The 461,373-nt window shown below is 32.3% G+C and carries 382 protein-coding genes, 6 tRNA genes, 11 pseudogenes and 1 riboswitch (2 of these 400 cut by a window edge); of the genes and pseudogenes, 171 read left to right on the forward strand and 228 right to left on the reverse strand.

From position 1 onward, the window contains the following. The 9 genes from QM746_RS13065 to QM746_RS13105 form a co-directional block, all read left to right on the forward strand. Positions 1-421, forward strand: partial view of a DUF1599 domain-containing protein gene (locus QM746_RS13065; RefSeq protein WP_414984632.1) — the 3' portion only. Its footprint begins 125 nt before the window's first position; only the last 421 of its 546 coding nucleotides appear in the window; its start codon lies off the left edge, out of view; it ends in the stop codon at positions 419-421. A gap of 120 nt (positions 422-541) precedes the next feature. Next, the gene (locus QM746_RS13070) at positions 542-913 is read left to right on the forward strand and encodes an NTF2 fold immunity protein (protein ID WP_374363819.1); all 372 of its coding nucleotides are present in this window, start codon (positions 542-544) and stop codon (positions 911-913) included. Positions 914-949: 36 nt separating this feature from the next. Next, positions 950-2,035 carry a BT_3928 family protein gene (locus QM746_RS13075; protein ID WP_414984633.1) on the forward strand — a complete coding sequence of 362 codons (1,086 nt, stop codon included), beginning with the start codon at positions 950-952 and terminating at the stop codon, positions 2,033-2,035. Positions 2,036-2,085: 50 nt separating this feature from the next. Then, positions 2,086-2,433 (forward strand): TerB family tellurite resistance protein, encoded by a 348-nt coding sequence (locus QM746_RS13080; protein ID WP_414984634.1) that lies wholly within the window; start codon positions 2,086-2,088, stop codon positions 2,431-2,433. A gap of 144 nt (positions 2,434-2,577) precedes the next feature. Continuing rightward, positions 2,578-3,339 carry a triose-phosphate isomerase gene (gene tpiA, locus QM746_RS13085; RefSeq protein WP_414984635.1) on the forward strand — a complete coding sequence of 254 codons (762 nt, stop codon included), beginning with the start codon at positions 2,578-2,580 and terminating at the stop codon, positions 3,337-3,339. Between the two features lie 648 nt (positions 3,340-3,987). Further along, positions 3,988-4,815 (forward strand): 50S ribosomal protein L11 methyltransferase, encoded by an 828-nt coding sequence (gene prmA, locus QM746_RS13090; RefSeq protein WP_414984636.1) that lies wholly within the window; start codon positions 3,988-3,990, stop codon positions 4,813-4,815. Between the two features lie 112 nt (positions 4,816-4,927). Further along, positions 4,928-5,551 (forward strand): hypothetical protein, encoded by a 624-nt coding sequence (locus tag QM746_RS13095; RefSeq protein ID WP_414984637.1) that lies wholly within the window; start codon positions 4,928-4,930, stop codon positions 5,549-5,551. A 108-nt stretch (positions 5,552-5,659) separates the two neighbouring features. Further along, positions 5,660-8,263, forward strand: a complete 2,604-nt coding sequence (gene alaS, locus QM746_RS13100) for an alanine--tRNA ligase (protein ID WP_414984638.1) — start codon at positions 5,660-5,662, stop codon at positions 8,261-8,263. Between the two features lie 131 nt (positions 8,264-8,394). Continuing rightward, entirely contained in the window at positions 8,395-10,854 is a 2,460-nt protein-coding gene (locus QM746_RS13105) for a DUF5686 family protein (RefSeq protein WP_414984639.1), read from the forward strand. Positions 10,855-10,906: 52 nt separating this feature from the next. Here QM746_RS13105 and QM746_RS13110 read toward each other — a convergent pair whose 3' ends face one another. Next, positions 10,907-11,380 carry a thermonuclease family protein gene (locus QM746_RS13110; protein WP_414984640.1) on the reverse strand — a complete coding sequence of 158 codons (474 nt, stop codon included), beginning with the start codon at positions 11,378-11,380 and terminating at the stop codon, positions 10,907-10,909. A gap of 114 nt (positions 11,381-11,494) precedes the next feature. Between QM746_RS13110 and prfB the strand changes: the two genes are divergently transcribed. Together prfB and QM746_RS13120 are read left to right on the forward strand one after the other, a co-directional pair. Beyond that, a complete protein-coding gene (prfB, locus tag QM746_RS13115) occupies positions 11,495-12,607 on the forward strand; it encodes a peptide chain release factor 2 (protein WP_414984641.1) in 1,113 nt (370 codons plus the stop codon). Between the two features lie 62 nt (positions 12,608-12,669). Continuing rightward, positions 12,670-12,981: a hypothetical protein gene (locus QM746_RS13120; RefSeq protein WP_414984642.1), complete on the forward strand. Its 312-nt coding sequence runs from the start codon at positions 12,670-12,672 to the stop codon at positions 12,979-12,981. 19 nt (positions 12,982-13,000) lie between these two features. Here QM746_RS13120 and QM746_RS13125 read toward each other — a convergent pair whose 3' ends face one another. Together QM746_RS13125 and QM746_RS13130 are read right to left on the reverse strand one after the other, a co-directional pair. Then, entirely contained in the window at positions 13,001-13,660 is a 660-nt protein-coding gene (locus QM746_RS13125) for a VTT domain-containing protein (RefSeq protein WP_374364784.1), read from the reverse strand. Positions 13,661-13,663: 3 nt separating this feature from the next. Then, a complete protein-coding gene (locus QM746_RS13130) occupies positions 13,664-14,299 on the reverse strand; it encodes a VTT domain-containing protein (RefSeq protein WP_374364786.1) in 636 nt (211 codons plus the stop codon). Positions 14,300-14,443: 144 nt separating this feature from the next. On the opposite strand from QM746_RS13130, the gene dnaG reads away from it, so the two are divergent. From dnaG to QM746_RS13165, 7 genes and pseudogenes are all read left to right on the forward strand, one after another. Beyond that, the gene (dnaG, locus tag QM746_RS13135; RefSeq protein WP_414984643.1) at positions 14,444-16,360 is read left to right on the forward strand and encodes a DNA primase; all 1,917 of its coding nucleotides are present in this window, start codon (positions 14,444-14,446) and stop codon (positions 16,358-16,360) included. A 55-nt stretch (positions 16,361-16,415) separates the two neighbouring features. After that, positions 16,416-16,631, forward strand: a complete 216-nt coding sequence (locus QM746_RS13140; RefSeq protein ID WP_414984644.1) for a hypothetical protein — start codon at positions 16,416-16,418, stop codon at positions 16,629-16,631. Next, positions 16,628-16,924, forward strand: coding sequence for a type II toxin-antitoxin system RelE/ParE family toxin (locus QM746_RS13145; RefSeq protein ID WP_414984645.1), 297 nt, complete (start codon positions 16,628-16,630; stop codon positions 16,922-16,924). Before QM746_RS13140 ends, QM746_RS13145 begins: the two co-directional genes overlap by 4 nt. A gap of 71 nt (positions 16,925-16,995) precedes the next feature. After that, positions 16,996-17,670, forward strand: a complete 675-nt coding sequence (gene clpP / locus QM746_RS13150) for an ATP-dependent Clp endopeptidase proteolytic subunit ClpP (protein WP_414984646.1) — start codon at positions 16,996-16,998, stop codon at positions 17,668-17,670. A 258-nt stretch (positions 17,671-17,928) separates the two neighbouring features. Further along, positions 17,929-18,165 carry a hypothetical protein gene (locus QM746_RS13155; RefSeq protein ID WP_414984647.1) on the forward strand — a complete coding sequence of 79 codons (237 nt, stop codon included), beginning with the start codon at positions 17,929-17,931 and terminating at the stop codon, positions 18,163-18,165. Positions 18,166-18,178: 13 nt separating this feature from the next. Then, positions 18,179-19,642, forward strand: coding sequence for a M28 family metallopeptidase (locus tag QM746_RS13160; RefSeq protein WP_414984648.1), 1,464 nt, complete (start codon positions 18,179-18,181; stop codon positions 19,640-19,642). Between the two features lie 127 nt (positions 19,643-19,769). Next, positions 19,770-20,095: pseudogene (locus QM746_RS13165) on the forward strand (four helix bundle protein). 36 nt (positions 20,096-20,131) lie between these two features. On the opposite strand, the gene folP reads toward QM746_RS13165, so the two are convergent. Further along, positions 20,132-20,890 (reverse strand): dihydropteroate synthase, encoded by a 759-nt coding sequence (gene folP / locus QM746_RS13170; protein WP_414985156.1) that lies wholly within the window; start codon positions 20,888-20,890, stop codon positions 20,132-20,134. A 155-nt stretch (positions 20,891-21,045) separates the two neighbouring features. Here folP and QM746_RS13175 point away from each other — a divergent pair, with 155 nt between their 5' ends. The 3 genes from QM746_RS13175 to QM746_RS13185 are packed head-to-tail and all read left to right on the forward strand — an operon-like array spanning position 21,046 to position 23,584. Then, on the forward strand, positions 21,046-22,050 hold the full coding sequence (locus QM746_RS13175) for a glycosyltransferase (protein WP_414984649.1): 1,005 nt from the start codon (positions 21,046-21,048) through the stop codon (positions 22,048-22,050). Positions 22,051-22,102: 52 nt separating this feature from the next. Continuing rightward, positions 22,103-22,846 carry a class I SAM-dependent methyltransferase gene (locus QM746_RS13180; protein ID WP_414984650.1) on the forward strand — a complete coding sequence of 248 codons (744 nt, stop codon included), beginning with the start codon at positions 22,103-22,105 and terminating at the stop codon, positions 22,844-22,846. Between the two features lie 48 nt (positions 22,847-22,894). Beyond that, positions 22,895-23,584, forward strand: coding sequence for a ZIP family metal transporter (locus tag QM746_RS13185; RefSeq protein WP_414984651.1), 690 nt, complete (start codon positions 22,895-22,897; stop codon positions 23,582-23,584). A 79-nt stretch (positions 23,585-23,663) separates the two neighbouring features. Here QM746_RS13185 and QM746_RS13190 read toward each other — a convergent pair whose 3' ends face one another. Both QM746_RS13190 and QM746_RS13195 read right to left on the reverse strand, forming a co-directional pair. After that, positions 23,664-25,097: an OmpP1/FadL family transporter gene (locus tag QM746_RS13190; RefSeq protein WP_414984652.1), complete on the reverse strand. Its 1,434-nt coding sequence runs from the start codon at positions 25,095-25,097 to the stop codon at positions 23,664-23,666. Between the two features lie 30 nt (positions 25,098-25,127). After that, positions 25,128-26,192 carry a hypothetical protein gene (locus tag QM746_RS13195; protein ID WP_374363544.1) on the reverse strand — a complete coding sequence of 355 codons (1,065 nt, stop codon included), beginning with the start codon at positions 26,190-26,192 and terminating at the stop codon, positions 25,128-25,130. 144 nt (positions 26,193-26,336) lie between these two features. Between QM746_RS13195 and proS the strand changes: the two genes are divergently transcribed. The 11 genes from proS (at position 26,337) to QM746_RS13250 (ending at position 37,959) form a co-directional block, all read left to right on the forward strand. Then, the gene (gene proS / locus QM746_RS13200; protein WP_414984653.1) at positions 26,337-27,812 is read left to right on the forward strand and encodes a proline--tRNA ligase; all 1,476 of its coding nucleotides are present in this window, start codon (positions 26,337-26,339) and stop codon (positions 27,810-27,812) included. Positions 27,813-27,966: 154 nt separating this feature from the next. Further along, positions 27,967-28,689 carry a DUF937 domain-containing protein gene (locus QM746_RS13205; protein WP_414984654.1) on the forward strand — a complete coding sequence of 241 codons (723 nt, stop codon included), beginning with the start codon at positions 27,967-27,969 and terminating at the stop codon, positions 28,687-28,689. A 122-nt stretch (positions 28,690-28,811) separates the two neighbouring features. Further along, entirely contained in the window at positions 28,812-30,137 is a 1,326-nt protein-coding gene (locus tag QM746_RS13210; RefSeq protein WP_414984655.1) for an Nramp family divalent metal transporter, read from the forward strand. Between the two features lie 104 nt (positions 30,138-30,241). Next, the gene (locus QM746_RS13215) at positions 30,242-32,320 is read left to right on the forward strand and encodes a TonB-dependent receptor plug domain-containing protein (protein ID WP_414984656.1); all 2,079 of its coding nucleotides are present in this window, start codon (positions 30,242-30,244) and stop codon (positions 32,318-32,320) included. A gap of 107 nt (positions 32,321-32,427) precedes the next feature. Then, on the forward strand, positions 32,428-32,799 hold the full coding sequence (locus QM746_RS13220) for a thioredoxin family protein (protein WP_414984657.1): 372 nt from the start codon (positions 32,428-32,430) through the stop codon (positions 32,797-32,799). Between the two features lie 84 nt (positions 32,800-32,883). Further along, the gene (locus QM746_RS13225; protein ID WP_414984658.1) at positions 32,884-33,423 is read left to right on the forward strand and encodes a nucleotide exchange factor GrpE; all 540 of its coding nucleotides are present in this window, start codon (positions 32,884-32,886) and stop codon (positions 33,421-33,423) included. Positions 33,424-33,511: 88 nt separating this feature from the next. Continuing rightward, the gene (gene dnaJ, locus QM746_RS13230; protein WP_414984659.1) at positions 33,512-34,639 is read left to right on the forward strand and encodes a molecular chaperone DnaJ; all 1,128 of its coding nucleotides are present in this window, start codon (positions 33,512-33,514) and stop codon (positions 34,637-34,639) included. Positions 34,640-34,728: 89 nt separating this feature from the next. Next, positions 34,729-35,328, forward strand: coding sequence for a hypothetical protein (locus QM746_RS13235; RefSeq protein ID WP_414984660.1), 600 nt, complete (start codon positions 34,729-34,731; stop codon positions 35,326-35,328). Between the two features lie 105 nt (positions 35,329-35,433). Further along, positions 35,434-36,351: an ABC transporter ATP-binding protein gene (locus QM746_RS13240; protein ID WP_414984661.1), complete on the forward strand. Its 918-nt coding sequence runs from the start codon at positions 35,434-35,436 to the stop codon at positions 36,349-36,351. A 35-nt stretch (positions 36,352-36,386) separates the two neighbouring features. Next, complete coding sequence (locus QM746_RS13245; RefSeq protein WP_414984662.1) at positions 36,387-37,694, forward strand: ABC transporter permease; 1,308 nt, start codon at positions 36,387-36,389, stop codon at positions 37,692-37,694. 121 nt (positions 37,695-37,815) lie between these two features. Further along, positions 37,816-37,959, forward strand: a complete 144-nt coding sequence (locus tag QM746_RS13250) for a hypothetical protein (RefSeq protein ID WP_414984663.1) — start codon at positions 37,816-37,818, stop codon at positions 37,957-37,959. Between the two features lie 117 nt (positions 37,960-38,076). On the opposite strand, the gene QM746_RS13255 is transcribed toward QM746_RS13250, so the two are convergent. After that, positions 38,077-39,330: a phage integrase SAM-like domain-containing protein gene (locus QM746_RS13255; protein ID WP_414984664.1), complete on the reverse strand. Its 1,254-nt coding sequence runs from the start codon at positions 39,328-39,330 to the stop codon at positions 38,077-38,079. A 285-nt stretch (positions 39,331-39,615) separates the two neighbouring features. On the opposite strand from QM746_RS13255, the gene QM746_RS13260 reads away from it, so the two are divergent. From QM746_RS13260 to QM746_RS13275, 4 genes are all read left to right on the forward strand, one after another. Next, positions 39,616-40,245, forward strand: a complete 630-nt coding sequence (locus QM746_RS13260) for a hypothetical protein (RefSeq protein ID WP_414984665.1) — start codon at positions 39,616-39,618, stop codon at positions 40,243-40,245. Positions 40,246-40,296: 51 nt separating this feature from the next. Next, on the forward strand, positions 40,297-41,031 hold the full coding sequence (locus QM746_RS13265) for a hypothetical protein (RefSeq protein WP_414984666.1): 735 nt from the start codon (positions 40,297-40,299) through the stop codon (positions 41,029-41,031). Positions 41,032-41,186: 155 nt separating this feature from the next. After that, entirely contained in the window at positions 41,187-41,918 is a 732-nt protein-coding gene (locus QM746_RS13270; RefSeq protein ID WP_414984667.1) for a DNA-binding domain-containing protein, read from the forward strand. A 1,630-nt stretch (positions 41,919-43,548) separates the two neighbouring features. After that, on the forward strand, positions 43,549-43,914 hold the full coding sequence (locus QM746_RS13275) for a DUF1304 domain-containing protein (RefSeq protein WP_414984668.1): 366 nt from the start codon (positions 43,549-43,551) through the stop codon (positions 43,912-43,914). Between the two features lie 92 nt (positions 43,915-44,006). Here the strand turns inward: QM746_RS13275 and QM746_RS13280 are convergent, their stop codons facing one another. The 8 genes from QM746_RS13280 to QM746_RS13315 all read right to left on the reverse strand — a co-directional run bounded on the left by QM746_RS13280 (position 44,007) and on the right by QM746_RS13315 (position 51,744). Continuing rightward, on the reverse strand, positions 44,007-44,639 hold the full coding sequence (locus tag QM746_RS13280) for a porin family protein (protein WP_414984669.1): 633 nt from the start codon (positions 44,637-44,639) through the stop codon (positions 44,007-44,009). Between the two features lie 75 nt (positions 44,640-44,714). Beyond that, on the reverse strand, positions 44,715-45,587 hold the full coding sequence (gene sucD / locus QM746_RS13285) for a succinate--CoA ligase subunit alpha (RefSeq protein WP_414984670.1): 873 nt from the start codon (positions 45,585-45,587) through the stop codon (positions 44,715-44,717). A 58-nt stretch (positions 45,588-45,645) separates the two neighbouring features. Beyond that, the gene (locus QM746_RS13290) at positions 45,646-46,545 is read right to left on the reverse strand and encodes an LpxD N-terminal domain-containing protein (RefSeq protein ID WP_414984671.1); all 900 of its coding nucleotides are present in this window, start codon (positions 46,543-46,545) and stop codon (positions 45,646-45,648) included. 73 nt (positions 46,546-46,618) lie between these two features. Beyond that, on the reverse strand, positions 46,619-47,182 hold the full coding sequence (efp, locus tag QM746_RS13295; protein ID WP_213189574.1) for an elongation factor P: 564 nt from the start codon (positions 47,180-47,182) through the stop codon (positions 46,619-46,621). A gap of 63 nt (positions 47,183-47,245) precedes the next feature. Next, positions 47,246-48,034, reverse strand: coding sequence for an acyl-ACP--UDP-N-acetylglucosamine O-acyltransferase (gene lpxA / locus QM746_RS13300; RefSeq protein WP_414984672.1), 789 nt, complete (start codon positions 48,032-48,034; stop codon positions 47,246-47,248). Further along, complete coding sequence (locus QM746_RS13305; RefSeq protein WP_414984673.1) at positions 48,031-49,431, reverse strand: bifunctional UDP-3-O-[3-hydroxymyristoyl] N-acetylglucosamine deacetylase/3-hydroxyacyl-ACP dehydratase; 1,401 nt, start codon at positions 49,429-49,431, stop codon at positions 48,031-48,033. The genes lpxA and QM746_RS13305 overlap by 4 nt, the downstream gene beginning before the upstream one ends. Next, positions 49,424-50,458: a UDP-3-O-(3-hydroxymyristoyl)glucosamine N-acyltransferase gene (gene lpxD / locus QM746_RS13310; protein ID WP_213189577.1), complete on the reverse strand. Its 1,035-nt coding sequence runs from the start codon at positions 50,456-50,458 to the stop codon at positions 49,424-49,426. Before lpxD ends, QM746_RS13305 begins: the two co-directional genes overlap by 8 nt. 41 nt (positions 50,459-50,499) lie before the next feature. After that, entirely contained in the window at positions 50,500-51,744 is a 1,245-nt protein-coding gene (locus QM746_RS13315; protein ID WP_414984674.1) for an HD domain-containing protein, read from the reverse strand. A gap of 229 nt (positions 51,745-51,973) precedes the next feature. Between QM746_RS13315 and QM746_RS13320 the strand changes: the two genes are divergently transcribed. The 6 genes from QM746_RS13320 to QM746_RS13345 all read left to right on the forward strand — a co-directional run bounded on the left by QM746_RS13320 (position 51,974) and on the right by QM746_RS13345 (position 57,380). Further along, positions 51,974-53,515 carry a PglZ domain-containing protein gene (locus QM746_RS13320; protein WP_414984675.1) on the forward strand — a complete coding sequence of 514 codons (1,542 nt, stop codon included), beginning with the start codon at positions 51,974-51,976 and terminating at the stop codon, positions 53,513-53,515. Positions 53,516-53,678: 163 nt separating this feature from the next. Then, a complete protein-coding gene (locus tag QM746_RS13325) occupies positions 53,679-54,146 on the forward strand; it encodes a hypothetical protein (protein WP_414984676.1) in 468 nt (155 codons plus the stop codon). A 3-nt stretch (positions 54,147-54,149) separates the two neighbouring features. Further along, positions 54,150-54,563, forward strand: coding sequence for a tRNA (adenosine(37)-N6)-threonylcarbamoyltransferase complex ATPase subunit type 1 TsaE (gene tsaE, locus QM746_RS13330; RefSeq protein WP_414984677.1), 414 nt, complete (start codon positions 54,150-54,152; stop codon positions 54,561-54,563). Between the two features lie 93 nt (positions 54,564-54,656). After that, positions 54,657-55,847, forward strand: a complete 1,191-nt coding sequence (locus QM746_RS13335; RefSeq protein ID WP_414984678.1) for an alanine dehydrogenase — start codon at positions 54,657-54,659, stop codon at positions 55,845-55,847. A 69-nt stretch (positions 55,848-55,916) separates the two neighbouring features. Next, positions 55,917-56,285 carry a hypothetical protein gene (locus QM746_RS13340; protein WP_414984679.1) on the forward strand — a complete coding sequence of 123 codons (369 nt, stop codon included), beginning with the start codon at positions 55,917-55,919 and terminating at the stop codon, positions 56,283-56,285. Between the two features lie 252 nt (positions 56,286-56,537). Next, positions 56,538-57,380, forward strand: coding sequence for a prephenate dehydrogenase (locus tag QM746_RS13345; RefSeq protein WP_414984680.1), 843 nt, complete (start codon positions 56,538-56,540; stop codon positions 57,378-57,380). Here the strand turns inward: QM746_RS13345 and QM746_RS13350 are convergent, their stop codons facing one another. The 7 genes from QM746_RS13350 to QM746_RS13380 all read right to left on the reverse strand — a co-directional run bounded on the left by QM746_RS13350 (position 57,381) and on the right by QM746_RS13380 (position 66,075). After that, on the reverse strand, positions 57,381-58,799 hold the full coding sequence (locus QM746_RS13350) for an L-serine ammonia-lyase (RefSeq protein ID WP_414984681.1): 1,419 nt from the start codon (positions 58,797-58,799) through the stop codon (positions 57,381-57,383). Positions 58,800-58,897: 98 nt separating this feature from the next. Beyond that, positions 58,898-59,542 carry an alpha/beta hydrolase gene (locus QM746_RS13355; protein WP_414984682.1) on the reverse strand — a complete coding sequence of 215 codons (645 nt, stop codon included), beginning with the start codon at positions 59,540-59,542 and terminating at the stop codon, positions 58,898-58,900. 127 nt (positions 59,543-59,669) lie between these two features. Beyond that, on the reverse strand, positions 59,670-60,233 hold the full coding sequence (locus tag QM746_RS13360) for a YceI family protein (RefSeq protein ID WP_414984683.1): 564 nt from the start codon (positions 60,231-60,233) through the stop codon (positions 59,670-59,672). A gap of 184 nt (positions 60,234-60,417) precedes the next feature. Next, on the reverse strand, positions 60,418-61,467 hold the full coding sequence (gene glk, locus QM746_RS13365) for a glucokinase (RefSeq protein ID WP_414984684.1): 1,050 nt from the start codon (positions 61,465-61,467) through the stop codon (positions 60,418-60,420). A gap of 178 nt (positions 61,468-61,645) precedes the next feature. Further along, the gene (locus QM746_RS13370; RefSeq protein WP_414984685.1) at positions 61,646-61,783 is read right to left on the reverse strand and encodes a hypothetical protein; all 138 of its coding nucleotides are present in this window, start codon (positions 61,781-61,783) and stop codon (positions 61,646-61,648) included. A 164-nt stretch (positions 61,784-61,947) separates the two neighbouring features. Then, the gene (locus QM746_RS13375; protein ID WP_414984686.1) at positions 61,948-63,624 is read right to left on the reverse strand and encodes a formate--tetrahydrofolate ligase; all 1,677 of its coding nucleotides are present in this window, start codon (positions 63,622-63,624) and stop codon (positions 61,948-61,950) included. Between the two features lie 282 nt (positions 63,625-63,906). Next, on the reverse strand, positions 63,907-66,075 hold the full coding sequence (locus QM746_RS13380; RefSeq protein ID WP_414984687.1) for a polyribonucleotide nucleotidyltransferase: 2,169 nt from the start codon (positions 66,073-66,075) through the stop codon (positions 63,907-63,909). Between the two features lie 246 nt (positions 66,076-66,321). Here QM746_RS13380 and QM746_RS13385 point away from each other — a divergent pair, with 246 nt between their 5' ends. After that, positions 66,322-66,564 (forward strand): GlsB/YeaQ/YmgE family stress response membrane protein, encoded by a 243-nt coding sequence (locus QM746_RS13385; protein ID WP_414984688.1) that lies wholly within the window; start codon positions 66,322-66,324, stop codon positions 66,562-66,564. 57 nt (positions 66,565-66,621) lie between these two features. Here QM746_RS13385 and rpsO read toward each other — a convergent pair whose 3' ends face one another. Further along, positions 66,622-66,891 carry a 30S ribosomal protein S15 gene (gene rpsO, locus QM746_RS13390; protein ID WP_374360069.1) on the reverse strand — a complete coding sequence of 90 codons (270 nt, stop codon included), beginning with the start codon at positions 66,889-66,891 and terminating at the stop codon, positions 66,622-66,624. Positions 66,892-67,066: 175 nt separating this feature from the next. Between rpsO and QM746_RS13395 the strand changes: the two genes are divergently transcribed. Beyond that, positions 67,067-67,633: a pyruvate decarboxylase gene (locus tag QM746_RS13395; protein ID WP_374360067.1), complete on the forward strand. Its 567-nt coding sequence runs from the start codon at positions 67,067-67,069 to the stop codon at positions 67,631-67,633. A gap of 7 nt (positions 67,634-67,640) precedes the next feature. Here the strand turns inward: QM746_RS13395 and QM746_RS13400 are convergent, their stop codons facing one another. Then, positions 67,641-68,087: a GAF domain-containing protein gene (locus QM746_RS13400; RefSeq protein WP_414984689.1), complete on the reverse strand. Its 447-nt coding sequence runs from the start codon at positions 68,085-68,087 to the stop codon at positions 67,641-67,643. Positions 68,088-68,102: 15 nt separating this feature from the next. Further along, positions 68,103-69,536, reverse strand: a complete 1,434-nt coding sequence (locus QM746_RS13405; RefSeq protein WP_374360063.1) for a TonB-dependent receptor — start codon at positions 69,534-69,536, stop codon at positions 68,103-68,105. Between the two features lie 46 nt (positions 69,537-69,582). Between QM746_RS13405 and QM746_RS13410 the strand changes: the two genes are divergently transcribed. Both QM746_RS13410 and QM746_RS13415 read left to right on the forward strand, forming a co-directional pair. Continuing rightward, positions 69,583-70,353: an MBL fold metallo-hydrolase gene (locus QM746_RS13410; RefSeq protein ID WP_414984690.1), complete on the forward strand. Its 771-nt coding sequence runs from the start codon at positions 69,583-69,585 to the stop codon at positions 70,351-70,353. 65 nt (positions 70,354-70,418) lie between these two features. Next, positions 70,419-70,498, forward strand: a tRNA-Leu gene (locus QM746_RS13415). Between the two features lie 119 nt (positions 70,499-70,617). On the opposite strand, the gene QM746_RS13420 is transcribed toward QM746_RS13415, so the two are convergent. The 6 genes and pseudogenes from QM746_RS13420 to QM746_RS13445 form a co-directional block, all read right to left on the reverse strand. Then, positions 70,618-70,770, reverse strand: coding sequence for a helix-turn-helix domain-containing protein (locus QM746_RS13420; RefSeq protein ID WP_414984691.1), 153 nt, complete (start codon positions 70,768-70,770; stop codon positions 70,618-70,620). A gap of 88 nt (positions 70,771-70,858) precedes the next feature. Next, positions 70,859-71,731, reverse strand: a pseudogene (locus QM746_RS13425) (primase-helicase family protein); the annotation flags it as partial. A 71-nt stretch (positions 71,732-71,802) separates the two neighbouring features. Further along, entirely contained in the window at positions 71,803-72,081 is a 279-nt protein-coding gene (locus tag QM746_RS13430) for a helix-turn-helix domain-containing protein (protein ID WP_414984692.1), read from the reverse strand. Between the two features lie 79 nt (positions 72,082-72,160). Beyond that, complete coding sequence (locus tag QM746_RS13435) at positions 72,161-72,895, reverse strand: hypothetical protein (protein WP_414984693.1); 735 nt, start codon at positions 72,893-72,895, stop codon at positions 72,161-72,163. Positions 72,896-72,922: 27 nt separating this feature from the next. Further along, positions 72,923-74,281: a Fic family protein gene (locus QM746_RS13440; protein ID WP_414984694.1), complete on the reverse strand. Its 1,359-nt coding sequence runs from the start codon at positions 74,279-74,281 to the stop codon at positions 72,923-72,925. A gap of 116 nt (positions 74,282-74,397) precedes the next feature. Further along, positions 74,398-74,682, reverse strand: coding sequence for a tyrosine-type recombinase/integrase (locus tag QM746_RS13445; RefSeq protein WP_414984695.1), 285 nt, complete (start codon positions 74,680-74,682; stop codon positions 74,398-74,400). A 673-nt stretch (positions 74,683-75,355) separates the two neighbouring features. On the opposite strand from QM746_RS13445, the gene istA (QM746_RS13450) reads away from it, so the two are divergent. Genes istA (QM746_RS13450) through istB (QM746_RS13460) form a run of 3 tightly spaced genes read left to right on the forward strand, consistent with a single transcriptional unit; the run spans position 75,356 to position 77,763 of the window. Continuing rightward, positions 75,356-76,909, forward strand: coding sequence for an IS21 family transposase (gene istA / locus QM746_RS13450; RefSeq protein WP_414984696.1), 1,554 nt, complete (start codon positions 75,356-75,358; stop codon positions 76,907-76,909). Next, the gene (locus QM746_RS13455) at positions 76,887-77,021 is read left to right on the forward strand and encodes a hypothetical protein (RefSeq protein WP_414984697.1); all 135 of its coding nucleotides are present in this window, start codon (positions 76,887-76,889) and stop codon (positions 77,019-77,021) included. Before istA (QM746_RS13450) ends, QM746_RS13455 begins: the two co-directional genes overlap by 23 nt. 4 nt (positions 77,022-77,025) lie before the next feature. Continuing rightward, entirely contained in the window at positions 77,026-77,763 is a 738-nt protein-coding gene (gene istB / locus QM746_RS13460; protein ID WP_414984698.1) for an IS21-like element helper ATPase IstB, read from the forward strand. Between the two features lie 387 nt (positions 77,764-78,150). Here istB (QM746_RS13460) and QM746_RS13465 read toward each other — a convergent pair whose 3' ends face one another. Beyond that, entirely contained in the window at positions 78,151-78,948 is a 798-nt protein-coding gene (locus QM746_RS13465; protein ID WP_414984699.1) for a GIY-YIG nuclease family protein, read from the reverse strand. Positions 78,949-79,148: 200 nt separating this feature from the next. Here QM746_RS13465 and QM746_RS13470 point away from each other — a divergent pair, with 200 nt between their 5' ends. After that, positions 79,149-79,370, forward strand: a complete 222-nt coding sequence (locus tag QM746_RS13470) for a hypothetical protein (protein WP_414984700.1) — start codon at positions 79,149-79,151, stop codon at positions 79,368-79,370. A 187-nt stretch (positions 79,371-79,557) separates the two neighbouring features. Here the strand turns inward: QM746_RS13470 and QM746_RS13475 are convergent, their stop codons facing one another. The 10 genes and pseudogenes from QM746_RS13475 to QM746_RS13520 form a co-directional block, all read right to left on the reverse strand. After that, the gene (locus tag QM746_RS13475) at positions 79,558-79,986 is read right to left on the reverse strand and encodes a hypothetical protein (RefSeq protein ID WP_414984701.1); all 429 of its coding nucleotides are present in this window, start codon (positions 79,984-79,986) and stop codon (positions 79,558-79,560) included. A gap of 365 nt (positions 79,987-80,351) precedes the next feature. Beyond that, the gene (locus QM746_RS13480; RefSeq protein WP_414984702.1) at positions 80,352-80,921 is read right to left on the reverse strand and encodes a hypothetical protein; all 570 of its coding nucleotides are present in this window, start codon (positions 80,919-80,921) and stop codon (positions 80,352-80,354) included. 22 nt (positions 80,922-80,943) lie between these two features. Then, positions 80,944-84,957 (reverse strand): beta strand repeat-containing protein, encoded by a 4,014-nt coding sequence (locus tag QM746_RS13485; protein ID WP_414984703.1) that lies wholly within the window; start codon positions 84,955-84,957, stop codon positions 80,944-80,946. An 80-nt stretch (positions 84,958-85,037) separates the two neighbouring features. Continuing rightward, positions 85,038-85,658, reverse strand: a complete 621-nt coding sequence (locus QM746_RS13490; RefSeq protein ID WP_414984704.1) for a hypothetical protein — start codon at positions 85,656-85,658, stop codon at positions 85,038-85,040. A gap of 388 nt (positions 85,659-86,046) precedes the next feature. Next, a pseudogene (locus QM746_RS13495) lies at positions 86,047-86,280 on the reverse strand (tyrosine-type recombinase/integrase); the annotation flags it as partial. Between the two features lie 21 nt (positions 86,281-86,301). Continuing rightward, a complete protein-coding gene (locus QM746_RS13500; RefSeq protein WP_414984705.1) occupies positions 86,302-87,525 on the reverse strand; it encodes a site-specific integrase in 1,224 nt (407 codons plus the stop codon). Between the two features lie 747 nt (positions 87,526-88,272). Further along, on the reverse strand, positions 88,273-89,517 hold the full coding sequence (locus QM746_RS13505) for an McrC family protein (RefSeq protein WP_414984706.1): 1,245 nt from the start codon (positions 89,515-89,517) through the stop codon (positions 88,273-88,275). 2 nt (positions 89,518-89,519) lie between these two features. Continuing rightward, positions 89,520-92,372 carry an McrB family protein gene (locus QM746_RS13510; protein ID WP_414984707.1) on the reverse strand — a complete coding sequence of 951 codons (2,853 nt, stop codon included), beginning with the start codon at positions 92,370-92,372 and terminating at the stop codon, positions 89,520-89,522. Between the two features lie 67 nt (positions 92,373-92,439). After that, positions 92,440-95,298 (reverse strand): type I restriction endonuclease subunit R, encoded by a 2,859-nt coding sequence (locus QM746_RS13515; RefSeq protein ID WP_414984708.1) that lies wholly within the window; start codon positions 95,296-95,298, stop codon positions 92,440-92,442. 101 nt (positions 95,299-95,399) lie between these two features. Continuing rightward, positions 95,400-96,326: a tyrosine-type recombinase/integrase gene (locus QM746_RS13520; protein ID WP_414984709.1), complete on the reverse strand. Its 927-nt coding sequence runs from the start codon at positions 96,324-96,326 to the stop codon at positions 95,400-95,402. An 825-nt stretch (positions 96,327-97,151) separates the two neighbouring features. Here QM746_RS13520 and QM746_RS13525 point away from each other — a divergent pair. Beyond that, positions 97,152-97,685, forward strand: a complete 534-nt coding sequence (locus tag QM746_RS13525; RefSeq protein ID WP_414984710.1) for a restriction endonuclease subunit S — start codon at positions 97,152-97,154, stop codon at positions 97,683-97,685. A 43-nt stretch (positions 97,686-97,728) separates the two neighbouring features. Here QM746_RS13525 and QM746_RS13530 read toward each other — a convergent pair whose 3' ends face one another. From QM746_RS13530 to QM746_RS13555, 6 genes are all read right to left on the reverse strand, one after another. Beyond that, a complete protein-coding gene (locus QM746_RS13530; RefSeq protein ID WP_414984711.1) occupies positions 97,729-98,976 on the reverse strand; it encodes a restriction endonuclease subunit S in 1,248 nt (415 codons plus the stop codon). 56 nt (positions 98,977-99,032) lie between these two features. After that, on the reverse strand, positions 99,033-100,601 hold the full coding sequence (locus tag QM746_RS13535; protein WP_414984712.1) for a type I restriction-modification system subunit M: 1,569 nt from the start codon (positions 100,599-100,601) through the stop codon (positions 99,033-99,035). Between the two features lie 210 nt (positions 100,602-100,811). After that, positions 100,812-101,825: a nucleotidyl transferase AbiEii/AbiGii toxin family protein gene (locus tag QM746_RS13540; RefSeq protein WP_414984713.1), complete on the reverse strand. Its 1,014-nt coding sequence runs from the start codon at positions 101,823-101,825 to the stop codon at positions 100,812-100,814. A gap of 5 nt (positions 101,826-101,830) precedes the next feature. Further along, complete coding sequence (locus QM746_RS13545) at positions 101,831-102,427, reverse strand: DUF6088 family protein (protein ID WP_414984714.1); 597 nt, start codon at positions 102,425-102,427, stop codon at positions 101,831-101,833. A gap of 304 nt (positions 102,428-102,731) precedes the next feature. Then, positions 102,732-102,989 carry a hypothetical protein gene (locus QM746_RS13550; protein WP_414984715.1) on the reverse strand — a complete coding sequence of 86 codons (258 nt, stop codon included), beginning with the start codon at positions 102,987-102,989 and terminating at the stop codon, positions 102,732-102,734. A 385-nt stretch (positions 102,990-103,374) separates the two neighbouring features. After that, the gene (locus tag QM746_RS13555; protein ID WP_414984716.1) at positions 103,375-103,632 is read right to left on the reverse strand and encodes a helix-turn-helix domain-containing protein; all 258 of its coding nucleotides are present in this window, start codon (positions 103,630-103,632) and stop codon (positions 103,375-103,377) included. A gap of 931 nt (positions 103,633-104,563) precedes the next feature. On the opposite strand from QM746_RS13555, the gene QM746_RS13560 reads away from it, so the two are divergent. The 4 genes from QM746_RS13560 (at position 104,564) to QM746_RS13575 (ending at position 107,195) form a co-directional block, all read left to right on the forward strand. Then, entirely contained in the window at positions 104,564-105,415 is an 852-nt protein-coding gene (locus QM746_RS13560; RefSeq protein ID WP_414984717.1) for an AraC family transcriptional regulator, read from the forward strand. Positions 105,416-105,509: 94 nt separating this feature from the next. After that, a complete protein-coding gene (locus QM746_RS13565) occupies positions 105,510-105,890 on the forward strand; it encodes a VOC family protein (RefSeq protein ID WP_414984718.1) in 381 nt (126 codons plus the stop codon). Continuing rightward, a complete protein-coding gene (locus tag QM746_RS13570) occupies positions 105,877-106,335 on the forward strand; it encodes a MarR family winged helix-turn-helix transcriptional regulator (protein ID WP_414984719.1) in 459 nt (152 codons plus the stop codon). Before QM746_RS13565 ends, QM746_RS13570 begins: the two co-directional genes overlap by 14 nt. Before the next feature lie 218 nt (positions 106,336-106,553). Then, positions 106,554-107,195 carry a class I SAM-dependent methyltransferase gene (locus QM746_RS13575; RefSeq protein ID WP_414984720.1) on the forward strand — a complete coding sequence of 214 codons (642 nt, stop codon included), beginning with the start codon at positions 106,554-106,556 and terminating at the stop codon, positions 107,193-107,195. 174 nt (positions 107,196-107,369) lie between these two features. On the opposite strand, the gene QM746_RS13580 is transcribed toward QM746_RS13575, so the two are convergent. The 7 genes from QM746_RS13580 to QM746_RS13610 form a co-directional block, all read right to left on the reverse strand. Further along, on the reverse strand, positions 107,370-109,526 hold the full coding sequence (locus tag QM746_RS13580; protein WP_414984721.1) for a S41 family peptidase: 2,157 nt from the start codon (positions 109,524-109,526) through the stop codon (positions 107,370-107,372). A gap of 148 nt (positions 109,527-109,674) precedes the next feature. Continuing rightward, complete coding sequence (locus QM746_RS13585) at positions 109,675-110,586, reverse strand: hypothetical protein (RefSeq protein WP_414984722.1); 912 nt, start codon at positions 110,584-110,586, stop codon at positions 109,675-109,677. A gap of 86 nt (positions 110,587-110,672) precedes the next feature. Further along, the gene (locus QM746_RS13590) at positions 110,673-111,206 is read right to left on the reverse strand and encodes a helix-turn-helix domain-containing protein (protein ID WP_414984723.1); all 534 of its coding nucleotides are present in this window, start codon (positions 111,204-111,206) and stop codon (positions 110,673-110,675) included. Positions 111,207-111,541: 335 nt separating this feature from the next. Then, positions 111,542-112,111 carry an NAD(P)H-dependent oxidoreductase gene (locus tag QM746_RS13595; RefSeq protein WP_414984724.1) on the reverse strand — a complete coding sequence of 190 codons (570 nt, stop codon included), beginning with the start codon at positions 112,109-112,111 and terminating at the stop codon, positions 111,542-111,544. Between the two features lie 79 nt (positions 112,112-112,190). Beyond that, positions 112,191-113,015: an AraC family transcriptional regulator gene (locus QM746_RS13600; protein WP_414984725.1), complete on the reverse strand. Its 825-nt coding sequence runs from the start codon at positions 113,013-113,015 to the stop codon at positions 112,191-112,193. Positions 113,016-113,171: 156 nt separating this feature from the next. Further along, complete coding sequence (locus QM746_RS13605; protein WP_414984726.1) at positions 113,172-113,999, reverse strand: helix-turn-helix domain-containing protein; 828 nt, start codon at positions 113,997-113,999, stop codon at positions 113,172-113,174. A gap of 29 nt (positions 114,000-114,028) precedes the next feature. Then, positions 114,029-115,024, reverse strand: coding sequence for an SDR family NAD(P)-dependent oxidoreductase (locus tag QM746_RS13610; RefSeq protein ID WP_414984727.1), 996 nt, complete (start codon positions 115,022-115,024; stop codon positions 114,029-114,031). Positions 115,025-115,479: 455 nt separating this feature from the next. On the opposite strand from QM746_RS13610, the gene QM746_RS13615 reads away from it, so the two are divergent. The 3 genes from QM746_RS13615 to QM746_RS13625 all read left to right on the forward strand — a co-directional run bounded on the left by QM746_RS13615 (position 115,480) and on the right by QM746_RS13625 (position 117,786). Next, the gene (locus QM746_RS13615; RefSeq protein ID WP_414984728.1) at positions 115,480-116,373 is read left to right on the forward strand and encodes an NAD(P)H-binding protein; all 894 of its coding nucleotides are present in this window, start codon (positions 115,480-115,482) and stop codon (positions 116,371-116,373) included. Between the two features lie 38 nt (positions 116,374-116,411). After that, the gene (locus QM746_RS13620) at positions 116,412-117,332 is read left to right on the forward strand and encodes a helix-turn-helix domain-containing protein (protein ID WP_414984729.1); all 921 of its coding nucleotides are present in this window, start codon (positions 116,412-116,414) and stop codon (positions 117,330-117,332) included. Between the two features lie 64 nt (positions 117,333-117,396). Next, positions 117,397-117,786: a RidA family protein gene (locus QM746_RS13625; RefSeq protein ID WP_414984730.1), complete on the forward strand. Its 390-nt coding sequence runs from the start codon at positions 117,397-117,399 to the stop codon at positions 117,784-117,786. 611 nt (positions 117,787-118,397) lie between these two features. On the opposite strand, the gene istB (QM746_RS13630) is transcribed toward QM746_RS13625, so the two are convergent. From istB (QM746_RS13630) to QM746_RS13645, 4 genes are all read right to left on the reverse strand, one after another. Further along, positions 118,398-119,255 (reverse strand): IS21-like element helper ATPase IstB, encoded by an 858-nt coding sequence (gene istB / locus QM746_RS13630; protein ID WP_414984731.1) that lies wholly within the window; start codon positions 119,253-119,255, stop codon positions 118,398-118,400. Positions 119,256-119,258: 3 nt separating this feature from the next. Further along, a complete protein-coding gene (istA, locus tag QM746_RS13635; protein ID WP_414984696.1) occupies positions 119,259-120,812 on the reverse strand; it encodes an IS21 family transposase in 1,554 nt (517 codons plus the stop codon). A 112-nt stretch (positions 120,813-120,924) separates the two neighbouring features. Continuing rightward, a complete protein-coding gene (locus QM746_RS13640) occupies positions 120,925-121,824 on the reverse strand; it encodes a DUF1837 domain-containing protein (protein ID WP_414984732.1) in 900 nt (299 codons plus the stop codon). A 378-nt stretch (positions 121,825-122,202) separates the two neighbouring features. Next, entirely contained in the window at positions 122,203-124,056 is a 1,854-nt protein-coding gene (locus tag QM746_RS13645; RefSeq protein ID WP_414984733.1) for a hypothetical protein, read from the reverse strand. Between the two features lie 653 nt (positions 124,057-124,709). Here QM746_RS13645 and QM746_RS13650 point away from each other — a divergent pair. Beyond that, positions 124,710-124,937: pseudogene (locus QM746_RS13650) on the forward strand (transposase); the annotation flags it as partial. A 94-nt stretch (positions 124,938-125,031) separates the two neighbouring features. Here QM746_RS13650 and QM746_RS13655 read toward each other — a convergent pair. From QM746_RS13655 to QM746_RS13690, 8 genes and pseudogenes are all read right to left on the reverse strand, one after another. Next, the gene (locus tag QM746_RS13655; RefSeq protein ID WP_414985157.1) at positions 125,032-125,166 is read right to left on the reverse strand and encodes a T9SS type A sorting domain-containing protein; all 135 of its coding nucleotides are present in this window, start codon (positions 125,164-125,166) and stop codon (positions 125,032-125,034) included. 184 nt (positions 125,167-125,350) lie between these two features. Next, a complete protein-coding gene (locus QM746_RS13660) occupies positions 125,351-126,769 on the reverse strand; it encodes a TolC family protein (RefSeq protein ID WP_414984734.1) in 1,419 nt (472 codons plus the stop codon). Beyond that, the gene (locus QM746_RS13665; protein ID WP_414984735.1) at positions 126,769-129,915 is read right to left on the reverse strand and encodes an efflux RND transporter permease subunit; all 3,147 of its coding nucleotides are present in this window, start codon (positions 129,913-129,915) and stop codon (positions 126,769-126,771) included. The genes QM746_RS13660 and QM746_RS13665 overlap by 1 nt, the downstream gene beginning before the upstream one ends. A 34-nt stretch (positions 129,916-129,949) precedes the next feature. Continuing rightward, the gene (locus QM746_RS13670) at positions 129,950-131,056 is read right to left on the reverse strand and encodes an efflux RND transporter periplasmic adaptor subunit (protein ID WP_414984736.1); all 1,107 of its coding nucleotides are present in this window, start codon (positions 131,054-131,056) and stop codon (positions 129,950-129,952) included. Between the two features lie 432 nt (positions 131,057-131,488). Next, positions 131,489-132,432, reverse strand: a pseudogene (locus QM746_RS13675) (IS982 family transposase). 515 nt (positions 132,433-132,947) lie between these two features. Beyond that, complete coding sequence (locus QM746_RS13680; RefSeq protein WP_414984737.1) at positions 132,948-133,280, reverse strand: DMT family transporter; 333 nt, start codon at positions 133,278-133,280, stop codon at positions 132,948-132,950. A 19-nt stretch (positions 133,281-133,299) separates the two neighbouring features. After that, complete coding sequence (locus QM746_RS13685; RefSeq protein ID WP_414984738.1) at positions 133,300-134,064, reverse strand: LytR/AlgR family response regulator transcription factor; 765 nt, start codon at positions 134,062-134,064, stop codon at positions 133,300-133,302. Next, a complete protein-coding gene (locus QM746_RS13690) occupies positions 134,061-135,146 on the reverse strand; it encodes a sensor histidine kinase (protein WP_414984739.1) in 1,086 nt (361 codons plus the stop codon). Before QM746_RS13690 ends, QM746_RS13685 begins: the two co-directional genes overlap by 4 nt. Positions 135,147-135,419: 273 nt before the next feature. Here QM746_RS13690 and QM746_RS13695 point away from each other — a divergent pair, with 273 nt between their 5' ends. After that, positions 135,420-136,121, forward strand: a complete 702-nt coding sequence (locus tag QM746_RS13695; protein ID WP_414984740.1) for a universal stress protein — start codon at positions 135,420-135,422, stop codon at positions 136,119-136,121. A 243-nt stretch (positions 136,122-136,364) separates the two neighbouring features. Here QM746_RS13695 and QM746_RS13700 read toward each other — a convergent pair whose 3' ends face one another. The 8 genes and pseudogenes from QM746_RS13700 to istA (QM746_RS13735) form a co-directional block, all read right to left on the reverse strand. Beyond that, positions 136,365-137,030: an alpha/beta hydrolase gene (locus tag QM746_RS13700; protein WP_414984741.1), complete on the reverse strand. Its 666-nt coding sequence runs from the start codon at positions 137,028-137,030 to the stop codon at positions 136,365-136,367. A gap of 161 nt (positions 137,031-137,191) precedes the next feature. Then, positions 137,192-138,280: a nucleotidyl transferase AbiEii/AbiGii toxin family protein gene (locus QM746_RS13705; RefSeq protein ID WP_414984742.1), complete on the reverse strand. Its 1,089-nt coding sequence runs from the start codon at positions 138,278-138,280 to the stop codon at positions 137,192-137,194. A gap of 27 nt (positions 138,281-138,307) precedes the next feature. Then, complete coding sequence (locus QM746_RS13710) at positions 138,308-139,051, reverse strand: DUF6577 family protein (protein ID WP_414985158.1); 744 nt, start codon at positions 139,049-139,051, stop codon at positions 138,308-138,310. Between the two features lie 188 nt (positions 139,052-139,239). After that, positions 139,240-139,383: a hypothetical protein gene (locus tag QM746_RS13715; protein ID WP_414984743.1), complete on the reverse strand. Its 144-nt coding sequence runs from the start codon at positions 139,381-139,383 to the stop codon at positions 139,240-139,242. Positions 139,384-139,510: 127 nt separating this feature from the next. Beyond that, entirely contained in the window at positions 139,511-140,050 is a 540-nt protein-coding gene (locus QM746_RS13720; protein WP_414984744.1) for a hypothetical protein, read from the reverse strand. 427 nt (positions 140,051-140,477) lie between these two features. Further along, positions 140,478-141,056: pseudogene (gene istB / locus QM746_RS13725) on the reverse strand (IS21-like element helper ATPase IstB); the annotation flags it as partial. Between the two features lie 12 nt (positions 141,057-141,068). Then, entirely contained in the window at positions 141,069-141,215 is a 147-nt protein-coding gene (locus QM746_RS13730; protein ID WP_414982670.1) for a hypothetical protein, read from the reverse strand. A gap of 67 nt (positions 141,216-141,282) precedes the next feature. Further along, the gene (gene istA, locus QM746_RS13735; protein WP_414984745.1) at positions 141,283-142,836 is read right to left on the reverse strand and encodes an IS21 family transposase; all 1,554 of its coding nucleotides are present in this window, start codon (positions 142,834-142,836) and stop codon (positions 141,283-141,285) included. A gap of 677 nt (positions 142,837-143,513) precedes the next feature. Here istA (QM746_RS13735) and QM746_RS13740 point away from each other — a divergent pair. Further along, positions 143,514-143,993: a transposase gene (locus tag QM746_RS13740; RefSeq protein ID WP_414984746.1), complete on the forward strand. Its 480-nt coding sequence runs from the start codon at positions 143,514-143,516 to the stop codon at positions 143,991-143,993. A gap of 430 nt (positions 143,994-144,423) precedes the next feature. On the opposite strand, the gene QM746_RS13745 is transcribed toward QM746_RS13740, so the two are convergent. Beyond that, entirely contained in the window at positions 144,424-146,184 is a 1,761-nt protein-coding gene (locus tag QM746_RS13745) for a RagB/SusD family nutrient uptake outer membrane protein (protein ID WP_414984747.1), read from the reverse strand. A 15-nt stretch (positions 146,185-146,199) separates the two neighbouring features. Then, positions 146,200-149,268 (reverse strand): SusC/RagA family TonB-linked outer membrane protein, encoded by a 3,069-nt coding sequence (locus QM746_RS13750; RefSeq protein WP_414984748.1) that lies wholly within the window; start codon positions 149,266-149,268, stop codon positions 146,200-146,202. Between the two features lie 283 nt (positions 149,269-149,551). On the opposite strand from QM746_RS13750, the gene QM746_RS13755 reads away from it, so the two are divergent. Beyond that, positions 149,552-150,619: a phosphatidylinositol-specific phospholipase C1-like protein gene (locus tag QM746_RS13755; protein ID WP_414984749.1), complete on the forward strand. Its 1,068-nt coding sequence runs from the start codon at positions 149,552-149,554 to the stop codon at positions 150,617-150,619. 290 nt (positions 150,620-150,909) lie between these two features. Here the strand turns inward: QM746_RS13755 and QM746_RS13760 are convergent, their stop codons facing one another. The 9 genes from QM746_RS13760 to QM746_RS13800 all read right to left on the reverse strand — a co-directional run bounded on the left by QM746_RS13760 (position 150,910) and on the right by QM746_RS13800 (position 163,735). Continuing rightward, entirely contained in the window at positions 150,910-152,694 is a 1,785-nt protein-coding gene (locus QM746_RS13760) for a metallophosphoesterase (protein WP_414984750.1), read from the reverse strand. 307 nt (positions 152,695-153,001) lie between these two features. Next, positions 153,002-154,276 (reverse strand): S41 family peptidase, encoded by a 1,275-nt coding sequence (locus QM746_RS13765; protein WP_414984751.1) that lies wholly within the window; start codon positions 154,274-154,276, stop codon positions 153,002-153,004. Between the two features lie 46 nt (positions 154,277-154,322). Then, positions 154,323-155,093, reverse strand: a complete 771-nt coding sequence (locus tag QM746_RS13770; RefSeq protein ID WP_414984752.1) for a hypothetical protein — start codon at positions 155,091-155,093, stop codon at positions 154,323-154,325. Positions 155,094-155,208: 115 nt separating this feature from the next. Continuing rightward, a complete protein-coding gene (locus QM746_RS13775; protein WP_414984753.1) occupies positions 155,209-155,742 on the reverse strand; it encodes a hypothetical protein in 534 nt (177 codons plus the stop codon). Between the two features lie 79 nt (positions 155,743-155,821). Further along, positions 155,822-156,856 (reverse strand): T9SS type A sorting domain-containing protein, encoded by a 1,035-nt coding sequence (locus QM746_RS13780; RefSeq protein WP_414984754.1) that lies wholly within the window; start codon positions 156,854-156,856, stop codon positions 155,822-155,824. A 74-nt stretch (positions 156,857-156,930) separates the two neighbouring features. Beyond that, positions 156,931-158,238, reverse strand: a complete 1,308-nt coding sequence (locus QM746_RS13785) for a hypothetical protein (RefSeq protein ID WP_414984755.1) — start codon at positions 158,236-158,238, stop codon at positions 156,931-156,933. 453 nt (positions 158,239-158,691) lie between these two features. Then, the gene (locus QM746_RS13790) at positions 158,692-161,982 is read right to left on the reverse strand and encodes a TonB-dependent receptor domain-containing protein (protein WP_414984756.1); all 3,291 of its coding nucleotides are present in this window, start codon (positions 161,980-161,982) and stop codon (positions 158,692-158,694) included. A 140-nt stretch (positions 161,983-162,122) separates the two neighbouring features. Continuing rightward, the gene (locus QM746_RS13795; RefSeq protein ID WP_414984757.1) at positions 162,123-162,956 is read right to left on the reverse strand and encodes a FecR family protein; all 834 of its coding nucleotides are present in this window, start codon (positions 162,954-162,956) and stop codon (positions 162,123-162,125) included. Positions 162,957-163,186: 230 nt separating this feature from the next. After that, complete coding sequence (locus QM746_RS13800; protein ID WP_414984758.1) at positions 163,187-163,735, reverse strand: RNA polymerase sigma factor; 549 nt, start codon at positions 163,733-163,735, stop codon at positions 163,187-163,189. A 441-nt stretch (positions 163,736-164,176) separates the two neighbouring features. On the opposite strand from QM746_RS13800, the gene QM746_RS13805 reads away from it, so the two are divergent. Genes QM746_RS13805 through QM746_RS13815 form a run of 3 tightly spaced genes read left to right on the forward strand, consistent with a single transcriptional unit; the run spans position 164,177 to position 166,356 of the window. Next, positions 164,177-164,617 (forward strand): c-type cytochrome, encoded by a 441-nt coding sequence (locus QM746_RS13805; RefSeq protein WP_414984759.1) that lies wholly within the window; start codon positions 164,177-164,179, stop codon positions 164,615-164,617. Further along, a complete protein-coding gene (locus tag QM746_RS13810) occupies positions 164,604-165,935 on the forward strand; it encodes a cbb3-type cytochrome c oxidase subunit I (RefSeq protein WP_414984760.1) in 1,332 nt (443 codons plus the stop codon). Before QM746_RS13805 ends, QM746_RS13810 begins: the two co-directional genes overlap by 14 nt. A 22-nt stretch (positions 165,936-165,957) precedes the next feature. After that, the gene (locus tag QM746_RS13815) at positions 165,958-166,356 is read left to right on the forward strand and encodes a c-type cytochrome (protein ID WP_414984761.1); all 399 of its coding nucleotides are present in this window, start codon (positions 165,958-165,960) and stop codon (positions 166,354-166,356) included. Positions 166,357-166,833: 477 nt separating this feature from the next. Here the strand turns inward: QM746_RS13815 and QM746_RS13820 are convergent, their stop codons facing one another. Next, positions 166,834-168,615 carry an efflux RND transporter permease subunit gene (locus QM746_RS13820; protein ID WP_414985159.1) on the reverse strand — a complete coding sequence of 594 codons (1,782 nt, stop codon included), beginning with the start codon at positions 168,613-168,615 and terminating at the stop codon, positions 166,834-166,836. A gap of 207 nt (positions 168,616-168,822) precedes the next feature. On the opposite strand from QM746_RS13820, the gene istA (QM746_RS13825) reads away from it, so the two are divergent. Genes istA (QM746_RS13825) through istB (QM746_RS13835) form a run of 3 tightly spaced genes read left to right on the forward strand, consistent with a single transcriptional unit; the run spans position 168,823 to position 171,230 of the window. Continuing rightward, complete coding sequence (gene istA, locus QM746_RS13825) at positions 168,823-170,376, forward strand: IS21 family transposase (protein WP_414984762.1); 1,554 nt, start codon at positions 168,823-168,825, stop codon at positions 170,374-170,376. After that, on the forward strand, positions 170,354-170,488 hold the full coding sequence (locus tag QM746_RS13830) for a hypothetical protein (RefSeq protein WP_414984697.1): 135 nt from the start codon (positions 170,354-170,356) through the stop codon (positions 170,486-170,488). Before istA (QM746_RS13825) ends, QM746_RS13830 begins: the two co-directional genes overlap by 23 nt. Positions 170,489-170,492: 4 nt before the next feature. Then, the gene (gene istB / locus QM746_RS13835) at positions 170,493-171,230 is read left to right on the forward strand and encodes an IS21-like element helper ATPase IstB (protein WP_414984698.1); all 738 of its coding nucleotides are present in this window, start codon (positions 170,493-170,495) and stop codon (positions 171,228-171,230) included. Between the two features lie 899 nt (positions 171,231-172,129). Here istB (QM746_RS13835) and QM746_RS13840 read toward each other — a convergent pair. The 12 genes from QM746_RS13840 to QM746_RS13895 form a co-directional block, all read right to left on the reverse strand. Continuing rightward, positions 172,130-173,116 carry a DUF2931 family protein gene (locus QM746_RS13840; protein ID WP_414984763.1) on the reverse strand — a complete coding sequence of 329 codons (987 nt, stop codon included), beginning with the start codon at positions 173,114-173,116 and terminating at the stop codon, positions 172,130-172,132. Beyond that, positions 173,097-175,121, reverse strand: a complete 2,025-nt coding sequence (locus tag QM746_RS13845) for a phospholipase effector Tle1 domain-containing protein (protein ID WP_414984764.1) — start codon at positions 175,119-175,121, stop codon at positions 173,097-173,099. Before QM746_RS13845 ends, QM746_RS13840 begins: the two co-directional genes overlap by 20 nt. A 66-nt stretch (positions 175,122-175,187) precedes the next feature. Beyond that, complete coding sequence (locus QM746_RS13850; protein ID WP_414984765.1) at positions 175,188-178,934, reverse strand: hypothetical protein; 3,747 nt, start codon at positions 178,932-178,934, stop codon at positions 175,188-175,190. A gap of 169 nt (positions 178,935-179,103) precedes the next feature. After that, positions 179,104-180,714, reverse strand: coding sequence for a hypothetical protein (locus QM746_RS13855; RefSeq protein WP_414984766.1), 1,611 nt, complete (start codon positions 180,712-180,714; stop codon positions 179,104-179,106). A gap of 423 nt (positions 180,715-181,137) precedes the next feature. Next, positions 181,138-182,454, reverse strand: coding sequence for a hypothetical protein (locus tag QM746_RS13860; protein WP_414984767.1), 1,317 nt, complete (start codon positions 182,452-182,454; stop codon positions 181,138-181,140). Positions 182,455-182,480: 26 nt separating this feature from the next. Next, on the reverse strand, positions 182,481-183,731 hold the full coding sequence (locus QM746_RS13865; RefSeq protein ID WP_414984768.1) for a hypothetical protein: 1,251 nt from the start codon (positions 183,729-183,731) through the stop codon (positions 182,481-182,483). An 18-nt stretch (positions 183,732-183,749) separates the two neighbouring features. Beyond that, entirely contained in the window at positions 183,750-183,932 is a 183-nt protein-coding gene (locus QM746_RS13870; protein ID WP_414984769.1) for a hypothetical protein, read from the reverse strand. A 382-nt stretch (positions 183,933-184,314) separates the two neighbouring features. Continuing rightward, positions 184,315-185,355 (reverse strand): patatin-like phospholipase family protein, encoded by a 1,041-nt coding sequence (locus QM746_RS13875; protein WP_414984770.1) that lies wholly within the window; start codon positions 185,353-185,355, stop codon positions 184,315-184,317. 149 nt (positions 185,356-185,504) lie between these two features. Further along, the gene (locus QM746_RS13880; protein WP_414984771.1) at positions 185,505-186,005 is read right to left on the reverse strand and encodes a M15 family metallopeptidase; all 501 of its coding nucleotides are present in this window, start codon (positions 186,003-186,005) and stop codon (positions 185,505-185,507) included. Between the two features lie 120 nt (positions 186,006-186,125). After that, positions 186,126-187,043, reverse strand: coding sequence for a helix-turn-helix transcriptional regulator (locus tag QM746_RS13885; protein ID WP_414984772.1), 918 nt, complete (start codon positions 187,041-187,043; stop codon positions 186,126-186,128). A 353-nt stretch (positions 187,044-187,396) separates the two neighbouring features. Next, complete coding sequence (locus tag QM746_RS13890) at positions 187,397-188,635, reverse strand: site-specific integrase (RefSeq protein ID WP_414984773.1); 1,239 nt, start codon at positions 188,633-188,635, stop codon at positions 187,397-187,399. 254 nt (positions 188,636-188,889) lie between these two features. Then, positions 188,890-188,974: transfer RNA gene (locus QM746_RS13895), tRNA-Ser, on the reverse strand. A 313-nt stretch (positions 188,975-189,287) separates the two neighbouring features. On the opposite strand from QM746_RS13895, the gene QM746_RS13900 reads away from it, so the two are divergent. From QM746_RS13900 to QM746_RS13915, 4 genes are all read left to right on the forward strand, one after another. Beyond that, the gene (locus QM746_RS13900; RefSeq protein ID WP_414984774.1) at positions 189,288-189,986 is read left to right on the forward strand and encodes a response regulator transcription factor; all 699 of its coding nucleotides are present in this window, start codon (positions 189,288-189,290) and stop codon (positions 189,984-189,986) included. 3 nt (positions 189,987-189,989) lie between these two features. Then, the gene (locus QM746_RS13905; protein ID WP_414984775.1) at positions 189,990-191,381 is read left to right on the forward strand and encodes an ATP-binding protein; all 1,392 of its coding nucleotides are present in this window, start codon (positions 189,990-189,992) and stop codon (positions 191,379-191,381) included. Between the two features lie 128 nt (positions 191,382-191,509). Continuing rightward, complete coding sequence (locus tag QM746_RS13910) at positions 191,510-192,001, forward strand: hypothetical protein (protein ID WP_414984776.1); 492 nt, start codon at positions 191,510-191,512, stop codon at positions 191,999-192,001. A gap of 30 nt (positions 192,002-192,031) precedes the next feature. Further along, positions 192,032-192,853, forward strand: a complete 822-nt coding sequence (locus QM746_RS13915) for a YoaK family protein (RefSeq protein ID WP_414984777.1) — start codon at positions 192,032-192,034, stop codon at positions 192,851-192,853. An 83-nt stretch (positions 192,854-192,936) separates the two neighbouring features. Here QM746_RS13915 and trxB read toward each other — a convergent pair whose 3' ends face one another. The 3 genes from trxB to holA form a co-directional block, all read right to left on the reverse strand. Further along, on the reverse strand, positions 192,937-193,878 hold the full coding sequence (gene trxB, locus QM746_RS13920; protein WP_374364657.1) for a thioredoxin-disulfide reductase: 942 nt from the start codon (positions 193,876-193,878) through the stop codon (positions 192,937-192,939). Between the two features lie 237 nt (positions 193,879-194,115). Then, positions 194,116-196,365 carry a cation:proton antiporter gene (locus tag QM746_RS13925; RefSeq protein WP_414984778.1) on the reverse strand — a complete coding sequence of 750 codons (2,250 nt, stop codon included), beginning with the start codon at positions 196,363-196,365 and terminating at the stop codon, positions 194,116-194,118. Between the two features lie 174 nt (positions 196,366-196,539). After that, positions 196,540-197,571: a DNA polymerase III subunit delta gene (gene holA / locus QM746_RS13930; RefSeq protein WP_414984779.1), complete on the reverse strand. Its 1,032-nt coding sequence runs from the start codon at positions 197,569-197,571 to the stop codon at positions 196,540-196,542. A 2-nt stretch (positions 197,572-197,573) separates the two neighbouring features. Between holA and QM746_RS13935 the strand changes: the two genes are divergently transcribed. Together QM746_RS13935 and QM746_RS13940 are read left to right on the forward strand one after the other, a co-directional pair. After that, positions 197,574-198,008 carry a type I restriction enzyme HsdR N-terminal domain-containing protein gene (locus tag QM746_RS13935; protein WP_414984780.1) on the forward strand — a complete coding sequence of 145 codons (435 nt, stop codon included), beginning with the start codon at positions 197,574-197,576 and terminating at the stop codon, positions 198,006-198,008. Between the two features lie 24 nt (positions 198,009-198,032). Beyond that, complete coding sequence (locus tag QM746_RS13940) at positions 198,033-198,686, forward strand: HAD family hydrolase (RefSeq protein WP_414984781.1); 654 nt, start codon at positions 198,033-198,035, stop codon at positions 198,684-198,686. Here the strand turns inward: QM746_RS13940 and QM746_RS13945 are convergent. From QM746_RS13945 to QM746_RS14000, 12 genes are all read right to left on the reverse strand, one after another. Beyond that, complete coding sequence (locus QM746_RS13945; protein ID WP_414984782.1) at positions 198,667-199,449, reverse strand: alpha/beta fold hydrolase; 783 nt, start codon at positions 199,447-199,449, stop codon at positions 198,667-198,669. The two genes, QM746_RS13940 and QM746_RS13945, sit on opposite strands and share 20 nt — an antisense overlap. A gap of 69 nt (positions 199,450-199,518) precedes the next feature. Continuing rightward, entirely contained in the window at positions 199,519-199,887 is a 369-nt protein-coding gene (locus QM746_RS13950; protein ID WP_414984783.1) for a cupin domain-containing protein, read from the reverse strand. A 73-nt stretch (positions 199,888-199,960) separates the two neighbouring features. After that, entirely contained in the window at positions 199,961-200,251 is a 291-nt protein-coding gene (locus QM746_RS13955) for an ATP-dependent Clp protease adaptor ClpS (RefSeq protein ID WP_374364671.1), read from the reverse strand. Positions 200,252-200,270: 19 nt separating this feature from the next. Continuing rightward, entirely contained in the window at positions 200,271-201,626 is a 1,356-nt protein-coding gene (locus QM746_RS13960) for a hemolysin family protein (protein WP_414984784.1), read from the reverse strand. Between the two features lie 424 nt (positions 201,627-202,050). Then, the gene (gene atpG / locus QM746_RS13965; protein ID WP_374364675.1) at positions 202,051-202,908 is read right to left on the reverse strand and encodes an ATP synthase F1 subunit gamma; all 858 of its coding nucleotides are present in this window, start codon (positions 202,906-202,908) and stop codon (positions 202,051-202,053) included. A 99-nt stretch (positions 202,909-203,007) separates the two neighbouring features. After that, positions 203,008-204,585, reverse strand: coding sequence for a F0F1 ATP synthase subunit alpha (gene atpA, locus QM746_RS13970; RefSeq protein ID WP_374364677.1), 1,578 nt, complete (start codon positions 204,583-204,585; stop codon positions 203,008-203,010). A 17-nt stretch (positions 204,586-204,602) separates the two neighbouring features. Then, positions 204,603-205,142 carry an ATP synthase F1 subunit delta gene (gene atpH / locus QM746_RS13975; protein ID WP_374364679.1) on the reverse strand — a complete coding sequence of 180 codons (540 nt, stop codon included), beginning with the start codon at positions 205,140-205,142 and terminating at the stop codon, positions 204,603-204,605. A gap of 2 nt (positions 205,143-205,144) precedes the next feature. Continuing rightward, complete coding sequence (locus tag QM746_RS13980; protein WP_374364681.1) at positions 205,145-205,642, reverse strand: F0F1 ATP synthase subunit B; 498 nt, start codon at positions 205,640-205,642, stop codon at positions 205,145-205,147. Between the two features lie 86 nt (positions 205,643-205,728). Beyond that, a complete protein-coding gene (gene atpE / locus QM746_RS13985; RefSeq protein ID WP_188617991.1) occupies positions 205,729-205,923 on the reverse strand; it encodes an ATP synthase F0 subunit C in 195 nt (64 codons plus the stop codon). Positions 205,924-205,954: 31 nt separating this feature from the next. After that, entirely contained in the window at positions 205,955-207,088 is a 1,134-nt protein-coding gene (gene atpB, locus QM746_RS13990; RefSeq protein WP_414984785.1) for a F0F1 ATP synthase subunit A, read from the reverse strand. Between the two features lie 61 nt (positions 207,089-207,149). Then, complete coding sequence (locus QM746_RS13995; RefSeq protein ID WP_414984786.1) at positions 207,150-207,542, reverse strand: hypothetical protein; 393 nt, start codon at positions 207,540-207,542, stop codon at positions 207,150-207,152. Then, entirely contained in the window at positions 207,502-207,750 is a 249-nt protein-coding gene (locus QM746_RS14000) for an AtpZ/AtpI family protein (RefSeq protein ID WP_414984787.1), read from the reverse strand. The genes QM746_RS13995 and QM746_RS14000 overlap by 41 nt, the downstream gene beginning before the upstream one ends. Positions 207,751-207,938: 188 nt before the next feature. Continuing rightward, positions 207,939-208,007: riboswitch (Fluoride riboswitch) on the forward strand. Positions 208,008-208,039: 32 nt separating this feature from the next. On the opposite strand from QM746_RS14000, the gene QM746_RS14005 reads away from it, so the two are divergent. After that, the gene (locus tag QM746_RS14005; protein ID WP_414984788.1) at positions 208,040-209,356 is read left to right on the forward strand and encodes a voltage-gated chloride channel family protein; all 1,317 of its coding nucleotides are present in this window, start codon (positions 208,040-208,042) and stop codon (positions 209,354-209,356) included. A 64-nt stretch (positions 209,357-209,420) separates the two neighbouring features. On the opposite strand, the gene QM746_RS14010 is transcribed toward QM746_RS14005, so the two are convergent. After that, entirely contained in the window at positions 209,421-209,597 is a 177-nt protein-coding gene (locus QM746_RS14010; protein ID WP_374364691.1) for a histone H1, read from the reverse strand. Positions 209,598-209,805: 208 nt separating this feature from the next. Here QM746_RS14010 and QM746_RS14015 point away from each other — a divergent pair, with 208 nt between their 5' ends. Beyond that, positions 209,806-210,597 carry a phosphatase PAP2 family protein gene (locus tag QM746_RS14015; protein WP_414984789.1) on the forward strand — a complete coding sequence of 264 codons (792 nt, stop codon included), beginning with the start codon at positions 209,806-209,808 and terminating at the stop codon, positions 210,595-210,597. 173 nt (positions 210,598-210,770) lie between these two features. Further along, positions 210,771-212,006 carry a YaiO family outer membrane beta-barrel protein gene (locus QM746_RS14020; RefSeq protein ID WP_414984790.1) on the forward strand — a complete coding sequence of 412 codons (1,236 nt, stop codon included), beginning with the start codon at positions 210,771-210,773 and terminating at the stop codon, positions 212,004-212,006. Here the strand turns inward: QM746_RS14020 and QM746_RS14025 are convergent. From QM746_RS14025 to QM746_RS14060, 8 genes are all read right to left on the reverse strand, one after another. Then, entirely contained in the window at positions 212,003-215,437 is a 3,435-nt protein-coding gene (locus QM746_RS14025; protein WP_414984791.1) for a sulfatase-like hydrolase/transferase, read from the reverse strand. The genes QM746_RS14020 and QM746_RS14025 overlap by 4 nt on opposite strands. After that, positions 215,434-216,501: a HEAT repeat domain-containing protein gene (locus QM746_RS14030; RefSeq protein ID WP_414984792.1), complete on the reverse strand. Its 1,068-nt coding sequence runs from the start codon at positions 216,499-216,501 to the stop codon at positions 215,434-215,436. The genes QM746_RS14025 and QM746_RS14030 overlap by 4 nt, the downstream gene beginning before the upstream one ends. Before the next feature lie 11 nt (positions 216,502-216,512). Beyond that, a complete protein-coding gene (locus QM746_RS14035; RefSeq protein ID WP_414984793.1) occupies positions 216,513-216,866 on the reverse strand; it encodes a response regulator transcription factor in 354 nt (117 codons plus the stop codon). A gap of 4 nt (positions 216,867-216,870) precedes the next feature. Beyond that, positions 216,871-220,776, reverse strand: coding sequence for a response regulator (locus tag QM746_RS14040; protein ID WP_414984794.1), 3,906 nt, complete (start codon positions 220,774-220,776; stop codon positions 216,871-216,873). Positions 220,777-221,238: 462 nt separating this feature from the next. Beyond that, positions 221,239-221,682 carry a DMT family transporter gene (locus QM746_RS14045; protein ID WP_414984795.1) on the reverse strand — a complete coding sequence of 148 codons (444 nt, stop codon included), beginning with the start codon at positions 221,680-221,682 and terminating at the stop codon, positions 221,239-221,241. Between the two features lie 347 nt (positions 221,683-222,029). After that, entirely contained in the window at positions 222,030-222,509 is a 480-nt protein-coding gene (locus tag QM746_RS14050) for a hypothetical protein (RefSeq protein WP_414984796.1), read from the reverse strand. Positions 222,510-222,533: 24 nt separating this feature from the next. Continuing rightward, positions 222,534-222,950, reverse strand: a complete 417-nt coding sequence (locus QM746_RS14055; RefSeq protein ID WP_414984797.1) for a Dabb family protein — start codon at positions 222,948-222,950, stop codon at positions 222,534-222,536. A 10-nt stretch (positions 222,951-222,960) separates the two neighbouring features. Beyond that, on the reverse strand, positions 222,961-224,289 hold the full coding sequence (locus QM746_RS14060; protein ID WP_414984798.1) for a hypothetical protein: 1,329 nt from the start codon (positions 224,287-224,289) through the stop codon (positions 222,961-222,963). A gap of 251 nt (positions 224,290-224,540) precedes the next feature. Here QM746_RS14060 and QM746_RS14065 point away from each other — a divergent pair, with 251 nt between their 5' ends. The 4 genes from QM746_RS14065 to ffh all read left to right on the forward strand — a co-directional run bounded on the left by QM746_RS14065 (position 224,541) and on the right by ffh (position 228,922). Continuing rightward, positions 224,541-225,227 (forward strand): response regulator transcription factor, encoded by a 687-nt coding sequence (locus tag QM746_RS14065; protein ID WP_414984799.1) that lies wholly within the window; start codon positions 224,541-224,543, stop codon positions 225,225-225,227. Next, positions 225,224-226,591, forward strand: a complete 1,368-nt coding sequence (locus QM746_RS14070; RefSeq protein ID WP_414984800.1) for an ATP-binding protein — start codon at positions 225,224-225,226, stop codon at positions 226,589-226,591. The genes QM746_RS14065 and QM746_RS14070 overlap by 4 nt, the downstream gene beginning before the upstream one ends. Before the next feature lie 393 nt (positions 226,592-226,984). Then, positions 226,985-227,413, forward strand: a complete 429-nt coding sequence (locus QM746_RS14075; RefSeq protein ID WP_414984801.1) for a cold-shock protein — start codon at positions 226,985-226,987, stop codon at positions 227,411-227,413. Between the two features lie 147 nt (positions 227,414-227,560). Next, positions 227,561-228,922 carry a signal recognition particle protein gene (gene ffh, locus QM746_RS14080; RefSeq protein ID WP_414984802.1) on the forward strand — a complete coding sequence of 454 codons (1,362 nt, stop codon included), beginning with the start codon at positions 227,561-227,563 and terminating at the stop codon, positions 228,920-228,922. 133 nt (positions 228,923-229,055) lie between these two features. Here ffh and QM746_RS14085 read toward each other — a convergent pair whose 3' ends face one another. The 3 genes from QM746_RS14085 to QM746_RS14095 all read right to left on the reverse strand — a co-directional run bounded on the left by QM746_RS14085 (position 229,056) and on the right by QM746_RS14095 (position 231,324). Continuing rightward, positions 229,056-229,613 (reverse strand): porin family protein, encoded by a 558-nt coding sequence (locus tag QM746_RS14085; protein ID WP_414984803.1) that lies wholly within the window; start codon positions 229,611-229,613, stop codon positions 229,056-229,058. 72 nt (positions 229,614-229,685) lie between these two features. Beyond that, positions 229,686-230,192 (reverse strand): DUF3575 domain-containing protein, encoded by a 507-nt coding sequence (locus QM746_RS14090; RefSeq protein WP_414984804.1) that lies wholly within the window; start codon positions 230,190-230,192, stop codon positions 229,686-229,688. Positions 230,193-230,364: 172 nt separating this feature from the next. Continuing rightward, on the reverse strand, positions 230,365-231,324 hold the full coding sequence (locus QM746_RS14095; RefSeq protein ID WP_374363040.1) for a PhoH family protein: 960 nt from the start codon (positions 231,322-231,324) through the stop codon (positions 230,365-230,367). Between the two features lie 76 nt (positions 231,325-231,400). On the opposite strand from QM746_RS14095, the gene QM746_RS14100 reads away from it, so the two are divergent. The 5 genes from QM746_RS14100 (at position 231,401) to gldG (ending at position 236,357) form a co-directional block, all read left to right on the forward strand. Further along, on the forward strand, positions 231,401-232,228 hold the full coding sequence (locus tag QM746_RS14100; RefSeq protein WP_414984805.1) for an SAM hydrolase/SAM-dependent halogenase family protein: 828 nt from the start codon (positions 231,401-231,403) through the stop codon (positions 232,226-232,228). 68 nt (positions 232,229-232,296) lie between these two features. Next, a complete protein-coding gene (locus QM746_RS14105; protein ID WP_414984806.1) occupies positions 232,297-232,839 on the forward strand; it encodes a CopD family protein in 543 nt (180 codons plus the stop codon). A gap of 83 nt (positions 232,840-232,922) precedes the next feature. Further along, positions 232,923-233,651, forward strand: coding sequence for an ABC transporter permease subunit (locus QM746_RS14110; RefSeq protein ID WP_414984807.1), 729 nt, complete (start codon positions 232,923-232,925; stop codon positions 233,649-233,651). Next, positions 233,651-234,703 carry a transglutaminase domain-containing protein gene (locus tag QM746_RS14115; RefSeq protein ID WP_414984808.1) on the forward strand — a complete coding sequence of 351 codons (1,053 nt, stop codon included), beginning with the start codon at positions 233,651-233,653 and terminating at the stop codon, positions 234,701-234,703. Before QM746_RS14110 ends, QM746_RS14115 begins: the two co-directional genes overlap by 1 nt. Position 234,704: 1 nt before the next feature. Next, complete coding sequence (gldG, locus tag QM746_RS14120; protein WP_414984809.1) at positions 234,705-236,357, forward strand: gliding motility-associated ABC transporter substrate-binding protein GldG; 1,653 nt, start codon at positions 234,705-234,707, stop codon at positions 236,355-236,357. Between the two features lie 195 nt (positions 236,358-236,552). Here the strand turns inward: gldG and QM746_RS14125 are convergent, their stop codons facing one another. Further along, a complete protein-coding gene (locus QM746_RS14125; protein WP_414984810.1) occupies positions 236,553-236,984 on the reverse strand; it encodes a DUF4268 domain-containing protein in 432 nt (143 codons plus the stop codon). Between the two features lie 77 nt (positions 236,985-237,061). On the opposite strand from QM746_RS14125, the gene QM746_RS14130 reads away from it, so the two are divergent. Continuing rightward, positions 237,062-237,517: a hypothetical protein gene (locus QM746_RS14130; RefSeq protein WP_414984811.1), complete on the forward strand. Its 456-nt coding sequence runs from the start codon at positions 237,062-237,064 to the stop codon at positions 237,515-237,517. Between the two features lie 9 nt (positions 237,518-237,526). Here QM746_RS14130 and QM746_RS14135 read toward each other — a convergent pair whose 3' ends face one another. From QM746_RS14135 to QM746_RS14155, 5 genes are all read right to left on the reverse strand, one after another. Beyond that, a complete protein-coding gene (locus tag QM746_RS14135; protein ID WP_414984812.1) occupies positions 237,527-237,970 on the reverse strand; it encodes a hypothetical protein in 444 nt (147 codons plus the stop codon). Between the two features lie 150 nt (positions 237,971-238,120). After that, a complete protein-coding gene (gene kbl, locus QM746_RS14140) occupies positions 238,121-239,317 on the reverse strand; it encodes a glycine C-acetyltransferase (RefSeq protein ID WP_414984813.1) in 1,197 nt (398 codons plus the stop codon). An 80-nt stretch (positions 239,318-239,397) separates the two neighbouring features. Then, complete coding sequence (gene dacB, locus QM746_RS14145) at positions 239,398-240,837, reverse strand: D-alanyl-D-alanine carboxypeptidase/D-alanyl-D-alanine-endopeptidase (RefSeq protein WP_414984814.1); 1,440 nt, start codon at positions 240,835-240,837, stop codon at positions 239,398-239,400. A gap of 201 nt (positions 240,838-241,038) precedes the next feature. Next, positions 241,039-243,477, reverse strand: a complete 2,439-nt coding sequence (priA, locus tag QM746_RS14150; protein ID WP_414984815.1) for a primosomal protein N' — start codon at positions 243,475-243,477, stop codon at positions 241,039-241,041. 160 nt (positions 243,478-243,637) lie between these two features. Then, positions 243,638-244,810 (reverse strand): proline dehydrogenase family protein, encoded by a 1,173-nt coding sequence (locus QM746_RS14155; RefSeq protein WP_414984816.1) that lies wholly within the window; start codon positions 244,808-244,810, stop codon positions 243,638-243,640. 211 nt (positions 244,811-245,021) lie between these two features. Between QM746_RS14155 and QM746_RS14160 the strand changes: the two genes are divergently transcribed. From QM746_RS14160 to QM746_RS14175, 4 genes are all read left to right on the forward strand, one after another. Continuing rightward, positions 245,022-247,442, forward strand: coding sequence for a TonB-dependent receptor plug domain-containing protein (locus QM746_RS14160; protein WP_414984817.1), 2,421 nt, complete (start codon positions 245,022-245,024; stop codon positions 247,440-247,442). An 85-nt stretch (positions 247,443-247,527) separates the two neighbouring features. Beyond that, a complete protein-coding gene (gene aroB, locus QM746_RS14165) occupies positions 247,528-248,571 on the forward strand; it encodes a 3-dehydroquinate synthase (protein ID WP_414984818.1) in 1,044 nt (347 codons plus the stop codon). 350 nt (positions 248,572-248,921) lie between these two features. Next, positions 248,922-249,521 (forward strand): porin family protein, encoded by a 600-nt coding sequence (locus QM746_RS14170; RefSeq protein WP_414985160.1) that lies wholly within the window; start codon positions 248,922-248,924, stop codon positions 249,519-249,521. Positions 249,522-249,703: 182 nt separating this feature from the next. Next, positions 249,704-250,318 (forward strand): porin family protein, encoded by a 615-nt coding sequence (locus QM746_RS14175; protein WP_414984819.1) that lies wholly within the window; start codon positions 249,704-249,706, stop codon positions 250,316-250,318. 43 nt (positions 250,319-250,361) lie between these two features. Here QM746_RS14175 and purF read toward each other — a convergent pair whose 3' ends face one another. From purF to QM746_RS14200, 5 genes and pseudogenes are all read right to left on the reverse strand, one after another. Next, positions 250,362-251,846 carry an amidophosphoribosyltransferase gene (gene purF, locus QM746_RS14180; protein WP_374363950.1) on the reverse strand — a complete coding sequence of 495 codons (1,485 nt, stop codon included), beginning with the start codon at positions 251,844-251,846 and terminating at the stop codon, positions 250,362-250,364. A 76-nt stretch (positions 251,847-251,922) separates the two neighbouring features. Then, positions 251,923-252,642, reverse strand: a complete 720-nt coding sequence (gene purC / locus QM746_RS14185; protein WP_414984820.1) for a phosphoribosylaminoimidazolesuccinocarboxamide synthase — start codon at positions 252,640-252,642, stop codon at positions 251,923-251,925. A 67-nt stretch (positions 252,643-252,709) separates the two neighbouring features. After that, a pseudogene (locus tag QM746_RS14190) lies at positions 252,710-256,400 on the reverse strand (phosphoribosylformylglycinamidine synthase). Between the two features lie 113 nt (positions 256,401-256,513). Continuing rightward, positions 256,514-257,941: an adenylosuccinate lyase gene (gene purB / locus QM746_RS14195; protein WP_374363947.1), complete on the reverse strand. Its 1,428-nt coding sequence runs from the start codon at positions 257,939-257,941 to the stop codon at positions 256,514-256,516. A gap of 106 nt (positions 257,942-258,047) precedes the next feature. Next, positions 258,048-258,854 carry an SDR family oxidoreductase gene (locus QM746_RS14200; protein WP_414984821.1) on the reverse strand — a complete coding sequence of 269 codons (807 nt, stop codon included), beginning with the start codon at positions 258,852-258,854 and terminating at the stop codon, positions 258,048-258,050. 167 nt (positions 258,855-259,021) lie between these two features. Between QM746_RS14200 and QM746_RS14205 the strand changes: the two genes are divergently transcribed. Together QM746_RS14205 and QM746_RS14210 are read left to right on the forward strand one after the other, a co-directional pair. Further along, positions 259,022-260,383, forward strand: coding sequence for an aldehyde dehydrogenase (locus QM746_RS14205; RefSeq protein ID WP_414984822.1), 1,362 nt, complete (start codon positions 259,022-259,024; stop codon positions 260,381-260,383). Between the two features lie 291 nt (positions 260,384-260,674). Continuing rightward, complete coding sequence (locus QM746_RS14210) at positions 260,675-261,493, forward strand: VanW family protein (RefSeq protein ID WP_414984823.1); 819 nt, start codon at positions 260,675-260,677, stop codon at positions 261,491-261,493. 30 nt (positions 261,494-261,523) lie between these two features. Here QM746_RS14210 and QM746_RS14215 read toward each other — a convergent pair whose 3' ends face one another. Further along, positions 261,524-262,060 (reverse strand): thioredoxin family protein, encoded by a 537-nt coding sequence (locus QM746_RS14215; protein WP_414984824.1) that lies wholly within the window; start codon positions 262,058-262,060, stop codon positions 261,524-261,526. 59 nt (positions 262,061-262,119) lie between these two features. Here QM746_RS14215 and QM746_RS14220 point away from each other — a divergent pair, with 59 nt between their 5' ends. The 3 genes from QM746_RS14220 to QM746_RS14230 all read left to right on the forward strand — a co-directional run bounded on the left by QM746_RS14220 (position 262,120) and on the right by QM746_RS14230 (position 264,622). Next, positions 262,120-263,001 (forward strand): lysophospholipid acyltransferase family protein, encoded by an 882-nt coding sequence (locus QM746_RS14220; RefSeq protein ID WP_414985161.1) that lies wholly within the window; start codon positions 262,120-262,122, stop codon positions 262,999-263,001. 3 nt (positions 263,002-263,004) lie between these two features. Then, complete coding sequence (locus tag QM746_RS14225) at positions 263,005-263,973, forward strand: glycosyltransferase family 2 protein (protein ID WP_414984825.1); 969 nt, start codon at positions 263,005-263,007, stop codon at positions 263,971-263,973. Positions 263,974-264,067: 94 nt separating this feature from the next. Continuing rightward, entirely contained in the window at positions 264,068-264,622 is a 555-nt protein-coding gene (locus tag QM746_RS14230; RefSeq protein WP_414984826.1) for a 3'-5' exonuclease, read from the forward strand. 86 nt (positions 264,623-264,708) lie between these two features. Here QM746_RS14230 and apaG read toward each other — a convergent pair whose 3' ends face one another. The 10 genes from apaG to QM746_RS14280 all read right to left on the reverse strand — a co-directional run bounded on the left by apaG (position 264,709) and on the right by QM746_RS14280 (position 279,944). Continuing rightward, positions 264,709-265,095: a Co2+/Mg2+ efflux protein ApaG gene (apaG, locus tag QM746_RS14235; protein WP_414984827.1), complete on the reverse strand. Its 387-nt coding sequence runs from the start codon at positions 265,093-265,095 to the stop codon at positions 264,709-264,711. A 92-nt stretch (positions 265,096-265,187) separates the two neighbouring features. Then, positions 265,188-266,417 (reverse strand): 2-oxoglutarate dehydrogenase complex dihydrolipoyllysine-residue succinyltransferase, encoded by a 1,230-nt coding sequence (gene odhB, locus QM746_RS14240; RefSeq protein ID WP_414984828.1) that lies wholly within the window; start codon positions 266,415-266,417, stop codon positions 265,188-265,190. Positions 266,418-266,445: 28 nt separating this feature from the next. Continuing rightward, on the reverse strand, positions 266,446-269,247 hold the full coding sequence (locus QM746_RS14245) for a 2-oxoglutarate dehydrogenase E1 component (protein WP_414984829.1): 2,802 nt from the start codon (positions 269,245-269,247) through the stop codon (positions 266,446-266,448). A gap of 129 nt (positions 269,248-269,376) precedes the next feature. Next, a complete protein-coding gene (locus QM746_RS14250) occupies positions 269,377-270,414 on the reverse strand; it encodes a polyketide cyclase (protein ID WP_414984830.1) in 1,038 nt (345 codons plus the stop codon). Positions 270,415-270,438: 24 nt separating this feature from the next. Continuing rightward, on the reverse strand, positions 270,439-270,840 hold the full coding sequence (locus QM746_RS14255) for a hypothetical protein (protein ID WP_414984831.1): 402 nt from the start codon (positions 270,838-270,840) through the stop codon (positions 270,439-270,441). A gap of 90 nt (positions 270,841-270,930) precedes the next feature. After that, positions 270,931-272,202 carry a glucose-1-phosphate adenylyltransferase gene (locus QM746_RS14260; RefSeq protein WP_414984832.1) on the reverse strand — a complete coding sequence of 424 codons (1,272 nt, stop codon included), beginning with the start codon at positions 272,200-272,202 and terminating at the stop codon, positions 270,931-270,933. Between the two features lie 66 nt (positions 272,203-272,268). Next, positions 272,269-273,678: a glycogen synthase gene (locus QM746_RS14265; RefSeq protein ID WP_414984833.1), complete on the reverse strand. Its 1,410-nt coding sequence runs from the start codon at positions 273,676-273,678 to the stop codon at positions 272,269-272,271. Positions 273,679-273,713: 35 nt separating this feature from the next. Continuing rightward, entirely contained in the window at positions 273,714-275,648 is a 1,935-nt protein-coding gene (glgB, locus tag QM746_RS14270; RefSeq protein WP_414984834.1) for a 1,4-alpha-glucan branching protein GlgB, read from the reverse strand. A 199-nt stretch (positions 275,649-275,847) separates the two neighbouring features. After that, positions 275,848-278,613, reverse strand: a complete 2,766-nt coding sequence (gene ppdK, locus QM746_RS14275; protein WP_414984835.1) for a pyruvate, phosphate dikinase — start codon at positions 278,611-278,613, stop codon at positions 275,848-275,850. Between the two features lie 308 nt (positions 278,614-278,921). Beyond that, positions 278,922-279,944, reverse strand: a complete 1,023-nt coding sequence (locus QM746_RS14280) for a 3-oxoacyl-ACP synthase III family protein (protein ID WP_414984836.1) — start codon at positions 279,942-279,944, stop codon at positions 278,922-278,924. 198 nt (positions 279,945-280,142) lie between these two features. On the opposite strand from QM746_RS14280, the gene QM746_RS14285 reads away from it, so the two are divergent. Then, the gene (locus QM746_RS14285; RefSeq protein ID WP_414984837.1) at positions 280,143-281,045 is read left to right on the forward strand and encodes a CorA family divalent cation transporter; all 903 of its coding nucleotides are present in this window, start codon (positions 280,143-280,145) and stop codon (positions 281,043-281,045) included. Between the two features lie 40 nt (positions 281,046-281,085). Here the strand turns inward: QM746_RS14285 and QM746_RS14290 are convergent, their stop codons facing one another. From QM746_RS14290 to QM746_RS14305, 4 genes are all read right to left on the reverse strand, one after another. Further along, positions 281,086-282,663, reverse strand: a complete 1,578-nt coding sequence (locus QM746_RS14290) for a DHA2 family efflux MFS transporter permease subunit (RefSeq protein ID WP_374363958.1) — start codon at positions 282,661-282,663, stop codon at positions 281,086-281,088. A gap of 122 nt (positions 282,664-282,785) precedes the next feature. Beyond that, complete coding sequence (locus tag QM746_RS14295; protein ID WP_414984838.1) at positions 282,786-283,883, reverse strand: HlyD family secretion protein; 1,098 nt, start codon at positions 283,881-283,883, stop codon at positions 282,786-282,788. Between the two features lie 35 nt (positions 283,884-283,918). Continuing rightward, positions 283,919-285,229, reverse strand: a complete 1,311-nt coding sequence (locus tag QM746_RS14300; RefSeq protein WP_414984839.1) for a TolC family protein — start codon at positions 285,227-285,229, stop codon at positions 283,919-283,921. Beyond that, positions 285,213-285,851: a TetR/AcrR family transcriptional regulator gene (locus QM746_RS14305; RefSeq protein WP_414984840.1), complete on the reverse strand. Its 639-nt coding sequence runs from the start codon at positions 285,849-285,851 to the stop codon at positions 285,213-285,215. Before QM746_RS14305 ends, QM746_RS14300 begins: the two co-directional genes overlap by 17 nt. 128 nt (positions 285,852-285,979) lie before the next feature. On the opposite strand from QM746_RS14305, the gene QM746_RS14310 reads away from it, so the two are divergent. Further along, positions 285,980-286,207 carry a hypothetical protein gene (locus QM746_RS14310; RefSeq protein WP_414984841.1) on the forward strand — a complete coding sequence of 76 codons (228 nt, stop codon included), beginning with the start codon at positions 285,980-285,982 and terminating at the stop codon, positions 286,205-286,207. Between the two features lie 33 nt (positions 286,208-286,240). Here QM746_RS14310 and QM746_RS14315 read toward each other — a convergent pair whose 3' ends face one another. Continuing rightward, positions 286,241-287,359, reverse strand: a complete 1,119-nt coding sequence (locus QM746_RS14315; protein ID WP_414984842.1) for an ATP-binding protein — start codon at positions 287,357-287,359, stop codon at positions 286,241-286,243. 165 nt (positions 287,360-287,524) lie between these two features. Between QM746_RS14315 and QM746_RS14320 the strand changes: the two genes are divergently transcribed. From QM746_RS14320 to QM746_RS14330, 3 genes are read left to right on the forward strand one after another with little or no spacing between them, the layout of a single operon-like run. Continuing rightward, complete coding sequence (locus tag QM746_RS14320) at positions 287,525-288,808, forward strand: hypothetical protein (RefSeq protein WP_414984843.1); 1,284 nt, start codon at positions 287,525-287,527, stop codon at positions 288,806-288,808. Continuing rightward, positions 288,808-289,401 carry an LPS export ABC transporter periplasmic protein LptC gene (lptC, locus tag QM746_RS14325; protein ID WP_414984844.1) on the forward strand — a complete coding sequence of 198 codons (594 nt, stop codon included), beginning with the start codon at positions 288,808-288,810 and terminating at the stop codon, positions 289,399-289,401. The genes QM746_RS14320 and lptC overlap by 1 nt, the downstream gene beginning before the upstream one ends. Next, entirely contained in the window at positions 289,401-290,450 is a 1,050-nt protein-coding gene (locus QM746_RS14330; protein WP_414984845.1) for an anhydro-N-acetylmuramic acid kinase, read from the forward strand. The genes lptC and QM746_RS14330 overlap by 1 nt, the downstream gene beginning before the upstream one ends. Positions 290,451-290,499: 49 nt before the next feature. On the opposite strand, the gene QM746_RS14335 is transcribed toward QM746_RS14330, so the two are convergent. Beyond that, positions 290,500-290,889: an SRPBCC domain-containing protein gene (locus tag QM746_RS14335; RefSeq protein ID WP_374363967.1), complete on the reverse strand. Its 390-nt coding sequence runs from the start codon at positions 290,887-290,889 to the stop codon at positions 290,500-290,502. Between the two features lie 36 nt (positions 290,890-290,925). Here QM746_RS14335 and QM746_RS14340 point away from each other — a divergent pair, with 36 nt between their 5' ends. Continuing rightward, positions 290,926-291,537, forward strand: coding sequence for an NUDIX hydrolase (locus tag QM746_RS14340; RefSeq protein ID WP_414984846.1), 612 nt, complete (start codon positions 290,926-290,928; stop codon positions 291,535-291,537). A gap of 88 nt (positions 291,538-291,625) precedes the next feature. Here the strand turns inward: QM746_RS14340 and QM746_RS14345 are convergent, their stop codons facing one another. Both QM746_RS14345 and gldJ read right to left on the reverse strand, forming a co-directional pair. Next, positions 291,626-292,900 carry a UDP-N-acetylmuramoyl-tripeptide--D-alanyl-D-alanine ligase gene (locus QM746_RS14345; protein WP_414984847.1) on the reverse strand — a complete coding sequence of 425 codons (1,275 nt, stop codon included), beginning with the start codon at positions 292,898-292,900 and terminating at the stop codon, positions 291,626-291,628. 63 nt (positions 292,901-292,963) lie between these two features. After that, a complete protein-coding gene (gene gldJ / locus QM746_RS14350; protein ID WP_414984848.1) occupies positions 292,964-294,580 on the reverse strand; it encodes a gliding motility lipoprotein GldJ in 1,617 nt (538 codons plus the stop codon). Positions 294,581-294,742: 162 nt separating this feature from the next. On the opposite strand from gldJ, the gene porU reads away from it, so the two are divergent. From porU to QM746_RS14370, 4 genes are all read left to right on the forward strand, one after another. After that, positions 294,743-298,672 (forward strand): type IX secretion system sortase PorU, encoded by a 3,930-nt coding sequence (gene porU, locus QM746_RS14355; RefSeq protein ID WP_414984849.1) that lies wholly within the window; start codon positions 294,743-294,745, stop codon positions 298,670-298,672. A 19-nt stretch (positions 298,673-298,691) separates the two neighbouring features. Further along, positions 298,692-299,822 (forward strand): type IX secretion system outer membrane channel protein PorV, encoded by a 1,131-nt coding sequence (gene porV / locus QM746_RS14360; protein WP_414984850.1) that lies wholly within the window; start codon positions 298,692-298,694, stop codon positions 299,820-299,822. A gap of 43 nt (positions 299,823-299,865) precedes the next feature. Further along, complete coding sequence (locus tag QM746_RS14365) at positions 299,866-300,189, forward strand: YegP family protein (protein WP_374363973.1); 324 nt, start codon at positions 299,866-299,868, stop codon at positions 300,187-300,189. Between the two features lie 81 nt (positions 300,190-300,270). Next, the gene (locus QM746_RS14370; RefSeq protein ID WP_414984851.1) at positions 300,271-302,502 is read left to right on the forward strand and encodes an FUSC family membrane protein; all 2,232 of its coding nucleotides are present in this window, start codon (positions 300,271-300,273) and stop codon (positions 302,500-302,502) included. Here QM746_RS14370 and QM746_RS14375 read toward each other — a convergent pair. Continuing rightward, positions 302,499-303,140, reverse strand: a complete 642-nt coding sequence (locus QM746_RS14375) for a 4'-phosphopantetheinyl transferase superfamily protein (RefSeq protein WP_414984852.1) — start codon at positions 303,138-303,140, stop codon at positions 302,499-302,501. The genes QM746_RS14370 and QM746_RS14375 overlap by 4 nt on opposite strands. 94 nt (positions 303,141-303,234) lie before the next feature. Here QM746_RS14375 and ahcY point away from each other — a divergent pair, with 94 nt between their 5' ends. After that, complete coding sequence (ahcY, locus tag QM746_RS14380; RefSeq protein ID WP_414984853.1) at positions 303,235-304,548, forward strand: adenosylhomocysteinase; 1,314 nt, start codon at positions 303,235-303,237, stop codon at positions 304,546-304,548. Positions 304,549-304,736: 188 nt separating this feature from the next. Here the strand turns inward: ahcY and QM746_RS14385 are convergent, their stop codons facing one another. The 3 genes from QM746_RS14385 to QM746_RS14395 are packed head-to-tail and all read right to left on the reverse strand — an operon-like array spanning position 304,737 to position 308,908. Next, positions 304,737-305,651, reverse strand: a complete 915-nt coding sequence (locus tag QM746_RS14385) for a DUF6263 family protein (protein WP_414984854.1) — start codon at positions 305,649-305,651, stop codon at positions 304,737-304,739. Between the two features lie 49 nt (positions 305,652-305,700). Continuing rightward, complete coding sequence (locus QM746_RS14390) at positions 305,701-306,537, reverse strand: alpha/beta hydrolase (protein WP_414984855.1); 837 nt, start codon at positions 306,535-306,537, stop codon at positions 305,701-305,703. Between the two features lie 49 nt (positions 306,538-306,586). Continuing rightward, a complete protein-coding gene (locus QM746_RS14395; RefSeq protein ID WP_414984856.1) occupies positions 306,587-308,908 on the reverse strand; it encodes an ATP-dependent helicase in 2,322 nt (773 codons plus the stop codon). Positions 308,909-309,056: 148 nt separating this feature from the next. Between QM746_RS14395 and QM746_RS14400 the strand changes: the two genes are divergently transcribed. From QM746_RS14400 to secG, 3 genes are all read left to right on the forward strand, one after another. Further along, entirely contained in the window at positions 309,057-310,370 is a 1,314-nt protein-coding gene (locus QM746_RS14400; protein WP_414984857.1) for a M16 family metallopeptidase, read from the forward strand. 49 nt (positions 310,371-310,419) lie between these two features. Beyond that, the gene (locus tag QM746_RS14405; protein ID WP_414984858.1) at positions 310,420-312,462 is read left to right on the forward strand and encodes a M16 family metallopeptidase; all 2,043 of its coding nucleotides are present in this window, start codon (positions 310,420-310,422) and stop codon (positions 312,460-312,462) included. Between the two features lie 129 nt (positions 312,463-312,591). After that, positions 312,592-312,924 carry a preprotein translocase subunit SecG gene (gene secG / locus QM746_RS14410; protein ID WP_374362772.1) on the forward strand — a complete coding sequence of 111 codons (333 nt, stop codon included), beginning with the start codon at positions 312,592-312,594 and terminating at the stop codon, positions 312,922-312,924. 50 nt (positions 312,925-312,974) lie between these two features. Here secG and QM746_RS14415 read toward each other — a convergent pair whose 3' ends face one another. Then, complete coding sequence (locus QM746_RS14415; RefSeq protein WP_414984859.1) at positions 312,975-313,814, reverse strand: glycosyltransferase family 2 protein; 840 nt, start codon at positions 313,812-313,814, stop codon at positions 312,975-312,977. Positions 313,815-313,817: 3 nt separating this feature from the next. Then, on the reverse strand, positions 313,818-314,429 hold the full coding sequence (gene recR / locus QM746_RS14420; RefSeq protein WP_374362776.1) for a recombination mediator RecR: 612 nt from the start codon (positions 314,427-314,429) through the stop codon (positions 313,818-313,820). Positions 314,430-314,479: 50 nt separating this feature from the next. Between recR and QM746_RS14425 the strand changes: the two genes are divergently transcribed. The 6 genes from QM746_RS14425 (at position 314,480) to QM746_RS14450 (ending at position 321,316) form a co-directional block, all read left to right on the forward strand. After that, positions 314,480-315,091, forward strand: a complete 612-nt coding sequence (locus QM746_RS14425) for a hypothetical protein (RefSeq protein WP_414984860.1) — start codon at positions 314,480-314,482, stop codon at positions 315,089-315,091. 107 nt (positions 315,092-315,198) lie between these two features. Then, the gene (locus tag QM746_RS14430; protein ID WP_414984861.1) at positions 315,199-316,641 is read left to right on the forward strand and encodes an aminoacyl-histidine dipeptidase; all 1,443 of its coding nucleotides are present in this window, start codon (positions 315,199-315,201) and stop codon (positions 316,639-316,641) included. 227 nt (positions 316,642-316,868) lie between these two features. Next, positions 316,869-317,345, forward strand: a complete 477-nt coding sequence (locus QM746_RS14435) for a T9SS type A sorting domain-containing protein (protein WP_414984862.1) — start codon at positions 316,869-316,871, stop codon at positions 317,343-317,345. Positions 317,346-317,349: 4 nt separating this feature from the next. Then, positions 317,350-318,201 carry a hypothetical protein gene (locus QM746_RS14440; RefSeq protein WP_414984863.1) on the forward strand — a complete coding sequence of 284 codons (852 nt, stop codon included), beginning with the start codon at positions 317,350-317,352 and terminating at the stop codon, positions 318,199-318,201. Positions 318,202-318,312: 111 nt separating this feature from the next. Next, positions 318,313-320,814: a M14 family zinc carboxypeptidase gene (locus tag QM746_RS14445; RefSeq protein ID WP_414984864.1), complete on the forward strand. Its 2,502-nt coding sequence runs from the start codon at positions 318,313-318,315 to the stop codon at positions 320,812-320,814. A gap of 97 nt (positions 320,815-320,911) precedes the next feature. Beyond that, complete coding sequence (locus QM746_RS14450) at positions 320,912-321,316, forward strand: DUF805 domain-containing protein (protein ID WP_414984865.1); 405 nt, start codon at positions 320,912-320,914, stop codon at positions 321,314-321,316. Between the two features lie 518 nt (positions 321,317-321,834). On the opposite strand, the gene QM746_RS14455 is transcribed toward QM746_RS14450, so the two are convergent. Both QM746_RS14455 and QM746_RS14460 read right to left on the reverse strand, forming a co-directional pair. Beyond that, a complete protein-coding gene (locus QM746_RS14455; RefSeq protein ID WP_374362788.1) occupies positions 321,835-322,167 on the reverse strand; it encodes a 2Fe-2S iron-sulfur cluster-binding protein in 333 nt (110 codons plus the stop codon). A 72-nt stretch (positions 322,168-322,239) separates the two neighbouring features. Further along, positions 322,240-323,292 carry an NAD(P)/FAD-dependent oxidoreductase gene (locus QM746_RS14460; RefSeq protein ID WP_414984866.1) on the reverse strand — a complete coding sequence of 351 codons (1,053 nt, stop codon included), beginning with the start codon at positions 323,290-323,292 and terminating at the stop codon, positions 322,240-322,242. Between the two features lie 189 nt (positions 323,293-323,481). Here QM746_RS14460 and QM746_RS14465 point away from each other — a divergent pair, with 189 nt between their 5' ends. After that, on the forward strand, positions 323,482-324,243 hold the full coding sequence (locus tag QM746_RS14465; protein WP_414984867.1) for a DUF3108 domain-containing protein: 762 nt from the start codon (positions 323,482-323,484) through the stop codon (positions 324,241-324,243). 138 nt (positions 324,244-324,381) lie between these two features. Then, a complete protein-coding gene (locus QM746_RS14470) occupies positions 324,382-326,805 on the forward strand; it encodes a DUF5916 domain-containing protein (protein WP_414984868.1) in 2,424 nt (807 codons plus the stop codon). A 146-nt stretch (positions 326,806-326,951) separates the two neighbouring features. Here the strand turns inward: QM746_RS14470 and pheS are convergent, their stop codons facing one another. After that, positions 326,952-327,962, reverse strand: a complete 1,011-nt coding sequence (gene pheS / locus QM746_RS14475; RefSeq protein WP_414984869.1) for a phenylalanine--tRNA ligase subunit alpha — start codon at positions 327,960-327,962, stop codon at positions 326,952-326,954. 157 nt (positions 327,963-328,119) lie between these two features. Next, positions 328,120-328,776: a YceI family protein gene (locus QM746_RS14480; protein WP_414984870.1), complete on the reverse strand. Its 657-nt coding sequence runs from the start codon at positions 328,774-328,776 to the stop codon at positions 328,120-328,122. Between the two features lie 89 nt (positions 328,777-328,865). Between QM746_RS14480 and QM746_RS14485 the strand changes: the two genes are divergently transcribed. Beyond that, positions 328,866-329,804, forward strand: coding sequence for a sulfate/molybdate ABC transporter ATP-binding protein (locus QM746_RS14485; RefSeq protein ID WP_414984871.1), 939 nt, complete (start codon positions 328,866-328,868; stop codon positions 329,802-329,804). Between the two features lie 354 nt (positions 329,805-330,158). Here the strand turns inward: QM746_RS14485 and QM746_RS14490 are convergent, their stop codons facing one another. Further along, entirely contained in the window at positions 330,159-330,491 is a 333-nt protein-coding gene (locus QM746_RS14490) for a zinc ribbon domain-containing protein YjdM (RefSeq protein ID WP_069799390.1), read from the reverse strand. A gap of 169 nt (positions 330,492-330,660) precedes the next feature. Between QM746_RS14490 and QM746_RS14495 the strand changes: the two genes are divergently transcribed. The 12 genes from QM746_RS14495 to QM746_RS14550 all read left to right on the forward strand — a co-directional run bounded on the left by QM746_RS14495 (position 330,661) and on the right by QM746_RS14550 (position 344,284). After that, on the forward strand, positions 330,661-331,863 hold the full coding sequence (locus QM746_RS14495; protein ID WP_414984872.1) for an RsmB/NOP family class I SAM-dependent RNA methyltransferase: 1,203 nt from the start codon (positions 330,661-330,663) through the stop codon (positions 331,861-331,863). Positions 331,864-332,126: 263 nt separating this feature from the next. Further along, a complete protein-coding gene (asnB, locus tag QM746_RS14500; protein ID WP_414984873.1) occupies positions 332,127-333,797 on the forward strand; it encodes an asparagine synthase B in 1,671 nt (556 codons plus the stop codon). 100 nt (positions 333,798-333,897) lie between these two features. Further along, positions 333,898-334,704 (forward strand): GLPGLI family protein, encoded by an 807-nt coding sequence (locus QM746_RS14505; RefSeq protein ID WP_414984874.1) that lies wholly within the window; start codon positions 333,898-333,900, stop codon positions 334,702-334,704. A gap of 154 nt (positions 334,705-334,858) precedes the next feature. Next, positions 334,859-335,734: a carbon-nitrogen hydrolase gene (locus tag QM746_RS14510; protein ID WP_414984875.1), complete on the forward strand. Its 876-nt coding sequence runs from the start codon at positions 334,859-334,861 to the stop codon at positions 335,732-335,734. 104 nt (positions 335,735-335,838) lie between these two features. After that, entirely contained in the window at positions 335,839-336,198 is a 360-nt protein-coding gene (locus QM746_RS14515; protein WP_414984876.1) for a four helix bundle protein, read from the forward strand. Then, the gene (locus QM746_RS14520; RefSeq protein ID WP_414984877.1) at positions 336,191-337,300 is read left to right on the forward strand and encodes an agmatine deiminase family protein; all 1,110 of its coding nucleotides are present in this window, start codon (positions 336,191-336,193) and stop codon (positions 337,298-337,300) included. The genes QM746_RS14515 and QM746_RS14520 overlap by 8 nt, the downstream gene beginning before the upstream one ends. A 56-nt stretch (positions 337,301-337,356) precedes the next feature. Beyond that, the gene (locus QM746_RS14525) at positions 337,357-338,757 is read left to right on the forward strand and encodes an MFS transporter (protein ID WP_414984878.1); all 1,401 of its coding nucleotides are present in this window, start codon (positions 337,357-337,359) and stop codon (positions 338,755-338,757) included. A gap of 69 nt (positions 338,758-338,826) precedes the next feature. After that, positions 338,827-340,386, forward strand: coding sequence for a sodium:solute symporter (locus QM746_RS14530; protein WP_414984879.1), 1,560 nt, complete (start codon positions 338,827-338,829; stop codon positions 340,384-340,386). 209 nt (positions 340,387-340,595) lie between these two features. Beyond that, on the forward strand, positions 340,596-341,867 hold the full coding sequence (locus QM746_RS14535) for an AbiH family protein (protein ID WP_414984880.1): 1,272 nt from the start codon (positions 340,596-340,598) through the stop codon (positions 341,865-341,867). 6 nt (positions 341,868-341,873) lie between these two features. Beyond that, the gene (locus QM746_RS14540) at positions 341,874-342,395 is read left to right on the forward strand and encodes a hypothetical protein (RefSeq protein ID WP_414984881.1); all 522 of its coding nucleotides are present in this window, start codon (positions 341,874-341,876) and stop codon (positions 342,393-342,395) included. A 70-nt stretch (positions 342,396-342,465) separates the two neighbouring features. Next, positions 342,466-343,317, forward strand: a complete 852-nt coding sequence (locus QM746_RS14545; RefSeq protein ID WP_374361716.1) for a transketolase — start codon at positions 342,466-342,468, stop codon at positions 343,315-343,317. A 19-nt stretch (positions 343,318-343,336) separates the two neighbouring features. Continuing rightward, positions 343,337-344,284 carry a transketolase family protein gene (locus tag QM746_RS14550; RefSeq protein ID WP_414984882.1) on the forward strand — a complete coding sequence of 316 codons (948 nt, stop codon included), beginning with the start codon at positions 343,337-343,339 and terminating at the stop codon, positions 344,282-344,284. 100 nt (positions 344,285-344,384) lie between these two features. On the opposite strand, the gene QM746_RS14555 is transcribed toward QM746_RS14550, so the two are convergent. The 4 genes from QM746_RS14555 to QM746_RS14570 form a co-directional block, all read right to left on the reverse strand. After that, on the reverse strand, positions 344,385-344,819 hold the full coding sequence (locus QM746_RS14555; RefSeq protein ID WP_414984883.1) for an RrF2 family transcriptional regulator: 435 nt from the start codon (positions 344,817-344,819) through the stop codon (positions 344,385-344,387). Between the two features lie 60 nt (positions 344,820-344,879). Continuing rightward, on the reverse strand, positions 344,880-345,254 hold the full coding sequence (locus QM746_RS14560; RefSeq protein WP_414984884.1) for a hypothetical protein: 375 nt from the start codon (positions 345,252-345,254) through the stop codon (positions 344,880-344,882). Between the two features lie 68 nt (positions 345,255-345,322). Further along, complete coding sequence (locus QM746_RS14565; RefSeq protein WP_374360560.1) at positions 345,323-345,793, reverse strand: Lrp/AsnC family transcriptional regulator; 471 nt, start codon at positions 345,791-345,793, stop codon at positions 345,323-345,325. Positions 345,794-345,924: 131 nt separating this feature from the next. Further along, positions 345,925-350,712, reverse strand: a complete 4,788-nt coding sequence (locus tag QM746_RS14570) for a translocation/assembly module TamB (RefSeq protein ID WP_414984885.1) — start codon at positions 350,710-350,712, stop codon at positions 345,925-345,927. Positions 350,713-350,717: 5 nt separating this feature from the next. Between QM746_RS14570 and tsaD the strand changes: the two genes are divergently transcribed. The 4 genes from tsaD to QM746_RS14590 all read left to right on the forward strand — a co-directional run bounded on the left by tsaD (position 350,718) and on the right by QM746_RS14590 (position 353,935). Continuing rightward, entirely contained in the window at positions 350,718-351,734 is a 1,017-nt protein-coding gene (gene tsaD / locus QM746_RS14575; RefSeq protein ID WP_414984886.1) for a tRNA (adenosine(37)-N6)-threonylcarbamoyltransferase complex transferase subunit TsaD, read from the forward strand. A 62-nt stretch (positions 351,735-351,796) separates the two neighbouring features. Beyond that, complete coding sequence (locus QM746_RS14580) at positions 351,797-352,687, forward strand: DUF808 domain-containing protein (protein ID WP_414984887.1); 891 nt, start codon at positions 351,797-351,799, stop codon at positions 352,685-352,687. Positions 352,688-352,697: 10 nt separating this feature from the next. Further along, positions 352,698-353,411: an RsmE family RNA methyltransferase gene (locus QM746_RS14585; protein ID WP_414984888.1), complete on the forward strand. Its 714-nt coding sequence runs from the start codon at positions 352,698-352,700 to the stop codon at positions 353,409-353,411. Between the two features lie 35 nt (positions 353,412-353,446). Further along, on the forward strand, positions 353,447-353,935 hold the full coding sequence (locus QM746_RS14590) for a hypothetical protein (RefSeq protein WP_414984889.1): 489 nt from the start codon (positions 353,447-353,449) through the stop codon (positions 353,933-353,935). Between the two features lie 45 nt (positions 353,936-353,980). On the opposite strand, the gene QM746_RS14595 is transcribed toward QM746_RS14590, so the two are convergent. After that, complete coding sequence (locus QM746_RS14595; protein WP_414984890.1) at positions 353,981-354,646, reverse strand: TrmH family RNA methyltransferase; 666 nt, start codon at positions 354,644-354,646, stop codon at positions 353,981-353,983. Between the two features lie 86 nt (positions 354,647-354,732). Here QM746_RS14595 and QM746_RS14600 point away from each other — a divergent pair, with 86 nt between their 5' ends. Both QM746_RS14600 and QM746_RS14605 read left to right on the forward strand, forming a co-directional pair. Then, positions 354,733-355,758 carry an asparaginase gene (locus QM746_RS14600; protein ID WP_414984891.1) on the forward strand — a complete coding sequence of 342 codons (1,026 nt, stop codon included), beginning with the start codon at positions 354,733-354,735 and terminating at the stop codon, positions 355,756-355,758. A 24-nt stretch (positions 355,759-355,782) separates the two neighbouring features. Beyond that, positions 355,783-355,869, forward strand: a tRNA-Ser gene (locus QM746_RS14605). A gap of 31 nt (positions 355,870-355,900) precedes the next feature. Here the strand turns inward: QM746_RS14605 and QM746_RS14610 are convergent. From QM746_RS14610 to QM746_RS14645, 8 genes are all read right to left on the reverse strand, one after another. Beyond that, positions 355,901-356,926: an NAD(P)/FAD-dependent oxidoreductase gene (locus tag QM746_RS14610; protein WP_414984892.1), complete on the reverse strand. Its 1,026-nt coding sequence runs from the start codon at positions 356,924-356,926 to the stop codon at positions 355,901-355,903. 68 nt (positions 356,927-356,994) lie between these two features. Continuing rightward, positions 356,995-357,822 carry a gliding motility protein GldN gene (gene gldN, locus QM746_RS14615; protein ID WP_414985162.1) on the reverse strand — a complete coding sequence of 276 codons (828 nt, stop codon included), beginning with the start codon at positions 357,820-357,822 and terminating at the stop codon, positions 356,995-356,997. A 297-nt stretch (positions 357,823-358,119) separates the two neighbouring features. Next, the gene (gldM, locus tag QM746_RS14620) at positions 358,120-359,685 is read right to left on the reverse strand and encodes a gliding motility protein GldM (protein WP_414984893.1); all 1,566 of its coding nucleotides are present in this window, start codon (positions 359,683-359,685) and stop codon (positions 358,120-358,122) included. Between the two features lie 49 nt (positions 359,686-359,734). Then, positions 359,735-360,424, reverse strand: coding sequence for a gliding motility protein GldL (gldL, locus tag QM746_RS14625; protein ID WP_414984894.1), 690 nt, complete (start codon positions 360,422-360,424; stop codon positions 359,735-359,737). Between the two features lie 59 nt (positions 360,425-360,483). Continuing rightward, complete coding sequence (gldK, locus tag QM746_RS14630; RefSeq protein WP_414984895.1) at positions 360,484-361,893, reverse strand: gliding motility lipoprotein GldK; 1,410 nt, start codon at positions 361,891-361,893, stop codon at positions 360,484-360,486. 107 nt (positions 361,894-362,000) lie between these two features. After that, positions 362,001-363,851, reverse strand: coding sequence for a glutamine--fructose-6-phosphate transaminase (isomerizing) (gene glmS, locus QM746_RS14635; protein ID WP_414984896.1), 1,851 nt, complete (start codon positions 363,849-363,851; stop codon positions 362,001-362,003). A 10-nt stretch (positions 363,852-363,861) separates the two neighbouring features. Then, positions 363,862-365,427: a DUF4270 family protein gene (locus QM746_RS14640; RefSeq protein ID WP_414984897.1), complete on the reverse strand. Its 1,566-nt coding sequence runs from the start codon at positions 365,425-365,427 to the stop codon at positions 363,862-363,864. Between the two features lie 30 nt (positions 365,428-365,457). Next, the gene (locus tag QM746_RS14645; protein WP_414984898.1) at positions 365,458-366,228 is read right to left on the reverse strand and encodes a glycogen/starch synthase; all 771 of its coding nucleotides are present in this window, start codon (positions 366,226-366,228) and stop codon (positions 365,458-365,460) included. Between the two features lie 113 nt (positions 366,229-366,341). On the opposite strand from QM746_RS14645, the gene panC reads away from it, so the two are divergent. After that, positions 366,342-367,184 carry a pantoate--beta-alanine ligase gene (gene panC, locus QM746_RS14650; protein ID WP_414984899.1) on the forward strand — a complete coding sequence of 281 codons (843 nt, stop codon included), beginning with the start codon at positions 366,342-366,344 and terminating at the stop codon, positions 367,182-367,184. A gap of 93 nt (positions 367,185-367,277) precedes the next feature. Here the strand turns inward: panC and QM746_RS14655 are convergent. The 3 genes from QM746_RS14655 to QM746_RS14665 form a co-directional block, all read right to left on the reverse strand. Continuing rightward, positions 367,278-367,350: transfer RNA gene (locus tag QM746_RS14655), tRNA-Lys, on the reverse strand. A gap of 48 nt (positions 367,351-367,398) precedes the next feature. After that, positions 367,399-367,481, reverse strand: a tRNA-Leu gene (locus tag QM746_RS14660). A gap of 29 nt (positions 367,482-367,510) precedes the next feature. After that, positions 367,511-367,583, reverse strand: a tRNA-Lys gene (locus tag QM746_RS14665). An 87-nt stretch (positions 367,584-367,670) separates the two neighbouring features. On the opposite strand from QM746_RS14665, the gene QM746_RS14670 reads away from it, so the two are divergent. Then, entirely contained in the window at positions 367,671-368,192 is a 522-nt protein-coding gene (locus QM746_RS14670) for a shikimate kinase (protein WP_414984900.1), read from the forward strand. Here QM746_RS14670 and QM746_RS14675 read toward each other — a convergent pair. Continuing rightward, positions 368,164-368,598, reverse strand: coding sequence for an RNA-binding S4 domain-containing protein (locus tag QM746_RS14675; protein ID WP_414984901.1), 435 nt, complete (start codon positions 368,596-368,598; stop codon positions 368,164-368,166). The genes QM746_RS14670 and QM746_RS14675 overlap by 29 nt on opposite strands. A 76-nt stretch (positions 368,599-368,674) precedes the next feature. Between QM746_RS14675 and QM746_RS14680 the strand changes: the two genes are divergently transcribed. Next, entirely contained in the window at positions 368,675-369,406 is a 732-nt protein-coding gene (locus tag QM746_RS14680; protein WP_414984902.1) for a hypothetical protein, read from the forward strand. Positions 369,407-369,418: 12 nt separating this feature from the next. Here QM746_RS14680 and recO read toward each other — a convergent pair whose 3' ends face one another. The 5 genes from recO to QM746_RS14705 all read right to left on the reverse strand — a co-directional run bounded on the left by recO (position 369,419) and on the right by QM746_RS14705 (position 375,168). Next, positions 369,419-370,105, reverse strand: a complete 687-nt coding sequence (gene recO / locus QM746_RS14685; RefSeq protein ID WP_414984903.1) for a DNA repair protein RecO — start codon at positions 370,103-370,105, stop codon at positions 369,419-369,421. After that, on the reverse strand, positions 370,106-372,364 hold the full coding sequence (locus tag QM746_RS14690) for a T9SS type A sorting domain-containing protein (protein ID WP_414984904.1): 2,259 nt from the start codon (positions 372,362-372,364) through the stop codon (positions 370,106-370,108). A gap of 4 nt (positions 372,365-372,368) precedes the next feature. Next, on the reverse strand, positions 372,369-373,319 hold the full coding sequence (locus QM746_RS14695) for a bifunctional metallophosphatase/5'-nucleotidase (RefSeq protein ID WP_414984905.1): 951 nt from the start codon (positions 373,317-373,319) through the stop codon (positions 372,369-372,371). After that, the gene (locus QM746_RS14700) at positions 373,312-374,070 is read right to left on the reverse strand and encodes a 5'-nucleotidase C-terminal domain-containing protein (protein ID WP_414984906.1); all 759 of its coding nucleotides are present in this window, start codon (positions 374,068-374,070) and stop codon (positions 373,312-373,314) included. Before QM746_RS14700 ends, QM746_RS14695 begins: the two co-directional genes overlap by 8 nt. Before the next feature lie 96 nt (positions 374,071-374,166). After that, complete coding sequence (locus QM746_RS14705; protein WP_414984907.1) at positions 374,167-375,168, reverse strand: adenosine deaminase; 1,002 nt, start codon at positions 375,166-375,168, stop codon at positions 374,167-374,169. Positions 375,169-375,338: 170 nt separating this feature from the next. On the opposite strand from QM746_RS14705, the gene dapA reads away from it, so the two are divergent. The 3 genes from dapA to QM746_RS14720 are packed head-to-tail and all read left to right on the forward strand — an operon-like array spanning position 375,339 to position 377,490. Then, entirely contained in the window at positions 375,339-376,211 is an 873-nt protein-coding gene (gene dapA, locus QM746_RS14710; protein ID WP_414984908.1) for a 4-hydroxy-tetrahydrodipicolinate synthase, read from the forward strand. Between the two features lie 58 nt (positions 376,212-376,269). Next, positions 376,270-376,764: a GNAT family N-acetyltransferase gene (locus tag QM746_RS14715; RefSeq protein WP_414984909.1), complete on the forward strand. Its 495-nt coding sequence runs from the start codon at positions 376,270-376,272 to the stop codon at positions 376,762-376,764. Positions 376,765-376,773: 9 nt separating this feature from the next. Beyond that, entirely contained in the window at positions 376,774-377,490 is a 717-nt protein-coding gene (locus QM746_RS14720; RefSeq protein WP_414984910.1) for a hypothetical protein, read from the forward strand. Here the strand turns inward: QM746_RS14720 and recG are convergent. The 6 genes from recG to QM746_RS14750 form a co-directional block, all read right to left on the reverse strand. Then, positions 377,487-379,580 (reverse strand): ATP-dependent DNA helicase RecG, encoded by a 2,094-nt coding sequence (recG, locus tag QM746_RS14725; RefSeq protein ID WP_414984911.1) that lies wholly within the window; start codon positions 379,578-379,580, stop codon positions 377,487-377,489. The genes QM746_RS14720 and recG overlap by 4 nt on opposite strands. A 64-nt stretch (positions 379,581-379,644) precedes the next feature. Then, entirely contained in the window at positions 379,645-380,202 is a 558-nt protein-coding gene (locus QM746_RS14730; RefSeq protein WP_414984912.1) for a hypothetical protein, read from the reverse strand. Positions 380,203-380,458: 256 nt separating this feature from the next. Further along, entirely contained in the window at positions 380,459-380,995 is a 537-nt protein-coding gene (locus QM746_RS14735) for a thioredoxin family protein (protein ID WP_414984913.1), read from the reverse strand. A 17-nt stretch (positions 380,996-381,012) separates the two neighbouring features. Next, positions 381,013-382,491, reverse strand: a complete 1,479-nt coding sequence (locus QM746_RS14740; protein WP_414984914.1) for a peptide MFS transporter — start codon at positions 382,489-382,491, stop codon at positions 381,013-381,015. 81 nt (positions 382,492-382,572) lie between these two features. Then, positions 382,573-384,291 (reverse strand): peptide MFS transporter, encoded by a 1,719-nt coding sequence (locus QM746_RS14745; RefSeq protein ID WP_414984915.1) that lies wholly within the window; start codon positions 384,289-384,291, stop codon positions 382,573-382,575. A gap of 123 nt (positions 384,292-384,414) precedes the next feature. Next, on the reverse strand, positions 384,415-386,118 hold the full coding sequence (locus tag QM746_RS14750) for a peptide MFS transporter (RefSeq protein ID WP_414984916.1): 1,704 nt from the start codon (positions 386,116-386,118) through the stop codon (positions 384,415-384,417). A 108-nt stretch (positions 386,119-386,226) separates the two neighbouring features. On the opposite strand from QM746_RS14750, the gene QM746_RS14755 reads away from it, so the two are divergent. Together QM746_RS14755 and QM746_RS14760 are read left to right on the forward strand one after the other, a co-directional pair. Further along, a complete protein-coding gene (locus tag QM746_RS14755; RefSeq protein WP_414984917.1) occupies positions 386,227-386,349 on the forward strand; it encodes a hypothetical protein in 123 nt (40 codons plus the stop codon). Between the two features lie 13 nt (positions 386,350-386,362). After that, complete coding sequence (locus tag QM746_RS14760; protein WP_414984918.1) at positions 386,363-386,500, forward strand: hypothetical protein; 138 nt, start codon at positions 386,363-386,365, stop codon at positions 386,498-386,500. Positions 386,501-386,642: 142 nt separating this feature from the next. On the opposite strand, the gene QM746_RS14765 is transcribed toward QM746_RS14760, so the two are convergent. From QM746_RS14765 to QM746_RS14785, 5 genes are all read right to left on the reverse strand, one after another. After that, a complete protein-coding gene (locus QM746_RS14765; protein ID WP_414984919.1) occupies positions 386,643-388,772 on the reverse strand; it encodes a S9 family peptidase in 2,130 nt (709 codons plus the stop codon). A 34-nt stretch (positions 388,773-388,806) separates the two neighbouring features. Further along, entirely contained in the window at positions 388,807-389,847 is a 1,041-nt protein-coding gene (locus tag QM746_RS14770) for a glucokinase (RefSeq protein ID WP_414984920.1), read from the reverse strand. Between the two features lie 145 nt (positions 389,848-389,992). Further along, positions 389,993-390,649, reverse strand: a complete 657-nt coding sequence (locus QM746_RS14775; protein WP_414984921.1) for a copper homeostasis protein CutC — start codon at positions 390,647-390,649, stop codon at positions 389,993-389,995. 55 nt (positions 390,650-390,704) lie between these two features. Next, a complete protein-coding gene (locus QM746_RS14780; RefSeq protein WP_414984922.1) occupies positions 390,705-391,691 on the reverse strand; it encodes an isoaspartyl peptidase/L-asparaginase family protein in 987 nt (328 codons plus the stop codon). Between the two features lie 2 nt (positions 391,692-391,693). Beyond that, the gene (locus tag QM746_RS14785; RefSeq protein WP_414984923.1) at positions 391,694-393,289 is read right to left on the reverse strand and encodes a beta-N-acetylhexosaminidase; all 1,596 of its coding nucleotides are present in this window, start codon (positions 393,287-393,289) and stop codon (positions 391,694-391,696) included. Between the two features lie 49 nt (positions 393,290-393,338). Between QM746_RS14785 and QM746_RS14790 the strand changes: the two genes are divergently transcribed. Further along, positions 393,339-396,122 carry a GH92 family glycosyl hydrolase gene (locus QM746_RS14790; protein WP_414984924.1) on the forward strand — a complete coding sequence of 928 codons (2,784 nt, stop codon included), beginning with the start codon at positions 393,339-393,341 and terminating at the stop codon, positions 396,120-396,122. A gap of 52 nt (positions 396,123-396,174) precedes the next feature. On the opposite strand, the gene glgP is transcribed toward QM746_RS14790, so the two are convergent. Next, on the reverse strand, positions 396,175-397,827 hold the full coding sequence (gene glgP / locus QM746_RS14795; RefSeq protein ID WP_414984925.1) for an alpha-glucan family phosphorylase: 1,653 nt from the start codon (positions 397,825-397,827) through the stop codon (positions 396,175-396,177). A 250-nt stretch (positions 397,828-398,077) separates the two neighbouring features. On the opposite strand from glgP, the gene QM746_RS14800 reads away from it, so the two are divergent. From QM746_RS14800 to QM746_RS14835, 8 genes are all read left to right on the forward strand, one after another. After that, the gene (locus QM746_RS14800) at positions 398,078-398,671 is read left to right on the forward strand and encodes a cysteine dioxygenase (RefSeq protein WP_414984926.1); all 594 of its coding nucleotides are present in this window, start codon (positions 398,078-398,080) and stop codon (positions 398,669-398,671) included. A 244-nt stretch (positions 398,672-398,915) separates the two neighbouring features. Further along, entirely contained in the window at positions 398,916-400,265 is a 1,350-nt protein-coding gene (gene mtaB, locus QM746_RS14805; protein ID WP_414984927.1) for a tRNA (N(6)-L-threonylcarbamoyladenosine(37)-C(2))-methylthiotransferase MtaB, read from the forward strand. Positions 400,266-400,337: 72 nt separating this feature from the next. Then, positions 400,338-400,877: a DUF6934 family protein gene (locus QM746_RS14810; protein WP_414984928.1), complete on the forward strand. Its 540-nt coding sequence runs from the start codon at positions 400,338-400,340 to the stop codon at positions 400,875-400,877. A 72-nt stretch (positions 400,878-400,949) separates the two neighbouring features. After that, the gene (locus QM746_RS14815) at positions 400,950-401,111 is read left to right on the forward strand and encodes a hypothetical protein (RefSeq protein ID WP_414984929.1); all 162 of its coding nucleotides are present in this window, start codon (positions 400,950-400,952) and stop codon (positions 401,109-401,111) included. A gap of 736 nt (positions 401,112-401,847) precedes the next feature. Beyond that, on the forward strand, positions 401,848-402,591 hold the full coding sequence (locus tag QM746_RS14820; RefSeq protein WP_414984930.1) for a hypothetical protein: 744 nt from the start codon (positions 401,848-401,850) through the stop codon (positions 402,589-402,591). Between the two features lie 17 nt (positions 402,592-402,608). Beyond that, positions 402,609-403,544, forward strand: coding sequence for a hypothetical protein (locus QM746_RS14825; RefSeq protein WP_414984931.1), 936 nt, complete (start codon positions 402,609-402,611; stop codon positions 403,542-403,544). A 418-nt stretch (positions 403,545-403,962) separates the two neighbouring features. After that, positions 403,963-404,400, forward strand: coding sequence for a hypothetical protein (locus QM746_RS14830; protein WP_414984932.1), 438 nt, complete (start codon positions 403,963-403,965; stop codon positions 404,398-404,400). A gap of 226 nt (positions 404,401-404,626) precedes the next feature. Continuing rightward, positions 404,627-405,700: a serine hydrolase domain-containing protein gene (locus tag QM746_RS14835; protein ID WP_414984933.1), complete on the forward strand. Its 1,074-nt coding sequence runs from the start codon at positions 404,627-404,629 to the stop codon at positions 405,698-405,700. Between the two features lie 185 nt (positions 405,701-405,885). Here QM746_RS14835 and QM746_RS14840 read toward each other — a convergent pair whose 3' ends face one another. The 3 genes and pseudogenes from QM746_RS14840 to QM746_RS14850 form a co-directional block, all read right to left on the reverse strand. Then, positions 405,886-406,554: a DUF1684 domain-containing protein gene (locus tag QM746_RS14840; protein WP_414984934.1), complete on the reverse strand. Its 669-nt coding sequence runs from the start codon at positions 406,552-406,554 to the stop codon at positions 405,886-405,888. 1 nt (position 406,555) lies between these two features. After that, positions 406,556-406,945, reverse strand: coding sequence for a hypothetical protein (locus QM746_RS14845; RefSeq protein WP_414984935.1), 390 nt, complete (start codon positions 406,943-406,945; stop codon positions 406,556-406,558). 148 nt (positions 406,946-407,093) lie between these two features. Further along, a pseudogene (locus tag QM746_RS14850) lies at positions 407,094-408,105 on the reverse strand (NAD(P)H-dependent glycerol-3-phosphate dehydrogenase). 304 nt (positions 408,106-408,409) lie between these two features. Between QM746_RS14850 and QM746_RS14855 the strand changes: the two are divergent. Then, entirely contained in the window at positions 408,410-409,291 is an 882-nt protein-coding gene (locus QM746_RS14855) for a M23 family metallopeptidase (protein WP_414984936.1), read from the forward strand. A gap of 93 nt (positions 409,292-409,384) precedes the next feature. Continuing rightward, positions 409,385-410,557, forward strand: coding sequence for a thioredoxin family protein (locus tag QM746_RS14860; protein ID WP_414984937.1), 1,173 nt, complete (start codon positions 409,385-409,387; stop codon positions 410,555-410,557). Positions 410,558-410,615: 58 nt separating this feature from the next. On the opposite strand, the gene QM746_RS14865 is transcribed toward QM746_RS14860, so the two are convergent. The 4 genes from QM746_RS14865 to QM746_RS14880 all read right to left on the reverse strand — a co-directional run bounded on the left by QM746_RS14865 (position 410,616) and on the right by QM746_RS14880 (position 416,398). Then, the gene (locus tag QM746_RS14865; RefSeq protein ID WP_414984938.1) at positions 410,616-411,269 is read right to left on the reverse strand and encodes an NAD(P)-dependent oxidoreductase; all 654 of its coding nucleotides are present in this window, start codon (positions 411,267-411,269) and stop codon (positions 410,616-410,618) included. A gap of 55 nt (positions 411,270-411,324) precedes the next feature. Next, positions 411,325-411,735, reverse strand: a complete 411-nt coding sequence (locus QM746_RS14870; protein WP_414984939.1) for an Rrf2 family transcriptional regulator — start codon at positions 411,733-411,735, stop codon at positions 411,325-411,327. 177 nt (positions 411,736-411,912) lie between these two features. After that, positions 411,913-415,059: an AsmA family protein gene (locus QM746_RS14875; protein ID WP_414984940.1), complete on the reverse strand. Its 3,147-nt coding sequence runs from the start codon at positions 415,057-415,059 to the stop codon at positions 411,913-411,915. 166 nt (positions 415,060-415,225) lie between these two features. After that, a complete protein-coding gene (locus QM746_RS14880; protein WP_414984941.1) occupies positions 415,226-416,398 on the reverse strand; it encodes an esterase in 1,173 nt (390 codons plus the stop codon). A gap of 145 nt (positions 416,399-416,543) precedes the next feature. On the opposite strand from QM746_RS14880, the gene QM746_RS14885 reads away from it, so the two are divergent. Then, positions 416,544-417,293, forward strand: a complete 750-nt coding sequence (locus tag QM746_RS14885; RefSeq protein WP_414984942.1) for an NUDIX hydrolase — start codon at positions 416,544-416,546, stop codon at positions 417,291-417,293. Between the two features lie 156 nt (positions 417,294-417,449). Here QM746_RS14885 and QM746_RS14890 read toward each other — a convergent pair. The 3 genes and pseudogenes from QM746_RS14890 to QM746_RS14900 form a co-directional block, all read right to left on the reverse strand. Further along, positions 417,450-418,277, reverse strand: a pseudogene (locus QM746_RS14890) (IS982 family transposase). Between the two features lie 258 nt (positions 418,278-418,535). After that, entirely contained in the window at positions 418,536-419,507 is a 972-nt protein-coding gene (locus QM746_RS14895) for a glycoside hydrolase family 43 protein (protein WP_414984943.1), read from the reverse strand. Positions 419,508-419,535: 28 nt separating this feature from the next. Continuing rightward, positions 419,536-420,987, reverse strand: a complete 1,452-nt coding sequence (locus QM746_RS14900) for an MFS transporter (protein WP_414984944.1) — start codon at positions 420,985-420,987, stop codon at positions 419,536-419,538. A gap of 151 nt (positions 420,988-421,138) precedes the next feature. Here QM746_RS14900 and QM746_RS14905 point away from each other — a divergent pair, with 151 nt between their 5' ends. The 9 genes from QM746_RS14905 to QM746_RS14945 all read left to right on the forward strand — a co-directional run bounded on the left by QM746_RS14905 (position 421,139) and on the right by QM746_RS14945 (position 432,559). Beyond that, entirely contained in the window at positions 421,139-422,158 is a 1,020-nt protein-coding gene (locus tag QM746_RS14905) for a LacI family DNA-binding transcriptional regulator (protein ID WP_414984945.1), read from the forward strand. 27 nt (positions 422,159-422,185) lie between these two features. Beyond that, a complete protein-coding gene (locus QM746_RS14910; RefSeq protein ID WP_414984946.1) occupies positions 422,186-424,330 on the forward strand; it encodes an alpha-glucuronidase family glycosyl hydrolase in 2,145 nt (714 codons plus the stop codon). 91 nt (positions 424,331-424,421) lie between these two features. Then, entirely contained in the window at positions 424,422-426,338 is a 1,917-nt protein-coding gene (locus QM746_RS14915) for a sialate O-acetylesterase (RefSeq protein ID WP_414984947.1), read from the forward strand. A gap of 14 nt (positions 426,339-426,352) precedes the next feature. Then, the gene (locus QM746_RS14920) at positions 426,353-427,474 is read left to right on the forward strand and encodes an endo-1,4-beta-xylanase (RefSeq protein WP_414984948.1); all 1,122 of its coding nucleotides are present in this window, start codon (positions 426,353-426,355) and stop codon (positions 427,472-427,474) included. Between the two features lie 30 nt (positions 427,475-427,504). Continuing rightward, positions 427,505-429,130, forward strand: a complete 1,626-nt coding sequence (locus tag QM746_RS14925) for a DUF5597 domain-containing protein (RefSeq protein ID WP_414984949.1) — start codon at positions 427,505-427,507, stop codon at positions 429,128-429,130. A gap of 37 nt (positions 429,131-429,167) precedes the next feature. After that, positions 429,168-429,821 carry a fructose-6-phosphate aldolase gene (gene fsa / locus QM746_RS14930; protein ID WP_414984950.1) on the forward strand — a complete coding sequence of 218 codons (654 nt, stop codon included), beginning with the start codon at positions 429,168-429,170 and terminating at the stop codon, positions 429,819-429,821. 14 nt (positions 429,822-429,835) lie between these two features. Continuing rightward, the gene (locus QM746_RS14935; RefSeq protein ID WP_414983346.1) at positions 429,836-430,684 is read left to right on the forward strand and encodes a transketolase; all 849 of its coding nucleotides are present in this window, start codon (positions 429,836-429,838) and stop codon (positions 430,682-430,684) included. A 13-nt stretch (positions 430,685-430,697) separates the two neighbouring features. Beyond that, on the forward strand, positions 430,698-431,654 hold the full coding sequence (locus tag QM746_RS14940; RefSeq protein WP_414984951.1) for a transketolase family protein: 957 nt from the start codon (positions 430,698-430,700) through the stop codon (positions 431,652-431,654). Between the two features lie 170 nt (positions 431,655-431,824). Further along, on the forward strand, positions 431,825-432,559 hold the full coding sequence (locus QM746_RS14945; RefSeq protein WP_414984952.1) for a glycoside hydrolase family 11 protein: 735 nt from the start codon (positions 431,825-431,827) through the stop codon (positions 432,557-432,559). A 65-nt stretch (positions 432,560-432,624) separates the two neighbouring features. On the opposite strand, the gene QM746_RS14950 is transcribed toward QM746_RS14945, so the two are convergent. The 10 genes from QM746_RS14950 to uxuA form a co-directional block, all read right to left on the reverse strand. After that, positions 432,625-435,084, reverse strand: a complete 2,460-nt coding sequence (locus QM746_RS14950; RefSeq protein ID WP_414984953.1) for a glycosyl hydrolase 115 family protein — start codon at positions 435,082-435,084, stop codon at positions 432,625-432,627. Between the two features lie 241 nt (positions 435,085-435,325). Further along, positions 435,326-436,114, reverse strand: a complete 789-nt coding sequence (locus QM746_RS14955) for a T9SS type A sorting domain-containing protein (protein ID WP_414984954.1) — start codon at positions 436,112-436,114, stop codon at positions 435,326-435,328. A gap of 66 nt (positions 436,115-436,180) precedes the next feature. Then, entirely contained in the window at positions 436,181-437,284 is a 1,104-nt protein-coding gene (locus QM746_RS14960; RefSeq protein ID WP_414984955.1) for an endo-1,4-beta-xylanase, read from the reverse strand. Beyond that, positions 437,281-438,396, reverse strand: a complete 1,116-nt coding sequence (locus QM746_RS14965; RefSeq protein ID WP_414984956.1) for a hypothetical protein — start codon at positions 438,394-438,396, stop codon at positions 437,281-437,283. The genes QM746_RS14960 and QM746_RS14965 overlap by 4 nt, the downstream gene beginning before the upstream one ends. A gap of 16 nt (positions 438,397-438,412) precedes the next feature. Beyond that, positions 438,413-439,999, reverse strand: coding sequence for a RagB/SusD family nutrient uptake outer membrane protein (locus QM746_RS14970; protein ID WP_414984957.1), 1,587 nt, complete (start codon positions 439,997-439,999; stop codon positions 438,413-438,415). 19 nt (positions 440,000-440,018) lie between these two features. After that, on the reverse strand, positions 440,019-442,919 hold the full coding sequence (locus QM746_RS14975; protein ID WP_414984958.1) for a SusC/RagA family TonB-linked outer membrane protein: 2,901 nt from the start codon (positions 442,917-442,919) through the stop codon (positions 440,019-440,021). A gap of 65 nt (positions 442,920-442,984) precedes the next feature. Then, the gene (gene xylA / locus QM746_RS14980) at positions 442,985-444,313 is read right to left on the reverse strand and encodes a xylose isomerase (protein WP_414983845.1); all 1,329 of its coding nucleotides are present in this window, start codon (positions 444,311-444,313) and stop codon (positions 442,985-442,987) included. Positions 444,314-444,392: 79 nt separating this feature from the next. Beyond that, positions 444,393-445,877: a xylulokinase gene (locus QM746_RS14985; RefSeq protein WP_414983844.1), complete on the reverse strand. Its 1,485-nt coding sequence runs from the start codon at positions 445,875-445,877 to the stop codon at positions 444,393-444,395. Positions 445,878-446,570: 693 nt separating this feature from the next. Beyond that, entirely contained in the window at positions 446,571-447,386 is an 816-nt protein-coding gene (locus QM746_RS14990; RefSeq protein WP_414984959.1) for an SDR family oxidoreductase, read from the reverse strand. A gap of 52 nt (positions 447,387-447,438) precedes the next feature. Beyond that, complete coding sequence (gene uxuA, locus QM746_RS14995; protein ID WP_414984960.1) at positions 447,439-448,614, reverse strand: mannonate dehydratase; 1,176 nt, start codon at positions 448,612-448,614, stop codon at positions 447,439-447,441. Between the two features lie 171 nt (positions 448,615-448,785). Between uxuA and QM746_RS15000 the strand changes: the two genes are divergently transcribed. Beyond that, a complete protein-coding gene (locus QM746_RS15000; RefSeq protein ID WP_414984961.1) occupies positions 448,786-449,664 on the forward strand; it encodes an AraC family transcriptional regulator in 879 nt (292 codons plus the stop codon). On the opposite strand, the gene QM746_RS15005 is transcribed toward QM746_RS15000, so the two are convergent. The 6 genes and pseudogenes from QM746_RS15005 to tnpA form a co-directional block, all read right to left on the reverse strand. After that, positions 449,657-451,183 (reverse strand): MFS transporter, encoded by a 1,527-nt coding sequence (locus QM746_RS15005; protein WP_414984962.1) that lies wholly within the window; start codon positions 451,181-451,183, stop codon positions 449,657-449,659. The two genes, QM746_RS15000 and QM746_RS15005, sit on opposite strands and share 8 nt — an antisense overlap. A gap of 25 nt (positions 451,184-451,208) precedes the next feature. Further along, the gene (locus QM746_RS15010) at positions 451,209-451,871 is read right to left on the reverse strand and encodes a bifunctional 4-hydroxy-2-oxoglutarate aldolase/2-dehydro-3-deoxy-phosphogluconate aldolase (protein WP_414983653.1); all 663 of its coding nucleotides are present in this window, start codon (positions 451,869-451,871) and stop codon (positions 451,209-451,211) included. Positions 451,872-451,968: 97 nt separating this feature from the next. After that, on the reverse strand, positions 451,969-452,418 hold the full coding sequence (locus tag QM746_RS15015; RefSeq protein ID WP_414983652.1) for a YhcH/YjgK/YiaL family protein: 450 nt from the start codon (positions 452,416-452,418) through the stop codon (positions 451,969-451,971). 341 nt (positions 452,419-452,759) lie between these two features. Then, positions 452,760-453,803: a PfkB family carbohydrate kinase gene (locus tag QM746_RS15020; protein WP_414983651.1), complete on the reverse strand. Its 1,044-nt coding sequence runs from the start codon at positions 453,801-453,803 to the stop codon at positions 452,760-452,762. 23 nt (positions 453,804-453,826) lie between these two features. Then, the gene (gene uxaC, locus QM746_RS15025) at positions 453,827-455,227 is read right to left on the reverse strand and encodes a glucuronate isomerase (protein WP_414984963.1); all 1,401 of its coding nucleotides are present in this window, start codon (positions 455,225-455,227) and stop codon (positions 453,827-453,829) included. 565 nt (positions 455,228-455,792) lie between these two features. After that, a pseudogene (gene tnpA / locus QM746_RS15030) lies at positions 455,793-456,245 on the reverse strand (IS200/IS605 family transposase). A 124-nt stretch (positions 456,246-456,369) separates the two neighbouring features. Between tnpA and QM746_RS15035 the strand changes: the two are divergent. Together QM746_RS15035 and QM746_RS15040 are read left to right on the forward strand one after the other, a co-directional pair. Beyond that, positions 456,370-457,174: pseudogene (locus QM746_RS15035) on the forward strand (IS982 family transposase). A gap of 364 nt (positions 457,175-457,538) precedes the next feature. Next, positions 457,539-458,171, forward strand: coding sequence for an alpha/beta hydrolase (locus tag QM746_RS15040; RefSeq protein ID WP_414984964.1), 633 nt, complete (start codon positions 457,539-457,541; stop codon positions 458,169-458,171). A gap of 60 nt (positions 458,172-458,231) precedes the next feature. Here QM746_RS15040 and QM746_RS15045 read toward each other — a convergent pair whose 3' ends face one another. Then, positions 458,232-459,530, reverse strand: coding sequence for an aminopeptidase P family protein (locus QM746_RS15045; RefSeq protein ID WP_414984965.1), 1,299 nt, complete (start codon positions 459,528-459,530; stop codon positions 458,232-458,234). Positions 459,531-459,909: 379 nt separating this feature from the next. Here QM746_RS15045 and QM746_RS15050 point away from each other — a divergent pair, with 379 nt between their 5' ends. Together QM746_RS15050 and QM746_RS15055 are read left to right on the forward strand one after the other, a co-directional pair. Then, entirely contained in the window at positions 459,910-460,734 is an 825-nt protein-coding gene (locus tag QM746_RS15050; RefSeq protein WP_414984966.1) for an alpha/beta hydrolase, read from the forward strand. Between the two features lie 86 nt (positions 460,735-460,820). Continuing rightward, positions 460,821-461,373, forward strand: the 5' portion of a protein-coding gene (locus QM746_RS15055) for a hypothetical protein (protein ID WP_414984967.1). The gene runs 359 nt beyond the window's last position; 553 of the gene's 912 nt are visible here — the first part of the coding sequence; it begins with the start codon at positions 460,821-460,823; its stop codon lies beyond the right edge, outside the window.

The following is a 461,373-nucleotide window of genomic DNA, read 5'->3' on the forward strand; positions in this document are numbered from 1 at the left end:
CTACATAAAAGTCAACAGAATTCGTACTTTACAGATGACGGATGTAAAAATGGTGGACGAACACGAAGAAGACGAATTTGTTGCCATTGTAAACTACTCTATTATTGGTTTGATACAATTAGAGAAAGGTTTTTCTGAAAATTTAGACGAAGACAGAGCCGAAATTTTGAAATTATACGACGATTACGCTCAAAAAGCTAAAGATTTAATGCTTCGTAAAAACCACGATTATGGTGAAGCTTGGCGAGAAATGAGAATCTCTTCTATCACCGATTTAATTTATCAAAAAGTACTGAGAACAAAACAAATAGAAGACAACCAAGGAAAAACTTTGGTTTCCGAAGGTTTAGACGCTAATTATTACGACATGCTGAATTATGCTGTTTTTTGTTTGATTAAAATGATAGAAGAGAAAAAATAAGGCTTCGACTCCGCTCAGCCTAACAAAAATAGAAAATACAAGCAATTTAAAAATTAAAAAATAACCACCTCGTTTGTCATTGACTTCATCTAATCTTCGATTTCCAAAGGAATCTAAATAATGAAAAAAATTTTACAAATATTATTAATTTTAGTTTTTTCAAGCTCTTTTTCTCAATCAAAAAATCCAGATTTAGAAAGAGCAAGAAAATTTGTAGAAGAAAGTTTAAATGACAAAACTGCTCATAATGTTATTGTTAAAAAAACTTCGCAACATCTATTAGAAAAACAAACCATAATAAAAATTGCTGAAGCTGCACTTTTTCAAATTTATGGAAAAGAAAATATATTAAAACAAAGACCTTACAAAACCTATAGAATTAATAACTTTTGGTTAATTGAAGGAACATTAAAAAGTTATTTTGGAGGAGTTTTCCAAATTATTATTGATGATAGAACTGGTGAAATAAAAAGAATCACTCATGGAAAATAATCTTAAATATTAAACATCAAATTTCAAATCTAGAAAATGAAAAAAATACTTCGTTACATTATCGCAATCATATTCATCGTTTCAGGTTTTGTAAAAGCTGTAGATGTAAAAGGTTTTTCTTTTAAGTTGGAAGAATATTTTTCTCCAGACGTTTTTAACATGTGTTTTTTAGAGAATTATGCTTTAGAATTGGCAGTTTTTGTGGTAGCATTAGAACTTATTTTAGGATTAATGCTTTTGATGAAAGTAAAACTAAAAACTACACTTTCGGCTTTAATTGCATTGTGCATTTTCTTTGCATTTCTCACGTTTTATTCGGCGTATTTCAATAAAGTTACCGATTGTGGATGTTTCGGAGATGCCATCAAATTTACGCCTTGGCAAAGTTTCTGGAAAGACATTGCACTGCTTTTTGGATTATTAATTTTATGGTTTTTAAATAAAAAATCAAATACTTTAAACAACGAAAAAGGAATTAAAAATCCTTTGCTTTGGTTAGGAATTATTGCTTCAGTTTACATTATTTATAGCGGAATTGCACACGAACCTTTAATCGATTTCAGAGATTATAAAATTGGCGTTGATATGAATGCCGAAAGACAAAAAATTGCTACAAATCCTTCAGAATACAAGACTTCTTATACTCTTAAAAACACCAAAACGAGCGAAGAAAAAATTGTAAATCAAGACGATTATGTAAACAAAGAAGAATATTGGAAAGAAGGAACACCTTGGCAAATACAAACCGGAAAAGAAGTTTCTGTTTTAACCAAACAAGGCTATAAATCTGCCATTGATAAATTCAAATTGGAAGATGAAAATAAAAATGACCTTACAGAACAAATTCTGCATTTACCAAAAGTATATTTAATTTTTTCTTATAAACCAGAAAAAATGAGTGAGACAGATAAAAATACAATTGATCATATAGAAGAGCTCACCATAAATAACAATAAAGTTTACGGAATTTCTACAAAACACAATGTATTTCCATCAATAGAAAACTTAACAATGGACGGAACTGCGATTAAAACTATTGCGAGAAGCAATCCTTTTGTTTTGGTTTTAGAAAATGGTAAAATTGTAGAAAAGAAAAGTCTGGAAGATTTTTTAAAACATTAAAAATTCAAATAAAAACTTTGCGACTTTGCGCAAAAAATAAATAAAATAAAATGAGAAAAACCAACAAATCCATCGCGGGATTTCATTTACTGATGATACTTTCGGCAGTAGATTATAAATTTCATACCAACGAAGAAAAAGTAATTAGAGAATATTTGGAAGAAGAGTTTCCTTTGCCCATCAATTTCGATAACGAGATAGACCAAATTGCGTCTCTAAAACCAGAAGAATGGAAGCCTCATTTTGAGTTTCAAGCGCAATGTTTTTATGATGATTCCATAGAAAAAGAAAGAGAAGAATTCAAAAAATTTGCTAAAAAACTTATCAAAGCAAACAACGTAGTTTCAGAAGAAGAACACGACTTCTACTCTATGATGAAGTCTATTTGGAAAATGTAAATACATCAGAATATTTTTCTTTTGGTTGTAAAAGAAATAAAATTCAAAATAAACTGATGCAATTCATATTATAATATTTCTGTAAAACGTAAGAATTTCAGAAATTTGCAAAAATTTATAATTTAACCTCAATACTATATAGAAATGAGAAAAAACATCGTAGCAGGAAACTGGAAAATGAACAAAAATGTAATTGATGCACAGCAATTAATGGCTCAATTATTAGAATATAAAAAAGAAAACGCGACCAATTGCGAAGTTTGGATAGCTCCACCAGCATTATATTTAATGATGGCAAGAGATATTTTTGAAAACAACGAAGTGGGCGTATTTTCACAAGACATGAGCGAATTTGCAGCAGGAGCTTACACAGGAGAAATCTCTGCAGATATGTTACAATCTATTGAAGCAGACGGTTCTATTATCGGACACAGCGAAAGAAGACAATATCATGGAGAAACTGATGCTGCTTGCAACAAAAAAGTAAAAGCTGCTTTAGATAAAGGTCTTATCCCTGTTTATTGTAATGGCGAAACATTAGAGCAAAGAAAATCTGGTCAACACCTTGAAGTAGTAAAAGCACAAACCGAAGAAGCTCTTTTCACACTTTCTGCTGAAGAAATTAAAAAAGTAGTTATCGCTTACGAACCAGTTTGGGCAATTGGAACTGGCGAAACAGCAACTCCAGAGCAAGCGCAAGAAATTCATGCTCACATTAGAAGCCTTATCGCTGCAAAATACGGACAAGAAGTAGCAGACGAGATTTCTATTCTTTACGGTGGTTCTGTAAAACCAGACAATGCTAAAGAAATTTTCTCTCAACCAGATATCGACGGAGGTCTTATTGGTGGAGCTGCTCTTAAAATAGAAGATTTTTCTAAAATTATTGAAGGTTTTAATAATTAAGAAATAAAAATTAAAAAAGAGTTGAAAGTAAAATTTCAGCTCTTTTTTATTTCCCTTCTTTGAAGGGGTGGCAATTTTTTTTTGTCATTCTGAGCGTATTCGAAGAATTAGAAGCACACGCTTTGAAATTCTTACACTTTCGGTCACGCTTTCCGCACTCGCTTTTTAAAAATTTTTGCCACCACTTAAACCCTTTCTGCGGTTGCAACGCAAAAAGGATATCCAATCAAAAAATTTTTAAAAGAGCTCAAACAATGCTCCAATCGTGGCTATATTTCACTTGCACTTTTTCTTTTCACTTTTCTAAACTACCCCGTCTTTAAAAATTATAAATTTTTGAATCCCCCTTGATTGCTTCGTTCCTCGCAATGACAGGAGGAATTTTTGCGAACTTTCCAAACTTTGAAAACAATCGACGCTCGCTAAGTTTATATTGAGCTTGTCGAAATGCTCGCGCCATAAAAAATAAATCTTTCTCTCCTACGGAGCTCACCAAAACCTTTACAATATTTTTCCTACAACCTTTTGTTCCTATGGAGCAAAGCAACTCAATAATCTCAGAAAAACTTTACATTCTTTTCATGAAACAAAATTCGTAAATTTGCAAAACTAAAAAACGTACGTCACCCAACATCTAACATCCAACAAATGCAGAACTACACAGAATTCAACTTCAATATACAACCTCTAGAACCTTGGAACGAAATCTTAATGGCAGAACTTATCGAAATAGGTTTCGATAGTTTTACCGAAGAAATTGAAGGTATAAAAGCCTACATTCCGACCGATTTGGTGAACGAAGACAATTTCAAAAGTTTAGAAATTTTCAGTAACGAAAACGTAAAAATCTCTTACACTTTCGAAGAAATGCCCAACATTAATTGGAACGAAGAATGGGAAAAAAATTTCTCTCCCATCAATGTAGAAGACAGAGTTTTAATTCGTGCAGAATTTCATGAAGCCAATCCTGCAATGGAAGAAATTATTATTCAACCAAAAATGTCTTTCGGAACAGGCCATCATCCTACCACACATTTGATGATTCAACAAATGATGGATATGGATTTTGAAGGCAAAAAAGTTTTGGATATGGGTTGCGGAACTTCCGTTTTAGCCATTTATGCCAAAATGAAAGGCGCAAAAGATGTTCTCGCAATTGATATTGATGAATGGTCTATAGAAAATTCTAAAGAAAACGCCGAAAGAAACAACGTAGAACTTCGCATAGAATTAGGAACTGCCGAAAATTTAGGCAAAGAAAAATTCGATATTATTTTAGCAAACATCAATAGAAACATCTTGATTTCAGACATCCCAACTTACGTAAAAGATATGAACGAAGGCAGCGAATTATTGCTTTCTGGCTTATGTTTTTTTGATGTTGATGACATTCTAGAAGTTTGCGTAGAACAAGGCTTGAAACTCAAAAACAAACAACAGCGCGAAGAATGGTGCAGTTTGCTTTTGGTGAAATAAAAATTAATCAATAAGGTCGGACAAAAGTCCGACTTTTCTTTTTAAAAACTTCATCGGCTTTAGCCAAAACTTATTTTGCATCATTTTTGCATTCATTTCAAAAAACTAAATAATGAAATCTCGCAAAATCTATTATGTCCCAGGTTTAATAAGTGCTATTTTTATTCCGCTTCTGTTTTGGTATTATGGAAATCAAAAATTGCAAGAGCCAATTCCTAATGTAATAGACATTGGACTTCCAGCAAAATCAGGGAGTTCAACTTTTGCAACTTTTGAACCTTTAAGAAATTGGAAATATCAAAAAATAATTGTTCAACCAAATACTGCGAGAAAAAATTCTGAATATTACGTTTCAGAAATAAAGAAACTTCAAGCAAGAAATGAAAAAAATACTGGAATTGAATTTATTATTGGAAAAAATAATACTTATGATGATTTTATTTCTATTTTAAATGATTTTGAAAAAGCAAAACAACTACAATATGGTTTGGATTTAGATAAAACAGGACACATTTTCGCTGTTCATTTCTATAAAGATTCAAATGCAAAAGAAATAGATACATTTTCAATTTGTGGAGGAGCTATTTTTGAACATTACAAACCAACTCTTTATGAAAAAATAATATACAAATTCACAGAATTTGGAAAACTTCCAAGACCTGCTTATTACCTAATTTTCGGGTATCTTATTCTTTTAAATGTTTCTATTTTCAGTCTTGTAAGAAAATCAATGTAAAAATCTCTGTACCATATCGAAAAACATTTTTTCGCTGTATTAAAAATCATTCAAAATCATTAAATTTGCAATCTTACAACAATCAACAGACAACTGTCAACCAAAAATATGACTTCACAAGAAATACGCCAACAGTTTTTAGATTTTTTCAAAAGCAAAGAACACCTCATCGTTCCTTCTGCGCCTATCGTTCTGAAAGACGACCCTACTTTGATGTTTTCCAACTCTGGGATGACACAATTTAAGGATTACTTTTTGGGCTACAAAGAACCAAAATCTCACAGAATTGCCGATACTCAAAAATGTTTGAGAGTTTCTGGCAAACACAACGATTTGGACGATGTAGGTAGAGATACTTACCATCACACGATGTTTGAAATGCTCGGAAACTGGTCTTTTGGCAACTATTTCAAAAAAGAAGCCATAGATTGGGCTTGGGAATTATTGACGGAAGTTTACAAAATTCCGAAAGAAAATCTTTACGTTACCATTTTTGAAGGCGACGAAAAAGAAAATTTAGAACGCGATAACGAAGCTTACAATTTTTGGAAAGCTCATATTGCCGAAGACAGAATTATCAACGGAAACAAAAAAGATAATTTTTGGGAAATGGGAGAATCTGGACCTTGCGGACCTTGTTCTGAAATCCACGTTGACTTAAGAACTGCTGAAGAAAAAGCTGAAATTTCTGGCCTAGAATTGGTAAATAACGACCACCCTCAAGTTGTAGAAATCTGGAACTTGGTTTTCATGCAATACAATAGAAAAGCAGACGGAAGTTTAGAAAATTTACCTGCAAAACATATTGACACAGGAATGGGTTTTGAGCGTCTTTGCATGGCACTTCAACAAAAATCTTCTAATTACGATACCGACGTTTTCACACCTTTAATTGCAAAAGTGGAGGAACTTTCTGGCAAAAAATATACAGGAATTTTAGAAGACGAAAAAGACATTGCCATCAGAGTGGTTGTAGACCATATCAGAGCTGTTTCTTTTGCCATTGCAGACGGACAGTTGCCTTCCAACGGAGGTGCTGGTTACGTTATCCGTAGAATTCTGAGAAGAGCTATTTCTTATTCTTACAGATTTTTAGGAATGAAAGAACCTTTCCTTTTTGAATTGGTGGCTGTGCTAAAAAATCAAATGGGAGCATTTTTTCCTGAAATTGTAAAACAAGAAAAATTGGTTACCGAAGTCATTAAAGAAGAAGAAAATTCTTTCTTGAAAACCATTGAACACGGCTTGGTTAGACTTGACCATATTATAAAAGAAACCATTTCTAAAAACGAAAAAGTTCTTCATGGAGCTGAAGTTTTTGAATTGTATGATACTTACGGTTTCCCTGCAGATTTATCGAGAATTATTGCCGAAGAAAAGCAATTAACAGTCGATGAAAAAGGCTTCGACGAAGAAATGGAAAAACAAAAACAACGTTCTAAAAAATCGTCTGCTCAAAAAGTGTACGATTGGGAAGTTGTGGCAGAATTACTAGAAAATTTCGTAGGTTATGATAAAACTGAAAACGAAGTTAAAATCACTCGTTACAGAAAAGTAGAAAATAAAGATGGAGAATTTTATCAAATTGTTCTCAACGAAACACCTTTCTATCCAGAAGGTGGCGGACAAGTTGGCGACAAAGGAACTCTTGAAAATAACGAAGGAACTTTCGACGTTCTGGAAACCAAAAAAGAAAACGGTTTGGTGATTTCTTTAATCAAAGATTTACCTCAAAATATTTCAGGAAATTTCATTGCAAAAGTGAATATTTCTGATAGAAAAAATACACAAGCAAATCACTCTGTAACGCATCTTTTGCACGAAGCATTGAGAGAAGTTTTGGGAACTCACGTGGAGCAGAAAGGTTCTTTTGTTGGCCCGAATTATTTGCGTTTTGACTTCTCGCATTTTTCTAAAATGACTGAAGAAGAATTGGCTTTGGTTGAAGAAAAAGTAAATGCAAAAATCAAGGAGAATCTTCCTTTGCAAGAATACCGAGATTTAGCCATTGCTGAAGCTACAGAAAAAGGTGCCATGATGCTTTTCGGTGAGAAATATGGCGACAAAGTAAGAATGATTCAGTTTGGAAGTTCTAAAGAATTGTGTGGTGGAACTCACGTGAAATCTACTGGTGAAATTGGGCATTTCAAAATAATGGCAGAAAGCTCTACAGCTGCTGGAATTAGAAGAATTGAAGCCATTTCTGGTGATAAAGCAACCGAATATTTCAAGAATTTAGAAAATCAAATAAAAGAAGTTTCTACCCTTTTGAAATCTAAAGATTTGGTAAAATCTATCGAAAAATTGTTGGAAGAAAACACGGCTTTAAAATCTGAAATTGATGCTTTGAAGAAAGAAAAAGCAAAAGGCGAAATAGGCGATTGGAAAAATGCTTTTGTACAAAAAGGAGACAAACAATTGTTAGTAAAACGCACTTCTTTGGATGCAGGTTCGGTGAAAGATTTAGTGTTCCAACTGAAAAAAGAAATCCCGAATTCTGTTACCATTATTATTTCTGATGCTGGCGAAAAACCAATGATTACGGTTGGCGTTTCTGCGGATTTAGAAGCTACTTATCACGCTGGAAACATTGTGAAAGAACTCGCTAAAGAAATACAAGGCGGTGGCGGTGGAAACCCGGGTTTTGCAACGGCTGGCGGAAAAAACCTTGCTGGAATTGAAAATGCTTTGGAAAAAGCAATGGAAATTTAATCTAATAAAAAAATATTTCAAGTCCCTTTCAAAAATTTTTGAAAGGGATTTTTTTAACAAAAAATTACGTTTTTCTTGTATTTTTTGTAACATTCTTATGGATAGTTTTGTCTTATTAAAAAAACCAACCAATGAAACAATCTCTATCCTCTTTATTTTTACTGATTTTCGCATTTTCTTTTAGTCAGATTCAATTAAAAGTAATCAGTTCTAAAAACCAAAAACCAATCTACAACGCATCGGTTTATTGTGACGACAATCTTCTCGGGAAAACCAATGCCAATGGAGAATTATCTTTCAAAACGAAATGTAAAAAAGTGGACATTCTTGCCAATAATTTCGAAAGTGAAGAAGCAGATGTTAAAAAATTAATGCAAATTTCTCTGAAACCTTCTTCGGAAAAAACGGGAAACATAGACCGTATCGTTTTAACAGACAAAAGCGACCCAAAAGCACTAAAAATGCTAGACGAACTCTTGAAAAGATACAAAGAAAACAGTCCGAAAGCTTTAGATTCTTATGATTTTAAATCGTATAGTAAAATCTCGATTGATTTTGATAAAGATTCGGTTGCTGCTTATCAGGATTTTATGGCAAAAAGAACAGATTCTATCAAGAAAATAGAAAACCGAACGCTGAAAAATCAAAACGACAAAAAAAAGAAAGATTCTCTTGCAGAGGATGATTTAACAAAAATGGCTCAAAACAACCAATTTTTCCTTTGGGAAAAGGTTTCGGAGTACAAATATTCTCAGAAATTTGGAGAAAAAACCAATATTATAGACAATAGAATGTCTGGTTTTCCCAATCCTATTTATGAAGCATTGGCGCTTAATATTTCAAATTTAAACCGAATTCCGAGGCAAATAAGACCCGAAAACAGGAAAATTTATAATTATTATCTTTCGGATACCATTTCTCTGGACAACAGAAAAACGTTTGTGATAAAATTTAAAGAAGTAAACAACAAAGGCAAGCAAAATCCTAGAAAATTCAATGGAAAAATCTATGTAGATGCCGAAAATTTTGCCCTCAAAAAAATTGAAAGCAGTAGCAAAAAAAGCAACGAAGGAAATGTAGTTTCGGTGTGGAAACCTATCAACAACAAGTGGTTTCTAGATTATGAAAATCTGAAAATTAGAATGGGCGACCAAACTTTTACCACAGGAAAATCTAACGATACTGTAAAAGCCGGACAAAAGCCTAAAATGAATAAAAAATCCTTCAGTAATTTTCTTTTTGTAAAAAATCAATATTTCGATTTTGAAATTAATAAAGAACAAAAATCTGCTGATTTTAAAGGTTACGCTTTGGAGGTAAAAGGTTCTGATGGAAGTCAACTTCAAAAATACAGAACAGACAGCTTAACCACCAGAGAAAAAGGAACTTACGTTAAAATTGATAGTTTGGTGAAAAAATATGATTTTGACAAAAAAGTAAGCCTTTTCACCAATTTAATGAAAGGAAATTTTCGTTATAAAATGGTAGATTTCGACCTTACCAAAATTTTTAATTACGACAAATTTCAAGGTGTAAGATTAGGAGTTGGCGCAAAACTCAACGAAAAATTCAGTAAAACTTTTTCGCCAGATGCTTATTTCGGTTATGGTTTTAGAGACCACACTTGGAAATATGGCGCAGGTTTAGATGTGAAACTTTCAGAAAAAAGAACTTCTATTTTCAGAGTAGATTATTCTGATGATGTTTTTGCCGCAGGAAGAATCAGCACCGCACTTTGGGACAATCCAATGAAATTAAAAGACTTAGGAGTAGATTTGTATAATGCTAATTTCTATCAAAGTAAAAAAATTGGAGCTTCATTTTTGTACGATGTTTCTAATAGTTTGACGGCAAAAATTGGTTTAAATCACGAAAATCAAAAAGCACTTTTTGATTATCAATACCAAAATTTAGGAAATAGTTTCAAAAATGTGAGCGCAACTCTATCATTGAAATTTTCTCCAAACGATAAAAATATGATGACTCCAGGTGGAAAATTAACGTATGAAAAGAAATTTCCACAATTTTTCTTGAATTATGAATTCGGAAGTAAAATTTTCGATGGCGAGCTAAATTACCACAGATTAGACGCTTTGGCAATACATCAATTCAGAAGCAAATTAGGAACTACAACGCTTAAATTTTTAGGCGGAATCTCTTCCGGAACCGCTCCTATTTGGAAAAATTTTGAAATTATCGGACAAACCAATGGTTCATCAGAAAACTGGACTTCAAAAATCAATACACCATCCACTTTAGGATTTGTAACCATGCCTTCAGGAACTTTCTATGCAGATAAATTTGTAAGTTTGCAGGTTTCTCAATATTTGCCTTTCAGGTTTAAAACAATTGGGAAAACCTATTCTACCATAGAATTAGAATACAAAACGGCAGTTGGAAATTTCAAAAATCCGGAAAATCATCAGTTCAATTTCCAAGTTTTAAACCATAATTATCAAGAAGTTGGCTTTATTTGGAACAGATTTTTGGGAAGAAAATTCGATGTAGGATTTTCTTATAGACTTGGTTATTATCAAACTTCTCAGTTTAAAGATAATTTCGGTTTACAAATCAGATTATCAGGATTTTAAACTCAAAATCGGTATCATTTCGGAGGAAAATCTCCTTCGGAATGATATTTCTTTACTTCCACAATCCCAATTTTTTATTTCTCGCCAATTTTTCAGCTTTGGTAAAAACTTCTACAAATTTTACATTTGGCGGAAAAGTAGCTACCACCGCAAAACCATTTTCTACTAAATATTGATTGAGAAAAACGCCATTTTCTAGATAAGCATACGCTAAAATCCTTCCGTATCTATCGGTTTTTTGAATATCAAAAGTCAATTTTACTTTTTTATTTTTGAGAAGATTGGTTACAAAAACTTTTGCTTCTTTCCCGAAATATTCTTTGCGAAATTTCTTGCCAACATTGTAACTTTCTGGCGCATCAATCCCAATTAATCTAATTTTGAATTTTTCAAAATTTTTTTTCATCACATAAAAAGTATCGCCATCTGTAATTTTAGAAACTGTGTAAAAAGTATTTTCTTTGAGTTGAGCATTCAACATTAAAACTAAGAAAAGTGAAACTATTTTTAAAAATTTTAACTTCATAAATCTAAATTTGTCGAAGACAATTTTTGCGCCTCAAACACATTTTAAATTTAAAATTAATATTGCGTCTTTGCGTTGAAATAAACTATTTTTGCAAATCTAAAGATTTTAGTTTTGATTACAACAGACCAACTTAAAGATACACAAAAACGCATCGAAGATTTGTATAAATTTCTTCAAATTGAAAAGAAGAAACTAGAAATCATCAACGATGACGAAAAAACGGCTGCTCCAGAATTTTGGGACAATCCAAAAGAAGCTGAAACTTTTTTAAAACAACTGCGTTCTAAGAAAAAATGGGTAGAAGAATACGAAGAAATTAATACTCAATTTGAAGATTTGCAGGTTTTGGTAGAATTTGCAAAAGAAGATGCCGATTCTGAAAAAGAATTGGACGAACAATTCCCAGAATTGGTAGAAAAAATAGAAAATCTGGAATTCAAAAATATGCTTTCTAACGAAGGCGACGAACTTTCGGCAGTTCTACAAATTACAGCTGGAGCTGGTGGAACAGAATCTTGTGATTGGGCTTCTATGCTGATGAGAATGTACCAAATGTGGAGCGAAAAACAAGGTTACAAAATCCGTGAACTGAACTATCAAGAAGGCGACGTAGCTGGTGTAAAAACGGTAACTCTGGAAATTGACGGAGAATATGCTTTCGGATATTTGAAAGGCGAAAACGGAGTTCACAGATTGGTAAGAATTTCGCCGTTTGACAGCAATGCGAAGCGACACACTAGTTTTGTTTCGGTGTATGTTTATCCTTTGGTAGATGATTCTATAGAAATTAACATCAATCCGGCAGACATTTCTTTTGAAACCATGCGAAGCTCCGGAGCTGGTGGACAAAACGTAAACAAGGTAGAAACAGCGGTGCGTCTTCGTCACGCTCCTACAGGAATTATTATTGAAAATTCTGAATCTCGTTCTCAGCTTCAAAATAAAGAAAAAGCAATGCAACTTTTGAAATCTCGACTTTATGAAATGGAATTGGAAGAACGTATGAAAGCCAGAAACGAAATTGAAGCCAATAAAATGAAAATTGAATGGGGAAGCCAAATTAGAAATTACGTAATGCATCCTTATAAATTGGTAAAAGACGTGCGTTCTGGTTTTGAAACTTCGGATGTTGATGGCGTAATGAATGGAAATCTTACTCCGTTCTTGAAAGCTTACTTAATGAACGAAGGAACTGCAGTTTCTGATGATGATTTTAACTTGTAACATTTCTTCTGAAAAACAATGGTTTATGAAAATTATTTTCTAATTTAGTAACAAATTAAAGAATGATGAGAAAATTATATTTACCATTATTGTTGGCAATTTCATTTGTTTCTAAAGCTCAGATTTTAGATTCTACAAAAGTTGAAAAAGCAACAGTGTATTCTTTAAAAATAGCAAATCCTATTGTAAACAAACCTTTGTTTTTTAAAGAAACTCAAAATGAAGGGAACGACATTCAAAAAAATTTGAATCAACTTAATTCAAGATTTACCGTTAATCCTTATCAAATTCCAAAAACCATTACCAATCCTAATGGTGTTTCAACGCCCAAACAAGCTATTATTTCTGGATTATTAAAAGGAATAACAAGATAAAAAAAGGAAGTTTAAATTTTTAAACTTCCTTTTTCTTTGAAAAAAATATTTGTTTGATGAGCGGAATATTCGCCAAAATGATGATTCCCCAAATCATTAAATCTAAATTTTCTTTTACCCATTCTATTTTACCAAGATTGTAGCCCAATAAACCAATTACACCTACCCAAAGAAAAGCTCCAATAATACTAAAAGTGAGAAATGTAGAATATTTCACTTTAGTAGAACCACAAAGAAAAGGAACAATTGTTCTTACAACAGGTACAAAACGGGCAATAATGATAGAATTTTTACCATTTTTATCAAAAAAATGTTTTGCTTTTTCGATATGTTTTTTCTTAATAAAACGGTCTTTTTCACTATTCATAATGTAATCTCCGAAACGTTTTCCAACATAATAATTTACGTTATCGCCCAAAACGGCAGCAAACATAAGCAACGGAATTACAATCCAAATATTAAGAGATTCTTCTTGTGCAAGAAGTCCGATAGTGAAAATAAGTGCATCACCAGGCAAAAAAGGCATTAAAAAAGATGCTACAATAAGACCTGTCTCTGCAAAAATTATGGCAAAAAGGAAAACATAAACCCAATTGTTGTATTTTTCTATAATCGAAATTAATACTTGATCAGGCTTTGAAACAAAGTCTATTATAAAAGTCCATATGCTTTCTAACATATTTTACTTCTTTCTTTTAAATGCTTTAAAGATAATAGGTAAAATTGAAACAAAAACAATTCCTAAAACAAATTTTTCAAAATTTAATTTCACCCATTCTATATTTCCTAGAAAATAGCCTAATAAAGTGATGGAGGTAACCCAAAGAAAAGCGCCTGAAATACAATACAATAGATAAGTTCTGTACTTCATTTCTCCAGCTCCTGCTACGAAAGGAGCAATAGTTCTTACAATAGGAATAAATCTCGCCAAAATGACCGTTTTACCGCCATTTTCTGCAAAATATTTTTCTGTATCTTCGATATGAGATTTCTTTAAAAATAGAATTCTTTCTTTAGATTGAATATAATCGCCAAATTTCTTCCCGATAAAATAATTAACATTATCGCCCAAAAGTGCAGCAAAAACCAACAACGGAATTACCGTATAAATATCAATTTGCCCCGTTGTAGCAGCTATTAAACCTACTGCAAAAAGTAGAGAATCTCCTGGTAACAAAGGCATTACCACAACACCCGTTTCTATAAAAATAACCAAGAATAAAAATAAGTAAATATAGACGCCGTAATCTCTAATAATTCCTGTGAGAGTGGTAAGAGGATCGCCCAAAAATTCAAGAAAAAAATGTATTAAATCCATTTATTAATCATTATTGCACAAAGATACATTAAAATTCTATGGTTTTGAAAAAGTTTCAAATTGTTTGATATGGTTTATTATAAATACATTTCATCATCCATCATCCATCATCCAACTTCCAACAATTTTTTATAATTTTACCACATGATTTCTCAAAAAACCATCGATAAAATATTTTCAACCATTAGAGTTGAAGAAATTATTGGCGAATATGTTCAACTGAAACGCGCTGGCTCAAATTTCAAAGGTTTGAGTCCTTTTCACGAAGAAAAAACGCCAAGTTTTGTGGTTTCTCCGAGCAAACAAATCTGGAAAGATTTCTCCTCCGGGAAAGGTGGAAGTGCCATCACTTTTTTGATGGAAATCGAAAATTTCACTTATCCTGAAGCTCTTCGTCATGCTGCAAAAAAATACGGAATCGAGATTGAAGAAGACCAAATAGAATATTCTGAAGAGCAAAAAAAAGCGCAAACAGAACGCGAACTTCTCTATAAAATTCATGATGTTGCCAATAATTTTTATCAAGAAATTCTTTGGGAAAATGAGGAAGGGAAAACCATTGGTTTGTCTTATTTCAAAGAAAGAGAATTGCATGATGACATTATTAAGAAGTTTCAACTTGGTTATTCTCCAGAAAAAAAAGATGCTTTTACAAAATTTGCTATAGAAAAAGGCTACGAAAAAGAAATTTTAGAAAAATCTGGAATTTCAATCTTCCCAGAAAACACTCCAACAGGAATTGACAGATTTCGTGAACGTGTAATTTTCCCAATTCATAGTTTCAGCGGAAGAGTTTTGGGTTTTGGAGCGAGAATTCTGAAATCTAATGTAAAAACCGCCAAATATCTCAACTCTCCAGAAACCGAAATTTATCATAAATCTAATGTTTTATATGGCTTAAACCAAAGTAAACAAGCGATTTCCAGAGAAAATCTGTGTCTTTTGGTAGAAGGTTATATGGATGTGATTTCGCTTCACCAGAGCGGAATAGAAAACGTGGTGGCAAGTTCTGGAACTGCTCTTACCACAGAACAAATAAAACTTATCAAACGTCTTACCGAAAACGTAACCATCCTTTTTGATGGCGATGCAGCAGGTATTAAAGCGAGTTTTAGAAGTATAGACATGCTTCTTACCGAAGGCATGAATATAAGAGTGGTTTTGTTTCCTGATGGCGACGATCCTGATAGTTTTGCAAGAAAAAATCCGAGAGAATTTGTAGAAAATTTCATCAAAAATCAAGCAAAAGATTTCATCGATTTTAAAGCGGAAATTTTATTAAAAGAAGCAGAAAACGACCCTATAAAAAAAGCAGAAGCCATCAGAGATATTGTAAAATCTGTTGGTTTTGTAAGCAATGCACTAAAGCAAGAAGTCTATTTAAAACAAGTTTCCACAAAATTTGAACTTTCGGAGCAGTCTCTTTTTAATGAATTAGGCGTTCAAAAACAAATTGTACAACAACAGCAACCAAAAGAAAAGAGAGAAACAAATGTTGTAAAACTCGAAAAAGTTCAGGAAACGCTAGAAACCATTAATCCGCTTTTGGTTTTAGAAGAAAAATTGGTAGAATTGATGTTGAAATATGGAGATTACGTTCTTGAAAGGAAAACTCCGGAAAATGAAGTTTATCAAATTACAGTAATCGAAGAAATTATCGGACATTTAGAAGAAGACGATTGTGAGATTATCTCACCAATTAATCAAAAAATTATCTCAGAAATAAAATTTGGAATTCAGCAAAACGAACTTCGTTCTGGAAACTTTTTCATGACTTTGATGGACGAAAACATCGTTACCAAAACAGCAGATGCTCTAGTAAACCCTTATGAATTAAGCAATTGGGAGAAACACAATATTTATTTCAGCAAAGAAGAAGAATTAATAGATAGAATTGTAAAAGATGTAGTTATTCGTCACAAAAGAGAATACATTATTAAGATTATCAACGATTTAAAGCATCAAATAACCGAAGAAAACAGCGAAGATGCTTATAGAAAAATCATCAATCTTACTCAATTAAAAAATAAAATTGATGAGAAATTGTATCGTATTTTATAGTTTATTTTTACTTTAATATTAACTTTATTTACTAATTTTGAATAAAACAAAAGTTATGGACATTTCTATAAAACTTCCGTTTGAGCAACTTTTGGGAATTATAAAGAATCTTAATCCTAAAGAAAAAGAAGAAGTTGCAAAAATTCTTCTAGAAGAAACTGAAGTTTCTGATAAAATGTGGAGCGAAGCCGTAAAACGAAAAAAAGATTTTGAAGAAGGTAAAATAAGTTCCGAATCTTGGCAAAATCTCAAAAAGAGAATTTTAGGTTGAATTATCAAATAGAATTTCTAGCACCAGCCTCTATTGAATTAGAAGATGCTTTTCTTTGGTATGAACAAAAAAAGGAAAATCTTGGCGTAGAATTTATAGAAGAATTAGAATATTATTTAAGATTAATTTCAGAAAATCCTTTCTACTTTGAAGCCAATCAAGAAAAAGAAAATTTAAGAAAAGTTCCTTTAATAAGATTTCCTTACATCATAATTTATTGGATTGATGAAAATTCTAAAACCATTTTTATTGATGCCGTTTTTCATTCTAAAAGAAAACCTAAAAAATACTGACACTTTGGCTAAATTTGTAAAAAGGTATAGACTTTGAGCCATACTATTAAACTTTAAATAAAAAATTTAAAATGGATATAAAAAAAGATTTCAGAGATTTCTCTGTAAAACACTTAGGAAATAGCGGATTAGCAACAGATCAATATATGGGAACTTTCAACCCAACTAATCTTACGCCGTACATCATGGAAGAACGCAGAATGAACGTAGCTCAGATGGACGTTTTCTCACGTTTAATGATGGATAGAATTATCTTCCTTGGAACTGGAATTGATGACCAAGTTGCTAACATTGTTACTGCGCAATTGCTATTTTTAGAAAGTTCAGACCCTTCTAAAGACATTCAAATTTATATTAATTCTCCCGGTGGAAGCGTTTATGCTGGTTTAGGAATTTATGACACAATGCAAATCATTAAACCAGATGTTGCTACAATTTGTACAGGTATGGCTGCAAGTATGGGAGCTGTTCTTTTGGTGGCAGGTGAAAAAGGAAAACGTTCTGCTTTGAAACATTCAAGAGTGATGATTCACCAACCAAGTGGTGGCGCACAAGGCGTAGCAAGCGATATGGAAATTAACCTTAGAGAAATGCTAAAACTCAAAAAAGAGTTGTATGACATTATTTCTAACCATTCTGGGCAAACTTACGAATGGGTAGAAAAAACATCTGACAGAGATTATTGGATGACTTCTACCGAAGCCAAAGAATTCGGAATGGTAGATGAAGTTTTAGAGAAAAAATAAATTACTATTGCTTCTAGCAATTAGCTTATCTAACATCAACTTTGTCAAAGTTTAAAATCTTTGACAAAGTTTTTTTTACGGCAATTTTTGAAAATTTCTCTTGCAAAATCATTCTCAAAAAATTTCCAAAACCTGACTGTTCATTACAATTCCTCGTCTTATATTTCAGACGAGACTGCGGGATTTACACTTCCATCCTTATTGCAAAATTTTAACAAACATTTACTATTTTTGTAAACATCTAACATCCGACAAAAAATGAAAGTTATCCAAATAAAAGCAAAAGATTTTTTTGAACTTTTAAAGATAAAAGACACTTCAATGTGGGAAATCTTCTCACAAATGATTGATGAAACCGAAAAAGAAATTATTTTTTTAGATGAAGAAGAAAAAGAGCTTTTTTCTTACATTCTGCCCAATAATCTAGAAAAATTAGAAGAAGATAGAAAAATTTTTGCCAAAGAATATGCTGATAAAATGTCTAATTTGAACTGAAAATAATTGATTTATGAAAAAACTACTCACATTTTTAGCATTTGGCTCAATCATGTTTGCAAATGCTCAGTCTTACAAAAAACCGCTGGTTTCTGCCATAAAAGAAGCAGACCTTAAAACCGATATGTACCAAATGGCTGCTGACCAATTCTGGGGAAGGGAAGCCGGAACTTTAGACGAACTGAAAGTTTCGATGTGGTTTGCCGACAAAATGAAAGATGCAGGAATGAAACCAGCTGGTGACAACGGAACATTTTTTCAATTTTTTGATATGTATCGCCATCAGGTTTCGCCTCAAAGTTCTGTGAAAATTGGTGATAAAACCCTCAAAATTTGGAAAGATATTTTGGTACAAGACATTACTGATAACAATTTTATCGCTCCAGTTTTGTATTTAGGAAAAGTAGAACCTCAAGATTTGGCTTCAAAAAACATTGCAGGAAAAGTAGTTGCATTAAAAGCCTCAGACCTCAACGTTTCAAAAGAAATGACACTTTTCGAGAGAAGATATCCTGGTTTCATCAGAACTAAATATTATAAAACCATTTCTCAACTTGGTGCAAAAGGAATTATTTTTATTACAGATAATATTTCAGATAAAAGTTGGGCAGAAGTTTTACCACAAATGACCCGAGGAACATACGGCGTAGAAGGTCTTAGAGAAAAAATAGATGTAGGAATTCCTGTTTTTTGGATTAAACAAGAAAACGAAAATTGGGTAAAAAACAATCCTGAAATTACCTTAAATATTCAGACCGAAACATACAAATATCCATCAGTAAACATTATTGGTAAAATTGAAGGAACAGACCCAAAATTGAAAAATGAATATGTTCTTTTGAGTGGTCACCAAGACCATGATGGAATTCGTCATCCTGTAAAAAACGACACCATTTATAACGGCGCAGACGACAATGCGAGTACTTGTGTAGCTCTATTGGCAATGGCAAGAGCTTACAGCAAACAGCCTTCAAAACGTAGTATTTTGTTTGTAATTCACGGTGCAGAAGAACGAGGTTTACTAGGTTCTCGTTGGCATGCTGCACATCCTGTAGTTCCGAAAGAAAGCATTGTAGCGGTTCTAAACGGAGATATGATTGGAAGAAATGATAACAACGAAGCTGCACTTTTAGGTAGCGAAGCTCCTCATAAAAATTCTGAAGAATTAGTAAAAATGGCTCTTGATGCAAATAACGAAAGTACGAAATTCAAATTCTTGAAAGCTTGGGATTTGCCAGAACATCCAGAATATTTTTATTTCAGAAGCGACCATCTTCCTTATGCTAAAGCAGGAATTCCGGCTTTATTTTTCACCAGTGTATTGCATTTTCAGTATCACACGCCACAAGATGAATCTGAAAACATCAATTTCAAAAAATTATATAAAATGACGGAATGGATGTACAGAACTTCTTGGAAAGTTGCCAACGAAGCAGAAAAACCAAAATTAATTAAAGATTTTAAACTTGAAAGATAATTTCTAAATGGGAGAGTTGTAGAGTAAGAGAGTTGTAGAGTTAGATTATTTACAAATAATATAAAAAATGGCAATTATTAAATATCACAATGAACTTAAAGTTTATCAAAAATCATTTGAAGTTGCTATGGAAATTTATAAAATTTCTTTCCAATTTCCAAGTGAAGAAAAATATTAACCGATCAAATAAAGCGCTCTTCGCGTTCTGTCTCAGCAAATATTTCTGAAGCTTGGGGAAAAAGAAGATATCCAAAATCATTTGTCTCAAAATTAACAGATGCAGAAGGAGAAGCAAGAGAAACCCAAACTTGGTTAGAATTTTCTTTTCAATGCAATTATATTGAGGAAGAAAAATTTAAAATTTTTAACGAAAAGTATAATGAATTCATTGCATTACTCATTTACATGATTAATAATGTGGAAAAATGGACAAACTTTAATCCAAAAGAATAAAACCCTCCCACTCTACAACTCTAAAATTCTCCCACTCTATAACTCTCCCACTAAATTCTTCGCTTCAGCTACGTCATGAACTCTCAATATTTTAGCTCCTTTTTCTAAAACTTTTCGATGAAGTTTTTGAGTTTCTTCTATTATTTCTAATGGCTTTTTATTCAAAGGTTTATAAATAAAAGACTTTCTGGAAATCCCAATTAATAAAGGAAATCTCTCAAATCCTATAAATTCTGTTTCGTCAATCATTTTGTATTGGTCTTCTACCGTTTTTCCGAAACCGAAACCTGGGTCTAGAATAATATCTTTAATTCCTAGTCGCTTCAATTCATTGATTTTTTTTGAAAAATAATAATTCAAGTGAACTATAATATCATCATACTGAATTTTTTCGTGCATATTTTGATAAGAAGAATTGCTGTGCATCAAAATATAGGGAAGTTTGGTTTCTGCAACTGTTTTCAATAAATTTTCATCAAAATCGCCGCCAGAAATATCATTTACAACATCTAATCCTTCATTATAACCGAATTTTACCACTTCCGCATAAAAAGTATCAAGCGAAATTAACGTTTCCGGAAACTCCTTTTTAATCAAAGGAATTATAGTACCAATTCTTCTAATTTCTTCTTCAGCTGAGAGAAATTCAGCATTTGGTCTTGTAGATTGAGCTCCAATATCAATAAAATCGGCTCCATCTTTTATCAATTTTTCCGCTTGAAGAAGTGCTGATTTTTCGTTGTTAAATTTACCTCCATCCGAAAAAGAATCTGGAGTCAAATTAAGGATTCCCATAATTTTGGGAGTAGATAAATCAATAAGTTTTCCGTTACAATTAATAGAAAAGTAAGATTGTTGGAAGTTGGAAGTTGGAAATATCATTTTGCAAATTTATAGAATTTCTTGGTCTAAATTTACTCAAATACGTTTGAAACCACTATTTTTGTTGAATGCAAAAAACCATTTCCATTGTTGTTGCTATTTTCAACAGAAAAGACGAATTATTCGAGCTTTTGAATTCATTAATTGCTCAAACCGACAAAAATTTTGAAGTAATAATTGTAGATGACGGCTCTATGATTGATTTGTTGCCAACAGTAGAAACTTTCAAAGAAATGTTGGAAATTCAATATTTCAAAAAAGAAAATTCTGGTCCCGGACTTTCTAGAAATTACGGTGCTAGAAGAGCGAAAAATGATTGGTTGGTTTTTGTAGATTCAGACGTAATTGTAGAAAAAGATTACATCGAAAACATCAAAAAAAATCTAGAAAATACAGATTGTGCCGCTTTTGGAGGAGCAGACAAAGCTCACAAAGGTTTCAATATTTTGCAAAAAGCCATCTCCTACTCTATGACTTCGGTTTTTACAACTGGCGGAATTAGAGGCAACAAAAAAGCGGTAACCAAATTTCAGCCGAGAAGTTTCAACATGGGCGTAAATAAAGAAATTTTCTTGTCAATTGGTGGTTTTTCGGAAATGAGAATTGGCGAAGACCCAGATTTATCAATGACGATTTGGGAAAAAGGCTACAAAACGGCATTTTTTGATGACATAGGAGTTTATCACAAACGCAGAACAGATTTAGGAAAATTCTCAAAACAAGTGTATCAATTCGGTTGTGCCAGACCAATTCTTAACCAAAGACATCCCAATTATGTAAAACCAACTTTTTGGTTTCCATCATTGTTTTTATTAGGTTATGTAGCTGGTATTTTAGAATATTTTGCACTAAACGAAGGTTTTGTTTTAACGTGTTACGGATTTTACACCCTTATTATTTTCTTTCACGTTTTAATTTTAACAAAAAATATTTCTATTGCAGCCAATGCAATTATCACTACTTATATTCAAATGTTTTCTTACGGATACGGCTTTTTAGAATCTTGGATTAAGCTAAATATATTAAGAATGAAGCCAGAAGACGCATTTCCGAAACATTTTTATAAGAAGTAATTTCTATTCTCATCATTGATTTTTTAAAATATAAAAACCCTAACTTTGCAAAATGAGTTGGTTCGAAGACTGGTTTAATACACCTTACTATCATATCCTCTACAAAGATAGAGATTACAAAGAAGCTGAAAATTTCATTTCAAATCTTACCAAAGAACTTAAGCTTCCTGCACATTCTAGCATTATAGATTTGGCTTGCGGCAAAGGAAGACATTCTGTTTTTCTTAATCAATTGGGTTTTGAAGTTTTGGGAGTAGATTTGTCCGAAGAAAGCATTCTGCACAACAAACAATTTGAAAATTCTGATTCGCCAAAATTAGAATTTAAGGTTCATGACATGAGAAACGAACTTTATCCTGAAATTTCCGAAGAAAAAGTAAATGCAGTTTTCAATCTTTTTACCAGTTTTGGCTATTTTGACGATGAAGAAGATGATAGAAAAGTTTTTCAATCGGTAAAAAATGTTTTAAAAAAAGGTGGAATTTTTATTTTAGATTTCTTAAACGAAGGATTTGTAAAAAACACTCTTATTGCTGAAACCACCATCAATAAAGGAGAAATTGATTTCAAAATTAAAAAAAGAATTGAAAATAATTATGTTATTAAAGACATCTATTTTCAAGACAAAGGACAAGATTTTCATTATTTTGAAAAGGTAAAACTGAGTACTTTAGAACAAATTGAAACATTAGCAGCCAGTTGTGGCTTCGAAGCACAAAAAATCTGGGGAAATTATAATCTCGAAGATTTTGATAGAGAAACTTCGCCAAGATGTATCTTTGAATTCAGGATTTAAAATTCAAACAAAATTTATCATAAAATTTAGAACTTAAAAATAATCGTGATGATTACCATTCTACTTATCTTAAGCGTAATTGTAGGCGTTTTCTTAGGGAAATTCTTTGGCAGCAACGAGAGATTTGCCAAAAATCTTTTAATTCTTAGTGCTGGTTTTTTAATAACGGTATGCGTTTTAGAAGTTTTTCCTGAAGTCTATTCTACTTCTGACCATAATATTGGCATTTGGATTATTGGCGGTGTTCTTCTTCAGATGATTTTAGAAAGTTTAACCAAAGGTTTCGAGCACGGACACTTTCATCATCATAACGAAGAAAAAAACATTCTTCCCATAGCATTAATGTTTGGGATGTTTATTCATGCTTTTTTAGAAGGAATTCCTTTAGCGAATATTACTGAAACTACTTCTCCCTATTTATTGGGAATTGTATTTCACAATCTTCCTATTTCTTTTATTTTGGGAGCATTTTTATTGGGAAGAAAAAGTTCTGTTTTCTCATGGGTTATCGTTGGTATTTTTGCCTTATCTTCACCATTAGGAATGCTTTTTGGAGATTATTTTAATCCGAATTTACAAAATTACTTCTTGGCGCTAGTTGGCGGCATTTTCCTTCATATTTCTTCTGTTATTATTTTTGAAAGCAATAAAAACCACAAAATGGATTGGATGAAAATTATCTTAGTAATTGCTGGTGTTGGTTTAGCATTGTTAAATCACATCTTCCATTCTCACTAAAAATTTGTAAAATTTCATCATAAAAAAGTCCTGAAAAATATTTTTTCAGGACTTTTAATTTATATAGTTTTAAACTTTTCTAGAATTTCCAACCAACTGTAAGGAAGAAATTTGTTTTTGCATTTTTAACTTTTGATACAATACTTGCTTCATTCGTTATAGAATCTCCATTGGTAACAGAATACCCATCATTTGTAGTAACAGCATAATCACCACCAAAGAAAGGATTATCATAAGTTGATGTAATACTTTGTATGCCTGCATCTATGTAGAAAGCTTTAAAATCGTATCCTAAACCTCCCGCTAAAGTCTCTCTTTTCCCTACAAAAGGAGAGTTAAGTCCGTAAGAACCACTAACTCCATTTGAATTAATAGCTTTAATAGAACTATCACTAAAAGGACTGGCTTCTAAACCATAACCACCTCTTAATCTAAAACCTGCCACTCTATATTCTGCACCAACTCTAAGGTCTGAAGTATTTTTATAATCTGAAGAAAAATAATCATTCAACTGAGTCTCTGCAGAGCCTTCAACTTTATATTTCGGTTTAGTAACACCTAAAGTATAATCTACGTTAATTGCAAAGTTTTTACTAGCAACAATAGCTCCACTTAAAGTAAGTTTCATCGGTGTAGTCAATTTTCTAGTTTCATCATAAATATCGTAATCTATACCATTACTATAGTTAGAATATTCCGTATATGTTCTTGTTAAATTCCAAAAAGTTGGAGATTCTACAGCCACACCCAATCTTATATTATTGTTAATTTTACCAATTATACCAACAGATGCAGAAAATCCATTAGAAGACTCCCTATATGGAGTATATTGCTTTTGATAATAAGCAGATTCTCCTAAATCTTGTAGTTGTAACTGAAAAAAATCTGACTGATCAAAATCTGCACTTTTAAAATTTAAGCCAGCACCTAGATATATTTTGTTTTCGTAATTACCTCCTAATGAAACGTTAAGATTTGAAGCTGTACCAGTTCTGTCATAAGCATGCCCAGTGTAAACCAATTTGTCATCAATTGTATTATTACCAGAATCTGTATATTGAACATCTGTGCTTATATTAGAATTGCCAGGTGTTTGCACATAATTTTCTAAATTCTTTGTACTATAATTGAAAGCTAAATTTACAAATTTCCATGGCGATGTATTACCCGTATCAAAAGAAACAACACCTCCTATTTGCCCTAAATTGGTATTGGTATAAGAAGATTCAAAACTACTACCAAAAAGGTTAGAATTATTTTTATTATTTTGAACAGACAATGTAGCTGCAACATCTCCCGAAATAAAAACCCCTGTTCCCGCTGGATTTATTGTGATCGCAGACAAATCTCCTCCTAAAGCTCCCATAGAACCCGCCATTGAATTAAATTTTGCAGTTCCTCCAAAATCAGAGCTAGAATATATCTCTGCTGTATTTTTTATAACAGATGCATCTTGAGCATAATACATAGCTCCTAAAGACAAAAATGCAACTGCTGAAATTCTCTTTAACATATTTAATAAATGTATTGATTATTTAATTTTTTATCTAAAGCCACCAGATCTCATTCCGCCTCCACCAGAGCTTCTCATTCCGCCACCTGAAGATGAACCTCCTCCGAAGCCTCCTCCAGAACTTCTAAAACCGCCACCAGAGTTTCTAAAACTATCATTTCTTTGAGGTGTATAAGATGGTTGTTGAGATGGTGTACTTTCTGTTCTTCTAAAACCTCCATTTTGTTGTTGGTTACTAGAATTGTTACTATTAGAAGTACCAAAACCACTTCTTCTAAAGCCGTTGTTGTTTACAGAATTTTGATTAGATGAATTTTGATTAGGAGTACCAAAACCACTTCTTCTAAACCCGTTATTATTTACAGAATTTTGATTAGATGAATTTCTTCCAAAACCATTTCTATTTACCGTATTAAAACTACTATTATTGGTATTATTTCCTCTGAATATAGCATCTGCACCACTTCTTTTTACATTAGCAGGTCTTCCCCAATATCCAGGATAACCTCCCCAACCGTAATAACCAGGATAGTAACCTCCACCCCAATAATAAGAATCCCAATAATATGGATTATAACCATATCCGTAATAAGGATAGCCCCAACTAGCGCCCCATCCCCAATTCCAACCTGGGTTATACCAAGAATTCCAACCCCAGCCAAAACCTAAGCCTATACTCCATCTATTTCCCCAGCCGTAATAACCTCCCATTCCGTAAGGATAACCATATCCCCAACCCCAATTATTTGAGTAATAATTGGTTTCAGTTCCGGCATAGCTTCCCCAATCAGATTGTTCAAAATTATTCCAGTCTTGATATTTATTTTTTTGAGCCTCCATATTTTGCTGGTTTTGCTCTATAATACTTGGAGAATTATCGTTGTAAGAATAGTCTTCGCCTACATTATTATTAGTGTCGTCCATTACAACACCTGCAGGAATAACATCTTTGTTAGGATCATAGTAAACACCATCAGTTTCTGTATATCCTCCCATCTGTGCACCACACGAAATCAAAAGTAAGCCACTAGAAACGGCAAAAATACCTTTTGATTTAATAATTTCTATTAAGTTTTTATAAGTAAAATTTTTCATGGTAGATGTGATTAAGTTTATTTATATCTTTGCAAATATTAATACCAAAATTGTACCAAATACATGGTATTCTAAAAATTTAACCAAAAGTACAATTTATCATTAGATTGATTAGCAAATAAAAAGTTAAAATTTAATTAAAACATGGCAAAATTAACATCTAGGAATGAAGATTACAGCAAATGGTATAACGAACTAGTAGTAAAAGCAGACTTGGCTGAAAACTCTGGTGTAAGAGGATGTATGGTGATAAAACCCTACGGTTATGCTATTTGGGAAAAAATTCAAGCAGAATTAGACAAAAAATTTAAAGAAACTGGTCACCAAAATGCTTATTTCCCTCTCTTTGTCCCGAAAAGTTTATTCGAAGCTGAAGAAAAAAATGCAGAAGGTTTTGCTAAAGAATGTGCAGTAGTAACACATTACAGACTAAAAACAGACCCTACAAATCCCCATAAATTAATTGTAGACCCAGAAGCTAAATTAGAAGAAGAACTTATCGTAAGACCTACTTCCGAAGCAATTATTTGGAATACTTATAAAACATGGATTCAATCTTACAGAGACCTTCCAATTCTTATTAACCAATGGGCAAATGTTGTACGATGGGAAATGAGAACCAGACTTTTCCTTAGAACTGCAGAATTTCTTTGGCAAGAAGGTCATACCGCACACGCTACCAGACAAGAAGCTGTAGAAGAAACAGAAAAAATGCTAGAGGTATATGCAGATGTAGTAGAAAACTTTATGGCAATTCCTGTTGTAAAGGGTTTAAAAACACCTACAGAAAGATTTGCTGGCGCAGACGAAACCTATTGTATTGAAGCGATGATGCAAGACGGAAAAGCACTACAAGCTGGTACCTCTCACTTCCTTGGACAAAATTTCGCAAAAGCTTTTGATGTAAAATTTACCAATAGAGAAGGGAAACAAGAATTTGCTTGGGCTACTTCTTGGGGAGTTTCTACAAGATTAATGGGAGCTTTAATTATGTCTCATTCAGATGATTTTGGGTTGGTACTTCCTCCAAAATTAGCTCCAATACAAGTAGTAATTGTTCCTATTTTTAAAGGAGAAGAGCAATTAGCCGAAATTTCTGTAGTAGCTAATGACATTTTTGACAAGTTAAAAGCAAAAGGAATTTCTGTAAAATTCGACGATAGGACAGAATACAAACCAGGTTGGAAATTTGCAGAATACGAACTAAAAGGTGTACCATTGAGAATTGCAATGGGCGCAAGAGATTTAGAAAACAAAACGGTAGAAATTGCAAGAAGAGACAACCTTACAAAAGAAGTTCGCTCTATAGAAAACATTGAAGATTATATTGAAGAACTACTTAACACCGTTCAAAATGACATTTTCAAAAAAGCAGCAGAATACAGAACAGAACATACTACAAAAGTAGATACTTACGAAGAATTCAAAAAAGTATTAGAAGAAAAAGGAGGTTTCATCTCTGCTCACTGGGACGGAACCGAAGAAGAAGAAGAACAAATTAAAGAAGAAACCAAAGCTACCATCAGATGTATTCCGTTGGATTCCGAAGACGAAGAAGGCGTATCTCTAATTACAGGAAGACCTTCTAGCAGAAGAGTTCTTTTTGCAAAAGCATATTAAAATTTTTTAAATATTTTCTCTCCCCAACTCTAAAAGAAAATTTCGCAAAGAAACCACCTTTAGGAGTTGGGGATTTTATTTTGAATTCAATTTAATTGTTTGATTATTAGAATTATTTACTATCTTTATTAAAGAAAATTTAAAACGAAAAATCATGTCAATTATCGAAAAAATTAAAGAAAATTTTTCACCAGAATTCATTTCCGAATTGGCAACTCAACTCGGAGAAAGCGAATCTAGAGTTTCTAAAGCAATAGCCGTTTTATTGCCTGCAACACTAGGAAACATTTGTATAAATTCTAAAAACGAAAATATTTTAAAAGCAATTTCGGATATTGATAACGAAAAAATTTCTAAAAATTTACTCTCAGAATCTCAACAAAACAAAATCGTAAACTCTATTAAAGAAACTCTCTTTAGTAAAGAACCAGAGAAATTATTTACAATTACCGAAGAACATTCTGGAATAGAAAATTCTAATTCAAAAATAATTCTCAACACCGTTATTGCAGCTACTCTTGCAACACTTAAAAACGAAATTCAAAAACAAAACATAGATGGCAAGAATATTTCTGAATTACTTAACGAACAAAAATCTTTAATTTGTTCCATAATTCCTGCAGGTTTATCTTTAGAATCTTTAGGGCTAGAAAACAAAGACAATTCCGTTGAAAAAATTATACACGAAGAAAAAAACATTGAAAAACTACAAAAACCAACACAAAAATTGCCCAAAACCACAAATAAACAAAATAATGCCGGCTTTTGGAACTGGCTTCTACCACTCATTTTGTTAGGACTTGCAGCATGGTTTTTCTGGAAATTTTACGAAAAAGAAAATCTTCCCGAAAAAATAAAAATTGAAGAAAAAAAGTAATAATTTTTCACCAAAAAATAGATTAACCGCTTAATTTTTAGCGGTTTTTTTTAATTTTATTTTTGGAATAAGAATAATTTAACTAAATTTGTTAGACCAAACTAACATTTTAAAAATCATCAATGAAGAAGCCTTGGCAAAAAGAACGTCATCATAACTCATTACCAGAAGTATTTTCATCAATAAATGTTCCTATTAATGCAGGTTTTTGGAAAAAATTATTAGCTTTCACCGGCCCAGGTCTTATGGTAGCTGTTGGTTATATGGACCCAGGAAATTGGGCTACAGATATTGCCGGCGGTGCAAAATTTGGTTATACACTTCTTTCTGTGGTGCTAATTTCAAATATTTTTGCAATGATTCTGCAACATCTTGCCGTAAAATTAGGTGTAGTTGCCGAAAGAGACCTCGCGCAAGCTTGTAGAGACCATTTTCCACCAGTTGTTAATTTCTTTTTATGGCTTTTTTGCGAAATTGCAATTGCTGCAATGGATTTAGCAGAAGTTATCGGTTCTGCAATTGCCTTAAATTTACTTTTTGGCATTCCATTAACTTGGGGAATTGTAATAACTGTAGCAGATGTGTTATTAATTCTAATGTTACAAGCAAAAGGTTTCAGATGGATTGAAAGCATTATTGCCGGATTAATTTTCGTAATTTTAGCATGTTTTGCTTATGAAATAATTATCTCCAAACCAGATATTTTCCCAATATTAAAAGGTTTAGTTCCACAAAAACAAGTTATCACCAATCCTTCAATGCTTTACATCGCAATAGGAATTTTAGGAGCAACCGTGATGCCTCATAATCTTTATTTACACAGCAGCATTGTACAAACCAGAAATTACGCCAGAACAAACGAAGGAAAAAAAGAAGCGATAAAATTTGCAACCATCGACAGTACTTTTTCATTATTTCTTGCATTTTTCATCAATGCAGCAATTTTAATTGTAGCAGCTGCAACCTTTCACACTACAGGAAATCATGATATAGCAGACATTCACGATGCGCACAAAATGCTAGCTCCAATACTTGGAACAAGTTTGGCAAGTATTGTTTTTGCAATTGCACTTTTAGCTTCTGGTCAAAATTCTACTTTAACAGGAACTTTGGCTGGACAAATCGTAATGGAAGGCTTCCTCAATATCAAATTAAAACCTTGGTTTAGAAGATTAATAACAAGATTAATTGCAGTGATTCCAGCCTTTTTTGTCGCACTTTGGTATGGCGAAAAAGGAACTTCAGAACTTTTGGTTCTTAGCCAGGTAATTCTTTCAATGCAGCTGAGTTTTGCAGTAATTCCTTTGGTAATGTTTACCAGTGATAAACTAAAAATGGGAGAGTTTGCAAACAAACCATTATTAAAAACAGCAGCTTGGATAATATCATTTATCATTATAACACTTAATATTTACCTGCTTTATCAGACATTTTCAGAAGGGGTTTAAAAATTAATTCATTCTCAGAAAACAATATTAAGTCTAAAAAATTTTGCCTATATCAAATGTTAGATCAATCTAATATTATAAGTTAAACTATTAAAACAAATTACATGAAGTCAATAAAGTCAAATTTTATAATCCTCACTTTTATTGTGGGTAATGCATTGGTGTATTCTCAAACACAGGATACCCTTGCAATAAAAAATAAAAAGATTGATGAAATCGTAATTTCCGGAACAATGAAAATTGTAAATCGTTTAGAAAGTCCTGTTCCTGTGGAAATTTACACACCAACTTATTTCAAAAAAAATCCCACACCAAATATTTTTGATGCGCTTCAAAATGTAAATGGAGTACAGCCTCAACTCAATTGTAATATATGTAATACCGGAGATATCCACATCAATGGTTTGGAAGGTCCTTATACTATGGTTTTGATTGATGGAATGCCTATAGTAAGTTCGCTTGGGACGGTTTATGGCCTGTCCGGAATTCCTAATTCTTTAGTGGAAAGAATCGAGATTGTAAAAGGCCCCGCTTCTTCACTCTACGGAAGCGAAGCTGTTGGCGGACTCATCAACATCATCACCAAGAAGCCACAAAATGCTCCAATTTTGAGTGCTGATGCAATGTCTACAACTTGGGAAGAATATAATATGGATATAGGGTTTAAACTAAATGCCGGAAAAAAAAACACAGTACTGACGGGTATTAATTATTTCAATTATCAAAACCGGGTAGATAATAACCATGATAATTTTACAGATGTCACCTTGCAAAACCGAATCTCTGTTTTTCAGAAATGGAATTTTGAAAGAAAAGAAAACCGTCTCTTTACTATTGCAGGCCGTTATATGTACGAAGACCGTTGGGGAGGTGATATGCGATGGAACAAACTATATCGTGGAGGTGATAAAATTTATGGAGAAAGTATTTATACAAATCGTATGGAATTACTGGGGAATTATCAACTCCCTGTATATGAAAAAATGTTATTTTCATTTTCAATAATCAATCATGATCAAAACAGCCGATACGGAACTACTTCTTATATTGCCAACCAAAAAATTGCTTTCGCCCAACTAACTTGGGATAAAAAATTGAACAATCACGACTTGCTTTTCGGAGCCGCTTTACGCTATACTTATTATGATGATAATACACCGGCAACTAACAATTCTGAAAATCAAAACGAGCCAGAAAAAACATGGCTACCCGGAATTTTTATTCAGGATGAAATTAAACTAACTGAGAAACACAAACTCTTGTTAGGCTTCCGGTACGACTACAATAATATTCACAAAAGTATTTTCACACCAAGAATTGCTTACAAATGGTCAATAAACAACAATAATATTTTTCGTGCGAATGCAGGAACAGGCTTCCGTGTGGTAAATCTGTTTACTGAAGACCACGCTGCACTCACCGGAGCAAGAAAAGTAATTATTTTGAATGATTTAAAACCCGAGAAATCCTATAATATCAATCTTAATTTTATAAAAAAAATCCACTTTAATTCTGGTTCTTTTTTAGGGTTAGACACCACCGTTTTTTACACCTATTTTACCAACAGAATTGTTCCCGATTATGAAGCAAACCCCAACGAAATTATTTATGACAATCTCAATGGTCATGCCGTCAGCAAAGGAATCAGCCTAAATGCAGATTTGAATTTTATAAACGGATTAAAATTGATTATTGGAGGAACATTAATGGAAAATACCTTAACAGAAAACGGGATTACAAATCAACAAATGCTAACGGAAAAATTTATGGGAACCTGGGCAGTTTCATATAAAATTAAACATTGGCATCTGAGCATTGACTATACAGGAAACATATATAATCCAATGCATTTGCCTCTGCTTAGTGATTTAGATCCGAGAAAACCAAAATCTCCCTGGTGGAGCATCCAGAACATTCAGTTTACATATGATAAATTTAAAAGATTTGAAATTTATGCCGGAATAAAAAACCTGCTCAACTGGACTCCTAATAGAGGAAATCCGTTCATTATTGCAAGAGCTAATGATCCTTTTGATAAAAATGTAATATTTGACGGAAATGGACAAATTATTTCAACACCAGATAATCCCTATGCTTTAACATTTGATCCTTCATATGTTTATGCTCCAAATCAAGGAATCAGAAGGATTTTTGGGAATAAGATTCAACTTCAACTAAAATGACAGCTTTAAACATCATATTTAAATGGGCTATAATTTTAGGAAGCTTTATACTGCCAGAACTTTGCTTTTCACAACTAAACATTCTGAGTTTTCAGAAAATTGAAAAAATGCAAACAGATAAACCAAAAAATACAGTAATTTTTATTTATACAGATTGGTGTAATTATTGTAAAGCGATGGAAAATACAACCTTCAAACACAAAAAAATTATCGATAAATTGAATAATGAATATTATTTTACAATGTTAAATGCAGAAGAAAAACAAGACATTAAATTCTGTGGTAAAACTTTTCATTTTAAGCCCACAGGAACAAATACAGGAATCCAAGAACTTGCAGAAACATTAGGAAATATAGATGGGAGAGTTAGCTATCCCATATTAGTGATTCTGAACTCCAAGAATGAAATTATTTTCCAGCATAGTAATTTCTTGAATTCTTCAGAAATGATTTTGATTTTAGAAAAAATTTATCACTAACTGCTGAGATAAAAATCTGCCAATATTTCCTAAAATAACTTTTGGCAAATACTTTGCCTTAAAAGAGTAGAAAAATTCAGCAAAATGGACGAAAACAAAGAACTACACGAAGAAAATCTAAATACAACAGAACAAGAAACTCAGCAAAACGAAGAAACAAAATCGGAAAATGTGACAAAACAACCCACTGCAGAAGAACTTTTGGCAGAAGAAAAAGACCGTTACATTCGTCTATACGCAGAGTTCGAAAATTATAAAAAGAGAACAGTAAAAGAAAAAATGGAATTTGCTCAGTACGCCAATACTGAAATGATGATTTCTATGCTTGCCGTTCTTGATGATTTTGAAAGAGCTATTAAAGAAATTGCAAAAAGTGGTAACGAAGCAGATCTTAAAGGAATTGAACTTATTTACCAAAAATTCAAAAATAAATTAGCCGAAAAAGGTTTAAAACCTGTTGAAGTAAATGCTGGAGACAATTTTAATGTAGATTTCCACGAAGCTATCACTCAAATTCCTGCTCCATCAGAAGATTTAAAAGGTAAAATTGTAGATGTTATAGAAACTGGTTATCAGCTTCACGACAGAGTAATAAGATTTGCAAAAGTAGTAACAGGAAATTAATTTTTTGCAGGATGCAGGAAGTCGGAAGTTAGATGAAATAAATTCCAGAAAAAAACTTCAAACATCCATCATCTAACAATAATAAAAAATGTCAAAAAGAGATTATTACGAAATATTAGGCGTATCAAAATCTGCCAGCGCAGACGAAATAAAGAAAGCTTACCGAAAGTTGGCGATTAAATTTCACCCAGACAAAAATCCGGGAGACAAATCTGCTGAAGAAAAATTTAAAGAAGCAGCAGAAGCTTATGAAATTCTAAGCGACGCAGACAAACGCGCAAGATACGACCAATTCGGACACGCTGGTGTTGGCGGAGCTGCTGGAGGAGGCGGTTTCGGCGGTGGTGGTTTCGGCGGCGGAATGAACATGGAAGATATTTTCTCTCAATTTGGTGATATTTTTGGTGGTCATTTTGGTGGCGGTTTTGGAGGCGGAGGCGGTTCCAGACAAGTGAGAGGTTCTAACCTTAGAGTAAGAATAAAACTTAACTTGGAAGAAATGGTAAACGGAACTACCAAAACCATTAAAGTAAAACGAATGAAAGCTGCGCCTGGAGCTACAGCCAAAACTTGTCCTACTTGCCACGGTAGTGGTGCTCAAATTAAAGTAATGAATACAATGTTTGGGCAAATGCAAACCCAAACTACTTGTAGCACTTGTGGAGGATTGGGAAAAGTAGCAGATAAAATTCCTGCTGGTGCTAATGCAGAAGGTCTTATAAAATCTGATGAGGAAGTAAGCATCAACATCCCAGCTGGTGCTAGAGATGGCATTCAACTTAATGTAAGAGGAAAAGGTAACGATGCTCCTTTCGGTGGTACACCTGGAGATTTATTAGTAGTAATAGAAGAAGAACAAGACCATTTTATAAAACGTGAAGGCGATAATCTTCATCAAGAATTGTACATTTCTTTTGCCGAAGCGGCTCTTGGAACCACTAAAGAAATCAATACTGTTGGAGGAAAAGTAAAAATTAAAATTGATGCTGGTACACAATCTGGTAAAATTTTAAGATTAGCTGGTAAAGGTTTGCCAAGTATAGATTCTTACGGAAAAGGCGATATGTTTATTCACATAAATGTATGGACACCACAGAAATTAACACCAGAACAAAAAGAATTCTTCGAAAATCAAATGAAAACCGGTCAAATGGTTGCAGAACCTTCTGGTAAAGAAAAATCTTTCTTTGATAAAGTAAGAGATATGTTTAGTTAAACATTTTTTTAAATAAAATTTAAGAAACCATTTCAATTTTTTGGAATGGTTTTTTCATAATATTTGGTACAATTCTATGTTTATAAAATATGAAATTTACCTTCAAAATATTAATATTCTCTTCTATCCTATTATTCTTGAGTTTTATAACAGCTCCTCAAGATTTAATTCTCTGGAGAACTAACAATTCACTCCAAATTAAAGATTTCCAAGCAATACAAAAAGACACTTTAAAAACGGGCAACAAAAAGTTTTTAGGTGCCATAAGCGCCATTTCTATAGAAGTTATTACCACTCAAAAAAGCAGATACACTCCGCCAAAATTAGTTGTGAAAAACTATTTCGACAAACAACAATCTTGGATGTTGGTAAAAAACGATTACGTACTACAACACGAGCAAATTCATTTTAACATTTCAGAATTATATGCCAGAAAAATTCGGAAATCCGCAGACAGTTTAGGCAGAAAAAATATTACCAATCTTAACATTTACAGAAATATGGTGAACGATTGGGAACAAAAAAAACAGAAAAGAAACAATCAATTCGATGCAGAAAATGATGATTCCTTTTTAAAAATTGGTAAAGAAATTTTCTTTAAAAAAAATCCTAAACAAAAAGAATGGCTAGATAAAATAAATTTAGAACTTCAAAAGTTAAACATTTATACATACGAAAATAGCCTATAGAAAAGCATTGAAAGCACAAAATTAAAAACATCTTAAAAATTTTAATCATTTTTTAAGTAACATTTCCGTACTTTAGCAACTAACTTTGCAGTAAAATTAATGAGAATGCTACAAGCAAAAAATGTTTCTAAAACGTATAACGCAGGAAAAAAAATAGCGCTACAAGATTTCAGTATAGATGTTCCAACAGGTTCGGTTTATGGGCTTTTAGGACCAAACGGAGCTGGGAAAACCAGTTTTATCCGAATTACCAATCAGATTACACAAGCAGATACAGGTGACGTTTTCATCAACGGAGAAAAACTCAATCCCAATCACATCAAAGATATTGGCTACATGCCAGAAGAAAGAGGTCTTTACAAAAATATGACGGTAGGAGACCAACTTCTCTATTTCGGTGAACTAAAAGGAATGTCTAAAAACCACGCTCTGGAGCAAGCAAAATATTGGTTCGACCAACTCGAAATAGACCATTGGTGGAAGAAAAAACTATCTGAACTTTCTAAAGGTATGGCGCAAAAAATACAATTTGTAGTAACAGTGCTTCATCAGCCCAAATTGTTAATTTTAGACGAACCTTTTTCTGGTTTTGACCCTGTAAATGCAAACTTAGTAAAAGACCAAATCTTAAAACTTAAAGAACAAGGTACTACCATTATTCTCTCCACTCACCGTATGGAAAGCGTAGAAGAAATGTGCGATAGCGTAGCTCTTATCAATAATTCTAAAAAAATTCTGGATGGGAAAATTTTCGAGGTGAGAGAACAATTCAAACAAAATCTTTATAATATTGTTTTGTCTGAAGTAATTTCCGAAGAATTTGAAATTTTGAAAAACAAATACAAATTCTACGATGTAACAGACAAACACGGGCTTATTTCCTTTGATTTGAACTATAAAGAAGACCAAAATCTTCTTCTAAATGATTTGATGAAAGCTGGTAAAATAAGAAGTTTCGACGAAAAAATTCCAAGCATGAACGAAGTATTCATTACAGCTGTAACTTCGCAAACACAAAATTAATTTCATCAAACATCCATCACCCAACATCCTACAAAATGAAAAACATAATCCTTATAACCAAAAGAGAATTTTTAACTCAGGTTAAGAAAAAATCTTTTATTGTTCTTACGCTTCTTGCGCCACTTTTGCTGGCTGGTTTTATTGCTTTAATTACTTTTATGTTCAAAGCTAATGAAACCCAAACCAAACTAAGTGTAATAGACAAATCCGGAATTTTTACTACTCAATTAAAATCAGACAAAGACATACAATACACTTTTGTGCCTTCCGAAACCGAAAAATCTCTTTTGGTAGCACTCAAAAATGTGGAAGATATGGACGGAGTTTTGGTAATTCCTGCCAATACAGACAATAATCTGGATGCTTTAGAAAAAAACAGCAAGCTTTACGTTAATAAAAAACTAGGTTTTGATGCTCAAATGAAAATCTCTTCTCAACTTTCTGAGGTCATCAAAAAAGAAAAAATTAAGAAATTAGGCATCACAGAAGCAGAATTGATGGCTCTGGACCAAAAATTTATGATTGCCACCGAAAACGTGGTAGATAAAGCCAAACAAGACGATAATTTTGCTTTTGGCGTAAAATCTGGGATGAGCATGTCTCTAATGTACATTATTTTCATGTTTATTATGATTTATGGTGTTCGTGTAATGAGAAGCGTTTTGGAAGAAAAAAACAACCGTGTGGTAGAAATCTTAATTTCTTCTGTAAAACCTTTCGAATTAATGATGGGGAAAATTCTTGGCGTTACTTTGGTAGCACTTACGCAATTTGCAATTTGGATTACGATGTCTGTGGTTGCTGCAACCATTTTCAATAAAAGTTATACCCCTGCAATTGCTCAAAATGCTGAAAACCCGATGGCTAAAATTGGAGGAATTAAAGAGATTCTAACGCTTATTTTCCATAATTTATTAAGTATGGATTACGGATTAATTATTTTCGTATTTATTGTTTTCTTTTTGTTGGGCTACATTTTCTACAGTTCTATGTACGCAGCCATTGGTTCGGCTGTAGATAACGAAACCGAAACCCAACAGTTTACTATTTTCGGGATTTTACCACTTATTTTAGGCATGTACGGAAGTTTCAGCATTATGAACAATCCAGAAGGTCCAATGGCGTTTTGGCTGTCTATTATACCACTTACTTCGCCTGTTGCAATGGTTGCCAGAATTCCTTTTGGTGTACCAGTTTGGCAAATTGCACTTTCCATTATTCTATTGGTAATTTTTACTTTAGGAATGGTTTTCATTGCTGCAAAAATCTACAGAGTAGGCATTTTAATGTATGGAAACAAAGCTACTTTTAAAGAACTTTGGAAGTGGATTAGAACAAGTTAAAAAATTAAAGAATTATAAATTAACAAATCAAAATCGTTGCAGTGATGTAGCGATTTTTTTGTTAATATTTGATATATTTGACATACTAAATTAATCATAATAAAACTTTTAAAATAAATAAATGAGAACAATAAATTTAAAATGTGGAGATGATTTTAATCAACTGTTAAGAATTAAAGAAGAATTAGATTATTCTTTAAAATTAATTTTTAATAATGAAGGTCAAAAATTAATTGATAATACAAAAACTGATTTATTTAATTAAGTGTAAACTTCTAATAATTTATTGTATTAAAATGATAATTACTTTTCCTATTTGCTTAAAGTCTTCGACTCCGCTCAGACTGACAATTTTATAAAAAGAAAAACAATTAAAATAATTTTAAACCACCATTCTATCTTTATACACCCTATCAAAATAACTGCTTAAGCTTAATATTCTGTTTTCGTCTAATGGATTAATATATCTCAAAAACATCTGTTCCGTACTATGTCCCGTAGCATCCATTAATAAAGGGGTTGGGATTTTACCATAAAAATTAGTGGCAAAACTACGCCTCCCGATGTGGCTAGACAAAACTTCCCATTTTTCCATATCATAACATTTCATTCTATGCCCAATACGTTTTTTTGCTTTTATTAAATCTCTTAGCTGTGCCTGTTTGGCTATTTCTTTGATAGAATTATTATATTGTTGCATATCTAATGTCGGCGGAAAATTGCCATCATAACGCTTCAGTGTATTCATTACTGCTGGATGCAAGGGCAATAATATTTTTTTATGTGTTTTTTTCTGAGTAAAACTAATACAGACTTTATTATTTATTTTTATCAATTGTTTTTTAGAAAAACGCATAAAATCTGAAAATCGTTGCCCTGTATAGCAGCTTATCAAAAGCCAGTCTTTTGCATACTGCATCTCTCCCGATACTTCAGTAGATTTTATTTCCATAATCTCTTTTTCAGATAAAGTTGCCAACTCACAATGTTGTTTTTCTCTTCTTATTTCCAGCTCTCTAACGTGAGTTCTTACACCTTTACGTTCTGCAAAATTTAAAATTGTTTTTACAAAATGAATAGTCCTCACAATAGTATTATCACTATACTCTTCTTCTCTACCAAAAAACATGAAATTTTTAATAAAATCAATATTTATATCTTCTAAATATAATTTTTTGCATAGAAACCCTTCAAAACGTTCTAACAAATGGAAGAAAACTTTATACCTTTTAATAGTGGAATTACAAATAAGTCCTTTTTTAATACTAATATACCATTGCATATAATATAAGAATGAATTTTCTGGATAATTCACATGTTCTTTAGAAACTTTATTAGAAGAGCAAATCCATTTAATTGTTTTAGCTATTTCGCGTTGTTTCACTTGACTTTTATCAGAACGTTTAACACGAATATACTCAGCCACTTCTTTTTTAAGACCATCTAACTTTGCGTTTAGTTTTTTATATTTTTTCAGGTAAATATTAGTGGGGCGTTGTTTGATAGTATCCCAATCTTTTTCAAGAATTTGCAAACTCGTCCTGAATCTATAAATCTTATTTTGCTGTTTATCGGTAATATTTAGATGAATATTTTTACATGTACCACTATGAGGCAAAAAGAATTCGAATGTCATTCCGTTAATTTTAAATAGTTAATAATCAACGAATTTACAATAAAAAAAGTAGTCCTCATTAGACTACTTTTTCATTGCAAATATAAACAAATTTATTAAATACAATACCTATATAAACTTTTCATAATTAACCACTTGCACGTACAATATATCTCCAATAATGTAAATATGCATATTAAAACAATAACAATAAACACTTATAAATATAAATTTTTAATTTAAAAACTATTGAACTGTAAATCAATAGTTTAAAAAGTAGTCTAATGAGGACTACTTTTTACAACAATGATAAAAACACAAAAAATAACAAGAAAGAAAGATATCCTTTGTGAGAAAGCAATGGCGCTTTTTATCTTTCTATTCATTTTTTATTTTCAATGTCTAAATGCACAACTCTACACTAAAGAAAACACAATAATTTCAATTCAAGATAGCACAATCGTTTTTCCCTTTAGTAATATACAAGAGCAAGATCAAAAAGAAACAGTAGAAATATATATCGAAGAAGAAACGCCCTTCTCTGGCTGGCAGTATTTCAAAAACACTTGTAAGATTGAAATCGTAAAACAAGAAAGTCTTGAAAATAAAAATAAAATCACCGTTTTCAAGAATAAAAAGGAGTCTGAGAAAAAAAATATCATTAAAAAGAAACAGTTCTTTCAAAAAAAATTTTTCATCACAAAAAGCAATCCTAGTATATTAAAACTAACAAAATTAGCTCATCATCTTGCTTGCCTTAATAACATACAACAAAAATTACTTATACAGATTCATAATGAATCATCCATTTTAAAAATCAAAGATACCATACAATACATAATAATTCACTATGAAAAAGTATTAGAACATATTAGTGTAAATTCTTTAAGCATACGCCCACCTCCAATTTTAAAGAAGTACAAAACCAAAATATAATTAATTCTCTCAATTAGTAACAAAATACAACATATTAAAAACATAAATAAAATGAAAAAAAACATCACTCTTTTTGTAGCACTTATAGTAAACGTTGCACTATATAGCCAAGTAGGCATAAACACTCAAAATCCGCAAGGAATTTTTAATATAGATGGTGGCAAAGATAACCCTGCAACAGGCTCTGCTCACACCACCATACAACAAAGCAATGACTTAGTATTTACTGCAAACGGAAATTTAGGGCTCGGAACAATTAATCCTGATACAAAACTGCACATAAACAATAGTACTGTGGGAGCTATCAAGATTATTGACGGCACACAGGGAGCCGGAAGAGTATTGGTATCAGATTCAAATGGTGTCGGAACCTGGCAGCCCAATACAGGAAATCAGCAATCTAATTATCAAAACTTCCAATGTAGTACTGCATCTAATTTCACAATAAATAATGGGGTTGCAACGTCTTTACCGGGTATAGGTGCTTACACAGTATTAAATACCGGAAAATATGAATTGATATTTCATTCGTTTTTCAGAGTTCCTGCCACTACAGGAGTATATACTTTCTATGTACAGATATTTGTAAATGGAAATATCGTCAAAAATGATGAAACATACGGTTACGTTCAAGGCAATTCTTATTTTAACACCCATTATCCGGCTATTATTTCTGCAAATGCAGGTGATTCAATTACAATTAAGATTGCACCTACTAACAATTTTATAATTGATTCACCTTTAGCTTCTAGGAATAATCTGGATATAATATACTTAGGCCTATGATTTTATACAGATCTAAATTTTTTACTTATTAAAATTCCACAGAGCAAATCCACGAGGTATTAGAGGAATTAAATCTTTACACATTGATATTAAGCTTTTCCTCTTTTACTTCGAGGAATTTTTAGATTAAAAATTAACAATCAAAAATTAATATTATGGCAATTCTGCACAAAATTAAGGCTTATCTCTACGATAACGCTCTTACCAAAGACAACCCAAACGATTATATCGCACGCACTGTAAGCGAAAGAAGTCTTAACGTGAAACAAATCTGCGAAGCAGCAGTTAATAGAGGTGGTTCGGATGTTTCGGCTGCCTCTATGCAGCATGCTACAGAACTTTTCTTAAAGGAAATGGCATACCAGCTTTGCGATGGATATTCCGTTAACACAGGCTATTTCACTGCTTCTACTCTAATAAGAGGAGTATTCGATAGCCCAACAGAAACTTTTAACTCTGCTAAGCACTCCATCCTTTTCCAATTCAATCAAGGGGAAAAACTTAGAGCAGAAATCCCTACTATTGAAGTCAACATTTTAGGTATCGCAGACGCCTCTTCTGCCATTCTTCAGGTAACGGATGTAAAGAGCGGTTCGGTAAACGATTTGCTTACTCCAAACAGAAATCTCAAAATCAGTGGCAATAAAATAAAAATAGCAGGTGAAGATACCGCCAACGGAGTATATTTTGTAGATACCACCACACAATCCAGAACGGTTGTAGATGCTACAGATATTGTAACCAACAATCCATCAGAAGTTATTATTGTAACTCCCGCCCTAGCTGCTGGTACATACACAATAGAAGTAGTAACGCAATTTGCCCAAGGCTCGTTACTGAAAGAACCTCGTACAGCAGGATTAGAGAAGATACTAACGGTACAATAAACAACACTGCCTTGTCCGAGCGGACAATACAGTATAGTTCACCCGAATAATACACCTTTGTTCGGTCGAATAAGAGGCAATAGTCATAGATTAGGCTATTTTTCAACATAAAGTAGCTCAATAATAATCTAGCCTTCAGAGTAATTATAGTCTTCATAGTTTTTCATTATGTATGATGCAAAGAAAAATATGTGTTTTAGAAAAGAATAGCGTTCATCATAAATCTCTGAAGGCTTTTTATAAACTGTATTGATAAGTGGTAATTTGTGAGTGTAATAATAAGAATTATACTTTCTCTGACACAATTACTACTATATTAATAAATGGATATTCTGAAATGATAGTAATCTGAAGACCAGCGCAGACGAGTTTAATATTTTATCTCATGACAGAATTAGACAAATGAATTCTAGATAAGAAATAATTAGTTCATCACGATAATTATTAGAAAAATGGTCTAGAAAAATAGTAGTGGTATATAAGCTCCCATTATTATATAATTAAGAATATCCAGAGTATAATCTCGCAAATGTACATTGCTATGATTTTATTTAATTTTAATAGGCAGGAAAAATTGCCTGCCTTTAAAATTAAATAATAAACTTTTGATAGAACAACTTTGATAATAAAATTTATAAATAGTTATAACCTAAAATCGCATTGTTAAATAAAATAATCTTATACAATTTTTAATGTGTTGAAAAAATTCACTAATAACAACAATAACCACCCAAAACACAATGAAAGAAGACAAAATAATTTTTAATAACGAAAAATTTATTCATATTTCTTTTATGACTTCAGTGATTTCTATTATTATTTCTTTACTATTATTCAGCTTAAATTTTTTTGAAAATAATATTTTAATAATAATATTAACCACTTTAATCATAATAATAATTTTGCTATTGAATTCTAAAATAGTTTTTCTACAAATTTCTAAGGAAGCAATCAATATTTCGAGCCAAAGTTTACTTTATGAATTCTTAGGCTCAAAAAAAAATGAACTAATAATAGAATATTCATATTTATGCAAGTTTGAAATAACTTATTGTAATCCAACAAGTATAATAGTACTATTCATTCATAAGAATGGAAATTATTATTATAAGAAAATTCCCTTGACTTTCTTCAGCAAAAAAAGTATCGAGTTATTAGAAATACAAATAATGAGAAAAATAAAATGGTATCTATAAACTCAAAATAAATAAGCTTTTACATTATAAAAAATAATACAATATCAACACTATATAGATACCATTAAATAAAAAATTGCCTTCAGAGTTATTATATAATCTTTATAGTTTTTTTTCAATAGTCTATCTGTATTATTGAAAATATTTAAAAAAAAGAGCAGCGTTCATCATCTCTGAAGGCTTTTAAAATAAATTTCTATTTATAATTTTAATGCCCCCTGATTCTGCAAAACATGAATGATGTAACTGAATATCTCTGGGATGTGGGGCGTTTCCCAGGATATTCTTTATCTTTAAATTAAACAGTGAAAAACTCTCAAAAATAATTTCTTTCACAGTTATTTCAAAAATTAATCAAATACATAAAACTTATAACAATAAAAAATTTAGAGGCAAATTATTTTATGTATTTTAGTAGAAAAAAATTAAAACTCATGCAAATACTTTCAATCATCCTCGTTTCATTGGTAGCCCTAGAACATCTTTATATTTTGTATATGGAAATGTTTGCTTGGGAAACTTTGGGCAAGAAAACTTTTAAAGGTTCTTTATCTGATGAACTTTTTAAACCTACCAAAAAACTCGCCGCCAACCAAGGTTTGTACAATGGTTTTTTATCCGCAGGATTAATTTGGAGCTTTTTTATAGAAAACCCAGAATGGAAGACCAACGTTCAGATTTTCTTTTTGGGTTGTGTAATTGCTGCCGGAGTTTATGGCGCAGTTTCGGCTTCTAAAAAGATATTTTTCGTACAGGCTTTGCCTGCAATTTTAGCTTTGGCAGCCGTTTTATTACAATAAAAAAACTCAAGATAAATTTCTTGAGTTTTTGTTATTTCTAAAAATATTTTAAAATTTCAAATCTTCTTTATTCCAACATCAACATTCCTCATTTAATCAAAAATGTAAGAAATTCCTGCCGAAAGAATGTGTTGTTTTTTGGCTTTAAGACTTGCTGGGTCTTGAGTTTCTACTTTTAAATCTGGTAAATTATCTGTAATACCATAATCAAATCTAGCAAAAATTTCTACTTTTCTTTTATAACTAAATCCTAAACCACCAGAAATAGCAAAATCAAAAGCTGCTGCCTTTCCGAATGTATCTGTAGTATAATATTGTGGTTTGCTAGGATTTTTAATTGATTGATTCATCAAAAAACCAAATCGTGGTCCTAATTGACCAAAAAATTCAGATTCAGCTTCAGAGAAATAAGCTTTAAAATAAATAGGAACACTAATGTAATTGCTGGCATAAACAGCACTATTTTGTCCGTTTTCGCCAGCTCCTAAATATTCAATTTCTGGTTGTAGATAGAACATATCATCACCTCCAATAGGAACAATTGCAAGAAATCCACCATAAAAACTTACTCTGGCAGAAGAAGGATTGTGCGCATTTTGCACTCTGGAATAAGTAGGCCCTGCGGTAACTCCAAATCTGGTAGAGCTAAAGTCTATCTGCGCAAAAGCCATAGATGAGGCAAAGGCAGAGACTACTATTGCCCATTTTTTTAATGTTTTTTTCATAGTGTGTTTATTTAAAATAAAACTTCATAATAAAAATTATTATGAAGTTTTAAAATTATATTCAAATATAGAAAATTATCCTAATACTTTGGCAACAGTTTTACCGATGTCTGCAGGAGAATCTACTACGTTAATTCCATTTTCTCTCATAATCGTCATTTTAGCTTGTGCAGTATCTTCAGCACCACCAACAATAGCACCAGCGTGTCCCATTGTTCTACCTTTAGGAGCAGTTTGTCCTGCGATAAAACCAACTACAGGTTTTGTAGAACCACTTGCTTTATACCATCTTGCAGCTTCAGCTTCTAGAGAGCCACCAATTTCACCAATCATTACCACAGCTTCAGTTTCAGGGTCGTTGATGAAAAGTTCTAATGCTTCTTTTGTTGTAGTACCAATAATTGGGTCTCCACCAATACCAATAGCAGTAGAAACACCATAACCAGCTCTTACTACTTGGTCTGCTGCTTCGTAAGTAAGGGTTCCAGATTTAGAAACGATACCTACTTTACCTTTTTTGAAAACGAAACCTGGCATAATACCAATTTTAGCTTCGTCTGAAGTGATGATACCTGGACAGTTTGGCCCGATTAATCTAGCGCCTTTATCTTTGATGTATTCTTTAACTTTTACCATATCAGCTACAGGAATTCCTTCTGTAATACAAACGATTACTTTAATTCCAGCTTCTGCAGCTTCCATTACGGCATCTGCAGCGAATGCAGGCGGTACGAAAATGATACTTACATTAGCTCCGGCTTTTGCCACAGCATCTGCAACGGTATTAAACACTGGTTTACCAAGATGCTCTGTACCTCCTTTTCCTGGGGTTACCCCACCTACTACGTTAGTACCGTATTCTATCATTTGGCTTGCGTGGAAAGTTCCTTCGTTACCTGTAAATCCTTGTACGATTACTTTTGAATCTTTGTTTACTAATACTGACATTTCTAATTTTTAATTTTTGTAAAAATAGTATTTTTAGAGTTCTACACAAAGAAATTGATTATAAATTTTTGAGTTTTACCTCTTTCTTTAAATAACTTCTGAATTCTTCTGCAATTGGCCCAAAATAGGTTCCTTTAGATAAACTTCTGTTAACCCCAACTTGCGCAAGAAGTACTGTTCCGCTTTCGATGGTAACTCCAGATGCAATTCCTACTTGTCCCCAAATGGTAACTTCGTCTTCGATAATACAACAACCTGCAATACCGGTTTGAGAAGCGATAAGAACTTTTTTACCAATAACGGTATCGTGTCCTATTTGAATTTGATTATCCAAAATACTACCTGCACCAATAATGGTAGAATCTGTAACACCTCTGTCTATTGTACAAAGATTACCTATTTCTACATTATTTTCTATAATTACATTTCCTACGGAAAGCATTTTTCTGAAACCTTCAGCATTTTTGTTGTAATAAAAAGCGTCACCTCCTAAAACGGTTCCTGATTGAATAACGCAGTTATTACCAATTTCGGTTCTGTCTCCAATTACTACATTTGGAAAAATCATACAATTATCTCCTATTTTCACATCGTTTCCGATTACTACAGAAGGGTGAATTTTACAATTTTTTCCAATTACAGCATTTTGACCAGTTGTTTCAAAAGTTTGAATACCTTGGTAATATTCGTTAATTTTATTAAAATCTCTGAAAGGGTCGTCTGAAATAAGAAGAGCTTTACCTTCTGGGCAATCTACTTCTTTGTCTATCAAAATAATAGTAGCTTCAGAAAAAAGCGCTTTGTCGTAATATTTGGGATGGTTTACAAAAACAATTTCACCAGCTTTTACACGGTGAATTTCGTTAGTTCCAAAAACTTGAAAATTTTCGTCTCCTACAAATTTTGCATTAATTAATTCTGCAATGGTCTTAAGAGACTGAGGTGATTGAAATTTCATATTATTGTAGGATGTTGGATGATGGATGCTGGAAGAATTGTATCTTACATCCAGCTTCCTACATCCAGCTAATTTATTTTACACGTTCTAAGTAAGAACCGTCTTCTGTGTTTACTTTAATTTTGTCTCCAGCTTCAATAAAAAGTGGCACTAAAACTCTAGCTCCAGTTTCTACAATTGCATTTTTAAGAGCGTTGGTCGCAGTATTTCCTTTTACACCTGGGTCTGCTTCAATTACTTCTAGGTAAACTGTCTGAGGAATTTCCGCAGAAAGTGGTGTTTCGTCTGATTCTTTAATAATGATGGTAACTTCTTCACCAGCTTTCATAAACTGAGCGTTCTCAATCATTTCTTTGTTAAGATACATTTGAGAGAAATCTTCGTTGTTCATAAAATGGTAACCGTTTTCGTCATCGTATAAATATTGAAATTTACGAGTAATCACTTTTACCTCATCTATTTTGTGACCTGCAGAGAAAGTATTATCAATAACTTTTCCGTTGGTTACAGATTTTAGTTTGGTTCTTACAAAAGCAGGCCCTTTCCCTGGTTTTACGTGAAGAAACTCTATTACTTTGTAAATGTCGTTGCTATATTCTATACAAAGTCCTTTTTTAATATCGTTGCTTGTTGCCATTAAAAATATGTTGTTTTGAAAATTTATTATTTGTTTTAGTAAGAGTTTGAAATCGTTTAACGATTACTCTTTTCCAGAGCCATAACCTTTTACAATTCCTCTTGGAGAATTTTTTATAAATTCTACAATTTCGTCTCTGTCTTCAGTTGCAGGCAATTCTTTTTCTATATAAGTAAGTGCCTGAGAAACATTCATCTTCATTTGAAATATAGCTCTATAAACTTTTTGAATTTCAAAAATTCTTTCATTACTAAAACCTCTCCTTCTTAGCCCTACGGAATTAATCCCTGCATAAGATATCGGTTCTCTTCCTACTTTAACATAAGGAGGAATATCTTTTCGGATTAATGACCCGCCAGAAATCATGGTATGTTTTCCTATTTTCCCGAATTGCTGAACGGCAGATAAACCTCCCATCACAGTAAAATCATCTATTTCCACATGCCCAGCTATCCCACATCCATTTGCAATAATAACATTATTACCTACTATACAATCATGTGCAATATGCGATGTAGCCATAATTAAGCAGTTATTTCCCACTTTAGTAAAACCTAAGGCTTTTGTTCCTCTGTTAATGGTTACACATTCTCTAAGCGTAGTATTATCACCTATAATAGTTTTTGTATCTTCTCCGTCAAATTTTAAATCTTGAGGAATAGCCGAAATTACAGTTCCCGGAAAAACTCTACAATTTTTACCAATTCTAGCACCATCCATAATGGTAACATTTGGTCCTATCCATGTTCCGTCTCCTATTTCTACATCTCCTGCAATGGTAGTGAATGGTTCTATGGTAACGTCTTTGCCAATTTTGGCACGTCTGTCTACAGCGGCTAATTGATGAATCATACTTCTGTTTTTGTTTTAGCAACTTGAGCCATCAATTCTGCTTCTACTACTACACTATCTCCTACATAGCCGTAACCTTGCATATGAACAATGCCTCTTCTTATTGGTTCTATTAATTCTATTTTAAAGATTAAAGTATCACCAGGAATTACTTTTTTCTTGAATTTTACTTTATCCATTTTCACAAAATAAGTAGAATAATTTTCAGGGTCTGGAACGTTAGCCAACACTAAAATCCCTCCAGCTTGTGCCATTGCTTCTATTTGTAAAACACCAGGCATTACTGGTTCTTTCGGAAAATGACCTACAAAGAACGGTTCGTTCATTGTAATATTTTTAAGACCTACCACATGAGAATCTGATATTTCTAAAATCTTATCAATCAATAAAAATGGTGGTCTGTGCGGAAGCAGTTTCATAATACCATTAATATCATAAACTGGCTCTGCTTTCAAATCAAAATCTGGAACGTTTTTCTTTTTATACAATTTCCACTGTCTGTTTAATTTTTTAGCAAATTGAGTGTTTACAAAATGTCCGGGTTTAGTAGCAATAACTTTCCCTTTAATTTTAACACCTGTTAATGCTAAATCTCCTATTACATCTAATAATTTATGACGAGCTGCTTCATTAGGATAATTTAGAGTAAGATTATCTAAAATTCCGTTTGGTCTCATCGTTACTTCGTCTTTGCCAAAAGCTTTTTTCAATTTTTCGGCAGTATCTGGAGTTAATTCTTTATCTACATAAACAATGGCGTTAGAAATATCCCCCCCTTTTATTAAGCCGTTATCTAAAAGCATTTCTAGCTCGTGAAGGAAACTAAAAGTTCTAGCGGAAGAAATTTCTTCTTTAAAATCTGAAATATTTTTAAGAGAAGCATTTTGAGTTCCTAAAACCTTAGTCCCAAAATCTACCATAGTTGTAATTTCGTAATTTTCTGAAGGAATAATGGTAATTTCCGAACCTGTGTGAGGGTCTTGATAATTCAAAACTTCTTTTATCACAAGGTATTCTCTTGGCTGCTCTTGCTCTTCTACACCTACTTTTTCTATGGCTTCTACAAAATATTTAGAAGAACCATCCATAATAGGCGGTTCTGCGCTATCTAATTCTAAGATTGCATTATCTACATCCATTCCTACCAAAGCAGCTAATAGATGTTCGCAGGTATGAATTTTAACACCAAGTTTTTCTAAAGTGGTGCCACGTTCTGTAGTGGTTACATAATTTACATCTGCTTCTACCTGAGGTTTGCCTTCTAAATCTGTTCTTACAAATACAAAACCTGTATTTTCTTTTGCGGGTTTCATCGTTAGATGAACCTCTCTGCCTGTATGAAGACCTATCCCTGAAAGTGTAATTTCACCTCCAAGAGTTTTTTGCTTATCAGTCATTACTACTCTCTTTTGATTTTTTTTCTAATTCTGAAATTCTTTTTACAATCTCAGTCAAATTGCGGAAATGAACATAATTTCTACGATAATCTCCCGCTGATATTGCAGGCGAACCATACAAAGTTTCTTTATCTTCAACATTAGAATTCACTCCACTTTGCGCCTGAATCCTCACCTGATTACCTATTTTTATGTGTCCTACAATTCCTGTTTGACCTCCTATTTGATTCCAATCTCCAATAATGGTAGAACCTGCAATACCAGCCTGAGCCGCTATTACATTGTTTTTCCCAATTCTAACATTATGAGCAATTTGGATTAAATTATCTATTTTAGTACCTTCTCCTATTACAGTAGAGCCTATTGTACCTCTGTCTATACTACAATTAGAACCTATTTCTACATTATTTTCTAATACTACATTTCCTAATTGAGGAATTTTTTGATACCCATTTTCGGTAGGTTGAAAACCAAAACCATCACTCCCAATTACGGTATTAGAATGTACAATACAATTATCTCCTACTATACAATAATCATAAATTCTAGCACCACTATATATAATACAGTTTTCACCTATTTTTACATTTTTACCAATATAAACTTGAGGATAAATTTGTGTAGAATTTCCAATTTTTACTTTATCAGAAATATATGTGTGCGCTCCTATATATACATCTTCGCCCAAAATGGCACTTTCCGAAACGGTAGAAAATTGCTCAATACCAGATTTTTTTTCTTCTCTCATTTGTTGATAAAGATTCATCAACACTTGAAAAGAAAGGTAAGCATCTTCCACCAAAATTAAGGTAGATTTATAATCTCCTTCTTTCACAAATTTTTCAGAAACAATAATTACAGATGCTTCTGAAGAAAATATATAATCTGCAAATTTTTCCTGAGAGACAAAAGAAAGCTGTCCTTCTTGTGCGTTTTCTATTGGCGAAACGCCGCTTATAGAAGCACTTTCGTCTCCAATGATCTTACCATTGATAAAACTTGCAATTTGAGCTGCAGTAAATTCCATATCCTGCAAAGATAAGAATTTATTGAAATAGTTAACAAAATTTAATATTTTTTGACATCGAACGCTCCATTTGAAATTTCTCTTGGAAAATACAAAATATTTTTGGTAGTTGGCTGGTTGATATGCGCAGAAAGAATCTGCGTTTCCGCGTCTTCTAATTTTATTTTTTCTCCAGATTTATTCAACAGAAAAATTGGTTGTTTCTCTGTATCATAAGGAAGCAATGTTCTGCTAATTTGTTCTACAAGCAATTCTCCGTTATCAATTTCGAAAAAATGATTTACTTTTTTTATTTTTTCATTAATTAAATCTTGCTCAAATGGATGAGAAGAAAACACCGTTTTTGGGAATTTCCTTTGCGCTACCGCTTTACAAAAATAACTCAGCACAAAATCGTCTGCATTTTGCCACATTTTTATCGCCGAAAGCATATCTGTATCGTCTAATTGAGTAAATCTATTGATTACTTCGTCTGTCGCCTTTTCAAAATTTGTTTTGTATAGAAAATATTTTAAATTTCCGTAAGCTTCAATATTTTTGCCTTCCGAGATTAATTGTTTGGCTCTGTTCAAGATTTTAACCAAAAGATGTTCTGCCAAAGCAGAAGTTTTGTGATAATACACTTGCCAATACATAAACATTCTCGCCGTAAGGAAATTTTCGATAGAATACACTCCTTTTTCGTCTATCACCAATTCGTCTTCGCAAACATTCATCATCGAGATTATTCTTTGTGTATTAACGCTACCTTCCGAAACGCCTGTAAAAAAGCTATCTCTCTTTAAATAATCTAATCTATCAACATCTAACTGAGACGAAATCAACTGATTAAAAAACTTCCTATGATATTTCCCTTGAAACATCTCCAAAGCCATTGACAATTCACCATCAAATTCTTCATTAATTTTGTTCATTAATAGAATTGAAATTTTCTCGTGATGCCAATCTTCCATCAAAAGATTTTCTAAAGCGTGAGAAAAAGGACCATGCCCAACATCGTGAAGCAAAATTGCCAACATTGCAGATTTTTCTTCTTCCTTAGAGATTTTAACGCCTTTCAGTTTCAACGTTTCTAAAGCTGTAAACATAAGATGCATTGCTCCTAATGCGTGATGAAATCTTGTGTGCGTAGCTCCCGGGAAAACCAAACTCAACAAACCAGTTTGCGAAATTCTGCGCAATCTCTGAAAAAAACGATGCTCTACAACATCAAAAAGAATTTCGTGGGGAATTTTTATAAAACCGTGTACCGGATCGTTGATAATTTTCAGCTTGTTGATGCTCATTATAATTAAAAAATGATGATTGATAAATGATTCTACAAAACTAATGAAATTTAGTTTAACTAATTTTTAACCAATTTTAAATTATTTTATACATTATTTAAGACACATTTGGCGTAATTTTGGAAATACAATTTTAAAGTTAAAAGTTAAAAGTTGGAAGTTGAAATTAAAGTTCTAAAACTTAAACTCAACCTTAAACTTAAAATATCCTCAACCTAAAAAATAATTTATGTCGAAAATAATTTGGATAGATGATGAAGTAGATTTACTAAAACCACACATCGTTTTTCTTGAAAATAAAGGCTACGCCGTAACTCCTGTAAACAACGTAAACGAAGCTTTAGAAATCATTGAAACAGAAAAATTTCAATTGGCTTTGCTAGACGAAAATATGCCAGGAATTTCAGGTTTGGAAGCGATTCCTATGCTCAAAAATTTAGATTCTTCTATTAAAATCGTGATGGTAACCAAAAACGAAGAAGAACATATTATGGAACAAGCAATTGGTTCTCAAATTTCAGATTACATTCTAAAACCTGTAAATCCGAATCAAATTTTGCTTTCGTTAAAGAAAAATCTTCAAGAAGACGATTTGGTAGAACAAAAAACCAAATTAGAATATCAGCAAGAGTTTAGAAATCTTTCTATGGAACTGAGTTATCTAAATTCTTACCAAGAATGGGCAGAATATTACAAGAAAATCCTTAATTGGGAAATAAAATTCGATAAGGTTTTTGATAATGAATTTGCAGATTTATTACAATCTCAAAAAGAAGAAGCCAACATACAATTTTCTAAATTCATCGAAAAAAACTACGAAAATTGGCTCAATTCTCCCGAAAAACCAATAATGTCTCACACCGCTTTCAAAGAAAAAGTAAAACCCGTTTTAGAAAAAGACAAAGTTTTGCTCCTGATGGTTGACAATTTGAGATATGACCAATGGAAAGTGGTAGAACCTATTTTTTCTAAATTTTACAATAAAGTTTCAGAAGATTATTATTTCAGTATTTTACCTACAGCAACGCAATATGCCAGAAATTCGTTTTTTGCAGGATTAATGCCTTCGGAGATTGAAAAACGTTTCCCAGACAAATGGTTTAATGATAACGAAGAAGGGAACAAAAATGAATTTGAACGCGATTTTTTGGAAGACCAAATGAAAAGAATTGGTTTGCAAAGCAAGTCTATGAAATATCTAAAAGTGCTAAATGCAGACTTCGAGAGAAAAATTTTAGACGATTTCAATCAACACAAAAACAACGATTTATTGGTAATTGTTTATAATTTTATCGATATTCTTTCTCATGCAAAAACAGACAATCACATTGTGGATCAATTAATTAGAGACGACAAAACTTTTAGAAGCCTCACTTACAATTGGTTCGAGAACTCTTCTTTAATTAAAATTATAAAATTAGCTGCCGAAAACGGTTTTAAACTCGCCATTACCACAGACCACGGAATGGTTTACGTTAAAAAACCTTCGCAGGTAGTTGGCGACAGAGAAACCAGCACCAACATTCGTTATAAAACTGGTAAATCTCTTACTTACGACGAAAAAGACGTTTGGGCTGTTACCAATCCTGAAAAATTATTTTTACCAAAAGGCAACCTCAGCAGCAAATATATTTTTGCTAAAAACAACATCTTTTTGGCGTATCCAAAAAATTACAATCATTTTGTAAATTATTATAAAGACACGTATCAACACGGCGGAATTTCGCTAGAAGAAGTGATAATCCCGATAAGTATATTAGAACCTAAGTAGTTTTTTCATAGTTTATTATACTTAGGCGATAAGCGGAAAAAATCTCGAGATTTTTTCCGCTTTTTTATTCCCCTCTTTTAGAGGGGTGTCAAAATCAAAGATTTTGACGGGGTGTTTAATTCATATTTTTTTTCATAATTTTGGAACTCAAAATCTAATAAAAATGAAATTTTTTTTTAATTTTTCTGTATTATTTATCATAATAATTTTTAATCTTTCTTCTTGCTCACAGAATTCAAATATTAAAAACGGCATTTATAATGCTGCAAATAATGATTTATTTTATGCCATAGAAATTAATAAAAATAGTAAAAAAATAATTTTTTATCAGCTTGAATCTTATACAGGAATAGCCCCTACTTCTAAAGAAACATTTAATTTAAATTTGTCAAATTCCAAACAAAGTAAAAAAGATTTTAAATTTTTTCACAAAGGAGACTTTGAAATTCTTGATGATAAAATAATAGTAACTAATCTTGAAAGTGATATGCTTCCATCTGAAAAACCTAAAAAAATTGAGGGAAATATATCTAATTATAAAATCGAATTTAATTGTGAAGAAATTTCGAAATATTTTTCTGGAAATATCATTTCTTGTAAATCAAAAGAAATAGTGTTTATTAAAAATTAAAATATGTCTCAAACATTCCAAATAGAAAAAATAGAAGATTGGCAAAAAATTGTTGATGAAATTTTGCCCAACTTACAATACAATATCCTTTTGTTAAAAGGAAATCTTGGCGCTGGCAAAACTACATTTTCACAGTTTTTAATGAAAAATCTAGGCAGCACAGACGAAGTTTCGTCTCCTACTTATGCCATTGTAAACGAATACAACTCGCCAAAAGGAAAAGTATTTCACTTTGACCTTTATCGTCTCAAAAAAATAGAAGAAGCTTATGATTTTGGTATTGAAGAATATCTAGACAATGCTTTTCTGTGCATTATAGAATGGCCAGAAATCTATGAAGAAGAATTGGCAGACTTGCCACACCACGAAATGAAAATCACCAATAAAGGAGATTACAGAGAAGTAGTTTTCGAATAATTGAATGGTTGATTAATCTCATTTCTGTGTTGATAAATTTTGAGTTTTAAATCCCTAATTTTTAGTATCTTTGTCGTTTCAAAATAGACTAAAATGAGTTCTACGATATTTACTCCATTTACTGGGGAACAATTGATGCCGAAGGAAGAGAAATTAGAAGTACTGAAAAAAGGTAAAAAATTCAGTATTGGGATTCCTAAGGAAACTTGTCTTAACGAAAAACGCATCTGCATTACTCCAGATGCCGTGCAAGTTTTGGTAGAACAAGGTCATGATATTATTATAGAATCTGGCGCAGGAATACCTTCTTATTTTTCGGATTTACAATTTTCTGAAGCCGGAGCTCAGATTTCTTCAGATGCAAAAGAAGTGTACGGACAGGATTTAGTTCTAAAAATTAATCCACCAACAGACGAAGAAATGGATTACTTAAAACCAAATGCTTATTTGGTTTCTGCACTTCAAATCAATCTTAGAGATAAAGAATATTTCAAAAAATTAGCCGAAAAAAAAGTAAACGCCATCGCTTTTGAATTTATAATGGACGAATATCACCAATTGTCTCTTATTAGATTAATTGGAGAAATTGCAGGCGCTACTTCCATTCTTTACGCATCTGAACTTTTGTCTAAATCAAACGGATTAATGCTTGGCGGAATTACCGGTGTAAGACCTACAGAAGTGGTAATTTTAGGAGCTGGCATTGTAGGAGAAATTGCTACTAAAGCAGCCATAGGACTTGGTGCAAGTGTAAAAGTTTTTGACAATTCTCTGTCTAAACTTAGAAGATTACACACCATTATAGACAGCAGAGTTCCTACATCTATTATAGACCCAAAAGAATTAAGAAAAAGCCTAAGAAGAGCAGATGTTGTAATTGGAGCATTACCAAGATTAAATGTGCCTCCAATTGTAACCGAAGAAATGGTAAAATTGATGAAAAAAGGCAGCGTAATTATAGATTTAACTATTGATTACGGAAAATGTATAGAAACCACAGAAATTACAACTCACGAAGATCCTGTAATTATAAAACATGATATTCTGCATTGCGGTTTGCCAAACATGACATCTAGAATGCCTAGAACAACTACAAAAGCTATTTCTAATTTTTTCTTAAGTTATCTTCTCAATTATGACGAAGAAGGTGGTTTTGAAAATGTATTATTAAAAAGAAACGAAATGAAACAGTCTCTTTATATGTACAAAGGAAGACACACCAAAAAAGTAATTTGCGACAAGTTTGATTTAACTTACCACGACATTAATTTGTTGATTTTTTAAAAAAAATATTTAAAAATATAAATTCAACCTTGTTAGAGTAACTTTCTTTAACAAGGTTTTTTTAAAATAATGAGAAAACTAAAATTTTATCTAATAGGATTATTGCCCGGTTTATTAATTGTATTTTTTATTCTGAATAAAAAAGGAGCAAGTTGCAGCGGTTACCTCCCGAATTCTAGGGTAATAGCAGAAACGCTTTCTAAAGAATTTACCTATTCGGAAGAATTTAAAACCCAAATGCAAAATTTAAAAATAAACGAAAACTTCTTAAAAGACAGCATTTTACAAAAAGGAGAAATAAATTTCGATAGAAGCAAAGCTCAGCAAGAACCTTGCCCGCAATATCTATTGGTTTCTCCGGAAAAAAATTCTAAATATGAAATTACATTCGAGAAATGTAAAAATGAAGCTAAATTTTTAACTTTGAAAAAATTATAAAATATGTTTGGCAAAAAACCATCAGAACTTTCAATTGAACAATTAAAAAAACTAAGAAAATTCAGTATCGGATTTCTTATCGGTTTGTGCTTACTTTGGGTTTGTATTTTATTTTACATGCATACCGCCGAGAAGCCAATCTCAGTTTTCATAGCAGTTGCCATTGCTTCTATGGTTCCAAATTTTATCAATTTAATAAATTTTTCAAACGAAATAAAAAAAAGAGAAAACAAATAATTTAACTATTAACAAATGAAAGTAGCAGTAATAGGAGTTGGTTTAATAGGTGGTTCATTAGCACTAAGACTTAGAGAAAATAATTTTGCTAATGAATTTATTGGCATTGATAAATCTGAAAATCACCTTCAGGAAGCATTAGATTTAGGAATTATAGACCGTGCAGAAACTTTTGAAGAAGGAATAAAAAGTGCAGACCTCATTATTGTTGCCATCCCTGTAGATGCTACCGCAAAAATTTTACCCAAAGTTTTAGATTTAGTTACAGACCAACAAACCGTAATGGATGTAGGTTCTACAAAATCTGGAATTGTAGAAGCCATTAAAAATCACCCAAAAAGAAATAGATATGTGGCTTTTCACCCTATGTGGGGAACCGAAAACAGTGGACCAAAATCTGCGCAAAAAGAAAGTTTTTCGGGGCGAGCTGCCGTAATTTGCGATAGAGAAGATTCTGCCGAAGATGCTTTTGAATTGGTTGAAAACATTGCAAAAACGCTTCAAATGAACATTATTTTCATGCGTTCTGAAGCTCACGACATACACACCGCATATATTTCGCATATTTCGCACATTACTTCTTATGCTTTGGCAAATACGGTTTTAGAAAAAGAAAGAGAAGAAGATACCATTTTTCAATTGGCGAGTTCTGGGTTCTCTAGCACCGTTCGTTTGGCAAAATCTCATCCCGAAATGTGGGTTCCTATTTTCAAACAAAACAAAAAAAACGTGTTAGACGTTCTAAATGAACACATTACACAATTAAGAAAATTCAAATCTGCTCTGGAAAAAGAAAACTACGAACTTCTGGAAGAACTTATAAGAAATGCCAATAAAATACGTGGAATTTTGAAATAATTAACACTCCGCTACATTCACGGCAACAGCTAAACCTCCTTCAGAAGTTTCTTTGTATTTGTTGTTCATGTCGAGAGCCGTTTCCCACATCGATTTAATAACTTGATCTAAAGAAACTCTCGCTTTAGAAGGATTGCTTTCTAACGCAATTTGCGCTGCAGTAATGGCTTTCATAGCTCCCATAGAATTTCTTTCGATACAAGGAATTTGCACCAAACCACCAATTGGGTCGCAAGTAAGACCAAGATGATGTTCCATCGCAATTTCTGCCGCCATCAAAACCTGAGCTGGGGTTCCGCCAGAAATTTCTGTAAGTGCCGCTGCTGCCATTGCAGAAGAAACGCCAATTTCGGCTTGGCAACCGCCCATTGCAGCAGAAATAGTAGCATTTTTCTTAAAAAGTGTACCAATTTCTCCAGCTACCAAAATAAATCTGATAATATCTTCTTCCGAATTAAATTCTGTAAAAGCCTGAGCATACATCAAAACCGCAGGAATTACACCACTTGCGCCGTTAGTTGGCGCTGTAATTATTCTCCCAAAACTTGCATTTTCTTCGTTTACAGCCAAGGCAAAACAAGAAATCCAACGGGTAACTTTTGTAAAATCTATTTTAGAATTTTTTACAGTTTCAAACCAATGTTCGGCATCGGTAAAAACCATTTCTCCGAGTAATTTTTTGTTAAAATTAGCAGCTCTTCGGCTCACATTTAATCCGCCAGGTAAAATTCCTTCTTTAGAAATTCCTTTATAAATACATTCTTTAATTTGTTGCCAAATATAAAGTGCTTCGGCTCGGGTTTCTTCTTTGGTTCGCCAAGCTTCTTCGTTGATATAAATTAAATCTGAAAACCTTTTGATGTCTAATTTTTCGCAATATTTTATTACATCTTCACCTTTATGACAAGGATAAAGCGTTCTGATACAATTTTCTTTAATTGAATTATCTTCTTTGGTTGCCACAAAACCTCCACCAACAGAATAATAATCTCTTTCTAAAACTTCATCATTTTCAAAAATAACTTTAAAAATCATTCCGTTTGGATGAAAATCTAGAGATTTCTCCATATTCAGCACCAAATTTTCGCCGTAAACGAAAGGTATTTTTTTCTCTTTTCCTAAATTAATTTGGTTAAAATCTTTAATAAGAGCTATTTTATCATCAATTGTATTGGTGTCAATTTCTTTAAATTTTTCACCAGAAAGCGCAAGCATTGCGGCAATATCCGTTCCGTGTCCTACTCCAGTTTTTGCCAAAGAGCCAAAAAATTCCACATAAATTTCTTTCACATTCTGCAAACTTTGAAACTTTTTTATTTCTTCTAAAAACATTTCCGCTGCATTCCAAGGTCCCATGGTGTGAGAAGACGAAGGACCAATTCCTACTTTTATAATTTCAAAGACTGAGATAGACTCCATTTAATTGACGATTTGAGGTTTGAAATTTGAGATTAAAGATTATGTTAAAACATTATTTATTCTTAATTAAATTTTGTTCAAATATAATTTTTTAAATATTAAGAAAAAACTTCATTCAGTATTTTAGAAACTTCTTTGTGTTTGGTAACAGGAAAAAGATGAGTTCCGCCTTTTATCACAAAATCTGGCTTCGAATTTTTGGGCGGAAACACAATGTCTTTATCTGCTAAGATCTGCACTACATCTGGATTTTCTTCGAATTTCCAATCTAAAATTTTATTAATACTCCATTTTAGATAATGTGGATTTTGCACTACAAAATATTTCCAAAATTTTGGATTTTTGGGATCGAATAATTTTCTGAAAAAAGCGTAAGATTTTAAAGTTTTTTCGCCAAAATAACTTTCTGGAATTTTACTGAAAATTTTAGATTTTTTGGCAAGATGAAAAGTAACAGACATCTCTTTTTGAGATTTTATACTTCCGAGAATTACTACTTTTTCGGCTGGTTTTAATTTGTTGATTTCTTGTACCATAATTCCGCCAAAAGAATATCCTAAGAGGCAAAATTTTTCTTTCTCATCAACTGGTTTTGCCATTCTTTTTACAAAATCTTCAAAAGTTTCATCTGCTTCTGGAATGAGCCAATCTATAAAGATAATTTCTGAAAATTTTTCTGGAAAAACAATATTTTCAAAAACTGTTTTATCTGCTCCAAGTCCGCTAATAACGTATAATTTCATCCGTTTTGCTTTATTACGGCTAAGATACGAAGGAAATGCAAAAATACAATGGTAAAAGTGAAAGGTGAATAATAAAAAATCCCGAAGAAAACATCTTCGGGATTTTGTTGCAAAAAATATGAATCAATTATTTTGTTGTAAATTTAACAACCAAATCAATATCGTCTTTTACTACTACATCTTGCATAGTAGATTTGTAAGCAATGTCCCATTTTTGTCTGTCGATTGTAAATTTGTCAGAAACAAAGTTTACAGCACCTTTGTTAACAGTAATTTTAGCAGGGAAAGAAACTGCATTAGTTTTTCCTTTAGCAGTAAGTGTACCAGAAACTACACTTTTACCATTAGCTGCTTTTTTAACAGAAGTAATTTTGAAAGTTGCAGTTGGGAATTTATCAACTTCGAAGAAATCGCCATTTTTAAGGTGACCGTTTAATTTTTGTTGATATTCACCTTGTAAATCTGTAGAGCTAATGGAAGTCATATCTAAAACAAAAGTACCACCAACTACTTGATTTCCTTTAAGAACAACAGCACCAGATTTTACATTTAAAGTTCCATCGTGAGAAGAAGCTTCAGTTTTTGCCAATTTATAACCCCACCAGTGAACGTCTGAAGTTGCTACTTTTTTGGTTTGCCCGAATGCTAAACCTACTACTAACACGAATAATAAAGCTAAGTTTTTAGTCATTTTTTTTTAATTTTTAAGAGTTAATTTTTTTTGATGGGACAAAAGTAGTCTTATTAAGATACATATTTCATTGATGTATGTTAAGAAATTTAAATACGCTTGTTTTATGCTATCTATAAATGAAGCTTCGCCCAGAAATATCTAAGCGAAGCTACGTATAAAAACTTAAAAATTATGAAAAGACTTAGTCTTCTGAAAAAGCGCCATAATAGGCAGCTCCCAGAAGAGCAGTTTTGCTATTTAAAATTAAGTGAATAGGAATTTCTTTAAGAAGATGTTCCATTTTATCACTTACAATAAAATTCTGATAAAATTTAGATTTATTAAGGAAATTATAAATTTTCGGTGGTATGCCTCCTCCTAAAAGTAAACCTCCGGTTGCTTTTAATTTAAGCACCAAACTGGTTGCTTCTCTTGCAATAAATTCTACAAACATTTCCATTGCCATTACGCAAGTCATATTCAATTCTCGCATTGCGGTATGACTAATTACAGCAGAAGGGTCATCATGTTCGAATTGCTGAGTGAGCCAAGCTGGTTCTTCGTGTTTTTTAATATCTCTTAAAAATCTATAAATATTAAATAACCCGGGACCAGAGATTACGGTTTCCCAACTTACAATGCCATAAATTTGTTGTAAATATTGGTAAAATTCAACTTCTAGATTATTTCTTGGCGAAAATTCAGAGTGTCCACCTTCTGTAGCAAAAGGTCTTAGAGATTGTCCGTCCCAAAAAAGACCAGCTTCTCCTAAACCTGTACCTGGCGCCAAAATAGCCACATTACCACCAATTGCAGGATTGCCTTCGTGGATGGTTGCTAGATAGCCTTCATTAATTTCTGCCAAGCCATAAGCTGTAGATTCTAAATCGTTTATTAAACAAACTTTTTCTACCAGCGTTTCATTTTTTATTTGATTGGTATCCAAAGACCAAGGCAAATTAGTTGTGATACACTTACCATTCAAGACAGGACCTGCCACACCAATAGAAATTCTATTTGGTTTTTCTAAATTATATTCTCTAATAAATTTTTGAATAATGTGAGAAAAAGACTGATGCGTTTTAGAAGAATAGGTAGCCTCTTCTTTTAGCACCAACATACCATCTTCAGATTCAAACCATCCTACATTAGTTTTTGTTCCACCAATATCTGCTGCTAAAATGGAAATTTTATTGTTTTTATCACTTTTTCTTCCTGGTAAAAACAATGGGAAATTAATTTGTGTGTTCATTTTACTCATATAATTTGGACTTCAAAAGTATGAAATCATACCTTTTTATCCCAATTTGATGATATGAGATATATCAAAAATGCAAAAAAATTCTCGAAAATTTAAAAAATTCTTTCGAGAGCTAAAAAAATTAAATAATTGAGAAAACTGATTTTGTTAATCCTAAAAATAGAATCGTTTATTTTTGAGCTAAAGGTTCATTAGCTTCAAGTTTCTGTTTTTTACTGAAAAATTTCTTTGCAAAATAATCTATCACCAAAGGTGTTGCGTACGCTATCGCTGCTGATAAAATCTTATTTAAAATTCCTTTTTTCATCTTTGTTATATTTTCAATTAAAAAATAACTCACTTCTTATATTTACAAAATTGTTCAAAATATAGTAAATCTTATTTATAAAATTTCAGAAATAATTTACATAATCATAATAAAAAAAACCGACTGAAAATCAATCGGTTTAGATATTTACTTAACAAAATAACTTAACTAAGTCCTGTTATTTTTCCAAATTTATCTATATCCATTCCTTCTGCGGCAGGCACACTTGGCAAACCAGGCATCCTCATCATATCTCCTAAAATCGGGATAATAAAACCTGCGCCAGCTGCAAATTCAAACTCTCGAACTGTAACTTTGAAACCTTTTGGTCTGCCTATTTTCTTTTCGTCGTCACTTAATGATTTTTGAGTTTTTGCCATACAAATTGGCAATTTATCCAAACCTAAACTATAAATAGACTTCAATTGATTGAGTGCTTTTTGAGAAAAAACCACCGCATCTGCTCCGTAAACTTCTTTGGCAATTGTTTCAATTTTATTTTCCACGGTGTCTTCCACATTGTATAATGGCTTGAAATCGTTGCCACAATTTGCAGCACAATGCACTACTTCTTCCGCCAATTCAATCATTCCTTCTCCACCTTTGGTAAATTCATCTGCAAGAATTGCTTTCACTCCTAATTTTTCGCATTCAGATTTTACAAAATTAATTTCCTCATCCGAATCTGTAGCAAAATGATTAATCGCAACGATAGGTTTTAAACCAAATTTAAAACTATTTTCAATGTGTTTTTTAAGATTTTCAATTCCTTTTTCTACAGCTTGTAAATTAGGATTTTCATATTCTCCTTTCTTAGCACCACCATGATAGCGCAAAGCTCTAACTGTGGCAACCAAAACATAAGCCGACGGTTTAAGACCTGAATAATGTCCTTTTATATGAAGAAATTTTTCAGCGCCCAAATCTGCCCCAAAACCAGCTTCCGTCACTACATAATCAGCCAAAGAAAGTCCCATTTTGGTAGCAATTATGGTGTTAGTTCCCTGTGCAATATTGGCAAAAGGACCACCGTGAAGAATTGCAGGATTTCCTTCTAAAGTTTGAACTAAATTCGGGCGAATAGCATCTTTCAATAAAATTGCCATAGCACCTTCTGCATTCAAATCTCTGGCATAAATTGGTTTTTTATCAAAAGTATAACCTACGAAAATATTTCCCAATCTATTTTTTAAATCTTCGAAATCTTTAGAAAGACAAAGAATTGCCATCACTTCAGACGCTGGTGTAATATTGAAACCTTCTTCTCTGGTAATTCCGTTATTAGAACCACCCAAACCTATTACAATCTGGCGAAGACTTCTATCGTTCATGTCCATTACTCGTTTCCAAACGATGGTTCTTGGGTCTATATTTAAAGTTCTTTTTTTATCTTGAAGATTATTATCAATGAGTGCAGAAAGTAAATTATTGGCTTTTTCCACCGCAGAAAAATCTCCCGTAAAATGCAAATTAATATCTACCATGGGAATTACTTGTGCATATCCTCCACCTGCAGCACCACCTTTTATACCAAAAACTGGCCCTAAACTAGGTTCTCTCAAAACAGCAATTGTTTTTTTACCAATTTTATTCAAACCATCGCTCAAACCAACAGAAACCGTGGTTTTTCCTTCTCCTGCAGGAGTTGGATTAATGGCTGAAACCAAAATTAATTTAGAATTTTTAATTTTTTCTTCATCAATATATTTAAGAGGAATTTTGGCTTTGTACTTCCCGTAATATTCTAAATCTTCTCGGTCTATACTTATTTTATCGGCAATATCTCTAATGTGTTTTATGGATGCAGATTGTGCAATTTCTAAATCTGTAGGAAAACTCATAAATTCTGTATTTATTTCTTCTCAAAAGTACAAGTATTTAGACAAATAGTGAAAATTTTCAACTTGAAATTTATCAACAAAAGCAAATAGTGGATTTTTTTCATATAAATGAATTTTAACATTAAAAATAAACAAAAAGCAATATGAAATTCGTTCTAAATTTTCACCCTAAAAATCAATGCATACTGATAAATTTAAAATTCATTTAACAAATAATAGAATCAATAAAAAAACTCCACTCAAAATTGAGTGGAGTTTCTATTTTTATACTTCTTCTGTAGGTTATTCTCCTTCTGGTTTTGGAGCTTCGCCTTCAGTTTTTGGCTTTTGTTCTGGTCTTGGTGGTCTTGGTAAAAGAACTTTTCTAGAAAGTCTCATTTTCTTACGGTCGTCATAACCCATAAATTTCACTTCTACTTCGTCGCCTTCTTGGTAAGGAACTTTTGCTGTTCTTTCCCAAGCGATTTCTGAGATGTGTAATAAACCTTCGGTTCCTTTTGCTAATGCTACAAAAGCCCCAAATTCCATTACTTTCACTACTTTACCTTTGTAAACTTCTCCTACTACAGGCACAAAAGTAATTTCGTTAATTCTAGCAATAGCAGCGTTTATTTTATCGCGGTCAGTTCCAGAGATTTCAATTCTACCAATTTCTCCCATTTCTTCAATTGAGATTACAGTATCAGTATCTTTTTGAAGTTGTTGAATAATTTTACCGCCAGGTCCTATTACTGCACCGATGAAATCTTTAGAAATTTCTAAAATTTCCATTTTCGGAGCGTGAGGTTTCACATCAGCTCTTGGTTTATCAATTGTTTTAAGAATTTCTCCTAAAATGTGAAGTCTTCCTTCTTTAGCTTGGTTAAGAGCAGTTTCCATAATATCCATTGTCAAACCTTGGATTTTAATATCCATTTGACAAGCAGTAATTCCGTCTGCAGAACCTGTTACTTTGAAGTCCATATCACCTAAGTGGTCTTCGTCTCCTAAAATATCAGAAAGAACGGTAAATTTACCAGATTTAGGGTCGGTAATTAATCCCATTGCGATACCAGAAACTGGTTTTTTAATTTGCACACCAGCATCCATTAATGCTAGAGTACCTGCACAAACAGTAGCCATAGAAGAAGAACCGTTAGATTCTAAAATATCTGAAACTACTCTAATAGTGTAAGGATTCTCAGTAGGAATCATTCCTGCTAAAGCTCTTTGAGCTAAGTTACCGTGACCAACTTCTCTTCTAGAAGTTCCTCTTAGAGGTCTTGCTTCACCCGTTGAGAATGGTGGAAAATTATAATGTAAGAAGAATTTTTCGTCGTAATTAATCGCAACAGAATCTACCATATTGGCATCTTTTACAGAACCAAGAGTAACTGCTGTAAGCGATTGCGTTTCACCTCTTGTAAAGATTGCAGAACCGTGAGCTCCTGGCAAATAATCTATCTCGCTCCAAATTGGTCTAATGGTTTGAGGATCTCTACCGTCTAATCTTATTTTTTCGTTAAGAATCATCTGACGCATTGCTTCTTTTTCTACATCGTGGTAGTAAATTTTAGCAAATGGCTCTACTTCTGCTCTTTCTTCTTCAGAATATTGAGCTAAGAATTCTTCTAAAACTGCAGCAAATTTTTCGTGTCTTTCTTCTTTTCCAGAAGGTACTTTTGCTACGTTATATACTTTATCATAACATTCTGCCCAAACTTTTTCGCGAATTTCTTCGTTGTGTGTTTCGTGGCAGTATTCTCTTTTAGTTTGAGATGCAGGAATTTTAGCAGCTAATCTTTCTTGAGCCTCAATCTGAACTTTAATTTCTTCGTGAGCGAATTTAATAGCATCTAACATTTCTGTTTCAGAAATTTCTTTCATTTCTCCTTCTACCATTACGATAGAATCTTTGGTAGCACCTACCATAATATCTAAATCTGCTTTTTTAAGATTTTCGATACTTGGGTTAATAGAAAGTTCGCCATCTATTCTTACTACTCTTACTTCAGACATTGGTCCGTTGAAAGGAATATCTGTAATTGCAATAGCTGCTGAAGCGGCAAGACCTGCCAAAGCTTCTGGCATTACTTCTTTATCATAAGAAATAAGTGAAATCATCACCTGAACTTCTGCGTGGAAATCTTCTGGGAAAAGCGGACGAAGAACTCTATCTACCAATCTCATCGTTAAAACTTCATCATCAGAAGGTTTTGTTTCTCTACGAAAGAAATTTCCAGGGATTTTACCACCTGCATAATATTTTTCTCTGTAATCTACTGTTAAAGGAAGAAAATCTACACCAGGATTGGCGTCTTTATTAGCGACAACTGTTGCAAGAAGCATCGTTCCGCCACATTTTACTACTACAGAACCGTTTGCTTGTTTTGCTAATTTACCGGTTTCTAGTGTAATTTCTCTACCATCTTTTAGAATAATGGTTTCTGTAATTGCTTGAGGTTTACTCATAAAATAAAAAAATTAAATCTGAAAGAACCTTTCTTTCAGTAATCTGCGTATCTTCTTTAGGCAGATTAAATTGTTAATACTCCGTTTATTAATTCGTGCAAATGTAGTGTAATTATTTCACATTTTAAGAAATAAAAACATGATGATTTTCAGAATATCGAGAAAAAATTACAACATTAATAGGTTTTACAATGTATGTAAAAAAGCCTTTATATCTTTGACTTATAAACATTAAAACAAAGTATTATGGGAATTTTATGGACACTTATTATTGGCGCCGTAGCAGGATGGCTAGGTGCAGAAATTTTTAAAGGTGGCAGCCTTGGTTTGATAGGAAACATTATTGTAGGAATAATAGGCGGAGCTATTGGCTACTGGTTATTAGGAGCTACATTTGGAACTTCGGTAATTGGTCAAATACTTACAAGCGCAGTAGGTTCTATTATTTTACTCGCCATAATTAATCTTTTTACTCGGGGAAAAGCTTAAAAATAAAAAAAGCAACTCAAAATTGAGTTGCTTTTTTTGTAATTTTCTTGTATTCGATTATTTTCTAATTCCAAGTTCTGCAATAATTGCTCTGTAACGAGAAATTTCTGTTTTCTTAAGATAATCTAACAATCTTTTTCTTTTACCTACCAACTTTACAAGAGATTTTTCTGTAGCATAATCTTTATGATTGCTTTTTAAATGACCTGAAAGGTGATTGATTCTGAAAGTAAATAATGCAATTTGACCTTCTGCACTACCTGTATCTTGCGCACTTTTACCGTGTTTTGCGAAGATTTCTGATTTTTTTTCTGATGTTAAGTACATTCCAATATTATTTAAATGATTATTATGTAACGAGGTGCAAAAGTACAACATTTTTTTGAAACACAAACTATATTGAAAACATTAATCTTCTTCAATAGAAAATATTGTTAAAATTTTCTTAAATTATATAACCAGCATCTTAAAAAACTCAGTAACTTTGTACCGAGCAAATGAAATGAAAAAAACAGTTTTCTTGGCTATTGCCGCAGGTCTTATTTTACTCAGTTGTAAAAGCTGGGGAAGTACTTCATCTAATGGCGAAGGCAAGATAAAAGCTAAAAAAGTTCATAAAATTGTTTACTTCAGTCCAGAAGTGTTTCCAAATTACGACGGTATAATAGAACCTACCAACAAAGCTTTCTTCAATACAGTAACCAACGAATTAAAAAACTACGGCGATTATAGAGTTCTTCGTGTAGATACACCCGTTTCATACGACACTGTAGATATACAAAGTATAAAAGATTACTGCAAAAATAATGATGCCGAAGCTGCCATAATCCCAAAAGTAAAATATTTTAAAGTAGGAATTGGTAAATATGTTTTTTCTAACCAAGTTATCATTAGCATGAAACTTTACAATAGCGACGGAGAACTGGTAATGGAAAATTCTTTTGACACCTACAGAGGAAAAGGAAGACTACTTGGAAGCGCCGAAAACTCTGTAAACATTGGAACAAGCAATGTTATAAAAAATCTAATTACAGAACTAAAGAGCAGAAATAAGATTGCTGCTCAATAGTATTTTGTTACATTATTTTTGCAATTTCTTCGCAAAGCCATTCTAGCATTTTTCTATCTTCTGCCGTAAAAGGATTGTGTGTATGAGAATCTATATCTATTTGCCCAATATTTTTACCATCTTTAATAATAGGAACTACAATTTCTGCTTTTGTATCTAACGAACAAGCCAAATAATTATCTTGTTCCCAAACGTCTGGTACTACAAAAGTTTCGTTAGAAACCGCAACCTGCCCACAAATTCCTTTACCAAAAGGAATTACCGTATGGTCTGTAGCAGCACCTACATAAGGACCTAACACCAACTCTTCTTTATCACCATTGCGAAAATAAAAACCCGTCCAATTAAAGTAAGAATACTCTTGGTCTAATAACTGACAGATTTTCAATAATTTTTCATCAATATGATTACTTGGACTTTCTAAAATAGACGAAAGTCTTTTCTTAATTTCCATAAATTTATATTGTTTCTAATATTCTTCAAATTCAATTCCTTCTTTGTAACCAAACATTCCTCTTTCTTTAATCATTTTCGAAACACTTTCTGGAAGCTGGCTTTCCCAACCCTTTTCATGATTGGCAATTTTTGTAAGAATTTCTCTGGAATAAATTTCGGCATGGTCTGGATTGTAGTTTTTAATATCTACAATTCTTCTATTCAATTTAAAATATTTGAATAATTCTTTCAAATTTTCGCTCATTCTTAAATTCTCAGAAGTAAGCAATTCGTGAGTTTGAGGGTCTTTGTAAGGATAAAGATAAACCCGCATATCTTTTCTAAAGAATTTGCCAAATGCCTCCAAAATACCTCCCGAAAGATGTTTGTAGTAATCTTCATCAAAAACCATCAATAAATTATTAACGCCCATTGCTACTCCAATATATCTTACTCTGTACGTTGTAAAATATTCTACTAATTTATAATATTCGGAGAAATTAGAAATCATAACTGTATAACCCAATTTTGCCAAGACATCTACTCTATCCAAAAAGTCTCTCTCGTCTATATCGCCAGAAGCTTTGAGATTAGAAATGGTAATTTCGAATAAAATTACAGTATCTTCGGGTTTTCCTTCTGTGTCTTTCAAAAACATTTCAAGGCCGTTTTCAAACATATCTACGTTTACCAAAGTAACCGGTCTGAAACTTCCTCTTACCGCAAAAACATCTTTTTTGTATAGCAAATCTGCTGGCAACATATTATTTCCTTCCGAATTAAAAATAACAGCTTCTGTCATTCCGTTTTTTATCAACTGAAGACTCATTAATCTATTATCAACATATTCGAAAGCTGGACCACGAAAATCTATCATATCAATTTCAACTTTATCAATTGAAATTTCGTCGTATAAACTTTTTATTAATTCTCTAGGATTGTCATTTAGATAAAATGCGCCGTACACCAAATTTACGCCCAAACTTCCTAAGGTTTCCTGCTGAAGAGTGGCATCATTTTCGTTGAATTTTACATGCAAAATAATTTCGCTGTAATCTTCACCAGGTTTTGCCTGAAACATAATCCCAACCCAGCCGTGTCCTTTGAAGGTTTTTTCGTAATTAATAGTAGTAACGGTATTGGCAAAAGAAAAAAACTTTTTGTTAGAATTTTCTGGTTTTACCAATCTTTCTTCAATAAGTTTCACTTCATAACGAAGCATTTTCCTAAGTCTGTTCTGATTAACATATCTATTATGTTCTTCCTTTCCATAGATGGCATCACTATAATCTTTGTCATACGCAGACATTGCTTTTGCAATAGTCCCTGATGCCCCACCTGCTCTGAAGAAATGGCGCACAGTTTCTTGTCCTGCACCTATTTCCGCAAAGGTTCCATAGATATTTGGGTCTAAATTTACCACTAATGCCTTTTGCTTAGGCGTGAGATACTGTTTTAATTGAGGCATCTGAATAATTTTGCGTAAATTTACCAAAATATCACAAAAACCAAAAATGAAGTTGAAATTTCTTGGAACTGGCACTTCACAAGGCATTCCAGTAATAGGCTCTACCCATCCTGTATGCTTATCTACAGACCAAAAAGATAAAAGATTACGATCTTCTGTGATGATTACTGACGATGATGGCAAAAAGATTCTGATAGATTGTGGTCCAGATTTCCGCCAACAAATGCTCTCCAATAAAGAAACTACAATAGACGCATTATTAGTTACTCATGAACATAACGACCATGTAATTGGATTAGATGACTTGAGACCTATTATTTTCCACAGAAAACAAGATGTTTCTATCTATTGTTTACGAAGAGTGGGAAATGAAATAATAAAAAGATTTCCTTACGCTTTCGCAGAGATAAGATATCCTGGTGCGCCAAGTTTTCAGATTCACCATATTGATAGTAAATCAGCATTAAAAATAGGAAATACAGAGATTACACCAATTGAAGTACTTCATCATCAATTGCCAATATTAGGTTTTAAATTCAAAAACCTAGCATACATTACAGATGCAAGTGATATTTCTAAATCAGAAAAAGAGAAACTGAAAAATTTAGACATTCTCGTCATCAATTGCCTTAGAAAAACAGAACCTCACATTGCTCATTATATTTTGCCTCAAATTCTAGAGCTTGTAGAAGAATTGAAACCTAAAATGACTTATCTTACCCATATTAGCAATAAATTTGGTTTTCATAAAGAAATAGAAAACGAATTACCTGCTCATATTCAGCCTGCTTACGACGGTTTAGAAATAGAGTTTTAAAAATTTCAAAAAATTTCTTTGTTTTAAAACAAAATATTCTATATTTGCACTCACAAAATTCGCATGCCCGGATGGCGGAATTGGTAGACGCGCACGACTCAAACTCGTGTACTTAGGTGTGTGGGTTCGATTCCCACTCCGGGTACATTAAAACGCTGTTAATTGTTTAATTTTCAGCGTTTTATCTTTTTATAATATTGTGTTTTGCCGACAATATGCCGATTTTTATTTACAAAAATAAAAAAAGTGTTATAAAAATAACACTTATCTAATTTGCTTCAGAGCTTCTTTTACTTCGCTTTCTTTGTACCTTATCTTTTTCCCAATGCGATAAGGATTAAGTATTTTTTTTCTGCTCCAGTCGTGAATGGTTGGCAATGTGACACCAAATAAATTTGCTACTTCTTGCCTCGTCATTAACCTGTCTTTTTTATCGACTTCTTTTTCTTTCTCAATTGAGAGTGTTTGAGTTAGATTGTCTATTTTATTAATTAGGTTCTGAATGCGAAAACCACATTCTTGTTTTTTTGTGAGTTTGAAAAGGTCTTTGAATGAGATAGCTTAAGAAAAAGGGGATTTCTTTGATAAGGTTTCGAAGAAAATCTGTATTCTCATTTTTTATGGATTTTACTTTGATAATCCAGAATCTGGTTTCTTCTTCGTCAATTTGAATAAAATTGTCTTCATTGTTGGAGCAAAGGATAAATTTGCCAAAAAATTCAACTTCTTCACGGTCTTTTCCTTTGGCTTCCATTTTATCTTTGTCTGTTGTAGAAAGATATTTTAATCGTTCTGTGATTTCTTTTTTATCAAAAAATACTTCATCAATAGCAACGATGAGCATAGAAGTCCAATCAGAATTGAATTGACTACTGAAGGAATCACCTTTGATGTAAGTCATATTAAGTCCGAAAATAGATTTTAGCCATTTAATGAATGTAGATTTTCCTGTTGCTCTTTCTTTTGAAACCAAGCAAAGAATAGGTAAAACCTGAGTGGGGGATTGAAGCAAGATTTTTAGATAATCCAAACCTAGCTCTAGTTGTTCTCCGAATATATGTTCTATAAACTGAATTGAAAATGGAATATTCTCTTTTAGAACTTCAAGACTAAATTTTTCTTCGATAGGTTGATAGGGGATTTCATTGTAGATATTATAAAATCCTTCAATAATCTGACTGTAGTTCAAGTGGTCTGGAATACAACAAAACCCGTCGTATTTTGGGATTGTTGAGACAAATGTTTTTCCAAAATCACTTACAATAGTTTCTTTGTTCCAACGAACCAATATAGAAATTTTATCACCTGAGATTAATGGTTTTTCAATGATTTTGAAATAGGAAGTTCCTACTCGTAAATAGGGAATTTTTTCGCTCATTTTTATATGGATTTATTCCGTAAAGTGCGGAAGGTTAGAGAATAATGTTTAAGACAAACAAGCAATCAAGTTTATCTTTTGTACTTTAATGATTTTACTTCATTTAAAGCACTCATTAAATCCAAATGGTTGATACGATAAAATCTACCAATTTTTTCGGCTTTTATGTTTCCTTTGAGTACGTGAGAGCGAACCGTCTGATAATCTAATTTTAAAATTTCCGATGCCTCTTTAAAGGAATAGAATTTCTTTTTCAGTTCGAGTTCAGGTTCTTTCTTTATGGAATGAATGAGTTCTTTTAACTCTTCTAATCCGTCCATAATCGGTTGAAATGGATTGGTTGTCTGCATAATCTGTGATATTTAATTTGCAGACAAAATTGTGTGATTGGAATAACTAATTATGCAATTTTACTCAATTGCATAAAGTTTAATTACGGATATTAAGCAATTGTGATAATTCTTTATAAATATTTTCTTCAAAATCATTGGATTTGACTTTTATTGCTCTTGAGAATGTGCCTTTGTCAAAGATTGTATTGTATTCGTTTTCCATTGCCTTTATTATCGTTGTATCTTCAAAGTCCGGGTTTATGATATGATTATCTTTCAAAAATCGATGGATACGGATGAATGATGATTTTTTATCTGCAATGAAATTATTGTTTTCATCAATGAATTTTTTGTCTTTCAGAAAACTTAGAAGGATTTTTGAAGTATTCTCTCCTAAAATAATGTTAGAAATTCTAATATCTTCCGTTACTTTTTGTTTTAAAGCGAAATAATAGAAAAGAGTTATTTCAGCTCCATTGATGAAATTCCCCTGTAATTTCATCAAATTACTTGAAGTTAATTGTTTTGAAGATTCCTTTTTATATTGTTTCAAGCAATAGTTGATTTTATCCTCAAAATTATGATTTCTGGATTTATCTATTTCCTTAAAATGGTAACTGAAAAAGTTATCCAACCTTTCATACTCAATCAGAAATTCCTGCTTTATTTTTTCAGTTAATTCAACTTGTTCTCCGTTTTTTCTTGCTTTATCAATTCTTTCAGATAACAATTTTTTGATTCTATCACCTTTAATCCAATGATAGGCTATCATTGGAATGCCTGCAAATTCTTCCCAAATAAACCAACGTCCATATATTTTTTTTTCATTCATGACTTCAGTTTGATAATTTAAAATGTTTTAATTTGAACCATTATCCCAAATTTGTTTCCATCTTTTAAACTCTGAAGGGCTAATTTTATATCTAGCAAAATTTCCATCATGTAGTCCTATTAGTTCCGTTTCGACAGATTCAATAAATTTTGCCTGATCATTTTGCGGTAGATTATTAGCATCATCCTTTATAATTTGTATAGCTCCGTCTTTTTGTGCTTTTTGCAATATAATTTTAACAATAGTATTTTTCATTTCATCCCTGTATTTAAGACGGAATGTATCAGGTTCTCCCAAGGATTGTCTAATTGCTGCATATCGCATTGCAGACCTTTCGTATGCCCAAATAAAAACATCTTTGAGTAAATCAGTTCTGTTTAACTCATAAACAGCCAACATTCCTTTTATATAATAATCCTCAGGGACATCAATAAAAGATAATGGAGAAAGGTTCTTTCTATTAAATGGAATGTTTGCAGCTAACCGTGATACTCTTTTATTTACATCATCAAATGGTTGTAGATAAGGAAAATGCACTAAGATGAAGAAAGCTTGTTCAAAAGGGTCTTTAATTTGGTTAACTTTAGATAAAATCAAATCAAAATATTCAGAAATCAATTGTGGAATTTCCAATGGAGTAAATACTGAATTTGTAATTCCAACTCCAAATTCTCTTAATCTTCCAGAAGCCGAGGGGTTTGGTAATAAGTTGTTAGAAAGTAGGGCATGTAGATTTAAGATTGTATAACGATTAAATCCTATTTCATCAGACTCATCTACAAGAAATTCAATGGCATCTTTGTGGTTGAGAATCATCTGCGTTTCTTTGGCGGATTTATCATCCGCTGGTTTGCCATCGTGGATTAGTAATTCGGTATCTAATAATGAATAAGTATTTCCTTCTAATCGACTGGAATTCCATGATAAGTCAATCAGCAAACGATTTAAAATTTGTCTAGCATATGTTCCCGCTGCTTGGTTGTCTCCTTGTGTTTTACCTATTTCTAATAATATTTCTTTTTCTTTTGGAGATAGATAACTATCAATATTTGGCAGATAATTTTCTAAAAATTGCTTGTTATATCCCACAGGAATTCTTTGAATTTCAGAAAGAGATATAAGTTTTAAGATTTTCTTTCCTTCTATGGACAACGGAATTAAATCCTCTGAAGCCTCATCCTCATATTTTTTTACTTTAGGAAAGTATCGAGTTGAACGAGCTTCACCTTTTGTTAAGAGGCGATTGCTTTCTTTTAATTCTTTTAGTCGACGTTGAAGAGTTCTTCTTTCAATAGAAAAATTTAGATTTTCTTCAATTTGTTCAATTGACAACCCTTCCTCTTGTAGGAGTTCTAAGATTGCTTCTATCTGTTGTTGTTTTTTCATATTGAATAAATTCTATGACAATAATATTAAAAAAATGTCGCAAAAACAAAAATTGCGACAAAAATTGTCGCGAAAGCATTATTGTGACAAAATTTTGTCGCAATCAAAATTTTGTGCTATTTGAAAACTTCATTCATATAATTAACTTTATCTTCCTCACTAGGTCGATAGTAATTATTGAAAACTTCTAAGCTGGTGTGACCTGTGTAACTCATAATTACTTTATCAGGAACTTTATTGTTTTTCATAATAGTAATAAAGCTTCTTCGTGCAGTATGTGAAGAAATCCTTTCCCAAAATTCAGACTTCTTATCTACCAGTTCATCACCATATTTCATTGTCTTTTTAATATCTTCGGTAAATTTCATTTCTTTAAAAACCTCTTTGATAAATTCATTCATCTTCTGATTAGAAATATTAGGAAGTATATAGTCACCTGTTGTGCATTTAGCACAAATTAAAAATTAATTTGTGCTAAATGCACAACAGGTTAATTAAAATATTTTAGTATATTAGTCAAAAATAAGCTAATATACCTTATGAAAAAATCCTATTCTAACCCGTTGTGCATTATGAATAAAAAGAATAAAGTTGTTCATTCGATTTAAAATCAGTAAATTGTTTTTACCACAAAACATTTACAATGAACAACTTGCAAGCAAATTACGAAAGAAACCTAACGAAGTGGTTCGACGGAGTCAATTTTGGAAGTTTTAAGAAAAATATCCAGTGAAAATCTTCTATCTTATCAAAGACGAGTGCCAAAACTAAAAGATTTGGAATTGATTAGTCTCGTTCTAACTGCTGAATTTATGGGAATTGATAGTGAAAACCATCTTTTTCGCCATATCCCCGATACACTTGGGCAAAAAATAGATCGAAGTGTCTATAATCTGGAAAAAACGGTCAAATTGACCATGTTATTTCGGAGTAAATTGACCATCAGTTTCGGTTTAAACTGACCACCCCATTTCGGAGCAAATTGACCACCTCAATTAGAGGAGAAAAATTGCAACAAAAACTGCCCATTTTTTCATGACGTTAGAAGCTTAAATTCGATAAAAAAATCGAATTATGGCAAACACCCTAACAGACATGAGTAAAATAAGAAAAGTCCTTAAATTGTACAGCAAAGGGAACAGTAAGTTGTTTATAAGCACCTATTTATCCCTATCTAGAAACACCGTAAAGAAGTATATCTCAATATTTGAAGCTTCAGGAAAAACAAAAGAAGAAATTTTATCAAAGAGCGATTCGGAGTTAGAATTGCTTTTTTCTGGAGGCAAAGAAGATGTCGTAAGCCCCAAACTACAGGAGTTGTATGATTATTTTCCAAAAATGGAAAGAGAACTGAAGAAAGTAGGCATTACCATTCATCATCTATGGGAAGCGTACATTGCGCAGCATTCCGATGGTTTCAAGAGCTCACAGTTCCGTCATCATTACCGAATATGGAGCAACAGGGTAAATCCCGTGATGCACATGCACCACAAATGCGGGGACAAGATGTACGTAGATTACGCAGGAAAACCCCTTTATATCATTGACAAAACGAATGGAGAATTACGAGAAGTACAATTTTTTGTAGCCCTATTAGGTGGAAGCCAATACACGTATGCGGAAGCCACGTTGAGCCAACAAAAGGAAGATTTTGTACATTCAGTAGAACGAGCAATGCGTTATTTTCAGGGCGTTCCCGCTGCAATAGTTCCCGATAATTTAAAATCTGCAGTGGTTAAAAGCAATCGTTTTGAGCCTACTTTGAATGAAACTTTATCAGATTTAGCCGAACACTATGAAACCACGATTTTACCAACCAGAGCCTATAAACCACGAGACAAATCCTTGGTAGAAGGAGCCGTGAAGATTTTGTATCGAAGAATTTATGCCAACATAAAAGACCAACAGTTTTTCAATTTAGAAGAACTCAACCAAGAAATCTGGGATTTATTAGACGCTCATAACAACCGAAAACTCACCGCTCGTCCTTATTCTCGCAGGGAACTGTTTTTGGAAGACGAACAGCCTACCTTACGACCGCTTCCTACTACTTATTTTGAAATCAAATACCAATCCTTTGCCACGGTAATGCAGAACGGACACGTTCATTTAAGCCGTGATAAGAACTATTACAGTGTTCCATATCCCTATATCAAGAAAAAGGTGAAACTATTGTACACCAGTTCTACGGTAGAAATTTATTACAAATACAACAGAATAGCCCTCCACAAGCGCAATTACAAGCCTTATGTATATACCACCACTTCGGAACATTTGGCAAGCACGCACCGTTTTGTAGCAGAATGGAGTGCAGAACGCTTCATGGATTGGGCGAAAAGCATTGACGCAGCAGTTGGAGAATACATTCTGCATATCATCGAGAGTAGAAACCACCCAGAACAAGCTTACAAAAGCTGCTTAGGGATTTTGAATTTAGAAAAAAAAGTAGGAAAAGCGCGCCTCATCAAAGCTTGCAAACGAGGTTTGGAGTATGAAATTTACAGTTACAAATCCATACAGAAAATTTTAGAAAACAATTTAGATCACATGGATTATGACACAGAAGACCAAAGCCAGCAAGAACTTCCCGAACATAGCAATATTCGTGGAAAGCAGTATTACAACTAGAAGTTGGAAGTTAGAAGCTGGAAGCTGGAAGTTGGAAGCTGGAAGTTGGAAGTTGGAAGTTGGAAGTTGGAAATTTATCAAAAATTATCAATTATCAATTATCAATTATTAAAATTATGAATGAAACCACTCTTACCAAAATGAAGCAAATGACGCTTCACGGCATGCACAACGCCTTTAAAACCTCTATTGAAAGCGGTAAAATCGACCATTACACGTTGGATCAATTTATATCAATACTCATTGATGCAGAATGGGACGAAAGGCATAACAGGCGTATTGAAAGAAGCATCAAGAACGCCAAATTCCATTACCAATCCAGCATTGAAACCCTAAATTATGATGCGTCCAGAAATTTGGATCGCAATCTTATATTGAGACTCTCGGAATGCGAATTTGTAGAAAAAAACGAAAACATCCTGATCACAGGAAGCACTGGTGTTGGCAAAAGTTATCTAGGAACAGCATTGGGCTATCAGGCTTGTATAGAGGGTTATAAGGTAAATTACTTCAACACCTCGAAGCTGTTTGCAAAATTAAAAATGGCAAAAGCAGACGGTTCTTATCTACGAGAACTCACCAAAATACAGCGGCAGGATGTACTTATTTTGGATGATTTTGGGCTCCAAGCGTTGGACAGCCAGAACCGAATTACCCTTTTAGAAATCATAGAAGACCGTCACAACAACGGTTCTATCATTGTAACCTCACAAATCCCAGTTCAAGGTTGGTATGATATTATTGGTGAAAAAACCATTGCAGATGCTATTTTAGACCGACTTATCCATCAATCTCACCGAATTGAGCTTCAAGGAGAATCAATGAGAAAAAAAAGAAACAGCAAAAATTACTAATTTTTATTACATTTGAATCAATAAGTTTAACAACAAAAAAACGCATGAAAAAAAGTAGTTTTTAAACAAGAAAAAGGGGTGGTCAATTTGCTCCGAAATAAGGTGATCACTTTAAACCGAAACCGGGTGGTCACTTTAAATTGAAATGAGGTGGTCAATATCACTGAAATTTGCACTATATATTCTATTCGTGTTTATAAATTGGTCTTATTTTTATACAATGAAAAAACATGACGAAATGCAAACAAATATAGCTTTTTATTTGAGCTATAGCGAGAAAAATCGTATTTTTATGTATGCGATATATTCAAGGGATTTCCCTCCATCAACAACTAGAGTTTCATTGTTGACTTTGCAAGCCCAACGAAACTCTAGTTGCTACGGAAGTTATATTTTCTCCATATAATCACTTAATTCTTTCAAATCACTAAAAGATAAATTGAAATATTCTCCTCTAATTCTTTTATTCCTAAATTTTCTATGAAGTTCCGTTTCAATTTTTCTAGTAGCTTTCCAACACGCAATAATATAAACTTGAGGTTCTTGTGATTGAAGTGTTTTCTCCCTAACTTTTGGATTTTTACTATAACCAATTTTTATTAATGCAGTTTCGGTATTAATCATTAAATAAACATAATTATCATAATTCTTTGAAATTATCTTATAGTTTTCTTTAAAAACTTCTCTATAAAAATCCACAATTGGAATTAAATCAATTTGTTGCAAAGGTTTTGGACGAGAATTTATTAAGATTCCATTTGGGCCTATTTTTTGAAGCTCATTTATATCTACATTCGTCAACGTATAATAACCATCCTTTTCGAGAATTGTTCTTAGTTGTTTTTGAAAAGTATTAAAAGCATGAATTTCATTTACTTCACTATAATTTAAAGATAAAACAGCACAAAATTTAAGAAGTAATGAAGAATAATTTGGATTGTTCAGTTCAATGCGAATTAGATTCCCTTCAAGTTTTAATTTGTAATGTACATAGAAAATTTCTATTATAATTGGTTCATTTTCAATCTCAAAAAGTCTAACACCATAACACTCTTTATTTAATCCAATTATTACATTATTAAGTTGACCAGTTTGATCATCTTTGTTTAAATAATGAATTAATTCATCATTTAAAACGAAATAAGATTTTTCAAACTGTTCGTGAATTAGTGTGGAATTTGTCATATAATTCTGACTAACGGAAAAAGTATTGGTGAAGTAAACTTACAAAAAAATACGAAACTGAAAAGTAGTGGCGGCGAAGAATTTCTGAATTTTCAATTCAGGAATTCAAGCCCGCTTTTGCGAATACAATGTGCCTGTTGCACAACTCAAATATAGTTAAAAACTGTTATTTATGATATAAAATTTTCGTAAATTTAAATATGCAAGGACGAAAACACTTTACACCACAACTATTCTACGAACTCAGTCTAGATATGCTAGTTCCGGAGGATAATTATTATAGGAAATTGTTAACGGAACTCGATTTACATTTCATTTATAAATCCACTCAAAATTATTACAACAAAGAAGAAAAAAATTGCCTTTATTTTTTTACCACTAAAAAACTTTGGATTTTAGTAGAAGTAATTTCCCCAAAATAAGAGAAGAACTTTGGATTTGTAAAAACAGTCTTTAAAAGTATCTATAACTCATTTTTAAGCCCCCGACTTTTAGCATTTTGAATCTTAATAAAAATAAAACTCTCTAAAATTACTTCTAAAGAGGTTAATTTTTATCTTTATTAATGATTATTTTCTAAAAAGAGGAGTTGTGCAACAGCTACTGCTGTTAGCCGATCGTCCTTTTATGGTCTTGTGTTAATCTTTCTTTTTTCTTCTTTTTATAGCTTTCCATAATCTCACTTTTTCTGTTTTTATTGAAACCTTTAGATTTAATCATAAGGTCAGCTATTAGATTGAGATAAAAATTTTCACTTTCGTCATCTTTTGCTCGGTAAAAATAGTAAATCACAAGTTTAAAGAAAATCAAATCTTCTATATATTTTGTTTTAACATTTTTTATAAAATCTGATACAATTGAGTCATAATCTTTTCCTCGAATATCAGCATAGATAAATACAGATAATGCTTTTTCAAAATCTGAAATGTTTTCTTTTTTATCAAGGTTAATTTTATCTCTAACTACAGAAGTTAATTTTTGCAAACCTATATTATCACATAAAAACATTTCGTGTAATAGTGGTAAGAATTTATTCATTGTTGTAAATTCCTCAATTTTTTCCTTTGGCAGTTTATCTTGATTTCGCAAAAATAATTCAAAAACAGCTTTATGAAGAATAGCAAATAGGATAGATTTTTTTAACGCTATTGAATAACTATTAAGCTTTAGATGTCATAGCCACAACTTCATCTGACAGTTAAGGGTAAAAGCGATATTTTTGTAAAATCATAAAAAACATTCGCGTAAATTTTCTTCTACTCTAAACCATCTTTATTTGGATACATTAATTTCCACGTCTCTAAATAACCCACTGAAATAAAAGCATTAATAACAATAACTAAAATATTATAAAAAATCCGATTCTACATAGAATCGGATTAAAAAATAAGACAAGTTATTCGTTAAGGTTGTCTCCAATAAGACCAAATTGTTCCATTATATATGGCAAACAGTTTTTTTGTAGGGTCGTAAACCATCATGCCAGGAGCTGGATTTTTGATGTTAGTAGCGGGATCTGTTACTAATGGTGGAATCATTGCTTTGTCGGTGTCTGCTAAAACTAAAATACCAGGCGTAGTATCTGTACTAGGGTCGCCACCTATCATTGTTTTGGCAGTGCTTTTTTCTGGAAAAGACGCATTGGTCTGCAATGAATTATCAATTGCAGTATTGCCACTAGTTGCAGGTTTTTCGTTGCTGTGAACGGTAAGGTCTGCCCAAGTACCATCATTTTTACTGAGTTTTACTTTTTTATCGTTTACGTCTAAAATTAGAGTACCACTTTTATTTCCAGAAGCAGGAAGAGAAACCCCTGTTGAATTAGTAGCCCAAGGTAAAATGACGCCTTTGTTTCCTGTCCCAAATTCTAAAGATACATTTGTATTTGAAATGTTAGATTTACCAATAGCTACCTGAGAGAATGCTAGTGTTGAAATTAATAATGATAAAGTTGAAAAATATTTAGTGTTCATAACTTTTCTTTTAATTGAGGTTTTAGTTTTCATCAGGACAAGTTTGTTTGTTAAAGCATTTCCATCCACTTCTTGTACCATCTACATTTATTTTCAGACAGTCATTTGTGGTATCATAAAACATCATTCCTGCGATTGGAGAAGTAATTACTGCATTATTGCTTCCATCTACTGGTTCTCCAGTATTTCCTCCAGAAGTACTTACTGGCATTCTGTTGATGACAAATCCTTTTGTGCTCGCTTCTAAAGCAGTCCATCCGCTTTGTCTCACCATTGGCCAGTTTTGATTATCTGCCCCCGCTCTACTAAATGCAGTAATACCATGTTGCGTAGGATAGGTATTTCCATCTGTAGAAGGAGTTTTGTAACATTTACAAGAATTAACAGTATTATCCTGAGAAGCTCCAATGCCTTGACCTACATCTGCAGTACCATCTGTATTATCTATAACACCAACCGAATTACTAGGATTGGTACTTGTATTTAGATTATTACCTGCATTGTTCAATAATTGAGGAACTCCATTAGCTGCTGCAGAAGTACTGATGATTTGCGAAGGAGAACCTGTTGTTACGCCATCATATTTTACTTTAATTTGACCTCTATAAGCGTAATTAGTGTCACTAACAGGTAAATCTAATGCGTGAATTTGGCTGTATGTTACATTTTCAGAACCTTCTATAGCGTCTGCACAACCGTCTCCATCCGAGTCTGTGTCTAATATATTCGGGATTCCGTCTCCGTCTGTATCACAAGAAGAGGCCGAAAATGCTCCGTCTAAAAATGAGGCTCTTTGACCAATTGAAGAAGAGTAATTACCTGTAATACCAAAAACAAAACTATTAGAGTTATAACTAGGATATTGTAGCGTAAGCCAGTAATCAGTATTTGTGTCAGTTGCATTAACTACACCTCCAGTATTAGATGCAGCACCAGCTACAAATGCAGATGCTCTATAAAAACTATAGGTAGCTGCAGAAGGGCCACCACTTACAAAACCTGCATTAGTAATTAAGCTTCCCGCTGTAATTGAAGGAGAGGAAGAAGTGGTATAACCAACTATGTCTGAGAAGTTTGATCCTGTTCCATTTCCATCAATATCTTTCATAATAATGGAAATATTGGTTAATGTTTCAGGGGTAATAGTACTTGTATTATTAGTTACTGTACCTGTTTTCACAAATTCTAGTTTGTATGTGAAGTATGAATTTGATGTTGCAAAAGAATTATTTATTGCAAAAGCTCCTCCTGTTGTTAATCCTACATTTCCTGAACCTACATTAATGTTTGTAATTGTAGCTACCGCATCATAAGTAACTCCGGCTAATGTGGCTACGTTTTTGCGGAGCATTTTGTCTCCTACTATAAAATTTGTTGTAGTTGTTGTTTCTCCTGTTGCATCTAATAATTTGAATTGATCTAGTGATATCGTAACAGGGGGGCATTCTACTGTATCTAAAATACCATCGTTGTCATCGTCTAAATCATCAACGTCTGGCACTCCGTCACCATCAGAGTCTGAAGCTACATTTATTGTTATAGCGGTTTGTGCATTACAAGCAGGTGCACTTAGATTAATAGCAGTAACTTTATAACTATTTCCATTGGTTGATAAGATTGGGGCACTCGTAATTGTTAACGAACCTCCATTGCCAAAATAAGAAGTACTCGCGTCTATACCAGTAGTAGTTTCTAAAGTATATAAAACACCACTTGAAGAGTTGGTAACTATAATATTTTTTGTCCCTCCTTCTACTACATTGTATACAGTTGGTGAAATAGCAGGTGTTGCAGGCGCACTACACGCTATTGTAACAGCATTGGAACAAAGTACTTCTGCATTAGTATTTTCTTTAATGCCAATTTTTAAAACGCCTCCTCCATAAAGTTTGTTAGTAGCGTTTGTATTTACGCTAATAGACCATGAGGTGGTAGTAGTGGTTGTTTGTCCAATTAAAAAATCATCAAGATACAAATACACAGTTGTAGTAGATACTGCAGTGCCTAAAGTTCCAGTAACAGTTGTTGCATTATCATTTACTGGAGAATTAATCGTTCCGCATCTTCCACTATTGGTTGCAGCTATAGCAGTTACAATATTTGATTTTGTACTAACACCACAAGATGTAGTTACTGTTGCATAATAAGTTGTACCTGCAACTGCGGTAGGAGTAGCTAAAGTCCATGTGCCATTGCTACTTACAGTAGTTGTCCCAATAAGAGCATCATTTGAATTATTTCTTATAGTAATAGTGTCTCCTATATATCCAGAAGTACCAGATATAGATTGACCAGCTGTGATATTGTTAGAAGTATTACTAATATATGGTGCAGTGATGTTGCATGGTGTAGAAGTTGCAGTTATAATGCTTGATGCTGTAAAGCATCCTACGCCACCAATTACAAATTTATCACCAGCAATAATTGAAATTCCACTAGTATTAAATGTAAAAGAAGTTCCAATTGCTGTAGTAGTTAAAGTAGCAATAGGAGTCATATTTCTGTAGAAAATAAACTGAGTTCCTACTGCAGCACTAGCACTTGTAGTGAAATTTATTGCAGTAGTGGTAGGATTTATACTTGTAGTACTTATGGTAATTGTACTTGTAGAACAATTACTTCTTATATCAGAAGTATAAGAACAGCCTGTGCTATTGTCAACTTGGGTAAAATAATAAGAACCATTAGAAAGCGAACTAGATCCACTACTACAGCTATTATCAGAGCTATTGCTAATTCCTCCATCTGCATAAATTACATTTGTTAAACTCAAGGGTGTAATTGTGGCTATTGGAGAAGTTGTTCCTACTTTATAAATGGTGATTGTATTATTAGCAGGAACATTAGAAATTACTATTTTTTTATTATTTATACAAGTCCATGTAACAGGTGAACTAATTGTACAAGTAGAAGCATTAACTCTCACTTCGTTACTTTTATAGCAATTAGAAGCGTCCGTTGTAGATGCTCTTGCGTATATTATATCATTAGCTGCTAATGCGGTAGTGGTAAAAGACCATGCGTTTCCACTAGTAGCTGTTGTAGTTCCTATTAAAACATTATTTTTATATATTTCTATTGTTGCAGTTGTTACGGTAGAATAAGTTGCTTTTGTCCAACTTCCTGTTATGCTAGTTGCTTCTACAGAAAGTGGAGAAGTAACAGAAGGAGGATTTGTACATGGTAATGAAGAACATGTGCCATTTGCAATTTGGTCTGGAGTACATTGTGGTTGTTGACTTACATTGTTTCCAGGGTATGCATCAGAGGTAGGTCCGCATAAAGAAGATGAAGGCGCCATTACTGTTCCGGGCTGGAAACGAAGAGGCGTGCTTGTTGTTAAGGGTGTAGTAACACTAGTAAACCCTGCATAAGGAACGTAAAAATCTATAAAATAATCAGGATTACCATTATTAGTAGTTTGAGCTATAGAAGTTTGAACGAATTGCGGGTTTGTAGATAAATCACGAGTCCATATTTCATTACATGTAGTGCCGTTATTTACATCATATATAGAAATTTTGAAACCAGTCTGTACACTAATTTCGTATTCGTAACCAGGATTAGATGGTGTATAAGTAGGATCTTCTGGACCAAATTTTCCATCAGTATCTATTAATGCACTAAAACCTTTTGCTCCTGCAACAATATTACCAAGTCTTAATCTGAAATAAATATTAGTTCCGTCTGAAAATGCATAAAAAGACCTTCCATTTGCATCTGGTACTAAATCGCTAAACCCTCCACTTGGACCTCTAGATAGATCTCCAAAAGGTTCTTGATATATTAGAGAAATAGGGTGGTAGTTTATTTCACTGGCGGTTCCTAAATCTGTTGTGGTAAAACCACTAGTTGTTGCAGATGTATATCCATCTTGGTTAGGATCTAGGATTGCCGACTTTGAAGCTGGTGGAATATTATTGGCACCATCTCTTATTATAAGACCTGGTGTTTGAGAAAAAACAAATCCGCTTATTAGCATAATAAGCAATATTATCTGTTTTTTCAGATAGATAGTATAGTTTTTTGTTGTCATTTAAAATTTGTGTTTCAATAATTAGCTGTAGTTATAAGCTAACTAATAGTTTATAGAATTTTTGTGCTATTTTTATTTGGTTAAATAAAAACAGGTGGAGGGCGAGCAAATAAAGAATCATTTGCTTTTTTAGAATGATAAAAGAGATATAGAATGTTATCTTTAGTCTGGTAATTGATTAAAACTATTTTCCAGCTATTTTCTGGTTTTAATAAAGAATCATTTCCATTGTTAGACCTGTTGGTGCATTGCTTTTGGAGTATGTTTGCTATTTCAAAAGAACTGCTAGATTCTGAATTCGTATTAATGAAAATGGCAGAATTTTTAATGTTTTCAAACTTCTTTAATGAATTGCTTTTGGCTTTTTTTGCAATATTTTTCTTCGTGTAAACCTTTTTTTTGTTTTGGTTAACATCATTTTTTGAGATTAAGAATTTTTCTTCTTGTGAGTAAGTTTTTGTAGATGAAGAAGTAATTACAGTGATTTTATTGTCGGGATGTTCTGTAACAATAGTTGCACCTTCGGAGACATGAATGTTTTCTAAACCACTAATGGTTACTTGTTGCGAATAAATATATGAAGAAAATAGTGAGGCAATAACAACTAATAAAACTGTAAATCTTTTTTGTATAGAAGATTTACAGTTTATAAGGCAATATAAAACTATTGCAACTATTACAATGTAAGTGTATTCATTCAATCCTATTTGTGTTTCTAGACTTCAGCAAAAATAAAAAAAAAAGTTATAAACAACTGAAAATCTTAACTTTATTTCATATAAATTCTATTTATTAAAATATACATAATCTATTTTTTCAGTAATTTAGATGATTTTTTATTTAGTAGATTGATAAACCTTAAATTTATTAACGTTTTTTTCTTTTAAAAAAAAGATTTTTCATGTAATTATTTTAAGAATATTGTTAAAAATAAGGCTTCTCAAATAAGATATAAAAATATTAGCAAAAACCCGTTGTGCATTTTAATAATACTTACTTTTAAGTTATTGAGGGAGAACATTTATTTATAATAACCATATGCAATAAGTAAAACTAGTTATTAAAACGTATAGTTTTATCCTAACTTCCTTAACCCTCTTTCTTTTGCAGAACATTTCTCAAAGCTAACATATCCTCGCTTACTTTCTTATCCATTATTTTTGCATAGTGTTGTGTAGTTCTGATATTCTTATGTCCCAACATTTTACTTACACTTTCGATCGGAACTCCATTAGACAAGGTAATTATGATTGCAAAGGTATGTCTTGCGATATGATAGGTTAATTCTGTATTGATGTCAAATGCTTGAAGAATATTTTTTTTAGTTTGAAAGATATTTCTTTATTATCCTGCTTTATTGTTTTCCATTAATACATTTCTTAAAGCCGAGATGTCTTCTCCTATTTTTTTGTCCTGTATTTTAGCATAATGTTGGGTCATTCTAATATTAGTGTGTCCAAGCATCTTGCTGACTGTTTCTAAAGGAACACCATTATTAAGCGTAATTGTTGTAGCGAATGTATGTCTGGCAGTATGAAAAGTAATATCAAAATCAATTTCACATAACGCCCCAATCTCTTTTAGATATTCGTTCATCTTTTGATTGCTCAATACCGGTAGAACTGTATTCTCATTCAAGCATTTTTGATGATTCCCATATTTTGTTAAGATTTCATGTGCTTCAGATAACAAGGGAATACTAGCTTCAATTTTTGTTTTCGCTCTTTTCGTTTTTATCCATAATCCTCCGTCAATACCTACACTGATTTTTTGTTTTGTAAGATTTTTCACATCCACATAGGCTAAACCTGTATAGCAGCAGAAAACAAAAATATCCCTCACAATGCTTAAGCGCTCAGAAATAAAGTTTTTTGATTGAATGTCTTTTAACTGTTGAGGGGTCAAAAACCGGACATCTACTTTTTCTATTTTAGACTTATATCCTATAAAAGGATTTTTACTCATCCATTCATTATTCAGACAGATATTGATTATCTTCTGAAAATTCTTGATGTATTTTACTGCAGAATTATTTGAACAATTCCTAACTGTTCGTAGATAAAACTCATAATCGGCAACAAATGCAGGGTTAACATCGCAGACATTAATATCCGAAAGATTAAATTTCCATTTCAAAAATGACTGAGTATGCCTCAATGAGGTTTCATATCTTTCCCAAGTGCCCTTGGAAAATTCTTTTCCTATCAACTCTTTCATCTTTGAATTATGGTCTTTAAACGTTTCTATAAGGGTAACTTTTCTTTCCTCTATTTTTAGATACTTGTTTCGTAAGCTTTCGCAGGTAATCTCTTTGCCAGTATTGAAAAGGGCTGTATAACATTCAAATATCTTAGACCGGATTCCTTCCAATAATGCGTTCAATTGTTTAGCATTGGGAGTATTGCCAGCTACTTTTCCCGATTTTATACCCCATTGTGAGGTATTAATGGTCTGACCTGTAGAAATTTCAGTTCTTTTACCTGAAACTGTGATCCGTAAATAGATTGTAGAAGCTTTAGGATTGTTTTTGACTTTTTTGGCATAGAAAAGGACATTGTAAGTTTCCATAACTTTAGATTTTTAAGATTGTTAAATGTATTTGCGAATCTTAAAGCCTACAAGATATTCAGTCGATGAACAGGCTGTTTGCCTGATATTCGGTGAGTAGACAACCGATATTTTTTGTACTCACCAAAGTACTCACTTTCGATTTGTAATATTTTGATATATTTTGAAACCCCTAAACAACATTAAAAGCCTTTAAATACTAAGATTTAAAGGCTTTTAATGTTGTTTGTTTCTACAACCAGCGGAGAGTGAGGGATTTTGTAACCTCCCTTCATCTCTTTATTGATAAGCTTTTTACTGTAGCATCTTCTGAAAGGACCTAAATAGGTCACCTGCAAAAAAGTGGTAAAATCCTAATTTAAATTTTACCTAGTAAAACTAAAAATTTCTGCTCAAATATGCAAGTAAAAAGGCTAAAATTTGAACAGATTTTTTAGAGTTAAAACCTAGAATTTAATCCTTCTCTTTTGTTTCTTATATTTCTCAGTTGAAATTTCTCTAAAAGAAAACGAAGAAAAAAAAAGAAAAAAAAGAAAGCCTTTTGAAAATGAGCGTGGCATTCTGACAAGGTTTTTTGGAAAAAGTTTTTGCGTAGATTTTTATACGTAAAAACTATTTCTGAAAATCCGAAGGGCTTGACCTTGACAGAATTTAGAAGGTGTACTTGGGAGCGAATTATCTTTGATTTCTGTTTTTATTTTGTGTCATTACTTTTTATTTATTATGTGGAATTATGTACAGTAAATTCTAATCCTTAATTATATCTACAATTTTACTCCCAATAAAATCATCTAATTGCCCAAAAGAATTTAATACTGAAATTTTTCCCAAACCACATTGATGATGTTCATTTTTTGTAATTTTTTCAAAACCATAAAAACTCTCTAAACTATTCTCATTCGAAGGATACAACAAAAGAGACCTTTTACCTGTCCAATACTCATTATAAACGTACATCTGTCTCAAATCGTGTGTCGAGGGTTTTGACTGATCAATATTCTTCCATTTGGTGTCAATAATTAAAACAACCTCGCCATTCTTTTTCAAAACAATATCAGGGCGAATCGTAACTCCGTTCCAAAACGCTTTCGAATCCTGCCCATAAACTTCAATACCATTATTTCTTTTCTGTGCAGCTTGCTTTAATTTTATCAAAACATATTCCTCCCAAAGACTGTTCATATCAAAAAGCAATGCTAACATTTTTTCTGAACCGCTTGATATATTAGGAGCATAGTTTAGTATAATTAGTCTTGCAATAGATATAGCTGTTTCGTAAGATGCTGTCTTTCTCGATTTGGAAATTTTACTGAAAGTATTTTCATTAGCATTAATAGTTTTTACTTCCGGAAAATCGAGTTGTACCGTTTTGCATCGGCTGTACAGATAACTACCTTTTGAAAGGTGCTCAATAATATCCAATGCTTGACCCAAAATCTGATGTATCAAATGGTCTTTGTCATACACCTCATGTGTCGTGCAAAAACTTTCTTTATGAACTAAATTTTTATTGATATGACTAGCAAATTCAAGCTTCCCTTTCAAAGCTTTCACATTGCCAGTTTGTTTATAATATTGTTTTATTAAGCCTTGATGAATTAATAATTGTACCTCACTCAAAAACCATTCAAAATAAATATCCAAAAGATGAATGGATTGTCTGGAAACATTTGCATGACCTATTTGCTGAATCTTCAGCCGTTTGGTTACTTTCAACATTTCTATCAAAACCTTTTGCCAGTTGGTTTTGTTTGCCGAAGTTTCAAATTCATATCGATCTACTTTAGGTAGAATTTCTATCGTTAAACCATCCACCTGAATCACACCTACGAATTGTTTGAAGACCACGCCATTGTGTTTTAAATCAAAATATTGGTAATTGTGCAGAGCATTGAGTTTTGATAATGCTTCAAAATGCCGCTTCTCAAAACCACTTTCTCCAATAGCCAGAAAACTATGCTCGAAAACCTGTATAGAATTTCGTCTCAACATTATTAAGCTAATAATAATTCTAAAGCATTATTAAACTCAACTTCTTCAAAAGGAATAAGTTCATAGGATTTTATGATTTCAATTTCGTTTCTCGTCTCAAAATCTGCAAATACACTCTTATGAGAGAACTTAGAAATTTCTTTTTCTCTTACAAAACCTCTTCCTAAAATCAATCCCATTTTTCCAAAATCATTGTAAAAATATTCCTGTAACAAAGGAATAATCTCGTTTTTAAAAGAAGCTCGAAAATTATCTTTGATAAAATAAGAATGCCCCAAAGTATAATTTTTATCCAACAGCAACTCTACCCTTTCATTAATCTTCTGCATAATTTGAACTCTTGGAAAATCTAAAAAATCCGTTTTTTCAACCACTCCTATATCTGGCATCATTTCTATAAAACTAAAACGTCTTCTTAAGGCTGTATCAAGAGCTTCCACACTTCTGTCCGCAGTATTCATCGTTCCGATGATATAGAGATTTGATGGAACACCAAATTCTTTTTTACTGTAAGGCAGTGTCACTTTTAATTCTTCCTCATTGCCAAGACGTTTGCCTTCTTCTATCAGAGTAATAAGTTCTCCAAAAATTTGGGAAACATTTCCTCGGTTTATTTCGTCGATGATGAGAACATAATTTTTAATTTGTTCATTATTTCCAGTATTTGCATCATCTTTCTGATATTCAGATAATTTAAAATGCGATTTCATATACTGAACAATATCAAGCATATCCTTTTGAAATGCACCTGATGGTCTGGCTTGCTTATCTTGATAAGCATCCTTAATATTTTGTTTTGTAATAGTAAAAGTATATTGAGACGGCGAATTTAAAGATGAATATTTTAATGACTCTTTAGTAGATAAACCATATTCCCAAGAACCTATTTTTAATAATTTTTCATCAGCAATATGCGCTTTAACCGATTCAATAAGTTTCTCCCAACTCTCATCAAAATTATCAATAATGCTATTTTTGCTTATTTCTACAGCTGATTTACAAATCTCTTTAAAGATTCCGTTTTGGATTTCATAAGTCAAATCACCTTCACCTTCATTCATAATGGGTTTTATCCCTTCAATAAAATCCTCATAAGACATGCTTTGATGAAAAGTTGTGAAAACAATTTGCCCCGCTTCTACCAAACGAGCATATTCTTGGTTTAAAATATCTCTGTTTTGGTTTAAATCAAAAGAAGGATTGGTTATACTGATGGCTTTGTTGATGGTATTGTAGGTTTTCCCTGTTCCGGGAGGACCGTAGAGGATTTGGTTGAGAGGCAATTTCATACTAGATAATTTCTTAATTTCATTTGTATTATTAATTAAACTCAATAGATTGTAATATTCTTCTTCTGAAGATTTAAAATTAGTTCCTTGAAGTCCAACATTCATATTAGAAAACCAGGAATATTTTTCTAATTTTATTTTTAGGATTGGACGATTGTAACAATTAAAATCTATTTCAATAGAAACTCTATATTCATCTTTATTAGGTTGGACTTTGTAGTATTGGAGGTCATCTTCAATATCCAAACTTGGAAGCGACACAATTGTTGCCAAAGCATAAACACCTGCATATTGTCCTGTTAACCAAATTATAGCTTTATCGCCTATTTTGATATTTTCACGATGACTATTAACCTTCCAAGAGTTAACTGCATTATCTCTCAAAGCTGTTGAAAGAAAGTAATTCTTAGGATTACATTGGAAAACCCAATAATTCATAGCTTCACTTTTTGAATCATTAACTACTTTTTCTAAGATGAGTGTTCTAAATTCTTTATCAAAAGCCATTCTTTCAAAAAACTCGCTATTGAATTTATAATAACCAGATTTATTTGTCTTCTCCAGTTCATTACCAATAGCCGAAGCTATCAAATCAAAATTCTTATCGATCAGATTAAAATCATCGGAATCATTAAGAAACTTATTAGCTTCTGAATTGAAAATCTCTATGCTCTGTCCAAATTTTTCGTTTGCTATTGCTCTATACCTGTTGAGTTTATTTTTAGATTTCAGACACCATACATACTTTTGCCCAACCGTAAAATTGAGTTGCTTTTCAGACTCGTTAAATACAACACGATAATCCTTTTTCTGAAGATTAAATCTTTCAATGAGTTTATCCAAAATTTGATAATATTTCAATAGCTCATTTTTTGAAAAATGCAGTAAGCTTCCATCATATATACCATCCAAATCCAATCGATAGCCTACATAAAGAATATTCTGAATCATCAGATTGGTATCATCCCAGTTAGGTGTTGCATAGAAACTGCGATAGTGTTCTACAAAATCTTTTCTTTCTTTTACAACTTTCTTGAAATCTGGTAACAGACTTAATAACTTTAGATAGTTTTTTTTCTCTCGAAAATCTCCAACTAAATTAAACTCCTTTGCCAATCTGCCATAAAAACTGAACATATAGAAGATATACTTTTCCGGATATCGGAAGCCCAGATAAACACTTACTGTTCGCTCATCTTGCTGGGCATTTAAATTCTCTCGGTTCAGTTGACTTTTCAGTTGGTCTAACAGTTCATCTGCTTTACTTTGAAAATTACTGATTCGAACCTCAAGATCTATATTCTCATCATACAAATCACGAAACATCATTCTTGTAATCTCTGGAAAATGCTCTGCACATTTATCAATGAAACCCCAAGAGTTCTGATAAAAAAGATTTTCTCGTTTGGCAAAAGCAGTTCTAAACATTGTATGAAAATCAGAACTCTCTAGAATCCAATTGGATTGGAAATGGTTAATTGCATCATACTTGTAACCTTCATTGGGATTGCCGATGACGTCAGTTATATTTAAAAAGCGATCTATTAAGATATTGTAATCTATCATTTGCTTTAATAATGTAGCCTTGACAAGGATTAGGCTTTATTTTAATTGAATTAATTTATTTTAAATCTTAACTCGCCACCCCATCAATAAACACATCCACAAAATCCTGCACTTTCTGAATAATTCTTCTTCCGATATTATTTCTTTCAGTAAGCTTTGGCTTTATTTCAAGTAACTTTAACGTGTCACTTATTTTTGGAGTTTTGGAAGTGAAAAGAAAATCATCAATAGCATCTCTGAATCTGTCTTTATTCAAAGATTCTTCTGTGGCTATTTTTTCAAAAGCAGAGTTTTTTTCTTTATCCCAGTATTTTTCAAATTCTTCATTGACATTGTCTCCGTCAGAAATATGAGGTAGGTTTTCTTCTATGAATTTTTCTATCAGTTCTTTTTTGCTTCGAAGCTTGGCATCGCCAGAAAGAATATCTCTGATTTCTTTTTTCTTTTTTTCTAATTTATCTCCTTTTAGATTTGAATCAGTAAGGTTTGCTAAAAGAGATAGAATATAACTTACATTAATTTCATCGCGATGAATTAACTCAAGTTCAAAATCAACGTCATCCAAAATGCTGGCTTTTCCTTCGCCTCCCTGCGGTCTTGTTTCTTTCCAAATATCTAAATACTTGCTTTTATACCCATCAAATTCATATTCGGTCATTTCCAATTTATTGAAATCAAAATCTGCAAATGATTTTAAAACATTCAGAACACGCATTACTTCACGAAAAGCAGTGATGAATTCAAACTTTTTCTGTTCGGTTTGATAACTGTTGACACTGTCAATTTCCGGAGCAACAATCTTTAATGTATCTAAAGCAGCATTGAAAAGCTCAATATAATCTTCAATTGGATAAATGATAATTTCCTGAATGGCTTCTTTATTAGAAAACAAAGTCACAGCCTCGTCGGTTGCAGATTTTAGATTTCTAAAACAAACAATATTGCCTTGCGATTTCTTTTCGCCTAACAATCTGTTGGTACGAGAAAATGCCTGAATCAATCCATGATATTTCAGATTTTTATCAACAAATAAAGTGTTCAATTGTGGACTGTCAAATCCAGTCAAAAACATATTGACTACAATAATTAAATCAACTTCTTTATTGCGAACTCTTTTAGCAATATCATTGTAATAATTATAAAAACTCTGACTGTCTTTGGTCGTAAAGTTAGTTCCAAACATTTCATTGTAATGACCAATATATCTTTCTAATACATTTCTGCTATGAAAATCTCCATACTGCGCTTGAGGTTCTGCTACCATTCCTAACTCAGGTTCTATGTAAATTCCATTGGAATCAATAGATTCTTCGTTAGTTCCATAGCTGAAAATAGTCGCAATTTTCAATTGATGTTTACCCTCTTCTTTTTTCTTTTGGAAAAGGTCATAATATTTCTGTAAAACATCAATACTACTTACACAAAACATTGCATTGAAAGTACTGTTATGTGTTTTTCTACCATATTCAGCGATAAGATAATCTGTAATTTTTTCAAGACGTTTAGGGCTTTCAAGAAGTTCTTGTGTGTCGATTGCTTCAACATCTGTATCAATGTAAGTATTGCTTCCTTCTTTTTCTTTGTATCGCCCCACATATTCTACAGAAAACTTCAAAACATTATCATCACGAATCGCATCTGTAATCACATATTTGTGTAGACAATCTTCAAATAGTCTATTAGTGGTTGCCGGAGCTCCGTCTATTTTCCCAATTGAATTAACTTCAGAAATCGGAGTTCCTGTAAAGCCAATCATTTGGGCGTTCTTAAAGTATTTTTTGATATTCTGATGCGTATCTCCGAACTGACTTCTGTGACATTCATCGAAAATGAAAACTACTTTCTTATCTTTCAGTTTGTCAATTTTATTACCGTGCTTTTCTTTTGTAATTGCAGTATTTAACTTCTGTAAAGTAGTTACAATCAATTTTGTATTGTCTGAAAGTTGCTTAACCAAATGTGCTGTATTCTCTGTGGCATCCACACTTCCTTTTTCAAAAGCATCAAATTCTTTTTGTGTTTGATAATCCAAATCTTTTCTATCAACCACAAAAACAACTTTCTCTACTTTAGGTATTTCTTTCAGAATCTGGCTGGCTTTAAAGGAAGTCAATGTTTTCCCTGAACCTGTAGTATGCCAGATAAAACCATTCTTATCCGTATTTCTTACCCTGTCAACAATTTTTTCAACAGCATAATATTGATAAGGTCTTAAAACCATCAGTATCTTATTCGTTTCATTCAAAACGATATACTTGGTAATCATTTTAGCAATGTGACAAGGCTCTAAAAATGCAGGAGCAAAATGGTCTAGTTGAGTTATGTTATTATTGTGTTCATCAGACCAAAAGAAAGTCTGCTTAAATGTCTGCTTTGCGTTGTTGGAATAATATTTTGTATTTACTCCGTTACTGATGATAAACAACTGAACATAATTAAACAATCCACTTCCGGAATTGAAAGACTGATGATGGTAGCGGTTGATTTGATTGAAAGCCTCTTTCATTTCCAGACCACGACGTTTCAGTTCAATTTGTACTAAAGGTAATCCGTTGATAAGAATAGTTACATCATACCTATTTTTATAATTCCCTTCCTGTGAGATTTGATGAGTTACCTGAAACTGATTCTGACACCAATGATCTTGACTGATGAATTCAATCCATTCCGAACTCCCATCATCCTTTACAAAATGAAAACGGTCACGCAATGTTTTTGCTTTTTCAAAAACATTTCCTTTGGAAAGATGATTGAGGATTTTTTCAAACTCAGTATCTGAAAATGTCTTTTTATTGTGAATTTCGAGTTGTGATTTCAGATTTTGAATTAAATCAGATTCATTTCTGATAGATACTTTTTTATGTCCTAATTGCAGAAGTTGTTCTATTAATTTTTGCTCTAAAATATATTCTGGCTGACTTGACATTTGGTTTTAAGTTTTTGTTAAAAACTTAGTCAAAGCTTAATGCTTTGACTAAGTGAGTAATAGTTTTTTCAAATATATGAAATAATCAGTTATAACTACAACTATTTTAGCGCTTTAAACATCTGGTCTATTGCTTTTTTCTTCTGCTCAAGATTCGGATGCACATACAAATTCAGAGTTGTACTGATATTAGAATGGCCTAGCAAAACACTCACTGTTTTATAATCACATTTACTCTCTATACATCTTGTTGCAAAACTGTGTCTTAGTCCGTGAAATTTAATGTCTGGAATTTCCAGAAAACGCATGAGATTCTTATAATAACTTCGGTATGTTCTAGGTTCTGTTGGTTTAGAATCGTTGGTCAAAATATAGAAATCAGGATTTACAATTTTCTTAAAAGGTTTCAGCATTCTAAGTAAATCTCTGCTGATTGGAATTTCTCGAATAGAGTTTTTGGTTTTTGGAGTATCAATCAATAATTCTGTTTTGCGTTCTCCATCTTCAATCACGTAAATTCTTTGGATGGTTTTTCGAATATTGATAATACCGTTATCTGTATCAATATCTTCCCAAGTCAAAGCACAAATCTCACCAATCCGCATTCCAGAACAAAGACAGATATAAACACCCAGATTTCTAAAGGTAAAATGCTCTTGAATATAACTCATTACTTTTTTCTGGTGCGTTCTACTCAACACTTCAATACTATGTGTTTCTCTAACCGTAGGATATTGCACATCAAAATTAATAAATTCAATCCATTTATTTTTTGCTCCGAACTTTAATACCATCTTCAAAACAATGAGAATGTCTTTGATGCTTTTCTGACTTAGTCCTTGATCTAGTTTTTGAAACACAAACTTTTGTACATCTTCATCCTCAACCTCAAAATAATCTTTAAATACAGGCAATAAATGATTTTCCAGCAACAGCACATAAGCCGAAAAAGTTGATTTTTTCACATACAGCTTTTTGTCATTCTTCCATAATTCAGCAATCTCTGCTAATGTTTTCTTTCTTGTCATGATTTTTTGATTTTAATATTAATTATTTAAGACCCTAAAGTTAGTGATGATTAGAAATTATCTCCTCTAAAAAGGATTAAGGAACAATTTTCTTCTCAATCTTATTTAGTCAGAAAAGACCAATTTTATTTCCTAATTTACGATTCCGGGGTTCTGAAGGAGATGAAAAATCAAATATAAGAACTATTTTGAAAATCTTTTTACATTTTCTACAGGGTAAAAATATAAAAAAAATGAAGATCAAAAGATAAACTACTTGTATTAGATATGGAGAATTATACTACTTTTTATAAGAAGTTATTTCTGAAATCATTAATAAAAACAAATACAGATATTTCTTCTATTGTTTTAAGTGAAGGTAATGATATTATAATTCCCTGCTTCTGGTGAAACCCAAATTCAGACATTGCAACCAGCATCTTGTGTTCTAAATCTGAAAGTTGCTTTAGGTGGAGATTTCAATATAATAAAAACCAAAATTTATAGTGTTTTTCAATTTATATTATTTGAACAGTAAACAAGAAATTAGAAATTGCAAAATCTCCATCTCTAGCTGAATTTCATGTATGTAGCACTTGTATTTAAGTCAATTTAAGACATTATTAAATTTGAACACTTCCTAAATTTGAAGAACAAAATAAATTAGCAAACTTTTTATCTCTTTTAAATTCTAGTATTCAAACCCAAAGGAAAATAATTGAGGGTTTATCATTACAAAAGATTTCGATAATTAAAAAGCTATTTGAAAATAAAATTAAGTTTAAAACTGATAATAAAACACAGAATTGGGACCGAAAAAAATTAGCTGAAATATCAGAAGAACACTTGCATAAAAATCCCAATAATAAATATAATGAAGTATTTTCTGTAGCAAAACATAAAGGAGTTATTAATCAGATTGAACATTTGGGACGTTCCTTTTCAGCAAAAGAGATTTTACATTACAAATTAGTTTATCCAGGTGATTTAGTTTATACTAAAAGTCCTACTTCTGATTTTCCTTTTGGAATTATTAAGCAAAATCGAACAGGAAGAATAGGTGTGGTTTCTCCATTATATTGTGTTTTTACAACTAAAACTTATGCATTAGGATATCTACTTCACGAATATTTTAACTTATCTGTAAATTCTTTTAATTATTTAAATCCATTGGTTCAGAAAGGAGCAAAAAATACAATGAATATCAATAATGAAACATTTTTGAATGGAGCAAGTATTTTATTGCCGATGGATGAAGAAGAGCAAGAGAAGATTTATAAATTTTTGCTATCTCTTGATGAAAAAATCAATTTAGAAAACGAGTTATTAACTCAATACGAAAATCAGAAAAAATACTTATTACAAAATCTTTTTGTGTAAAGAACTTTGGTTTTCCAGAAGAGCCTTGACAGGCTTTGCTTCCTTAAATAAATAAATTAGACAAAAGAAATTTCTTTTGAAGTTCTAATTTTTCTAAAATTTGTTTTTCTGTTTCTATTTTTTCTTGAATGGATGAAAGAAAATTGGCAATTTTAGTTTGTTCATTTATTGATGGTAATAAGATTTTAATATTAAAAAACATATTTAAATCTAAATTTCGCCGAACTACACTTGCACCTTGTATAGAAGATTGAGCATATTCAAACAACATTATTGAAGTCTTTAGGAAAAAATTACAAAAACTGTAGGAGGTTAGACTTGTATTGAAATCAAAAATTTTGTATGATGGAGATACTAAACCTATTTCAAAACTAGTATTTACATTTATATTTCCCAGCCATAAGTTTTGAGGACTAAATACCAATTGTTCTTTTTTTAAAACTTTATATCCTGTATTGTCTTGACTAGCAATATCTCGAGTAAAATATTCATCTTGATAAAATAATCCTTTTGCAGTAGATGAAATAACTCTGTATTGGTTATTTTTTGTTGATTTTTCATTTGATTCAATCAATATATCACCAAGTTTTTTCTGTTCCCAATTTGAAAAATCATCATCCTTGAACCTGATTTTCTGTGAAAATAAATTCTCACGACTGTCAATCATTAAGGTTTCTAACTTCTCAATTATTTTCTTTTGGGTTTGAATACGAGAATTTAAAAGAGATAAAAAGTTTGCTAATTTGTTTTGTTCTTCCAATTGAGGAAGTTTCAAATTTAATAATGCTAATTGACTTGAATACAAGTGTACAACAGAAATTCCTTGAGAGAGTTTTGCAATTTCTAATTTCTTTTTACTGTTCAAATAATATGAAAGAAAAACACCATTATTTTTGGTTTTTATTACATTCAAATCTCCACCTAAAGCAACTCCAGATTTGAGAACACAAGATGCGGTTGCAATATCAATTTGAGTTTCACCAGAAGCAGGAATTATAACATCATTAGCTTCACTTAAAACAAGAGAAGAAATATCTGTATTTGTTTTTGATTTTATTTCAGAAATAACTTCTTCATAAAAAGTATATAACTCTCCATATCTAATGCATTCAGTTTCACCATTTTCATCTATATCACTTTTTGAAATGCCTTTGCCCTTAGTGAAAGTTGCAATTTCTCCCAATCTTATAGTTTCCCATTTTTCAATCCCAAATTCAGTAAATCTGAGCTTTGGAATCCCTAAGTCACCTGAATTAGGAAAATTCTTTACACTTTTATTTTCTTCTTTCATCTTGATTATTTATTTGTTAAAATTCTAAGCCTTGAGGATTCTACTAAGCCAAAAAATTAGCTTACTAATCCCAATTCTTTCAAATAAACTTCAATTTCAAGATCCAGTTGAGAACGTTTTGCTTCAAGTTCCTTAATTTCTGCCATTACCGCCTGAATATCAATTTCCTCTTCCTCCTCAAATGTGTCAACATAGCGGGGAATATTCAAGTTGTAATCATTATCTGCTACTTCCTGTAAAGTCGCTTTATGACTGAACTTTTCAATTACCGTACGGTTTTGGTAAGTATCAACAATTTTATTGATATGAGCATTAAGCAAAACATTTTGGTTTTTCTGTTTTTCAAACTCTTTGCTGGCATCGACAAACAAAATATCTTCATCTGCTTCACGACATTTTTTAAACACCAAAATACAGGTAGGAATACTTGTTCCAAAGAAAATATTGGCAGGCAAACCAATTACAGCATCTAAATAATTTTTCTCTTTAATCAGATATTTTCTAATAACCAATTCGGCTGCGCCACGAAACAGAACACCGTGAGGCATTACGACAGCCATAGTTCCGTTTTCATCCAAATGATGAATCATATGCTGGATAAAAGCAAAATCTGCTTTTGAAGAAGGAGCTAATTTTCCATATTGTGAAAATCTTTCATCCAAAAGATGCAGTTCATTCGCACTCCATTTTGCAGAAAAAGGCGGATTTGCTACAATAGCATCGAACGTTTTGTCAAGATGTTGAGGTTTTTCAAGAGTATCTTCCTGACGGATGTCAAAATTACTGTAATTGACACCATGAAGAATCATATTCATCCTTGCCAAGTTGTAAGTAGTACGGTTCATTTCCTGACCATAGAAATCGCTTACTTTCGCTTCACGCGCTACACGTAAGAGTAAAGAACCACTTCCGCAGGTTGGATCATATACCGATTTTAATTGTAATTTTCTACTGGTCACAATTCTTGCTAAAATCGTAGAAACTTGTTGAGGGGTGTAGAATTCACCTGCTTTTTTACCAGCACCACTCGCAAACTGAGCAATGAGATATTCATAAGCATCTCCCAAAACATCAGCATTAGTATCAGATAAATTGAAATCAATATCATCTAAATGATACAGAACTTTGGATATTAATGTGTTTTTCTCGTCTTCTGTTTTTCCTAATTTTGAAGAAGTTAAATCAAGGTCTTCGAAAAGATGTTCAAAATCATCCTCACTGTTTGTCCCTAATGTTGACTGTTCAATATTAGTAAGAATTTTGGAAAGTTCAGCTAAGATAAAATTCGATTTTCCTTCCTGTTTTTGATGTCCTTTTTTAGCAATATTACTAAAAAGTTCAGAAGGTTTCAAGAAATATCCTAAATCTTCAACCACTTCTTCATAAATAGCTTCAACAATTTCTTTTCCAGCCTCAGTATTTTCATCAACATCATTATAATCAATATCTTCTCCCGAATCTAATAAAATCTTGTTTGCTGTAAAGTGAATTTTCTCTGAAAGATATTTATAAAATATAAATCCTAAAATATAATCACGAAATTCATCCGCATCCATCTTACCTCTTAAAGTATTCGCAATATTCCAAAGTTGCTGTTGTAGCTGGCGTTTCTGTTCTTCTGACATCTTATCCTTAATGTTAATTCCCAAAGATAAAAAATAATAAATGTGTATGTTACATAAATTACTATAAATATTAAATTAATTTTGGAAAAATAATAAAGATTATTTATTTTTTCGATGTTTAACAACCTTCAACTCCCCAGCAAAATCCAGCATAATCACCTAACTTCCTTTAAATTCTGTTGCAATTTATCTAATATTAGCCATACTACATTACGGGTTTCCGTAATCCACAGTTTTTAGTTTTTTATTCAATTCTTTTATTCTCTTCATTAACTCTTCAAAATCCAAAGATTCTCCGTAAAACATATTTTCCTGCATTGTTTTGTAATCTTGCTCCCAAAGTGAAATAACTTCATACGGCGGAATAATATTCAATGTTTCAGGTGTATGTAAATCATAAGAGATTCCTCTTAGTGGTGTATATTTCTTTCGATGCTCTACAATGGTTTCAAACAATTCCTTGTTTTTTAAAGCTTCTTTACCATAGGAGTGATCCATCAATCTTTCCAAATCATATAAATGCCTGGTCATTCTCAAATGGCGAATCTTATCTTTTGGCTTCAAAAACTCTTCGTGCAGAAGAAATATTTTTTCCAAAAATGTTCTTGTTGGAATGACTACTGAAACATCAAATGGTTTTATTGCGAACTTCTGTTCAGGGAATACACTTCCAATAATAGATTCAATTGACCTGGATTCTGAAGGTTCCATTAAGGAGCGAGAGCCAATTTCTATCAAAACTCTCTGTGGCAAATAATCCCCTTGCTCTACAATAGATTGATATTGTAATTCTATGGTGTGTGGATCACTGGTATCGTCAATTTCATTATTTGTGACCAACTCATATTCCTCATCCAGGATTCCAAGTTTTTTTAGTTGAATTTTTAATTCATTAAAAAAATCTGTTATGATAAATGTCCCTGATGCTTTTCTCAGCTTCTTGATTTGTGTCGCGGATAAATCGCCATCAAATCCTAAGAATTTCCGGTCAATCGCTAAATCAATATCTTCGGAAAACCTGTCAATTAAATGATATGCTTTACTCAAAGATGTTCCGCCTTTGAATACGAAATGTTCTGAAAATCTTGATGAGAAAACCGCTTTAAGCACCATTGTTACCCACCAATCTTTTTCTATAGCTTGAACTGGAAGACCTAAACGGTTATTAACCTGTTCTAAAATTTCTATCCTCCTCTTTTTCGATAGTTTTAACCACTCATTCATTTGCTTTAATTATTTAGGGATAACACTTCATTTCGCACCCAAACCGGGGCATTTAAAATTTCTTCTTTTAAAATTTCCACCGGAACTTTCTGCAACGCCTGGTTTATTTTTTGTCTGATTTTATCTGTAATATTCTCTTTTCCTAATTCCTTCAAACCCTGTACAATATTGGACAGAACTTTATTTTTTATTGCCAAATTCTTAGGAGCTGTTTTCTTAAACGTAATTATTCTTTTCCCCACTTTGATTTTGCGGGGAGCTCCGTCTGTAAGATAAATTACATTCATAGGGATTTGAGTAGATATTCCCAATTGCTGTAAAGCATAAATGCTTGTAGGAATAATCCGTATTTTATCTCTTTTCGCAATTGCTTCGGCTATACTTTCTGTAGATGGATATAATATTCCTAATTCTTTATCAATTTTGGGATAGAGGTATATGCCGTGTGCTAATCTTACTAGAAGTTGTTTTTTTTCTAAACGTAGCAATACCTTTTTCACGTTTTCGGAAGTACCAAATTCCGCAAAATCTGAAACAAAAACTATTGCTCCTTTCTTCAAACTTAATATCTTATCTTCTAGCTGGCTATGAATAGATTGCATTATTAAAAACACTTATAATTTGTCCCAAATTTAGTAAAAATTTGGGACACTATTCTATTATTTGATAAAAATAATATTTTCTTAATAAACTTAAAATTCAATAATAAACCTCATTAGCTTATTAACCGTATTCAGGTTTATTATGTCCCAAATTTTATCAATTTTTGGGACAAAAAACGATATTTCATTAGCCAATGAAACTCCATTGCAACTCAGAAGAAGCTCCGTTCATTTTCGTTTATCTTCTGAGTTTTCTTCATATCCAAACAAATTAAACATTTCTCTCATTCTAGAACGGAGGCGGTTACAGTATTGGGATTCTATTTCGGTAGGAGAGAGATTGGTTGTAAGGTGGGGTGACGATTCCTTTTTCTACAAAAAGGTCATATCTTCTAAGAAGGATTTCTGCCATCACGTTGCAGTCGTTGCCGAAGTATTTGGAAGTGGTTTCTGTACCAAGATCATCAAAACAATAGGCTTTTGGGGTTCTGATATCGTGACTAAGGTTCCCATTGGAATATTTTTCTAAAATTTCATAACAAGACTGCATAAACTCTGACACAATATGGAAGGTTGAAACAATACCGTATTATATACTTATCTCTCTTTTCTTACAAACAACCTTCAACTCCCCAGCAAAATCCAGCATAATCACTTGACTTCCCTGAAACGGATTATAAGATGGCTGATAATCAATATAGCCCGAAGAATGTAGATTCTTCAGGCATTTGTGATAAGTGGCTTTTGAACGAATTTTGCTAATGCGCATCACTTCATCACGTGAAATACTGACCGGATTTCGGAAACGGCTGAAGTTCCAGAACTGGAATAATGCTAAATAGAGACTGATATGTGATGGATTAAGTGTATTATCCTGAGCTACCTTTTCATAGAAAGCTGTGAGGTGCTTGATTTAATTCATAATTTGGTTTCGGCTTTTTGAAACATTATTTATTCTTCAACATTTCTTCAATGTCTTTGTAATTGTAATATAGTGTTCCGCCGACACGGGTATAAGATAATGTTCCTTTTATACGAAGGTTTTGCAATGTTCCAGAAGAGATTTTCAAAAGTTCTTTGACCTCTGATGAACGTAGCCATAATTTCTGCTCAGAAACCTTTATATTGAATAAATTCTTAATATCTTCCAGCAACTCAGTTTTGAATTCCTTAAGGTCTTCTTGTGTGATTAGGTTTACTATCATAATTATTTCATTTTTGTTTTTTCAATTAAAATTTCTTCTGCAAAATTGGGGTATAAGAATCACGAAAACAATAGTATTAAAGGGACTTAGACTAAATAATACGAATATGGATGATTCTGAAATCTTTAGAGATAAAAAAAAGAATTAATTAGATTATTTTGGAATTTTAAACCTGATTTCAAGTAAAGCAAAAAAAACAAGTTCCGCAGTTTTTTCCCCTTTTTGAAAAAAAGCAAGAGAGTCTTTGGATGTAAAACTTGAAAAAGTTTGTATATACAAAGACACATCTTGCACTTCAAAACGCTCATTCTTTTCAGAGTTCTCAAAAAAAAATGTAACTTATTGATTATAAATAATTTTCTAATTAAATGCTCCAGAAACAAAAAAAGTTTTTAACCTGTATCTCTTTTGAGCAGGTTTAGTAATACAACCAATATCTGGTTTGCGCAGGTCCTAGAATTAAGTTGTAGCTATTTTGAGCAAGTTTATAAATACAACCTGCATCTCTTTTGAGCAGGTTTTTAGAAATGAGCTGTATTTACTTTGAGCAGGTTTAGTAATACAACCTATATCTGTTTTGCGCAGATCCTAGAATTAAGTTGTAGCTATTTTGAGCAGGTTTAGAAATACATCCTGTATCTCTTTTGCGCAGGTTTTAGAATTAAGCTGTAGTTAATTTGCGCAGGTTTAGAAATATAACGCATTGGTTATGTCTTTCGTCCCGAATACAGTTGGACAAATTGCCGCACTTGGTGGAATGATACCAGTCATCTATCATTGGTTTTTGACAAATAAAGTAGCAAATCTTTTAAAATAATATTTAGATAGAAACAAAAATGGTTCATAGGGTTAAAGGTTGCTTCAAAATTGAACTTTATCAGTATCTTTGAACTGATAATTTTTAAAACCCTATATCAATATTTGCTTCAAAATGAACAAAATCCCTGTAAGACAAATTGAAGAGCCTGATTTTTCAGATAGTTTTACTATTAAGGACATTGGTGCTTTGCTTTCGGGGAAAGACATGGTTCAGGAATTGCATAGGCACAATTTCTTTTTTATGTTGGTATTGGAAAAAGGAATAGGAACGCATACGATAGATTTTATTTCCTATCCTGTTAATGATTATTCAGTCTTCTTTATGCAACCAGGACAAGTACATCAATTGACGTTGAAAAACGGAAGCACTGGTTATTTGCTTCAGTTTAATGCCGATTTTTATTTACCTCGTGAACAATCCTCTATTCAGGTATTCCGAAAGGTAAGTACTAAAAATTATTGTCTGCTTAATGCCGAAAGAACAAAAAAATTAATTTCCATTCTGGATTACATTTTTCGGGAATACACCGAAAAGCAGGATCGATACAAGGATATAATTAAAGCTAATCTGGAAATTTTCTTCATAGAACTAGTAAGACAAAGCAAAACTACTGAAAGCCTGTCAAAAAATCAAAATTCGTATACTCAGGAACGGCTTGAAGAACTTTTAGAGTTGCTAAGAAAGAATATTACCAACATTAAACAAGTCACACAATATGCAGATATGCTGCATATTACAACTTATCAGTTAAATGCCATCACAAAAGAAACAGTAGGAAAAACGGGTTCCCAGCTCATTAATGAACAGATCCTTCTCGAAGCCAAAAGACAGCTCCTTGCCACATCCAATCAAGTCAATCAGATTGCTTACGATTTGGGTCACGAAGACGTATCTTACTTTATCCGGTTCTTCAAAAAACATACGGGGAATTCCCCGGAAATATTCAGGCAAAACTTTAAATAAATTCTATTCAATAGCCTAAAAACAAGAAAAATTAAAAATTGTTTTCAAATTGTTGTCGAATATACTATATTTGCAGCAACAAAATTTTCAAACAATGAGACGATTAGAATTTGCATCTCTACAAGTAAGAGATTTGGAAGTTTCAAAAGACTTCTACACCAATAAATTAGGATTTGAAGTATCCGAAATGTCAAACCCTTACGCCTGCGTTTTCAAATACAACAAAGGCGAAGCAAGTTTTGCAATAAGAACGCCTATTAGCAATATAGACGACAAAGAATTGGGTATTGGTGTTCAACTTTGGTTTGCTATTGACGGTACAATTGAAGATTTGCTGACAGACCTGACCGCTAAAAAAATTGCCATTTTAGGCACAATTAACACCACACCATTTGGAAAAACGCTGATAGTAAAAGACCCGGACGGTTATACTCTGACTTTTTTACAACCACACGCTGAAAATGAAGGACATTGAATTTAAGTTTAAAAGACCAAACGACAGTCCCGGTTATTTACTTGGACAATTAACTATGTTGTGGCAACGTAAACTAAAAAAAGTTTTAGATCCTTTAAATCTTACACAAACACAGTTTGTTTTGTTAGCTGCATTAGGCTGGCTTTCAAAAACGAATAAGGTTGTTACACAGATCGACATTGCCAATCAGAGTAATTCCGATCGGATGATGGTGTCAAAAGTATTGCGAACTTTGCAAGACAAGAAATTTATCAGCAGACAAGAGCACCAAACCGATACAAGAGCCAAAGTAATTAAAATGACAAATGAAGGTGCGGAAGTTCTGCAAAAAGCATTGACAGCGGTTGAAAATGCCGACATAGATTTCTTTTCAGTTTTAGGTAACAAATTGTCTTCATTTAATCAGAATATGATAGACTTGACCGAACAAAATAAAGACGAATAAAAGCACTTAGCACCGTTAATGGTTTGGGATAAAGCCCCAGAACTGTTGGCGGTAAAGCTATTCGCTTCTTAAAAATACCAAGAACATTCCCAGAAAACATTCAGGAAGAATTTTAAATAAGTCCTGTTTAACTTCATTTTTGTCCTACATAGCACTTTCATTACTGCTGTAATTTTGCAATATAAATAAGAAAGTAATAACACTATAAATTAGGACTTATGAATAATAATTCGTTTGATGAAGATTACAAAAAATTTTGGGATACCCGATATAAAAATCCTGAATATGCCTATGGCAAAAATCCGAATGATTTTTTTAAAGAACAAATTCAAAAGCTAAAACCAGCTTCCATTCTTTTGCCTGCCGATGGCGAAGCAAGAAATGGCGTCTATGCTGCTGAATTAGGATGGGATGTTACTTCGCTTGATCTGAGCATTGAAGCAAAAAATAAAGCCTTGGAATTGGCTGAAGAAAGACAAGTAAGCATTAATTATATCGTAGAAGACCTCGAAAATCTGGATTTCCCCAAATCATCTTTCGACGCAATCGCATTGATTTACGCTCATTTTTCCGCCGATAAAAAATCTCTCCTACACAAAAAATTAAGCGAATGGCTGAAGCCGGGCGGAACTATCATTTTTGAAGCATTCAGTAAAAATCATCACAAATTGGTTCAATCAAATCCAAAAATCGGCGGACCAAAAGATATTGATATGTTGTTTTCAAAAGAGGAATTACTTGAAGATTTTCAGCAATATGAAATAGAAATACTTGAAGATACACAAATCCAAATCGAAGAAGGATTGTATCATAGCGGAAGTGGCTCTGTAATACGGTTTGTAGGCAAAAAATCATTCTGACCTTTGATAAAATATACAAATGAAAATCACCATACCAGTCATATACGCACAATGGCAAACACTATCGCAATGGGAACCACAACCGAAAATTAACCACCAAAAATTGCTCAACTATCAAATGAAGTCTTAACTCTTACAGTAAATCATACCTGAGAAATAAGAAAGCGGAAGTTTTTATTTTCCACCTTCAAAAACTTCCATTGCTTTTTCTAGATAAACATCTTTTCCAATTTTTAAATCTTCGGATGTTTCATTAACAATAATATCTGGTAAAACACCAATGGCGTGAAATCGACTTCCATCTGGATTAATAACTTTCAGTCCAGTGAAAGAAATTTGAAAATCATTCAGCAAATCAATATCATTTCGGTTTCCATTTGCTCCAGCTGTAGTTCTCCCAATAATAGTTGCCAATTTGTAATGTTTTATAACTTGCGAAAACATTTCTGCATTGCTCACACTTCTTTCATCTACCAAAAGCACATTATTTGTTTTTAGTGGATTGTCAGAAATAAAACTCCTATTTCGGTGTCCGTTACATTCCTCTGTAAAATATTTGAAATCTGGAAGATAAATTTCCCTACCACAAAGCCATTTTGTAGTATCTTCTTTTGGTAAAAGATAGTTTAATAAAACGTGATTTTGGTCGGTTCTCGGGTAACCTCTCAAATCGATTATTAGATTTTTGTGTTTTCGGATGTTTGGAATTTCTTCCTCCATTTCTTTCGCGGAAAGTTTATCCATATTGACGTAATAGGTTTCTGCATTTATTTCTTTCGATTTTGTAACATCATCTCTGGTGTAGAAATCTGAATTGACAATGTATTCTGTGTCTCTTTTCAGGGTAATATTTTTCCCATTTTTCAATTGAAAATTGATAAAGCTGTCTTTGCTTCCTCGTATTGATAGCTGTGCAGAAATCCAATTTTTGTATTGTTTTGATCCAGAAATGTATTGTTGCAAACTATCGATGTATTTTTTTGTTTCAATATCATCAATTTTTGTGATAATATCTCCGTTATTAATTCCTTCAATTTTACCTATTATATTTTTGACCATTAATTGATTATTGATATATCGAACTGCAATTTTTGGTGCAAATTTTCTTGTTTCAGATAATCCCCTGTAATAAACTGCCATATGCCCGTCATCAAAATTGGAGGTAGATCTGCTTAATGTTAAATAATTATCGTATTCATTTTTATCATCAAAAGCATCTTTTAATGATTTTTCTAAAACTGCATTCCAATTGGTTTTTATTACATCTTGATAAGGAGAAAAATGTTTGAAAATATTCCAGCTTATCATCACGTTTGCAATAGCAATATCTCTATTAAAAGGAATGTTTTTTAATAGGGATTGAATTTCAATTAGATCTTTTTTACCAGTTTTTGGAAGTGTATTATCTTTATCTGAATATACAAGTGTTGGAATAACTACCGTTAAATTATTTGATAAATTCAGTTTTACAAACTTATCCCAAGTCACATTATACGGATTAATTCCGTTTTCGGAATCATCCAGAAATTTGATCTCATTTTCGGTTCTTTTCAAAAGAAGTCTCGGGTTATTTGTTTTCCAATCTTGATTTGTTAATTTTGGAAGTTCATAAAGGAGCCATTCTTTATTTTTGTTCTGATACCAAAGTTTTACATCTCTAAATTCAGAATCAGATTGTGTACATAACAGTCCAAAATTAATTTTTTCTATAGGCAAATCGTTTTCGATAAGAAGTTCTTTCTTTTCCCATTCTTCGGAAGTTACGGGATTTCTTTGGTGTGTTTTGAAGTTTTCCTTTTCAATTCCCTTGTTATACAAATTTGCATAAACATAACTTTCTCCACCATTACCGCTTTTGGCTTCATATGTAATCTTTACGTTAGAATACATCCCTTCTGGATTGAGATTGATAAAGACATAATTGAATTGCTTTTTTTCGGCATCACCACGATTGAATCTTCTGCTTTTAAAAGCATTTCTTTTCTTTTTGGCATCAATTCCCAAACCTTTGTGAATCCAAAAAATTGGTACCAAATTGTTTTGATTCCACTGGTATTCTTTTCCTTCAAAAGAAATTGTTGGCGCGATCGGAACGAATAATTTTTTAAGAACTCTCTCAAACTCTTGTTGATTTTTTGTTTTTAAAATTTGTTCGGTTCCGTAAGCAGCGAATTGGTTCCAATTAATTTTTGCATTTTCATCACTTGGATGAAAGTATCTTACCACACCATATATTGCTGCAAAGTCCTTTAGTTTCTGAATTTCAGTATTGGTTTGAGCAAAAAAGAATTGAGTTATAATTGTAAGGAAAAATATAATTTTTAGTTTCATATTAAAAGTTTATTTTTTTACAGTGTCCAAAGAAATTAAGATTCGTATTAAAAATCTTCATTTTAATTCTTAAAACATTTATAAAATTTGTTTAGAAATGTTAAATATGATTTGTTTTATAACTTTTTTTAATAAATATCTGAAGCTATTAATGAATAGCCATTTTCAAATTTTTAGCATCAATATAAACCTGCTTTTGCAAAAAAATCTTGTTTCCCAACATTCCCGACATTCCGGAATATTTCATCAAATAATATTGAGATTTTGAATATCCATCCACATACGTTATTTCGTGAAGTGGAATTTTTGTGTGTTGAAATTCTATATTTTTATCCGTTTCTGCGGTGTAAGTGGTGAGAATATTGTCCCAAGATTTTTCTTTTTCTATTTTTATTTTTGAGTTTTTCAATTTTGACTTTTCCCAGATTTCTTTAGTTGTCAAAAGTTCGAACGCACTCGCTCCAGAATCGTATAGAAACTTTTCATCTTTGCCATCTAAAACTCCCGGAATAATGATTTTTCTTTTCTTGAATTTGAAATCAAAAGTTTCTTTTTTTAAATAATTAGGTTCTGAATTAAGATTGAAAATCACATAATTGTTTTTAAAATCAATCAATGCTTTTCTGTCTTCCAGCAAATCAGTTCCGATAGTTCCAATAATATTGAGCTTATTCTTTTCAAGTTTTTTTCCAAAATCAATAATTTTAAATTGGTTGGATTTTACTTCACAATTTCCAATTTTGAAACTGCCTTTTGCAAGATTGTTTTGTACAGAAATCTGTCTGATTCCTGTAATGGAATTTTTGTAAAAAATGGTACTTGGACTACCTGTGTCAAACTGCACATAATAGGTTGTGGTATCCGCATCAAAATGTACGGGCAAAAGCATCGCATCTTTTGTGTTGGTTTCCCATTTCATTGGGATTTTTCCACTTTCGTTTTTAACTTGTAAATGGTTTTTTTCTGGTGAAAATTTTCGATCAAAATAGAAATATCCCAAAACGATAGAAAGCAATATTAAAACAGGAAAGGCAAGCAAAATTTTCTTAAATAGTTTCATTGATTTTTTTGTGCAATGTTCAGCAAAAATCAAGAAATTATTTGAAAAAAGAATACGCCATTTTTACGACATTTAAGTGTCGTTCGTTATAAGAAACTGTTTTTCAGTGCTATTCTCAATTTATTAGTTTTGTTCAAACTTATTCCATTAATTGCTACAATTAGTAGTTTCATCATTAAAAAAGCGAGTAATAAATAAATGAAAATTGGTTTTCTGATGAGAAATTCTTTCTGAACAAATGGACAAATGATTAAAGAAATGGATTGGAAAAATGCCAAAATAATTTGTACCTCAACTATTTTTTTTCCGAGATTTTTATTGAGTGAGTCTTTCGTTTTCGAAGTTAAAAACCAAGGAAAAATAATTCCACCAAACGGAATTACTAAAGCTGCAAGAGCAGAAAAATTGATGGTTTTTGCACGTTCTATATTTTCGGTTTCTTTGTCAAGTAAATTTTCCGGATTGGTTTCTAACGTTTTTGAAATCGCATTTAGTGTAAAACCTTTTAGCGGACTCCCTGCTTCAATTCTTTGAATAGTTCTAAGTGAAACACCAGATTTTTCAGCAAGTTCACTTTGTGTAAGGTTTCTTTGTTCTCTCCAATATTTTACATTATTCATTGTTTTGAACGGCATTTTGTATAAAACTTCTGCTAACGCGATGGTGGGACAATCGAAGCACTTCCGTTCAGCTAATGTACAAAAGTTGATAGAAGCACACAAGTTCAGCATTAGCTCTTCTACCCGCATTTTGCCAAACAACTACCGATGTGGATGTCCTTTTTTCGTTCGTTATTGCCGAGCCATAAACCCTTCGCAGTTAAATATTGCATACAAGCTTATTTTGGGGTTTTCTTCACTATCTTGTAGCTTTTTATACAGTATCGGATGTCAAGCCGATTTGTCGAATTTTGTTTTTACAGTCTCTTCCATTTCTAATTGATTTTAAAATTTTATTAGAATATTTCCTTGATTTGTCTTGTCCATTCTTCAATTACTTCTGCATCTGCCTTGTCGGCTTTATCAAAAAAGAAATGCTGATTAATTTCTAATCCGCAATAGGTAAAAATGCCCTTATCAGATGTTAGTGAGAGTGCCTTATCCATTCCAGTACTTTCATATTCGGTTTTCGATTTTCCGTGTGTATTGATGATGGTAGTTTGTTTACCTGTAAGCAAACCTTTTTGAATGCCTTGGTCGTAACGATAAGCAAAACCATAACTAAAAACACGGTCAATAAATCCTTTCATAATGGCAGGCATTCCTGTCCACCAAATAGGATAAATGAAAGTGATATGGTCTGCCCACGAAATATAATCTTGTTCCTGTTTTACATCGTCTGCAACTATCCCCATTCGTTGTCCTTTCATATCTTCCAATGAAAGAATCGGATTGAAATCAATTTGATATAAATCTCTTATTACAATTTCGTGATTTTTACTTTGAAGGATTTCCATAATCGTCTCCAAAAAGTGATGGTTTAAACTTCCCTCTTTGGGATGAGCATAAATGATTAAATGTTTCATTGTCCTATTTTTTTTAAATTTGATAGGACAAAAGTAGAATGGCAGGGTTTGCTAAAATTGTAAGAAAACGAAATTGGGCTTATTCAGCCTTGGCGATACAAATATCTTGTTGAAATTTTAGATATTTTGTTGGACTAATATTGAGATAATGCTTGAAGTCGTGAATGAGTTGGCTTTGGTCGTAATAACTACATTCGTTTATGATTTCAAACCAGTCCATTTTAGTAGATGTTGAAGCAATGTTTTGAATGCGCTCTATGGCTTTCAAAAATCGTTGATAACGATTGATTTCCTTAGAAGTGTATCCTAAAAGTTTCTTATATTTGAGTTGGATGTTTCTTTCACTTTGGTTTTGTTGGCTTGCTAAATATTTAATGGGGTTTAAATTTTCATTATCAAAGTTTACCAACTTTTCTGCAATTATATTACTGTCTCTTAAATAAGGTTTGCAAAACTCAAGTAGATAATTTACCTGATGATTTTTGTCCCCTATTTTATTGAGTTCTATCCACAAAGCAGTAAAACAATTCTCAACTAATAAATCGTCAGGATTTATTGGCAAATGTTCTGCAATTGAAGCGTTACCGAAGAAACGGTAAAAAGCATCATCTTTAAAATTGGCAACCAAAATTTGAGAATTAGGTGGCAAAGAATAATCAAATGCCTGCTTAATAGGCCCTAACACAAAACATCTATCAACAACTACTTTCGTGCTATTTTTAGAATGAAGTATGGCTTTTTCTCCGAAATTAAAAATTAAGATAGTTTGATACAAAGGAAAAAATGTTTTGTAAATGATGTCGGATGATTTATTATCAGCATAATAAAAATGAGAAAAAACATCTTCGTAGTCTGTTGGAACAGCTATTTTAATACTCGTGTATTTATCCTCGTGCTCTGTCATTTTCTTATTGTCGATATTTGTACAGGGTGCCACTAACGTTTAATGACTTTGCGAGGCGAGGCTTTTCAGCACTCACTTTCTTGCGAATAACGGACATACAAATATAACGAAAACTTTCTTACGGAGACGTTTTCCCCCGCTCCTGCAAAACCAATGTTAGCGACTGGTATTTATCTTTCGGTCGGTAAGTTCTGTTGGTGTCAGTCCGAAGTATTTTTTAAAAGCGTATGAAAAATGCGATAAGTTTTCAAAACCTGTTTCTAAATATACTTCAACAGGTTTCTTGTTTTTCTCTGCCAGTTGGTAGTGTGCCAATTCTAAACGTTTTTGTGTTAGCCAACGTTGTGGAGTTTTGTCATAAATTCTTTGAAAATCACGTTTGAAAGTTGTCAAACTGCGTCCTGTCAAATAGCCAAACTTTTCCAACGGCATATTGAACATAAAGTTCTTTTCCATAAATCCTGCCAAATCAATTTTATGCGGTTCTTCAAAGTTGGCTAAAATATTGTCAATGCCTTTATCGATTGTTCGCAAAACACTAATTGCTTCCGTAATTTTTAATGAAGCAATGTTTTCGGGAAATTTTTCCTGCACGTCAAAATAAGGGATCAACGAAGCAAGGCAACTTTCCAATAATGGGTGTTTTTCAAAACTACGAATCTTTTGAGTTGCTAAAACTTTTATTTTTACATTCAAGTCTGCGTAAAACTTTCGTAACCTGTTAATGGAAAGGTGCATTACAACTGACTTGTGCGGTTGTCCGTCTTTTGGATAATTGATGATTGTCGCTAACTGATTTCTTGGAATGAGAAAAATATCACCAGCTTTAAACAAATAGTTGCAGTCTGCCTGAATGATTTTTGTTTCGCCCGAAATGAACCACACAAGCATATGATGGTCAAACACAACTTCCGTTTTAAACAACTTGTCTTCATAACAAGAAAGTTTAATATCGTCAGTTATGTATTTTAATTGAAATTCCATATGCTTGTATGGTTACAAATTTACAAAAATCAGTTAAGTTCAAATGTTATGCCTGTCAACTTTTCGCTTAGTTGCCACAAACTTTTTGCGCTGGTTTCGTCCAACGAATAAGGTTTTACACCTGCGGAAATCTCCTGTACCAAAGACAATTTGGCAATGTCTGTATCTTCGCAAAACACACCGCCAATGTTGTTTAATAACGGACTTGTTGCACACCAAATTGTTGTAGAAGCACCTTGCGGAATTGTTTTTAAGTTTGCTGAAACTTCAGGCTTAATATTTCCATTTTCATCACAAAAGCCCATTTTTACAAACAATTCCAATGGTGCTTCTCTTGCTAATTCAGTTCCACCAATAGAACCAGGGTGTAATGAGTACGCTCTTACGCCAAATTCTTTTGCTCGATTGTCTAGTTCAAGCGAAAACAAATTGACTGCGGTTTTTGATTGTCCGTAAGCTTGCAAAGTTTCATATTCTCTATGTTCAAAATTCGGGTCGTCAAAATTGAAAGGCGCAAATTGATGTCCTTGCGATGAAACGTTTATTACTCTTGCTCCGTCAGCTTTTTTTAGTGCATTCCAAAGTCTTGCTGTGAGTTGAAATTGTGCCAAATAATTTACTGCTAATTGCGATTCAATACCACGATTGTCCCTGCGTAGCGGAACCCACATAATTCCAGCGTTGTTGATAAGCAAATGCAAAGGTCTGTCCGAAGCCAAAAACTTTTCAGCAAATGTATCAATGGAAGTTGGATTCATTAAATCCATTTCTTCGATTTCAACATTATTTATTCCTTGCAGATTTTTCTTTGCTTTTTCAATATCTCTTGCAGGAACAATGACTGTTGCGCCTGCATTTGCAAGTGTTTTCACTGTTTCCAATCCAATGCCAGTGTTTCCGCCTGTCACAATGGCGATTTTTCCTATAAGATCAATACCTTTAATAACTTCTGTTGAAGTTGATTTTGCGTTGAAGCCTGAACCTATTGGTTTCTGTAATGCTCCGTTGTAATTAGTCTGTCCCATTTTTTTAAATTTTGTTAGGACAAAGGTAGATAGCATTTTGTCGGGTAACTTTGTCTAAACGTCCGAATTTACTTTGTTTAAAAGTTCAAGTTTTTTGTTTAGTCTATCGGTTGTTTTTTGCACATCGAGATACGGATTGGTGTCAGTGCGGGCGAAAGAAGAACTAAAAGTTCAATTTCGAACAAACGAAGCTGACGCTTTTTTAATAGAACTAAATTAAAAAAATATGGAATTGAAAAGCAGTTGCAACAAAAAAAGTGAAAATGGTTAAATTTGAAATTAACTCATTTATTTTGCCAATATATTATTAATAGAGCTGTAAATCTATTTACTTATTTTAATTTCCTTTAAATGAATTAACATTCTTTGATTCATTTTGGTTACAACAACCGTTGTTTTGGCTACATTTATTCTTTGATATTCTTGCAATTTTGTAACATTAAAACAATAGAAATATGAATATCATTTTAACAGGCTCATTAGGCAACATTAGTAAACCGATTGCAACGAAATTAATTTCAAAAGGACATTCGGTAACTATTATTAGTAGCAATACTGATAAGCAAAAGGACATTGAAAAATTGGGAGCAAAAGCTGCCATTGGAACAATGGAAGATGTAACTTTCCTAATAAAAACATTTAAAAATGCCGATGCTGTTTATTGCATGGAAACATTTGGTTTTTTCAATCCCAATTTTGACTATATGCAATATATAAGCCAAGTTGTACATAACTACAAACAGGCTATTGAACAATCAGGGATAAAAAAAGTTATTCATTTAAGCAGCATTGGAGCACATACTTCCACAGGTGTGGGCATATTACAATTCCACCATTTGGCAGAAAGTATCCTTAATCAGCTTTCCGAAGATGTTGTAATTAAATTCATTCGTCCTGTAGGTTTTTATGTAAATTTACTTGGTCAAATTGCCACGATTAAAACACAGAGCGTTATTATATCAAATCTCGAAAGTAACAATAAAGAACCTTGGGTTTCGCCTCAGGATATTGCAGATGTGATTGCAGAAGAATTTGACAGTCCGTTCGACAACCGCAAAATACGCTATGTAGCCAGTGACGAGGTTTCGGGAAATGACATTGCAGATGCATTGGGGAAAGCTATCGGGAAGACCGATTTAAAATGGATAACTGTAACGGACGAACAATATTTGAATGGATTATTAAATTTTGGAATGAACCCCAAAATCGCAGCAGACTATGTCGCAATGCAGTCTGCACAACGCGACGGAAGTATTTATAAAGATTTCAATTTGCATAAACCCATATTGGGAAAAGTTAAAATAACTGATTTTGCAAAAGATTTTGCTATCGCCTATAATCAAAAATAGATCAGCAATAAAAGGAGTCAAATAATATCAAATTAAATATGACAAAAAAAACACCAATTTATATAAAAACTATTAGCGAATTTCATAAATTTCGAAATTTACCCAAGCCCGAACATCCTTTGATTAGTGTAATAGATTACTCAACCATTAAGCATATGGTAGAAAATAATTCCTTGAGTTGGGTACTCGATTTTTATTCTATTTCGTTGAAAAGAACTTCAAATGCCAAGTTTAAATATGGGCATCAGGAATGTGATTTTGATGAAGGGTTTATGTTCTTTATGTCTCCGCAGCAGGTTTTTAGTGTGTTGGTAGATGAAGCTCATCAACCCGTAAATTCAGGATGGCTTTTACTTATTCATCCTGACTTTTTTTGGAATTCTTCCCTTGTTCAAAATATTAAGAAATATGATTTTTTCAATTATTCTGTAAATGAAGCATTATTTCTTTCCGATAAAGAGGAAATTATACTCAATGGGATTGTGAAAAATATTCATCAGGAATGTGGAGCTAACATTGATAAGTTCAGTAAGCAAATTATCATCACACACATAGAAAACTTATTGAGCTATTCAGAACGCTTTTATAATCGTCAGTTTCTTACGAGAGAGAAAATTAATCATCAGATTTTGGAACAATTAGAAAAGTTATTGACGGATTATTTTAAAAATGATGATTTAATTTCAAAAGGTTTGCCTACAGTTCATTATGTTGCAGAGAATTTAAATGTTTCTCCAAGCTATTTGGGTAATTTGCTTAGAACATTAACTGGTCAAAATACGCAGCAGCATATCCATAACAAACTAATAGAAAAAGCAAAAGAAAAATTATCAACCTCAAATTTGTCTGTTAGTGAAATTGCTTATTATTTAGGCTTTGAGCATTCTCAATCATTTAGTAAACTTTTTAAGAGTAAAACAAATTTAACACCTTTGGAGTTTAGGGCTTCGTTCAATTAGCTGAAAGGATAGATATTGACAAAGTGCTATAAGACTTTTAAGCAATAATTTAAACAATTTATAGATGGAAAAACATATTATCAATCCCTGGACTTGGCAAGATGCTAGAAATTATGTTCAGGCAATCGAAGTGAAAAACATTGAAGGAACACTATATGTTTCGGGACAAACAGCTATAAATGATGATGGAATATCAAGTAATGAAGATATGCGTTCACAATTAATCCAAACCATTCAAAATTTAGAAAAAATTATTCTAAAAGCTGATTATGAGTTGAAAAACATTGTACGGCTAAATATATATACAGTTTCTACTTCAGAGTTATTTGAAAATTTTGATATCTTCCAGAATTGGATAACTAGAAACAATATCAAACAAACATCCACCGTATTGGAAGTGAAAAGTCTTTTTGAAACTCTAAAAGTTGAATTTGAGGCGACAGTAGTAAAATAGTGATGTCCTAGTTTGGACTGTATTAGGCACGATATAATCTGATAGTCAAGGACAAAAGAATTAGTTTTGTTAAAAAAATAAATATTCACCCTTAAAACTGTCAAAATGAATTTAGAAACAAAATTCATCAGAAGCAAATTAGGATTACTTAAAATTACCATTCTTTATAATTACAAATCTAAAGGTTAGTGATGGAATATTTAAAACACACAACTTGCTTATTTTCAATATAAATTTTAAATTAAATAATCAAAACAAGAGTAGACATTTCTATGCTCTTGTTTGTTTTCAATGGGAAAAACCGTTTTAAAAAAAGCAGTCTTCACTACATCCTTATCGAACAATTTTTACATACCGAAGGAAAAAAATCTCTATTGATATGTAAATTTTTCAGCCAGACAACAACTTTTACCACTATGCAATGTCGAGCGATAAGTGCAAATTTCAGTGATATTGACCACCTTATTTCAATTTAAAGTGACCACCCAATTTCGGTTTAAAGTGACCACCTTATTTCGGAGCAAATTGACCACCCCTTTTTCTTGTTTAAAAACTACTTTTTTTCATGCGTTTTTTTGTTGTTAAACTTATTGATTCAAATGTAATAAAAATTAGTAATTTTTGCTGTTTCTTTTTTTTCTCATTGATTCTCCTTGAAGCTCAATTCGGTGAGATTGATGGATAAGTCGGTCTAAAATAGCATCTGCAATGGTTTTTTCACCAATAATATCATACCAACCTTGAACTGGGATTTGTGAGGTTACAATGATAGAACCGTTGTTGTGACGGTCTTCTATGATTTCTAAAAGGGTAATTCGGTTCTGGCTGTCCAACGCTTGGAGCCCAAAATCATCCAAAATAAGTACATCCTGCCGCTGTATTTTGGTGAGTTCTCGTAGATAAGAACCGTCTGCTTTTGCCATTTTTAATTTTGCAAACAGCTTCGAGGTGTTGAAGTAATTTACCTTATAACCCTCTATACAAGCCTGATAGCCCAATGCTGTTCCTAGATAACTTTTGCCAACACCAGTGCTTCCTGTGATCAGGATGTTTTCGTTTTTTTCTACAAATTCGCATTCCGAGAGTCTCAATATAAGATTGCGATCCAAATTTCTGGACGCATCATAATTTAGGGTTTCAATGCTGGATTGGTAATGGAATTTGGCGTTCTTGATGCTTCTTTCAATACGCCTGTTATGCCTTTCGTCCCATTCTGCATCAATGAGTATTGATATAAATTGATCCAACGTGTAATGGTCGATTTTACCGCTTTCAATAGAGGTTTTAAAGGCGTTGTGCATGCCGTGAAGCGTCATTTGCTTCATTTTGGTAAGAGTGGTTTCATTCATAATTTTAATAATTGATAATTGATAATTGATAATTTTTGATAAATTTCCAACTTCCAACTTCCAACTTCCAACTTCCAACTTCCAGCTTCCAACTTCCAGCTTCCAGCTTCTAACTTCCAACTTCTAGTTGTAATACTGCTTTCCACGAATATTGCTATGTTCGGGAAGTTCTTGCTGGCTTTGGTCTTCTGTGTCATAATCCATGTGATCTAAATTGTTTTCTAAAATTTTCTGTATGGATTTGTAACTGTAAATTTCATACTCCAAACCTCGTTTGCAAGCTTTGATGAGGCGCGCTTTTCCTACTTTTTTTTCTAAATTCAAAATCCCTAAGCAGCTTTTGTAAGCTTGTTCTGGGTGGTTTCTACTCTCGATGATATGCAGAATGTATTCTCCAACTGCTGCGTCAATGCTTTTCGCCCAATCCATGAAGCGTTCTGCACTCCATTCTGCTACAAAACGGTGCGTGCTTGCCAAATGTTCCGAAGTGGTGGTATATACATAAGGCTTGTAATTGCGCTTGTGGAGGGCTATTCTGTTGTATTTGTAATAAATTTCTACCGTAGAACTGGTGTACAATAGTTTCACCTTTTTCTTGATATAGGGATATGGAACACTGTAATAGTTCTTATCACGGCTTAAATGAACGTGTCCGTTCTGCATTACCGTGGCAAAGGATTGGTATTTGATTTCAAAATAAGTAGTAGGAAGCGGTCGTAAGGTAGGCTGTTCGTCTTCCAAAAACAGTTCCCTGCGAGAATAAGGACGAGCGGTGAGTTTTCGGTTGTTATGAGCGTCTAATAAATCCCAGATTTCTTGGTTGAGTTCTTCTAAATTGAAAAACTGTTGGTCTTTTATGTTGGCATAAATTCTTCGATACAAAATCTTCACGGCTCCTTCTACCAAGGATTTGTCTCGTGGTTTATAGGCTCTGGTTGGTAAAATCGTGGTTTCATAGTGTTCGGCTAAATCTGATAAAGTTTCATTCAAAGTAGGCTCAAAACGATTGCTTTTAACCACTGCAGATTTTAAATTATCGGGAACTATTGCAGCGGGAACGCCCTGAAAATAACGCATTGCTCGTTCTACTGAATGTACAAAATCTTCCTTTTGTTGGCTCAACGTGGCTTCCGCATACGTGTATTGGCTTCCACCTAATAGGGCTACAAAAAATTGTACTTCTCGTAATTCTCCATTCGTTTTGTCAATGATATAAAGGGGTTTTCCTGCGTAATCTACGTACATCTTGTCCCCGCATTTGTGGTGCATGTGCATCACGGGATTTACCCTGTTGCTCCATATTCGGTAATGATGACGGAACTGTGAGCTCTTGAAACCATCGGAATGCTGCGCAATGTACGCTTCCCATAGATGATGAATGGTAATGCCTACTTTCTTCAGTTCTCTTTCCATTTTTGGAAAATAATCATACAACTCCTGTAGTTTGGGGCTTACGACATCTTCTTTGCCTCCAGAAAAAAGCAATTCTAACTCCGAATCGCTCTTTGATAAAATTTCTTCTTTTGTTTTTCCTGAAGCTTCAAATATTGAGATATACTTCTTTACGGTGTTTCTAGATAGGGATAAATAGGTGCTTATAAACAACTTACTGTTCCCTTTGCTGTACAATTTAAGGACTTTTCTTATTTTACTCATGTCTGTTAGGGTGTTTGCCATAATTCGATTTTTTTATCGAATTTAAGCTTCTAACGTCATGAAAAAATGGGCAGTTTTTGTTGCAATTTTTCTCCTCTAATTGAGGTGGTCAATTTGCTCCGAAATGGGGTGGTCAGTTTAAACCGAAACTGATGGTCAATTTACTCCGAAATAACATGGTCAATTTGACCGTTTTTTCCACTTTATCAATTGAATCAAAATGTTTTCTATCAACGGCTTTCCCTCGTTCTTCAATGATTTTAATAATATCCTCTTTGATTTGATTTTCGCTTTTCTTTTCAATCTTTTTGTTTTCGCAATAAGTTATAACTGAAACTAAATGAAGTTCAACATCTTTTAGAGTTCCGTTTTTATAATCTTTTGCAACTTCAATCAAGGCATCATCAATGAAAGAGTCGTAAACATATCTACCAAGCTCTTTACGATGCTCTTTGTAAGTTTTTAAAATGCTTCCAATAGCATCTTCAATTGCTGTATCAAATTTGTATTTGCTACTATAAGTTTTCGCTTCGCCTAAATAGAAAAGATTTTTCGCCCCACTGTAATTGTAATGAATTGCATCTGCACCAAATCTTTCCATCTCAACAGAAGTTGTGATTGGCATTTTTCGAAGCAAAGGAACACTCTTGAAAAAACTTTGCAGAAAATTGAATAAAAGCAATTCGCCAAACTGTCCTTGAACTAATAATTTGTCGGTTGAATGGTTTCTAAATTTTTTAAATGCTTCTGTCGTCAGGGTGTTATGTGCATTTTGAAAACTTCTCCCTTCACCTATCATTATGTCAATTACTTCCGCTGCTTTTTTTTGGCTATAAACCCACTCTGATATTGTGTTTACTAATTCATTACAAAATTCATCGCGATACTCTTGTAAGTCAACATAGTTTATGCAAGTGCCATAATGCTTGTTGTCAGGAAGCAGATTAAAGGATTGCTGGACAAAATGAACATGGTTCATGAACATCTTTGTGCAACTAATTAATTTCTCTATTTCTGTTTCTGTTATGGGCATCTAATTTTGTTTATTATGGTTAGTGCTCGGCATTTTTAGGCTTGCATATAACGACTCGGCGGCTTTGCGAAGTTTTCACAGGAAGCTTTGCTTGCATGAGAAAATTTTGCAAAAATGCTTTTTGAGTTAGCTCAGCGTTCGTTTTTTTGTTTTGTAAAGTTAATAAAAAAATCAATCTGCTTTCATAAAAAAGAGACCCTTCTAAAAGTCTCTTCAATATCTTTAAAAACTTTTTACGATAAAACCATAATGCTTAAAAAAAGCTCCCGAAGTAACCCTGCCTAAGTAGAGAACCCTGAGCGCGAAGTCGAAGGGCAACAGAAGTTTCATTGTTGGCTCTTCGAGCCCAACGAAACACTGGTTATTAGCGGTAGTGTTTTAGTTGAAGTTAGGAATTACTTTGTCAATTTTTTCAATAAGATTTTTATAAGTTGCTTTATCTAACTTATTTGATTTTTTCGAAATAATTTTCTGTGCTAATTTTTCTTTAAGTTGTAAGATAAAATCTCTTTCTACCAGTAAATCTGGGTAAATTTGAGCTCTATATCTATATTCAATTAAAAATCCCAGTTCTATTAACTGACTGTTTGACAACTTGTTTATAACATTCCATAATTTACTGAATTTAAATTTTTCAAAAAATGGTTTGAAAAGAAATTCATTATTGGGATTCTGTGAGTTTTCAATAAATTCATCAAAATTTTGTTCAAAAACTTCAAATATAATTTGTAATTTATTTAATTCATTTTCTTGATAGATTCTATTATTCTTTTCTATACAAACATTTGCAATTTGTTTAATTTCATTTAAGTATTTTTCTGTCGGATCAATTGATAAACGAAAATTCAAATGTTTTATATATTGATATTTATTAGTATTAATTTTCTTGATTATTTTATTTTTTAATTTATCAATATTTAGGTTTAATGGATTGTCAAACCTAGTTATGTAATGAAAAACTGTAGTATACTCATCTAAAGATAGCTTATTGTCATCTATTAACTTTATTAAGTTCTTTGTTGTTGATTTATAATCTTTAGGATTTAAATTTACACAACCCCAATATCTTAAACTATTAAATATTATTTCCTTTTCAGTAAAATTTGCATTTTCACTTTTATATATTTCTTTTAATTCGTTTAAAAGTTTATCTGTATCAAGAATATTATAACCTATAACATATTTTAAAATACTTTCAAAAAATTTAAGTTTATATTGATCCGAATCATATTGTTTAACGAACTCATCTGCATAATCTGTTTTTGATTCTTCATTTCTATGCCCAAACAAATCCCAATTTATTCTATTATTTGAAAAATGTTCATTCAAAAGTTTCAAATTAGAATCATTGAGTTTACCAAGCTTATATTCAAAAGCTATTGGTAGTGTAAATTTTAATATATCATTTAGTATTTCATTCTTTATTGTTTTGAGATTTTGACTTTTGTCTATTAAACTAAAAGCTTGTTTGTATACTTGTTTGAAATGCTCTAAGAAAAAAATTACATTCCTAAGATTGTCATCTTTTATATTAACAATGTTAATAATATATAAAGCTTGTGATTTTAAGAAATTATAATATTCTATATCGTTAGTTTTATAATTTTCGAATAAATTATTTATTACAGTGTTATTATCTGGTATGTAAGGAAATGAAATACCGATGACTTTTTCTCTTAAAGTAGAATATATATCTACATTATCTTTGTTAACTTCCTTTCTTAGAGTGTCCTCGTTTGCAATAAGAATTACTTTAGCATTCTTATTTTCAACTAAATTATTTATAAATCCATAAACTTCTGACAAGTCCAAATTTGGGCTTTTGCGATCAATATCATCAAAACAAACTACAAAGTTTTCATAATTGTTTATTTCACTTGGTGTAAGACCTGAGTCCTTTATGACTTCGTTTAAATCGACACTGAAAAAATTTGAAGCACCTTTTAAAAATCCACCGAAGACTTTAACACCTTTATTCTTTAAAATGGGATATGCTTCAAAAAATATTAACTTCTCTATTTCATCAATAGATGAAACTCCAAATAAAGAAATTTTAATAGTTTTATATTGCTCTTTTTTCGTGTCTTTATTTAGTATTTTTTTTATTTCTGGAAAAAGAGTGTTTTCAAGATAGAATGTTTTGCCAATTCCATATTTTCCTGAAATTATTACAGCATAGTTGGTTTTTTGATCTAAGTATTCAAGAATTCTTTGAGTGAGGTTTTCGTTCATTTTTTTTGCGGTGTTTTTTTAACATTGCAGGTGACACCAGACTGTGAAAAAACTTCCAGTCTGCATTAACAAAAATAGGAAAAAAGCGGATGAAACGGATTAAAATTCGTAAATTTATTAATGCAATTCATACAGGGAATTCCACGCAATCACCTACAAATCTTAAGTTTAGAAGATAACGACTGATAATCTTGTTCGGTTTATTGATGTCTTTGTAAAAGATATTGATTTAAAAAAAAAATAGAATCCACTAAAATTAGCACCTTAAAAAATAAAGCCTTGCAAATCAATGATTTACAAGGCTTTTGGCGGAGAGTGAGGGAAAACCACTATCTCTTTAAATCTCTTTATTTATCGACATTTTCTGAAATCAGGTTTCAGCTACTCACCGAATGACTCACTTTGAAAATGCAGGTTTTTGATTCATTTTATTATTCCAAATTTACTAAATAATATTCAACATTTAAGTATTCAGAATCAAAACACATCTTCTTTTTTTTAAATGGAAAATTATATTGAACGTCTTATCCTAATATTTGGACTTTTTATTTCCAAAGCTGTCACTAATCATTCTAGCCTCCTCTTCTACTTCTGATGGAAAAGAGAGAATTAGGAAAATTAATTCATGACCCCCACTTTTAGGTCGATTTGAACGTTCTGTGATTGAATATTTAGGGAGATACACCCACAAAATCGCGATCAGCAACCAAAGAATCGGGGAAATTGATATTGAAACGGTAAGTTTCAGTTACAAAGATTACCGCCATAAAGGCATCAAAAAGCAGATGACGCTGAGCCACGAAGAATTTATCCGAAGATTTTCGCTTCATATTCTACCGAAAAGATTTGTAAAAATCCGTCATTATGGTTTTTTGAATAGTCTAAATCTTAATATAAATTAATGTAAATCAGTTATTTTTATATAAAAAAACTATCTCATGGGAGATAGTTTTAAATATGAAATATATTTGAATGTTATTTTTTGAGGAGTTTTGTTTGATAGGTTTTACCATCAATTATAAGATTGATAAAGTAAAGCCCTTTTGGATAATTAGTAAGGTCGATTTGAGCTTCTTTAAGATAGGTAAATTGTTTCTCTAGGATTTTTATTGATGAGAGAAGACACTCTCACGCTAAGTTAATAGTTTCCTTTTTATCAATTCTTTATTATCACTCAATTCTTAAAATCTTTTATTCAAAATTAAAACACAATGTAAAATATTCAGTAAATAGTATTTTGTAACTCAAAAAGAACGATGAGCTTACTCTCACCGTTCTTTAGTATCAAATAATATTAATTGATTCCTCCACCTAAAACTCTATAAAGATCAACCTCAGCACTCAGTTTTTCCAATATTACGCTTATGGTTGAGAGATCATTTTGTAATTTATTATTTTGTGCCGTAATTACTTCTAAATATGAAGATTTACCATAAGTATAAAGTTTTAAAGCATCATTAATTCCCTTTTCAAGATATCCTCCTTTTTTTTCTAACAATTCTAATCTTTCAGTTGTTCCATGTGATTTTGCCATAGCATCCGAAACCTCACTTACCGCCTGCATTAACACTTTTTTGTAATTGATAACTGCCTTTTCCTGTTCGAGAATTGCCGTTTCATAAGCTGTTTTCAATTGTCTTTTCTGTAAAATTGGGTTCGCAAGATTAGCTGCAATTGCTTTGGTAACAGAACCTGGAACATCAAACCAAGAAGAAAACTTGCTGGAATTAACACCAATCTGTGGACTTAGACTAAATGTAGGATACATCGCAGCTTTTGCAAGACCTGTTTTAGCATTTAAACTTACAACAGAATATTCTGCTGCTTTTACATCTGGTCTTCTGCTTATGAGCATTGCCGGAATCCCTTCAGAAAGAATTTCCGTACTCATCATTTTTTGCAGACTATTAGCCCTTTCAAATGCTGTAGGAAACTCGCCACACAAAATACTTAATGCGTTTTCCTGAACCGCAATATTCTGTTTTGCCTGCGGAATCAGTAATTCTGCCGTTTTCTTCTGGGCTTCGGATTGCTGAATTGCCAATGAATTAATTTGTCCTGAAGTATACTGTAAGCGCATCATTTTAAGTGTATTTTCACTTAGTTCTATATTTTTTTCAGCAATTTTCACTTGTTCATCTAAACTGATTAAATTATAGTAGGCTTGTGCAACTTGTACAATAATTCTTGTTTTAAGAGCACTTAAATTTTCTTTTTGAGCAAAATAATCGGCAAGTGCAGACTCTTTTTGCATCTTTGTCTTCCCCCAAATGTCTACTTCCCAAGATGCTTTTAATGTTGCTGTATAATCATCTATATATTTATTCCTACTGAATTGTTCGTTTAATGATCCATTCAAGCTGTTAGAAGATGACCACGTTCTGCCTGCTCCCACACTGAAATCAACGGTTGGTAAAATATTGCTTTTTGCTTTTTTATAAGCTAAATCCAACTGTTCCATATTCTTGATGGCGGTAGCAACATCGTTATTATTTACAAGCGCTTTTTCGATATAGGAAGCCAATTGCGGATCTTTGAAAAAACTCTTCCAAGGCAATAAAATGCTATCACCTTTTACTTCTGTTTTAGAAGTACGATATTGTTCCGGAATATTAAGCTTAGTCTGCTCATATTTTTTTCCTACAGTACAGGAAGCAACAAATGCTGCCATTATTCCCAAAAAGATACCGTTATATATTATTTTAATTTTCATTATGATTCAATTTTAGCTTCTTTAATCTCTTTCTTTAGGGAAATTTTTTCGTCGATATATTGAAAAAACATATATAAAACAGGGATAATAAATACTCCCAAAACCACTCCGCTCAACATTCCCATAGCTGCACTTACGCTGATGGATTTGTTTCCGGAAGCCATTCCGCCACCAGAAAGCATCAGTGGAATCATACCAACAATAAACGCAAGAGAGGTCATAATAATCGGACGTAATCTGGATCGTGCACCGTCTAAAGCAGAATCTAAAATAGACAGTCCAGATTTTCTTCGCTGTAAGGCAAATTCTACAATTAAAATGGCATTTTTTGCGAGTAGTCCAATAAGCATTATAAGTCCTACCTGAACATAAATATTATTATCAAATCCTATCGCTTTTACTCCTAAAAAAGCACCAATAATTCCCGAAGGGATCGAAAGTATTACCGCTAATGGTAAAATGTAACTCTCATACTGAGCAGATAAGAGAAGGTAAACAAATAATAAACAAAGACTGAAAATACCAATCGTTTGGTTTCCTGACGATTTTTCTTCCAAACTTAAACCTGTCCATTCATAACTATAATCAGAAGGTAATTTGTTGAGAATAGTTTCCAATTTACCAATCATTTCCCCGTTGCTTACTCCCGATTTGGGGGTTACATTGATACTGAGTGAGTTGTATAGATTGTATCGTCCGATAGATTCAGGTCCGTAAACTTTTTTTAGAGAAATTAGAGTTTTAACGGGAATCATTTCTCCTGAAGAATTTTTCACAAAAATATCATTGAAGGCACTTTCGTCCATTCTGAAAACTCCATCTGCTTTGATATTTACACGATAAAATTTCCCGAACCTAGAAAAGTTCTGTGACTGATCCCCTGCAAAATAAGTCTGAACCGTATTAAGCAACCCTGAAACATTCACGCCCATCTGATCAGCTTTGTCCTCATCAACTTCCAATTCCAACTGAGGATAGTCTGCACGGAATGTCGTATAAGCAATCTGAGTTTCTGGCATTTGCATAATTTGAGCAATTACCTCATCCGCCTTAGCTTTAAGTACTTGAGGGTCTCTTCCCATATGATCCTGTAGAACAAATTCTGCACCACTGGTAACTCCGTATCCGTCTACAGGAGGCATTCTGAAAGTCATTATACTCCCTTCCTTAATGACTGACAATTTTTGATTAATCTGTCCCATAACAGCATCTATGTCCTTAATTTCACCTCGTTGTTTTTGGGGTTTCAATTTGACAAACCCCATTGAATAAGCCGGTCCAGCACTATTACTCAACAAATTGAATCCTGTTATCGACGTATTGGTTTCTATCGCTGGTACTTCTTTAAAAATAGTATTAATTCTTTCTGTAACTTCTGTTGTCTTAGATAATCCCGTTCCCGGAGGCATACTAAGTGTATACATCATAAAGCCATCATCTTCCATCGGAACAAAACTTCTGGATGTGGTGGACATAAGCCAACCGGCAAGTCCAAGAACCCCTATAATAATACCTCCAGAAATCCATTTACGTTTAATTAAGAACTGAACTGCCCCAACATATCGGTTAGTCATATTGGAAAACCCTGCATTAAAAGCCGTTGTGAATTTTTCAACAAAGCCACTTTGTTTTTTTGCAACCCCATCAGCATGGTTATTTTTTAGAAAAAGAGCACACAGAGCAGGAGTAAGCGTAAGTGCATTAACTGCAGAAATAATAATAGCAATGGCTAATGTGTATGCAAATTGTCTGTAAAATAGCCCTGCTGAACCCGACATAAATCCCATCGGAATAAAAACAGCAGACATTACAAGTGTAATAGAAATCACAGCTCCAGTAATTTCATTCATAGCTTTGTGTGTTGCTTCTTTCCCCGTCAGATTTGTACCTTCCATATTACCGTGTACCGCTTCTACAACCACTATTGCATCATCCACCACAATCCCGATAGCTAAAACCAATGCAAATAGTGTTAATAGGTTAATGGTAAATCCAAAAATAAGTAAGAAAAAGAAAGTTCCTATAATTGCAACAGGAACTGCAATCGCCGGTATAATGGTTGATTTTAAATCCTGTAAAAAAATCAATACGACAATAATTACCAGAATAAAAGCCTCAAAAAGTGTCGATTTTACCTGACTGGTTGCAGCATCAAGTTTTTCCTTAGTACTCATTACTCTTGCAATATCAATATCCGGCGGAAAGTATTTTTGGGCTTTTTCTATGGTTTTATTAATTCCAATTTCGATTTCATTAGCATTAGATCCTGTGGTTTGCATAATGGCAATGGTTACTGCATTCTTACCGTTAGAAAGGTTATCTCCACTGTACGAAATAGCTCCAAATTCTACTCTTGCAATGTCTTTTAAACGAATGATATTAACACCATCATTTTTTACGATGATATTTTCGTACTGTTCAGGTTTACTTTTCTTTCCTTTATAGCGAATTACATATTCTAAAGGAGCATTGGATTCCTGCCCTAATTTCCCAGGAGCTGATTCCAAGCTATGGCTGCTTACAGCATTTGAAACATCAGAAGGAACCAATCCATAAGAAGACATTTTCTGTGGGTTAAGCCAAATTCGCATGGAGTAATCTTTTTGACCAAAAACTTGTGCTTGTCCTACACCTTTAACCCTTTTTATTTGTGGAATTAAATTGATGTTTGCATAATTCTGTAAAAAAGTCTCACTATACTTATCATTATCCTTTGTATAAACATTGAAGATCATCACCATACTGTTCTGCTGCTTGGAAGTAGTTAACCCCATTCTAACTACTTCTTGTGGAAGAACTGCTGTTGCCTGCTGTACTCTGTTTTGAACATTTACTGCAGCTTGATCCGCATTTACGCCTTGCTTAAAGATAATGGAAATCGTAAAGGAACCATCGTTACTAGCACTGGATTTAATGTATTGCATATCTTCGACCCCATTAATCTGCTCCTCAAGAGGTGTAACTACAGAACGAATGACTGTTTCACTATTTCCACCCGGATATGATCCTGATACTGTAATGGTTGGTGGAGAAATATCAGGAAAACGTGTTACCGCCAATCTGTTAAGCCCGATAATTCCCAAAATCACAAGAAAAAGGGAAATAACGGTTGCCAATACAGGACGGTCTATTATACTTTTTAACATTTATTTATTTTTGAATGATTATTCTATAATTCTATTATTTTTTGACAACTATTTTAGAAACTACTGATGCTCCATCAGTAAGATTATCCAAACGATTAATAGCAATCTTATCTCCGGATTTCAAACCAGAAGAAACAAAATAATCTTCATTTGAAGTTCCTGAGATACTGATTGGAACCATTGAAACTTTATTGCCTGTAATAAGTTTGTATACGAAAAATTTATCTTGTATATCTTTTACCGCTGTTTTGGGAATGCTTAAAATATTTTCCAGATTTTTATGGATTACGATACGTCCGGTACCGCCAGATCTCAAAAGCTTTTCAGGATTTTGAAAAACGACTTTCATAGGCATACTTCCAGTAGCTTTATCAATTTGACCACTTGCTGCTTCTAATTTTCCCTTGTATGAATATGTTGAACCATCTGCTAAAATCAATTCAACATTATTTGCTTCATTTTTAGCATTTTTCATATAAGCTAAATAGTCTGCTTCTACCAAAGAAAAATAAACATTAACTGTACTTATATTGGAAAGAGTGGTAAGAGGAACGCTATCAGAAGGAGTGATTAGATTTCCTATGCGATTAGGTATTCTGCCAATATAACCCATAGTCGGAGCTTTAATATAAGTGAAGCCAGCATTAATTTTTGAAGACCCCAATGTTGCTTTTGCCTGAGCTACCTGTGCCGTTGCAGCCTGATATTTTGTCTGTGCAGCTTTAAGTTGCGTATTAGAAACTACTTGACCATCTACTAATGGTTTCAAATTATCTACTTCTATTTTTGCAGAAGCTTGATTGGCTATTGCATTTTTAAGTGAAGCTTCACTATTACTAACTTGCTCATTGTAAACTGATGGATCTATCTTAAACAAAATTTGTCCTTTATTTACAAACTGACCTTCTTTTACGTATACCTCTTGCAAATACCCTGTAACTTGGACTTTTATATTAACGTTATCCTTTCCTTCTATTGTAGCAGGGTATCCTGAAGAGAAATCGTTTGAAGCATTTTTTAATTCAATAAAATCGGCAGTCAGTGCTGCTTGTTGATTAGTATCTTGTTTATCTCTTGAATTACAGGAATAGATTATGGCACCTAATACCAAAATTGGGAACCAACTTTTTTTAATGTTCATGATTCTATTATTAATTAATTTAAAGACAAAAGTACCTTCATTAAGTGTCCGATTTTTTTGAAAATCAAGTGAAATGTAGTTATTAGTTGATGAAACGTGATATATTTAAATTGAACTCTTTTAACTATAAAAGCATAAAACAATCCTGAATTTTTTTACATTTCATTGGTTAAAAACACTCTTCAAGCTAAATTTTCATTATTGGATTAAAAATCTTTCATTCTTCAGCTCATCTGAAGATACATTACTTAGTATTCAAAAAAATGAAAATGTTTTTAGCAATTAAATCAGTAATATTTGGCTTAATTGAAACACAATTTTAAGAAATAAAAGAAACAAAAAAATTTAGCTTGAATTGATTCCTAAAGCTATAATCAATATTTAGAATTAAATGATTAAATGCCTAAGCAGTGAAAAATCTAAATTATGATTTCAACCTGTTGTGCATTTAGCACAAATTAATTTTAATTTATTCAAACTTCTTTTGAATACGAAGAAATTTAGGTATTGAATCATCGTAAAAGAAGCTATTTTCGATACTATTCTTGTTGCTAAACCTTGAAATGTTTTTGCAAAGTTGGTGTTGATTGTGAATTGTCCGCACAATTGCGAGATATTGGTTTGTTCATTATTTAATTTTTTTTCAATGGTATTCACGATTGCTTCGCAGTTCAATCCTCTTTCTGATTTTTGATTTCATTCTTGAAAACTTTACAAAATCATGTTGGTTTTTACGCATCGAAACTGAAAGATTTATCTTAGAATAGTTAAATAAATCCATCTGAATTTCTTTGCTAATATATCCTCTATTTCCTATTAACAAGCAATTCTGAAAATTTTCTTTATTATCATTAAGGTAATTAACATCATGAACGTTTACAGGTGAAAAATCAAAAGAATGAAAGATTCCATTCTTGTCGTAAACCGCATGAAGTTTATAGCCAAAATATCTTGACTTCTGTGCAGCACAATATCCAAAAGAAGGTTTAATTTCATCTGTCGCGCAGATTGCCGAGCGATTGGCTCTACTAATTTTGCATATTTCAATTGGTGTTGAATCCACAATAAATACATCGGTAAAATCTGCAAACTTGCCACTTAAAGTCTCTCTGATTTTTTCAATGTAGGGTAAAAGTTTTCTCTTTCTTTTATTATAGACGCTTCTTTCAATTTTGTTTTCAAGCTCAGTTCCTAAAATGCATCTAAATAACTGTAATTCAGAGTTAATTGACATATACTCTGCAGTAATATTAAGTGCCACAAGTTCCAAATCAGACATTTTTGGAAGTCTAAATTTGCTTGTTTGTAGTAATATGTTTACAAGTATTTGTCAATTCTTTTAAAATAAATTTGTAATTTTGAATGAGTTTGTTCATATACACAATTGATTGGTAGTCAATTAAATATACGTTTTTTTAATCAAATGGACAATCTTTTTCTTTCTTAATTCCTAAATGCACAATAGGTATTTCATACTTAATGAGCTTTAACCATATATATAGCTTGAGCAGGATTTTTTACATTTAGCTAAAATTCACTTTACAAGTAATGTAACAAAATTAAAGAATTGATATGGTTTTATTTAAGCAAATAGAAGCTCTTCTATCGGACTTATTCTCCTAGAAAAGAATAACAAAGTAAAAGCAACCAAAATCAATTGATCTTATTATATGCATATGAAAACAGATTTTGTCGATTCCTGTCTAGCTAGAAAAAAAGATTACTGGCGGATGTTATAATCTTAGACTAAATAATACTCAAATATAAAAATCAGTAAATAGTAGCATTAGCAGGTATGCTATAACGCTATAGAATTTTTTTTCATCATTTGTATTGTTGACCTTTCAGGGAATTATTATCATTTCTTTTGGAGGCTTTCAAATAATTTTAATTAATGTGAAGTAGATTTTGAAAAAACATTAATTACCACAACACCTATAATAATAAAAGTGATGCCTATAATTGCAGGAATATCTAATGATTGTTTGTAAACAAAGTATCCAACCAACGAGAGCAAAATCAATCCTACCGCTGACCAAATGGCGTATGCTATCCCTAAAGGAATTGTTTTTATTGCAATTGTAAGCATATAAAAAGAAAGTGCCATCCCTACAACGAAAATAACTGTTTGCAAAGGTTTTGTAAAACCTTCAGTTGCTTTTAAAAATGATGAGGCAAAGGTTTCAAAAAAAATTGCCAATGCAAGAAATAAGTAACTTTTCATAATATTTTTAATAATTGATTTAAAAGTCCATCCAAGATTTAAGAGCACTTGCTTTTTCTCGACTTACAATAACTTCTGCTTCCGGATGTTTTCGTAATTCTAGTTTCAATTTTCCATTAAAATGATTAAGCACCTGTTTTACAGAATCTATATGAATGATAAATTGTCTGTTTGCTCTAAAAAAAAATTTAGTATCAAGTTGTTTTTCCAATTCTTCCAGAGTTTGAGGAATTATTTCTATATTTCCATCGGATAATTTTGCTTTGCTAACTCCTAATTCTGTAAAAAAATACAAAACATCTTCTACCAATACAGTTTTAAAACCATCACGATGCGGTATCAAAAAACGTTTCCTAAAATCTTTCGGTTGAATGTAACTTAATAAACCTTCCAAAGCCGTATTTACAAGAGGGATTTTTTCAATAAATGTTTCGTATCTTTTCAGAGCTGATTCCAGTTCTTCTTCTTCAATTGGCTTGAGCAAATAATCTATACTATTGTATTTAAAAGCTTTTACGGCATACTCATCATAGGCAGTAGTGAAAATAACGGGGCATTCTACTTTAAATTCATTAAAAATCTCAAAGCTCAAACCATCTGCTAATCGAACATCCAACATAATAAGATCAGGCTTTTCATTATTTCTGAGCCAACTTAAAGAGGAAGTCACAGAATCTTCAATAGATAAAATTTCGATATGGGGTCTAAGTTTTAGAAGTAGTCTTTTTAACCGATCAGCATTAAGCTTCTCATCTTCTATGATTAAAATTTTATTCAGTTTCATAACAATGGTATTTTTACAGTATACCAATCTTCCGATTGTTCTATCTGCGGTTTTACATCTCCCAATAATTCATAGCGATTGAAAACATTATTCATCCCTAATCCTGATGATTCAGGTTTATTAATTAATGGTAAAAATGTGTTGGAAACCAATAATTCTTTTGCAGAAGAAGTCGTAATATTGATAAATAAAGGATTTGCTTTGGTGGTTTGATTATGCTTTATGGCATTTTCTACCAAAAGTTGTAATGTTAATGGTGGAACAGAAAAATTTCTATATTTATCTTCAATGGAAATAGTAAATACTACGCCATCTCCAATTCTTCTTTTAGTTAGAAAAATATAGGAATCCAAAAATTTCAATTCTTCATCCAGGCTTATGATATCTTTTTTGGAATTAACTAAAAGATACCTATATACTTTAGTGAAATTTTCTGCATATTCATAACCCAATTGTTGATCTTCTAAAATCAGTTCAGAAAGTACACTCAAATTATTGAATACAAAATGAGGATCTATTTGGAGCTTCAAAGCCTGTAACTCGGCTTCCATTTTAGCTTGTTTTAAATGTGAAGCCCTTAATTCATACTGATTTATCTGCATAATGCTTTTTTTCCAATTATTAAGTAAAAAATCTCCCGTATTAATAGCACTTATAACTATAGATATAATAATGTTTGTGACGACCCATTGCGATAACCAAGCATATTCCTTGTATTGTTTAGTATTTAGAAGTTCTTCAAAGGTGTTCAGAAATATTATGTTAAAAAATACGACAAATAGAATACTGGATAATATCTGCAAAAGTATCTGAATAAAAAGTCGTTTTTTAGGATTTACATTCCACTCTATTATCGAATTCAAAAGCCGGTCAATAAAAAGACTCACTTCGCAAATAAGTATGCAAATTATTAATGCTGATAATTCATTTTTAATAATAAATATCCAACCTTTATATTGATATGTTTCCCAATATTCATCAAAAGGATTTATTAAAAATGAAAAAGAGTAAAAAATAAAAAAAGAAGTAATCCATATTAACAATCTTTTTTTTGTGAAAAATTCATATATATATATTTTCATTTTCTCTTTCTTTTTATCTATAAAAGTGTATTTTCAATTTTTTAATTGTCATTTTACAAAAATAGAAATAGAAATTTATTTAATAGCTTATAAATTAATTCAACCTTCAAAAATCAAATATGAAGTAACATTATTTTCATACTAAATGATTATTTTACATTTCAATTGTTCTATTAGCTGTTTCAATTGTCTTTTTTTACGTGTGAAATAGTTTAGCTATTAGTGATATTATATTCTTCTATACTTTTACTAACAGATTAAACGCATTCTTTTATGAAAAATATATTGATTTGTACAGATTACTCAATTGAGGCAGAAAATGCAACTCATTACGCATTATCAATGGCAAAAGAAAAAAGACTTAATGTCTCAATTTTTTCTCTACAAAATATTTCAATGCATATTGAAAATGCAAGACTACCTGCCAACTATTTTTTTGAACAAATGGAACAAAAGAAAAAACAATTGACAGAAAAATGTAATGAATTAAGTATATTATATAAGATTCCTATTGAACCTATTTTAGCTACCGGGGATTTTCACCATGAATTAGATACTATCATTTCAAATAATAAAATAGATTTAGTAATTGTAGGAATGCCTGAAAAAAATATTGAACAAAGCCTTTTAGGGAATACCACTACCAAATTACTACACATACTAAAAATTCCAGTATTAGCAATACCTAAGTTCCAAGAATATATCCAGTTCAAAAAAATACTATTTGCCTATGATTTACATGAAGAAATTAATTTCATAATAATGAATCAGATATATGATTTTGTTAAAAAATTTGAATCCGAAATAGAAGTATTTAATGTAACTGAACAACTCGATGAGTTTAATAAAATGATCTCAGATAAAAATATTCAGGATCTTTTTAATGTTAATGACATTAAAGCTCAATTCAAAGCTGTTCAGAATACAGAAATCATCAAAAGCCTTGAAAGAGGAATTAAACTTAATAAATGCTGACCTTCTAATAATGTCTCCTCATAAGTATGGGTTTTGGAGTTCGCTTATACATAGAAGTAAAACATCAATTATGGCAGCGGGAAATAAAATTCCTTTGTTATCAATTCCTAGCTAATGCTTTTTGAAAAAATATACTGTAGTTATCCAATCTAATTTTCTTTTTACAGATAATATTTATACACAATTTTTTGTAAGTTCTTTTCATAAAAAATAATCGCAAGGAGTAAATGTGTTATTTAGAAACTATTCCGTTTGTCTCAACCAACTGACAAAATCTGCAATCATTTCAGAATTTATTGTATGATCTTCTCTGTATTGATGAAATTCCAGCTGTAATTTTTTCGATTTCAAATAATCTATAGCATCCAAAGCATACTGAAATTTCAGGACAGAATCGTGTGTTCCGTGAGATACAAATATTTTTAGTTTTTTTAGTCTTTCATTATCTGCAACTAAAGGTTTTACTTCAGGAAGTAATCTTCCGCTCATTGCAGCGATTCCTTTTATTTTTTCGGGTTCTGTTAATGCAACACTATAACACATAATTCCACCTTGGCTAAATCCCATCAAATACACTTGGTTTTCATCAAAATCTTCAACCTTTTTTAAATCTTCAATGAATTTCAGAATTTCTTTTCTGGATTTTTCTGCCTGTTCTTCATTAATAATAGACTTTTCAGGTGTAAACTGTACTTGAAACCAAGCATAGCTATTTTTTCTTAAAGTAACTGGTCCTCTTGCAGAAACAACCAAAAAATTATCCGGTAGTGCATTTGCAAACGAAAACATATTCTGTTCATTGCTTCCAACGCCGTGTAATAAAATAATTAATGGTGGTTTTTGCGTTGCAACTTTAGGCTGTCGTACCAAATAATGTAAACTTGGTTTTTGAGATATTGTATTTGTCATTGTAAAACTTAAACTTTGGCTTGGTAGCTCTTTTCATTTTTTGTCTGGCTTTGTGCGGTTGGAAAAATGCAAATGTAATAGAAGTTTTAGAAATGCCATAAGCCAACAGCAAATCGAACAAGAAATTTTCATTTGAAAAATTTTCGAATATGGTTTTTACATTATGTTCTATTTCGTGGCGCTTTAGTGCTTTTCAGTTCGTAAATTTTATACCAATAGAAAAAAGCTTCAGGATTGGATTTTTTAAGTTTGTTTAGCTTGCTATTCAGTGGCTCGTCAATTTGCCAATCTTTCATTTGAAGTGGATTTTCAAATTTTTCAATCGTTTTTGCATCGTGCTGTATCAAAGCTGAAAGATAAGCCGCCTTTGAAGCATGTGCAATCGCTTTTTCAATGTGATAAACTTCTGAAAAGATAAACGGTTTTATACGTAAAATTCCCTTTTGCAGTTCGTCAAAGTTTCCATTTCCATCAGTTCCTCTGCTCACAATAGAAAGTGCGGTTTGGTATATATCTTCCAACACATCACTTTCTGTAATTTCTACTGAATTTCTATAAGCAATTTCAGTTTTTGCAAACTGATAAAACGTAGTTCTAATAATGTCTAAATCTTGTGCAACATCAAACAAATTTCCTATGTCATATAGTTGTTTGATGATTTCCATACTCATACTATCCTCTTTTTTGAAGTACGGAACACCTGTGGTATTTGGTGCAAAAGCGGTAAGTTTATCACCTAAAATATCTTCTAAGCTTGGTACATTTACTTGCAACGGTTTATCCGATTGAGGAACAAAATCGGATTGGATGGGCAAAGAAATTATATTGACGTAATTTACGTCTTCAAAAAGAATGTCCAACAAAACATATTCTTCGTCCTTTTTTGTTTTGTGTAAAGGTGTGTAAAAAAATTTATAATGTTCTTTTTTGATTTTTGAGTTTGTGCTTCGGTGTTGTAATTCTTTTCTCAAAAAACCTTGTTCTTCTGCAATAGCGTCTAAAATGCTTTCCAAATTTTCAATTTCATTCGATAGAATAATATCAATGTCGATAGATAAACGCTTTGCTGAATTGAAGTGAAGCATCAAAGCTGTTCCTCCTTTAAAAATAAATGGTAAATTTTTCTCTGCTAAACCTTCCAATAATAGCAATGCTCGGATAACTTTTTCAACAAGAATTTTATCCGCATTTCGGTGTTGTTTTGATATTTTATTAAGCCATTCGGCTGATAGTTCACTTTGGTTTATCATAATCTATATTTTGGCACTGTATTTATATTATTGCCAAAAATTTGAAATTGTTTTTATAAATTGATTTAATTCTTCTTTCTTTCTACGTCTATCTGCATAGCGAAGCATTTTACTTTGTTTTATTGTATATTTTTCAAAAGCATTTTTAAAAATAGTTCGCATTTCTCCACCTTGTTGAGCCGAAAAAATAACGTCATCGCAAAAAATATCCACTAACATTTTTTCTATGGTTACCGTTTCTATTCCATTTATATTTTGTGTTGGGGCTTCTGAAATAATTGGTTTGATGATGAATGTTTCTCTTTCGTTTAAGTTGTATTTTTCTAAAATATCGTTAGTAGGCTCAATAAAAACCGACTTTTTAATTTCTCTCAAAAAGTAAAAAACGGAATTGGTTGTTTCTTTGTCTGTTTCTACCAATATGAAAAAATGGTTGGGTTGGTGTTGCATAAATTCATTAAGAACAGACGTGTTCCAAACACAAATGTTTGAATAAGGAAATTCTATTTTTAGTTTTTTGAAAACAGTTTTTATTGTTGATGAAATTTCGGGAGTATATTTTTTTTCTTCACCTATAGTAAACTTCCCTCTACCGATTCGTTGTAAAATACCATTTTGAACCAAATCGTAAATTCTCCAATTTATGGTTGTTGGTTTTATGTTGCCGTCAATTTGTTCGTAAAAGGCAATAATATCCTTAGTTTCAAAAACAGATTTGTTCTTGAAATGGCTTTTTAGTTTGTTTCTATTTAGTTTATCCGTTGCGATGATTTAAAAATTTTAAGCAAAGATAAAAAAAATCTATGAATTGGCAGCAATGTGTGTTAATTGCCAATATTTAGAATTTAGAGTAGTGAGTGGGCTTGGGTGCGTTGGGGCAAAATTAAATGGTATGCCGATTGTTTGGTGTAACAAGACAGGCATATTACCAATATTTTGAGCGGAATATTGACATAGAATTAGAACATGAATTGATTATAACAGAACTCACCTACAACTTCATCGTTGATCACTCCTAATGATCCAACAGGACTTTCTCCTTCTGCTCTTGCAAGTTCTGCAAGTTCCAAACACTTATCTAGATACTTTTTATCTACATTCATTTCCATATTAGCAACAAGAAAAAAGCACAGCGCTTAATGAAACTAATAAAAATATTTGTTTTACCATGATGTAAATATATTTGAAGTTTTATACTGCATATAAGGTTTCCAATTCCAAGATTGATTATCAAAGTCCATTTCTACAATCAGCATCATAAGAAAGAAATTCTTTTGGGACTATTTTCTTTTTAAAAACAGATACGTGTCCACTTTCACTAATTAAATGTATTTCATCTCCTCTCACTTCTATTTCTTCTGTTTTTATACCCCAATCTCCACTATGATTAATTATGCAGTAGGTTTGAATATAATTTTTGCTATTTTTTACATTTTTTGTTATCCGCCCTCTTAAACCATTTATTTTAGAATTAAAAGATTCTTTTGTATATATTGTAACATCTTGAAAACTAAAATAATTTAAGTAACCATTTGAATAAAATTTTAATACTGAATACCATCCATCAGTTCTTTGAGTTGTTTCTTCATAAATAGATTCGGTATCAATTTCAACAGGGATAATTTTAGAATAGTCCTTATTTTTAAAGCACTCTGTACAATCTAATGGAATCCATGTTCTTGTATTTGACAGCAATACTGATTTACACTGTTGTGATTGACAAGAAATTAATAAACTAATTAATATAAATATATGACAGTATTTTACCATGATGTAAATTGATTTCGAGTTTGATATTGAAAATATGGCTTCCAATTCCAAGACAAGTTTTTCAAGATCCTTATCTATTCTGCTAAAACATAAACTGAACAATCATTTCCATCTTGGATATATATTTTATTTCCAAAGACTTTTAAATACTGTTTATAAATACCATAAGAAGGATCAAATCCTCTAATTTGATTAAAAACTTGTAGTCTATATACAATTATTTTATTTTTTTCTTTATTTATAACAGCATTGTGCAAATTTCAGTGATATTGACCACCTCATTTCAATTTAAAGTGACCACCTTGTTTCGGTTTAAAGTGACCACCTTATTTCGGAGCAAATTGACCACCCCTTTTTCTTGTTTAAAAACTACTTTTTTTCATGCGTTTTTTTGTTGTTAAACTTGTTGATTCAAATGTAATAAAAATTAGTAATTTTTGCTGTTTCTTTTTTTTCTCATCGATTCTCCTTGAAGTTCAATACGGTGAGATTGATGGATAAGTCGGTCTAAAATAGCATCTGCAATGGTTTTTTCACCAATAATATCATACCAACCTTGAACTGGGATTTGTGAGGTTACAATGATAGAACCGTTGTTGTGACGGTCTTCTATGATTTCTAAAAGGGTAATTCGGTTCTGGCTGTCCAACGCTTGGAGCCCAAAATCATCCAGAATAAGTACATCCTGCCGCTGTATTTTGGTGAGTTCTCGTAGATAAGAACCGTCTGCTTTTGCCATTTTTAATTTTGCAAACAGCTTCGAGGTGTTGAAGTAATTTACCTTATAACCCTCTATACAAGCCTGATAGCCCAATGCTGTTCCTAGATAACTTTTGCCAACACCCGTGCTTCCTGTGATCAGGATGTTTTCGTTTTTTTCTACAAATTCGCATTCCGAGAGTCTCAATATAAGATTGCGATCCAAATTTCTGGACGCATCATAATTTAGGGTTTCAATGCTGGATTGGTAATGGAATTTGGCGTTCTTGATGCTTCTTTCAATACGCCTGTTATGCCTTTAGTCCCATTCTGCATCAATGAGTATTGATATAAATTGATCCAACGTGTAATGGTCGATTTTACCGCTTTCTATGGCGGTTTTAAAGGCGTTGTGCATGCCGTGAAGCGTCATTTGCTTCATTTTGGTAAGAGTGGTTTCATTCATAATTTTAATAATTGATGATTGATAATTGATAATTTTTGCTAAACTTCTAGCTTCTAACTTCTAACTTCTAGTTGTAATACTGCTTTCCACGAATATTGCTATGTTCGGGAAGTTCTTGCTGGCTTTGGTCTTCTGTGTCATAATCCATGTGATCTAAATTGTTTTCTAAAATTTTCTGTATGGATTTGTAACTGTAAATTTCATACTCCAAACCTCGTTTGCAAGCTTTGATGAGGCGTGCTTTTCCTACTTTTTTTTCTAAATTCAAAATCCCTAAGCAGCTTTTGTAAGCTTGTTCTGGGTGGTTTCTACTCTCGATGATATGCAGAATGTATTCCCCAACTGCTGTGTCAATGCTTTTCGCCCAATCCATGAAGCGTTCTGCACTCCATTCTGCTACAAAACGGTGCGTGCTTGCCAAATGTTCCGAAGTGGTGGTATATACATAAGGCTTGTAATTGCGCTTGTGGAGGGCTATTCTGTTGTATTTGTAATAAATTTCTACCGTAGAACTGGTGTACAATAGTTTTACCTTTTTCTTGATGTAGGGATATGGAACACTGTAATAGTTCTTATCACGGCTTAAATGAACATGTCCGTTCTGCATTACCGTGGCAAAGGATTGGTATTTGATTTCAAAATAAGTAGTAGGAAGCGGTCGTAAGGTAGGCTGTTCGTCTTCCAAAAACAGTTCCCTGCGAGAATAAGGACGAGCGGTGAGTTTTCGGTTGTTATGAGCGTCTAATAAATCCCAGATTTCTTGGTTGAGTTCTTCTAAATTGAAAAACTGTTGGTCTTTTATGTTGGCATAAATTCTTCGATACAAAATCTTCACGGCTCCTTCTACCAAGGATTTGTCTCGTGGTTTATAGGCTCTGGTTGGTAAAATCGTGGTTTCATAGTGTTCGGCTAAATCTGATAAAGTTTCATTCAAAGTAGGCTCAAAACGATTGCTTTTAACCACTGCAGATTTTAAATTATCGGGAACTATTGCAGCGGGAACGCCCTGAAAATAACGCATTGCTCGTTCTACTGAATGTACAAAATCTTCCTTTTGTTGGCTCAACGTGGCTTCCGCATACGTGTATTGGCTTCCACCTAATAGGGCTACAAAAAATTGTACTTCTCGTAATTCTCCATTCGTTTTGTCAATGATATAAAGGGGTTTTCCTGCGTAATCTACGTACATCTTGTCCCCGCATTTGTGGTGCATGTGCATCACGGGATTTACCCTGTTGCTCCATATTCGGTAATGATGACGGAACTGTGAGCTCTTGAAACCATCGGAATGCTGCGCAATGTACGCTTCCCATAGATGATGAATGGTAATGCCTACTTTCTTCAGTTCTCTTTCCATTTTTGGAAAATAATCATACAACTCCTGTAGTTTGGGGCTTACGACATCTTCTTTGCCTCCAGAAAAAAGCAATTCTAACTCCGAATCGCTCTTTGATAAAATTTCTTCTTTTGTTTTTCCTGAAGCTTCAAATATTGAGATATACTTCTTTACGGTGTTTCTAGATAGGGATAAATAGGTGCTTATAAACAACTTACTGTTCCCTTTGCTGTACAATTTAAGGACTTTTCTTATTTTACTCATGTCTGTTAGGGTGTTTGCCATAATTCGATTTTTTTATCGAATTTAAGCTTCTAACGTCATGAAAAAATGGGCAGTTTTTGTTGCAATTTTTCTCCTCTAATTGAGGTGGTCAATTTGCTCCGAAATAAGGTGGTCAGTTTAAACCGAAACTGATGGTCAATTTACTCCGAAATAACATGGTCAATTTGACCGTTTTTTCCAGTTTAAAGAATAATCATTTTCTTGAATTGTCTGAGCAAAAGAAAAAATTGAAATAAAAGTAGTAAATAATAAAAACAGAGTAGATTTTTTATTCATTGAATTTAATTTTCAACAAATTTAATTAATAATCAATATCTTGATCACATAAAAAATTAATATTTTTACAATACCGAATAAATTCAATTAGAATGATAAATAGACAAGAATACATCATACAACTACTAAAAGAAGGGCATGACCAAACTGAAATGGCAAAGTAATTCAAAAAACACCCTGATTTCAAAATTGCCGGAAAATCTACTATAGAAAAAGAAATACAAGCAATAAAAAAGAAATATGGTGTAAAAACTATGTTTCAATTAGGATATATAATTGGAAAAGATGAGAATTAGTCTAAAAAAACTACCTTTGTATTAAGTAATAGAAAAAGTATTTTCTTTTATTTATAAATAGTCTAACCACTCAGCAATGAGTGGTTTTTTATTAATTAACCCGTTGTGCATTATGAATTAAGTGAGAAAAAAGTTGTTCATTCGATTGAAAAATTACAAAAAAGATTACCAAAATTGGAATATGAAGAGTTGAAAGAAAACAAAAACTTACTAAAAAGCATCAACGGAATCGGAGAAAAAACATCACTTTTATTGTTTGTTGCAACGAAGCATTTTAAGAATTTTGAACATTCAAAATCGGTAAGCAAATATTTTAGTGTTGCTCCCAGAATGTATCATTCTGGAAATAAAAAAATAACGGTTGGCAAATGTAGAACCAGCAAAGAACATATCCGAAGTATTCTTTTTATCTGTTCTTGGAGTGCTGTAAAATGTAATCCGCAATGCAAAGCTTTGTATGAAAGAATTTTAGAAAAAGGAAAATGTAAAAAATTAGCTCTCATTGCTGTATGTAATAAACTTTTGAGACAAACTTTTGGAATTATTAAATCTAAAAATCAATATCAACTAGATTTTGCAAAATAATTTAAAATTTTAACCTTAAAAATTTAAAATCTAATTAAAACTCACCAAATAAAACACTTCATCAACTAAAAACAACCTAACTCATGGCGGTAAGTTATTTTTAACAGATTCTTTCTGAAAAAATCAGCCATTTTCTTAACAGCCTACTCAACATATGGCTGTTTATCATACATATCGATATGAGTAGCTTCCTTCTATTACAAATTTCTCTTTTGATTTACAAATACAAAAAAATTCGGGATTTAAAATAAATGATGAAAGATAGTATTTATATTTACAACAACAAATGACCACACTTGAGCCTAAAGATGAATACCTTGGAAAGAACATATAAAAAATCTGGAAAATCAAGTTAGTTCTTCCAGATTTGTATTTTAATTGTAAAACGGTTCTATTTTAGGACTAGTTAAAAAATTTATGTTAGAAAACCTTAGTATCCTTCGTTTTGTGAAAATTCTTTTGAAGCATCAATTGTAGCCTGAGGAATAGGAAAAATTCTTCTATAGGGCTGAGATGCTGGCTTTGCTGTTCCAGCTAAATCAAATTTACCAAATCTAATCATTGCTTTTCTTCTATACATTTCCCAATACATCTCATACCCTATTTCATTGTACAGTTTAGTAGCATCTAAAGAGGCAAGAGGTTTACCCGGAACATTATTAAATAAAGCTTCTCTCGTTCTACTTGTTCTTAAAAGATTAATATCGGCTAAAGCACCTGTTATATTTCCATTTCTGAAATAAGCTTCTGCTCTCATAATATATATACCTCCTAGTCTGTATAAAGGAATGTCTACACCACTTGTTCCATTGTTGCCATATCCTGGATCGAATTCAAATTTAAAAACTCTTACACCTCTGTTAATTTGAGATTGCGTAAAAACTGATTCTGATGGTTTATCAAAATTTAATTCAGGAGTAAAATCAGCTGCTAATGTGGTATTTTTTTCAGTAAATAATTTGAATACTTTAATTCTACCATCAGTTGTCATATCAAAATTTCCTGTTGATAAAATTTTTGGACCATATTGCTGTCCAACCTGCAAACCTCTGTTAAAATGAAACCAAGGTTTCCCCGTACCTTCTACCTTACTTGTTGAAGGTACACTTACATCTGTTCCATCATTTAGAAACCAAGTTCCATCATTATATTGGTAATATCTATGAAACCTAGGATCATCAAAATTCCCGTTCCATGTATAATAAAATTCTGGAGTAACGCATGATGCATTTGTGCCTCTGTTATCTGGAGAAGGCTTTTGTGATCTTTCTGTAGACATATAAGCAAAATCATTATCACTATTTCTATTGGTATTCTTAATCTGAACCACCGAAAATATCATTTCTTTACTATCAGAGTTATTAATATCAAAATTGTGAAAATAGTTAGCTTCTAAACTAAATTTTCCTCCGTTAATCAACTGAGATGTATATTGAATCACTTTATCCATATCTGTTTCAGTTCCACTGATCGCTTTTTCTGTAAAATTGAAAGTATTTGCCGTTTTATTCTTAAGAACAGCTCTGTTCAAATACATATCAGCTAGTAATGCATAAGCTGCTTGTTTTGTAAATCTTCCGGCATGAGTATTCTGTGATTTAATATCTGCTAAATCTGGAATAATATTTTCCACTTCAGTAATTAGTGCATCAATTGATGTATCTGCTTTTCGCACTTCAATAGGAGCATTTACATTACTAGGATCTCTGTAAGGAGCTTGCCCAAATAAATCTAATGTAGTATAGGTATAATAAGCTAATAATCCTTTTGCTTCTGCTAAAAACAATGTTTTATTAGCTATATTACTTTTTTCAACACTTCCAATTGCAGTAAGAGATTTTGTAATTCCTAAATTTAGATTATTCCAAGTTGTTTTTACAACATCATTACTGGCATCCCAAGTAAATTCGTGCATTGCTCTCCATTTCCCTCCATCTCCCCAGTCACTACCTCTTGTGGGTAATAAAGCTTCGTCTGTAGAATATTCTTGAAGTGCAAAAACATTTCCGTGATCTACAAAAGTACCATCTCCCAATTGTCCATATGCTGCGGACAAGGCACTTTCTGGATCTGCATTTTCCGATCCTAGAACTTCATCTATAACTCGCTCGTCAAGATTGGTACAGCTAACTAAGCCTATGGCTAAAACACCTAGTAAGGTTACATTTATTTTTAAAAGAATAGATTTCATAATTAATTTTTTAGATTAAAATTTTACAGTTGCTCCCATCAAAATAGTTTTTGCTGATGGATATGTGGTATAATCAATACCTAAAGATTGGTTGCCTCCTACTTGCTTGTTGGTATCAATAAGTGGATCATATCCAGAATAATTGGTAATTGTCCATAAATTCTGAGCACTTACGTAAATATTAAGATTTTTAAGCCATTTTAACTCATCTATATTGAAAGTATAACCCACTCTAACATTATTTAGCCTAATAAAATCAGATTTTTCTAAATAAAGAGAAGATAATTGAGGTTGATTGGTAAAACTAGCTCCAGAATCATAAAAATTTTTCAAAACATTTCTATCTGATGCCAGATTGTTGATATTTAAATCCAAAGCGGTATTGTTTACTAAATATCCTCCTGCTTGCCCTATAAATGAAAAAGAAAAATCAAAATTTTTATATTTCATAAACGAGTTAATTCCGTAGGTAAAATTAGGGATAGCTCCTTCAAAAATTTTTCGATCTTTTGGTCCTATTGTACCATCTTTATCCACATCTTCATAGATATATTTACCATTAGCATCTATTCCTTGATAATTTAGCATATAGAAAGAACCTGCTTCATATCCGTTTTTGTAAATATTAGCGGTAACCCCCGAAAGACCAGGGCCAGATACTTCTCCTGAATAAATTTCTGATACTGGAAGATTTTTAACAACATTATTTACTGTAGCTCCATTTAAATCCATCGTCCAAGTAAAATTTTCGTTTTTGATAATATCTGATCCGAAAGAAAATTCAAATCCTTTATTTACAATTTGGGCATCTACATTTTTCCATATAGTACTTGTAGGGCTTAATGCACCTGAAGGAATATTAAGAATTGGATCTTTTGTTATCTTGTTATAATACTCTAAAGATCCATATAATCTATTCTTAAATAAGCTAAAATCAACTCCGAAATTTGTTTGTTCTACAACTTCCCATTTCAAATCCGGATTGGCAGTTCTATTTACTGTTACTCCGTTAATTAGATTTAAATTGTCATACAAATAATATCCCGAACCTTGAGAAAGAGAATAGCTTGCCTGAGTTATTTTATTTGGAACCTCTTGATTACCGGTTTGCCCCCAGCTTCCTCTTAGTTTTAGCTCTTTCACAATTTGAGAATCTTTCAAAAAGTTTTCATTAGAAATCGTCCAACCTAATGCTATAGATGGAAAATACCCATATTTGTTATTTTCTCCAAAACGTGTAGAGCCATCTGCTCTTAAAGAAACTGTTAATAAATATTTTTTGTCAAAATTATAATTAATTCTTCCAAAATAAGATTGAAGTTCATTCTCTTGTGCATAACCAGCAGCCGGAACAAATGCTTCTCCTGAATAGCCTGGGTTTATATCTGGAGATACTCCCGCATTTTTATCTGCTATATTTTTTAACCCGAAATAGGTGCCAGAAAATTTAAATTTCTGATAAGAAAAACCTGCCAATAAGCTAAAATTGTTTTTCTTTACATTAAAATCATAAGTAAGATAATGTTCTAACAGTGTATTTAATGATTCAAGATTTGCCTGAATGTACATCCCTTTTGGAGTTCTATCAGTAAGGTTAGGATACATTGTTGTATTTCTTTCCGAAGTTGTTTTATCTATGCCTAAATTAAATTTATAATTTAATCCTGGTAAAATTCTTAATGTTGCTTCTGTATTACCAAGAACCCTAAATGTATTGGTTTTATCATTATAAACACTTAATAAATACAAAGGATTATAATGTGCATTCATATTAAAATTGGTATAATTACCATTTTCATCATACACAGATCTTGTAGGATTTGCCATTAAAGCATGGATGATCACCTGGCTATCAGATCCAGCATTCGAACCATTGGGTATTCCGGTTTCTTTAATATCACTTGCTGTTAGATTGAGCTTTACTTTAAGTCTTTTATTATCAAAGAAAGATTCTTCTGCATTCAATCGGGCTGTAGTTCTTTTAAAATTACTATTTAGCACAATTCCTTCCTGATCCATATGAGAGATGGATGCAAAATAATTACCTGTATCGGTAGATTTTGAAAAAGAAATTGAGTGATTTTGTGATGTTGCTGTTCTGTATAACTCATCTTGCCAATCAGTATTACCTTTATGATCATAAGATTTATCTATTCCTGTAGCTCTGTATTCATCTGCTGTTAGTAAATTTAATTTCTTGATTACAGAAGAAGTTCCGAAATACGTTTCATAAGTAAAAAGAGGATCTCCCTTCTTCCCTTTTTTAGTCGTTACTAATATAACCCCGTTAGAACCTCTTGCCCCATAAATGGCAGCAGCAGACGCATCTTTCATTACGGTAATAGATTCAATATCAGAGGTATTCAAGAAATTTAAAGGATTTTTCGCTTGAGTATTACCCAAACCTATGTTAGGAGATGTTGCACTTACTGCCTCATTGCTCAATGGTACTCCATCTACAACAAATAAAGGTGTACTTCCGCTTCTTATAGACCCAATTCCTCTAATCGAAACATTTACACCTGCCCCTGGTTCTCCACTAGATTGTACAATCCTAACACCTGCTACTTTCCCCTGCATTAAATTATCTACAGAGATATTCATTCCTTCTTTGAAGTTTTCCGATTTTAACTGACTTACTGCTCCTGTTAAATCTGATTTTTTTTGAGTGCCATAGCCTACCAATGTAACTTCAGAAATCGAAACAGAAGACTTAGATTTTAATCTAATAGAAACTCTCGTACTAGTTATTTTCATCTTCTGAACCTCCTGGTCGTCTATAGAAATCAATAATGTTTGACCTATACTAGCCGAAATACTAAATTTCCCCGAAACATCAGAAGTTGTTGTAACACCTGTTTCTACTATCGTAATTTTTGCTCCTTCAATGGCTTCTCCGTCCTGGTTTAGAACAGAACCCGTAATCGTCTCATTTACCCTAGAAAAAACTAGGTAATCATTCGTAATTCCTTTTGCATCTATTTGGCTAGAAACCAAAAATAAAAATGCTATGGGAATTAGCTTTTTTAATTTAAAAAAATTAATTTTGTGGTACATATCGTTAAGTAAAGTAATTGTGAACATTGCTTGCTTAATAAATAGCCGCTGTTGTTGCCGCAACAGCGGTATTTATTTTTCGGTATACAAAGTAAGTACCTTTGCTTTGAAATTATTTTAACATAATATTATGTTAAAATCAATAAAATATAAATAGATTTTTCCGCAAAAAAACATTACCCCTCTAATTAACAGCAACTTATATTTTTTTTTATTTCTCTCATTTTTTATGAAGCTTAAAGAACTCTTAATGCAATATGTAATTAATCCCATTAAAAGAGTCGTTAATTTTGCTTTTAAAATTTGAAAAATGAAAAAAATAGTTTTATTAAGTTTTTATGTTTTGTCATTTAACTTTTTTTTAGCACAATCTGAAAATTTAAACGATTTAAAAATTAACGAAGTTCAAGTTATTGGTTCGCACAATTCTTATAAAAAAGCTATTCTTCCGGAAGTTTACAGTTATTTATTAAAAAAAGATTCGCTAAATTTTCTTCCAAAAATTCAGTATGAGCACATTCCTATTCCTAATCAATTAGATATGGGACTTCGAAATCTTGAAATAGATGTATATGCAGACAGCAAAGGCGGAAAATATGCTCATCCGAAAATTTTAGAATTGGTAAAAACTACACAACCTTTTGATCCTGAGAATAAAATGAAAAAACCAGGTTATAAAATGATTCACATTACAGATATCGATTACCAAACTCAATATTATACATTAGAAGATTGTTTGAAAGACTTAAAAAAATGGTCTGATGCGCATCCAGATCATAATCTCATTTTCATTACACTTGAGCCAAAAGACGGAAAAACCAATCAATTCGGAACCGAACCAGAGCATTTCACATCTAAACTTTTTGATGATTTAGATAATGAATTAAAAAAATATTTAGGTAGAAATAAAATTATCATTCCTGATGATATTCGTGATTCTTATAAAACTTTGAATGACGCTGTTTTAAATAAAAACTGGCCGAAAGTAAAAGATACAAAAGGAAAATTTTTATTTGTACTTGACAATAATGGTGAAAACAGAGATTTATACATCAAAGATCATGCTTCTTTGAAGGGGAGAATGATTTTCACCAATTCAATGCCCGGAACCCCCGAAGCCGCCGTTTTGTTTATGAATGATCCAAGTTCGAAAATTACTGATTTAGTAAAGCAGGGGTATATTGTCCGAACAAGAGCCGATGCAGATACAATGGAAGCAAGAAAAGAGGATTATTCGAGATTTGAAAAAGCGAAAGAAAGCGGTGCACAAGTAATTACAACAGATTATTATCAGCCAAGTAAACTATTTAAATCAAACTATAAAATTAGTTTTGATAACAATACTTACGAAAGAAAAAATCCAGTGAACGGAAAATAGAATATTTTTACAATTAGATTTATTTTTGAAAAGGCTATCTACATTCTGATAGTCTTTTCTTTTTTAATCCAAACTAGAAATATCTATAAGGTGCTATAAAACAATATTTAGCAAGATTAATTGATATAAATTAATTATAACAATTGTTTATCCAAGAAAATTCATTTGCCCTTAAGCTCCTAAAATCAAAAAATAGAATAAATTAATCTTTAGAGTTAAATTAAATTTTAACATAAAGAAACGCAAACACCTATATAATCTGCCAAATCCGCGATAAAACAAAAAATAAATCATTGTCTTTTCACTTCCTGCTTTTCCAAATCTATTTCAAAATGATCTGCAGGATCGCTGTTTGAAAGCAACGAAAGAATTTTAAAAACAGATTTTAGCTTTACTATAAACAAATCCTGCGATTGGTTCTGTTGAAAAAAATTTTCTAATGTATGATATTGCTGTAATCTTTCTTTCGGAATATCTTTTTTAGCCAATTCATCGGCAGATTGAAACTTGTACAGATCCAGTAAAAGATCTTCAAAATTCCATTTTTTGAAAGTTTCTGATTGAATTCCTTTTTCCTTTAATTGATTTTTATTTTGAACTAATAATAACAAATTTTCCCCATTCAATTGCTCTGCTTTTTCAATGAAATTTTTCGGCCAATCATTTGGAATTATTCTCAACCGCACCAATTCTTTTAAGTGAAATAACATAAAATCATGATACGATTTCGATTGTAAAATATCTTTATTCCAAAGGATTTTATTTTTGTCTTTTTTCAGAATATAATATTCTTTTTCGTATAGTGGAAACAATTCATCAAAATTGGGGACATCATTTAAAACTTCCGTTTGAACTTCCAACTGATCTGGAGATTTTATAGTCAATATTTTATATGCCGGAAGATAAGCCGCTAACGAAGGAACCTGAATATTCACCAGTATTTTATCTCCTATTTTTTTAATTCCGGTATCATTAATGTGCATATGTCCTGCAAAATGAACCTGTAAACCAGCATCTGTAAATGCTTTTGCAACTTCTTCCTCAGGAACTCTTTCCAACTGCCATTTTTTTTCGCCTAATAAACTTTTAATTTCATTTGTTGCTCCATCATTAAAATCAATCATCGGATAATGAGTGAAAGCAATAAGTGTTTTCCCGTTCAATTTTGCTTCCTGAGTAATTTTTTTCACCCATTCAATTAGATGTTTTTTATTCGTCATCACATTATTGTAACCAATGCTTGCGCCTTTATAATTTGAAGGGTTATTGGGATTTTCATTTAAGTTTTTAGGGATGTAAGTATTTCCATCAATTGCAATCATCCAAACTCCTTTTACAGGTTCAACTACATAACTTAAATCAGGAACGGAAAAACCTTTTGAAACTTCATACATTCTCTTGGAATAATCAGCACTTTGCAAGACTTTTTCGTAAGAATAATTTTTAACTGATTGAATATTAAAAGGAGTGCTCCAAAATAAATTTTCTTTTTTAGGATAAAAGCCAAAGTCTTTTAATTCGTCCAAAATTTCCAGATAGCCGGATTCTGCGATGTCTTTTGTAATGATTTTATTATTGACTTTTCCAATATTCTCTTTGCTGTAAATTCCCAGTGGATTTCCATCTTCCCCCAAAAAGTCATCTTTTCCCGCGTCTTGACGAAACGGACCCACTGGATCATGATTTCCTGTGGTGATATAAAAATCGATTCCGTATTGGTGGTGGTAATTTTCTAAAATGTCACGTAATCCACGAATATTATACGTTTGTCCGTCATCCGAAAAATCGCCGGGCATCGCGACAACTTTAATTCCTTTTTTTGCAATATCATCCAATGCTTTCAGAAAGGCAAAATAGTTTTCATTAAAAATTCTTGTGGAATGCAATTGAGAGTCCATCGTTCTCAAAATCGTTGGTCTCCCCGTTTTAGGATTAATTATTCCTTTAAAATCATGATCCGAAAAATTTCCATATAGATCCTGAAAATGCACATCGGAAAGAAAAGCAATCTGCACTGGTTTTTGCTGAGCCAAATAAAAAGAAAACGTAAAAATTAAAAATACATATTTATTCATATACATAAATCAAAGTTAAATTTTAGAATTTAAAATTAGTTTAACTTTATTTTAAATAATTATAAAAAACCGTTGTGAATTTGTAAAAAGAATTTAAATAACTGATAATCAACTAAACCGTAAAGATGCATAAATAAATTAATGAACTTAGAGAAGATTAAGAAAATTTTCATTTTTAACTTTGTTAAAAATTTGCGTTTAAAAATCGTAAAATATTAAATATTACCAACTTGAGCCTTTGCATTAAAATTTTATCTAAATGCACAACAGGTAATATCTATATCTATTCTAAAATATTCACTAAGGTTTAATCAATTTCGTGCAATGCTTTTTTCAGCAAGGTTTCTTCCTGATTTCCCAGCTCCATAATTGGCATCGACTGAAATTCATTAATCGAAATTGTAGGTGAAATTCCTGAGCTATAATTTCCTCCATTATTGGCGTTATATAATTTGTATATCATTGGGTGTATCTGCCAAGAAATCTTGGGAGGATTCCGCTTGACATCAATATCCCAGCCTGACATATCTTTTCCTAAAGTTTTACCACCAATTTGTATTACCTGCATATAAGGTTTTAAATTATTAATAACGGTTTCCGAAGCAGAAGCCGTACTTTCCGTGGTTAAAACATATACTTTTGAAAGTTCTAAATTTTGGTTGTATAATGTGCTAAAACCTGGTGAGCCGGAATCATAAGCCAATTGCTGTACAAAAGAAAGATGTACTTCGCCACCGTTTTTGTTGCCTTTATAAATAATGAATGGGGAATTTCCCGAAATTCCTGATGGAATCATTGCACAAAGTGCTGCCGAAGAAGCCAGCATTCCACCGTAATTGTAACGTAAATCGAGAATTAATTCAGAAACTCCTGCGGATTTAAATTCTGCAAATTTATTGGCAAAAGATGATGCCATACCGTTTTGAAAACTGTAAATATAGAGATAGCCAATTTTCTTTCCGTTTTGTTCAAAAATTTTGGAAACCAGGGGTTGGTCAAATGTAAAACTCTGATAAATTGTAATTTCGTTTTCGTTGATAATGTTTCCGTTTTCCCAGATTCCGATCATGAGTTTCATTGGTGAAGAGGAGTTGATGATCATCTGTTCAACATTATTCATATTGCCCGAATTAATGGAAGTTCCGTTAATTTTTGTGATGATCTTTCCACGTTGTAAACCCACGTTTTGAGCTGGGGAATTCTTCAAAACCAGCTTAATGACGGCAAATATTTTTCCGTTTTGCTGCAAAACCGAATAATCAAAACCATATAAACTTCTTACACTTTTGGAATAAGTGGAAGTATTGTTTTTATCTAAAATCGATGAAAACCGGTCTTTTGGAGATAGCAGGCTGTTGAAAAAATCTTTTGTCGGAAGACTGTAATCCGGTTTTTTAGGCATTTGTTCCGCCCAATAATAATACCGCTTCATCGAATCCTGAACCCAAAGATTCACAGATTCGGTTGTTCCATCCTCAAAATTCGGTCGATATTCTTCATCGTCAATCCTATTACAGGAAAACAATGTAAAAACGGAAAACAATGCCAACCATGCTCTCAATAATTCTGTTGTTTTTGTCATTAACTTTGCTGAATCTTTAATTTCTGAACCTATTGAAAATTTGATTTTACAAATAATCGGCAACATCAATATCACCCTTTACCGTCCACGTTCCATTTTCCTGTTTTTCCTGAAGTACAATCATATTCACTCTGTCATTATTGATATACACCTGTTTAAGAGTTACTATAATTGGACTCGCACCGATATAAGGCTCGCTTGTTCCTGTTTTATAAAGTTCCAAATAAACAGGAGCACTGGTATTGAAATTATTGTAGATTTTAACTGCAGTAAATTCCTTTTTGCCTATTTCATCAAAGGTTGCCAAGACGGCTCCGTTGTTTCTTCGTAAAATGCCTTTTACATTTTCCAGATTACTTCCTGAAAATTCTCCCAGATTCGGAAAGATAAATTCATAACCAATTCTTCCGAGATTAACAGTTGGTTTTACAGCGGAAGCTTGTAAGAAAATTCCCGGAAGATTGAAAAAGTTCAACGTCTTGTAATCTTCTGCGTTATCGTAGGTGATATTGAAGGTTTTGATTTCTGCTCCAGTGGCATTGTTATAAATACCGAGAACATCGGTTTCTCCTTTATCTAAAACGAATTTCAGCTGAGTGGTAATATTGTTGGTGTACGATGTATTTCCACCAATGGAAACAGGTTCGCCATTCAGCCGAAGCTGTAAAACATCGGGTTTGGAATAGCCTTTAACATTTACTTCTGCAGGTTTTTGGGCTACATCATAAGGTTGCAATGTTTCATCTGTGCAGGAAAGCAAACTCATTGCTATTATTGAACAGACAATAAGTTTTTTAATTATTTTAAATTTACTCATATTACCTTTATTTTCATTTAGGAATTCGGAAATTTTCGATTTTTTTTAGTTTATTTTTTTAAAACTGCCCTGTGCTTTAATCTCAAAAACAAAGGACAGTGATTTTAAAATGTTATTAGTTGGCAGGGCAGGTTTTGGTATATCCGTATTTCAACAAATAAGCAACAAGCCCAATTATAATAGAAAAAACTGCTGCAGGAAGACCTGAAGCAAAAGCAGGAATCAGAGCAAGAAGAACCGCTTTAATGATTCCTTTTATATCCAGTTCGCCACCGTCTATCAATTCCCCTGCTACTGCACAAAATATCTTCTGTACTTTTTTCTTTATTCTTCTGAATCGGAATCTTAACCATTCAGGCAAAGCCAGCCACTGTACTTCCTGAGCATAGTTGAGCTGAAATCCCTCTAATTCTGTAGTCATCATTGCCACATTTCCTGCGGATTTTGCAAATGCTTCCCCGACGATATCGTCACCATCATCGTCAATGGTCTCCAGATAGCTTTGCACTGCAGGATTCAGGATTTCCCTATCTGCATAGTTCTGTATTGCAAATTCGTCTCTCTGTGCAAGAGAGCGGGATTCGTTCTCAATATACTGTACCCAGCTATCGGTAACATCGTCTTTTGTTTTGAAAATAATATCTGCCATTGTTTTTTATTTTATGATTTGGTAGATAAAAACATAAACTTCGGAAAGGAATTATTACCGAGGCTTATGATAAAAAGTATTATTTTTTAATAAACTTCGTTGTGCTTAGTTTGCCGTTGGTTTCTACCGCCAGGGTATATACCCCTTTTTGCAATGCACTTACGTTAAGCTGCCCGTTGGTTACAGCTTTGCTTAGCACCTTTTGCCCCACAGCATTGTAGACGGCTACGTTGGCTTTGGTTACCTGTTTTAGGTAAAGCACTTCTGCAACAGGATTTGGATATATTGTTACGTTTGCAGATTTACCTTTAGCGTCTGCTGTAGATAAATTTTCTTCTGTAGCAAAAACCTGCATCTCATCTATTTGGAAAGTCAAACTTGCATTTGGATAAGCGTTACTACTAAAAGGAGTAGTATTGAATCCTGCCGGAAAACCATTTGCAAAGTTACGGTTTGTCCAAAAACCTAAATAGATTTTTTTGCCGGCATACTGGGAAAGGTCTGCCGTTGCCTGTGCAAACAAAGCATTACCTTCTGCAATATAATCAGCATTTGTAATTTTTAATTCTTTAGGGATTAAAGAAGAAGATAAACCATTAACAGCAACATCCGCTACGATGGCAGAACGCAATGCCTGGAAGTCGGAAACATCAGGCACCGGTTTTGCCGGGGTGCTTACGTACACAAAAACACTACGGTTAGTATTATTAGATGTAGAAGTGCTATTGTAGGCAATCAATCTTCCAATCATTGCTGCCAAGGTAATCTCTCCTCCATATCCTGATAAATCGATCTCCGGAGAAATCGCCCAGTCTTCAACATCATTTCCATAATCAGGCTTGAAGTTAGCCGGACTACCAACTACATTAGGTATATAGACACTGTATCTCAAAACCCCGTCAGGTGATACTTCCTCATACATACTTGGCGTTGCTGCCTGACGAACTACATGCTTTCCAACATTCCATGTATTATTGTTATTATTTCCATCATAGAACTGCCAACCGGCTATTTCTGCAGGAGTATCAAATGTAGTTTCCCATGCAGTATACAGGTTTTGTGATTTTATGCTGATACTTAGCAATACCGCCAAGCTGATAACTATTTGTTTCATATTTTCTAAAAATAAAAACAGGCAACAGCAGCGTTTATCGTGCCGCTGCCCGTTAGGATTAAACTTTTATTGAATTAATAATTATTGTATTGTGTCCAAGCACCGAAGAAATCTCCATTTCTTATTCCTAAATCTACTGGCCAATTATTAAAGAATGGTTGTGGCAGTCCGAAAATAGGTAAAGAAACAGCACCTGTTAATCTGTTTGCGGCAGGAATTAAATTCGTATCCGGACCAGCAGCATCGGTATTAAACCCGTGTACAAAAACGGAGGTGAAATTAGTAGAAGTAAACAATGAACCTGTACCCTCTACATAAATACCTCTTGGATATCCTACTACTATACCATCATTTACTGTTAATTGACCGTGTCTTCTTACGTGGATTCCATTTTCATATAAGGTATTAGAGCTGGAAACCCCAACAATAGTAAGCCCGTTAATGATAGGGTGCGTCAACAATGTAGTAGCAGTTCCTGTTGAATTATTATCCAACTCAATACCATTCGTATCCGATACTTGATTAGGAGCAGTACCACTTTGACTATGTGTAGAATTAATATCAGCCAATGCCAATGCGTTGGTAATAGTACCTACATATCCGTTATCAAAATCAAAACCGTCATCATCCTGTGCAAACGCAATAATGTTAGATGCATTAACTGTTCCACCAAAGAACTCGAACGCATCATCTTTACCGTAGGATACCTGAATATGGTGTAAGGTCGTTCCATTTCCAACACCTCCTAATGTTAAACCGTTAATCTCATTTCCGGAGTTAGGTGCTAATAAATCAAAACCTCCATACTCTATACGAACGTAAGTTAAAGAACCTCCGTTATGAGCTGAATTAGTTCCTCCATATTCGTATTGAGAACCACTAAGCCCCTCGATAGTAGCAGTTCCGGTTGCGGTATTGATAGGGGCATCTCCCAAAATAATTACTCCTCCAAAATCTCCGGGAGCAGCTTTCGTATCATCTTCACAATCCAAAAGATTGTAGCTGGTAAATACTACAGGGGCAGAAACGGTTCCGTTCGCATTCAATTTACCCCCTTTTTGTACCACCAATACACCAGTAGGTGTATTATTGCTCTTGGGTTTTGCTTTGATGTATGTTCCCGGCTCAATAGTCAGAGTTACATTATTTGGTACATTTAAAATTCCATCAATTTCCCAGATCTTATCTGCCGTCCAGGTAGTTGGAACACCTCCTGAACCCACATCTCCTGCAACAGTTTGAACAGGAAGATTACAACCAACTGCATAATCTGCAGATGAAGACTGCATATTAAAACTAGAATCTGATTCTACTAAAGAATCGTTCTGACGACAAGCCGTTAATGAAAAGGCTGCCATTGCCACAAGAAAGAAATTTCTCATAATTATTAATATTTGGTTAATTTTGTCCTGGGCTCCACAATTTTTATAGCCCGAAACTGGTTAATTGCCTCGGGAGACAATGCCTTTTGTCTCCCAATTTTTTAGTTTTTATCTTTCACGGTGCCGAAAGGCACAACACCAGAAAGCAAGCTTACCACAATCTCCAAAAAACCTTGCAAAACCGGCACTTGACGAGCACGGTTGTTATTGTATACTTCGTAAGGTTCTCACTCCGAAAGGCGGGTTTTCCTTAGGTTTTAATTTTTGCGGTTACAATGAACGCTGTTCTTTTTCAGCTTACGGGCTGATGTTTTTTTGTTTTTCTCTGCATTTGATAGATTCCTCTATTGCACTCCCTGCGGTCGCTCCAGAGGTTCCTCTAATACGCTCCGTTGCTCTCCACTACGGTCGGAATGACAACTGCTATCATATCTTACTACTGATCTCATCCTATTAAAATGTATAATTTACGCTTAATCCAAAGGTTCTGCCTCTGTATGCTCTATACAATAGTTTATCAATGTCTCTATCATACTTATCGGTTGCTCCGGGGATAAGTGTCATAAATTCCCTTGCCCCACCTGTTTGCCCAACAGATCTTGTGTCCATATAAGAATTAAGATTGTTATAGTATTCAATTGCTCTATTGAAAATGTTTTTTGCATTGAGTTTAAATTCAAGGTTTTTGTTCTTCAATAATTTGTAAGAAATCTGTGCATCTGCCACTGCATAGGGTCTTTGTAATTCTTCTGCATTATAGTCATAGCCCACGGTAATGTATTGTTCGCCTTTGGCATTCCACAGAAAGCTGAGCCCAAGGCGGTCACCATCATACGATAGTCCCAGGTTATATGCCCAAGGGGTCTGTCCGTACAGTGGCCTTTTTACCTCATACGTTTCGTCTGTATTTTCAGTTTTATATACATTCTTAAAAGCAATAATCTTCGTATCGTTGTACGTGAAATTTCCACTAATAAAAAGATGTTCCAAGAAAGAATCGTTTGCAATAAAACCGATATTTTTTCTTACTTCCACTTCAACCCCTTTTAGCTTTGCATTTTTGGAATTGCCATTATACAAGTACAAATTTCCTTCATTGGAGAGATGTCCTTCTCTCTCGATAGGACGGTCTATATCTTTATAATACAATCCTGCAGAGAGTATCTCTCCCAATCTCGGAAACCATTCAAATTTGAAATCGTAATTATCAACTACAGAAGATGTTAGTGCAGTATTGTAAATCAGTCCATTGGCTATAGGATCAAAATAGGGAAGTCCTGTTCTTTCATTAAACTGTGGACGAAGTACCGATTTGCCATAAGCTAATCTAAAATTCATTTTGTTAGTTGGGCTATATGTGAAGTTAGCAGATGGCATCCATTGCCAAGGTTTGTCTTCCACTGCTTCCCGGGTAAGGTTTCTTGGATCATCAGCATCCACCTGCTGCGAAATGAGCTCATATTTGAAATACTCCGCACGAACACCCCAAACCAACCGGAATTTACTTCCAAAACGATTGTCTAACATCAAATAAGGAGCATGTTGCGTTACCTTACCCTCGTATATATTGTTTTTATACAATGGTCTGGTTTGCCAGCCAATGCCTCCCGCTTCATAATGGGAACCATCGAACCATTCCGCTAATGAACCATACATCATCAGATAATTTCTTTCATTATTTGGAACATTTCTATTTTCATCTACTCGCAGAAAGAATTTTTCCTGTTGGTTGGTATTGTTTTTAGAAACCCCTGCATATCCTGCTTTAATATCGTTTTTCAGGTTTCCGATATTCCAGCTCCATTTAAAAGAAGCTCCGTAATTCCAGTCGGTTTCACGACTTTCGATATACCCTCTCGAAAAGTTATTTCCTGAATTATAAACCCCATAGCCAGTCAATATTTCTTTTCCTACAAAATCATATCCCTTCTGATGTAGTGTATAATCTTTTGTATCGGCCTCAACACCTGTTCTTGCCACGAACCAGTTCAACTCCGTAGTTCCAATTCTGTGACTTCCTTCTAATTTGTTCTGCAATAAAGTCTGGTAAATAGGATAATCGGTATTATCTGTAAAAGGCTTATCCATATCTCGAAGTGCGAGCGGATAATTTTCCGGAATAATACCGTTATAAAAATAACTGTAAGATGCTTCTGCATTGACAGGAGATCCACTACCTCCTGTATATTCGTTCCAGCCTGTTACTTGTGTTAGTGTATTGTCGTAAATATGGGTGTAAGAATTACGGAATGAGATTCTGTGTTTGCCCAATTGTAACCCGAAGTTTAACATTCCTGCAACGGTAGAATTGTAATTATAAGATGCTCCTGTATTTTTAAAATTGTAAAATTTTACTGTTGCAAGACCCTCTTGCTGTTCTTTACCAATAGGATCTGTTGTATCCAGCCAGTTTCCTCTTCCGGTGTGGTCAATGTTTAATTTATTTTGTTCGTTTCGTACGGTTACTGCTCCCGCAAATCCCCACTTATTGTTATTTTTCATCTTAAAACTCTTCCCAAAAGCCAACTGCATATTAGAGTTCAAATCCGCTGTGGTTTTAAACGTAGAAAAATTGTCCTTAAACTGTTTGGATTGCTCAAAAAAGAGAGGATTGTTCCAATCCATCGGCTCTAATCCCTTCGGAAAATCTCTCGTACCGTCATCATACCCCCAATAGTCATTTTTCCCTCTCTGTCTTGTCAGAAATTCTTTTGATGTGGAGATATCATTGTACGATGTTCCCATACTCACCGTTAAAAAATCTTCATTCGGGATGTCTTTGGTTTTTACTTCAACATAACCACCTGCAAAGCTGGCGTTCATATCCGGTGTAGCCGTTTTGCTTACCACAACGCTTTCTACCATTGCGGTCGGGATAATATCAAAAGAAAAGTTATTGTTATAAGCTTCTGTGCTTGGTAAATTGATCCCGTCCATTGCAGCAGTGTTCCAACGTTCTCCCATAGAACGCACTACCACATATTTGTTATCAACAGTAGTTACGCCTGTTACTCTTTTTAGGGTAGCTCCTACATCGCTGTCAGGGGTTTTAGAAATCTGCTCAGCAGAAATACCATCGCTCATCTGAGCGGCTTTTTTCTGCTGTGCCAATAAGCCTGCCTGTGTGTCGGCTTTTCGGGTTCCAATAATCACCACTTCTTTAATACTGACTTCTTTATCTGATGCAGATCTCATGACAAAAGAAACAGTGTTGATTTCATTTCCTTTGAGGCTCAATTTTTCTACATGAAGTACTCTATATTTATTTGCTTTTATTGTAAGTGCGTATTCTCCTGAGGGAACATGCAAAGAAAAATCACCATTATTGTCCGTTACTGATGTTTTTCCAGCCACACTTACCACTGCTCCCACAACCGGCTCTCCTACCTCGTTCACGATTTTCCCAGAAAGACGGACATCTCCTAATGCTGCAATAGATGATAAACCGCTATACTTCAGTGACACCAGATTTCCCCGCATTCTAAAAGCAATCGGAAGTCCCTTAGTAATTTCCTTCAGACATTCCTCTACAGAGATACTTTCACAGTATATTCTTTTTGTTTTAATATTTTTAAATTCTTCTTTGGAATAAACAAATCCCAAACCTGTTTTAGTTGCAAAATCTTCCAAGGTTTTTACCATAGTGCTTCCTGGAGAAACTGAAAATGAAACTTTTTGCACTAATTCCTGTGCCTGTGTAGATACTACAAAAAATACCGTTGCTACCAGAAGTACAGATCTCATATTTTTACTCATTTTGGATTTAATATTTTTGAATGAATTCGAAAAATGATATTCCCCGACAAAATGATGGAAATGATCTTACGATTTCATTTTAATTGATTTTATATTTACTTAGAGTTTGATTATTGTTTTTAACACACTTATTTTTTTAGAATATAAGTGTTGTTAGCTTTTTGAACTTCCATTCCTGTTGCAAAAGCCAATGCTTCAACATTTTCATCAATATTCCCTTTAAGTTCTGCCGAAATCTTTTTTGTACTGATTTCCGCAGGATAAAGAATATTGATGTTATAGTATTTTTTTACTGTTTCTATAATTTCACCAAAAGGAACTTCATTAAAGCTTAAAGACTCAATTTTGTTAATATGCTTGCCAGATTGTTTGTCTATTTTCTTTGTGTAAATTGCTGTTGTTCTAACAATTCCGAAATTCGTCCACACTTGATTTGGATTCAAGTAAGAATCTTTAGTACCAGAATAAGAAACGGCAACTTTCCCCTCATAAAGCTCCACAAATTTGTCTTTTCTTGATTGTGAAATTTTAAATACCGTTCCCAAAACTTTGGTACTGAAATTTTCTGCCTTAACAATGAAAGGATGCAGCTTGTCTTTTGCAACAAAAAATAAAGCATCTCCTTTCAAATTCACAATCCTTGTATCTTCAGGAAAAGATTTTGTAACAGTAAGCTCTGCACCCGGAAACAAAGTAACTACTGAACCATCTTTCAACATTACTTTCCTATTTGCTGATTCTGCGATATAGACATCAGGCCTATAAAATGTGGTGTAAGTAAACAATCCTCCCAAAGAAATCATCAATAATATGATTGCAGCCACCTGATAGGTAAATTTTCTCTTTTTACCTATGGTTGCAGTATATATATTATACCATATCCTTTGTTTTACTTCTCTTGACACTTTTACATTTATTGGAATTTGGAGCCAATCTTTTTCAATATTTTTTAAGTTCTTCATTATCTTTAAATTTGTCTTCTATCTATAAATAGCTTCCGAGACAGAAAAATGTCACGGGTGAAAATGATATTTAATAATTTCTTAAAATGAAAAAAAAGAAAAACCCTGCAAAATATAGAATTTGCAAGGTTTTGTACGTTTTTGTTAAAACTAGATTTGTTTACAATAAATTAATACAAAAAGATAAGTTTAGAAGTGAAGATGTATCAATTTACTCACTTTTTATATTTTCACTGAAACAGAAGAATAAGAATCCAAAAAAATTCAGGATGATTGCTGAGCTGTTTACGGATAAACTTTAATGTAAGACTAATTTGATTAGTTACTGCAGAAGGAGTCATATTCATTTCTTTTGCAATTTCATTGATGCTTCGTTGTTCAAATTTGTGAAGGAGAAATATTTGTTTTCTCTTTTCGGGAGCTTGATCTAGTAGTCTTTTTACTTTTTCCATCAGTTCATCATCATCTTCAGGGTTTTCTACCATATCTGCATCATAAGGGTATTCTACAAAATCATCTAAAAAAACGTCTTTACGTTTAGCATACCATTTTGAAATTTCCTGTCTTGCTGTTTTTATAAAAATAGCATCCATTTTCGTATCACCATTAATATTATCCCATCGGTTCCAAATATGAATAAAAATATTCTGCACAATATCCTCAGCATCAGCCGGCTGCTTGACATATTTATTGACTAAAGTATAAACTCGATCTGAAAAAACTTCATAAATATTATGAAAGTCTTTATTTTTATCTTTAACTAAATAGTCTTTAAACATTCTTAGCGATTATCAATTTATGGATTGCAATGTACAAAGAATCTAAGAATTATTAAATGAAGGAAATGTTACATTATCACTCTCTGAAAGTTTTTTTTCATATATAAATTATACCCTTTATCTTTTGAGATTTAAAACCCATTGTGCATTATGAATTAAATGAGATAAATGATGTTTACTTGATTGAAATCAGTAAATTAAATTAACTACAAAACACGCACTTATGTGCAAATTACAAAAAATATCCTAACGAAGAGGCACCGTCGTCAATTCTGAAAATATTAAGAAAAAAATCAAATAAAAATATTGTAAACTCAAAGTTTAAACCTTATTGACTATTATAAAAAACGATGATATTTATCATAATATAAAATCCATACAACTAATTCCTACTATATTTGTAGGAATTAAAAAATAATAATATTTGTATAGCATAAAACAATGAAGATTTATAAAATTTATGTGTTAATATTCTTAGGATTGATTGTTATTTTCAATATTTATAACACTTCCATCTACACCTCTCAGTCTAACTTCGGAAATGTAAAATTTTCTGAAAAAGCCATTAAGGGTGAAACTCTATGGTTACAAAACAATTGCAATGCCTGCCACCAGCTCTATGGTTTGGGAGGGTATCTGGGACCAGATTTAACTAACGTCTGTTCTACTCCTAATAAAAGTGATGAATACTTGAAAGTAATGATGATTAGCGGGTTAAGATCAATGCCTAAATTCAATTTCTCTCCTGAAGAGCAAGCTCAGCTCCTTCAATTCTTAAAAGAGGTAGATAAAAGTGGTTATTTTCCAAATAAAGGAGCAAAAATAAAACCCGAAGGTTGGGTAGAACTACAATATAAAAGCATTAATAATGAAAAAAAATAATTATCCTTTTTATTATATAGCAATCGGCTTAATAAGTCTTGGATTATGTTTATTAGTTGGTTTACTTTCTGGTTTTCAATATATAATCCCAGAATTCATTAAAGGAATTTTACCTTTTACTGCTCTTCGTCCTCTGCATACGTTGTATGCATTGTCTTGGATTTTTCTTGGTGCTATTGGCGGAATTTATTGGTACGTTCAACATGATGAAAATGCTAAAAAAACAAATCCTTGGATTATGAAATTCCAATTTTGGATTTTTATTCTCATGGGAATTCTCATTACAATTTGCTATATTTTGAGAAAATTTGAAGGTAAAGAATACCTAGAATATCCGCATATATTCTATTTTCCTATTTTAGTTGGGTGGGTTTTATTTGCCCTGTTTTACTTCAAATCTCTTTTCTCTTCACTTTCTCAATGGCCTGCTTATTATTGGATGTGGGGAACAGGCTGTTTATTTATGATTTTTCACTTTACTGAAGCTCATCTTTGGATATTGCCTTATTTTAGAGAAAACTACCTTCAAAACTTAACTATGCAATGGAAAGCAGGTGGTTCCTATGTAGGGGCATGGAATATGCTAATTTACGGTTCATCTATGTATGTAATGTCTAAAACCAGTGGAAACAGTAAATATTGCCATTCTAAAACGGCTTTCTTCTTTTTCTTTTTAAGTTTAGTCAATTCTATGTTTAATTGGGCTCATCATGTTTATCCCGTTCCCAATGCTTCATGGATTCGTTATGCCGCCTATGCCATCAGTATGACAGAATGGATTATTTTAATCCGAATGATTTATATGTGGAAACAAAATCTTTCACAAGAAAAGAAAAAGGAATTTACTATTTCTTACAAAGTAATGATGCTTGCCGATTTATGGATATTTTTAAACCTATTTTTAGCTCTTTTGATTTCAATTCCAGCTATTAACTTACTCACACATGGAACTCATATTACTGTAGCACACTCTATGGGAACAACCATTGGCATTAATACTCTTATTCTATTATCATCCGTCATCTATATTTTTGAAGAGACTAAAAAATTTACGCCGCAAACCGTAGCATTTCTCAAAATGGGAATCAATATTTTTAATATTTCATTTGTTGGATTTTGGGTTATTTTAATCATCATGGGCATTGAAAAATCTAAATGGATGTATTTTACTGAAAATGTGCTTTTTTCTACTTTCCAAGATTCAATGCATGCTATATATATCATATTTACAATCTTTGGTCTTGGACTTTTAATTGGATTATATATGGTAATTTTCAAATTACTTAAAATAATTAAATCAATAGTTTGCTCCAAATAATATTAAGAAATTAATTTGAAAAATGAAAAATATAAGAACTGTATTATCCTTAAGTTTATTTTCTATTTTGCTAGCTTCTTGTAATCAAAATGAAGCTAAATATGAAAATACTGCTGAGACTATTAGCTCTAATCCATCTTCAGTAAATACCATTGATAGTACTCCAGAACCTGAGGGGCTAAGACTCATAAAAGGAGCTGATTGTCTCTCGTGTCATAAAGAAGAAGGAAAGTTGATTGGCCCTTCTTACAAAGAAATAGCTGCTAAAAATCTTAATACTCCTGAAAATATAGAAAAACTTTCTGAAAACATCATTAATGGCAGCATGGGAAAATGGGGCAATGTACCCATGTCTGCTCATCCAAATCTAGATAAAGAAACTGCAAAAAAAATGATAGAATACATTCTAACTTTAAAATAATTTTATTTGCTAAATTAGTAAAAGTAACAGTAAAATCTACAGCTCTAAAAAATAGAAACAAACAAAAAGCACTTGCAAAACATTTTTGCAAGTGCTTAATTAATCATTTTTTCTTAATAAATCAGTATGAACTAATAATATACTAAAGGCTACAAAAATTATATTTTCTGTCCAATGAAAAATACATAACCAGAATATTCTTTAAATCTATTGTACAATTCGGATTCGTATTGTTGAGATGCTGTAAGTCTCCCCTAAAATTCGACATTTTATTAACTTTAAATTTGAAAATAAAAAGGCTATCTCAAAAGTGAGATAACCCATAAAAAGAATTGTTTTAATTCTTTTTTGAAAAATTAATCCTAAAATATTTTAAATAATTACTATTTAAAAAGCTTTTCTATAAATCCTTAGAATATCTTCTATTTAACTTTTCAAATTTCAAAATAACTTTTACTAAGTTATCACCGAAATAATCTATTTTTGAAATCTTATCACTTCCTTTTCATTTGAAGCAAACTTTTCTTGAATCCTATAAATAATATAATACATACAAGGCACTATAAACAATGTTAACAACATAGAACTTGTTAAGCCTCCAATAATTACCCAAGCCATGCCGTTTTTGATTTCCGAACCTTCTCCTGCTGCTAAAGCGATGGGTAGCATTCCCAAAATCATTGCTAATGTAGTCATTAGAATAGGTCTTAGACGCTCCATTCCTGCTTCTACCAAAGCATCTTTTACCGAACTTCCCTGCTCTCGAAGATGGTTGGTAAAATCTACAATCAGAATTCCGTTTTTGGAGACTAATCCCAAAAGCATAATCATCCCGATGATAGAAAAAATATTCAAAGTTTCCATTGTCAGAGCCAATGCCAGTAAAGCCCCAATTAGCGCTACAGGAATGGAGAATAATACAACAAATGGATAAACCAAACTTTCATAAAGCGCGACCATTACAAGATAAACCAAAATAATAGCAGTAACTAAAGCAATACCCAAACTTCCGAAAGCATCGCTTTGATTTTTTACATCACCCCCAGTTTCGAGAATTACTCCTTCTGGGATTTTGATTTTTTTAATTTTCTCAAGAATTTCATTGGAAACAGTTCCTACAGGTCGACCAGCAACATTTGAATTGATGGATATAGAATTTAATCTGTCTTTTCTTTGAAGTACGGTTTCTCCCAAAACCATTTTCACATCTGCAAATTGACTTAATACAAACGACTGCCCATCTGCATTGGTAAATGATAAATTTTTCACGTTATTAACGTCCGAACGGTTGGCTTGGTCTAAGCTAATCAGAATATCATATTCGTTCCCACTTTGTTTGAATTTACCTTTATCATCTCCACTGAAAGCCTTTTGTAATGCACTTCCCACCTGATTGGCATCTAAGCCATATTGAACTAATTTATCACGATTCACTTCTACAGCGACTTCAGTTTTTCTGTCTTTTACAGAAAGTTTCACAAATTGCGTCCCGGGAACGGTTTCTGCAATGGCTTTAATTTCTTCAGCAGTTTTCCTTAATGCTACCAAATCTAAACCTCGAACATTAATCTGAATAGGTGCATTGGTTGCATTTCCAGAGATAGAAGTTGCGCCTGCTGAAACAATAACACCAGGAATTTTTTCGGAAATTTCCTTTTGAACATTAATACCAAAGTTTTCTGAACTAATATTTCTTTTTGGTTTTAATTTGACTGTTAATCGCGCAAGATTATTAGAATTGCTGCTTCCTGCAACACTTCCAGGCACAAAACCTATGCTGGAAAAAACGGTTTCCACTTCCGGTTTTTTTAACAACATTTCTTCTGCCTGCTGTGCAATCATATTAGTTTGATAAACCGAAGATGATGGTGCCAATTCAAAGTCAATTACAACTTCACCTTTATCTGCGGCAGGAATGAAAGCACCTCCAATAAAACCTGTCGGAACTAAGGCAATACTTCCAACAAGCAATAATAAAATAAATCCTAAAACCCATCTTTTTCTATTTAAAGCCACACGAAGTCCTTTTCCGTAAATATCTTTAATAAGGTCTATAAATTCTTCTAATTTGAGATTAATTCTTCCCCACCAGTTATCTTTTGTCAGATGTTCCAATCTTCCGAATCTACTTGCTAACATTGGTGTTATTGTGAAAGAAACAAATAAACTCATCAATGTAGAAACCACTACTACCAAAGCAAATTCTTTAAGTATAGAGCCAATTAATCCTCCTGCAAGCGCTAATGGTAAAAACACCACAACGTCTACCAAAGTGATTGCTAAAGCTGGAAAAAACGGTCAAATTGACCATGTTATTTCGGAGTAAATTGACCATCAGTTTCGGAGTAAACTGACCACCTTATTTCGGAGCAAATTGACCACCTCAATTTGAGGAAGAAACCAGCAACAAAAACTACCAATTTTTTCATGGCGTTAGAAGCTTAAATTCGATAAAAAAATCGGATTATGGCAAACACCCTAACAGACATGAGTAAAATAAGAAAAGTCATTAAATTGTACAGCAAAGGGAACAGTAAGTTGTTTATAAGCACCTATTTATCCCTATCTAGAAACACCGTAAAGAAGTATATCTCAATATTTGAAGCTTCAGGAAAAACAAAAGAAGAAATTTTATCAAAGAGCGATTCGGAGTTAGAATTGCTTTTTTCTGGAGGCAAAGAAGATGTCGTAAGCCCCAAACTACAGGAGTTGTATGATTATTTTCCAAAAATGGAAAGAGAACTGAAGAAAGTAGGCATTACCATTCATCATCTATGGGAAGCGTACATTGCGCAGCATTCCGATGGTTTCAAGAGCTCACAGTTCCGTCATCATTACCGAATATGGAGCAACAGGGTAAATCCCGTGATGCACATGCACCACAAATGCGGGGACAAGATGTACGTAGATTACGCAGGAAAACCCCTTTATATCATTGACAAAACGAATGGAGAATTACGAGAAGTACAATTTTTTGTAGCCCTATTAGGTGGAAGCCAATACACGTATGCGGAAGCCACGTTGAGCCAACAAAAGGAAGATTTTGTACATTCAGTAGAACGAGCAATGCGTTATTTTCAGGGCGTTCCCGCTGCAATAGTTCCCGATAATTTAAAATCTGCAGTGGTTAAAAGCAATCGTTTTGAGCCTACTTTGAATGAAACTTTATCAGATTTAGCCGAACACTATGAAACCACGATTTTACCAACCAGAGCCTATAAACCACGAGACAAATCCTTGGTAGAAGGAGCCGTGAAGATTTTGTATCGAAGAATTTATGCCAACATAAAAGACCAACAGTTTTTCAATTTAGAAGAACTCAACCAAGAAATCTGGGATTTATTAGACGCTCATAACAACCGAAAACTCACCGCTCGTCCTTATTCTCGCAGGGAACTGTTTTTGGAAGACGAACAGCCTACCTTACGACCGCTTCCTACTACTTTTTTTGAAATCAAATACCAATCCTTTGCCACGGTAATGCAGAACGGACACGTTCATTTAAGCCGTGATAAGAACTATTACAGTGTTCCATATCCCTATATCAAGAAAAAGGTGAAACTATTGTACACCAGTTCTACGGTAGAAATTTATTACAAATACAACAGAATAGCCCTCCACAAGCGCAATTACAAGCCTTATGTATATACCACCACTTCGGAACATTTGGCAAGCACGCACCGTTTTGTAGCAGAATGGAGTGCAGAACGCTTCATGGATTGGGCGAAAAGCATTGACACAGCAGTTGGAGAATACATTCTGCATATCATCGAGAGTAGAAACCACCCAGAACAAGCTTACAAAAGCTGCTTAGGGATTTTGAATTTAGAAAAAAAAGTAGGAAAAGCGCGCCTCATCAAAGCTTGCAAACGAGGTTTGGAGTATGAAATTTACAGTTACAAATCCATACAGAAAATTTTAGAAAACAATTTAGATCACATGGATTATGACACAGAAGACCAAAGCCAGCAAGAACTTCCCGAACATAGCAATATTCGTGGAAAGCAGTATTACAACTAGAAGTTGGAAGTTAGAAGCTGGAAGCTGGAAGTTGGAAGCTGGAAGTTGGAAGTTGGAAGTTGGAAGTTGGAAATTTATCAAAAATTATCAATTATCAATTATCAATTATTAAAATTATGAATGAAACCACTCTTACCAAAATGAAGCAAATGACGCTTCACGGCATGCACAACGCCTTTAAAACCTCTATTGAAAGCGGTAAAATCGACCATTACACGTTGGATCAATTTATATCAATACTCATTGATGCAGAATGGGACGAAAGGCATAACAGGCGTATTGAAAGAAGCATCAAGAACGCCAAATTCCATTACCAATCCAGCATTGAAACCCTAAATTATGATGCGTCCAGAAATTTGGATCGCAATCTTATCTTGAGACTCTCGGAATGCGAATTTGTAGAAAAAAACGAAAACATCCTGATCACAGGAAGCACGGGTGTTGGCAAAAGTTATCTAGGAACAGCATTGGGCTATCAGGCTTGTATAGAGGGTTATAAGGTAAATTACTTCAACACCTCGAAGCTGTTTGCAAAATTAAAAATGGCAAAAGCAGACGGTTCTTATCTACGAGAACTCACCAAAATACAGCGGCAGGATGTACTTATTCTGGATGATTTTGGGCTCCAAGCATTGGACAGCCAGAACCGAATTACCCTTTTAGAAATCATAGAAGACCGTCACAACAACGGTTCTATCATTGTAACCTCACAAATCCCAGTTCAAGGTTGGTATGATATTATTGGTGAAAAAACCATTGCAGATGCTATTTTAGACCGACTTATCCATCAATCTCACCGAATTGAGCTTCAAGGAGAATCAATGAGAAAAAAAAGAAACAGCAAAAATTACTAATTTTTATTACATTTGAATCAATAAGTTTAACAACAAAAAAACGCATGAAAAAAAGTAGTTTTTAAACGAGAAAAAGGGGTGGTCAATTTGCTCCGAAATAAGGTGGTCACTTTAAACCGAAACAAGGTGGTCACTTTAAATTGAAATGAGGTGGTCAATATCACTGAAATTTGCATACAGCTAACAACTCGGCTGCTTTGCGAAGATTTCACAGGAAGCAGTGCATCTTTGGAAAAATTTCGCAAAAGCACATAATAATGGATAATCCGATAACTATTACTGTAAAATTTACTTCTAGATGTTAATTGTTTATAGATTTTGAGTTTCTGTTTATTTGTTTTATACAAATGTAATAAAATCAATTGATTACAACATATACATCTCTGTTTTTTTATCAAAAATTGTAATTAATCAGAATATCAAGGTAAATTTAAATTAAAAAAATATTTCTCGTTTACGGAAAACCGTAAGGTGACAATAAAAAAACTGCATACTTTCATTTCTGTTTAATCAAAATATTAATAAAATGAACATTATTAATCCAAAACAAAAGGCTATCTCAAAAGCAAGATTGCCTCATTAAATTTTTATTCCAGATTTCCTATTATTTGAAATAACTAAATTATCCAACTCCCCTTCTGGTACAATCACAATGTCATTAAGTTAGTGATTTAAATTATTGAAATTCAATAATTTAATATTACTTTTCTATATTAAATTTAGTATATTTATCTAATTAACAGATAGTTATTTAATTTCATAAAAAAACTTCTACATTTATCTTTGATGTTATAAAGAATGAAATTAATTTTTTAAAACGTTTTCTATAAAGATAGTGGATTAGCAAAAAAAACGCTCTTTTGGGAGCGTTTTTTTTGATTTGAAATTTCATTGTTACATTATTTTATAAAATATTCTACTTCTGTGGCGTAGGAATAGTCATTATTTTTCTTTTCTTCTGCTGTTGGAATTTTATTTTTATAACGCAATATTTTTTCTTTTGTATTATTGAAAACCAAATACAAAGTAGCGTTTTGATCGTTGTCTTCTATTTCTAATTTAAAAATAATTGTATTTATCTTTTTTTGTTCAATAAAATGCTTAAATTTTTTTGGCATAATAAATTTGGAACAATAAAAAGTCTCTCTTGCCTTATCACGCCAACCAAGTTCAAACTCAACTGGTAATTTTTGATGGAATTTTTTGTCTATTCCAATCCCCTGTTCAAAAGTACCATCTTCTGATACATAACTATACTCTACTTCATCATGATTAGGCGTAAATAAATCAAAATACATATCGTATTCTTTTTCATTATTTGCCCATGCTTCATAGGGAATGCCGTGATGTTGCCAATAAAGGTATGTATTTCCCCAAGTTTCAAAATTTTTAGTTTTTAAACCAATTCCTACACTATTATCTTTATACCCCTTTAATTGAGCCTTTGCTACTTCTATATTTACTAAATCATTTGCTTTTTCATCTATGGTATGAAACCATACCCGTATCCAACCACCTGGAGCCATACCTACCACTAAATTTCCTGATGATTTTTCTTTCTTATCTAAATTATATTTTTCAAACAATCTTCTTATTCTTTCTTGTGGAAGTAATACTTTTCCTTCAAAATTTTTACCATCAACAACACTATAATAATTTATATATACTTCTTTAGGAGCCTCTTTGTATATATCCCCAGAAGAAACCGCCCCATAAGTATTTCCCCAACCATTTTGAAATGAAGTATTGCTTCCATGTCCAGCATTACCAAAATCTACATAGCCAGCAACAGGATAATTTCTAGGGGCAGAGATACCTGGTTCCCATTGAAATTTTGTTCTTTGACAAGAAAAAAGCATGAATAAACTAGTGAGGCTTATAGTCATAAGCATCCAATTGTGGATAATACGGCTGTCTTTCATAAGGTGGGTCTTGAAAATTCTTTTCATCTTTAAAGTGTGGTACATTGGGATATGCGAAATTAAAATGGTCTAATATTTCCAATATTGGAGAATTAAAATTTGCCGATAAATGTACGCATTTTCCCATAATGTAATCAAACATATCAGAATTCACAGAATAACTATGATCCTTAACAAGATTAGGATAGGTAATAATATTCCCAGCATCGTCTTTCCAGCCATGTTCTGCCACTTTAATAATGAGGTTTTCGAATTTTTTTAAATTCGTTTTTTTAGTATTCACTTTATCTTCTTCTTGTGAATCATATACAGCATCATCTTTTACTGGGGTGTCATCATCTTCAGGGTATTTATATTCTTCAGGATGTTTAGTATTATTTTCAGAAATTGTAAATGGTACTTTTCCGTATTTTCCTGCTATATATTTCATTACATTCATATACACCAATGAGAGCTTATTATTAAGCGGGCGTGTAGAAACTAGCTTATGATGAGTACCACGTAATATGTATGTTCTTCCATTCTTTATTGTTTGTACTTCATCACCCATAATGTCTGCTGACAATAGTTCATCCTTTTCATCATAGGCCATATCACCCTCTCCAGCAAATGAATGTACATGATGCATAATTTCCCATTTTATTTGCTCTTCGGTACAAAGGTTTCTTTTAGCATCAATATACCAGTTCCTTAACAATTCTTTTTGTTTTTCTAGTTTCTGCTTTTCTTCATCAGAAGCATTTACAGATAAATCAAAAAAATGAAGAGTGTTTAATTCTTCTTTTGTTTGCCAATAGCCACCTCCAACATCAGAATGGGCTCCAAAAACAGAAAATTCTCTTGCAAAACTGCCACTGGCATAACTTTTAATAGGAGTTATAGGGAAATTGTCTCGCCACTCTGTTTGGGCTCTTAAATGTAATATTTTTTTGATGTTAGGATTAGAAACCTCAAGATTTACTTTAGGAATGAGTGAAACAGCGTCTGTAACCATACCTAAAACAGGACTAAACGCATTAGAAAGAGCCTTTGTAATCGGATTTCTTGTAGCATCTATAATTCCTTTTCTCTCTAGCATTTGAGAAATCACAGTATCAAACAATCCTAAAAACTCGACAGTTACATTATGTTTTGGAAATTTTCCTTGAAGAGCTTTTCCTAAAACGCCTCCTGTAAATACTTCTATAGTAGGCGGAGGTAACATATTCTTATTTGTATTTCGAGTGTTATCAATCACTTTTTTTTGAGCCTCCTTCATCAATGATTGCTTTGTAGGTAAGCTATTTTTTTTCACATCAAATTTTATATTTTCAACATTTTTAGAAATTCTTTTTCTTTTAGTTTGTAACACTTCATTACAAAAGTGCCTTGCAGCAGCAGCTCCTCTGCTAAACCCAAATACATCAAACTGAATGGAGGTTATTTCTATTTTTTTGTTGCTTTTTTTCTGTCTTTCTAAAAATAAGTCATTTATTTTTTTTGCTATTTCTATACATGTATGGTCTACTCTTGCAATTACGCCTCTTGGTCCTTCACCCAAACCAGAACCTATCATTCCTGTAACACTAACATCTTTTTCATTTCTCAAAGTACCAATGCCTTCTTCATAATACTTTAATTGAAGTTCTTGAAACGTTACATTTTTTTCCCAATCCCCTTTTTCTTCGTATAAATCATGAAGCAAAGCCACATTAGAATAAGAATTCCAATAACTGCTGCCTGCAGATTTTTTATCATCATAAATTGTATCATCATCTTCTTTAAAAGGATTTTTTTCTCTGTCTTTGTAATGAACATTATTATAATATCCGATCTCTGAATTATACCTATTATTCCCAGTTCCATCAAAGAAAACACCAATACGTAGCTTTACTTTTTCGGTTATAAGAGTTGTAGTTTTTTTTTGTTTTGGTTTTCTACCCAAAAGCAATACAGGAGAAGTATATCCTTTTCTTAATTTTTTTGGCATTTTTTTTAATTTTAAGTGTTAAAAATTTTAGAAAAGGCGGTACAGTTGCACCGCCTTAGTTTGGGTTTAGCCTTGGTTATTTTGTAGATTAACCAAATTTTCTGCATAATTGAAAAGCGTAGAAGGATTAGAATTCCCTTGTAATTGTGCATTTTCTTGCAAAGTAAACTTGTTCTCAAATACCAATTCTTCAGGGTTTTCACAGTTTTCTATATCTGCTTCAGGGAAGATTGGCAATGCATCGGTAACTTCTAAACCTACTGATTTGGCTTGTAAAATCGTTAAGCTGGTTGGTACTCTTGTAATCCAATATTTACCTTGTGGTTTGCCTGTAGTTTCTTTCATTTCATCTACTACAGAAAGATACATAGGATCACCAATTACTGGCACTTCGCCACCGTTCCAAATTTTACCTGTGCTCATGTAGAACGTTACTGCATCTTCAAAACCAGGTCTCACTGTAGCTACTACTCTAGCCATACCAGATTGTAAAAATGCACGGAACTGTGCATCATCACTTGATGATTGATAAAGAGAAGGCCATTCTTCTTTAGAACCCCAATAGTAAGGATAAAACTCGTAAGACATTTCTTCCCATTCAAAGGCTTGCTCCATAAATTTAACGAGCGAAGCATAATCGTCTAGGTTTTTATCTCTCAAAACTGCAAATTCTTTCATAGTAGTGCCGGTGTATAGCTGTGTGCCAAAGATCTCCTGATCTACCATATAGGCAATTGCGTTATGCTTCAAGATATTTTGCTCTATTTCTCTGTAAAGCAATGGACTAGATTCTTTTTTCTCTTCAGCTTTTGCTTTTTCTTCTTCTACTAATTTTTGGTAGGCTTCTAAAGCATCGTTATATTTAGTAATGATAGAAGCAAGATTTGTTTTATACCAGTTATCCATAAATTCTTTGGATAATGTATAGTCAAAAATAATAGTAAAATCAAAAGATTCTATATTTCTACCATTGTATTCAAAAATAAAACCATCATTTACAATAAAATTAGATAATTTTACAGAATCTTTAGCACTTTTTCCAGTAAAATGGATGTATTTTTTATTTTTAAAATCACTAAACCAAACTTCGCTATTATACCATCTAGAATTTCTTACAAAATTATAGTGAATAGTGGCAGAACTCGCCACATAATTTTCAGGAACTTCTAAAGGTTTGGTATATGTTGGTGTGCTACCATCATAATCTACTTTATTGTAAATTTTATCAAGCTCCTTTGTTAAATTTTTCTGAGGAAGTTCGTTAAGTGTAGTTTTATAATAATCTGCCCAATATTTAAATTTTTCAAAAGTATATTCCTCTTGTTTACCAATTTGCCATTGGTCTCCAGAATTTCTTGGATCTAAAGGACGGGTATAAGTTTTCATATTACTATTAATTGCATTTTCATGCAATTTAGCAGGTTGAGGAATCATAAACTCAAACATTAGACGTTTCCCATAATTGTAGATTTGGTTTTTCATTTTTTTATCCACCCATCTATAAACACCAGTAATGTGCTGTGGTTTTGCAGATTCTCCATCTGTAGTTGCAGTTATTTTGCCTCGATTATCAAATTCGTGTACATTCATTTCTGTGTAGGTGTTGATAATTTTTTGGATACGTTCTTGTTCTACATTGCTTACAATTCTGTCTAATGCTTTATTTGTAACTTCCTGAGCCTTGGTTACTGCTTGTCTTGTAGATTCTTCTTTGGAACGGTGGTTTGCAAAACTAGCTGTAATTCCCCATTTAGTACTACTTAATGCAACATTGGTGTCATCTAATTTCATTTTAGAAATTTCAGATTGCATTTCATTTCTTGTAGCAACGGTAGTATCAGAAACGTGTTCTTTCTCTGTAGATGTTTTGGTGGTATCAGTAATTTCACTGGTTACGGTTCTGCTAGAGCTTTTGTGTCTCAACTCACTAGCCATTACATTTTCTATATTAGAGATTTCTCCGGGAACATAGGCGTGTATTGATTGTTCTACTTTTAAATAATCCGCAATTCCTAACCTGCGAATACCAAATCCTTTAGGTACAAATGATTTTTTGAATTTTGAATTTGTAATATTTTCGGAGCCTGATGGAGTGCTAACTAACGAACTGCTTTTTGAATATGTTTGTCCAATAAACTGAATCATAGAAAATTTAGTGTCCATTACACTAGATGATTCGTTTAAAGTAAAAATAACTTCAGCATCTTTATCATTTTTGAAATATACCATTGCTCTGAATTCTGTAAAACTCTCTAGTTGTTCTAATGAAAACTGGTCATTGAAAATGTTTTGAGTAAGAATCTTTACTCCATCTTTAACATGTACTTTTGGAGAATATTTTAAAGTGTTGCCATTAACATCTTTTAAGTAACAGTCCATACTTTCAATTTCCCAAGAAATATCAGACATTTCTAGCGCCAAATCAAAATCATATAAAATATCAGAAATTCTATAATTTTTTTTCGGGGTAAGAGTAGCTGTAAAAGGATTTTTTGCAGGAGTCTGTATAGGAACAAACATTCCGTTTAAATTAGTGTATTCTTCTTTAGTAATACTCGTAGAATTTTGGATAATCTCAGTATTATCATTATACTGTAAACTAATGAACTGATGAAGACTATCAATAAGTACAGCGTCTTCAACTGGTAGAATTCTCGCTTCTGGAGTAAACTCACTTTGTGATTTTGCTGCCATACGCATTCCGTTTTGCTCTACAACTTCATCATTGTACTCTCCTAAAAATTCTTTATGAAGTACATCTGCCATTACTAGGAATGCTTCTTCAGTAAGTTTATCTTTTAAATACATTGTATCTAATTTCGGAAATTCAAATTGAAATTCAGGCAATACAGGTTCTGAAACAGCATCCAAAAGTGCCTGTTGCTCTTCTGGTGTCTGTGTGGAGTTAAAACCATCTGTCACGGCTTTAAGACGAACTTGATAATCATCTAAAAGAGGTTTTATCAATGCCTGATAATCTGCTTGCGCTTCATTATATGCTTTGGAGTATTCTCTGTGATAATTTTTTGTTACTTTATCAAGTTCAGTTTTTAAGGTATCTAATCTACCTTTTTCAGATACCGCAAGAGCTAGTTTAGTATTTTTTTCTGCGTATGATGCTAATCTTCTTTTAGCAGAGTCAGAAATTTGATTTACCGTAGGGTCTTCTGCAATGTAAGAATTAGAAATTAAACTTTCATTTACAGTAAATACATTAGGAACATCTTCTGCATCTACACCATCATCTATAATGGTATCTACAAATAATCTTCCTGGCATAACTACCTTCGCATCTCTGAGCAGAATATGAGATTCATTATTTTGATGTACACAAAAATGAATAGCTTTTATTACTTGCAAAATAGCCTCTTTTACATAAAAATCTTTTTGAGTTAAAACCTGATAAATCAAATTATCCCACAACTTTGCATAATTAGAAGGATAAGTATTGCCTTGAGGTAAATAATTTTCAATATTTTCTAATTCATTTTTTGCAATTTTCTCGGCTACTGGAAAAAAGTCTGAAAAATCTGCAACCACTTCACTTTTTGTTTTATAAAAGTAGTTGCTATTTTGAGAATCAATTACATAAATTTGATTTTCTAAAGCAGAAATTTTAGAACCATTGGAACTATCCCAAATTCCCATTGGAATAACTTCTCCGAAAAGAATGGTTAAATCTTTTGGTAGGTGTACAAACCCAAGATTTTTCTCTGGGTGAGTTTCTGTAAGTTGTGGATTTCTAAGACTTACAAATCTAAATAATGTTTGTGATACATTATTATTAGTATTAATGTTTTGTTCTGGTAACATTTTTATTTTTTTAAATTGTTAATAATTGTTTTTAAGAGGTACTCTTTGTATTTGCGCAAATAAGAGTGTAGTTTTTTAGTTTTTAAGCATAAGACAGGCTGTTCAATAATTTTAAGTTATTGATTTTTATTAAATTAAATTTATATTTTAGTGATTTTACTTATTGCTATTATGTTAATAATGTATATTGTATATTACTCACATTAGCACTATAGGTAGTATAAGGGTTACTATTATCTACTATTTTATATGCGGATACTATAAATCCAAAATTAGAGTTATTATTTACAAGATTTTGAATATCATAAATTTTTGAAATGATATTATTTGTTCCATACCCCGCTTGAAGAAAGATCTGTGTCCCTACTTTTAAAATAAGGCATTTTATCGGTACATACCAGCCAACTTGTCTTGTAGATATACCTTGCGTATTATCTCCTGACAAACCTAATGCAGGAATACCAAAATCTCCTCCTCCTCCATCTCTAAAATAAAAATCAGGAACAACTAATCCGTTATCATCAGAATATATTCCCACATATCTACATCCTGGTATACCATAGTTCCCATATGCACTAGCACCATCAGTAGAAATTATACTATTAAAGGTAATTGCCCAATTTTGACTTGATGATAAAATCTTAGTTGATTTTACATTAATCATTGTTTGCCCTCCTACTGCAGTCGTTAAACTTCTAAATGGATTAACGTTAGTTTGAATTGTGTCATTATTTTGAATATTTATTGTTTCATCAGAAATTCCATTAAAAGTTTCAATATTCCAATTTGTAAATTTTTGAAATATTGCTGAATTATGTATCTCATTTAATTTATCTTTTATCGTTTGAACATAAACAGGTACATCGGGGTCAGATGGTTGATTCACGTGATTTACAGTAATTGTATTAGGTACATTATATACAAAAGCATCTCCTAAAGCAAATTGTCCTGTGGAATCTGTTTTAATAACCTTATTAAAGTTGGAATCTGTAGATCTATCTGGCAAATTTTGAACTTTATAAACATTTCCTAAAGTGTTTATGGTTAATCCCGCATTCATCGTATGGTTTCTAGCCGATGTATTGCTTAAATCTGCATTAAAAAAATTCTTACCTAAATCTCCTGCAGGTAATCTTGCCGAGTTTCCAGAACCATCCTCACCAATTACATAAGGGTAAGATGTAGTATTACCAATCGTAGAGGGCTTACTCAATTTACCATCCAAAACTGTTTGCAACCCGTTGATATTACTTACTGCAAAACTCACAGTAGATAATATATTTCCCTGACTATCTTTTAATTGTAATTGATTAGAATTAAGCTGTAATTGTGTTCCAACTGAACCTATAAAAGATGATACAGGAATAGTGTCTAATAGCTCATTGTATGCATTCCAAAGCTCTAAAGAAGTTGTAGAAGAATTATATCTTAAATCGGTACCTTCATTATCAAGAGATAATAACGAAACTTGTGATATTTGATTCCCTTCTCCATCAGACAGTGTTAAGGTTCTATTAGTAGGCGACCAAGTGTAGTTTAAACCGTCAATAGAAGTTAATATTTTTTGATCCAGCTCTAACTTACTCTGCCAAGTTTCCGTATTTATATTAGATGCATCAACATTGGCTTTTAAATCTAGTGAATTTTCAAGTTCTTCTATCTTCTCAATGGGAATGCTATCTTCTTTATGCCAATAAGAGTCTTGCCATTCCCAGAAATCTTCTTGTCTGGGCTTGTCTCCATTTTCGAAGACCTTTTTTAGTTCTTGTTTTGATTTCATTTTTTAATTTTTTGTGTTAAACATTCTTTTCTAGAAAAATTTGTGCTTCTGGTGCATACTTCTTGCTGTTCGAGTCACTTTTAAGTGTCGATTTTAATACTGGTAATCGTAAAAATTTTAGTTAACTAGGCGCTTTTCTCTTTCTTTTTAAAGAGTTTTTCTATAACGAACAAGACGGCTTGCTCGAACAAGATTTTTAGAAATTTTCTTTTCATAATAATTGTGATTTGGTGTTTTATGTTGATGTTTCAAAGGTAATTTGCAGAGACGCCAAAACGTGTCGTAACAAATTTATTTTTGAGAAAAAATCATCATTTGTGTTTTTGTTTTTTGTGTTTTTCTCTGCATCAAAGATATACTGCGAATGCGACAAAACTTGTCGTATTAAACTTTGTTTTTAATTAATTTTTGAGTAAAGTGGTTCTAATCAATCGTTGTTTGAACAGCAAGCCAATTGGTGCCATCAAACACTCTAATTCCTGAATTACCATTGTCTGTTTGCCAAATCATTTCTCCTATTTCTTTATTAGAAAGCACATTTCTTTGTGATTTAGTATAGCTTTTTAATTTTAACCTTTCATTCAAAATAATTTTGCCTTTTAAATAACTAGAAGTAATAGAATCATTTCCAAGGGTAACTGTATTATCTCCGTTCCCTGTCAAGGAGGAGCCAATAACTATCTCATTATTAGATACGGCTAATTTACCTTGAGAGAAATGACCAATGAAAATACTTCTATTTGATTCTGTAATATTCTGCCCTGCATTAGCTCCTAAAAAAATATTTCCAATACCTTTAGTTATATATGGCCCTGAAGCATGACCAAAAAAAACGTTTACTTCTCCGCTTATTAAACTCATCCCAGAAATATTTCCCATAGAAGTATTAAATCTTGCGTCAAATGCCTTTATTAAAGCTGCGCTTCCCACTGCTGTATTAGCTGTACCTCTTGAGTTTTGAAGTGCTGATTGTCCCACTGCTACACCATAGTTCATTTCAGCATTACTTGCAGCTTTATACCCTATAAATGTATTGAAACTTCCTATTCTATTATATTTCATAGCATCTTCACCAATAGAAATATTCCCTTTTGCATTAAGATTATTTGATGCACTATTATTTCCAATAGCAATATTACCTTCACCTTTTTTTCCCCATCTTAGCTCTACAGAACGTTCTCCATTACTATCCATAAGAATTGCTCTGGATTTTGTGGTATTTCCAATAAATTCTAATAGCTTAATTTCTAATGTGCCTGAGAAATTATTTACCAACTCTAATGTAAACCCTCCAATGCCTTTTGCTGTAATTATTCTACTTGTTGTAAAAGTATTATCATTTCCACTGTCAGCATTCCCATCAATATTGGTATAACCCCAAGTCCCTTTACTATAATTGGTACAATGAATATAAACCCAATAATCACTTCCTACGTTATAGTTTGCAGGAAGCTCTAAATTGCCTGAAAAATTATTGAATACCAAAGCATCTAAATTACCTGAGACCCCAGAAGGAAGATTTGCCGGCATAGAAACAGATTGTACATTTGATGATTGTGCTATTTCATTATCTAGCGTATTGAATAATTTAAAATCACCATTTAAAATGGCTTCCTCAATTTTTTCAATAGGAATACTATCTTCTTTATGCCAATATGAGTCTTGCCATTCCCAGAAATCTTCCTGTCTGGGCTTGTCTCCGTTTTCGAAGACTTTTTTTAGTTCTTGTTTTGATTTCATAAATAATTGTTTTTGTAATTAAAATATTAGTAAAGAGCATTCCAGTTGGTTCCATCAAAACCATAATGCTTATTATCTGTGGTATTAAAAAATAAATCACCTGCAATCGGAGTAGAAGGGAAAACGGAATTTTTAGAAACATTAATTTCTAAAGTTTTTTTATCTTCCCAACCATAAGTTCCATCTGGTTTTGCTACGATGTTTTTGGTATACATATTATCCCCTGTAGCATTAGGAATTCTAGATGGTGTTTGTGAGAATATTCCATCAATATTAACTTCTCTAACTAAAAAATCTCCAGAAATTAAACCTTTTTTATAATCTGTTAAATATGGTGACACTCTGCTGTCCCAAAAATTAGAAGAAGTTGTATATGGTCTACTTTCAATACACAATTTATTATTAACATCTGGTGTTGAAGAAGTTGTTTGCCCACCAGAGCCATTTCCAATAAAAATATTATTCTTACCTGTTTTCAATCCTAACGCAGCAGAATAGCCAATAACAATATTGTCAGTTCCAGAAGTTATATATGCTGCGGCTCCAGTTCCAATGCCTATATTTCTATTTCCTTCAGTTAACATATTTAACGCAGATATACCAATTGCCACATTCCCTTTCCCAGTAATATCTATTCCCATTGTCATTGAACCTCCTAATGCAACATTTCCAATACCTGTTGTTAAACCATTTAAAGAATCACCACCTATTGCAGTGTTATAATACCCTGTTGTTAAACCCTTTAAACCTCCTGCTGAAAGAGAGGTATTACCTCCTCCCGTTGCGTTCCCTGACATACCCCCAAAATAAATATTAGCTGAAGGCTTAGCCGTTCCATTTTCCCTTTCATAACCAATATAGTAGTTTAATGTAGCATTTAGCGGATCTTTGATGTTTATTGGTACTGAAGAAATATTTCCTCTTAGTGTGACACTATCTAATGTATCAACTTCAGAAGAAGTAATATCTACATATTGCGAACCACTCCATCTATAAAGTTTGTTAGAATTTTTTGCTAGAAATAGTTTACCCATTTCTCCTTGCGTTGGAAATAATTCTAAAGTTTCATATTCTAAAATATCATCTACATAACTTGGTAGTTGCTCCGATGGAACTTTTCCATTAACTAGATCTGCTTTTCCAGATAGATCTACTCTATTTGCAGGTATAATATCTTCCTCTTTATGCCAATAAGAGTCTTGCCATTCCCAGAAATCTTCTTGTCTGGGCTTGTCTCCGTTTTCGAAGACTTTTTTTAGTTCTTGTTTTGATTTCATTTTTTTAATTTTTTGTGGTTAATAAATAATTTCATAATCTTGGAATCTCAATTCCATCTCATCAAATTCTTTGGAGAAAAACAATTCCATTTCTTGCAACTCATCTTCTATATGGAGTTCTTGTTTTTCTTCTTCGGTTAATGATTGTTTTGTGATTTCTTTTTCCTGAAAAACATCAGGAACTTTTTCAGATGTTTTCATGTTTTCGTGATTTTTGGTTAAACATTTTTTCTAGAAAAATTTGTGATTTTGGTGCATATTTTATGCTGTTCGAGTCACTTTTAAGTGTCGATTTTAATACTGGTAATCGTAAAAATTTTAGTTAACTAAGCGCTTTTCTCTTTCTTTTTAAAGAGTTTTTCTCTAACGAACAAGACGGCTTGCTCGAACAAGATTTTTAGAAATTTTCTTTTCATAATAATTGTGATTTGGTGTTTTATGTTGATGTTTCAAAGGTAATTTGCAGTGACGCCAAAACGTGTTGCAACAAATTTATTTTTGAGAAAATCATCATTTGTGTTTTTTGTTTTTGTGTTTTTCTCTGCATCAAAGATATACTGCGAATGCGACAAAACTTGTCGTATTAAACTTTGTTTTTAATTAATTTTTGAACGATTTGATTCAATGTTTCTTTATTTTCGTTTACATAGGAAAGTCCAGCTTGGATTAAAGCATCCAAATTATCCTGTTTCACATTATCCATTTCTGGTGAAGCATTTTTAAGCGAAGGATTCAATCGATAATAATTCTTTTGATTGCGGTTTCCCAAAGTTTGAAACATTTGCGAAAGTTGATAATCTACCGTTTCTGCATTTGATGACATCAAAATATCAATTACTGGACTTATCCACTTTATCTTCCCTGCATTTTCAAGATTTTTGTATGAATAAGGTTTGGTTTCTGAACCTGTTCCTACAGAAACAATCATCATATCATTTACCGAAGGTCTATTGGGTTTAAAATGAGACCTTAATACCTCTGCAAATGGAATTTTTCTGGCTTCGGCATACGCACAAAGTGCAGGATTATTCGCAAATAAACCTCCGTCTATCAAACTGAAATATTGTCCGTAAACCGATTTTATTTTAGCAGGAGAAAAATAAGTAGGCGCCGCCGAAGTTGCTCTACAAATATCTCTTACCAAAAAATTATTGGTAGGCAATTGTGCATCCCAAGAATTAAAAAGTTGAGCCTTTCTATTTTCAATATCATAAGCAGTAATCAATGAAGGTTTTGCTAAATCTTTTAGTTCCAAATTTCCAAAAAAGTCTAAAAGATGCTTTTCTAATTCTTCTTCAGAAATTTTTTCGCTGAAAAGGCCAAAAGGATTTACCAGCCTTTCCCAAAATCCAACACTGAAAATGTCTTCTCCTTTTTCAGAATACAATTCAAATGCTTTTTGGATAGAAAATTTGGCTTTTTTATTTCCATCAGGATAAAGTAAAATAGAAGCCAAAATTCCACCGGTGCTGCTCCCAGCAATCAGGTCAAAATAGTCTCCCAGTTTCAAATTGGGATTGTCTTTTTGTTGAAGTTGTTCTTCTATATATTTTAAAATAATACAAGGGATAATCCCCCGTATTCCTCCTCCGTCTAGAGAAAGAATAGTAATTTTTTTGCTCATAAATTTGTGTCATTGCGAACGAAAGTGAAGCATTGTCATTGCGAGTGCAACGAAGCAATTCCTAACTTTCACTCTAGTTATACTTTGTAATTTGGTAAAGCAAATCTAGAACCCAGCAACGCCAAAACTCGTCGTATTAAAATTTATTTTTAGAAAACTACGTAACCATCTTTGTCACGTTTCATTTTAAAAAGATTTCGCCAAGAGGTTTTTACTACACCTTTAGAACTAGGTAAATGTCTGCGCTCAAAATGGGGCAAATCTTTAAATTTCAACCAATTTCCGCCCCAGTCCCAACCGTTTTTGGCAAATATTTTTACACATTCATACCAATCGGCTATTTTATCGCCATCCCAATCTTTTTTGGTGTCCCAACTGGCAGCTTTTCCATCTACAATGAGGCAAATATCAACTGCTAATCCATAATTATGGATGCTTTGTCCAGCTTTGGCATTGGTAACTTTTGGTTCTTTGGTAAGTCTGCCTTTGGCGTAGAGCAATTCTTGCTCTTCAAAGGTTCTTAACCCTTGTGTAATTCTTATTTTTGCTCTTCCTTGCAATGCTTTATCACATTGTTTAATGATTTCGGTAACTTCAGCTCTTACTTTGGGATGAAGTTTTGCAATTCTTTGTTGAGTAATTTTGTCCATTTTTTTAATATTTTGTTAGTGGGACAAAACTATTTTTTCGCTGCGCCAAAACTCGTCGTATTAAAAAAAGAAATAAAAAAATCCGCCTTTTGGGGGCGGATGTTATTGAGAAAAAAGTTTTTACGAAAAATAATTTTTTATACTTTCTTGAAGATGAATTTTAATGTCGTCTATAAGACATTGTGGCTCTAAAACTTTTACTTCTTTTCCGTAAGAAAGAATTTCTTGCATAAAATCGTAGGTTGGATGAATACATAGCTCAAAAACAACTTTTTCAGGCGTTTCCGAAACCAGCTCTTGAGTAGAATGAAGCGGAAAACTCTTGATGTATTCGGCTTGTTGCTTGGTACATTCTAAAACGATTTTTTGAGGCTTTTGCTCTTCTAAATTCATTACTCCAAAAGCGTTTTTAAAATGTTCTTTTACATCAATTTTATAACACTCTTTATATGATGCCTTATAAACATCCAGATATTTTATTCTGTCCAAACCAAAAGATTTTGTCTTTTTGTCTTTCGTGTCCACTGCAATAAGATACCATCGGTCTTTAGATTCTTTTAAAGCCAAAGGATGTACTTTCCTTTTGGTGGTTTTTTGGTTGAGGAAACTATAATGCTCAAATTCAACTACTTTTTTATTTCTGATGGCAAAAAGCAAATCATAAAAAGAGTCTATTCCTCTGGGTTTTCTGGGCTCTAAAAAAACATAATCTGCAAAATCGGGATAGGTATTAATGGCATTAATAATTTGATAAGATTCTAGAAGTCTTTGGTTATATTCATCCACTTCCATTATAGGTCTGCTCTCGATAAAATACCTGTTGTCTCCTTTTTTCTTATTTTGAATCACTAAGTTAAACAGAGAATTGATATCTTTTAAATCTCTTTGTAGTGTCCTAATAGAATATTGATAAACATTAGCATCTTGAAACTCTCTGGAATCTAGCAAAAATTTTTCAATTTCTTCATAAGTTGCTGGTGAACGCTCTAGTCGTTTAATAATTAAAGCATAACGCGCCAAAAAGAAGTCCTTTTTCATGGTCTTGAGTCTTTATTTTTTTCTTTATACAAAGATAATTACCAAATACGACAAAACTTGTCGTATTAAATTTTCTTTTAAAAAAATTTCCTCACTTTCTTATTCTTACAGTTAATTTTAGAACGGCAAAAATAAACATTTGTAGTATAGTTATAGTATAGTTGTAGTATAGCTAATATCAGTCAATATAATCCCAAATTTTACTCAGTCTCCATAGGCAGAGATACCTTATAGACCTTCCCCACTCCTAAAGTTCTATAATAAAATTAATCGAGATGTTGAATGTATTTCTAACAAGTATAAATCTAATGAAAACTATTTTTTGCTATAAAATCATTCATAATAATTCACTGCTAACCTAAATTTCTTAACGCTTCTTCCTTTTGCAGAACATTTCTCAAAACTGACATATCATCACTCACTTTCTTATCCAAAATTTTAGCATAATGCTGAGTAGTTTTAATATTAGTATGCCCAAGCATTTTACTTACACTTTCAATAGGAACACCATTAGACAAAGTAACTGTAGTGGCAAAAGTATGTCTTGCGATATGAAATGTCAAATCTTTATTAATTCCACAAATGCTCGCAATTTCTTTAAGATAAGAATTCATTTTCTGATTGCTGAGAATAGGAAACAGAACATCCGAATTGACACATTGGGGATGATTTTCATACTTTAAAACCAACTCCTGAGCCAAAGGCAATAATGGAACTCTTGTTGAAGTATCAGTTTTTTGACGACGTGTAAAAATCCATTGATCACCATCAATCCCAATATTAATGTTAGATTTCGATAATTGCTTTACATCCACATAAGCAAGACCGGTATAGCAACTGAAAAGAAAAATATCTCGTACTTGATTCAATCTATCTGATGCAAATTCCTTTTCATAAATAGCCTGAATTTCCTCCTTGGTAAGATATGGACGTTCTACTACTTTAAGTTTTGCTTTGTAACCCAGAAAAGGATCTTTTGATAACCAACCGTTCGCCATACATAAACGAATAATTTTTTTGAAATTCTTGATATATTTTACTGCTGTATTATTAGCACATTTACGCACACTACGAAGCCAAAAGTCATAATCCATTATAAAAACGTGATCGATTTTTGTAATGTCAATATCTGAAACTTTGTACTTCCAATTTAGAAACTCCTGTGTATGTTTTAAAGAAGTTTTGTATCGTTCTAATGTACCGGGAGCAAAATCCTGCCCCACCAATGCTTCTACTTTATCATTATGTTCCTGAAAAATCGGAATGAGCATTCTTGTGCTAACATCAGTTCCAAGCAGTTTAGATTTTAAACTCTCTGCCGTTACAAAGTCTTCTTCTTTCAGCATCAAGTAATGGAAATCGTAAACTTGTTGTTCCAAAGTTTTAAGGTAAGCGTTCAGTATTTTAGCTTCTTGACTATTACCTACAGCTTTGTGAGCTTTATTATCCCATTTCTTTGGGTCGATATACCTTTTTGCTGCAATCTCCGCTGCCTTGCCATCTATCGTGATTCGTAAGTAGATTGGAGCCGTTCCGTTTGTTCTGATTTTATTCTTTTTTATAAAGAATAGTAGGTTGAATGTTTTGTTCATGTTGTGATAACTTTAATTGTTTAATAATTTACTTTTTGTTACCACTTTTTGCAAGATGTACAACCGTTAGACTGCCTATTAGTCGGGTTTTCCAGAGATTTTAGTGACCTATTTTGACATTTTAACGATAGGTCACTAAATAGGTCATGTAAATAGTGACCTATTTTGATTTTTTTTGATACCTGCGCTAAAATAAAAAACGCTGTAAACATTGATATTTACAGCGTTTTAGCTTATTTTGGTTTCCCAACTAGCGGAGAGTGAGGGATTCGAACCCCCGGACCTGTTACAGTCAACAGTTTTCAAGACTGCCGCAATCGACCACTCTGCCAACTCTCCCTTAAACGTTATTGTTACGTTTTCAGTGGTGCAAATATACTACTCTTTTATATTTCGAGCAAATATTTTTTTAAGTATTTTTTTAATCATCTTATAATCAATTGAAAAATTTTCATTTAAAGGCAAAAAACGTCTATTTATGGTACTTCAATCACTATAAATTTCTAAAAAAACGATGTTACTTGAAAGAAAATCTGATAATAGATTCGGTGCATACATGTTATTTTTGATACTTTTTTTGAAACTTATATTGTATTTTTGTCGCAAACGATAAAATTTTTCAACATTTTTAGTTGCTTATTATTTTAATTTTATGAAAAAAATAATCCTAATAGAAGACGAATCTAGTGTGGTTTCTTTTATCAAAAAAGGTTTACAAGAATTAGATTTTGAAGTTTCTGTAGCTTTTGACGGAAATACGGGGATTAGCATGGTAGAAGAAAATGATTTTGATTTAATTATTTTAGACATTATGCTTCCTGGCATTAATGGTTTAGACGTTTGTAAAGAAATAAGAAAAAACAATAAAAACATCCCAATTTTGTTTCTTACAGCTTTAAGTTCGTCCGAAAACATTGTATTAGGATTAGAAAGTGGCGGAGACGATTATTTGGTAAAACCATTTAAATTTATAGAATTGGTTGCCCGAATTAAATCTTTATTAAGAAGAAGCCATCAAAATAATTTAGAAACAACAGAAGTAATTAATGAAAACATTTATCAGTTTTCTGATGTAACAGTAAATGATTACACCAAAAAAGTAATTCGCGGTGGCGAAGAAATCTCTCTTACTTCTACCGAATACAAACTTCTTCTCTATTTTTTAAATAATCCTGAAAAAGTAATTTCTAGAGCTGAAATCTTAGACGCCGTTTGGGGCGTAAACTACGAATTGGGAACCAACGTAGTAGATGTTTATGTAAATTATTTGAGAAAAAAATTAGATAACCAAGAAGAAAATAAAATTATCCACACCGTAATAGGAATGGGATATGTACTAAAAAAGCCTTAATTTATGTTTAGAAAAGTTACTACCAACCAAACCAAAACCATGCTTCTGCTCATGCTGGTTTTTTCCACTATTATTTTGTTATTTAGTGGTTTTGTTTACTTTTCTATTGTTAATTTTTCGCACCAACGTTTTTATGAATTATTAAAAGTAAGAACCACTACCATTGCTCAAATTGAAAAAAATAAAGAACAATTAAAGCTTACAGAAAGTAAAAATCTCATCAATAATGCCGAATTAGAACTTCCGATGGAAAAAGATTTCATTTTTGAAGTTCCGAGAAACAAAGATTTCACTGCTATTGCTTCAAAAACTAAAATTCCGAAAAGTTTTTTCAATAATATTATCAACATTGGCGAAGCAAATTATAATGATGATGAATTATTCTACATCGGTCAGATTTTCAAAATCAATAATAAAGATTACATCGCTATTGCCTCAGCCAAAAATCATTATGTGATAGATTATTTGGGCTATTTAAAACAAACTTTGGTCATTTGCATGGTTTTGTCGCTGTTGTTCAGTATGATATTTTCGTTCTATCTTTCCAAAAGTCTATTTAAGCCAATTTCTGTAATTACAGGAAAAGTAAAACAAATAAGTTCTGAAAATCTTCATTTGAGATTAGAAAACCAACCAGCAAACAAAGAACTAAACGAATTGGTAGAAACTTTTAATGATATGCTAAACCGAATTGAGACATCTTTCGAAACGCAGAATCATCTTATCGGGAATGTTTCTCACGAATTAAGAACTCCGCTCACTTCCATAATGGGAGAAGCAGACGTAGCACTTTCTATGAAGAGAACGAACGAAGCTTACAAAGAAACTTTAGAAATTATTTTGCATGAAGCAGAAAAGTTAGACCGAAAAATAAATGCTCTTTTAATGATTGCACAAACGGGTTTCGATGGGAAAATTCAGAAAATGGAGAAAACCAGAATAGACCAATTGCTTTGGGATGTTACCGAAACTCTTAGAAGAATTAATTCTAAGAATAATATTTACATGGACATTAGCATGTTGCCAGATAATCCTAAGAAATTAAAAGTTTTTGCCAACGAACAATTATTACACTTAGCTATCGCAAATATCATCAATAACGCTTGCAAATATTCTAATTTCGAGCAAGTGAGAGTTTCTTTGGGCGCATCAGACCATCATGTTTATGTAGTGATAAAAGATAACGGAATTGGCATCCCAGAAACCGAAATGGACAAAATCTACGACCCATTTTTCAGAGCTTCTAACACCCGAAATTTCGAAGGTTACGGAATCGGCTTGCCATTAGCCAGAAATATTATAAAAATGCACAATGGCGAGCTTAATGTATCTTCCATCATCAATGTTGGCACTACGGTTCAGGTTAGATTTCCGATATATTCTGTTTCAGAATAAGACATAAACTAAAATTTTAATCTCATTTTAATCTCTCTAATTACATTTTAATTTCATTCCAAAAAGATTCTAATTTGGTCACTTTAGTTTTGTAGTGTAAAAAAAATAACACTTATAAATCTAAAAATATGACTAAAGCACTTTTAATCTACACCGACTTTTCTTTAGAATCTTTAATCACTCTAAAAAAAGTTCTCGCAGAGAAAAACACAGAAAATAACGACTGCAAATACGATATTTACTTAGTTTCGGGATACGAAACAGGAGATTCTATTAGCACATTACTTTTCAATAGCAAAGGCAAAATTTTATCAGAAATTAGGTCTCAGGAGTTCTGTGATGCTTATAATATTATTAAAAATAAATATCCTCATTTAATAAACAGAATTATTTGTGATGTTTACACGGGGTATTTCCAAAGAGTTTTTGATAATTATATTAATGCTAAAAAAATAGAAGAAGCATACTATTGCAATTCTTTGATAGAGAAAAACACAAATAAGAAATTCAATCTCATTCCTTACATTAAAAAATGTAAAACATTGAAATCTACAGAAATTATTACTGAAATTCCTAAATCTGTAATTGAAAAAGGAATTTTGGCAAAGGTTTTCGCTTAGAATTTTTTTTAACAATTAAAAAATTACATTATGCTAAGAAATTTTAGTAACAGCAGAACATTAGGAGATAATATAAAACTTGGAGCACTTACCGCATTTACTGCCGGAACTATAAATATAGCATCGTTAATTATATTTTTAAATTTTACTTCTAACGTAACGGGACACTACGCTATATTGTCTAACGAATTGAGTAAAGGAAACTGGTCTCAAGCTTTTATTGTAGCCGGATGGATTTTTCTATTCTTTTTTGGTGGTTTTTTATCAAACTTTATTGTCATCAACATCAATAAAAAAAGTCAGTATTTAGCGCACGCATTACCCATTTTTTTAGAAATATTATGCTTGCTATTTGTAGGAATTTACGGTCAAAATTATTATAAGAATACATTACCAGAAACCCAATTTTTAGTTGCATTAATGTTATTTGCAACAGGTTTACAAAACGGATTAACTGCGAGTATTTCTAATTTTTCTGTAAAAACGACACACTTAACAGGTACAACTACAGATTTAGGAATTTTATTCTCTATGTTTACGCAAAAAGAATACAGAAAAAATCCTGCATTAATTGGAAGAGCAAAACTTCTATTAAGCATTATGATTGCGTATGTCGCAGGAGCTGTTTTCTCGGGGCTTACTTATTACCACCTCGAATTCACGGTGTTTTATATCATCTGTTTCTGTCTTCTTATTGTAATTGGATATGATTTTTACAAAATAAACATAAGACATTTCCAGACGCAATATCGTTATCATAGAATATATAACAAGCCAACAATTTTAGCCGTTATTTATTTCAAATTTTATGAAAAAAGAAAGCAGAAAACAAAATTTGCTTTCGAAGATTAAAATTTAACCTCTTCATTTCAATTAAAAAAACTCCCTAAGAAATTCAATTCAAAGGGAGTTTTGCTTTATAATGTTGTAAAACTTTATTTCAATTCCATCAAATATCTTTCAGCATCTATAGCCGCCATACAGCCACTACCAGCAGCAGTAATAGCTTGTCTGTAAATATGATCCTGAACATCACCAGCTGCAAAAACTCCTGGAAGATTAGTTCTAGAAGAACCTTTTTCGGTAACGATATATCCGTTTTCGTCTAATGTAATTTGACCAACAAAAATATCTGTATTTGGCTTATGACCAATTGCAATAAAAATACCGTGAACATCTATTTTAGAGGTTTCTTGCGTTTTGTTATTAATTACAACAGCTCTTTCAACTAAACTGTTTTCTCCTTCAATAGCGATTAATTCGTGGTTAAATTTCACTTCAATATTTGGTGTATTTTCCACTCTGTGAACCATTGCTTTAGATGCACGAAAATGGTCTTTTCTTACCAATAATGTTACTTTAGCACAAAGATTAGCTAAGTAAGTAGCTTCTTCTGCCGCTGTATCTCCTGCACCTACCACTACTACATCTTTGCCTTTATAGAAAAATCCGTCACAAGTTGCACACGCAGAAACACCGCCTCCAGAATACTTTTTCTCGTCTTCTAAACCAAGATATTTAGCGGTAGCACCAGTAGAGATAATTACAGTTTTAGCAAGAATTTCTTTTTCGCCAGCCCAAAGTTTGTGTACACCACCAACTTCTGTAGAAAACTCTGCTTTGGTAATAAGTTCGTAGTGAACTTTTGTATCAAATCTTTCTGCTTGTTTTTGTAAATCCATCATCATTTCAGGGCCAGTAATTCCATTAGGATAGCCTGGGAAATTATCAACTTCTGTGGTAGTAGTTAATTGTCCGCCAGGTTCTAAACCTGTAAATAATTCTGGCTTTAGGTCTGCTCTAGCGGCATAAATAGCTGCTGTATAACCTGAAGGACCTGAGCCAATGATTACGCAATCTAATATGTTGTTTTCCATAAATTTGAAAATATTTTTACATTTTTTATTTAAGCTTGTTCTTTTATCCTAAAATTTAATATCCTTAGATTCTTTTAATTTTCAAATATTAGAATAATAAGTTAAGAAAAGCGATGCAAAAGTCGCAATAAATTATCATTTTTTCAGATTTAAAATGATGAATTTTATCAATATTAATTTTTGATAGACAGTTTCTACGATACTTCAAAAGAGAAAACAATTTCCTTGTTGGATATATTAAAAAACCTCTAATTTTTCTTTATCACCAACAACCCAAATAATATCATCCACTTGTAAAATTGTATCAGATTCAGGATTAAAAAAACGTTCTTCACCTCTTATAATTGCTATTACTAATCCATTTGTTTGAGCTCTTATCCCACTGTCTTTTATAGATTTTCCTTTCAATTTTGAGTAATCTTTAATAAGAATCTTTTTAAGTTTAACTTTCTCAATTTGCATTTCGTCATTTAGTACTTCAGAAGCATCAAAAACTGGTTTAAAAACATTTATCTGATCATCTGTAGATATAATCCCAACACGGTCATAGGGAAATAATATTTGATTATGATCTGGTGTATGAATTAATTTATCACCACGTTTTATATATGCAATATTAATTCCATACTGTTCTCTCCATTGCAATTTATGAAGAGGTATTCCTACATATTCTGCTAACGGATGTACTTGTAACTCTACAATATGAATATCCCATGTAGCGAGTCCTCCAAACAACTCTTTATTCTTTTTAATAAGAGGATCTTTTTGAGCTTCAGCATTTGTTTCTCGCTGATTAAAATTTGTAATGAATCTATTTTCAATATTTTTATAAAACCTATTTATCCTATTAGAAAAAACATACATAAAAATTACTGCCAAAGGAATTATTATAGCAAAGGCAACCCAAGTAGAACCTAATCTGTCTATTATTAATCCTAAAAACAAAATCCCAACAGAAAATCTAAAAATTTCTAAAATCAATAAAGGACCTCTGTTATATTTTTTTCTTAACCAAAGTTCTTTATAGCTTTTAGACTCGGGTTTTTTCACCATAAAAGCCCATAAAAAAGGTCCAGAAATCATTAAAGGAAGTACAATTTTTATAAACATTTGAAGATGTTCATTTTCTATATTAAGAGATATAAAAGGAATTACAAACTTATAAAAAACAAGTACTAGACCTACCACAATTGTTCCATTAATCATCATAATTCTGCCATACTCTTTAAGTACTTTATTCCAATTACTTTCTGCTTGAATACTTTGAGCATCAGACGAATAACCATTAATCCTCTTCAAAATTTTAGGCGGAATTACTTTTTCTAACCATAAATAAGTAGGTTCAGACAATTTTATAAGATATGGTGTAGTAAAAGTAGTAATAGCAGAAACTCCCACCGCTATCGGAAATAAGAAATCAGAAATCACGCCAAGCGAAAGACCTAATGTAGCAACAATAAATGCAAATTCGCCAATTTGAGCCATACTCATCCCTACTTGTACGGATTGCTTAAGTGGTTGACCAGAAATTAAAGCCCCAATTATAGAACTAAACATTTTACCAAAAATAGTAAGAAATGTAACGGCTAAAATTGGTAATCCGTAAGTGTACATTGCCGTTGGATCAATCATCATACCCACAGATATAAAAAATACTGCTCCAAAAAGATCTTTAACAGATTTAAAAACATGCTCAACTTTTTCAGCCTTTGTAGTTTCTGCAATTATTGATCCCATTATGAAAGCTCCCAGCTCAGCAGAAAAACCTACGGATGTAGCTAATAACACCATACCTAAACATAGTCCTAGGGATAATATTAATAAAATTTCGTCATCAATTAGATTTCTAATCTTCTGAAACAAAGTCGGTAATAGAAAAATACCTAAGACAAACCACAAAATTAAAAAGAAAACAAGTTTTACAACAGTAAGAACAATTTGCATTCCTTCAAATTGATTAGTAACTGCAATAGTAGAAAGCAATACCATTAATAAAATTACCACTATGTCTTCTACTACCAAAACTCCAAAAACAGTTCTAGCAAATTGTTTTGTTTTAACTCCCAATTCATCGAAAGCTCTAATGATAATTGTAGTTGAAGAGCTAGCTAGCATTCCTCCAAGAAAAATACTATCCATCGTAGACCAGCCTAAAGCTTTACCTACAAAATATCCAGCAATCGTAATAAAAATAATTTCTACAAATGCAGTAATAGATGCAGAACCTCCGACATTCAATAGTTTTTTAAAACTAAATTCTAATCCCAAACTGAACAATAAAAAAATAACTCCAATTTCTGCCCATGTTTTTACATTAGAATAATCTACTACAGTTGGAACTAATTTAAAATAAGGCCCTACCAAGAACCCTGCTATTATATAGCCTAAAACTAAAGGTTGTTTAATTTTTCTAAAAATAAGTACTACAAATGCAGCTACAATCAATATTAATGCTAAATCTTCAATAAGTTTTGGTAAATGTCCCATATATTTTATAATAAAAACGAATTATTGCTAAAATAACGTTTTTACTTCAAAATAACAAGTTAACTCTTGCTTTAAATAAATTTTTTAGAAAATTTCAATATTTTTCGCCTTATTTATGAAAAAAATTAAAGAGCTGAAATAGATAAAATAGATTGTATAAAAATTTGAAAAAAATTACATTTTCACATTATTGATATTCAAAATTTTATAAACCATTTCTTTCAGTAATTCTCCTTCGTTCATATTTACAGCCCCCAAGCCTTTACTTTTTAAATCTATTTCTCTAAGAACCGAAATAATTCTCGTTGCAAATTTCAAAGGATAATTTCGTGCCGCCTCAGCAAAATCTTTCACAAAATAAGGATTTACACCCAATTCTGAAGCAATTGTTTGAGGATTTTGATGTGCAACAGTATGATACAAAACCACATTGCTAAAGAAATTATACAAATTCCCAATCGTCATCACAATAGGATTGGTTTTCGGATTTTTTCCCATGTAGAAAGCTATTTTAAAGGCATTATTTACATCTCTTTTCCCGAGTGCTTTTTGCAATTCAAAAACATTAAATTCTTTAGAAATACCAATATGAGTCTCTACCAATTTGCCATCTAAAACTTCGCCTTCTTTTAGCACCAACTTCATTTTGTTCAACTCGTTAGCAATTCTAGACAAATCATTGCCCAAATAATCTGCCAAAAGCTGAGAAATTCCTGGCGCTAATTTTATTTGAAGATTTCGAGCTTCGTCATCAATCCACTTTGCAAGATTATAATCTTTTACAGACTCGCTGTGAAAAAGCATTTTAGCTTTATCTAAAGCTTTGAAAACTTTTTTTCGGCTATCTACTTTTTTATGTTTGTGAGCAAAAACCAAAATGGTAGATTCTACAGGATTTTCTACATATTTTTCGAGCAAAGAAGTTTCTTCTTCATTGAGTTTCAAATCCTGAGCTTCTTTCACAATAATCAATTGCTTATCTCCCATCATAGGATATTGCTTAGCAAGTGCCAAAATCTCATTATAATTGGTATCTTTGCCATAGACTACGGTTTGGTTAAAAGCTTTTTCGTCTTCTGTAAGCACATCATTTTCTAGTGCTTTTACAGCAATATCTATGTAATAAGCTTCTTCTCCGTGGAAAAAATAAATAGGAAGAAACTCTTTGTTTTTAATATTTTTGAAAATTAGTTCTAACTCTTTCATTAATGCAGCTACCTAAGTTAAATTTTAAAGAAGATTTTGTTTTTGATGTCAAGAAAGACAAAGATACATTTTTTATTTATGATATTGTTCGAAAATCGTGGCTAGTTCTCACTCCCGAAGAATGGGTAAGACAGCATTTTGTACACTATTTTACCAAAGTTAAAAAATACGCAACTTCTGCATTAATTCTAGAAAAAAAGCTAGATTTAAACGGCACTACCAAAAGAATAGACCTTTTAATTACCGAAAAAACAATGCCCAAAATTTTGGTTGAATTAAAAGCTCCTCACATAAAACTTACCCAAGAAACCTTCGAACAAATTGCAAGATATAATTCTGTAATCGAAGCCAAAGAAATTATTTTAAGTAACGGAAATCAGCATATTTTTGCGAAATTTGAGAACGGAAAATATATCTTTGAACCTATAAATTTATAACTGATAATTACAACAAATTATAATATGAGCCAAAATACAATCAACAACCAAAATCTATCTTCTAGTAAAATTAAGAACATTATTTTCGATTTCGGTGGCGTAGTGATGGATTGGAACCAACGTTATTATTTTAAAAATCATTTTAAAAATGACGAAAAAATGGAGTTTTTCTTAGAAAACATCGCTACAGACGAATGGAATGCCGAACAAGACAGAGGCAGATCTCTGGCAGAAGGCACTGAAATCTTAGTAGAAAAACATCCAACTTGGGAAACCGAAATTAGAGCTTTTTATGACAATTGGACTACCATGTTAAAAGGTGATATTCCAGAAAATGTAGCCGCTCTTGAAGCATTAGCCAAAACAGAATTCGAGCTTTTTGGATTAACAAACTGGTCTGCCGAAACATTTCCTTATGCGTTGGCAAATTACGATTTTTTTGAGCATTTTGGAGGTAAAATTGTAGTTTCGGGAGAAGAAAAACTCATAAAACCAGACCCGAAAATTTGGCAAGTTTTGTTAGAAAGGTACAATATTCTACCAGAAGAATCTATTTTCATAGATGATAACGCGAAGAATATTGAGGTTGCCAAAAATCTAGGCTTCCACACCATTCATTGCGTACCAAACATTAATCTTTTAGAAGAAATAGAAAAATTTACGAATTCTGCTGAGTAATAAACTCAATTACTTTTTCATTAAAAACATGTGCTTTATCTACATTTACCACATGTCCGCAGTTTTCTATTACAAAAAGAGAAGAAGATTGTGTGTGCTCTGAAACCACTTTCTTTACAGCAGGCAAAAACATGTAATCTTCTTCTCCCATTACGTAAAACGTAGGAATATTAAGTTCTTTTTGCCTAAACCATTTCAGCACAGGATTTATTTCTGCGGTGAGTTTAAACCATTTTATAAATTCTTTTTGATACAGTTTTTTAGCTTCGTTAATGAATAGATTTCTAGATTTTTTATGATTATTTTTCGGCATTATTATGAATGCAAAAAGTCTATACAAAACCAAATAAGGCAATACATATTTAAACAAATTTCCAACTTTCATTAAAATCTGAGAACGGAAATTCATTTTTAGAATTGCACCTCCCATAATCATAGATTTTACACGTTCTGGTCTCATTTCTGCCAATTGTCTTATAACAATAGAGCCTAGAGAAATCCCCACAAAGTGAGAACTTTTAATTTTAAGATAATCTATAACCTCTAAAATATCATGCGCAATAGCTTTGAAGCTATAATTTTTGTGATGCTGATGTTGTTTTGGCGAATTACCATGACCTCTTAAATCTAATAAAAGAACATTGAATTTTTTTTGAAATTCTCGGATTTGTTTGTACCAAATAGAAGAACTTCCGCCAGCTCCATGTACAAATGTTACCCAATTATCTGATGTTTCGTGAATATATGTGGTGTATGAAATCAATTTAAATATTTTTTGCTAAAATAAAATAATTTTTCCGAATATTACGCAAAGCATAATATTTTCTTCTTCCTAAGAAATTTCTTCTCTATTTACCAATTCTATAGAAAAAGCGGGTAAACAAATCGCTATATATTCACATTCTGTATCAAAAGGATTGCTGTACCTTACTCTTGCTCCTTTTTGTATAAGAATACTTTGTCCAGCCTCTAAAACTTCTATTTCTCCGTCTATTTCAAATTGTTTTTTACCTTTTATAATAAGAGTAAATTCATCAAAATCTGGTGATTGATGAGGTTCGCTCCAGCCGGAAGGTGCAACCATGTGAGCAATTGAAATATTAGAATTTCCTGTAGAATTTCCCCAATGTTCTTCTATTAATTTACCATCATTAGTAGGAACAACAAAAGGATTATCTTGAATTTTATATTTTTTTGACATTTTAAAACTAAGTTTTGAATATCAAAAATAAGAAATTATCTGTTGAAAATTTTACATTAAACACAAAACTTTACTAAACAATTTCAGAAGTAAGACCTCTAGAAATAAGTTTTTCGTGCATAGGCTTTAGAAGTTCTAGGCTTCCAGTTTTTACAGTACATTTGCCTTTATAATGCACCAAAATAGTACATTGTTCTGCTTGCTCTAATGTATGATGACAAATTTCTATTAAACTATCTATCACAAAATCAAAAGTATTAACATCATCATTATGAAGTACTAATTTATAAACTTCGTCTTCATTTTCTAGCAAAGCAACTTCTTCTTCGTACTGTCTTTGTGGTTTATCGTAATATTTTGCCATTTTTAGTATCCAAAAAACATTAAAGTTTTTCAATTTCTTCAATTATATCATCTGTTAAGTCTGGTTCTTCGTAAGTTAACTCTACCAACTCAACACTTTTATTATTCATTTTCAAAATTTTAAATTGATAATCATCTAATTTAAATTCTTGATTTTCTTCTGGTATATCTTCTAATTGATGAAGAATAAAGCCTGCCAAAGTATTATATTCTACATCTTCTGGCAATTGTTTTGGCAAATATTCGTTTATTTCTTCTAAAGGCTGAGTTGCCTGAACCCAAAATACATTTTCGCCAACTTTATCTACAATTTTTTCTTCTTCGTCTTCCTCATCTTGAATTTCTCCTACCAATTCTTCCAAAATATCTTCTAGAGTAATAATTCCTTCAGTACCACCAAATTCGTCAATTACAATAGCCAAATGCTGTTTCTTTAATTGAAAAACTTTCAATAAATCTGAAACTTTTTTACTTCCTACCACAAAGAAAGCTTCTCTAATGTAATCTCGTAGATTAAAATTCTCTAAATTATCTTTGTGTTTGATGTACTCTCTAATAATTTCTTTGGTGTAGAAAATCCCAATAATATTGTCTATAGAATCTTCATAAACCGGAATTCTAGAATATCCACTGTCTATAATTAAATCTAAAATTTCTTCTTTAGAATCTTCTATATCAATTGAAAAAATATTTTGACGCGGCACCATTACTTGCTTTGCATTATGGTCTGTAAAATCAAAAGCATTTTTTATAATTTCATAATTTTCTTCTTCTATTTCACCACTATCTGCAGATTGTTTTACCAAAAGTTGTAATTCTTCGGTAGAGTGAATCTCTTGTTCGGTTACAGGGTGCAAACCAATTAATCTTAAAAAAGCATTGGAGATAAAATTCATCAACCAAATAATGGGTTTAAAAAGAAAATAGAAAAACCTTAGAGGTGTTGATATAAATAAAGTAGTAGCTTCAGATTTTCTAATGGCAATAGATTTCGGCACCAATTCTCCAAAAACAATATGCATAACAGTAATTATAGAAAAACTAAATACTACAGATATCGTAGTAAGAACAGAAGCTGTAACCTCTAAATTAAAATATGAAAAAAGATTATGAAAGACATGCTCTAAAGCACTTTCTCCCACCCAACCTAATGCTAGAGAAGCAAGTGTAATTCCTAATTGAGTAGCAGAGAGATAAGCATCTAAATTTTTGATGATAAGTTCGGCTTGCTTAGCCATTTTGTTGCCTTCGGCAGCTTTAATTTGAATTTGAGAATAGCGAACTTTAACGATGGAAAATTCTGCGGCTACGAAAAAACCGTTTAATAATACTAGTAATAATGCAATAAGAAGTTTGAGAAAACTATCGGGGTCCATTTAAATTTTTTAAACAATTAATGCAAATATATAAAAATAATTAAAAATAATTGGCTTAAGAAAAAAGGATACATTAGAAAGATGTATCCTTAAGGGTCTAAAAATCGAAATATGAAGAAAATTACTACTTTTAATTTTAATAAATCTACTACAGAAAAAAGGTCTTATATATCAGAGAATTCTCTGTAGTAGAATTTGGCATCACTTGTGTTTTTTGTGTTTTATGATAAAAGCAAACTTAAAACAAAAACTTATTTAGTAACAAGTACACTTTTGTGTAACTTCCTTATAAGATAATTGGTGTTTCAAATTCACAGTTCAAAAGTAGATAAAGTAAACCTTATTTTCAATACGTAGAAATACGTAATTTAACATAAAAGCACCAACGAAAGTTGGTGCTTTTATAAAATATGCTAATTGATTTTTAACTATTTTTAAGTGCTTCAGCTCCTGATACAATTTCAAGAATCTCATTGGTAATAGCAGCTTGTCTTGCTTTATTATAGAAAATTACCAAATCATTTTTAAGAGCTTGTGCATTGTCTGTAGCTTTGTGCATAGCCGTCATTCTGGCACCATGTTCCGAAGCAATAGAATCTAATACCGCTTTGTAAACTTGTGTTTTGATAGACTTAGGAATCAAACTTTCAATAATTTCTTTTCTGCTTGGTTCAAAAATATAATCACTTACAACATTACCTGTGTTTTCCGGCAAAACGATTGGTAATAATTGTTCTGTTTTTATTTCTTGAGTAGCAGCATTGATAAATTTGTTATAAATTAGATGAACTTCGTCAAACTGACCTTCTTTAAAAGCTTTCATCACTTTAGAAGAAACTTTAGCTACTGCTTCAAAACTCATTTGATCAAAGATTGTACTTTTATTATCGTAAACAGTTTTGTTTTTCTTTACAGCATCAAAAACTTTTTTCCCAATGGTAAGAACTTCTACTTCAACGTTAGTTTTAGAAATTTGTTGGTTCAATTCTTTAATTACAGACGAGTTGAAAACTCCTGCTAATCCTCTATTAGAAGAAACAGCAATGAAAAGAATTTTCTTTACTTCTCTTTTCTGTGCAAAAACCGAAACGTTATCAGAATCTGAGCTAGAGCTTACATTCTGGATAATTTCTTGAAGTTTTTCGGAATAAGGTCTAAGCATCACGATTGCATCTTGTGCTTTTTTTAGTTTCGCTGCCGAAACCATTTTCATAGCACTTGTAATCTGCATCGTAGATGATATAGACGTGATTCTACCTCTAATTTCTTTTAAATTTGCCATATTAAGTTTAGTTGTTGGTTGTTGGTTGTTGGTTGTCGGTTGTTGGTTGTTAGTTTTAGAATTTTCTGTCAACTATCAACCAAAAACCATCAACTAATTTTAGTTATATTTAGCAGCTAAATCTGTAGCTACTTGTTTTAGAACACCAGTTAATGCATCATCAATTTTACCAGCTTTAAGAGCTGCCATCACTTCAGGATGTTTATTTCTAAGGAAATCTACATACTCTACTTGGAATTCTTTTACTTTATTGATAGGAACATTTCTTAATAAGTTTTCAGTTCCAGAGTAAATCATTGCCACTTGAGCTTCTACAGGAAGCGGAGAGTTTACTGGTTGTTTTAAAATTTCTACGTTTCTTTCACCTTTAGCAATTACTGCCATTGTAGCAGCATCTAAATCTGAACCGAATTTTGCAAAAGCCTCTAATTCTTTATATTGTGCCTGGTCTAATTTAAGAGTACCAGATACTTTTTTCATAGATTTAATCTGTGCATTACCTCCTACTCTAGATACAGAAATACCAACGTTAATTGCTGGTCTAACACCAGAGTTGAATAAATCTGACTCTAAGAAAATCTGTCCGTCTGTAATAGAGATTACGTTGGTTGGGATATATGCAGATACGTCACCAGCTTGAGTTTCGATAATTGGTAAAGCAGTAAGAGAACCGCCACCTTTTACCATTGGCTTCAAAGAATCTGGTAAATCGTTCATTTGAGCAGCAATCGTATCATCTTTAATTACTTTAGCAGCTCTTTCTAATAATCTTGAGTGAAGGTAGAAAACGTCACCTGGATAAGCTTCACGGCCTGGTGGTCTTCTTAATAATAATGAAAGTTCACGGTAAGCAACAGCTTGTTTAGATAAATCATCATAAATGATTAAAGCAGGTCTACCAGTGTCTCTGAAATATTCGCCAATTGCAGCACCAGCCATTGGAGCATATACTTGCATTGGAGAAGGATCTGAAGCGTTAGCTGCTACTACTACAGTATAAGCCATTGCACCTCTATCTTCAAGAGTTTTTACGATTTGAGCAACGGTAGAACCTTTTTGACCTACAGCAACGTAAATACAAAATACAGGTTGACCAGCATCGTAGAATTCTTTTTGGTTAAGAATAGTATCAATAGCAACGGTGGTTTTACCAGTTTGTCTGTCACCAATGATAAGCTCTCTTTGTCCTCTTCCGATTGGAATCATAGAGTCAATTGCTACAATACCAGTTTGAAGTGGTTCATTAACCGGTTGACGGAAAATTACACCTGGAGCTTTTCTTTCAAGAGGCATTTCGTAAAGGTCGCCAGAGATTGGCCCTTTACCATCGATTGGATTACCAAGAGTATCTACTACTCTACCTAGCATTCCTTCGCCTACTCTAATAGAAGAGATTCTTTCTGTTCTTCTTACGGTATCTCCTTCTTTTACTAATTTAGATTCACCAAGTAAAGCAACACCTACGTTGTCTTCAGCAAGGTTTAATACAATACCTTCAATTCCGCTTTCAAATTTAACTAGCTCTCCGTACTGTACATTTTCTAAACCGTAAACAAGCGCAATACCGTCTCCGATTTGTAATACTGTACCAACTTCTTCCACATTAGTTTGGGTATCAAAATTGGCCAATTGTTGTTTTAAAATTGCTGAAACTTCAGCCGGATTTATTTCTGCCATTTTATGGTTGTTTTATCTTAATTTAATTGAAATTCTTTTTTCACCTGATTGAGCTTAGTTCTTACAGAAGCATCTACTTGTTGGTCTCCTACTCTTAGGATATAACCACCAATAATTTCAGGGTTCACTACTACTTTAAGGTCATAATTTTTAGTATGATCTACCAATGTAGTTGTTTTGATAATTTCATCTGTATTTTTAGAAGAAAGTTGTGTAGCTACAGTAAGAGTAACTCTTTGCACCCCTTGCAAATCTTCTACTTTATTAATGAATTCCTGAGCGATGTCTTGTAAATGACTTTCTCTTCCTTGTTTAATCACTAATGTAATTAAATTCTGAGCAACAGGAGAAAACTGTACAAAAATCTGACTTGCAGCTGAGATTTTCTTTTTTGCATCAATAATAGGTGAAGCAAAGAAATTTTTCAATTCTTTAGAATCTTTCATAATCTTTACCACATCTTTCATCTCTGCAAATACAGAAACAGTATTACCTGACTCCTGTGTGAAATCAAGTAAACCTTGTGCGTATCTTTTTGCTACTTTTGATGTAAGCATTTTTAGTTTTGATTTGGTTGATTAAGAATATTTTCTACTAATTGATTTTGAGCATCCGCATTATCAAGTTTTTGCTTAAGAATAGATTCTGCAACTTGTACTGAAAGTGTACCAATTTGGCTTTTAATTTCAGCTACAGCAGCAGATTTTTCAGCAATAATTGATTCTCTAGCTTGAGCTATCATTTTATCACCTTCAGATTTAGCAGCTTCTTTAGCATCAGAAACTATTTTTTCTTTTATTTCTCTAGCTTCTTTCAAGATAGCATCTCTTTCTGCTTTAGCTTCTCTAATAATTCTTTCGTTATCAGATTTTAGCTGTGCCATTTCTTCTTTTGCTAACTGAGCTTGGTTAAGAGCATCCATAATGTTAGATTCTCTCTCGTTAATAGAGTTAAGAATTGGTTTCCAAGCAAATTTTCCTAATAAAAGCAAAAGCCCGATGAAAATAATAGATTGGATGATAAACAATCCTGATGAAAATTGATTAATTAATTCCATATGTAGATTAATAATTTTTAAAAATTTTTGTTTAAAAAATCACTGACTGTAAGCAACCCTTACAGTCAATGAAGTTTTTTTTGCAATTAGTTTACAGCAAATAACGCAGCAAACGCTACCCCTTCTACAAGAGCCGCAGCGATAAGCATCGCAGTTTGTAATTTACCTGATTGCTCTGGTTGTCTAGCAATAGCTTCTAGAGCAGCAGCACCAATTTTACCGATACCAATACCAGCTCCAATTACTACTAAACCTGCACCAATAATTTTAGGAATTTCCATAATATAAAAATTTAAAAAATTGTTTTAATAATTAATGAGCGTGTTCGTGTTCATGTTCTTGAACTGCCATACCAATAAACAATGCAGAAAGCATAGTAAAGATATAAGCTTGTAAAAACGCTACCAATACTTCTAATATATAAATTACCAATGTAAGAAGTGGGAAAGAAACTCCTGCTACTACATTTTTAAAATAATAAATCAATCCTATCAAACTCATTACCACAATGTGACCAGCAGACATATTCGCAAAGAGACGAATCATCAATGCAAATGGTTTTGTAAGAGTCCCTAATAATTCTATCGGCAATAAAATCAATTGCATTGGAAAAGGAACACCTGGCATCCAGAAAATGTGTTTCCAATAATCCTTATTTGCAGAGATATTTGTAATAAGATAAGTGAAAATTGCTAAAAAGAAAGTAATGGTAATATTACCTGTTACATTCACTCCAAAAGGCATCAAACCTAATACATTTAAGAATAAAATAAAGAAAAATACGGTTAATAAATACCCCATAAATCTTCTGTACTTGTGCCCAATATTAGGAATTGCAATATCGTCTCTAATAAAAATAATTAACGGCTCAAATAATCTAGCAGCTCCAGAAGGAACCAAAGATTTTTTGTAAGATTTCGCCATTCCTCCAAAAATCACCAACATTAATACCGAAACCAAAATAATCATCAATACAGATTTCGTAATAGATAAATCCAAAACTTTTTCTACAGTTGGATGATGATGTTCGTCTAATTTCAAATCGCCAGAAGCGTCTGTTTTATAAATTTTTTCGTGGAAAAGTCTGTAATAATTTCCATTGCTTTCAACTAAATTTTCTGCACTTTTAGCCTCCATATTTACATGAGAAAAATTATTTTTATTACTCATAAAAACATGAAAACCTCCGTCATAAATAATCACAGGAAGCGGAAAACCAATATGATGCCCATCTTTATCTACCATAATAGAAAAATCGTGCGCATCTAACAAGTGATGCTGAATAAACTCTTTGTTTTCTTCGGCAATTTTTTCTTTTTCAGAAAGCGGCTTCACTTCTGCGTGTTCGGTAGCATTATGATGCTCAGGAGTTGTAGTTTCCTGATTTGCAAACGCAAAAGATAAAGTAAAAATTGTACTAATTATAAGTGCTGTTTTCTTAAGCATCAGAGTCTTTTTTTTAGTTGTGCAAAAATATGATATTTTTTTCGAGTATAAAAGAAAATATCTAATGTTTTTTTTCTTGATTTAATAATTGTATCGTATAGTACGTAAGTAGCCCTGTAAGAACAAAATACGGGATTATAAAATGGTATTTATAATGCGGAACTTCTTCAAAATTTAGCTTCATTCTGATAAGATACATCAATACAAATTTTAACAAAATTATCCCTATAAAAGAAAGCCCCAAAAACTCTGGAACCGTTCTATTGATAATATTGATAAGCGTTACCAACATCATAAACATTACTCCAAGAAATAAGTAAAATTTAATGATTAAATTGGGTTGTAGATTTTCTACTTGTGTCCAAATAACTAAATGAAGAATAAAAGTAAGCATAAAACCTACCCATAAAACATTATTTTTTATTTGATTCTTCTTCTCTTCTGTTGATTTCATCTAATCTTTTTAATGTGACATACATTGCCAAACACAAACCAGCAAAACCAATCGCTACGGTTAATAATTTGGTTTTTAATTGATAATACTCGCTAAGTTTATTACCTCCCCAAAAGGAAATAGCAATAATAAAAAGCATCTGAAATACTACTGTAGAATAGACTCCATACTTTCTTAACGGATTTTCGTTGTTTGGCTTTTCGTCCATAAGCACGATTTCTGCAAAAATAGATAAAACTAACAAAACCAAAAATAAAATATGACAAATATCACTTTTTGGTGTTTTTCATCAATATAATTTCTAATTACTTTTTAGAACTAAACAATCTTAACGAAAAAACAGAAGAATAAAAGCAACTTTAATTTTTCTATAATATTTCAAAAATTAATATCTTTGCACCATTAGGAAATGGTGTTCTTCCTATCCCAAACCGCTCTGTAGGAGCTGATGACGCCTGATTATTTATTAAATTTTAAAATTTTAATCAGGGAAAATTATGTCTAATCCAACTAAAAATAAATCTGTCATCAAAAAAGCAAACTTATATTTTCAATTATTTTTTAGGAAATACCCAGCCATTCCTTACATCTTGAAATGGCTTCTTATCAGTATTATTATTGGAATTTTAGTAGGTTCGGCATCTGCAGGTTTTTTAATTTCGCTCAATTGGGCTACCGATTTCAGAGAAAACCACATTTGGCTTATTGCACTTTTACCCATTGGAGGATTTTTAATAGGACTACTCTATCATTACTACGGAAAAGATGTAGAAGCTGGGAATAATCTTTTGATAGACAACATAAATCATCCTAAAAAAATTATACCGTTCAAAATGGCTCCTTTTGTATATCTTGGAACCATTGTTACACATTTTTTTGGCGGTTCTGCAGGTCGTGAAGGTACTGCTTTACAAATGGCAGGAGCTATTTCAGACCAACTTTCGAAACCTTTCAAATTATCTTCAAATGAGAGAAAAATACTTTTAATAGCGGCAATTGCTGCAGGTTTTGGTTCTGTATTTGGGACACCTTTAGCAGGAGCTTTATTCGGGTTGGAAGTTTTTTTAATTGGAAAAATTCGTTACAATGCCATTTTCCCAGCTTTTGCATCCGCTATTTTAGCAGATTGGATTACCAAACTTTGGCAAGCAAAACACACTCACTATCATATCGAATTTGTTCCAAAACTAGAGTTTTTGCCTATAATTTACAGTATTCTCGCAGGAATAGCTTTCGGATTATGCGCTGCAACATTCAGTAAATTGATAAGTTTTATTTCCAAAAAATTTAAAAACAACATCCAATATCCACCATTAAGACCTGTATTTGGCGGAATTATTATTGCAATAGCTGTTTTTGCAATAGGAAGCACTAAATATATAGGTTTGGGAATTCCCACAATCGTAGAATCCTTTCAAATGCAAGAACCTTTGTATGTTTTTGCGCTTAAAATGGCATTTACCATTATTACACTTTCCGCAGGTTACAAAGGCGGCGAAGTGACACCTCTTTTTTACATTGGCGCAACTCTTGGCAGCGCACTTTCTCTATTTTTACCACTTCCTACCGCTTTATTAGCAGGAATGGGCTTTGTAGCGGTTTTTGCTGGAGCTACCAATACTCCACTTGCGTGTATGATGATGGGAATTGAACTTTTCGGGATTGAAAGTGGTGTTTATATCGCTATTGCGTGTGTGGTTTCTTTCCTTTTGTCTGGACACAACAGCATCTACGGAAAACAAATTATTGGCGAAGCAAAAAACAGCAGATACCAAACACATGAAGGCAAATCTATTATCGATAAAAACCTATAATTTTCACAAAAAAAGAAGCACAGAAATAGTTCTATGCTTCTTTAAAATTTCTTTGTAAGGAAGATTATTTTTTAGCTTCTTCCACAGATACTTTTCTGAATTCTTTGAAAAGTTTGCTCAATTCTAAAGCAGATTTTCTAGCTCTAGTACCAGCAGCTTTGTTACCTTTTTCAGCTTGTTGCTGAGCTTCTTTAGCGAAAGCTTCGAACTCAGAGTTGATTTTTTCGATCAATTCTTTCATAGGATTATAAATATTATAATGTTAGTGGGCTGCAAATATATAATAATAAAGCATTCCCCGGTAAAAATTTTATCAAATATATCCTAAAAAAGGCAATAAAACTCACTTTTTTCTAAAAAAATCAATTTTTAAAAAACTCTTAACTCCTAAATTACACTTTTAAACAATATTTTAGCAACTTTTCAGTTTTAAATACATCATCGAAATTATGAAAATCTACCGCTTTTTTTCTATTATTTTTACAGTTTTTTCTATACTGCAATCTACTGTATCTGCTCAAGAAATAAAAACAGACAGCACTTCAATTATTTCTAAAGATTCTTTAACGTCCCAACAATCTAAAGAATACAATCTCAATTATAAAAAATTAATTATTCCTGGAGTTTTAATTGGATACGGTGTTGCCAGTCTTACAATTGACGGATTAAAGCAATTAAATCTTTCTACTCGATACGAAATAAGCGAACATAAGCCTAATCATACTAAATTAGACAATTACACACAATATGCACCTGCAGTATTAGTTTATGGTTTAAATCTAGCAGGAATTGAAGGAAAACACAATCTAAAAGACCGTACAATAATCTATGTTACTTCTCAAATGATTTCCGCAGCTATGGTTTTGCCTTTAAAAAGTTTAACCAAAGAAGAAAGACCAGATGGTTCTAATCACCAGTCTTTTCCTTCAGGACATACAGCTGCAGCTTTTTCATCTGCTCAATTTATGTTTAGAGAATACAAAGACACCAATTTTTGGCTTAGCATCTCTGGTTATCCAATTGCTGTTTTCACAGGAGTTTATAGAGCTCTCAATAATAAACATTGGGTTGGAGATATTGTTGCGGGAGCAGGTTTTGGTATTCTTTCTACAGAAATGGCTTATTGGCTTTATCCAAAAATCAACAAATGGATTTTTAAAAACAAAGAAGATTCGCAAACTATTATTTCGCCATATTATCAAGACAAAGCATTTGGATTTGCTTTGGTAAAGAGATTTTAAGAATAATGAGTTGTTAACTTTATATTTTTTAGTGCAATAAATTCAAATTTATTTCTTCATAACAGATTATCTGTAATTTAATCTAAAAAAAGAGCCAAGTTCTTTTATATATTTAAAAACTATCTTTATTTTTTCTTCAAAATATGTTAGCTTTACATCATTAATTAGAATCAATGAAAAAGTACGTTAGCTTATTGCTGTTCATTATCCTTCCTTTTTGTGTTTACAGTCAAGAATCATTAAGTTCTGACGAATTATTCGCCAATGCTCGCAATGCAGCTTTTGAGAAAAAAGATTACACCACAGCCATTAAATTAGCCAAACAAGCATTAGAAAAATCTCCTAATTATACAGATATTTCGGTTTTCCTAGGAAGATTATACACTTGGACGGATAATGTAGATGCCGCCAGACAAGTTTTTGAGGAATTAGAGCAAAAAAACACTCAAGACGAAGATTTTTTTGTTGCATACGCTTCTTTAGAATACTGGAATAACAATTATGGAAAAGCGATTAATATTATTGATAAAGGATTAAATTATCATCCAAAATCTGAAGCATTACTTCTCCTAAAGGCAAAAGTATATAACAGCAATAATAATTTTGTAGAAGCAGAAAAAACAACTTCAGCCATTTTAGAAATTAATCCAAAAAACACCGAAGCTAGAGCATTATCAATTAGAATTAAAGAATTAACATCTAAAAATGCAGTCGGAATTACTTATAATTATTCTCATTTTGACAAACAATTTGCAGACGATTGGCACATTGTAGGATTAAGCTACAAAAGAGTAACTCCCATTGGCTCTGTAATCCTTAGAGGAAATTACGCTAATAAATTTGGAGAAGATGGCACTCAATTAGAATTGGAAGCTTACCCGAGAATTTCTAAAACATTTTACCTTTATGTAGGAGCTGGCTATTCTGGCGATGTAGGCATTTTCCCGAAATACAGAACTGGCGTTTCATTATTTGCCAACTTACCCAAGAGTTTTGAAGGAGAGATTGGATACCGTCAATTACATTTTACCAATAATATTTGGATGTACACCGCTTCTGTTGGGAAATATTACAAAAATTTTTGGTTTAACCTTCGTACTTACATTACACCAGACAGCAAAAACATCTCTCATTCTTACACCGCTACCACTCGTTATTACACAAAAGGAGCTAATGATTATTTAGCATTTCTTATTGGCACTGGTATAAGCCCAGAAGAAAACATAAACAATCTACTTGGAAACGAAACGTATAAGCTAAAAACTTTTAAAGTAGGCGGAGAATATTATTTTTCCGTAAAGAAAACCAATCTTTTTTCCGTTTCGGCAACGTATTATAACCAAGAATATAGTCCTAATCAAAAAGGGAATCAAATAGATATTACATTAGGATACACCAAAACTTTTTAAGGTTTCGGCGTATTTTTTTTCATAAAATTATTGTAAACAGAATCTGGCATTAATTTTTTAGAATTGTAAAACTTATTATTCATCCTTTTGAATTCTAGAAACCGTTTTTTAATTTCAGGTCCAGAAGATGCATCTTGCACGGGTTCTTCTTCTAAATTAGATGCAACAGCATATAGTTGATGATTTGCGATATGATATTTGCCCAAAACATAATCTATAAGCTGATTTTTGCTTTGCATCAAAGGAATTCCTTGTGTATTTTTAGAAAAATCATCTCTTAAACCATCTCCTACCCAAGTTACAGTAGATGGCGTTTTCAGTTGATAATTTTCTCTATAAAAAGCCAAAATAGAAGGTGCTAAATCAAAATGACTTACAATACTTCTGAAACGTTTAGACTCTTTTAATAATGGCGAATAAATCATCAATGGAACGTGATATCGGTCTATTTTTTCTTGCAAAGTAATCTCGGGCATACTGTGGTCTCCGGTAATAATAAAAATAGTATTTTCAAAATCTGGACGTTTGCTATACTTCTCGAAAAACTTTTTCATGGCATCGTCCAAATTCAAAACAGAGACGAGTTGTTTTTTGTTTTCTAACGCCATTTTCTTTTGAGATGAAGAAAAACCTGCAGACATCAATCTTTTCTCAAAAACTTTCTCATAATACGCTCCATTATTAATTAAAAACGGTTGATGCGTAGATAATGTAAAAATCATATCAAAGTACGGCTGCCTTTGAAGTTTTTGAACTTCCAACATTTTATTAAAAACCGCTTGATCTTCGTAACCCCAACTTTCGCCATCATGAGAAGGCAGTTTTTTATATGGTTTTGAGAAAGAATATTGGTCTATAATATTGTTCACTTCACTGTATTGCAAATATTCTTTCATTCTATCAAACGACGAGTTGCCACCGTAGAAAAATCCCGTTTCAAAGCCATTTTTCTTTAAAATATTGAAAAGGTTAAAATGATGTGGCGTTTCATTTATTTCTAAGAAACCATTTTTACCAAAAGGCAAAGAACCTGTAAGCGTAGGAATGGCAGCAAATGTTCTTCCAGATGAGCTAAGATTGAATTCCCAATACAAACTTTTATTTGCCAAAGAATCTATAAAAGGCGTGTAATTACCAATATAACCTTTTGGAGAGCTAAATGCAGCACCTAAACCTTCCACAGCTATTAAAACTAAATTTGGTGTAGCACTAGACTTATTGAAATATTTACCCAAAAAATCTGGAGTGTTTTCTTTCTTCCAAAACGGATAATTTTTGCTTAAGTAACCTTTCTTTAAATTTCCATTCTCTGAATTACTAAAAATTCCGAAAATTTCTGGATGTTCTTCAATCAGATTGTCTGTATTAGAATTAAAAAAATAAGACCATTTGCTATTGCCTGCATTTTGTTGAAATTCAGTGGCATTTTTATCTCCCGAAAACAAACTATCTGGAATAAAAAATGTAAAAATACCTAAAACCATAGGAACTAAACCCGAATAAACTCTTTTGAACTTAGATTTTGAAGCCATCCAAAATGGAATAAAAGAAACAGCCAATAAAATGAACATTAATGCAATATTTTTTATGCTCAAAATATCACTCATCAATAAAATCCTTTTTATTTCTTCAGGTTTATAATAAAGAATATCTGCGCCCAAAAGATTATGAGATTCGGAGAAGTAAATGAACAAAATACATTGTAATATTATGATTATCGTTCCTAAAACAACCGTTAAAATCTTAGCCCAACTTTCTTTTACAGAATTAATAATTAAATAAATAACACCAAAAACAAAAATAAATTGTAGTGCAAATTTTAGATTATTTACCGCCAAATCTAGCGCCAACAAACCTTTATCTACATTCTCAAAACTGTATTGATACCAAGTCCATTCTGATAAAACGCCAAACGAAAAAAGAACCAAAAACACATTAGAAAAAACGCCAAACTGCTTTAAACCAGATTTTAAAATTTCTAAAATCCTTTGTTTCCATGGGAGATGTTCTACTGTTTGATTAAATCCTTGCCTCGTCATCTCTCCCCAAGAATGAGATTTTTTAAAATAATCTACAAATCCTTTTACACCAGCTTTCACTACAATGGGATGAAAAAAGAGAGGTTCTAAAACAGCAGTTAAAATAAGTGTCAAAAAGTCTTTTCGTTTAGAATACACTTGTTTACTAACCAAATCTACCAAAATTGCATAAATAGAATAAAGAATTCCTGAGGAAATTACCAACGCAAAAAGAAGCAAAAAGAAAGGCCAATTGATGATTCCTAACAATAAAAATATTATAAAAATAGCAAACCCTGAAAACTCAATAAGTGGTCCCAAAAACTCGAAGAAAAACCAATAAGGAAGGCTTACCATCCCTAATTTACCATACTTTGGATTAAACATCATATCTCTATGTTTCCAAAGGGTTTCCATAGTTCCGCGCATCCATCTGTTGCGTTGTTTTCTTAGAATTTCTTTTGTTTCTGGCACTTCAGTCCAGCATAAAGGGTCTGGAATATTCTGAACTTCGTAAGGAATTTTTTTGTCTTCCATATACTTTCGCATACGAACTACCAGCTCCATATCTTCGCCTACGGTATTTCTATCATAACCGCCACATTCTAAAACTATTTTTCTATCAAAAGCGCCAAAAGCTCCAGAAATTAAAATAAGTCCGGAAGCTCTAGACCAAGCCATTCTCCCTAATACAAATGCTCTGATATATTCTAAAGCCTGACTTCTGCCAAGCCACGTTTTAGGAATATTTACATCTAAAACCTTTCCGTTTTCAATTTTGCAATTATTTGCCAATCTTATTACACCTCCACAAGCAATCACTTTTTTGTTGGTTTGTTCTAAAAACGGTTTCGCCAATCTCAAAATAGCATCCTGCTCTAGAATACAATCTACATCTATACAAACAATATAATCACCAGAAGAAATATTAACTCCCACATTTAAAGCATCTGCTTTGCCTCCATTTTCTTTATCTACAACTATTAATTTCTTAAAAGCCGGATTTTTACTTTTATAAATACCACGTATTTCTTTGGTTTCGATGGTAGGTTCTACATAATACGAAATAGCGTCTAACTCATAAGCTGCAATAAGTTTTTGCATAGAATCGTCTTTGCTACCATCGTTTACGATAATAATTTCCAAATTGTGATAATAAAGAGAAAGCAGAGACCTTACGTTATCTACAATCGTCATTCCTTCGTTATAAGCAGGCGCAATAAGGCTAAACGTAGGAGCATTAGGATTGGCTGCAATAATGCTGTAATCTGTAAAAGTGTTGTAATATTTATAGCGAAAAACAGCTCCCAATGCATACAAACCTATCCAAGTATATATCAAAAATACCGCCGCAGAATACAGCAGGAAAAACCAGATAATAGTTTCGTACATCATGTGAGAGAATTCTGTCATCGTTTTTCTTGTATGGCGTGTTTAATAATTTTCTTTAATTGCTCTGGCGAAGATTCGTTTTCAATAATTTCTAATAAATACTCTTGAAATCCTAAATTAATTAATGCTTTTGCAGCTGTAATTCTAATTGCAGAAGAAGTATGATGAAGCAATTGTTCTTTAAAAAAATCAAGACAACGCAAGTCATTAGAGAATTTCATTACTTTTAAAATCTCTAATTGCACTTCTGGCAATTGTTCTTCATAATTTTCGGTAAGGTCAGCAATTGTAGAGGCATTTTCTAACGCTTGCATACTGCGAACCGTCTGAATTCTTATTTCTGTAGAATTGTGCAACAAAAGTTTCTTCACTTCTTGATAAGAAGATAACATTTGAAATTTCCTCACAAGTTTTAATGTAAAAATTACCACCGAAGAATTACGACTATGCAACCAATTATTCACTATTTCTGTACAATCTTCCGGCGTTTGATTGATAGAGCGCAACAATCGCAATTTTTGCCAATCTGAAATAATATAGGGAAAAGTATTTAGAAAATTTAAACCTTCAAAACCTTTAAAAACCACCATTGCGTATTGTGCTTCGTGGTAAACCTGAGGCGATGGATGATGCAAAAAATTACTAATCTGAGGAAGCGCAGCAGAATAATCCATAGAAGTAAGTTCTTGAATTCCGCCTGCGATGAGGTGAGATTTTTTCTTTTTCAGTTTTTGTAAAGCTTCTTGTTTCAGATTGTAATCTGCAAAAAGTTGTTTTATTTCTTGGTGAGCTCCTCCCGAAAATTTCTTTTCGGTTGAGACCAATTTTTCTAAAAAAAGATTTCTAAAATTTGAGTTTTTTAGCCATTTTTTGAAATTAGGATTTGTACTTTTATTATTTCGTCCGTGTACAATTGTTTCAGAGATTTTTTCATCAATTACTTTAGACCAAATTTTTTCCATAGAAAGAGATTTGTACTGATAAAAACCATAAAGCAATACAGAAATAATCATCAATAATACCATTAGCAAAACCGCTAATAATATTAGAAACAATTCGTGAATGGAGACGTACGAAAAATCCATTTCTTACTTTTTTAATGAGCAAGTCTTTTGATACGAAGTATTAATTCATTAGGACTAAAAGGTTTTACCATAAAATCTGAAGCTCCCAAATCAAAAGCATCTAACACTACTTCTTCTTGTCCCAAACTAGAAAGCATAATTACTGGAATTTTTTTCCCTAGCACTTTTATAGCAGACAAAATTTCTGTACCAGAAGCAAAAGGCATCATAATATCTGTAATTATAAGATCTACTTCTGTATTATTAATAGTATCTATAGCGTCTTTCCCATTGCGAGTAACAATTACTTCATATCCTTCCTTCTGTAATTTATACTCGATGGTTTTTAAGATAAGTTCATCATCTTCTGCAATCAAAATCCGCATAATTTTATTTTTTTAAAAGTTGACTGATTATTTTTTCTCCAATTGCTATTTCGTTAAGCAATTCTGGTATCATCTTTTGGTAATCTGTATTTTTATCGACAGATTTCTCCCATTGCAAACTCAATTCTGATAATTGAAAAAGCCCAGATGTAGCAGAAGTACCTCTTAATTTATGTAAAAAAACTTTTGCTGTTTCCAAATCTCTAGACTCTAATAATTTTTTGCATTTTTCTTCAGATTGTTTTAATTCTTGGAGAACCAAATTCAAAAAGAATGTTTTGAAACCTTCATCTTCTCCAATCTGAGCTTTCAGCATATCCATATTGAGATAGTCTTCTGTAATTAAATTTTCTTCGTTTTTTTCTTCTGAAGAAACTTCAATATATTTTTTTAGCATTTCGAAGAGCTCGTCTTGTCTAAGAGGTTTTGGTAAAAAATCTGACATCCCAGCATTTAGACACTTCTCTTTTTCGCCCAAAATATTTCCTGCTGTTACTCCAATAATAGGAACTTGAGCATAATTAGGCAACAAACGAATGTTTTTAGTAGCTTCTATACCATCCATTATCGGCATTTGTACATCCATCAAAATAAGGTCGAACTGTTTTTCTTTACACGCATCCAATGCCACTTTACCATCTACCGCTTCTACCAACTCTGCATTTGGCGTAAGTAAGCTCATCATTCTCTCATTAAGTGCCATATTTACAGGATTATCATCTGCTAACAAAACATTTAGAGACTGAGTAAAAATTACCATTTCTTCTTTTCGTTCTACAGGTTGTATTCCTTTTTTGGTGTATTGTACCGCTCTTTGCAAGGTATCATACAATTCGTCTGATTTTATTGGTTTTAACAAGCAATAAGACCTTTCGTCTTGTCGGAAAGAAGAAATAACTTCATGTTCTTCCGAAGATGTGTGTAAGACGATGAGTGGCGTCATTTCGCCTTGTTTATTAAAGAGTTCTTTAATTTTTTCAATTGTTTCTAATCCTGATAATACTGGCATGTGATAATCCATCAAGATTATATCAAATTTTTCGCCTTGCATTAGCAATTGTATGGCTTCTAAACCATTGGCAGCCATTTCAGATTCGATGTTTTTGTACGAAAGCATGTGATTAAGAATCATTCTGTTGTTTTCGTTATCGTCCACAATTAGAACTCTACCGATATCTAAGTCTTCTAATTCATCTAAATTATCGAGTTCGTAAGGGATTTCTATGTCAAAATAAAATACTGAGCCAGCTCCCATTTCACTGGTTAAAGACAATTGACTGCCCATGTATTTTAGAATATTATTAGAAATGGTAAGTCCTAGACCTGTTCCTCCGTATTTTTTACTTACAGAACTATCTTCTTGCGTGAATGCATCAAAAATTCTCTGTTGTTTATCCTCCGGAATTCCTATACCGGTATCTCTTACGGAAAAGCGTAATTTTATCTTATGGTCTTTGCTTTGTAGTTTTTGAATTTTAAGTTCTATTTCTCCTTGTTCTGTAAATTTCACTGCATTTCCGAGAAGGTTTATTAAAACTTGTTTTATTCTAGATTCGTCTATCCAAATTGTTTTTGGCAGACCTTGTTCTATATTCAGAAGAAGTTCTATATCTTTTCTTTGTGCCTGATAGAGTACCACATTTACAACTTGGCTTGCTAAATCATAAATATTGTACTTATCTACATACAATTCTAATTTACCAGATTCTATCTTAGAAAAATCTAAAATATCATTAATAATATTCAGAAGACTGTTGCCAGATTCGTTAATATAATTGAGGTACTGAGTTTGCACTTCATTTAAAGGACTTTTCAGTAAAAGGTCTGAAAAACCAATAACTCCATTAAGCGGTGTACGAATCTCGTGGCTCATATTTGCCAAGAATTCAGATTTAGCTTTGCTTGCCAAGTCTGCCATTTTTTTAGCTTTTTTAAGCTCTTTATTTACTTTTACAGAATTGGTAATATTTTGAGTAAAAATAATAATACCACCTCTTTTTTCTTTAGAAATACTCCAAGGAATTACTTCCCAATTGTAATGCTGAGGCTCATCAAAACCATTTACTAAAAACTCTTGGTCTTCGTTTTTATATGGTATTCCTTCTAGTGCTTCTGTATAAATTTTTCTTCTTTCTTCCGGCACTTCCGGATAAATGGAGTAAAGATTTTTTCCTATTAAATCTTTTTCGGGGATATTAAATTCTTCTTTCCATCTATTGCTTACATAAGCGTGATTAAGGTCATGATCAAACATTGCTACAGCTGCTGGCACGTTTTCTACAAACGATTTTAGCATTGCCTTTTTCTTATCTAATTCTATAAAGTTTTTCTTTACCTCATCAATATCTTGAATAATCCCGAACATTCTTACACAAGTATCGCCTTCAAACTCTGGGATTCCTTTTACTCTTACCCAAATAACAGAACCGTCTCTTCTTTTCAATTGAAATTCTTCATCATAAGACAATCCTTTCTCTATAGCTCTGGTAAACAGAACTCTTATTCTGTTTTCGAATCTTTCTTCATAAAAACCAACTGCCGTCTCGAAGGTAGGCACAAAATCTGGCGCTACGCCATGTATTTTTTTTGTAGAATCTGACCAAAATATAGTCATATTCTTAAGATTAACTTCCCAACCTCCTACTCTTGCTACTTCATTGGTTTGCTCTAGCATTTGCTTGGTACTAATAAGGTCTCTCTCTAGCTTTATTCTTTCTGACATATTGAGAGCCGTACTCACTACATAAGGTTTGCCATTTTCGTCTGTTTCTACAATATTGTGATACATCCAATAGATTTGCTCGCCATCTTTAGCTTGCAATACCATCATGCCAGACGTTTCTTTGCCCATTTGCACCTTTTCCATGTATTCTTTTAGGTTTGCCAAATGGTCTTGCGGAATTAAATCTTTCAAATTGAGAGATTTCACTTCGTCGTTCGAGTATTTTAAAGCTTCTCTTCCTTTCTCGTTTACCGCCAATATATTACCATCCATATCGTGCATACTCATTAGCCCAATAGCGTTTTCAAAGAAATTTCTGAAACGTCTTTCGGAGGTTTCTAACTTTAATTGCTTTTCTCTTTCTTTGGTAATATTTCTTCCAAAGCAGAAAATTTCCGTTTGATGAGCATTTTGCTTAAAATACCAATCTATTACGATACTTTCTGTATCAGAAGTTTGAGTAATGGTAGAAAAATCTATACCTTCTTGCAAAGTTTTTGTTTGTTCTAGGCTTTTTTTCAAACAAGTATTGTTAGCTCCTAAAAAATCTATTGCTTTTTTGCCAATTGCCTTTTCTCTGGTGGTATAAAACACCCTTTGGAACTCAGGATTTACCTCTTTAAATCTCAACTGATTATCTAAAACACAAATAATATTATTAGAAATTGAAAATGTTTCAGAGAAATACTCAGCCTGAATATTTTTCTTTTTAGAAATGATAACTTTACTTATCGCTTTGCCTAATTTCTGAAGAGAATCTATCTGTTTATCAGATAAAATTTTAGGCTCATAATCTATCACACAAATTGTTCCCAATACAAAACCGACATCATCTATTAATGGAACCCCAGCATAGAAGCGCACTCCCGCTGCTTTCATTAATTCATTACCCGAAGACCTTTCGTCCAAATGCGTATCATTAATTACGAGAATATCATCACTCATAATGGTATATTGACAAATGGTATCTCTACGGGCAACAAAATCCAAAGGCAAGCCTACGCAACTTTGTATGGTTTGCGTTTCTAGCTCCATTATTGCAATAAGAGATGCTGGGCAGTCTGCAATAAGACATGCCGCTTGCGAAAAAACATCTAAATCTGGGTCTTTACCAAGGTTCAATAAATCATAAATCCTCAGCCTTTCTAGCCTCTCCATTTCATTATCAGGAACCGGAAAATTATTCATAAACTAATAATTATTATTTGAACAAAAATATTTTAATATGATTGAAGATTAAAAAAACATATTTATAAAAAAACATCCCTACAAACTATAGCTCTGTAAAGTACATACACCAATAATACATTGTTAAAAAATTAACAATTTTGAGATTCTTGCCATAGACAAGAAATTAAGAATAAAATAAAAATGTTAGCAAATCAACAAAAACAAATATACGTAACGTTATTTGTATAACAAAGCGATAAGCGTTAAAAAATAGAATCAATTTTTTTGCTCAGAGAAATTTCAATGATTTTACACTTTTGATGAAGAAATAAAGGCTTCAGCTATGCTACCACAATAGGAAAATAAAAGCAAACCCTCTACCACATAAGCGATAGAGGGTTTGATTTTTCAATAGTTTGAGTTTGTATTTAAAATTTAATAATCAAGAAAAAGGTGAAATTTGCAACAAATTACGAAATTCTAAAATTTCTTTACAGCTACTACACCTGCAATGATAAGTAAAATCCCTACAATTCTACCCAAACTAATCGGCTGATGTGGAGTGCCTATAATTTGAAAATGCTCCATTACCATAGAAGTAATTAATTGTCCTGCTACTACTAAACCAAAGGTAAGTCCTGGTCCTATCTTAGGAAAAGCAAAAATTATTACCGTAACATAAAAAGCGCCCAAAACTCCTCCTAACCAAGAATAAGACGGAGCATCTTTAAGTCCTTTCCAAGAGACATTTTGAGAAGTTAACAAGATATAAGTAACCAATGCTAAAACCCCTATAGTAAAGGAAATCATAGAGGCATAAACAGGATTTTCGCCAGCTTTTGCTAATCTACTATTCATACTGCCTTGCATTGGTAAAAAAGCTCCTGCTATTACCGCCATTACAATCCAAAATATCTTATCCATGCTTGTTTTTATAAAATTGCAGCGCAAGATACGACCGATATTCTTGTATTACAAAAATCTTAGAAATTTATTTTTGATTATCAATTTTCACACATTACAAATTCATTAAATAAACTTAAAGAACTCAAAATCAATATTTAAAAAAACACAAAAAATAACAAAATCTATATCAAATCATCTCCTTTTAGAAAACAAGACTTATTCCTTAAATGAAATTAAAGAAACAAGCTCTTAAAAACGAATTCTTTCTTCAACTTAATTAAGTCTTAAATTATTTTCAATTTAAAAAAAAAGAAACAGCCTTATAAAAGACTGCCTCTGAGTGAAAACAAAAAAACATGAAAAAATTATTTATTATTCGCTACAAATAAATCATCAGCATTTTCAGCAATCGGCACATATAATCTCTCCCATTCTTTGCTTTTTACCATTTCCCAACTGTGCCCAGTTCCTTTTAAATCTTCTGCCAATAGGATAGTTCCTGGTTCTATAATAAAAGTAGAGCCATCACTTACTTTAAATTTAATTTTCCCTTTTAAGGTAATTACATATTGTCTTCTTGGCGCTGGGTGTGCATTTTTTTCCCATTCTTCCGTTTTGTTATTTACCCAAAAAGTAGTAGTATTAGTATGTTTCAAAGTAGGGATATAACCTTTCTCGAATTTACAACTACCATCTTCATTATTTATCAAGCGTACTGCAGGAATATAATTAGGGGTATTTTCTGAAGCTTCAACTTCAATTTTGTGGTGTTTTTTTTGAGCCATTGCGTTGTTTACAGCAAAAATGGCAAGTCCTAAACATAGAGTTTTTACAATGTTTTTCATTTTGAAAGTTATTTTAATTTTAAATTAGTAAATAGAATCGTGAACCATCATTTTCTCAAAAAATGGTTTGTATTTTTGAACCAAAGCAAGATGTTCTGGAAGTTGACCATAAGCTTCTAATTCTTCTAAACTATCAAATTCCATAGAAGCATTATAGGTAAAAGTATTATCCAAAACTGCTCTAGGGCTAGAGTTAGCAGGTTTTCCGTAGCGGAGATTTTTTTGATAAGGTAGTTTTTTAAGACCTTCAAAAAAGTTTTTAAATTCTTCAACTTCAGCTTCGGATAAATCTTTCCTAAGCCAAAACAATAAATAATGAAAGTACACTTTTTTATTTTTTTTAGCGTTAAACATTGGCAAAGCAGAGGCAAACATATTTCCTGAAATCAATAACAGCGCAGAAGTTTGAATAGATTTCAATAAAAATTTTCTTCTTTCCATTGTAGTAGTTTTAGTTAAAATCTATTCTATATTTCAGAACAAATTGCCATTTTCTATCGCTTACTACAGCATTATTACTAACATCAGGAGTATAAATTGGTCTGTTTTGAGCGTCAAAAGTTAATCTAGAAGACATCCCATTGAATAGCAAAGAAACACCAGCATCATAAACAATAGATTTATCTTTAAGTCCATCTAAATCGTTTATCATAATACTTGCTGCGGGTTGTAATTGAAGTGTACTTTTGCTCTTATTGAAATAAGGCAAAGTGCCTCCTACCTGAAAATAATATGTATTACCCGTTCCTACTATTGGCATCGCATTACCCCCGCCATTTAAACTAGCTAAAGAAGCATCAACTCCTGTTGCAGGATTATTAGTAGCCACATATCTTACATAATTTGGCCCGTAATCATTCCTCATTGCCATACCATAAGCACTAATGGAAGAGCCATTTTCTTTGTTAATAGGAACATCATAGAAAACATCTGCTGCAAAACTTTTCATATCGTCATTATTCACAGTATTGTTTAAGTCTTTGTGCCAAAGAGCATTGTGCATATAATTAAAACCTGCACCCAATGCCAACACTTTCTTTTTACCGTTATATGTACCCGAATTAAAAGGCGACGCATTACTTTCTTTATCTAAAAAATCGTATTTAAAATACCCAGAAAAATCTTTATTGGGAGCATTTTTACTAAAAGTAGCCACATTGTATTTAGGATCCGAAATGACATTTGTATAAGGGTCTGCAACTACCAAACGATAATCTAACCTTCCTATTTTACCCTTTAAATAAGCACTAAACTCTCTTACCACCTCGTCTGTAATACCTGTATTAGAAGTAGCATAAGCAGGCAAATCGTACAATAAAGTATTAAGAGGTCCTGTAGTAAATCTAGAAAGTCCTCTCCATGTAGAACGCCCAATACCAAAGGCTACATAATCATTAAATTTATACTCTCCATAAGCGTCTAACAATTCAAAAGTAGGATTGGTTTTAGAGCTTACATTAGTATTAGTTGTTCCGCCTTGTAAAACAAAGAGGAGTTTTTCGGTAGGCTGATAAGTCATCTTAACTCTTACTCTTCTCAAGGACAAATCAGAAACATTATCTCTTAATTCTGAATTCACCAAACTACCTGGGTTGAGTTGAGTATATCTTGCCCATAATTCTGCATATCCACTAAAGGAAACTGCTCTTGTTTTTTCTTGGTTTAAGTAATGAGTTAAAGAAGGATTACCAAAATCATTCTTTTTCTGCGCCTTTAAATTACTGGTTGCAACCAAAGACACTACTGCCAATAAACCTAGTTTAAAATACATCTGTTTCATATAACTTATTTTTTGTTATTATCACGATGCAAAGTTATTTTGAGAAAAGCCCGATGGTGATTAGAAAATAATTAGAAAAATTTTAGAAAACAATTAGAGCTATCGTAAACCTCAATAAACCTATGAAAACCAAACAATAATACGTTTAACCGAAGTTTTCATTATTAGAATTTCATTAGAATCACTCCAAGCGAGTCTTATTTAACAATAAATGAGTTTATTATATTGTAAATTTGCATTTTAAGTTAACAATGAAAATATTAATTCTAGAAGATAACGCAAGAGTTTCTGGCCTCATGAAAAGAGGTCTTGAAAGTCAGGAATATCAAGTTTACATCTCAGAAGATGCAGAAGATGCCTTGGTATTACTAGAAAAGATAAAATTCGACTTAATAGTAACAGACATTATGCTTCCTGGTATAGACGGTATTTCTTTTACAAAAAAAGTAAGAACCAAAAACAAAGAAATACCCATTATTATGCTTACAGCGCTAGGAACGATAGACGAAAAACTAGATGGTTTCGATGCTGGTGCAGACGATTATATGGTAAAACCTTTCGAAATAAGAGAACTCTACGCAAGAATAAAAGCTTTGCTTTTAAGAAAAAATGGCAATACCGAAATTATAGAAAAAAAAGAACTCGTGTATGACGCTCTAAGAATTTTAGAAGACACCAAAACAGTGTACAGAGACCACTTGCAAATAGACCTTACTCCGAAAGAGTTCAGCTTGTTGCATTTTCTCGTGAGCAACGCCGAAAAAGTATTGTCTAAAGACGAAATAGCAGAAAATGTATGGGGCAATAATTTTGACACAGGCACCAATTATATAGACGTTTATATTGCTTATCTAAGAAAAAAAATAGATAAAGATTTTGGCAAAAAACTTATTCACACCAAATCTGGAATGGGTTTTATACTTACCAATAAATTATGAAAATAGCTACCAAAACAGCACTTGCGTACGGTTTTATTACCGCAGCCATTCTCTTTATTTTTGCGTATGGAGTTTATATTGCCTCCGAAAACAACAGAGAAGAAGAATTTTATGACCGTTTAGACTATAAAGTAACTTGGCGAGCAGAGTTTATTTTTGATGCCAATATATCTGAAGAAATGCTGAGAAAATTGCACAAGCAAAACCAAATTCTCTTGAACGAAGCAGATATTTCTGTCTATGACAACAAAGGAAATCTTTACTTTACAGACGAACGTCCACCGCTAGGAAATCCAAAAATTTTGGAAAAACTGAAACAAAAAGGCAGAGTAAAATGGGCTTCGGGAAATTATCAATATTTAGGAATTATTTATTCTTTTAATGGAGAAAATTATTACATTATTGGCAAAGCAACCGATTTAACAGGATTATTACACATTAAAAAATTTAAAGAAAACATTGTTATTCTGTATCTAATTTCTGTAGGTATTGTTTTCTTCATTGGTTTTCTATTTTCATATTATACACTACAACCGCTTAAAAACATTATCGTTCAGATTAAAGATATATCCGAGCAAAATCTACACAAAAGAATTAATTTACCTAAATCTAAAGACGAAATTTTCGAATTGGCACAAACATTTAATACTACTTTCAACCGATTAGAAAAATCATTCAACAATCATAAAAACTTCGTTTCTACTATATCTCATGAGTTCAGAACTCCCCTTTCTACACTTATTGCAGAATTAGAATTGGCAAAAGAACTCAATACCAGCATAGAAGATTACCGCCTTTCTATAGACAATGCTTTAGAAGATGCCGAAAAAGCCTCAGAACTTTCTTCCGCTCTTTTAGACTTTGCTAGAGCAAGTTATGATGTATCTCAGATTAAATTGGTAAACCTAAGAATTGATGAGGTTTTAATGGAAACCAAATTGAATCTCATCAGTAAAAACAATTCATACAAAATCAATATTAGCTATGGTAATAATCTAGATGCAGAACTCTCATATAGCACCATTGGCAACCCTTATCTTTTACAAGTTGCTTTTTCTAATTTGATGGAAAATGCCTGCAAATATTCGGCAGACGCCAGTTGTAACATAGAAATTATGATTAAAAATGACAAAGTTGAAATTCAGTTCACAGACCATGGATATGGCATCCCAAAAGAAGACCAAGAATTAATTTTCAATCTATTCTACCGCGGAAGCAACAAAAATACCAGCAAAGGAAATGGTGTAGGGTTGGCAATTGTAAAACAAATTATCAATATGCATAATGGCTTAATAAATCTCACTTCTACAATAGGCGTTGGAAGCACTTTTAGCATTATCTTAAACCGAAACAAGAATTTATAACAAAAAAATACAAATACCAACATAAACCCCTAAATTTCAACACAATACACCTATATCAACTATTTACAATTAGGTTAACTCATTTATTTTGTGTATCTTTGCAATATTATTAATACTAGGTTAGTATCTTAAGTCATCTGTTACTGTTTAGAATATTCTTTATTTCTTTTTCAGTTTTTGCTTCTAAGCAACCTCTTTTTTAGTCTCAATCTTTATTATTGAGCAGAACAGAATAAAAATAAGATTATAATCTCACTATCAATATTCGAGAGTAAGATATAACGTAAGCTGAATTTTTTTTTGAATTTACACAAAAACAAATTCTCTTATGTAAAAAAAAGACCAAAATTAATTTGGTATAACACTAATTTTAAAACAAAAAGAGCATTATTTATGGCAGATTCTTTTTCAAAGAAAGAAAATTTTAAGAAAAAATTACAAAAACAAAAAGAAAAAGCGCTAAGAAGAGAAGAGCGTAAAGAAAACAACAACAAAGGGAAAAACCTTGAAGAAATGTTTTCTTATGTAGATGAGTATGGCAGAATTACCAATACTCCACCAGAAAAAAGAGACGAAATCTCTCTGGAAGATATACAATTAGGCGCTGCTCCAATAACTCCTGAAGACACTACAAAAACAGGAATTATTACTTTTTTCAGCGAAAAAGGTTATGGTTTCATTACCGAGGACAATAGCAAAGAAAATGTATTTTTCCATCAAAACAACTGCCCAGTTCCTCTAAAAAAAGGAAACAAAGTTTCTTTTGAAAAAGAAAAATCAGCAAAAGGTTTTTCTGCAATCAATATTCAATTGGTAAAATAATCTAAGTATTGCTTTAAAACGCAAAACATTTACGACAAAATAATACTAAAAACGGTTTCATAAGAAACCGTTTTTGTTTTTTTGACTGTAAGAAAATGTTTTAACCAACAAAATTCCTTATTTTTGCAAATCTTAAAATCATAAACTATGTTTAATAGTCTTCAGGACAAGCTAGATAAAGCATTACAAAATATACAAGGACGCGGAAAAATTACCGAAATTAACGTAGCTGAAACGGTGAAAGAAATTCGCCGTGCTTTGGTAGATGCTGATGTAAACTATAAAGTTGCTAAAGACCTTACCAAAAGAGTTCAAGAAAAAGCTATTGGCGAAAACGTATTAACGTCTATTACTCCAGGACAATTGATGACCAAGATTGTTCATGATGAGCTAGTAGATTTAATGGGAAGAACACAAGAAGGGATTAATCTTTCTGCAAACCCCACTATTATTTTAATTGCTGGTTTGCAAGGTTCTGGTAAAACTACTTTTTCGGGAAAACTAGCCCTTTATTTAAAACAAAAAAGAAGCAAAAATCCTCTTCTTGTAGCTTGTGATGTTTACAGACCCGCTGCGATAGACCAATTAACGGTATTGGCAGACCAAGTAGGAGTGGCTATTTACAAAGAAATAGAAAATAAAAATCCTGTTGAAATCTCAGAAAACGCAATTAAATTTGCCAAAGAGAACAAACACGATGTTATCATTATAGATACCGCAGGTCGTCTTGCAATAGACGAAGAAATGATGAACGAAATAAGAAAAGTTCACCAAGCGGTAAAACCTACAGAAACCCTTTTTGTAGTAGATTCTATGACAGGACAAGATGCCGTAAACACTGCACTAGCCTTCAACCATGTTTTAGATTACAACGGTGTGGTTCTTACCAAATTAGATGGTGATACCAGAGGTGGTGCTGCACTTACCGTTCGTTCTGTAGTGAATAAACCAATTAAATTTATCTCAACAGGAGAAAAAATGGAAGCTTTAGACCTTTTCTACCCAGAAAGGATGGCAGACAGAATCTTAGGAATGGGAGACGTAGTTTCTTTGGTAGAAAGAGCTCAAGAGCAATTCGATGAAGAAGAAGCGAAGAAACTTCACAAAAAAATTGCGAAAAACGAATTCGGTTTTGATGATTTCTTAAAACAAATTCAGCAAATTAAAAAAATGGGTAACATGAAAGACCTTATGGGGATGTTACCAGGCGTAGGAAAAGCGATAAAAGATGTAGATATTAATGATGATGCTTTCAAACATGTTGAAGCCATTATCCACTCTATGACGCCAGACGAAAGAAGAAAACCTTCTATTATCGACATGAATCGTAAGAAAAGAATTGCCAAAGGTAGTGGTAGAAAAATAGAAGATGTAAATGCATTGATGAAACAATTCGACCAAATGGGTAAAATGATGAAAATGATGCAAGGCCCACAAGGAAGACAATTGATGCAAATGATGGGCAAAGGAATGCCTAATATGCCAGGAATGGGAGGTTTCGGGAAGTAAGATTTAATTATAATTTATCAAAATAATAAACGATTAATCAGATTAGAATAATTTTCTAGTCTGATTTTTTTATTTCTTATAACCAAAAAAACCGCTAAAATTAGCGGTTTCATATAAAGAATTAAATTTTATGTTAAAATTTATATCCTAAACCAAATTGGAAAACTCCATTAGTAGCTTTATCATCTCCCTCAGAATTTTTAATTAAATTAGATACACCTGCATTATATCTTACATCTGCTGATAATTTGTCAGTAATGTCATAAGAAGCTCCTAAACCAATTGAAAAATCAATTGTATTAAACGCATCTTTAACATCAATAGAAACCCCTTCCTCTTTTGCTTTCGCACTAACTAAAAAACCAATCTGTGGACCTGCTTCTACATTAAATTTCTCTGCTAATGCATATTTGAACATTAATGGAACATTGATGTAACCTAAATTCCATTTCCCATTTCCACCATCTTCTTTAGCTCCTTGTGCAGAGTAAACAACTTCTGGCTGAAAAGTAAACTTAGCTGCAAGAGGAACTTGAGCAAATCCACCTACGTGAAAACCAACTAGAGATTTTGCACCTTCTACATCACCATTAAGTGTAGCAATGTTTAAACCTGCTTTTGCTCCATATTTAACTTGAGCATTCATAGCTCCAAAAAGTGCTAATGCACCTACTAAAAATAATTTTTTCATAATGTGAAAATTTAAAAAACCAACAGAATGTGGTTATAGTTATTGTTAATTAGTTAAAAAAAAATCGATATGTTACCAAGTATAACCTAATCCGAAACCAAATGCAGGTCCAATACCACTTGCCTTTAATACGCTAGTATCAGGAGAATTAGCATCATAAGTATAAGTTCTATAGACCAAACCGCCACTTAAATCTAAAGTAAAACCACTATCCCAAACCCATTGGTAGCCAAATTTTCCGTTAATAGCAAAAGAGCCATAATTATCTTTGTCTCCATCATATTTCACTTTTCCAGAATAATAACTCACACCGCCAGTTGCATACCAACGCTTTAAGACTTCGGAAAAATAATATCTATAAAACAAAGAACCCGCAATAGAATTATACTCTACATCTGTAATTTTATAAGACGAAAAACCAACTCCTACTCCTACAGCAGAATGTTCGCTTACTGCTCTCTCATAAGAAAACATATTAGCACCTCCGAATACAGCTAAAGGATTAAATTTTACAGAATTTTGTTGGGCATTTACAACCCCGAAAAGAGCTAAAGCACAAGAAAGGAATAGTTTTTTCATAGTGTTATTAGTTTTGATTTAATTATTTTGACAAAAATATAAAAAATAAAGCTAAATCAAAGAAAGAAATACATTTTTAATATAAAAATATCTCAAAACTTCAATTTAGCTCTTTTTTACTTGTAATTATATACAAATCACAACGATTTATACATTTAAAACTGAAAGAAAATTACTCTTCTCTTTGCCTCTTTTCTTCAGCATTATAAGCCAAAATAATTTTTTTAACCACAGGATGTCTCACCACATCTTCTTCTGTAAGATGTACAAAACCAATCTCAGGAACATTTTTCAAAATGCGCATTGCTTCTTTTAAACCAGAATGTTGTTTTGGTGGCAAATCTACTTGCGAAGGATCTCCTGTAATAATGAATTTAGCATTCATACCCATTCTGGTAAGGAACATTTTCATCTGAGAATGAGTAGTATTTTGAGCTTCGTCTAAGATTACAAAAGCTTCGTCTAACGTTCTACCACGCATAAAAGCCAATGGTGCCACTTCTATCACTTTTCTTTCTATAAAACCTTCTAATTTTTCGTGAGGAATCATATCACGAAGCGCGTCGTATAAAGGTTGCAAATAGGGGTCTAATTTCTCTTTTAAATCACCTGGAAGAAAACCTAGACTTTCGCCCGCTTCTACAGCCGGTCTGGTTAGGATAATTCTTTTCACTTCTTTATCTCTAAGTGCTCTTACAGCTAAGGCTACACTGGTGTATGTTTTACCAGTTCCGGCAGGTCCAATTGCAAAAACCATGTCTTTTTTTTCAGAATCTTTTACCAATTTTTTTAGATTGGTAGTTTTGGCTTTTATAATTTTACCATTTACACCTTTTACAATAATATCTTGGTCGAAAACCAATTGCTTTTCGGCTTCGTCTTTTATTTTCAAAATGCTTTCTAGCTCTTTCAATTCAATAGAATTATTCTTAGAAATATAGCTTACTATATCCTCTAATTTTTGCTTAAAAACATCTAAAGTTTCTTGATTTCCCATAGCAAAAATAAAATGGTCTCTGCCCGTAATTTTAAGTGTAGGAAAACTAGATTTTATCAGATTAAAAAACTGATTGTTAACACCATAAAAAGTTTTGGTATTAATGCCTGTGATTTCATAGGTGAGTTCGTACAAGATATTCTGTTTTTAAATTTTATCTTACCAAAAATAAGCAATATCTTTGTTTTTTCAAACAATTATTCATTAAAAAATGCCAATAATTACTTTAACTTCAGATTATGGAACGGTGGACCACAGAGTTGCAGCAATTAAAGGCAATATCTTACAACTAAATCCAGATTGCAGGTTGGTAGATATTTCTCACCAAATTGGTGCTTATAACTTGGTTCAAACCGCATATATTATAAAAAATGCTTATCTTAACTTCCCAAAAGAAAGCATACATATTATCTCTGTTGATAGTTTTTTTCATAAAGACCGAAAAAATATTTTAGTAAAAGCAGACGGACATTATTTTATTGCAGCAGATAATGGTTTATTGAGTTTAATTTTTCACGATTTAAAACCCGAAGCCATCTACGAAATCACTATTAACAATAGGTTCGACGATGATGTAAAATTTGCCAGTGTAGATATTTTTGCACCAGTTGCAGCGCATCTTAACAATGGTGGTTTGCCAGAACTTATCGGCAGAAAAATAAAAGAATACAAAGAAATTACCTTCCAAAAACCTTATTTCAAAGAAACCGAAAATATTATGATTGGCGAGGTAATGTATGTTGACAATTTTGGAAATTGCGTTACCAATATTCCGAGAAATTATTTTGAAAAAACGGCTGTCAATTTTAATAATTTTGAAATTAACATCAGAAATATTTTACTCAAAAACATTCATAGAAAATACACCGACATTGTAACAGACTGGGAAAAAGAAACCGAATATCACGGTAAAGCTTCTGCCATTTTTAACGAACAAGATTTATTAGAAATCACCATTTATAAAGGCACCAGCAGAAATGGAGCCAATACTTTGTTCGGATTAAAAGTAGGAGATAAAATTTATATTCAGTTTGAATGAATTGTGCTGGAAGTTGGGAGTTGGATGCTGGAAGTTTTAAAATCATAAATCGTAAATTGTAAATTGACATGACTTATTTAATTATAAAAGCATTGCATATTATCTTTATGGTAAGCTATTTTGCGGGAATTTTCTATCTCGTAAGAATTTTCGTGTATTATAAAGATACAGATGAATTTGAATCTCCAAAGAAAGAAATCTTGAGAGAACAATATGTTTTTATGGCAAGAAGATTATGGAACATCATCACCGTTCCTGCAGCAGTTTTGATGGCAATTTTCGGAATTTGGATGCTTATTTTAAACCCTAGTTTACTTAAAATGAGTTGGTTTCATCTCAAAATATTATTTTTGACAGGATTAGGTATTTATCATTTTTGGTGCTGGAAAAATGTTCTCAAACTTAAATCCTTAAACAACAAAGAACTAGAAACACCCAACATAAAACTAAGACAAGCCAACGAAATTGCAACTTTCATTTTGTTTTTAGTAGTTTTCACGGTAATTATGAAAACCCTAACCATAGAATATTGGTGGCAATTAATTGTAGGATTTTTCGTTATAGTTTCTTTAATTATGATTACAGTAAAACTTGTGAATAAGAAAAAATAAATTTTGTTGGATGCTGGATGTTTGATGTAGGTTGAAATCTTCAGAAAACATCTAACACCCATCATCTAACACCCAACAAAAATATGATTGCTATACTAAAAAAAGAACTTTGGAGTTATTTCGGGAATTGGAGCGCATGGATTATTATTGCCGCTTTTTCATTAGTTTCCGCATTATTTTTATTTTTCTTCGAGAACGATTTTAATATTCTCGACATTGGAACTGCCAGTTTGCAAAGCTTTTTCACACTTTCGCCGTGGTTGTTTTTATTCATTATTCCAGCTTTGGCAATGAAATCCTTCGCCGAAGAACAACAAAACGGAACTTTACAATGGCTTTTTTCTCAACCTTTAAAAATCTCCGAAATAGTTTCTGGTAAGTTTTTCGCTGTATTTTTGGTCGGAATTTTATGTTTGTTGCCTTCATTGGTTTACCTCTATTCTATTTATGTTCTGGGAGTTCCGGAAGGTAATTTAGACTTAGGAGCAACTTTAGGAAGTTATTTTGGATTGATAATACTAATTGCCACTTTTTCCGCCATAGGAATTTTGGCAAGTTCGCTTTCTTCCAATCAAATTATGGCCTATTTATTAGGCGTTTTCCTAAATTTTATATTGTATTTTGGAATTGAACAATTGGCAAACTTCAAACTTTTGGGAGGTGCAGATTATATACTTCAAAACCTTGGATTTTATCATCATTTTATGGCATTTACAAGAGGTTTAATAGATACACAAGATGTATTTTATTTCCTTTTTGTAATTGGATTGAGCCTATTTTTGTCTAAATATTTTGTAGAGAAGAAAAAGTAATGTTTAGAAAACCTTTCATATTTATTTTCACAGTAATTTCTTTATTTTTTGTTGCTCAAACAAAAGAAAATCAAAACTTTAAAGAAATAGATTCTTTAGCAAGAACCATTAAATATGAAAACGATTTACCAAAATTAGTGAATCAATTAACCCAAAACTATAAAACAGATACCGAAAAATATAGAGCAATTTTCGTTTGGATTACGGATAATATTGCTTACGATTATAAAACTTATAATAAAAAAAGGAAAACAATTGAGATAAAATGTAAAGGAAAAGAAGATTGCGAAAAAAAAATCTCAAAAATTGATAATGATATTATTGATAGAGTTTTAAGTAAAAAAATGGCAGTTTGTGATGGTTATTCTAGACTTTTTAAAAGAATGTGCAACATTGCAAATCTAAATTCTGCAATTATTGAAGGATATATTAAAAATTCTCCAAACCAAATTGGAAATATGGGAATTCTAGACCATGCATGGAATTCTATTAAAATTGACAACGAATATTATAACATAGATTTAACTTGGGCTTCTGGATATTGCACAAAAAATAAAAAAGGAAAATTAGATGCTTTTGTGAAAAATTTCAATAATTATTATTGGCTTACCAACAATAAAGATTTTTTTAGGAATCACTATCCAAAAGACAAAAATTGGATGAACGATTCTGGAATTTCGAAAGAATATTACAAAAACCAGCCTTACATTGAAGCTTATCAAATGCAATATTTAAGGTTTTTGAAACCAGAATCTGGAATTATAAATGTTAAAAAAGGAGAAACAATAAAATTTGAATTTAATTATGACAAGTTAGTAGATAAAATTCAAATTAATACAAATCTGTACAAAAACCCAAACATCTGGAGAATTGTAAATGAAAAAAGAGAGTTAAATAAAAAGGCTCTAGAAAAACAAAAATACATTGATTATCAACGAGTAAAAAACAATTATACTTTCAATATTACTGTAGATAACGAAAATTTAAATTATATAGAAATTTTATTCGATTATAATTTAGTAGCTAAATTTAAAATAACTGTTTCCAAATAAAATGAAAAAAAACTTAAAATATATTATTCCTGCCATTGTTTTACTTTTAGGAGCATTTGGTGTGTTTTCTCATCGTTTTGATTTAACCAAAGAAAAGCGCTACACCCTTTCTGATGCTACCATTGCTACTTTAAAATCTGTGCAAGAACCATTAACGATTGATGTGTATTTGGAAGGAGATTTTCCTGCAAATTTCAAGCAATTGCAAAACGAAACCAAATTTATTCTGGAAGAATTTAGAAAAGTAAATCCTAAAATAGATTTTAAATTTATAGACCCAATTGCTACAAAAATGTCTCAAGACACTTTAATGGCAATGGGAATGCAACCTTCTATGTTACCAGACATGAAAGACGGAAAAGTTACCAATATTGTGCTTTTTCCTTATGCCGCTCTTAAATACAAAGGTTACGGAAGTTCTATTCCGCTTATTATTTCTCAATCTGGAATTGATGCTTCGGAACAATTAACCAAATCTATAGAAAGTTTAGAATATAATTTTGCTTCGAATATTAAATCTTTAACTGCAGAAAAAAGAAAAAACATTGGAGTTCTCATCAATCAAGACGAATTAAGACCTGGCGAATTTAGAGGTTTTATGGATATGGCACTTCAAAATTACAACGCTGGCCCTGTAATTCCTGTCAACAAAAAAGAATTAACAATGCAAGACATTCCCAATTTAAAAAGAATGGATGCTTTGATAATTGCAAAACCTAGAAAAGCCTTTACTGATACAGAAAAAGTAATTCTAGACCAATACATTATGAACGGCGGCAAAACGCTTTGGATGATTGATGCCGTAAATGCAGAAATGGATACCTTAATGACGAAAAGAAAACTAATGGCATATCCAATTGATATTAATATGACCGATTTTTTCTTTAATTATGGCGTAAGAATTAATCCTTCTTTAGTAAAAGATTTTCAAAAATCGGCTTTAATAAGAGTTCAGGCGGGCGAAGTTTCGGGCAATCCTATTTACAATAATTTTATGTGGCCTTATTTTCCGTTGGGAATTAACGAAAATAAAAATCCAATTTCGAGAAATATAAATCCTGTAAAATTTGAATTTCCTACTTCTATTGATACTTTAGGAAGAAAAAACATCAAAACGAACGTTCTCTTCGAATCTAGCGAAAGAACAACTCTAAAATCTGTTCCTAATTATGTAGAACTCTCAGAAATGGCAAATTTAGACAGCCTTTCGATGATGGAAAAACCTACAACTCCCAAAATTTTTGCTGTAAGTTTAGAAGGTAAATTTAATTCTGCTTATGCCACAAGAAGTGAGAAAAATGGTTTTCCTAATTTCAAAAACAGCTCTTCGGATAACAAAATGATTGTTATTTCTGATGGTGATGTTGGCAGAAATCAAACCATGAAAGGGCAACCATTACCTTTGGGCGCAGACATACTTACTCAACAACAATATGGCAACGACCAATTTTTGAGAAACTGCCTCGATTGGCTTTTAGACGACAGCAATTTAATAGACCTTAGAAACCGAAATATTGAAGCCAGATTGCTAGACAAACGAAGAATAGACGAAGAAAAAACCAACTGGCAATGGTTTAATTTATTAACGCCATTAGCAATTTTAGGACTTTTGGGTGGAATTTTCTATTGGCTTCGTAAGAAGAAATTTGGGTAGATTTTTTACAGAAAACACAGATTTTCACAGAATTATTTCACGCAAAGTCACAAAGATTTTTACGCAATTTTTTACGCAATGCTCGCAAAGATTTATTCTAATAAAAAATATATAAAAATGCTTCGCTTAAAAAAAGTGAAGTGTTTTTATTTTATCTCAAAAATCTTCCATCTTTCGACTTCTGACTTTTGACTTCTAAACATCTTTTATAAACTCTTCATACTCCCAATAAACCTGCTCAAAAGCAGACATTTTTGCTACAAAAAATTCGAAAATTTCTTGCCAAGTATTTTTGTTGAATATAGAAACGTTATGTTTTTCGACCCAAAATCTGGAAATTATTTTTCCGTTTTCTAATGTATAAAACTCATCTTTGAAAACTTCTTGCCCAAGTTCTTCTTCCAAAATTCCTTCAAGAGACCACAATTTTTCATAATAAGCATTTCGAAAAATTTCGTCTTTTATTTCAATATCAATTGAAACCTCAGCTTTTTTGTTGTCACAATAAAATTTGAAGGCAAAATCTTTAATTTTGGTATCATACAAAATCCATTTTTTAGGAAAAGACTTCCCAAAACTGGTCCAAAATTCTTTTTTAATCTTTGCGGCTTCTTCTTTACTGAACATTATTTACGATTGATAATTGATAGTTTGCGAAAATAGGGAAAAATTGTATATTTGAGTAAATTAAAAAACTAAATACTATGAAAAATTTCCTTTTCATCTCTCTATTTTTAAGTTCTTTTCTTAATGCTCAAAGCTATTATAAGAAGATTTCGGAGAAAAACATTAATACTGAAAGACAAACGATTGCTAAGAATTTCATTCTTGATTTTCTAAAAAAATGTGAAGACAAAAACTATTCAAAATTCGAAAATTATAATATTGCGAAAAAATTTGAAATGTTTCTTGATGAAAAACTAGAAAGTATTTGCAAAAAAAACGATGAAGAACTCGGGAAAATAGAGTTACTGGATTTTGATTCAGCACATCTCAACAAATATTCTATCAACAAAGATCCTTATGAATTATTTGTTTTCAATGCAAAAACTGAAAAAAATCCCGATTTAAAATACCTAAGTGTTTGGATTTATCAAGATAGAAATTACCTCAGCGGATTGGTAATTACCAAAGAAAAACCATTTAAATCTAAAAAATAATTTAAGATTTTACTTTGCTGGAATACTATCTAACGGAGTTCCTTGTTTGTAAATTCGGGTAAATATGTGTTTTCCTTTTTCGTTGTAAATTTTCCAAGGCCCATCATAGAACCAATGCCTTGAATTATCGCTTTTCATGGTTTTTGTTTGTCCTCTTTCGCTTATTTTACCATTTTGGTGATAGATTTTCACTTTACAAAAATCTTTTTTAAATCTTTCTTTCTGGTAAACTTTACCTTGATAAGTGGTAACCCAAAGTCCAACTTTTTCACCATTTTTAAACTTTCCTTTTCCTACTAATTCGCCAATATCAGAAGTATAAGTTTCTTCCCAAACACCATTTCTTTGCCTTACAACATTTTCGCCTTTAGTGTATTGATTTATTTTAGTAGTTTTAGATATACAAGAAACAAAAAACGATAAAATAATAAGTTTAAAATAAAAATTTCTCATAGGTTTTAGTTTTATTCGAATAAAAATACAAAAAAAAGTGAACTTTCGTCCACTTTTAAAAATATTTATTTTAATTTTTTGTAATTCAACAGATTGCTTCGTTCCTCGCAATGACCTCTGACCTCTGACCTCTGACTTTCAACTTTTAACTTAAGAAATAACACCCAATTCTTTTCCTACTTTTTCGAAAGCAGAAATCGCTTTATCAAGATGTTCTCTGGAATGTCCTGCCGAAAGTTGAACTCTAATTCTGGCTTTCCCTTTCGGAACTACAGGATAGAAGAAACCGATGACGTAAACGCCGTTTTCCATCATTTTTTCTGCAAATTCTTGCGCCAATTTAGCATCGTACAACATTACAGGAACTATCGCAGCATCGCCATCAGGAATATCAAAACCTTTAGCTTTCATCTCCTTACGGAAATATTCTGCATTTTCCATTACTTTATCACGAAGAGAAGTGTCTTTAGAAAGCATTTCTAAAACCTTCAAAGCAGCACCAACAATACCTGGAGCAAGAGAATTTGAAAATAAATACGGACGAGAACGCTGTCTCAATAAATCAATAATCTCTTTTTTGCCCGAAGTAAAACCGCCAAGAGCGCCGCCAAGAGCTTTTCCTAAAGTTGAAGTAATAATATCAACTCTTCCCATCACTTCGTTGGCTTCGTGAGTTCCACGACCTGTTTTCCCGATGAAACCCGTTGCGTGAGAATCGTCAACCATTACCAAAGCATCATATTTATCCGCTAAATCACAAACGCCTTTTAAATCTGCTACAATTCCGTCCATAGAGAAAACGCCATCTGTAACGATAATTTTGAAACGATGATTTTGTTTAGAAGCTTCTATTAATTGAGCTTCCAAATCTTGCATATTATTGTTCTTGTATCTGTATCTTGCTGCTTTACAAAGGCGAACCCCATCAATAATAGAAGCATGATTCAATTCATCAGAAATAATACAATCTTCTTCGGTAAAAAGTGGCTCGAAAACACCACCATTTGCGTCAAAGGCTGCTGCATACAAAATAGTATCTTCAGTTCCTAAAAATTCTGAAATCTTAGCTTCCAATTCTTTATGAATATCTTGAGTTCCGCAGATAAAACGCACCGAAGACATTCCGTAACCGTGAGTTTCAATAATATCTTGCGAAGCTTTCATTACTTCAGGATGATTAGAAAGTCCCAAATAATTATTGGCACAAAAATTCAACAAAGATTTTCCATTAGCAACAATTTCTGCAGATTGTTGAGAAGTAATGATTCTTTCGCGTTTGTAAAGACCATCATTTTCTATGTTTGTAAGTTCGTTTTGTAGATGTTTTAGATATTTTTCTGAAATCATTTTTTTGATTTTTAGATTTTCACAAATGTAATAAAAAAAGCCTTCATCAACTGAAGGCTTGGTATTATAAATTCTAAATTTTACAAATTCACCACAGGCTCTAGAATATACTCCATTTTAGATTTCACTTGGTCAACAGAACCTTTGTAACCATTAATTAACAAAGAGAAAGTAAGAATTTTTCCACTTCTCGTTTTAATATAACCTGCTAAACATTTTACACCGTTTAGCGTTCCTGTTTTGGCAAAAATTTGCCCATGATTATCACTGGTCTTAAACATTCTTCTCAAAGTACCTGTTTCGCCAGCAATGGGCAAAGAGGTTAAAAAATCATCGTAATATTTTTCCTTCATTACCGCTGCCAAAAACTTTGCTTGCGAAATTGGTTTTACTTTATTTCCACGGGAAAGTCCGCTTCCATCAATTAAACTCAATCCTTCAAAATCATATTTTTTGTCTTGAAGATGTCTCACAATAGTTTCTCTACCAGATTCTAAAGAAACGTTTCCTGTTTTATAAAAGCCAACCGTTTTTAGCAAAGCTTCAGCCAAAGCATTATCAGAATGCTGATTGGTGTAATAAATAATATCAACCATTGTAGGCGAAGAATATTTAGCCAAAAACTCTCTAGGTTCTGGATTTGGGTCTGTAACTCTCGTTAAAACTTTACCAGAAATAGAGATTTTACTCGCAATAAGTTTGGTTCTGAGAGTGTTCCCAAGAAGAGCATGAGCCGCTGGAATAGTTGTTACCAAACTGTTAGCATCAAATTTTTCTGTAAACGCCATTCTATGAGTAAAAGGCGATTGATAGAAATATCTTTTAGAAGTATCAAAAATAGATTTTGCTTTTATGGCAACTTTTTCAGATTTTGGGTCAACGCTAGAAGTGTTTCCAACCGGCAAATAGTAATTATTATGTTCTATCCAAACAATTTTTTCGGGAAGCTCTAACCTAACATCCTGATAAACTGCGGTTTCTATAATAATGTTTCCTGTAATTTTTTTAATTCCTGCGCTTTTAATTTTATCTAAGTAATCTGCCGCAATACTCGCCGTAGAAGCAGCTCCAGCTTTACCAGAACCGATTGAAGGATCGCCACTACCAATAATGAATAAATCACCGTTTAAAGTACCTTCAGGAGAAATTTCGCCAGAATATTCTAGTTGTGTAATCCATCTAAATTTACCTCCAAGAAGCGCCATTGAAGCATCTGTAGAAAGCAGTTTGGTAGTAGAAGCAGGTATAAGAGGCGTATCAGAATTATACTCTGTAATCACTTGTTTTTTCTGAGTGTCATACACTACAAAACCCCAATTTGCCGTTTTCAAAACGGGGTCGTTCTTCATCCTGTTGATATTTTCTTCAATTTGTTCTTTTGGCGAAAGCACAACTTTTTCTACAGTTGAATTTTCACTTTTTTCTGAATTTATATCGGAAGGAACTGAAGAAGTTTGAGCCAAAGCAATGCCATAAATAAGCAACGCCGAAGTAGCAAAAATTTTGTTCAGTCTTTTCATTTCGTAAGTAATTTTTCTTAAAAAATTTGTTTAAACACTAAAAATCAAAGGTTTAAAAGAGAATGATTTCAATATTCAAAACGTATATTTCAATTCTACAATAAGCTAATTATCAATTATTAACGCAGCAAATTTATCAAATAATGCCATTTTAATTTCTTTAGATATAGCTAAAACTATCCTAAGATAAGTTAAAATTTGTTAAACATCAACAAAAGCTTCTAATTTTATACTTTTGTAAGCAGTAATTTCATAAAATTCTTCAATAGATTTCAGTACATTTTCTTTGTATTCATTGTATTTTTTCCCGCGAGGCAATTTGAGTAAAATTTGATACTGATACAAAAGATTTATTTTCCCAATTGGTGCTTTTTCTGGACCTAAAATACATTGCAAAGGCAAATATTTTTGCAAAACAGAACTCAAAAACTGCGATGCTCTGTTTACTTTGTCTTCTTTTCGATGTTTTAATTCAATCAAAATTAATTTTACAAAAGGTGGATACAGAAATTGCTCTCTTTCTTTTAGAAAATGTTCATAAATTTTAGCAGAATTCTCTTCTTTAATCAGTTCAAAAAGCGGATGAAAAGGATTATACGTTTGGATGTAAATTTTTCCATTACCAGAAATTCTTCCTGCTCTGCCCGAAACCTGCGTAATCAATTGATAGGCTCTTTCTTCTGCTCTAAAATCCTGAACATACAACAGAGAATCTGCCTTCGGAATTGCCACCAATTCTATATTATCAAAATCTAAACCTTTAGAAATCATCTGTGTACCAACGATAATTTCCGCTTCGCCATTTTCTATTTTTTCGTAGAGTTTTTCGTAGGCAAATTTCTTGCGCATACTGTCCACATCCATTCTTTCTACATTGGCTTCTTTGAATATTTTTTGCGTTTCTTCTTCAATTTGCTCTACCCCAACTCCACGTTCATTTAGATTTTCACTTTGGCATTTCGGACAAAATTTTGGTTTATGCGCTTTTTGTCCACAGTAATGACATTTCATCTCGTTGGTAGCTTTGTGATACGTCATCACCACATCGCAATTGCTGCAATACGTAACATTGCCACAAGATTCGCACTCTACTACATTGGCATATCCTCGTCTGTTATGAAGAATAATGCTTTGTTTTTTGTTTTGAAGATTTTCAGAAATTTTATCAATTAAAATTTGAGAAAAATGTCCTACCGAAAGTTTAGATTCTTGCGCTTCTTTGAAATTGATAATTTCATATTTTGGAAGAGCCACTTCACCAAATCTTTTGCCCAAAAAAACATATTTTAATTTATCATTTTTGGCAGCAAAATAACTTTCTACCGAAGGCGTAGCTGAACCCAAAATCACTTTTGCACTGTAAAATTTAGCCAAAACTTGCGCAGCATCTTTCGCATTAAAATACGGTTTTACTTCTCTTGGCTTGTAAGCATTATCGTGTTCTTCGTCCACAATAATTAATCCTAAATTTTGGAAAGGAAGAAAAAGCGAACTCCTTGTTCCTACTAAAATTTGAATTTCATTGGTTTTTATCTTTCGCCAAACCTCAACTTTTTCAAAATCTGACATTTTTTGATGGTAAAAACCGAGTGCTTTTCCGTATTTTTTTTCTAATCTTTGAGTAATTTGTTTGGTAATTGCAATTTCCGGCAAGAGGAAAAGAACATTTTTGCCTTTGGAAATCGATTCTTCAATTTTATCTAAATACAAATGCGTTTTACCAGAACTTGTAACACCGTGAAGCAAAATGTTTTTGCCTTCTTCAAAACCTTTATTAATCTCTTCTAAAGCTATTTTTTGAGTCTCAGAAAGTTGCTCTAATTCTTCTATTTCGCCTTCGTAAGCTTCAATTCTGTCTTTTTGAAGATAATATTCTAACACCAAGTTTTTCTCTATTAAACCTTTTAAATGAGAAGCATTAAAAATTCCGTCTTCAAAAAAATGAGATTTTCTTAGTGGCTGATTTTCTGTTTGTTGAGACTGCAAAATCGTTAAAAACAAATCTTTTTGTTTCTTAGCTTTGTTTAAATTTTGAAGAATTTCGGAAAGATTTCCTAATATATTTTCATCAATTTTAAGATAGGCAACTTCTTTGACTCTGTATTTTTCGAAAATTTGTTCATCAATCAAAATATATTGCTCATCAATTAATGTATTGATGGTTTTGATGATTTCTTTTTTGGGAATAAAAGCTTCAATTTCGGATAAATTAATCAAACTTTTCACTTCCAAAGCTTGTAGAAGATACGTTTCGTTGGCATCTAAAACTTCCCAATCTATTTCTTTGTTAAGGTTTCTTTTGAGATAAGTTTCGCTTTCTAATTTTAAAGAACTTGGGAACGCAAAACGATAAATTTCGCCAATGTTGCAGAGATAATACTCCGAAAGCCATTTCCAAAATTGCAATTGCGCTTCTGGAACGATGGCATCTGCATCCAAAATAGAATGAATTTCTTTTGGGAGGAAAGTTTCTGGTTCGTTTTCGTGAATTTCGGCAACAATTCCTGTGTATATTTTTTTACCACCAAAAGGAACGAGAACGCGCATTCCTAAAGCCAATTTTGGCAAAAATTCTTCTGAAACTTTGTAAGTAAAAGTTCCTTTTAAATTAAGCGGAAGAATAATTTGGGCGTATTTCAAAGTGAAAATTTATTGAGTAGTGATGTGATGATTTTTACAAAAATAAGGAATTTAGAATTGATTTTTAAAGCAAATTTGCAAAGTTTTTTTTATTATCAAAACTTAATTCACATAAAAAAAGCGGACAAATGCCCGCTTTTTCATAAAATTATTTTGAATCTTAATTTTCTCTTTTTCGTCTTTCCAATTCTTTTTTAAGAAGCGAAAGTTCTCTACCGGTTTGTCCGGCAACTGATGTATTTTCTTGTGCTCTTCTGGTAAGATAAGGCACTACGTCTTTTACAGGACCGTAAGGAAGATATTTTGCAGCGTTGTATTTGTTTTCGCCAAGGTAATAAGTGATATTGTCGCTCATTCCGTAGAGTTGTCCGAAGTGTAATCTTTCGTCATCGTGAGCTAAGCCAAGAACTTTCATCTTATCGAGAGCTAATTCTGTAGATTTTTCGTTGTGTGTACCAAAAAATGCCGAAATTCTATCTAAATGATTCATCACAAAATCTATAGCAGCATTATAATTATCATCTGTAGCTTCTTTTGTAGGTTGTATTGGGTCTGGATATTTCATTTCGAGAGCTCTTTCACGCTCTTTTTCCATGTAAGCGCCACGTACAAATTTGTATCCTAAGAAATAATTTTTAGAAATTGCTCTTTCTAAATCTGCTTGTAAATATTCTATTCTACCCGTTCTATACATTTGAATAGTATTCCAAATAATGGCTTTTTCTTTGTTGTATTTTTCCATCATTTCGTTTACCAAATCATCTACAGCACCTTGCATCCAAGTTTCTTCGGCATCTATCATTAAGATTACATTTTTTTCGAAAGCCATCTGACAAACTTCTTCGTAGCGAGTTCTCACTCTTTGCCATTCTTCTTTTTCTGATGCTGTAAGCTCTTTCCCTGCGGTTACTTCTGTATATAAATCTAATCTTCCAAAACCTGTTGCTTTAAAAACCACAAAAGGAATTGCAGGATTTCCAATTGCAAAAATGATATTTTCTTTAATTTCTTTACAAGTAAGGTCAAAAGCAGCTTCTTCTTCTTTACCTTCTATTGCATAATCAAAAATACTTCCAATATGATGGGTGTACATTTGCTGCACCACTTTCATGCTCTGTTCACGAGTTTCGCCACCACAAAATTGTTCGAACAAAGTAGTTTTTACAATTCCTTCTACCAAAGGAAAATTATTTTTTATGGTAAAATTGAGCGCATTAATTCCTAAATTAGTAAGGTTGGGATGTTGGATAGCAGTAAACATCCATTTCGCTTTTTCTAGTTGAGCAGAACTTCTATCTGCAAAAGCAATCTTAGTATCGTTGAATATAGACATAGTATTAATTTGACCCAACAAATTTAATGATTGAAGAAAGAATAAAAAAATTAATTAGAATAAAATAAAAAATATTTTCACAGAAACAAACCCCCTAAAAATAAATGTAAAACCAAACAAAACACAATAAAAACAAGAAATCAATAAAAAAAACAAGGGTTTTATTGAAAAAAAATCAATAATTTTACTTAAACTTTAAAAACCTACCACTATGAGAGTAAGAAAAATTACAATTGGAACTTTATTTTTTTGTGTGATTTTTACATACGCGCAACAAGATACTATCAAAGCTGAAAAAAAAATAGAAGACGTACTACTTACAGGCTCTCGAAATAAAAAAAGAACAGTTGTAAATTCTGCTGTTCCAGTAGATGTTATAGAAGTAAAACAAGTAAGCCAAACCACAGGACAAGTAGAAGTAAATCAACTTTTGCAGTTCTCTGCACCATCATTTAATTCTAACAAACAATCTGGTTCTGATGGAGCAGATGCAGTAGACCCTGCTACTTTGAGAGGATTAGGTCCAGACCAAACCTTACTTTTATTAAACGGTAAAAGATACCACCAATCTTCTTTAGTAAATCTTTTCGGAACTAGAGGTAGAGGAAACACTGGTTCTGACCTTAACACCATTCCCGTTACCGCGATAAAGAAAATAGAAGTTTTACGAGATGGTGCTTCCGCTCAATATGGCTCTGATGCAATAGCCGGTGTAATAAATATTATATTAAACGACAGAAAAGAAGGTACAGAAGCTACCGCATTTTATGGATTAAATGTCTTTAAAAGCCCTGGAAACAAAGATGTAGTTTCTGATAAAAAATTAGACGGTAATATATTAGACTTAGGAATTAATACTGGTTTTGCCCTTGGTAAAAAAGGAGGTTTTATGAACCTTAGTTTAGATTTTGTAAATAAAGAATACGCTATAAGAAACGCAAATCCAGATAAATACGACGCTCCAAGGCAACGTTTTGGAGATGCCGCAGCAAAAAACATGTATGTTTTCTTAAATTCTGAAATTCCTCTTTCTGATAATTTGAAATTTTATAACAACTCTGGCTTCTCTTACAGAAATACCAAAGCTTACGCTTGGACGAGAAGCGCTGATTCTGACGGAAATATTATTTCCGTCTATCCAAATGGCTTCAATCCTATTCAAAATACCAAAATTTCGGATTTTACGTTTAATAATGGTTTAAAATTTAAAGTAGCAGATTGGGATATAGATTTTTATAACGCATTAGGCAACAACAATTTTCATTATGACATCAAAAACACCATTAATGCAACTTTAGGAGCTAACTCACCAACAACATTTAATGCAGGAGGACATTCTTTGCTACAAAACACAACAGGATTTAATGCTACCAAAAATTTTAATTTTTTAGAAGGATTAAATATTGCATTTGGTTCTGAATTTAGATACGAAAAATTCAATATTAATAAAGGAGAAGAAGCTTCTTATGCCTCTTATGACATCAACGGAAATATAGTAACCGCTTCAACCCCAGAAAGTTTATACGTTACCAATCCCGACACAGGAAATGTAAGACCTGGAGGCTCGCAAGGCTTCCCTGGTTATTCTGAAAACGTTGGAAAAAGCAGAAATAACTTTGCAGCTTACATAGATTCTGAATTAGACGTAACAAAAAATTGGATGATTTCTGGCGCTGTTCGATTTGAAAACTACAGTGACTTTGGAAGCACACTTAACGGTAAATTCGCAACCAGATATGCTATAACACCACAATTTGCTCTTAGAGGCTCTATTTCTACAGGTTTTAGAGCTCCATCACTTGTTCAAAAATATTATAGTTTAAAATTCACCAACTTCCAAGGAGGCAATTTAGTAACAATACAACTAGGTTCTAACGATAGTGATTTAGCAAAAACCGCTGGAATTCCACAATTAAACGAAGAAAAATCTGTAAACGGAAGTGCTGGATTTACCTACAATACAGGTAAATTTACCGCAACCGTTGATGGTTACTATGTTAAAGTAAAAGACAGAATTGTATTAACAGGATATTTTACCAATACAGAAATTCCAAACTTACCAAGTGATGTAGAGCAAGCTCAATTTTTCGCAAATGCTTTAGACACAAGCACAAAAGGAATAGATGTAATCTTAAATTACTCCGAAAACATTGGAGCGGGAAAACTAAACGTTACTCTCGCAGGAAATTATAACGAAATGAAAATTTCTAAAATTAACACACCATCTTCTTTAGCAGGTTTAGAAAGCATTTTCTTAAGCGAAAGAGAAAAAGCATTTATCCTAGCTTCTGCACCAAAAACTAAATTCAATTTGAATTTGAATTACAAAATCAATAAACTAACAACCAATCTACAATTGGTAAGATTCGACAAGATAAGACTTATTGGCTACGGCGGCGATACAGATTACCAAGATTACGGCGCAAAAGTAACCACAGATTTGTCTTTTGGTTATGAATTTTCAAATAAATTCTCTTGGGTTTTAGGTGGTAAAAATATTTTCAATAGATATCCTACACTTCAATACGCGCATGTTTCAGACGGAAACACAGAATCTGGAGGTATTTTTGACCCCGTTCAAATGGGATTTTCGGGAAGACAAGTTTATACCATGATTACTTATAATTTCTAATTTTTCTTAATCAATAACAAAAATCACAGCACACCAAGTTTATGGTGTGCTTTATTATTATTATTTTTGCTAAAATTTCATAGAAATGATTTCAATATTAGACCAAGAATTCAGTGCATTAAATCAATATATAGCAGAGCAAAATCCTAGTCAGATTTTTATTTTAGTAGACGAAAACACCCACGAAAATTGCTTACCAACCCTTCTAGCAAATTTAAAAACCGAAATTCCTTTCGAAATTATAGAAATAGAAGCCGGCGAAGATGCTAAAACCATTGCTACAGCTACTCAACTTTGGGAAATTTTAGCTGAATTTAAAGCAGACAGAAAATCTCTTCTTTTAAACTTAGGAGGCGGTGTAATTACAGATATGGGAGGTTTTGTAGCTTCAACGTATAAAAGAGGTATTAAATTCATCAACATCCCAACTACACTTTTGGCAATGTGCGACGCTTCAATTGGTGGAAAAACTGGCATAGACCATCAATATCTTAAAAATATAGTTGGAACTTTTGCTCATTCTGAACACATTTTAGTTTATCCAAATTTCCTAGAAACTTTAGCATTCATAGAACTAAGAAGTGGCTTTGCCGAAATGTTGAAACATGGACTTATCGCTTGCGAAAACCATTGGAACGAATTAATTGCTTTAGAAGAAATAACCGCCGAAAATGTAGCTCCACACATCGAAAACAGTATGATGATTAAAGAAAATGTGGTTTTAAAAGATTTTAAAGAAGAAAATTTAAGAAAAATTCTCAATTTCGGGCATACAATTGGACACGCAGTAGAAAGTCTTTTCTTGAAAGCAGACAAAATCATTCCGCATGGTGAAGCCGTTGCGCTTGGGATGATTGCAGAAACGCATTTGGCTTTTTTAGAAAAACTAATTTCCGAGGAAACCGCCGAAGAAATCATCAAAAATATTAGAAGATTTTATCCTTATATCTCCATCAAAAATTTCAGTAACGAAGAAATTATCAACTTAATGATTAATGATAAGAAAAATAACCACGGTAAAATTAATTTTTCGTTATTAGAAGGCGTTGGTAAATGCAATTTTGATTACAAAGTAAGCGCAGAAAACATAGAAAAAAGTTTAGAATTTTATAGAAATCTAGAACAATAATATGAAGTTACAATAAAAATACACTTACAAACATAAAATTGAGAGCTTGGTAAATTGCCAAGCTCTTTTTTTATTTCTAAATAAAAAATCTTATAAAACTTTCGAAAAATAATATAAAGAAAAATAAACCGCACCAATGCAACTTTGCAACAGAAAATAATAAAAAACAATCACAATTAAGATTTTGAAACAATCGTAAAAAATTTTATAAGAACACCAAATCACAGAATTTGAAACTTTGCAAAAAACAAATTGGTGATTTAAAATTAGAACAACAAAAAAATATTAAAAATTTAAAAATCAAAATTATGAAATCAAAGATTCAATCAAACAAAAGCAACAGAACAATGATGAAAAAATTGTTTTTAGGACTATCAATCGTAGCAAGTTCGTTTGCATTTTCGCAACAATTCGGTATTAAAGGAGGTATGAACGTTTCATCAATCTCGGATGATGGATATGACGATACTAAATCTAAAGTAGGTTATTACGGAGGTGTTTTTGTAAACATCCCAGCTTCAGAATCTTTCAGCATTCAGCCAGAGGTAATCTATAACAACCTTGGTTCTGAAGTAAAAGGAACAGTTTTAGGAAATTCTTATTCTCAAAAACTCAACCTTAATTATATTACAGTTCCAGTAATGTTCCAATTCAAAGCAACACCACAGTTTTACTTAGAAGCTGGTCCAGAATTTGGTTTCTTGGTAAGCGCAGACACCAAAACTACTTGGAACAACTCTACTTCTACAGCAGAATTAGACAAAGAAGATTATAACAATTTTAACCTTGGAGTTGGTTTAGGAGCTGGTTTTGATATTACTAAAAACTTCGGAATTAATGCAAGATATGTAGCTGGTTTCAGCGATGTTACCAAACCTGCTTCAGACCCAAGCACAAATGCTAAAAACAAAAACAACACTTTTCATGTAGGTGTTAATTTCAAATTTTAATTAAAGAAATTATTGACTCTCAATATTTAATTGGTTATTGGTTTTTTAAAGCTGAGCAATTTTCGCTCGGCTTTTTTTATTTTTATACAATTGAAAATCAACAAACTAATAAAACTCGAAAATATTTGGCATATAAATTGAAAACACCTCGTTGTTAAACAAATATTTAAAAAAATAAAATAATGAGAAAAATATTTTTAGGATTAGGTATCGTAATGAGCGGTTTTGCTTTTTCGCAACAATTTGGAATTAAAGCCGGATTAAATGTTTCCGACATCAATAACGGAGCTTCTGGCACAGATATGAAATCTAAAGCAGGAATTTATGCTGGTGTTACGGCTACATTCCCGGTTTCAGAAGAATTTAGCGTTCAACCCGAATTAATTTACAATCAATTGGGAGCCAAAACAGATTTGTATGATTTTGGTGGAATTATCGGCAACGTTTCTACCACTACAAAGTTAGATTACATTTCTTTGCCTATTATGTTACAGTATAATTTTCCGAGTAATTTTTACTTAGAATTAGGTCCAGAATTTAGCTACATGGTTTCTGCAAAACAAGGACTTAGCTCTTCCATTATTTCACCTTCTACAGACATCAATATGGATTATCTCAACAGATTTAACGTAGGAGCTGGTTTTGGAGCTGGCTTTAATTTGAACAAAAATTTTGGACTAAGTGCAAGATACACTTTAGGCTTAACAGGACTTGGGAAAAACGGAAATGTTACCGATTATTTCTTAGACAGCGCAAAAAACAACAATCTACAAGTTGGTGTAAACTTCAAATTTTAAAAAATAAAAAACTCGGAAAGATTAGTTTTCCGAGTTTTTTGTATCAATTAAATAATTCGCTTTCTTTTGGTTTAGCAACAGGATATTTTTCTGTAAAACATCCAAAACAATGATTTTCTGAACCTAAAATTTTCGCTAAATTCGGCACACTCAGAAACTCTAAACTATCAACACCCAGATAATCTTTCAACTCTTCAATCGTCATATTAGCAGCAATTAAATCATCTTTTTTCGGAGTATCAATTCCTAGAAAACACGGTGCAATAATTGGCGGAGAAACACTTCTAAAATGAATTTCCTTAGCTCCACTATCTCTTAAAATTTTCACCAAACGTTTAGATGTAGTTCCCCTCACAATAGAATCATCAATAATCACTACAGATTTGCCTTTAATCTCAGAAATAATAGGATTTAGCTTTAAATTCACTACTCTTTCTCTCATATCTTGAGACGGAACAATAAAACTTCTGGCAATATATCTGTTTTTAATTAAAGCAGGTCTGAAGGGAATTCCCGAAGCTTTGGAAAAACCAATCGCCGCCGGAACACCAGAATCTGGAACGCCAATTACCAAATCTGCTTGTACTGGAGCTTGTTCCCAGATTTTTTCGCCAGATTTTTCTCTAATTTCGTGTACATTTATTCCTTCGAGTGTAGTATCGGGTCTTGCAAAATAAATATATTCGAAAGCACAGATTTTTCTTTCGCAATCGTTTTTCACCAAAAAGCTTCTTAAACCTTCTTCTGTATCGCTGGTATAAACAATTTCGCCTGGCAAAATATCTCTTACATATTGAGCTCCCACCGCATCTAGCGCACAAGTTTCCGACGCACAAACAAAAGTTTTTTCGTCTATTGCTCCTAAAACCAAAGGTCTAATTCCGTTAAAATCTCTAAATGCAAAAAACTTATTTCTGGTTAGCCCAACCACCGAATAAGCTCCTTCAATTCTTTCCATGGTTGCTTTAATAGCACCTCTTAAACCTAAATCAAGATTTTTTTGAATTAATCTCAAAATCACTTCAGAATCTGAAGTTGCTTTAAAAACTACTCCTTCAGCTTCTAATTCTGCCTTTAATTCTCCTGCATTGGTAAGATTACCGTTGTGCGCAATAGAAAGTATAATTTGGTCGTACTCATTTTTAGCAAAAAAAGGCTGAAAATTATAAGTTTTCTTATCTCCCGCAGTGGTGTATCTGGTATGTCCAATTACCGCATTTCCAATTAAACTTTCAGGATTGGGAATGGTTTTAAAAACATCCAAAACAAGACCTTCGTCTTTTACGGTAAGAATTTTACCTTTAGAAGCTACAGAAACCCCACAAGCTTCTTGTCCGCGATGTTGCAAAGCAAACAATCCGAACTGAGAAAGAGAGAATGTATCTACCTCATTATCAGAATACAATCCAAAAATGCCACATTCTTCTTTCGGAGCATCTAAAAATTCTTCGTCTTGAGTTCTGAAAAGGTTTCTACCGTAGAATTCTTGTTTGAATTTTTCTTGATATGCTAATTTTATATCTTTCATTTAAACTTTTATTAAATATAATAGAGCTTCACCCTATTCTTTATTAAGTCGCCACTTCGTGGCTTTTTTTGAAAAATTACTTCCCTAATGCTTTTTTCAATCTTTCGAAAATTTCTACGTAAGCTTCGGTAACTTCTCCCAAATCACGTCTGAATCTATCTTTATCTAATTTTTTCATCGTGTCTTTGTCCCAAAGTCTGCAAGTATCTGGAGAAATTTCGTCTGCCAAAATAATTTTTCCGTCAGAAGTTTTTCCTAATTCTATTTTAAAATCTACCAAAATAATGTTCATTTTATCAAACAATTCTTTCAATAGTTCATTAATTTTATCTGTAAGCGCATACATTTCGTCCAGCTCTGGCTTGGTAGCAGCTCCAAGGAAAATTGCGTGATAATCATTAATCAAAGGATCTCCCAATTCGTCTTTTTTGTAGCAAATATCAAAAATAGTAACAGGAGATTTAATGCCTTCTTCTACGCCTAATCTTTGTGCCATACTTCCTGCAGCGTAGTTCCTCACCACCATTTCTAGAGGAATAATACTCACTTTTTTCACCAATTGTTCTCTTTCATTCAATTGTTTGATGAAATGTGTAGGAATTCCTTTTTCTTGAAGATATTCAAAAATAAGCGTTGTAATAGCGTTATTCATTTCTCCTTTCAAATCGAAGCTTCCACGTTTTTGTGCATTAAAAGCAGTAGCATCATCTTTGAATCTTACAATTACTTCATCTGCAACTTCTGTTGCGAAAACTTGTTTTGCTTTTCCTTCGTAAAGCATTTCACCTTTAGTCATTTTATTGAGATTTTTATTTTTAAACTGATTTATTTGTATGAATTCTTAATTTTTGAAATTTTAATTCTTATTTAAAATATTCAACACCATTTTTGAAAATATTGTGATAATTGGCTGTTGGGATATTCTTGAACAATCCGTTTGTAAAACGTTCCGGATGCCCCATTCTACCAAAAATTTTACCACTTCCGCTGGTAATTCCTTCAATCCCGAAAAGAGAATTATTAGGATTGAAAGGCATACCGTGAGCTATATTTCCGTCCGCATCAATATACTGTGTTGCTACTTGTCCTTTTTTATACAAATCTAAAAGCACTTCTTCGTTTGCCATAAATCTACCTTCGCCATGAGAAATCGGAATGGTATAAACATCGCCTTTCATCCCTTTCAACCAAGGAGAATCATCGTTAATTACTTTTACATCTACCATCTGAGAAATATGCCTTCCAATAGCGTTGTGCGCAAGAGTTGGAGAAGTTTCGTCCAAATCTCTAATTTCACCATAAGGAAGCAAACCAGATTTTACCAAAGCTTGAAAACCGTTGCAAATTCCCAAAATCATTCCGTCTCTAGAAAGCAATTCGTGAACTGCATTTTTCATCTTTTCATTCTTCAAAACATTCACAATAAACTTAGCCGAACCATCCGGTTCATCACCTGCAGAAAAGCCTCCAGAGAACACTAAAATTTGTGACTGTTTAATTTTTTCAACCCAAGCTTCAATACTTTCTTCAAGCAACTGATGAGTTAAATTTTTCAGAAGGTAAACTATCTACTAATGCACCTTCTTTTCTGAAAGCATTTTGCGTTTCGTACTCGCAATTGGTTCCAGGAAAAATTGGAGCAAAAACTCTAGATGTTCCAATTTTATGAGAAATGATATTGATTGATTTTTTCTCCGTTCCGTTTTGATTTTCATCAAAATTAACTACAATTTTATCTTTTTCTTTGGTTGGAAACAAATTTTTAAACGTTCCTGAATTTACTTCAAGTAATTTTTCAATATTGAATTCTAAATTACTGATTTTGATAATTTTTGAATTTTTAACCTCACCTATTAATCGAAGTAAATCTGTATCTAATTTCTCTGTAGATTCTATCACTAAACCTCCAATATTCTTTTCGAGTAAAAGTTTTTCGTCAATAGAAATTTCAGCGCCAAGAAGATTACCAAAACTCATTTTTGCAACCGCAACGGCAACTCCTCCATCTTTAACCGTTTTCACAGAAACAATTTTTTTCTTCTGAATTCCTTCGTAAATATAATCAAAAACTTTAATTAAACTCTCGTAATTTGGCAATCCGTTTTCTTGAACTTGATGTTCGAAATGATAAATAAAATTCCCTGTTTTTTTAAACTCCGGAGAAATAGTGTTTAATTTTTTACCATCAGCACAAGCAAAGGAAATTAACGTAGGAGGAACGTTAATATCTTGATACGTTCCACTCATAGAATCCTTACCTCCAATCGCTGCCAAACCAAGGTTCATTTGCGCATCATAAGCTCCCAAAATTGAGGCTAAAGGCTTGCCCCATTTTTCAGGATTATTGCCTAATTTTTCGAAATACTCCTGAAAACTCAATCTAATATTTCTAAAATTACCGCCCATAGCCACGATTTTAGCTACAGATTCTACCACAGCCAAACTTGCACCTACCATAGAATTTTGCTTCGAAATTTCAGCATCAAAACCCCAACTTGCATAAGACACTGTTTCTACATTTTCTGCATGTAAGATTGGTAATGTTTGCACACAACCTTCAGTTTCTGTAGTTTGATATTTACCTCCAAAAGGAAGTGCAACCGTAGTGGCTCCCACCGTAGAATCGAACATTTCTACCAATCCTTTTTGAGAAGCTACATTTTTATCAGCTAAAATTTTGTAGAAATTCTCTTCATTAAATTCAATAGAATTTAAGTTAATTTCCTGTAAATGAGAGACTTTAGCATCTTGTTTCTTTGCACAACCACTTGTATCGAGAAAAGCTCTGCTCAAATCCACAATTTTTTGTCCGTTCCAGAACATTTGCATTCTTCCGCTATCTGTAACTTTAGCTACTTCTACCGCTTTTATATTTTCGGCTTCACAAAATTTGATAAATTTTTCTTTTTCGTGAGCTTCAATTACCACCGCCATTCTTTCCTGAGACTCAGAAATAGCGAGTTCGGTTCCATTCAAACCTTCGTATTTCAAAGGTAAAATATCAAGGTTAATTTCCAGTGAATCAGCAATTTCACCAATCGCTACAGAAACTCCACCTGCTCCGAAATCGTTAGATTTTTTAATCAATTTCGTTACTTCAGGATTTCTAAAAAGTCTCTGAATTTTACGCTCTTCTACCGCATTTCCTTTCTGCACTTCCGAACTCATCGTATGTATAGAAGTTTCGTCTTGCTCTTTAGAACTTCCCGTTGCTCCACCTACTCCATCTCTGCCTGTAGCTCCACCCAAAACAATTACCACATCGCCAACTGCTGGTTTTTCTCTTCTCACCCAATCTTTTGGAACAGCACCCGTAACGAAACCAACCTCCATTCTCTTCGCTTTATAACCTTCGTCATAAATTTCAGAAACGTGAGTCGTCGCCAAACCAATTTGATTTCCGTAAGAAGAATATCCATTTGCCGCTTGTTTAGAAATAGTTCTTTGTGGCAATTTACCCGGTAAAGTTTCAGAAATAGGCTCTAAAACATCTGCAGCACCCGTCAATCTCATTGCTTGGAAAACAAAAGCTCTACCAGACAAAGGATCTCTTATTGCACCACCCAAACAAGTAGAAGCACCACCAAAAGGTTCAATTTCTGTAGGGTGATTGTGCGTTTCGTTTTTAAATAACAAATACCAAGGTTCTTTTTTGCCATCAAATTCAGCTTCTATTTCTATAGTACAAGCGTTAATTTCATCAGAAACCACCAAGTTTTCTAGCTTACCTGTTTTTCGGAAATATCTTGCGCAAACCGTAGCTAAATCCATCAAAGAAATAGGTTTAGCTTCTCTTCCTAAGAATTTTCTTTTTTCTAAATAATCGTTGAATATTTTTTCTAAAGTTTCTTTAAATGCGCCTTCAAACTGAATATCTGTCAATTCTGTTTCGAAAGTTGTATGACGACAGTGGTCGCTCCAATAGGTATCAAGAACTTTAAGTTCGGTTTCTGTAGGATTTCTATTTTCAGATTTAAAATAATCTTGAATAAATTCTAAATCATCAAAACCAAAAGCAAAACCATGATTATTGTAAAAATCGTTAAGTTGCTCTGTTGTAAAATCATTAAAATCTGTATAAATTTTAACTTTATCTGGCGTTTCTTCGGCTGGAATTTGAAGAATTTCTAAATTTTTCTCTTGAGATTCTACTTTATTAATGAGTAAATCTTTAATTTTTAACAAATCTGAAACTTCAACTCCTTGCAATTCTATCAATTTACCACTTCTTACGGTAGAATTCTCAACACCAGTAAGTAAAGCGATACATTGCTGAGCAGAATCTGCTCTTTGGTCGTATTGACCGGGAAGAAATTCCGTGGCAAAATGTAGATTTTTAGCAGGATTTTCGGTGTGAAGAATATCTACAACCGGATCTACAAAAGTATTGTTGACTACTTTTTCGAAATCGCCTTCTTTCAAACCGAAAATATCATAGATATTATAAACTTTCACCGATTGAATGTTCGGCAAAATAGATTTGATTTCATTTAAAATTTTAGGACTTTCTACATCGAAAACTCCTCTTTTTTCTACGAAAATTCTTCTTTTCATAAATTAGATTTGAGATTTGAAATTTGAAGTTTGACCTTTTAAATCAATTTCAAAATTTCAAATAATTAATTTCAAATTAAACAAAAAATGCAGACACAATTGCCTGCATAAAATTATACTTTTAAATCTGATTCTAAACCAATTAAGTGTTGATATTTTTCAACAATCGGAGAGATTTCATTCTTTACAAACTCCACAGTTTGTATTGGAGCGAAGCCGATGAAATTTTTAGGGTCTAAAACTTCTTGCAATTTCGATTTGTCTAGCTTCAAAGAATCGTCATTCATTATCCTTTCGATTAAATCGTTTTCTTTGCCTTCCATTTTCACCTTTTTCGAGGCTTCCATAGAATGAACACGAATAATCTCGTGAATTTCCTGTCGGTCTCCACCCGCTTTCACTTCTTCCATGATAATGTATTCGGTCGCCATAAACGGAAGTTCTTCCATAATATGTTTATGAATTCTGTTTTCATAAACCACAATTCCGTTCATAATGTTGTTCCAAATCAAAAGAACTGCATCTACTGCTAAAAATGCTTGTGGAATCGTCAACCTTTTGTTCGCCGAATCATCTAAAGTTCTTTCAAACCATTGCGTTGCAGCTACCATTGCTGAAGAATTCTGAAGTGAAATAACGAATTTTGACAATGCTGAAATTCTTTCAGAACGCATCGGATTACGTTTATAAGCCATTGCAGATGAACCGATTTGATTTTTTTCGAACGGTTCTTCTATTTCTTTAAGATTTTGCAAAAGTCTTAAATCGTTGGTAAATTTATGTGCAGATTGAGCAATGTTTGACAATAAAGACAAAACTTTTGCATCAATTTTTCTATCGTAAGTTTGACCAGAAACGCCAAAAACTTTCTCGAAACCGAAACGTTTTGACAATTCTTTATCTAAATGTTGAACTTTAGCATAATCTCCGTCAAAAAGTTCTAAGAAACTTGCGGCAGTTCCCGTAGTTCCTTTTACACCTCTAAATCTTAAAGTTTCTAAGAAAAATTCTAATTCTTCGAAATCTAAAAGCAAAGATTGCAACCAAAGTGTAGCTCTTTTCCCAACTGTAGTTAATTGTGCCGGTTGAAAGTGCGTGAAACCAAGAGTTGGCAAATCTTTGTATTGAATGGCAAAATCTGAAAGATTTTTGATAACATTTACCAATTGCTTTCTGATAATTTGAAGACCATCTCTAATTTGAATTAAATCTGTATTATCTCCCACAAAAGCCGAAGTAGCACCTAAGTGAATAATCGGTTTTGCAGCTGGAGCTACGTCTCCATAAGCGTGAACGTGAGCCATCACATCGTGACGAAACTTTTTCTCGTATTCTGCAGCTTTTTGATAATCAATATTGTCGGCTTGCTCTTTCAATTGAGAAATTTGTTCGTCTGAAATTTCAAGACCTAGGTCTTTTTCTATCTCAGCAAGAGCAATCCAGAGTTTTCGCCAGGTTTGAAACTTGTTATCCGGCGAGAAATTAAAGAGCATTTCTGCACTGGAATAGCGTTCTTCCAATGGATTTTTGTAGGAATTCATTTTACTTTTTTAGATTTACTTTTCAAGATGCAAAAATACATTTTTTTGAAGAATTCTCAAATATTGTTTTCCACATTCGTAAGTTTTCTCTAAATAAATCAAATATTTACCTTCTTCCTTTAAAATATTTCATAGTGTCATAAACTCCAAAAACATGATCCATTATCCAATCGAAAATTGGAAGTGGCAAAATCCCTTGAGAAAGCCTTATAAACCAATACGGAAGTGGCATTGCTAAAATTTTTCTTTTATTTTCTATAGATTTTATAATTTTTTCGGCAGTTGGTTCTGGCTCTAAAATCGGAATTAATTTAGATTGTACCCCATCAAACATCCCTGTATTGATATAAAAAGGCATAATGGTAGTTACAGAAATATTCTTTTTAAGTTGCTCCATTTCTAGTCTTAAACTATCACTCCAACCGTTTACAGCCCATTTTGAAGCGGCATAAACTGCCATTTTAGGATTTGAAATTAAACCCGCCGAAGAAGCAATATTGCAAATAGCACCAGAATTTTCTTTCATCATTTCTGGTAAAAACTCTAACGTAACATGCATCAAAGCATTAGAGTTAATTAGCATTGTTTTTTGAATATCTTGATGTGTATTTTCGTGGAAATATTTCCCTACAACAATTCCTGCATTATTGATGAGAACATCAATCTTGCCAACTTCTGTTCTCACTTTTTGCGCGTAGATTTTAATTTCGTCTAAATTAGAAACATCAACTTTATAAATAAAAATAGGAATTCCTAATTTTGAAAACTCTTCTTTGGTTTTTGACAAACCTTCTTCGTTAATATCCCAAATTACCAAATGAGAAACGCCTCTTTCCAGAGATTTTCTTGCCATAATTTTGCCAATTCCGGAAGCTCCACCAGTTATTAAAAGTTTTTTATTCTTTAGTTCCATAACTATTTATTTTTTTCTTTGACAATATACATTAGAAAAGCAATCAATTTTAATAAAATTTGAAAATATTATTATTTCCAACATAAAAATTCTAAAAATCCTCCAAAAATAACCTGCTTAAAATATTTGTTTTATTTTATCTTTGTGAAAATCAATACTTAAGAGTAATGAATTACACCGAAATTCTTCAAAGTCAAAAAACATTTTTTAATTCACACAAAACCAAAGATTTAAACTTTAGAAAAACTCAACTAAAGAAATTAAAGAATTTGATAAAAAAGCACGAAAACCAACTTTACGAAGCCATTTATAAAGATTTCGGAAAATCTGAATTTGAAACGTTCGGTACAGAGATTTCTTTCATTTACAAAGACATTGATTATTACTTAAAAAACTTAAATTCTCTTGCCAAACCTAAAAAAGTTAAAACAAACATTGTCAATCAATTAGGAAGCAGCAAAATCTACAGAGAACCACTTGGAAACTGCCTTGTAATTGGCGCATGGAATTATCCTTATCAATTAACTTTAACGCCCGTTGTTGCAGCAATTGCAGCAGGAAACACTTGCATCATAAAACCTAGTGAATTGCCCGAAAACACCATGAAAGCTATGGCGCAACTTATCAATGAAAATTTTGATTCTGCATTTCTTTATGTGGTAGAAGGCAGTGTGGAAGAAACTACGGAGATTTTAAAATTGAGATTTGACAAAATTTTCTTCACCGGAAGTCCACGAGTTGGAAAAATTGTTTACCAAGCTGCTGCAGAACATCTTACGCCTGTAACTTTAGAATTGGGAGGAAAATCGCCTGCTTTTATTACCGAAAATGCAGATTTGGAAGTGGCAGCAAGAAGAATTGTTTGGGGAAAATTCATCAATGCAGGGCAAACGTGTATTGCACCAGATTATCTATACGTTCAGGAAAATGTAAAATCTAAATTTATAGAAATTCTGCTTTATGAAATCAAGAAAAGGAATTACCACGAAAATGCTGAACATTTTTGTAAAATTATCAACGAAAGAAATTTTGACCGATTAGAAAAATTAATCAATAGAGAGAAACTTATTTTCGGAGGAGAAACCCATCGTGAAAAAAGATATATCTCCCCTACCGTTTTAGACCATGTAACTTGGGAAGATGCGGTGATGCAAGAAGAAATTTTTGGTCCAATTTTACCAATTCTTGTTTATAAAAATTTAGACGAAGCCATCCAAAAAGTGATTGAAGGAGAAAAACCTTTGTCTGCTTATATTTTTACTAATAATGCTAAAGAACAAACAAAAATTTTAGAAAAACTAAGTTTTGGTGGCGCCTGTATCAATGACACTTTAATGCACATTAGCAATCATCATCTTCCTTTTGGAGGCGTAGGAAATTCGGGATTAGGAAACTATCATGGGAAATTTGGGTTTGATGCATTTTCTCACCAAAAAGCTATTTTAGACAAGTCCATTTACTTAGAACCAGAGCTGAAATATCCGCCATACACCGAAGGAAAGTTGAAAATTTTGAAAAAATTGTTGTAATGAAGATTATAAATATTAAAAACAAAGCTCTAAAAAGTGCATTTCTAACTGTTTTGTTTTATGTAATTTATTTTTTAACAAGTACTATTGCAGAACAATTTCAAAAATCCGGACCATGCAATCCCGGACTTGGAATGATTGTGTTATTATTTTTACCGATTATTACTGTTATATTACTAATATTCAATTTAATAAAATATTATTTTCAGCATAAACAATATTTAAAGTTTAGTATTTTTATCCATTTATTTGCTTTATTATTTTTCTTCTCTTTTTATATTTATGCAACAAATGTTTGAACTAGAAAAACCTTTGCTAAAAAATAATTTCCGAAGGAAGCTTGGGAAAGAGTATTATATTCTGAAAAGAAAAGTTGATAATCTATTTTCAAAAGAAAAATTTGCAAAACAGCTTTCTGAAAATTTAGAAATAAACCAATCTGTTTTCAAACATAGTTCTATGATTTTAAGACCATTGAAAGATGTAGAAATGTATCTTCAATTCAACAAAAAGAAAAATCTAGAACTGGCAATAAAGAAAATAAACAATACAATAATTTATCCAAGCGAAACGTTCTCTTTGTGGAATTTAGTAGGAAAACCAACTGCCCAAAAAGGCTATTTAGAAGGTTTAATTCTGAACCAAGGAAAGATAGAAAAAGGAATTGGTGGAGGTTTGTGTCAACTTGGGAACTTACTTTTTTGGATTTTCGCACATTCTCCACTTTTAATTACTGAAAGACATCGTCATTCTTTTGATGTTTTTCCTGATGTAAACAGAAAAGTTCCTTTTGGCACAGGAGCTACTTTATCTTACAATTACATAGATTTCAGAGTAAAAAATAATACTGAAAATACTTTCAAAATTAAACTTTGGATTGAAAATGATTATCTTTTTGGGCAACTTTTTTCTCTAGAAAAACTAAATTCAACTTATAAAATTGAAGAAAAAAACCACATTGTGAAACAACAATTTTGGGGAGGATATTCTCGTCATAACCAAATTTTCAAAATAGAAACCGATGAATTTGGAAACTCTACAGAAAGTTTATTGATTGAAAATCATGCCTTAATGATGTACAATCCTTTCTTGGAAAACAAAAAAAGTTGAAATTACTTTCAACTTTTTCTTAATTTTAAATTATTTTGAAGGTTTCCATTCGTTGAAAAACGCTTTCACTTTTTCTAAACTGTAACCTTTTCCTTCTTCCAAAACCGCAGAATCTTGCGTGTGAATCATTTTACCCGTTTTATCCAAAACAATAAAAACAGGATAACCATATTTCTCTCCTGGATTTCCATATTTGGCAAAAATCTTTTCATTTTTATTTTTTGGAGAATAATTTAAGTGATAGTAAACGTAATTATTATCTACCAAAGTCTTCAATTCTGGTGTAGTTTGCACAAAATTATTAAATCTTAAACACCAGATGCACCAGTTTCCACCAGCCTGAATCATTACATTTTTATTTTCTTTTTCCGCCTTTTTTACCAATTCTGCAATTTTAGCTTCTGCATTTTCGGTTTCGTTGTAAGGTTTTGGCAACGCAGCTTTTTCTTCTTCCGCTTTCTTTTTAGCTTCAATTTTTGCAGCATCTGCTTCAGCGGTAGTTTGTGCCAAAGAAAATGCCGGCAAAAGCAATCCTACAAAAGCTAAATTCATCACAATTCTTTTCATATCTTACATTTTTATACAATTACGTTTAATGATTTTGTAAATTTGCAAATTAATTTTGAATTGTGAACCAAATATTATTCCAAATAGTTTTACTTTTTTCTAAACTACCTTTAAAAATCTTATATATTTTGTCAGATTTTATATTCTTTATCCTTTATTACATTGCAGGATACAGAAAAAAAGTAGTCTTTGAAAATATAAAAAATTCTTTCCCAGAAAAATCTGACGAAGAAATAAAGAAAATCTCGAAAAAATTCTATCATAATTTTTCAGATTATATTGTAGAAACCCTCAAAGCTTTTACAATTTCTGATGAATCTTTACACCAAAGAGTTCAACATATAAACTTAGAAGTTTTTTCTGAATCTCAAAAAAAACAAAAAAATGTGATGATGCTTTCTGGTCATGTTTTCAATTGGGAATGGTTTAATTCTTTAGCAACAATTATTCCTCAAGAAAAATGCTTCCCGATTTACAGAAAAATGCAAAATCCTTTTTGGGAAGAAAAAATTAGAAAAATTAGAAGCAGATATGGTAATGAAGCTCTAGAAGCGGATGATGTAATGAAACATATTCTTAGAAATCCTAACGACGGAAATTCTGCCTATATGTTTGTAGCAGACCAAACGCCACATATTTCTATGGTAAATTTCGGATTGAAATTTCTAAATCAAAAAACACCTGCTTTTATCGGCTACGACAGACTTTCTAGCAGAATGAATGTAACTTTTGTCTATTGCGAAATGGAAAAAGTAAAAAGAGGACATTACAAAGTTACTTACCACGAAATTTTACCAGATAACGACAAATTTGAACCATACGAAGTGGTGAAAAAATTTCATAAAAATTTAGAAAAAACCATCAATAAAAATCCTGACAACTGGCTTTGGAGCCACAAAAGATGGAAATACAAAGATGCTATAAAACATTTTGACGAATAAATGATGATGCCAACATTAGCAATTGCAATACTCAACTGGAACGGAAAACATTGGTTAGAAAAATTTCTTCCCAACGTAATTTTATATTCTAAAGAAGCTAAAATTTATGTAATAGACAATGCTTCAAATGATGATTCTGTGGAATTTTTAGAACAAAATTTCCCCAATATAACCATTATTAAAAACAAAGAAAACACAGGTTTTGCGGGTGGTTACAATGAAGGTTTGAAACATATAAACGAAGAAATCTATTGCCTTCTAAATTCTGATGTAGAAGTTACCGAAAACTGGATTTTCCCAATTTTGGAAATTTTCCTAAGAAATGAAGAAATTGCAGCCGTTCAACCGAAAATTCGTTCTTTCGAAAAAGATAAATATTTTGAATTTGCTGGAGCTGGCGGTGGTTTGATAGACAATCTTGGCTATCCTTATTGCAGAGGAAGAATTTTTGAAAAATTAGAAAAAGACAACGGACAATATAACGACGAAACCGAAATATTCTGGGCTTCGGGATGTGCACTTTTTATAAGAAAAGAAGATTATTGGGCGATGAATGGTTTAGATGAAAGATTTTTTGCTCATCAAGAAGAAATAGACCTTTGTTGGCGATTAAAAAATGCTGGAAGAAAAATATATTATTGCGGAAAATCTACTGTTTTCCACGTTGGCGGAGGAACTCTTAACAAACAATCTCCTAAAAAAACGTATCTCAATATAAGAAATAATCTTTCTATGTTGTTGAAAAACTTACCTCTTTCTACGCTCATTTGGGTAATTCCTTCTAGATTGATTTTAGATGGAGTTGCTGGAATTTATTTCGGATTGAAAGATGGTTTTCCGCATCTTTGGGCAGTTGTGAAAGCACATTTTGGGTTCTATGCTCAAGCTCCCAAAACATGGAAACTGAGAAGTAAAACTCAATCTAAAAATTATTACCAAACCAAATGGTTGATTTTTAAGCATTTTATTTAAAGTTGGATGTTGGATGCTGGATGCTGGATGTTAGATGTTGGATGTTGGATGTTGGATGTTGGATGTTGGATGTTAAAAAAAATAAAAATAAATCATGAATTTTGTAGCCTTAGATTTTGAAACTGCAACTCACGAGAGAAATTCCGCTTGTGAACTTGGAATCTGCGTGGTAGAAAATTCTGAAATTATAGAAACCAAATCTTGGTTGATAAAACCTCCTAGTTATCCTTATTTTAGTCCGCACAACATTAATGTTCACGGCATTTATCCTGATGATGTAAAAAACGCTCCTACTTTTGATGAAATATGGAGTGAAATAGAAGATGTACTCTACGGAAATCTCATGATTGCGCATAATGCGTCTTTTGATGCTAGTGTTTTGAGAGGTTGCCTAGATTATTATGGAATTTTCAAACCGAAAATTAATTATTTGTGCAGCATACAAGTTGCTAAAAAATCTTGGAAAAATTTACCTAGTTATGGTTTGAAAAATTTGGCAAACCACCATCAAATAAAATTTAACCATCACAGAGCTGATGCTGATGCAGAGGTTTGTGCCAAACTTTCGCTTCTCGCTTTTGAAAGACTTATTATTACTGAGGACGAAGAGGTAAAAACAATTTTTAGTAAAAATTTGAAAGATTTGTAATTATTTTTTCACGCAATGACGCAAAGGTTTTCGCAAAGGTTTAAAAATTTGCTGTTTTTAATGATAAAAGCCGACAATAATTTTTTTTAATTACTCAAAACTTCTGAGACAAGACTGAATTTAGGAATTTCGGCTTCGAAAGTTTCGTTGGTAAGTAAATTATGAATTACGTAATTCCCCAACATATTTCCTACACCAGAGCGCAAAATTACATTAGAAAAATATTTAAACGTTTCGCCTGGCTCAATTACAGGAGTTAATCCTATTACTCCGTCTCCTTTTACTTCGGTAAAACCAAATCCCAAATCATAAATCAACCATCTTCTTTTTAAAAGTTTCACCGCATCAATGCCTAGATTTTCTATGGTAATATTATACCTAAAAACAAATCTATTTTCCGCTGGAAAAGAATTTTTGATATGATATTCTGGAACAACAGAAATCTTGATACCGTTAGATACTGCAGAATACATTTTTTATAGTTTTATATTATTGAAATAAATGTAGCAAAAATCCCGCCTAAAATTAAGCGGGATCTATTTATTTCATAAATAATTAATATTACTTATAACTCTAATGCTTTTCTTTCGTCTCCTCCCATTAGAATTTCTACAGGATTGTCTAACGCTTCTTTTATAGCAACTAAGAAACCTACAGACTCTCTACCATCAATAATTCTGTGGTCATAAGAAACTGCTACGTACATCATTGGTCTAATTACCACTTGTCCATTTACAGCAACTGGTCTTTCAATAATATTGTGCATTCCTAAGATTGCAGATTGAGGTGGATTGATAATTGGTGTTGATAACATAGACCCGAAAACACCACCATTGGTAATAGTAAACGTTCCGCCTGTCATTTCATCAATTGTGATTTTACCATCTCTTACTTTTATTGCAAGTTCTTTAATGCTAGCTTCTACACCTCTTAATGTAAGGTTTTCTGCATTTCTAAGAACAGGAACCATTAATCCTTTTGGCCCAGAAACAGCAATTGAAATATCACAAAAATCATTATTGATTTTGAAATCTCCGTCTATCATTGCATTTACATCTGGATACATTTGTAAAGCTCTGGTAACTGCTTTGGTAAAGAAAGACATAAAACCAAGACCGATACCGTGTTTCGCAGCAAATTCTTCTTTATATTGTTTTCTAATTCTGAAAATTTCAGACATATCTACTTCGTTAAAAGTAGTAAGCATAGCGGTTTCGTTTTTCACAGAAACCAATCTAGCAGCCAATTTTCTTCTAAGAACTGAAAGTTTAGTAGTAGTTTGAGCTCTGCTTCCAGAAGTAGAACTTCCCATTGCAGGAACACCTGGAGTTGCGTTTTGAGCATCATCTTTTGTAACTCTACCGTCTCTACCAGTACCAGAAACTGTAGCAGCGTCTATTCCTTTTTCATCTAGAATTTTTTTAGCAGCAGGCGAAGGCGCACTAGTTGCATAAGTAGCGGGAGCTGGTGTAGCTTTTGGAGCTTCAGGTTTAGGAGCTTCTTCAACAGATTGCTTCGCTTCGCTCGCAATGACTGTGCTTCCAGCTGGTTTAGAAGCGCTTCTATCTATTAAGCATACTACTTGACCAACTTTTACAACCTCTCCTTCTTCTGCTTTTAGTGTAATAATACCACTTTCTTCGGCAGGAAGTTCTAGAGTTGCTTTGTCAGAATCTACTTCTGCAATCGCTTGATCTTTTTCTACATAATCTCCGTCTTTTACCAACCAAGTAGCGATTTCTACTTCTGTGATTGATTCTCCCGGAGAAGGAACTTTCATTTCTAATATTGACATTGTATGTATGTTTTTTTTAATCTAAATTTTAATCATTAACTGTAGTTACGGGTTTGATAAGTTTAGCATCTTCAGCACTAATACCAAAAACTCCATTGATAACACCTTTCTGATTTTTATCAAATTTTTTATGAGTTCCCGGCGCTGGCGTACCACTAGAAACTGGAGAAATAACTTGAATATTTTGGTTTCTGAAATTACGCAACATGTACGTCCAAGCTCCCATGTTTTCTGGTTCTTCTTGCGCCCAAACAAATTCTTTTCTGTTGCTGTATTTTTCTAAAATCTCGTTAATTCTTAAATTATCCAAAGGATAAAGCTGCTCTAATCTTACCAAAGCTACTTTTTCGTCGTTCAATTCTTCTTTTTTAGCCAATAACTCGTAGTATAATTTACCTGAACAGAATACTAATTTTTCTACTTTTTTAGCATCTGCTGTTGCATCGTCAATTACTGGTTGGAAAGTTCCGTTTGCTAATTCTTCGACTCCTGAAACTACTTTTGGATGTCTTAATAATGATTTTGGCGTCATTACAACCAATGGTTTTCTGAAAGGGAATTTCATTTGTCTTCTCAACAAGTGATAATAATTAGCAGGTGTAGTACAATTTGCCACAAAAATATTATGATTAGCACAAAGTTCTAAGAATCTTTCTAATCTAGCAGAAGAGTGCTCTGCTCCTTGCCCTTCGAAACCGTGAGGCAAAAGCATTACCAAACCGTTTTGTACTTTCCATTTTTCTTCGGCAGCTACCAAATATTGGTCTATAATAATTTGAGCTCCGTTTACAAAATCTCCAAACTGAGCTTCCCAAATGGTTAAAGTATTAGGAGCAACCATAGCATATCCATAATCGAATCCTAAAACTCCATATTCTGATAATAATGAATTAAAAATATCAAATCTTCTGTCTGACACTTGTTTTAAAGGAACATACTCTTCTTCATTGTCTTCTGTTTTTACCACAGCATGACGGTGAGAGAAAGTACCTCTTTCTACATCTTCGCCAGAAATTCTAATATCATTGCCATCAGTAAGAAGTGTAGCATAAGCCAACAATTCTCCCATTGCCCAATCTAAAGAGTTATTTTCAACCATTTTTACTCTGGAATCGAATAATCTAGAAATTTTATTGATGAATTTTTTATCTGCAGGTAAAGTAGAGATTTTAATGGCTAAATCTTTCAGTTTTTCTAAGTCGTAACCTGTATTGTAATCTGCATAGATTTGGTCTATTGTTCCTCTTTTGAAATTTTTCCAATCGTCTTCCATGAAAACAGCCATTGTATTGATTTCAATTTCTTTAGCTGCTTCAAAGTTTTCATCTAATAATTCTTTGAACTGTTTTTCCATTTCTGCCAAAACAGCATCAGAGATTACGCCTTCATCTTTTAATTTTTTCTTATAAATTTCTCTTGGATTAGGATGTTTAGAGATAATTTTATACAAATTAGGTTGAGTAAATCTAGGTTCATCACCTTCGTTATGTCCATATTTTCTATATCCTAATAAATCAATATAAACATCTTTTCCAAATCTAGCTCTATAATCTGCCGCAAATCTAATAGCATGAACTACTGCTTCTACATCGTCATCATTTACATGCATTACAGGAGAATCTGTAACTTTTGCAATATCTGTACAATAAATTGAAGAACGCGCATCAAGATAATTGGTAGTAAAACCAACCTGATTATTTACAACAATATGAACTGTACCGCCAGTTTTATATCCTTCTAGAGTCATCATTTGAGCAACTTCGTACACCAAACCTTGTCCGGCAATAGCTGCATCACCATGAATTACAATAGGTAAAACTTTTTTAGAATCTCCTTCGAAAACGTTATCTATTTTAGCTCTGCTAATTCCTTGTACCAAAGAAGCTACCGTTTCTAAGTGAGAAGGATTAGGAACTAGATTAATTCTTACTTCTTCACCAGCTGCTGTAGTAATTTTTTTGGAAGCACCAAGGTGGTATTTTACATCACCAGAAAACACATCTTCTTCGAACTCTTTTCCTTCAAATTCAGAGAAAATTTGTTTGTATGATTTTTGAAAAATATTAGTTAAAACATTTAATCTACCTCTGTGTGCCATACCCAAAATTACCTCATCTACTCCATGAATAGAAGACTTAGAAATAAGTTGGTCTAATGCAGGGATTAGCGCTTCACCACCTTCAAGAGAGAAACGTTTTTGCCCAACAAATTTGGTATGAAGATAATTTTCGAAAGCTACCGCTTGATTTAATTTGTGTAGAATTTCTACTTTTTCATCTGCGCTTAACCTCGGAAGATTTTCGTCTTTGTGAAGCCATTCTTTGATGAATCTTTTCTCTTCTACATTATTAATGTGCATATATTCTACACCAATAGAATTGCAATAAATTTTTTCTAGGTGTACAATAATATCTGCTAAAGTAGCAGGTCCGTTCATGCCGGTTTCTACTGCACAATTAAATACAGTAGTAAGGTCTTCTTTAGAAAGTCCATAATTTTCTATAGACAAATCTGGTGTGTAAGTTCTTCTTTCTCTTACGGGATTTGTCTTGGTAAAAAGATGTCCTCTCCTTCTATAATCTATGATAAGATTAATTACTTTGAATTCTTTTTCAATATTCTGAGGAATATTGCCAGAAGTAACTGCTTGTACAGCCAACTGTGGAACTGTAACTCCCGAATCTTCGCCATACATTTCTAAAGCAAAGTCAAAACCTTGAAAAAATGCTTTCCACGATGGTTCTAAAGAATCAGGGAATTTTAAATATTGTTGATATAAATCTTCAATAAACTGAGAATGCGCTGCATTAAGGAATGAAAATTTGTCCATTTTTAACAGATTATCTGTGTATTATGATTAAAAAAAAGTGTATCTGACAAAAGTATTAAAAAATTACGAACCAGAGGTGCATGTTTTTGGTAATTTAATATAGTTTTTAACTATTCTTTGCGATATAGATTATCTAAAAACCGGCAAAGACAATTTTATTTTAACATCGGTTCTAGAATTTGGAGCTTCTATAAAAGTCTCTTGAAGGTCTCCATTTCTCATGCTATCTTTCTTTGCTTTGTCTAGAAGTTGATTAATGGCTTTTACTCTGCCTTCGTATTTACCTTTATAATAAATTACAAATGCATCTGAAGGACTTATGGTTCTGAAACTAAAATTATTATCCGAAACACCAACTCTTTTAGAAAGCGGAAGACCATAATAATAAGAAACTTCCTTGTTTTTAAAACCTCTTGGGTCTGTAATTAGAACTGGCGCTCCAAATTCGTCTTCTTTTTTGCCCAAATCTTTTGTTACAAAATTGAAAACTTTACCATGATTAAGTTCTATATTCTTTATAAGGTCTCCTTTTTTGTTAACACTAGAAACATTAACGCCTAAAAGCAACATTCCTTTTTGATTTTCAACCATTAAGGTATCATACTTTATATTTGATAATAAGTTTTCTTTATCCACTTTACCACTAAGCAATTGAGATAAATTTTGCATAGATTTATCTATTGTACCTGCAATATAATCTTCTGAAATCAAGTTTAAAGAACGCCCTAGATAGGAAGTTTTGGGCGTACTGATGTACCAAATAATTTTTGTAGAATTTTTATTTGGGATAAATTTAAGGTCTATTTTATAAGGACTGGTATTATTCCCTTCGTATAATTGATATTTAAGAGAAGTAAAACGATGTGCATAACGAATGAAAACATCACCATAATCTGATTTTGTTTTCATATTTTGATAATTCATAGAACTGCCTTGTCCTTCGTAAGGTGTGTAATATGAAAGTTTATATCCTTTTTTATTAACAAAAAACTCATTCCACTGAGTGAAATTTTGTAAATTATTAAATTGAGGAAAAACTTTGTCTATAGGATAATTAATCTCTTTTTCAACAACAAAATTCTTAGACTCATCTACCAAAAGCATAGAAAGCGCATAAACTCCGAAAAAAAATAAACCTATATAGATAAAAAATTTAAATCCTCGCATCAAAAATGATATAATAAAAATGTATTAATGTTCGTGTTTATCTTCTGCACTGCAAAGTCCAACTATTTTATGAAAAACATCGTGAAGTGCTGTAAGTTGAGTTTTTATAACTTCATCTGAAGCATTCTTTTTAATTTCTTTTGCCAAAACCTTAGTCCCATTTACCAACTCGTTTAAGTTTTTCTTAATTTCTTCTTTATTTGGAAGTTCAGCTGGGATTTCAGATTTTTGAAAAGCAACAGCTTTGGCTTGCATTTCTGCAATTTTAGATTTAATAGGAGCTAAATTTCCTTCTTCCGCAGGATGGAAAGTTTGGCTCATTACTTTATGAAACTCATTTTTTTCTTTCCAATCTTTGGCTTGAGCCGAAGCAAAAGAGATAAAAAATAATGCTATTGCAGCGAATAAAAATTTGATATTTTTCATTTGTTTTAATTTTTTGTGGTGACAAATTTAGAATTAAAAATCGGGCTTGCAAAAAAATCACAAGCCCGATTCTTTAAAAATAAAAAAACTCTATGGAATAACAGTACCATCTTTTATAATGGCATCTTTTTTAATAACTACAATTCCGTCTTTTATAGAATAGGTTTCAAAATCTCCGTCTGGATGATGTTTGCTGCCAATAATTCTAACATTATTACCAATGTGGCAATTTTTGTCTAAAATAGCATTTTCTATGTAACAGAATTTACCAATACCGATGCTTGGGATACCTTTTTTCTCGTTTTCTAAAATATCTTCTATAGTTTGATAATAATCTGCGCCCATAATATAAGACCTAATTACGGTACTTCCTTTATCAATTCTGGTACGGTTTCCTACCAAAGTATGTTCTATTTTATCTGCCATAATAATGCTACCATCACCAAAAACTGCTTTATTTACAAAAGAGCCATTAATTTTAGATGGCGGAAGCATTCTTGGTCTGGTATAAATTGGCGAACTGCTAAACATATTGAATTTTGGCACTTCGTTAGTAAGATCCATATTGGCTTCGAAGAAAGAACCAATAGTTCCTATATCTGTCCAATAACCATTATATTGATAACTTAATGTTTTATAACCATTATTAATTGCATTTGGAATTAATTCTTTACCGAAATCATCACCTGGGTCTTCGCCGAACATTTTTTTCAAAATTCCTTTGCCAAAGACATAAATTCCCATAGAAGCTAAATATTCTTTACCTTGACTTTTCTCTTCTTCAGGAACTTCAGATTTCCAATCTTGAAGCAATTCTGCAGCTGGTTTTTCTATAAAAGAAGTAATTTGGTTTTCTTCATCAGATTTTAAAATTCCAAATCCTGTAGCATCTTTTGCTTCTACAGGGATAGTTGCAATGGTAATATCACCTCCGTTTTCGATATGAAAATCTATCATTTCTCTGAAATCCATTTGATACAATTGGTCTCCAGAAAGAATTAAAATATATTCATAATCGTACTTATCCAAGTGTCTCATAGATTGTCTCACTGCATCTGCTGTACCTTGAAACCAGTTTTCGTTTTCGGTACTTTGTTCTGCTGCCAAAATATCTACAAATCCTTTGCTAAAAATATCAAAGTGATAGGTGTTCTTAATGTGAGAATTAAGCGAAGCTGAATTAAATTGTGTAAGCACCAGAATTCTGTTGAAGCCAGAATTTAGGCAGTTAGAAATAGGTATATCTACTAATCTGTACTTACCAGCAATGGGAACTGCCGGTTTAGAACGTTTGTCTGTAAGAGGAAAGAGCCTGCTACCGCGTCCGCCTCCTAAAACAATGGAAATAACACTTGGTTTCATAATATTTTGTGAATTTTTTATATTTTATATTATTCTTAGAAATGATATTCGCAGTATCATTTTTAATTAGTTTTTGTTGTATAAAGTTATGTATTTTTCTGCAGATTTCTCCCAAGAAAAGTCTAAATTCATGCTAGAATTTCTAAGATTTTTCATTAACTCTTCATCCATATAAACATATAGTGCTCTTTTTATGGCATGAACGGCATCATCAGAACCTGCGAAAGTATAATTAAGACCGTTTCCGCCAGAAGCTATATCTACTACAGTATCTTTTAAACCGCCTGTATATCTCACAATTGGTAAGGTTCCGTAGCGCATTGCATACATCTGATTAAGCCCGCAAGGCTCAACTCTTGATGGCATCAATAAGAAATCTGAACTTGCATAAATTTGATGAGACAAGTATTCTTTATATCCTAAATCTAAAGCAAAATTTACATTAAATTCTTTCTGCAATTCTTTTAATACATATTCTAAATGAAGATTACCAGAACCCAAAACCATAAAATTAAGTTCTCCTTCGGTCTCTTGTATGCTTCTTCTTATAATATCTGGCAACATATCTGCTCCTTTTTCGCTGGCAAATCTTCCTATGAAGGAAAAAAGTGGCAAATCTGGGTTTAGATGATATTGTTCGCAGAGTTTTTCTTTATTTTTCCTTTTGCCTTCGGTTGCGTCTTCTACAGAAAAATTAAAATCTAACATTTTATCTGTTGCGGGATTCCAAACTTCTACATCAATTCCGTTGATAATTCCGTGTGCTTTTCGGTGTTCTTGCCTTATTAATTCTTCTAAGCCTTGTGCTTCGTTGTAAAGTTCGTCCATGTAACCTTGAGAAACAGCGGTAAATTCGTGACAACATTTTATCATGGTAGCCAACGGATTAATTCTTCCTTTCCAATCCAAAAGTCCCCATTTCCAAGCATCAAAACGTGGCATGTAATTAGACATTTGCCAATCCATACTGCCTTGATACTCTCCGTTGTGAATTGTTCCGATGGTTTTTACTCCTTTCAAAAATTCAAAATCTGGACAATATTCTACCATAAAAGGCACCAAACCTGTGTGATAATCATGACAATGCAATACATCTGGACGAATCTGCATGGCAGAAAGCCAATGCAAAACAGCTTGCTGAAATGCTATAAACTGCTGACTTTCATCAAAATACCCATATACATTATCCCGATCCAAAAGTCCAGGAATTTTAACCAAATACAATTCGTAGCCTAGAACATTGTGTTTTTCTTTCAACACCATTACCTGATACATGTGATGAATCTGATGTATAAAACCATCAAAAACCACCTCGAAATCATTCTCCTGAACAAAAGGTTTATTGTACCAAGGCATTACTACTTTTGCATCGATGCCCAATTTATTTTGATATTTCGGCAAAGCTCCTACCACATCTGCCAAGCCACCAACTTTAGCTATCGGAAAACATTCTACGCTTAGGTGAAAAACTTTCATTTTGTATAATTGATTTTTTTTTTGAATTTTATATTTTATTGTTTTGCATTCAAGAGTTTGCTTTTATCTATTTTTTTCAAAATAATACCCGAAAGCGGCGGCAAAGTAATAATTAGAGAATTTGGCTTGTTACTCCAACCTGTTTCTTCATACCATTTTATTTCGGCAGCTACTCCACTTCCTCCGTATTCTTTATCATCCGAATTCAAAATAACTTCCCATTTTGTATCTTCGTCTATTCCTATTTTATAATCAAAAGTTCTTGGAGTAAGATTAAGCACCAACATTAATACATCTTCTGGCAATTTTCCTTTTCGTAGAAAAACATAGATAGAATTATCTGCATCATTGGCTTCAATCCATTCAAAACCATAATAATTAAAATTATTTTCGAATAGCGCTTTTTCAGATTTATAGAGAAGATTAAGTTTTTTAACAAAATTTTGTAAACCTTGATGAATAGGATATTGTAAAAGATGCCAATCTAAACTTTGACTGAAATCCCATTCGTGGGTTTGTCCGAATTCGCCACCCATAAACAGCAATTTATTACCTGGATGTGTAAACATGTACGTGTACATTGCTCTAAGATTGGCATGTTTTTGCCATTCGTCGCCAGGCATTTTAAAAATTAAACTGCTTTTACCATGTACTACCTCATCGTGAGAAAGTGGCAACATATAATTTTCGTTATACATATACATGGTGCTGAACGTAAGTTTATTGTGATGATATCTTCTACCTATAGGGTCTTCTTTAAAGTATTTCAAAGTATCGTGCATCCAACCCATCATCCATTTCATCCCGAAACCAAGACCGCCATCATAAATAGGTTTGGTAACTTTAGGAAAATCACTACTATCTTCTGCAATTGTCTGCACATCTGGAAATTCTCTATAAACAATAGTATTCATTTCTTTTAAAAAATCTATTGCTTCCAAATTTCTATTATCGCCATACATATTTGGTTCCCATTCTCCTTCGTTTCTAGAATAATCTAACTCTAACATAGAACGAACTGCATCTACACGCAAACCATCTGCATGGTATCTGTCTAACCAAAAACAAGCATTAGAAATTAAGAAAGATTTCACTTCGTTTCTGCCATAATTAAAGATATGAGATTTCCAATCTGGATGAAAACCTTTTCGTGGGTCTTCGTGTTCGTAGAGAAAACTTCCGTCAAAAAAATGCAAACCATTAGCATCTCCTGGGAAGTGTGACGGAACCCAGTCTAAAATAACACCTATATCATTTTTGTGTAATTCTTCAATAAGATACATTAAATCTTGAGGGCCGCCAAAACGAGAACTTGCCGCAAAAAAACCTGTAATTTGATAGCCCCAACTTGGGTCGTAAGGATACTCCATTACGGGCATAAATTCTACATGAGTAAAATTCATTTCTTTAACATAAGGCACTAATCTTTCTGCAATTTCTTTGTAAGTAAAAAAACGATTAGGGTCGTCTGTACCGCGAATCCAAGAGCCCAAATGAACTTCGTAAACGGAAAATGGAGATTCTAAAGAATTTTTCTGGTATCTTTTTTCCATCCATTCTTTATCGTTCCATTCGTAGTAAGTGGTATTAACAATAGAACCTGCATTTATAGAATTTTCCCATAGCAAAGCATAAGGGTCACCTTTTTCCAGATAATATCCACTGTATGTTTTTATACCATATTTATAAACATCTCCCCATTCTAAACCTTCTATAAAACCTTCCCAAATCCCCGAATTATCCCACCTCCAAAGCAATTGATGGGTATGAGAATTCCATCCGTTAAAATCCCCAATTACAGAAACTTCTTTCGCATTAGGCGCCCAAACAGCAAAATACACACCATTTTTACCTTCTCTCTGCAATTGGTGAGAGCCCATTTTATCGTAAAGTTTGAAGTGTTTTCCTTCTCTAAAAAGATGAATATCAAAATCGGTAAAAAGAGAAAAAGGTTCTACTTGGTGAGACATTTTTGATTAGTTTTTATGGGTGTTCATGAATGAATTTTACAAATAATTCTTTTAGCAATTTATGAATTAAAAATGAGATATAAAATGATATTAACTTAATTTAAGAAAATTCTGTTTTTTTCAATATTTATCAAATTTAAGCGCAAAAAAAAGCCGCCCTCAAAAAAGATTGAGGACGGCTTCGCTAACCAAAAAAATGTTATGTAGTTTTTACATATTTTTTATCTTCAATAGCAGCTTGTGCAGCAGCTAATCTAGCGATAGGAACACGGAACGGAGAACAACTTACATAGTTCATACCGATTGAATGACAGAATTTTACTGATTCTGCATCACCACCATGCTCACCACAAATACCAACTTTTAAGTTTGGTTTTGTTTTTCTACCTCTTTCTACCCCAATTTTAATTAATTCACCTACACCAGATTGGTCGATAGATACAAATGGGTCTCCTGATAATAGTTTCAAATCTAAATATTTTGGTAAGAAACCACCGATATCGTCTCTAGAGAAACCGAATGACATCTGAGTAAGATCGTTAGTACCGAAACTGAAGAAATCTGCAACCATTGCCATAGAATCTGCTTTTAGTGCAGCTCTTGGGATTTCTATCATGGTACCGAACATATAAGGGATTTTTTTCACTTTAAGTTTTTCAACTGTTTCTTCGTAAACTCTATCTACGATTACTTTTTGGTGAGTAAGTTCGTGTCTTCCGCAAGTTACAGGAATCATAATTTCTGGGAATGCTTTTACGCCTTCTAATTGTAATTCTGCAGCCGCTTCGAAGATTGCTCTTACTTGCATCTCAGTAATTTCTGGATAAGAAACTCCTAAACGTACACCTCTGTGACCAAGCATTGGGTTGTTTTCGTGTAATGCAAGAATTCTTCTGTTCAAGATACTCATGCTAACACCTAATTCTTTAGAAAGTTCTTGTAATTTAGCTTTATCGTGAGGTACAAATTCGTGCAATGGTGGGTCTAGCAATCTGATGGTAACTGCATTTCCTTTCATTACTTCTAAAGTAGCTTTGATGTCTCTCTTCACGAAAGTAAATAACTCATCAAGTGCTGTTTTACGTTCTGATTCAGTGTCACTCATAATCATTTTTCTTAATAAGAATAATGGTTTATCACTACCTTCACCGTAGAACATGTGTTCTGTTCTGAAAAGACCTACACCTTCTGCTCCAAAATAAGTTGCTTGTTCTACATCTTTAGGAGTATCAGCATTAGTTCTTACACCCATTGTTTTGTATTTGTCTACCAAAGTCATTAATTGTTTGTAAGACTGATTTTTATTCAAATCAACATCAATTAATGGTAAAGAACCTTCGTAAACTGTACCTTTAGTACCATTTAAAGAGATATAATCTCCACCTTTTACTTTTTTACCATCTTTGGTTAAAAAATATTTTTCTTTTTCGTGGATAGAAATTTCGCTACATCCAACGATACAACATTTACCCCAACCTCTAGCAACAAGTGCAGCGTGAGAAGTCATACCTCCTTTTGTAGTAAGAATTGCTTCAGATTTGTGCATACCATCTACATCTTCTGGAGAAGTTTCTTCTCTTACCAAGATTACTTTTTCGCCTTTAGAAGCCCATTCTACAGCTTCTTCAGAAGAGAATACCACTCTACCAACAGCTCCACCAGGACCAGCTGGTAAACCTTTAGCAATTACTTTGTGAGTTTTTTCGATTGCTGGGTCGAACATTGGTAATAATAATTCTACCAATTGATTAGGACCAACTCTCATGATAGCTGTTTCGCCATCAATTTGACCTTCTTTATACATATCAGCAGCCATTTTAACTGCAGAAACACCGTTTCTCTTACCAACTCTACATTGCAACATGTATAATTTACCTTTTTCAATAGTAAATTCAATGTCTTGCATGTCTTTGTAGTGTTTTTCTAATCTTTGTTGAATATCATCCAACTCTTTGTATTGCTCTGGCATAAATTTTTCTAAAGTCACCAAATGTTTACTTTGGTCGTTTTTAGAATATTGATTGATTGGAGCTGGAGTTCTAATACCTGCTACCACATCTTCACCTTGAGCATTTACTAGATATTCTCCATAGAATTTGTTTTCTCCGTTACCAGGGTTTCTGGTGAAAGCAACACCAGTACAAGAATCGTCTCCCATGTTACCGAAAACCATTGCCTGTACGTTTACTGCAGTTCCCCATTCATCAGGAATACTTTCAATTCTTCTATATTCAATAGCACGTTTTCCGTTCCAAGAAGCGAAAACAGCACCTACACCTCCCATTAATTGTTCCCAAGGATTTTCTGGGAAATCTTGTTTTAGGTGTTTTTTAGTTAATGCTTTAAATTCTTTTACTAATTTTTTAAGCTCATCAGCAGAAAGTTCAGTATCTAATTCTACGCCTTTTTCTTTTTTAACTTCCTCTAATCTTTCGTCCATAATTTTACGGATTCCGATTCCTTTTGCAGGATCCATACCGCCAGCTTTTTCTATTACCACGTCTGCATACATCATTACTAATCTTCTGTAAGCATCGTAAGCAAATCTTTCGTCTCCGCTTTCTGCGATAAGCCCTTGGATAGTTTCGTCGTTAAGACCAATATTAAGAACGGTATCCATCATCCCTGGCATAGATTTTCTAGCACCAGAACGAACAGACATTAATAAAGGATTTTTAACATCTCCGAATTTTTTGCCCATTAATTTTTCAACTTGAGCAAGAGCGTCTTTAATTTCTTTTTCTAAAATTGTAGGATATTGTCTTTTGTTTGCATAAAAATATGTACAAACATCGGTAGTAATAGTAAATCCGGGAGGAACAGGAAGTTTCAAGTCTTTGTGACCAGCCATTTCGGCAAGGTTAGCGCCTTTACCTCCTAATAGATTTTTCATAGATTCATTTCCATCTGCTTTTCCGCCTCCGAATGAATAAACATACTTAACATTTTTTGCTGTTGTAGCCATAATATATTTTTTTTGTTTTTTATCAACTTTCGATAAGCAAAATTACAAAGGTCTGTACAATATCAGCCTTAATATATTACTGACATTTGTCAATTTTGATAAATATCATAAAAACTTCACAAAAAAAAGTATTAAAAATTTTTGATTTTATTTTAAACAAATATTTAATAAAGATAATTAAGTATTAAATAATCATTAAGATACGTTTGTAATTCTTCTATTTTACTACTCAAATTATACATTTACAAATCAAAAAAAAGCCTTCCAGAAAAACTGAAAGGCTAATTATAATTTATTTTGAACTAATATTAATACTTAAAAAGTACACTTCCCCAAGTGAAACCACTACCAAAAGCAGTAAGACAAACCAAGTCTCCTTTTTTCACTTTTCCTTCGTCTAGCGCTTCGCAAAGTGCAATTGGAATAGATGCTGCGGTAGTGTTACCATATTTTTGGATGTTATTGAAAACTTTTTCGTCCGGCAATCCCATTTTTTGTTGTACAAACTGAGAAATCCTAAGATTTGCCTGATGCGGAATAAACATATCCAAATCTTCTGGTTTTTTGCCTGCTTTGTTTAAAGCTTCCATCAAACTTTCTGGAAATCTGGTTACCGCGTGTTTGAAAACGAAATTTCCATTCATCAAAGGATAAAGCATATCTTTGGTAATCGCTTCTGGTTCGGTAAGCAATCTATCTGACCAACCGTATTTAGTTCCGCCAAATTTCACTGCTAATTCTTCGGCATATTTTCCTTCAGAATGTAGATTAATAGCAAGAATTCCTTCTTCGTTTTCATCTTCTGTAGCTGATAAAATTACCGCTCCTGCTCCATCACCAAAAATTACGGAAACTCCTCTGCCTTCATCAGAAAAATCTAACCCAAAAGAGTGAATTTCTGCTCCTACCACCAAAATATTTTTGTAAGTTCCGGCTTTAATAAAAGCATCTGCAACACTCATAGAATATACAAAACCAGAACATTGGTTTCTAACATCTAAAGCGCCAATGGTATCGCAACCTAATAAATCTTGCAAAACAACTCCACTTCCTGGGAAATAATAATCTGGACTAAGCGTAGCGAAAACGATAAAATCTATATCTTTAGCCGTAAGATTTGCTTTTTCTAAAGCTTTTTCGGCTGCTCTTTTAGCATAAACTGCGGTAGTTTCTTCGCTATCAATTCTGTTTTTTCTGTGTCTACGTTCTTTTATACCTGTTCTTTCGGTAATCCATTCGTCGTTTGTAGTCATCAACTTAGAAAGGTCATCATTAGTTACTACATTATCAGGAACATAATAACCATAACCTTTTATTATACTCTTAATCATAAAGTTTTTAAAATTTTGAGGGTACAAAAATAAGACTTTATTTTAAACATAATAATATAAATACATTCTGATTGGCTACAATTCTTTGTAATCCCGATAAATACGAGGCTTTATAAAATTTCAGTATTTAAAGAAATTTGTTGCAATCTCTTTTTACTTTCTGGTTTTTAATTTATTTTTGATAAAATTTAAAAAAATATGCCGGCAAATCTTATTTTCGAAACAGAAAAATTCAAATGGATAGATGTTTTGGATTTACAAATAGAAGAAATAAGAAATATTTCTGCTGAATACGATATTAATCATCTTTTATTAGAAGACTGTATAGACCCAAATCACTTGCCAAAATTTGAAGATTTAGGAGATTTGAAATTTCTTTTAACCAGAGTTAATACCAACACCGAAAGACTAAACCTCAATACCATAAGTGATGTAAGCACCAAATTGGGGATTTTTCTTAAAGATAATCTTATCCTGACGGTTCACAGAATAGAAAATGATGTGGTTTCAAAACTTTTGAAAGACCTGAAAGAAGGCAAAATTAACGATGTAAATCCTTATAAAATAGTGCTAGAATTGGCTCAAAATATTTTTAAATCTTATGAAGAAGAAAACCTCATCTTGCTAGAACAAATGGAAAGAATGGAGAACGAAATTTTTATGAAAAACATCTCTAATGCTACTCAAATTAAAAGATTATACCGATTTAAAAGAAAAGTTGGACTCAACCAAAAAGTACTGAATCTGTCTTCGGAATGGGTGAATTCTTTTGACAAATTACCTTTAGAAGCCGTAGAAATTAAAGACTTGAAAGACAGCTACAAAGATTCTTTGAGTGATTACGACCATCTTACCATCCAAACTGCCAACCTTATTAGTATGTATCTTGCTTTGTCTGACCAAAAAGCTAACCAAGTAATGAAAATGCTCGCTATTTATTCGGTTTATTTTCTTCCTATAACTTTTATTGCTGGTTTATACGGAATGAATTTTAAATTCATGCCAGAGTTAGAGCATCCTTACGGTTATTTTGCAACGCTTGGCGTTATGGTTTTAATTGTGATTATAACTTTTATCTATTTCAGAAGAAAAAAATGGTAAATAAAAAAAGACATCGAGTTGATGTCTTTTTTTTAATATTTTAATGCATTGCTTCGCTTAAATCGATAGTTTCGCCGCCTTTTTTATTTTTAATGAAAAGAATAAAAGGAATGCAAAACAAGAACATTAATCCTAAATAAAGGAAAACATCCATATAAGCCAAAACGGTAGATTGTTTCATTACTGATAAATCTAAAATTTTATAAGCCGAACCCAAAGCTTGGTCGGGAGTCATTCCTTTTGCTACAAAAGAAGCTTTAAGACCCGCAATTCTTTGCTGAACGTTTAGACTATTCACATCTAATTTCGCCACCATATCATTTCTATAAAACATACTTTTATTAGCGATAAAAGTGGTAATAGCTGCAACTCCGAATGAACCTCCCAATTGTCTCATCATCCCCGTAAAAGCCGCTCCTTGACCAATCTGAGGACCTTTTAAAGTACTTAATGAAAGTGATGTAATAGGAATAAACAACAATCCTAAACCTGCTCCTCTTACGATAAGCATCCAAAAGAAAGCATCTTTTCCGGTGTCTGGAGTTAACAATTTATAACCCCAAAAACTATAAATAAAGAAGATAAACAATCCTAAAGAAACTAAAATTTGTTGTTTCGCACCTCTCGTTAATAATTTACCAATAATTGGCATCATAAAAGCAGTTGTAAGCGCTGCTGGAATCATCAAAGCACCAGACTGAAGCGCCGTCCATCCAAGAATACTCTGCGTATAAAGCGGAATAATAAAGGTAGAACCATACAACCCAAATCCTAAGATAAAAGACATAACGGTACCAATTCTAAGATTTCCGTTTTTTAATACCCTGAGTTCTACAATTGGGAATTTATACGTTAATTCTCTCCAAAGAAAAAGAATAAAACCAAAGAACGAAACTATAGTTAATGTAAGAATTACTTTACTTTCAAACCAATCATCTTCGTGACCTCTTTCTAAAATATATTGTAACGAACCTACTGTAATTGCCAATAAGAAAATTCCAAGCCAATCTACTTCGCTGGCAGATTTTTTCTCAGAAAATTTAGGACTTCTTACAAACTGAAGCGTCAACAAAGTTGCTACAATCCCAATTGGAATATTAATATAAAAAATGAATGGCCAACTGTAATTATCAACAATATAACCTCCTAATGGCGGACCAAGCGTAGGACCAATAATTACTCCTAAACCATAAATTGCTTGCGCCATACTTCTCTTCTCGATAGGATAAGATTCTGTAATAATTGTTTGAGAAGTTACCAAAAGTGCTCCTCCTCCAATTCCTTGCATTAATCTAAAGAAAACCAATTCCCAAATATTGGTAGCGTTACCACACAAAAATGAGAAAATAGTAAATATAACTATAGAAACAGCAAAATAATTTCTTCTCCCGAATTGCTGAGACAGCCAACTCGTCATTGGTACGATAATAACGTTACCAATTGCATACGCAGTAATTACCCAACCAACCTCCGAAAGTGTAGCTCCAAGGTTACCCTTCATCTCGTTAAGCGCTACGTTTACAATCGTAGAATCTACAATTTCTAACAAAGCACAGAGAATGGCGGTAATGGTAATAATTACTCGTCTTGCACCATATTCTACTAATGAATCTTGCATAAATTTTTTGTTTCGAGTTACAAAGTTCGAGGTTAGAATTTTTTCAAAAGATTACTAACGATCTCCAAACTTGAAAATTTTTCTTCTGACCTCAGACTTTTGAATTCTAACTTCAGACTTTATTATTTCACTTTTACATCAACCAGAACATTCATTCCTGCTCTTAGTTTATTAGCAACTTCTGGTTTTAAATTTGTAAATGTAATTTTTACAGGAACTCTTTGTACCACTTTCACAAAGTTTCCACTTGCGTTATCTGGAGGAAGAAGAGAGAATGTAGAACCTGTAGCCGGAGAAATAGAACTCACCACACCTTCGAACTCATCATCTGGAAAAGCATCAATACTAACATCTACTTTTTGACCTTCCACCATTTTATCTAATTGTGTTTCTTTAAAATTGGCTACAATCCATTTATCATTATTCAAAACAATGCTAAATAATTGCGAACCCGCTTGCAAAAACTGCCCAACTTGCACCGGAACTTTAGACACAAAACCGTCTTGTTTCGCTGTAATTACAGTATAAGAAAGATTTAATTTTGCATTCTCTACATCTACTTCTCTTTGTTTTATCATTGCACCTGCAACGCCAATTTGTTGAGACGTAGCTTCAGATTGAGAAGAAACATAACCCGTCTGTTGAGACGCTTGATTTTTTTGTTCTACCAAAATTTGCAATTGCTTATCTGCCGCTTGTTTTGCTGCCAGAACTTGGTCATATTGTTGTTGAGTAATAGAATGGTCTTTTACTAAATTTTCATATCTTTTTAAATCTTGAGTCGTTTTCCAAACATTTACTTTTGCAGCTTCTATTTGCGCATTCGCCGTAGCAACCGCAGCATTAGAAGTATTGATGCTTTTGTTGGCAGCAGCAGCTCCAGCCTGTGCTGTATTAAGATTGCTTTTAGCAGTTCCTAAAGCAGCTTCAGCTTGTTCCAAAGCTATTGTTTGATCTCTGTTATCCAAAACAATAAGAGTATCCCCTTTTTTCACAAATTGATTGTCTTTTACTCTTACTTCTGCTACATAACCAGAGATTTTAGAAATTACCGGACTTACGTTAGAAGCAATTTGCGCATCATCTGTTTCCTCGTGAGCATTGCTATAAGACCATTTTTTGAAACCGTAAATTGCTCCTACAATAATTACGATTGCTAGAATAATTCCAAAAGCAGGACTTTTTTTCTTTTTTGGTTGATTTATAGTTGTATTTTCCATTTTAGTAATGATGTTGTATATAAAATTGAGTTTAATTATTGATTTAAAATCCCTGAAGATTGTAATAGTTTTTTGTGAGCCAAAGTAGCATCCGCTTTTGCATTAATTACATTTACTTTTGCGCCAACCAAAGCTGCATCTGCATCTAGTAAATCTGTAATATTTACCAAACCGTTATCATATTTATTTTTATTAATTCTATAATTTTCGGTGGCTTGTTCTAATGCTCTTTCGTACACTTCTATTTTCTTTTTAGCCAAACTAGAATTTTGATAATCTTTGTTGATTTCTAATTTTATTTGGTCATTTAGAAGTTCGTTATTGGCTTCCAATTGTTTTTCTCTTGCTTGAGATTTCAATAAAGATGAATTTTTCTTCCAAATATTATCCAAATTATAAGAAACGCCCACACCAATATTAATAGCGTTGGTAACCGTTACAAAACCCGGAATATCTGCTGCTACATAACCTCCAGTTATCGCTAAACTTGGCAAATTCTCCGCTTTTGCTGCTTTAGAACCAAGATTTGCAGCTTTTCTTTGATAATCTAAAGCTTGTAAATCTTTTCTGTTTTGAATTGCCTGACTTAGATAATAAGAAGTAGGTTGATTTTCTAAATTTTCACTAATATAATTCTCATCAACTTTTAAAATAGTAGATTCGGGCAAGCCTAAAAGCAAATCCATATTAATATTAGCTATGCTGTAATTATTCTTCGCATCTAAAAGTTGAAGTTCAATATTAGAAGTTTGCAATTGAGCTTTCAATCTATCATTTCTTGCCATTAAACCATTATTTTCTAGCTTAAGAAATGTTTCGTCTCTTTTTTGTGAAGCAGCAAGATTTTCTTCTAAAACTTTAATGATTTGAGAAGCTTTAAACAAATTATTGTAAGCTTGAGAAACGTTGTAAGCTACCGCTTCTTTATCATTTTCGGTAGAAAGCTTCGAGGCTTCTATTAAATATTTAGCAGATTGAATACCATATTTAATTCTTCCTCCCGCAAAAATTGGATAAGAAAGATTGGCAGAACCATACATTACATCATTAATTTTAAGGTCTCCAGCCGCCGAAGAACCTCCCGTTTTGAGATTCACATTAGGGCTGAAAAGATGTAAATAAGAAGCGCTCACTTTCAAACTTGGAAGTTGACTGTTTTTCGCTTCTACCAATTGAGCCGTACTTTCTTCTATTTTCGCTGCATCAATTTTTAGATTTTTGCTGTTTTTAATTCCGAGATCCACTGCTTCATCCAGAGAAATAGTTCTCGTCTCCTGTCCCGAAATCTGAGAAATACTTAAACTAAAAAGTAAAATCCCAAAAATGTTTCTAATTTTTCTGTTCATAACCAAGAAGGTCTTTTAATAACGTAGTTAAATTTTTTGTAAGATTGTTGTAATAAATTTCGTAGTAATCCTCAGAATGGTTTCCTGTAAGCTCTTTGTAAAGATTCATACCTTGTTTAGAGTAAAAAACTGTTCCTGTAATTACCGAATGTAGAAAAAATAAATCTGGTTTTTTTGTAAAGACACCATTTTCGAAACCTTCGTCTAAAATCCTTTGATACACTTTGATGTAACCAATTTTAGAAGTTCTCAAAAAACTGATTATCTGCTCATTTCCAGTACTATTTACATTATAAACCATTTGTAAAATCGTATAGAACTCAGGCAAATTTTTCACACGTCTTATATAGTTTTCTACAATTTTGATGAGTTTTTCCCATTCATTAAGTTCAGAATTTTCTAGAATTTCTGTAGTATAAGATTGTCCTTCTTTCATTCTTACTTTAAAAATCTCTTCGAAAAGTTTTTCTTTTGACCCAAAATAGTAAGAAATCATCGAAACATTTACACCAGCACTTTTGGCAATATCTCTGGTAGAAGTTGCCGCAAAACCTTTATCAGCAAACAATTTTTCGGCTGAGTAAAGAATTTTTTTATCTGTAGAATATTCCACGTTTTTCATTTTTTAACGGCGCAAAATTAAACAATTATTTAAATCAATCAAACGATTGATTGATTTGTTGCAACTATTTATTTTTTATTTTTTATCTATCAATATTTTTTATTAAATTTGAGACACAAAAAAATAAGATGAAAAAAATAATTTTTACGATTGCTATTACAGCTTTCACATTAAGTTTTGCACAAGAAACTCCTAAAAAATCTTGTTGCACAGACAAAGCAAAAAAAGAATGCGCTACGAAAGACAAGAAAGAATGTTCTGACAAAGACAAAAAAGCTTGTACCGATAAAGACAAAAAGGCTTGCACAACAAAAGACAAAAAATCTTGTTGCGCAGACAAGAAAAAAGCAACTTAAAAAATAAAAAAACACCAATTTTCGGTGTTTTTTTTATGCACTTCTGTGTATGTATCTTGTGAGTTTTATTCCTAAATCTGTCCAGACAATTTTAGCGTTCGCATTTCTGTAAAGATGAAGGTCTGCGGTAGAAATTTCTTCTAAAATATCTACAATATTCGCTCCGTGTATAAAATTGGTAAATGCTTCCCAATTGAATCCGTTTTTATTCAATTTTTTGTAAACCAAATTACTGGCATCATAATTTTGTAATAAAGCCAATCTAAACATTTCGGAGCAAAAATCTAGAAAACTTTTTTGTTTTTCTCTATTCCAAGAAGAAATATTTCTTCCCCAAAACACAATATTTTTAAGAACTTCTGGCTTTTTTTTCGCCATGAAAGCGTTTCTTACCCAATCTATAAAAAGACTTTCGAATTCATCAGAGGTTTCATCAGAATTTAAAAGCTGAAGAGCTGTATTGTAATTTCCTTGAGATTGATGAACAATTTCTCTCAATTTTTCATCCGAAATTTCAAAATGAGTTTTGATGGATTCAGCAATACTTTCATCATCAATTCTGGGTACTTCCACCGCTTGGCAACGAGACAAAATAGTAGGCAAAATATTATCTATTTTTTCAGCCAAAAGCAAGAGAATGGTATTTTTGGGAGGTTCTTCAAGAAATTTAAGAAATTTATTTGCTGCCGTAACATTCATTTTATCAACTCTCCAAACGATAAGAATTTTTGTACCTCCTTCGAAACTTTTTAAAGAAAATTTTTGATTAAGAGCATCTACTTCGTCTGCAGAAATTAGAAATTGTTTGTTTTGTGCATCTAAAATTTCATTCCAATCATTAATAGAAGAATAAGGATTTTCTAAAATCATTTTCCTAAAATCTTCGAAAAGTCTTTGGCTGAGAGAATTATTTTTCTCTGTAAAAACAGGAAAACTAAAATGTAAATCTAAATGATTAAGATGTTCTACTTTTTGAGCTGCATTATCATTTTCTCTTTTTAAAATTTCTTTAGCATAAGCCAAAGCCAAAGGCAAAACACCGAAACCTTCTTCGCCAATAAAAAGCTGAGCATGACTTACACGTTGTTTATCGATAGCATCTTTCAGAGTTGCTATTAATTTTTCTTGACCAACAATTTCTTCCCAATTCATAATTCCAAAGATACACTTTAGAATTAAAAGTTCAAAAAAGATATTGAAAATGTATTTTTATAGATATTTAAGCATTTTTAATCGATATTTAACGCTTTTTAATAGAAAAATCGCTTTCACGTTTCATTAATAATTAAGATATTTGCGCATTAATATTTAAAAATAATGAGAAAAAGAATTTTTCTTTTACCTTTAATAGCACTTGGATTCGGATTAAACGCTCAAAGTATGGGAAATTCTCCTTACGCTACATTCGGGATAGGAGAAGTAAAATACGACAATTCTGTAGAAACCAGTGCAATGGGAGGAATAAATACCGCTTACATCTGGGATTTCAATAATAGTTTTAATTTTAAAAATCCTGCAGCTAATGCTAATTTAGAATTAACTTCTCTTAGAGTGCAAGCTACAAACGAAAACCAATTCTTCAAGACTGATTATAATAATATGGATGTTACCAAACGTTCTACTTATTTATCTAATATTTCAATTGCTTTTCCTATTTCTAAAAAATTAAAGTTTGGTTTTGGCTACCAACCTTATAGTTCTAAAAAATATGACATCATCACAAGAGAAGAAATAGCAGACGGAACAAGCACTATTATTAAAGCCAATCATTTTCAAGGTTTAGGAACTTTAAATACTGTTCAGGCTGCATTTGGTTATAACATTACACCAACATTTGCACTAGGTATTAGAAGTAATTTCTATTTCGGAAAACTTTCAGACATTGAAGAATTAGCATTTTCTAATGCTGCATTAATAAATGGTTTTGAAACGTCAACAAAAATAAAAAGCTTCAACTTTACATTAGGTTCTACATATCAGAAAAAACTTAAAAACGACAGAAGACTTACAGTAGGAGCAACTTATACTTTTGGTACTACAGGAAACCTTAATACTACTTATGTTAACAGTACCTATTATTATGCAGGCGAAGTAAAAGATAACTATACAGAAATAGAAAAGAAAACGAGTGCAGACAAAAACTTAATTCCTGTAGAGGCATCTTTAGGTCTTGGTTATGGTCACGATGCAAAATGGTTTGTTTCTACACAAATAGATTATAAAAAAGGAAGCACAACAGATTTCTTAGGAACTCCATTTGTATATAAAGATTCTTACAGATTAGCTGCCGGTGGTTGGTATTTGCCAAATTATAACGATTTCAGAAACTATTTTAATAGAGTTGTTTATAGATATGGTGTTTTCTATGAAAAAGGAAACTTAAATATTAATGGTAAAAACATCAATCAATACGGTTTAACTGTAGGAGCTACCCTTCCATTTCAAAAATCAAACGTAGTGAATATGAGCGGATTAGATTTAGGAATTGAATTTGGTAGAAAAGGAACGCTACAAAATAATCTCATTTTACAAAATTTTGTTAATTTTAAGGTCGGAATTAACTTCTCTGATAAATGGTTCAGAAAAAATGAATATTATTAATGTCTAAAAAAATCACATATAAAATTTATAAAAATATAGTCGCCTTTTTAGGTTTGGCTATATTTTTTTCTTTAACCTCTTGCGAGGAAGATATTACAAAAGCCAATCAAAACAAAAAGAAAAACTTCCCTTCAAGAATTATCTACAACGCCAACATCATCAAGCGAGATTCTGGGCAAGTAAAAGTGAGATTTAAAGCTCCTTTATTAGAAGAATACGAATTTGTAGATACCCCTTATGTTGAAATTAGAAAAGGTTTATATCTAGAATTTTACGATTCTAAAAAACCAAATGTTCCTGGTAAACTTTGGGCAAAATATGCAAAAATCATAGAAAAAAAACAATTCTATGAAGCAAAAGGACATGTAAAAGTTATTAATAACGAAGGACAAACTTTTGTGATGGAATCTATCTACTGGGACAAAGCCAACCGTAAAATGTACACCAAAGACACTGTATTTATCACAGATAAAGACGGTTCTATATTTGTTGCAGCAAACGGTATGAAAGCCAAAGACGATTTCACAGAATATGTTTTCTACAACAATTCCGGAGATTTTAATGTGAAGAAAATGCCCGATGTAAAAAATTAATGGAAAATAATTTTTTAGCAATTGGTCTTATGTCTGGAACCAGCCTCGATGGTTTGGACATTTGTTATGTAAAATTCGAAAAAAAACAACACTGGAATTTCGAAATTCTACATGCAGAAACTGTAAAATATCCTAAATTTTGGGAAGAAAAACTAAAAAATAGCATACATCTTTCTGCAGAAGACATTGCTGAACTCAACAGCGATTATGGTTTTTATCTCGGAGAAAAAGTAAACGAATTCATCTCTAAAAATCAGATAAAAAACATAGATTTAATCGCTTCTCATGGGCATACGGTTTTTCATCAGCCACAAAAAAAATTCACTTTACAAATTGGTGATGGAAGAGCAATAAAACTCATTACCAAAATTCCTGTAATTTATGATTTCAGAATGCAAGACGTTTTAATGGGCGGAAACGGCGCTCCATTAGTTCCAATTGGTGACGAATTGCTGTTTCAACAATATGACGCTTGCCTTAATTTGGGCGGATTTTCTAATATTTCAATGAGAATTGAAGGAAAAAGAATTGCTTTTGATATTTGTCCTGTAAACATTGTTTTGAATAGTTTAGCTCAAAAAAGAGGACAAAAATATGACGAAGACGGCAAAATTGCCAGACTTGGGAAAATAGATTCGGAATTGCTTAATGAACTTAATAATTTGAAATTTTACCGACAAGATTTCCCCAAATCTCTAGGAATTGAATGGGTTTTGGAAAACGTTTCAAGTAAATTTGAAAAACAAAGCACCGAAGATTTATTGGCAACTTTCACAGAGCATAGCGCAATACAAATCGCTAACACGCTCAATCAATTCAAACTAAAAAATGTTTTGATTACTGGTGGCGGAACGTATCATTCTTATTTAATTGAAAAAATAAAATCTAAAACTTCTACAGAAATTATCATCCCAGAAAAAACGATTATCGATTACAAAGAAGCTCTTATTTTTGCTTTCATGGGTGTTTTGAGAATGAATAACGAAACAAACGTACTATCTTCAGCTACAGGAAGTTACGAGAATCACAGCTCTGGCATTATTGCATAAAAAAAGTTCCAGAAATTATCCGAAACTTTGTATTTATACTTCGTACTTCTTATAGTTGTTCAATCTTATCTGTAAGAGTATTGATGAAATTTTGCAAAGGTTTTTCAACCATCATTTTGATAAAAGGATTAAAATTTCCATCAAAAAGCAACTGAACTTCGGTTTGGCTATCACTAATTGGATTGATATTGCCCGTAAGAGAAAAATCTAGAGAAGAACTAGCAGATTTCAAAACCACTTTTTTATCTTCTTCTAATTCAGCTATTTTAAGTGCAACTTCTGGCATCCCTTTCAAACCAAATTTAAAACCATCTTCTCTGTGTTCAAAACTTGTTAAACTATCAGGCATTAGGTTTTTGTAATCTTCAGGTTTTTTAAGCATTTCAAAAAGTTCTTTCGAAGATTTATTTACGATAATTTTTCTTCCTTCTAAATTCATTTTTTAATATTTTTGTAAAAATTAATTGTCCTACAAATGTATAAAGTTTTTATCAACGAAAAAAAATTAAGCATCACTAATTCTCTAACAAATGCTGAGAAGAACATAAGATTTGAAGGACTTACTTCATTAGAAATTGCTGTAGATTTACTCGAAAATACTTCTACACCAGAGATTAACATCTATGGAGAAAACCCCACTGAAATTTGGGAAGAATTCTCTACCATGTTTAAGAAAATTGAAGCAGCTGGAGGCATCGTAAAGAACAAAGAAGAAAAAATTCTTTTCATCTACAGACTTGGCAGATGGGATCTACCAAAAGGAAAGCTAGAACCAAACGAAAAACTAGACGAAGCTGCGCTAAGAGAAGTGGAAGAAGAAACAGGTTTACAAGAATTGGTTTTAGAAAAATTTGTAAACACTACTTTCCATATTTATAAGGAAAAAAGAGACGGAAAAGAAGTAAAAATTCTGAAAGGAACGCACTGGTTTAAAATGCAATATATTGGAAACGAAATTCCTAAACCTCAAATTGAAGAAGGAATTACAAAAGTAGAATGGATTAACGCTGAAGAAATTAGAGAGAAGGTCTTTCCAAATACCTTCAATAATATAAAACTTATTCTGGAAGAATCTTTATCTATATAAAAACACTTCGACTACGCTCAGTGTGACAAATCGAATCCTTAATTGTCAGTCTGAGCGTAGTCGAAGACTTTTGTAAATTGATATTCTACTATTTTATAAATTCTAAAGCTTTTTCTAGTGCAATACCTCGCGAAGCTTTCAATAAAATATTCTGAGAATCTAAATTGTTTTCTTTAAGAAATTCTATTAAATCATCTGTTGTAAGAAAAGAAGTAACATCCGCTTCGGCATTTTTAAAATTAGGACCAACAGTAATTATTTGGTCGAAATTTAAAGATTGAGCTAAATTTAAAATTTGAGAATGTTCTGCCGCACTTTCTTCTCCCAATTCTAGCATATCTCCAATAATAATAGTTTTAGAACCCGCAAATTGGTTGAAATTTTCTAAAGAAACCTTCATAGAACTTGGGTTGGCATTGTAAGTATCTAAAACCAAAGTTTTATCTCCTTTTTTTACAATTTGAGAACGCATATTGGTAGGTGTATATTCTTCAATTGCTTTTTTAATTAAAGAAAATTCTAAACCAAAATATAAGCCTAAACTAGCTGCAGCACATAAATTGGTAAAATTATACTCACCGGTAAGATTAGAAAGAGCTTCTACTTCTTTGTAAAGCAATCCTACGCAATTGTTTTCTACAATTTTCTCAAAATAAAACTCAGAATCTCTTCTACCAAAAGGAATTATCAAATCATAACCTTCGGTTTTTTCTACTTGAATTTTATCATTTTCGTTAATGAGAATAAATTGGTCGTGAGATTTTAAATAATCGTATAATTCAGATTTTCCTTTTATAACGCCTTCTACTCCGCCAAAACCTTCAAGATGAGCCTTGCCAAAATTAGTAATGTACCCAAAATTAGGTTTTGCGATAGAACAAAGCAATTCTATTTCTTTTTGATGATTAGCACCCATTTCTACAACAGCCATTTCGTGTTCTGGTTTTATCGAAAGTATGGTAAGCGGAACGCCAATATGATTATTAAGATTACCAAAGGTGTATTGCACATTAAATTTCTGCGAAAGTACTGCGTGTATGAGCTCTTTTGTGGTAGTTTTACCATTGCTTCCTGTAAGTGCAATAATAGGAATATTAAGCTGATCTCTATGATATTTTGCCAATTCTTGTAGAAATACCAAAGTAGATTCTACATAAAAAATATTTTTAGCAGTATTTTCAAAATTTTTATCTTCTACAATTACTGCCAAAGCACCTTTTTGTATGGCATCTTCGGCGAGAGTTGCTGCGTTAAAATTTTCTCCTGAAAAAGCAAAGAAAATATCGTTTTCTTCTATTTTTCGGCTATCTATTGTTACTTTATTTGAGTTTAAATAAAGTTTATAAAAATCAATAATATTCATAATTCAAAAATAAAAAAATCCTTTCCAAAAAAGGAAAGGATTGTGAAATATTTACAAAATTAATTATCTTTTTGTTCTTTTGGTTCCTCCGTCTTTAGCATCTTGAGCTACACGGAAACCTACCCAACCAAAAGATTTAGACTCGTCTCTGTATCTTCTTTGTCCTGGGTCTAACCAATATGAAGTATCCAACCAAGAACCACCTTTTACTACTCTTACTGTATTAGAAACTCTAGTAGTTCTATTTTTGTTATCTTTCTGTAAAATAACTCTTCCTTTTTCATCTACAATAAATTGGCTTTTTGGAGAGTTATAAATGCTATAATCAGTAGCCGCACTATCTGCTTCTTTACCATAACCGGCTTCTAATGAAGACATAAAATCACCATCTCTGTAATTTCTTTGGTCTGCTACTGTATTTCTGTCGTAGCTTCCTGGTAATCTCTTATAAACTTCTCTTCCGTCTGCTAATCTATCAAATTTCATATCTTTAGCATCCACTTTTTTGTAAGTTCCATCTGCATTTCTAGCAGTTTGTTGTGGCATATTACCTCTATAATAATTGAAATCACTAGCTTCATCATCAATAAGTGGTCTGTAAACATCTGCAGTCCATTCAGCTACATTGCCATACATACCATATATTCCTAAATCGTTAGACGGATATTTTCTAACATCAGCAGTTGTAGGAGAACCATCGTTATTCCAACCGCCAACTCCAGAATAATCTCCTCTACCTTGTTTGAAGTTTTCTAGGTACATTCCTTTTTGGCTTCCTTTTTTGCCTCTTAATTTTTCAATTTCAGGATCTTTGCCTAAAATAGCATTGTAATTTCTATTTTTTTGAACACCAAGAGCTGCATATTCCCATTCTACTTCTGTAGGAAGACGGAATTTGGTAACTAAACCAGCAGTTGCATTTCTGTTTGCTGCTTGTATTCTGGCATTAGAAGTTCTGATACCAGATTTTTGTTGTAATCTTTGTTTATTTACGTAGCTTTCTAGCTCTGGGTCGTTTGCTTTATATTTATCTAAATTAAATGCATTTGCACCTTGGTTATTGGTATCATTTGCATAATAATCTTTATTAATTACCCCTTGTTTCATTAATTCAGACTCATTAGCTCTGTCTGTAAGCCAATCGCAATATCTTGATGCTTGTTGCCAAGAAACACCTACTACAGGATAATAATCATACTCTGGCGAACGGAAATATGTCTCAGCATAATCGTTTCTAGATAATTTATTATTCCAAACTAAAGTATCTGGTAAAGCACCGTTATAAATATTTTTATAACTAGGGTCTGATGGTGGGAATACAAATTTTAACCAAGTTACATAAGAACGGTAATCTGCATTAGTAATTTCTGCTTCACCAATAAAGAAAGAACTCACCTGCATTCTTCTAGGTGTGTTATTCCAATCGTGCATTACATCATCCTTTACCAATCCCATTGTAAAAGTACCTCCTTCTACATAAACCATATTTGGCCAACCTTTTGGTTTTTGTTGCTTCCCGGTGAAAAACCAACCTTTCGGGTCGTTAGTTTTCCATCCATTCATGCCAAGTTTGTTTTTGGACCCGCCTCCACTTTTAACCTTACCTCCATTTCCTCCACAACTTATTAAAATAAGAGCGACTGCTAAAGAAAGTAATGAGATAAACTTTAGTTTTTTCATAATTAATTAAAATAATTTCAAGCTACAAAGAAAAATAATTTATTTTACCTAACAAAATTCTATTATTAACTTTTTATGATTTTCTTAACGCTGTAGAATAAATTTTATTGTTTAATATGAAAATTTTATTTTTTTCGTTTATTTTGTAGCTCAATACAAATTATGAAAACACATAGACTTTTTATTTTATTTATTTTTTGTTTCATTAATGTTTTTTCGCAAAAGACTATAATTGAATGGGATAACAATAAAGTTTTTGATTACGGCACCTACCAAAAGAATCTGCCTTTTTTTAAAAATGGTAATTATTCTATAATCAATGGCAGTCCGTTTTATACATTTACACAAAAAGACAAAGAATTTAGGCAACTCGAAATAAAAAATCTTGTTTGGGAGAAAGTGAATTCGAAAGATTTATTTGAATTGAATTCAGACTATATTCCAGAAAAAGAGATAGCAGAAATTAATACTTCTAATCAACCTGTAGAAGATTTATTCTTAAGTAATATTGTTGTATCAGCATTTAAAAAAGATTCTAAAGCTGTTTATAGACTTGTTTCATTCGACATTGCAAAGAAAACTACTTCTACAAAAAGAGCATCTGCAACCAGCACTTCTATTGGAGACACCGAAAATCCTCTAAAATCGGGAACTTTCTATAAAATTAAAGTGAGTAAATCGGGGGTTTTCAAAATTACAACCAAATTTTTAAGAGACAACGGAATTAACCCGTCAAATATAAACCCTAAAAATTTCAGAATTTATGGAAACGGAGGTTTAATGTTACCTGAATATAACCAAGATTTCAGATATGCGGCGCTTCAAGAAAACGCCATACAAGTAGTGGGAGAAGACGACGGGAAATGGGATGATGGAGATTATGCTCTTTTCTACGCTCAAGGTCCAAATGGTTATAATCTTTTTGACAATTATAATGGCAATGGAAACAAGAGGCAAGACACCAGAATTTCTCATATCAGTCAGAATTACGTAAATATTTATGAAGATTACGCTTATTATTTTATTAATTTTGATAAAGGTGCAGGAAAAAGAGTAGCAACTTCTGATGTAGATTTACCAAGTAATAGTGCTGACATCTTCACAAGATACGACGATTATCAGTTCTTAAACGAAGAAAAAAAAAACTTTCTAAACATTGGAAGACTTTGGGTAGGAGAACCTTTCAACACAGATAAATCTGTAACATTTACTACTAATACACCTATCTTAGCAACAGATGAATTAAAATTAAAAATTTCGGTATATGTTCAAAATGCGAATAACGACAAAATTGCATATAATCTAAACGGACAAAACCTCGGAAATTATACCGTAACCAATACTTTAGATACAAAAATAAGAGAAATAGCTCTGCAAACAGATGTACAAAACATTGCTGGAAACAGTTTAAAATTCGATTTTTCGCCAACAGGAAGCAATCCTTTGGTTACTTACAATTTGGATTATGTAGAAGTTCAGTATAAGCAAGACCTTAAGTTCAATAATTCTCAAATGAATTTTAGAGCTTATGATATCTTTGAAGGAACAGGTTCTAATTATGGTTTTACGATGGATAACACAACCGGATTAGAGCAAATCTGGAACGTTTCAGACATTACAAATGCCAAAAAAGTTACCAATAAAGCATCTGGAAGCCAATTTAGTTTCGGATATATGGCAGATAGCAATTATTTCAACAACGAATTTGTTGCCTTTAAAAGTGATGCTGCATACGAACCAAATTTTGTAGAAAAAACAGAAAATCAAGACTTAGCATCGTTGCAAAACATTGATTATTTAATCCTTACAACAAAAGATTTCAGCTCGCAAGCAGAAAGAATTGCAAATTATTACAGAAATAATAAAAATTACAAGGCAGAAGTAGTAGATGTAAGAAAAGTGTACAACGAATACAGCTCTGGAGGACAAGATTTAACAGCTCTTAGAGATTTTGTAACTAAACTTAACACACCTACAGGAACACTGAAATATGTTTTGATATTAGGAGATACCACTTTTGATTTCAGAAACAAGACAACTACTAACACCAATAACATCCCAAGCTATGAAAGTGATTTTAGCGAAAATTTTGAAGCTTCCTTCGTTTCTGATGATTATATAACAATGACGGCTCCACAGAATTCGTCTTACGTTTATGCAATTTTCCCAAATTTACCCGTAGGAAGATTACCTGCACAAAGCACCCAAGAAGCTAAAGTATTAGTAGATAAAACCCTTTCTTACTATAATGCAAATTCTGGACAAGCAACTCCTTTTGGAGATTGGAGAATGAAAATGAATTTTGTAGCAGATGATGACAACGATAGTAAAGTTGATACCAGCACAAATCCTTATATGAGAGGTGCTTTTCATGATGTAATAAATCTTGTTATAGCAAATAATTTTGAAGGAAGCACAGACAAACCAGAATACAACATCAAAAAATTATACTTAGATGCTTTTCCTGCACAAAGTACAGCAGGCGGACAAAGATTTACTCAAGTAAACCAAGGCATCACTAATGCAATGAGCAATAGTTTATATCTTTCTTATTTCGGGCATGGAGGAATTAGCGGTTGGGCGCAAGAAAGAGTTCTTACATTGCAAGAAATTATAGCTTTCAATAACTTTAACAATGCTTATGTTAGATTTCCTTTTGTAAGTACAATTACTTGCGAATTTGCTCTTTGGGACGACCATAATACCACTTCTGCTGGAGAGCAAATGATAAAATTATCTCAAGGAGGAGCTAATGCAATGATTACTTCTAGTAGAGCCATTGCAACAGTGTACGGAAGATTATTTTCTAACACTTTCACTACCAATTTATTTAAACTTTACAATAATGATTTCCTACCTATTGGAGATGCATTTTTAGCAGCAAAAAGAGAATACGGAACAGATTCTAATCACCTAAAAGTAAATTTATTAGGAGACCCTGCTTTAAAACTCAGCAGACCAAAAAATTTAGTAGTTATTGATAATATTGAATCTCCTGTTAGCGGACAATTAAGAGCTTTAGATTTTGTAAAAATTACGGGTCATGTCAATAATTCTGGTGGTACTGTAGACAATACATTTAATGGAAAAGTAGTAATTAACATTTTTGATAAAAGACTTAACAAGAAAACATTAAACAATGACGGAAACCTTACTCCCGTTTTAAGCTACACAGAAGAAGGCAGCCCAATTGTAAAATCTTCTGGAACAGTTACCAATGGCACTTTTACAGTAGAATTTTATATGCCAAAAGATATTAATTACACTGTTGGAAACGGAAGAATTTTAGCGTATGCAGATAATAATGTATTTGATGTTTTCAATAATAAAACTCAAAAAATAGGAGATATTAACCCTAATGGAATTAACGATAATGAAGCTCCAAAAGTTCAACTTTATCTTAACAATACCAACTTTGTAGATGGAGGAATTGCCAATACAAACCCGAATTTATTGGCTTGCGTTACCGATAACACCGGCATCAATTCTACTGGTTCGGGAATTGGGCACGACATTACTGTAATTCTTGACGGCGAAGTAGTAAACACAACTGTTTTGAATGATTTCTACTCTCCTGGTTCGGGAAATGGATGTATTAATTCGTCGTTTTTAGATTATCAAAAGGGCTCTGTGCTGTATCCATTCCAGAATTTAGCTGCAGGTGAACACCAATTAACATTTAAAGTTTGGGACATCAATAATAATTCGACAACTCAAACGTTAAACTTTATAGTAAAAGACCCAAATGCCGAAAATCTGGTAATTAAAAAATTACTAAATTGGCCCAATCCTTTTACCAATAAAACATTTATCCAATTCGAACACAATTGTGATGATATTTTAGATGTAAATGTTCAAATATTTACCATTACAGGTAAATTGGTAAGAACTATTAGCACAAGTATTACTTCTGACCCATTTTTAGAAGGATACAGAACCAGCAGAACCGCAATAGAATGGGACGGAAACGACGATTTTGGTTCACCAGTTGGAAAAGGAACTTATATTTATAAAGTTCTTGTAAAAAGTCAAAACCAGGAAAAATGCAAAGGCACAGCTTCTCTGGTAGAAAAATTAGTAATTTTGAAATAATACAATAATAAACAATAACATGAATGTAACTAAAAAGTTAGCCCTTGGTTTAAGTTTAGGATTAGGAATTTTAAGTTATGCACAGGTAGGAGATATAAGACCCGTGCTAACAGGAGCTCCATTTCTAAGAATATCTCCAGACGCAAGATCTGGTGGTTTGGGAGACCAAGGTGTAGCTACTTCAGCAGATGCTTTTTCGCAATTTTGGAACGCTTCTAAATACCCTTTTAGCAGAAATACGTCTTCTGTAGCCGTAAACTATACTCCATACATGAGTAAATTAACCAACGATGTTTTTCTTTTGTACGGAGCTTTTAACACAGCTTTAGGAGAAGAAGGCCGTTCTTCTTTAGGAGTAAGTTTATATTATTTTAATATGGGACAAGTACAACTTACAGAATTAAGAGCAGGTCTTCCATACGACAACGGAACCATAACTCCAAATGAATTTTCATTGGATGTTTCTTATGCACTAAAACTTTCAGACTCCTACTCTATGGCTGTGACAGGAAGATTTATAAGATCAGACTTTGGCAGTTTTGCATCTGAATCTACTTTAAAACCTGCCAATTCTTTTGCTGTAGATGTTTCGGGATTTTTACAAACACCAAAACACCAGAGTTTCGGAGATTATGAAGGAAGAGTAAGAGCAGGTTGGGCAGTACAAAATTTAGGACCAAGATTAGATTATACTGGAGACGAAGAATCTCGTTCTTACCTTCCTACTTCTATGAGAGTTGGTGCTGGTTATGATTTATTTTTAGATGATGCCAACAAAGTTGGTTTTACCGCAGAAGTTTCTAAACTTCTTGTTCCTGGGCCTGATGAAAGTGGCATAGTACCAAACGTAGGAGTAATTTCAGGCATTGGAAAATCTTTTAAAAACGAAAAAAGCCTCATGTTTAGTGGTTCGTTAGAATATTCTTATGACAATGCATTCGCTATTAGAACAGGTTATTTCCATGAGAGTCCGCAGCAAGGTGGTCGCCAATTTGCAACGGTTGGTTTGGGGCTTAATTATCAATCTTTTGGATTAGATTTATCTTATTTAATTAATACTTCTAAAGTAAATTCAGCGCTAGACAACACCTTAAGATTTGGTCTTACTTGGAATATTGGCGAAGAATCTTACAATAATGATGATTATTAAAAACTTTTCTATATATTTGATTAACACATAAATAATCAACAAAATGGGAAAATTCGTCATCAAAACCACTGCTACAGGCATTAAATTTGATTTAAAGGCTGGAAACGGACAAGTAATTTTAACAAGTGAAGTTTACACTACCAAAGCTGCTTGCCAAAATGGTATAGAATCTGTAAAGAAAAACGCACCAGAAGATGCCAGATACGAAAGAAAAGAATCTACTAATGGCAAACCAATGTTTAATCTAAAAGCTACAAACGGACAAGTAATAGGAACTAGCGAACTATACGAATCTACTGCAGCCAGAGAAAACGGAATAGAATCTGTTAAGAAAAATGCACCAGATGCAGAAATAGTAGAAGAATAATTTTCTTAAAATAATATTTCAAACCACTGATTTTCTTTCAGTGGTTTTTTTAATTACAATCCTTATGCATAACTTTGCAATATGAATTATACCTCAGAACTTAAGAAATTTGTTACCAGCCAATACATCCATTCTGGGATTAGAATTGCCTTAGCAGTAGTAATTCCTAGTATTATTTTGGCATATTTAGGAGTTCTGAAACAATTTTTCTTGTTCCCTTTGGGTACAATTTTTCTGGCACTTACAGATATGACTGGACCTTTCTACAGAAGGCGTAATTCACTTATTTTAGCATTATTTTTCTATTTTTTTATAGGCTTAATTGCTGGTTTACTTAAAGATTTTCCAGTTCTTATATTCCTAGAAATCATCATTTTTGGGATATTTTTCACCATGCTAGGCATTTATGGTAAAAGACTAGACGTTGTAGGTTCTCTTACTCTAATTGTCTTTGCAATTTTTATAGATGGAGCGCCTGGTAGCCACAGCGCAATAAGAAATGCATTAATCTTTAGCATGGGAGCCGCTTGGTTTTTTATTGTTTTTTTACTGGTTACCGTTCTCAAGCCTTATAAATTGGCAGAACAAATGATTGGAGAAAACTATATAGAACTAGGAAAATATTTAAGATTAAAATCTCAGTTTTACCTAAAAAATCCAGATTTTGAAGGCGTTTACAAACAAATTTTCGGGTTAGAAGTAAGAATTAAAGAACATCAAGAAGCCACAAGAGAAGTAGTCTTCAAAACCAGACAAATGGTAAAAGAATCTACATCTACCAGTAGATTATTGATGCAGCTTTTTCTTAATAGTTTTGATCTTCACGAGATGCTTATCCTTTCTACCAGCGATTATAAAAAGTTGCAACAATCTTTTGGAGACAAAGAAATTTTAGAAAAAATAAACGTTTACCTCAACAAACTTTCAAACGAACTCGTCAACATTGGAATTTCTATTCAAGGTAGATTAAAAACCTCTCCCATCATCAATATTAGTGATGAATTACATCAACTGCACGAAGATTTCTTCGAACTCCGAAACAAAGAAATGAATGCAGAAACCTTAGAAAATTTTATGATTTTGAGACAAATATTGCTCAGAATTACAGAAATTTCAGAAGAAATACAAACCATTTATAAAATTAGAGCTCAAGATATTAAATTGGTAAAAAGTCTTTCTACAGGATTAGACTTAGAAAAATTTGTAACCAAAGACGAAAAACTTAATCATAAAGTTTTTATTAACAACTTTTCATTAAAATCTAACCACTTTAGACACGCCATCAGAATTACCGTTGCCATGCTTATTGGCTATGCTCTTTCCAAAATTAGCATTTTGGGAATTAATAAAGTGTACTGGATTCTCATTACCATTTTAGCAATAATGAAACCCGCTTATAGCATCACAAAACGTAGAAATATTCTTAGAATTTATGGTACTTTAGGAGGTGGAGTTATAGGATTTTTAATCATTCATTTTATATCAAATCCAATTGCATTACTCATTATCTTCTTGGTTTCTCTTACCCTTACATTTAGTTTTTTAAAAGACAAATATGCTTGGGCAGTGGTTTTTATGACCATTTATATTTTCCTAATTTTCAACTTTGTGAAACCTGGTAATTTTATGGATATTTTATCCGAAAGATTAAAAGATACGGCAATTGCTGGTGTTATTGTATTCTTGGTTTCTTATTTGGTTTTACCTGTTTGGGAACATCAAAAAAATAAAAATTTAATCTTAAAATACCTTAATGATAACCGTAAATATTTCAACACTATAGTAGATTCTATCAGTTTGAAAAACATTTCGTTGCAAGATTATAAAATGAGCCGAAAAAATGCCATTATTTCTTTGGCAAACCTATCAGATAATTTTCAAAAAATGTTATCAGACCCTAAGGATCAGCAAAAAAACTTAGAAAACATACACCTTTTTACTACCACTTCTCACCTTTTTACGGCTTATGTTGCGTCTCTTTCTCAGTATGCGCAAAAAGATGAAACCTACGAAGCCATAGATTTCGCTGGTTGGAAAAACAAAATCAACGCCGAATTAATTGCTGCAAAATCTATTTTAGAAAACGAAAAAATAGAAAAAAATACAGAAAAAACCACTTTTATTACCGAAGATTTAGTAGATGAACTTCTAGAAAAAAGGAAAAAAGAAATAAAAGAAGAAGAGTTTTTAGACAGAAGAGACCCAAAAGTAATTAGCCATCTTACCGAACTCAAAAATATAAAAGAGTTGCTAGAACTTATTTACAACGAAGCAAGAGAACAAAGAAAAATTGCAAAAAAAATAATAAATTAATCTTCCGCAAAATCTCTCTTTTCTTCTACAATGGCAAAATAAAAATCTTCTACTTTGCTTACTCTGGCTGTAAATTCGTGACTAAAAAAATCATCAAAAACTCTGCACTTTACTTCGCCTAAGTTATTCACATCAAAAGGAGAAACCTCGTAATAATCTTTCAGAGACCAATATTTAGAAAGGTGAACCTTATACAAACTTTCTTTAATTACCCAAATAATGGTAAGTAGCTCTACCTCGTTTTCTTTATTTTCAGTCCATTTTATTTCATTTGGATGAAGAAATTTTTGCTTAATTCTCAAAATTTTATCATTCGCTTTTTCTAAATCTATTCCTATTCTATTTTCGGAAATAGCAAGAGCAGCAAACGGAAAAGAATGCGTAATAGAAATTTGCGCTGCAGGTGGCCAAAGATAAGGTTCGCCAGCCGTTTTGTAAAGAATTCTTCGGTCTGGAAGCACCATTTTTAATAATTTCCTTACCATTAGATGTTCAATCAATTTTTTAGGATGATAATCTTTAGCTTTTTCCAGATTTTCTGGTTCTATCAATTCATCTATTTCAAAATGATCTTCTTCGCTGTATTTCCAATAAAGAATGGTAGCATTTTCATCAGAATAATCCTTGTAAAATGGCATATTTTGTCAATAAGAAATTAGATTGTAAATTTGCAAAAGTTTTTTGGATTTTTTTCTAAAAAAAACATAAAATAACTCATATAATTTTAATTTAATGGAAACTAAAACTCAATACATTCCTTATAAAGTTAAGGACATTTCCCTAGCAGAATGGGGACGTAAAGAAATTATGCTTGCTGAAGCAGAAATGCCTGGATTAATGGCAATTAGAGAAGAATTTGGACCTTCCCAACCATTAAAAGGAGCTAGAATTGCTGGTTGTCTTCACATGACAATTCAAACTGCTGTTCTTATCGAAACTTTAGTAGCTCTAGGTGCAGATGTTACTTGGTCTTCTTGTAATATTTTCTCTACTCAAGATCACGCTGCTGCTGCTATTGCTGCTGCAGGAATCCCAGTTTACGCTTGGAAAGGAATGAATGCTGAAGAGTTTGATTGGTGTATCGAACAAACTATTTTCTTCGGAGAAGATAGAAAACCATTAAACATGATTTTGGATGATGGTGGAGACCTTACCAATATGGTTTTTGACAAATTCCCAGAATTAACAAAAGCTATCAAAGGTCTTTCTGAAGAAACTACAACTGGTGTACACAGATTATACGAAAGAATGGCAAACGGAACTTTGGTAATGCCTGCAATTAACGTAAACGATTCTGTTACTAAATCTAAATTTGATAACAAATACGGTTGTAGAGAATCTGCTGTTGATGCAATTAGAAGAGCTACAGACGTAATGTTGGCTGGTAAAAGAGTGGTAGTTTGTGGTTACGGAGATGTAGGTAAAGGTACTGCTGCTTCTTTTAGGGGTGCTGGTTCTATTGTTACCGTTACAGAAATCGACCCAATTTGCGCACTTCAAGCTGCTATGGAAGGTTACGAAGTAAAAAAACTAGATACTGTAATCGAAAATGCAGACATCATTATTACCACTACTGGTAACTTCAACATTGTGAGAGCTGAGCATTTCAAAAAAATGAAAGATAAAACTATCGTTTGTAACATTGGTCACTTCGATAACGAAATCGATATGGCTTGGTTAAACGGAAACTACGGTCATACAAAAACTGAAGTAAAACCTCAAGTTGATATTTACAACATTGAAGGAAACGATATTATTGTTTTGGCTGAAGGTAGATTGGTAAACTTAGGTTGTGCAACGGGTCACCCAAGTTTTGTAATGTCTAACTCTTTCTCTAACCAAACTTTGGCTCAAATAGAACTTTGGACTAATTCTGAAGCTTACGAAAACAAAGTGTATATGCTTCCTAAAAAATTAGACGAAAAAGTAGCTGCTCTTCACCTTAAAAAAATTGGTGTAGAACTAGAAACTCTTTCTTCTGAACAAGCTAAATACATTGGCGTAGAAGTAGAAGGACCTTTCAAACCAGAATATTACAGATACTAAAAAATTGGAAGTCGGAAGACTGAAAATTTTTGAGTTGTCCTAAAAAAGGTTGACTCGTTAATAATTCAAATATAGTTAAATCGTAACAGAATTAATTCTGTTACGATTGATTAATTTTTCCATTGTTTTAAATTTATTATTTTTTGTTGATGTGCCTGGTTTGGAGTTATCATATTAATTGACTATTTTTATAAAATTTTTTTTTTTGGAACAGCTTCGTTGGTCGTTTTATAAACCATATCAATTTTGCTTTCCATAGGCATTTTCGTTCCGTTCATATCAGCTTCAATTTCCATATTTAGATTTCCTAAATTATCACTAGATTTCACCCAAGAAGATTTTTTATCTAAAAGAAGCGTTCCGCTCATTTTACCATCCATTTTACTCACCACCATTTTCATTCCTTCCTTTTCTATGGTTGCCCCTTCTTTTGCAAGTAAATCTCCTGTGAAAGAAATTTTATATCCTTCATCATCTACAGATTCTAATTTACAAAGCATATTGTTAGAAAGGTCAATTTCATTATTTTTACTTGTAAATACGGCTTTCCAAGTATCTCCAACTTTTACGGGTTTTTGCGGAATTGCAAAGAAAGTAGATTTAAAATTCTGTAAAATTTGTTCTTTGGTATAAGATTTTTCAAATTCTTTAGCAGACGGAGAATCTGGCATTGCACTTTTCATTGCTTCTATAACTTTTTCGTAACCAATAACATCTAAAACATCGCCATTAGATTTCACTTTCATTTTAAAAGGAACATTTACCATCGCACTCATTAATTTATTAGCTTCTGTAGCAATATCTCCATCCGAAGCCATTACATAATTTTGTCCCATCATAGAAACACTTGTGCCAAGATAACTGTATTTAGCATCTAAATCGTAAACTTCTTTTTGAAAATCTGCTACTTTGAAAGACACACCAAGCAACATGTTCATTTTCATAGGCATTTCTTGTCCCATCACTTTTTGCAAAATATCCATTTTGATGTCTGTAAGTGTAGAATAAGTTTCTCCTTTTTTAAGATTTAAAGAAATAGTATATGTTTGTGCAAATGCTACAATTGCTAACAAAAACAGAACAAAAGTTGATATTTTTTTCATTATTGAAGATGTTTTTTGTAAAAATATGAAATTTTAAGGAAAATTTAGATTAATTATTTTTTATTTCTTTTAATTTCTCTATTCTTTTCACTTCTTTTAAAAGCAACGGAAAAGCGGGTTCTGCCATTCCGCCATGGTCGAAACCTTGTAATTCGTACAAAGTAGTTTGTTTATGTCCCGCTAATTTCATCATTCTGAGCATGTATGCATTTTCTTCGTATCTCCCAAATAATTCTAAATCTCTATCACCAGTAATCAGTAACATTGGCGGAGCGTCTGCTCTTACAAAATAGATTGGCGCAAATTCATCAATAAGTGGTTTATACTCTGGGAAACCTTTTTCTTTTCTGATGGTAAAATGCGTAATAGCATGTCCGCTGAAGGGAATAATTCCCGCCAATTGATTAGCATCGATATTATATTTTGCCAAATAATCTTTATTGAGCGCCACCATACTCGCCAAATAACCACCAGCCGAATGTCCCGAAATAAAAATTAAATTTTCGTTGCCTCCATAGTTTTTAATATTCTTGAAAACCCAAGCTGTAGCTGCCGCAGCATCATCTATTGCTTTTGCAGCATTAACTTTTGGAGACAGTCTGTAATTAACACCAATTATTGCAATTCCTTTTTCTTGTAAATATTTCGGAATTTCTTTGTTTCCTCCAGTTAATCCGCCACCGTGAAACCAAATTACAGTAGAAAAATTCTTTACATTTTTCGGAATATAAACATCTAGAACGCAACGTTCATTAATGTAAACATCAGACTTATTGGTAGTTTCATCATAATAATGAATATTAGTAATAGTTTGATAATCTTTATTTTGCGCAGAAATTTGCACCGAAATAAACAATAAAAATAAAAAGGCAAAAAACTTTTTCATAGTAAATAAAATATATTAAAAAAAACGTGCTTTTAGACACGTTTTCAGTTTATAATTTCGTCAGTTTTGCAAATTTCAGAATTAGATTTTTTTCTCCTTCTGTGGCAAATTTCACTTTTGCTTTAATGTTATCTGGGTCTGTTCCGTCTAAGAAAATCACTTCACCAACGCCAAATCTATCGTGACGAACTCTGTCTCCTACTTCAATATCTTGAGAAGAACCTCCACTCGGATTGATGATTTTTGCAGAAGCTACTGGTTTTAAATTCTTAGTTTGAATAGTAGATTCAGGAGAATTGAACGTTTTCTTCGGTTCTTTTTTTACAAATTTAGGTTCGGAGAAATCTCCAAAAATATCGGAAGTTAAGCCAGACCTTTTATACACTTTTTTCTCTGTAACTGCAGGATTTACAAATTCTAAAAACTCCGAATCTATCTCGCTTAAAAATCTGGATGGTTCGGCATCGGTAATTTTTCCCCATTGAAATCTGGAAATAGCATAAGAGAAAAACACTTGTTTTTCGGCTCTGGTTAATGCTACGTAGAATAATCTTCGCTCTTCTTCTAATTCTTCGCGTGTGGAAGAACTCATAAAACTCGGGAAAAGATTTTCTTCTAAACCTACCAAATGTACCACAGGAAATTCTAAACCTTTGGACAAGTGAATCGTCATTAAAGAAACTTGGTCTTCTGTTTCAGATTTTTTGTCTTGGTCTGTAGAAAGTGCAATATTTTCTAAGAAATTAGACAAACTTGGGTCGCCATCTTCCAATTGTTTTTGCTCGTCTATGAAACCTTGCATAGAATTCATGAGTTCTTGTACGTTTTCGACTCTAGAAATTCCTTCTGGCGTTTGGTCGTCTTTCAAAAATTTAATCAAACCACTTCTTTGGGCAACTTCCATGGCAACGGTGTAAGCATTTTCGGTTTTTAATAAAACTTGAAAAGCTTTAATCATGCTCCAAAAATCTGCCAATTTAGCGATAACACCATTATTTAAACCCAATTGTGGTGCATATTGCCCAAGATTATTCAAAACATCTACAATTCTTACATTTTGAGAATCTGCAAAAACAATCAATTTATTTTGAGTAGTTTCGCCAATAGAACGAGCCGGATAATTAATGATTCTCATTAATGCTTCACTGTCGTTTTCATTCACCAAAAGTCTTAGATACGCTACCAAATCTTTAATTTCTTTCCTTTGGTAGAAACTTAAACCGCCATAAACTCTGTACGGAATATTTTTACGTCTCAAAGCATCTTCGAAAGCTCTGGTTTGTGAGTTGGTTCTATATAAAATGGCAAAATCTGTAAATCTTTTTTGTTGAGAATTGTGCAATTCCCAGATATTGCTTGCCACAAAATTGGCTTCGTCTGCATCTGAAAGCGCACGGAAAATTTTTATTTTTTCGCCCACTTCATTATCACTGAAAACATTTTTTTTGAATTGTTCTTTATTTTTAGAAATTACCACATTTGCCGCATTTACAATATTCTGAGTAGAACGATAATTTTGTTCCAAAGAAACTGTTTTGGCATCCGGATAATCTTTTTTGAAATTCAAAATGTTATAGATATTAGCACCACGGAAAGAGTAAATAGACTGCGCATCGTCTCCTACCACACAAATGTTTTCGAACTTAGAAGAAAGTGCTTTTACAATTAAATACTGAGAATGATTGGTATCTTGGTACTCATCTACCAAAATATACCTAAATCTATCCTGATACTTGGCTAAAACCGCAGGAAATCTAGTTAACAACTCATTGGTTTTCAATAACAAGTCATCAAAATCCATTGCGCCATTTTTGTAACATTGCTCTACATATTTTTGATAAATTTGCCCCATGTGTTTCATGTTGGCACGTTCATCAGCTTCCATTATTTCTGGATTTTTGTAGTAAGCATTAACGGTAATGAGGTTATTTTTATACGCCGAAATTCTAGATTGAACTTTTTTCGGTTTGTATAAATCTGAATCTATATGTAAGTCTTTCAGAACTTTTTTAAGAACATTCAGCGCATCTTGAGTATCATAAATTGTGAAATTAGAAGGATAGCCTAATAATTCTGCTTCGCTTCTAAGAATCCTTGCAAACACCGAGTGAAAAGTTCCCATCCAAAGACTTCTGGCATTGCTGTCTCCTACCAATTTTGCGATACGCTCTTTCATTTCTTTGGCAGCTTTGTTAGTAAAAGTAAGCGCCAAAATATTAAAAGGATCTACACCATTGGTAATAAGGTGTGCAATTCTCATGGTAAGAACACGTGTTTTGCCAGAACCTGCGCCTGCTAAAACCATCAAAGGTCCTTGTAAAGTGGTAACTGCTTCGTACTGAGGTTCGTTTAATCCTTTCAAATAATCCATTTCTGCAAAAAAAATTTAAGCCTCAAAAATAAATAAAAACGATGACTTTTTAGGGTATTAATTAAAAATACATTGAACAAAGATTTTAAAACTTTTTGTGTAACGATATTCCACATTTTATTACTAATTTTAACAAAAATCATTATCAATGAAAAAAACGTTATTATCTTTTGCTGTAGCTGCTTTTTTAGGCACAACAATGAACGCTCAGCAAATTAAATTCGAGGAGTACGACCTCTCGAATGGTCTTCATGTAATTTTGCACCAAGACAACTCTGCACCTGTAATTACCACTGGCGTCATGTATCATGTTGGTTCTAAAGACGAGGTGAAAGGAAGAACTGGTTTTGCTCACTTTTTCGAGCATTTACTTTTCGAAGGAACTCCTAATATTAAAAGAGGAGAATGGATGAAAATTGTTGCTTCTAACGGCGGACAAAACAACGCCAATACTACTAGCGACAGAACATATTATTACGAAACTTTCCCTTCAAACAACGAACAATTAGGTCTTTGGATGGAAGCAGAAAGAATGCGCCACGCAGTAATTAATCAAATTGGTGTAGATACACAAAGAGAAGTGGTGAAAGAAGAAAAAAGAATGAGAATGGATAACCAACCTTATGGAAATCTTCTAACAGCAATCCTCAACAATTTATTTACCAACCATCCTTATCATTGGCCAACAATTGGTTCTATGGAAGACCTTAATGCTGCTAAATTAGATGAGTTTTTAGATTTTTATAAAAAATATTACGTTCCTAATAATGCTACATTGGTTGTGGCTGGAGATTTAAAACCAGAACAAACCAAAAAATGGATTGAAGAGTACTACGGAAGCATCCCAAAAGGTGAAGTTTTCCCAAAAAATCTCACTAAAGACGCTCCTATTTCTCAGGAAAAAGAAGTTACCGTTACAGACCCTAACATACAACTTCCGGCTTACATTTTTGCATACAGAACGCCTTCTAACAAAGAAAAAGACGCTTACGCTCTACAAATGCTTTCAACTTACCTTAGCAACGGAAAATCTTCTGTTCTTTACAAAAAATTAGTTGACCAAGATAAAAAAGCATTAGCAGTACAAGCTTTCAACATGGGAATGGAAGACGCTGGCGTTTTTGCATTTTTCACAATTCCGATGGGAGCTACTACCAAAGCTACTTTGCAATCTGATATAGATACTGAAATTAAAAAACTACAAACAGAATTAATTTCACAAGAAGATTACCAAAAACTTCAAAATCAATTCGAAAATCAGTTTGTTAATTCTAATTCTAGCATTCAAGGTATTGCTTCTTCTTTGGCTACTTATAATGTATTGATGGGCAATACAAATCTTATCAACAAAGAAATAGATATTTACAGGTCTATCACCAAAGAAGATTTGAAAAACGCTGCAAACAAATACCTCAACAATAACCAAAGAATAATTATAAACTACATCCCTGAAAAAAAGTAAGCAGAAATTAGGATTAAGATAATCTTTATTAAAATTTAAAATTTAGACAATGAAAAAATTACCATATATCGCTGCAGCATTTTTGATTTCAGGAATGTTATCAGCTCAAAAACTAGACCTTAACGCAATGCCAAAACCAGGACCTACTCCTACCATTAACATTGCAAAACCTAAAACCTTTACGCTACCAAACGGATTGCAAGTTTTGGTAGTAGAAAACAACAAATTGCCAAGAGTAAGTGTAAATTTATCAATGGATAGACCTCCAATTTATGAAGGCGATATTGCTGGTGTAACTTCTATTATGGCAGACCAAATAGGAAAAGGAAGCAAAACCATTAGCAAAGACGATTTCAACAAAAAAGTTGATTATTTGGGAGCTAGTCTAAGATTTAGTTCTGGTGGAGCTTTCGCTAATTCTCTTTCAAAATATTTTCCTCAGGTTTTAAATTTAATGGCAGATGCTATTATCAATCCTAATTTTGATGCTAAAGAACTTCAAGACGATAAAGACAGAACTTTAGAAGGTTTAAAAGCAGACGAAAAAAATGCTCAATCTATTGCAAATAGAGTAAATAATGCTTTAATCTATGGTAAAAATACCGCAAGAGGTGAATTTGAAACAGAAGAAAGCATCAAAAAAATTAGTTTAGCAGATGTACAAAACAGTTACAAAAAATATTATGCTCCAGACAATGCTTATTTGGTAATTGTAGGAGACGTAAAATATAGCACAGTAAAAAGTTTAGTTACCAAAGCATTCAGCACTTGGAAAAAATCTAACACCAAATTTGCTGCTCTAGAGCCCGTTTCTAATGTAAGTACTACCGAAATAAACGTTGTAGATGTTCCTGCTGCTGTACAATCTATTGTAAATGTTGGAAATGTAAACACGCTAAAAATGACGGATGCTAATTATTTCCCAGGTATGATTGCTAATTATATTTTGGGAGGAGGTGCAGAAGCAAGACTTTTTATGAATCTTCGTGAAAAAAACGGCTTTACTTATGGCGCTTACTCTAGTTTATCTGCAAGTAAATATTCTCCAGAATTTTCTGCTGATGCAAGTGTAAGAAACGAAGTTACAGATAAGGCAGTAAAAGAATTCATGACAGAAATTAACGGAATTTCTACTGTAAAACCAGAAGAATTAGCAAACGCTAAAGCTAAAATGAAAGGAAGTTTCATTATGTCTTTAGAAAAACCAGAAACCATTGCAAGATTTGCTCTTAACCAAAAAGTAAATAATCTTCCTGCAGATTTTTATAGCAATTATCTAAAATCTATAGACCAAGTAACAGAAGCAGATGCAACAAAAGCTGTAAACGCTACTATTTTCCCTCAACAAACTAGAATTTTTATCGCAGGTAAAGCTTCAGACATCGCTGAAGGATTAGAAAAACTAGGCTATCCTGTGAAATATTTTGATAAATATGCAAATCCTACAAGCAAACCAACGGCAAAACAAGTAGATGCTAACGTTACCGTAAGCTCTATCGCAGACAAATACATCGCTGCAATTGGAGGCAAAGAAAATGCTGCAAAATTTAATACTTTAAATTCTGATGCTACTGCAAAAATCCAGGGGATGGAACTTTCTTTCAAAAAAATACAAGGAAAAGGAGGAAAATTTTTTATGGATATGGGCATGGCAGGAAACAGCATGCAAAAAATTGCTTTTGACGGAACAAAAGGTTACATGATTGCACAAGGTCAGAAAATGGATTTACCAGCAGATATGGCTTCAAACTTCGCTAAAAAAACTGAAATTTTCCCAGAATTAAGTTTCGGAAAATCTGCAGATTATAAACTTATCGGAATTGAAAAAGTAAACGGAGAAGATGTTTATGTAATTAAAGATACCGACACTACATATTATTATAGTGTAAAAACTGGCTTAAAAGTAGGAGAAATTCAGAAACAAAAAATGGGACCTCAGGAAATGGAAGTTCCTACTTATTTCTCAGATTACAAAGATGTAAACGGCGTAAAACTACCTTACACCATCAAACAAACCATGATGGGACAAGAAATAGAGATGAAGGTAAATTCTTACTCTGTAAACCAAGCAAAAGACGAAGATTTCAAATAATTTTTAGAAATTCAATCATATAAAGGCGACAAATTTTTGTCGCTTTTTTTATTCTTTCCAACTTGTTGAAAATAAATTTTATAATTCGTTAAAATTACTTATATTTGCCACTCAAAATTTAAAAGAAAAATGGGCACTATATTTAATCTTTTCATGGTGTTGATCATCATAGCATCAGTTTTATTAGTTATCATCATTATGGCACAAAACCCAAAAGGTGGAGGTTTATCTTCTACATTTGGAGGTTCTTCTGCTCAGTTTGGTGTACAAAGAACCAATGATTTCATGGAGAAAGCAACTTGGGTTTTAGCTAGTATTATTGTTATTTTAATCTTTTTAAGTGTTGTACTTACTGCAAAACCAACTGCAAATTACGATACTGCGCCTGTGAAAAGCGAAAAATCTACTTCTGCTCCACAAGCTCCAACTCAGAAAGCTACTAATCTTCCTACTACGAAGTAATTAGATTATTTAAAATACAAAAAGCGGTTTAGAAAATTTCTAAACCGCTTTTATTTTAACTGAAGCATTGCAATAAAATGCCGAACTTTTAATCCTAATTTCAAAAACTGATACTGAACAGGATTTTGCTTTTTATAATATTTTTGAATGAAAATTTGCATTGCTCCATAAAAATTTTCTAAATATTTTTTGTCTTTCACTGTGCTTTCTCCTTTAATGTGAAGCACCGAACTTTTTCCAAAATACCAATTTTTATAACCTTTCCTTAGCAAAGTATAGCAAAGGTCTATATCTTCGCCATACATAAAATACGTTTCGTCTAAACCTTCAATTTCTAAGTACAAATTCTTTTTCATCAACATAAAAGCTCCAGTAATTACATCCACTTCCGCAATGTTATTTTCTGCAATATCATTTCTATAATATCCTTTTTTCGATTTATTTTTCGATGAAAAAGGAGTAAATAATTTCTCAAAACTATTGAATACATCCGGAACAGAACGCTTACTTTCTGGCAAAAATTTCCCTTCCAAATCGTGAAGTCGAACACCAAGACAGCCAAAATTAGATTGAGCATCTGCAAAATCCAAAATTTCTTTCATGCTATCTTCTTCAAACGCTGTATCTGGATTTAAAAGTAAAATATATTCTCCCGAAGCCAAATCTACAGCTTTATTATTTGCTTTCGCAAAACCTTCATTTGCCGTATTTTCTATAAATTTAACCCAAGAAAATTCATCAATCAAAACCTTCCAAGAATCGTCTGGAGAGAGATTATCCATCACAATTACCTCATAATCTACATTAGAAATATATTGTTGAATAGAATTCAAACAATTTCTGAGCAAATGAGTAACGTTATAATTAACAATAATGATAGAAAGTCTCAAATTTTACGATTTTTCGTTATACGGAAGTCGGTTTACAATAGAACGTCCTAGTGAAATTTCATCAGCATATTCCAACTCATCTCCCACCGCAATTCCTCTGGCAATACTAGAAAAAGTAACCGGAAATCCTTTGAATTTTTTGTACAAATAATAAGCTGTGGTATCTCCTTCCATTGTAGCAGAAAGCGCAAAAATAAGCTCTTTTACACTTCCTTCGTTTAATTTTTTTTCGATAGAAGAAATATTGAGTTGATTGGGTCCTATTCCTTCCATTGGTGAAATTTTCCCTCCCAAAACCAAATATTTTCCGTTGAATTTAGAAGTATTCTCAATCGCCATTACATCTCTCACATCTTCTACAATACAAAGAATTTCGCTGTTTCTTTTTGGGTTGTTGCAAATTTCGCAAATTTCTTCATCAGAAAAATTATGACATTCTTGGCAGTACTTAATATCTGTAACCAATTTTTGAATTGCATTGCCCAAAGCTACACCTTGAGACGGCGACTGACGAAGCAAATGCAAAGCCAATCTAAGTGCAGATTTCTTACCAATACCAGGCAAACCAGAAATTTCTTCTACGGCTTTTTCTAAAACTTTACTAGGAAAATTCATATCACAAAAGTACCCTTTAATTTGAAAATTTGAAAATTAAAATTATCTTTATGAAAAATTTATTTATGCAAAATTTACAATATCCATTGTTCTTAAAATTCAAAATTACCACTTTAGCAAGTGATTTCACCATTACAGACCGTAACGAAAATTCTTTGGCTTATGTTCGCCAGAAAATGTTTAAACTGAAAGAAGATGTAGTGGTTTTCAATAACGAAAGCAAATCACAAGAAAATTTCAGAATTAAAGCCAATCAGTGGATAGATTTCAATGCAAGTTATGCAATTACAGATTCTTTTGGAAAAAATTTAGGAAAAATCGCTAGAAAAGGAATGCGTTCTATTTGGAAGGCTACTTATAATATTTTCGACCATAATGAAAATCAAAAATATAAAGTTCAGGAAGAAAATGCTTGGGTAAAAGTTTTCGACGGAATTGTAAGCGATATTCCTATTATTGGGATGTTTACAGGATATTTTCTCAATCCTAGTTATATTGTTCACGATAATAATGGAAAAGAAATTTATCGATTGAGAAAAATGCCTTCTTTTTTTGGTAGAAAATTTCAATTAGACCAATTGAATCACATTGCAGACGAAGAAGAAACTTTGGTGGTTCTAAGCTTAATGATGATGGTACTTTTGGAAAGAGCTAAAGGATAATTTTTGAATACTGAATGTTTGGATGAATGTTGGATGATGATTAAATTCCTTAACAAATTCAACAGAATTCAAATTTCAAAATCGTAAATTTGAACAAATTTTAAAAAATGTCTATTACACATTTAGAACCTCAAAATATTTGGAAGAATTTCGCTGCTTTAAATGCAGTTCCGAGACCTTCCAAAAAAGAAGAAAAAGTTATTGAATTCATTAAAAATTTCGGTAAAAATCTCAATTTAGAAACCACAGAAGACGAAGTAGGCAATGTAATCATCAGAAAACCTGCTACTTCTGGCATGGAAAATCGCCAGCCCATTGTTTTACAATCTCACCTCGATATGGTTTGTCAAAAAAACAATAATGTAGATTTCGATTTCGAAACGCAAGGAATTGAAATGTATGCAGATGGAGATTGGGTAAAAGCAAAAGGCACTACTTTGGGCGCAGATAACGGATTGGGCGTTGCAGCAATTATGAGCATTTTAGAAAGTTCAGACATTCCTCATCCTTCTATAGAAGCACTTTTCACCATAGATGAAGAAACTGGCATGACGGGAGCTCTTGGTTTAAAAGCCGGGCAACTAACAGGAGAAATTCTTCTTAATTTGGACACTGAAGAAGATGACGAAATTGATATAGGTTGTGCCGGAGGAATAGATGTAACAGCTTCAGCAAGTTATGATTTAAATTCCACATCGTCTCATTTTATAAAAATTGACATCAAAGGCTTACAAGGTGGACATTCTGGGATGGACATTCACAAAGGTTTTGGTAACTCTAATGTGATCTTGGGAAGATTGCTTTATACAGGAATTGACAACGGAATTCAGTTGATTTCAATTGATGGAGGTAGTTTGAGAAATGCAATTCCTAGAGAAGCTCACGCTATAGTTTCTGTAAATAATTCTGATGAATTTTTACAAAATTTAGAAACTTTAAAAACTGAAATTTTAGAAGAATTTGCTTCTATCGAAAAAGATTTGAGCATTAATTTTGAAAAAACTTCTAGTACAGAACAAGGATTAAGCACAGAAGATTCTAAAAAAATTATTTTAGCATTAAAATCTGCTCATAACGGTGTTTACAGAATGTCTCCAGATGTAGAAGATTTGGTAGAAACATCTAATAATATTGCAAGAGTAGAATTGAAAAACGGAGAATTAAAAATTATGAATCTCTCTCGTTCTTCTGTAGATTCTAGCAAAATGGCAGTTGCAGAACAATTAAAATCTGTTTTTGAATTAGCCGGAATGGAAGTAGAATTTTCAGGTTCTTATCCCGGTTGGAAACCAAAACCAGATGCCGAAATCATTAAAATAATGACAGAAATCTACGAAAAAGATTTTGGAGCAAAACCTCAAGTGGTGGCTTGCCATGCTGGTTTAGAATGCGGAATTATTGGTGCAAATTACCCAAAAATGGAAATGGTAAGTTTTGGACCAACTATTAAAGGAGCGCACTCTCCAGACGAAAGAGCAAGCATTTCGTCCACTCAAAAATTCTGGAAATATTTACAAGAAATCTTGAAAAATATTCCGGTGAAGAAGTAAAAAATCTAAAATAAATATTTACAAGTCCTAAACATTAGTTTTGGACTTTTTTTTATATATTTGAATTCATAATCACAAAAAACAAATAACTATAAACTCATAATAGAAATAGTTAAATAAGAATATATTTTTTATTTGAAATCTCTATTAAAAACAAAATACATTAGCTTAATTCTAAAGTATTTATTCTCTTTCAAATACAAATTAAACCATTAATAATTAGAAAAATGAAGACAAAAAAGTACATTATTCTAGCCTTGGTCTTGAGCAATTTCTTTCTATTGAAAGCTCAATCGTCCATTGTCTCTTCTGGTTCTGACGTTAATTCTCCGGCAGGAATGGTAAGTTCTACAATTGGAGAAACAATTTACACTACCACAAGTTCGGGAAGCGGAAGTATTTCTCAAGGAACCCAACAACCTTATGAAGTAAGCACTTCTTTAGGAATTAATGAAGCAGAAATCAATCTTATTTTCAACGCTTATCCTAATCCGGTTACAGATTATTTAACGATTAGCATCAATAAAGATTATAAAAATGTAAGTTTTGAACTTTTAGATTCTAATGGTCGTCTCTTAGAATCAAAAGAAATAACTTCAAAAGACACAAACATCAATATGATTAAGCGTCTCCCTTCTCTTTATTTATTGAACATAAAAAAAGGAGCTAAAACTATTAAAACTTATAAAATAATTAAAAAATAATACTATGAAAAAAAATCTATTTTCGCTGTTTGCCTTTTTATTTGCAACTTTATTAATTGCGCAGACACCTAATTTAATTAGTTATCAAGCAGTGGTAAGAAATGCATCTAACGCATTAGTAGTTAACCAATCTGTAGGAATTAAGTTTAGTATATTAAAAAGTTCTATTAATGGAACTACTGTATATTCTGAAACCCAAAACTCAACTACAAACAACAACGGACTTTTCACTGCTAAAATAGGTAGTGGAACTCTTGTAAGTGGCTCTCTAACAAATATTAATTGGGGAGACGATTTGTATTTCATAAAAACTGAAATAGACCCAACTGGTGGCAATTCTTATACCATTAATGGCACTTCTCAACTTCTAAGTGTTCCTTACGCTTTACATGCCAAAACGGTAGATGACAACTCTATAACCACAACTAAAATTTCAGCAACAGGCACTGCTAGTTCTAGTACATATCTAAGAGGAGATGGAACTTGGGCTACATTATCCACACCAAACACTCCATTTTCTGTCGTAAATGTAAATTCTAGAACATTTAATTACACCGTACCAACATCACTAATGGGAGGAATATTACTACTAAACTATTCTGCCTATCAATCAGGAGCGGTTGAAGTTAACATCACCCTTCCCTCCCCTGCATCAGTAGGGTACGGAGCAAGATTTAGACTCGCATTTACAGAATACAGTAATAGCATGACTATTGAAACAAAAGTACAGACTAATGCAGGAAGTTTACACACCTCATATAGTGGTGTAAATCCTCCTAACACATATGCTCTCACCCAAAACTCTACAGAATTTTTTTGTGATGGGAATAATTGGTATGAATTTTCTGCATTTTAAAATATACACTTAAAATAAAAAATCCAAAAACCAATCGTTTTTGGATTTTTCATTAAAAACCTATTATTAATAACGATATATTCACTATTTTTGGTAAAATTTTGATTTGATATGAAAAAATTATTACTACTATTATGGATTAACATTAGTGCTTTGGCTTTTGCACAAATAAAAAGTCCTTATGAATTTTTGCCTACTTACGGCAAACAAATCACCTATTATCATCAGGTAGAAGAATATTTCAACTACCTTACTACACAAACTCCTTATGTAAAACACCAGAAATATGGCGAAACCTCAGAACATAGAAATCTGAATGTTTATTATATTTCTACACCAGAAAATTTAGCCAATTTAGAGCAAATAAGACTTCAAAATCTAGCTTCTGTTGGATTAGCACCTAAAACTTCAACTACAGTTGGAGATAAATTAATCGTTTGGTTGAGTTTTAACGTTCACGGAAACGAATGGGCAGGAACAGAAAGTGCTCTTTCAGTAGCTTATGAACTTGCCAATCCTGATAATAAAACCACCAAAGAATGGTTAAAAAACACCATCGTTATTTTAGACCCTTGCATTAATCCTGATGGATATTCCAGATACGGAAACTGGTTGAGAGAAATTTCTGGTAAAAATACCAACCCAAATAAATTTGACCGTGAACACGCCGAAGAATGGCCAGGCGGAAGATACAATCATTATATTTTTGATATGAACCGAGATTGGGCTTGGCAAACTCAAATCGAAACCAAGCAAAGAATGGCACTCTACAACCATTGGATGCCACAAGTACACACAGATGTTCACGAACAAGGTTATGATTCGCCGTACTTTTTCCCGCCAGCTGCAGAACCTCAACACGAATTTATAGAAGCTTACCAAAAAGATTTTCATAAATTATTAGGAAAAAATATTTCCGCAAAATTTGACGCGAATAATTGGATGTACAACACCAGCGAAAGATTCGACCTTTTTTATCCTAGTTACGGAGATACTTATCCAATGTACAATGGCGCTGTTGGAATGACGCTAGAACAAGGCGGAATAAGAGCTGGAAGAGAAATCACTATGGAAAACGGGGTAAATCTTACCATAAAAGACAGATTAACGCACCACAAAACCGCAGTTTTGGCGGTGGTAGAAACTTCGGCTTCTCAGATTGACCCTTTATTGAAAGGTTTTAGAAATTTCATGAACAATCCTAGAACTCATATGAAAGGTAAATATGCAACTTATATTCTCAAGAACAATCCAAAACTCAATCAATTAGCAGATTTATTGAAAATTAACAAAATAGAATATTCTTACGCTACCGAAAAATCTAGTGCATCTGGCTACAATTATTTTACTCAAAAAGACGAAAGTTTCTCTGTAGAACCCAACGATTTAATTGTAAAAGTAGACCAACCGAAAGCTGTTTTTACTCAAATTTTATTTGAACCTACTAATAAAATGACAGACAGTCTTTCTTACGACATTACCGCATGGAATCTTCCTCTTGCGTATGGAGTACAAGGTTACGCCGTGAAAAATGCTTTAAATCTAAAAACTAAAACTTCTATAGAAACCGCTTCTAAATCTATCCCCAAAACCGTTTATGCGTTCTATATTCCTTGGAATAACAGAACCTCAGCAGAAGTTTTGGCTCAGCTTCAACAAAAAGATATCAAAGTAAGATATGCAATGAAACAAGCCATTTTTGGAGATGTAACCATAGAACCAGGCGGGCTAATGGTTGCCAAAGGAGACAATCCAAAAATTGCAAATTTCGAAAATACTGTAGGAGAAATTGTGAAAAAGAAAAGTGATTTTGCAACTATTGAAACAGGATTTTCTAAAAACGCAAAAGATCTTGGCGGAGAAAACTTCCCATTAATGAAAGCTCCGAAAGTGCTTTTATTATCAGGAAATGGAGTAACTTCTACCGAATTTGGTGCTGCTTGGTATTATTTTGATGAAATTTTAAATTATCCTGTAACCATTGTTGACCAAGATAAATTAAGAAATGTTAAACTTTTTGAGTTCAACACTTTGGTTCTCGCTGACGGAAGATATAATTTTTCTGATGCTGATATGAAAAGATTGAACGAATGGATTAACAATGGTGGAAAAGTAATTGCTATAGATGGCGCGCTAAATGTTTTTGACGGAAAAGATGGCTACGCACTGAATCCTTATGCTACAGACGAAGAAAAGCAAGCTGCTGAAAAAGTAAAAAAAGAAAAACAATTGAAAGAACGCTTCCTAGATTCTGGCAACGAAGAAAGAAGATTGCTTGCCAACTCAATTCCGGGAGCTATTATTGAAAACAATTTAGATATTACACATCCTTTGTCTTTTGGTTTGGGCAAAAAATATTTCAGTTTAAAAACAGGCGACAAAATTTATGCAATGTTGAAAGGAGCTAACAATGTGGCTTATGTTCCTAAAAATTACAAAAGCTATGGCTACATTGGTCATGATTTTGGCAAAAAACTACCCGAAACCGTGAGCTTTGCTGTAGAAAGTAAAGGCGCAGGAAAAGTAGTTTATATGATAGACAATCCTCTTTTCAGAGCATTCTGGGAAAACGGAATTATGTTATTTAGCAATGCTTTGTTTTTGGTGAATTAAAAAGTTAATCCAATATTTAAAAGTCCGAAATATTAGTTTTGGACTTTTTTTGTATATTTGGATTTACAATAATTATAATTTATAAAAACAATTAACTATGAATTGGTATTTAAAAGTACTAAAACAGTACTCAGATTTTAGTGGAAGAGCAAGAAGAAAAGAATATTGGATGTTTATTCTTTTTAACTTAATTTTTTTAGTTTGTGCAGCAATTTTGGATAATCTTTTAGGATTAACTTTTGGAGAAAATTCCCCTTATGGTTTTCTTTATTTGGTTTATGCGCTATTGGTTTTCATTCCTGGTTTAGCTGTAGCTGTAAGAAGATTACATGATGTAGGCAAAAGTGGTTGGTGGTATTTTATAGCACTAATTCCTATTATTGGTGGTATTTGGTTACTGATATTATTCTGCACTGAAGGAATTTCAGGCTCTAATGAATATGGACCAGACCCAAAAGGAAATTTTTCAGAAATAAATGAAATTGGACAAAAAGAAATTTAATTTTTTCCATATAAAATAAAAATCCAAAACCATAAGGTTTTGGATTTTTTATTAACTACCCTACTATTATTAATAGGATGTATTCATTATTTTTGAGAAATTTCAACTTCTTGTTATTTAGCAATGCTTTGTTTTTGGTGAATTAAATTAACCACAATTAATAAGTTAAAAACCCTTCTGTTCTGGTCTCGAAATCATATTTTCTGGTTCTGAACTCATCTTTTGAGGTCTTTTACTCATCTCGTGAGGTTCTTTAACCAAAAATATACGTTCCTTAACTCATAATTTTGGGGTTTAGACTCTAATTTTGGGGTTCCGAACCTCAAAATATAGGTTATAGAACCCCAACGAAATACTTCGAGACCTATCCAGAGTATTCCTTAACCTATCCAGAATAGTAATTTGAAGGTTGAGATAAGTTAAAAATATATACAGAGGTGTTAAAAATACATCCGAAGGAGTAAAAAAATATCCTGCAAGGGGTCTTGCAGGATGTTTTTATGTTTTTTAGAAAACTTTTACTCATAAGGAGCTAATTCTACCTCTAGACCTTCTAAGTCTTCGGTAATGTGAATTTGGCAACCCAATCTAGAATTTTCTTTTACGTTATACGCTTCAGAAAGCATGGCATCTTCCTCATCAGATTTTTCGGGAAGAGGTGTGTCACTATTTACATAACATTGGCAAGATGCACACATCGCCATACCACCGCAAACTCCTATTGTACCTTCTTCTGCCAATTCGTAGAGTTTTACTACTTCCATCAGATTAAGAGCCATATCAGTTGGCGCAGCTACTTCGTGAGTTACTCCGTTTCTATCTGTAATTTTTATATTTACGTCTAAAGCCATAATATTTTTGTTGGTTGTTAGATGTTGGATAATGAATTTAATACCCTTGCTCCCACATCAAGCATCTTGCAATTAATCAATTTTCTTTACTACGGCTTTTTCAGCTTCTTTTCTAGAACCATCAAAACCATCTACACCGCTCACGGTAGTGTATTTTAGTACATATTTTTTACCCGGATTTAATCTATTGTACACACTTTGGCACATTAGAGTAGCTTCATGGAAACCACATAAAATTAATTTTAATTTCCCAGGATAAGTATTAACGTCACCAATTGCGTAAACCCCATCAATATTGGTTTGATAATCTAAAGCATTGTTTACTACAATTGCATTTTTCTCAATATTCAAGCCCCAATTTGCAATAGAACCTAATTTAGGAGTTAGACCAAAAAGTGGAATAAAATAATCTGTTTCAAGGTCGAAAACATTACCATCTTGTTCTACAGTAATGGCTTCTATATGACCATCGCCTTTCAAACCAGTAACTTCTGCAGGAGTAATAAGATTAATTTTTCCTTTATTTTTAAGCTCCTGAACTTTTTCTACAGAATCTAATGCACCTCTAAATTCATTTCTACGGTGAATTAAAGTTACCGATTTTGCCACATTAGCCAAGAAAATACTCCAATCTAAAGCAGAATCTCCACCACCAGCAATTACGATATTTTTATCTCTGTAAACTTCAGGATTTTTCACAAAATAATCTACTCCTTTCTCTTCGTAATCTGCCACATTGTCAATCAAAGGTTTTCTCGGTTCAAAAGTTCCTAAACCACCAGCTATAGCCACAGCTTTTGCATGATGCACTGTACCTTTGTTGGTAATTACCTCAAAAGTTCCATCTTCTAATTTATTAAGAGTAGAAGCCGTTTCGCCCAATGTAAAACCAGGTTGAAATTGTTTAATTTGCTCCATCAAATTATCTACCAAATCACCTGCTAAAACAGAAGGATAACCAGGAATATCAAAAATTGGTTTTTTAGGATAAAGCTCTGTAAGTTGACCACCAGGCTGCGGAAGAGCATCTATAAGGTGGCATTTTAATTTTAATAAACCTGCTTCAAAAACAGCAAAAAGTCCGGTTGGCCCGGCACCTATAATCAATAAATCTGTTGTAATCATTAAATAAGTATTTTTTATTGTAAATTTGTAAATTACGAATAAAAACTTTTCATATTTTGCAAATATAAGAATTTTTATGAGCTAGCCTTGTAACTAAAGTGACATTTATAATCTCTTATGATAATAGATAATGCCACTTTTTATTTTGGCAAAATTTTTGAAATGTACATTGGAAATAAAAAAGAATTAATGAAAAAATATTTTAGCATCATACTTTCTTTCGCATTTATGTTGATGTTTTCGCAGGTAGAAAATATCAAAAACGGAGAAAAATTAACCTACAGAATACACTATGGCTTTTTAAATGCCGGCACTGCTACTCTTACTGCTAATCAAATTAATTATAGAAATGCTCCACATTACAGAGTAACTGGTGTTGGGCGTAGTTCTGGCGCTGTAAGAGCTTTTTTTAAAGTAGATGACGTGTACGAAAGTTACATCAATATCGCCACAGGGTTGCCAAGTCATTACGTAAGAAATGTTTCGGAAGGTGGCTACAGAAGACATTTTGAGACTGAATTTAACCAAGATAATCAATCTTTAACACTTACCAATAAATTAGAAAAAACTTCTAAACATTTTAAAACAGTAAAAGGACTTCAAGACATGATTTCTGCATTTTACTATCTTAGAAGTATAGACAGTACCAACTTTAAAGTAGGAAGTGCTCTTAAAATAAATGTTTGGATAGACGACGAAATTTATCCATTTATGCTAAAAGTAACTGGCATTGAAAACAGAAATACAAAATTTGGAAAAATCTCTTGTCTTAAAATTGTTCCTTATGTAATGAGTGGAAGAATTTTTAAATCTCAAGAAGGAGTTACGATGTATGTAACCAACGATGCCAACTTAGTTCCTGTTGAATTGAAAGCAGAATTATTAGTTGGTTCTTTGAAGGCAAGTTTAGACGATTATCACAACGTGAAATATCCAATGAATTTCAGGTGAGCTAAATAACATATTGATAAACAACAAAATCCGATAAAATTCTCGGATTTTTTATTTTGATGTAATAAAAATAAAACTTCGATTGTCTTAATTGAAACAAAAGAAAAAAACATACAACTAATCATCAAAATAAAAACTATGAGAGTCCGGATTTCAATTTTACTTTTTACCATAATTTCTGTTTTATCCTTTGCTCAAGAAAAAGTTAACGACAGTATTACCCGAAAGAAAATAACCGCTATAAAACTAGACAAAGCTCCTAAAATAGATGGCAATCTAGACGATGAAACATGGAAAAACATTCCTATTTGCAAAGATTTTGTAGAACTTAGACCCAACAATGGAAAAGCTGAAGACGCAGATTTCAAATCTGAAGTAAAAATTGCTTATGACGACACCGGAATCTACGTATCTGCAATGCTTTACGACAAAGAACCTTCCAAAATATCAAAACAACTTACAGAAAGAGACAATATAGAAAATGATGATTTTTTTGTGCTTTTCATTAATGGTTATAATGACAACCAACAAAGTTTAGAATTATTCGTAACCGCAGCAGGTGTACAAGCAGACAGCAAAATAACCAAAGAAAACGGAGAAGATTTTTCTTGGAATGGCATTTGGTATTCTGCGGCAAAAATTGTAGAAAACGGATGGACTGTAGAAATGAAAATCCCTTTTTCTGAGCTTAGATTTCCTAAAAGTGCAGTTCAAAATTGGGGAATTAATTTTTTTAGACAAGTGAATAGAACCAAAACAGCTTATACTTGGAACCATGTAAACAACCAAAAAGGGAGCTTTTTGCTTTACGATGGAGTTTTAGAAAATATAAAAGACATCAACCCTCCAGTTCGACTTTCGTTTACACCTTATTTTTCTACTTATATTAATAATTATGATGGGAAAACCACCACAAATTTCAATGGTGGAATGGATGTAAAATACGGAATTAATGATGCTTTCACGTTTGATATGACTTTAATTCCAGATTTTGGGCAAGCAAATTTTGACAATTCTGTTTTGAATTTAACGCCTTTCGAACAAGAATTTACAGAGCAACGTTCTTTCTTTACCGAAGGTACAGAACTTTTCAACAAAGGCAATATGTTCTACTCCAGAAGAGTTGGCGACGAACCTTCGTTATCTCCCAATGTTTCTCAGGATGAAACTTTGGTAGAAAGCCCTGCCAAAGTAAAACTTTTCAACGCGTTTAAAATTTCTGGAAGAACAAACAAAGGTCTGGGAATTGGATTTTTTAACGGAATTACAGAAAAAGCCGAAGCTACCATCAGAAATAATATTACTGGCGAAACTAGAAAAGAAGTGCTAGAACCTTGGGCAAATTATAATGTTTTGGTTTTAGACCAAAGATTTAACGGAAATTCTTCTGTAACGCTTGTCAACACCAACACAATGCGAAGCGGAAATTTTCGAGATGCTAATGCTACAGGAATTCTTTGGAGCATCAACAATAAGAAAAATACCTATCAATATTATGGAAACGTAAAAGGAAGTTGGATAATGGATAATGGCACAAAATTCGGGAACAAAAGCCAACTTGGATTTGGTAAAACTTCTGGAAAAAACAGATTTGACATCAATGCAAATTTTGCAACTAAAAATTGGGACATTAACGATTTAGGATTTTCTACAACCACCAATATTGCAAGTTACAACGCTTGGTATGGTTATAGAATTTTACAGCCAACCAAAAGATTCAATAATATTTATCTAAATAATAATTTCACTTATTCTCACAGATTAGAACCGTTCTTGTTTTCTACGCTAAGATTTAATCACAACAATCAATTTACCGATAAAAATTTCAGAAGTTTTGGTGGCGGAATTGAATTTACTCCCATCGGCGAAAAAGATATTTATGAACCTAGAAAACAAGGCAGACATCTTAACGTTCCCGGATATTTTGATAGCTGGATTTGGTATGAAAGTGATAGCAGAAAAAAACTACAATATAACGTAAATATAGACTATTATGCCTACAACGAAAAAGGCAGAAACAAAGTAATTCCTTCCGTTTTTTTAAGATACAGATTTAATGATAAATTCAATGTAATTTGGCAATTCAATCCGGTTTTCAGCAATAATGAAATTGGTTTTGCAGGAAATGACGGCACCAATATTTTTATGGGACGAAGACAAAGAAATACTTACGAAAATTCACTGACTTCGCAATTCAGTTTTAATGATAAAATGACGCTTTCTTTAGCATTCAGACATTACTTTTCGGATGTTACTTACAAACAATTTTACACGCTTAATCAAGACGGAAATCTTACAGATTACAACAATTTCACCAATAATTTAAACGGAACTTACAATTCTTGGAATGTGGACATTAGATATTCTTGGTGGTTTGCACCAGGTTCTCAACTTACACTTTTGTACAGAAATGCGGTAAGCAATTATCAAGACATTTCCAGACAGAGTTTTGGCGATAATTTCAGTACACTTTTTAACGAACCTATGACAAATAATATTTCGCTTAGACTCACTTATTTTTTAGATTACAATAGAGCGAAAAACTGGTTCAAAAAATCTTAAAAATTCAAATTTGGCGCACATTAGCTTCTCATAATTAAGATCTTATTATGCAAAAACCGCTTCAGGATTTCTGAAGCGGTTTGATTTTATATTTTAGTATTGAATTTTAAAAATAATTTCTCTAAAACTCTACAATTCTCACATTTCTAAAGGTGCCCGAATTGTTGCAACATTCTTTTATCATTTTCGAAGAACATTCTAATATCACTCATTTGGTAAAGAAGCATTACAATTCTTTCAATTCCCATCCCGAAAGCATATCCACTGTATTTATCAGCATCAATATTTACATTTTTAAGAACCGCAGGATCTACCATACCACAACCCATAATTTCTAACCAGCCCGTTCCTTTGGTAATTCTGTAATCTGTTTCAGAATTTAATCCCCAATAAACATCTACTTCGGCACTTGGTTCAGTAAAAGGGAAATAAGAAGGTCTCATTCTGATTTTAGATTTACCGAAAAGTTCTGTCGTAAAAAACTGAATGGTTTGTTTTAAATCTGCAAAACTTACGTTCTCATCAATGTACAAACCTTCAATTTGATGAAAAATACAATGCGAACGAGAAGAAACTGCTTCGTTTCGGAAAACTCTTCCCGGAGAAAGAATTCTAATTGGCGGTTCGTTTTCTTCCATATATCTAATTTGCACCGAAGAAGTATGCGTTCTTAATAAAACATCAGGATTTTGCTCTATAAAGAAAGTATCTTGCATATCTCTTGCAGGATGATATTCTGGTAGATTAAGTGCTGTAAAATTGTGCCAATCGTCTTCAATTTCTGGTCCGTCTGCTACGGCAAAACCTATAGATTTAAAAATTTCTATAATTCTACTTCTCACCAAATTTATTGGATGTCTAGAACCTAATTCCAACGGGAAAGCAGGTTTTGTAAGATCTTCTTTTTCTAGAATAATATTACTAGAAGTAGCATCTTTCAGCTCTTCTAATTTGGTATTAACGGCTTGTTTTAGGGTGTTGATTTTTTGTCCAAAATCACGTTTTTGCTCATTAGGAACTTCTTTAAATTTGTCGAACAAATCATTTAGAATTCCTTTTTTACTGTTAAATTTAATACGAAATTGCTCTATTTCGTCTTTGTTTTGAGATTGAAACGCATTTACCTCTACTAATAGTTCCTCAATTTTTTCTATCATCACTCTGAAAATATATTGATTTGCAAAAGTACGATTTTTTATTTTTTTAAACGATAAAACACACAAAAAGAATCATCTGTTAAAATAAAAAGAACTCACAAAACTGCAAGTTCTAAAGATTTTTTAAAATTTCTATTTTTAACCTTTCAATTGGTTTTTACTTACTTTCCATCGCTTTAATCAAAACCTGAAGATTGATAGATTTATTCAGCAATCCGTTTTCAAAAGGAATTTCAAATTTCAAACCGTAATCTTCTCTGTTAATGTCAGTTGGTTCTGTTGCAATGCTTACATTTTCGTTTTGTACGGTAACATTTGCTTTAAACTGAACAGGTTTTGTAATGCCTTTTATGGTAAGATTACCCTCTATAAGAGTGTTGTAATCTCCACTTTTTGTTTCGGTAACTTTGGTAATTTCGTAAGAAGCAGTAGGAAATTTTTCTACTTCAAAAAAATCACCACTTTTAAGATGACCTTCCAATTTGGTTTTCATTTCCTGATTGTCTTTCAGGTCTATATTTTCTAAAGTATTAATATCTGCTACAAATTTACCAGATTGCAATTTTCCTTCTTTCACAGTAATATCACCACTTTCAAACTGAATAGTTCCAAAATGGGTAGTTTGGTCAGATTTCAACACTTTATAGCCTTTCCATTCTACTCTACTGTTCATGGTATCTACTTTGTATTGAACGCCATCCGTTTTTGTAAGCACTTCATTGCTTTCGCTTGTAACTGGTTTGTCTTTGCCACAAGCAACTAACAAAGCTACAATACTAAAACCCGCAAAAATTTTAAGCAATTTGTTTTTCATCTTAAATTATTATTAAATATTTCTTTGGCTAAAGTAAGAAAATTATCTCCAAATATTTAAAATTTCTTATAGAATGCTTACTTTTGTATATGCTTTTGACTGTAAGAAACTTATACTTCGGATATTCGTCTGTTAATCCGCTTTTTAGAAACCTTAACCTTTCTGTAGAAAAAGGAAAAATCATTGCCCTTTCTGGCGAAAGTGGTTGCGGAAAATCTACGCTTCTCAATATTATCTATGGATTGATAGATTGGCAAAGTGGCGAAATTTTCCTAGAAGACGAAAAATTATATGGTCCAAAAGGAAATATTGTTCCCGGAGAAAAAGGCTTAAAATTAGTTTCTCAGCATTATGATTTAATGCCTTATCTCACAGTTGCAGAAAACGTTGGGAAATTTATTTCGAACATCAATTTGGCTGAAAAAAGAAAAAAAGTACACGAACTTTTAGAAGTTGTAGGTTTAGAAAATTACGCCAATGTATTGCCTAAAAATCTTAGTGGTGGCCAACAACAGCGTGTTGCCATTGCAAGAGCACTTTCGGTAATGCCAAAACTTCTTCTTTTAGACGAACCATTCAGTAATTTGGATTATTCCAGAAAAATGGAACTCAGGGAAAAACTTTTTAATTATGTGAAAGAACACGAACTTTCTGTAATTATTTCTACCCACGAAATTCAGGAAATTTTACCTTGGATAGACCAAATTGTAGTTTTGCAAGAAGGAAGATTAATCCAAAACGATAGCGCCGAAGAAACCTTCAAAAATCCTTATAACACGTACGTTGCTAAACTTTTGGGAGAAGTAAACACCATAACAGACGAACAAAAAGAAATTTTGAAACTGTCTAAAAGTTACTTTTTCCCACATCAAATCAATCTATCCGAAAACGGTTTTGAAGCTACCGTTTCAGACAGCAGATTTGCAGGAAACCACTTCTGGAACAGAATTTACGCCAATGGAGTACCTTTGGTGATGTATTCTAACGAAAAATTAGAAGGAAATATAAGAATCGAAATTAAACTTTAATTAACAAGTTCAGCTCCTTTTTACAACTAAAATTTAACATTCTCTATATCGGAAATTCCCTACATTTGTTCTCTCTAAAAATGTAAGGAAATTTTTGGTTAATTCTCTTTCTGCCTTTACCGACTGAAATTAGCATTACTGCAATCAAAGTCTTAGAAACGGAACCCTGCCAAATTTTTCCTTTTTTGATTAAACGCAAAGATTTTTTTAAAAATTGATACTTTTAAGTTAGTTTAGTCACTTCGTTAAAAAATGATTTTTTTGTCACCCTGAGCGAAGTCAAAGAATTCAACTCAGCAAATTTTGCTTCCTTAAAATATTTTCAAAGAATAATAAATCTTTGCGTTTAAAAACTTATGCTTTTTTTACAAATTCAGATTTAAGAGCCATTGCTCCGAAACCATCAATTTTGCAATCAATATTATGATCCGAACCTGGTCTTAATCTGATATTTTTCACTTTAGTTCCTGCTTTTACAGGTTTTGGAGCTCCTTTTACAGGCAAATCTTTTATCACCACTACAGAATCTCCGTTTTGTAATTCGTTTCCGTTGCTATCAAAAATTTTATCTTCAGCACCTACTTCAGCAGGATCAAACTCGTGGAAACATTGGCTACAAACCAAAAGATTGTCTTGTTCGTAGGTAAATTCGCTGCCACATTTTGGGCAAGGCATCAATTCGCTCATTTTTTTTAATTTTTGCAAAGATATTATTTTGCTTTCAGCTATTGGCATTCAGTAATTAGCTTTTTTAAAAACTTCTATTTTTTATTCTTCTATCTTCCAATAAAAAATTCCGTATTTTTGCAAAAATTTTAGCATTTAAAATCTAAAATTCAAAATCTAAAATCTTCTAATGGAATTAATACACAGAAATCTTCTCATCGGTATTCACGATGCACTACAAGAAACTTTTTTCGAAAAAAATAAATATGCTGATAAAGTTATAGAAAGACTTTTAAAAGCTCATAAAAAATGGGGAAGCGAAGACAGAAAGGTAGTTTCGGAGATTTTTTATAACATTATCCGTTGGAAAAAACGCCTTGAATATTACATTGGCGAAGGTGCAAAACCCGGAAATATATATAAACTCATCATTGCGTATTTGCTTTGGAGCGAAACAGAATACAAAAAATTTGAAGAATTCCAAGGGATTAAAGTTGCTGATATTCTTACCAAACTAAAAAAAGGAACTGTTCCTACAAAAGCTTTTGAACATTCTATTCCAGATTGGTTGGCTGAAACTTTAGAAAAAGAACTCGGCGAAAATTGGGAAAAAGAAATGAAGGCTTTGAATGAACAAGCGCCAACAATTTTAAGAGCCAATTCTCTGAAAACTTCAGCAAAACACCTCATTGAAGAACTAAAACACGAAAATGTAGAAAGTTTCCAAGTGCCAGGTTTTGCTAATGCGGTACAATTGGAAGAAAAGAAAAATGTATTCTTAACTTCGGCTTTCAAAGACGGACTTTTTGAAGTACAAGATGCTGGTTCACAAAAAATCGCAGAATTTCTTGACGTAAAACCAGGTTTGCGTGTTGTAGATGCTTGCGCTGGAGCTGGCGGAAAAACACTTCACCTTGCAGCAATGATGGAAAACAAAGGTCAAATTATCGCAATGGACATCCATGGTTGGAAATTGGCAGAACTGAAACGTAGAGCAAAACGTGCGGGAGCTCACAATATAGAAACCAGAGAAATTACAGACAATAAAGTAATTAAAAGATTACACGAGAAAGCAGACAGATTGCTTATTGATGCGCCTTGTTCTGGTTTGGGTGTTTTGAAAAGAAACCCAGATTCTAAATGGAAAATAGACCAAGATTTTATTGATAGAATTAAAAAAGAACAAGCTCAGATTCTTCAAGATTATTCTAAAATCATTAAAAAAGGAGGAAAATTAGTGTACGCAACATGTTCTATTTTACCAAGTGAAAATAACGAACAGGTAGCAGAATTCTTAAAAAATAATCCGGATTTCAAATTAATAAAAGACGAAAAAGTAATGCCAAGTTCTGGTTTTGACGGATTTTATATGGCTTTGATTGAGAGAGTTTAAATTGTAAATTAAAAAATATCATAAAGCAATCTTATATAAAGGTTGCTTTTTTTTTGTTTCTTTATTTTTAAATTTTATCAACTTAAAAAAATTAACCAACTTTCTTTAAATAAGCGTTTGAACTTAAAATATTTCTAAAAAAGAATTTTTTAATTAATTTTTTAAACCAAAACATATTTTTTATTTTTATTTTTAAATGTAATATTTATTTTTGCATCAGAAATTTAATCAACTATTAATTATTACTTACCAAATATAAAAATATGTGCGGAATTGTATGCTTGTTTGATGCAAAACAAAAAACAGAAACTCTAAGACCTCAAATCTTAGAAATGTCAAAAAAAATTAGACACAGAGGACCAGATTGGAGCGGTATTTTTCAATCAGAAAAAACAATTTTTTCTCACGAAAGACTAGCAATTGTAGACCCTACTTCTGGTAAACAACCATTATATACTAAAGACGGAAAAGTAGTTCTTGCCGTAAACGGAGAAATCTACAACCACAGAGAACTGAGAAAAGAATTTCCAGATTACGAATTTCTAACTCAATCTGACTGCGAAGTTATCCTTGCTCTTTATAGAAGAGATGGTAAAAATTTTATAGAAAAATTGAATGGAATTTTTGCGTTTTCTTTATATGATATTGAAAATGATATTTTCTTAGTTGCGAGAGACCACATGGGAATTTGCCCGCTTTACCAAGGTTGGGACAAATCTGGAAACTATTATGTAGCTTCAGAATTAAAAGCTTTAGAAGGCGTTTGTAATAAAATTGAAACTTTTTTACCAGGACACTTTGTATATAGCAAAGACGGACAAGTTTTGCAACAATGGTACAAAAGAGACTGGGAAGATTTTGATAGCGTAAAAGACAACGAAACCAGCATCGCAGCTATTAGAAAAGGATTAGAAGAAGCTGTACACAGACAAATGATGAGTGATGTACCTTACGGAGTATTGCTTTCTGGAGGTTTAGATTCTTCAATTATTTCGGCAGTCGCTGCAAAATATGCAAAAAGAAGAATTGAAAGTGGAGACGAACAAGAAGCTTGGTACCCAAGATTACACAGTTTTGCAGTAGGTTTGGAAGGTTCGCCAGATTTAGCAGCGGCAAAAAAAGCGGCAGAACATATTGGTTCTGTTCACCACGAAATTCACTTCACCATCCAAGAAGGAATAGATGCTGTGAGAGACGTAATTTATCATTTAGAAACTTACGATGTAACCACCATTAGAGCTTCCACGCCAATGTATTTAATGGCGAGAGTGATAAAATCTATGGGAATTAAAATGGTTCTTTCCGGCGAAGGTTCTGATGAACTTTTTGGTGGATATTTATATTTCCACAAAGCGCCAAACGCGAAAGAATTCCACGATGAAACGGTAAGAAAACTAGGAAAACTTCACCTTTATGATTGTTTAAGAGCCAATAAAGCATTGATGAGCTGGGGAATTGAAGGAAGAGTTCCGTTTTTAGATAAAGAATTTATGGATATTGCCATGACAGTGAATCCAGCAGATAAAATGGTAACAGCTCACGAACCAAAAATTGAAAAATGGGTTCTAAGAAAAGCTTTTGAAGATTTATTGCCAGAATCTATCGCTTGGAGACAAAAAGAACAATTCTCTGATGGCGTTGGTTACAGTTGGATAGATACTTTAAAAGAAATTGCAGAAAAAGAAGTAACAGATGAGATGATGGTAAATGCTAAATTCCGTTTTCCACAAAATACTCCTCAAAACAAAGAAGAATACAGATACAGAACAATTTTTGAAGAACATTCCCCTAGCGAAACAGCAGCACTTACGGTTCCTTCGGTACCTTCGGTAGCTTGTTCTACACCAATTGCGCTAGAATGGGACGAAGCTTTCAAAAAAATGAACGACCCAAGTGGTAGAGCTGTAATCTCCGTACACGAAGATTCTTACTAAGAAATTATATTTGATTTGATATGAAGAGAAGTCTGTCCAAATTTTTTGGGCAGGCTTTTTTATGTAAAAAATTTACTAAATTTATAGAAAAATCAAAGCCATGAAAAAAATCTTTATTTTCAGTTTTCTTTTATTGAATATTTTAGCATTTTCTCAAATCAACAGATTTTATTATGAATTAAACTATAAACCTAACAAAGACTCTAGCAAAATTGAAAAACTTCTTACAGTTCTTGACATTAAAGACAAAAAATCACTTTATCTAAACCAAGAACTTGCTGTTCATGATTCAATTATTACTGCGTCAAACGAAAACCCTTCTAAATTCGAACTGTTTGATTGGAAAACCTTTTCCAATAATTCACCTAAAAACTCTGTCAAAATTATTAAAGAAAATGGCATTGTAACACAAAAAGAAGTAATAGGAGAAGTTCAGAATTTCAATTATGTAGAAAAGATAAATTTTAATTGGAAACTTAGCAACGAATCTCAAAAAATAGAAAATTATAACACTCAAAAAGCAACAACAGATTTTGGTGGGCGAAAATGGAACGCTTGGTTTACTACCGAAATTCCCATCAATGATGGCCCATATAAATTTTTTGGACTTCCAGGTTTAATTGTAAAAATTGAAGATTCAGAAAAAGAATATTCATGGACATTGAAAGGAAATTATTTTTGCAAAGAAAATTGTTCTTTCCAACAAGAATCGCACAACGAAAAATACATTAAAACAATTAAAGTATCTAAAGAAAATTTTCTGAAACTTAAAAATAATTATAAAAAAGACCCTTTACAAGGCGCTGATGTAGTAAACCCAGAAATAAACCCAACTTTTATCAAAGAATACAAAGAAAGATTGCTAAAAAAAATAAATTATTACAACAATCCTATTGAAAGAGATTAATGAGTTTAAACAATAAAAAAAGTCTGTCAATAAAATTTGAACAGACTTTTTTTTATTTTGTAAGACTGAAATCTACAATTTGATTAAGCATTAAAAAAAAACTATTTTTGCATAGAATTTGTATCAAAATAGAAATTTAAAAATTCCAAAAAAAATGTCAAAAGTAAAAGTAGGCACAGTACAAATGACCTGTGTAAAAGATAAAGAAACCAACTTGCAAAAAGCCATCGAAAAAGTAAGAGAAGCCGCTGCAAAAGGTGCTCAAATTGTTTGTTTGCAAGAACTTTTTACGTCACTTTATTTTTGTGATGTAGAAGATTACGACAATTTTGATTTAGCAGAAGCCATCCCTGGCCCTTCTACAGATGCGTTGAGTGCTGTTGCCAAAGAATTAAACGTGGTAATTATTGCTTCCCTTTTCGAAAAAAGAGCGCAAGGTTTGTACCACAACACTACCGCAATTTTAGACGCAGACGGAACTTATCTTGGAAAATACAGAAAAATGCACATTCCAGATGACCCTGCTTTTTACGAAAAATTCTATTTCACGCCAGGAGATTTAGGTTATAAAGTTTTTCAAACCAAATTTGCTAAAATTGGTGTTTTAATTTGTTGGGATCAATGGTATCCAGAAGCTTCCAGAATCACCGCATTGATGGGAGCTGATATTATGTTCTACCCTACTGCAATTGGTTGGGCAACAGACCAAGACGAAGAAACCAACCAAGACCAATACAACGCTTGGCAAACCATACAAAGAAGTCATGCTGTGGCAAATGGAGTTCCTGTAGTTTCGGTAAACAGAGTAGGTTTTGAGCAAGATGGCGCAATGAAATTCTGGGGAGGAAGTTTCGTTGCTAACGCTCAAGGTAAATTATTGTATCTCGCATCTCATGACCAAGAAGAAGTAGTAGTTACTGGATTAGATTTATCTGAAACCGATTATTTCAGAAAACATTGGCCTTTCTTAAGAGACAGAAGAATTGAAACCTATAGCCCTATTACTAAAAGATTTATAGACGAGGATTAATGTCCAAGGTCGGAGGTCGAAAGACAGAAGATTGCAATTTGAAAAGAATTAAAACAATATAATTAAAAACTTCGGACATCAGTTTTCTGACTTCCAACAATAAAATGGCTTTTAAATTTGAAAAATTACGAGTTTCGCAAAAAGCTTTGGAATTATCGTCATTAGTTCATAATGTTACAAGAGAATTTCCAAAGGAAGAAATGTTTATCCTTACTTCTCAAATTAAAAGAGCTGCAGATTCTGTTAATTTGAATATTGCTGAAGGTTCCACAGGACAATCTAATAAAGAATTTGTCAAATTTTTAAGATATTCTTTACGTTCTAATATAGAAGTTGTAAGTTGTATTTTTATTGCAAAAGAAAGAGATATTATTTCTAAAGAAAATTTTGACAAAATATATTCAATGAGTGAAGAAATTCTAACTATGATTTCCGCTCTTATCAAAAGATTAGAAAATGAATAACGAAAATAGTAATCAAACGAACGAATTAAACTTCGAACATCAGACATCAGACTTCGGACAAAAAAAACCGAAAGAACTAGGCTACGTTTTCCCAGCAGAATGGGAAGAACACGAAGCTACTTGGCTTTCTTGGCCTCACAAAGAAGAATCTTGGCCAGGTAAATTAGAAGAAATTTATCCTTATTACTGTCAATTTATTAAAATTCTTTCCGAAGACGAATTCGTGAGAATTAATGTAAAAGACGAAGAAATGAGAAAATTTGCAATGGATTGTATTATGCAGGCTGGCGCAAATCTAGAAAATATTGAATTCTATTTCCACGAAACCAACGATGCATGGTGCAGAGATCACGGCCCTGCTTTTTTGATTAACAAAAATGGTGAAGAACCAGAAAAAGTAATTGTAGACTGGGGTTACAATGCTTGGGGTAATAAATATCCTCCGTTTGATTTGGATGATGTAATTCCTACAAAAATTGGTGAAGAATTTGAAATTCCTGTTTTCTATCCAAATATCGTAATGGAAGGCGGAAGCGTAGAATTTAACGGAAAAGGAACAATCCTTACTTCAAAATCTTGTCTTTTAAACAAAAATAGAAATCCAAATCTTACCAAAGAAGAAATTGAAGAGTATCTTAAAAATTATTACGGACAAGAGCAAGTTCTTTGGGTAAGCGACGGAATTATTGGTGATGATACCGATGGACATATAGACGATACCGTAAGATTTGTAAACGAAAACACCGTTCTCACTGTTGTAGAAGACAACCCTGAAGATGAAAATTACGAAATTTTGCAAACCAACCTCAGAGAGTTGCAAGAAATGAAACTTTTAGACGGTACTCCATTGAATATCATAGAATTACCAATGCCAGATGCTGTAATTTGGGAAGACCAAAGATTACCAGCTTCTTATGCAAATTTTTACATTTCTAACAAACACGTTATTGTGCCAACTTACAGATGTAGCAAAGATGAAATAGCTTTAGAAATTATCCAAAAATGTTTCCCTGAGAGAAAAGTAGTAGGAATAGATTCTACTGAAATTATCTGGGGATTAGGAAGTTTCCATTGTTTGAGCCAACAAGAACCATTCGCATAAACTATCAAAAACCTGCACTAAATGCAGGTTTTATTTTTTAATTTTGTATTGAATTTATGAAACAGAACGAAGCACAAGACATCAATACCACAAAAAAACTTTTGCCTTTAATTTTAGCAACTGCCATTTTCATGCAGATGTTAGATTCTACGGTACTCAACACTTCATTGCCTTCCATTGCAAAAGATTTGAATGAATCTCCGCTCAATATGCAAAATGCCATTATAAGTTACGTACTTACATTGGCTTTGTTTATGCCTGTAAGTGGATTTTTGGCAGATAAATTCGGGACAAGAAAAGTGTTTATCGTTTCCTTAATTCTGTTCAGTTTAGGTTCGTTGCTTTGTTCACTTTCGCCTAATTTAACATTTTTAGTCATTGCAAGAGTAATTCAGGGCGTTGGCGGAAGTTTGATGACTCCAGTTGGAAAATTAGCCTTAATAAAAACTTTTGATAAAAGTGAATTGCTTCAAGCCATGAATTTCGCCATTATCCCAGCATTAATTGGGCCGGTTTTGGGACCTTTGGTAGGCGGTTATATGGTAGATTATTTGTCTTGGCATTGGATTTTTTTAATCAATATTCCTATTGGACTATTAGGAATTGTACTGGGAATTAAATACATGCCCAATTATACTTCTAAAATTATAGATTTTGATTTCAAAGGATTTCTCATTTTTGCAGCAGCTTCTTTATTGCTGTCTATTTCTTTAGAATGGCTTGGAAATGCTAAAAATATCACTCCTGTTTTAATGGTATTTTTCGCAGGATTTGTATTTCTTTACCTTTATTACAGACACGCCAAAAAAGATGAAAACGCAATTTTTCCTTTAGATTTATTTATGGTAAGAACCTTCAGAGTAGGTATGCTTGGAAACTTAGCCACAAGATTAGGAATTAGTTCTATTCCACTTCTTATTCCTTTGATGGTACAAATTGCTTACGGAGAATCTGCCGTAGTTTCTGGATGGATTGTTGCTCCTATGGCAATTACTTCTATGTTTGGAAAATCTGCTGTTATTAAAATTTTAAATGTTTATGGCTACCGAAAAACCTTAATGATTAACACTTACATTATTGGAATTTTAATTTGCGTAATGGCAATTCCTGGGATTAATACTTCCATCTATTGGTTTATACCATTGGCTTCTATACTCGGTTTTTTCAATTCTATTCAATTTACAGCGATGAATACTATTTCCATAGCAGATTTAAGAGATAGCCAAACCAGCAGTGGAAATTCTTTAGTTTCTGTAAATCAACAAATTGCAATAGGTTTTGGAATTGCTTTTGGATTAATCGTTCTTAAACTTTTTGAAGGAGACACCCAACTCATCAAAGGAAATGTACACAATGCTTTTCGATATACATTTTTGGTAGTTGGTTTTCTAACTATTTTATCAGGACTTGTTTTCAGAAGATTGCATTTCAGAGACGGAGAAAACATGAAATCTTAAAAACTTTATCTTAAAAAGACGCTAAAATCTGCAAAAAAACTATATTTGTGCAACTTAAATTTAAAGCAGATGGAGCCAGCGAAAATATTGCTATTATTCGTTTTCGTATATTTTATAGGACTTTTAGTTATTTCGTATTTTACCAGTAGAAATTCAGACAATCAATCTTTTTTCATCGGGAACAAAAAAAGCAAATGGTGGCTAGTAGCTTTCGGGATGATTGGTACCAGTTTAAGTGGTGTTACTTTTATTTCTGTGCCGGGAACTGTTGGCAAAATTACTTCTGGCGATTATCCTTTTGGCGGTTTCGAATATTACATGATGGTAATTGGCTTTTTTATTGGCTATTTCATTGTTGCAGGAATTTTGCTTCCGCTTTATTACAAGATGAATCTTACTTCCATTTACACTTATTTAGGAAAAAGATTTAATGTAGAAGCTCACAAAATTGGTTCATTATTTTTCATCATTTCTAGGGCAATTGGCGCTACAGCAAGATTGTATTTGGTAGTAAATGTTTTACAGATTTTCTTACTCGAAGGGTTGGGCGTTCCGTTTTGGTTGACGGCTTTGGTAATACTTTTGATGGTGTTGCTTTACACTTTCGAAGGTGGTGTAAAAACCATTGTGATTACAGATACGCTTCAAACTTCATTTATGATTATCAGTTTGGTAGGTTGTATCGTTTACATTTTATCTCATTTAAATTTAACAGCTCCCGAAGCATTTGATATTTTAGCGAGTAAAAATTACACCCATTTCATTAATACAGATATTAATTCGAAAACATTTTTCTTGAAAACTATTTTAGGAGGAATGTTCATCACCATTGCGATGACAGGTTTAGACCAAGAAATGATGCAAAAAAACATTTCCGTCGACAATCTTAAAAATTCCAAAAAAAATATGCTCACTTTCGCGGGAACGCTTTTGGTGGTAAATTTGGCTTTTCTATTCTTAGGAGGTTTACTTTATCTTTTTTCGATGCAAAATGGCGCAGAATACGGACATTTAACCGAAATAGTAAATGGAAAAGAAAATATTACCAACTTATTTGGTTTTAAAGACGCTGCCGGAAACGTAAAAAACATCATGGGAGACGATTTATTCCCTGCTCTTTCTTTGCAAGGCTATTTTCCGTTTTTTATCTCTATTATTTTTATTATTGGTTTAATTTCTGCACTTTTTCCTTCGGCTGACGGCGCTCTTACGGCGGTTACCAGTTCGTATTGTGTAGATTTATTAAATTTAAACGAAGACCAAACCAAAACCGAAAAACAAAAGAAAAAATTAAGGATGAAAATTCATTTAATTTTCACGATTATTTTCTTTGTTCTGATTATGATTTTCAAAGCTATAAACGATAAATCAATCGTTTACCTCATTATGGAAGTTGCGGGTTACACTTACGGTCCGCTTTTAGGTTTATTTGCGTTTGGAATTTTTACAAAACATCAAATTTCTAAGAAATATTCTATTTTAACGGTTACTATTTTAGCTCCAATTGTTACGTATCTTATCAATTATTTGGTAACTAATTTTACCGATTACAAAATTGGAGTAGAACTTATTATCCTGAACGGTTTGCTCACTTTCTTCGGACTTTGGCTGGTGAAAGACAAAAAGTAAAATTTTGAAAATTTAAACATACGATAATTTGAAAATTCGGTTGAGAAATCAATCGATTTTTTTTGCTTAAAACTTTAACACATCGCTTGTCATTCTGAAAGAATCTATATTTATTTTACAAGAATTGAGATTTATACAAAATGACAAAAAATGCTTTTTATTTTAATTTCAATCGTAATTTTCTTAATTTTAAAGAAAAATTAATAATTGTGAATAGACTTATTTTAGTAGGAAACGGTTTTGATTTAGCTCACGGTTTAAAAACCAGTTATAAAAATTTTATTGATGATTTTTGGGAAAAATTAATAAATGATGTAAAAAATAAAACAAATAAAAAATCAAAAAATTTTATCAATGAAAACATTAAAATTTTTCAAAATAATATAATTCCAAAACCCATTTTCACCCCCGAAATATCAAATCATTCTGATTTTTTAGCATATTTAGACTCGAACTTATTTAAAGTTGAAATAAATAATCTTTTAAAAAAAATTTCATTAATCACACAAGAAATGAATTGGGTAGATATAGAAAATGAATATTATAATGAGTTAAAAAAGACAAAAAATATAAATGAACTAAATTCTGATTTTGAGGAAATAAAAAATTTTTTAGAAAATTATTTACTAAAAATTGAGAAAGAAATAAGTATTAATGAAAAAATTTCGAACAATATTTTTTTAGACTTTCACATTAAAGACTTTTTATCAAAAGCTATAAATACTTTTTCAGAGCCAATTATTAATAAATGCAAATCTCTAATAGAATTTGAACATTCAGCAGCTTTTCACTCTTTTCATCCAAACCTTAAATATTTCATTCGTAATATAAATACATTAAACCAAATTGATGCAAATAATTTTATTTTTGAACATTTTGACAAACTTGGAGATTCAAAAAAATTAATTGAAAAATTTCAACCTGAAAAAACTTTATTTCTAAACTTCAATTATACAAATACAATAACTGATTACATTAAAGAAATTAAAGGTAACAATAAAAACTACTTAGATTACAACATTTCAGAAATCCACATTCACGGAGAATTAAACAATCCAGAAAACCCAATAATTTTTGGTTTTGGAGATGATGTAGATAAAAAATATCAAGAATTTGAAGATTTAAATGATAACAGATATTTAGAGAATTTTAAATCTATTGCCTATCTTCAAACGGATAATTACAAAAAATTATTAGAATTTATAGATTCAGAAGAATATCAAGTTTTTATTTTCGGGCATTCTTGCGGTATTTCAGACAGAACCATGCTCAATACCATTTTTGAGCACGATAATTGTAAATCTATAAAACCGTTTTATTATTATAAAAAGGATAAAAAAGGAAATTATATTGTTGATGATTTTGGAAATTTCATAGACAATTACACAGAAATTGTTCAAAATATTTCTAGAAATTTTAATGATAAAAAGAAATATAGAGACCGAGTTGTCAACAAAACTTATTGTGAACCTTTAACTTAATAAATAATGAAAAAACTAACTTTAATACTTACCCTACTTTTTTTCGGAGTTATTTCTGCACAAGAAAATTATGAACTCACAACACTTAGAATTGGACCTTACAAAATCTTTATGAAAGCAGATGAAGCCGAAAAAATTGCAGGCAAAAAACTTCTTCAATTTGATGAATGGGAAAAAAGCAATACTGTAAACTTTCAAGGCGAAAATATAGAAATTAAAATTCTCAATATTTTCATCAGCGAAAAAGAAAACAATGTTCCTGCGGTTTATTCTCTATCTACCAAAAGTCCGAAATTTAAAACCAAAAGCGGAATGGGCGTTGGAAATACCAAAAATGAACTTATAGAAGCTTATAAAAATTATCCCAACTTCTCCGTAAACCAAGGCTGGGAAGATAATGGAGAAAAAACATCTAAAACAATAAGTTATTTTAATCTGTCAGATTTAGATACTACTACAGAATTGAGTTTTAAATTAGAAAACAATATTGTAACCCAAGTAAGTATTTTTATAAATGAAGGATGCTAAAAATAAAGCATTTAATACCTTCAATCCCATATAAAAATTATATTTTTGTACCTTGAATAAATCTATATCAATGAGCAAATCAATAGAAGAGTTGAAATCACTCACTACACAAATTAGAAGAGACATTTTGAGAATGGTTCACGCCGTAAATTCTGGTCATCCAGGTGGAAGCCTTGGTTGCGTAGAATATTTTACTGCGCTTTATGGTAAAGTAATGAACCACAAACTACCTTTCTCTATGGAAGGAAAAGGAGAAGATGTTTTCTATCTTTCAAACGGTCATATTTCTCCGGTTTTTTATAGTACTTTGGCAAGATTTGGATATTTTCCGGTAGAAGAACTTTCTACTTTTAGAAAATTAAATTCAAGATTACAAGGTCACCCTACAACACACGAACATTTAGAAGGCATCAGAATGAGTTCTGGTTCTCTAGGACAAGGACTTTCTGTAGGTATTGGTACTGCTCTTGCTAAAAAAGTAGATGGAGATAAATCTTTAGTTTTTACACTTCACGGTGATGGAGAATTGCAAGAAGGACAAATCTGGGAAGCACTAATGTTTGCTGCAGCCAAAAAAGTAGATAATTTAATTGCTACAATAGATTATAATGGTCAACAGATTGACGGGAGTACAGAACACGTACTTTCTTTAGGAAATCTTCATGCTAAATTTGAAGCTTTCGGTTGGGAAGTAATCGAAGAAAAAAATGGCAACGATTTAGAAGCTGTAATTGCTGCTTTAGAATTTGCAAAATCTAAAACAGGAAACGGAAAACCAGTTGTTATTATGCTTCATACAGAAATGGGTAATGGTGTAGATTTCATGATGGGTTCTCACGCATGGCACGGAAAAGCGCCAAGTGACGCTCAGTTAGAAAGCGCTCTTTCTCAATTACAATTAGATGAAGTAGCAGATTATTAATTTTCGAAATTTAATAAAAATGAAATTTACATATACAGAAAAAAAAGATACAAGAAGTGGTTTCGGAGCTGGTTTAGCAGAATTAGCAGATAAAAATCCAAATGTAATGGCTCTTTGTGCAGACTTAATTGGGTCTCTTAAAATGGAGAAATTTATAGAAAAAGCTCCTGAAAGATTTGTACAAACTGGTATTGCAGAAGCTAATATGATGGGAATTGCAGCTGGTCTTGCTACCGCTGGTAAAATTCCTTTTGCTGGCACATTCGCTAACTTTGCAACATCTAGAGTTTTAGACCAAGTTCGTCAATCTATTGCTTATTCTAATAAAAATGTGAAAATTGCAGCTTCTCACGCGGGTCTTACCTTAGGAGAAGATGGTGCTACTCACCAAGTTTTGGAAGATATTGGTCAAATGAAAATGTTACCAGGAATGGTAGTTATAAATCCTTGTGATTATAACCAAACAAAACAAGCTACTCTTGCTGCTGCAGAATACGTAGGTCCAGTTTATTTAAGATTCGGAAGACCTGTAGTTCCAGTTTTTATTCCAGAAGATATGCCTTTCGAAATTGGAAAAGGAATTTTGCTTCAAGAAGGTACAGATGTTACCATTGTAGCAACTGGTCATTTGGTTTGGGAATCACTTTTAGCTGCTGATGAATTAGAGAAACAAGGTGTTTCTTGTGAAATCATCAACATCCACACTATTAAACCTTTAGACGAAGAAATTATTCTAAAATCTGTAGAAAAAACTGGCAAAATAGTTACTGCAGAAGAGCACAATTATCTTGGAGGTTTAGGAGAATCTGTTGCCGGAATGTTGGCAAGAAAAAGACCAACTCCACAAGAGTTTGTTGCTGTACAAGATACTTTCGGAGAAAGTGGTACACCAGCAGAATTGATGCATAAATATAAAATAGATTCTTTTGCGGTAATAGAAGCTGTAAAAAGAATTATGGAAAGATAAAATCTTTTAATAAGACAAATGTTAAAATCGATGAAAACATTTTCATCGATTTTTTTTATTTACACAAAAAATCCTTGCAGAAAATTGCAAGGAAATATGTTTAAATCTTAAGAAAAGCTTCGCCTTGTTCTGTCTTCAACGCCATATCGTAGATAGAAATCTCGGAAAGTGAAGATTTCAAACCTTCTCTAATAGGCTTGTAAGTAAAATGAAAAGGGCAAGGTTTCTCTGAAGAGCATTTTTCTAGACCAAACGCACAACGCGTAAAAATTTCTTCTCCATCTGTAGCCAAAATTATTTCGATAATTTTAATATGCTCTATTTTGTCTAAATCTACTGTAAAACCACCTTGTTTGCCTTTATTAGAAATAAGAATTCCTTTTTTGGAAAGTGGTTGAAGTATTTTCGCAACGAAAGCTTCTGGAGCATCTGTAGCTTCAGAGATTTGTTTCACATTGGTTTTTCTTCCTGCCAAAGCTTCTTGTGCTATAAATATCACAGATTTGATGGCGTATTCGCAAGCTTTTGAAAACATACTATTAGTTTTAACTACTCAAAGATAAGAATTTTATTCGGATATTTTTGTCTTAAAATATTATTTATAAAATTTCCATTTAGGAATAATTGTAAGCAATCCCAAGCCAATATAGCAAAAAAGATTAAATAAATCCGAATATAACATAGTTGACAGATAATATTCGTGCAAATAATAATGAACAACAACAGCAAATGGGTATAAAATCACCCCAAGCTTTCTATAAAAATAAATTCCAAAAAGTGATATAATGAGCAAAGCATCCACAGAAAAAATAACATAAAAGAACCACAAAGGTATATTAACATCCTTATGATTGCCAAATTCTGTAGCATCTACACCTATACTTAGAAGACTAAGCAATACAAGAAAAACTACTGCAAAATAAAAACCTGTAGTCTTATTGGGGCTTTTATCAAAATAATTATCATCCATATTTGTAAATATAACAAAAAAAGCTTTTGAAAATTCAAAAGCTTTTCTATTTTTAAATATATTATTTTTTATACAGAAATAGCATTAATTAGTCTGTTTCTATCGCTTAAAAATTCTTCCATAGAAATCATACTTTCTGTTCTCATCACATCTTGTATGTCATCTATTTGGTAGATTATTCTTTTAGCATCTTCTGTATTTTGAGCTCTTACTTTACAGAAAATATTGTATTTTCCAGAAATTACACTGGCTTCTACAACATTAGGAATAGATGCTAATTCTTTTAAAACTTCTTGAGTTCTGTTTGATTTAGTTAATAAAATACCAATAAAAGCAGTAAAATGATAATCTAATTTACCATAATCAATATTAAGAGAAGAACCCAAGATAATCCCTGCATCTTCCATTTTTTTTACTCTTACGTGTATTGTACCAGCAGAAACATCCATTTGTTTAGCGATTTCTGTAAATGGCATTCTTGTATTTTCTACTAAAAAATCTAGGATTTTTTTGTCTATTTCGTCAAGCTGATAATTCATAGCAATTGTTTTAAGATTATTAATTTTGTAAAAATTACTTTATTTCTTTTGCAAATTTATAAAAATTAATTTAGACTACGAAATATATTTTTGACAAAAAATAATTGACTTTTATCACAAATAAGCGAAACTTATTTTTGTTTAATTGAATCCTTCCTTAAAGAATCGGCTTTATTATTGGTTTTTATTTTCAAAGAATCTTTATTTTTTTTACTTTTTTTGAAAAGGAAATTAAAGCTTTTGCTATACACTACCCCACCTCCATAAGATTGGTTATTGTTACCATTTACACCTCCCAAACCAATATTTGAAGGTTTAGAATATCCTCTAAGCACCAAAGTTCCGTCATTATTTTTAGAAACATCATATTCTACAATTCCTTCTCCAGTAAGATAATTATTGCTGTTTGCAGATTTAGAAATAGGAACTCCGAAACCTGTTTTAAGCGTAAATCGAGGCGATAAAGTAATATTTACATTTGTATTAGCTCTATCATTAGATTCTGTACCATCTGTACCTTTTATATAATTAATGTCAATCTGAAATTGTTGGCTAATGTTATTAATTACATTTCCTAATTGTTTCAAAAGAATATTTGCGCCAGTGCTAATTCCTGTATCTTGAAAACTTACATCTCCTAAACCGCCAGTTGCCGAAGTGTTAAAATTATTCAATACCAAAATAGAACCGAACTGCATAGTTCTCTCGTCATTATTAGACATTTTAACAGCCAATGCTTCTCTTATTTGTGTTGACGCATCTGGAGCAGAAACATCAAATTCAATTTTTGGATTTTTGAGTGTATTGGTAATTTTGGTCTGCAATTTTACATTTACTGGAGGTAATTTACCTGTACTTAAATATTCTGAAGCATTGGTAACCGTTCTGTAGTAACTTGCATTAATTTTCAAATCTGGACTAAAAGGGTCTCCATCCCAAGCAATGCTGCTGTTTTTATCAATATGAAATTCTTTTTTCAAGAATAATTTTTGTTCGTAAGTTCCATTATCAACCAAATAAGTCCCGAAAAGATTAATTTTTCCGTTTGGCGACATTCTAAATTTCAATTTTTCTGAAGAACCTCTCACCGAAATATCTCCTACATCATCTCCTACTAACACATTTACAGTAGAGCCTTTGCTTACACTTAACAAGAGGTTAATATCAAGATTTAATCCTTTTTTAGCATTTTCTTCTACAGTCACTACACCTTGTTTGTCTGCTTTTAGAAATCTTAACAATTTAAATTCGTCCACAGAAGAAGCGCTATTGCTATTTAAAGTGAAAACGCTATTATCCAAAACATGAAAGGTTTCAATATCTTGCGTTGGGTCGTTTTCGTTGTCTTTACCAGCTTCTATTTTTAGTTTTCCATCATTGAAGGTAACGAACAAATCTCCTTTTCCGTAGATTTTACCCCAAAATAAATCAAAATCTTTTTGCTCTGTATTCAATAACATTAAGTCTTCGGAACGCACAAAAACCTGAGCACTAATATTAGATAAATTACTCAAATCTACTTGTAACAAAGACAGAGTTCCTTTAGAATTACCTCTTCCATCGTTTAGTTTAATCGGTTCGTTTAGTAAGATAGTCCCGTTATTTAAAGTAAGTGTTGTATCTTGAAAAGTATAATCAACGCCATTAAAATTAAGTTTCAAGCCAAAATCTTTCATGGCTAAATCTCCACCATAATTAATATCATTAAGTGGACCGCTAATGGTAACCAAACCAGTTGTTTTACCTCTGAAATTAGAGAAAATACCGTTTACGAAAGCTTGCACAAAAGCCAAATCAAAATCATTAAGATCAGCTTTCATATCCAATGTTGGCGATGGCGTATTGTTATTAACCGTACCTGCCAATTCTAAATGATTTTTACCTAGAAAATCAGATGAAACAATTTTAGCATCTATATCATAAATATTTGGCAAAGTACTATTTTTGGCAGAAACTATCATTTCTCCCATATTTTTACCATTTAAGAAAATATCTTTAACCGTTAAATCTATTAAAGGTTCAAAGTTGGTTTTATCCATTTTCACTTTAATATTTCCATTGGCAATTCCTTTTAAATCAACTGGATTTTTACCTGGAAGAAGGTCTAAAATTTTATCTATTTCTAAATCTTTTACATTTACATCTGCATTAAAATTTTTAGCATCTTTGAAAATTCCGTTCACAAAAAGTTCACTTTTTTCTGAAAATAACCTTAAATTTTTAACAACAAAATCTGCTGTATTTTTTCGATAAGTAATAGAATGATCTAACTCTGGCGAAGTATCTACACTCCAAGTAAAATTATTAATTTTCAAATCTGTAGGTTCGAATTTCACCACATAATCTCCATTTGCATCGACACTTTGATTAAGATTAACGGCATAAGATTTCAAGTTGTTTTTTTCTTCATCTTCCAAAGTACCATGTTTGAAATTCATGGCAAGATGAAGCGATTTATTCCCTTCATTATTTCCTATCAAAGCCACTTCTTTCAGTACATTATTGGCATATTCTGCTCTTTCTATATTTACTAAAATTTGTTCTGACAGATTAGCGGTATTAATTTTTACTAGCACATTATTAATTATTGCAGAATCTTTCTTAGGCTTTTCGTTACTAAAAATATAATTAGGATTTGCCTTTGCTAATAATTGATCAGCTTCAGAAAGTTCTTGCTTTTTGGTCATAATATATTTAACCGAAGGAATATCAGCATTTAGAACCAAATTATTAGAATTTCCATCAAAAGAACCGTCTATTTTTGCACCATCGTTTATTTTTAAATTGGGCTCAAAATAATTTACCAACTGCTGACTTACATCAAATTTATAAGTAAATTGTTGATTTTTGAAATATCTTCTTTCTGGGTTTCCTACCAAAATTTTATTAAATCCGTTTTGGAACATTTTTCCCAAATCTCCAAGATTATATTTACCAGAAATATTCCCTTTCACCACATTTGGCATATCAACGCTTACAATTCTTTCCTCGTTTTCGAAGAAAGCTCTCACTTGCCCATCAGGAACTTCAATTTTTTGATTATTAGCTGTGAATACAACATTATTGAGTTTCGCATCCAGATTCATGTCATTAACTGTGGTGAAGGCAATTTTACCATCTACATCACCACTAAAAATAGCTTTACCATTACCCGGAACTCCAAAATAGCTCAAATTAAGATAATCTATGTTTCCATTAATATCTGCTAATATTTTTTTGGTAGAAAAATCTATTTTTCCTGTTATTTTTCCTTTTGCTTCTTCGTCATTTACAGTAATAACTCCGTCGTATTTTTTCTTAGAAAGTAATCCGTCTAAATAAAGATTATTGATGGTTTTTCCTACAATTTCGATGGATGAAATGGTAGATTTTGTATTAAGAGTCAAAGTATTTACATCAAAACCTCTTCCGTTCAAATTAAATTTCCCCGAGATTAATCCCACAGAATTATTCTTGGTAATTGCAGCCGAATTAAGGTTTTTTACATCTAAAACACCTACATATTTTGGTTCGTGCAAATCTATATCAGACAAAACAATGTCAGCCTTTGCACTTCCAATACTGGTAATAGCATCACCTTTAGCAATTACTCTTTTGGGCGTTACATCTACCGCTCCAATGTATCTTATTCTACCAAAAGGATCGGCAAAATTTTTCATTTTATTAGCCACAAACTTTGGAACCATCGCTCTAAGAGCAGGATAAGTAATATCTGCAGAAATTTTATTGGTAACAATATTAAAATTCCCTTTCAGTAAATTTTTAAATTTAGTTTTCGGAGTGTTTATGTTAACATCATTTCCTTTCAAAACAAAATTATTGATGCTGAAATTATTTAAAGAACCGTACATCTTCCCCGAAAGGTCTATGGCGGAATAATTGTCCCATTTTGTTGCAAAATAAGATATGTCGTACCCAGAAATTGCACTTCCTTTCTTAAGATTCAAATCCCAAACTACTTTATTATTGAAATCTTGCCAATGTGTTTTTTTATCCAAATGAAAAGTAATATCGCCTTGCAACAAAGAATGGTCTGTATAAAAAGTTAAATCAGTAAGAGTAAGATGTTCTTTATCCAAATCAAAATTCCCCGAAAAAGTATCTAGAAAATGAGATTTCCCCCATCTTTTGGTTCTAAAAGTAAAATTATTAATCTTGGCTTTCACTTTTGGACCTTCTACACTCAGTTTTGGTATAATGATATTTACATCTTCCGCCTGAAGCCATTTTCCTTCGTCTCCAACGTGATTGAGATTCGTAATCGAGATTTTAGAATCTTTAATTACAATTCTAGAATTAAGTTTAAAAACTGGTTTATTAGGATTTCTAGGCGTTCCATCATCAAATTTACTAATGAATCTATTAAAATTATCTATAGAATCTCCTTTGTAAGTCACTACATTTACTACAGCATTCTCCAAAGTAAGAGAATTAAAATCCAATTGATTTTTTTTATCAAAAACCATAGATTGTATAATTGAAAACCAATCAGAATCTGCTCTCAGTTCTTTAGCAACAATCATATCTTTATTTTTAAAATCTTTGATTTTTAATCCATTAATTGTAACATCCCCAAAAAGATTTACCTCTACTTTATCTTTAGAAATATTTACTCCAAAGTCTTCATTCAAAAAGCCCAAAGCTCTTCCTGCTGCAAAATCTCTGGTAGCAGGTAAATTAATTACGATAAAAATTAAAAGAAATAAAAAACCAAAAATCCCCACCAACCACAGAAACAACTTAGCCCACCAAGATGGCTTTTGCACATCTTTTACCACTTGCACAGCCGTAGCCTGAGCAGTTTCTATAGGATTCTCGATGGTACTTTTTATACTATCTACAGTCTCCTGAACTTTTTCTTCCACTTTTTCAGAAAGCGGCTTGTTGTTTTCGGAGTTATTATTTTCTAAATTTGCCATTACTTATGAACGAACCAATTATTTTAGGAATAGAATCTTCTTGCGACGATACTTCTGCAGCTATTATTAGTGGCAACACTATTTTGTCTAACATTGCAGCCAACCAAACTATTCATATAGAATACGGTGGCGTGGTGCCAGAATTAGCATCAAGAGCTCATCAACAAAATATTATTCCTGTAGTTGAAAAATCCTTCACTAAAGCAAATATACAACAAAAAGATATTTCTGCCATAGGATTTACCCGAGGACCAGGCTTACTAGGTTCTCTTTTAGTAGGAACTTCTTTTGCTAAATCTCTTGCAATGAGTTTAGACGTTCCATTAATTGAGGTAAACCATCTTCAAGCGCACATTCTTTGCCATTTTATTGAGGATGCAAATCCAATGCCACCAAAATTTCCTTTTCTTTGCCTTACTGTTTCTGGCGGACACACCATGATTGTTTTGGTTAAAGATTATTTCGACATGGAAATTATCGGAAAAACCATTGACGATGCTGCTGGTGAAGCTTTCGATAAAATTGGAAAAATTATGGATTTAGATTATCCCGCTGGTCCTATTATCGATAAATTAGCAAAATTAGGAGACGAAAAAGCTTTCTCTTTTGGGAAACCAAAATTAGAAAACTACGATTATTCTTTCAGCGGAATTAAAACTTCTGTCTTGTATTTCTTACAAAAACAACTGAAAGAAAACCCTAATTTCATCAAAGAAAATGTGGAAAATCTCTGCGCTTCTGTTCAAAAAACAATTATTGATGTTTTAATGAACAAATTAGAAAAAGCTGCTAAAGATTATAATGTGACAGAAGTTGCTATTGCTGGTGGAGTTTCTGCCAATTCGGCTCTCAGAAATGCAATGCAAAAAAATGAAGAAAAACTTGGCTGGAATGTTTACATTCCAAAATTTGAATATACAACAGACAATGCCGCAATGATTGCGATGGTGGCAAAATTGAAATTCGAACGAGGAGAATTTACCGATTTAAAAACCAGCGCAACTGCGAGATATGATATGTGATAATGGAAAAGCTAATGATAAAGAAAATCACTTCTAACTTTTTAATTTTAACTTAAACAAATATGGCATCAGGCTTTTTTGCAATTTTAGACGACATTGCAGCATTAATGGACGATATTGCAGTTACCAGTAAACTCGCAACTCAAAAAACTGCCGGAATTTTAGGAGACGATTTAGCTGTAAATGCCGAAAAAGCAACTGGCTTCTTATCTTCAAGAGAATTACCTGTACTTTGGGCAATTACAAAAGGGTCATTTATTAACAAACTCATCATTCTACCAATAATTTTCCTTCTAAATTGGCTATTTCCTATCGCTATAAAAATTGCTTTAATTCTCGGAGGAATCTATTTAGCCTACGAAGGTGTAGAAAAAATTATAGAATTCTTTTTTCATAGAGATAAAAAAGGACACGAAGTAATAGAAGAAAGCTCTCTAAAAGAAGAAGATGAACACTCCGAAAAAGCAAAAATAAGCTCAGCTATTAAGACAGATTTTATCCTTTCTTTAGAAATTGTAATTATCGCTTTGGGAACGGTTATAGAAAAAGAACATCCTTTAGTTACACAAATTATTGTGGTTTCTTTGGTTGCTATTCTCGCAACAATAGGTGTTTATGGCATTGTAGCCCTTATCGTTAGGATGGACGACGCAGGCTTTTTCTTAATGAAAAAATCTAAAAACAAAGGCTTTTTGTCAAAATTAGGAGAAATTTTAGTAAAAGCATTGCCTATCGTTATCAAAATTCTTGGCGTTGTAGGCACCATTGCTCTCATATTGGTTTCTGGTGGAATTTTTCTACACAACATAGATTACATTCATCACATTATTCCGCATACTATTCCTTCAACAATAATTGAATTCGGACTTGGAATTGTTTTTGGTTTGGTAGCAGTCTTATTGATGACCATTTTTAAGAAAATAAGTTCTAAATTAAAATCTACAAAAGCATAATTTCCACAGAATGAAACTTTTTTTCGGACAAATAAAACCTGAGATAAAAATTAACGAAGAAGAACAACAACACATCGTGAAAGTTCTTCGTATGCGAGAAGGAGAAGAGATTTCTATCACCGATGGCGAAGGGAATTTGGCAACCGGAAATCTTATTTTCGAGGGTAAAAAAGTTTCTTTGGATGTAAAAGAAGTTAAAGAAAATTTACCAGATTTTTCGCCAAAACTACATATTGCGATTGCTCCCACAAAAAATATCGACAGGATAGAATTTTTTGTTGAAAAAGCTACGGAAATGGCAATTTCTGAAATTACCATCCTACAAACCGAAAAAACAGAGCGCAAAAATCTAAACATTGACAAACTCAGAAAGCAAGCGATTGCAGCTTCTAAACAAAGTTTAAGATTTCATTTTCCTAAAATTAATGATTTGACAAAACTTTCAGATTTTATAAAAAATGTAAATGCTGAAACAACATTTGTAGCACATTGTGACGAAAATTTTGAAAGAACAGAATTGAAAAATCTACAAAAATCTTTCGACTCCGCTCAAAATGACAATATTACATTTTTAATTGGTCCAGAAGGCGATTTTTCTGAAAAAGAAATAAAATTACTCGCTGAAAAAGGTATTAAAGCCGTTTCTCTTGGAAACCAAAGACTCAGAACCGAAACTGCCGGAGTTTTTGTAGCAGCGTGGAATTATGAGAAAATTTTTGATTAAGTAATTCATCATATTAATGTCAAACATTTAGTAAAATGAAATTTTTAAATTTAATTTTGATTTTCGCTTCTGTAATATGTTTTGCACAAAAAATTGAGTGGAATTCTGAAAGGAAACTGACAGCAAATGATTTTAAAGGTGAAATTCCTTTAATTAAATCTCAAGAGGCAGCAGGTTCAATGATTACGCTTGAGTATAAAATTATTTCGACTTCAATTTGGAATGGAAAAATCAAGATTAATATTTTCCCAACATTCGATACATCAATGTCGTGGATAGAACCAATTTCAATTAATGAAAGTTTAATAAATCATGAACAAAAACATTTTGATATTGGAAAAATCTATTCTGAAAAACTACAAAAAATAGTAGATAGAAAAATAAAAACTACAAAAGATTTTAATGAAAATTTTAAAATTTATTATGATGAAATTTACGATGAATTCTATAAATTTCAATCAGATTATGATTTAGCAACTGAACATGGACGAAATATTGAAGTCCAAAAAAATATGATATTTTAATTAATGAAATGTTGGATAATTTCAATTAAATTAGTTTAACAATATTCACTTTTTCAAAAACCTTTCCAAAAGTTCTTCTCCGCTTCTAATAGAATTCACCGTCCAACGGATTTTCATTTCCAACAACTTTTCATCAGAAAGTTTATAGTCAATCCCTGATTTCATGAGTTTTTGCTTCAGTTCATACATACAAATTGCAGCGGCAACAGACACATTAAAACTCTTAGTAAAACCATACATCGGAATCGCCAAAGTTTCGTCTGCAAATCCCAAAACTTCGTCAGAAACCCCTTCTAATTCTGTCCCGAAAACCAAAGCAATGGGTTCTTTTATTTCGTAATCTGGCAACATTGTCGCATTTTTTTCTGGAGAAACCGCCAAAATTCTGTACCCTCTGTTTTTAATTTCCTTCAAAGAATCTATATTATTTGGCATTTTTTCTACTTGTACCCAAGTTTCGGCTCCTTTGGTTACTTTTAAATTCGGATTAAAAACATTTTCTTCTTCCAAAGCCACCACATGATGAAAAGCGCACGCTTCCACACTTCTTACAATTGCTGCAGCATTCCGAAACTGATATACATCTTCCATCACAGGAAGCACAAAATCGCTACTTTCTTTAGAAAAATGCTCAATTTTACTTAATCGTTCATCGGTAAGAAATTGTTTTAAATAATCAAAAGTTTCTTGAAGTTTATCTTTAGGAATCATTTTACAAAATTGCAAAATATTTTAGAAATTAACTTTAAATTTTTAACTTTAAACCCGAAAAAAATCTACAAAAAAGAAAAATTTAAATGAAAAGAAAAGTCCTTATCATCTATACTGGCGGAACCATTGGGATGGAAAAAGATTATGAAACTGGAAGTTTAAGAGCTTTTGATTTCAATCATATTTTCAATAAAATACCAGAAATGAACCTTTTGGAGTGCGAAATTACCGTTCACCAATTTTCAGAACCACTAGATTCTTCGGATGTAGGACCAAAAGAGTGGAAAGAAATTGCCACACTTGTAGAAAAAAACTACAAAAATTTTGATGGATTTTTGATTCTTCACGGTACAGATACCATGGCTTATACCGCTTCTGCACTTAGTTTTATGCTTAATAATCTTAAAAAACCAGTAATTCTTACAGGTTCTCAATTGCCAATTGGAGATTTAAGAACAGATGCCAAAGAAAATTTATTAACCAGTCTTTATTATGCAAGTTTGTACGAAAATAATGAAGCCGTTGTGCAAGAAGTTGCGCTTTATTTTGAATATAAATTATTGAGAGGAAACCGTTGTTTGAAGTATTCAGCGGAAAATTTTGATGCTTTTATCAGTCCAAACTATCCTATTTTAGGAGAATCTGGAGTTCACTTGAAGGTAGAAGAATCAAGATTATTTAAAAATGAAAATAATGAACCTTTTTATGCCGATTTACATTTAAGCGACAGCGTTTTTCTTTGGAGAATTTTCCCAGGAATTAACTTAGAGCACTTACCTGTTACTTCTCAATTAAAAGTTTTAATCTTACAAGTTTTTGGTTCTGGAACAATTTTCAGTAATAAAAAAACAGAAGAAATTTTACAAAAAATAAAAGATAACGGAACTGAAATCATTGTAATTTCCCAATGTATCTCCGGTGGAATAAGCATTGGAAAATACAATAACAGCAATGTTTTTAAGAAAGTAGGAGCAATTAGCGGACAAGATATTACAGCAGAAAGTGCTTTAGCAAAAGCAATGCATATTATTGACAATCCTAAATACAAAGGAAGTTTTGCCGAAAATTTTTCTAAAAATCTACGTGGAGAAATTTCTGAAATTGAATTATAACCACTACATTTGCAATCTTGAAAAAGAAAGGTGTCCGAGTGGTTGAAGGAGCTACCCTGGAAAGGTAGTATACGGGTAACTGTATCGAGGGTTCGAATCCCTTCCTTTCTGCAAAAATCCATCATTAATTTGATGGATTTTTTTATTGAAATCTTTTCAAATCTACTTCGGGATGAATTTCTTCTCCATTTTCTAGATGATTGTACAAGTTAATTGCAAAGTAATTCCCGTTGAGAATTCCTCTTGCTCCTAATCCGTTAAAAACATATATGTTTTTAAATTGAGGGTGATTTCCCACAATTGGTCTTCTGTCTTTCACTGTGGGTCTTAAACCGAATTTAACATCCAAAACTTCAAAATCTTTAGGATAAAACTCAGATAAAGCATCTCTTAACTTTTCTACCGCAGAATCATCAATTTCTTGATGGGTTTGTTCTCTGTCGTAAGTTCCGCCATAATAATAAGAATCATCATTAAGTGGAAAAATAAAATGTTTCTTTTTCATTGTATAGTCTTCATCAATTTTCTCAGAAAGTTTCACTTCTAAATGATGTCCTTTATTAGGTTCTACAGGAATTTCAGAGAAAAAAGGATTGTCTTTTACGCCCATTCCTTCAGCAAAAACGATGTTTTTAAACTGAAAATCTTTGTAAATAGAAGAATCTGTATTGAGTAATCTATAATTAAACTTTTCACGAATTAAAGTTCCTTTTCTATCTAAATAACTAAATAAATCATGAAAAAAGCTCCTAACGTCTAATCTTGCAGATTGATTTACTTTTCCGCATCCGTGAGGATTTTTAACTGAATTCAATTCTATAAAATCATCAGACAAAAATTGAACATCTTGCGATTTTTTTAACCAAAGTTCTTTTTCTTTTTCATCGTGAAAAACTCTTAGAATTGGTTTATCAATCAAATAATTCTTTAGAGTATAAATTTCAATTTCCGAAAGTGTTTTTTTAAGCGAATCAATTTGTTCTTGAGCCAACCAAAATGTTGTAAATCTCTTTAAAACCGCAGGATTAATGATACCGGCAGAAAACATAGAAGCACCTTTTTTTCCTTCGGAAAAAAGATAAAAACTTTTGTTATTTTTAATTAATTGATGAGCAAAAAACAAAGCTGCATAGCCATCACCAACGATTATATAATCTACGTTTTTCATAAAAAATAAATAAAAAAACCTAAGTACAAATATACTTAGGTTTTAGTTTATATAAGATATGAGGTCTGTTAATAATTCCACATATCGTTTTCCATTTCTAGAATTTGAGCTTTAATTCTCTCACTTTCTTCCAATTGTTCTTCTGCATCGTGAGGAATATAATCGCTGATTTTACCAGTTCCTAAACCGTTGTCTGATTTGTAGATAATAGAAGAAAATCTTCTAGCATTCAACACATCATCATAAGTAATATCTGATGAAAGATTTTTACCATTGAAAACGATTTGGTTAGCCAAAACTTCTCTAGCATCTGGATAATATACCCAGAAAAGGTCTATCAATTCATCTTTATTACCAAGAGATTGTCCATCAGCAGTTTTTTCAGCCATCATAGAAGGATCTGGTCCCATAGCAGCAATACCAAGAAGTCTGTATTTCATTTGACCATCTCTTCTATCTACATACCACATTCCTTTTATTTTAAGAAGCTTTACATTTTCTGTTTTAGTTTCTATAATATCAGTACCAGCTTTAATATCTTCTGGAGTAATTTTATCACCAGAATTTCTTTTATCAATTAACCATGGAGTTTCCACAGTAACTTTTAATCTCTGCTGAATTTGGTCTGGTGTAAGCTTAGTTGTAAACATTTCATCATCATAAACTTCTTTTATTTTACCATTATTGATATTATCTAACAATATTTGATAAAGAGATTTATTAGAAGAAACTAAACCATCAGCATTATGATAAAAAGGCTGATTGATTTTTTCGTTCATATCAATAATTTCCCAAACAACCATACTTCTAAGCACGTCTTTATCTTCAATAAACCCATAATCAATTGGTTTATTTTTAACAGAAACCAAAGAATCGCCAACTTTTACTTTCAGCATATCTCTATATTTTCTGTAAGTAGAAGGAGATTTAGCATTTAGAATATTAAGTGAAGTAATTGGCTCATCATTTTCTTCCAAATTTTCTGTAGCCACAGGTGTACTTACAGGAGGAGCAGTATCTACTACTGCTGCTGGTTCTACAGGAGCTGCATTAGCTTTTTTAGTTGTTTTGGCTTTAGTTCTTTTCTTAGTTGATTTCTTTTTTTGAGCATCAACCGAAAGAAAACTTAGCGCTAATAGAAGTATTACAATCTTTTTCATTTGAAATGATGATATTATAGTATTATAACTAAATTATTGTACATTTATTACAATTGGGCTTATTCTTTTTAAAGTTTGCCCTCCTAATCCAGAAGCAGTAGCTTGAATTCCCGCAATATAAACTATGTCTCCAGATCTTAAATTCTTAGTAAGTCCTGCAACAGAGCTTAGAGAACTTCCATTTACAAACATTGCAGCTTTACCTGGAACTTTGAATTTAAATCCTGTAACAGTGAATGTAACTGGGAAATCAAATTCTGGAATTGCAGCAGAAACCGTCTGATTTGCAATAGAACTTGCAGGCATAGAAAGTTCATTTTCTCCTCTAATTTGTCCTTGTGGAGGAGGAACATTTTTAATTCTGAAATCAAATTTCTGAGAAATAACTTTACCGCCAGGTCCTTTTCCAGAAATAGTAAGAGAAACTGTATTGCCACTACCTGGAGTAACCGTCCATTTACCACCACTACCAGATACAGAAGTACCAGGAGCAGAAAGCGTAAGACCAGAAGTATTAGCTCCTAAAATAGAACCAGAAATTGGGTTAGCAACTCCTCTGTAAAGAACATTCATTTTATCCGCAGACAAAATAGCCCCTTCTTGAGCTTTAAGAGCTTCAGAACCAGAAACTACACTATATTTGAATGTATAAGGCATAGTAACCACTTTTCCTTTGTCTCCGTTAAAATAAATATTTCCTCCAATAGTATGTTCACCAAGGTCTCCACCAAGATTTAAAACACCTTGTCCGTTTACCACTTGTGCATTATCAATTCTTAATCCTGGCAATGTGCTAGCGTAGGTTCCAATTAGAACTTTAGCAGTAGCTGTTTCACCTTTTTGGATAGCTGTAGGCCCTGCAACAATGGCTTCATAAGCATTGAACTGAATATCTGCATCTACTTTTTCTTTCAACATTAAAGAAAGTGTATTAGATTGTAGATTTCTAGCTTCAGATTGAATTACTTCAAGATTTGCTAAAGCCGCCACCAAAGGTTGATTATAAAATTTATACTGTAACCAAGTTTTTCCTTGTTTGTTTTTACCTTTAGGGAAATCAGATACTAAGTTTTCATTAGCTCTACTTACTACAGATTTAAAATCTGGAAGATTAGAGAAATTTTGATTGATAAAATCTTTAAGAGCAGTCATTTTAAGCTTAAGCTCCATAGATTTATCCGAAGGAAAAGCTTCATCTCCTCCTTTAAAAAAAGTATATGTAGAAGGTTCTGTATTATTTAAAGCTGCAAAATTTTCTTCTGGATCTAATTCAGGATTATACTCTGCTTTTGCTTTCATATTTAATTTAGTTTCCTCAATTGAATTAACTAAACCATCTACAACATCTTTCATTTTTAGGTATTGAGTATTTGCAACACCAAAAGTTTCAGGACTGTTTTTAGCTTTTTCTCTTAAAGTTGTTTCAAAAATACCTGTATTTTGATTTTCTGTTAAAAGTCTAGTATTTTCGAGAGACCTGTAGGTACTTTCGTAAGATCTTATAATTTCTTGATCTATCGACATTGCCATCATCGCAATGAAAACAAGATACATCAAGTTAATCATTTTCTGACGTGGTGATAATTTTCCTTTTGCCATTTTAATTCTTTTTTCTAAAGTTTTTAATTAATTAAAATATTAAAGAAAATTAAGCTTTCATTGCAGAAAGCATTCCGCCATAAACTCTATTTAAATTATTTAAGTTAGAAGTTAATCCTGTTAATTCTTCATTGAATTTTTCAGACTGCTCTGCAGATTTTTGGATGTCTTCTACATATTTTTTGCTATACTCTGCTTGTTGTTTACCATGGTCTAATTGTAAAGCATATAGAGCATTCATACTTTCTAGATGACTAGCCGCAAGAGTTAGCTGGTCGTTATATTTAGAAGTAGCAGCAGAAACATCTACAGTGCTATTAATTTGATCTACAGAAGCTGAGAATTTATCAATACCGGCTTTTAATCTTTCGAATAAAGAAACATCTAATTTTGCATCTTCTAACATTTTGTCTAGTTTGTCAGAAAGTGTAGCATCTAATACAGAAGTTTCAACATTATTAGCGACTTTTCTTGGCTTTGGCTGTGCATTTTCATCTAATAATTCTGGGTAAACATTTTCCCATGCATAATGAGATTCTTCTTTAGGTGCATCAAAAGCAAATATTAAGAAGATTATTGCTTCTGTAATTAGCCCCCCAGCTAAAACCCAACTCCCTGTAAGAAAACCAATATGCCAGTGATTTAACTTGAATAGTGCTCCTAAAATTACAATAGATGCACCAAATGAATATACAAAATTTAAAATTGAATCTTTTGTACCAAATACTCTTTTTAACATGTCTCCGAATTTTTTTAATTATAGTCTTATTTTTACTTAACCAAGTTTTTTAGTTTTTTTTATTTGCTAGATGTTCTTAATCTGGCTGAACCCGCAGGTACATCTTGAATTGTTCTGAAACCAATATAACTTCTCGCTGAATCTTTTCTTTCCCAATCTCTATATCCAGTCATTAATACGTAACCAACGTCTTTCCAAGAGCCACCTCTAACAGATTTTCTAGGTTCTCTGTAAGCTTGATTAGACAAATATGGATTTAAAGTAGATGAGAATTGATAGGTAGAATTGCTGTAAGGAGATTCTGTCCATTCTGCAACATTCCCTGCCATATTATACAATCCAAAACCATTTTTATGAAAGGTTTTTACTGGAGCAGTGTATGGATAAGTTCCTTTTTTCTCGTCTTCTATATAATTACCTCTTTTTGGTTTGAAATTTGCCAAATAACAACCTCTATCATCTGTTAAATAAGGGCCACCCCAAGGATAAGTAGCATTTTCCATACCACCTCTAGCTGCGTATTCCCACTCAGATTCTGTAGGCAATCTAAATTTCATAGGGTTATCTCCTCTTTTTTTGCCACCTTTTACGTAATCTCTTTTAGCTTTAGTCTTATAGTCACAAAAAGCTCTAGCTTGATCCCAAGTTACCCCAACAACAGGATAATCTTTGTAAGCTCTATGCCAAAAATATCTATCAAATAATGGTTCGTTATAAGCATAATTAAAGTCTTTAACCCACACTGTAGTATCTGGATAAACCGCTATACTTTCTTTTTTAAGATATTGAATACCTCTATTTTTATCTTTTACCGCAGATGCAATATCTTCCCATTGATAAGAATACTTCAACTTATCTGTATCTATCAATCTTTCGTTATTGATTCTTTTTTCCGGAGCGATATACATTGATTCTAAAACTTCTGCATATTTTTCGTCTGGATATTGAGATGTTTTCCAATAAAGTGGCGTTTTCCAATCTAATTTTTTAGCATCGCTATAACCATCTCTGTCTCCTTGAGATTCTAAATACTTCTGATAAGCAGATTCATTTTCTTTATTATTCGCTTTTTTAGCTAAATAAGTATATCTACCAATACCTTCATCTCCTCCACCATCACCAGCAGCTTCTGCTAGTAAGGTTCTTGCTATAGAGTCTCTTACATAATTTACAAAAATTCTATATTCTGAGTTGGTTACTTCGGTTTCATCCATAAAGAAAGACGAAACGGTAACGGTTTTAAGAGGTGCTTTTTCGGGAGTTCCAGAAAAATCTACATCGGCAAGTCCCATTACAAACGAACCACCAGGAATGGCAACCATTCCGTAAGGTCTTTGAGCTACAAATGAGTTTTTGCTCTCTTTAGGAACCAACTCACCTCTAGAATCTGGTTTTCCTGAACTTGTTTTTCCCCTAGAACAAGAGACTACAAACGATGCCGCAAGCATCACAAGAAACATTCTTTTCATTATCAAATTCAAATTTAGCGGTAAATATATAATAATTTTTTTAACAAATCTTTAAGATTTATTACAAACGCTAGTTTTTATAAATTATTTTACAAAAATTTAATTTTTTATTCAACTGTAACAGATTTTGCCAAGTTCCTTGGCTGGTCTACATTTGCTCCTCTGTAAACAGCAATATAATATGCCATCAATTGTAAAGGAATAGATGCTACAATTGGAGAGAAACATTCTGAAGTATCTGGAATTTCTATCACATAATCTGCCATAGATACTACTTGCTCGTCTCCATAATTTACAACAGCAATGATTTTGCCTTTTCTTGCTTTTATTTCTTGAACATTGCTTACAATCTTATCATAGTGTCCTTTTTTAGGTGCAATAATTACGATTGGCATATTTTCATCAATAAGAGCAATTGGACCGTGTTTCATTTCAGCAGCAGGATAACCTTCTGCATGAATATAAGAAATTTCTTTTAGTTTTAAAGCACCCTCTAAAGCTGCAGGAAAATTAAATCCTCTTCCTAAGTATAAGAAATTGGTAGCATTTACAAAGTGTTCAGAAATTTTCTTTACATATTCGTGAGTAGAATTAAGAACTTCTTCTACTTTTTTAGGAATATTATCTAACTCGGTAATAAGTTTCATGAAAACTGCATTACTAAGGTTACCATTATGTTTTCCTAATTTTAATGCAATAAGAGAAAGAATTGTTAATTGCGCAGTAAAAGCTTTGGTAGAAGCTACACCAATTTCTGGTCCGGCGTGTGTATAAGAACCAGAATCTGAAAATCTAGAAATAGATGAATCTACTACGTTACAAATACCATAGACGAAAGCTCCTCTTTCTTTTGCAAGTTTTATAGCAGCCATTGTATCTGCCGTTTCACCAGATTGAGAAATAGCAATTACAACATCTTTATTGGTAACAATTGGATTTCTGTATCTAAATTCCGAAGCATATTCTACCTCTACAGGTATTCTTGCATATTCTTCTATAAGATATTCGCCAATTAAACCAGCATGCCAAGATGTTCCACAAGCAATTATGATAATTCTTTCGGCGTTATTTATTCTTTCGAGGTGATCCCAAATTCCGGCCATTTTTATAATGCCTTCATTCACCAATAATCTCCCTCTAAGTGTATCTTGAATAGATTTTGGTTGTTCGAAAATTTCTTTTAACATGAAATGTTCGTAACCTCCTTTTTCTATTTGCTCTAAACTGAATTTTAATTCCTGAATTTCAGGTTTTATTTTTTCGTTATCTTTTATACTTCTTATATCAACGCCTCCTTCAAGAGAAATGGTAGCCATGTGTCCGTCTTCTAAATAAACGGCTTCTTTGGTAAATTCTACAAAAGGAGAAGCATCTGAAGCGATAAAATATTCATCATGCCCTAGTCCAATAGCAAGTGGAGAGCCTAATCTAGCCACTACCAAAACACCAGGATAATCTTGATGCATTACGCTTATTGCATACGCTCCGTAAACTTCGTTTAAAGCAATTCTTACGGCAGCTGTAAAATCTACATTTTGCGTCTCTATAATATATTGAATAAGGTTTACCAATACTTCTGTATCTGTTTCAGAAGAAAAAGTATATCCTTTTCCTAATAACATCGTTTTAATGGTATCATAATTTTCGATAATACCATTGTGAACTAATGCAATTTTACCATCATTAGAAACATGAGGATGAGAGTTTCTATCACTTGGGACACCATGTGTAGCCCATCTTGTATGCCCCATCCCAATGTGAGCGGTTCCTTTCAATTCTTTTGAAATATCTACTAAATCAGAAACTTTTCCTTTAGTTTTTTTTACTTCAAAATGATTTTTTTGGTCTTCCAGTACAATACCTGCACTATCATAACCACGGTATTCTAATCTTCTTAATCCGTTGATTACAACATCATAAGCATCTTGAAAACCTGTATATCCTACAATTCCACACATGTTTTTAGAATTATTTGTTTGAATAAATTACTTTTAACTGAGCTCTTTTATTATACTGAGCGTCAGAATTTGTCAAATTAGACCCCACCAAAACTACACTATTTGGCGTATAAGCTCTATCTGTATAATTAAAACCTAAATAAGATGTAGCACTAGTTGAAGTGTTCAGTCTGAAACTACCTACATCAATAATTAAAGGATTATTCTCAAGATAGTCATCTGTCTTATTTTTTATAGTATTGGTAATTGTCTGTGTAATATCTACATCATAATAAGCAGGATTTTTATCTAAATCTACTCCTTTTACCATAGTATAAAGAGAATTATATTGAAATGCAGTTACATCATCTAAAAAAGCATTTGCACCTTTAAGATATGCAATGAAATTTTGTGGTTTTGTGTATTTATTATCCCATGCTGCATCTGTATAAAATCTTACTTTAGCAGACATAATACCGATTTTTTTAGTATTATATAAATCTCTCAATTCTGCAATTGTAGAAGCTGGTATTTTTATTTCTGCTCCAGGACCTCCCATTCCTTGTACATACAATTGTTTGTCTCCCAATGTGGAGCTAGAACCAGATATTGCACTGCTAAAATTAGAAGATCTTGCGTATTGTATTTGATTAAAATGAGCGTTTGAAGAGCCTAAATCTAAAGTAAATGTAGAGGATGTTCTAGTAACAGTACTATTATCCGTTTTATCATATTTATAGTAGATAGTAGCAGTAATTCCATTAGGGTCAAAACTCATTAAATAGCCATCGTTTTCATCAACAGAAATTCTTAATCCTTTGAAATATCTTATAAAGCTCGCTACATCACCTAACTCAAAAGAACCTTTTTTGTTAATAATTTTTTGTTGAAAAAAATTAGCATCCAAAGGCATTCTAAAACCAATATCGTTACTGAAAAGTTCAGAATTATCAGAATCTTTTGTAATCTTAACAGACCTAAGGTAACCATCAAAAGTTTTTGTTCCTAATGATGCTCCCAAAGCTACTTGCTTGTTAGACATTACAGCATCTGTACTAGAATTTAAAAATTCATTCACTTCATCTACTCTAATGGTAAAAGTAGGTGTTGCCCCATTAATTTTATATTTCCCATATTTAGTTACTGGATAATTCGTAACTACTTTTTTTGCTGGCGTATTATCTGTACCGTATGTGAAGTTATCATCTAGCGTGGTAGTTTTAATAGAGTCTGTAGCTGTTTGATAAAGAGGTTTCATTTGCAAAACTACCGAATCTATTACTGCATTTGTTCCAAAATCCGGACTATAAGAACTTAATCTAACTTGTGTAACGAAAGAAGATTTTTGCATCCCGAAATTAGTTTCATTAAATGCGCCTAATGTAGCACTTACAATTTTACTACTATTAGACTGTATTGTATCATTATGAAACAAATTATATGCTATTACATTATAGTCTTTTACAGTTCCAGCCGCTGTATCTTGAAAAAACTGAGTTCCTAGTTCATCAGCTTCTGGTTCGCAACTTACAATTGCAATTGCTCCTATCGAAAGTGCAAAAAATACCTTAATGATATTCTTAAAATTATTTATCATTTATAAAATTTAAATATTTTGTGATTTGGTTTAATAAACTTCGTTGATAGAGTCTCCACTTACATAATCGAATTTTTTAGTATCAGACTCTTCATAAGCTTTATCTAGATTCTCTTCTAAAAATTCATCACCCTTCACTACAGTATCTACCAATTTCATACTTTCTACAACAAAGTTCTGAAAAGTAGGATTTTCTAATGCTTTTAAGTCTTTAATATTATCAAACTCTAATTTCTCTTTAATATTATCTTCAAACAAGGCATCTTTTTCGTTGTACATAGAAAGTACAATTTTAGTATCGCTAAAATAAGAATCCGTTTTATAGTAATTCTTAAGATAAATCGGGATAAAAGAAGCCATCCATCCATTAATATGAATAATATCTGGCACCCAATTTAATTTTTTAATTGTTTCTATTACCCCTCTGGCAAAGAAAATAGCCCTTTCATCATTATCTGAGAAAGATTCTCCATTGTCATCAAAATAATATTGTTTTCTTTTGAAGTATTCTTCATTATCAATAAAATACACCTGAAGTCTCTCTCCTGGCAAAGAAGCAACTTTAATAATAAGAGGTTGGTCTAAATCATTAATAATGATATTCATCCCAGAAAGTCTGATTACTTCGTGCAATTGAAATTTCCTTTCACTAATCAGTCCAAATCTAGGCATAAAAACTCTTACGTCATTGCCTTCTTGGTGCATTTTCAGTGCCATTTTGTTCACCATCATCGCCATATTGCTTTCTTCCTGATACGGGAACATCTCTGTGGTGACGTATAAAATCTTTTGATTCGGCATAATATTTATTTCTTCTGTAATACAAAGACGGTTAATTATGCAAAAATACAAAAAAATATACGAATACATTTTAATTAACAAATTTTTATAATTTTACAGCAAATACTATTTTTATGAAAGTTCTTAGAAATAAAAAAACTTTAATTGATTACATTGAAAGACAAAGAGAAATGGGCAAAAAAATCGGTTTTGCTCCTACAATGGGCGCATTACACCTTGGTCACATTTCTCTCTATGAAGCAGCAAAAAAAGAAAATGACGAAGTAATTTCTTCCGTTTTTGTAAATCCAACACAATTTAACAATGCTGATGATTTTGAAAAATACCCTCAAACGCTAGAAGACGACTTAAAACTTCTAGAAAACGCAGGTGTAGATGCGGTTTACGTCCCGAAAGCAATAGACATTTATCCCGAAGGTCTAAAAAGCAAACATTATGACTTTGACGGATTAGACCAAGAAATGGAAGGCAAATTCAGACCAGGTCACTTTGACGGTGTAGGAACTGTAGTAGAAGAACTCCTAAGACAAGTGCAACCACACAACGCTTATTTTGGAGAAAAAGACTACCAACAATTAGCCATCATCAAAAAAATGGTAAAAAAAACAAATTTACCAGTAAAAATACACGGTGTACCAACTTTAAGAGAACAAAGCGGATTAGCGCTAAGCTCTAGAAACCTAAGATTAGACGAAAAACAAAGAAAAGAAGCGGTAATAATCTACGAAACCTTATTAAAAGCCAAAGAATGGTTTAAAAGTTTATCACCAAAAGAAATAAAAGAACGTGTAGAAAACATTTTCAAAGCATCTAATTTTGAACTTGAGTACTTTACCATTACAGACGAAGAAACTTTAAAAGAGACAGAAACCTTCCAAGAAGGAAAAAACTACAGAGCTTTCATTGTAGCTTACGCTGGCGATGTAAGACTAATAGACAATATGCATTTAGAATAAAAGCAAAATAAAAAGCCTTCAAGCATTACTTGAAGGCTTTTAAACACCAAATCACAAAATATTAATATGAAAAAAATTTACTTTCGTAAATTGTGACCTGGCTGGGATTCGAACCCAGGACCCATACATTAAAAGTGTATTGCTCTACCAGCTGAGCTACCAGGTCTTTTAATTATAATTTTAAAAAATTAATAATTAAAAAATATTTTCTTCGTGCCTACGACTGGACTCGAACCAGCACATCCTTAGGAAACCACCCCCTCAAGATGGCGTGTCTACCAATTTCACCACGTAGGCGAAAAAATCGTATTGTACTAATTTACTCGTGACCTGGCTGGGATTCGAACCCAGGACCCATACATTAAAAGTGTATTGCTCTACCAGCTGAGCTACCAGGTCTGATAACGTTTCCGTTAAAAGTGGTGCAAAGATAAGGCTTTTTTTAAAATCTCAAAATTTTTTTAGACATTTGTATAAAATAAATTTATGAAAATTACTCTTATAGGCTACATGGGCACAGGCAAATCTCACATTTCCAATATTTTGAGCAACAAATTAAATTTTAAACTTTTTGACCTAGATAAAGAGATTTCTGAGAGAAATGAGCTCACTATACCTCAAATTTTCGAAAAACACGGTGAAATTTTCTTTAGAAAAGCAGAAAAAGAGACTTTAGAAAAAATTTTAACTTCAGAAGACGATTGTATTTTGAGCGTTGGTGGTGGCACTCCTGTTTATTATGAAAACATGGAAACCATCAATTCTAAAAGTTTGAGCATCTATCTTAGAACAAGCATTTCTACTCTCACAGAAAGATTAAAGAAAAATAAAGAAAAGAGACCTCTTATTGCCAACATCCCAGATGAAGATTTACCAGAATTTATTGCAAAGCATTTATTCGAAAGAAATCCTTACTACTCAAAAGCAGCATACATTGTGGATACAGATAACAAATCTGCTGATGAAATAGCAGAAGAGATTACTCTTCTTGCTCTAAATCATCAGTAAAAAATAAATCCCAATCATCCTCAGACATAGCAGAAGGAGCATCTGGAGCAATAAAATCGTCCATATCTCTACGGTCTTTTTTGGTAGGTCTTCCTTCTCCTTTTTGTCTGTAATAATCTTGTGAAGCTCTTCTTAATTTAAGAATTTCGTATTGTTCTTTGTCTGTTAAATCTGTTATATGAAGCGGAACAAGCTTAGCGCCTATCCTACTTTTAGGGATTTGCAGAACTTTAATTTTATAATCAATTTGATTTTTTCTAATTCTTATCACATCACCTTCTTTCACTTCCTTAGAAGATTTCACCGCATTTTCTCCAATAAATACTCTATTCTTTTTAATTTCTTCTGCTGCGATGTTTCTTGTTTTATAAAATCTAATACTCCATAAAAATTTATCAATTCTCATAATTTATTTATACTTTTGCAGTTATTGAAATATTAAAGCAATATTAAACAAACTAATCTAAAGGATAATAAAGATTATGAAAAAAATATTTTTGTTTTTGGCTGTAGCTTCTTTGGCTGTAACTTCTTGTAGAAAAGATGACGACAACAGCACTACAACGACAGAAGTGAGCATAGAAACACAAAATTCCTATGACGACGCAGCTATAAAGCAATTTTTAAAAGATAATTATTTTGACGCAAAGGGAAATATAAAGGCTTTTAGCAGTACAATAACTACAGATGACAACGAAATTCCTTTAGAAAATTACAGCCCTATAACATTACCTTCTGGCGTTGTTTATATTGTAAGAAACACCCCTACTAACGGAAAAACCATTGCTAGCAATGATATTTTGAGAATTATGCAAGTTTCTAACACTTACGTAGCTACAAAAAACACTGATGGTGCAATAAAATTTGATTCTCAATATACATTTAGAAATACTGTTACTTCAACTGGAACCCCTGAAGTGGATCCAGCTTATTTTTATGTAAAGAATTCAATCCTAACAAGTGACACCTATAAAGACAAAACAAGAAGTTACTTTGAAATTGAAGGCTTAAAAGAAGGTTTAAACTACTTTAAAAGCTACGAAATAGCTGATAGCGAAGATTACAATATGCAAGGTGTTATAATTGTTCCTTCAAGAGCAGCTTTTGCAAGAGATGATCATTTTGCATACTCTTCTTACTCATTTAGAAATAGAAGTTTTGTTTTCAGCTTCCAAATTTATAAAGCGGATACAAGAACATCTGATAAGGATTAAATTTTAAGAAAATCACTCAAAAATCTGAACCAAAACAGGTAAAGATTTAGGTGTGTAGAAATCTGGAAAATGAATTTTATAATACAAGATAATAGAATCTAGAAGTTTTTTTCTAGATTCTTTTTTTATTTTAAAGTCTGTATAATCTTCATTCAAAATAAACTTCCAAATTATAGAAATTTCTTTGTCTAAAGTATCAGACTCATACATTTCTTGAAACTCTCCTTTTGTAACATTCAAAAAATCACCTTTTTGAGATAAAGGAGAAATACCAAAAATTTTTAAAATATCAATGAAGAAAAAATAGTGTGAATAACTATTTCCTTTAGAAATCTGGAATACAATTTCCTTAATTTTCGAATATAAAAATAAATTTTGATGTTCATTTTTAAGAATTTGATGCAAAAAATCTGAAACAAAAAATGTTAAAGAAGAAATCTTCACATCATAATCTGAAAAACTATTTTCGATGCTTTCTATTTTTTTCACCAATAGAAGTTCGGTACTTTTTGCTTTATCTACTGTTGTTATCAATAATTCATTTAAAGGAACTAAATATGCTTTCTTTTTATTTTTAGAAGTATAAACACCTTTCAAAAAAAAGGATTGAAAGCCATTTTCTTTGGTATAACAATGCAGAATAGCATCATTATCTCCATATTTAAGATAAGATAAAAGAAAAGCTGAAAATTTATTCATTTAATTAACCACTGCTATTTTTGCTGTAGCTTTGTCTGTACCATCTTCATTGGTCATCAAAACAAAATAAATACCAGATGCCACTCTTGATCCTCTTGGATTATTGAGGTTCCATTCGTAATAACCGCCTCTCGCAACAGCACTGTGTACTAAGTTTCCTGCTGCATCTGTAATCCTAATATTAGTTTTTTCTGCCAAGCCTGTAATCTTAACATTGCCTTTATACTGAGCTGTAACAACAGGATTAGGATATACTTTTACATCACCAAAATTAGAAGAAACATTAGAAACATCTCCTTGATAAACTACAATCCCTTCAAAAGTTACAAAATACACTTTACCCGTTTTTGGGTCTACTTTAATATCCGTAACAGTATCATCCGGAAGAGGAGAATTAACCGCTGTAAAATGCTGAATTGTATTCTCTCCGTTAGAACTAAGATAAAAAACACCTCCTCCATCTACAGAAACCCATTTTTGGTTACCAGAATCTGTTTCTATTTGTAAAATACCTAAATCTTTAAATAATTCTTCGGCTAATCCATTTTGCGTAATTATAATAGGCTCTACTTTTGGATTATTATCTAGTGAAGATACACCTCCCGACAAGACCCTTAAACCTCTATCCGAACCAATCCAAACATCCCCAGATTTATCTAAAGAAACACTTAATGTTCCGGCTGCACTATCTGGCAAACCTAAGGTTTTATCAAATACATACTTTTTATCATCAGACAAATTAGTTGGCGTATTATTATAATTATAAGCTACAAAATAATTTTGTCTAGGTGTTGGAAACCATATTATTCCATCCGCAATTATAGGTTTTTGAGCGGCCGCAGATATATTCAAATCGGTAACATCAAAACTATCTGAAGACTTATTATAAAACAATAAAGATGAAGATATTGCTGTATAAGAAATTGAAAACGCCATACTTCCGATTAAGTTATTATTTTCATCAAAAGTAAGCCCAACTGGTCTATTAAGATTAAAATCTGAGCCTAATTGATAATATTTTACAAAATCAAAATCTTTATTCGATTCATTATAATTAAATTTATAGATTCCTTGTCCAGTTGTCTGACTATAATTAGCTATAAAAACTTCATTATTATTAGCAGGATTAGCTGTTACATCTAATGTATTAAATGATATTGGGTTATTTATAAAATATGATGGGTAAATCCATTGTCTACCATCATAATAATAAAAACCGAAATCTGGAATTGGACTTGGAGGATAATTATATCTTCCTTCTCTGGCACCACTAGAAACCCAAAGTTTATCACCTATAATCTGAATTTTATAAGAAGTATTAGAATAAGGCCCATCTGGCTTATAAGAATTTTTAGACTCATCTAAAATACCCGAAAATTTAGATGCCGAATACAATTTACTATTTACAAAATACGCAGAATTTAATTCTTCACCTGCATCAAAAGTTTTCTGCAAAACACCAGATAAATTATAGATATAAACTTTCGTTTGATCTGTTACTACAATATTTTGAGATTGTATTTTTATATCTTTTACATTTATAAAACTCTGTCCAATTAATGTAAGTAAACTCAAATCAGAACCAAACAATACAGAGTCATTATTCCCTAAAGCAAATATAGAATCTGCTGCTAATTGAGAATAATTACCAGAAGTTGTAGCCCATGAAGTATAAACAGAAAATGTCACATTTAGAGGATGACTTTTAATACCAGAACTCGTAACAGAATATACTACATCATCTTTAATTACAGATTCTAAAGCACTTACATAGCTTATTCCGTCAAAGAAAAAGCAAGTATCTCCGAATTCTTTTTTAGTTAAATCAAAAATAGAAACACCATATCCAACAGAAATTACGGCTTTATCTCCATTAATCGAAATATTATTGATGACTTTACTCCCTGTATAACTTTGCGAAAGCGGAATATCTACCACATAAGTTACTCCATCTTCTGTTACCACATCCAAATTACCAGATTTGTAACCAATTAATGCAACTTTGGTATCTGGATTATAATCAAATGCAGAAATCTTTACTTCGTGAAGTCCATTTGCTTTTGATAGTTTTGTAATTTCACCCGAAACAGTATCATAATAAAAAACTCCATTCTCTGTAGCAGCAATTATTTTTCCGTTGCTTTCCTTAAAAGCCAAAACATTATTATAAGAAAACCAATCGCTCCATCTATTGCCAGATTGAGAAAAGGCAAAAGAAAACATTGAAACTAAAAGTACTACCGAAAGAAGTTTTTTCATAATTTTAACCTAAGATTCTATCATCTATAACTTGATTGTTCCACGAAATATTTTTCACAGATTTATTTTTATCAAAATAAAAATCTATTTGCCCTAAAAGCAATCCTGCAAAACCTACTTGATTTACCAATACATTTTTACCACTTTTATTAATAAAACTCTGTGGTTCTGGCAAAAAAGTATGTGTATGTCCGCCCAAAATCAAATCTATATTATCTGTTTTGGCAGCTAAAATTTTGTCTGAAACTTTTTTAGCATCGTCTCTGTAATCGTAACCAATATGAGACAAACAAATTACCAAATCACATTTTTTATCTTTTCTTAAAAAATCTGCAGATTGTTGTGCAATTTCAATGGGGTCTAGATATTTGGTTTCTTTGTATTGTTTTTTGCCTACCAAACCGTCTAATTCAATTCCTACAGCAAAAATTCCAACTTTAATTCCGTCTTTATTGAAAATTTTATATTTCTCTGTCTTTCCATCTAAAATGGTATTACTAAAATCGTAATTAGAAGTAATAAACGGAAATTTAGCATTGGGTAAAACCTTCAAAAAACCGTCTAAACCGTTATCAAAATCATGATTTCCCATAGTTGAAGCATCATAACCCATCATAGACATCAGTTTAAATTCTAATTCGCCTCCATAAAAATTAAAATACGGAGTTCCTTGGAAAATATCTCCAGAATCTAGCAAAAGAACATTTTTTTCCTGATTTCTAATCTGCTGAATTAACGTAGCTCTTCTTGCAAAGCCACCTTTATTGGCATTTCTACCATCCGAAGCGTCAAATGGTTCTATTCTGCTATGTTGGTCGTTGGTGTGTAAAATGGTTAATTTATAATCAGAATTTTGGTTTAAAATTCTATTTTTTTCGGCAAACATCAAATTGGGAGCTAAAGTAAGCGCCAACGTTCCACCGCTTATTGTTTTTAAAAAATTCTTTCTATTCATTTGTTTTGCCTATAAAATTTAAACGAGTCTCTGTAGAAGCTTTTATTTCTGGGTTTTTCTTAAAAAATTCCATAAAAACTTCTCGCATTTTCAAACCAGTATTAATAATTTCTCCTTTCGAGAAAAATTTCATATTATCGCCTCCTAAAGCTAAATAATCTGACGTAGCAATATAATAAGTCTTGTTTACATCCACTTTTTCGGCATTTATAAGTGCGTTTTTCAAAGATTTACCTTGAGTTTCTATATAAAGATGAGAAACCGGATTGTTTTTTTCTGTTTCGGCATAATAATTAAACAAACCGTCTAAATCCGAACCTTTCATTTTCACCAAAACGATTTCATTTTCAAAAGGCATTACTTCAAAAACATTTTTCACCATAATATCTCCAGCTCCAATTATCGCTCTAATTCCGCCAATATTAATAACCGAAGCATCTACATTGGGAATATTGTTTTTTGAAGCCCAATCTTTAGCGCCTTCATACGTAAAATCTGCCAAAAGATTGCCAAGATTGCTGTTGTTTCCTTTTTTATTAAGTTCTACCGAAGTATGAGAAACTTTGGTATTCATTTGTTTATCCAGTCCTTCTTTATAAGGTTTTATGAAATTTACATAATCTGCATTATCTTTAATTTCACTCGTGATACTGGTATTTTTATGAGGCTGAACCTGTGCTACTTGCAATGTACTTTTACACGCCGAAAGCGATAAAGTAGCAATTGCCAACAACAAAATTTTATTTTTCATATTTAAAATATAATCTTTTACAAATATAATTTTTTAAAGAGCAAAACAGTTTAAAAGAACTTTAAACTTTTATTATTCAGTGGTAAACTTTCAATTTTAAGCTAAATTTTCCACATCAGCCAAATGTTTTGCTTTTTCTTCTTCCGAAAGCAAAGAATATTCGAAACTGTTTTTCACTAAAGTCTTTATTTCTTCTTGTGTTAAATTTAACGCTTCGGCAGTTTGCAAGAAATTAGCATTCATATAACCTCCGAAATAGGCTGGGTCGTCTGAATTTACAGTAGCTTTCAAGCCTAAATTTAACATTTTTTTCAAAGGATGGTCTTTCAAATCGTCTACAACTTTCAATTCAAGATTAGAAAGCGGACAAACCGTAAGTGCAATTTTCTCGTCAACCAATTTTTTAAGCAAAACCTCATCCTTTAAAGAATTATTACCGTGGTCTATTCTTGAAATTTTCAACAAATCCAAAGCTTCCCAAATGTATTCTGCGGGACCTTCTTCGCCAGCGTGAGCCACGGGAATATAACCTTCTTTTACAGAAGCTTCAAAAACTTTTTGAAATTTACTCGGCGGATTTCCTTTCTCCGAAGAGTCTAATCCTACCGCTTTTATCAAATGTTTGTAAGGAAGAGATTGCTCTAACGTTTCAAAAGCATCTTCTTCGGATAAATGACGAAGATAACTCATAATTAAAAGCGAAGAAATTCCATATTTTTCTTTAGCATCTTCTCTTGCTTTTTGAATTCCGTTAATTACCGTCCCGAAAGAAATTCCTCTTTTGGTATGCGTTTGAGGATCAAACATAATCTCTGTATGCACTACATTTTCTTCGGCACAATGTTTAAAATAAGCCATTGTAAGGTCGTAAAAATCTTTTTCGTAAAGCAAAACGCTTGCTCCAGCATAATAAATATCTAGAAAATCCTGAAGACAAGAAAATTGATATGCTTTTTTAACTTCTTCTACAGATTGATAAGGAATTTCTACTTTATTTCTCTGCGCTATTTCGAACATTAATTCTGGTTCAAAAGTTCCTTCGATGTGTAAGTGCAATTCTGCCTTCGGAACTTTTTTTATATAATCTGCTACATTCATACTGTTTTTATTTTTAAAAAAGAAAACAAATGTAAGAAATTCAAGATTAAGAAGCTCTTTTTCTAATGATATATTGCATACAAAAAAATACATAATCGATAAATAAAGCTATCTTTTTTTATGAAAAATTTAATATCTTTGGCAACACTTAACTTTATAACTTATAACAAATGAACAATTTAAAAGGAGTTGGCGTTGCACTGGTTACGCCATTCAACGAAGATCTCACGGTAGATTTTGCTGCTCTCACTAGTCTGATTGAGTACAACATTGAAAACGGAACAAATTATTTAGTAGTATTAGGAACCACAGCAGAAGCTGCTACCCTATCTAAGGAAGAAAAAAAAGAAGTTATAAAACACGTTATAAAGGTTAATAGTAAACGTCTTCCATTAGTGTTAGGAATCGGTGGCAACAACACTTTAGAAGTAAAAAAACAAATTGAAGAAACAGATTTATCAGATTTTGATGCAGTGCTTTCTGTTTCTCCATATTATAACAAACCTAATCAAGAAGGGCTTTATCAACATTATAAAGCTTTAGCAGAAACTGGTAAACAAATTATTATTTATAATGTACCTGGAAGAACCGGACAAAACATTGAAGCGAACACAACATTGCGTTTGGCAAATGATTTTCCTAATCTTTTTATGATTAAAGAAGCTTGCCCAAATATTAACCAGTATTTTGATATTTTAAGAAAAAAACCTGCAGGATTTTCTCTGGTTTCTGGTGATGACGAATATGCACTTCCCGTTACTTTAGCTGGCGGAGATGGTGTAATTTCCGTTATTGGACAAGGTTACCCGAAAGAATTTTCTACAATGCTTCAGCTTGCATTCGAAGGAAAAGTAAAAGAAGCTTACGAAATTCATAATAAATTGGTAGAAATTACCCGACTTATTTTTGCAGAAGGAAACCCTTGCGGAATTAAAACCGTTTTGGCAGAAAAAGGAATTATTAAAAATTACCTTAGATTGCCTCTAGTTGCTGCTTCCGAAGGTTTACAAGCAAAAATTAAAGAAGAAATGGCAAAAATTTAATTCTAAAAACATTTTAAAATAAATTTATAGAACTTACCTTTGTGTAAGTTCTTTTTTTATGATGAAAATTACCAAAGCAACTATAGAAAATATTCCTTTAATTAAGGAAATTGCAGAAAAATCTTGGAGAAAACATTATCCAGGAATTCTTTCTAACGAACAAATTGAATACATGCTAGAACAAATGTATTCTAAAACTGAACTCCAAAATCATTTTGAAAATCCAAATTATCATTATTATTTATTAAGTGATGACGAAAATTTTCTTGGAATAATGGGTTTTGAAAATCACTATCAAAAAGACACCACAAAACTTCACCGAATTTATCTTTTAGAAGAAGCTAAAGGAAAAGGAGTAGGTAAATTTGCCATAAATTTCTTAAAAAATAAAGCTAAAGAATCTGGCGACCTAAGAATTATTTTGGCCGTTAACAAACAAAATTCGTCTTATCATTTTTACACTTCACAAGGTTTCAAAATATATGAAGAAGGCGTTTTCGAAATCGGAAATGGATACGTAATGGATGATTATTTAATGGAATTTAATTTATAAATTAGCTCTATGAAAAAACTAATAATTTTAACAATCTTTTTATGGGTTTACAACGTCGAAGCTCAAACAAAAGCAATAACAGACGAAGGAAAAGAAGTAGTTCTTTTTGAAAATGAAACTTGGAAATTTGTAAACGAAAGCGATGCTAAAACATTAGAAACAATTACAACTAATGAAACTGCTTTTTCAAAAGATAAAAGTGCTACATTTTTATTAAAAAGTAAAAAAGTAGATGCTGGAATTTATTTTGACCCTAAAACATGGAAAACAACTTCGCTATTAAAATCTCCTTTTGTAGAATATACTTTTATAAACCCTGAGAATGATGGTTTAATAGGAATGTTTGTCTCTGAAAGCATAGAAATTCCTACTTTAAAAAATTTAAAAGATTTACAAGTTTCTTTAATTGAAAAAAGAGCAGATTATTTCAAATTAAAAGAATCTGAATACAGAACTGTAAATGGACTAAAAGTTCTATACATGAGATACATTGCCAATACTAAAGGTATGGATTTTGAGTATCAAGGTTACTTTTACATCACAGAAAGTGGTTATTGTTCTGCTTTAACTTATTCTCAACAGAAAAATTTTAAAAAACTAAAACCTAAAATGGATGCTTTTATCAACGGATTGGTAAAAGTTGAAAAATCTGCTGCTAAAGATACAGTAGAAGTGTACCAAGCACCACCAAAACCTATGCCTGCTTCTCCCAAAAAGAAAAATTAAGAAATCTTCCCCCATTTGTTTTTGCCTTTATATTGTTTTATATAGTAATTTTTTAGATTTTGATATTCAGGATTTTGTAGTGAAGGATCTGTATTTATTAGATTCTCCACCGTAGATTTTGCGGCTTTTATAATATTGCCATCGTTTACCATATCCAAACGTTTAAAATCTACTATCCCACTTTGTTGAGTCCCAAGAATATCACCAGGACCGCGCAATTGCATATCAACTTCAGAAATTTTAAAGCCATCATTGGTTTCTACCATTGTTTTGATGCGTTTTCTAGATTCGGCAGAAAGCTTGTCTCCCGTCATCAAAATACAATAGCTCTGTTCTGCACCACGTCCTACTCTACCTCGCAACTGATGAAGCTGAGACAAGCCAAAACGTTCGGCACTTTCTATAATCATTACCGAAGCATTCGGTACATTTACGCCCACTTCAATTACTGTTGTAGCCACCATTATTTCTGCTTTTCCTTTAGCGAAATATTGCATCGCGGCTTCTTTGTCATCGGCTTTCATTTTGCCATGAAGCATAGAAATTTGATAATCAGGAATTGGAAAAACCTCAGCAATATGCTCAAAACCTTCCATTAAATTTTTATAATCTAATGTTTCAGATTCCTCAATCAAAGGATATACAAAATACACTTGTCTGCCTTTTGCAATCTCTTCTTTCGCAAAACCATACACCGAATTTCTATCTTTTTCTCTTCTGTGAGCCGTAATTATTGGTTTTCTGCCAACTGGCATTTCATCTATCATCGAAACATCCAAATCTGAGTAATAACTCATTGCCAAAGTTCTGGGAATTGGTGTTGCCGTCATTACCAAAATATGTGGCGGAATTCTGTTTTTAGCCCAAAGTTTTGCGCGTTGTGCCACCCCGAATCTGTGTTGTTCATCTATAATTGCTAAACCTAGATTTTTAAATTTAACCACATCTTCCAAAACAGCGTGAGTGCCAACCAAAATAGAAAGTTCTCCGTTCAAAAGTTCTTCGTGAATGATTTTTCTTTCGGCATTTTTGGTAGAACCTGTGAGTAATCTTACTTTCACATTGGTTTCCTTCAACAAATCTGCTATGGAATTAAAATGTTGCGTCGCCAAAATTTCCGTTGGCGCCATCATACAACTCTGGAAACCGTTATCCATCGCGAGAAGCATCGCCAAAAGTGCCACCATCGTTTTGCCAGAACCTACATCACCTTGCAACAATCGGTTCATTTGGATAGGCTTTTTCAAATCGTTTCTAATTTCCTTTAAAACTCTTTTTTGAGCATTAGTGAGTTCGAAAGGAAGAAAATTTTCGTAGAATAAATTGAAATTCTCCCCCACTTTTGGGAAAGGATTTCCAACGGCAAAACTCTTGTTGTATTTTTTTTTGAGCGCATATCCTAACTGAAAAAAGAATGCTTCTTCAAATTTCAACCTTCTATCTGCATGTTTTGCATAGTCTGCATTTACAGGAAAATGAATATTGAGATACGCTTCTTGTCTGCTCATCAATTTCAAAGATTTCATCAAAGAAAAAGGTAAATTTTCTTGAATTAAATTCGGAATTTGAGAAATAATATTGGCTAAAGTATTTTGAAAAAATTTCTGATTTAAACCTCTTTTGGTAAGTTTTTCCGAACTTGAATAGATAGGACGAAGCCTTTCTTCCGCAGATTTTTTATCCTCTAACTCAATTTCTGGATGCGCCATAGAAAAACTGTGATTAAACTCCTGAACTCGTCCGAAAATATAAACTTCTCTATTCACAGGAATTTGCTCTAGCATCCATTTGGTATATTGAAACCACACCAAATCTAGTGTCCCTGTGGCATCTGTAAATTTTCCCGAAAGTCGTTTTTTGCCTTTAGCATACGTTACTTCTTGCAGTTCTGTAATTCTACCTTTCAGTTGGATTTCAACATTATCTTCTTTTAAATCAGCTATTTTATAGACTTTAGATTTATCCAAATACCTCAAAGGAAAAAAGTGCAAAAAATCTTCCACCGTTCTAATATCTAAGATATTAGCAATTAATTTGGCACGTTCTGTACCAATTCCTTTTAAAAATTCTATGGAAGCGTCGAGTGTCAATGGTGAATTTTCTTTACAGTAAAAAGTGAATTTTATGGTGTGAAAATACGGAAAAATGAGGAAATTATAAGTTTCTCTTTTTATATGAATAAAAAATTGCGACAATTAATCCTAAAATTCCACCAAAAAAATTAAAAGCATCCATTGTCCCTGCAGTAATATAATTTTCATAATCATTCAGCTTATCTGGAATAAAACACCAATCTGCAAAATAATATTTTGGTAATTTACTTATAATTAAAGACCCTAAAATAAAACCTATAATCGCAGAAAAAACAGTGATTAAACTTGAAATCAACATTGCTAGAACAGAAGTTTTCAAAAACATTTTCCATGTATTTTGAATTAAATTAAAAATAACAATAATTAATCCCGAAATTAATGGAAACCACCAAGTTGAGAGAAAAGTTACTAATACTACTAAAATTCTTGGATGTATTATTCTACTATCACCTTCAACTTGAACAAGATTATACTGTAAAAATATATATTTTGTATAATATTCTGAAGAAATTGTAAAAGTAATTTGATCATGAATTATCCCATAAATCCCAGCAATTAAGGCAGATAAAATTGCAATTAAAATTATAGCAAAAAAATTATGTAATTTGTTTTCAGACATCATTAAATTATTTAATAAAAGTAAGAAAGACTTTCTAAAAAAGAAAGCCTTTTGTAATATTTTTCAACTAAAGACAAATTAATCTTTAAACTTATAAAAACGAACTAAAGTAAGTTTCTATTGATAGAATTTATGAATAATTCAACAGATTGCTTCGTCATTTCGCTACGCTACATTCCTCGCAATGATGACAAAAAACCTAAAACTTAAAACTCGAAACTTTCTCAACTTCCATCTTCCGACATCCGACTTCGGACTACTCTTTAATTTTCGATTTGAATTTTTTCTGATAATTTTCCCATTGCTCTCGGGTTTTTATACTCTTGTATTGATTGTTAGCAATCATACTAAGGTAAGGCTCTAATTCTTTTGCCGAAAATTTCCCCATCAAATTGGTTATAGATTGTAGGTTTTCATCTAAAAAAATAAGCGTTGGATAGGCATTAATATTCATGAATTTAGCAAATTGATGCATTGCATTTTTACTCTGTGCATTTACATGATAATCAGGATTTTTAAAAACTCTATTATACATATTTACGGTATCATTTCCTTCTGCATTAAATTTCACTATATAAAATTTATCGTTCAAATATTTTAGAATTTCCGGATGTACAAAAGTATGCTTGTCCATATCTTGACAGGCAACATTCCAATCGGCATAAAAATCTATAATAATTTTTTTAGGATTTTTCTTTTGAGCGGCTATCGCTTGTTCCATAGTCATCCAATTGACCTGAGCAAGGGACAATGTAAAAAATGACAGAAATAAAAACGATAGCACTGTTTTCATACAGTAAATTTATAGAATTAATGAACTTCTTGCATTAATTTTTTCACTAAAGGAGATATCAAAATTAATACCAAACCTGCAATTAGGGCGTAGATTGCTAATTGATAATATCCATCTGTGTAAGACTGCAATTTAGACATTAAATCACTTCCTGTATTAGATTCGGAAATTTCTGCTCCTAATTTCCCTGCCGCCAATTGTCCGAAAGCACTTGCTAAAAACCATAATCCCATCATCATTCCAAATAATCTTTTGGGAGATAATTTTGTAATAATAGACATTCCTATTGGTCCTAAACATAATTCACCTATTGTTGTAACCAAATAAGCTAGTGTGAAAATACCAAGAGAAGTCTTTCCTAATGAGTCTGCAAAAAATTTAGTGTAATAAAAAATATAAAAAGATGCAGATAAAAACAAAAATCCTATCCCAAATTTAATTAAAGTATTTGGTTCAATTTTTCTTTTTGCTAACCACACCCAAAGTAAACCAATTAAAGGACTTAAAACAATAACAAAAAGTGTATTAGAACTATTGTTAACTGCATTAGGATCAATAGTTAAGCCGAGAAGTTTATCATTAAGATTATATTTTGCAAAAAGTGATAATGAACCACCACTTTGTTCGTAAATTGCATTGAACAGAAAATAGAAAAAGATAAACACAAAAGCTGCAACAATTTTTTTCTGAGCACTTAATTCACCTATCCTAAATACTTCGTATAGAAAATAAGCTATTGCAATGATGCCAATAGTGTACATAAAATAATCTGTATAATCTGTATTTTTAACCATTATAAAAATTAATGGGATACTCAAAAGAGAAAGAGCATATACAAGTATTTCCTTTGTTAACCTTTTGCTTTTTGAAAGATGATTAAGTGGAGAATTTCCTATTGGACCTAATTTACTCTTTGTAAACAAAAAAGTTAACAATCCTAAGACCATTACGATTGCTGATGATAAAAAACAAAGTTGCCAAGAATAGTATTTACCTAAATAAATACATAAAATCCCTCCTAAAAAGCCTCCTACATTAATTCCTGCATAAAACATCCCATATCCAGCATCTCTTCTTGGATCATCTTCATGGTAAAGCTCTCCAACCATAGAAGAAACATTAGGTTTAAAAAAACCTGTACCTATTATTGAAAAGGCAATTCCATAATAGAATAGTTCTTTTGGAGCAATTGCAATTAATAAATTGCCTAAAATCATTACCATCCCTCCAAAAAACAAAGATTTTTTAAACCCTAGAACTTTATCAGCAAAAATTCCTCCTATAAATGTAAAAGCATATACAAATGCTTGTATTGCACCATATTGTAAATTAGCTACACCGTCTTTTAAAAGCAATTGATCTACCATAAAATAAGTAAGAACACCTCTCATTCCGTAGAAACAAAAACGTTCCCACATTTCTACTGTAAATAATGACCAAAGTTGCTTAGGATATTTTCCTTTAAAATTCTGTATTTGTTCTAATGTTAATTCCATTATATCTTAAATTTTTAAGTAACGAAAATAAAAAAAACCACCGAATATTCGGTGGTTTTTTGTGATATATTATTCTGATAATTATTTTATACCGTGCATCATTTTTTTCAAAATAGGAGAAATAGATGCTAAAATTACTGCTGCAATACCGCAAAGAATTACAAAAACCATAAAGAATTCAAATAAATTATGAATTTCGAATCCTGCAAAAGTTTTATATGCTGTAGGTAATTGTTCTTTTACAAAGAAAGCAGTTTGTTCTGCCGTTAGAGTTACTTTTTTATCTAAAACGTCTTGAAGATTTACACCAATTTCTTTAGCTTTTTGAAATTTATCTCCAGTTGCTGGTAAAATTGCTCCTAAAGTTCCGGCTAATGCATAACCAGCAGCATTAGAAATAAAGAAAACTCCGTACAATAAAGATGCAAATCTTTTTGGCGCTAATTTCCCTACCAAAGAAAGACCAATTGGTGATAAACATAATTCGCCACATGTTTGGATAAAATATAGAAGAACTAACCATTTAATAGCTAACAAACCATCGTTTCCTAAATCTTTTACATTATGAGCAATAATGAAATAAGATAAAGCAATAAGAGCAAGACCAAAAGCTTGTTTCAACGGAGAAATAGGTTCTTTCCCTTTTTCTCTTAATTTATCCCAAATAATACTAAAAGGAACCGCCAAAAGCACTACAAAAATTCCATTAAAGATTTGAACCATAGAAGCTGGCATTTCCCAACCGAATAAAAAGTGTCTGTCTGTTTGGTTAGATGCGATAAAAGTAAGTGAAGAACCCGCTTGTTCGAATGCTGCCCAGAAGAAGATAATAAAGAACGAAATAATATAAATTACCCAAATTCTTTGTTTTTCTACTTTGTTTTCGGCAGAACTCATAATTAAAAACGCCAAAGAAATACCCGCAGAATAGATAAAAGGATAGATAATTCCTTTCACCAATTGCCCCATTTCCATAGCTCCAAACCCGAATTCACCAACTAGAAAATATCTGAAAACAAAAAACATAATTACAAATAACACACTTGTAATCCCGATAGATTGCCCTGAGAAATTTGCTGTTTGAGTTTCCCCATCCTCAAGACTTTCATCTGCTTTATTTTTTGAAGGCAAATCTCCAATCGCTTTTCCTTCTGGCGTTACCACATATTTATCTTTAAGGAAAAAGAAAATAAAAGTACCAAGCAACATTGCAATTGCTGCCATTAAATATCCCCATTTAAAAACGTAAGGATCTTGTACTCCGTTTACTTTTACATCTGCAATAAGTGGTACAAAATATTGGCTCAAAAGTGCTCCTATATTAATCCCCATGTAGAAAATAGTAAAAGCAGAGTCTAATTTTGTTTTTTGTGAGGCAGGATATAAACTTCCAACCATAGAAGAAATATTAGGTTTGAAAAAACCATTTCCAAAGATGATTACCAATAATCCCAACCAAAATATGGCCTTTGAAGATTCTAAACTCGTACTAAATGAAATTGCACTATAAAACAACAAAAGTTGCCCAATTGCCATTAATGTTCCGCCGAGCATAATACAATATCTGTTTCCAAGATATTTATCTGCAATAAAACCTCCCAAAAGCGGTGTAAGATAACATAACGCTAAAAATCCGCCATAAATAATTGAGGCATTAGATTCTCCTAGCATTAAAGCATTAACCATAAAAAGACTTAAAATAGCACGCATTCCGTAGAAATTGAAACGCTCCCACATTTCTGTACTAAATAAAACCCAAAGACCTTTAGGATGTCTCGACTGAGCTTGAACTGTATCCATATTTTTATTAATTGTTAAATTTTTATTAAGATTAGCAAATATAGTTTATTTTGAAAAACTATAGGAGGTAATTGCACAAAAAAATCGCAGTAAAAACTGCGATTTATCATCATTTTATTATATTTATACTCCTTTTTCTTTCATTATGGCATTCAATCTTTTTAGCATGCTTAATCCTAAAATGGTTGCAAAAATCAACAAACCGAAATTCACCAAAAAGTAATATTCTTTGTTGTCATAATTATACCAAGTACTGGCTAAAATCCCCGAAAGTTTATTCCCGACGGAATTCGCCAAAAAGAAACCTCCCATCATTAAAGCGGTAATTCTGGTTGGCGATAATTTAGAAACCACAGACAATCCCATCGGAGAAAGACACAACTCCCCAATGGTAACCACACCGTAACTTGCTACCAACCAAAGTGGCGAAACTTTTACAGCTCCGTTACCTCCTGCAAAAACAGCAAATACCATTACCAAACAAGATAAGGAAGTAATAAATAATCCTATCATAATTTTGGTAGGTGTAGTGGGTTCTTTTTTCCTTTTCCTCAGAAACGCCCAAAATGCAACCACTACTGGCGTTAAAGCAATTACCCAAAACGGATTAATAGATTGAAACAATTCGGTATTATAAAGATAAACCTTCTGGTCTGGATTTTTTTCTAATTCAGCTTTCTTTTCTGGAGCTATATTTCTAAAATAAATATCTTTCCCTGTGGTTTTCAAGGTTTTTCCGTCTTCACCTTTCTCTGTTCTGAATTCATTATCATAAATTGGAACTTCTTTATTTACAAAACTCAAACCATTTCTTCCTTTTTTACCATTCTCATCTTTATCGCCATCAATCATATAAATTGATTTTAATGGATTAACCAATGGTTTTGAAATTTCTCTATCCGTATAATAATTCGCCCAACGCGTTAAAGCAGTACCATTTTGTTTAAAAATTGCCCAAAAAAACATACTCACCAAAAAGATAGAAAGCAACGCTCCAATTGGTCTTTTTTCTTCGGAATTGGCTTTAAAATACAACGAAGCATAAAAATAAATAACAGGGACACAAGCAAAAATAAAGGCATCGGTATTGGTACTCCCGAAAATGGTTTTTCCTAAAATTAAAGTAGGCACTACCCAACCAATTACTCCAGCAATAATGGCTGGTAAGAAAACTTTAGACAAAACATCAGAAATTTTGGTATCACCTTTTTCTGCAGGTTTCATTTCAGAAGCTTTTTTCACGTGTTTTAATCCGAATGAAAAGATAATTAATCCTAAAAACATTCCTATTCCTGCGGTGATGAAAGCTTCTCCCCAACCGAATTTATTTCTCATAAATGCCGCAATAATATTACAAACAAAAGCTCCAATATTAATCCCCATATAGAAAATATTGTAACCCGTATCTTTTTTGTCTTTGTATTCTGGCTCGGAATAAAGATTTCCCAAAAGTGTAGAAATTGTAGGTTTAAAGAATCCATTTCCTACGATTATTAATCCTAAAGAAGTATAAAAAAGTGGCAAATCTTTGAAAATTCCCAATCCTATATAACCAACTCCCATTAAAAAACCACCCAAATAAATAGATTTTACATATCCTAAAACTCTATCTGCCAAAAAACCTCCCAAAAACGGAGTGAGATAAGTAAGCGCAATATAAGTACCGAAAATATCGTCTGCAACTTTATCTGGAAGTCCTAATCCACCACCAATACCTTCTGGTTCAATAGCATAGAGTACAAAAATTCCTAAAATTAAATAATAACCAAATCTTTCCCACATTTCTGTGAAAAATAAAAACGGTAAACCTTTTGGATGTTGTTTCATAAATCGTAATTGATAACTGTTAATTAATAATCATCTTATTCTTCAAAAATAGTTTTTTTAATTTAATTCGAAAATTTTTCTAACTTTGATTAACTAAAAAGTTAAAAAATGGAAATCACAATAAAAGACCTTGAAAATAATCTAAAGACTTTACCAAAAGAACTACTGGGCAATGTAAATGATTATATCGATTTTTTGAAAGAAAAATATTTGAATAAAGAAAAAAAATAATTCGTCCGAAAGAATGCAAGAAGAAACATTCAAACTCACTGAAAATCAGAAAAAAAATTTAGACAATCAAGAAAATTTAGATGATTCTGAGTTTCAAGACCACGATGAATTTTTAGCTGAACTAAAGAATGAATATGGATTACAAAATTAGGATTTCGCCAATTATTAAAATTTACAAAAAAATAAGTTTTTAGCTAAATCCAACGAAATTTTCATAAAAAAAGCGGACTAAAGTCCGCTCTTATAGATATATTTTATAATCGTCCGTCTTCCAACATCCAACATCCAACTTTCTACAAATTCTCCAAAATAAAATCTGTCATTTTTTGGTACAATTGAGGTCTTGTTTGTCCACCGTAAATTCCGTGGTTTTTGTCTGGATACGCCATAAACTCAAATTGCTTTTTCCCTTGAATTAATGCTTCCGAAAATTCCATAGAATTTTGAAAATGTACGTTATCATCGGCTGTTCCATGAATTAACAAAAATTTTCCTTTCAATAAATTAGCAAAAGTAGTTGGCGAATTTTGGTCGTAACCATCAGGGTTTTCTTGTGGTGTTTGCAAAAATCTTTCGGTGTAGATAGAATCGTAATATCTCCAATTGGTAACTGGCGCTACAGCAATTCCTGCTTTGAAAACATCAGCACCTTTCGTCATGGCCAAACTCGTCATATAGCCGCCAAAGCTCCAACCGAAAATCCCGATTCTAGATTTATCAATATAAGATTGTTTCCCGAACCATTTTGCAGCTGCAATTTGATCTTCAATTTCGTATTTTCCTAAGTTTTTGTAGGTTACTTTTTTGAATTTTGTTCCTTTATAACCCGTTCCACGCCCGTCAACGCACGCTACAATGTATCCTTTTTGAACCAAATGATTGAACCAAAGTCCGTTTCCTCCGTCCCAAGAATTAGAAACCGATTGAGAACCTGGCCCAGAATATTGATACATAAATAAAGGATATTTTTTATTTGGGTCGAAGTTTTTCGGTTTTATGATGTAAGCATTCATTTGGTCTCCCACTTCATTAGGGATGGTAATAAACTCGCGAGTAGCAATGTTATCCGCAGTTAATTTAGACAATAAAGCATCGTTGTTTTGAAGTTCTTTAAGAGATTTTCCGCTGCCATCTTTCAATGTATAAACATTAGGTTTATTAGCGGTAGAACTCGTTTCGATGAAATATTGATAATTTTTAGAAAAATCTGCTCTGTTATTGCCTTCAGCCTGAGAAAGAAGCGTCATTTTTCCGTTAGAAATATTCACTTTAGAAACCACTTTATTTAAGCTTCCTTTTTCTGTAGTTTGAATAAAAACTTCTTTGGTTTTAGGATTAAATCCGTAGTAATCTGTAATTTCCCAATTGCCTTTGGTAACAGGTTTTTTAAGACTTCCTTTAGCATCGAACCAGTACAAATGGCGGAAACCACTTCTTTCAGAAGCCCAAAGAAAAGAATTGTCGTCTAAAAATTCTAAAGTCAAATTATCGGTTTCAATCCAAGCGTTGTCTGTTTCTGAGATTAATTTAGAAACTGCGCCAGTAGAAGTATTTACTTTAAGAATATCAACTTTATTCTGATGTCTGTTGCTTGTTGCCAAAGCTACCTCATCATTTTTTGAAGTACTAAAAACCTGAGGAATGTAGTAATTTTCAAAACTTCCTAAATTCAAATCTAACGTTTTAGCAGAATTTAATTGATACAAATGCGCCGAAACGGTAGAATTAACTTCCCCAGCTTTTGGATATTTGTAAGTCATTAATTTTGGATACAAATTCTTACCGTAAATTGGGATATTGATTTCTGGAACTTTGCTTTCGTCTGATTTTACAAAAATTAGAGCATCGCTTCCTTTGCTCCATTGGTAAAAATCTGCATGCCCGAATTCTTCTTCGTACACCCAATCTCCCAATCCGTTGATGATAGAGTTTTTCTTGCCATCTGTGGTAATCTGAGTGATTTTCCCTGAAGATAAATCTTGATAAAATAAATTATTATCAACAATAAAAGCCACTTTGCTACCATCTGGAGAAAACTTAGGCTCTTGAACAAATTCTCCGTTATTTAAACTAACAATTTGACCAGATTTTAAATCTTTCACATCAAATTTCCCTAAGAAAGAATGTCTGTAGATAGGTTCAGAGTCTTTCTGCAAAAGGATTTTGGATTCGTCATCAGAAAACGTGTAACTTTGGTATCTTCCATCAACAATATTACCAACTTTGTCGGTAGTTTTATAAGAATATTTTACAATTCCGCCTTGTTCTATCACTGCATAATTTTCGCCATCTTTAAGCGAAGCAATTCCAGAAATCCCTTTACCACGATAGTAACCAGAGTAAATTTTGTCTAGCGTAATTTCTTGAGCAAAAGCAATATTTGCCATTACCAAAAAACACGCACTAATGAGTAATTTTTTCATTTTATCAAATTATATTATCTTTAATTTTTTCCTTCTATTCCGAAAAAGCACCATAATAAGCTGCTCCGTACAATCCTGTTTTGCTATTTAAATTCAGATAAATAGGAATTTCTGACAACAGAGGTTCCATTTCATCGCATTTTAAAAAGCTGGCTTCAAATTTATCCTTATTGATGAAATTATAAATTCTAGGCGGAATTCCTCCTCCTAAAACCAAACCACCAGTAGATTTGTAATTCAACACCATATTATTGGCTCTACGTGCCATAAAATCTACAAACATTTCCATCGCCATCACACAAGTTGCATTAAGTTCTCGCATGGCTGTATGGCTAATTACTGCAGATTTATCTGCTTCTTCAGCTAATTTCTGAGTAAGCCAGCCTGGTTCTTCGTGCCCTTTTTCGTCACGTAAAAACTGATAAATTTTATAAATAGCAGGCCCGGAAACCAAACGTTCCCAAATCACAATTTCGCCGTATGTTTTTTGTAAAAACTTCACCAATTCAAATTCCACATCTGTTCGTGGTGCAAATTCGCTATGTCCGCCTTCCGAAGGCATTGGTCTTAAATATTTTCCGTCCCAAAAAAGACAAGCTTCGCCTAAACCAGTTCCTGGAGCTAAAACCGCTAAATGACCACCAATGGTAGGATTACCTTCTCTAATGGTTTTCATAAATTCATCATCTACCTCAGCAAGACCAAAAGAAGTAGCTTCTAAATCATTAACCAAATACACTTTTTCTACGCCCAAATCTCTTCTTAGTTCTCTCGTATCTATTTTATAAACAATATTAGTGGTATAGCAGACACCATCTACAACAGGACCTGCTGCACCAATAGAAACTCTGTCTGGCTTATCATACCCATTTTTCTTAATAAAATCTAGAATAATCTCAGAAAGAGATTTGTAATTATTGGTAACATAAGTGTCTTCTGCTACCAAAACCATTTTGCCGTCTTCCGAAACAAATTTTGCAATATTGGTTTTTGTACCGCCAACATCTGCGGCAATTACATTTAGATTATTATTTTCAGGATTATTAATCTGAGGTAAATACAATGGAAATTTCATAATTTTCTATTTTTTGGGTAATAATTGGGAGGCTTCAAATAAAATTAGTAGAAATAAAAGTACATTTAGTTACAAAAAGACTACCCTTTTTAAAAAGCCCCGATAAAATTAATGATTTTTGAAAAAACAGCATTCATAAAGAAAGTTAAAGTTGAGATTTTAAAGAAACAATCTCATTAAAATCTGGCATTTTACCATTTAAAATTCCAGAGCTGTGAAAACTTTTAGCTTGAGTATAATTTTTAATTTCTGAAACATTAGAAGAGCGCAAACCTCCACCACAAAGAATATCAATTCTATTATTGGCAAGTTCTACTAAGCTTTTTAAAATTTCTTTTCCTTCTGTTACGTTAGATTTTGTACCAGAAGTAAGAATGGTTTTGAAACCACAAGAAATTACTTCTTCTAGAGATTTTTGATAATGATTAACTCTATCAAAAGCTCTGTGAAAAGTACAAGGAAGACCTTCTGCCAATGCTACCAATTCTATATTTTGTGCAAGATTAACTTCTGACTTTTCATCTAAAATTCCAAAAACAAAACCATCAGCTCCTTTTTTTTTGAATTCTAACAATTGATTTTTCATCAATTGAAACTCTTCATTATTATAACAAAAATTTCCACCTCTGGTTCTAATCATCACAAAAACAGGAATAGCTATTTCTTTTTTAAGTTCTAAAAAATCTGAAAGCGAAGGAGTAATTCCGCCCACATCTAAACCTGCACAAAACTCTATCCTATCTGCACCAGCTTTAGCTGCAATAATGGCAGATTCTTTATCAAAACAAGCAATTTCTAACATATATTTTTAGATTTGAGAATCGAGAACCTAGATTCAAGATTGCGTTTTTAAAATTCTAAATTAAGCTTTCAGCATCAATTAAAACATTTCCTTCGGAAGTATAAACCGCATAATTGAAGCCTTTTTGCAAACAAAAAGCTCCCGTTTCACCATTTTTATTCATTGCAATAAAACCAATTTGAGTATCTTTTACATTACGATTTTGGTTTACAAAATTTTTGTAGATTCTTCTCACCGCTTCTTCACAAGCTTGTTGCGGAGATTTACCTTGTCGCATTAATTCTACCACCAAAAAAGAACCACACGTTCTTATCACTTCTTCACCATGACCTGTAGCTGTAGCGGCACCAATTTCGTTATCCACAAAAAGTCCAGCTCCAATGATAGGAGAATCTCCCACTCTACCGTGTAATTTATAAGCCATACCAGAAGTGGTGCAAGCTCCAGAAAGATTACCACTTTCGTCCATAGCTATCATGCCAATAGTATCGTGATTTTCTATATTTACAACAGGTTTATATTCCGAAGTTTTCAACCACTGTTTCCATTCTTTTTCGGAAGTTGGAGTGAGCAAATTCTCTTTCTTAAAACCTTGAGAAACGGCAAATTGCAAGGCTCCATCTCCTACCAACATTACGTGCGGAGTTTTTTCCATCACCGCTCTGGCAACAGAAACAGGATTTTTGATATTTTCGAGACAAGCTACAGAACCAATATTGGCTTTTTCGTCCATAACACAAGCATCTAGCGTTACTCTACCATCTCTATCTGGTCTTCCGCCATAGCCAACACTTCTTTCATCAGGGTCATTTTCTACCAATCTTACCCCAATTTCTACAGCATCTAAAGCTTTTCCTCCTTTAGATAAAATTTTCCAAGCTTCTTCATTGGCTTTCAAACCAAAATTCCAAGTAGAAAGAACTACAGGTTTCTGAATTTTCTTTGGTTTTTGAGGAATAAATTCTTCAGCTTTCCACGGATTGAGTGCTAAAACAGCAGAAAGAACCCCTGCTTTTTTAATGAAATTTCGTCTGTTTGACATTGTTATTTCTTTGGTAAATTTAATGGTTGATTAATAGATTCTTTGCTATAATTAATTTTCAATTGATCCCAAATTGGATATTGACTCTGAACTCTTTTTTTGAAATTAGTAAAATCTGAATTCGTTCCCCACAAAACTTCAGAAAGTGCTGTAATTCTAGGAAAAACCATATATTCTACTTGCTCTGGCGTGGTAATATATTCTGTCCAAACATTGCCTTGAGTTCCCAAAACAAATTTTTTCTTGTCTTCAGCTAATTTCTCTGGAATTACATGGTACGAATACACTTTTTCTGTAGAAGTATAACCTCCAAAAGCAATAGGTTCTGTTTCTGGATTGCCCTGATAATGGTTGAAATAGCAAAAATTACCCGGCGTCATCACCACTTCATGCGAGAAATTGGCCGCCGCAATACCGCCATCCTCTCCACGCCAAGACATCACTCTGGCATTAGGCGCAAGACCACCTTCTAAAATCTCGTCCCAACCGATGATTTCTCTACCGTGTTTGTTCAAGAATTTTTCTATTCTTTGTATAAAATAACTTTGCAACTCGTGTTCGTCTCTCAATCCTTCTTTTTTAATCAGAGCTTGAGCTATTTCGTTGGTTTTCCATTGCGTTTTAGGAGCTTCATCTCCTCCAATGTGAATAATTTTTGATGGAAAAAGATGCATTACTTCTTTCAAAACATTTTCTAAAAATGTAAAAGTCTCTTCTTTTGGACAAAAAATATCGTCAAAAACACCCCATTTCCCAACCACTTCTATTGACTTACCAGTACAGCCCAATTCTGGATATGCTGCAATCGCTGCTGAAGCATGCCCTGGCATTTCAATTTCTGGAATAATGGTAATATGACGTTCCGAAGCGTATTTTACAATTCCTTTAATGTCTTCTTGCGTATAAAAACCACCATATCTTTTTTCTTCAAATTTATTATCGGCATATTTTCCAATCATAGAGCGGTTTCGCCAAGCGCCAATTTCGGTAAGTTTTGGATATTTTTTAATTTCAATTCTCCAGCCTTGGTCGTCTGTAAGATGCCAATGAAAAGTATTCATCTTGTACATTGCCAAGAAATCTATGTATTTTTTGATGAATTCTTTAGGAAAAAAATGCCTCGAAACATCCAAATGCATTCCTCGCCATTGGAATTTCGGAGAATCTGTGATTTCCAGATTTGGAATGGAAGATTTAGACGACAATAACTGAATTAAAGTATTTAAAGCATAAAACTCACCAATATCATCAGTTGATTTTATAAAAACTTTATTTTCATTAATTTTCAAAACGTATTTCCCTTTAGAGAGAAAATTCTCATTTGGAAAAGGAAGCAAAGAAGAAAAACTAATATTTGGTTTATGCCTATCATCCGACAATTCACACTTAATATCAAATTTAGAAAGGATATCTTTGTATAAATAATATTTTTTTGATAAAATACCTTTTTCAAAAATAATTGTTTTTGGCAATTCATAATTTCCAGTTTTAATTTCCACTTTCTGAGGATAAGGAATCAAAGGCAAATCTTGAGCCGATATTTTAGTAAAAAAGAAACAAAATGTAATGATTGCAAAATATCTGAAAAAGGATTTCATAAGGTTTAGAATTATTTTATAATTTTAAAAAATTAAAAATACAGTTTTTATGTCAAAACTTTATAAGATTTATCTATTTTTATTTATATTATTATTCTCTTCGGTCTATTCGCAAAAGAAATTTTCAGAATATGTAAATCCTTTCATCGGAACTGGCGGACATGGACATACTTTTCCGGGAGCTACACTTCCTTTTGGGATGGTACAACTTTCGCCAGACACCAGAATAGACGACAGTTGGGACGGTTGTAGTGGTTATCATTACTCAGATTCTGTAATTTACGGATTCTCGCACACGCACCTCAACGGAACGGGTGTTTCTGATTATGGAGACATTATGCTGATGCCAACCATGGGAAATCCTAGCTTAAACAATAAAGATTATTCGTCTAAATTCTCTCATCAAAACGAAAAAGCAAGCGCTGGCTATTACGAAGTTTTGCTCGATAAATTCAACATAAAAGCAAGATTAACCACAACAACCAGAGTGGGCTACCACGAATATACTTTCAATAATGCCGGACAAGCCAATCTAATTTTAGATTTAAATCATAGAGATAAGCTTTTGGAAGGCGAAGTAAAAGTAGTTGATGATAAAACCATCGAAGTTTTCAGAAGAAGTAAAGCGTGGGCAGAAAATCAATACATTTTTGCAAGAATTGAATTTTCTAAACCCATGAAAATTTCAAAAAGTGATGTAAATAATCCACTCAATATTTTATTCGGAAAAAAAATTAAATATGCCTTCTCTAGCCAAGTTTCAAAAGGTGAAAAAATATTGGTAAAAGTTTCACTTTCTCTCACAGGTTTTGAAGGAGCAGAAAAAAATATGCTTGCCGAAGGAAAATCTTGGAATTTTGAGAGAATTAAGAGAAAAGCAGAAAATTTCTGGAACAAAGAGCTTTCTAAAATTGAAATAGAAACACCAGAAACAGATAAACTCTCCACTTTTTACAGCGCTTTGTATCACGTTTTCACTCAACCCAATATTGCCAATGATGTGGACGGAAAATACAGAGGCAGAGACAACAAAATTCACTCTGCAAATCACGATTATTATACCGTTTTTTCGCTTTGGGACACCTTCAGAGCATATCATCCTTTGATGACTTTAATTGATAAAAAACGAACCGCAGATTTCATCAACACCTTTATTTTACAATACGAACAAAGTAAAAGATTGCCCATTTGGGAACTCGCAAGTAATGAAACCTATTGTATGATTGGTTACCACAGCGTTTCTGTAATTGCAGATGCGATGATAAATGGCGTAACAGGTTTCGACTACGAAAAAGCGTATGAAGCGGCAAAAAATTCTGCTAATAATTTTAATGACTTCGGTATGAAAACCTATCGTGAAAATGGTTTTTTGAGCATTGACGACGAACACGAAAGCGTTTCTAAAACCGTAGAATATGCTTATGACGATTGGTGCATCGCTCAAATGGCTCAATTTTTAAACAAAGCTAATGATTACGAAACGTTCATGAAACGTTCTCAAAGTTGGAAAAATTTATTCGATGAAGACAAAAAATTCATTCGTCCGAAGAAAAATGGAAACTGGAATGAACCTTTTGACCCTAAAGAAATCAACAATAATTTCACCGAAGGAAATGCATGGCATTACACATTTTTTGTTCCTCAAGACATCAATGGAATGATTAAAGCTTATGGTGGTGACGAAGCATTTGAGAAAAAACTCGACCAGATGTTTTCTGAAGAATCTAAAACTACAGGTAGAGAACAAGTGGATGTTACAGGTTTAATTGGGCAATACGCACAAGGGAACGAACCGAGTCATCACGTTGCTTATCTCTACAATTTTGTTGGAAAACCAGAAAAAACCAGAGAAAAAGTGCATTACATTTTAGAAAATTTTTACAAAAATGCTCCAGATGGTTTAATTGGCAATGAAGATTGCGGACAAATGAGCGCTTGGTATGTTTTGAGTTCTATTGGTTTGTACAAAGTAACGCCGGGTTCTACTTATTGGACGACGACTGAACCTTTGTTCAAAAAAATTAAATTAAATCTCGAAGACCATAATTCCGTAATATTCTACAACAAAAACGACATTATCGAATGGCTTTCTAAAACGCCAGTTGCTGAGCCCAGAAAATTAAACGAAATTGTAACTTCGCCTGTTATCAATTCAGAAAAAAGGACTTTTGAAAATGAAGAAAATATTGAAATTGAATCTGCTCTAAACAATAAAACATTTTATGCCATTAACGGGAATAATTTTCAAGAATATACGGGTGATTTTAAGATAAAAGAAACTTCTACGATCAAAGCTTACTCCGAAAACAACAAAGGAGAAAAAAGTGTTGTTGTTTTTTCAAAAATTTATAAGAAACCAAACCATTATTCCATAGAAATTCAATCCAAACCTCATCCTCAATATTTTGCTGGCGGAAACGAAGGTTTAATAGACGGAATTCTTGGTGAGGTAAACTGGCGAAAAGGAGATTGGCATGGTTATCAATCGCAAGATTTTGAAGCGATTATTGATTTAAAAGAACCAAAAGAAATTTCTAAAATATCTTTAGAATTTCTGCAAGATTCCAGAGCTTGGATTATAGCGCCTACTCTAGTAACTATTTACACATCTATAGACAACAAAAACTTTTTAAAAGCCGGAGAAATAATACCACGGGTAAAACCAGATGATATGAATGCACAAACATTCAATATCAATTTATCTTTTGTTACTCAAAAGGCAAAATTTGTAAAAATTATCGCAAAAAACTTCGGAAAACTCCCAGACTGGCATCAAGGAAGTGCTTATAATGGCGAAGCTTATATTTTTATTTCGGAGATTAACATACAATAAAAAAGCGCTTCTAAAAAATTAGAAGCGCTCTTATTTATTTCTGAAAATTGAATTAATACATAATTTGATAATATTCTGCAGCCATTCTATCAGAATTGAACTGTACTTTTACATCATCCATTGCATTTTTCACTACTTGTCTCCATTCGTCTGGTCTATCGTAGTACATTGGTAAGATTTCGTTTTCCAGAATTTCGTATAATTTATTCAAATCATAGTTATCTTGGTCGAAAACACTCATGTTAGCATAATCTCCTTTTGGCACTACAAAAGAATTTACGCCATGATTTGCAAACTCAGGAATCCATCCATCATCTGTAGAAAGGTTTACAGAACCGTTCATAGAAGCCGTCATACCAGATGTACCAGAAGCTTCTCTTGGCACTCTAGGATTGTTCAACCAAACATCAGAACCTTGTTTTAAGCTTTTACTTAAAGATAATTCATAACCTGTAAGCACAGCCATATTTTTGTGATTTTTGCTTTCTTCTACCAAATAATTAAAGGTAGAAATAGCAGAATAATCCATTGGATATGGTTTCCCTGCGAAGATAATCTGTACCGGATATTTACTATTTTCTAATAATCTTGCAAATCTTTCTTTGTCTTGAAGCAATAAATCTGCTCTTTTGTAGCCCGCAAATCTTCTTGCCCAAACCATTGTAAATACGTGCGGATTAAACAATTTACCACATTGGTCTGCTACAATTCTGAAAGTTCTCTTTTTAAGATATTTTTTTCTAAAGTCGAATTCTTCGTTTTCTCTTTCGTCTCTAGCGTTATAAAGCGGTTTATCTGCCCAATATTTATAATCTTGAGCGTTGGTAATTGCTTTTATTTCGCAGATATTAGGATATTTACCCCACATTTCGTTAGAAACTACACCATGAAGTTGAGAAACTCCATTGGCAACTCTTGCCATTCTTAATGCACAAAGAGAGTGATTGAACATATCATTATCTTCTCCTTCAATAGCTTTTACTTCATTTAAGCTAAATCCTGAGAAATAAGACATTTTGTGGCACAGATACACATTGTGTTTTTCGTTACCCGCTTCTTCTGGTGTATGCGTAGTGAAAACTAATTTTTCTTTTACTTTTTCTACATCGCCGTTGTATTTTCTTAGTAAATAGAAAGCAGCAGGAAGACCATGAGCTTCGTTAAGGTGATATACTTCTCTTTCTAGATTCAATTCGTCTAACAATTTAGCACCACCTTTACCTAGTAAAATGTATTGCGCTAATTTTGTAGATTCGTTAGCATCGTATAATCTGTGGCAGATGGTTTTAGAAATATGGTCATTTTCTGGCACATCTGTAGAAAGTAAAAAGATAGGCGCTGTTTTGAAAGTTTCTGGGTTTAGATACCAAACTTTTACCCAAACAGGAGCGTCGTGAATATCAATTTGGAATTTAATCCCTGTATCTTCTAAGAAACTATACATTTTCTTAGTCCAAGTTGGGTTAAGGGTTTGGTCATGATTTCTTGCTTGGTCATAATAACCAAATTTCCATAAAATACCAATTCCTACTAAATCTTGTTTCAGATTATAAGCACTTCTCATGTGAGAACCCGCCAAAAATCCTAGACCTCCACTGTATATTTTTAGCGCCTGGTCAATCGCAAATTCCATAGAAAAGTAGGCCACTTTTTTAGTGTAATCTTTGTTGATGCTGAAAGGCATCGCGTAGTTTTTAAAATCCATTTTCTCGTTTCTTTAAAATCAGATGCAAAGGTATTATATTTTTATAAACCACATCGTTTTCGTATGTTACAAATAAGAAAATATAGTAAAAATCATATTATTCACAATTTTTTAATGTATTTTCATGAGACAATAACAATGAGCTTTTACCCTAATAAACTGATTAATATTAGGTATGACCAATATCATACCAAAAAGTATTTTTATAAACCACTCTTTTTATACTTTTACCACATAAATCGAATGAATAATGGAAACTTTAACAACAAACCTCAACAATACTTTAGAAAATATCAAAAATCAAAGCTTACGCTATGATGAAGTCTCGGAAATTCTATTCAGTTTTGATTTTCAAGATTATAACGAAATGTTCAAAATCAACGAATTAAATATTCCAGAAAAAACCTACAGAAGGCTTCCTGTTTTCAACAGCGAAAACTGCGTAGCTATTTTAATGCTTTGGGGAGTTAACAATAAAACTGCGGTACACGACCACAAAAACTACGAAGGAAAAATAAAAGTTCTAAAAGGCGAACTTACCGAAGTATATTACAAAGAAACCAAAAACTTCATCGAATATGAAGGAGCTGGCGTTGCAATGGAAGGACTTGTTTTCGAAGAAGAAATGGGAGGAATCCACAGCATGGTAAATAACAAAAGTACTCTTTCTGTAAGCTTACACATCTACAAAACTTCTCAGATTAACCTAAGTGGTGTAAGAATTTTCGATATCGAAAATAAAAAATGGGCTGTACTTACAGACAAAGCACCTTCTTGCAGCTGGAATCTACCCGAAGAAGCGTTCGAAAAAATTGTAAATCTTAAAACACAAACTCCACAATAACCTCAAATTAAACGTTGTTTAAAAGTCCACAAAAATTATTATTTGTGGATTTTTTTTGTCCTAAAATCTGCTAAAATTCCACCTTTGTTCGAGTCTCCTTCGAATCACAGTCGAGTCTGCTTCGGAAAACGGGTACTTTTCTCGAACAAAACCCAACCGTGATTCGACTTTGATTGCCACCAAACTCACAAAAGACTCTAATTTCTAACTTAAAATTTTTACGTAAATTTGCAGACTCTTAATTATGGAAAATTTCACTACAAAAACCGTTGCTTTTCACACGCTTGGCTGCAAACTCAACTTTGCGGAAACCTCTACTATTGCCAGACAACTCACTGGTGCTGGTTACCAAAAAGTAAGTTTTGACGATGCTGCCAATGTTTACGTTATCAATACTTGTTCTGTAACAGACAATGCAGACAAAGAATGCAAACTCCACGTAAAACGTGCCATGAAAGCCAACCCTGATGGTTTGGTGGTGATTGTAGGTTGCTATGCTCAGCTAAAACCCGAAGAAATTTCTGCCATTGAAGGCGTTGATTTGGTTTTAGGAGCCAAAGAAAAATTCAACATTCTGAGTTATCTGGAAGATTTAGAAAAAACCGAACATCACGCCAAAGTTCACTCTTGCGAAATAGAAGAAGCCGATTTCTTTATCGGAAGCTATTCTATTGGCGACAGAACCAGAGCTTTTTTGAAGGTTCAAGACGGTTGCGATTATAAATGTACCTATTGCACGATTCCTTTGGCTAGAGGAATTTCTAGAAGTGATACCGTAGAAAATGTATTAAAAAATGCCAAAGAAATTGCTGGCAAAGACATCAAAGAAATAGTTTTAACGGGTGTAAACATTGGCGATTACGGAAAAGGCGAATTTGGCAATAAAAAACACGAACACACTTTCCTAGATTTGGTGAAAGAACTGAATAAAGTAGAGGGAATTGAAAGGATTAGAATTTCTTCTATTGAACCGAATTTATTGAAAGACGAAACCATAGATTTGGTAGCAGAAAGCAAAAGTTTTGTACCACATTTCCATATTCCTTTGCAAAGTGGAAGCGATGATTTGCTCAAAAAAATGAAGCGAAGATATCTCACCAAATTGTACAACGATAGAGTTTCTAAAATTAGAGAAGTAATGCCCGATGCTGCAATTGGCGTAGATGTAATTGTAGGATTTCCTGGTGAAACAGAAGAGAATTTTTTAGAAACCTACAACTTTATCAACGAACTGCCTATTACGTATTTACACGTTTTCACGTATTCTGAAAGAGAAAATACCGAAGCCGTAGAAATGGAAGGTGTAGTACCGATTGCTGAACGTAAAAAACGCAACAAAATGCTCAGAATTCTTTCCGAGAAAAAGAAAATGGCATTTTACCAAACACAGCTGGGAAAAACCTTGCCTGTACTTTGGGAACACGAAGAAAAAGACGGAAAAATGTTTGGCTTCACCGAAAATTATGTACGTGTACAAAAACCTTTTGACGCGAGTTCTATCAACCAAATAGAAATGGTAAAACTAGACAAAATACAAGCTGACGGAACCGTTTCTATCTCTCCTATTTTTGAGGAGTTTTTGGCGAAGGTTTAGAAAAAATTCTTTAAAATTCTAAATTTTAGTTTTTCGAAATTAATTTTTATTTTTGTTTAAAGATTAATACCATTGAAAAACAATACGCATTACAAAACTGAATTAACCTTAAATGATGAAAGACTTCAATATCTTTTTGTAAGTGAGGGAAATTCTACAATTATTAAAGTAATAGAATACAGCCCAATTACAACTTTAGGAGAAAGAGTTGTTTATAATCTAGGTTTTGGCGATTACGACGAAATTCGCAAAACAATTTTAGACGATACCGATAGTAATAATGGAGATATGTATGTTGTATTCAATACTGTTTTATTTACAGTTCCGTTATTTTTTACCTCAAAACCAGACTGTGTAATTTATGTTTGTGGCAGCGATTCTGATGAAGAATTTAAAGAAAAATGTTTGCCAAAATGCAAAAAGAAATGTACAGATTATTGCAAAAAAGAAAATCAGAGAATAAAAATTTACAGATATTATGTAGATAAAAATTTTGAAGAATTAAGCACTGAATACATTTTTTTTGGAAAAAACAGAAATACTAATAACGCTTTTGTTCAGTATATTCCAGGACACGAATATCACGATATTTTGGTGTACAAGAAAAAATAATTAATTTTGCATATTAAAATAACTCACAGAAAGTTATATATTTACAAACGTTAATTTAAAAAATTAGCAATTATGAAAAAAGCAATTGAAACAAAAAAAACGATAAAAGCTCCAAAAGATGCCAAAACAAAATTGAGCATTGTGGCCGCTAGTATTAAAGATAAAAAGTTGTTTCAAACAAAAATTGAAGCAGCTAAAAAGTCTCTACAAGGCTTTAAGAGTTTACCTATATAGAATAAATTAATCTTTTATATTGAATCCGAGTTTGTGAAAATTCGGATTTTTTTATACTTATTTCTAAAAACCTATAATTTTATTAACTCTCAAAATATTCTAACATACTCTTTGTCATTGACTGCGTCTAATCTTCGATTTCCGAAGGAAACCTAACGAAGTGGTTCAACAAAGTCAATCTAAATTTAATGCAACTATATGTAGAGATTCTTTCAGAATGACAAACGCTGTGGTAAATGATAAAGTAATTTTCTAAGTGTAGTTCCCTTCTTTCAGAGGGGTGGCATTCCGAGAATCGGAATGACGGGGTGTTTAGAAATATTCAGATGATTTTTAGCATTTTACGGGTTCCCGTAATGTAGTGTGAGATTATTTTTCTTACAAAACACTTTATGTACACTTGGTCTTTGCGATGAAGTGCAAAGCACGAAAGAAGCAATCCGTTAAATAAAAAAGATTGCTTCACTACACTTTGTTTCGTTCGCAATGACAAAATAATTTTAGCATTTTACGGTTTTACGCAATGTAGTGTGGAGTTTATTTTTCTTACAAAAATTTATGTACACTTTGTCTTTGCGATGAAGTGTGAAGCACGAAAGAAGCAATCCGTTAAATAAAAAAGATTGCGTCACTACACTTTGTTTCGTTCGCAATGACAAAATGATTTATAGCATTTTACGGTTTCCCGTAATGTAGTGTGGAGTTTATTTTCTAATTTAGTGGAAAAATAATAACTATGGGATTAACAGATTGGTTTTCTAAAAAACAAAAATTTAGACCAAAAAATGGTTTTGCTGGGTTGGCATATGCTGCCGCTACACCTCATATGGAAAGACAAAATTTAATTCATTCGCATGGTAAATTAGAGTGCTATATTTTTTACTCTACATACATATCTATCATTTCTTCTTGCTTGCATCCTCAACATACAGATAAAGTAGACCAACTTTTAGTAAATGGAATATGGGATTACAAAAATTTTCTTAAAATTGATGAAGATGATTTCCCATTTGGTTTTCCTTCTTACATTGAGAATAGAGGAATTCTTTACTCCAAAAGCTTAAAAAAAATGTTTGGCAATAAAGATGATAATAGTAAATCTACCATTCAAAAATTTGTCTTGTTATTTGAAACTAGAGAATATAAAGAATTAGAAGAACTAGATTTGGATCTCTTTAGGGTAATGAGCTCGTTTGATTTTCTAATACATAGTATACGAGTTATTAATAGCAATGCCTACCAATATGCAGCATCAATAGAGCATATTTATATCAACCCAAACATACAAATTCAGCAGGAAGTAAATTCAAAAATTGATGACATTGTTGTTCTTCCTTTCATAAAGCCACGTTGTATGCAATGTGGTATCATAACAGACAGAACCGACTTGAAAGCTGTACCTACAGATACAGAATTTGGAACATATCAAATGCCAACATGTTCCATATGTAGGACAAAATATTCGAATGATAATGGCTAAATAAAAAATGTGAAATTATGAAGTACTTTGTTATTATTCTTTGTTCAATTTACATGTTTGTTTCTTGTAAATCATCTGATGACAAAATAGAAGGTATGTTGTCCGAATATGTAAAAAATATAGTTAAAAATCCCAACTCTGTTGATATACATAAATTTCAGGTTTATGATAAAGTCTACAATTCTAAAGCTGGTATGTTTTTATGGGAAAAAAGTAAAAATAATACAATAACAGAAAAAAGTGATTATATAACTTTTTTATTTTCAGCTAAAAATTCAGATGGTATTGAGATATTTAGAGAAGCATCTGTGTATTTTGATAAAGCAAAAAAAACATTTAAAAGTTCATACCCAGAAAATATTGACATTGAAAATGGCAATATTTCTGGAACTTGCAAGTATTATTTTGGAAATCTTATAACGAATTGGCAAATTCGAAACTATAATAACGATGCTAATGTAACTATTATGAATATTGACACTCTTGGTGGAAGAAAAAAATACATTACTACAGTTCAAAACGGAACATATCAAGTTAACAAAATAATTCCAGGCTATTATTTCTTTAAGTTAATAAATTATAACATCAACCTTGAAAATGTTTATGGTAATTATGGAAATAAGAAAAACTATTATATGCTTTCGGAAATACAGAAGATAATGAATTTTCATCGAATATATGGCAGTATACCATATGGATATTCAGACAAGAAATTATTTGATGAAACACTAAAAAAACTTAATAAATATGCAGAAGAATCAAATGACACAGAATTTTTTGACAACGATGTAAATGATATATGGAAGGACTTTAAAAAAAGTGTAAACCATAAATTTTTAGATGACTTTGAGATTGAATACGATTATAGATATTTGAATGAGTTTGATGAAATTTTAATTGAATCAAGTACACCTACGAATCATGATGTATATATAAAGAACTTCTTTTACTAACATACAATAATAGCATTTCATCTAAAATCACTAATCCCTTAAAAATTAAAATGTACATTAGAATTAAAAAAAACTTTTTTTTCGTCCCCCGCTCTCCAAACCTTCAAAATTTGGATGTTTTTTTGGGTAGGGGATAGACAATGTATAATGTATAATTGATAATTGAAAATTAAATATTTAAGTAATAACTCTCTAGATTTTGGATTGTGATTCTGCTCTCCGAAGTTTACAACTTCGGAGTATTTATTTAAAAATAAACTCTTTTTGTGTAGAGATTCCTACGGAATGACAAATATTGTAGCGAAAATGTAAATATTTTGATGATTTATAGCATTTTACGGTTTTTCATCAATAAGTATAAATTTATTTTTTTAACTTAGTATGAAATTAATAATTATCAATATAAAACAAAAATGAAATGGGATTAGAACTCAAAAAACAAGATAATTTTATTGACTTGGGGACTCTAAAAGATTTCTTCAATAATTATGGGAAATTTGATATTGCAATTCAAAATGAAGATTCTGGATCTATCTCATTAATAATTAGTTCAGAATATGGAATTACAACTATAATTCCATGTTCAAGAGCTCTTTCAGAAATTATAATTAAAAAAGGTGGCTATTTTGATGAAATTTTATTATATAGATTACTTAAAATAAAAAACAGTTCAGGAAATTATTATATAAGATTATCTCAAAATATTGACATTCCATATGAAGAAATTGAACAAGAGAATGATAATTTAAAAAATTTAGAAGGCAACGTAAGGACTTTTGTTAAGGTAACCCAAGAAATGCTGGATAATCAAAAAAATGTTGAAAAAATAAATTGGGAAAATATTATAGTAAAATAACATAATCCCAACTCTCCAAAACCTCCTAATTCATAGTATTAATTTAAAAATAAAATCTTTTTCGCTCTCCGAATTCTCCGACTTCGGAGTATTAATATTTTCTTGTGTTTAGATTCTTTCAGAAATCGAAGATTCGACGAAGTCAATGACAAAGTGTGTGAAAAATTTATGTTTCCAAAAATTTAACCTTCCCCAAAAAACTCCATCAAAGAGCTAAAACCAGCTTATGAAAATTTTGAGAATTTTACCGTTTTTAGTGTTACTCCCGTTTTTTGGTTGCAGCAGTAGTGATAATGAACCAACACCAACTCCCTCAGAAACCATGTATTTCCCTAATAATACAGACAACAATTGGGAAACCAAATCTATCGCAAGTCTCGGTTGGAACCAAAGTGCTGTGCAACCGCTTAAAGATTTCTTGGCAGAAAAACATTCTAAATCTTTTATGATTCTCGTAAACGGTAGAATTGTGATGGAAGAATATTTCAACGGACATAATGCTACTGCAACTTGGCCATGGAACAGCGCCGGAAAAACGCTGGTTTCTACCACTACTGGAATTGCGCAACAAGAAGGTTTGCTCAATATCAATAACAAAGTTTCTCAATATTTAGGAAACGGCTGGTCTAGTGAACCTTTAGAAAAAGAAAACCTTATCACCAATAGAAATTTACTCACGATGACTTCGGGCTTAAACGACGAAAGCAATTGGGTAGTAAAACCAAATCTTACGTATTTGGCAGATGCAGGAACAAGATGGTCTTACAGCAATGTTTTTCAACTTTTGATAGATGTAGTGGGAAAAGCGAGCAACCAAGATTTTGAGACGTATTTTAATGCAAAAATCAAGAATAAAATAGGAATGGATGGTTTCTGGAATTACGGAACTATTTTCACCATTTATCATAGCAATACCAGAAGTATGGCGAGATTTGGATTGCTTTTCCTGAACAAAGGAAAATGGAAAAACGAACAAATCATCAACGAAAATTACGTAAACGAAGCTATTTCTACCTCTCAGGACATTAATCCGTCTTATGGCTATCTTTGGTGGCTCAACGGAAAATCTAAATATATGGTTCCAGGTTCGCAAACCGTTTATCCTACGGCGTTGGTTCCTAATGCGCCAAGTGATATGTACGCTGCAATGGGCGCAGAAGACCAAAGAATTTATGTAATTCCGAGTAAAAATATGGTGATTGTAAGAATGGGTGATGCTTCAGACCCTCAAAATCCTAATTTTGCACTTTCTGGTTTTGATACCGCACTTTGGGACAAACTGAATACGTTGATGAAGTAAGGTGATGGATGATGAATGATGAATGATGAATGATGGGTGATAGATGTTGGATGATGGATGTTGGGTGATGGATGTTGGGTGACAGATGCTGGGTGTTGGGTATTAAAAATTTTAAACTTTGTACTTTATACTTTATACTTTATACTTTATACATTGTACTTTATACATTGTACTTTGTACTTTTATCAATGTTCAAACCAAATATCTTCGTATTTTACGCCTGCTTCAATAGGGATTTTTAATCTATTTTCTTCGGGAGCAATTGGGCAGTTGTAATCAAAAGCATTGTAAGCGCAATAAGGATGATAGGCTTTATTAAAATCAATGATTAATTCATCATTTTTAGGAATTCTTAAATCCAAATATCTTCCGCCTCCGTACGTTTCTTTTCCGTTGGTTAAATCTCTGAAAGGCAAAAACAAATAATCTTTGTATTCGGGATTTTCGAGCAGAGAAAGACTTTGGAAAACCGTGAGAACCTGTTCCTTTCCATTGACTTTAAAATAAGCTTTCCCGTATTCTATATATTTTTTGGTTTTTCCAGAAGAAGTAGGAATTTCAAAAGGTTTTGCGTTTTCGGTTTTCACCAATTTGGCTTTAACATAATAATCTAAATTGATGGCAAAGAAAGGATGTTCTTTAAATTTCTTGAAATTATCGCCACGCAAAGGAGATTCTTTTTCGTTTTTATACTCTTCGTTGAGTTCTTTTTGGAATTTTTTAATTTCTAAAACTTCTTTTAGATTTTCAGATTGCACTTCGGCAGGAAACTGTTTTTTTTCTGTTTCTTTTTTCAAATCCTGAGCAAAAGAAAACACCGAAAAGCCGAGAAATATGAGAATTATTTTTTTCATTTTAAGTCAATTTTAGAGTATAAACATCGCTTTCGTTTCGTTCGATATCGGTAACTAAAAAACCACTTCCGTGCATTACTTCTTCTACAAAATCGAAAACTTTACATTCTTTTGGCAATCCCGAAAAAACCAAAGTAAAACAATATTCTTTCACTGGTGGAATATCCGTCCAATAAGGAAAAACGGCGATATTTTCCCAGAAGATTAATTTGCTTCTATACCCTGTAAATTTATCCTCCAAAAAAGTGGAAGGCCAAATCCTTACCAAGTTACCCAAAGTATAATTGTTTTGAAAACAACAATGCACAATTACTTGCTTCTCTTGTTCGAATTGTTCTTCTATTTGGGCAAGAATTTCGGGTGCTATTTTAGGTTTGGTAACGGTAGCCATAGTAAAAGTTGGTTTTTCAGAGTTTGAAGTTATAAAAAATATTTAAACAAGAGCTTCTAAAACGTAAAAAATTACTGTAAAATAATGATAAGTGTACAAAAAAAGCGCACATCAAAAGATGTACGCTCATTTATTTAAATATCTAAAATTAATTAAGTTTTGCGGTGAGTTTTTCAAACTGTTTTTCGGCGTCTTTGCCTTCGTATAAAATGCTGAAAATAGTATTGATGATAGGAGTTTTCAGTTTATTTTCAAAAGCTATTTCGTAAATTCCTTCTGGTTGCATAATAGCCTTCTGCTACCATGCTCATAGATTGTACCGCAGATTTTACCGTGTAGCCTTTACCAATTAAATTTCCTAAATTTCTATTTCTAGAGAAGAGAGAATATGCAGTTACCAATAAATCTCCGAGGTATGCCGTTTCATTTACATCTCTTTTTTCGGGATATACAGCATCTAAAAACAATTCCATTTCTCTGATGGCGTTGCTCACAAATACCGCTTGAAAATTATCTCCATATCCCAAACCACTTGCAATACCAGCTCCTATAGCGTAAACATTTTTAAGAATTGCACTATACTCGTTACCCAAAATATCTGTAGAACATTTTACTCTGATATAATCTGAAGAAAAAAGTGTTTTTAGAAGTTCTGAATTTTCTTTTTCTGCCGTTGCAATGGTAAGATAAGAAAGACGTTCCATCGCTACTTCTTCGGCATGACAAGGACCTGCAATAACAGCCTGATTTCTATATCCAATCTTGAAAACATCTCTAAGATAATGCGCTACTACATCATTATGCTTAGGAACAATTCCTTTAATTGCCGAAACAAATAATTTATTGGTATAATCTACCGTCATTTTCTCGATGGTATCCGAAAGATAAATAGATGGTGTAGCCAAAACAATTACATCACAAGCTGCTACCAACTCATTAACATCTGTAGTTAAGATTAAATCTTTTACATTAAAATTAATAGAAGTAAGATAATTAGGATTATGCCCGCGCAACTCCAAAGCACCTTTCACAAATTCGTTTCTAACACACCAATGTACTTTTTTAGAATTCTCGAGGAGCATTTTCACAATAGCAGTACCAAAACTACCACTTCCTATCACTCCTACTGTTGGCACAGATTTGCCTTTAGTTTTCGACATTACTTTTCAATTATTTACAGAAAAAAGCAAATATACAAATATTGAAGCAACCAAAAACGGATAAATAAAATTTAAGAAATTTTAACGCATAAGAAACACAACTCAAACTGCGGTTACAAGGTAATATTCAGCATTTTAAATCATCAAACATAATCTAATTTTTTTAACATTTTTATAATTTAATTAACACAACTTTGGTATAATTTTTATCATATTTCGGCGTTTTGGATACACCAAAATAAATGGTTGTCAAATATTTTATTTATTTTTGGCCATCTAAATTGAAAACTGAAAAATATAAGAAATGAAGCAATTTTTTGAAAAAAAGAAAAACACTCATTTTTTTATTGGCTTACTACTTTTTATCATTCTGGCACAGAGTTTTGCTATTGCGAAGCTTTATTCTTCTAAAGATGATAAAACCTATGAAGTAAATCTGGTAAAAATAAACACTAAAAAAGATAGCCTAGATTTTTTTAAACTTAAAAATGACTTGGCACAAATAGACCAAACGGTAAGAACGTTAAACGGTTTTTTCAAAGCTAAAAATATTCCTAATTTGAATATTGAAGCACTATCCAAAGACAGCTTGTCTAGCTACGTTTATCTTTCTAATCAAAGTTCCAGATACTCTCAATATCTAGTGAATTTAGAACAAAAATTACAACAAATTCCTTTGGGAATCCCAACAGACGGGCGCATCTCTTCTAATTTCGGAAAAAGAACAAACCCAATTCCATCCAGAAAAATTTTATTAGCCTCTGCAAAACCAATTGGATTTTCTGCCAACACGGCAAAAGATAGCACAGGAAATACTGTTGCTAGTTCTGCTTCAAAATTTGAAGGAACAAAAGCACCTGCCGAAAAAGACCAAATGCAATTTCACAAAGGTGTAGATATTGCAGCACCAATGGGAACAGATGTATATTGCGCTGCAAAAGGAAAAGTAATTTTTGCAGGACAAAAAAGTGGCTACGGAAATTGTGTAATTATAGAGCACGAAAATGGATTGGCAACTTTGTATGGTCATCTTTCTAAAATTTTAGTAGATGCCAACCAACAGGTAAAAATTGGCGACATTATAGCAAAAGTAGGAAGCACGGGACGCTCCACGGGGCCACACCTTCACTATGAAGTACGAAAAAACAACACCCCTATAAATCCTAAGTTGTTTTTAAATTTATAAAACTTACCAAAACCGCAGTTTTTCTGCGGTTTTTTATTGCCTTCTCTGTAACAAATGGCGCAGAAACATCCACTTATAGAAAAATTTAATTCAATGAAAAAAATCTTATCCGCTTTCCTTATCATTTTGAGCGTTTTATCTTTTGCTCAGGAAGGAATAAAATTTGAAACCTCAGATTTCAAAACCATTTTAGCTAAAGCTAAAAAAGAAAATAAATTAATCTTTCTAGATGCTTATACTACTTGGTGCGGACCTTGTAAATTGATGGCAAAAAATATCTTTACCCTAAAATCTGTAGGAGACCATTACAACGCAAATTTTGTGAATGCTAAAATTGATATGGAAAAAGGCGAAGGAATAGATATTGCTAAAAAATATGACGTAAAAGTTTTCCCTACTTACCTTTTTATAGATGGCAACGGCGAATTGGTACACCGTACTGTAGGATACGTTCCGGAGAAAGAATTTATACAATTTGCAAAAGATGCCAATGATCCTTCAAAAAGAGTTGCTGCATTGAAAGAAAGATTTGAAAAAGGAGAAAAAGACCCAGAGTTTCTAAAAAACTTGGTTAACCTTACCGCATTTACAGAAGCTGATTATGCAGGAAAAGTTTTCGAGAAATACATAACAGCTAAAGCCAATACTCCTTTAGCTGTTGATGACATGCAAATGCTTTTTACGATTTTGAAAAATACCGAAAGTCCAGCTTATAAAATATTTAAAGAGAAAAAAGCAGACCTTTTGAAATTTATGCCTGAAAAAAGTTATGAAGCAACAGACAAAAGCCTAAAAATTAATACCTTTATAAAAAAAGCTTACAACGAAGAGTCTAAAACTTATGACGAAAACAAATTTATAGAAGCAACTAAAGATTTCTTAACCAAAAACGAAGCTGTAAAATATCTAAATAAAGTAAAAGCAAGCAAAGCTTTGAAAGCAAATGATATTGCTACTTACGAAAAGTTAACTTTAGAAACATATAAAGATTACACCAGTTTTAATACTAACGAATTGAATTCTATCGCTTGGAATTTTTTTGAAAATGTAACCAACAAATCTTCATTAGAAACCGCATTAAAATGGGCACAAGAATCTGTAAAACAATCTGAAAATTCTGCCAATACAGATACTTTAGCAAATCTCTACAACAAATTGAACGATAAAGCTAACGCAAAAATCTGGGCTGAAAAAGCATTAGAATTAGCCAAAAAGAATGGCGAAGATGCTTCTGAAACTCAAAAACTTCTAGATAGCTTGAAATAAAACAAAAAGGCTGCCTCAATAATCTGAGACAGCCTTTTTTCTACCTTTTATATAAATTCTAATAAGCCGCAGTAAATCTTTGTTTCACAAATTTACCATTCTCTAATTCGTCTACTAGAGCTACCGCAACATCTTCTACAGAAAGAACGCTTCTACCGTTTTCATCAAAAACAGGATTTTCTAGCGCCGTTCTGTAAGTTCCTTTTCTTACCCCAGCCGTTCCTTGGTGCATTTCTATTGCAGGAGAAAAGAAAGTCCAATCTAAAACTTCATTCTTTTTAATAATTTCTAAATATTGTCTTGCTGCTTCGGCACCTGGTTTTATCTCTGCAGGAAATTCTGGTGTATCAATTAACTGAAGACCTTCTGCAATATACAAACTACCTGCACCACCTACTACAATATATCTTTTCACACCTGCTTTTTCTACCGCTTTTTCGATGCTTTCTGCTCCTTTTAAGAAATCTTCAAAAATATTTGGATTCGTCCAGCCTGGGTTGAAAGTACTAATTACAGCATCAACTCCTTTTAAACCTTCTGCCAGTTCATCAACATTATAAACATCTAATTTTTTAGCTTTTACCAAATCAGATTCTGTAATTTTAGTTGTATCTCTTGCAATGGCTTCTACTGCATAACCTCTGCTTGCCAATTCGTTTACTACTTTAGAGCCTACAAAACCTGTAGCGCCAATTACTGCTATTTTTTTCATAATTTTAAAACTTTTAATTGTAATTATTTTTGTTACATTTATATTCAAAAAAAATTTAATCAAATTGCTCTATAAAGCTTTTCAAAGATTTATTTTTCAAAAAAGAAACAACTAAATCGTCTGTTTCTGAAAATAAAACTTCTAAATTTTGATTAATCTCTCTACCTATTTCACATAATGGATTGGGAGAAAGATTCTTTTTACCCAAAATTTCAGAGTTTTTTACTGCTCTGTAAATATCCGAAATAGAAATATCATTTGTGTTTTTTGCTACCCTGCAACCTCCATCTTTACCTTTTCTGCTTTCTACAAGACCAAAGTCTCTTAAAACCGAAAGCTCTTTTCTCACCACAACAGGATTTATATTAATACTTGCTGCTAACCAATCAGAAGTCTGCCATTCTTCGGGCTTGCTGCCAAGAATAGTCATAATATGAATAGCTGTTGCAAATCTTGTGTTGTTCATTTCTGATGCAAAGATACTACATTTTTTAAATGTAACAAATTTTATTACAATTATTTTTATTCAATTAAAAATATTTTTGAAAAAGAGTTGTATAATCAGTAAAATTAATTTGATTTAAAGAATAAAAAAACGCTAACCTTTTAAAGCTAGCGTATTATATCTTTTAAAATAAAATTATTATTGAGGTTTTGCAGTTTGTGCTTCAGCTGCTTTTTTTGCCGCTTCTTCTTGTTGCGCTTTTTGATAATCTTTGTAATCATCGTCGGTTTCGTTCAGTTCTTCTTTTTCGTATTTACCTGTTTCTACTTTAAAAGTATCAGAAGGACCTGTAATTTTAATAGGAATTCCGATAATTCCGAAAGGAGGCAAACCTAAACGCATTCCAACATTTATGTATCCATCCAAAGTAACCTGTCCTTCAATTCTAGGTCTGAAACCTGCAATTTTAAACTTCGTTCTTTCAATCGAAATAACATTGTCTTTAATGGTGGTTTTAATGTCTACTTTACTCACTTTTGCATCATGCAAAGCATCGGTAGAAGTTTTTTCGGCCACCGAGTTGAAGACTTTGAAACCTTTAAACTGTATGTCTTCCAAAGTAAGAACACCGTCTCCTTTGATGGTTTTCAGTTTTGGGAAAAAATCTGCACCCAAATCTCCTTCCAAATGATAATCCATCGAAACTTTTCCGTGCGCACTTTCTGCCGCAGAAACCATTTCTCTAAACAAAGCGATTTCTTTGTAAGCTCTTTGTATATCAAAGTTTTTCGCCTTGGTTACAATACTGAATTTTGCTTTTTTAGCATTAATTGGTGTATAAGTTCCGTTGGCATTAAAGGTAGAACCAATCATTCCAAATTCAGTATTGTTTAGGGCTAAATTCCCTTGTTTTAAAGCTAGATTTCCTTTGAAATTATTCAGTTTTATGTCTTTAAATAAAACTTCGTTTGCATTTCCGTTAATCGTAATATCCAGATTTTTTGGAAGTAAAATTACGCCCTCATTTCCTGAAGAAGATGAAGAAGACGCTCCCGAATTATACGCCATGAAATCATCCACATTTACTTTTTTTGAAGTAAAATTGATGCTTCCGGTAAGGTTTTGATCTTTTAAAATATAATTGATGTAATTGCTCACATTTCCGTTAAAAATAAAAACATTTTTCTTGTAACTTGCTTTTACATTTTCAAACTGAATTTGGCTTCCATTTAGTTTAAACAAACCTTCATTAATTAAAAATTTACTCGGGAAATATTTAGAATCAATCGCAATATTTTCAATTTTTACAAAACCTCTGTTCTGAATATTCTCCAAAGCGGCTCCGTTTTGACCTTTCAAACCAACATCTGTGTACACAACACCGTTTACAGACAATCCTTCAATTGGGAAAAGTTTATACAAATCGCCCAAATTAAGTTGACCTTTAGAATGTAATCTGTAATTCAAATGATTAAGATTCTTCAAATTAGCTTTTACCGTAAATGGTTTTCCTGCCAAAGTGAAAGAAATAGGTAAAACATCAATGCTTAAATCGCTAAAAGAACCTCTTCCGCTCTGAATATGAGTTTCCACAGTAATATTATCCAAAGGAAGTTCTGGATATTCTGCAAATTGTATGTATCCATTTTTGAGATTTAAAACACTATTACTTACAGGAACTCTCTTTAATTTCGGTTCGTATGTACCGTTTGCTTTCGTCTTTACAAAAAGGTCGCCTCTTAAAACAACTCCTTTTAAAGGATAAATTTTATAGATGTCTTGAAGATGAAGTTTTGCCGTAAAATCTGCATCAATGGCATAATTATACAAGTTTTTAACCTCAATTTTCCCTTTTGCATAATTGTCTAGCGCTTTTGCATCAATATTGTGAATTAAAACAGCAGTATTTTTGAAGTTTCCATCGTTGTTTCTTACATTCATATCCAAATTGATGTGCTCTAAAGCAGCCGGCATTTCCTGCATTTTGAAATAACCATTTTGCAAATCTGTTTTCACATCAAAAAGCGGAACTTTTTGTAAATTATTTTTGGCATCCATCGAAATTAAACCTTTCCAATTTCCGTTCAGTTTAAGGTTTCCTTTAGCATCTATTTTTTTGTAACCAATGGCATTTTTCAATGCTTCAAGATTAATATTTGAATCTATTTTCCCTTCAGAAAACATCGAAGAGCCATTCTGAAAGACGAAATTTGCTCTAGTATAACCGTTCAATAAACTGAAATCTAATTTATCTACTTGTACTTTTAATTTGTTGACATCCAAAGAAGGAATATCCAACACCGAAGTTAGATTCAAACTATTAATTGGCGTTGAAGATTTTTGATAATTAAAAGTACCGTTATGGATTTTTGTTTCAATATGAATATCGGGATTTTGTTTGGTAGCGGCATCCAAAATACCTTTCATGGTGAATAAAATATCCGTTTTACCGGTTATTTCTACTTGTTTAGCATAGTTTTGATATGCTTCCGGAATAATTGCAGGAATACCTTTTACATCTGATTTTTGGGTAGTTATTTTTAAATCGTAAAACTGTTTTTCGTTTGGCATTTTAAGACTTCCCTGAAGATTGAAAGGAAATTCTCCTAAAACCAAAGGATTGTCTGTAAAATAAAAACCGAGTTGGTTGATGTCGATTTTAGTATTAATTTTTCCTTTTAAAGGTAAATTTTTCACATAAACATCTTTATCAAGCTGGAACAAAGCATTTTTTATGTCTGTATTGGCATTGAGGCTTAAAATATTTTCAGATAAACCAATCAAACCATCGTATTCTAATTTATCTAGCTTTACATGCGTTTTGCTAAGTTCATCATCATACAGAAAATTAGAATTCGAAATTTTGAAATTCTTTAAATCTAAAGCCAAATTAGAATCGTTATTTTCTTTAGCTTCCTTCTCAGAAACCATAATATCGAAGTTATTTCTTCCCAAACTATCGATTTTCAAGTGAATATTTGCATCTTCAATATACAAAGTATTGAATACAATTTTGTCGCTAAAAAGTGTGGTAACATCTACACCCAAACCAATTTCTTTAGCATCGATAAGGTTTTCGTTTTGAAAAGGTATGCTTCCTTTTACGGAAGAATTGGTAAGCGTAACCGTAAGATTAGGGAAATTTGTAAAAAAAGAGATATTTAAATCCTTAAAATCAACATCTGTTTTTATATAACTTTTCGTAGCTTTCTTGATGCCATTATTGATAGTATCTTTAAAGAAATAGGGAGACGCATATAAGACCAATACAACACCTCCTAAACTTATTCCAGAGATTTTTATAATCTTAGATAAAGCAGATGCTTTTGTTTTTACTTTTTTCATAAGTGTTTTAAATGTCCTTATGCAAAAATAAGCTATAAGAAAACAGAAAAAGAAATTTTCTCGATAAACATCTTGATTTTAAGCAAAAAAATCAAAATTCTCTCGACTAAAAATAAAAAATCAGCGCAAAAATTTTAGAATTTTTCATAAAAATTGAGTTAAAGTTTTATTTGAATAATAATGGTAAAAATTCATTAAGATAAGCTCTCCAATTGCTCCATGTGTGTCCACCTGCAGATTCTACATATTGATATTTGAAGTTCATTCCGTCTAATTTTTGTCTGAAATCTGCTACATTTTTATACAAGAAATCATCTTTACCAATTCCAATCCAATAAAGTTTGAATTGATTATTAAATTGTGCTTTTAGCTTTTCATCCAAATTTTTATAAATCTCAGAAGTTGCATTTTGAGGAGGCATAACCGCGGGAGAAAACAAACCTACATAACCGAAAGTTTTAGGATAATTCGCCGAAATATAAAGCGAATGAACCCCCCCCATCGATAAACCAGCAATAGCTCTGCTGTTGACATCTGTTTTCACTCTGTAGTTGCTTTCCGTAAAATCTATAATTTCTTTAAAATAAGTTTCCATATCCGCATTAAAAACATCAGGAGTCATCATTACCGGTTTATAAAAACCTTTGGCACTTTCTCCGGGAGCTGCTGCATTGCTGGTATGTCCGTTTGTCATTACCACAACCAAAGGTTTTGCTTTTCCTTGTGCAATGAGATTATCTAAAATTTGAGAAGCTCTACCAAGCGTCATCCAAGCGTCTTCATCACCGCCAACTCCGTGTAAAAGGTATAAAACGGGCAATTTTTCTTTAGAATTTTCGTAACCAGCAGGTGTATAAATGGTGATTCTCCTATCGGTTTTCAATCCTTTTGAAGAATACCATCTTTTAGAAACCGTTCCGTGTGGTACATTTTGAACTTTATAATTTTCAGATTTTGGTCCGTCTATATAAACCATATTCATTACATTGGCAATATCTCTTACCAAATACACGTTATTTGGATCATCCACTTTTACACCATCTACAATAAAAGAATAAGTGTATAAATCTGGTTGAAGATTAGTTTGAGTAGTTTCCCAAACGCCAGTTTCTTTTTTTTGTAAATCAACAGTTCCAGGTTCCCAACCTTTTGGAGGAAGCAAATTCCCAATCAATTTTACAGATTTTGCTTCGGGAGCTTTTAACCGAAAAGTAATGCTATTACCAATAATTTCTGGAGAAACGAGTTCTTTTTTGCCAGAAAAATCTAGACTCTCTTGTGCATTTACAACAGCAAAACTTAGAATGAATGCTGTAGTAATGGCTTTTATTATTTTCATAGGTATAAAAAATTAATTAGTTATTGCTTCATATAGAAGCATTTCAATATTACATTGATTTTCTGAATCAACAAAGAAAAAAATTGAATTTTTTAATATGAACTATTCTCCGATTTAATACTACATTTGTACAGAGAAACGAACTATGGATTTTAAAGAAATCATCATCAATAATTCTAAAAAAGCTTACGAAATTTATGTTCCGCATATTTCTGTGGATACTGTAATTTTTGGATTTAACGGAGAACAACTAAAAGCTTTACTTCTAAAAATGAAATTCAACCAACAATGGTTTTTACCAGGTGGATACATGAAAAAAGAAGAAAACTTAGAGTCTGCGGCAAAGAGAATTTTAAAAGAAAGAACTCAATTAAGCGATATATTTCTTCAGGAATTTTCTGTTTTTAGTGAATTTAATAGAAGTGAAAAGACCTTTGAAGATTTCCCAGACGACCTTTGGCACAAGCAAAGGTTTATTAGTGTAGGTTATTATGCATTGGTAAATCATAAAGATGTTTCGCCAATTGGGGACGAATTAAGTGAATCTTGTGATTGGATTTTTCTAGATGAATTAGAAAATTATAATATCACGATGGATCACAAAAAAATCATAGAAAAAGCGTTAAATACATTAAGAGAACAAATTTCTTATAAACCAATTGGCTTAAACTTGCTTCCTGAAAAATTTACACTTCCTGAGCTACAAAAACTGTATGAAGCAATTCTTGGCAGGACATTGAACCGAGGAAATTTTTACAGAAAAATTAAAAATATTGGAATTCTAAAAAAACTAGACGAACAAAGAAAAGGTGGCGCACACAAATCTCCGGATTTGTATATTTTTAATCAAGAAAATTATTTTAAAGCACTAGAAAGTGGAATTGCTGGTTGGTAAAGAAAAAAAGGAAAGTATGTTTTCAATATTTTTTTTAAACCTTAAAAATGCATAACTTATATTTTCAAACACAAAAAAAATATCTATTCTGTATTAAAATACTAATAGTTTTATTAATCATTTTAAATTAATAGTAAATAGTACCCGTTGTGCATTTTAGATAATATTGACTTTTAAATTATTGATATTTCGCTTGAAATAGACTTTATTGATGAATTGCACAACGGTTAAAGCTGTTATTTTAGCTAATATTCTGGTTTTAAATCCCTCAAAACTCTTTGCATAATTACGTCTAATCATAAATTGGTCACATAATTGCGAAAACAGTGTCTCAATTCTCTTTCTCTGTTTTTTGAACAAATAAAATTGAGGTCTGTAATCTTTCTGATTCACTCTTTTGGGCGTTGCTAATTCTATATTTGCATAATTGAATAAATCAATTTGAATTTCAGATGACAAATATCCTTTATCCCCAAGTAATGTACAATCCGACAATTGTTCTTTAATATCTTTTAAATAGTGAATGTCGTGAACAGAGGCTGGACTTAAATCGATACTTTGGAAAATTCCACTTATAGAACAAACCGCATGAAGTTTGTAACCATAAAAATGCATTTGTTGGGAGGCACAAAAACCTCTGTTTGGATAACAATATTAAGCATCTTTACAAATTTTTGAGGTGTGACTTCTGGAAAGTTTGCAAACTTCTACAGGCATACTATCAATGATAAAGAACTTCTCATGTTCGTTAAAACTTCTTGCCAGTTTCATTCTTATTTCATTAATCTTACTGGCTAATCTGCGTTTCCGTCGATTATAGACACTTCGATCTATTTTTTGCCCAAGTGTATCGGGGATATGGCGAAAAAGATGGTTTTCACTATCAATTCCCATAAATTCAGCAGTTAGAACGAGACTAATCAATTCCAAATCTTTTAGTTTTGGCACTCGTCTTTGGTAAGATAGAAGATTTTCACTGGATATTTTTCTTAAAACTTCCAAAATTGACTCCGTCGAACCACTTCGTTAGGTTTCTTTCGTAATTTGCTTGCAAGTTGTTCATTGTAAATGTTTTGTGGTAAAAACAATTTACTGATTTTAAATCGAATGAACAACTTTATTCTTTTTATTCATAATGCACAACGGGTTAAATAGTATAATTACAAAAAATGAAAAAACCCGAAGAATAACTCTTCGGATTTGTATTAATATTGAAAATTACTTTCGCCTTATTATAAAACACTAACTTTTTGTACCTTCAATTGTTATTATTTTTCCATCTTTATCATATTCTAGCTCTACTACTTTCATGCTACGTAGCCAAGTAATATCATTAGATGGAACACAATCGTGATGAAAAAGATACCACTTCCCTTCAAATTCGACAATTGAATGATGAGTGGTCCAACCAACAACTGGCGTTAAAATAACTCCTTGATAAATAAATGGTCCATAAGGATTATCTCCTATTGCATAACATAACAAATGTGTATCTCCTGTAGAATAGGAAAAATAGTATTTCCCGTTATACTTATGCATCCAAGAAGCTTCAAAAAAACGTTTTTCTGTATCACCTTGTTTTAGAGGTTCTCCGTTTTCATCTAAAATAATTACATCTTTAGGTGTTTCAGCAAATTCTAACATATCACCAGAAAGTTTAGCAACTTTAGCACAAAGAGCAGGGGCATTATCTTCTGGCAAAGCACCTATCTCTTGAGCTTTATTATTTCGATATCTTTGCAATTGTCCTCCCCAAATTCCACCAAAGTATAAATAATAATTTCCATCATCTTCAAAAGCACAAGGATCTATGCTATAGCTACCAATTATTGGATTCTTTTCGGGAACAAAAGGACCTTCTGGTTTATCACTAACAGCAACACCAATTCTAAAAATATCTGTTTTGTCTTTCAAAGAAAAGTAGAGATAATATTTCCCATTTTTTTCGGCACAATCAGAATCCCAAAGTTGTCTTCCTCCCCAAGGAATATCACTTACTTCTAAAACTTTGCCATGATCTATAGCTTTACTCGTTTCTGGATTCTCTAGAGAATAAACATGGTAATCTTTCATCGCAAAGTGATCTCCATTATCATTTTCGGGTTGTCCAGAATCATAATCATGAGATGGATAAATGTATATTTTTCCGTTAAATACATGTGCTGAAGGATCTGCCATATACAAATCATCTACTAGATATCTAGGTTCTTTCATTTGAAATTATTTAAGGTTTAAATTTATATTAGTTATTTTTTCTTCTTTCCGCTAACTCTTTTTCTATTTTCACTTCCATTTTTTTATCAATCTTATAAAAGAAAAGCAATCCACATGATATAAGAAAAGGTATAGCAGGAAAAATGCTTACCAGTAATTTAGCTCCTGTAGCAACACTGGCAGGCTGAATTATATTCTGAGTTCCACTAGCTGAAATATATCCATAGTGTCCAATAATTGATGCTACCAAAGCACTTCCAACACTCAACCCTACTTTTAAACCAACCATCATAGCAGAAAAAATAATTGCTGTAGCTCTACGATTGTTTTTCCATTCCGAATAATCTGCTACATCTGCAATCATTGCCCACAGTATGGGAGTACTTATTCCATAAAAAAATCCATGTAAAATTTGAGAAGAAAACATTATTCCCACAGATTTTGGCGGATAAAAAACGAATAACACTACAAATACTGTTGATATAAATAATGATGCAAGAAATACATCTCTTTTACCATATTTATCTGCAAATCTTTTAGAAAAAGTTATTCCAATAATCATCATTATAATTCCACCGGCATTGAAAAGTCCAAATCCAGCAGATTTAGGATCTTCTCCAAAAAAATTCATCCCGATTGAATTAAAAAAATGAGTAATTGGAGAGATAAATTCTTTTAAACTTGCCTCATCAACATAGTTATTAAAATAATATACATAAGAACCTCCCTTCATTGCCAATGTAATAAAAATAAAGGTAGTAACCGTAAGCATTATAATCCATGGTTTATTCTGTAATAAATCTTTTAAATCTTCTTTTAAGCTAGATTCTTGTTCAGATGTAGGAACTACTCTTTCCTTAGTCGTAAAAAAAGTTATGAGTAACATTAATGTTCCAATTACAGCAAGCCAAGTCATCACAGTTTCAATTCCTAAAGCTTTATCCCCATTACCTACTGATAGTATAATTGGAAGCATAAATACCTGAACAAAAAACTGTGCAAACATTACAGCTACAAATCGATATGAAGAAATACTATTTCTCTCTCCCATATCTCCTGTAATAACTCCACTCAAAGCAGAATAAGGCAAATTATTAGATGCGTACAACAACAATAATATAGAATAAGTAATGGCAGCATATATCATTTTTCCTTTATAAGAAAAATCTGGTGTACTAAAAGCTAATAAAGCAGCTACACCTAATGGAACTGCAGTAAACAAAATCCATGGACGAAACTTACCCCATTTGGAATGAGTTCTATCTGCAACTGCTCCAATTATAGGATTAAAGCCAAAGCCTGCGATTAAACCTACTATTAGCGTAATAATAGAAGCATCTTCTGCCTTTAGACCATAAATATCTGTATAAAAATAAGCTAAATAAGTAACTAATGTTTGAAAAACTAGATTAGCCGCCAAATCTCCGAGGCTATATCCTATTTTTTCTACTACTGAAATTTTTTGATTCCCTGTGTCCATTTTAAATAAGGGTTTTAATGTGTTCTGTTTGAATGAAATAGTTTTTATACGGCTAATTTAGAAAAAAAAGATAATTTTCTGCAATCGATTTCTTATTTTTTTTTAAATTTGCTTTTATAAATCATGTTTAATCTGATTTTGAATATTTAAAATGAATAAACAAGTTACTATATATGATATTGCATCAAAGCTAAATGTATCTCCTTCCACTGTTTCGAGAGCACTTAACAATAGCAAGTACGTCAATAAAAATACTAGAAAACTAATAAAACAAGAAGCCGAAAAATTAGGATACAAACCAAACTCCTTTGCTGTTGGTCTCCGTAACAATCAAAGTAATACGATTGGCATTCTAATTTCTAGAATTAACAGATCATTTAATTCCACTTTAATTAGTGGCGTAGAAAGCACCGCAAGAAAAGCTGGCTACAATGTTATTATTTGCCAATCTAATGACTCTTATGAAAATGAAGTAAAAGGTGCAGAAGCTTTATTATCTAGCCGTGTTGTCGGATTAATTGTATCTCTGGGAATGGAAACCAATAATTATGACCATTTCAAACCCTTTTTCGATTCAAAAACCCCAGTAGTATTTGTAGATAGAGTTCCTCTCTTAGATTCCTACAAAGTGGTCATTGATGATTACAAAGCTGGTTATGAAGCTGTAGAACACCTTATAAAAAAAGGTTGCAAAAGAATTGCATTATTCACAGGCTCACAAAACAGAAATGTATATTTAGACAGAAAAAGAGGTTATATACAAGCTTTAAAGGACAATAAAATACCTATTGACGATTCTATTATTTTTGTTTTAAAAACACTAAGTGCTGAAGAAGGTGAAAAAGCTACAAAAAAAGTAATGAGTATGAAAAATCCTCCTGATGCAATTTTTTCTACTAATGATACTGCTGCTGTATCTGCAATTCTTACCGCAAAAAAATTAGGATTCAAAATACCAGAACAATTAAAGATAATAGGGTTTAACAACGATCCAATATCCACTATTGTAGAGCCTACTCTATCTACAATTGCTCATCCTTATGAAAAAATGGGAGAAATTGCGGCAAAGAAGATTCTGAATCATTTAGATCAAAATCAAGAAATAGATAAAGATGTTTCTGAGGTTACTATTTTAAAAACACGATTAGTTGAAAGAGACTCTACAAAATAATATTTTCAAATTCAATAAAATTTAGACATGAAGCTACTTAATAAATATATCACTTTCCTTCTATTTATTAGTTTTAATCTTATTACTTATTCACAAATAACTAAAGATTATGATTTATGGCTTCAATATACTAAAACCTATATCTATAATGACTTATTAAAAAACATTTCCTTAGATACAAATAATGAAACTGAAAAAGTAATAAAGAGTGAACTTGAGCTTGCCTCTTTAAAAATGTATGGCTTCAAGCCTAAATTCACTAATACAGGAAACGCTGACTTAATTCTTAAAAAAAATTCAGAATTAGATTCTTCTCAAAAGAACATTTCAGAAAAAGTAAATAAATTAAACAACGAAGGATTTGTAATCGAAACCATTAAAAACAGTGGCAAGCAAAGAATAATTATTTCTTCTAAAACATCTATTGGATTACTTTATGGAACTTTTAGATTACTTAGAGAATTACAAATTAGTCCTAATAAAAAAGAATTCAATATTATAGATGAACCTAAATTAAAGGTAAGAATGCTTAATCATTGGGATAATTTAGATGGCACAATAGAACGTGGATACGCAGGAAATTCTCTATGGAATTGGCAAAAATTACCCGAACTGATAGACCGAAGATATATAGACTATGCCAGAGCAAATGCTTCTGTAGGAATTAATGCTGTTACTTTAAATAATGTAAATGCTAATGCATTAATTCTCACGCCTTATTATTTAGAAAAAGTAAAAGCTTTGGCTGATACTTTCCGACCTTTTGGGATAAAAGTTTACCTTACCGCAAGATTCTCTGCGCCTATAGAAATTGGCAATTTAAAAACCGCAGACCCTTTAAATACAGAAGTTCAGCAATGGTGGAATGAAAAAACTAACGAAGTTTACAAATATATTCCAGACTTTGGTGGCTATCTTGTAAAAGCAAACTCCGAAGGACAACCAGGACCACAAAATTACGGTAGAAATCATGTTGATGGAGCTAATATGTTAGCAAAAGTACTGAAACCTCACAACGGAATTGTAATGTGGCGAGCTTTTGTGTATTCTGAAACTGATTCTAGCGACAGAGCAAAACAAGCCTATAGAGAGTTTGTTCCTTATGATGGAAAATTCGAAGAAAATGTTTTGGTACAGGTAAAAAATGGAGCTATCGATTTTCAACCTAGAGAACCTTTCCACCCTATATTTGGTGCAATGCCTCAGTCAAAACTAATGATGGAATTCCAAATTACTCAAGAATATTTAGGATTTAGTTCTCATTTAGTTTTTCTTCCAAAATTATATGAAGAAGTATTAAAATCTAGTACCAAAAATAAAGAAAAAGAAAATACTGTTGCTCAAATTATCTCAAGCAGATCAAATGAATTGAGTGGAATTGCCGGTGTTGCTAATATTGGAAATGATTTAAACTGGACAGGTCATCCTTTTGCACAAGCTAATTGGTACAGCTTTGGAAGACTTGCTTGGAATCCTGAGCTTAATTCTGAACAAATTGCTAAAGAATGGTTACAACAAACGTTTTCTAACAATTCAGATTTCGTAGCATCAATCTCTAAAATGATGATAAAATCTAGAGAAAGTGTAGTAAAATATATGACTCCTCTTGGCTTGCATCACATTATGGGAACAGATCATCATTACGGACCTGGGCCTTGGGTAAATAATCTTGCAAGGCCAGAATGGAATCCCGTTTATTATCACAAAGCAGATAAAAATGGTATCGGATTTGACAGAACTTCTATTGGCAGCAATGCTTTATCTCAATATTCCCCAGAAATTTCTCAATATTTTGGAGATTTAAAATCTTGCCCAGAAGAATATTTGCTATGGTTTCATCATCTTCCTTGGGATTATAAAATGAAAAACGACAGAACACTTTGGGACAATTTAGGAATAAAATATCAAGAAGGTGTAAACGAAGTAAGAAATATGATTAAAATTTGGAATGATTCCAAAAAATACATAGATACCGAAAGGCATCAAGAAATTTCTCAATTATTAGAAATACAACTAAAAGAAGCCATCTGGTGGAAAGATGCTTGTATGAGCTATTTCCAAAGCATCTCTAATCTTCCATATCCAAAGGAGATGGAGATTCCTATATATTCTTTAGAGTATTATAAATCTTTAAAATTTCCTTATGCACCAGGCATTAAACCGCATTGGTAAAATAAATATTTTTTACTATTAAAAAACAATAATTATGAAAAAAAACTTTAAATATTAATTCATTTTTATTTAAAATATCAAAACTTAGCACATGAAAAATCAAAACTATAAATTTACCGTGATATTATTATTTTTGTCATTTAGCTCAATTGCAATCGATGCCAAAATCATACTCCCAACGCTAATTACTGATGGAATGGTTCTTCAAAGAAACCAAAATGTTACCATTTGGGGCAGCGCAGATTCTGGAGAAAAAGTAAATTTAAAATTTCTTAATAAAAAATATCAAACCGTCGCAAATAACAGCGGAAATTGGAAAATCAAACTCGCTCCCATGAAAGCTGGAGGTCCTTTTGAAATGGTAATTAACGACATTGCCATCAAAAATATTCTAATTGGTGATGTATGGATAGCATCTGGACAATCTAATATGGAATTGCCTATGAGAAGATTAACTCCTCTCTACGAAAACGAGATAAAGAACGCAAACAATCAAAATATCAGATTTTTTACAGTTCCTCAAAAATATAATTTTAAAGCTCCTCAAACAGAATTAGATGGTGGAAAATGGGAAGCTACCAACCCTGAAACTATTCTTAATTTCTCTGGTGTTGCCTATTTTTTTGCTAAAGAAATAAGCAAAAAGAATAATGTCCCAATTGGCATTATCCATACCAGTTTAGGAGGCTCTCCTGTGCAAGCATGGATGAACGAAAATTCTCTAAAAAATTATCCCGAATATCTGCAAGAAGCCAAAAAATGGCAAGATGATAATTTAATAAAATCTACAGAAGCTACAGAAGCAGCGCTTAGCAATGCTTGGTATGCAGAATTGGATCAAAGCGATATAGGACTTAATCAACAATGGCAAAGTTTTGATCTCGAGGATTCTGATTGGAAAACGATGCAAATCCCTGGCTCTTGGGAAGATAAAGAAGGTGAATTTGATGGTTCAGTTTGGTTTAGAAAAGAAATTATACTACCCAAAGATGCAGACAAAAAAGCAGCTTTTCTAAATTTAGGAAGAATAAAAGATGCTGATATTACTTACATTAACGGAACTAAAGTAGGAAATGTAACGTATGAATATCCTCCTCGTTGGTATGATATTCCTACAGGTGTTTTAAAAGAAGGAAAAAACATTATTACTGTAAGAGTTTCTAACGGAAGCGGAAAAGGTCAATTTATTGCAGATAAACCTTACTATTTAGAAATTGACGGACAAAAAATAGATTTAAAAGGTGAATGGCAGTATAAAATAGGAGCTAAAATGAAAAAAATGGCTCCAGGACAAACATTTATTCGCTGGAAACCAACCGGACTTTATAATGCGATGATTCATCCATTAATTCATTATAATGTGAAAGGTGCACTTTGGTATCAAGGTGAAAGCAATACTGGTAAACCTAAAGAGTATGGAAATTTATTAACCCAAATGATTCTAGATTGGAGGAATAAATGGAACCAAAAAGAAATGCCTTTTTTAATTGTACAATTGGCAAATTTTATGGAACCTAGAAAGTTACCTTTAGAAAGCAATTGGGCAGAATTAAGAGACCAACAAAGATTAGTTTCTAAAAATGTACCCAATGTAGGACTAGCCGTAAGCATAGACTTAGGAGAATGGAATGACATCCATCCACTAAACAAAAAATCTGTAGGAGACAGACTGGCACTACAAGCCGAAAAAATTGCTTATCAAAAAAATGTAATTGCAGATGGCCCAATCTATGAATCTATGAAAATTGAAGGAAACAAAATAATACTTTCTTTCAAAAAAGGAACAGATAATTTACAACCAACCAATTATTTAAAAGGCTTTGCAATAAAAGGAAAAGATGGAAAATACGAATGGGCAAAATCTAAAATTGAAGGAAACAAAGTTGTGATTTGGAATGATAATATAAAAGAACCAATTGCTGTAAGATACGATTGGGCAGACAATCCAGATGGTAATTTAAAAAACAAAAGTGGTTTACCTTCTTCATCTTTCACCACAGAAAACTAAAAAACAGAATTAAAATGAGAACATACAAATTATTACTTTTATTCCCCATACTAATGTTAGCAGTTTTTTCTTGTACTGCGCAAAAAACTAAAAATGTAACCCTAAAAGATGCCTATAAAGACAAATTTTTCATAGGAACCGCATTAAATTTAGATCAGATTCACGGCAAAGATGTACAATCTGTAGATATTATCAAATCACAATTCAATTCTATAGTTGCAGAAAACTGCATGAAAAGTATGTATCTACAACCTGAAGAAGGAAAATTTTTCTTTGATGATGCAGACAAATTTGTAGAGTTTGGTGAGAAAAATAAAATGTTCATTATTGGGCATAATCTACTTTGGCATTCACAAGCTCCGAGATGGTTTTTCACTGACAAAGAAGGAAAAGATGTAACTCCTGAAGTTTTAAAAGAGCGTATAAAAAATCATATTACTACCATTGTTACTCGTTACAAAGGAAGAATTCAGGGTTGGGATGTTGTAAATGAAGCCATTTTGGATGATGGACAATATAGAAAAAGTAAATTCTACGAAATTTTAGGAGAAGAATTCATTCCATTAGCTTTTCAGTACGCTCATGAAGCAGATCCTGATGCAGAACTTTATTATAATGATTATAATGAATGGTTTCCTGGTAAAAGAGAAGCTATCATAAAATTAGTAAAAACTTTAAAAGAAAGAGGTTTAAAAATAGACGGAATAGGAATGCAATCTCATCTTGGCATAGAGACTCCTTCATTGGAAGAATACGAAAAAGCAATCGTCACTTACTCAGATTTAGGAATTAAAGTAAGTATTACAGAGCTTGATGTAACTGCTCTACCATCACCTTGGGGAACTAGTGCCAATATTTCTGATGTAAATAAATACAGAAAAGAATTAGACCCCTATAAAACTGGAATTCCGGCTGAAGCTGAAAAAGTATGGGAAAACAGATACCTAGATTTATTCAAATTATATCTAAAACATCAAAACAAAATCAGAAGAGTTACACTTTGGGGCGTTACTGATTTACAATCTTGGAAAAATGATTTCCCGGTAAGAGGAAGAACAGATTATCCTTTGCTTTTTGATAGAAATTACAAAGCCAAAACTATTGTAGAAAAATTAGTAAATGTGGTAAATCAATAATATTTCTACCAAACCATTAAAAAAATGAAAATGAAAAAGTTTAAAATATTTGCAACACTACTTCTTTTATTATCAATTAGCAATTGTTTCTTTGGTCAAAATCAAATTCCTCATTTAGAAAAAACAGGAAACAAACAGCAATTAATAGTTAATAATCAACCATTTATTATTTTAGGTGGCGAACTGGGAAACTCTACTGCTACCACAATGGAATCTATGGAAAATGTTTGGGAAAAACTCAAACTAATGAATATGAATACATTGCTTACACCTGTTTATTGGGAATTACTAGAACCTGAAGAAGGAAAATTTGATTTTACTTTAATAGACGATTTGATTTTTGAGGCTAGAAAACAAAATTACAAATTGGTTTTTCTATGGTTTGGCTCATGGAAAAACTCCATGTCCAGTCACGCACCAGCTTGGGTAAAATTAGATACAAAAAAATATCCTAGAACAAAAAATGAAACAGGCGAAAACCAAGAAATTTTGACTCCTTTTTCTGAAAACAATCTAAAAGCCGACTTAAATGCTTACCAGCAATTGCTTCGTCATATTAAAGAAGTAGATAGCAAAGAGCAAACCGTAATAATGATTCAAACAGAAAACGAAATAGGAATGCTTCCTTCGGCTCGTGATTATCATCCTTTAGCTACCGAAAAATTCAATCAGCAAGTGCCGAAAGATTTAATGAATTATTTATCAAAAAATAAAAACATTTTAAATCCAGATTTATTAAATATTTGGAAAAATAACGGTTTCAAAACCAAAGGAAATTGGGAAGAAATATTTGGAAAAGGGCTTCAAACAGACGAAATTTTCATGGCATACTATTTTGCAAAATATACAAATGAAATTAGTTCTGCTGGAAAAAAAGAATATGCAATACCTAGTTTTGTAAATGCAGCTCTCAATCGCCCAGGTAAAAAACCTGGTGAATATCCAAGTGCTGGACCTCTGCCACATATTTTGGATATTTGGAAAGCGGCTTCGCCAAGTATAGACTTGTATTCTCCAGACTTCTACAATCCCGATTTCAAACATTGGTGCGATTTGTACACCAAACAAAACGAAACTCTTTTTATACCAGAACACCAGTTCAACAATAGTATTGCAGCTAAAGCGCTCTATGCAATTGGGCATTATCAGGCTTTGGGCTTTTCTCCTTTTAATCCAGAACAAACAGATCACCCAAAAGAAGAAAAATTAACTAAAGCTTATGAGGCAATAGCGCAAATAAAACCATTGCTAGATACCAATTGGGGGAAAAACAAAATAGAAGGAATATTACTAGATAAAGATAACAGAGATGCCACATTTACGCTTGGCAATTATGAATTTAAAGCGCAACACACATTCAATTTGGGTTGGGAACCTAATTCTAAAGCCGAAAATTGGGAAACCGCAGGCGGAATTATTATTCAAACTGGCGAAAACGAATTCTATTTTGTAGGTTTTGGAGTTTCACTAACCATGAAAAATACTAAAAACCCCAATAAAAAAGTGGGCATTTTGAAAACCGACAAAGGTTATTTTAAAGATGGAAAATGGACTGTTCTACAACATCTTAATGGAGACCAAACACACCAAGGAAGACATATCAGGTCTTTTGTAGATGATTTCTCCATTCAACGATTCACTTTATATAATTATTAAAAAGCAAAAAATATTATCAATTAAAATAATTAATCTTATGAAATTTTTTATAGACACTGCTAACTTAGAGCAGATTAGAGAAGCCAATGATTTAGGAATTTTGGATGGCGTAACTACCAATCCTTCTTTAATGGCAAAAGAAGGCATTAGTGGAAACGAAGCTATTCTTCAGCATTATAAAGATATTTGCGACATTGTTGATGGCGACATTTCGGCTGAAGTTCTTTCTACAACTTACGAAGAAATGATTGCTGAAGGCGAAACTCTTGCGAAAATTCATCCTAATATTGTGGTAAAAATACCGATGATTAAAGACGGTGTAAAAGCTCTAAAATATTTCTCAAACAAAGGAATCAAAACCAATTGTACATTAATTTTCTCTGCAGGGCAAGCTCTTTTGGCCGCAAAAGCTGGTGCTACTTATGTTTCACCATTCTTAGGAAGATTAGATGATATTTCTACCGATAGCCTCAACTTAATTGAAGAAATAAGACTAATTTTTGATAATTATAACTATCAAACTCAAATTTTAGCAGCTTCTGTAAGACACAGTATGCACATCATCAATTGTGCTAAAATTGGTGCAGATGTAGTAACCTGTCCGCTTCAACCTATTCTTTCTTTATTGAAACACCCTCTTACTGATAGCGGTTTAGAACAATTCATCAAAGATTCTCAAAAAATGATTTAATCAAGAAAAAAATTATGTCACACGATATTACAAAACTAAAAAATATTGCTTCACAGGTAAGAAGAGATATTGTTAGAATGGTTCACGCTTGTCAATCTGGGCATCCTGGTGGTTCATTAGGCTGTACAGATTTCTTGGTTGCTCTCTATTTTGACGAAATGAAAAGAAATCCTGGGTTTGATATTAAAGGTAAAGGCGAAGATGTTTTCTACCTTTCGAATGGGCACATTTCGCCAGTGTTTTACAGTGTTTTAGCACATGCAGGATATTTTGATAAAAGCGAATTGGCTACTTTTAGAAAACTGAATTCCAGATTACAAGGACATCCTACCACGCACGAAGGTTTACCAGGTGTAAGAGTAGCTTCGGGTTCTCTTGGGCAAGGATTGTCTGTTGCTATTGGACATGCTTTAGGTAAAAAATTAGACAATGATTCTAGCTTGGTTTTTACACTTCATGGTGATGGAGAATTACAAGAAGGACAAATCTGGGAAGCTTTAATGTATGCTGCTCATAATAAAGTAGATAATTTAATTGCAACGGTAGATTATAATGGTCAACAAATAGATGGCCCTACTTCTAAAGTGCTTTCTTTAGGAAATCTAAAAGCTAAATTTGAAGCTTTCGGGTGGAAAGTTCTAGAAGTTGAAAATGGTAATGATATGGAAGAAATTCTAAAAACTTTAGACGAAGCTAAATCTTTAGCTCACCATGGTCAACCGATTGGTATTTTATTAAAATCTCAAATGGGAGCTGGTGTAGATTACATGATGGGAACTCACGCTTGGCACGGAAAAGCGCCTAATGACGAGCAATTGAAACGTGCTTTAGACCAATTAGAAGAAACTTTAGGAGATTATTAATACGAATTCGATTATGAAAAAATATACTTACACAGAAAAAAAAGACACCAGATCTGGTTTTGGTGCTGGCTTAGCTGAACTGGGAAGAACCAACCAAAATGTGGTGGCATTATGTGCAGATTTAATTGGCTCTCTTAAAATGGAGAAATTTATTGAAGAAAATCCTAATCGTTTTTTCCAAATTGGTATTGCCGAAGCTAATATGATTGGTATTGCTGCGGGCTTAGCTACAGACGGAAAAATTCCTTTTACTGGTACTTTTGCTAATTTTTCTACAGGCAGAGTTTACGACCAAATTCGTCAATCTGTAGCTTATTCTGATAAAAATGTGAAAATTTGCGCTTCTCACGCCGGTCTTACTTTGGGTGAAGACGGTGCTACTCACCAAATTTTAGAAGATATTGGATTAATGAAAATGCTTCCAGGGATGACGGTTATTAATACTTGTGATTATAATCAAACCAAAGCAGCTACTATTGCTATTGCAGAGCATCACGGTCCGGTTTACTTGCGTTTCGGGAGACCTGTAATCCCAGTTTTCACAGATGAAAATCAAAAATTTGAAATCGGAAAAGCTTGGATGGTAAACGAAGGAAAAGATGTAACGATTGTTGCTACAGGACACTTGGTTTGGGAAGCTATAAAAGCGGGAGAAATCTTAGAAGAACTGGGCATAGATGCGGAAATAATCAATATTCACACGATTAAACCTTTAGACAGAGATGCTATTCTAAATTCTGTAAAGAAAACGGGTTGTGTGGTTACTGCCGAAGAACATAATAAATTAGGTGGTTTAGGAGACAGTGTGGCTCAACTTTTAATTACAGAACTTCCTACTCCGCAAGAATATGTGGCGGTAAACGATAGCTTCGGAGAAAGTGGAACGCCTGAACAATTAATGGAAAAATACGGACTTAATGCGGATGCTATCGTAAAGGCTGTTAAAAAAGTTATCGAAAGAAAAGAGTAAGAAACAATAAAACTATTCATATTTTAAATCATTTATTATTATTTACCCTCAAAGCATCAGAAAACCAACTGATGCTTAAGCATTTATAGCTAAAATACATATCTAATTCTAATGTATTATAACAAATTATTAGTTAAAGAGTATTTGAATAAAACTTAAATTTTAAAATCATGAAAACAATATTCTCTCATAAAAAAATATTCCACTTTTATTTTTTATTAATTTCCTTTTTTCTTGGAAGTCTAAAAATAAGCTCACAAATTTTTTGTATCGATAATAAATCTGAGCAGATAACAGGAATAAAAGATGGTTACAGATATGAATTGTGGAACCAAAATTCACAAGGAACAGCTTGTATGACTATAGGAAATGAAGCATTATTTAGTGGTAATTGGAGCGGTGTTGAAAATTATTTAGCACGTAGAGGTTTAGAGTACAATCAAACAAAAAAACATCACGAAATTGGTGAATTTTATGCGCATTACAACTGCAATTATAAACCTTCTAAAAAATCTGCAGGAAACTCTTATTTATCTGTTTACGGATGGACAATTGACCCTTTAATTGAATTTTATATTATTGAAAATTGGCAAAATTGGATACCTTCTATGGCAGATAGTGCACAACTGAAAGGAGAAATATATGTGAATGGGAGTTATTATGATATTTATGAAAATGTAAGAGTAAATCAACCTTCAATAAATGGAATTACTACATTCAAACAGTATTTCAGTATCCGAAGGAATAAACAAAGTAGTGGAGAAATAAATATCTCAAAACATTTCGCCAAATGGGAAGAGCTAGGAATGGATATGGGAAAAATGCATGAAGTATCTTTTGTAGTAGAAGGATACCAAAATAGCGGTAAATTCAAATTTAAAAATTTGAATTTATTTGTAAAATAAAAGAGAGATGTCTTATAAAAAGAACATCTCTCTAAGTATGAAAAACACTTTAAATTGAGCAAAAACTAATAAAATAAATCACTCTCTGGCGCGCCCAGATAGCTTGGTTTAAGTCCACCTGTATCTATTAAAATCTTTTCTAAGACAATACCAGCTTCTAAAACTCTGAAACGCAATGTGTGTTTACCAGATTGTGAAATATGATGTTTTGTGATAGATTTAATGATATGTTCTGATTGCCATCTTCCCAATTCACCTTTATAATGTCCATTAAAATTGATAATTTGTGGACTTCCTCCATCAAAGGAAATTTCATATCGCAATCCTTTATTGTGATTATAATTTAAAGTGGGCGCTAAAAGCAGTTGAACTTCGAACTCTCCTTTAGATTCAAAATTAATATCGTATTCTAAATAGATGTTTTCATTGGTATTAGGACCAGCACTTTGGGGAAAAGTAGTTACTCCAGATTTTGTTTTTCCAAAATCAGGAATCACTTCCCAATGAATTCGATCAGAATTATTCATTCTTGCGAAATTTTCAGCTTCTATAGAAATATAACCATCTTTTTCTTTAAATACTTTTTCTTTGGAAGCATTATCATCATATATATAGGTTACCTCTGGCATTACGTTTTCTTTTCCATCAGCCCAACTTTTATATCCAATTTTCATTTGATCCATCATGTGTATCCATTTTCCACCGGCAATCTCATTGTTGTATTTATGGTCTAGATATGCACTTCTTTCAAAACATTCTTTTACTCTGTCTGCATAGAAATTGGCTTGCAAATCTTTTTTCTTAGCAAATTCTCTATTTTTAGCAACTGCATAATACATTTCGTACAAATTACTACATGCATCAATAGGATAAAGAACCAACTGATAATAAGCATCTTGATATTCAGCAGGAATACGTTCTTTCAAACGCAAAGCATCAACTGCCAAAGCTCTATAATCATTCAAAACAGTTTCAAATTCATTGTAATTTTCAAGACTATAGGTTTTACTATCTAATGTTTCAGGAGTTACTCTTCGGTTGTATTTGGCGTAGAGATTAATCATTCTGGCAATTTCTTTAGCATATTTCTCACCAAACTGCTGTGCAGACCATTTTTCGGTGTATTCCAGAAGGTTTTTAGAGTTAAATTGTTTCGGATTCCATGCCATTTCTAAGAAAAAACTAATCGGGAATTCCATTGGTTTTAAATCGCCAACGTTTACTACCCAAAGTTGATCTACTTTATGCTCATAAGAAAGATTCATTTGCTCCCAAACTCTCTGTATTGGGCTAATATTAATCCATTTAGAATTTCTAGGCCCTCCTACATAATCAAAATGATAATACATACCATAACCTCCTTTATGCAAAGGTTTTGTAAGATCCGGTAATTTTCTCACATTTCCCCAATTATCATCACAAAACAACAAAATGACATCATCCGGAACCCTCATTCCTTTATCATAATAATCCTGAACTTCTTTATACAATGCCCAAACCTGAGGCGTTTTTTCCGCTTTTTTACCCGTAACTTCTTCTAAAATTTTTCTTTGATCTTTTACTATATTTTCTAGCAAAGCAATGTTGGTTCCTTCTCCCATTGCTTCATCACCATCACCACGCATTCCTACAGTTACTAATTTTTCCCAATTTTTACTTCTTTCAATTCCAGATTTCCAGAATTCTTGCAAAACTTTTTGATTTTTAGAATAATCCCAAACATTTGGCAGATTATTTTTCTTAATATATCTGTGCCAATCTTCCTGTGCTTGCGCCATTGGTTCGTGGTGAGAAGTTCCCATTATAATACCCATTTCATTAGCCAATGGTCCGCTCAAAACATCATTATCATAAAAAGCTTTTCCCCACATTGCAGGCCAAATGTAATTGCCTTTCATACGTAAAATCAACTCAAAAACTTTCTCATAAAATTTAGAATTTACTCCGCCAAAAGTAGCTCTAGCCCAACCTCCTAATGAAGGCTCTTCGTCATTTAAGAAAATTCCTCGGTATTTTACTGCAGGTTCTCCATCAGTATAAATTCCTTTCTTGAAATAAATATTTTCTTTTGCTTTCAAAGGAACGTCTGCCATATAATACCACGGCGAAACACCAATTTGTTGTGACATTTCATAAATTCCGTAAATAGTACCTCTTTTGTCGCTTCCTGCAATCACAATCGCTTCAGAAACTCCTGAAAAAGGATTGCTGATATTTTGGATGATAAATTTTTCGTTTTTACCTGTTAAAGCTTTTCCGTCAATTTTTTTCTGCTTAATCAAATCATCTATCACAGATTTTGTTCCTACAGTTCCTATAATAATCAAAGGTGAATTGACTCCTGAAATTTGATTCAAAATCGTTGGTTGATTTTCTGTAACTTTCAGAAAATCAGATTGCAAGATTTTCACCGCTCTTAAAATTCCATTATCAATTCCAGAATTGGTAAAAATAGAGAGATTAACTGATTTTTCTTTTAAAACAATAGTTTCTGAATTTTTTTCTGTAATAATAAATGATTGCACCGCTTTCAATTTGAAAACACAAAAAACAAATATTAAAGTAAAAAATATTTTACAGTGGCTTTTCATAATGATAATGTATTACAATTAAAAAAAAATTTAACCCAAATTACGTATTAGTTTTCTTGTAGTAGAATTAATGAAAAATTAAAAAAGAGCTTTATTAGATATAAAGCCCTTAGCCTATTAAATATTGTTATGTGTGAAAAAATAGTACTTCATAATTTCAAAGTATAATAATTAATTAGTTTTTAATAAATTTAAAAGATTTTCCTAAATCTGTTGTCAAAATATAATTTCCTTTTGGTAATACGGATACATTTATAGTTTTGGCAGCATTAGTAGTAAAGACTTTTTTACCACTTAAATCATAAATACTTATTGTTTTTGCATCAGAAAACATTGCTACATCAAGATTAAGCACATCTTTTGCAGGATTAGGATAAATAGCTTTATTATTTTTTTGATTTTTAGTATCATCAATTCCTAAAGATGAAGTTTCATATAAAACAACATCATCAATATAATAAGTACCCACTGCAGATTTTCCAAATTCTAGATAAGGTTTATATTTAGTGGCATTACCTGTAAAAACAAAAGAATATAACGTCCAATCTCCTTGTGTTATCGCAACATCAGCGCTCCAAAGAGACGAGCCTGAATTTGAAATTCTAACTGTACCACCACCATTGGTTGTTTTCATCCAAAATCTTAGCGTATATGATGTGCCATTAGCTACAGTAGGATATGTAGCAGCAGACTCACTATAAGAACTAGCAACTTGTATCCTCCATTGATCTGCTGTAGCCGTCACAACATTTAGCTGGTAAGCTGCACCACCACCATGTTTTTCAGTATTTTGCCAAACAAAATTTGCTGAAGCACCACTACCAACCCCCAAAAACCACCAATATGCATTAGTAGGAGAACCTCCTTCAAAGTCAAAATTACCTGCAGATGGTAATAAATTGGTTTGCGCCTGAAATGAATTGGCAGCAAACGCTAATACTAAAGATAATAAAATTTTTTTCATAAGATATTTATTTAATTGAGTTAATAAAGGTAAGGGGTTTAGAAGCCCTTACCTTGTTGTGTTGTTTTATTGCTGTAATGCTTCTATCACTCCTTGATGAGCGAGTTTATACTCATATCCATCTCCGAATAACAATGGATAATCTGTATATCCACTTCCATTAGTTTTTAGCCAACTATCTACATCTCTCATTCCCCAAATGGTAATTCCGAATCTTTTTGCTGCAGGAACTTTGGTTTTATAAATACTTATAACCTCTTTGTATTTATTCTTTTGAGCAATTGCAGTAGCATAATCATAAGAAGATACAGAACCTGTAGGATTTACTAAAACATCTAATTCTGAAAAGTGAATTAATTTACCTGTAGCTACAACATTATCCATTATAGTATTAAGAACTGTAGCAGAAGGTGTTGTAATGGAAATGTGCATCTGCAATCCAATTCCATCAATTAAACTTGAATTAGCATTAACCATGGAAACTACTGCATTAGCTTTAGTAACATTACTTTCTAGATTAAAATCATTATAGAATAATTTTGCTGTAGGGTCTGCAGCTCTAGCCCACTGGAAAATCTTTGTAATATAATTACTACCTAATCTTTGAGAAAAAATAGTACTCCTGAGGCTACCATCTTCATTGAAAGCTTCGTTTACCACGTCCCAAGAAGCTACTTTTCCTTTATAATGTGTTACCACATCTGTAACATAAGTCTTAATAGCAGTTTCGAACTCTGCATTGGTACCTGTAAAATTGGTAACCCAAGTTGGGACTTGTTGGTGCCAAATAAGTACATGCCCATGCACTCTCATAGCATTAGTTTGAGCAAAATCTACAATTGCATCTCCAGGCACCCAATTATAAGTACCTTGTGAGGGAGAATGAGTAGAGAATTTCATTTCATTGCCTGCAGTAACACTATTGAATTCTTTTTTTGCAATTGTGGCAAAATTAGTACTGCTCGCTTGGTTTTGAGACATTGCTATTCCTATAGGAAAAGATGATACGTCTTTCATTGCTTTAGTAGGCGTGTAATATACAGATGTGCTAGGAGTTCCACCTCCTGTATCTGTTTGATTACCTGTCCCTAACTTCACTGTTATATCTCTATCTTCATTACAACTTAATAAAATAAGTGATGAAATTAATATTGTTGTTAACTTTTTCATAATTGAATGAATCTTAAATTATCAATATTGATTTGTGCACCAAGTGTTGCTGATGTCATTATTTTAATTTGGTTTATTAATGCTGGTGTTGGAATTTGAGTAGCTCCTACAGAAGATGGGTCTCCGTTGTATTGCCATCCAATATCTTTATTAAGTCTGATGATAACTGTTTTCCAGCCAGCAGCAGCTTTCACATTATAGGTATAAAAATTGCCATTAGATTGATTAAATCTAATAAATGTTCCTTCTGGGGAACCATTGGTATTAATATCTGCTACAAAAATTACATCTGCTGCAGTACCAGATAAACCAAAAGTAGAGGCTATCGCATTAGTTTCATTACCTGCCCCCCAAGAAGTCCCGTTAGAAGTGATTTTATAATAACTTCCCGAAATTGGTGTAGGAGAAGGCCCACTAAGAATACCTGTTTGATCTGTAACATAAGCATTATAAGCTCCCGTCCAAGAAAGACCTGTAAACCTTGTGCCATCCCAATTCTCTACCATTATTTCTTTTCCAATAAAAAACAGTGATGGGCTTATTGCAGTTCCTTTATCAGTTTCAACAGAAATATACCCATATCCGTTACTTACACCAGAAGGAACATTAAATTTGATAGAAGATTGATCAGCAGATACTGTATAAGAACCTATTGGAATCTCCACATTACCAAGCATTACTTTTTTCACACCTACAAAAGCACTTCCTTTTACAGTAATAGCTGTTCCAACAGGCGCTGACCCTGGATTTACACTAGATATAATTGGTGCGCCAGGAATAATATGATAATCACTAATTGTATATCTTTTTCCGTCTGCTTCTACTAAAACAATATCTTTATAGCCTGCAAGTGCATTTGCTGGTAAATTAAACTCTAGTAGATTATCTGTTTGAGAAAACGGTAAAGAGATATAAGGATCTGCTTCTATTAAGACATGCAGTACTTTATTTAATCCGCTTCCTTTTATGGCAATATGGTCTCCCGCTAAAGCTTCTCCTGGTGATATAGAATCTACCACAACAGAAATTTTATTATCATCGTTCTCTCTACATCCTACAAAAAATAAAGGTGTAATAAAAAAAACAATAAGGTATTTTATTAAAATTTTCATAATGACAAATTATTTATTAGTTATATCCTTCATTTTGAGGGAAATTCGTAAGTTGTACAAATGACCTTGGTATTGGCCATCTTACGTGGTAGGGTTGTATATTAACTCCTGCAGTAGGGTTGTATAGTTTTACTCTATCCACCAAAAGGTTTAGTCTTTTTAGTATTTCCCATCTTTTGCCTTCTTGCCCTAGTTCTCTTGCCTGTTCTTCCAGAAGTAAATCTTGATTAATGAATGTAAAGTTGTGGGTAGAATTACCATAAGCTCTTTCTCTTAATTTATTGATGTATTGCAGTGCCAATGCATTGTTACCACTCCTCATATATCCTTCTGCTGCTACTAGATAAGTTTCTGCCAAACGAAACTCTACCACCTCTTTTAAACCATAAGCATCTCCTATTGTTCTGCCTAGAGTTGCACCTTCTGCGTATTTCCAAGTGGTTGGGGTGATGGCTTCTGCGCCATATCCTGAGGCTGCACCTACATTTGCTGTGGTTATAGCGTCTCCAAGGCTTACACCTGCTGGTAATTTTTCGGGTACATCGGGAGTACCACCATCAAAATGCCATACTGTTTTGTGCCAAGCGGCTAATCTTCCATCTCCTGTTTGAAACAATGTCCAATAATAAGCGTTTGGATGTAACCTTGCCCATGGTCTTCCTCCTTGTTCAAAAGTTCTACCTACCCCTTCTACTCTATCATAAAGAGGGATATATTGTTGTGCTGTTCTGGCGGCAGTTGGTTCTCCATTCACGCCTGGTTCTGCTTTTGTAAATTGCCATGCTAATAAAATTTCTTTATTGCCTTGAAAATTTTCACTAAAAACCTGATTTAATGCCACTAAACTATGATTACCAGATTCTATAACATTTTTGGCCGTTTCTGCTGCTTCTGCGTTTTTGCCTAACCATAGATATGTTTTTGCTAGCAAATGCCCTGCCGTATCTTGGGTTAGTTTACCATTTTTAGCAGCTGTAGTTGGCAATAATCCTTTAGCTTTTACCAAATCACTTTCTATCAAAGCCCAGATAGCTGCTTTATCACCTGGTTTTACGGTAAAATCTGAAGCATTAGGATTTGGAGGAGTATCAACCAGCGGAATATTGTCATATTGCACTATAAGATTATAGTGAAAATAAGCTCTGAAAAAATAGGCTTCTCCTTTTACTACATTTATTCTTGCCACTTGTGATGCATTATTGGGATTTACACCTGGAGCATTGTCAATATTAGCTAAAATGGTATTACACAAATTCAATCCTCCCAAGTAAGAGTTCCAAATTCTGGTAGTTGTTCCCAAATTTGAATTGAATACGCCATTTAATCTGGCTTGTGCCGAAACATCTGAATCATCGTTTACTAAAATACCTCCTTTTATCAAATCATCGTTGGCATTTTTATACATACAATCCGAATTAGACTGGTATGGATCTCTTGCGGCTCTATATGCACCAATGATACTTCCTTCGTATCCTTCTAAAGTTCCCAAAGCTACTTCTATGGTTCCTACTCCATTTGGTTCTAAATCTACTGTATCATTACAACTTGTTAATCCTAAAAAGGGAAGACTTGCAATTAATATACTGTATTTTAAAAATTTCATAATAATTAATATTTTATGGTTAAAAAGTAGCTTTTACGCCAAACGTGAATACTCTTGTTATAGGATAGGTACCAAAATTATTTTCCGGAGAATAGGTATCTCTCATTTTTGTGAAATAATATAAATTATTACCTCTTACATAAATATTCAAATTATTAATAAACCCTATTTGGTTGATATATTTTTTTGGTAATGTATATCCTAAAGAAACATTTCTGATGGTAACATACGATGCATCCTGAATTCTCCAAGAATTGTTAAACTCTGCATATTTATTTGTAGGTTCTGGCATTGGATAATCTCCGCTGGTATTGGTTGGTGTCCAATAATTGACGGCTACCGCATTATTATCTACTCCAGTGTTCATCGTTGGCAGGTAAGAATTAATTTTATCTCCTCCTATTACAGCTTCTATTAAGAAATCCAGTTGGAAATTTTTGTAAGTAAATGTACTTCCAAAACCTCCGTACCAATCTGGATTTGGATTGTAAAAAACCCTGTCGTCTAATGTAATTTTACCATCTCCGTTTACATCTTTTATTTTGGGCGCACCTGCTCCCCAAGTAGAACCATGCAAAGCCTGGGCCTGAGCTTCTTCTCCTATTTGATAAACGCCTTCATATACATATTGAGGATATGTACCTAATTGATAGCCTATAAACCAGTTATTAACCCAATCATGAACGGGATTTCCATTGGCATCCACATTGTTTCTGGCTAATTTCACCAATTTATTTCTCTCTCTTGTCCAGTTAGCATTAATTGTCCAACTCAACTCGTTTTCAGAATTTGCTCTCAAAATATCTGCTTTCAGGGTAACTTCAATCCCATTATTATCAATCTGGCCTACATTACTAATAGTAGAACTAGCACCAAAAGGTACAATAGGTACAATCTCTCCAAGAATATTATCTGTATTTTTAGATTTGTAATATTCTACAGAACCACTGATTCTATTACCAAATAAACCAAAATCTACCCCTGCGTTAAATTGTTTACTGGTTTCCCAATGTATCCCCGAATTTCCTACAAATTGAGAATTTGGAATATACCCTGTATTTAATGTCCCTCCAAATGGATACTGTGTTGCGGTTGCTAAAGTAAGATAAGGAAAATTAGAATTAATATACACTCTGCTTCCATCTGGCAAAGGAATTGAACCAGGAATTTGCTGATTTCCTCCTGTTGCATAACTTAATCTGAATTTTAACAAGTCTAGATTTTTAATACCACTTAAAAATGATTCTCTATCGGCGTTCCAAGCCAATGAAACAGATGGAAAAGTTCCCCATTTGTTTCCATTTGCAAACACAGAGGTTCCATCTCGTCTTACAGATGCTGTTAGCACATACTTATCTGCAAATGTGTAATTAAACCTACCGACAAAATAAGCAAGACTGCTCTGGCTGTTCCAAGTTCTGGATTCTGTATTATCATTACTCATGGTGTTCATCCCATAATAGCCCAACAAATCATAAGACAATGGATCAGCTGCAGAACCATTTCCTACAGTATTATGCCCATCACCAGATATTTTTTGAAACCCTGCAACTATTGTTGCTCCTATATCATGCTTTTCACCTAATTTTTTTCTGTAGGTTAAAATATTATCTACCAAATAATTTCTTACGACCCCATTATTAATGGTAATTTTTCTTGCCAAACCAGTTCTATTACCTGAATCATACAAAGAGGAATAGAAAGATCTGTATAATTCGTCTCTGCTATCAAAAGCAGTATTTAACCTATAGGTAAGTCCATCCATTATTTTAAATTCTAAGTAAGGACTTATTACCAAATGCCTCACTTCTCTATCTGCTTTAGATTGTTGATATCTGAAAAGTGGGTTATACTGAAACTGACTACCAGTAATAGTAGCAGTGAGAGAGCCATCTGCATTATAAACACTTCCTAAAGGAGAATTATTTACAAAATTGACAAAGCCTTGATTGGTACTTCTTGCATCTATTGCCAAACCTCTTTCGTCTGCATTGCTGGTACTGTAATTAATATTGGCACCAACGGTTAATCTGTCTGTTGCTTTATAGTCTGTATTTAATCTAAAAGAATAACGCTTATAATCAGAGTTGACAATTACCCCATCTTCCAGATAAGCGTTTGCATTCATATAATAAGAGAACTTATCGTCTGCACCTCTTACTGAGAAGTTATAATTATTTTGTGTTCCAGTCTTAATGAGTAATTTATTCCAATCTACCGATTTGCCTGCCGCATAATTATTAAGAGAAATAGGATCAGAAATCACATCGGAAACACCTATGTAATTATTGGTAAGCCCTCTTTTGCCGTCAATCCTGTATTGTACATATTGGTCAGCATTCATCAACCTTGGAGTTTGCAAAACATCAACAATCCCTATAGAAGAATCAAACGAGTATTCTGGTTTTCCTTTTCTTCCTTTTTTTGTAGTGATGAGCACCACCCCATTAGATCCCTGCACACCATAAATAGCCGCTGCTCCCAAATCTTTAAGAACGCTAATATCCTGAATATCTTCTGAATTAAATTCTGCTAGATTAGAATCGTTTACAGGAATACCATCTATTACAATTAGAGGTTTAGTACTAAGATTAATAGATTTAGCACCTCTTAATTGAAAGCTTAACCCTTGCCCAGGCTGCCCACTGCTTCTGGTTACACGCAAACCAGCTACTTGTCCTCTAACGGCCTCCATTGCATTAGGAACGGGTGTCTTAGAAATTACTTCGCTAGATACTGTAGTTATAGCCCCTGTAACATTTTTCTTTTGCATTGATCCATAGCCTACCAATACTACCTCCTGTATTTTTTTTTCTTTGACTGAGTCTTTTTTAGTTTGTGAGTAAATAAAACCAGTCGGTAGTAAAGTCATTGCAAAAAATACCGCGGCTTTATTTCTTGTTAAATTAAAATTTCTCATAATTCATGATTATTAAATGGGTAATAAATTATAATTGATTCATATTATTTGAGCTTTCAGAAAGCTTATATGTACATGTTTACAATCGCTTCAAAGAGTTCTTGCTTACCACTTTTCGCTACTGGTTCTCTTGATTCGTGGGCGATTTTTCTTAAATCTTCTAAAGTTAGTTTTCCTTCTTCAAAAGCTTTTCCGTTGCCTGCATCAAATGATGCATATCTCTCGGTTCTTAGTTTTTTGTAATCTGATTTTTCTAAAATATCTGCTGCTACCAATAGCCCTTTCGCGAATACATCCATTCCTGATACATGTGCAATGAATAAATCTTCTGCATCGGTAGAGTTTCTTCTGATTTTTGCATCGAAATTTACTCCACCTGTTTTTAAACCTCCACCTTGTAGAATTACCAACCATGCTTGCGCTAAATCATAATAATCTATCGGGAATTGGTCTGTATCCCAACCGTTTTGGCTATCTCCTCTGTTGGCATCTATGCTTCCTAATAAACCTGCATCTACAGCTACTTGTAATTCGTGTTCGAAAGTATGTCCTGCTAATGTGGCGTGGTTTACTTCTATATTTACTTTAAAATCATTTTCTAATCCATAATTTTTAATAAATCCAATTACGGTTTCTGTATCGTAATCGTACTGGTGTTTGGTTGGTTCCATTGGTTTTGGTTCGATAAGGAAAGTTCCTTTGAATCCTTGTGAACGTGCATAATCTCTTGCCATCGTTAAAAACTTAGCCAAATGCTCTTTTTCGCGTTTCATATTGGTATTTAATAGGCTCATATAACCTTCTCTTCCTCCCCAGAATACGTAGTTTTCTCCTCCTAATGCAATGGTAGCATCTATTGCGTTTTTAACCTGAGTTCCTGCGCATGCCAACACATCAAAATTTGGATTGGTAGATGCGCCGTTCATGTATCTTTCGTGTGTAAAAACATTGGCAGTGCCCCAAAGGAGTTTAATTCCTGTTTCGGCTTGTTTTTCTTTGGCATATTCTACAGCTCCTTGTAAATTTGATTCGTATTCTGCCCAACTTTTTCCTGCATCTACTAAATCTACATCATGAAAACAATAGTATTCAAATCCTACTTTTTTCATAAATTCAAATCCTGCATCTAATTTATATTTAGCTCTTGATACTGCATCTGAACCCATATCCCATGGATGATGAATGGTAGCTCCTCCGAATGGATCACTTCCATTTGCACACAAGGTATGCCACCATGCCATTGCGAATCTTAACCATTCTTTCATTGGTTTGCCCATTACGATTCTGTTGGCTTCATAATATCTAAATGCTAAAGGATTGGTGCTTTCTTTTCCTTCAAATTTTATTTCCTGTACACTAGGAAAAAACTCTTTTGTTCCTTTTAAAACTTCCATGATTCTGTGGATTTAATTATATTTTTTTGTTTATTTTTTTATTGTTTAATTCTCATTAATTGCTTTGTCCTTTTTTTAACTAAAGCATCTTCTCGAGATAATTGGTCCATCTGTTGTAGGCTTCTTGATATTGCTCTTTCTTATCAACTTCTGGTTCTATTATGGCTATTTTTTCTAATGCTGAAAAGGCTTCGTTGGTATTGGCATAAAAGCCCACTCCCAATCCTGCGGCTCTTGCTGCTCCGGCTGCTCCGTCTGTATCGTATAATTCTATCACGGCGTTGCTTATGCTCGATAAGGTTTGTCTGAAGATTGAACTCAAAAACATATTGGCATTGCCTGCTCTTATCACTTGAATATTCATGCCCATGTTTCTCATAATATTCATTCCGTATTCGTAAGAAAAGACGATTCCTTCTTGGGCGGCACGCAAAACGTCTCCTTTGGTGTGAATATTAAAATTGATTCCGTTTAAGGAACAATCTACTTCCTTATTTTCTAAAACTCTTTCGGCGCCATTTCCAAATGGAATGATACTCAAGCCTTTTGAACCTATAGGGGAAAGTGATGCCAATTCATTCATATCTCCATAAGAGGAAAGTGAGGTGGCAAAATTATTTTTAAGCCAAGAATTTAAAATTCCTGTTCCGTTGATGCACAATAAAACGCCTAATCTGGTTTGTTCTAACGTATGATTAACGTGTGCAAAAGTGTTGACTCTAGATTTTTCGTCATAATCTAACTGGTCTAAAACGCCATACACAACGCCTGAAGTTCCTGCTGTTGATGCTATTTCTCCGGGATTGAAAACATTAAGTGAAAGCGCATTATTGGGTTGATCGCCTGCTCTATATGAAATTGGAGTGCCTTCTTTTAATCCTAATTCTGCGGCTGCACTTACTGAAACGGTTGCCTGAATTCCAAACGTCGGTACAATCTCTGGGAAAAAGCTTTTCGGAATGCCAAAATAATTTAATACGTCTTCTGAGATGCAATTGTTTTTAAAATCCCAAAAAATCCCTTCGGATAAACCTTCTATTGTTATGCCTGTCTCGCCACTTAGCTTCATGGCTATGTAATCGCCGGGAAGCATGATTTTATCAATTTTCTCGAAAATTTCTGGCTCGTTTTCTTTTACCCATGCTAATTTTGATGCGGTAAAATTACCTGGTGAGTTCAAAAGATACGAAAGACACTTTTTTTCTCCAATCGATTGCAATGCTTTTTCGCCAAAAGGTACGGCTCGGCTGTCGCACCATATTATTGATGGTCTCAACAAATTCTGGTCTTTATCTACCAAGATTAATCCGTGCATTTGCCATGTAATACCTATGGCTTTTATGTCTTCGGGGTTGATTCCTGATTTATTTAATACTGATTCGTGGGCTAATTTTAAATTTATCCACCAATCTGTTGGGTTTTGCTCTGCCCAGCCTACATTTTCTGCAATTATCTTCATCTCCTTCTTTGGCGAATAATCGGACGCGATTATTTTACCGCTTGATGCCTCTATCAAACATACTTTTACTGAAGAACTTCCTATGTCATATCCTAGCAAATACATATATTGTCTGTTTATTTTAATAATTTATTATTACTTTTCTTGAATATTTTACTGTCAAATTTGTAATATCTTGGGGTAGTTTTATAATCTTTATCAGCCATCTTTTTAATTTCTATTAATGTAAAAAGAACTCTTTACGCTGATTAAATACAATTTCATTACTTACTAGTAATTTTATTCTCCTTTTTCTAACTATAAAATTAAGATATCTTCAAAATGTTAACATTTACGTAACACAACAAATATAAAAATCTAATTGAAATAAAAAAATTTTTTTCACGTGACATACTGCATATCAATACTTTAGTTATCACTTCAAGATGATAAGTATTTCTTATAATTTATGATAAGATTAAAAAATTTAGATATAAATTAACACTTAAAAACAATGCATTTTAATAGTTTAAACTAATTCAATAGCACAATAAATCATAAAAAAAATGATAAGCATAAACACTTTTACGCTTATTTTTTTTCATTTTAATTTAATAAAAAAGAATTTTAATAGTAAAAAAAACATTATATAGACTATATTTTATATAAAAAAAACATATAAAATTCACCAAAATTAGCATCAAAAAGACAAAATCATCTATTTAATATAAAATTTGAACTAATTGAAAAAATCAGAGCAAAAAAAAGCAAGACAATTTCAAAGAAAAAGCCTTGCAAAAAAAATTAATCCAAATTATATTATACTCCGCTAAATGCGCTGAAGCCACCATCAACAGGCAATAAAGCACCTGTAATAAAACTTGCCGCATCCGAACATAAAAACTGTATAGCTCCGTTTAATTCTTCTATTTCGCCAAATCTTCTCATAGGTGTTTTGGCAATTACTTTTACACTTCTTTCAGTCAAAGAACCATCAGGATTGATTAATATATTCCTATTTTGATCACCTATAAAAAAGCCTGGAGCAATTGCATTAACCCTAATTCTATCTCCAAATTTAATGGCTAAGTCTGAGGCTAACCATTGCGTAAAATTGGTAATTGCAGCTTTAGCCGCAGAATAACCTGCAACTCTAGTAATAGCTGAATAAGCAGCCATAGAAGAAATATTGATAATACTTCCACTTCCTTGCTTTGCCATTACTTTACCAAAAACATAGCAAGGATATACTGTTCCATTCATATTAAGATTTGTAGCTTTATTCCAACCCTCTAAATCCATATCGAAGAAACATTGATCTGCAGATAATGTAGCAGACGGAATATTACCACCTGCAATATTGAGCAAAATATCTATACTTCCCCACTTTTCTACAACAGTTTCAGCTACTTTTTCTAGACTTTCAATATCTAAGACATTACCAATAACACCAATTGCCTCTCCTCCTAAGTCTGTAAGTTCTTTAACTCTGATATCTAAATTCTCTTGTCTAATGTCTATAGCAACAACTTTTGCACCTGCTTTTATAAAACTTTTAGCAATGCTACCTCCTAAAACGCCTCCAGCTCCTGAAATAATCGCTACTTTACCTGCGATACTAAACATCTCGTTCATTTATTTTATATTTTTTTTAATTTAACAATGATGATATGAAAAACAGGCAATATTATTTACCTTCTAATTCTGACTGAACCGCAGCAATTACACCCTCTATTTGCCCAAGAGCCAGCATTCTACCAAAAAAAGAATAACCAGGATTATACCCTTTATCTACATCATCTGAAAGCAATCTGCCATGGTCTATACGCATTGGCAGACTAGGACTTTCTTTCTCAAATACTTTTATTACATCAATTAGATGTCCTCTTCCTCCTAAATGCTCAGCTTCAATAAAGTTTCCGTTATCAAAAACGTTTGTACTTCTTAAATGCACAAATTTTGTTCTAGAAGCATATTTTTTTGCCAATTTTGGAACATCATTTTGAAGACCAGCACTTAAAGAACCAGCACAAAAAGTGAGCCCATTATGTGGATTATCTACTGCTGTTAAAAACCAATCAATATCTTCTTCGCAAGTCACAATACGAGGTAATCCTAATAGTTGAAATGGCGGATCATCTGGATGTACACACATTTGTATATTCCATTTTTCGCAAACTGGCATTATTTTTTCTAAGAAATATTTCATATTCTGGCGAAGAGCATCTCTATCAATACCATCATACAAAGCCAATAATTTTTTAAAAATCCCAACAGGGTCTAAATCTCCTTCTTTAATGTTACCATTTACAAAACCTTGAGTTTTAACGATTACAGAATCTATCAAGTCTTTTCTATCTTCTTCTGTAATTGTTTTTTTAAGTTCTTCTACTTTTTCAAGAATTTCTGAATTATAATCTTTTTCAGCTCCATTCCTTTCTAAAATATAAAGTTCAAAATAGGCAAACTTCACTTTATCAAAATATAAAGAAGAAGAACCGTCTTCCCACTTGTGGAACAAATCTGTACGTGCCCAATCTAAAACTGGCATAAAATTATAACACACTGTTGTAATTCCAGCTTTACCGAGGTTTTCTAAACTGATAATATACTTATCTATCAAATCATCTCTGTCATTACCTCCATATTTTATAGACTCACTTACAGGAAGACTTTCTACAACAGACCACCTTAATCCAAAACTCTCTATATAATTTTTTAGTTCATTAATAGATTCTAATGTCCAAACTTCTCCATTTGAAACTTCATGAAGAGCTGTAACAATTCCTTCCACGCCAATTTGACGAAGCATTGAAAGCGAAATTTTGTCTTTTTTACCAAACCATCGCCATGTTTTTTCCATAATTAAATTCCTTTTTTAATTAAAATATTTATAATAGCCTTGCAGCATTACAAGCTGTATATAATGAAACTATATTTGCTATAATCTTTGTAAAATTACTAACATGATTAACATAAAAATAAATCAATATTTGCTAATAATAAGCGTATATTTGCAACCAAAACATCGCCTATGAAAACAATAATGAATGAGAAACTCCCTATCTCTAACACCACCCCAATAAAAGCAAGACATTATGATTACCAGCATTTTACTTATCCTTGGCACTTCCACAGTCAATATGAATTAATGTATGTCGAAAATGGCTTCGGACAGTGTTTTGTAGGAGACTCAATTCATAAATTTTCAGATGGAGATCTCATTCTATTTGGCAGCAATCTTCCTCATTACATGAATAGTGACGACTCTTACAAGAAAAAAAATTCTAATCTAAGAGTAAAAGGCATTATTGTACAATTTGAAAAAGATTTTATGAACTATTCTATCAACAATTATCCTCAATTTCTTCAAATAAAAACACTTCTTGAAAATTCAGGAAGAGGAATGCTTTTCCCAAAAGAACAATCAGATAAAATAAAATCTATTCTGAAAAAATTACCCGAAATGAATGGTTTGCAACAAATCATCAATTTCCTAAACTTATTACAAGAACTTGCTTCTTGCAAAAAAAATACTGTATTAGCATCTCCTCAATTTTATAAATCTTTTCCAAAACTTGGAAATAGTAGAATTGAAAAAATAATTTCCTTCATTAATATTAATTACACTAGAAACATTTCATTAACAGAAATTGCTTCTCTTGCAGCCATGAATGTTTCTTCTTTCTGTAGATATTTTAAAGAACAAACAGGAAAAACTTTCCTAGAATACATAGCAGAAATGAGAATTGGATACGCTTGTAAACTCCTTACATTAAATGAAAAAAGCATTAATCAAATTAGTATCGAATGCGGTTTTGAATCTATCACTCATTTTAATAAAACCTTCAAGAAACAAACTCATTTTACTCCTACTATTTATAAACAAAAAATTTTAGAAAATACTATTTAACAAGTTCATAGTTTGGCACCAAAGCTTTCATCCCAAACCAAGCAATGAGATAAGCTACAGCACAAACCGAAAAAACAATTAAATATCCTTTTTCTATCCCATCTGAAATTAGTGCTCCTGACGTTTCTAACTGCTTGAAAAAATCATCTGGGATACGTTCTGTTGTATATTTTGGAAATTTCTCTAACAAAGGAATTCCATCTACTGTAGTCCAATTTTTATGAGCATAATCAAAAAGCACTCCAGAACTTTTATTGATCAAAGTAGAGCCTATACCTCCTGCCAAACCTCCAATTCCTGTAATGGTGGCGATGGCTCTTTTCGGGAACATATCTCCTACGGTTGAAAAAATATTGGCAGACCAAGCCTGATGTGCTGCTCCTGCAATACCTATGATAATTACCGGAATCCAATAGCTAATTTTTCCTCCTGGCTGTGCTAGTAATGCTAATAGTGGGAAAAATGCAAAAATAAGCATCGCTCGCATGCGTCCCGAATAAGGGTTCATGCCTTTTTTATCTACAAAAAATGAAGGTAACCAACCACCAATAATTGACAATAAGGTAATAATGTATAGCACAAACAGCGGTAAAGCACTTTGGGTACTATCCATTTTATAAACAGAACTTAAATAGGCTGGTGTCCAAAAAAGATAAAACCACCAAACGCCATCGGTCATAAATTTCCCAAATGCAAATGCCAAAGTTTGCTTGTATCCAAAACATTCTTTTAATGTAAATTTCTTTGCTAAATCTGGAGATGTTTCTCTTGGACAATCTTCTGCATCTTGATGAATATAATCTAACTCTAGTTGATTAACTTTTGGATGCAATTGTGGCTTCTTGTAATAAAATACCCAAAGTCCCATCCATACAAAACCTAATGCTCCAATAATGATAAATGCCATTTCCCAGCCCATCGCTTTGGCTATAAACGGAATACTAAGTGGTGCTACTAATGCGCCTACTGTTGCCCCTGCATTGAAAATACTTGTAGCCAAAGCCCTATCTTTCTTAGGAAAATATTCGGCTGTAGTTTTTATGGCTGCAGGAAAGTTGCCTGCTTCTCCAATAGCCAAAACCAATCGGGCAAATACAAATAATGTAACGCTTACATTAATGATTTTTGAAATATCTTGAACCTTGGCTATATTCTCTTTTGCTAATTCAAATCCTACAAACCAGTTTCCTGTAAGAATTCCTGAGGTTACAATTCCGCAAAAGGCATGTAAAACTGCTCCTAAAGACCATATTCCTATTGCCCATAAAAATCCTTTTTTGGTATCCATCCAATCTACGAATTTACCCGCAAATAACATACTTATTGCATAAAATATCGAAAATAAGGCGGTGATATTTCCATAGTCATTATTCGTCCAATGAAATTCGGGGCTTATAAAATCTTTCCACGTAAGAGACAGCACTTGCCTGTCTAAATAATTAACTGTGGTAGCGAAAAATAGCAATCCTACTATTGTCCATCTAAAATTTGTGGGTTTGTGATTTGGTGTTGGTGACATTATTGGTGGGTAATTTTAGTGGTTATTATTTCTTTATCGTTGCTATTACATCTAATACTTTTTTAGTTTCTAATTCTATGGTAGCATAATCTTTATCTGCCATTAGTTTTTTGCTGATGAGTTTGCTTCCCATTCCTACTGCGGAAACGCCTGCATTATACCAACTTTCTATACTTTCTTTAGTGGTATCTACTCCTCCTGTGGGCATAAATCTTAAATTTGGAAAAATATCTTTTATACCACTTAAAAAATCGGGCTTTAGCATATTTCCTGGGAAAAGTTTGATAAATATAACTCCTGCATTTTCGGCGGTTATAATTTCTGTAGGTGTCATACATCCTGGGCTATAAAACAAATCTTTTGCAATTAAATAGGATGCTACTTCTGGTACAAATCCCGGACTGATATAAAAATCGGCTCCTGCAGATTCAAAATCTTTTGCACTTTGAAGGTTTTTAATAGTACCTACTCCCAAAAGTAAATCTGGCATCTCGGCATTACGAATTTCTACCATTTTGGAAAAATTTTTTAACGCTGCTTCGCCTCGGTTGGTATATTCTACAGCTCTAATACCAGCTTTATAGATGCTTCTTAAGATGTCTATGGTTACTATTTCGTCTGCATTGAAATACAAAGGCAAAATCCCTTGCTTTACTATTGCTTCTGAAACTTTTTGTGAATTGTTCATTTTTTTTTTTTTATAAGAGTCGAGATTCAAGAACCGAGAGCCCAGAATACTGATTTTAAATCTTCTGACCTCTGACCTTCAGCTTCCGACTTTTCAATTAAATTTTCACTTTAAACACTATTTTTTTTATCACATCATTTCCTATCATTGGTGCGTGAACATCTGTAGGATAAAAAATTACAAACTGATGGTCTGTTAACTGAAAATACATATCTGGTATTTCATGATAAAATTGAACATCTTTCTCTGCATTGTAATCTCCGTTTATGGTTTTACACTTTTCTCTGGGCTTCCATCCTATATTTTCTACTCCTTTGATGCAAACTTGGATGTCTATATTTTTATCATGACATTCGAATTTTGTCAAACTTTCTTCTGGTGTTTTCCCCTTTTTAGTACTTACAATTGCTTTGAGACCAGGTTCTATTTCTGTTGTCCCATCTTCTAATTTACTTAAATCGTTGTCTTTTAGATATTCAAATGCTTTAGCAAAAAGCGGATGCAAACCAGTGTAAAGTGAAGCATTATTTATAGTATCTACAATCATAATGATTTTATTTTTTTTGACTTATGTTTCTTATTGAAAACTATAAAATATTGATTAACAATAATTTTAATCCGTTATTTATTTCAATTGATTTTGCCCTTGCAGGGCTATTACCTTTGTTAATTTTAATTTTCATTGAGTTTTACCCAATGCTATTGATGGTGCTACTTCGTAGCTTTCTTATTTCTAAAATTTAATTCCAATAACTATTATTTAAAAAGAATAGGTCAATAATGTAAATCAGAATTTATTTGTAGATTGTTGAAAACATGTGATTTTATATCTATATTGTACTTTGTAGTTTTGTACTTTGTAGTTTGTACCTTATACTTTACCTGTGTCTATCTCACTACTCTACCAGAAGCATCACCACCCATTAATTTGGTTACTTCGTCCACGGTTACCAAGTTAGCATCGCCTTTTATCGTATGTTTTAAACATGAAGCGGCTACTGCAAAGTCTAAAGCTCTTTGATTATCATCTGGATAGGTTAACAATCCGTAGATAAGTCCTCCCATAAAAGAATCGCCTCCTCCTACTCTATCTACAATATCGGTGATTTGATATTGGCGAGTTTGAAGCATTTCTTTTCCATCATACAAAACGCCTGCCCATGTATTATGAGATGCTGAGATAGAACCTCTAAGTGTGGTAATTACTTTTTTTGCTCTTGGAAATTTAGCCATCATTTGTTGGCAAACAGATAGGAATGCTTCTGCTTTTACATCATGTCCATGAGTTTGAACAGCGGCTCCTTCTGGTTTTATCCCAAAGTGCATTTCGGCATCTTCTTCGTTTCCTAAAATAATATCACAATATGAGGTAAGTTCTGTCATGATGGCTTCTCTGTCGCCTCCGTATTTCCAAAGTTTTGCTCGATAATTTAAATCTGTAGAAATGGTAATTCCTAATTTACTCGCTACTTTTACGGCTTCTAAACACACATCTGCTGAACTTTGTGAAATGGCAGGAGTTATACCTGTCCAATGGAACCATTCTACGCCTTCGAAAACTGTTTCCCAATCTACCATTCCTGGTTGGATTTCTGACATTGATGAATGTGCTCTATCGTAAACTACTTTACTGCCTCTGCTCACGGCTCCGGTTTCTAAAAAATAAATCCCTAAACGATCGCCTCCCCAAACGATATTTTCTACTCCTACGCCTCTTTTGCGCATTTCCATCATCGCACATTGTCCGATATCATTTTTTGGTAATCGTGTTACAAAATCTACAGAAATACCAAAATTGGCTAATGATACGGCTACATTGGATTCTCCGCCTCCGTAAACTACATCAAAATTATCTGCTTGCGAAAATCTTAAAAATCCCTGCGGTGCTAATCTCAGCATTATCTCGCCAAACGTTACTACTCGTTTTTTCATATCTTTTTTGCTTTTTTTTATTTTTAAAATTTGAAATATTCTTCAGCATTATGATAGCTGATGTCTGAAACCATTTTGCCTATCAATTCCATATCGTTTGGCAATTCTCCGCTTTCTATTTCTTTGCCTAATAAATTACATAGGACTCTTCGAAAATATTCGTGACGTGGAAATGATAAAAAGCTTCTCGAATCTGTTAACATGCCTATAAAACAACTTAATAATCCCATATTAGATAACGCATTCATCTGTTTGGTCATCCCATCTTTTTGGTCTAAAAACCACCATCCAGAACCAAACTGTACTTTGCCTTTTACACTACCATCATTAAAATTACCTATCATTGTTGCCAATACTTCGTTGTCTGCGGGATTCAAATTATATAGAATGGTTTTCGTTAATTTATCTTTTGTATCTAGCGCATTTAAAAACTGTGAAAGTTTTCTGGCTTGAGAAAAATCGCCAATGGAATCCCAGCCGGTGTCTGGTCCTAAAATGCGGTGCATGCGTGCATTATTATTTCTAAGAGCTCCTAAGTGAAACTGCTGTACCCAACCAAACTGGTGATATGTTTCGGATAAAAAAAGCAATACTCCACTTTGGAATTTTAAAATTTCTTCTTGCGAAAGTTCTTGATTTGATCTTTTCTTTATAAAGATATTTTGAATCTCTGATGCTGTAAATTCTTCAAAATAGATTTGTTCTAAACCATGGTCTGAAACTTTACAACCATTATCGTTAAAATAAGAGATTCTTTTCTGCAATGCATTGCATAAGTCGTCATAACTATGAATTTCTATTCCTGCTGACTGTCCTAATGCATCTATGTATTCGTTATAGCCTTCTGCTCCTATTAATATTGATTTATCTGGTCGAAATGATGTACTTACCTTTATATCTAATCCATTAGTTCTCATTTTCTGATGATATTCTAATGTATCTGTAGGATCTTCGGTGGTACAAACTACTTTTACATTTACTTTTCTTAACAAATTCTGACATGAATATTCTGATGAATTTAATCTAGCTGACGTTTCTTCATAAATTCCTTCTGCTGTTTTTTCATTTAACAATTCGTAAATATCAAAATACCTCGCCAATTCTAAGTGCGTCCAATGGTATAGTGGATTTCGTAATGTGTATGGTACCGTTTTGCCCCATTGCAAAAATTTTTCCTTATCCGATGCTACTCCCGTAATAAATTTTTCGCTTACTCCTAATGTTCGCATCGCGCGCCATTTGTAATGGTCGCCCTTTATCCAAACCTCTGATATATTATTAAATACATAATCTTCACAAATTAATTGTGGCGATAAGTGATTATGATAATCGATAATCGGTTGATTCTTTGAGTAATTATGATATAATTCTTCTGAATATTTATTTTCTAATAGAAAATTATCATAAATGAATTTTGTTGTCATTGCTTAAATATAAAATTTAAGTTAATATATAAATTATGAAATCGATTTCACAAAATTAAAATAAAATTTCAAACTAAAAATAAATCCATCAGAAAATAATCCTTTAAGACTAAAAATAAATTTTCAAACATTAAATAAGAACAATTGAAATAACATTTAATGCAATGATTTTAAATAATTTAGATAAAATTAAAATGTTTTAATTTAAATTCAAATTTGACAAAAATCAGTACAAAACAAAATATAATCATAGAAAAGTAAAAAAGATTTTTCCTAAAGAAGATTTTTTTAGATTTTTTAAATAACAAAAAAATGGTAACATATATTCAATAAATCCTAGAATTTCAAATTTTTGCTACTACCCATTACTCAAAACCTTAAATACATCAACAAAAATAAAATCTAAAAACAATTCAGATTATACTATTCTAACCCCATAGTCCATTTGTAAAATAATAGAAAAAGGATGTATTTAACATATTTAATTAATTACCATTTAGTTAAATGTAATGAACAACCTTGAAGCAAGTTACAATAAACTACCCCGGGGCAGAGCCCCGAAGTATTAGTCGTCAAAAAGTGTAAGTTGTCCATCGTACACTTTTTGATATTTTACTTCTTTTCCTTGATTCTCAATGTATTTCTTGATAACATCTTTGTTTCCATATTGTCCAACCGTATTTGCATAATAACCACTTGTCCAAAAATTCCCGCCCTATAATTTTAACTTGACTTCAGGAAATCTCCTAAATATTTCCTTCGCTGTTATACTTTTTACTTTCATACTAATTTCACTGATTGAAAGCGAAGGAACACTCTGAATTAAAAAATGAACATGGTTTTCTTCATAACCTATTTCAAAAAAATTAATCTCGTAGCGGGCAGAAATATCAAGACAAATATTTCTCAATCCCTGTCCTTCTTCATCTGTTATAACAGAATTTCTATATTTCACAGGAAAAACGATATGATACAGTAGCAATGTTTTATTATGTCTTTTATTTATATGGTCATCCATTAATCAAATTTACACTTTTTCATAGTGTTATGAAAAACCATCCGTTTTTCAAACTTTTCCTCATTGACCCCGAGGCAGAGCCTCGAGGTATTCTCTTCGAATAAAATTTTTATAACAATATAATATTGAAAATGAAAAAAGTTTTCTTCCTAAAATAAGAAAACCAAAACTTAAAGATAAGGAGGTAGTTTCTTTAGTATTGGTAGCAGAATATTTAGGAATAGGTAACGAACACGAGCTTTTCACAAATTGCCCGCATCCTTGTCTCCATTAATAGAAAGAAGTTTTTATAACCGTAGAAAAAGGAAATTGTTCCCTTTTATAGAAAAAATTCGAGAGAAAATATATCAGACCATTATCTCTGATGGAGAATATCATACTAGTATGCCTTTGGAAATATGTAAAATATCAAAAGAAAATAGACTAAAAATCTGTAAATAAACCTTCAATACTTCACCTAATTAAGGATTCTGTGCTTCGCAGCAGAGTCATTGCTATGGGGACAAACTTCATGCTGTATGCACAATAGAAGGAGTTTTCAGAAGTTTGCCTCTGTTTATGATATTCATTATTTGAATGATGTGAAAAATAGGTTTGAAGATGTGGTAATCCTAGGTAATAAAGGTGTTTTTAAGCCAATTGACAAAAAACTATTTATTTGATTATTAAAACATTACACTATAAACTTCTCATGGGAAAAATCAAATAGATTATCAAGCACAAGCTTATATTCTAAGAAAAGCAGAAAGAGAATTGATACTTTATTTTCACAACTTTGTGACCAATTCAAAATTTGAAATAATTATGCTAAAACCTTTCAGGGTTTTAAAACAAGAATATTAGCCAAAATTACAACTTTAACTGTTATACTGTTGATTAACAAACTAAATAACCGTAATATTAACAATTTAAAAATTTCTATTGTATAAATGTACTACAGGAACTTCTAATTTATGAAGTGATAAAATTATAATGTTCGTCAAAAAATAAAAAACCATTTACAAACTTTACATAATTACTTAATAATCAATGATGAAAGATTCATGACAAAAAAAAGGATTTAATGACCTTGTGTCAGTTTTTTTTATTTGGCAACAAATTGGTAATTTGAAAAGAAATGGAAGCGAATTTTTAGCCCAGATTGAAATGGAAATCCTGTTATTGCGGGCAAAAAACATGGGATTGCTTCGCTTTGCTCGCAATGACAGATTGTAATGAAAAGCTGGACTGTGCGTGAAAGATTTTACAAAACATTTTGCTTCTTATAAAAATTTTTAAAATTATCTTTGCTTTATGGATTTAAAATTTATCGTTAGAGAACCCGAAAATATAACACCACAAACTCAACTTTTGGTATTGCTTCACGGCTATGGAAGCAACGAGGAAGATTTATTTAGTTTCCGACATGATTTGCCAGAAGATTGGATTATTGCAAGTTTTAGAGCGCCGAATAATAGCGATTATGATGGCTATGCTTGGTATGATATAGATTTCAACAACGCGGATAAATTTATAGATGTAGACCAAGCAGTAGATTCTATGAAACAAATTATGAAATCTATTGAAAATCTAAAGCATCACTATAATTTGGAAACCAAAACCAATATTATGGGATTTTCACAAGGCGGAATTCTTACGTATGCTATGACGCTTACTTATCCTAAATTTTTCAACAAAGTAGCTTGTTTGAGTGCTTATCCGGAACCGAAAATTCTTAAAAATATTAAAGGTAAAAAACAAATTCAGCATCTTAGATTTTTTGTATCTCATGGCAACGAAGACGCTGTAATCCCTTTGAAATGGGGAAGAAAAGCCGCAGATTTCTTGTATGAATTGGGTGCTTTTTTCACCTTTAGAGAATACATGACTGGGCACGGCGTAAACCAAAAAAATTATATGGATTTAATGGAATTTTTCAAAAAATAAACATAAAAAAAGTAAGAGGTACATTTTCTCTTACTTTTTTTTATAATTTAATTGAAATGATTAACTGTTCATTAATTCTTCAATCTCTTCAATTTCAATAGGAATGTTTTTCATTAAATTAAATGCAGGCCCATTGTTTTGAATCACCACATCGTCTTCAATTCTTACACCAAATTTCTCTTCTGGAATGTAAATTCCTGGCTCTACTGTGAAAACCATATTTTCTACAAATTTATCAGAAAGAATTCCGTAATCGTGCGTATCTAATCCCATGTGATGAGAAGTGCCGTGCATCATATATTTTTTGTAAGCTGGCCAATTTCTATCTTCATTTTGAACATCTGCTTTGTCTAAAAGCCCGATTTCAACAAAAAGAGAATTATAATATTCGCCACATTCTTTATGATAATCGTACCAATTACCACCCGGAACCAACAAAGAAGTTGCAAAGTTTTTCATGTCTAAAACAGCTTTGTAAATTTGCTTTTGTCTTTCGGTGAATTTTCCGTTTACAGGGAAAGTTCTAGTTAAATCACTAGAATAATTGGCATATTCTGCACCTACATCCAACAAAATTAAATCTCCGTCTTTACATTCCATATTATTGGCAATATAGTGAAGAACATTCGCATTATTTCCGCTTGCAATAATTGGAGTGTAAGCAAAACCTTTGCTTCTGTTTTTTATAAATTCGTGAATAAGTTCTGCTTCAATTTCATATTCCCAAACGCCTGGTTTTATAAAACTTAATAATCTTCTGATGCCTTTTTCGGTAATATTACATGCTTTTTGCATTAATTCAATTTCCTCTGGTTCTTTGATGCTTCTTAAATGCTGAAGAATAGGATTGCTTCTTAAAATAGTGTGCAAAGGAAACTCTTTTTTCACTCTTTCAATAAATCTGTCTTCTCTTGTCTGAACTTCCAATACAGCTCTATAATGCTCGTTTTTATTCAAATAAATACTTTCTGCTTCGTTAATAAGATTGTAGAAAATTCTATCAAAATCTGAAAGCCAAAGTACCGTTTTAACACCAGAAACTTCTGTTGCTTTTTCTTTCGTCAATTTTTCACCTTCCCAAATGGCAATATGTTCGTTAGTTTCTCTCAAGAAAAGAATTTCGCGATGCTCTTCTCTGTAAGCATCCGGAAAAATAAGAAGAATGCTCTCTTCTTGATCTACTCCACTTAGATAAAAAATATCTCTGTGCTGTGCAAAGGGCAAAGTAGAATCTGAACTTACAGGATAAATATCATTAGAATTAAAAATCGCCAAAGCTTTTGGCTGCATTTTTTCGGTGAATTTTTTACGATTTTTTACAAAAAGTGAACTAGAAATTTGTTCGTATTTAGTAGTCATTACAATAAATTTTTAATGCATGTAAAGTTAGTGATTTTTATTTTTTTAGAAGCAACTTGTCACTGCTTCTTTTCATTTACGGTCCTGCTGTCGCTTCTCGCTTCCCAAAAACACCGCAAAAGCCAAGGCTTTTCGGGAGAGCTCAAACAAACCGCTCCATCAGGGCTATTTTTCACGTTCAGTAATTTTTTCACTATTTGGAAACTACCCCGTCAAAATTTTCTTCAAAAATTTTGCCACCCCTTCTAAAAGAAGGGGAATTCTTATATGTTTTCTGCTTTGAAAACAATCGAAGCTCGCTTCGCTCGCGCCAAAAAACATTAAAAATCTAAAATTAAGCATATCAAATTCTCATCAATATTTTTTTTAAATTTATCCTATGAAAAAATCAATTTCTCTTCTACTTTTTTGCTACGCTATATTTTCTTTTGCTCAGGAAAAAAAGCACACGGCTACTGAAAATGTAAAAATCATTTCAGAGAAATTTGAAATTCCACAGTTGAAAACAACAAGAAGAATTTGGATTTATTTGCCTAAAGATTACGAAACTTCTCATAAAAAATACGAGGTAATGTATCTTCAAGATGCACAAAACCTTTTTGATGATGCTACTTCTTACGCCGGAGAATGGCAAGTTGACGAAACTCTGAACAAAATTTTCGAAAAAACAGGGAAATCTCTGATTGTAGTTGGAATTGATAATGGCGGAGAAAAAAGAATGGAAGAACTTTCGCCGTATAAAAATGCAAAATATGGTGGCGGAAATGGCGAAAATTACGTGAAATTTATCGTAGAAACGTTGAAACCTTACATTGATAAAAACTACAGAACAAAATCTCAACGAAAATTTACCACAATTGGTGGGAGTTCTCTTGGAGCATTAATTTCTGTGTATGCAGCCGTAAAACATCCTGAAACTTTCGGGAAAGTATTGGCTTTTTCTTCTGCTTTTTGGTTTAATGCAAAAGAATTGAATGAATTTATTTTGAGTTCAAAAGTGAATCTTAAACATCAAAAATATTACTTCATCCAAGGTAAACACGAAGATGAAGACATGGAAGCGCAAACCAAAAACATCATTGAAAATCTGAAATCTAAGAACGTAAAACCCAAAAATATTTTCCTAAAAATAGACGAAGACGGAAAACACAACGAACTCTATTGGCGAAGAGAATTTGAAGGAGCGGTTTTGTGGTTAGAGTAGGTTTAAAATTATTTTTGTAAGAGCAAATTTTTCTAATGTTTAATCATGATTCTACATATAAATTCTCAACTGAAGGCTTAATAACAATGAGTCTAGATGAATATTTCATCTTACAACAGACTGAATTAGAGAATTTTGAAAAGTTAAAGAAAAATAGAATCCTACCAAATTTCAACATTTATTTTATACTAAAGAGACCTAAAGTAACTTTCAATTTAGAAAAAACAGTTATATCTAAAAAAATTATTACACTTGAATTTTTCGTTCAATTAAAAAATCATAAAGAGAAAAGAATTATTGATTTAAGAAATCCTTTTGATTCAACAAATATAAAAATTGATTCTTCTTTTCCTTATTCAGAATTCACAATTTTTAATGATGAAAATAAATTTTCTTATAATTGTGGAACATTTTTAGATGAAATTCAAAGAATAAAACCAATTGAAGATTATGAACTAGATTATGAAGTTTTGTATATCGGTCAATCTTTTGATGAAAATGGGAAAAGAGATGCAGTTGATAGATTAAAATCGCATTCAACGTTACAAAAAATTTATTCTGATTCAATTTCAAAAAATCCAGATTCAGATATTTGGTTAATGCTTTGTAATTTTCAAAAATCAAATATTATATCAATAA

Origin of the sequence: Cloacibacterium sp. (assembly GCF_047601505.1) — a bacterium.
In the GTDB taxonomy this organism is placed as follows: Bacteria; Bacteroidota; Bacteroidia; order Flavobacteriales; family Weeksellaceae; genus Cloacibacterium.

Coding starts and splice junctions, on each gene's coding strand:
- QM746_RS13070 (WP_374363819.1), top strand. CDS start 542: ATGAAAAAAATTTTACAAATATTATTAATTTTAGTTTTTTCAAGCTCT.
- QM746_RS13075 (WP_414984633.1), top strand. CDS start 950: ATGAAAAAAATACTTCGTTACATTATCGCAATCATATTCATCGTTTCA.
- QM746_RS13080 (WP_414984634.1), top strand. CDS start 2,086: ATGAGAAAAACCAACAAATCCATCGCGGGATTTCATTTACTGATGATA.
- tpiA (WP_414984635.1), top strand. CDS start 2,578: ATGAGAAAAAACATCGTAGCAGGAAACTGGAAAATGAACAAAAATGTA.
- prmA (WP_414984636.1), top strand. CDS start 3,988: ATGCAGAACTACACAGAATTCAACTTCAATATACAACCTCTAGAACCT.
- QM746_RS13095 (WP_414984637.1), top strand. CDS start 4,928: ATGAAATCTCGCAAAATCTATTATGTCCCAGGTTTAATAAGTGCTATT.
- alaS (WP_414984638.1), top strand. CDS start 5,660: ATGACTTCACAAGAAATACGCCAACAGTTTTTAGATTTTTTCAAAAGC.
- QM746_RS13105 (WP_414984639.1), top strand. CDS start 8,395: ATGAAACAATCTCTATCCTCTTTATTTTTACTGATTTTCGCATTTTCT.
- QM746_RS13110 (WP_414984640.1), bottom strand. CDS start 11,380: ATGAAGTTAAAATTTTTAAAAATAGTTTCACTTTTCTTAGTTTTAATG.
- QM746_RS13120 (WP_414984642.1), top strand. CDS start 12,670: ATGATGAGAAAATTATATTTACCATTATTGTTGGCAATTTCATTTGTT.
- QM746_RS13125 (WP_374364784.1), bottom strand. CDS start 13,660: ATGTTAGAAAGCATATGGACTTTTATAATAGACTTTGTTTCAAAGCCT.
- QM746_RS13130 (WP_374364786.1), bottom strand. CDS start 14,299: ATGGATTTAATACATTTTTTTCTTGAATTTTTGGGCGATCCTCTTACC.
- dnaG (WP_414984643.1), top strand. CDS start 14,444: ATGATTTCTCAAAAAACCATCGATAAAATATTTTCAACCATTAGAGTT.
- QM746_RS13140 (WP_414984644.1), top strand. CDS start 16,416: ATGGACATTTCTATAAAACTTCCGTTTGAGCAACTTTTGGGAATTATA.
- clpP (WP_414984646.1), top strand. CDS start 16,996: ATGGATATAAAAAAAGATTTCAGAGATTTCTCTGTAAAACACTTAGGA.
- QM746_RS13155 (WP_414984647.1), top strand. CDS start 17,929: ATGAAAGTTATCCAAATAAAAGCAAAAGATTTTTTTGAACTTTTAAAG.
- QM746_RS13160 (WP_414984648.1), top strand. CDS start 18,179: ATGAAAAAACTACTCACATTTTTAGCATTTGGCTCAATCATGTTTGCA.
- folP (WP_414985156.1), bottom strand. CDS start 20,890: ATGGGAATCCTTAATTTGACTCCAGATTCTTTTTCGGATGGAGGTAAA.
- QM746_RS13175 (WP_414984649.1), top strand. CDS start 21,046: ATGCAAAAAACCATTTCCATTGTTGTTGCTATTTTCAACAGAAAAGAC.
- QM746_RS13180 (WP_414984650.1), top strand. CDS start 22,103: ATGAGTTGGTTCGAAGACTGGTTTAATACACCTTACTATCATATCCTC.
- QM746_RS13185 (WP_414984651.1), top strand. CDS start 22,895: ATGATTACCATTCTACTTATCTTAAGCGTAATTGTAGGCGTTTTCTTA.
- QM746_RS13190 (WP_414984652.1), bottom strand. CDS start 25,097: ATGTTAAAGAGAATTTCAGCAGTTGCATTTTTGTCTTTAGGAGCTATG.
- QM746_RS13195 (WP_374363544.1), bottom strand. CDS start 26,192: ATGAAAAATTTTACTTATAAAAACTTAATAGAAATTATTAAATCAAAA.
- proS (WP_414984653.1), top strand. CDS start 26,337: ATGGCAAAATTAACATCTAGGAATGAAGATTACAGCAAATGGTATAAC.
- QM746_RS13205 (WP_414984654.1), top strand. CDS start 27,967: ATGTCAATTATCGAAAAAATTAAAGAAAATTTTTCACCAGAATTCATT.
- QM746_RS13210 (WP_414984655.1), top strand. CDS start 28,812: ATGAAGAAGCCTTGGCAAAAAGAACGTCATCATAACTCATTACCAGAA.
- QM746_RS13215 (WP_414984656.1), top strand. CDS start 30,242: ATGAAGTCAATAAAGTCAAATTTTATAATCCTCACTTTTATTGTGGGT.
- QM746_RS13220 (WP_414984657.1), top strand. CDS start 32,428: ATGCAAACAGATAAACCAAAAAATACAGTAATTTTTATTTATACAGAT.
- QM746_RS13225 (WP_414984658.1), top strand. CDS start 32,884: ATGGACGAAAACAAAGAACTACACGAAGAAAATCTAAATACAACAGAA.
- dnaJ (WP_414984659.1), top strand. CDS start 33,512: ATGTCAAAAAGAGATTATTACGAAATATTAGGCGTATCAAAATCTGCC.
- QM746_RS13235 (WP_414984660.1), top strand. CDS start 34,729: ATGAAATTTACCTTCAAAATATTAATATTCTCTTCTATCCTATTATTC.
- QM746_RS13240 (WP_414984661.1), top strand. CDS start 35,434: ATGCTACAAGCAAAAAATGTTTCTAAAACGTATAACGCAGGAAAAAAA.
- QM746_RS13245 (WP_414984662.1), top strand. CDS start 36,387: ATGAAAAACATAATCCTTATAACCAAAAGAGAATTTTTAACTCAGGTT.
- QM746_RS13250 (WP_414984663.1), top strand. CDS start 37,816: ATGAGAACAATAAATTTAAAATGTGGAGATGATTTTAATCAACTGTTA.
- QM746_RS13255 (WP_414984664.1), bottom strand. CDS start 39,330: ATGACATTCGAATTCTTTTTGCCTCATAGTGGTACATGTAAAAATATT.
- QM746_RS13260 (WP_414984665.1), top strand. CDS start 39,616: ATGATAAAAACACAAAAAATAACAAGAAAGAAAGATATCCTTTGTGAG.
- QM746_RS13265 (WP_414984666.1), top strand. CDS start 40,297: ATGAAAAAAAACATCACTCTTTTTGTAGCACTTATAGTAAACGTTGCA.
- QM746_RS13270 (WP_414984667.1), top strand. CDS start 41,187: ATGGCAATTCTGCACAAAATTAAGGCTTATCTCTACGATAACGCTCTT.
- QM746_RS13275 (WP_414984668.1), top strand. CDS start 43,549: ATGCAAATACTTTCAATCATCCTCGTTTCATTGGTAGCCCTAGAACAT.
- QM746_RS13280 (WP_414984669.1), bottom strand. CDS start 44,639: ATGAAAAAAACATTAAAAAAATGGGCAATAGTAGTCTCTGCCTTTGCC.
- sucD (WP_414984670.1), bottom strand. CDS start 45,587: ATGTCAGTATTAGTAAACAAAGATTCAAAAGTAATCGTACAAGGATTT.
- QM746_RS13290 (WP_414984671.1), bottom strand. CDS start 46,545: ATGAAATTTCAATCACCTCAGTCTCTTAAGACCATTGCAGAATTAATT.
- efp (WP_213189574.1), bottom strand. CDS start 47,182: ATGGCAACAAGCAACGATATTAAAAAAGGACTTTGTATAGAATATAGC.
- lpxA (WP_414984672.1), bottom strand. CDS start 48,034: ATGATTCATCAATTAGCCGCTGTAGACAGACGTGCCAAAATTGGCAAA.
- QM746_RS13305 (WP_414984673.1), bottom strand. CDS start 49,431: ATGACTGATAAGCAAAAAACTCTTGGAGGTGAAATTACACTTTCAGGG.
- lpxD (WP_213189577.1), bottom strand. CDS start 50,458: ATGGAATTTACTGCAGCTCAAATTGCAAGTTTTATCAATGGTAAGATC.
- QM746_RS13315 (WP_414984674.1), bottom strand. CDS start 51,744: ATGAGCATCAACAAGCTGAAAATTATCAACGATCCGGTACACGGTTTT.
- QM746_RS13320 (WP_414984675.1), top strand. CDS start 51,974: ATGTCGAAAATAATTTGGATAGATGATGAAGTAGATTTACTAAAACCA.
- QM746_RS13325 (WP_414984676.1), top strand. CDS start 53,679: ATGAAATTTTTTTTTAATTTTTCTGTATTATTTATCATAATAATTTTT.
- tsaE (WP_414984677.1), top strand. CDS start 54,150: ATGTCTCAAACATTCCAAATAGAAAAAATAGAAGATTGGCAAAAAATT.
- QM746_RS13335 (WP_414984678.1), top strand. CDS start 54,657: ATGAGTTCTACGATATTTACTCCATTTACTGGGGAACAATTGATGCCG.
- QM746_RS13340 (WP_414984679.1), top strand. CDS start 55,917: ATGAGAAAACTAAAATTTTATCTAATAGGATTATTGCCCGGTTTATTA.
- QM746_RS13345 (WP_414984680.1), top strand. CDS start 56,538: ATGAAAGTAGCAGTAATAGGAGTTGGTTTAATAGGTGGTTCATTAGCA.
- QM746_RS13350 (WP_414984681.1), bottom strand. CDS start 58,799: ATGGAGTCTATCTCAGTCTTTGAAATTATAAAAGTAGGAATTGGTCCT.
- QM746_RS13355 (WP_414984682.1), bottom strand. CDS start 59,542: ATGAAATTATACGTTATTAGCGGACTTGGAGCAGATAAAACAGTTTTT.
- QM746_RS13360 (WP_414984683.1), bottom strand. CDS start 60,233: ATGACTAAAAACTTAGCTTTATTATTCGTGTTAGTAGTAGGTTTAGCA.
- glk (WP_414984684.1), bottom strand. CDS start 61,467: ATGAACACACAAATTAATTTCCCATTGTTTTTACCAGGAAGAAAAAGT.
- QM746_RS13370 (WP_414984685.1), bottom strand. CDS start 61,783: ATGAAAAAAGGAATTTTAAATAAGATTTTATCAGCAGCGATAGCGTAC.
- QM746_RS13375 (WP_414984686.1), bottom strand. CDS start 63,624: ATGAGTTTTCCTACAGATTTAGAAATTGCACAATCTGCATCCATAAAA.
- QM746_RS13380 (WP_414984687.1), bottom strand. CDS start 66,075: ATGAGTAAACCTCAAGCAATTACAGAAACCATTATTCTAAAAGATGGT.
- QM746_RS13385 (WP_414984688.1), top strand. CDS start 66,322: ATGGGAATTTTATGGACACTTATTATTGGCGCCGTAGCAGGATGGCTA.
- rpsO (WP_374360069.1), bottom strand. CDS start 66,891: ATGTACTTAACATCAGAAAAAAAATCAGAAATCTTCGCAAAACACGGT.
- QM746_RS13395 (WP_374360067.1), top strand. CDS start 67,067: ATGAAAAAAACAGTTTTCTTGGCTATTGCCGCAGGTCTTATTTTACTC.
- QM746_RS13400 (WP_414984689.1), bottom strand. CDS start 68,087: ATGGAAATTAAGAAAAGACTTTCGTCTATTTTAGAAAGTCCAAGTAAT.
- QM746_RS13405 (WP_374360063.1), bottom strand. CDS start 69,536: ATGCCTCAATTAAAACAGTATCTCACGCCTAAGCAAAAGGCATTAGTG.
- QM746_RS13410 (WP_414984690.1), top strand. CDS start 69,583: ATGAAGTTGAAATTTCTTGGAACTGGCACTTCACAAGGCATTCCAGTA.
- QM746_RS13420 (WP_414984691.1), bottom strand. CDS start 70,770: ATGACGAGGCAAGAAGTAGCAAATTTATTTGGTGTCACATTGCCAACC.
- QM746_RS13430 (WP_414984692.1), bottom strand. CDS start 72,081: ATGCAGACAACCAATCCATTTCAACCGATTATGGACGGATTAGAAGAG.
- QM746_RS13435 (WP_414984693.1), bottom strand. CDS start 72,895: ATGAATGAAAAAAAAATATATGGACGTTGGTTTATTTGGGAAGAATTT.
- QM746_RS13440 (WP_414984694.1), bottom strand. CDS start 74,281: ATGAAAAAACAACAACAGATAGAAGCAATCTTAGAACTCCTACAAGAG.
- QM746_RS13445 (WP_414984695.1), bottom strand. CDS start 74,682: ATGAATGAATTTATCAAAGAGGTTTTTAAAGAAATGAAATTTACCGAA.
- istA (WP_414984696.1), top strand. CDS start 75,356: ATGGCAAACACCCTAACAGACATGAGTAAAATAAGAAAAGTCCTTAAA.
- istB (WP_414984698.1), top strand. CDS start 77,026: ATGAATGAAACCACTCTTACCAAAATGAAGCAAATGACGCTTCACGGC.
- QM746_RS13465 (WP_414984699.1), bottom strand. CDS start 78,948: ATGACAAATTCCACACTAATTCACGAACAGTTTGAAAAATCTTATTTC.
- QM746_RS13470 (WP_414984700.1), top strand. CDS start 79,149: ATGCAAGGACGAAAACACTTTACACCACAACTATTCTACGAACTCAGT.
- QM746_RS13475 (WP_414984701.1), bottom strand. CDS start 79,986: ATGAATAAATTCTTACCACTATTACACGAAATGTTTTTATGTGATAAT.
- QM746_RS13480 (WP_414984702.1), bottom strand. CDS start 80,921: ATGAACACTAAATATTTTTCAACTTTATCATTATTAATTTCAACACTA.
- QM746_RS13485 (WP_414984703.1), bottom strand. CDS start 84,957: ATGACAACAAAAAACTATACTATCTATCTGAAAAAACAGATAATATTG.
- QM746_RS13500 (WP_414984705.1), bottom strand. CDS start 87,525: ATGGAAACTTACAATGTCCTTTTCTATGCCAAAAAAGTCAAAAACAAT.
- QM746_RS13505 (WP_414984706.1), bottom strand. CDS start 89,517: ATGTTGAGACGAAATTCTATACAGGTTTTCGAGCATAGTTTTCTGGCT.
- QM746_RS13510 (WP_414984707.1), bottom strand. CDS start 92,372: ATGATAGATTACAATATCTTAATAGATCGCTTTTTAAATATAACTGAC.
- QM746_RS13515 (WP_414984708.1), bottom strand. CDS start 95,298: ATGTCAAGTCAGCCAGAATATATTTTAGAGCAAAAATTAATAGAACAA.
- QM746_RS13520 (WP_414984709.1), bottom strand. CDS start 96,326: ATGACAAGAAAGAAAACATTAGCAGAGATTGCTGAATTATGGAAGAAT.
- QM746_RS13530 (WP_414984711.1), bottom strand. CDS start 98,976: ATGAAAGAAGAAAATAAAAGTGTAAAGAATTTTCCTAATTCAGGTGAC.
- QM746_RS13535 (WP_414984712.1), bottom strand. CDS start 100,601: ATGTCAGAAGAACAGAAACGCCAGCTACAACAGCAACTTTGGAATATT.
- QM746_RS13540 (WP_414984713.1), bottom strand. CDS start 101,825: ATGAATGAGTGGTTAAAACTATCGAAAAAGAGGAGGATAGAAATTTTA.
- QM746_RS13545 (WP_414984714.1), bottom strand. CDS start 102,427: ATGCAATCTATTCATAGCCAGCTAGAAGATAAGATATTAAGTTTGAAG.
- QM746_RS13555 (WP_414984716.1), bottom strand. CDS start 103,632: ATGATAGTAAACCTAATCACACAAGAAGACCTTAAGGAATTCAAAACT.
- QM746_RS13560 (WP_414984717.1), top strand. CDS start 104,564: ATGAACAAAATCCCTGTAAGACAAATTGAAGAGCCTGATTTTTCAGAT.
- QM746_RS13565 (WP_414984718.1), top strand. CDS start 105,510: ATGAGACGATTAGAATTTGCATCTCTACAAGTAAGAGATTTGGAAGTT.
- QM746_RS13570 (WP_414984719.1), top strand. CDS start 105,877: ATGAAGGACATTGAATTTAAGTTTAAAAGACCAAACGACAGTCCCGGT.
- QM746_RS13575 (WP_414984720.1), top strand. CDS start 106,554: ATGAATAATAATTCGTTTGATGAAGATTACAAAAAATTTTGGGATACC.
- QM746_RS13580 (WP_414984721.1), bottom strand. CDS start 109,526: ATGAAACTAAAAATTATATTTTTCCTTACAATTATAACTCAATTCTTT.
- QM746_RS13585 (WP_414984722.1), bottom strand. CDS start 110,586: ATGAAACTATTTAAGAAAATTTTGCTTGCCTTTCCTGTTTTAATATTG.
- QM746_RS13590 (WP_414984723.1), bottom strand. CDS start 111,206: ATGAATAATGTAAAATATTGGAGAGAACAAAGAAACCTTACACAAAGT.
- QM746_RS13595 (WP_414984724.1), bottom strand. CDS start 112,111: ATGAAACATTTAATCATTTATGCTCATCCCAAAGAGGGAAGTTTAAAC.
- QM746_RS13600 (WP_414984725.1), bottom strand. CDS start 113,015: ATGACAGAGCACGAGGATAAATACACGAGTATTAAAATAGCTGTTCCA.
- QM746_RS13605 (WP_414984726.1), bottom strand. CDS start 113,999: ATGGAATTTCAATTAAAATACATAACTGACGATATTAAACTTTCTTGT.
- QM746_RS13610 (WP_414984727.1), bottom strand. CDS start 115,024: ATGGGACAGACTAATTACAACGGAGCATTACAGAAACCAATAGGTTCA.
- QM746_RS13615 (WP_414984728.1), top strand. CDS start 115,480: ATGAATATCATTTTAACAGGCTCATTAGGCAACATTAGTAAACCGATT.
- QM746_RS13620 (WP_414984729.1), top strand. CDS start 116,412: ATGACAAAAAAAACACCAATTTATATAAAAACTATTAGCGAATTTCAT.
- QM746_RS13625 (WP_414984730.1), top strand. CDS start 117,397: ATGGAAAAACATATTATCAATCCCTGGACTTGGCAAGATGCTAGAAAT.
- istA (WP_414984696.1), bottom strand. CDS start 120,812: ATGGCAAACACCCTAACAGACATGAGTAAAATAAGAAAAGTCCTTAAA.
- QM746_RS13640 (WP_414984732.1), bottom strand. CDS start 121,824: ATGCCCATAACAGAAACAGAAATAGAGAAATTAATTAGTTGCACAAAG.
- QM746_RS13645 (WP_414984733.1), bottom strand. CDS start 124,056: ATGAACGAAAACCTCACTCAAAGAATTCTTGAATACTTAGATCAAAAA.
- QM746_RS13660 (WP_414984734.1), bottom strand. CDS start 126,769: ATGAAAATTAAAATAATATATAACGGTATCTTTTTGGGAATAATGGCA.
- QM746_RS13665 (WP_414984735.1), bottom strand. CDS start 129,915: ATGTTAAAAAGTATAATAGACCGTCCTGTATTGGCAACCGTTATTTCC.
- QM746_RS13670 (WP_414984736.1), bottom strand. CDS start 131,056: ATGAACATTAAAAAAAGTTGGTTCCCAATTTTGGTATTAGGTGCCATA.
- QM746_RS13680 (WP_414984737.1), bottom strand. CDS start 133,280: ATGAAAAGTTACTTATTTCTTGCATTGGCAATTTTTTTTGAAACCTTT.
- QM746_RS13685 (WP_414984738.1), bottom strand. CDS start 134,064: ATGAAACTGAATAAAATTTTAATCATAGAAGATGAGAAGCTTAATGCT.
- QM746_RS13690 (WP_414984739.1), bottom strand. CDS start 135,146: ATGAAAATATATATATATGAATTTTTCACAAAAAAAAGATTGTTAATA.
- QM746_RS13695 (WP_414984740.1), top strand. CDS start 135,420: ATGAAAAATATATTGATTTGTACAGATTACTCAATTGAGGCAGAAAAT.
- QM746_RS13700 (WP_414984741.1), bottom strand. CDS start 137,030: ATGACAAATACAATATCTCAAAAACCAAGTTTACATTATTTGGTACGA.
- QM746_RS13705 (WP_414984742.1), bottom strand. CDS start 138,280: ATGATAAACCAAAGTGAACTATCAGCCGAATGGCTTAATAAAATATCA.
- QM746_RS13715 (WP_414984743.1), bottom strand. CDS start 139,383: ATGAATGTAGATAAAAAGTATCTAGATAAGTGTTTGGAACTTGCAGAA.
- QM746_RS13720 (WP_414984744.1), bottom strand. CDS start 140,050: ATGGTAAAATACTGTCATATATTTATATTAATTAGTTTATTAATTTCT.
- QM746_RS13730 (WP_414982670.1), bottom strand. CDS start 141,215: ATGAATGAAACCACTCTTACCAAAATGAAGCAAATGACGCTTCACGGC.
- istA (WP_414984745.1), bottom strand. CDS start 142,836: ATGGCAAACACCCTAACAGACATGAGTAAAATAAGAAAAGTCCTTAAA.
- QM746_RS13745 (WP_414984747.1), bottom strand. CDS start 146,184: ATGAAATCTATTCTTTTAAAAATAAATGTAACCTTACTAGGTGTTTTA.
- QM746_RS13750 (WP_414984748.1), bottom strand. CDS start 149,268: ATGTTCACAATTACTTTACTTAACGATATGTACCACAAAATTAATTTT.
- QM746_RS13755 (WP_414984749.1), top strand. CDS start 149,552: ATGAAAAAAATAGTTTTATTAAGTTTTTATGTTTTGTCATTTAACTTT.
- QM746_RS13760 (WP_414984750.1), bottom strand. CDS start 152,694: ATGAATAAATATGTATTTTTAATTTTTACGTTTTCTTTTTATTTGGCT.
- QM746_RS13765 (WP_414984751.1), bottom strand. CDS start 154,276: ATGACAAAAACAACAGAATTATTGAGAGCATGGTTGGCATTGTTTTCC.
- QM746_RS13770 (WP_414984752.1), bottom strand. CDS start 155,093: ATGAGTAAATTTAAAATAATTAAAAAACTTATTGTCTGTTCAATAATA.
- QM746_RS13775 (WP_414984753.1), bottom strand. CDS start 155,742: ATGGCAGATATTATTTTCAAAACAAAAGACGATGTTACCGATAGCTGG.
- QM746_RS13780 (WP_414984754.1), bottom strand. CDS start 156,856: ATGAAACAAATAGTTATCAGCTTGGCGGTATTGCTAAGTATCAGCATA.
- QM746_RS13785 (WP_414984755.1), bottom strand. CDS start 158,238: ATGAGAAATTTCTTTCTTGTGGCAATGGCAGCCTTTTCATTAACGGCT.
- QM746_RS13790 (WP_414984756.1), bottom strand. CDS start 161,982: ATGAGATCTGTACTTCTGGTAGCAACGGTATTTTTTGTAGTATCTACA.
- QM746_RS13795 (WP_414984757.1), bottom strand. CDS start 162,956: ATGAAGAACTTAAAAAATATTGAAAAAGATTGGCTCCAAATTCCAATA.
- QM746_RS13800 (WP_414984758.1), bottom strand. CDS start 163,735: ATGTTTAAAGACTATTTAGTTAAAGATAAAAATAAAGACTTTCATAAT.
- QM746_RS13805 (WP_414984759.1), top strand. CDS start 164,177: ATGAAGATTTATAAAATTTATGTGTTAATATTCTTAGGATTGATTGTT.
- QM746_RS13810 (WP_414984760.1), top strand. CDS start 164,604: ATGAAAAAAAATAATTATCCTTTTTATTATATAGCAATCGGCTTAATA.
- QM746_RS13815 (WP_414984761.1), top strand. CDS start 165,958: ATGAAAAATATAAGAACTGTATTATCCTTAAGTTTATTTTCTATTTTG.
- istA (WP_414984762.1), top strand. CDS start 168,823: ATGGCAAACACCCTAACAGACATGAGTAAAATAAGAAAAGTCATTAAA.
- istB (WP_414984698.1), top strand. CDS start 170,493: ATGAATGAAACCACTCTTACCAAAATGAAGCAAATGACGCTTCACGGC.
- QM746_RS13840 (WP_414984763.1), bottom strand. CDS start 173,116: ATGACTATAAGCCTCACTAGTTTATTCATGCTTTTTTCTTGTCAAAGA.
- QM746_RS13845 (WP_414984764.1), bottom strand. CDS start 175,121: ATGCCAAAAAAATTAAGAAAAGGATATACTTCTCCTGTATTGCTTTTG.
- QM746_RS13850 (WP_414984765.1), bottom strand. CDS start 178,934: ATGTTACCAGAACAAAACATTAATACTAATAATAATGTATCACAAACA.
- QM746_RS13855 (WP_414984766.1), bottom strand. CDS start 180,714: ATGAAATCAAAACAAGAACTAAAAAAGGTCTTCGAAAATGGAGACAAG.
- QM746_RS13860 (WP_414984767.1), bottom strand. CDS start 182,454: ATGAAATCAAAACAAGAACTAAAAAAAGTCTTCGAAAACGGAGACAAG.
- QM746_RS13865 (WP_414984768.1), bottom strand. CDS start 183,731: ATGAAATCAAAACAAGAACTAAAAAAAGTCTTCGAAAACGGAGACAAG.
- QM746_RS13870 (WP_414984769.1), bottom strand. CDS start 183,932: ATGAAAACATCTGAAAAAGTTCCTGATGTTTTTCAGGAAAAAGAAATC.
- QM746_RS13875 (WP_414984770.1), bottom strand. CDS start 185,355: ATGAGCAAAAAAATTACTATTCTTTCTCTAGACGGAGGAGGAATACGG.
- QM746_RS13880 (WP_414984771.1), bottom strand. CDS start 186,005: ATGGACAAAATTACTCAACAAAGAATTGCAAAACTTCATCCCAAAGTA.
- QM746_RS13885 (WP_414984772.1), bottom strand. CDS start 187,043: ATGAAAAAGGACTTCTTTTTGGCGCGTTATGCTTTAATTATTAAACGA.
- QM746_RS13890 (WP_414984773.1), bottom strand. CDS start 188,635: ATGAACAAAACATTCAACCTACTATTCTTTATAAAAAAGAATAAAATC.
- QM746_RS13900 (WP_414984774.1), top strand. CDS start 189,288: ATGAAAAAAATAATCCTAATAGAAGACGAATCTAGTGTGGTTTCTTTT.
- QM746_RS13905 (WP_414984775.1), top strand. CDS start 189,990: ATGTTTAGAAAAGTTACTACCAACCAAACCAAAACCATGCTTCTGCTC.
- QM746_RS13910 (WP_414984776.1), top strand. CDS start 191,510: ATGACTAAAGCACTTTTAATCTACACCGACTTTTCTTTAGAATCTTTA.
- QM746_RS13915 (WP_414984777.1), top strand. CDS start 192,032: ATGCTAAGAAATTTTAGTAACAGCAGAACATTAGGAGATAATATAAAA.
- trxB (WP_374364657.1), bottom strand. CDS start 193,878: ATGGAAAACAACATATTAGATTGCGTAATCATTGGCTCAGGTCCTTCA.
- QM746_RS13925 (WP_414984778.1), bottom strand. CDS start 196,365: ATGGGACATTTACCAAAACTTATTGAAGATTTAGCATTAATATTGATT.
- holA (WP_414984779.1), bottom strand. CDS start 197,571: ATGAAAGAGTTAGAACTAATTTTCAAAAATATTAAAAACAAAGAGTTT.
- QM746_RS13935 (WP_414984780.1), top strand. CDS start 197,574: ATGCAGCTACCTAAGTTAAATTTTAAAGAAGATTTTGTTTTTGATGTC.
- QM746_RS13940 (WP_414984781.1), top strand. CDS start 198,033: ATGAGCCAAAATACAATCAACAACCAAAATCTATCTTCTAGTAAAATT.
- QM746_RS13950 (WP_414984783.1), bottom strand. CDS start 199,887: ATGTCAAAAAAATATAAAATTCAAGATAATCCTTTTGTTGTTCCTACT.
- QM746_RS13955 (WP_374364671.1), bottom strand. CDS start 200,251: ATGGCAAAATATTACGATAAACCACAAAGACAGTACGAAGAAGAAGTT.
- QM746_RS13960 (WP_414984784.1), bottom strand. CDS start 201,626: ATGGACCCCGATAGTTTTCTCAAACTTCTTATTGCATTATTACTAGTA.
- atpG (WP_374364675.1), bottom strand. CDS start 202,908: ATGGCAAATTTAAAAGAAATTAGAGGTAGAATCACGTCTATATCATCT.
- atpA (WP_374364677.1), bottom strand. CDS start 204,585: ATGGCAGAAATAAATCCGGCTGAAGTTTCAGCAATTTTAAAACAACAA.
- atpH (WP_374364679.1), bottom strand. CDS start 205,142: ATGCTTACATCAAAAGTAGCAAAAAGATACGCACAAGGTTTACTTGAT.
- QM746_RS13980 (WP_374364681.1), bottom strand. CDS start 205,642: ATGGAATTAATTAATCAATTTTCATCAGGATTGTTTATCATCCAATCT.
- atpE (WP_188617991.1), bottom strand. CDS start 205,923: ATGGAAATTCCTAAAATTATTGGTGCAGGTTTAGTAGTAATTGGAGCT.
- atpB (WP_414984785.1), bottom strand. CDS start 207,088: ATGCTTAAGAAAACAGCACTTATAATTAGTACAATTTTTACTTTATCT.
- QM746_RS13995 (WP_414984786.1), bottom strand. CDS start 207,542: ATGAAATCAACAGAAGAGAAGAAGAATCAAATAAAAAATAATGTTTTA.
- QM746_RS14000 (WP_414984787.1), bottom strand. CDS start 207,750: ATGGACGAAAAGCCAAACAACGAAAATCCGTTAAGAAAGTATGGAGTC.
- QM746_RS14005 (WP_414984788.1), top strand. CDS start 208,040: ATGTCTAATCCAACTAAAAATAAATCTGTCATCAAAAAAGCAAACTTA.
- QM746_RS14010 (WP_374364691.1), bottom strand. CDS start 209,597: ATGAAAGAATTGATCGAAAAAATCAACTCTGAGTTCGAAGCTTTCGCT.
- QM746_RS14015 (WP_414984789.1), top strand. CDS start 209,806: ATGAAAATCTACCGCTTTTTTTCTATTATTTTTACAGTTTTTTCTATA.
- QM746_RS14020 (WP_414984790.1), top strand. CDS start 210,771: ATGAAAAAGTACGTTAGCTTATTGCTGTTCATTATCCTTCCTTTTTGT.
- QM746_RS14025 (WP_414984791.1), bottom strand. CDS start 215,437: ATGACAGAATTCTCTCACATGATGTACGAAACTATTATCTGGTTTTTC.
- QM746_RS14030 (WP_414984792.1), bottom strand. CDS start 216,501: ATGGATTTTTCGTACGTCTCCATTCACGAATTGTTTCTAATATTATTA.
- QM746_RS14035 (WP_414984793.1), bottom strand. CDS start 216,866: ATGCGGATTTTGATTGCAGAAGATGATGAACTTATCTTAAAAACCATC.
- QM746_RS14040 (WP_414984794.1), bottom strand. CDS start 220,776: ATGAATAATTTTCCGGTTCCTGATAATGAAATGGAGAGGCTAGAAAGG.
- QM746_RS14045 (WP_414984795.1), bottom strand. CDS start 221,682: ATGGATAAGATATTTTGGATTGTAATGGCGGTAATAGCAGGAGCTTTT.
- QM746_RS14050 (WP_414984796.1), bottom strand. CDS start 222,509: ATGAAAAACATTGTAAAAACTCTATGTTTAGGACTTGCCATTTTTGCT.
- QM746_RS14055 (WP_414984797.1), bottom strand. CDS start 222,950: ATGGAAAGAAGAAAATTTTTATTGAAATCTATTCAAACTTCTGCGCTG.
- QM746_RS14060 (WP_414984798.1), bottom strand. CDS start 224,289: ATGAAACAGATGTATTTTAAACTAGGTTTATTGGCAGTAGTGTCTTTG.
- QM746_RS14065 (WP_414984799.1), top strand. CDS start 224,541: ATGAAAATATTAATTCTAGAAGATAACGCAAGAGTTTCTGGCCTCATG.
- QM746_RS14070 (WP_414984800.1), top strand. CDS start 225,224: ATGAAAATAGCTACCAAAACAGCACTTGCGTACGGTTTTATTACCGCA.
- QM746_RS14075 (WP_414984801.1), top strand. CDS start 226,985: ATGGCAGATTCTTTTTCAAAGAAAGAAAATTTTAAGAAAAAATTACAA.
- ffh (WP_414984802.1), top strand. CDS start 227,561: ATGTTTAATAGTCTTCAGGACAAGCTAGATAAAGCATTACAAAATATA.
- QM746_RS14085 (WP_414984803.1), bottom strand. CDS start 229,613: ATGAAAAAATTATTTTTAGTAGGTGCATTAGCACTTTTTGGAGCTATG.
- QM746_RS14090 (WP_414984804.1), bottom strand. CDS start 230,192: ATGAAAAAACTATTCCTTTCTTGTGCTTTAGCTCTTTTCGGGGTTGTA.
- QM746_RS14100 (WP_414984805.1), top strand. CDS start 231,401: ATGCCAATAATTACTTTAACTTCAGATTATGGAACGGTGGACCACAGA.
- QM746_RS14105 (WP_414984806.1), top strand. CDS start 232,297: ATGACTTATTTAATTATAAAAGCATTGCATATTATCTTTATGGTAAGC.
- QM746_RS14110 (WP_414984807.1), top strand. CDS start 232,923: ATGATTGCTATACTAAAAAAAGAACTTTGGAGTTATTTCGGGAATTGG.
- QM746_RS14115 (WP_414984808.1), top strand. CDS start 233,651: ATGTTTAGAAAACCTTTCATATTTATTTTCACAGTAATTTCTTTATTT.
- gldG (WP_414984809.1), top strand. CDS start 234,705: ATGAAAAAAAACTTAAAATATATTATTCCTGCCATTGTTTTACTTTTA.
- QM746_RS14125 (WP_414984810.1), bottom strand. CDS start 236,984: ATGTTCAGTAAAGAAGAAGCCGCAAAGATTAAAAAAGAATTTTGGACC.
- QM746_RS14130 (WP_414984811.1), top strand. CDS start 237,062: ATGAAAAATTTCCTTTTCATCTCTCTATTTTTAAGTTCTTTTCTTAAT.
- QM746_RS14135 (WP_414984812.1), bottom strand. CDS start 237,970: ATGAGAAATTTTTATTTTAAACTTATTATTTTATCGTTTTTTGTTTCT.
- kbl (WP_414984813.1), bottom strand. CDS start 239,317: ATGATTTCAGAAAAATATCTAAAACATCTACAAAACGAACTTACAAAC.
- dacB (WP_414984814.1), bottom strand. CDS start 240,837: ATGAAAAGACTGAACAAAATTTTTGCTACTTCGGCGTTGCTTATTTAT.
- QM746_RS14155 (WP_414984816.1), bottom strand. CDS start 244,810: ATGTCTATATTCAACGATACTAAGATTGCTTTTGCAGATAGAAGTTCT.
- QM746_RS14160 (WP_414984817.1), top strand. CDS start 245,022: ATGAGAGTAAGAAAAATTACAATTGGAACTTTATTTTTTTGTGTGATT.
- aroB (WP_414984818.1), top strand. CDS start 247,528: ATGATTTCAATATTAGACCAAGAATTCAGTGCATTAAATCAATATATA.
- QM746_RS14170 (WP_414985160.1), top strand. CDS start 248,922: ATGAAAAAATTGTTTTTAGGACTATCAATCGTAGCAAGTTCGTTTGCA.
- QM746_RS14175 (WP_414984819.1), top strand. CDS start 249,704: ATGAGAAAAATATTTTTAGGATTAGGTATCGTAATGAGCGGTTTTGCT.
- purF (WP_374363950.1), bottom strand. CDS start 251,846: ATGAAAGATATAAAATTAGCATATCAAGAAAAATTCAAACAAGAATTC.
- purC (WP_414984820.1), bottom strand. CDS start 252,642: ATGACTAAAGGTGAAATGCTTTACGAAGGAAAAGCAAAACAAGTTTTC.
- purB (WP_374363947.1), bottom strand. CDS start 257,941: ATGAATTCCTACAAAAATCCATTGGAAGAACGCTATTCCAGTGCAGAA.
- QM746_RS14200 (WP_414984821.1), bottom strand. CDS start 258,854: ATGGAACTAAAGAATAAAAAACTTTTAATAACTGGTGGAGCTTCCGGA.
- QM746_RS14205 (WP_414984822.1), top strand. CDS start 259,022: ATGAATTACACCGAAATTCTTCAAAGTCAAAAAACATTTTTTAATTCA.
- QM746_RS14210 (WP_414984823.1), top strand. CDS start 260,675: ATGTTTGAACTAGAAAAACCTTTGCTAAAAAATAATTTCCGAAGGAAG.
- QM746_RS14215 (WP_414984824.1), bottom strand. CDS start 262,060: ATGAAAAGAATTGTGATGAATTTAGCTTTTGTAGGATTGCTTTTGCCG.
- QM746_RS14225 (WP_414984825.1), top strand. CDS start 263,005: ATGATGCCAACATTAGCAATTGCAATACTCAACTGGAACGGAAAACAT.
- QM746_RS14230 (WP_414984826.1), top strand. CDS start 264,068: ATGAATTTTGTAGCCTTAGATTTTGAAACTGCAACTCACGAGAGAAAT.
- apaG (WP_414984827.1), bottom strand. CDS start 265,095: ATGTATTCTGCAGTATCTAACGGTATCAAGATTTCTGTTGTTCCAGAA.
- odhB (WP_414984828.1), bottom strand. CDS start 266,417: ATGTCAATATTAGAAATGAAAGTTCCTTCTCCGGGAGAATCAATCACA.
- QM746_RS14245 (WP_414984829.1), bottom strand. CDS start 269,247: ATGGACAAATTTTCATTCCTTAATGCAGCGCATTCTCAGTTTATTGAA.
- QM746_RS14250 (WP_414984830.1), bottom strand. CDS start 270,414: ATGCGAGGATTTAAATTTTTTATCTATATAGGTTTATTTTTTTTCGGA.
- QM746_RS14255 (WP_414984831.1), bottom strand. CDS start 270,840: ATGAAAAATATCAAATTTTTATTCGCTGCAATAGCATTATTTTTTATC.
- QM746_RS14260 (WP_414984832.1), bottom strand. CDS start 272,202: ATGAAACCAAGTGTTATTTCCATTGTTTTAGGAGGCGGACGCGGTAGC.
- QM746_RS14265 (WP_414984833.1), bottom strand. CDS start 273,678: ATGAAAGTTTTTCACCTAAGCGTAGAATGTTTTCCGATAGCTAAAGTT.
- glgB (WP_414984834.1), bottom strand. CDS start 275,648: ATGTCTCACCAAGTAGAACCTTTTTCTCTTTTTACCGATTTTGATATT.
- ppdK (WP_414984835.1), bottom strand. CDS start 278,613: ATGGCTACAACAGCAAAAAATGTTAAGTATGTTTATTCATTCGGAGGC.
- QM746_RS14280 (WP_414984836.1), bottom strand. CDS start 279,944: ATGATTAAGAGTATAATAAAAGGTTATGGTTATTATGTTCCTGATAAT.
- QM746_RS14285 (WP_414984837.1), top strand. CDS start 280,143: ATGCCGGCAAATCTTATTTTCGAAACAGAAAAATTCAAATGGATAGAT.
- QM746_RS14290 (WP_374363958.1), bottom strand. CDS start 282,663: ATGCAAGATTCATTAGTAGAATATGGTGCAAGACGAGTAATTATTACC.
- QM746_RS14295 (WP_414984838.1), bottom strand. CDS start 283,883: ATGGAAAATACAACTATAAATCAACCAAAAAAGAAAAAAAGTCCTGCT.
- QM746_RS14300 (WP_414984839.1), bottom strand. CDS start 285,229: ATGAACAGAAAAATTAGAAACATTTTTGGGATTTTACTTTTTAGTTTA.
- QM746_RS14305 (WP_414984840.1), bottom strand. CDS start 285,851: ATGAAAAACGTGGAATATTCTACAGATAAAAAAATTCTTTACTCAGCC.
- QM746_RS14310 (WP_414984841.1), top strand. CDS start 285,980: ATGAAAAAAATAATTTTTACGATTGCTATTACAGCTTTCACATTAAGT.
- QM746_RS14315 (WP_414984842.1), bottom strand. CDS start 287,359: ATGAATTGGGAAGAAATTGTTGGTCAAGAAAAATTAATAGCAACTCTG.
- QM746_RS14320 (WP_414984843.1), top strand. CDS start 287,525: ATGAGAAAAAGAATTTTTCTTTTACCTTTAATAGCACTTGGATTCGGA.
- lptC (WP_414984844.1), top strand. CDS start 288,808: ATGTCTAAAAAAATCACATATAAAATTTATAAAAATATAGTCGCCTTT.
- QM746_RS14330 (WP_414984845.1), top strand. CDS start 289,401: ATGGAAAATAATTTTTTAGCAATTGGTCTTATGTCTGGAACCAGCCTC.
- QM746_RS14335 (WP_374363967.1), bottom strand. CDS start 290,889: ATGAATTTAGAAGGAAGAAAAATTATCGTAAATAAATCTTCGAAAGAA.
- QM746_RS14340 (WP_414984846.1), top strand. CDS start 290,926: ATGTATAAAGTTTTTATCAACGAAAAAAAATTAAGCATCACTAATTCT.
- QM746_RS14345 (WP_414984847.1), bottom strand. CDS start 292,900: ATGAATATTATTGATTTTTATAAACTTTATTTAAACTCAAATAAAGTA.
- gldJ (WP_414984848.1), bottom strand. CDS start 294,580: ATGAAAAAACTAAAGTTTATCTCATTACTTTCTTTAGCAGTCGCTCTT.
- porU (WP_414984849.1), top strand. CDS start 294,743: ATGAAAACACATAGACTTTTTATTTTATTTATTTTTTGTTTCATTAAT.
- porV (WP_414984850.1), top strand. CDS start 298,692: ATGAATGTAACTAAAAAGTTAGCCCTTGGTTTAAGTTTAGGATTAGGA.
- QM746_RS14365 (WP_374363973.1), top strand. CDS start 299,866: ATGGGAAAATTCGTCATCAAAACCACTGCTACAGGCATTAAATTTGAT.
- QM746_RS14370 (WP_414984851.1), top strand. CDS start 300,271: ATGAATTATACCTCAGAACTTAAGAAATTTGTTACCAGCCAATACATC.
- QM746_RS14375 (WP_414984852.1), bottom strand. CDS start 303,140: ATGCCATTTTACAAGGATTATTCTGATGAAAATGCTACCATTCTTTAT.
- ahcY (WP_414984853.1), top strand. CDS start 303,235: ATGGAAACTAAAACTCAATACATTCCTTATAAAGTTAAGGACATTTCC.
- QM746_RS14385 (WP_414984854.1), bottom strand. CDS start 305,651: ATGAAAAAAATATCAACTTTTGTTCTGTTTTTGTTAGCAATTGTAGCA.
- QM746_RS14390 (WP_414984855.1), bottom strand. CDS start 306,537: ATGAAAAAGTTTTTTGCCTTTTTATTTTTATTGTTTATTTCGGTGCAA.
- QM746_RS14395 (WP_414984856.1), bottom strand. CDS start 308,908: ATGGATTATTTGAAAGGATTAAACGAACCTCAGTACGAAGCAGTTACC.
- QM746_RS14400 (WP_414984857.1), top strand. CDS start 309,057: ATGAAAAAAACGTTATTATCTTTTGCTGTAGCTGCTTTTTTAGGCACA.
- QM746_RS14405 (WP_414984858.1), top strand. CDS start 310,420: ATGAAAAAATTACCATATATCGCTGCAGCATTTTTGATTTCAGGAATG.
- secG (WP_374362772.1), top strand. CDS start 312,592: ATGGGCACTATATTTAATCTTTTCATGGTGTTGATCATCATAGCATCA.
- recR (WP_374362776.1), bottom strand. CDS start 314,429: ATGAATTTTCCTAGTAAAGTTTTAGAAAAAGCCGTAGAAGAAATTTCT.
- QM746_RS14425 (WP_414984860.1), top strand. CDS start 314,480: ATGAAAAATTTATTTATGCAAAATTTACAATATCCATTGTTCTTAAAA.
- QM746_RS14430 (WP_414984861.1), top strand. CDS start 315,199: ATGTCTATTACACATTTAGAACCTCAAAATATTTGGAAGAATTTCGCT.
- QM746_RS14435 (WP_414984862.1), top strand. CDS start 316,869: ATGAAGACAAAAAAGTACATTATTCTAGCCTTGGTCTTGAGCAATTTC.
- QM746_RS14440 (WP_414984863.1), top strand. CDS start 317,350: ATGAAAAAAAATCTATTTTCGCTGTTTGCCTTTTTATTTGCAACTTTA.
- QM746_RS14445 (WP_414984864.1), top strand. CDS start 318,313: ATGAAAAAATTATTACTACTATTATGGATTAACATTAGTGCTTTGGCT.
- QM746_RS14450 (WP_414984865.1), top strand. CDS start 320,912: ATGAATTGGTATTTAAAAGTACTAAAACAGTACTCAGATTTTAGTGGA.
- QM746_RS14455 (WP_374362788.1), bottom strand. CDS start 322,167: ATGGCTTTAGACGTAAATATAAAAATTACAGATAGAAACGGAGTAACT.
- QM746_RS14460 (WP_414984866.1), bottom strand. CDS start 323,292: ATGATTACAACAGATTTATTGATTATAGGTGCCGGGCCAACCGGACTT.
- QM746_RS14465 (WP_414984867.1), top strand. CDS start 323,482: ATGAAAAAATATTTTAGCATCATACTTTCTTTCGCATTTATGTTGATG.
- QM746_RS14470 (WP_414984868.1), top strand. CDS start 324,382: ATGAGAGTCCGGATTTCAATTTTACTTTTTACCATAATTTCTGTTTTA.
- pheS (WP_414984869.1), bottom strand. CDS start 327,962: ATGATAGAAAAAATTGAGGAACTATTAGTAGAGGTAAATGCGTTTCAA.
- QM746_RS14480 (WP_414984870.1), bottom strand. CDS start 328,776: ATGAAAAACAAATTGCTTAAAATTTTTGCGGGTTTTAGTATTGTAGCT.
- QM746_RS14485 (WP_414984871.1), top strand. CDS start 328,866: ATGCTTTTGACTGTAAGAAACTTATACTTCGGATATTCGTCTGTTAAT.
- QM746_RS14490 (WP_069799390.1), bottom strand. CDS start 330,491: ATGAGCGAATTGATGCCTTGCCCAAAATGTGGCAGCGAATTTACCTAC.
- QM746_RS14495 (WP_414984872.1), top strand. CDS start 330,661: ATGGAATTAATACACAGAAATCTTCTCATCGGTATTCACGATGCACTA.
- asnB (WP_414984873.1), top strand. CDS start 332,127: ATGTGCGGAATTGTATGCTTGTTTGATGCAAAACAAAAAACAGAAACT.
- QM746_RS14505 (WP_414984874.1), top strand. CDS start 333,898: ATGAAAAAAATCTTTATTTTCAGTTTTCTTTTATTGAATATTTTAGCA.
- QM746_RS14510 (WP_414984875.1), top strand. CDS start 334,859: ATGTCAAAAGTAAAAGTAGGCACAGTACAAATGACCTGTGTAAAAGAT.
- QM746_RS14515 (WP_414984876.1), top strand. CDS start 335,839: ATGGCTTTTAAATTTGAAAAATTACGAGTTTCGCAAAAAGCTTTGGAA.
- QM746_RS14520 (WP_414984877.1), top strand. CDS start 336,191: ATGAATAACGAAAATAGTAATCAAACGAACGAATTAAACTTCGAACAT.
- QM746_RS14525 (WP_414984878.1), top strand. CDS start 337,357: ATGAAACAGAACGAAGCACAAGACATCAATACCACAAAAAAACTTTTG.
- QM746_RS14530 (WP_414984879.1), top strand. CDS start 338,827: ATGGAGCCAGCGAAAATATTGCTATTATTCGTTTTCGTATATTTTATA.
- QM746_RS14540 (WP_414984881.1), top strand. CDS start 341,874: ATGAAAAAACTAACTTTAATACTTACCCTACTTTTTTTCGGAGTTATT.
- QM746_RS14545 (WP_374361716.1), top strand. CDS start 342,466: ATGAGCAAATCAATAGAAGAGTTGAAATCACTCACTACACAAATTAGA.
- QM746_RS14550 (WP_414984882.1), top strand. CDS start 343,337: ATGAAATTTACATATACAGAAAAAAAAGATACAAGAAGTGGTTTCGGA.
- QM746_RS14555 (WP_414984883.1), bottom strand. CDS start 344,819: ATGTTTTCAAAAGCTTGCGAATACGCCATCAAATCTGTGATATTTATA.
- QM746_RS14560 (WP_414984884.1), bottom strand. CDS start 345,254: ATGGATGATAATTATTTTGATAAAAGCCCCAATAAGACTACAGGTTTT.
- QM746_RS14565 (WP_374360560.1), bottom strand. CDS start 345,793: ATGAATTATCAGCTTGACGAAATAGACAAAAAAATCCTAGATTTTTTA.
- QM746_RS14570 (WP_414984885.1), bottom strand. CDS start 350,712: ATGGCAAATTTAGAAAATAATAACTCCGAAAACAACAAGCCGCTTTCT.
- tsaD (WP_414984886.1), top strand. CDS start 350,718: ATGAACGAACCAATTATTTTAGGAATAGAATCTTCTTGCGACGATACT.
- QM746_RS14580 (WP_414984887.1), top strand. CDS start 351,797: ATGGCATCAGGCTTTTTTGCAATTTTAGACGACATTGCAGCATTAATG.
- QM746_RS14585 (WP_414984888.1), top strand. CDS start 352,698: ATGAAACTTTTTTTCGGACAAATAAAACCTGAGATAAAAATTAACGAA.
- QM746_RS14590 (WP_414984889.1), top strand. CDS start 353,447: ATGAAATTTTTAAATTTAATTTTGATTTTCGCTTCTGTAATATGTTTT.
- QM746_RS14595 (WP_414984890.1), bottom strand. CDS start 354,646: ATGATTCCTAAAGATAAACTTCAAGAAACTTTTGATTATTTAAAACAA.
- QM746_RS14600 (WP_414984891.1), top strand. CDS start 354,733: ATGAAAAGAAAAGTCCTTATCATCTATACTGGCGGAACCATTGGGATG.
- QM746_RS14610 (WP_414984892.1), bottom strand. CDS start 356,926: ATGAAAAACGTAGATTATATAATCGTTGGTGATGGCTATGCAGCTTTG.
- gldN (WP_414985162.1), bottom strand. CDS start 357,822: ATGCTGAAAGTAAAAGTTGGCGATTCTTTGGTTTCTGTTAAAAATAAA.
- gldM (WP_414984893.1), bottom strand. CDS start 359,685: ATGGCAAAAGGAAAATTATCACCACGTCAGAAAATGATTAACTTGATG.
- gldL (WP_414984894.1), bottom strand. CDS start 360,424: ATGTTAAAAAGAGTATTTGGTACAAAAGATTCAATTTTAAATTTTGTA.
- gldK (WP_414984895.1), bottom strand. CDS start 361,893: ATGAAAAGAATGTTTCTTGTGATGCTTGCGGCATCGTTTGTAGTCTCT.
- glmS (WP_414984896.1), bottom strand. CDS start 363,851: ATGTGTGGAATTGTAGGATATACAGGTTTTCAAGATGCTTATGATGTT.
- QM746_RS14640 (WP_414984897.1), bottom strand. CDS start 365,427: ATGATAAATAATTTTAAGAATATCATTAAGGTATTTTTTGCACTTTCG.
- QM746_RS14645 (WP_414984898.1), bottom strand. CDS start 366,228: ATGCCGAATCAAAAGATTTTATACGTCACCACAGAGATGTTCCCGTAT.
- panC (WP_414984899.1), top strand. CDS start 366,342: ATGAAAGTTCTTAGAAATAAAAAAACTTTAATTGATTACATTGAAAGA.
- QM746_RS14670 (WP_414984900.1), top strand. CDS start 367,671: ATGAAAATTACTCTTATAGGCTACATGGGCACAGGCAAATCTCACATT.
- QM746_RS14675 (WP_414984901.1), bottom strand. CDS start 368,598: ATGAGAATTGATAAATTTTTATGGAGTATTAGATTTTATAAAACAAGA.
- QM746_RS14680 (WP_414984902.1), top strand. CDS start 368,675: ATGAAAAAAATATTTTTGTTTTTGGCTGTAGCTTCTTTGGCTGTAACT.
- recO (WP_414984903.1), bottom strand. CDS start 370,105: ATGAATAAATTTTCAGCTTTTCTTTTATCTTATCTTAAATATGGAGAT.
- QM746_RS14690 (WP_414984904.1), bottom strand. CDS start 372,364: ATGAAAAAACTTCTTTCGGTAGTACTTTTAGTTTCAATGTTTTCTTTT.
- QM746_RS14695 (WP_414984905.1), bottom strand. CDS start 373,319: ATGAATAGAAAGAATTTTTTAAAAACAATAAGCGGTGGAACGTTGGCG.
- QM746_RS14700 (WP_414984906.1), bottom strand. CDS start 374,070: ATGAAAAATAAAATTTTGTTGTTGGCAATTGCTACTTTATCGCTTTCG.
- QM746_RS14705 (WP_414984907.1), bottom strand. CDS start 375,168: ATGAATGTAGCAGATTATATAAAAAAAGTTCCGAAGGCAGAATTGCAC.
- dapA (WP_414984908.1), top strand. CDS start 375,339: ATGAACAATTTAAAAGGAGTTGGCGTTGCACTGGTTACGCCATTCAAC.
- QM746_RS14715 (WP_414984909.1), top strand. CDS start 376,270: ATGATGAAAATTACCAAAGCAACTATAGAAAATATTCCTTTAATTAAG.
- QM746_RS14720 (WP_414984910.1), top strand. CDS start 376,774: ATGAAAAAACTAATAATTTTAACAATCTTTTTATGGGTTTACAACGTC.
- QM746_RS14730 (WP_414984912.1), bottom strand. CDS start 380,202: ATGTCTGAAAACAAATTACATAATTTTTTTGCTATAATTTTAATTGCA.
- QM746_RS14735 (WP_414984913.1), bottom strand. CDS start 380,995: ATGAAAACAGTGCTATCGTTTTTATTTCTGTCATTTTTTACATTGTCC.
- QM746_RS14740 (WP_414984914.1), bottom strand. CDS start 382,491: ATGGAATTAACATTAGAACAAATACAGAATTTTAAAGGAAAATATCCT.
- QM746_RS14745 (WP_414984915.1), bottom strand. CDS start 384,291: ATGGATACAGTTCAAGCTCAGTCGAGACATCCTAAAGGTCTTTGGGTT.
- QM746_RS14750 (WP_414984916.1), bottom strand. CDS start 386,118: ATGAAACAACATCCAAAAGGTTTACCGTTTTTATTTTTCACAGAAATG.
- QM746_RS14755 (WP_414984917.1), top strand. CDS start 386,227: ATGGAAATCACAATAAAAGACCTTGAAAATAATCTAAAGACTTTACCA.
- QM746_RS14760 (WP_414984918.1), top strand. CDS start 386,363: ATGCAAGAAGAAACATTCAAACTCACTGAAAATCAGAAAAAAAATTTA.
- QM746_RS14765 (WP_414984919.1), bottom strand. CDS start 388,772: ATGAAAAAATTACTCATTAGTGCGTGTTTTTTGGTAATGGCAAATATT.
- QM746_RS14770 (WP_414984920.1), bottom strand. CDS start 389,847: ATGAAATTTCCATTGTATTTACCTCAGATTAATAATCCTGAAAATAAT.
- QM746_RS14775 (WP_414984921.1), bottom strand. CDS start 390,649: ATGTTAGAAATTGCTTGTTTTGATAAAGAATCTGCCATTATTGCAGCT.
- QM746_RS14780 (WP_414984922.1), bottom strand. CDS start 391,691: ATGTCAAACAGACGAAATTTCATTAAAAAAGCAGGGGTTCTTTCTGCT.
- QM746_RS14785 (WP_414984923.1), bottom strand. CDS start 393,289: ATGAAATCCTTTTTCAGATATTTTGCAATCATTACATTTTGTTTCTTT.
- QM746_RS14790 (WP_414984924.1), top strand. CDS start 393,339: ATGTCAAAACTTTATAAGATTTATCTATTTTTATTTATATTATTATTC.
- glgP (WP_414984925.1), bottom strand. CDS start 397,827: ATGGATTTTAAAAACTACGCGATGCCTTTCAGCATCAACAAAGATTAC.
- QM746_RS14800 (WP_414984926.1), top strand. CDS start 398,078: ATGGAAACTTTAACAACAAACCTCAACAATACTTTAGAAAATATCAAA.
- mtaB (WP_414984927.1), top strand. CDS start 398,916: ATGGAAAATTTCACTACAAAAACCGTTGCTTTTCACACGCTTGGCTGC.
- QM746_RS14815 (WP_414984929.1), top strand. CDS start 400,950: ATGAAAAAAGCAATTGAAACAAAAAAAACGATAAAAGCTCCAAAAGAT.
- QM746_RS14820 (WP_414984930.1), top strand. CDS start 401,848: ATGGGATTAACAGATTGGTTTTCTAAAAAACAAAAATTTAGACCAAAA.
- QM746_RS14825 (WP_414984931.1), top strand. CDS start 402,609: ATGAAGTACTTTGTTATTATTCTTTGTTCAATTTACATGTTTGTTTCT.
- QM746_RS14830 (WP_414984932.1), top strand. CDS start 403,963: ATGGGATTAGAACTCAAAAAACAAGATAATTTTATTGACTTGGGGACT.
- QM746_RS14835 (WP_414984933.1), top strand. CDS start 404,627: ATGAAAATTTTGAGAATTTTACCGTTTTTAGTGTTACTCCCGTTTTTT.
- QM746_RS14840 (WP_414984934.1), bottom strand. CDS start 406,554: ATGAAAAAAATAATTCTCATATTTCTCGGCTTTTCGGTGTTTTCTTTT.
- QM746_RS14845 (WP_414984935.1), bottom strand. CDS start 406,945: ATGGCTACCGTTACCAAACCTAAAATAGCACCCGAAATTCTTGCCCAA.
- QM746_RS14855 (WP_414984936.1), top strand. CDS start 408,410: ATGAAGCAATTTTTTGAAAAAAAGAAAAACACTCATTTTTTTATTGGC.
- QM746_RS14860 (WP_414984937.1), top strand. CDS start 409,385: ATGAAAAAAATCTTATCCGCTTTCCTTATCATTTTGAGCGTTTTATCT.
- QM746_RS14865 (WP_414984938.1), bottom strand. CDS start 411,269: ATGAAAAAAATAGCAGTAATTGGCGCTACAGGTTTTGTAGGCTCTAAA.
- QM746_RS14870 (WP_414984939.1), bottom strand. CDS start 411,735: ATGAACAACACAAGATTTGCAACAGCTATTCATATTATGACTATTCTT.
- QM746_RS14875 (WP_414984940.1), bottom strand. CDS start 415,059: ATGAAAAAAGTAAAAACAAAAGCATCTGCTTTATCTAAGATTATAAAA.
- QM746_RS14880 (WP_414984941.1), bottom strand. CDS start 416,398: ATGAAAATAATAAAAGCCATTACTACAGCATTCATTCTAAGTTTTGCT.
- QM746_RS14885 (WP_414984942.1), top strand. CDS start 416,544: ATGGATTTTAAAGAAATCATCATCAATAATTCTAAAAAAGCTTACGAA.
- QM746_RS14895 (WP_414984943.1), bottom strand. CDS start 419,507: ATGAAAGAACCTAGATATCTAGTAGATGATTTGTATATGGCAGATCCT.
- QM746_RS14900 (WP_414984944.1), bottom strand. CDS start 420,987: ATGGACACAGGGAATCAAAAAATTTCAGTAGTAGAAAAAATAGGATAT.
- QM746_RS14905 (WP_414984945.1), top strand. CDS start 421,139: ATGAATAAACAAGTTACTATATATGATATTGCATCAAAGCTAAATGTA.
- QM746_RS14910 (WP_414984946.1), top strand. CDS start 422,186: ATGAAGCTACTTAATAAATATATCACTTTCCTTCTATTTATTAGTTTT.
- QM746_RS14915 (WP_414984947.1), top strand. CDS start 424,422: ATGAAAAATCAAAACTATAAATTTACCGTGATATTATTATTTTTGTCA.
- QM746_RS14920 (WP_414984948.1), top strand. CDS start 426,353: ATGAGAACATACAAATTATTACTTTTATTCCCCATACTAATGTTAGCA.
- QM746_RS14925 (WP_414984949.1), top strand. CDS start 427,505: ATGAAAAAGTTTAAAATATTTGCAACACTACTTCTTTTATTATCAATT.
- fsa (WP_414984950.1), top strand. CDS start 429,168: ATGAAATTTTTTATAGACACTGCTAACTTAGAGCAGATTAGAGAAGCC.
- QM746_RS14935 (WP_414983346.1), top strand. CDS start 429,836: ATGTCACACGATATTACAAAACTAAAAAATATTGCTTCACAGGTAAGA.
- QM746_RS14940 (WP_414984951.1), top strand. CDS start 430,698: ATGAAAAAATATACTTACACAGAAAAAAAAGACACCAGATCTGGTTTT.
- QM746_RS14945 (WP_414984952.1), top strand. CDS start 431,825: ATGAAAACAATATTCTCTCATAAAAAAATATTCCACTTTTATTTTTTA.
- QM746_RS14955 (WP_414984954.1), bottom strand. CDS start 436,114: ATGAAAAAAATTTTATTATCTTTAGTATTAGCGTTTGCTGCCAATTCA.
- QM746_RS14960 (WP_414984955.1), bottom strand. CDS start 437,284: ATGAAAAAGTTAACAACAATATTAATTTCATCACTTATTTTATTAAGT.
- QM746_RS14965 (WP_414984956.1), bottom strand. CDS start 438,396: ATGAAAATTTTAATAAAATACCTTATTGTTTTTTTTATTACACCTTTA.
- QM746_RS14970 (WP_414984957.1), bottom strand. CDS start 439,999: ATGAAATTTTTAAAATACAGTATATTAATTGCAAGTCTTCCCTTTTTA.
- QM746_RS14975 (WP_414984958.1), bottom strand. CDS start 442,919: ATGAGAAATTTTAATTTAACAAGAAATAAAGCCGCGGTATTTTTTGCA.
- xylA (WP_414983845.1), bottom strand. CDS start 444,313: ATGGAAGTTTTAAAAGGAACAAAAGAGTTTTTTCCTAGTGTACAGGAA.
- QM746_RS14985 (WP_414983844.1), bottom strand. CDS start 445,877: ATGTATTTGCTAGGATATGACATAGGAAGTTCTTCAGTAAAAGTATGT.
- QM746_RS14990 (WP_414984959.1), bottom strand. CDS start 447,386: ATGAACGAGATGTTTAGTATCGCAGGTAAAGTAGCGATTATTTCAGGA.
- uxuA (WP_414984960.1), bottom strand. CDS start 448,614: ATGGAAAAAACATGGCGATGGTTTGGTAAAAAAGACAAAATTTCGCTT.
- QM746_RS15000 (WP_414984961.1), top strand. CDS start 448,786: ATGAAAACAATAATGAATGAGAAACTCCCTATCTCTAACACCACCCCA.
- QM746_RS15005 (WP_414984962.1), bottom strand. CDS start 451,183: ATGTCACCAACACCAAATCACAAACCCACAAATTTTAGATGGACAATA.
- QM746_RS15010 (WP_414983653.1), bottom strand. CDS start 451,871: ATGAACAATTCACAAAAAGTTTCAGAAGCAATAGTAAAGCAAGGGATT.
- QM746_RS15015 (WP_414983652.1), bottom strand. CDS start 452,418: ATGATTGTAGATACTATAAATAATGCTTCACTTTACACTGGTTTGCAT.
- QM746_RS15020 (WP_414983651.1), bottom strand. CDS start 453,803: ATGAAAAAACGAGTAGTAACGTTTGGCGAGATAATGCTGAGATTAGCA.
- uxaC (WP_414984963.1), bottom strand. CDS start 455,227: ATGACAACAAAATTCATTTATGATAATTTTCTATTAGAAAATAAATAT.
- QM746_RS15040 (WP_414984964.1), top strand. CDS start 457,539: ATGGATTTAAAATTTATCGTTAGAGAACCCGAAAATATAACACCACAA.
- QM746_RS15045 (WP_414984965.1), bottom strand. CDS start 459,530: ATGACTACTAAATACGAACAAATTTCTAGTTCACTTTTTGTAAAAAAT.
- QM746_RS15050 (WP_414984966.1), top strand. CDS start 459,910: ATGAAAAAATCAATTTCTCTTCTACTTTTTTGCTACGCTATATTTTCT.